Source organism: Pantoea sp. CS_6, from assembly GCF_041954745.1.
Lineage (GTDB): Bacteria > Pseudomonadota > Gammaproteobacteria > Enterobacterales > Enterobacteriaceae > Pantoea > Pantoea stewartii.
This window is the reverse complement of sequence record NZ_JAVAYG010000003.1, coordinates 1-404,795: the sequence shown is the minus strand read 5'-3', so window position 1 is coordinate 404,795 and position 404,795 is coordinate 1. Positions and strand designations below refer to the sequence as shown.

Sequence of the window (404,795 nt, the reverse complement as noted above, 5' to 3'; positions counted from 1 at the left end):
AAACTAATGTGGCTTCTGGAGTGTATCGTTTTCGTATTGATCCGGAATCAGCCGGCGTCGATTACGCAACGGGGCAGGCAGGAAACACACGTTCTAAATCTGCTGCTTTAATGATCTACGATCGCACTACTACTTCTGATAAATCAGCCGCTGTAAGTTTTTATGGCTTGAATGATGATGGGCTTGAGGCTTCATCGCTTATGCATGCTTTTCCACAAGGTGGTGGATTTGATTTGTATCTACAGGACTGGCAACGTGCAGATAATTCTGGCTCTGTAAGCGTAATTATCGAAAAGTGGCAAAATTAACGTTGCTCTGAAGCGTAAATAGCATCAGGCGCTCTGTATCCAGAGCGCTAATTTATTTGTCGTCATTTACATCGGTTTGGTTAAATTATAAATATTTCAGGTGGTTATAAAAGTGAACTATGAAGATAGCGACCAGGTCTACGAAAGATTAGTACTAAGACAGGTCATTAATAACATGATGTTATATTAAAGCGGACCATGCTTATCTTTAAATGGAAATTAATTATTTAACCTAACTCTTGTGCAGTCAATGGATTGATAAATGTATGTGGGTTTTTCCATCTGTTGATGCGCTAAGGATAATCCACTCAGGCTGATGAGCACGGAGAATGCGCCACTATCAAGATTCACCTCACTTTGAATGAATCAGATTTGTGACAGGAGTTAAATAACATTATGGTGCCGTTAGTGCGATTTACCCTGTTAGTGCTGTTATCGCCATCGTATTGTCATATGGCCATGCTCATACTCATCCGTACAGGGAACATCATAATGCTACGGCAGTGCACATAGTTGCATGCTGCTCATGATGAACTGTTCGATGCTGGTCTTAGCAAAAAATGTTGAGAAATGAACAGGCGGACAGGTAATTTTTCTGCTCATAAGTATAAACCCGTTATCAGGTTTTAACGATTGTCACATCGTTATTATCCGTAGTCGATGCGGAAAGTTTTTATCACCTACAATTACTATCGTAGGGTCAGTACTAAGGACCAGTGCTTTTAGCTAATGACTGAAGGTAAGGGTAAAAAAAATATGTACTGTTTCTGGGCGCAGTTCACCTGAAAGATTTCGAAAATGGATGCGTCTTTCTGACCGTTCGGTTATGCGGTTTCTGTGGGGCAGAGATATAGCGACTTTTGGCATCAGGTCTTTCATCGCCGAACGTATTTCAACGGTGCCAGGCCTTAGGTATGGAGAAAAACGTAATGCAGCCATTAAAGAGTGAGAACCGGCCAAAGCTGACCCCCGCAATGCTGTTACTGCCATTCGACATTTTAATGCTGTCTCAGCGTTTCGCTAAAACGGGTCACAATAAGCACGTATCAAAAGACCGTAATTTACTCGCTTCAATCAGAATGTCTCCGCGAGTGATAAACGTGGTGCTTTGTGTCGTTCTGCTACTGCTTACGGGCTGTACCGGCACGCTGAACTGAGATGTATAAGGATTTTGACGGGTCAGGCAGCACTATACCCGGTTTTACTGGAGGGATTTCCAGCGTTATTCAAAAAGCAAGCCGTGAAAAAACACCTACTGACTGTCGTTGCGTGTATAAAAACGCGGTTAGCGTCTCGATCGTTAAGATCGCAGTCAGCAGGCAAAGAACAGAATTACTCTGGGTCGGAGACCGAAGCGGAAGGCTTCAGTTTAACGACAAAGTGTTCTTTTTTTAGAATTTTTGCCCCTTTATCACACCAGTGATCGGTGAATCTGAAAAACTCATCCGTGGTCAATTCAAAACACAACTCAACATTCTTAGCCAGTCCTTTGGACAGTAATTCATTAGCCTGTTCTAAAGAGTGGGCTTTTGTCGTTTTCATGTAACAACTCCAGTGCGTTTAAGAAGAGCGTGTATAACCCCTCAGAGAACCTATCACAGGATGATGACAATTATACGACGATGTAAAACATACGTGGGTCCGGCGGAAGAGAATTCAGTGAAACCAGGAGAAGGGGTGAACTGGCACCAGGTGCTGTACGTGGAAGGGCAGATCGGCTCAGCTTACAGCGCAGCATACTCGGTTAGTATCAATTTTTCTGATGGTTTTATTCTTTCCGGGGGCAGGGAATCAGTCTGAAGGCGTTTGGAAACGACGTGCTTGCAGAGCATAATGCTGCTCAGGTGTTTGTGTGGTTAATTAAAGGTGATGAACAAAAAACTCAAGCGCAATCCGAAGTTAGCTTGAGAGGGTTCTCGCTTATGCATCTGATTACAAAGTGATAAAGCTCACTTTGCTATCCTTTAGTATAGTTTTTTTTGATCTAAAGTCTAGTTGTTATGAAGCGGGTTAAGGTTCAATATAATTTATGATTTAAAAAAGAAACCCCCACACCACCAGTGGCCTCGGAAACCTCAAGGGTTGATGTGAGGGTGGCTAACACAGCCAACACCAGGGAATACTCCGCGCTCATCATACACTTTTTATAAGAAATAGATAAATTTTTTTGAATGGTTATCAGCCCTGCTCGTTACAGGGCTTTTTTCGTTTAAGCGTCTCATAATGCTTCTTAGTCAATGGGCGACTTGCCTCGCTCTGGCTCATATCTGCACCTTTTCAGAAAGGCGTTAGATCCTGTGATCATATTGCGGCACAGGGCACTTAGAGACGTTCGTCTTTAGGTCCGAATAATAGGTGATTTAATGGTGCCTCAGCTGACTTATTGACAGGAAAATTTCTTGCATTTCGTGCTTTCATTTAAACGGGAACACTATGCCAGATGCTTCTGCTTTAGTGACGCGTTTAACACATCTATCATGATCAGATCCCGTAATTGAACCGGACCCATAAGTCATTATTCCGTTCTTTACATTCATCTTTTTAGATTTGGTGGTGGCTCCTCATCAGTTCTTATCCTCAATGTCAGTCTGGGCTAAGCGTTTAAACTCAAAGCGCAGAATGTTTATTTCTCGTTTACTTCCGCTTCTTTATCTTATTAACAGTGAATTTTTTGTAAGCCCGGAGCTCCGGATGTTCAAATCCTCGCACTAATAAGCGCTTATAAACTTCAAAAAGTGCTGAGCGGATAAAGGGATTCAGCATTTTGCTTAAGAAGCACATTTTGCATCTTTATTGGGCCGTTTCTGTAAAGATTTTTGCGAACAGACATAGAGCTTATACACCGTATTTTTACTCTAAAAGTCGGTAAGACAAGCGAGTAACGCGTGAACACAAAACATTTTCAGGTTATTTTTCCTGCAACACGGGCCGCTGCCCCGGATGCATTTATACCTCTGACATCCACAGACAGCAGCGATACTCGCACGCAGCGTATTCCGATCCTCTTTCCTCTTGCGCAGCAAATTCCCTTATTTTTATGCTTTATTATTTTTAGCTGCTGGTTATTACCAGGATTGGTAGGACATGAACCCTGGAAGCCTGACGAAGCTTATACCTTTGGGTTAATTCGCCACATCGCGCAGACCGGTGACTGGGTAGTGCCTACGCTGGCAGGTGAGCCTTTTATGGAAAAGCCGCCGCTCTATTTTGTGGCGGCGTCGTTTTTCCTTCGGCTGTTCAGTCCGTTATTAGGCGAGCCGGATGCAGCGCGTCTGACTACAGGCTTCTTCATCCTGATCGCCTGTTACGCTATTGCACTATCTGCCAGAGAGTTACTGGGTAAGGGCGCCGGACGCTGGGCTGTTCTTATTCTCTTTGCCTGTGTCGGCTTTCCCATTCGGGCGCACCAGATGATTACCGATACGGCTTTGCTGGCGGGCGGCGCCATCGGCATTTATGGTTTCGTGTTGGGGATTCGACGCCATGTTGCTGGCGGCATTGTACTGGGCGTGGGCGCTGCCGTTATGTTTCTCTCAAAGGGGCTACTGGGTCCCGGGATTCTGGGAGTAACGGCGATGGGGTTGCCGTTGCTCAATACTGAATTTCGCAGCAGGCGCTATGTCATCTTTTGTGCCATTGCTTTTTTGGTTTTCTGCCCACTGGTCGCGCCCTGGCTTTACGCGCTCTGGATGCGTTCAGAAAAGCTGTTTTCAACCTGGCTTATGGTAAATAACTTTGGCCGATTTGACGGTACCGCCAGACTGGGTCCGAAAGCGAAGCCGTTCTTTTATCTTAAATTGCTTCCGTGGTATGCATTTCCAGCGCTTCCTATGGCGGTATGGTGGTTATGGCGCTGCGGGGCAAACGGCATTAGCCCGGCAGTCAAAGTCCTGTTGACGTTTTTTGTGGCGGGGTTTGCTACATTGTCTGCCGCCGCAGATGCACGCGAACTCTATGCCATGCCGTTGTTGCTGCCACTGGCAATATTAGCGGCGGGGGCGTGTCAACGAAAAGCGGAGTGGGCTGAAAAATTGCGGCCCTGGTCTCTGGGCCTGTTTTGTCTGCTTCCTGCGGTGATGTGGGGCGCGGGGATTATACTGATAACCGGTTGGCCTGTCCCGTTATGGAATAAGTGGGTGGTGCCAGGCGCACCTGGATTTATGCCTGAGTTCCATCCGCTTATGTTTAGCGTGGCACTGCTGGTTACCCTGATGATGAGTGGCATCGTATTTTTCCATCGGGCAGCGCGACAAAGCCCCTTATATATCTTCACCAGTTGTATAACCCTGTGCTGGGTGTTGGCCATGACGCTTGGCATGCCTTATCTGGATTATACGAAGCGTTATTCAGACGTCTTTATCCCGATGCGAGCCTGGCTGCCTAAAGATGAGTGCGTAGCCAGTCGGCACCTTGGCGAGCCACAGCGCGCGTTACTGGAGTATTACGACGGCTTAGTCACGCTAAGGGAAGGAAAGCACAGAGGTGCCTTTCGCTGTCACTGGCTTCTGGTACAGCACGATAAAAAGCATCCGCAGGAATTTGTGGATGGCACGCTTGTCTGGCAGGGAGAAAGACCAGCAGATAAAGAAGAAAGCTATCAACTTTATCGGCTTGATGGCCAGGACATTTTTTCTTTAGCGCCAACGGTGCCTGGGATAGTCTCACAGGCACAGTGATATCACCTACGGCATCCTGTTACGTTTGTCTCAGGGAAGGGACAGATGTACCTCGTTTTCCTTAGGTGCCCAGTCTCTGTCTGAAAACTCATCAAGGGGATAAGAGACATTTCGCAGTCCCTGCGTGCCCAGAAAGTTTCTGACGCCCTCCTGTAGATTGCCATCGCGAAACAGTTCTGCGATAACAAAAAGTGCATCAGAAAGTGAAAGGGTTCTGATTTGTGCCGGTAACCAGTTCGTGCGCGTAAAGATCAAATGATAAAGCGCTTCTTCGCCGGATAACGGGAAATAACGCGTGCCAAATTGTTTACGATGTTTATCCAAAATGATTTCAAGAATAAATATCTGCGCGGTGCGTTGTTTCACCTGGTTAACCATCAGATTATCGGAATGGCTCATATCCAGCGTTGAGGCATCATTGTTCTGCTTAACGCGCGTTTCGATAGCATTCCAGAGGTTGTCATACTGATTCATAGCTTGCCTTGTCTGAAGTTAACGTTTTCATAACAAAGTTAGCAGAAGTCAGACGCAGGGCAAAGATCGCTGACCTGAACATCGCAGGCCTTCCGTTAAAATTTTCAGGTCGTTGCACGTTCAGATACCGCTTAGCGCTGTGACTCTGCAACGAAGAGATAAGGCAGAGCCGGTAGAGGGCGTTATGATATTGACCAAAATGGCCACGAATGGCCATATCGTGGATTTCCCGCGCAGCTAATGGATGACACCGGATGTCGTCAGGCAAAGGGCACAAAAAGCAACGCTGAATGCAGCAAAACCAACCAGACCTATTACGACGAAACCGAAATTTCTCATATCGACCTCCACCGTGTCCACATGGCACCTTACAATCATAAGTCTGGTGGGAAAATAAGTATATACTGTAAAAAAAGACATAGAAAATGGCATTGAGAGGGAGTTGATTTCATTCTTAACAGCTTAATGATTTATTGTTAATCATCTATTTTACTGATTTCGGCACGTGTTTTTTGTCCCGGGTGTGATATTAACTTTTATTTTGTAATGCGGTTGTTTTATTAGTGAGGGGGTTATTTTAATTAGTGCTGGTTTTATCTTTTTTTAATTGATAACTTTAATTGAAATGGATATTAGTAACGGATGGTATGAGGAAGTAAACGATTACTCTGCAGGCTTCAGCTTACCTGCTAAAAAATTCAGGCATTTTATTTATACTTTTAAAAATAGCAAACCCACCCCGGTGGCTGGCTTTGTTTTTTAATCACACCTTTCATCTGTAGAATATATAATTTCACTTTTCAGGAGGTTTTCTTTGCAATAAAAATCAAGATTATCATGCTTTATTACTCTTCACAGAAATACAGGTGGTTTTTTCTGAGGAGCAAAAAAACAACCCAATTCAGGCTCACCGTGATGTAAGGTGCGTCTGCCCGGGCGATCGTTATGCCGTACATTCTCACGCACTTCCTGACTGTGGCAGATTTCCCGAGGCAGGCGATAACGGGTAAATTCACTGACCAGTTATTGATTAAAGCGAATGGTGTTGACGTGGCGGGAGCTGTGATGCAGCCACGTGAGCTGCTGTTCTCCTGGCAGGGTAAAGTGAATGAGATTGCCGGGCAGATCCCGTCAGAGCAGATTAGCGCGCGTATTAAAATGTCCACGCCGCGTACGGCCAAGGCGATCGGTCAGGATGATCAGTAAGCCCAGCGTGTTATCGGCCGGCGCACCTCGTCTGCCAGCGGATCGTGTCATACGCTGAGTTGTCAATTTAAGTTCCAGTGCAGTATTTCGCAGTTGTCGCGCGCATCTGGCAACACAGGTGTGAATGCCAGAATGATTTTGATTAGGGAAGCAGGACGGCTTCATGACGAGACCGTCCTGGGTTCTTTAGCCGTGCGGCCCACCGCCCGGACCACCACCGGGTCCGCCGCCCGGTCCCATATGCCCTGGGCCGCCACCGCCCGGTCCCCAGAACGGCCAGACACAGCCCGACAGCGCCGAGACGCTGACTAACGCAATCACTAACAGGATGACTTTTTTCATACAGGCTCCAGATTGATATCCCATTACTCTATCAATTTGGCTGTGTCGAGGTGTGAAGCGGGTGAAAAAGGGTTGCTGGCATAGCGTAAAAGTTCTGTTAATCGCAACGGGGCAAACGGCACAGCCCGTTTGTCATTTTGCATCAAAACTGTGCAGTGATAACGCTTTTTACCACCTGACCTTTGGCAGACTGGCGCAGTACAGCGTCTCGCCTCTGGCCCATAAATTGCAGCAGTGCTGGCGCAAAGTCACATAATAATTTATCCAACAGGAGTCAGACGAATGCCAGTAAGCCGTTCATATGCTATCCGTTTATGTGGGCCGGTTATTTTTACAGGGCTGTTATCTTCCTTTCCCGCCATAGGGGCAAACGTGCCAGCCGGGGTAACGCTGGCTCCCTTACAGGAAATCGTGCGCGGTAACGGTGACGAACCTCCCACTCTGGATGTTGAAAAAGCGGAAACGAATGACGCCTTTGCGATCCTTTATGACCTGTTTGAAGGACTGGTGCAGACTATGCCCGACGGTAAGGTGGTGCCCGGGCTGGCAGCCTCGTGGGAAACAGCGGATAACAAAGTCTGGACCTTTCACCTTCGCCCGGATCTGACCTGGTCCGATGGTTCGCCGCTGACCGCACAGGACGTCGTATTTAGCTGGCGTCGTCTCACCGATCCCAAAACGGCTTCGCCTTATGCCTCTTTTGCCAGCTATGCTCACATCCTCAATGCGGATGCGGTGACGAGCGGAAAAAGCCCGACTGACAGTTTGGGGGTTAAGGCACTGGACGACCATACCGTTCAGGTCACGCTTGATCAGCCGGTGTCGTATTTTTTGCAGTTTGTCGCTCATCCTTCCCTGTTTCCGATTAGTGCAAATAATGTCAAAAAGTTTGGAGAGGCCTGGTCACGGCCCGGCAATATGGTCAGCAGCGGAGCGTTTAAGCTGGACCAGTGGGTGGTAAATGAAAAAATTACGCTCGTCCGTAACGATCGCTATTGGGATAACGCACATACGGTAATTAACAAGGTCACTTTTTTACCCATCCACGATCTGTCTGCGGAGCTTAATCGCTATCTTGCGGGCGGCATTACCATCACGGACAACATTCCTGCCGTTGACTTTCCTCGTATGAAAAAAGAGCGGCCAAAAGAGGTGCGCAGTACACCGATATACAGCGTGTTCTATTTTCAAATTAATAACCGCAAGCCGCCCTTTACGGATGTGCGTGTGCGGCAGGCGCTCAACCTGGCGCTGGATAAAACCATTATCGCTGATAAAGTCATCGGTATGGGCCAGCAACCGGCCTGGGCTATGCTGCCCTTATCTATGGGGGAGGTGACGCTCAAGGCACCAGCATGGGCGGGCTGGACGCAGGAACAACGGGTGAAAAAAGCCCAAGCGCTGCTCAGTGAAGCCGGTTATTCCGCCAGCCATCCTTTAACTTTTACTCTGCTCTACAACACCAATCAGGATAATCAACGTATCGCGATCGCTGCCGCGTCGATGTGGGGGAAAGTGCTGGGCGCCCGGGTCACCCTGCAAAACCAGGAGTGGAAAACCATGGTGGATAATATGCATCAGGGGCAGTTTGATCTGGTGCGCTATACCTGGGGTGCCGATTACAGCGAACCGTCCACTTTCCTTAACACCTATCGTACCGGCGACAGTCAAAATACGGCGGGTTATGCCAGCCCGGCGTTTGATGCCGCTGTAAAAGCCGCAGGCATGGATACCAGCCCGGATGCCGTGACCCGGGATTATCAAAAAGCCAGCGATATTATTGCTAATGACACGCCAGTCATTCCGGTCTTTTACGGCGCGCTGAATCAGATGGTCAGTCCAAAAGTGGGCGGCTATGCGCCGTCGCATTTGCGTTTCTACTATACCAAAGACCTGTATCTGGTTAAGTAACGTAGTCTTTGCGTCTGATGTTCTCAGCACGACGAAAATGTCCGGGGTCGCTCATCGACCCCGGCGAATGTAAGCGACATGAAGATAGCGAAGGTGACAGCCCGGTCCCGCACATACTGAAAACCATAACAGCATGTCCGATATTCACTGTTGGTCAGTGCGATGTTTATACAAATGAAAAAAGCCCGGCATCCGGGCTGGGGGTGATACGATAAACAGGGCGGATTGCTGCCCTCAGGCGAATAATCGTCTCGCCGCGTCATGATAATCAGACCCGGAAGGTTTCCACCATGCCCCGAAGCGCATGGGCCTGAACTGACAGTGACTGTGACGCGGAAGAAGACTCTTCTACCAGTGCTGCGTTATTCTGCGTCACGCTGTCCATCTGGCTGACCGCCACGCTGACCTGAGAAATACCCTGCATTTGTTCTGAAGAGGCCAGCGACAGGTTGTCCATTGCGCTGGCAAGCTCTCCGACCATGCCGACAATCTTCATGATGCTTTCGCCCGTGCCTGACGCCACTGCAACACCGCTTTCAACCTGGTTTACGGCCTGTTCAATTAACGTTTTGATATCGCGGGCAGCGGTAGCGCTGCGCTGCGCCAGCGTTCGGACTTCGCCCGCCACCACGGCAAAACCGCGTCCGCCTTCTCCGGCGCGTGCCGCTTCCACTGCCGCGTTGAGCGCCAGAATATTGGTCTGAAAAGCGATGCTTTCGATTACCGCGGTGATGTCCCGCACTTTGGTCGCGCTGATGGCAATCGCGTTCATGGTATCCGACATGCGATTCATATCCGTTTCGCCGGAACGGGCAAGTCGGGCGGTTTCGCGCGCGGATTCAGCCGTCTGCTGCGCACCAGCGCTGTTGCTTTTCACCGTGGCTGTGAGTTGCTCCATGCTAGCGGCAGTTTCCTGCAGCGCGGCGGCCTGCTGCTCGGTGCGTGAGGACAGTTCGGTATTGCCCTGGGAAATTTCATCGGCGGCCTGAGCAACAGTAGTAGAGGCATGTTTAATCTGCGACACCAGGCCGCGCAGATTTGCCTGCATGGTATCCAGAGAAGCGAGCAGACTGCTCCTGTCGTGGCGGCGTAACGTAACGGACGTAGTCAGATCACCCGCCGCAATCGCGGCGGCCAACTGCTGGGCCTGAGCCGGCTCTCCACCCAACTGCGCCATCAGTTTCCTGCTCATTAACACACAGATCACGGCGCCAGAAATCAGGGACGCCAGAACCAGAAAAATAAAGATCTTAATGATGCGGCTGGCAGAGTCATTGCTCTTCTCTGCCGTTTGCTCTGCAAAGGCCCGCTGCATCTCGGTCAGTTCATTAAGGCTGCCAATAAGGATTTGCTGGGGCGGGCGGACAACATTGGTCAGATAGTCCGCCAGTCCGGTCAGTTGCCGCTGTCTGCCCATTGTGGCCGCCGTCGCCAGGGTGGTAAGCGCGGCGTTTTCATTTTCCTGCACTTTTTTAAGCAGGCCGAGTTCTTCGGGGTTTTTGTTGATTTCAATCAGCGAGGCCAGCTCAGCGCGCTTTTGTGTATAAACGGCCTTCTGGCCTTCGAAACGGCCCCATTCATTCTCGATGGCTTTGGGATCAGAAAACAGGGCCATATTCCTGACTTCGACCAGCATATTTCGCAGAGCCGTTCCCGCATCATTCGCCAGGGTGACTTTTTTCAGATTGGTGTTGACGATTTCGTTGATATTTTTTCGGGCTTCAAGCAGATGATTCAGTGCAACCCCAGAGCTAATGACGAAAAACAACATTAAAAAAGCAAATCCAGCAGATAATCGCGTCGATACTTTCATTTTTCACCCCAGTTAAGATTTTATATGGCCCATGATGTTTTCGGCAAAAGCCTTCCGGGCATAAGCAGTAAATGGCGTGAAATTTGTTGCAGAATGAAACTTCATCGCCCGCGCGTGCGACGTGGGTAGCCAGCACAGGAATACAACGTCTGCCCGACGAGTCTGTCAGGCGCAGCAAGGTAAAGAGACATAAAATTTTAACAGTCTTTGCGCACCCCTTTCCGCTGCTGATATGCAGCCGCCTTGCACGACGGCGTTCGTTGGCTGCTTCGGGCAGCGCAATAAAAACGGTCATGTTTCGGCATTATTGTCATAAGCCCGTGAGGCCACGCTATTCAGGCGTGGCCGATCATGTTGTACGGCGCTGTCTTTTGTTGTGCGAAGCACGCGCGTCTCAAACGCAGGCATTTATCCATTGATTAGGGCAGAAGCTATGTCAGAAGTGCTTGAGTACGACGGCTGGAAAGAGAATGCTATCGGTGAAAAATTTGCGGCTGATGGTGCATATTTGCCTTTCAGAGGTAACACGCTCATTTGCCAGTTGGATCAGGGCAGCGAAATCGTTAGCGTGATCTCTGAGATGGTGGAGGCCATGAAGGCGGAAGGACTGGCACGGTGTTATACCTTTCTGCCGTCGGCGAGCTACCACATGACCGTCTTTAATGGTGCGAATGACAGGGCGCGTTATTTGCCGGCCTGGCCCGCAGACCTGAGCCTTGATGCGCCCATGTCGGCGTGCGATCGGTTATTTGCCCAAAAGCTGACCGACTTTAGCGTAACTGAATTTCCCGTAAAAATGCGGATTGGGGCTGTTGTATTAAAGCGCGGCGTCTCGCTCTCGTTGGCGCCAATGAATCAGGCGGAAGAAACAAAAATTCGCGGGCTGAGAGATCGTCTCAGTCATGTCCTGCGCTGCAGACGACATAATCATGATGTTTACGAGTTTCATGTCAGTGTGTCATATCTGATTAACCCGCCGGTCGCCGAGGAGTGCCGCCTCCTTCAGAGGTTAAGAGCGGTTTATCTGGAAAAGCTTATGCGGGTTTCTCCGATCATTGAACTGAATGCACTGGCGTTTTGCGTGTTTGAGGATATGGCGGAATACAGACCGGTTTTCCGGCTGTCGTCGTCCATTCAGTAGGGCAGGAGAGGTTGACGTTAAAGCGGACTGCCATGGGCGTTGTCAGTCCGTTGCGCGTTACTGAAATAACCATGTATTGAGATACCGTGTTCGCGCCAGGTCTTATATTGCCTGAAAATGCTTTCGTTATCGTGTGCCACAGATATGACGGGGATTATATTCCGTATCCGGTGTGACGATACCTTTAAACGCCGTGTGAACCCACATTGTGCAATGGTTACAGCACGCAGCAATATGACCATTGCCGTTAAATACTACGCAGGAGTAATGTCGCGGATGATGGTTACGTGCATAAAGTTCAAGCCACAGGTGGGCTTCTGCGCAGGCATAAAAAAACCGGCACATGGCCGGATTTTTTATGCCTGCGGCTGGCCAACCGGCCCTTTACCCAGTGGACCGCCAGGCACTGACTGACCGCTTGGCGCATGCGGGCGACCATCGTTGCCGACGGCGCTGCTGTCCTGCTGACAACCCGACATCATTAAAAGGCTGGAAACAATTAACAGACCGCTCAAAATGCTTTTCATCTCTTTCCCTCGTGATTAACACACTTAAAAAACAGCTCGCCTGATAAGTCTGGTCGGTATTTTCGCTAAGTCAATGTAGCGAAAAAAAAGTGCGTGATATCAATGCTTTTGTGAAAGCGGATACGTGCAGCGCCATCCCACGAGGGGAAACCGCTGTGCTTACCCGATTTTTGTGAACCAGACTTAGTGTTCGGTTTGCTAACCAGAGAGGCCTGTATGACAGAAAGACCAGTAGAGGGTGACCATCCGGATTATCAACCGGGGAAAAAAAGCCCGTCACAAGGCGACACCAACGGCGCGGAAGATGATGTAACCCACGCGCCTGAATCCGGCGATAAACAGCCAGATTAAGTCTGCCGGCCCACCTGCGTGAAGTGGGCCGGAATATATCCGCTGTAGAAAGTGCTGTATTTCCCCGCTCGTCTGGCTATGCTGTGGACACATCGTTCAGGGACATTCAGGAGAAAAGGTGAAAAAGGCGGCTTATTTTGACGCTCTCTATGCAGACCGAAACAGTGAAACCCTGCGGCTGTGGCAACAGGAAAACAGGCAAGCGCATCACCATGCTGAAAAATTCTTTTACCCTGACGGGCATAAAGCACTGAGCTGTGGCATTTTGCCTGATCTGAATCCCGACATCCTTGCTCTTCTTGATGACCTCCGCCGTTTAACCCGTAATGACCCACTTGCAGATGTTATGCAGGCAAAAAACTTTCATGTCACCTTCCTGCCGCTTACGCCAGCCCGTTATCACGAGCGCCAACAAATCCCGATGATAAGCGAATTGACTGGCACCTTTTGCCAGTGCGTAACGGATTCATCACTCAGGGTGGAGGGATTGCGTTTGGTCGCGCTTCCCGATCAGCTGTTGCTGGCAGGTTTTCCTGACGGCAGCGCAGTCGCGCAAAGAGCTGCGTTCTGGAATGCGTTGATGTCATCAGCGACGTGGCGGGATTTACTGCTTGAAAGGCACAGTGGAAAAACGACCCCGCCTGAATTCTGGCATACAACGTTGCTTCGCTATCGCGCTGCCAGCTTGCCCGACTCGCTTAAATCGTATTTTATTGACAATATGCACCGTAGGTATGGGAGCGTAGCTGGCGATATCCGGCTGGTCTTTGCGGTTTATAACTGGGCTGATCCAGAAACGATAACGGTGTAAACAGGTCGGGTGGTCATGAACGATTATAAGCGTTCAGGTTGAAAGCCATGACAGAAATACGAAGGTTTAATCGTAATCCTCACTTTCATAATGAGGTGAATAACGCTCATCAAGCACTTCCTGAATCAGAAGCAAGATGAGAATGAGCAGTAATAATAAAATGATGCTGGTCATGAATAATTTCCTGTGTTCACTTTTCTCCGCAACTGAAGCATGTATTCACGGCAGCCCGTTCTGGCAACGGTTTAAACGATCATTCAGTAGACCAGGTTATGCTCAGGGCTCAAACAGCACCGTCATTAAAACAGGTTGAACCAAAACGGCGCACACCATTTCCTTCGTCCTGTCATATCCTGATAAACGTTATGCATTTTGCTGAGCAGTATTGTATTTCCGTAGTGCGGCGAATAAACCCTCGACAACGAAATAAGCCTGGAACGAGATTCAAGCGGGCGAGTCGTGGCTGGCTTTCATTATAAAGGGGGATTCTGTTATGAAGGGTGTCTGGGCGATACATCATATCGTCAGACCGGTTGCGGCCAGGGCAGATTTTTAGCGATGTTGACAGCGCTTTAATTCATATACTGCGTCAGTGGTGAAGTATTGCAGAGTGTCCGCCGGACCTGAACAGTCCGCCGCATTAAGCGGCCCATCGATGGGTTGTTTTACACATTATCGCCAGAAAAGACGTGTAGCAATATTACGTCATAAATCGAAAAACAGACGCTCACTCTGTCGATGAGATCTCCATCACACTTAGAGTGAAATCAGTAAAATCGTCCATATCCAGACCTTATTTGCCCTCATCGCCCGCTGTCTCTGCTTTATATGCTGCATGGACACGACATGTTGTGAGAGCGGAGCTTAATGATGTCTCATGTAAATACTTTCAATCTTCAAAGCGAACATAAGCAAAAAGTTCGCCGTATGAACCTGTTTATCTCTGTTTCCGCTGCGTTAGCAGGACTGCTGTTTGGACTGGATATTGGCGTGATTTCAGGGGCACTGCCGTTTCTCACCCATCACTTTAATCTGAGCAGCCATGAGCAGGAATGGGTGGTGAGCATCATGATGCTGGGTGCCGCAATAGGGGCAGTATGTAATGGCTGGGTATCACATCGTCTTGGCCGCAAATACAGTCTGATGGCGGGCGCAGTGCTGTTTGCGATTGGATCGCTGGGTTCAGCCGGTGCAACCAGCGTTGAAATGCTCTTGATCTTTCGCCTCCTGCTGGGCCTGGCTGTGGGCGTAGCCTCCTATACCGCACCGCTTTATCTGTCTGAAATGGCAACCGAAAACGTCCGTGGCAAAATGATCAGTCTGTATCAACTGATGATTACATTGGGCATTGTACTGGCCTTTGTATCGGATACGGCTTTTAGCTATAGCGGTAACTGGCGAGCCATGCTGGGCGTCCTGGCTATCCCCGCCGTCGTACTGTTTGTCATGGTTATTTTCTTGCCGAACAGCCCGCGCTGGCTGGCTGCAAAAGGCATGCATGTTGAAGCAGAAGATGTCTTGCGGATGCTGCGCGATACGTCTGAAAAAGCCCGTCAGGAACTGAACGAGATTCGGGAAAGTCTGCGCATGAAGCAGGGGGGCTTTTCGCTGTTTAAAAGCAACAGGAACGTCAGGCGTGCGGTCTTTCTGGGCATGTTATTACAGGGCATGCAGCAGTTTACCGGGATGAACATCATTATGTATTACGCGCCGCAGATTTTTAAAATGGCGGGCTTTAAAAGCACACAGGAGCAGATGATCGCCACGGTCATTGTTGGCCTGACCTTTATGTTTGCCACTTTTATTGCTGTTTTTACCGTAGATAAAGCGGGCAGAAAACCGATTCTGAAAATTGGTTTCTCAGTCATGGCGTTTGCTACGCTGGTGCTGGGCTATTGCCTGATGAAAGCGGGACAGGGAGAGATCAGCCATGGGTTATCCTGGGTTTCTGTGGGCATGACCATGCTGTGTATCGGTGGATATGCGATGAGCGCAGCGCCTGTCGTCTGGATCCTGTGCTCTGAGATTCAGCCGCTTAAATGCCGCGACTTTGGTATCACCTGTTCGACGACCACTAACTGGGTGGCAAACATGATTATCGGTGCCACTTTCCTGTCCCTGCTGGGCAGCATTGGCGCGGCGGGCACGTTCTGGCTTTATACCGGCTTTAATCTGGTGTTTATCGTAATAACGGTTTATCTGGTGCCGGAAACCAAGAATGTCACGCTGGAGCGGATTGAGAAGAATTTGATGGCGGGTGAGAAGTTGCGGGATTTGGGGCGCTAGCACTTGTGTAATTGACTATTTATCCTCAGCATCAAAAAAGCCAACGTTAGCCTGCAACATTGGCTTTTTTTTCTGTCTTTTACCGTAATTAACAATTCTGTTTTTTATTACTGTTATTAATAACTATTACTTATCTCATCAATGCCATTGATATTACCTCTCGCAATAACATTAAAGTTTTTATAGCGTGCTTAAGTGTTGAGATGCAGTTGCATAAGGCATTATCTTAATAATAAATTAACGGGTGAGTGAAATTACCCTTTGCCGGAGTTTGTGTAAATTTTAAAGAAGAAATGGGTGCCGTCTCTTTTGTGTTTTTTTTTACTAATAATAAATAAGTCGATAGCTATGTCGATATTGTCTTTTAATTGGTTTTTTGAGCTATTTTAAAAGGTATTTAACTAAATAAAAAGCTATTAATTTAACCATTTGCGATATTTTATTTTGCTTATATGGTTTTTTTGGTTTCTTTTCCTTTGTGATTCGTTTGGGCGTGGAGCAAGATGAGTAAATATCTCGTTGTTATAGTTTGCATAATTTTTTCTGGCTGATTAATTCAGGTCGGTATTATTATTTGTTCCGTTCAGAAGCACATAGGTTCTCTTCTGCAACCATGCTTTTCATTAAGCGTATGAGCGATGAATGCGTATTTCGCATTATAAAAAATCTAAGTTTAAGGGATTGTTGTAATGAAATTGAATAAAGCGGTTAAATCAATCGGACTGTGTGCAATGATGGTTGCATTTGGCGCTACTGCAGCTGACCAGGGTCATGGCGAAATCAACTTCAAAGGTTCAATTGTTGATGCACCTTGTTCGATCACTGCAGAGTCTGCAAATCAGACTGTGGATTTAGGTGAAGTGACCAATGCTGCGCTGAAAAATGGCGGAAAATCAGCACCTAAAGCATTCAGCATCAAGCTTGAACAGTGCGATACAGCAACCTCTAACAGCGTAACGGCAACATTTACCGGTGCGGCTTCTGCAGGTAATAAAGATCTGTTAGGTATTACAGGTACGGCAAGTGGTGCATCAATTGCTATCACCAATGGTGCCGGTCAGATCATCAAACTGGGTGAGGCTTCACCTGCACATGATATTCAGGATGGGACTAACACCCTGGCATTTTCTGCATACCTGCAGGGCGACGGTGCTTCCGCAACTATTGTCCCAGGTGATTTCACCTCTGTAGCAAACTTTACTCTGGCTTATAAATAAGACAGAAAGCGAACGTTAATATTATACATTAGCCTTCGATTGCATGAGCAGCGTGATCTGCTCATGCCTTTTCAGGAAAGGCATCTTTTATGGAAATAATATTGAAAAAATTTTTATGGATGCTGCCTTTCATACTGACATTATGCGTGCCTGAATCTGGAATTTGCCACTCGCAGGAACATGGACAGGGTGTTGTCGGTATGCAAGGCAGCATTCTTGATGCTCCCTGTGCCATAGAAGTCAATGACAGAGAGCAGCTTATTGACATACCAGCGTTAACGACAGGTGAACTCACTCATGATGGCGCAGGCTTCACCAGAAATTTTTCTATTCATCTTATTCATTGCTCGCTTTTTGATTCCAATACCACTGGCGGAGATAAAACCCACTTCCAGGTGACTTTTGATGGAATCCCCGATGGAAAATTATTTGGTGTCAGTGGTGCCAGCGGTATAGGCATCGAAATTAAAGACATGGCTGGTAATTATGCTTTTCCAGGTAAACCGATGCCATTTGGTCAGCTCACGCAAGGCAGACAAACACTCGATTATCAAATGAGGATTGTTGGAGATGCGCACCATATGCATTCGGGGAAATTCCGTGCTGTTGTGCGTTTCAAAGTTGATTATTACTAATTTTTTCCCTGACATAAAATATTATGAGAAATCAGAATTATAAAAATCGCAATCTCACGTTATCCATTTGTCCTGTCGCCTTTGCCGTATTCATCGCATGTTTTATGTCTGAAAGTGTTATCGCGGCCAGCGATGAGGTGGAATTTAATATTGACGTGCTCGACGTTAAAGAACGTAATGAAGTCGATATTAATCGATTCTCACGCGCGGGTTATTTGATGCCGGGTGAATATCTATTCAATGTTGTTGTTAATAAATCTGAATTTCCAGAGGAAAAAGTTAGCTACTTATCCCCTCAAGATAAACCTGATGATTCTTTAGCGTGCCTTTCTCCTGATTTAGTCAGCCGCTTTGGTTTTAAAGAAAATGAAATAAGAAAAGCAGGCTGGTGGCAGGATGGCCAGTGTCTGGATGTAGATTCATTGCCGGGCATGACAGTCACGCCTGATTTGGGGTCGGGTATATTAAAAATTAATATACCGCAGTCTTTGCTGGAATATACCTCTGAAAACTGGGAGCCACCTTCTCGCTGGGATGACGGCATACCGGGATTTATTCTGGATTACTACTTGAATGCGAGACACACTCAGTCGAAATCTAGTTCGGATGCACAGTCATTAAGCGGTAATGGGGTGGCAGGATTTAACATAGGCCCCTGGCGCTTACGCGCAAACTGGCAGGGCGATTATGAACGTGAATCTGGTAAAGATGGTACTTTAAGGAAAAATTTCAAATGGGACCGGTTTTATATTTTTCGCGCCATCAAATCGCTCAAGTCTGAACTGACAGTAGGGGAATCTTATTTACCCTCAACGATATTTGACTCATTTCGTTTTACAGGTGCCAGTTTAACGTCGGATGATGCGCAACTTGCTCCAAACTTACGGGGCTATGCGCCAGAAGTTGTGGGCGTGGCCAAAAGCAACGCTAAAGTAACAGTAAGTCAGCAGGGCAGCGTTATTTATGAAACGACAGTAGCATCCGGGCCGTTCCGCATTCAGGATCTCAATAATGCGGTAATGGGCAAACTGGATGTCACTATTCAGGAACAGGATGGCACCAGACGTACATTTCAGGTCGATACTGCGACGATTCCCTACCTGACCAGGCCAGGGAGTGTGCGTTATAAACTGGCAATAGGTAAGCCATCGGATTACGAACACCACACACAAAATATTCATTTTGCTACGGGTGAACTGTCGTGGGGGATCTCAAATGGCTGGTCAGTCTATGGTGGTGGGCTTTTTGCCAATGATTACCTGACCGTTGCGGCAGGTATGGGACGAGACTTATTAGCATTAGGCGCCCTTTCTCTGGATGTCACCTCAGCGCGGGCTAAATTAAATGAGCATGTTACCCGAAAAGGAAACTCTTACCGTTTAAGTTATTCCAAACGGTTTGATGATTATGATAGTCAAATTACCTTTGCAGGCTATCGGTTTTCTGACCGCAACTATATGACGATGTCACAGTTTTTAAGCTCAAGAACGTCGGCTTACAGTAATCCGGGAAAGGGTAAAGAGTTATATACCATTACCATTGCAAAACAACTCAGAAAGCTTAATGCAGGAATATACCTGAGTTATAACCACCAAACTTATTGGGAGCGTGCTGCGAGTGATACATGGAATCTTTCACTTTCCAGCAATTTTGATATGGGTCGCTTTAAAAATGCCAGTCTGAGTCTCACCGGCTATCGAACACAATATGATCACACTAATGACGATGGTGTTTATTTAAGTCTGTCTCTGCCTTTTGGCGAAGGTACCTTGTCCTACAGTGGTCAAACTTCAGGCGGGACGCAAAGCCAAAACGTGGGTTGGCGTGACAACCTTGGCGATAACAGTGATTACAACGTCGATATTGGCACGTCTTCGGATGGTGAACATTCGATTAATGGCTATCTCGACTACACGGGCAGTATAGCTGAAATGACTGCCTCCGCCGGATTTGAAAATAATGGATATCGTACACTGGGTCTGTCTGTAGAAGGGGGAATGACAGCAACAGCACAAGGCGCAGCACTCCACCGCTCATCCGGTGTTGATGGCACCCGACTGATGGTAGATACGGCAGGGATCAGTGATGTTGCTGTCTCCGGGGGCGGAAACGATGTCAAAACCAATTACTTTGGTAAGGCCGTGGTAACAGACATAAATAGTTACTATCGCAGCAACGTTAATATCGATCTGGATGAATTACCAGATGATGTTGAAGCGACGCGTTCTGTTGTTGAAGATACCCTGACTAAGGGCGCTATCGGCTATCGCAAATTTGGTATTTTAGCCGGACAAAAAGGAATGGCTATCGTCAAACTCGAAGATGGTTCTGTTCCGCCTTTTGGTGCGATGGTAAAAAATGAAGATAAAATCCAGACGGGTATCATTGCTGAAAACGGAAGAGTCTGGCTATCTGGTATGAAACCAGGTGGAAAAATGGATGTAAGCTGGAACGGCAAAGAACGATGTATCTTTATTCTTCCTGAAAAACCAGACGAAAAGACTGCTAGCTTATTACTGCCTTGTATTAATGAGTAATGTTTATTATTGGCTTGCGTTAACGCAAAACCACTATTTTTAAACGCCTTTAAACATTACTTCGTGTTAATTGCTAAATTAGAGGTTTATATGCTTACGAACAACAGAAAGTTTCTATTGCGTTTTATAACGTCAATCATGGTGATGACTATTCCTGCAGCAAATGCTGCTGTAGGACTCGATCGCACGCGTCTGATTATTAACGGCGATAAAAAATCTGAGACATTAACGATTACTAATCACAATAAAGAAGCCCCTTATCTGGCACAGTCATGGGTTGAAGATGATTCTGGCAAAAAACTTGAAAACGAGTTTATTGCGCTCCCCCCTTTGCAACGTATTGAACCCAATTCAAAAGGTCAAATCAAAGTACAGACCATGGCGGGAAGTTCACATCCTCAAGACAGAGAGTCACTTTACTATTTTAATGTCCGGGAGATCCCTCCTAAAAGCAAAAAACCGAATACGCTGCAGATTGCATTGCAAACACGTATAAAAATGTTTTACCGACCAGAGGCACTTAAGTTAGCAAGTGGAGATGTACCTCAGACAGCATTAACATTGCGTCGTGAAGGCGACCGTTACCGTATTATCAATCCAACAGGATACTATATTACGATAGTCAACATGAGTGCTAATAACGCTGCCAGTAACAATGATTTTAAATCGGTAATGATTGCACCGAAAAGTAGCGAAATAGTTGAAATGAGTGCGGAAAAATTAGGAGCCCAGCCCGTATTGACTTACATAAACGACTGGGGGGGAAGACCAAAATTAATTTTTAGTTGCTCAGGTAATGCTTGTAAGGTCACCGAGCAGAAAGCAGGTTAAATATTTTGTTCAACGTTCTCCTGAGACATCTAAAAAGTAGACTAGTACCCGGGTGTTATGCTGGTTGTCTTATTCTTTCTTCATTTTTTGTAAGTGCTACATCGAAAGTAGATGATACCTGGCAGGTGGAGGGAGAGCATGGCCAAATTGTTGTGAACGGTTTACTAAGCGAAGGCGCGTGCCGTCTGGATCTTAATTCGGTTTTACAACAAATTGATTTAGGTGTATTAAATGTGGCTGAGCTTGAAGAGCCAGGAAGTGAGACGACACCAGTAAGGTTTAGTATCCGGCTGACTGATTGTTATCGTTCATTTAAAGATCAATCAGAGATGCCTGGGAAAAAAAATCTGTTTTCATATATAGAACCATTAGCCACAATTACATTTTCAGGATTAGCTGATGACGACTTCACTTCGTTGCTGAAAGTACAGGGGGCCAAAGGGATTGCTTTAAAAATAAGCGACAAAGATATGAATATGGTCTCATTAAATCAGCGGGGCGGTAAGTACTTTATCTCTCATAAAACAGAGCGGTTTGTTTTTTTTGTATCGGTCGTTAAAACGAAATCACAAGTTTTATTTGGTGATTTTTGGGCGGTAGCCAATTTCAAGGTCGATTATGAATAACATGTTTATTTATCGTCACTTAAAAATTATTGCAATTATCATTCTTTTTACTGCGGTTTTTTTATTATCTGTAAAGACTTCTGCAAGTGATGAATTTGTTGACATTGATAATATCAATGTTTCAGGAAAACTTGTTATATCGACCTGTGAAGTTATTGATGCTAGTGAAGATCATCTGGTTGATTTTTCAGAGGTGAACGTAAAAGACATTTATTCATACTCGCCTGATTTAGCAAAGGAATTTACTATCACTGCGAAAAATTGCCAGCCGGGGAATGAATTGACCATAGATTTCAGTGGAGTAGAAAGTGAAACACTTCCTGGTTTTCTTCATATATCCGGGCAGGCCGAAGGCATTGCAATAGGTTTAAAGTCCGGAGGTGTTAATGGTTCCCCCGTTTTAATTAACAGTCATTCGCCTGTTCGGGGCTCTGTCAATAATGATGATGTTTTTTTCGTATTGGGTGCTTATATACAAGGTGAACCTCAGGCGGTAAAAAATAAAACTGTAATGCTTGGTGATTTCACAGCAACAGCAAACTTCACTTTGAGGTATGAATGATGTTAAACACCTCTCTAAAGAAAATGAATTCGACTTTGATGATGGCTGCGTTATGTGTTTTTTTTTATGCTTTTGATGCTATTGCTGGTGAAACGTTTAAAACTAATATTTATTTTGATGGCAATATCGTTACCGATCCCGGCATGTGCTATTTTAACGTTGAAGGACTCAATCCCGGACCTGGTGATGCACTAAGCGGTCTTGTCGAAAATGATAACGTCTATAATTATAATTTTGGTGAAGTGGTATTTAGATCATACAATGGCCGCTATATATTAGACAGAAAATATCGTAAAAATTTCAACGTCGAATTTACCTGCACTGGCGAACTGGCACTGGAAAGTTACATGCTGGTTCAGGTGTATCCTGTCTACGGTACCGTCAAGGGACAAAAAAACAGTGTAATGAGTCTACTGTCTCTCCCTCTATTCAAGTATGTAAAATCTTTAGGTTTACAACTTTTGTTTAATGGAAATCCTGTGACCACTCAGCGGCCTCATTGGATGCGTGTAGGAAAAAATACAGGTATGGCGTTTCAGTTAATTCAGTTGGATCCGTATGGTGCTGACTTAGAGGATAATATGTCATTATTTGCCGTCGTCAATGTGATTGTCCAACCTAATTAATGTGTTCAATAATATGAAAAAAAACAGGATATTCTTTTCAATGGCCATACTCATAGTATGCATATCCTCTCATTTTGCGTTAGCCTTTTACGACGGTAGCAATGATGGTTGTCAGAGCGAGGTAGCTGATAATGGTGAAGTAACAGGATCTTGTGGTTTTTCCACATTTGTATTAATGCAGACCAGACTCGATACTTCTCCCTGGTGCATCATTAATAACAACGAATCTATGGATGTTGTATTTGATGCGGTAGATCCCAATAAAATCTCATCCGGGAAATATAAAAAATCTTTGCAGTATGAATTTATTTGCTCGGATGCTACGCCGGGCTATAACGTTTTTTTTAAATTAGAAGGTAATAAAGCTGCCGGATTCGATGATGAAAAAACGATTGAAACCAGCATTAATGGCTTAGGAATGCAAATTCTGATGGACGGTACACCAATGACGATTCATGAGAAAAAAATGGTTAATTTGTCTTCACCGCCTCAACTCGAAGTTATATTAGTTAAACAGTTAACCAAAACACTGGAAGGCGATGACTTTTCCGGTTCTGCCAGCATGACGGTGGTATATGATTAAGCATTACTATTTAAAATACCTTTCAGGAATAATTTTTCTTTTACTCATTGGACTTCCTGTTATTTCACTGGCGAATGTTAAAGGCATTCCTTTACCCAAAAGTTGTCCTAAGGGATCAAAACATATGACGGATGGTTTGCTGGGTTTTGGCGACTGCCATCCAACTCAGGAAGGGCTTGAATCCGGATTTTTGATAGGTGAAGGATGGTCTATGCCCACAGGAACTAACCATGTCACTGAATTAGACGGCTACAAAGTTTATCCACAGTATGGTGGAAACTATAATGCAGTGTTGTTTTTTTGTCAGAGCACAAAGGCAGTAAAATGTACAATTTCAACAGCTAATTTTCAATTGCATACCCGAACAACTAACACACTCAATACAACTAAAACGATATCCAAATCGAAGCCTAACTTTGGTGGGGCTGCCAGTGCTTTACAAAATCAGCCATCAGCATCATTTTGTGTTGCGTTGCAAAATATGGATGGCACGGATAATGCTTATTATGTCGATCCCAATGAATCTTATTCATGCAGTGACGGTGTACCACTACCGGTCGAAGCAGCGACCTGTTACATTAACCGGGGCAGAGATATTCATGTTCATTTCGGGAATGTTACAAGAACAGATCTAACTACCAGCCCAGAAGATCCTGCCGCAATTTATAAAGATGTCAACATTCCTGTTACCTGTACACGTGACGCTGGAATATCTTTAAAAATGCATGTTATGCTTAAAACAACAGTTGGGAAATATCGCACTATTAATACTACGTCTGAAGGGGTTGAAATTGTTCCTTATATTGATGGTCATTTTTCTCAGAGCGATGATGATGGCATAAGTACGGTTTATGAAAATGGTATTCATGAAAAAACCGTGAGGTTTTACCTTTTTCGCAACTCAGACGTCAAAGTAAAAAATATTCCATTAGGTGCTTTTAGCGCCAGCTCTGTCGTCGTTATGTCAGAAGATTGATTTTATGCTTTTTGCAAGTGAATTCACCCTTCAATAAATGCTATGAAAAATTTATCTAATAATGAAACGATGCCTAAAGTACAGGTTTATATTTTTGGTGTTATTATATTTTGGTTGTGTGGTGGATTCCTGTATGCTTTTCCTAATAGCGGTGGCTTGGGCCTTTCACTGCCACAAAATATATTGACATGGCTTGTTATCGCTCTCGTTTTATTACTTTGTACTTTTTCAATAAAGTTAACGGGGGCTAGGTTATCTCCCTTTACAGGCGGAGAGAGAGTAATTTTACTGGGCGTGGTATTGTGGAGTTTTCCCCTTTTTCTAACCCGGGATTTTGATTGGTATCAAAATGCCTTGCCGCGCGTTATCGCTCTGCTTGTATTGATTGTCTTCTATTTCACACTTGGCCACACGTTATCTCGCCGATTGAAATGCCGTTATTTATTTTTGCATGTAATTGTGAATGCTAGTCTACTCCAGGCTGGCTATGCCATCCTCCAGTTTGTGTTGTCACCGGGTGAAAGACCTTACGGAAGTTTTCAGCAAGTTAATGTGCTTTCTACTTTTCTGGCAACTGGCCTGGTATGCTTGTTGTTCATTTTTAACAGGAGTAAAGCAGAACAGAAAACAGTATTACGTTATTATTATGGTTTTAGTATCGTTTTACTGGCTGCCATCATTGTCCTGCTTCAATCCCGAGCCGCATTTATTGGTGCAGTTGGTGGTACAAGTATTGTTCTGTGGAAGGGTTTCACAGAAAAACGCACCAGATCTTATAGTGCTCTTATGTTGCTGTTGGCAGGCACTGGATGTGGGCTTTTCATTTTGTATGTTTTACCCCTGTTTTTACCTGACCCGGTTCTGCCCGTTATACTCAAAACTTCCTCCAACAGTGCCCGCTTTTATATGATGCGATTGACAACAGAACTGATTATGCAGTCCCCCATCACTGGGCAGGGTTATGGCAGTTTTGAGGCGGTTTTTGGTCAATTAGCTTCAACAGTTTGGCCCGGCCTGGAAGCCGCTACGGTAACGCACCCTCACAACGAATTACTTTTTGCCTGGGTAGAAGGTGGCGTGATTGCTCTGTGTGGGTTAGTACTAATCGTTACTGGTATCATCATGCAACTATGGGAACGAGGGGCATTAAAGTGGTATGGCGTGGCACTCTTATTGCCTGTTGCTGTACATATGAACCTTGAATATCCCCTTTATCAGTCGGCAGTATATGCTTTGGTGGTAGTGCTATTACTGCTTGCTGCTGGTGTGATAGCATCGCCCGTTAAAGCAGAAATGACAAAAACAGGCGTGCAGATAAAATCGGGCTTTACGATAGCACGAATTTTATTGGGAGCATTTTCCCTTTTTATGGTTTATTTTTCTTTCACGGGATTAATAACGCAGCAAAAATTGACGCAGATAGAGAAAAATGGCCTGCAGGCATTCCTCCTGGAGCCCGATAAAACATTGTCCATCTTTCCAAATCGCTATAGCCAACAAGCTCGTATTGATTTTGATTATCATGTTTCTCTGCTTTTAAGGTTTAATAAAGAACAGAATCTTACTTTATTGTATGCTTTTCAAAAATGGGCAGACAATTTTTTAAAAACTCATAATGATCCAAATGTTTATGATAGTTTGATTAAAATAGCAATTTTCCAGAAGTCTTCGCGGTACCGTTATCTCTGTGATGAGGCGCATGGACGCTGGCCTAAAGATAAACGATTTATTTGTGATTCTTTTGTCAGGAAGTAAAACGAATTTTTTTCATAATTAATTGATAAGAAACTTTAGGTTTGAAATGCTTAGTGATGTTGAGGGAATTAGATTCCAACCTCTTGTTGCTCTCAAAACCGGAGAGATTATTGGCTGTGAAGTGTTATCGAGCGTCAAAAATAATAACCCTGGAAAATGGTTTTCTGAATTATCTTCTGAAAAGATTTTTTCATTGTTTCTATGGCAGATGGAATATTTAGCAAAATTTTCTGGTGAATACTGGCTTAATTTACCCGTAAAAATATTTTGTAATGCCAGCAAGATTAAGCAACTCTTAAATATAAATCATGATAGTCGTATTATTTTAGAGGTCCAGGATCCCGAAAAATTACCCCATCTTTCCTGGGCTGAGCTTAACGCCTTCGAAAAGGGAATTGCTGCTCTCAGACTGGCGGGCTGGAGTATCTGGCTTGATGATATCACTTCTACGCTTATCCCTTTAATCAGCAAGATGCCTTTGCAAGTAAATGGTATAAAAATTGATCGAAATGAAATCAAAGATCCCGGTAAAATTGTTGCTCTCATTTCAAAAGCTTCTGTAATTTACCCCCATATTTTGGTCGAAGGCATTGAAACGCAAAAAGATAAACAATGTATTCTGCTAACGCACGCGCAGTATGGGCAAGGTTTTTTGTGGCCCGAAAGAAAAGTCCTGCTCACTGTATCCAAAAGTATATATTGATTCAAAATCAGAAAAGTGCTGGCGATTTCAGGCGTTTTTTTCATACAGCTTTGTACGATATTTAGCACATATTGGACAGAGCCAGAACAACTTCGAATAGGCTTAATAATCACAAAGCTTTTACGAATACTGATCGTCGCCAGCAGCTCAACCTTATTTCTCACCTTGATCCCCTTGCGAACCTGAACGTTATTCTCTTTTGCCGGTTACCTGAAGACATTACGTAACAAACGCTTAGCAAGGGATGGATAGTCATCACCCTGCAAGTCTTAATAAAAAAAGCTTTATTAAACTGCTACAAAAACTTACGATTGATAAGAATTTTTTTAGGATAAAACCCATATGAAAAAAGCAATCGCAGTCGTTTTGTTAGCATTCGTCCTCACTGGATGTGGAGAGCCTAAGATCGATGGTTCTTCCGAAGAGGCTTTTCAGACATCGCTTCAAAAAGTTCGGGAGTCACTTGCAGAGGATAAGCGCGCCGCGTTTAACGATGCTATTCAGGTTGTCGCCTTCAGCCAGGTCAGCATGAAAGAGCTGATGCAGGCGGGCAGCGGTGATGAAGGTGGACGCGCGCTGATTGATAAAAAGATCAAAGGCGCACTGGCCGGTAAGACCGGCGAAGAAGTTATTGAGTACGCAGATAAGATTAAAAAAGAGCGCGCAGCCAACTAATCTCAGCATGTTTGTTTCTCAGCCCGGCTTATTTACGGTCTGATTAACCTGTTACTACACTATGAGGCATGCTTTGTATGCCTCTTTTTTTACGCCATCTTTACAGGTATTTTAAGGCCGACGGTCTACAGGCGTTTTGTTGGCATTGAACTGCCAACCGCGTCGGGCAAAAAGCGGTAAGTATTCGGGTAAGGGCAATCCGCACCAATACGATGACGGGCTGCACTAACTGGAAGCCTTGTGGCACACAAGCGTTGCATGATCCCACCACGAATTCTGATTAACTGAAAAATAACGGATGTTAAAACCGGCTGCTGTGATTTCTGCGGTCAGGTCGTCTAGCGGTTTCAGTGTGCGCCAGGGAATGCCGTCTTTCAGTAACAGGTGCTGTCCAGGGTCATAACGCAGAGATTCGCTTATTTGTTTAGGCGAACCACACATGCTGCTGATAATTAACGCGCCGTCACAGGCCAGTACACGGCGCACGGCTTTAAGGCAATGTGTACGTTGTGTTCCCACCAGACAATGAAAGCAGCTGCCGTCAACGATGACATCGAACTGAGCATCGTTATAGAGAGAAAGGTCGCATACGTTGCCTTGGTTAAAATGACCGACCAGACCTGCTTCCCTGAAGCGTTCCCGGGCCCAGCAAATCGCCACGTCTGAGATATCGACCCCGTAAACGACGAATGATTGTCGGGCAAAATAATGTGATGCCATGGCACCATTGCCACATCCGAGCTCAAGAACAGTCCCTTTGTCAGGAAGCCATGCTGCTTCTTCAAGCTCATAAAGCACCTCGCTGAGCCGCTGACGGGCTCGCGTAAAGCCGCTTCCTGTCCAGGCTTCATAGCCCTCATTTTTGAGGCGCCGATAGATATCGTCATAACTTTCCACGACCGCCCATCTCCTCCTGCCGTCACTGAATCCTCTTCTGACGCATTTTCTACAGGCTATGCGTGACCCGTATCTGACTTTTCGGTCGTTGTGTCGTTTCTCACATGATGAAATGCCGCCATGGCCAGGTGCGGATTAAACGGGTTTCATTTCTCAGCAGGAATAATCGAAATCTGCCCGTTACTTTCCAGAATGGCATAGCGAATTTCATCGAGTTCGCACAGCCCATGATTTTGTCGCGCGACCAGCAAAATATCATCCTCGCTGACGTTCACTTTTTTCATCTTATCGGCAAAAGGCTGGCCGTTTTCAACCAGGATGGCCGGGCTGCCATCAATCAGTTGTTCAAACCCTTTGTGTTTCCTCTTGATGTAACCAAACAGCATATCCATCACTATCAGTGTGATAATGGTGATCATTGCGCCGGTGACGGAGAAATCGCTTCCCAGCAACGCCTGTTGGGTTGCCTCACTGATGATGAGGAGCAGGATCAGATCAAAACTGGTCATCTGAAGCAGGGCTCTTCGCCCGGCAATTTTGAACACAAGGAGGAGGATCAGGTATATCGCAGCGGCTCTGAGGACCATTTCCATAAAGGTTACCTACGGATAAATAAACTGGCTGAAATGGATTTCGGGTTCATTGTTGACCTGCAGGGTATTACTAAAAGCGCCAGGCTTCCTTGGGGTAAGGGCCAGCCAGACTGAGAAGGTCGGCTGTTTGTCGGCGTGGTTATAGACCAGGTAGACATAACCCTTTTCGCTGTACATCCGGTCAGGCTGAGGTTTAATGCTGCCAATCTGAAATTCGTCCAGAAACGTTTTTCCAAAGCTGAGAATATAGTCCGGTGCGTTGAGCTCTTTGATGGAGACTTTGATTTCGTTTTCGCTGGTCAGGCGGCCAAACCGATCGTAATCGAGACGTAAGGTGTGCGTTTTATTCTGCAGGTGCTGCTCGCTAAACAGGCCGTTAGAAAATAATCCCAGCACTGCCGCCACAACAACACTTGTCAGTAAAATAAACCCTGCACGACTAAACTGATATTCAAAATTAAGGTTTTTTATATTTTCCTTAATACGGGGTTTTCTGAGCATCATGCATCAATACCTCAGCGTTTAATGGCCGCCCGGCCTCGCGAAGGCTGCCAAAAATCAGTCGGTTATATGACAAGAAGCGTAGCACTGGCCCTGGTGCTGTCAAACCCATCCCTTGGGCGAATAAAGGTCAAAATCCGCTGTATCCAGGCTGTGGACGGCGGCATTTAAAAGGGGATAACGAAGCCATCCCGCTTTTATTTCGCTGACCCCTGCGCATCAATTTAACATTTTGACCACTTCCGGTGACGGGCTCATTTTTCTGCTTTACCTGCCAGGAAGGACTTGCGTATTGTGAAGGCCTGTCTCTCTGTCGCCCCTTTCACTATGACTGACCCGATTGTGACGATGTATCGCTCTCCCTTTGTTCTGTTAGCCATGATTGTTGGCCTGGCGCTCAGTTTTACCGCTCAGGCACAAATGGGCGATCGACGAACGGTAACACAACCGGTTTATCCGCCGGTCTGCCAGCGTATCCCGGCCATGGATCACTACACTGTCAGTCAGACTATTCAACAGGCGCTGGATAGCTGCCCGCCCGGCGAAATGGTGCTGTTAGTACCCTCAACCCGTGCGAAGGTATTTTATAGCGGGCCACTGTCTTTGCCTTCGGGTGTCAGTCTGGGCATTGATAAGGGGGCGGTATTGCGCGCGCTTCCGGATCCACGATTGTATGATAACGGGCGCGGAAGCTGTGGCACGCTGGATTCGCAGGGCAACGGTTGCAGGGCGTTTATTACTCTCAGTCATGTCCGCGGTAGCGGAATATACGGGCAGGGCATGATCGACGGGCAGGGCGGAGCCTCTGTCACCGGTAAGACGCAAACCTGGTGGCAACTGGCGGCCAGCGCCAAGAGTGATGACGCAAAGCAAAATGCGCCGCGGCTGATCCAGGTTGATCACGCCCGGGATATCACGCTGTATCAGATCACCCTGAAGAATGCGCCAAACTTTCACGTGGCTGTCAGTGACAGTGAAGGCATTACGCTATGGGGCATCACCATCGACACGCCCGCGACGGCACGAAACACCGACGGTGTGGATCCCATGGGGTCCAGCGATGTTACGTTAATCAACAGTCGGATCAGTACCGGTGATGACAATGTGGCGATTAAAGCCGGAAACGCACCGGCCTCGCATATTTCCATCGTGAATAACCAGTTTGGCTCTGGTCATGGTATGTCGATTGGCAGTGAAATAAACCGAGGCGTCAGCGATGTGCTGGTGAACGGGCTGACGTTAACCGGCACGACCAATGGCCTGCGCATCAAAAGCGACCGTTCGCGCGGTGGGCAGGTGCGGGCGGTTCGCTACCAAAACATTTGTATGCAGGATGTGGACAATCCCGTGGTCATTGATACGCATTATGATCCGCACGCCAGCGGCACGATGATCCCCGATTACCGGGATATCACCTTCGACAACGTCAGGACAGGCAACGGAAAAATTACGCTGGACGGGTACAGCGAGGCGTTTCCGCTTGAGATGACGATAAAGAATGTCTCTATCGCTGAGCAGGCCACGGTAGTACAACGCTTTGCCATTATTCATGGTCAATTTACGCGGGCGCCTCAGACTGCGGTTAAACAGGTCGAGGGTTGCGCTATTCCCTGAGCGCTTTTTTCTCTGCCGCAGTGCCAGCATCGCTGCTATACGGCTCACCGTACAACTGGTTTGCCGTATCATTCGGCCAGGACTCAATGGCACCGCAGGAATAGGTGTAACTGCCTAACGCCAGTGTATAGCGCAGCACGTTCTTATCGTTTTTTGCTGCGCCCCAGATCACCTCCAGCACAGCGTTATGCGTTTCGATAAAGTGCTTCGACAACTGATCGAACTTCACGGGCACGAAGCGGGAATAGCTATTGTCTGCAGTAAACGGGCTGCTGGACATGAACAGAGCGGTTTGGCCACTTTCCCGGTTTTTCAGGCCCATAAGCATGATGTTATCGGTCGTTTTCAGCAGTTGCAGTGTGATGTCCTGTCCACAGCGCTGGTGCACGCTGGCCTGCAAATTTCCCAGCAGCGGTGCGCGTAACGGCTGAGCGAGCACATTGCCAGCCAGCCATCCTGTCGCTGTTAACATCAGTAATGCTTTAGAAATCGGTTTCATACTCTTAATAAATGAGTCGGTGGACAAAGCGTAAAGCATGAAGCGTTGCGCAGCGTGGTACCTTGATCTGCCACAGAGTAGGGTGCAACTGGGTGAAAAGTGAGGCAATTACTGTTTTAGCGAGGGGTTTTATCGCGGCGTTCGGATCTGACGAGATAAAATATGCTCTCCTGACGATGTGCCCTGATGCTGTTGCTATGAACAGCATGAAGCGGGGCAGCAGAGGCCAACACAACAGACGCGAACACAGCCTGATAAGGTGCGGCATTGTTGTCGAAACAGTCTCTCTATGGCGGTAAGTAGCAGAACAGAGGGAGACAGGCCACGCCAGCCGAAAAGGCCATCCGGCTTCGCGCCGAATGACACAGTAATAGCTTCTACCCTCTCGTGAAACACAGTCAGGCAGACGGAGGTCTACGTCGCTGAATTAGCGCTTGTTTCCTTAACGAACTCAGCGAATGATAGAGCCAATCGCATCGTATCTGAGTGAACATTATGTTGATCAGCACGGAAACCGAACGGACGCATATCGCGGACAGCCGTCTTGCCTGCACGCTTGCCGCTGTCGCCGGCGCGTTAAACACGGCTGCCTTTGAGATAGTCGGTTTCTTCTCGGCCAATATGACAGGCAACGTATCCTCACTGTCGGATTATCTGGCCAAAGCCAATGTGCATCAGGGCATCTTTTTCCTGCTGATTGTCTGCATGTTTATTTTTGGCGCGATGGTATCGACGCTGATTATTAATGCCGGACGCCGACGGCAGATTCGCACAATCTACGCTGTGAATATTCTGCTGGAAGGTGCGGCGCTGGTGGCGCTGGGCATAACCGAAGCCCATTACACGCTGGCGTCGTCCGGCGCGCTGTTGATTCTGAGCCTGAGTTTTTTGATGGGCCTGCAAAATGCGGTGGTGACCCGCATCTCCAATGCGCGCGTCAGAACGACACATGTCTCCGGGACCTCCACCGACATTGGAATTGAGCTGGCGATGCTGTTTGATGTGCTTCGACGTAAGGCGTCGCCAAAAGACGCGCCGCTGTATGTTGAGCGCCTGCGGCTGCATACCTACACGATCCTCTCTTTCCTGGCGGGCGGGATCGCCGGCATCGGGCTCTGGCATTTACTCAATTACTACTTCCTGGTGCTGATTGGGCTGGGGCTGGTCATCCTGGCGCTGAGCGCTATGCGCAAACGCCCCGCACTACCTGTAAGCCCTTAAGGTTTTTCCCTGCCGGAGGGGGCGGGAGCCAGCACCCTCAACGCATCATTAAGCAGGCGGAAATGGGCTGGCGTTTGCCCGATGATCTCACCATCTGCATTAATAAAGTGTGGCCGACGCGTTTGCAGTGTCAGGGCGGTCGTGCTGAACGTGCGGACATTGCGCCAGCGGCCATGAGTGCCGCGTCGCAGCGAAGGAAACAGCAACAGCAGTTGCCAGCTGCGTTTGATTTCGAGGCTGTAGACGTCCAGCAAGCCATCGTCAGGCGCGGCGCTTTGCTGTACGGTCATTCCGCCACCATAAAAGCGCCCATTGCCAACCGACACCTGCACGGTTTTAATGGCGGTTGCCTTGCCGCCATGAATCAGCGTGGCGCGGAAAGGCCGACTTTGCCGCAGAATGCGCAACGCGGCAAAGGCATAACCCAGCACGCCCCAGCGCTTTTTCGCCTGTGCCGTAAGATTACGAGCCAGCTCAGCCGAGAAACCAATACTGGAGACGTTGAGAAACAGGTGACCATTGACCTCACCGAGATCCACAGAGCGCGTATGGCCCTGGCAAATGACACTGACCGCCTGTTCCAGTTGTGTTGGAATCCCCAGTGTTCGCGCAAAATCATTGGCGGTGCCCAGCGGAAGAATCCCCAGCGGCAGCCCGGTGCGCATCAGTCCCGGCGCTGCCGCATTGAGCGTGCCGTCGCCGCCGCCCACAATCACCCAATCGATTTGGCCGGCGTAAGCAGAAATAAGATCGGGGTAATTACGTTGATCGCCCGGGGCGGGCAGGATTAGATCAATGCCCGCCTGCTGCAGCAGTTCTGTGGCGCGGGCGGCATCAATGCGGCCCTTGCGTGAACGTTGATTGATCAATAACAGCGCAGTCTTTACCCTGTGCGGCATGCTTAATCCGTTTAAGAGATGACGTGTTAACGAGACGATTAGCAGAAAGTACACATGCGGGATTCTCTGTTACAACCTTGCTTGCGCTACTTTACGTAACGGCAGAAAAGCACGCGAGTGACTACACTGCCAGTAAACCCAATGACAGACGAGGATGCCGATGACAGAACATCAATTCAGAACGCTGCTGGCTGAGAAAGGCTTTGCAGAACCGGTCATTGTTGAACGTGAAGCCCACAGTGAACTGGACCAGCACGATCATCCTTTTGAGGCGATGGCGCTGATTCTTGAAGGGGATATCACCCTGTTTACCGAAGACGGTGTCCGTACCTACCAGGTAGGAGACATTTTTCATTTGCAGGCCGGGCAACCGCACCGCGAGACGTTTGGCGCGCAGGGCGTACGTTATCTGGCAGGAAGAAAGTTGTCGTGATCGTTAAGACAGAGAAGAACAATGTTTGAGGACCTGTTTGCGCGTCTGTCGCGCTCGCCTTTTCGCCAGCGTTTTCGTCTGGGTCGTAAAGAATACGATTACTGTCTTGCGAAAGGGCAGGCCGGGGTGCAACAGCACGCCGCCGGGTTTATCCACCAGCGTCTGTCCGCCGCCCATCCGGTGAATGACGGCAAGCAAACGCCGATGCGCGGTCATCCGGTCTTTATTGCTCAGCATGCGACGGCGACCTGCTGTCGCGGATGCCTGGCAAAGTGGCACGGTATTGCGCAACATCAGACGCTGACTGATAACCAGCAGGCTTATGTGGTAGCCGTGATCATGGACTGGATTCACCAGGCTATGCAGCAACCCCCTCCTCCACGTCGCGTTCGCAAGCCTGCGGCACCGGACCCGTCGCCTCAGCAACTCGATTTGTTATAGGCAACGATTATACCTCTGGTGTCCTTTTAACCAGTCAGGTTCGCTATATTTCATTTCAGGTCTATTCTTAAATCGTTCTTTGGTCTCCTGTGCCAGGATAATTACGCAAGACGACAAATTTCACACAAGAGGGAATTACGATGAAGAAAGCAATTATTGCACTGTCTGCTGTTTTACTGGCCTCGCCAGTTTTCGCTGCTACCACAACGGATGAAACTGTCGCTGAAGCGCATAAAGGCGCAGATACCGCTAAAGAAAAACTGCATCAGACGCAGCATAAAGGCCAGGAGCTGAAGCTGAAGTCTGAGCATGCAGCGGAAGGTAAGAGCAACGCCACCTCAAGCAAAATCTCTGAAGGTGCGCAGAAAGGCTGGCACAAAACCAAAGAAGGCACCGAGAAAGGCTGGGATAAAACCAAGCAGGGCGCCGAAGACCTGAAAAACAAAGCGACCAATTAAGCCGCTTTTGTGTAGAAAAAACCCACCGCTGGTGGGTTTTTTTATTCCCTATTTCTGTTCGGGGCCGGCCGGAACGGTCTTAGCCTGTAAGGCTTCGGCCTTTGCCGCCTCTGCTTCTGCGGCATCCTGCTGCGCCGTATCAGACTGTTTTTTCCCCTCTTCGATAAACTCTTCATCGATTTCTTCGATGTTTTCGCGGTTATCGCGTCCGGACAGTAAATTCCAGCAGGCAATGAACAGGGCAGCAATCACCGGGCCGATGACGAAACCGTTGATGCCGTAGATTTCCATTCCGCCCAGGGTGGCGATCAGGATCAGGTAATCAGGCATTTTGGTGTCTTTGCCGACCAGCAGTGGGCGCAGGATGTTATCCACCAGCCCGACGATGACCACAAAGAAGCCCACAAGAAACAGCCCCTTCCACAACGCCCCGGTTGCGAAGAAGAAAATCGCAGCGGGCACCCAGATAATAGCGGAGCCGACGGCAGGAATAAGCGACAGGAAACCCATCAAGGCTCCCCAGAGCAGGCTGCCATCAATATCGGTAATCCAGAAGGCGAGCCCACCTAAAATCCCCTGTACCACACCGACCACGACCGTGCCTTTTACCGTCGCGCGCGACACGGCGGCAAACTTCTTAAACAGATGGTGTTTTACATAGGTAGACAGCGGCAGCGCTTCCAGAATCAGATGGACCAGGTACGATCCATCTTTCAACAGGAAGAACAGCAGATAGAGCATGATGCCGAAGCCGACGGTGAAGCTGAATGTCCCCTTACCGATGATAAAGGCGCTACCGGCCAGGTACTGGCCGCCTTTGAGGGCAAAGGCCGACAGCTTTTGCTGAATCTGCGTAGCATTGTCCAGGTTGTTTTCTGCAAGGTAATGTTTGGCCCAGCCTGGCAGATGTTGCAGCAGATCGGCGAAAACGACCGGGAACTGGGCCGAGTTGGTTTGCAGCTTGTGGTAGACCGTATTCACTTCGACCACCAGCGATGACGCAATAATCGCTAAAGGCGTAAAGACGATCAGACAGATGCACAACAGCGTCAGCAGGGCGGCAAGCCCGTTACGATCGCCCAGCTTGCCTCGCAAATACGTTTTCAGCGGATGGAAGATCACGGCCAGCACGGCAGCCCAGAGAATCGGCGAGAAGTAGGGCGCTAATACCTCGAAAAAAGCCACCGTCGCGATGGCCAGTATCAGCAGGAAAAACCCGATAGTAAGTCCTTTAAAGCGCATAGGATAACCTCATGTAAACATCCCTTGATAAGCACGTATGCCGATGCGGGCATTGGCCACCCGAAAGTGTATGAATGTGGCATCGGGAATCAACGATCAATTCTGTTTTTATTTTCTCCTCACGCTGCTTTCGCCAGCGCATTCTTCAGTCGCAGACAACCGACGAGAGACAGGCCATGTCGCGCCCCCGGCCGCGGCCGCGAACGATGCCTACCTTAGCGTAGCGGGTTCGGGCGGTTTTGCTGGCGCAGCGCGACAGATTTCTGAGATAAGCCTGCCACTGACGGCTGACGCGCGGCCCAGGCTTGCGAAATAAAACTGTCATACAGCAATGCTAGCGTGACAACCGGCAAGGTCAGAGAAAAAAGGAATAATAATGAAAATGCACATTACCCTGATTGCGGCGGCGCTGTTCGTGACGCAACAGGCGCAGGCAATCCCGTTGTCTGAAGCCAGTGCGCTGGCGAACAAAACGTCTCAGGGCTCATCCAGTCCGGTATTCAATGCGCTTGAACTGCAGGCGCTGGCGGCAGAGCGCACGGCCATCCAGAACGGTGCACCTACGCTCAGCCGTGACCAGCTAAAACAGGCGAAACAAAGTGACAAACTCGCCGACTATCGCTGGCTGAAAGCCAGTGGCTACAATTTCCAGACCCAACCCCTGCAACAGGCGGGCATTGCGCTGTTATCGGGATTCAGTACGCTGCCGGATAACGTGATGAACGCTAACCGGGCCACAGTGACATCAATTAATCTTAATGCCACGCAGGGCGAACGCCGTCAGGCGCTGGCGGACGCCGAAGGGATTAGCTATCTGTATTTCCTTGCCGATGCCCTGGGACCGCGCTTAGGTAAAGCTTTTCTTGCGGCCTATGAAAAAGGGGAGCTGAGTAAAGCTGCCGCGCTGATAAAAGCCAGTGAAGTCAGCACCAGCGCGGCAAAAAAACACTTCGACTATCCACGTCCTTTCCTGCACAAAGGCAATACGATTCATCTGGTGCCGGATGACACGGTGATCAAAGATAACCAGCCTTATACGGCCGATGGGGGGTCTTTTCCCAGCGGACATACCAATACCGGCTACACCGATGCGTTATTGCTGGCTGAGATGATCCCGGAACGTTTTGATGCGTTGCTGCAACGGGGCGCGCGTTACGGGTATTCGCGTCTGGTTCTGGGCGTACATTATCCGCTGGACGTGATGGGATCGCGCATGGTGGCCCAATATAACGTCGCACATTATCTGAATGATGCTGCTTACCGGACATTATTCGCAGAGGCTCGCCAGCAACTACGCAGTGCGCTGGAAAAAGAGTGTGGTACCACATTAGCGGTGTGCGCAAAACCCGCAGGACAGGATGATCCCTATGGCACTGGCAGCATGAAGCCGTTTTACCGTTTCACCATGAGCTATAACCTGCCGAAGGTGGCAGGCAATAAGGCCAGGTTAACGGTTCCCGACGGCGCAGAGGTGTTGCTGGAAACTGCCTTGCCTCAACTGTCGGCGAAGCAGCGCCGTGCGCTGATGGTGAAAAGCGCGTTACCCGCCGGTTACCCACTGGGTGGGCCGGGCGCGGATCAGGCATTCTGGCAGCGGCTGGATTTAGATGCGGCCTACGCCCAGGCGAAGCACCGTTAACCTGTAACGGGCGGGAAACCCCGCCCGTGTTTGCTACAGCGTCGCCTGGGTTGGCGTCATGCCCGGCACCAGAATTACTTTTCGGCACGCTTCTTCCCGTTTTTCAAAGATGGCATAGCCCCGTGCCGCATCCTCCAGTGGCATATGGTGCGTCACAATCTCTTCCGGGGTTAAATGCCCTTTTTCGATGAGGCTGAGCAGGTCGGGCAGATAAGCATGAACATGCGTCTGGCCCATTTTGAAGGTCAGGCCCTTGTCAAACGCATCGCCGAACAGGAAGCCGTGAATAAAGCCGGCGTACACACCGGGCACGCTGACAATCCCGCCCCGGCGAACGGCCGCAATACACTGACGTAACGCTTTCCCGCTGCTGCCTTCCAGTTTCAGGTTAGTTAATACCGTTTCTGTCAGGCTGCCCTTGGCTTCAAAACCAACGGCGTCAATGACCGCATCCACGCCGCGATGGCCCGCACTGTGCTCAATGATCCAGGCGGCGGGATCGTCAGTTTTATCGAAATTAATCGGGATCACACCATAACGTTCCCGGGCAAAGTCCAGCCGGTAGTCATTATGATCGATCATATAGATCTGTTCTGCGCCCTCCAGGCGGGCGCAGGCGGCGCTGAGTAAGCCGACGGGGCCTGCACCAAAGATCGCGACGCTTGAACCCGGCTTGATTTCAGCGTTTTTGACCGCCTGCCAGGCGGTCGGCAGGATATCAGACAGAAACAGCACTTTCTCGTCCGGGAGCGTTGCAGGCACTTTAAACGGACCGGTATTCGCTTTGGGTACACGGACATATTCCGCCTGACCGCCGGGGATACCGCCGTACAGTTTGCTGTAGCCAAACAGGGCCGCGGGTGGCGTAATTTTTTTGCGGTTTAAGATCGCGCCTCTTCCGCTGTTGGTGTTTTCGCACGCGGCGTACTGATGCAGATGACAAAAAAAGCAGTCGCCGCAGGCAATCACAAACGGAATCACTACCCGATCACCTTTTGCCACGGCGGTCACTGCGCGACCTGCTTCCACCACTTCGCCCATGAACTCGTGGCCAAAAATGTCGCCATGATCCGTACCCGGGATTTTTCCCCGGTACAGGTGCAGATCTGAGCCACAAATAGCCGTGGCGGTAACGCGAAGAATAATATCATCGGCCGCTTCCAGACCGGGATCGGCAACATTATCAACGCTGACTTTATGCGGACCATGCCAGGTTAAGGCTTTCATGTAGTTGACTCCTGTAAACCGGTGAAGGACAGCAACGGCGCGGTCGGCGATACCAGCCCGACAACAGTCGTCGCCAAAATTTGTAAGGGTGCTTGAAGTGTAGTGAGGGAAAAACGGGTAAGCAGAGCGGTGGGGTGAAACCATGAATCAACCACGGCCTGTAAAGCCTTTTCTGTAGGGGATGATGCGCATAACCCGCCCGGAATCTGCACGGTATGACGCATTACTTGAACTCAGGTCGTCAGATAGTGTAAAAAAACGCACGCGCAATCGATTACGCAGCGGCAGCCTGAGGCATTCCTGTCGCCCGCGTTTACCTGTTCCCTCTGAGAACGGCCACACTTTTACCCGCAACTGGCCGCCTTTGCGGCTGATGCATACTCTGGAAAAGCTAATGAAAACCTCGCACACCCGCCCCCTGGAATCTGCCCGCATTACAGAAGAAACGGGCTGGCGTAAAACGGATACCGTCTGGATGCTGGGGCTGTACGGCACCGCAATCGGCGCAGGCGTCCTGTTTCTGCCCATCAATGCGGGGATGGGCGGTCTGTTGCCGCTGATAATTATGGCGCTGCTGGCTTTTCCGCTGACATTTTTTGCCCATCGCGCCTTAACGCGTTTCGTGCTGTCAGGCAGTCATCCGGCGGGCGACATCACGGATGTGGTGGAGGAGCATTTTGGGGCTGGCGCAGGCAGGTTGATCACGCTGCTCTATTTCTTTGCTATCTACCCCATTTTGCTGATGTACAGCGTGGCGATGACGAATACGGTCGAAAGCCTGATGGTCAATCAACTTGGGTTGACTGCGCCCCCGCGTGCCTTGCTGGCGCTGCTGTTAATTGTCGGCATGATGACGGTGGTGCGCTTCGGCCAGACCATGATTGTCAAGGCGATGAGCGTGCTGGTATATCCCTTCGTCGCGGTGCTGATGTTGATGGCCGTCTGCCTGATTCCTCACTGGCACGGCGCCGCACTACAAACGTTGCACAGCGGCGGTGGCAACCTGTGGAGCACGTTGTGGCTGGCCCTGCCGGTGATGGTCTTTTCTTTTAATCACTCGCCGATTATCTCATCATTTGCGGTTGCCAAACGTCAGGAATACGGCGCCCAGGCTGAGCAAAAATGCTCACGGATTCTGGCCTGTGCGCACCTGTTAATGGTGCTGACCGTCATGTTCTTTGTGTTCAGCTGTGTGCTGAGCCTGTCCCCTGATGACCTGCGGTCAGCGAAAGCTCAGAACATTACGATATTGTCCTATCTGGCGAACCATTTTAATGCGCCGCTGATCGCCTGGACGGGGCCGGTAATCGCCATGGTCGCAATCGCTAAATCCTTTCTCGGGCACTACTTAGGGGCACGCGAAGGGTTTAACGGCATCGTTAACAAAGCGCTGCGTAGCCAGGGCAAGACGATTGCGCCTCAGCGGCTGAATCGCCTGACGGCAGGCTTTATGCTGCTGACGACCTGGCTGGTGGCGACGCTCGATCCCAATATTCTGAGCATGATTGAAACCCTGGGCGGCCCGGTGATTGCGGTCATTCTTTTTTTAATGCCGATGTACGCTATTCATCGTGTTCCTGCCATGCGCCAATACAGCGGCAAGCTCAGTAATGTCTTTGTGGTGGCCAGTGGGCTGATTGCCATTTCCGCTATTTTCTATTCGCTTTTGCAGGCGTGACTGACGGGCGGCTGGCAACGCCGCCCTGTGTTTCTGCCGGACAGCGATCCTCCGTTCACGGCTTCAGACGTATTCGTTAAAAAAAGTTTTAAATTTTTTACGAATTTGCATGTTAAAGTTAACGAGAATAATTCTTATTCCTTAACAGGGTTACTAAACATGAAATTCGGTATTTTTGCAGCAACATTGTTGGCCTCAACCGTCTGTTCGGCAACGACGTATCCTGTCACCGTCACCGACATGGATGGCCAGCGTATCACGCTGCAGAAAGAGCCCCGGCACATCATTTTGCAGGACGGGCGCGACATTATGGCGCTGGCGTTGCTGGATCGTGATAATCCGTTCAAACGCGTCGTGGCCTGGAACAATCTGCCCAAAAAGCAGGACACGCAAACGTGGGCGCTGCTGGAGAAAACCTGGCCGCAGGCTGCCAGTATTGTGGATATGGGATTCAACGATCAGGGACAGGTAAACCTTGAAAGCGTGCTGGCGCAGAAGCCGGATCTGATGATTGCGCAACTGCGTGCCAAACCGGCGCTGATGCAATCTGGCGTACTGACCACGCTGAAAAGCCTGAATATCCCGGTCGTGTTTGTCGATGACGAACTGCATCCTAAGCAAAACACGGTGCCAGGGATAACGTTGCTGGGCAGCGTGCTGAACCGTGAAGCGGAGGCGAAAGCCTATACAGATTTTTATCAACAGCGCTGGCATGCGCTGCAAACGAAAATCGATCAGGTCAAAAACAAGCCTACCGTCTTTATTGAACCTATCGCCGGTAACAGCGACAGCTGCTGTTTTACCCACGCTCACAGCGGCTGGGGCGGGCTGGTTGAGGCGGTCGGCGGCAAAAATATTGGCTCGTCACTGCTGCCCGGTAATGCCGGTTTTGTGTCGCTGGAGAAGATCATCGCCATGAAGCCGGACGTTTACATTATGACCGGCTCGAAACGGTCCAACAGCAACGTGTTGCCGCTGGGCTACGGGGCGAATAAACAGGATGTCGCCACCACTTTTACCACATTACTAAAACGCACAGGGCTGGCGCAGATTGAGCCGGTGAAACAGGGAAAGACCTACGGGATTTATCACCACTTTTATAACCATCCCTACAACATTATTGGTATGGAAATTCTGGCAAAAGATCTTTATCCAAAGCAGTTTAGTGACCTGGATCCTACCGCGGATTACCACAACATTATCCGCCAGTTTACTAAATTACCGGATGCGCCCGTCATGCTGAGTTATCCCTGATACCTTTCCCTGAGGCGCGAACCTGTTGACCGCCGCGTGCAGGCTGAATTATGTGTTGAGTCAGCCTGCATAACGCGCTGCGGTTGAGGCTGATCCGCTTATCGGAAAGGATTCCGTTACGTTGCCGATGACCGCGCGCCTCTGGCTGACGCGCTTTCGTGCCGTTTAACATCATGGTCGGGCTGACCCTGCTCGCCTGATTACGCGTGAGTCTCTGCTGTCACCCTGTTGTTCTTCCACCTGCGGCGTCGTTCAGCGCGTCCTGAGACACGGCGCTTTCATCTGCTGACTTTTAAGAGTTTTGGCGATACTTATTGTGACGCCTCATGCCGATAGTAGTCATAACGGCGCGTCGTCGCCGTTACACTGGAGGCAGTACCATGAAAAAAATAAAATCAGTTTTAGTGAGTGTCCTTTTAGCATACAGCACCCTGTACAGCCTGCCGGGACTGGCGGATGGCCCCGGTGGTCCTGGTGGCCCATGGCATCATCCGGGACGCGGTCCTGATGGTTTCGGCCCGCCGGGCCTGCGACGCGAAGGACCGCCGGGACCGGGTGGACCGCCACCGCCTGATGCGCGTCGTGACTACGACCACGATCGGTTTGCGTGGGAAGGGCATGAATTCCGGCGCGGCCGACCCGTTCCACGGGAATATTGCGGCGACAGATACCGGATCGATGACTGGCGTGAGCGCGGGTTGAGAGAGCCACCGGAAGGGCAGCACTGGGCGGATATCGATGGTAACTATGTGCTGATTGCAGCGGCCACCGGCATTATCACCTCACTCATCCTCAACAACGCGTTTCATTGATCACCATACAGGGATGGCAGATGCCATCCCTTTTTTATGCCACATGCGCTGCATTATCAGGCTATTCTGACAGTCAATCCTGAACGTTTCCCTGCTAAGGAGTTCTGATGACCACGGTAAAAATGGTTGCCGTTGATATGGACGGCACCTTTCTGGATGACAAAAAGCAGTACAACCGCGCCCGTTTTCTTGCCTGTTACCACCAGCTCAGCCAGCGAAACATCAGGTTTGTGGTCGCCAGTGGCAATCAATACCACCAACTGCGGTCGTTTTTTCCTGAGATCGCCAGCGAGATCGCGTTCGTCGCTGAAAATGGCGCACTGATTATCGACAGGGATGAAGAGCTGTTCTGTGGCGCGTTCTCACGCAGCGACATTGATGCCGTGCTCGATACGTTGAAAAACGGACACTATCCCGACCTGCGTTATCTGCTTTGTGGACGAAACAGCGCCTATTATTTTAAGGGAATGGATGAAACGTGGCTGGTGAAGATGCGTCACTACTGTCACCGGCTTAAGCCAATACGTACGCTTGATGAGGTGGCTGACGATCGGATACTGAAATTTGCGCTGAATCTGTCAGACGATTACGTTGAGCCTTTAATGGCGGATATTGGTCGCCTGCACGCAGGATCGGCAGCAGCCACATCCAGCGGTCACGGCTCGGTAGATTTAATCGTGTCCGGTCAGCATAAAGCCAATGGCCTGAACCTGCTGGCACAGCGCTGGGACATTTCCCACGATCAGGTGCTGGCCTTTGGTGATGGCGGTAACGATCTGGAAATGCTCCAGCAGTCCGGGTACAGCTTCGCCATGCGCAATGCGCCGCAACGGGTAAAGCAAACGGCGCGTTTTTTGGCTCCCGGAAACAATGAGGAAGGTGTCCTGCAGGTGATTGAACAGATGCTGGCAGGGGAAGCGCCGTTCAATACAGCGGCAGCGCAGCAGAGGTAGTGGCCTGATGCGGGCGGGCAAAACGCCCGCCCGTGGGCTACGCGGTGACGGCCCAGGCACGAACAAGCATGTCGTGCATCTCATCTTTACTGTAGCTGATCAGACTGTTTTTACTGTTCGCGCGGACCAGAATCCAGGCCACGTCCGCTTCGCTCAGCGTCGGGCCATCCAGCCAGAATGCGGTAATCGCGGTACGTTGCAGCCAGGCTTTCAGGTCACGTGCCGGAGAGTCCGTGTGCGTGCCAAACAGCTGCTGATGCATGTCGGCCATCAACTGACGTTGTTCAGGATGCTGGCTCACGGCCAGATGGTCCAGAAACGTGAATAACAGCCTGCCGCAGACTTCGCCATGATGGAAAGGCTTTATCGCCCCCAGCTCGCCCGCAATACCGTGAATCACGCCCAGACCGGCAGTGCTCAGGCTGACACCGCCCAGCCAGGAAGCCATCATCATCGCCTCACGCGCCCGATCGCCTGTTTCATCCAACTGGTTCAAGGCCGGCCAGGCCTGGATAAACTGACGCAGCCCACTCAAGGCCATCTGACGGGTAAAGTGGTTGCCCTTGCCAGACAGGTAGGCTTCAAACAGATGTGTGAAGGCATCGATCCCGCAGGTCGCCAGCACAGTATCGGGGGCGCCTTTGAGTAAGTCGGGATCCAGGATGGCGACCTGCGGCACAAATACCGGATGACGCAGCGACGCTTTGATCTGGATATCCTGCTGGTCGGTCACCACCGCGTTTTGGGTAACTTCGCTGCCGGTGCCCGCCGTGGTCGGAACGGCGATGAGGGGAAGGGTAACCGGGTTGACCGCCGTATCGCCGACTTTTTCCAGATAACGTGCCGTGGAGAGTGGATGCTGAATCATGGCGCTAAAGGCTTTAGCCGCATCCAGTACGCTTCCGCCGCCTATCGCGACGACCCGATCAACATGCCCTCGCCAGCGGGTGACCCAGCCATCAATATCCGCCGGGGAAGCCTCATGGCTGACAATTTCATAACCCACAATATGATCGTTCAGGGTGGTTTTGATACGTGCATAAGCTTCCCCCTGCAAAAATGACCGGCCGCAAAAGAGCAGAGTGGCCTGGGGTTGGGCAGCCAGCAGAGGAATCAGCTTGCTGAGGCTTCCCCGGCCAAAAAGGGTATGTTGATTGCTGTACAGCTCACTCAGATTGTCACTCACCCGCGCATCCTTTTGTCTCTTCGCTAAGCTTTGAGTGTAACGAAAACCCAACGTCAGGCCTCAAGAAACTTTCTAATAGCGGTCGGTTAAAAAGTTGATCACCTTCGCAAAACGTAAATTCATCCCTGGCGGGGTGATGCGCGAGTCGGGATGTTACCCTTAACATGTTATCGGTAACAGGGTGTGTCAAAACATAAATGTCACGACATTTCCCTGATTTTAAGCGTCCTCCGGGACCACGATAACCAAGCGGCACTGACATCATTCAGGGCATCAGGTGGAGAAAAATTATGCCATTACTCTATGTGGCGATTGGCGTGGCATTACTGTTACTGCTGATGATTCGCTTTAAACTTAATGGTTTTATCGCGTTGATTCTGGTTGCGCTGGCGGTGGGCGTGATGCAGGGCATGCCGGTCAACAAAGTGATTATTTCAATTAAAAATGGCGTGGGCGGCACGCTGGGCGGTCTGGCGCTGATTATGGGTTTTGGCGCGATGCTCGGTAAACTGCTGGCCGACTGCGGCGGTGCGCAGCGTATTGCCACCACGTTGATTGCGAAGTTTGGCACGCGGCATATTCAGTGGGCGCTCGTGCTGACCGGCTTCATCGTGGGGTTTGCGTTGTTTTATGAGGTCGGTTTTGTCTTAATGCTGCCGCTGGTGTTTAGCGTCGCCGCATCAGCACGTGTCCCGCTGCTGTTTGTGGGCGTGCCGATGGCCGCGGCACTGTCCGTAACCCACGGTTTTCTGCCTCCCCATCCGGGCCCGACCGCCATTGCGACGCTGTTCAACGCAGATATGGGGAAAACGCTGCTGTTTGGCACCTTACTGGGCATTCCAACGGTGATTCTTGCGGGGCCGGTTTATGCCCGTTTCCTGAAAGGCATTGATAAACCGATTCCGGAAGGCCTGTACAACCCCAAAACTTTCACGGAAGCGGAAATGCCGGGCTTTGGGGTCAGCGTCTGGACATCGCTTGTGCCTGTAATACTGATGGCGCTGCGCGCGGTGGCCGAAATGGTTCTGCCTAAAGGGCATGCCTTGCTCCCTTATGCTGAGTTCTTTGGCGATCCCATCATGGCGACACTGATTGCTGTGCTGATTGCTATCTTCACCTTCGGTCTGAATCGTGGTCGCAGTATGGAACAGGTCATGGATACCCTGAGCGACTCCATCAAGATTATCGCCATGATGCTGCTCATCATTGGCGGCGGCGGTGCCTTTAAACAGGTCCTGGTGGACAGCGGCGTGGATAAATACATCGCCGGTATGATGCATGCAACTAATCTGTCGCCTCTCTTCATGGCATGGTCAATCGCTGCTGTGTTACGTATTGCACTCGGATCCGCTACCGTTGCGGCCATTACGGCAGGCGGCATTGTGGCACCACTGATTGCGACCAGCGGTGCCAGCCCTGAACTGATGGTCATTGCGGTGGGCTCGGGCAGTGTGATTTTTTCACACGTTAACGATCCGGGGTTCTGGTTATTTAAAGAGTATTTTAACCTGACGATAGGCGAGACGCTTCGCTCCTGGTCTGCGCTGGAAACCATTATTTCGGTGTGTGGGCTGGTGGGCTGTTTGTTGCTCTCTTACGTGGTATAGAAATCAGAGTGTAGAAAACAAAAGGGCCGCACAGAACGGGCGGCCCAAAAGGTTAATCTGCATCTTCAAAACCCGCTTTCACCATTTCTTCTCGCAGTGCGCGGGTAATCTCACGGTTACCGCCCGTAACCGGATAAATCACATTGTTGACCACATCATCAAGGTAATGCTCCGCAAACTCTTGTCGGGTCAGTTGCGTGCCGCCTTCATCATTGATGGCGAAAAAACCTTTGATTTTGTCGCCGCTGTACTTTGCCTTAAGGCTGTAGCGGCCCATACTGGTATTAATACTGCTCATAAGGTCTCTCCCTGCTCTGCATTTGGACTGTCAACATTCTCGGGCTTTCCTGTCGGCATAAATTTTAGCCAGGAATAATCTGCAAAACGAAACGGCAGGCCGCACTAAAGCCACGCGATGCGATACTTCTCACAGAAAGAAACCGCTAAAACCGATTATTGCCTTCCGGGATGCGATCACGGCTGGCAAAAAGCAAACGGCAAAATCTCGCCTATACTGTCAGGGGATTGTTTTATTAGGTAAGGGATATGAAATGAAAATAATTTTGTGGATCATCGCCATCATTTTTATCGTCGGACTGCTGACGCTGACAGGCGTGTTTAAGCTCATCTTCTGATCGTGTTTTTACGGGCATCCAGACGGGTGCCCGATGCCTAAAGTTTTCCTGTGTGTTGTTTCTCTCCCCTTCGTATTTCAGCCTGCATCTCTGCGTCATCCCGACCGGCTGTGCCATCCCCAGGTACGTTGTGGCCGCAATCGCTGTTCTTCTCATCAAGGCCCTCGTACGCCCGCACAAGCAGGATCAGCGCCCGGTTTCATAGAGGAGTAGGACAGGGACACACCATATTTTAGCGGGTTTCTCAGTAAGCCCGGTTGCCTGTAAGTTGCTGTTTCGCTAGCTGAAGGGCAGGTAAGCGGCTATTTGCCCTTGCCGTTTGGGATGTGTTCAGATTTTTTACGTTAAAATTTCCCCACTTTTCCGTAACATGAATGATAATTACATGCTGAAAATACCCGGAGAGGGACACGTATCCGGGATTGAGGCGTTTTTCCGTTACTGAGTTTCAGTGTGGAATACTGAATTTAATCGAAACGATACAGGTAGCATTGACGTGAATAAATCTCTTTTTTCAGGCCCTTTTTTGGCCCTGTTTGTCTCTTTTTCCCTCCAGGCCGCCACATTTACCCAGCAAATCAAATCTGGCTGGAACACCTTTAGCGATAATGTTCAGCAAACCTGGGAACAACCGCAGAGCATCGATCTTTATGTGCCTGCCATCACCTGGCACAACCGTTGGACCTATGACAGAGAGCATATTGATCGCTACAACGAACGTCCCTGGGGAGCGGGCGTTGGCGTTTCCCGTTACGACGAAAAAGGGAACTGGCATGGTCTTTATGCGATGGCGTTCAAAGACTCCTTTAATCATTGGGAACCCTTTACAGGCTATGGCTGGGAAGCGACCTGGCGCCCGCTCACTAATCAGGCATTTCATTATGGACTGGGCTATACGGTTGGGGTAACGGCAAGGGATAACTGGGGATATTATCCCATCCCGGCTATATTACCTCTGGCATCAGTAGGTTACGGCCCGGTGAACTTTCAAATGACTTACATTCCAGGGACTTATAACAACGGGAACGTGTATTTTGCCTGGGTGCGCTGGCAGTTTTAACTGTCCGCGCCAGTGAATAAGTCACCGAAGGGTAAATAAAATGGATATTTATCACTTTTTCATCAAATCAGGCTGGACAAAACCTTCAGCAATTGCTGTACTAGATGACGACACAGTTTAGTGTCCATTTTTCATGTAAAGGTAATATAGATGTCTAAGATTAAAGGTAACGTTAAGTGGTTTAATGAATCTAAAGGATTCGGTTTCATTACTCCTGAAGATGGCAGCAAAGATGTATTCGTACACTTCTCTGCGATCCAGAGCAATGGCTTCAAAACTCTGGCTGAAGGTCAGCGTGTAGAGTTTGAAATCACTGACGGCGCAAAAGGCCCATCTGCTGCTAACGTTATCAGTCTGTAAGTTAACAGTCAGAATTCTAAAAACCCGCCTTCTGGCGGGTTTTTTTATGCCTGCGTTAATCTGATTTTAGCTGCGGCGAGAACCCTGCTTGCGGTGTTGCTCACTTTAACCTCACGAACGGCTGCTTTCCTGCTGCCTTTCTTAATCCAGCCAGCCGCTTATCCGCCGTCAGGACGGTATTTCAGCGCATAAATTGCGCTACCAGTCATAGATAGCTCCTGTAACATAATTATAACAACCTCCCGAGGCAGCATTTTCGGGCTGATCGGGTTATAACTACCTTTCTACATCGCAGAGGAAGAGGTGACAGGATGAATATTCGCCCCGCCCAGGCCAGGGACAGTTTCGTGTTGAGCGCGCTGTTAAGTGAATTAGGTTATGGCGGCACAGAGTCGTTTATTGAACAGCGCCTTGCCCAGTTGATAACCGATCCCAGTGAAACGCTGCTGGTGGCCGAACACGGTAATCAGGTGCTGGGTTTTCTCTCTATGCACTTCATCCCACAACTGGCCCTGGCCGGTGATTTTGCCCGTATCAGCTATTTTTGTATTGCCGATGGTGAGCGCAGCAAAGGGGTGGGCCAGACGCTGCTTAAGCAGGCTGAAGCGCTGGCGGCGCAACATGGCTGTGATCGCATGGAAGTACATTGTCATGCGTCACGCCTTAAAGCCAACCAGTTTTATGGCCGCGAAGGGTATGTTGAATCACCACGCTACCATGTGAAAGCCTTACAGCCATTATAAGCGCCACAGCAGGGCTGCTGTCGGCAGGGAGGATGACGAATGAAAGTCGCGCTGGGTCAGTTTGTCGTTAAACGGGAATGGCAGGAGAATGCGCAAGCCTGTATAAACATGATGGCACAAGCCCGGGAAGCCAGCGCCGATCTGCTGGTGCTACCGGAGGCCGTGCTGGCCACAGATATGACCAACCCTGACTGGATACGGGAAGCGGCCCAACCGCTGAACGGCCCGTTTCTGACCCAGTTACTGACCGCCAGCCAGGGGCAAGCGCTGACGACCGTGTTCGGGATGCATGTGCCGGGCGACAGCCATAAAGTCTTTAACGTTCTGGTGGCCATTCGCGACGGTAAGATTCTGGCGGAATACCGCAAGCTGCATCTGTACGACGCCTTTTCAATGCAGGAATCGGCGCGGGTGGAGGCCGGTCAGGACGTGCCGCCGTTGGTGCCCGTGGCGGGCATGAACGTTGGGCTGATGACCTGCTATGACGTGCGGTTTCCGGAAATGGCACGACGTCTGGTGCTGGATGGTGCTGACGTGCTGGTCGTGCCATCAGCGTGGGTCAGAGGACCGCTAAAAGAGATGCACTGGGATTTACTCACCCGAACGCGAGCGCTGGAAAATACCTGTTATGTATTGGCGGTGGGCGAGTGCGGCGCACGTAATATTGGCAACAGTATGGTGATCGATCCGCTGGGCGTACCCATAAGTCGCGCCGCGGAGTCGCCTGCTTTGATCGTTGCCGATCTGGACCCACAGCGCATTGCGGCGGCGCGGGCTCTGCTGCCGGTGCTGGAGAACCGTCGCTTTGCCCGGCCAGAGCTGGATCCGGCGCGTTGATCCCCGAGGCGCAGGGGAACGGGCAAGGCGTAGCGCATAAAATGCGTCGGGCGTTTTCTTACTCTGTTACAGATTCCGCTTGAGGTTGCCCCTAAACTGCGCCTAAATAGTCATTACCGTTATTCGTCAGATTATAAGGTTAAATATGGAAGGTATCAGTATTGCCAAGCTGCTGATTATCGGTGCGCTTATCGTACTGCTTTTTGGCACCAACAAGTTACGTTCTCTGGGTGGCGATCTGGGCTCCGCAATCAAAGGCTTTAAAAAGGCTATGAAAGACGAAGATTCCAGTGCAGCACGTACCTCAGCGGAAGAAACCCCTGCAGAACGCGTTTCTCATAAAGAGTAAGACCGCGTCAGAATGACAGAAGTGTTACTTTTTATTTCTGACTGCAGAAAAAAACCAGATTGCGGACAATCTGGTTTTTGTTTTTTCTGCACCACCTGACACAACGGCAAATGCTTATTTCACTTCCAGCCCTTTTGCCTGCATATCCGCGTGATAAGAAGAACGCACAAAGGGTCCACAGGCCGCGTGGGTAAAGCCCATCGCCAGCGCTTCTTCTTTCATTTCATCGAACTCCGCCGGGCTGACATAACGCTGAACAGGTAAATGGTGACGGCTGGGCTGCAAGTACTGTCCCAGAGTAAGCATTGTCACACCGTGACGACGCAGATCGCGCATGACCTCAATGATTTCAGCATTGGTTTCACCCAGACCAACCATTAAACCGGATTTCGTCGGTACATCAGGATGCGCCTCTTTAAAACGCTCCAGCAGCTTCAGCGACCATTCATAGTTGGCACCCGGACGCACCTGACGGTATACACGCGGCACGTTCTCAAGGTTGTGGTTAAACACATCCGGTGGGGTGGCGGTCAGAATCTCGAGCGCACGATCCATGCGACCACGGAAGTCGGGTACCAGCGTTTCGATCTTGATATTAGGGCTTTTTTCGCGGATGGCGGTAATACAGTCCGCAAAATGCTGAGCACCGCCGTCGCGCAGATCGTCGCGGTCCACGGAGGTGATTACCACATAGCGCAATGCCATGTCGGCAATGGTCTGTGCCAGCTTACCGGGTTCATTCGCGTCGGGCGCGTTGGGGCGACCGTGTGCCACATCGCAGAACGGGCAACGGCGGGTACAAATTGCACCCAGAATCATAAAGGTGGCGGTACCGTGGTTAAAGCATTCGGCAAGGTTAGGGCAGGAGGCTTCTTCACAAACAGAGTGCAGACCGTTTTTACGCATCGCCGCTTTAATACCCTGAATACGACTGGAGTCCGCAGGCAGTTTGATTTTCATCCACTCCGGCTTGCGTAAGATTTCTTGCCGGTCAACGGCCACGGTTTTCACCGGGATCAGCGCCATTTTGTCTGCGTCACGGTATTTGACGCCGCGTTCCATCTGAATTGGTTTACTCATAAATCAGCAGGTTCCGGTCGGATTGCGATTTGAAAGCTGTCTCACTCAACCCGAGAAGGCGGCTTTCAACTTTATTTGAAAAAAGTGCAAAAATTATATCATCTCAGCGGCCAGGAAGCAGCCACAGACGTGCGTGATAAGTTACATATTTGTAAATACGCACGCACCGTCAAGGTAAGGCCGGTTCCGCCTCATGCCATTCCACCTGCTGATAACCTAACTGGCGGGCGAAGGTCTCGGCAAGCCGTGGGCGGACATCCGCCAGCGTGACCTCCGGGCAAAAATGTTTTAACTGCGTCATGTGCATGCCCGCGTAACCGCAGGGGTTGATACGCAAAAACGGGCTGAGATCCATATCGACATTGAGAGCCAGCCCATGAAACGAGCACCCTTTGCGAATGCGCAGGCCCAGCGAGCAGATTTTTTCTTCTCCGACATAAACGCCGGGTGCATCGGCGCGCGCCCGAGCCGCCACACCAAAGCTGTCCAGTACGGCGATCACCGTTTCTTCTAACGCGGTGACAAGCTGACGCACGCCGGTTTTGCGACGTTTAACATCGATCAGCACATACATGATCTGCTGGCCCGGACCGTGATAGGTCACCTGGCCGCCGCGATCGCTCTGTACCACCGGAATCGAGCCGGGCATCAACAGGTGCTCGGCTTTGCCTGCCTGGCCCTGGGTAAAGACCGGCAGGTGTTCAACCAGCCAGACTTCATCACGGCTTTCGGCGTCGCGCTGGTCGGTGTAGCGATGCATCGCGTCTGAGGTTAACTGCCAGTCACATAAACCAGGCTGGCGAATAAGGAGCGTTTCAGCTGACAAAACGAATATCCGTTAAGAGGGCAGAGGCTGAGTATAACGCCGGCCGCGCGGAAGTGAAATGATGAGCGTAAAAGGAAGGGTGAGACGTTTTCCGCCGCACCGGCGCGGTCAGCAAACAAAAACGGGCCAGCCGGTAGCACCGACATGGCCCGTTGGCAGTATGACTGACAGTGTTACAACACCATGCGCACGATTTCAATTTTGCCCAGTTCTTCATACAGGGTTTCAACCTGTTCGATATGTGTCGCATTAATGGTGACGTTGACCGAGTGATAGTTACCCTTGCTGCTCGGTTTCACTTCAGGGCTGTAATCGCCGGGAGCATGGCGCTGCACCACTTCAAGCACCAAATCAACCAGCTCCGGTTGTGCCAGCCCCATCACTTTATAGGTAAACGGGGTCGGGAATTCGAGCAGTTCATTCAGTTTGGTTTTCATAATCACTCCGGTACTTAAAAAACAGGCTCCCGCCGAAGCGGGAGCATCATATTAACCTGTAATGGGGGCGAGGTGGCGGTTTTTCAACCGCCGCCATGCACCTTTAACCAAACCAGTGATGGAACATCAGTTTGATGTAGTCAACGATACGGCTAAAGAAGCCGCCTTCAGAGACTTCGTTCAGCACCACCAGAGGGCGTTGATCGATGGTTTTGCCATCTAACTGGAAGTTGATGCTGCCCACAACCTGATTTTTCTTCAACGGCGCATGCAGTTCAGTATTGCTCAGCACATAGCTGGCTTTCAGGTCTTTCATACGGCCACGAGGAATGGTCAGATACGCATCTTTTTCCACGCCCAGCTGTACGCGATCGCTGTTACCAAACCACACGGGCTCAGAGGCAAACTCTTTGCCGGCTTTCAACGGTGCAACCGTTTCAAAGAAGCGGAAGCCCCAGGTCAGCAGCTTTTTGCTTTCGGTTTCACGGCCCTTAAAGGTATGTCCACCCATTACGGCGGAAATCAGGCGCATCTGACCTTCTGTCGCAGAGGCAACCAGGTTATAGCCCGCCGCTGCGGTGTGGCCGGTTTTGATCCCGTCAACCGACAGACTGGTATCCCACAGCAGACCATTACGGTTCATCTGGCGAATGTTGTTGAAGGTAAACTCTTTTTCTTTGTAAACCGCATACTCTTCCGGCACATCGCGGATAAGCGCCTGACCAATCAACGCCATATCACGGGCGGAGCTGTATTGGCCTTCGGCGTCCAGGCCATGGACGGTCTGGAAGTGCGTGTTCTGCAGACCCAGCGCTTTCACGTAGTTGTTCATCAGCCCTACGAAAGCATCCTGGCTGCCGGCAACATAGTCCGCCATCGCGACGCAGGCATCATTGCCGGACTGCAGGACGATACCGCGCGTTAACTGAGAAACCGGTACGCGATCGCCGGGTTTCAGGAACATCAGTGATGATCCTTTAAAGACCGGATTGCCCGTTGCCCAGGCATCCTGACCAACAGTCACCATGTCGTCCTGATGAATTTTCCCGGCTTTCACTGCCTGACCGATCACGTAGCTGGTCATCATCTTCGTCAGACTGGCGGGATCGCGGCGTGCATCGGCGTTCTTTTCAGCCAGCACTTTGCCTGAGTTGTAGTCGATTAGAACGTAGGCTTCCGCATCAATATCCGGAACGCCCGGAATCATGGTCTTAAGATTGACATCATCAGCAATGGCGGCATGGCTGAGAGAGAAAGCGATCAGTGATCCCACTGTCAGGCGTTTTAACAAACGAGAAGGTTTCAGCGTGTTCATGTGTGGGACGACAACATCCATGGGTTTAGGGTTAAAAAAAGTCATTCATCATAACAAATGCCTGATTAACAGGCATCCGGCTTGATAACTGGGTTGTTAACAGACGTTACCAGTCATGAGTAAAGCTGTTGTTTAACGACCTGCGGTGGTCACAAAAGCCGCGCTCTGGCCCTCACGGCTCAGGCGCTGCTGTAGCGCCACAGCTTCGGCACGGGTTTTGTAACCGCCGAGCTGTACGCGATAGACGTTGTTCCCCGCGTTTTCCACTGCGCCGGGTACGCCGAAGCGCTGGCGCAGACTGCTGAGCAGCTGGCGCGCACGTGCAGCATCATTGATAGCGCTGACCTGGACGACATAGCCGGACAGCGAAGCGCTGCTGCTCTGGCTGGCTGAAGCGGCGTGAGGCGCGGCGGCGCTGGCAACCACCGGTGCGGCAGCGGCGGGGGCCGCCTCTGGCTCACTGCCTTCCAGAACACCGCTCGGTAAGGGCTGAGGGGCCCCCAGGAAACCACTGCTCTGAACGGGCGCGCCCATGGCATTGTCCGTTTTCAGCGTCGCATTACTGATAGGCGACACGTCCTGTGCGGCAGGTGCCGTTTCCATTGCCGGTGCCGTTTGCGTCTGACCGCCGCCGTTCATGACGGAGGGCGAACTCATGACGGGGCCGTTCAGATCGGGACGCGCGGGCAGGGCGTAACTCTGTTTTGCCACAACAGTGCCGATAGTACCCGGACCCGAGAGCGTGCCATCTGGCGCGACGCTGATGTAATCCACGCGGACGCGGGTGTTATTGGAGATGTTCAGACGATCGCCGGCCGCACGCGACAGATCGATAATGCGTCCTGGCGTGTAAGGGCCACGATCGTTAACGCGCACGACAATCTGACGTCCGTTGGCCAGATTCGTGACGCGCACATAACTTGGCAGCGGCAGTGTCGGATGCGCGGCGGTCAGGGCATCCGGATCAAAAGCCTCGCCGATGGCGGTACGGCTGCCCTGGGCTTCGTCGCCATACCAGGCTGCTAATCCGACTTCACTGTAGTTAGCCGGATTTTTGATGATGTGATAAGTCTTGCCATTGACGCTGTAGTCCTGACTGGTCGACGGATTGACCGGCTCATAACGCGGCTCAACGCCAGGAATTTCCACCACCGGGCCATTGTAGGCGGGCTGGGGTGGAGCACTCTGCTGTTGCGGTTCCTGGGTAGAACATGCAGCCAACACCATTGAAGCCAATACAACGCCAAGCCAGTCCTTACGCATCTGCGACCTCTTAAACACTTTTAGATAACATTTTTCGGTGTGTGTGGATCGACATTACGATGCCAAATCCCGCCATAAGCACAATAAGCGCCGAGCCGCCATAGCTGACCAGCGGCAGCGGAACGCCAACCACCGGTAAGATACCACTAACCATGCCAATGTTAACGAAAACATAGACGAATAAAATCAACATTAATCCGCCCGCCATGACGCGCCCAAAGGTGGTCTGTGCCCGGGCGGCGACGATCAGGCCGCGCATGATTAACAGCAGGTAGAGCACCAGCAGTAACAACACGCCGACCAGACCCAGCTCTTCGGCCAGCACGGCAAAAATAAAGTCCGTATGACGTTCCGGCAAGAATTCCAGCTGTGACTGAGTACCGTGCAGCCAGCCTTTACCGCGCAAGCCGCCGGAGCCAATGGCGATTTTTGACTGAATGATGTGATAGCCCGCGCCCAATGGGTCGCTTTCCGGATCAAGCAGCATCATCACGCGGTCTCGCTGATAATCATGCATCAGGAAGAACCACAGGATAGGAATAAAGGCTGCGACCAGCAGGACGGCAATGCCAATCAGTTTCCAGCTCATGCCCGACAGAAACAGCACAAACAGCCCGGACGCGGCGATGAGAATCGAGGTGCCGAGGTCAGGCTGTGCGGCCACCAGCAGTGTGGGAAGAAAAATCAGCACCAGCGCAATTGCGGTATTCTTCAGGGTAGGTGGACAGACATCGCGGTTAATAAAACGCGCCACCATTAACGGCACCGCAATTTTGGCGATCTCGGAAGGCTGAAAGCGGACAAACCCCAAATCCAGCCAGCGCTGTGCGCCTTTACTGATTTGCCCAAAAGCATCCACCGCGATCAGCAGAATGACGCAGATAATATACAGATAAGGTGCCCAGCCTTCATACACTCGCGGCGGGACCTGCGCCAGCACCAGCATCACCACTAATCCCATGGCGATCTGGCCCAGTTTACGTTCCATCATGCCGGGATCCTGGCCGCTGGCACTCCAGATAACAATGGCGCTGTAGGTCAGTAGCGCAAGGATGATCAGCATAAACAGCGGATCAATGTGCATGCGCATCCAGATCGTCCGCTTCTGCGGGCTGTCATTCATCGACATGATTATTCACCTTCATAGCCAGGTGGTGTAGGCGCAGCATCCGGCAGGACAGTATTGTTATCGCCTAACATAATGTGATCCAGAATCTGGCGCATGACCGTGCCCACTGCCGGACCGGCCCCGCCGTTTTCCAGAATCATGGTGACGGCAACGCGTGGTTTATCGTAAGGCGCGAAAGCGGTCATCAGCTTATGGTCACGTAAGCGTTCAGCGATTTTATGCGCATTATACGTTTCGTTCTCTTTCAGACCGAAGACCTGTGCGGTACCGGACTTCGCGGCAATTTTGTAAGGCGCATCGGCAAAGCTTTTGTGGGCCGTGCCGTTTGGCCGGTTGGCGACGCCGTACATGCCGTCTTTGGCAATTTCCCAGTAGCCAGAGTGGATATCGCCAATCGGCTGGGAAGGCGGCTGACGATAAGGCACCAGCGTACGGCCTTCACGGGTCGCGCGCAGCAAATGCGGCACTTTGATGATGCCGTCGTTGATAAGAATCATCATCGCTTTGTTCATCTGCAACGGTGTCGCTGTCCAGTAACCCTGACCGATGCCGACTGGAATGGTATCGCCTTGATACCAGGGCTTTTTAAAGCGACGCATTTTCCAGTCACGCGTCGGCATGTTGCCAGCGCTTTCCTGAGGCAGGTCAACGCCGGTGCGCATGCCATAGCCAAATTTCGTCATCCACTCCGACAGACGATCGATGCCCATGTCATAGGCAACCTGATAAAAGAAGGTATCAGCGGACTCTTCCAGCGATTTGGTGACATTCAGGCGACCATGTCCCCATTTTTTCCAGTCACGGTAGCGTTTCTCGGAGCCGGGGAGTTGCCACCAGCCAGGATCGAACAGGCTGGTATTGCGGTTAATCACCCCCGCACTCAGGGCGGAGACGGCAACATAGGGTTTAACGGTAGAAGCAGGCGGATAAGCGGCCTGAATCGCACGGTTATAGAGTGGGCGATTTTCATCGTTCAGCAAGCCGCGATAGTCTTTGCTGGAAATGCCGTCAACGAACAGGTTGGGATCGTAGCTGGGGGTCGACACCATCGCCAGAATCTCACCGGTGCGCGGATCGCTGACCACGACCGCTGCACGACTACCGGCCAGCAGCGTTTCAATATACTGCTGCAGTTTGAGATCGATAGTCAGATAAATATCACGACCGGCCTGGGGCGACTGCTCGTGCAACTGCCGTATGACCCGGCCACGGTTGTTAACTTCGACCTCTTCATAGCCGGTTTTGCCATGCAGCAGGTCTTCGTAATAGGCTTCGATACCGAGTTTGCCGATATCATGCGTCGCCGCATAGTTGGGCCATTTTCCCTCTTTATCCAGACGGGCTACGTCGCGGTCGTTAATTTTCGACACATAGCCCACAACATGAGTCAGTGTCTGGCCATAGGGATAGTAGCGGCGCTGGTAGCCTTTCACTTCTACGCCAGGAAAGCGATACTGATTTACCGCAAAGCGCGCCACCTGCACCTCATTCAACCCGGTTTTAACCGGAATCGACGTGAAGCGGCGTGAACGTTTACGCTCTTTTTCAAACGCCTCGATATCCTCATCGGTGAGTTCGAGGACCGGACGCAAATTTTGCAGGGTTTGTTTCAGGTCATCGACCTTTTCCGGCACCAGTTCCGCCTGATAAATGGTCCGGTTCAGGGCCAGCGGCGTACCCGTGCGGTCATAGATGATGCCGCGGCTGGGCGCGACCGGCACCAGTTTGATTCGGTTTTCGTTGGAGCGGGTACTGTAATCGTCGAAACGTAAAATCTGCAGGTGATAGAGATTAACCACCAGCACGGAGGAGAGCAGTAAGACGCCGACAAAAGCAATAAAAGCCCTGCGGACAAAGACTTTTTGTTCGGCGCTGTAATCGCGAAAGGCGTTGCTTTGTAATTTCATCCGCTACTTGTAATGTCTGGAGTGAGCTTATCGGTTATTCACGATGATAAGGATGATTTGTCGTAATGCTCCATGCGCGATAGAGACTTTCGGCAACCAGCACGCGCACCAGCGGATGAGGCAACGTTAAGGCCGAAAGCGACCAGCTCTGTTCCGCCGCCGCTTTGCAGGCTGGCGCTAACCCTTCCGGGCCGCCAATCAGCAGGCTGACATCGCGGCCATCCTGTTTCCAGCGTTCCAGCTGTTGGGCCAACTGTGGGGTTTCCCAGGGCTGTCCGGGAATATCCAGCGTGACAATCCGGTTGCCTTTACCTGTGGCGGCCAGCATCGCTTCACCTTCCTTTTCCAGGATGCGTTTGATGTCGGCATTTTTACCCCGTTTGCCCGCCGGAACTTCCGTCAGTTCAAACGGCATGTCTTTGGGAAAACGACGCAGGTATTCCATAAAACCGGTCTGCACCCAGTCAGGCATTTTGGTGCCGACGGCAACAAGCTGCAATTTCACCGCTTAACCCCAGAGCTTTTCCAGTTCATATAACTGACGGCTCTCTTCCTGCATCACATGCACGATGACTTCACCGAGGTCGACCACAACCCAGTCAGCGGCCGTCTTGCCTTCAACGCCCAGCGGCATCAGGCCGGCGGCGCGGGATTCCTGCTCAACGTGTTCAGCGATTGAGGTAACGTGGCGCGTCGAGGTGCCGGTGCAGATGATCATGAAATCAGTAATGCTTGATTTACCCTGAACGTCGAGGGTGACGATGTTCTGACCCTTCAAATCATCAATCTTATCAACAACGAACTCTTGGAGTGCTTTACCTTGCAAAAGGTTCCCCTTTAAAAACTGGTGAGAGCGGGCTGGCTGACGCCCGGGATACAGCCGAAAAATTTAGCGGCGTAGTATATCACGCCCATATCAGTCGCGATATAAGCCGGCGCGGTCGATATAGTCGATTACCGAGGCGGGCAGTAAATCGTCACAGGCGAGATGCTGATGACGACGCTTGCGAATTTCGGTAGCTGAAATGGCATAGCGCGGGGTTTCTGCCAGCCAGATGCCGCCGGCCGGACGCTGCTGCAGTTCCTGAGGATCGTGGATCACGTGTCTGTCCAGCCAGTCCTGCATGTCCGGCGTCGCCATCTCAGTCGGATAGCCTGGTCGCTGGCACACCAGCAGATGACACAGGCTCAGTAAATCCTGCCAGCGATGCCATTTTGCAAGCGTCAGTAATGAGTCCTGACCGATAATAAACCCTAACGGCTGATCGCCACGTTCAGCCCGTATGGCTTCTAACGTATCGACAGTCCATGAGGGCGTGTCCCGTTGCAGTTCGCGCGTATCGATATCAAAAAGCGGCAGATCGCGAATAGCGCACCGCAGCATCGCCAGGCGCTGTTGCGGACTGGCTTCCGGCTGCGGCCGGTGCGGCGGCACATTGTTGGGCAACAGGGTAACCCGGGCCAGGCCAGTTTGCTGCGCCAGCGCTTCTGCCGGGCGTAAATGGCCGAAATGGATCGGGTCGAAGGTGCCGCCAAACAGGGCGTGTAAATCAGACATGGGCAAAACTCGCGGGAAAAGCACGGTTGGCAATCAGCATCGACAGCGTTTGCAACTGTGGCCAGACCGATTGTCCATAATCCTGTTTCAGCGTAATTTCGATTTGCGTCAACAGATGGATTGCCTGTTGTAAGCGCGCTGCATCAAGGCGCTGCAACGCCTCAGTAAAGAGAGGACGGCGATTTTGCCAGATGCGCTGTTGATCCATCAGTGTACGCAGAGGTTGCTGTGTCTGATGACGTTGCAGGTGCAGCAGAGTCATCAGATCGCGCTGCAGCGTCCGCAGCAATATCGTCACTTCGCTGTCTTCACTTTCCAACTGTTGCAGGATATGCAGTGCGCGACGGCTCTTGCCTGCCAGTAGCGCGTCGACCCAGTGATAAGGCGTAAAGTGCGCGGCATCACTGACTGCGGCTTCAACGCGCGGTAGCGTGAGCTTGCCATCGGGCCACTGAAGAGACAGACGTTCAAGTGCCTGCGCCAGCGCCAGCAGGTTACCTTCATAGCAGTAACAGAGTAGCTGGACCGCCGCATCGTCGATCGCGAGCCTCATCGCTTTGGCCCGGCTGGTGACCCAGCGCGGCAGTTGCGCCTGCTCCGGCGTCTGGCAGGGGACCAGCACCGCATGGGCTGACAGCGCTTTAAACCAGGCGCTGTTTTCCTGCGCTTTGCTGAGTTTCGCCATCCGGCAAATCAGCAAAATATCCTCATGAAGCAGCGAGGCGAGCGTGATCAGATGTTCGGCGATGGCGGCATTGGGACCATTTTCAGGAAACTGCAATGTAAGCGTCTGTCGCTGAGTAAACAGGCTCATTGACTGGCAACTGACAAACAGGCTGTCCCAGTCTGTTTGTGCATCCAGGGTAAAACTCACATGTTCTTCAAAGCCCTGCGCCACGGCGCTGGCGCGAATGGCATCCGCACTTTCCTGCAACAACAGAGGTTCATTGCCGGTTAATAAATAACAGGCGCGCAGCCCCTCACGGAGCTGCGCGCTGAGTTGTTCCGGATAAATCCTGATCATTGCGTCAGGGGTGCCGCGGAAGAGGCCGTTCCCGCAGCAGAGTGAACCGGTTTTGCCACCGTTGATGAAGAGGATGTCTGCGGGCTGTCCATCTGGGCCGCATGTACCGCCAACAGCTTACGAACCAGTTGTTCGGCTGCACGTTGACGCATCTCCTGGGTGATCATGTCCTGTTCCGCATCTTTCGCCAGGGCCGCGTTCGGGTTATCAAAGAACGAGCGATAAACGGTCGTGCTGATAGGGTAGATCCCTTTGTTGGGAATCAAGACCTGAGCCGTAACCACCATCGCCATCTGATATTCAGCGGTGGTGCCGCTAATGAAGACGGATGCGGTGCTTCGACCCTGAGATTCCCCGCCCAGACGCAGGGTCGGTACGACCATGCTGTTTTTCTGCGTCGCTTCAACGATGTTAACGTTGTTGATTCGCAACTGCTGACGCACCACGCGCGTCAGCGGCCCGTAAGGATCGCCCGTTTCTAAGACCAGCGTTCGCAGTTCCGTCGGCACCTGAGTGGTGCCGCGCGGGTGAAAACCACAGCCAGCGGTGATCACCGCCGCCAGCATGACAAACAACCTGATAATCGGATGTCGCACAGTTCCTCCTGAACTTAACCCACAACCAGGTTAAGCAGTTTGCCCGGTACATAAATGACTTTACGAATGCTCACACCATCAAGGTATTTCGCCACCAGGGGCTCCTCAGCAGCGCGCGCCTGAACCTGCTCCTGTGTAGCCTCGGCTGCCACAGTAATTTTACCCCGCACTTTACCGTTGACCTGCACCACGACCAGCAGAGAATCTTCGACCATTGCGGCGTCATCCGCCACTGGCCATTCCGCATTGTCGATAGTGCCTTCGCCGCCCAGCGTCTGCCACAGCACGTAGCTGGCATGCGGGGTGAACGGATACAGCAAACGCGTCACGGCCAGTAAGGCCTCCTGCATCAACGCACGATCCTGCTCGCTGTCCTGCGGCGCACGCGCCAGCTTGTTCATCAGCTCCATGACCGCCGCAATCGCGGTGTTAAAGGTCTGGCGACGACCAATATCATCCGACACTTTGGCAATGGTTTTGTGCAGGTCGCGGCGCAACGCTTTCTGATCGTCATTCAGGCTGGCGACGTCCAGGGCAACCGTTGCACCTTTCTGTGAATGATCGTAGACCAGTTTCCAGACACGTTTCAGGAAGCGGTTTGCCCCTTCCACACCGGATTCCTGCCACTCCAGCGTCATATCCGCAGGCGAGGCAAACATCATGAACAGACGGACGGTATCGGCACCATAGCGCTCAACCATCAGCTGGGGATCGATGCCGTTGTTTTTCGACTTGGACATTTTGCTCATGCCCGCGTAAATCACCTCGCGGCCCTGAGTATCTACGGCTTTAACAATGCGGCCTTTCTCATCGCGCTCGACGGTCACGTCAACCGGCGAAACCCAGTTACGTTCGCCGTTAACGCCCAGATAATAGAACGCATCCGCTAACACCATGCCCTGGCACAGCAGACGTTTGGCTGGCTCATTCGAATTCACCAGGCCTGCATCACGCAGCAGTTTATGGAAGAAGCGGAAATACATCAGGTGCATGATGGCGTGTTCGATGCCGCCGACATACTGATCTACCGGCAGCCAGTAGTTTGCTGCTGCCGGGTCCAGCATACCGTCCTTGTAGTCTGCACAGGTATAACGCGCGTAGTACCACGACGATTCCATAAAGGTGTCAAAGGTATCGGTTTCGCGCAGCGCAGGCTGACCGTTCACGGTGGTTTTTGCCCAGTCCGGATCGGCTTTAATCGGACTGGTAATGCCGTCCATGACCACGTCTTCCGGCAGAATCACCGGTAACTGGTCTTCTGGTGTCGGCATGACGGTGCCATCTTCCAGGGTTACCATCGGAATCGGCGCGCCCCAGTAACGCTGACGAGAAACGCCCCAGTCGCGCAGGCGGTAGTTGACTTTAAGCTCGCCAACGCCTTTTGCCGCCAGCGCATCTGCAATGGCGTTAAAACCGGCACTGTGATCCAGGCCGCTGCACTCGGCAGAGTTAAACAGCGTACCTTTGTCGGTCATCGCGGCGGCGCTGACGTCAGGCTCGCTGCCGTCCAGATTGAGGATAACCGGTTTGATCGGCAGATCGTATTTGGTCGCAAATTCCCAGTCGCGCTGGTCATGCGCCGGCACGGCCATGACCGCACCCGTACCGTATTCCATCAGGACGAAGTTCGCGACCCAGACAGGCAGGCGTTCACCCGTTAACGGATGCACGACAGACAGGCCCGTCGCCATGCCTTTCTTTTCCATGGTGGCCATATCGGCTTCGGCTACCTTGGTATTGCGGCATTCTGCGATAAAATCAGCCAGAGCAGGGTTGCTGGCCGCCGCCTGTGCCGCCAGCGGATGACCGGCGGCGACAGCGACATAGGTCGCGCCGTAGAAGGTGTCCGGACGCGTGGTATAAACCGTCACTTTTTCGCTGCTGTCTGCCACCTCAAAGGTGATTTCCACCCCTTCAGAACGGCCGATCCAGTTACGCTGCATGGTTTTGACCTGCTCAGGCCACTCTTCCAGCGTATCCAGATCGTTTAACAGCTCTTCGGCGTAATCAGTGATTTTAATGAACCACTGTGGGATCTCTTTGCGCTCGACTTTGGTGTCACAGCGCCAGCAGCAGCCATCGATAACCTGCTCGTTAGCCAGTACGGTCTGATCGTTCGGGCACCAGTTCACCGCCGAGGTTTTTTTGTACACCAGGCCTTTTTCATACAGTTTGGTGAAGAACCACTGTTCCCAGCGGTAATACTCCGGTTGACAGGTCGCCAGCTCTCGGCTCCAGTCATAGCCAAATCCCAGCAGCTTAAGCTGGTTTTTCATGTACGCGATGTTGTCATAAGTCCAGGGCGCCGGCGCGGTATTGTTTTTGACCGCCGCGCCTTCCGCAGGCAGACCGAAGGCGTCCCAGCCAATTGGCTGCAGCACGTTTTTGCCGAGCATGCGCTGATAACGCGCAATGACGTCGCCGATGGTGTAGTTACGAACGTGGCCCATGTGCAGGCGGCCAGAAGGATAGGGCAGCATAGACAGGCAGTAGTACTTCTCTTTGCCTTCCTGCTCAGTCACTTTAAACGTTTCGTTTTCATCCCACTGCTGCTGAACGCGGGATTCAATCTCTTCCGGGCGGTATTGCTCTTGCATGGCTGCCTGTGGTCCTTAATAGATGACACTTTGCTGACTTTACGATCCGCATAGCATACCCATAAGGCCGCACATCAACAACACTTCCCACTTTTACGGGGGCGATTTATCGTCAACGCATCCCTGCTTTCACTCTTTTACGCTTCCTTACCCAGCGAGCCGGGCAAATGTGACAAAGTAGCTAAACTTAGTACAGGTACTGAGCGCAAAAAGGAGAATAAAATGAATAAAGTGGCCCAGGAATATCACGCCTCACTGGCGGTATTAACCGAACGTCTTCGCCACGGCGATCGCGATCTGGATACATTAGTCGACGATCGGCGCCGTCATTTACAAGCGCACTCCGATCTGACGCCGGACGAAATCGATCGGGCGCTGACGTCGGTGCGTCGCGATCTGGCAGAGTTTGGCCGTAACTATGCAGAGGCGGAAGAGCCGGTCGCCGACTCCGTTTTTATGCGCGTGATTCGGGAAAGCATCTGGAAGGAGCTGGCAGATATTACGGATAAAAGTCAGTTAGAGTGGCGTGAGGTTTTTCAGGATTTGCAACATCACGGTGTGTACCAAAGTGGTGAGGTGGTGGGCCTGGGCAATCTGGTCTGCGAAAAATGCCACTTCACTCGCGCCATTTATACGCCGGAAACGCTGTCACGTTGCCCCGAATGCAATCACGATCAGTTTTATCGTCAGCCTTTTGAGCCGTAGAAGAAGCAGGCGGGCTTTGTGCCCGCCTGACGTTTAGTGCAGAATTTTTGCCAGGAAATCCTTTGCCCGCTCAGACTGTGGATTATTAAAGAAGTCATCTTTATGGGTGTCTTCGATAATTTTTCCTTCGTCCATAAAGATCACCCGATTGGCCACCTTACGGGCGAAGCCCATTTCATGTGTCACGACCATCATGGTCATGCCTTCCTGGGCCAGTTCGACCATAACGTCCAGCACTTCATTGATCATTTCGGGATCGAGTGCGGAGGTCGGCTCATCAAACAGCATGGCAATCGGATCCATACAGAGTGCCCGCGCAATCGCGACACGCTGCTGCTGACCGCCCGAGAGCTGGCCGGGAAATTTATCTGCATGCGCTGACAGGCCCACGCGAGTCAGCAATTTGAGGCCTTTCTCGCGGGCGGCGGTTTTGTCGCGCTTTAAGACTTTGACCTGCGCCAGCACTAGGTTATCAATAATGCTCAGGTGAGGGAACAGTTCGAAGTGCTGAAACACCATGCCGACCTTACTGCGCAGTTTGGCCAGATTGGTTTTTTTATTGTTCACTTCAGTACCGTTTACCGTAATGCTGCCCTGTTGCACAGGTTCCAGGCCATTCACGGTTTTGATCAGGGTCGATTTGCCCGAGCCTGACGGCCCGCATACCACAACCACTTCACCGGTCTTGACTTCGGTAGAGCAGTCGGTCAGCACCTGAAATTGACCATACCACTTAGAAACGTTTTTCAGGCTAATCATTTAAACCGTCCTTTTTCTTTTTAGATAGCTGACCAACAGTGACGCGCTCAGGCTGATCACGAAGTAGACCAGACCGGCAAACAACACCATCTCAACCTGGGTACCGTCACGCTCACCGATGGTGGAGGCGGTGCGGAAGAAGTCCGCCAGGCTCAGCACATACACTAACGAGGTATCCTGGAACAGGACGATGCCCTGGGTCAGTAACAGCGGAACCATGGCACGAAACGCCTGAGGCAGAATCACCAGGCGCATGGACTGCCACTGCGTCATGCCCAGCGCCAGCGCCGCGCTGGATTGCCCACGCGCAATACTGATGATGCCGGCGCGAATGATTTCCGAATAATACGCCGCTTCGAACAGCGAAAAGGCGACCATTGCCGAAATCAAACGAATGTCGGTTTTAGGGGAAATACCCAGCACCTGCTGCAGGAAACTCGGCACCACCAGATAAAACCACAGCAGCACCATAACCAGCGGTACCGAACGGAACAGGTTAACGTACAGTTTGGCAAACCAGCTGATGGGCCTGAAGGTCGACAAACGCATCACCGCCAGCAGCGTGCCCCACAGGATGCCGAAGACCACCGCCGTAAGCGTGATTTTAAAGGTAATGACCAGACCATTAAGCAGGTAAGGCAGGCTGGGAGGAATGGAACTCCAGTCAAACGCGTACATCACTTGCCTCCCATATTGCCGGGCAGACGCACTTTGCGCTCAACCAGGCTCATCAAAAACATAATCACCAGGTTGATGGCAATGTAGGCCAGCGTAATGGCCGTAAACGATTCATAGGCGTGTGCGGAATAGTCCAGCAGCTTGCCCGCCTGCGCAGCCATGTCCACCAGGCCGATCGTCGACGCAATCGCCGAGTTTTTAACCAGGTTAAGCATTTCTGACGTCATTGGCGGCACAATCACGCGGTAAGCATTAGGAAGCAACACATAGCGATAGGTTTGCGGCAGCGTCAGGCCCATTGCCAGCCCGGCATTCTTTTGTCCCCGCGGCAAAGACTGAATCGCCGCGCGCACCTGTTCGCAGACGCGTGCGGCGGTAAACAGGCCCAGACAGATCACCGACGAGATAAAGAACTGCAGGTTGGGATCCAGCTCCGACTTAAACCACATGCCAAGCTTCTGACCAACCAGCTCTGGCGCCACCAGATACCAGAAGAAGAACTGCACGATCAGGGGGATGTTACGAAACAATTCCACATAGCAGGTGCCAATCGTTGCCAGCAGCCGATTAGGCACGGTACGCAGAATGCCAAAGAATGAACCTACGCAGAAAGCGATAATCCAGGCACAGCAGGAGACAGCAATTGTCACCTGAAAACCGGACCACAACCAGCCGAGATAGGTGGTATTTCCGAACGGGGCCTGTTCGAGAAAAATGCCCCAGTTCCAATCGATACCCATAACGAACTCCGGTAAAAAAGGGTAGCAGAGCTACCCTGAAGATTGATGAACGGCTTAATGCGCCTGAGTCAGGGGAACGACCCGATCAGGCGGTCTGTCCACGCCGCGGTTTCAGCAATCGAGAGGGCGACAGCGCCGCCCTTGTTATCGTTGTTAATTCAGCGCTTTATCATTCGGCGTTTTGAACAAGGCTTTCATGTCATCAGACAATTCAAAGTTCATGTTCAGGTTTTTAGGAGGAATAGGCTGTTTAAACCAGGTGTCGAACCATTTTTCTGCCTGGCCGGAGGTCTGGGCTTTTGCAATGGTGTCATCAACCAGCTTTTTGAACTGCGGATCGTCTTTGCGCAGCATACAGCCATAAGCTTCTTTAGACTGTGGCGTACCGATAATGACCCAGTCATCCGGTTTTTTCGCTTTAGCGCGTTCGCCAGCCAGTAGGGCGTCATCCATCATAAAGGCCACGGCACGACCGGTTTCCAGCGTACGGAACGAATCACCATGGTCTTTGGCGCTGATGATGCGCATATCCATCTTTTTCTCGTCGTTCAGTTTATGCAGCAGCACTTCTGACGTCGTACCTGAGGTCACCACGACAGTTTTGCCTTTCAGATCGTCAAAATCCTTAATTGGGCTGCCTTTTTTAACCAGCAAGCGGGTACCGATAACAAAAATGGTGTCGGAAAAGGCCGCCTGTTTCTGGCGCTCAAGGTTGTTGGTCGTTGAGCCACATTCGTAGTCATAGGTGCCGTTTTGCAGCAGCGGAATACGGTTCTGTGAAGTAATCGGGATCATTTTGATCTGCAGATCAGGTTTATTCAGCTTCGCTTTAATGGCATCAGCAATCGCGTTTGAATAAGCCTGTGAATAGCCAACGACTTTCTGTTGGTTGTCGTAATATGAAAAGGGAACTGACGATTCGCGATGCCCGATAACAATGACGCCACTGTCATTAATTTTTTTCAGGGTACCGCTGAGATCTTCCGCCTGGGCCGCTCCCGCTGCTGCGCTCAACAGCAAAAGAGATAATGCCACTTTGCGTAATTGCATGTTCCAACTCCTTCGTGTGGAAATTGCACAGGATCAACCCTGTACTGAGTGTGATGTTGTGTGTATTTTGCACTGCTTTTCTTATTATTCCCTCGCGCGTCTGCGCTTAAGAATATTCACTAACATAGCGGATTGTTAACCTAATGAAACAAAAAAGTTTCTTTTTTGCGATGGCATTCGCACCAAAAAAAGGCAATCGCGCGTCCATGCACGCGGAAGGTGCGCAGATTGAGCGTTAATGGTGCATTACGCCCATGCCATCGTGGGTAACAAGCCCCGCGTTGCAGGAATACAGAAACATTTAGCAATCATCGTGCCAGAATAAAATGACAGTGGGGTGAACGGGCGGTTTGACTGAAGAAGCAGAAGCAGAAGCAGAAGCAGAAGCAGAAGCAGAAGCAGAAGCAGTAAAAGGGGAAAGGGAAACAGCGTGCGGATTAAGACACCGCGAAAGGCTGTGGCGAAGCAGCGCTTCACCACAGCGTGTCAGCGCTGACGTCGGATGAAGGCCAGTAACCCGGCCAGCACTGTCGCTATCCATACCGGCCAGATCCCGGCTTTCGAGTATGGCGTTTCGCCGCGGGTAGGCGTTACCTTATCCACGAGTACGCCGCGCGTGAACTGCGGCAGAACCTTTTCCACATCGCCATTGGCATTCACCACGGCGGTTACGCCATTGTTGGTGCCGCGCAGCAGCGGTCTGCCCAGCTCAAGTGCGCGCATACGCGCCATCTGGAAGTGTTGCCAGGGACCAATCGAGTGACCAAACCAGGCATCATTAGAGACGGTCAGCAGAAAGTCGGTGTCCGGACGGAAGTTCGCCCGCACCTGCTCACCCAACACGATCTCGTAGCAAATCGCCGTCGTAAGGTGATAATTCGCCACATTGAGCTGAGGCTGCAAATAGTCACCGCGGCTGAAGGCAGACATCGGCAAATCGAAGAAGGGGGCAAGCGGGCGCAGCAAATCCGCCATAGGAACAAACTCACCAAACGGCACCAGATGGTTTTTCTGATAGCGGTTAGTGCCGAAGTAGTTGTAGGGCTTCGGCCCGCCCAGCACGATAACCGTGTTGTAATCATGATAACGATTCTGCTCCAGGCGCGAATCCACGATACCGGTCACCAGTGCGCTACCGCGCGCGCGGAGTTCGGCATCCAGCGAACGCAGGAACGGTTGCTGGTTACTTTCCAGATCGGTAATTGCCGACTCCGGCCAGATAATAATGGGGGCTTTTCCCATCAGCGGCTGGCTTAAATCGTTATAAATGCGCAGCGTGTTCAGCAACTGCTGCGGGTCCCACTTCATCGACTGGGGAATATCGCCCTGCACCAGCGCGACATCGACCGCCTGCTGGGGTAAAGGCTGATACCAGTGCAGATAACGCAACGGCCAGCATATTGCCAGTAACGCGAGCGCGCCCACCAGGCTTTTCACCTGACGTCGCTGCTGCGCATAAACCAGCAAACCCGCAATGACCATCAGCAGGAAGGTAATGCTTTCCACGCCAGCCAGCGGCGCAATCCCCTTTAGCGGGCCATCAATCTGACTGTAGCCAAACTGCAACCACGGAAAGCCGGTTAAAATCCAGCCGCGCAAAAACTCCGTCACCTGCCATAACGCGGGAGCGGCCAGCGCCAGTCGCCACAGTGTGGGACGTGGCCAAATCCGGTTCAGGATGCCGGCAAACAGCGCCGGATAAACCGCGAGGTAAGCCGCCAGCAGGACCACCAGAAAAACGTTCACCGGGCCAGGCATGCCGCCAAAAGTGGCAATGCTGACATAAACCCAGTTAATACCGCTGCCAAACAGGCCAAATCCCCAACTGAAACCAATGGCGCTGGCCTGAGGGCTGGTGCGGTTCAGCGTCAGAAGTTGCAGGCCGAACAGCGAAAGCAGGGCGGCAGGCCAGAAATCGTAAGGGGAAAAGGCGAGCGTGCCACAGGCGCCGCTCAGTAAAGCCAGCAGCAGACGGACCCGCTGCTGCTGGTAAAAGGAGGCTAATGCCATAGCGTTATTCGTCATCCAGTTGAGGTAGCGCCGAATTTTCCGGGATTTTTACGTGAACCTGAATGATACGGCGGCTGTCGGCCATGGCAACTTTGAACTGGTAACCATCAATGTCGATGCTTTCACCGCGCGCCGGCAGATGACCAAAGCCCTGCATTACCAGTCCACCAATGGTATCCACTTCGTCATCGCTGAACTGGGTGCCGAACACCTCATTGAAATCCTCAATGGGGGTTAACGCACGCACCGTGTAGGTCTGGCGGTTGAGCTGGCGGATATCCCGATCTTCCTCATCGTCATATTCGTCTTCAATTTCGCCAACAATCAGTTCGAGAATATCTTCAATCGTGACCAGTCCGGACACGCCACCAAACTCATCGATCACAATCGCCATATGATAGCGCTGGGAACGAAACTCTTTCAGCATACGGTCAACGCGCTTGCTCTCAGGCACAACCACCGCAGGACGCAGCACTTTTTCGACGCTGAAGGCTTCTGATTCGCTGCTCATAAACGGCAGCAGATCTTTCGCCATCAGGATGCCTTCAACATGGTCCTTGTCTTCGCTGATCACCGGAAAGCGGGAGTGTGCGGAGTCAATGATCACATCCAGGCACTCTTCGAGGTTCTGGTTGCGTTTCAGGGTGATCATCTGAGAACGCGGAATCATGATGTCGCGTACGCGCTGTTCTGCAATATCCAGCACGCCTTCCAGCATGTCGCGGGTATCCTGATCAATCAGGTCCTTTTGATTGGAATCACGGATAAGGCTCAGGAGCTCGTCACGGTTTTTGGGTTCACCGTGAAACAGTTGGTTGAGCAGTAGGGAAAAAAATCCCTTTTTACTACTGGGTGCATCGCTGTTTTGAGAATGGTCGTCGCTCATGGCGGTTTTTAAAGATCTCTCTGGTCAGTAAGTGATGCTGCCGGTCGGGTTACCGGCAGCAGGATGGCCTGAGTCCACAACTCAGGCGTTTTCTTTCTCCGAAATGTACGGATCAGGATAACCAAGAGCAAGCATTATCTCGGTCTCCAGACCTTCCATCTCTTCGGCTTCGCTGTCTTCAATGTGATCATAACCCAACAGATGCAGCGTACCGTGAACCACCATGTGCGCCCAGTGGGCTTCAACGCTTTTCCCTTGTTCCTGCGCTTCCTGTTCCACGACCTGACGACAGATGATCAAATCGCCCAGCAGGGGCAATTCAATACCGGGTGGCGCTTCAAAAGGAAATGACAACACATTGGTGGGTTTATCTTTACCACGGTAGGTCAGGTTAAGCTCATGGCTTTCCTGTTCATCCACCAGACGAATAGTCACTTCGCTTTCCGGCTGAAACGGCGTCACCGCAGCTTCCAGCCAGCGCTGAAACTGGCTTTCCGTGGGGAGATTTTCTGTTTGTTCACAGGCCAGCTGTAGGTCGAGAATCACGTCGCTCATGGTTTCTCCTGAACGCTATGTTGGGCGGCAAGGGCTTCACGCTTACGCTCTTCAGCCTGCTGATCGCGACGTTTCTGATCGGCTTCTTCCCAGGCTTCATAAGCGGTCACGATGCGTGCCACGACCGGATGACGCACAACGTCTTCACTGTGAAAGAAGTTAAAGCTGATTTCTTCCACCTCAGACAGGACCTCAATCGCGTGACGTAAACCCGATTTTGTGTGGCGGGGCAGGTCGATCTGCGTGACGTCGCCGGTGATGACCGCTTTCGAGTTAAAGCCGATACGGGTCAGAAACATCTTCATCTGCTCGATAGTGGTGTTCTGGCTTTCATCAAGAATGATAAACGCGTCATTCAGCGTACGGCCGCGCATATAGGCCAGCGGCGCGACTTCGATAACGTTGCGTTCCATCAGCTTCTCGACTTTTTCAAAGCCCAGCATCTCAAACAGGGCGTCGTAAAGCGGACGCAGGTAGGGGTCCACTTTCTGGCTCAAATCGCCCGGCAGGAAGCCCAGTTTTTCACCGGCCTCGACGGCGGGGCGCGTGAGCAGGATGCGACGAATCTCCTGGCGTTCGAGCGCATCGACCGCGGCAGCGACGGCCAGGTAGGTTTTACCGGTACCCGCCGGGCCCACGCCAAAGGTGATGTCGTGGTCGAGGATATTGGCAATATACTGTGCCTGATTTGGGGTGCGAGGCTTGATGACGCCACGCTTGGTCTTGATATTGACCGCTTTACCGTAGTCGGGCACGCTTTCTGCCGTTTGTTCCAGCACCCGGCTCTCTTTGATCGCCAGATGAATCTGCTCGGGTTCGATATCCGGAATTTCGCCGCGCACGGGCGCGGTATCGACATAAAGTGTTTTCAGGATCTCGACCGCGGCATTCACGCACAGCACCCGACCAACCAGTTTAAACTGATTGTCCCGGCGGTTTATCTCAATGCCAAGACGACGCTCCAGCTGTTTTACATTGTCATCAAATGGACCGCACAGGCTCATCAGACGGCGGTTATCAGCCGGTTCAAGGGCGATTTCACGGGTTTCAATATTCAAACGAATCCTTTGGGTCACTCAGGGCCAGTTGAAAGGGATTGCGGGTGCATCAGATGTGTTAAGCGGATGCATCATAACGAAATTATTTATGCGGTCACGCCGGGGCGCAAGCTTACGAGGTGATATTTGGGCGGCACCGGCAGAAACCAAGTGCAAAACAGCAGAATGTGCGGCAGCCGACGGTGAGCTGCCGCACATAACGGAAGATCAGGGCTGGAAGACGCCAACGCCGATATCATTTTCTTTGCGGGTACGGGCGATAACGGAGGCCGGGCTCTCAACCACACGTAAGCCCATTTCCTCTTCAGTCCGCACCAGCTTGCCGCGCAAAGAGTTGGTATACACATCGACAATTTCAACGTCGACAAACTTACCGATCATCTCTACCGGACCTTCGAAATTCACCACTCGGTTGTTTTCGGTCCGGCCGGTCAGCTCCATCACGTTTTTACGTGAAATGCCTTCTACCAGAATCCGCTGCACGCTGCCCAGCATACGGCGGCTGATCGCCATGGCCTGCTGGTTGATGCGATCCTGCAGAATATACAGACGCTGTTTTTTCTCTTCGTCGCTGACGTCGTCAGGCAAGTCTGCCGCAGGTGTGCCCGGCCGCGCTGAGTAGATAAAGCTGTAGCTCATATCAAAGTTGATATCACCAATCAGCTTCATCGTTTGCTCAAAGTCCTGCTGTGTTTCACCCGGGAAACCCACGATAAAGTCAGAACTGATCTCAATGTCAGGGCGTGCAGCGCGCAGTTTGCGAATGATAGCCTTGTACTCCAGCGCGGTGTGCGCACGCTTCATCAGCGTCAGAATTCGGTCGGCGCCGCTCTGCACAGGCAGGTGGAGGAAGCTCACCAGCTCTGGCGTATCGCGATAGACATCAATGATGTCATCGGTGAACTCAATCGGATGGCTGGTGGTGAAGCGAATACGGTCAATGCCGTCAATCGCCGCCACCAGACGCAGCAGTTCAGCAAAGGTGCACACGTCGCCGTCAAAGGTTTCGCCGCGATAAGCGTTCACGTTCTGCCCTAACAGGTTCACTTCGCGTACGCCCTGCGCAGCCAACTGCGCGATCTCCAGCAGAATATCGTCTGACGGACGGCTGACTTCTTCACCGCGCGTATAAGGCACCACGCAGAACGTACAATATTTGTTGCAGCCTTCCATGATGGAGACAAACGCGGTGGGGCCTTCGGCCCGCGGTTCAGGCAGGCGGTCGAATTTTTCAATTTCCGGGAAGCTGATGTCCACAACCGGACTTTTGCTGCCGCGCACGGTATTAATCATTTCAGGCAGGCGATGCAGGGTTTGCGGACCAAAGACAATGTCCACGCAAGGCGCACGCTGGCGAATATGATCCCCTTCCTGAGACGCGACGCAGCCGCCAACACCGATGATCAAATCCGGGTTGCGCTCTTTGAGTTTTTTCCAGCGCCCCAACTGGTGGAAAACCTTCTCCTGCGCTTTCTCGCGGATTGAGCAGGTGTTGAGCAGCAGAATATCCGCCTCTTCGGCTTCCTCTGTCAGGGTATAGCCGTGCGTGCTGTTCAGCAGGTCAGACATCTTAGATGAATCGTACTCATTCATCTGACATCCCCAGGTTTTGATATGCAGTTTTTTTGTCATCGAGCTAGCCATTAAATCAGTGCAGTGAAGTGCTGGGCGCGTATTGTAATGCTTTGCTGCGGATGTGACCAGCCTGAGGGCTTTTCTGATCGTGCCTCATTTTTCCGGTACACTTTGCAGGAATACCACCGCGCTGAAAAGTGGCGGCCTAAGAGAGGGATACAAGTGATGCAGGATAACCAGTTTGATGTGGTGATTGTCGGCGGCGGCATGGTCGGAGCGGCGCTGGCCTGTGGTTTAGCGCAGCACCGCTTTCGGGTGGCGGTGATTGAGCGGGCAACCCCGCCACCTTTCGATCCCGACAGCCTGCCGGACGTGCGCATTTCCGCTGTCGGCTCCTCGTCGGTGGCGCTCCTGAAACAACTGAACGTCTGGCAACGCGTGGAGGCGATGCGCTGTGCGCCTTACCGCAAACTGGAAACCTGGGAGTGGCAGACGGCGCAGGTCAGTTTCGATGCGGAGTCGCTGGGTTTGCCTGAACTGGGTTATATGGTGGAGAACTCGGTGCTGCAACGTGCGCTGTGGGAAGAGATGACGCAGCGAGGGATCACCTTGCTGTGTCCGGCGACGATGGAGGATCTTCAGCCCTGTAATGCGGGCTGGACGCTGTCATTAAGCAATGGCACGACCGTAACCGCAAAATTAGTGGTGGGGGCAGACGGCGCAAGCTCACAGGTGCGACAGATGGCGGGTATTGGGATTCATGGCTGGAGTTACGCACAGTCCTGCTTACTGATCAGCGTCACCTGCGAGCATCCGGCTGGCGATGCGACCTGGCAGCACTTTACGCCCGACGGTCCACGTGCTTTCCTGCCGCTGTTCGGTCATCATGCCTCGCTGGTATGGTATGACGCCGCCGCCCGTATCCGACAGTTACAGGCCATGCCTGTCGCGCAGCTGGAGAAAGAGATCGCCCATCACTTTCCGGCCCGACTGGGCCGTTTTCATGTGCATGCAGCCGGTGGCTTTCCCCTGGTGCGTCGTCATGCCGCGCGTTATGTCCTGCCGGGGCTGGCGCTGGTCGGCGATGCGGCGCACACCATTAATCCTCTGGCAGGGCAGGGCGTGAATCTGGGATATCGTGACATTGATGCGTTAATGGATGTATTAATTGCTGCGCGTGACAATGCTGAAACCTGGTCGTCGGAACGGGTGCTGTTACGTTATCAGCGCCAGCGCCGCCACGATAATCTGCTGATGCAGAGCGGGATGGATCTGTTCTATTTTACGTTTAGCAACCGCGTCGGCCCGTTAAAGCTGGTACGCAATCTGGGATTGATCGCCGCTGAGCATTCCGGCGTGCTGAAACGTCAGGTCTTGCGCTATGCGTTAGGCTTGTAAGCCTCAGCCACGCGTCGCATGGATGTGACGCGTGGTCATGAGCCGGAAGCCAGAAACAAAAAAGCCCGCTATTGCGGGCTTTTTTGCTTAATTTGGCTGGGGTGCAGGGATTCGAACCCCGGAATGCTGGTATCAGAAACCAGTGCCTTACCGCTTGGCGACACCCCAATGGTGTCAAATCAAATTGTCTAAAATGGCTGGGGTGCAGGGATTCGAACCCCGGAATGCTGGTATCAGAAACCAGTGCCTTACCGCTTGGCGACACCCCAAGAAAATGGTGGCTACGACGGGAATCGAACCTGTGACCCCAGCATTATGAGTGCTGTGCTCTAACCAGCTGAGCTACGTAGCCAAATTGTATTGCCTTTCGATGATGGCTGGGATACCTGGATTCGAACCAGGGAATGCCGGTATCAAAAACCGGTGCCTTACCGCTTGGCGATATCCCATTCGTCCACTCGCAGCCGCGAGATACATCGAAATTGGCTGGGGTACCTGGATTCGAACCAGGGAATGCCGGTATCAAAAACCGGTGCCTTACCGCTTGGCGATACCCCATCCATGCTGCCGACTCGTGAAATGGTGCGGGAGGCGAGACTTGAACTCGCACACCTTGCGGCGCCAGAACCTAAATCTGGTGCGTCTACCAATTTCGCCACTCCCGCAAAAAAAAGATGGTGGCTACGACGGGAATCGAACCTGTGACCCCAGCATTATGAGTGCTGTGCTCTAACCAGCTGAGCTACGTAGCCATCTTTTTTCGCGCAACCTTCATCGGCGTTGCGGGGCGCATTATGCGGAGTTGACTACACAGCGTCAACAAGTTTTTTGCCGTTTTTTGCCTTCAAACGCCTGTTTGTCTGGCTTATAACCAGGGTGGTGCTTTATTCGGCAATTTTTCAGTGAATACAACGGCAACTCCACAAAAAATGGGCCATTACTGGCCCATCTGTTCACTCAGTATAGCACTTATTTGTAAGCGGACTGGTGCACGCCCACGGCACGTCCTGAAGGATCGTCCATGTTTTTGAAGGCTTCATCCCATTCAATGGCTTTTGCCGACGAACAAGCAACAGACGGCCCGCCCGGCACGCACTCGGCAGCACTTGGCAGCGGGAACAGTTCTTCGAAAATTTCGCGATAGAGATACGCTTCTTTCGAACCCGGCGTGTTATACGGGAAGCGGAAATGCGCCGTCGCCAGTTGCTGATCGCTAATCTGCTTAGCCGCCACTTCTTTCAGCGTGTCAATCCAGCTGTAACCTACGCCGTCAGAGAACTGCTCTTTCTGACGCCAGGCAACGCTTTCAGGCAGATAGGAAGAGAAACATTCGCGCAGAATGTGTTTTTCCATTTTACCGTTGCTGCCGCACATCTTGTCCTGTGGGTTGATACGCATGGCGACATCCAGGAATTTCTTATCCAGGAACGGCACGCGCGCTTCTACGCCCCAGGCGGACATCGCTTTGTTGGCGCGAGCACAGTCAAACATGTGCAGAGCCAGCAGCTTACGCACGTTCTCTTCATGGAATTCTTTGGCATCAGGCGCTTTATGGAAATAGAGGTAGCCACCGAAGACTTCATCTGCGCCTTCGCCTGACAGCACCATTTTAATGCCCATCGCTTTGATTTTACGCGACATCAGGTACATCGGCGTGGAGGCACGAATGGTGGTCACATCGTAGGTCTCAATGTGGTAGATCACGTCACGAATAGCATCCAGACCTTCCTGCACCGTGAAGTGGATTTCATGGTGAACCGTACCCAGGTGCTCGGCAACCAGTTTGGCTGCTTTCAGATCCGGTGAGCCTTCCAGACCGACGGCGAAAGAGTGCAGCTGTGGCCACCAGGCATCGCTTTTGTCCTGATCTTCAACGCGCTTAGCGGCAAAACGCTTGGTCACGGCTGAAATAATAGAAGAATCCAGACCGCCAGACAGCAGCACGCCATAAGGAACGTCTGACATCAGATGACTTTTTACCGACTCTTCCAGCGCATGTTTCAGGCCAGCCGCGTCAGTCACGTTGTTTTCAACGTTTTTGTATTCCATCCAGTCACGCTGCCAGTAACGACGAATTTCACCGTCAGTACTGGAAAGGTAGCTTCCCGGTGGGAATTCTTTAATGGTGCGGCAAACCGGCACCAGCGCCTTCATTTCAGACGCCACAAACAGGTTGCCGTGCTCATCGTTGCCCATATACAGCGGAATGATACCGATATGGTCGCGACCAATCAGATACGTTTGCTTCACGGTGTCGTACAGGATAAAGGCAAACATGCCCTGCAACTCGTCCAGGAAATCGACGCCTTTTTCCTGATACAGCGCCAGAATGACTTCGCAGTCCGAACCGGTCTGGAAACTATAACGATCGCTTAACTCTGCGCGCAGGGCCTGATGGTTGTAGATTTCACCGTTGACGGCCAGAACGTGAGTGTGATCGGCGTTATACAGTGGCTGTGCACCGTTGTTGACGTCGACAATTGAGAGACGTTCGTGAGCAAGGATCGCGTGGTCGTCAGCATACACACCTGACCAGTCCGGCCCACGGTGACGCATTAAGCGTGAGCTTTCCAATGCTTTTTTACGTAACTCAACGGGATCGCTTTTCAGATCCAGCACACCAAAAATAGAACACATATCTGACTCCTGAACTCACCTGCGGCGATGTAATTTTACGTTTGTCCGGCAGCCGTTCGCTGCGTGATGTATAAGAAAATGCGTTATTTCAGGTGCACAATGCAAGAGGAATCGTGTTTCACTGATAAAAAGGTTGTTGAATAACCCTGGATATTGAATTTTATCTAATGAAAGTGTCTTTTTATTGATGAATCGGCAATGAAAAGTGATTTTGGGGTGTTTTTTGAACGATCTCAAGCCAGCAGAGAGGGGCAAGGAAGGGGAATGCACTGCCTGAGGCGGCAGTGCGTCATAAGCTGAACGTTTAGAAGAGATCGATATCGGCCACGGAAGGGAAAATCCAGTCAGGACGGAAAGGCATCGCGTCAATATCGCTCAGGGTTGACACCCCAGACAGGACAAGAATGGTTTCCAGTCCGGCCTGAAAACCGGCCAGAATATCGGTGCGAAGGTTGTCACCCACGATCACCGTGTCCTCTGAGTGCGCCTGCATTTTATTCAGCGCGGCACGCATGATATACGGGCTGGGTTTGCCGACATAAAACGGCCTGCGACCGGAGATCTTTTCAATACCGGCACACAAGGCACCGCAGGCGGGCACGAATCCCCTGGCGTGCGTGTCGGGGTTGGTGGCAATGAAACGCGCCCCGTTTGCCACAAAGAAAGCCGCCTTATGCATCATGTCCCAGTTAAATGACCGGGTTTCGCCCACAATGACAAAGTCCGGGTTAACGTCAGTGATGGTAAAGCCCGCTTTGTAGAGTTCGTGCACCAGCGCACCCTCACCAATGACATAGGCTTTTTTGCCTTCCTGACGACGCAGAAAGTCAGCGGTCGCCATGGCTGAGGTGTAAAACACCGAATCCGGTATATCGATGCCCGCGGAGGAGAAGCGATTGGCTAAGTCCCGCGCCGTCTGGGAAGGGTAGTTGGTCAGCACCACTAATGGCATATCTTTAGCCAGAATGCGCTGCAAAAACTCTTTTGCACCGGGCACCGCGGTATTGTCGTGCATCAGCACGCCATCAATGTCACAAATTACATTTTTAATCGTCATAAATGTGTTCCGATGCGCGCTGTCAGAAAACAGGCTGCGCTTAGTCTTCCAAAAGATGTTGCAGCAGGATGCCGTTTAACATCGCTCGTTTCGCCAGCGCAAAGGCGCCGATCGCCGAGCGATGATCGAGTTGTGAACGCACCACAGGCAGATTTTTACGAAAGGCCGCCAGTGTCTGCGTATTAATGCAACTTTCAATCGCGGGTAGCAAGACACGTTCTGCTTCGGTGATCTCGCCTGCCAGCACGATTTTTTGCGGGTTAAACAGGTTGATCGCAATTGCAATCGCCTTACCCAGATAACGCCCCACATGCTCGACAACTTCGCAGGCTAACGCATCGCCCTGATTGGCGGCCTGGCAGATATGCTGCATCTGGCACGCCGCCTGAGTCAGGATGCTCGGGTAGCCTTTATTCAGTAGCTCGCTTACACGATGTTCAATGGCGCTGTTTGCCGCAATGGTTTCAAGACAGCCAAAGTTGCCACAGTGGCAGCGTTCCCCCAGGGGATCGACCTGAATATGACCGATTTCACCGACATTGCCATTACTGCCCAAAAAAATCTGCCCGTTGGCGATAATGCCTGCGCCGGTTCCCCGATGCAGGCGCACTAATATCGAGTCGGCACAATCGCGCGTTGCGCCAAAATAGTGCTCAGCCAGCGCCAGGCTGCGAATATCATGGCCCACAAAACTGGTGACGTTAAACCGGTGCTTTAGATTAGCAACCAGCGGCCACTGATTCACATGAATATGCGGCATGTAGCGGATTACGCCATTAAGCGGATCAACGAGGCCGGGCAAAATCACGGAAATCGCGATTAGCTCGCGGATTTTCGCTTCACTCTGCTGGATAAAATGCGCAATGGCATCGAACAACGCCTGTTCGAGTGCTTCCTGCGTGCGCTGGGGCAGGGGATAATCCTGCTGAGCCAGGGATTTACCGCTTAAATCGAACAGGGTTAGCGTGGCATCATTGCGGCCAAGGCGCACACCGATGGTGTGAAAGTGGCGGGTTTCCGTCACGATAGAAATGGCGCGGCGACCGCCGGTGGACGCCTGCTGGTCCACTTCTTTAATCAAACCGCGCTCAATAAGCTGACGTGTAATTTTGGTGACACTGGCGGGGGCAAGTTGGCTTAAATCCGCAATCTGAATACGTGAAATCGGCCCTTGCTGGTCGATTAACCGGTAGACGGCCGCACTATTCAGTTGTTTGACAAGATCGACATTTCCAATTTGAGTCTGGCCGCCAGTGGTCATTCAGTGCTTACTCGCTCAGGACGTTATCTCCATTGACTAACGTCTTAATAATTTTAAAGTCGCGTGTAAAAACCGTCAGGTTGGCGAGTTTCCCTGCCTGAATCGTACCTGACTGTTTTTCAACGCCCATTGCCTGTGCGGGATAAAGTGATGCCATGCGCAGGGCTTCATCCAACGCAATGCCCGCATGCTCAACGCAGTTTTGTACGGCTTCAATCATTGTCAGTGCTGAACCGCTTAGCGTGCCCTGCTCATCCACGCACAACCCGTTACGATAATAGATTGTTTTACCAGCAAAAATAAACTTATCGATAGCAGCGCCCGCCGGTGCTGTCGCGTCGGTGACCAACACCAGTTTGTCACCTTTGATGCGTTTAGCATTGCGGACGTTAGCGTAATGGACATGTAAACCATCTGCAATAATGCCGCAGTATACATCAGGCGCATCAAACAGCGCACCGATGAGGCCGGGCTCACGTCCGGCAAAGGCAGGCATCGCATTATAGAGGTGCGTGGCGAACGTAATGCCCGCCGCAAACCCCGCTTTTGCCTCTTCATAAGTGGCACTGGAATGTCCGGCTGAGACCACGATACCCGCTTCGCTCAGTTGGCGAATCACCGCGCTGCCCACCACTTCGGGTGCCAGCGTAACTTTGCTGATCACGTCTGCGTTGTCGCAAAGGAATTGCACCATCTGCGCATCGGGCTCACGGATCAGGGCAGGGTTATGTGTGCCCTTTTTCGCCACACTCAGCCAGGGGCCTTCCAGATGTAAGCCCAGCATAACGTGAGGATACTTCTGCAAAAAGGCGCGCATTGTTTCCACCGCGCGCACCATCAGCGCGTCACTGCTGGTAATCAGCGTAGGCAGAAAGCTGGTGCAGCCCGATTTCACATTGGCGCGATGCATGGTTTCCAGCGTTTCCACGCTGATGGCGTCTATATCGTCATTAAACTGGACGCCGCCACAGCCGTTAAGCTGCAGGTCGATAAAGCCGGGCGCGATAATGGCGCCGCTTACGTCCTGCTGTTCAATGCCTGACGGCAAGGCAGTAACAGGGCAAACCCGTTCAATGCGTCCGTCAGCGATCACCACGGCATGGTGATCCAGAATTTCGTAGCCGCTGTAGATTCGGCCATTGACTAATGCGTACATCTTCTTCTCCCGGCTTACCTGCCGCTCGTGCATCTGACAGCAGGTGACGTAATAACGGTATTAAACGCCCTGCATATTTTCCGCTTCCATTTCACGGAAGTACTTCACCGTTTTAACTTTCAACTCCATGGTCGCGGGCTCGTCGCAGACCACCACGGATTTAGGATGGAGTTGCAGGCAACTGATTGTCCACATGTGGTTCACGTTTCCTTCCACGGCAGCCTGCAACGCCTGTGCTTTAACGTGACCAGTAACCAGAATCATCACTTCTTCAGCGTCCAGCAGCGTGCCCACGCCAACGGTCAGGGCATATTTCGGCACCTGATCAACATCACCGTTAAAAAAGCGTGAATTTGCCACACGTGTGTCGTGAGTCAGCGTTTTGATACGAGTGCGTGAAGATAATGACGACGCGGGTTCGTTAAAGGCGATATGGCCATCATTACCGACGCCGCCCATGAACAGGTGGATTTTGCCCAGAGACCGAATTTTATCTTCATAACGGCGACATTCTGCGTCAATATCGGGCGCATTACCATTCAGCAAATTGATGTTTTCGGGTTGAATATCAACGTGGTCAAAGAAATTACGATGCATAAAGCTGTGGTAGCTTTCCGGATGCTCTTTCGGCAGCCCGACATATTCATCCATGTTGAAGGTAATGACATGTCTGAAGCTAACCTGGCCCGCTTTGTGCATATCGATCAGGTGCTTGTACGCTTCCAGAGGCGTACCGCCCGTAGGCAGTCCCAGAATAAAGGGCTTGTCAGCGCTGGGATTAAACGCATTAATACGGTTCACAATATGGCGCGCTGCCCATTTGCCGACCTGAGTGGGAGTAGATAAAGGAATCAGTCTCATGTTGCACCTCAAATGTGAGTGAAGGATTCGACGCGCAGCAAAGCCATGTTGCCGGTGAGGACAGGCGAATGGGAAGGAAACGCGCGTCTTGATATTTCGCATCATAAAATAAGTGGGCGTTCATAGCCAGTCATGTCGATGTTAAAAATCAATTTTTGGTGATTTTTGTCACAAATGGCTGCTATTAATTTGTAGAGCGAATTAATTTGTTATTACACTCCTCAGCACTGAGTGTAATGCCGTCAGAAGCGGGCTGCTGACATAACAACATTAAGCGGCAGCCATGCAATAAGTCAGTTTCAATGGGGGAAAAGGTCAATGTTAAGTTACTTACAACGTGTGGGGCGGGCCCTGATGGTGCCGGTCGCTACGCTGCCCGCAGCAGCAATTTTAATGGGAATAGGGTACTGGATCGATCCTGACAGCTGGGGTGCAGGCAATGCCTTTGCCGCGTTGTTAATTAAATCCGGTGGCGCGATCATCGAAAATATGTCGGTGCTGTTCGCCATTGGCGTTGCATACGGCATGTCAAAAGATAAAGACGGTGCGGCTGCACTGACCGGCTTTGTGGGTTTCCTGGTCGTCACTACGCTGTGTTCACCGGCTGCTGTAGCCATGATCCAGAAAATCCCGGTGGCGGACGTGCCGGCGGCGTTTGGAAAAATCAGCAACCAGTTTGTCGGTATTCTGGTAGGCGTGCTGTCCGCAGAAGTCTATAACCGTTTTAGCCATGTAGAACTGCCCAAAGCGTTCTCATTCTTTAGCGGGCGTCGGCTGGTGCCTATTCTGGTGTCCTTCCTGATGATTCTGGTGGCATTTATCCTGATGTACATTTGGCCTGTCATCTTTAATGGTCTGGTGAGCTTCGGTGAGCATATACAAAAACTGGGATCGGTTGGTGCGGGTGTTTACGCCTTCTTTAACCGTTTGCTTATTCCGGTTGGCTTACATCATGCGCTGAACTCCGTTTTCTGGTTCGACGTAGCAGGCATTAACGATATCCCTAAATTCCTCGGCGGTGCGCAGTCACTGGCAAATGGCACTGCTATCTCGGGCATCACTGGCCGCTATCAGGCGGGTTTCTTCCCAATTATGATGTTCGGTTTGCCGGGCGCGGCGCTGGCAATTTACCATTGCGCTCGCCCTGAAAACCGGGCAAAAGTGGGCGGTATCATGCTGGCGGCCGCTTTCGCAGCATTCTTTACCGGTATCACCGAACCGCTGGAATTCTCCTTTATGTTCGTGGCACCGGTACTGTATGTCATCCATGCTGTACTGACCGGCATCTCGGTCTTTATCGCTGCCAGCATGCACTGGATTGCCGGCTTTGGCTTCAGTGCGGGATTAGTGGATATGGTGCTCTCTACCCGTAATCCCCTGGCGACGCAATGGTACATGCTGATTCCGCAGGGCCTGGTGTTCTTCGTGATTTATTATCTGGTCTTCCGCTTTACCATCAAAAAATTCAACCTGATGACCCCAGGTCGTGAACTGGCGGTAGCGGGGGATGAAGCGGACGGTTATGACGTGAACGTTGATACCACTGATAATGGTGAAAGCGCCACGGAATCACTGGCACGCCGCTACATCGGCGCGGTGGGCGGTTCAGACAACCTTACCGCCATTGATGCCTGTATTACCCGTTTACGTCTGAACGTGAAAGATGCGGGCCAGGTTAACGAAGGTGTGGCAAAACGGCTGGGTGCGTCGGGTGTGATTCGCCTCAACAAGCAAAGTGTCCAGATTATCGTGGGTACCCAGGCGGAAAGTATCGCCACGGCTATGAAAAAAGTGCTGGTGAAAGGCCCGGTTGCTGGCGCAGCCAGCAGTGGCAGTGCGCCAGCCCCCGCTAAAGAGGCCAAACCCCAGGCCGTCCTGAACAGTGAAAAACGCGTTATCGCAACGCTGGTGGCCCCGGTGAGCGGTGAGGTTATCGCACTGGATGCGGTGCCGGATGAGGCTTTCGCCAGTAAAGCCGTGGGTGATGGCGTGGCGATTAAGCCGAGCGACAAGCGCGTCGTTGCGCCTGTTGCCGGTACGGTGGTGAAAATTTTCAACACGAACCATGCTTTCTGTCTGGAAAGTGAAAACGGGGTAGAGATCGTCGTGCACATGGGGCTGGATACCGTGGCGCTGGACGGTCAGGGCTTTACCCGTTTAGTGGAAGAGGGTGCACAGGTCACAGCAGGCCAGCCGGTACTGGAGATGGATCTGGACTATCTTAACGCCCATGCCCGCTCAATGATCAGTCCGGTGGTGGTGAGCAATATTGAAGACTTCGCCGGTTTAACGCTGCTGACGCAGGGCCAGGTCATCGCCGGTGAAACCCCGCTGTATGAAGTAAAAGGCTAATTCCCTGTATCCTCAACAAAAGGCAGGAAGCGATTCCTGCCTTTTTTATTTTAATCGCCCAACAAACGGTTGTTTCTCTGCAACGCTTTGTGGATCATACCCGGATATTACGTGGTATAAACCACCCATTCTATGCGTTGAGGATTTTGAGATGAGTGAGGCTGAAGCCCGCCCAACGAACTTTATTCGTCAGATTATTGACGAGGATTTGGCGAGCGGTAAGCACAGCAGTGTGCATACCCGTTTTCCGCCAGAGCCAAATGGTTATCTGCATATCGGCCATGCTAAATCAATCTGCCTGAATTTCGGTATTGCACAAGATTATCAGGGCGAGTGCAATCTGCGTTTTGACGATACCAATCCGGTCAAAGAAGATATGGAGTTCGTCGAATCCATTAAGCGTGACGTGCAGTGGCTGGGTTTTACCTGGAGCGGCGAGGTTCGTTATTCATCTGACTATTTCGACCAGCTTTATCACTATGCCGTTGAACTGATCAACAAAGGCCTGGCTTACGTTGATGAACTGACGCCAGACGAAATTCGTGAATACCGCGGTACCTTAACGGCACCGGGTAAAAACAGCCCCTACCGCGACCGCAGTGTGGAAGAGAACCTCGCGCTGTTTGAAAAAATGCGCAATGGCGAGTTCGCAGAGGGCAAAGCCTGTCTGCGCGCGAAAATCGACATGGCTTCCAGCTTTATCGTCATGCGCGATCCGGTGCTGTACCGCATCAAGTTTGCCGAGCATCATCAAACCGGCAATAAGTGGTGCATCTACCCGATGTACGATTTCACCCACTGCATTTCGGATGCGCTGGAAGGCATTACGCACTCCCTTTGCACGCTGGAATTCCAGGACAACCGCCGCCTGTATGACTGGGTGCTGGATAACATTACTATTCCTGTTCATCCGCGTCAGTATGAGTTTTCGCGCCTGAATCTGGAGTATGCGGTGATGTCAAAACGCAAACTGACGCAGTTGGTCAGCGAGAAGCATGTTGAAGGCTGGGACGATCCGCGCATGTTAACCGTGTCGGGTTTGCGTCGTCGTGGTTACACCGCGGCCTCCATTCGTGAGTTCTGCCGCCGCATTGGTATCACGAAGCAGGACAACATCGTTGAAATGGCTTCGCTGGAATCCTGTATCCGCGACGATCTCAACGAAAATGCGCCGCGGGCGATGGCGGTGCTGGATCCGGTGAAAATTGTGCTGGAAAACCTGCCTGCCGGGCACAATGAAGTGCTCAGCATGCCAAATCATCCTAACAAACCGGAAATGGGCACACGCGATGTTCCCTTTAGCCGCGAGATCTGGATCGATCGTGCCGACTTCCGCGAAGAGGCGAATAAGCAATATAAGCGCCTGGTGCTGGGTAAAGAAGTGCGTCTGCGTAATGCCTATGTCATCCGTGCGGAACGGACCGCGAAAGATGAAGAAGGCAATATCACCTGCATCTACTGCACCTGTGACGTCGATACGCTGAGCAAAGATCCTGCTGATGGCCGTAAAGTCAAAGGGGTTATCCACTGGGTCTCAGCTGAACATGCACTACCGGCAGAATTCCGTCTGTATGACCGTCTGTTCAGCGTCCCGAATCCGGGTGCGGCGGATGATTTTCTGACGACAATCAATCCGGATTCGCTGGCGATTAAACACGGCTTCGTTGAACCCGGTCTGCGTGACGCAGAAGCCAGTGCGCCTTATCAGTTCGAACGTGAAGGCTATTTCTGCGCTGACAGTGTGTATTCAACACCGTCGCAGTTAGTGTTTAACCGTACTGTTGGTCTGCGCGATACCTGGGCGAAAAACGGCGAATAATTTACGCCGCGTGGTCATCAGATGATCGGTAAAGGGCGAGCAATCGCCCTTTTTTATTGGGTGGATTTTTTTTAGCGCCGACATTTGTCCTGAACCCGTTTAATTCGATTAATTTTACTTCTGTGGAATCGCTCTCAGTTTAATTTTTTTAATAACTTTCCCGGTGTGAATTATTTTTTTTCAGGTACGCTAACCCTCTGTAGTCTTTGTTTGCGGGTTAAAAAGGAAAAAATGACAGTTTTCGCACAGGAAGCCAAACACAGCGTTGTCGTCTTACATCAACTCATTGAACATATTTTTAACCACAGCCGTGACAGTGGTGACAGCTTTCATCTGCTGCTTTCTCATTTTCATCCTGACTTCCAGATGGTCACGCCACAGGGCAAGATGCTGAACCTCAATGAGGTTGAAGAACTCTTTCGCCGCTTACAGGGCGCACGGGAAGGGATGCGCATCGCGACCAGCGAACATGTGATCCTGTCAGAGCACGCTAACGAGGTTACCATTCAGTATCGGGAAGTGCAGATGATGAATGGGGAAAACAAAAGCCGCATTTCCGTTGCGATTCTGGACTGCTCCACCTCGGTGCCCCGCTGGCGCTACCTGCAGGAAACGCTGGTGGCGTGACTGACAGGCACAAAAAAGCCGATGCAGGCATCGGCTTTTTCTTTACCGTCTGACAAACGTTACTTGTCGTGCAGTGTTTCGTCTTCGCGGCAATCGCCCAGGGCACAGTGACCATACAGGTACAGGCTGTGGTTGGTGAGCTTAATACCGTGACGGGTCGCGATATCACGCTGACGCGTTTCAATAGACTCATCACTAAATTCAATGACTTTACCGCAATCCAGACAGATCAGGTGATCGTGATGGTGCTGCTGCGTCAGCTCAAACACCGATTTACCGCCTTCAAAGTTGTGGCGGGTCACAATGCCGGCATCGTCGAACTGGTTCAGTACACGGTAAACCGTGGCCAGTCCAATCTCTTCGCCCATATCAATCAGGCGTTTATACAGATCTTCCGCGCTGACGTGATGGCATGCAGGTTCCTGAAGCACTTCCAGAATTTTGAGTCTGGGCAGGGTGACTTTCAGGCCAGCCTTCTTTAATGCGGTGTTGTTGTCAGTCATGCGGATATTGTCCTGTTACTTTGGTCACTCTTGTGGCATGTAGCCTGTATGTCGATCGACCGCCATTCTCATTTGCGTCTCATTATAGAACTGATGCGCTGAAATGAAAACCGATGCTGCCTGCGATGAAACCGTGGCGATGTTCGCGGTACAAAGCATGGAGGGCGGGCTGGCTACCATTTCGCGTTGTGTCATCTCAATTCCAGGGAAATAAGCAGATGATCGATGCGGGTATTCTACAGACTAAATGCGGAAAGTTACAAAAATGTAGCTATTATTTTTATAGGAAAAGCCATTGATGCAGTGTGGACCAGCGCCCACACTGCGCTCACGGCTATCAGGCTTCGATAATTTCTTTGAGTTGCAGTTCATCGAAGATCTGCTTAACCCACTTGTCGACGCGTTCGTTCGTCAGTTCTGGCTGGCGATCTTCATCAATCGCCAGGCCCAGGAAGTGGTTATCGTCTGCCAGACCTTTTGAGGCCTCGAAGTGGTAACCCTCGGTTGGCCAGTGGCCCACGATAATGGCACCGTTAGGTTCGATGATGTCACGAATGGTGCCCATCGCGTCACAGAAGTACTCGGCGTAGTCTTCCTGATCGCCACAACCGAACAGCGCCACCAGCTTACCGTTGAAGTCGATCTCTTCCAGCGTCGGGAAAAAGTCATCCCAGTCGCACTGTGCTTCACCATAGTACCAGGTCGGAATACCCAGCAGCAGGATGTCAAAGGCTTCAAGATCTTCTTTAGTGCTTTTCGCGATGTCGTGAACCTCTGCAACGTCTTTGCCCAGTTGTTTCTGGATCATTTTTGCAATGTTTTCGGTGTTACCGGTATCGCTGCCAAAGAAGATGCCTACGATTGCCATGGGTAAAATAACCTCTTAAATCCTGATGATAGAATGAATGCCTGAGCATATTCAGCAAATGATAGCAGACCACGCAAAAGGGCGGAACTTGTAAAGCCGCGACATTTGTTTCTGTGTGCGGTTTGCGTGCGTTAGTCCAGTTTGAGTTGCGCCAGCAGCATTTGTTCAATTAATTCACTGCGGCTGAGATTACGCTGTTCAGCCAGCGTATTAAGCGCTTCTACCGCCTGGCTGTTCATTTTGAGTTCGACACGGCGAAGCCCGCGCCCTTTGTCACGTTTCAGTTGATTGCGTTTATTGATACGCAGTTGTTCATCACGCGTAAGCGGACTGGTTTTAGGGCGACCAGGGCGACGCTCGTTAGCGAACAGATCGAGCGTCGTGCGGTCAGCGTTTTCTTTTGCCATGGCTTAGTACAACTGAATGGGCGCAAACGGATCGTGCCGCTGCGCAGATTAAATTACTGGCTTTTACCGTGGATACGCGCCCACGGCAAAAATTTAGCGCGCCATCATACTCCAGGCTAACCATGGACGCCAATCCTAAACTTTTACAGCCAGTTAAGCGGGTTTATCGTGCAAAAAACCGGCGAATGCTGCGTAAAACAGCATCAGGTTTTTCGGCGTGGACCCAGTGACCTGCACCGCCAATCACGTGCGCCTGCGCGGCGGGAAACTGTTGCAGTATGGCGTCACGGTACTGATTGTCCAGATAAGGGGAGTCACCACCGCGAATGAACAACGCCGGGTGCGGCCACGCGGGCACCGTTTCCCAGCCGGTGATATGCGCATAGTTGTCCCAGAGCGCTGGAACGTTAAAGCGCCATTCACCGCTACTGAACGATTTCAGGATGAACTGAATCACACCTTCTTCATTAAGATGCTGACGCATAATTTCGGCCGCCTCACTGCGCAGCGTCACGCCCGCGTCGGTGACGGCTCGGATCGCTGCAAAAATTTCGTCGTGGCGGCGCGTCTGATAGTCGACGGGCGCAATGTCGATCATCACCATCTGTTCTATCCGCTCAGGGGCCAGGGCGCTCATCGTCATGGCAATTTTACCGCCCATGGAGTGACCAATGACGGAAAGGCGCTCAATGCCCTGCGCATCAAGCGTGTCCAGCATATCCTGGGCCATAACCTGATAGGTCATCTCGTCAGCGCGCGGAGATAAGCCATGATTACGCACATCAACCTGGATAAGCGGATGGTCATCTTTCAGACCGCGCGCCAGAACGCCGAGGTTATCAAGACTGCCAAACAAACCGTGAATGAGCAGAACGGGTTTGGAATCAGCAGAAGATTGTTCAGTTTGCAGACGGGCATTCAAAATCATAGCAAAGTTCTTAAGTGTGAGACCTGCGCTTAGGTTATCATGGTTTCACCTTTTCAGGTGCGCTGCTTCCGGTGGCATTAGGACATATTCTGACTTTTGCCCCTAAACCGTTTGAATGCTATCAGCCTGTCTGAATTTAACTTTATAATCTTCATGTTAGAACCTGCACACGGCCTGAAACTCCGGTGTTTACCTCTGGATTTTCAGAAAATCGCGGGTTCTGTCGTGAGTCAAAACCGTACGGAATAAGATGAAAACGATCGAAGTTGACGAAGAGCTCTACCGTTATATTGCCAGCCACACGCAACATATTGGCGAAAGCGCATCCGATATTCTGCGCCGTATGCTGAAGTTTACTGCGGGTCAGACAGCCACCGCGACCGAAACACAGCCTGTTGCCGCCTCGCAGCCGTCTAAAACGGCACAGTCGGCAGGGAATGAGTCACGCCCTCAGGATCGTGTTCGTGCGGTGCGCGAGTTGCTGCTTTCTGATGAATATGCAGAGCAGAAGCGGGCGGTAAATCGCTTTATGCTAATCTTGTCAACGCTCTATCGTCTGGATACGGCCGCGTTTGCTGAGGCGACCACCTCCATGCAGGGCCGTACGCGCATCTATTTTGCAGGCGATGAGCACACGCTGCTGCAAAGCGGCACCCATACCAAGCCGAAGCATGTGCCCGGCACGCCGTACTGGGTCATTACGAATACCAATACCGGTCGTAAACGCAGCATGATCGAACACATTATGCTGTCGATGCAGTTCCCATCGGAACTGGCTGAGAAAGTTTGCGGCACCATTTAAACTGAAGCGTCAGGGAGAAGCGCCAATGGCCAATCACCCCCGTGCCGGGCAGCCTGCCCAGCAGAGCGATTTGATTAACGTTGCACAATTAACTTCACAATATTATGTCCTGCAGCCCGATGTGGCGAATCCAGAACATGCGGTGAAATTTGGCACATCAGGCCATCGCGGTAGCGCAGGACGTCACAGCTTTAACGAAAAGCACATTCTGGCGATTGCGCAGGCGATTGCGGAAGAGCGTAAAAAGAACGGTATTACCGGCCCGTGCTATGTGGGTAAAGATACGCACGCGCTGTCTGAGCCCGCGCTGCTGTCCGTGCTGTCCGTGCTGACCGCAAACGGGGTTGATGTGATTGTTCAGCAGGATAACGGTTATACGCCAACGCCTGCGATTTCGAACGCTATCCTTGAACACAACAAATCCGGCGGCCCACTGGCGGATGGCATTGTGATTACGCCGTCGCACAATCCCCCGGAAGATGGCGGCATTAAATACAATCCGCCAAACGGTGGGCCGGCAGATACCAACGTCACCAAAGTGGTGGAAGACCGAGCGAATCAGCTGTTGAAAGACGGCCTTAAAGACGTTAAACGTCTGTCACTGGATCAGGCCTGGGCCAGCGGCCACATCCATGAAAAAGATCTGATTCAGCCTTACGTGGAAGGTCTGTCACAGATCATCGACATTCCTGCGATTCAGAAAGCGGGTCTGAAGATTGGTGTCGATCCGCTTGGCGGTTCCGGGATCGCTTACTGGCAGCGTATCGCTGAGCACTACAAGCTGGATCTGACGCTGGTGAATGACGCTGTCGACCAGACTTTCCGCTTTATGCACCTTGATAAAGATGGTGTGGTGCGCATGGACTGTTCGTCCGAATGCGCCATGGCGGGGCTGCTGGCCTACAAAGACAAATTCGATCTGGCCTTCGGAAACGATCCGGATTATGACCGTCACGGCATTGTTACCCCTGCCGGGCTCATGAATCCGAACCATTATCTGGCCGTTGCGATCAACTATTTGTTCCAGCACCGTCCGCAGTGGGGTCAGGATGTTGCCGTGGGTAAAACCCTCGTGTCCAGTGCGATGATTGACCGGGTCGTGGACGATATTGGCCGCAAGCTGGTAGAAGTTCCGGTGGGCTTTAAATGGTTCGTGGATGGCCTGTTTGATGGCAGCTTTGGTTTTGGCGGCGAAGAAAGTGCGGGTGCGTCATTCCTGCGCTTCGACGGCACACCCTGGTCAACCGACAAAGACGGGATCATCCTGTGTCTGCTGGCGGCAGAAATTACGGCCGTAACGGGTAAGAACCCGCAGCAACACTATGATGAACTGGCTGCACGCTTCGGTGCGCCAAGCTACAACCGTCTGCAGGCACCGGCAACATCGGCGCAGAAAGCCGCATTGTCGAAGCTGTCACCTGAAATGGTCAGTGCAGATACGCTGGCGGGCGATCCGATTACCGCGCGCTTAACGGCCGCTCCCGGTAACGGCGCGTCTATCGGTGGACTGAAAGTTATGACGGAAAACGGCTGGTTCGCTGCGCGTCCATCGGGCACCGAAGACGCGTATAAGATCTACTGTGAAAGCTTCCTGGGCGCAGAGCATCGTGCGCAGATCGAGAAAGAAGCCGTCGAGATTGTCAGCGAAGTGCTGAAAAACGCCTGATAAATCTGTTAAATAAAAAAAGCGCCGCTGGCGCTTTTTTTTATGGCATGAACCGGTAGCCGATACCGGTTTCCGTCAGCAGGTGAACGGGTTGGGTCGGATTGGCTTCAAGCTTTTGCCGCAGATGGCCCATATAAATGCGCAGGTAATGGCTGTGTTCGACAGCATTGGGTCCCCAGACCTGATTCAGCAGCTGACGCTGCGTCAGAACTTTCCCCGCGTTATTCAGTAATGTGGTCAGCAAACGAAACTCGATGGGCGTAAGGTGAACCTCTTCGCCCGCGCGCAGCACGCGGCGTGCGGCAATATCGACGACCACGTCGGCGAAGCTGACCTTCGGATCCGGGTGCTTCCCGGCATGACGCCGCAGGGCGACCCGAACACGCGCCAGCAGTTCACCAATCCCAAAAGGTTTAGTCAGGTAATCATCGGCACCAGCATCCAGTGCGTCAATTTTGTCCTGCTCGTCAGTACGGGCAGAGAGAACAATAACCGGCAGCGTGCTCCACTGGCGGAGTTCACCAATAAACGTCTTGCCGTCGCCATCAGGTAAACCCAGATCAAGGATGACTAAATCGGGCTTTCGCGTGGCGGCTTCGATCAGCCCACGTTGCAGCGTCTCAGCATCGAAAACCTTCAGGCCTTCACTTTCCAGCGCGAGGCGCACGAAGCGGCGAATTTCTTTCTCATCTTCAATGATTAAAACCGTGGTCACACCAATCCTGCCATTGCCTGAAAAGGGAAAACACACTGTATCAACTTTTCTGGCATTCGTCCGTGTTGCCATGAAAATCCGTTGAAGGATCACCTCTGTAACTCATAATTAACCTGGGTATAACGGCCAGGTAAACTTACCCGTGCAGAACAAAAAAGACGCAAATTTAGTGGTCAGATGAGTAGTAAAATCATCCAACCCGGCGTAATATTAGACACAGATCACATTTATGACGTTTTTTTACTCAGGAGGCTGCTATGTACCGCACCTATCCACTTCACAAAATTATTTTGCGCCGAACGCTGGTCATCCTGTCAGGTCTGCTCGCTCTGCCGGTTATGCTGTTTCGTCAGGATCGGGCGCGTTTCTACAGCTACCTGCATCGGATGTGGTGCAAAACCAGCGCCAAACCGGTCTGGCTGGCGCAGTCTGAAGCAGCGGCGGGTATTTTCTGGTAAGTCCCTGCTGTGCGGTTGATTTTACGCCGCGCTGGCAGGGGGACACATCCCGACAGAGGGGATTGCCAGCGTTTTCAGACGTGCTTATCTGTTTTTCACCTGAAGTGTGCTGTGGCACGGTGTTAAGGGCGACACAGCGCCTCTTTTTTCCCTGTTCGTTCCGTCACGCAGCTTAGTTGCGCCTTAGCTTTGCGCCAGTGAAGCAGGAAACCTTCTCAATGTCCGGGCAAGCCGCCCCGTTCGCCAGTACCCGTTCACGGGCAACCCTTCCTTATTATCTGACCGGCGGCCCCGACGGGCACCGCACTTTACGCGCTTCAGAACCCGCTGCAATATCGCCCACAGGCAGAAGCACTGACGGCAGACCGCTAGCGTTTAGGCACAGGCGGGGCAAACTGCAGCGCGCCTGCGATACGGTTCCAGGCATTGATCGCGGCAACAGCCGAGGTAAGAAACGCGATTTCCTGTTTATCGAAGACGCGGCTGACCTCAGCATACACCGCATCAGAAACCGGCTGCTGAGCCATTAAGGTCAGGGCCTCTGTCCAGGCCAGCGCCGCACATTCCCGCTCCGAATAGATACCGGTTTCGCGCCATACGGCGACCAGATCCATTTTTACCGGGCTCAAATCGGTCTTACGCGCCTGATTGAGATGGTACTGGAGGCAAAAAGCGCACGCATTCAGCTGTGAAGCGCGCAGTTTGATCAGCTCAGTGAGCGATTTTTCCAGCCCGGAATCGTCAACGGCTTTGCCCAGCATCGCTAAGGCTGCCACCACATCGGGTGCGGTATGTTCGAACGAAGACCAGTCGCTGCGACGGTGATTAAGCGATGTCACGATATACCTCATCTGCTAATATAAGAGTTCGAATAACAATATACGAACTCTTATATTATGCGCAAGTCAGATCTGCAGAGCACCACCATCCCCGAACCCGGTGAAGGAAAACGCGGTGAGTCAGGCCATATTGGTTATCTGCTGCGGCAGGCCCATGCGGCTCATAAAATCAGAATGGAAAATGCGCTGAAGGATAAAGGCGTCACGTTGCCGCAATTTTCGGTGCTGACCATGCTTGCGGCCTATCCCGGCGCATCGGGTGCCGACCTTGCGCGTCTGTCGCTTCTGACGCCACAGACGATGAGCGTCATTGTGGCGAATCTGGAGCGGGCCGGAATGATTCGTCGTCGTCCGCACGCGGTGCACGGCAGAATTCAGGTGATTGAGATTGCTGACGCCGGGCGTGACGTTCTCGCGCAGTGCAAAGTAGCGGTTCAGTCGGTTGAGGCCAGCCTGCTTTCGGGTGTCACGCCTGAGGATGAAAAGGTGATTCGGCGCTGGCTGGTCAGCGTGGCAGTGGGAGAATAAACCGTTAAAAAAGACCACGGGCTGGTCATCTGAAAGGCTTCGCGGCGTTCACTTTTGCTACACAGAATCTGTACCATCCCGGTCGTTTTACGCTACACTTAAACCTCTACAAGTTTTCGGAGGTTGTACAAGTATGAGCGAAAAAATTCCCGTTGGGATCAGCGCTTGCCTGCTTGGTGAGAGCGTCAGATTTGATGGCGGCCACAAGCGGCTCGCGTTCGCCACTGAGCAACTGACGCCTTTTGTTCGTTTCGAACCCGTTTGCCCTGAAATGGCGATTGGGCTGCCCACGCCGCGCCCGGCGCTGCGCTTAGTTAAGCAGAGCGACGACGATGAACTGCACCTTTGCTTCAGCAAAGAGGGCGGCGATGACATCACCGATAAGATGCGCGACTGGTCCGAAAAACGCGTGAAATCGCTGCATCACCTGTGCGGCTACATACTGTGTGCAAAATCACCCAGTTGCGGGATGGAGCGCGTGCGTATCTACGAGCCCGCCACCAATAATAACCGTAAAGCGGGAACCGGTATATTTACCCGTTTTCTGCAACGTGAAATGCCCTGGTTACCGCTCGAAGAAGACGGGCGTCTGAACGATCCGACATTACGTGAAAACTTTATCGGCCGGATTTGCGCGCTGCACGAGTTTCATGAAATGTGGAAAAAGGGGCTGACCCGTCATGGCCTGATTGCCTTCCACAGCCAGTATAAATTGTTACTGCTGGCGCATTCGCAAAAAAAATATCGTGAACTGGGCCCCTTTGTTGCCTCGATGAACCAGTGGGAGTCACTGGAGGCGTTTGCCTTCGAGTACCGCAACCGCCTTATGGATCTGATGTCACAACCGGCCTCGCGCACTAACCACACCAATGTGTTGATGCATGTTCAGGGTTATTTCCGCAGTCAACTGAGTTCGCCGCAACGCAGAGAACTGACGTCACTGATTGATTGTTACCGTCAGGGCACGCAACCGTTACTGGCGCCGATTACGATTCTTAAGCACTACATGGCTGAATATCCTCATCCGTGGCTGACGCAGCAGCGCTACTTCGATCCTTACCCGGAAGCGCTGCGCCTGCGCTACGGACAGTGAGTCGGGAGCATGATGACGACCCATCTTGTCTGGTTCCGTAATGACCTGCGCATCAATGATAACCTTGCGCTGCATGCCGCCTGCAGCAAGTCAGATGCCCGTGTCATAGCACTGTTTATTGCCACGCCGGGACAGTGGCAGCAACACGATATGGCCCCCCGGCAGGCCGCGTTTATTCACCAGAATCTCTGCAGCCTGCAGGCATCACTGGCCGAAAAAGGCATCCCGCTGCATGTTCATCAGTGTGATGATTTCGCTGCCAGCGTGGATTTTCTCGTCACGTTTTGTGAACAGCAAAACGTTGATCAACTGTTTTATAACTACCAGTACGAATTTAACGAACGTCAGCGCGATGCGCAGGCGGAAAAGCGGTTAGATGAAGCGGACGTGATCTGTCAGGGGTTTGATGACAGCGTACTTTTGTCGCCCGGCAGTATCCAGACCGGCGATGGTGAGATGTACAAAGTGTTTACCCCGTTCAGCAAAGCCTTTATTCGTCGCCTGCAGCAGGGGTTGCCTGAGTGTGTCCCGGCGCCTAAAGCCCGGGATGGCGCGCCCCTGAACACACCAAAAGCGATTTCGTCATTTGATTACGACCATGCTGAGGTTGATGATGCGCTGTTTCCGGCCGGTGAACAGGCGGCGATTAAGCAGCTACGTGCGTTTGCGCAGCATGCCGTGCTGGATTATCCAAAGCAGCGTGACCTGCCTGCGCGCGACAGCACCAGCCGGTTATCGGCTTACCTGACCATCGGCGTGCTTTCACCGCGCCAGTGTCTGCATCGGGTGTTGCATGAACATCCCGGGGCGCTGGAAGGCAGCCCGGCGGCTGTATGGATCAATGAACTCATCTGGCGTGAGTTCTATCGCCATCTCATCGTTGCGTTTCCCCGACTGTGTAAGCATCAGCCTTTTGTCCACTGGACGCGTCATGTCGCGTGGCAACGAAACGAGGCGCATTTTGACGCCTGGAAAGCCGGGAAAACCGGTTATCCCATCGTCGATGCCGCCATGCGACAGATGCTGCAGACCGGCTGGATGCATAACCGGCTTCGCATGATCACGGCCAGTTTTCTGGTAAAGGATCTGTTAATCGACTGGCGCCAAGGCGAGCGCTATTTCATGCAGCAGCTTATCGATGGCGACCTGGCCGCCAATAACGGCGGCTGGCAGTGGGCGGCGTCCACGGGGACCGATGCCGCACCGTATTTCCGCATTTTTAACCCTACGACGCAAAGTGAGCGTTTCGATGAACAGGGTGATTTTATTCGTCACTACCTGCCCGAACTGAAAGACGTGCCGGACAGTGCGATTCATCAGCCGCACGAATGGGCGCGGAAAAACAACAAGACACTCGATTATCCAACACCGATCGTGGAACATAAGGACGCACGTAAAAAGACACTCGACGCCTTCGAGCGCGCAAAAAATGCGGCCTGAGGTGGCAAGGAGCAGAAATGAATCACTATGCGTTAGAAAAAATCGTTAACGATCAGCTGGCAACCCATACCTTCAGCGATTATGCGCCAAACGGGCTACAGGTCGAAGGCCGACCTGAAGTGAAAACGATCGTTACCGGCGTGACCGCCTGCCAGGCGCTGCTGGATGAAGCGGTGGCGCGCAAAGCCGATGCGGTGCTGGTACATCACGGTTATTTCTGGAAAAGTGAACCGGCGGTGATTAAAGGCATGAAACGCCAGCGTCTGCGCACGCTACTGGCAAACGATATTAACCTTTACGGCTGGCACCTGCCGCTGGATGCGCACCCTCAGCTGGGCAATAACGCGCAGTTGGCTAAGCTGCTGGGTATTAACGTGATGGGCGAGATTATGCCGCTGGTGCCCTGGGGTGAACTGACTCAACCTGTGAGCGGCCATGCGTTGGCACAGCGTATTACTGAGGTGCTGGGACGGGAGCCGCTTCACTGTGGTGATAATGCGCCAGCAGCGATCCGTCGTGTTGCCTGGTGCAGTGGCGGCGGTCAGGGATTTATTGATAATGCGGCCGCCTTTGGCGTAGATGCCTTTATTACGGGCGAGGTCTCTGAGCAAACCATTCACAGCGCCCGTGAACAAGGCCTGCACTTTTTCGCCGCAGGCCACCATGCCACCGAACGCGCGGGTATTCGGGCGTTGGGTGAATGGCTGGCGGAGCATCATGGCCTGGATGTCACGTTTATTGATATTCCCAATCCCGCCTGATCCCCCTGGGTTCTGCCATCTGCGCAGAACCCAAACCTGTTGACACATTACCGTCACTTTCGCATAACTACCTTCCTGGGTTGTAAAACACATTTGGCTTTTGCGCGCCAGAATCCTGTCTGAGCACCGCAAAGCTGTTTACCAGGAGGTACGTGTTGCAAAAAACACGATGCTATATGCTGGGCGAGCGCGCGGTGGTACTGGAGTTGTCTCCGCCCGTTTCGCTGGCCAGTCAGCAGCGAATCTGGCATCTGTGCCAGCGTTTGCAGTCACACGACGCGACCCGGGAAGTGATTCCCGGCATGAACAACCTGACGCTGCTGTTACGGGAGCCGCCCAGAGATGCCCGACAGGCGACGGCGCAACTTGAACAGTGGTGGCAGGAAAGTGAGGCGCAGGACACAGAGTCGCGCCTTGTGACCATACCGGTCATCTATGGGGGCGAGGCGGGGCCGGATTTGCGTCAGGTGGCCGACCACGCCGGCATGACGGAAAAGCAGGTCGTCGCGTTACACAGCAGCACGGATTACGCGGTTTTCTTTATTGGTTTTCAGCCCGGCTTTCCTTACCTGGCCGGCCTGGATGCGCGCCTGCATATGCCGCGCCGCGCCGAACCGCGCGTTGCGGTTCCGGCTGGATCGGTGGGCATCGGCGGCAGCCAGACCGGTGTTTATCCGCTGGTCTCACCAGGCGGCTGGCAGTTGATTGGCAGGACGCAGGTCGCGCTTTTCACACCCAGCCAGCAGCCGCCAACCTTACTTCGTCCGGGTGACAATGTCCGGTTTGTGCCGCAAAAGGAAGGGATATGTTAAACATTCTTCGCGCGGGTCTGGCAACCAGCATTCAGGATTTCGGACGCTATCACTGGCGACAGTATGGCATCGGCGTCAGTGGTGTCCTGGATCAGCCCGCCATGATCACAGCCAATCTGCTGGCAGGCAATCCGCCGGGCAGCGCCGTGCTGGAAATTGTCCTCGGACAGTTCAAAGCGGAATTCCGTCGGGATGGGTGGTTTGCACTAACGGGGGCAGGTTGTCAGGCCGAACTGGATGGCAAGCCTGTCTGGACAGGCTGGCGTTTACCGGTAAAAAAAGGGCAAGTCCTGGTGTTGAAGAAACCGATTCACGGCATGCGCAGCTACCTGGCTGTGCACGGTGGATTCGCTATTCCGCCAGTGCTGGGCTCATGCAGCACCGACATCAAGGCCGGTTTTGGCGGCTTTGAGGGGCGGACGCTGCAGGACGGCGACGTCATTCCGCTTGGCAAACCGCAACAGCACTTCACGAGCAAAAAAGGCGTGCGCCAGTTGCTCTGGGGTAACCGTATTCGGGCGTTACCCGGACCGGAATACCATGAATTCAGCGAAGCGTCACAACAGGCGTTCTGGCGAGCAGCCTGGAAGCTGAACCCTCAAAGTAATCGCATGGGCTACCGTTTGCAGGGCCCTGCTTTGCAACGCGACGTGCCGCGCGAGTTGTTATCGCATGGTCTGGTGCCCGGCGTCATTCAGGTGCCTGGAAACGGTCAGCCGATCGTCCTGCTGGCGGATGCACAGACCACCGGCGGCTATCCACGTATCGCCTGCGTCATTGAATGCGATCTTTATCATCTGGCGCAGATTCGTCTGGGCGAGCCGATTCATTTTATGCCCTGTACGCCCGAAGAGGCGCTGGCGGCAACGCGACAGCAGCAGCACGTATTGGGGCAAATGGCCTGGGGACTGGCAAATGAAAATTGATTTAAACGCCGATCTGGGCGAGGGGAGCAGCAGTGATCGTGCGCTGTTGCAGCTGGTGAGTTCCGCCAACATCGCCTGCGGCTTTCACGCAGGCGACGCGCAGATGATGTTGCAGGCCATTCGCTGGGCCAGCGAATTTGGCGTGGCGATTGGCGCGCATCCCAGCTTTCCCGATCGTGAAAACTTTGGCCGCAGTGCGATGCAACTGCCGCCGGAAACTGTCTATGCGCAAATCATCTATCAGGTTGGTGCGCTCAAAAGTCTGGCGGAAAGCGAAGGGCAGTCGCTTGTTCACGTTAAGCCTCACGGTATGTTGTATAACCAGGCGGCGGCGGATGCCACGCTGGCCGAGGCGATTGTGCGAGCCGTCAAAGCCGTCGATGCCCGGCTGATCATGGTAGGGCTGGCTAACAGTGAGTTGATTCGCGCGGCGGCCCATCACGGCCTGAAAACCCGGGAGGAGGTGTTTGCCGATCGCGGCTATCTCAGCAGCGGCGCGCTGGTGCCCCGTGGCCAGCCCGGCGCGTTGATTGAAGAGGAAGACCAGGCGATTCAGCAAACCCTGATGATGGTGCGACAGGGGCAGGTCATCAGTGTGACCGGTGAGGCGGTTCAGGTGAACGCAGAAACCGTCTGCCTGCATGGTGACGGGGCGCATGCACTGACGTTTGCGCAACGTCTGCGTGCCAGCTTTGCCAGCCATGCTATCACCGTCACCAGTCAATAAAAAAACGGCATAACCAGCCTGAACGTCTCGGGCTTACTATTTCACGAGGGGAAAAGTATGGACAGCGTAGTAAATCTCTGGCCGCTGCTGGGCATTGCTGCCATCGTCGTTGGCTTCGTTTTGCGTTTTAATCCGGTGCTGGTGGTCATTGTTTCAGGCTTCGTCACCGGGATCGCTGCCCTGATGCCGCTGGGCGATATTTTACAAAAGCTGGGTGAGGGATTTCTGAATACCCGCAACCTGCCGTTGATCCTGCTGCTGCCGCTGGCGGTTATTGGCTTACTGGAACGCCATGGTCTGAAACAGCGCGCGCAGGCGTGGATTGCCCAGATCAAAACGGCGACGGCGGGACGGTTGCTCATTGTCTATCTGTTTGTGCGTGAGGTGACTGCGGCCCTCGGGCTGACCAGTCTCGGCGGTCATCCGCAAATGGTGCGCCCGCTACTTGCGCCGATGGCCGAGGGGGCCAGCGAAAACCGCTACGGGGCCCTACCGCCCGAGGTCCGTCATCGCCTGCGTGCCATGTCCGCTGCCACCGACAACGTCGGGCTGTTCTTTGGCGAGGATATCTTTGTCGCCTTTGGCGCCATTATTTTTATGCATAATTTTATGCAGGAGTCCGCCGGTATCCAGACTGAGCCACTGCATATTGCCCTGTGGGGCATTCCCACGGCGCTCTCAGCCTTTCTGATTCATTCCGCCCGCCTGATCAGGCTGGACCGCCAGCTGGCACGAGAACTGCGCGTCATCAACAGCGAGGCCATGAAAGCCAAAGGAGAGCCGTCATGATTCAGCAACAGTATCTGATGTGGCTGGCTGGCCTGATTCTGCTGGTTGTCGCGGTTTTATCCTGGCGCGACAGCGCAAATCCGCGCCGTTTCACCACTGGCTTATTTTGGGGACTCTATGGCCTGATTTTTCTGGTGGGTGACTGGACAACCGCCCTGATGACCCAACTGATGGGCTCTGCCGAAAGCGGCACACGTACGTTGCAAATTAGCGTGGGCGTAGCGGTGGTTATCATGGGGATCCTTGCCGGTTGTGGTGGGGTAAAAATGGGCCGCTATCACCAGCGCAGTGAGGCGGAAAAACAGGCCAGTGCCCAGCGTCTGGGCAACAAACTTTTCCTGCCAGCCCTGGCGATCCCCGTTGTGACAGTGATCGGTGTGTTAGCGTTTAATAACCTTCCCGGTCTGCAAACGTGGGTGTTCGGCGCGGGCAACCATTCCACCCTGATTACGCTGTTTTCCATGGCCACAGGCTGTCTGCTGGGCTGGCTGATCGCCATGAAAATGACGCGTGAAACCCCAGTGCAGTCGATGCAGGAAACCCGACGTTTGCTGGACTGCATCGGCTGGGCATTTCTCCTGCCGCAAATCCTGGCAACCCTGGGGCTACTGTTTACGGCCGCGGGCGTCGGTGGCGCGATCTCTCATCTCACCGAACATTATCTTGCCGTGGATAACCGCTTCATTGCGGTCACGGTTTACGCGGCAGGGATGGCACTGCTCACCATGGTGATGGGGAATGCGTTCGCGGCGTTCCCGATTATTACCGCGGGCATCGGCATTCCCATTCTGGTGTTACAGCATGGCGGCAACCCGGCGGTCATGGCGGCAATCGGGATGTTTTCCGGCTACTGCGGTACGTTAATGACGCCGATGGCAGCAAACTTCAACATTGTGCCTGCTGCCTTGCTGGAGTTACCGGATCGCAACGCGGTCATCAAAGCTCAGGTGCCAACCGGTGTGCTACTGTTAATTGTTAACATTTTCTTACTCTACTTCCTGATGTTTTTGTGAGGCAGCATGAAAACGGTATTAATGACGGCATTTGAGCCCTTTGGCGGCGAATCCATTAATCCCTCCTGGCAGGCGGTCAGTGCCCTTGAAGGCCAGACTATTGACGGCGCACGCATCGTGACGCGCCAGTTGCCCGTCGTATTCAGCAAGGTGCTGGACGTGCTGTATCAGGCGCTGGAAACGATCAGGCCCGATGCCGTTATCGCTGTCGGGCAGGCAGGCGGTCGCAGCGATATCACGGTAGAGCGAATTGGTATTAATGTGGATGATGCGCGCATCCCGGATAATGCGGGCAGGCAACCCGTGGACGAACCCATCGTTCAGGATGGCCCGGCCGGATATTTTTCACGCCTGCCGATCAAAGCCATTGTGGCCGCGGTCCGGGAAGCGGGCATTCCGGCATCGGTGTCGCAAACCGCAGGAACCTTTACCTGTAACCGGGTGATGTATGGTCTGTTGCACTGGCTTGAAAGCAACGGCAGCCCGGCACGGGGCGGTTTCATTCATATTCCCTACCTGCCTGAACAGGCGGTGCATCACCCGGGTGCACCCAGTATGCCCGCCGCAACCGTTATTGAGGCGCTGAAAATTGCCGTACAAACGACCCTGACCACCGCTCAGGATGTGAAGGAAGTGGGTGGCGCAACGCATTAAGAGGACGAGTGATGCCTGAAGGACCGGAGATTCGCCGCGTGGCGGATCAGCTTGAAGTGGCCATCGTCGGCCAGCCTCTGACCGACGTCTGGTTTGCGTTTCCAGAATTGAAGACCTATGAGCCCGCATTGCTGGGAGAACAGGTGGCGTCGATAGAGACGCGCGGCAAAGCGTTGTTGACCCATTTCAGTAACGGCCTGACGCTGTATTCGCACAATCAGCTGTACGGCGTCTGGCGCATCGTCCCGCCAGACATGCAGCCCGAGACAAAACGGCAGTTACGTGTGCGTCTCGCGACGGCCAATCAGGCGATATTGCTTTACAGCGCGTCGGATATTGAACTCCTGAATGCGGAAACGCTTGCCCGTCATCCGTTTCTCAACCGCATCGGGCCGGATGTACTGAATGCGGAGTTGACCGTAGAGGCGGTCAGGGAACGGCTGTGCTCGCCGCGTTTCTGTCGCCGCCGGTTCAGCGGACTGTTACTGGATCAGGCTTTTCTGGCCGGACTGGGCAACTATTTACGTGCTGAGATCCTCTGGCTGGCCCAGTTGCTTCCCCGGCATAACGCACAGTCGCTGAGTGAGGCGCAACTGACGGCTTTCTGCGAAGCGCTGTTGTCCGTGCCGCGTCATGCCTATCGCATGCGCGGCACCATGAAAAAATACCACAGCGAAGCGGCATTTCGGTTTGAAGTGTTCCACCGCCAGGGCAAGACATGTCGCCGCTGCGGCGAAGTGATCGAAAAGGGCGTCCTGTCCGCCCGACCGTTTTACTGGTGCCCTGGCTGTCAGAGATAAAAACGCTGGCCTGTCCCGCCGTTGCACGCGGGCCATGTCACTCGTCAACGAAGGATATCGTCACCCGGTTTTCTTCACAGCATAAGGAATCATCATGACACCTGAGATTGTGACGGAAAGGTTGCGCTTAAAACCCCTGTCGCTGGAGGATGCCGATGCCATGCAGATCGCGTTTCCGCGCTGGGAAATTGTACGCTACCTGATCGATTCGGTGCCCTGGCCTTATCCCGAGGGCGGGGCACGAGACTATATTGCCAATGTCGCCTTACCGGCGGTCGCGGCCGGGACGGGCTGGTACTGGACATTGCGGCCTAAAGCGGCGGAACAGCAACTGATTGGCGTTATTTGCCTGATGGAGACGCCGGATAATAACCGGGGCTTCTGGTTGGTACCGGAGTGGCAGGGGCAGGGCTATATGACAGAAGCCTGCCTGGCCGTGACGGATTACTGGTTTACCGATCTGAAAAAACCGCTGCTGAGAACGCCAAAAGCGGCACTGAATCAGCGATCTGTGAACATTTCTGTCAACAGTGGTATGCGCTGTATCCGCACAGAGAAAAAACAGTACGTTTCAGGCACACATGACTCGCAATTATGGGAAGTGACGCGAGAAGAATGGCAGGCCTTTCGGGCATCTCAAACGTCCGCCGTTCATCCTCTCACTAAGATTCGCTCACGCTGACCGGCGGCGTCAGTAAAAAAAAGCGGCGGTGCCCGTAAGGACACCACCGCTTTTCGCCTTACCGCCCGTTGCCGGACAGCTTATTTATCCAGCTTCGAGCTGAACTCGCGTTCGGTGTAACCGGTATACAGCTGACGCGGACGGGCAATTTTCATGCCTTCGTCGTGCATTTCTTTCCAGTGCGCGATCCAGCCAACGGTACGCGCCATGGCGAAAATCACGGTAAACATGGACGAAGGGATGCCCATGGCTTTCAGGATGATACCGGAGTAGAAATCCACGTTTGGATAGAGTTTGCGCTCAATGAAGTACGGGTCGTTCAGCGCAATGTGTTCCAGTTCCAGCGCCACTTCCAGCAGATCGTCTTTCATGCCCAGTTCGTTCAGCACTTCATGGCAGGTTTCACGCATAACGGTCGCGCGCGGGTCATAGTTTTTATAAACACGGTGACCAAAGCCCATCAGGCGGAAAGAGTCATTTTTGTCTTTAGCACGGCGCACAAACTCAGGAATGTGCTCGACGGTGCTGATCTCTTCCAGCATACGCAGACAGGCTTCGTTCGCGCCGCCGTGTGCGGGTCCCCACAGGGAGGCAATACCGGCCGCGATACAGGCAAACGGGTTAGCGCCTGACGAGCCAGCGGTACGTACGGTAGAGGTCGAGGCGTTCTGTTCATGATCGGCGTGCAGAATCAGAATGCGATCCATGGCGCGTTCAAGCACAGGGTTAACCTTGTATTCTTCACACGGTGTTGCAAACATCATGTGCAGGAAGTTACCGGCATAGGAGAGGTCGTTACGGGGATAGACGAACGGCTGACCGATTGAATACTTGTAACACATCGCTGCCATGGTAGGCATTTTCGACAGCAGACGGAAAGCGGCGATTTCACGGTGGCGCTCGATGTTTACATCCAGCGAATCGTGATAAAACGCAGCCAGTGCGCCGGTCACGCCGCACATCACCGCCATCGGGTGTGAATCACGACGGAAACCGTGGAACAGACGGGTAATCTGCTCATGAATCATCGTGTGGCGCGTAACCGTTTGTTTAAACTCTTCAAACTGGGCTTTCGTGGGGGCTTCACCATTTAACAGGATGTAGCACACTTCCAGGTAGTTAGAGTGGGTAGCCAGTTGGTCAATAGGGAAGCCGCGGTGAAGCAGAATGCCTTCATCACCATCGATAAAGGTGATTTTTGATTCGCAGGACGCTGTAGACGTGAAACCAGGATCGAAGGTAAACAGGCCGTTGGAACCCAGTTGACGGACATCGACGACATCCTGGCCCAGCGTGCCTTGCAGTACACCCAGTTCAATGGACGTTTCATCTGATAGGGTTAGCGTCACTTTTTTATCTGTCATTTTCGTCTCCATAGCGCCTTAGGCAGGTAAGGATCTTTCGACACCTGAAACGCGTGCATGTTGCAATTTGGCAGTACTTCACGGTGTCACTCTGCATTATAAGCAGTGAAGGGTACAGAGTGAGAGGCGCGTTCCACTGGAAATGTAAAGCCGTGACATGTGCATATCGCGGTTGTTAAAGATCCGGTCAGGACATAACTTCTTTGTAACCAATAACCTGATGGTATTTAAAGCGGTTACCGGCAATGTTACATAACTTCAGCTTAGGAGAAAGTGTATCCCCATAACTTTTGTGCATCATAGGATTTTATCGGACTAGTTTGTAACTGAATTGTTGAACTATTGTCAAATCAGATAATTAAATTTGTATGAATTGTGAAAAACGTGAGTGGGATCACTGTTCCATCGAAAATTCTCCAAAGAGTTTGTAGGGGAATTGTAATCAGAATGTGATCGTCCTATACTTCCGGCCAGGTCTCCGGAACACCCTGACACCAGGAGCCACCCAGCGTTTGTACCACGTCATTTAACACTGGATGTTGCTATTTTGGTGACGGATTAAGACTGAACCTTTTTTTCGGGTTTGGGCCTGTCTTCCGGAGGAAGCAAAATAAAAAAGAGCTGTGTGGGCAAAACCGTGAAAAAACAAAGACCTGTCAACTTGGATCTCTCGACGATCCGGTTTCCCGTTACTGCAATATCGTCCATTCTCCACCGTGTCTCCGGCGTCATCACTCTGGTTGCTCTCGGCATCCTGTTGTGGCTTCTCGGTCTTTCTCTCTCCTCTCCTGAAGGTTTTCAGCACGCGGCATCTATCATGAGCGGCTTCTTTGTGAAGTTTATCATGTGGGGCATTCTGACCGCGTTGGCCTATCATACGGTGGGCGGGATACGTCATATGTTAATGGATTTTGGTTATCTGGCGGAAACGCTCGAAGCAGGTAAGCGTTCTGCGCAGGTGACATTTGGTATTACTGTCGTGCTTTCAATCTTAGCAGGAGTCCTCGTATGGTAAGCAATGCATCCGCGTTGGGTCGCAATGGCATTCAGGACTGGCTGTTGCTGCGCGCGTCGGCAATCCTTATTACGCTTTACATCATCTACATGCTCGGTTTCGTGGTGATGACAGACACGCTGACGTATGACATCTGGCGTGGCTTCTTTGCCTCAGCATTTACAAAAGTGTTCACGCTCCTGACGCTGTTTTCCATCCTGATCCACGGCTGGATTGGTATGTGGCAGGTCTTAACGGACTACGTGAAATCGCTGGCGGCGCGTCTGCTGTTACAGCTGGTTATCGTGGTGGCACTGTTGTCATATGCAATTTATGGGTTTGTTGTGGTGTGGGGTGTATAAATGAAGTTACCAGTCAGAGAATTTGATGCCGTGGTGATCGGCGCAGGTGGCGCGGGTATGCGCGCGGCACTGCAAATCTCCCAGTCGGGCCAGACGTGCGCCCTGCTGTCCAAAGTGTTCCCAACCCGTTCTCATACGGTATCCGCGCAGGGCGGTATTACCGTTGCGCTGGGCAATACCCATGACGATAACTGGGAATGGCATATGTATGACACCGTCAAAGGCTCCGACTATATCGGCGACCAGGACGCGATTGAATACATGTGCCACGTCGGTCCGGAAGCGATTCTGGAACTGGAACACATGGGCTTACCTTTCTCCCGTCTTGATGATGGCCGCGTTTATCAGCGTCCGTTTGGTGGTCAGTCAAAAAACTTCGGTGGTGAGCAGGCGGCGCGTACTGCCGCGGCAGCTGACCGTACTGGCCACGCCCTGCTGCATACGCTGTATCAGCAGAACCTGAAAAACAAAACCACCATCTTCTCCGAATGGTATGCACTGGATCTGGTCAAGAATGACGACGATGCGATTGTGGGTTGTACTGCTATCTGCATGGAAACCGGTGAAACCGTCTACTTCAAAGCCAAGGCGACCATTCTGGCGACCGGTGGTGCAGGACGTATCTATCAGTCGACGACCAATGCCCACATTAACACTGGCGACGGTGTTGGCATGGCGCTGCGCGCAGGTGTACCGGTGCAGGACATGGAAATGTGGCAGTTCCACCCAACCGGTATCGCAGGTGCGGGTGTGCTGGTCACCGAGGGCTGCCGCGGTGAAGGCGGCTATCTGCTGAACAAACACGGTGAGCGCTTCATGGAGCGCTATGCGCCAAACGCCAAAGACCTGGCAGGTCGTGACGTGGTGGCCCGTTCTATGATGGTGGAAATTCGTGAAGGCCGGGGCTGTGATGGTCCATGGGGCCCGCACATCAAGTTGAAACTTGACCATCTGGGTGCCGAAGTGCTGGAGTCACGTCTGCCGGGAATCCTGGAACTGTCCCGTACCTTTGCGCACGTTGACCCGATTAAAGAGCCGATTCCTGTTATCCCAACCTGTCACTACATGATGGGCGGCGTACCGACCAAAGTGACCGGCCAGGCGCTGCGCGTCAATGCGCAGGGCGAAGATGAAGTGATTCCGGGCCTGTTCGCTGTGGGTGAAATCGCCTGCGTATCTGTTCACGGCGCGAACCGTCTGGGCGGAAACTCACTGCTGGACCTGGTGGTCTTTGGTCGCGCGGCGGGTGTTCATCTGCTTGAATGTCTGGAAGAGCAGGGCGAACTGCGCGAAGCCAGTCAGGAAAACATCGATGCTGCCATGGCGCGCTTCAATCGCTGGGAGAACAACACCACGGGTGAAGATCCGGTTGAAATCCGTAAAGCGTTGCAACGCTGCATGCAGAACAACTTCTCGGTTTTCCGCGAAGGTGATGCCATGCGTGAAGGTCTTGAAGAGCTGAAAGTGATTCGTGAGCGCCTGAAGTCTGCGCGTCTGGATGACCGTTCACCCGACTTCAATACACAGCGTATCGAGTGCCTTGAGCTGGATAACCTGATGGAAACCGCCTATGCCACAGCGGTTGCGGCTAACTTCCGTACAGAAAGCCGTGGTGCACACAGCCGCTTCGACTATCCGGAACGTGATGATGCGAACTGGCTGTGCCATAGCCTCTATGTTCCGCAAACGGAAAGCATGACGCGCCGTGAGGTGAACATGCAACCGAAACTGCGTGCGGCCTTCCCGCCAAAAGCGCGTACCTACTAATTGCGGAGATCATCATGAGACTAGAATTTTCGATCTATCGTTATAACCCGGACGTCGATGATAAACCGCGCATGCAGGATTACAGCCTGGAAGCGGAAGATGGCCGTGACATGATGCTGCTGGACGCGTTGATCCGTTTAAAAGAAAAGGATCCTACGCTGGCTTTCCGTCGCTCGTGCCGTGAAGGCGTGTGCGGATCAGATGGCCTGAACATGAACGGTAAAAACGGCCTGGCCTGCATTACGCCGGTTTCCGCCTTAGGCAACGGTAAGCAGAAGATTGTGATTCGTCCTCTGCCTGGCCTGCCTGTGGTGCGCGACCTCGTGGTAGACATGAGCCAGTTTTATACTCAGTATGAGAAAATTAAGCCTTTCTTGTTGAACAACGGTGAAAACCCACCTGCGCGTGAGCATCTGCAGACGCCGGGCGAGCGTGAGCATCTGGACGGCCTGTATGAGTGTATTCTCTGCGCCTGTTGCTCAACCTCATGCCCGTCGTTCTGGTGGAATCCCGATAAGTTCATCGGGCCTGCGGGTCTGCTGGCGGCATACCGCTTCATTATTGACAGTCGCGACACCGAAACCGATGCGCGTCTGGATAATCTGAGCGATGCATTCAGCGTGTTCCGCTGCCACAGCATCATGAACTGTGTCAGCGTGTGTCCTAAAGGTCTTAACCCCACGCGCGCCATCGGCCATATCAAGTCGATGCTGCTGCAACGCGGGGCATAGTGATACAGCCGGGAACCTCAGGTTCCCGGTGTTTTACGGAAGCCTCTTTAAACGCGGTCCCGACCACGTTTACAAAGGTTCCCTTACGGGCCGGGCGCGCGCTGCGCACAGTGCTCGTATCGCTGAACTCACTACGGCAAACCGCGAAAGCGGCAACAAATGAAACCTCAATAAAGCATAACATTGCTTAAGGGATCACAATGCAGAACAGCGCGATGAAGCCCTGGCTGGACTCCTCCTGGCTGGCCGGCGCGAATCAGTCTTACATAGAGCAACTCTATGAGGATTTCCTGACCGATCCTGACTCTGTGGATGCAGTGTGGCGCTCGATGTTCCAACAGTTACCAGGCACGGGAGTGAAACCCGAGCAGTTCCACTCCGCGACCCGCGAATATTTCCGTCGCCTGGCGAAAGACGCATCTCGTTACACCTCCTCAGTCACCGATCCGGCAACCAACTCCAAGCAAGTGAAAGTGCTGCAACTGATCAACGCGTTTCGTTTTCGCGGCCATCAGGAAGCAAACCTGGATCCGCTTGGCCTGTGGAAACAGGACCGTGTTGCCGATCTCGACCCTGCTTTTCACGATCTGACCGACGCCGATTTTCAGGAAAGCTTTAACGTAGGTTCTTTTGCTATTGGCAAAGAAACCATGAAGCTGGCCGATCTGTTCGAGGCGCTGAAGCAGACTTACTGTGGTTCGATTGGTGCAGAGTACATGCACATCAACAACACCGAAGAGAAACGCTGGATTCAGCAGCGTCTCGAATCCGGTGCTGGCCACTGTTCGTTCAGCGGTGAAGAGAAAAAAGGTTTCCTGAAAGAGCTGACTGCGGCAGAAGGCCTTGAAAAATATCTGGGCGCAAAATTCCCGGGTGCCAAACGCTTCTCGCTGGAAGGCGGTGATGCACTGGTGCCTATGCTGCGTGAGATGATTCGTCATGCAGGTAAAAGCGGCACCCGCGAAGTGGTGCTGGGGATGGCGCACCGTGGCCGTCTCAACGTTCTGATTAACGTGCTGGGTAAAAAGCCACAGGATCTGTTCGACGAGTTCTCAGGCAAACATAAAGAACACCTGGGCACCGGTGATGTGAAATATCACATGGGCTTCTCATCGGATATCGAAACCGAAGGCGGTCTGGTACACCTGGCGCTGGCCTTTAACCCGTCTCACCTGGAAATTGTCAGCCCGGTGGTCATGGGGTCGGTGCGTGCCCGTCTGGATCGTCTGGCTGAGCCGGTCAGCAACAAAGTGCTGCCCATCACTATTCACGGTGATGCGGCGGTCATTGGTCAGGGCGTGGTGCAGGAAACCCTGAACATGTCTCAGGCCCGCGGCTATGAAGTCGGTGGCACCGTGCGTATCGTGATCAACAACCAGGTGGGTTTCACCACCTCGAATCCGAAAGACGCGCGTTCTACACCGTACTGTACTGACATTGGTAAAATGGTGCTGGCACCGATTTTCCACGTCAATGCGGACGATCCGGAAGCGGTGGCCTTTGTGACCCGACTGGCGCTGGACTATCGCAATACCTTTAAACGCGATGTGTTTATCGATTTGGTGTGCTATCGCCGCCATGGTCACAACGAAGCGGATGAGCCAAGCGCCACGCAGCCGTTGATGTACCAGAAAATCAAAAAGCATCCCACACCGCGTAAAATCTACGCCGATCGTCTGGAAAGCGAAGGTGTCGCGTCGCAGGAAGATGCCACCGAGATGGTCAATCTGTACCGTGATGCGCTGGATGCCGGCGAATGCGTGGTGCCAGAATGGCGTCCGATGAGCCTGCACTCCTTCACGTGGTCACCGTATCTGAATCACGAGTGGGATGAACCCTATCCGGCTCAGGTGGACATGAAGCGTCTGAAGGAGCTGGCGCTGCGTATCAGCCAGATCCCTGAAGAGATTGAAGTCCAGTCTCGCGTCGCCAAGATCTATAATGATCGTAAGCTGATGGCCGAAGGCGAGAAAGCGTTTGACTGGGGCGGGGCTGAAAATCTGGCGTACGCCACGCTGGTCGATGAAGGCATTCCGGTACGTTTGTCGGGTGAAGACTCCGGCCGTGGCACCTTCTTCCACCGTCATGCCGTAATCCACAATCAGACCAACGGTTCAACCTACACGCCACTACATCATATTCATAACAGTCAGGGTGAATTCAAAGTCTGGGACTCCGTCCTGTCTGAAGAAGCCGTGCTGGCCTTTGAATACGGTTATGCCACCGCAGAGCCGCGCGTGCTGACCATTTGGGAAGCGCAGTTCGGCGATTTTGCTAACGGTGCGCAGGTGGTGATTGACCAGTTCATCAGCTCCGGCGAGCAAAAATGGGGCCGTATGTGTGGCCTGGTGATGCTGCTGCCACACGGCTATGAAGGTCAGGGCCCTGAGCACTCCTCCGCCCGTCTGGAACGTTATCTGCAGCTCTGCGCTGAGCAGAACATGCAGGTCTGCGTACCCTCAACACCGGCTCAGGTTTACCACATGCTGCGTCGTCAGGCGCTGCGCGGTATGCGCCGTCCGCTGGTGGTGATGTCACCGAAGTCGCTGTTGCGTCATCCTCTGGCGATTTCCTCGCTGGATGAACTGGCAAACGGCAGCTTCCAGCCAGCGATTGGCGAAATTGACGATCTGGATCCGCAAGGCATCAAGCGCGTCGTGTTGTGCTCCGGTAAGGTCTACTACGATCTGCTGGAACAGCGCCGTAAAGACGAAAAAACCGATGTCGCTATCGTGCGTATCGAACAACTTTACCCGTTCCCGCATCAGGCGGTACAGGAAGCGTTAAAAGCGTATTCCCACGTACAGGATTTTGTCTGGTGTCAGGAAGAGCCACTGAACCAGGGTGCCTGGTACTGTAGCCAGCACCATTTCCGTGATGTGGTACCGTTTGGTGCAACGCTGCGTTATGCAGGTCGCCCGGCATCGGCTTCACCGGCCGTGGGTTATATGTCCGTACATCAACAACAGCAGCAAGACCTGGTTAATGACGCACTGAACGTCAATTAATTAAAAGGAAAGATAATGAGTAGCGTAGATATTCTCGTTCCCGACCTGCCTGAATCGGTTGCAGATGCCACAGTAGCAACCTGGCACAAGAAACCAGGCGATGCAGTCAGTCGCGATGAAGTCATCGTCGAAATTGAAACCGACAAAGTGGTTCTGGAAGTGCCGGCGTCTGCGGACGGCGTGCTGGAAGCCGTACTGGAAGAGGAAGGGGCAACCGTTACCTCTCGTCAGATTCTCGGCCGCCTGAAAGAAGGCAACAGCGCTGGCAAAGAAAGCAGTGCGAAAGTCGACAGCAACGAATCCACACCAGCCCAGCGTCAGACCGCTTCTCTGGAAGAAGAGAGCAACGATGCGCTGAGCCCGGCGATTCGTCGTCTGATTGCCGAACACAACCTTGATGCCTCACAGATTAAAGGCACCGGCGTGGGTGGACGTTTAACGCGCGAAGATGTTGAAAAACATCTGGCGAACAAACCGCAGGCAGACAAAGCCGCGGCACCGGCATCTGACGCGCAGCCTGCCCAGCAGCCTGTGGCTAACCGCAGCGAAAAACGTGTGCCAATGACGCGCCTGCGTAAGCGCGTCGCGGAACGTCTGCTGGAAGCCAAGAACAGCACCGCCATGTTGACAACCTTCAACGAAATCAACATGAAGCCGATTATGGATCTGCGTAAGCAGTACGGCGAAGCGTTCGAGAAGCGTCACGGTGTGCGTCTGGGCTTTATGTCGTTCTACATTAAAGCCGTGGTGGAAGCGCTGAAGCGTTACCCTGAAGTCAACGCCTCAATTGATGGCGAAGACGTGGTTTACCACAACTACTTTGATGTCAGCATCGCCGTTTCTACCCCACGCGGCCTGGTGACCCCTGTTCTGCGTGATGTGGATGCGCTGAGCATGGCTGACATCGAGAAGAAAATTAAAGAACTGGCAGTAAAAGGCCGTGACGGCAAGCTGACGGTTGACGATCTGACGGGCGGTAACTTCACCATCACCAACGGTGGTGTGTTTGGTTCACTGATGTCAACGCCAATCATCAACCCGCCACAGAGCGCAATCCTGGGCATGCACGCCATTAAAGATCGTCCTATGGCGGTGAATGGTCAGGTTGTGATCCTGCCAATGATGTACCTGGCGCTCTCTTATGATCACCGTTTGATCGATGGTCGTGAATCTGTCGGCTATCTGGTCGCAGTGAAAGAGATGCTGGAAGATCCGGCGCGTCTGCTGCTGGATGTCTGATTCATCACTGGGCACGCGTTGCGTGCCCAACCTCAATACTCTTTTCAGATCTGAATGGATAGAACATCATGAACTTACACGAATACCAGGCTAAACAGCTGTTTGCACGGTATGGCATGCCAGCACCGACCGGCTACGCCTGTACTACACCACGTGAAGCAGAAGAAGCGGCATCGAAAATCGGTGCAGGCCCGTGGGTAGTTAAATGTCAGGTTCATGCCGGTGGCCGCGGTAAAGCGGGCGGTGTGAAGGTAGTTAACAGTAAAGAAGACATCCGTGCTTTCGCTGAAAACTGGCTGGGTAAACGTCTGGTGACCTACCAAACTGACGCCAATGGCCAGCCGGTAAACCAGATTCTGGTTGAAGCGGCGACCGACATCGATCAGGAGCTGTATCTGGGTGCCGTGGTCGACCGTGCAACGCGTCGCGTGATCTTCATGGCGTCAACCGAAGGTGGCGTGGAAATCGAGAAAGTGGCGGAAGAAACCCCGCACCTGATCCACAAAATGGCGCTCGATCCGCTGACCGGTCCTCAGCCTTATCAGGGCCGTGAGCTGGCGTTCAAACTGGGCCTGACCGGCAAGCAAGTCAGCCAGTTCACCAAAATTTTCATGGGTCTGGCGACCATGTTCCTGGAACGTGACCTGGCGATGGTTGAGATCAACCCGCTGGTCATCACCAAACAGGGCGATCTGATCTGTCTGGATGGCAAACTGGGTGCCGATGGCAATGCCCTGTTCCGTCAGCCAGAGCTGCGTGAAATGCGCGATCCAAGCCAGGAAGACCCACGTGAAGCACACGCAACGCAGTGGGAACTGAACTATGTTGCGCTGGAAGGCAACATCGGTTGTATGGTTAACGGCGCAGGCCTGGCGATGGGCACCATGGACATCGTTAAGCACCACGGCGGTCAGCCAGCAAACTTCCTGGATGTCGGCGGTGGCGCGACCAAAGAGCGCGTAACGGAAGCCTTCAAAATCATCCTGTCTGACGATGCCGTGAAAGCGGTTTTCGTTAACATCTTCGGCGGCATCGTGCGTTGCGACCTGATCGCAGACGGCATCATCGGTGCAGTGGCAGAAGTGGGTGTGAACGTACCGGTTGTGGTACGTCTGGAAGGTAACAACGCTGAGCTGGGCGCTAAGAAACTGGCGGACAGTGGTCTGAACATCATTGCAGCAACCAGTCTGACAGACGCGGCACAGCGTGTTGTTGCTGCTGCGGAGGGTAAATAATGTCCATTTTGATCGACAAAAACACCAAAGTCATTTGCCAGGGTTTCACCGGCGGACAAGGGACGTTCCACTCTGAGCAGGCGCTGGCTTACGGCACGCAGCTGGTCGGCGGTGTGACGCCAGGCAAAGGCGGCACCACTCATCTGGGCCTGCCGGTGTTTAACACCGTGCGTGAAGCGGTTGAAGCCACTGGCGCAACGGCAACCGTCATCTACGTTCCGGCTCCGTTCTGTAAAGACGGTATCCTGGAAGCGATCGATGCCGGCATCAAGCTGATCATCACCATCACCGAAGGCATCCCGACGCTGGATATGCTGACCGTGAAAATGAAGCTGGATGAAGCGGGCGTTCGCATGATCGGGCCAAACTGCCCGGGTGTGATCACCCCAGGCGAATGTAAGATCGGTATCATGCCGGGCCACATTCATCAGCCAGGCCGCGTCGGTATCGTATCGCGTTCAGGTACGCTGACGTATGAAGCCGTTAAGCAGACTACCGATATCGGTTACGGCCAGTCTACCTGTGTCGGTATTGGTGGTGACCCGATCCCGGGTTCTAACTTCATCGACATCCTGAAAATGTTCCAGGACGATCCACAGACTGAAGCGATCGTCATGATCGGTGAAATCGGGGGCAGCGCGGAAGAAGAAGCGGCTGCCTTTATCAAAGATCACGTGACCAAGCCGGTTGTGGGCTACATCGCAGGCGTGACCGCGCCGAAAGGTAAACGTATGGGCCATGCAGGCGCCATCATCGCCGGCGGTAAAGGTACGGCAGACGAGAAGTTTGCTGCACTGGAAGCGGCGGGCGTGAAAACCGTACGCAGCCTGGCTGACATCGGTGATGCTGTTAAAGCCGTTCTGCCAGCGAAGTAATCGCATCCACTGAAAAAGCCACCTTCGGGTGGCTTTTTTTATGGCTGGCAAAACATTGCCGCACAGCCACAAGGCCGGTCACGAACGTGGGTAGTGAAAAAAGGGCGCTGGCCGGACGGGCAGGGCGGATTGCAGGCAGGATGATTGCCTGTCACTTACTTAAAAAATACGCTGCCCTCAGGCCCGTTTTTTAGATATTGAATAAGAACGTGAAATAACCATTAAATTAATTTAAGTATTGCCCCGTTTATTTGCTATGATGAATTCAGCCCACCGCATCGTCATCGCGGATCGTTAAGTTATTAAAAAGGGATCAAAGTTAAATTTCTTTATAATTAAAAATTAATAAGAGACAATTTTTTAACAAAGAACGCTTAAGAACATATTTTTAACTTTGCTTCATTATTCCAGATCAACTTCCCCTTATATATAACAAACTTTACCGCTAGCAAAGCCTACCGTTAAGCGCTTAAATTGCGCTGCATCAATCCAGCCTTTTAAAAAAATAAACAAACGTTTGTTCAAATACGGGAAAGCATCAATTTTTATTTATCCCCCGTTAAGCGTTTGAACCACGCCGCTGCGTTGATGTTTAACCAGGTTAGATTAACCGCTACTCCCTCATCTCAGGCCGCACAGCGTTATGACCTGCCGATGATAAAACTGGAATCAATAATCAGTCGTTCCTGACGCTTATTCGGCCCACACGGCTCAGGCGTTCATGCGAGGAGCAAGGAGTTTTTATGCTAGATATCGTCGAACTGTCGCGTTTACAGTTTGCCTTGACGGCGATGTACCATTTTCTGTTTGTGCCATTAACGCTCGGTATGGCGTTTTTACTGGCCATCATGGAAACGGTATACGTCCTGAGTGGTAAACAAATCTATAAAGATATGACCAGGTTCTGGGGCAAGTTGTTTGGTATTAACTTTGCCCTGGGCGTGGCCACCGGACTGACAATGGAATTTCAGTTCGGCACCAACTGGTCTTATTATTCTCATTATGTTGGCGATATTTTTGGTGCGCCGCTCGCGATTGAAGGCTTAATGGCTTTCTTCCTGGAATCCACCTTTGTGGGCCTGTTCTTTTTCGGCTGGGATCGCCTGGGTAAAGTGCAGCATCTGGCGGTGACCTGGCTGGTCGCAATCGGTTCGAATATGTCGGCACTGTGGATTCTGGTAGCGAATGGCTGGATGCAAAACCCCATCGCCTCTGAGTTTAACTTTGAAACCATGCGCATGGAGATGGTGAGCTTCTCTGAGCTGGTATTAAACCCGGTTGCGCAGGTGAAATTCGTGCATACCGTGGCGGCAGGCTATACCACAGGAGCCATGTTTATTTTAGGCATCAGCGCCTGGTATTTACTGAAAGGCCGTGACATGGCGTTTGCAAAACGCTCTTTTGCCATCGCGGCCAGTTTCGGCATGGCGGCGGTGCTGTCGGTGATTGTGCTGGGTGACGAATCCGGTTACGAGATGGGCGACGTACAGAAAACCAAGCTGGCCGCTATTGAAGCGGAATGGGAAACCCAACCGGCACCGGCCGCCTTTACGCTCTTTGGCGTGCCCGATCAGTCAGCACAGCACAACAAGTATGCGATCCAGATCCCTTATCTCCTAGGGCTCATCGCCACGCGGTCGACCGATACGCCGGTGACCGGACTAAAAGAACTGCTGGCGCAACACGAAGTGCGAATTCGTAACGGTATGAAGGCTTACGCGCTGCTGGATGAACTGCGACAGGGCAATACCGATCCGGCCGTCCGCGATGCCTTTAACCACAGCAAAAAAGACCTGGGTTATGGTCTGCTGTTAAAACGCTATACCGCGAACGTGTCGGATGCCAGTGAAGCGCAGATTAAACAGGCCACGCAGGATTCGATTCCTCGCGTCGCACCGCTCTACTTTGCGTTCCGTATCATGGTGCTTTGCGGCGTGCTGCTGCTCGGCGTCATTGCACTGTCATTCTGGAGTGTGATTCGAAATCGCATTGGTCAACAGCGCTGGTTACTCAAAGCCGCACTGTACGGCATTCCGCTGCCGTGGATTGCGGTAGAAGCGGGCTGGTTTGTGGCGGAGTACGGTCGTCAGCCCTGGGCGATTGGGGAAGTCCTGCCCACCGCGATTGCGAACTCCACGCTGACCGTGGGCGATGTCCTGTTCTCAATGATACTGATCTGCGGACTGTATACCCTGTTTCTGGTGGCCGAGATGTACCTGATGTTTAAGTTCGCGCGTCTGGGGCCCAGCAGCCTGAAAACAGGGCGCTATCACCATGAACAGATCGTTAAAAACGCTCAGCCGGTGCGTGGATAAGGAGAAGCCCCATGTTTGATTATGAAGTTCTGCGCTTTGTCTGGTGGCTGCTAATCGGCATTCTGCTGGTGGGCTTTGCCGTCACCGATGGTTTCGATATGGGCGTCGGGATGCTGACGCGCGTATTAGGCCGGACCGATACCGAGCGTCGTGTGATGATCAATTCTATCGCGCCGCACTGGGACGGCAATCAGGTCTGGTTGATCACCGCCGGTGGCGCACTGTTTGCCGCCTGGCCGATGGTGTACGCCGCCGCGTTTTCCGGCTTCTACGTGGCGATGATTCTGGTGCTGGCCTCGTTGTACTTCCGTCCGGTAGGCTTTGACTATCGCTCAAAAATCGAAGATGCACGCTGGCGCGGTGCCTGGGACTGGGGCATTTTTATCGGCAGCTTTGTCCCGCCGCTGGTGATCGGCGTCGCCTTTGGCAATCTGCTGCAGGGCGTGCCTTTTCATGCCGACGAGTACATGCGGCTGTATTACACCGGAAACTTTTTCCAGTTGCTGAACCCCTTTGCGCTGCTGGCCGGTGTGGTGAGCGTTGCCATGATACTGACGCAGGGTGCGACCTATCTGCAAATGCGCACCACGGGCGAACTGCACTTGCGTTCACGCATCACGGCGCAGATTGCCGCGCTGGTGATGATGGCGTGTTTCGCGCTGGCTGGCGTCTGGGTAAGGTACGGTATTGACGGCTATGTGGTGACCAGCACGCTTGATCACTTCGCTGCTTCTAATCCCCTGGGGAAAACCGTGGTGCGCGAAGCGGGGGCCTGGATGGTGAATTTCCAGCAGCATCCTGTGTTGTGGTTATTCCCGCTTCTGGGCGTGGTGTTGCCCTTACTGACCGTAATGTGTTCGCGCGGAGAGAAGGGCGGCTGGGCGTTTCTCTGCTCATCGCTGACGCTGGCCTGCGTCATCATGACCGCCGGCATCGCGATGTTTCCGTTCATTATGCCGTCCAGTACCGTTCCCGGCACCAGCCTGACCATGTGGGACGCCACCTCCAGTTTGCTGACGCTGGAAATAATGACCTTCGCGGCGATAATTTTTGTGCCGGTTATTCTGCTCTATACCAGTTGGTGTTACTGGAAAATGTTTGGTCGTATCACTAAAGAACATGTTGAGCGCAACAGTAACGCACTCTATTAATAAAGGAGACGACATATGTGGTATTTTGCCTGGATTCTCGGCACCCTGCTGGCCTGTGCCTTTGGCATCATCACCGCGCTGGCGATAGAACATATCGAAGACAGCGCCGACGCGGAACGCCAGTCGTAATGCGCACAGGCATTCAGACAGGTTATCGCCTGATGGATAAGGGCCCGCTCCGGGCCCTTTCTCTGATACTCGCCTTATGGCTGGGCGGCTGCCTGTTATGGGACCCCGCGCGCTATGCAACCCGCCCGGAAGGCATCCTGCTATGGCAGGGCATCGTACTGATTTGGGCGGTCTGCACGGGGGTTATTCACGGCAGCGGATTCCGTCCGCGCCGTTTACGCTGGCGTGCGTTCTTTGCGCCATTGCCCGCCTTACTGGTACTCTTCTGGGCGCTGAGTCATTTTTATCGCTGACGACCTGTCACCCTTCACCCCAGGCGCGTGAGTTTACTTCAGCGTCTGGTCAAGAAACCTCCATTAATGACGTCTGGTTGTAACCAACTGATAATTATTTTCTCCTGGCTCTGACAGCCCATTCCCAACCCTAATTGTCTTGCGTATAGTAGCAACGTTTAAAACGAGGCCGGGATGTAGAGTGAGTACAACGCTGTTTCGCTGGCCGGTTCGGGTCTACTATGAAGATACCGATGCCGGTGGTGTGGTTTATCACGCCAGCTATATCGCTTTTTATGAACGAGCACGTACCGAAATGCTGCGTCAGCACCATTTCAATCAGCAGGCGCTGTTAGAACAGCAGGTTGCTTTTGTGGTACGGCGCATGACGGTGGACTATCTTTCGGCGGCACGTCTTGATGACCTTCTGGAGATCCAGAGCGAAGTGACATCAATGACGCGGGCGACGATGACATTCTCCCAGCGTATCGTGAACGCAGAAGGCAAAGTGCTCAATGAGGCAGAGGTCCTGATTGCCTGCATCAACCCACACCTAATGAAGCCGATTGCGCTTCCCAAGTCTATTGTCGCGGAGTTCAAGCAGTGACTGACATGAACGTTCTTGATTTGTTCCTGAAGGCGAGCCTTCTGGTCAAACTTATCATGTTGATTTTGATCGGCTTTTCGATTGCCTCCTGGGCAATCATCATCCAGCGCACGCGAATTCTGAATGCGGCGGGAAGGGAAGCTGAAGCCTTTGAAGACAAATTCTGGTCCGGCGTTGAACTGTCTCGCCTCTATCAGGAAAGTCAGGGACGTCGTGAAGAGCTGGCGGGTGCCGAGCAAATCTTCTACGCCGGCTTCAAAGAGTTTGCCCGTTTACATCGCGCGAATAATCATGCGCCTGAAGCGGCTGTTGAAGGCGCGAGCAGGGCCATGCGCATTTCCATGAATCGCGAACTCGAAGCGCTGGAAACCCACATTCCTTTCCTGGGCACGGTGGGCTCAATCAGTCCTTATATCGGTCTGTTTGGTACGGTCTGGGGGATTATGCATGCGTTTATTGCCCTGGGGGCGGTCAAACAGGCCACCCTGCAGATGGTGGCACCGGGGATTGCAGAAGCATTGATCGCCACCGCGATCGGTCTGTTTGCTGCGATTCCTGCCGTAATGGCGTACAACCGACTGAACCAGCGCGTCAATAAACTGGAGCAGGGCTACGACAACTTTATGGAAGAGTTTACGGCTATCCTGCATCGTCAGGCTTTCTCCAGCGACAGCGCTAAGTAAACAGAGGTAAATGATGGCCCGAGTGCGTGGTCGCGGTCGCCGCGAGCTAAAGTCGGAAATTAACATCGTTCCACTGCTGGACGTTTTGCTGGTGCTGCTGCTGATCTTTATGGCAACGGCCCCCATCATCACGCAAAGCGTGGAAGTGGATTTGCCCGATGCAACAGATTCTAAGACGGTTTCCAGTGATGATAACCCACCCGTGATTGTTGAAGTGTCCGGCGTGGGACAATACAGCATGGTCGTCGATCACGATCGTTTGCCGCAGTTGCCGCCAGAACAGGTGATTAGCGAAGCGCAACGTCGTCTGGAAGCCAATCCGAAAACCGTCTTTTTGATCGGTGGTGCCAAAGAGGTACCTTATGATGAAATCATCAAGGCGCTGAACCTGCTGCATCAGGCAGGGGTTAAATCTGTCGGTTTGATGACGCAGCCGATTTAAAGTCGAACCGTTTTTGGGAACCGAGTGTGTCGAAGGCAACCGAGCAAAACGAAAAGTTAAAGCGCGCGATAATCATTTCGGTGATTCTGCATATCGTGCTGATCGCCCTGCTGATATGGAGCTCGTTTAATGAGCACATTGAAGCCAGCGGCGGCGGTGGCGGTAGCGATATAGAAGCGGTCATGGTCGATCCCGGTGCGGTGGTTGAACAGTATAACCGTCAGCAGAATCAGCAAAGCGACAGTCAGCGTGCGGAGCAGCAGCGCCAGAAACAGGCCCAGCAGCAGGCCGAAGAGCTTCAGCAGAAACAAGCGGCTGAACAGCAGCGGCTGAAAGAGCTGGAAAAAGAGCGACTGCAGGCACAGGAAGACGCGAAACAGCAGGCGAAAGCGCAGGCTGAACAGCAGAAGGCCGCGGAAGCCGCAGCGAAACAGGCCGAGGCGCAACAGAAAGCCGCCGAAGCGGCCGCGGCGAAAGCCAAAGCCGATGCGAAAGCGGAAGCGGATGCACAGGCGAAAGCCGCGGCAGACGCAAAGATGAAGGCGCAGGAAGAGGCGAAGAAGGCCGCAGCAGAGGCGAAGAAGCAGGCTGAGCAAGAGGCGAAAGCCGCAGCCGCAGAAGCGAAGAAGCAGGCCGAGCAGCAGGCGAAAGCTGAGGCTGCCGAAGCCGCAAAACAAGCTAAGGCCGAAGCGGCGAAACAGGCTAAAGCGGAAGCCGCGAAAGAAGCGAAAGCGGCTGAAGCCAAAGCCGCAGCGGAAGCGAAAGCCGCAGCCGCCCAGGAAGCGAAAGAGAAAGCAGCCGCCGCAGCGAAAGAAAAGGCCGCCAAAGAAAAAGCGGACGCCGCCGCCAAAGCGAAAGCGGAGGCTGCTGCCAAAGCAAAAGCGGATGCGAAGGCAAAAGCCGAGGCGAAAGCGAAAGCGGCCGCTGATGCCGCCAATGACAGCGACGTCGATGACCTGCTGGGCGGCTTAGCGTCCGGTAAGAATGCACCGAAAAGCGGCGCGTCGGGTGGAGCAGCAGGGCAGGGTAATCAGAAGAAGGCGGGTGCTTCTGGCGCAGATGTGAATGCGTATCTTGGGCAGATCACCAGCGCAATTCAGAGCCGTTTCTACGATGCGGACCTGTATAGCGGCAAAAGCTGTGACTTACGTATTAAACTTGCTCCTGATGGCATGCTGATTGATGTTAAATCAGAAGGCGGCGATCCGGCGCTGTGCCAGGCCGCCATTGCGGCGGCGAAGCAGGCACATATTCCGAAACCGCCTTCACAAGCGGTGTACGAAGTGTTTAAAAACGCCCCGATGCGTTTCAGACCGCAATAATGCAGTAACCTGCGGCAGGTTGATCTATGGTTAGCTTGCCGTACTCTAGTTGTACTCGTGGTTTTCAGGAACAGTGCCAATTATCGCGGACTCAGGTTCAGATAAGGGAGATAAAATGAAGCAAGCTCTTCGCGTAACGTTAGGCTTTTTTATCCTGCTGTGGGCAGCGGTGCTGCATGCAGAGGTTCGCATTGAAATCACCCAGGGCGTCAACAGCGCGCGCCCTATCGGTGTGGTTCCGTTTAAATGGTCTGGCCCAGGCGCGGCACCGGAAGATATCGGTGGTATCGTCGCAGCTGACCTGCGTAACAGCGGTAAATTTAACCCGCTTGATCGTTCACGTCTGCCGCAGCAGCCGACCAGTGCTCAGGAAGTGCAGCCTGCTGCATGGAGCGCACTGGGTATTGATGCCGTGGTTGTTGGACAGATTCAGCCGAATGCTGATGGCAGCTATCAGGTGTCCTACCAGCTGGTGGATACCGCAGGTGCACCAGGCACCGTGCTGGCGCAAAACTCCTATAAAATTACAAAACAGTGGCTGCGCTATGCGGCGCACACCGTCAGTGATGAGGCGTTCCAGAAACTGACTGGCATTAAAGGGGCGTTCCGTACCCGTATCGCCTATGTGGTACAGACCAACGGCGGTCAGTTCCCGTATGAACTGCGCGTTGCCGATTACGACGGTTACAACCAGTTTGTCGTGCACCGTTCACCGCAACCGCTGATGTCGCCTGCCTGGTCGCCCGATGGCAGCAAACTGGCGTATGTAACCTTTGAAAGCGGCAAGTCAGCGCTGGTGATTCAGACCTTGTCTAACGGCTCTGTCCGTCAGGTCGCTTCATTCCCGCGTCACAATGGTGCGCCAGCCTTCTCACCGGACGGCACCAAGCTGGCCTTCGCCCTGTCTAAAACCGGTAGTCTGAATCTCTATGTTATGGACCTGGCCTCCGGGCAGATTCGTCAGATTACGGATGGTCGCTATAACAGCACTGAACCAACCTGGTTCCCGGACAGCCAGACGCTGGCGTATACCTCTGACCAGGCCGGTGCGCCGCAGATCTACAAAATCAGCATCAATGGTGGTGCATCACAGCGCATTACCTGGGAAGGCGCTCAGAACCAGGATGCGGATGTAGCCAGTGATGGAAAATCAATGGTGATGATTAGCACCAGTGGCGGTGCTCAACACGTCGCCAAACAGGATCTGGTAACGGGAGCCGTTCAAACGTTAACGGACACGTTCCTGGATGAAACGCCGAGCCTGGCTCCAAACGGCACCATGGTAATCTACAGCTCGACTCAGGGCATGGGTTCTGTGTTGCAGTTGGTTTCAACCGACGGTCGTTTCAAAGCGCGTCTTCCGGCAACTGATGGACAGGTCAAATTTCCTGCCTGGTCGCCGTACCTGTAATGTCTGAGCTTTCTGACATTACAAAAAAATAAACAATAATGGGAATTTTCAAATGCAACTGAACAAAGTACTGAAGGGTTTAATGCTGGCTCTGCCAATCATGGCAGTTGCGGCGTGTAGCTCACACAAAAATAACAACAACGACCAGTCTGGCGCAGGTGCTGACGGCGCTTACGGTGCTAACTCTGGTATGAACAACGGCAACATGTCTTCTGATGAGCAGGCGCGTCTGCAGATGCAACAGCTGCAACAGAACAACATCGTTTACTTCGGTCTGGACAAATACGATGTTCAGCCTGACTACGCTCAGATGCTGGATCAGCACGCTAACTTCCTGCGTAGCAACCCGTCTTACAAAGTGACCATTGAAGGTCATGCGGATGAGCGCGGTACGCCAGAGTACAACATCGCCCTGGGCGAGCGTCGTGCTAACGCCGTTAAGATGTACCTGCAAGGTAAAGGCGTGTCTGCGGATCAGATGTCTATCGTATCTTACGGTAAAGAGAAACCAGCTGTTCTGGGCCACGACGAAGCGGCTTACGCTAAAAACCGTCGTGCCGTACTGGTCTACTAAGAGAATCACATGGTTAGTAACTTCAGACATCACCTGTTGAGTCTGTCGTTACTGATTGGCGTAGCGGCCCCCTGGGCCGCTCATGCCCAAGCGTCAATCAGTAGCGTTGGCTCCGGCTCGGTCGAAGACCGTGTCACCAGTCTCGAAAGAATCTCCAATGCCCAGGCACAGCTGATGCAGCAACTGCAGCAGCAGATGAGTGATAACCAGCGGGATATCGACTCATTGCGTGGGGAAATCCAGCAAAATACCTATCAGCTGAATCAGGTTATTGAGCGCCAGAAGCAGATCTATCAACAGCTCGACAGTCTGAGCAGCAATAACAGCAGCAATGCCAGTCAGCCTGCCGCGGGTGCCGGTGACAATGCGGCTGCGGGCGCTGCGACAGCGGGCAACGATGCAGGTGCGGCCGCGGCCGGCAGCAGTGCGCCTGTTCAGAGTGGCGATGCTAACAGCGATTACAATGCTGCTGTTGCGCTCATTCTGGAGAAAAAACAGTACGATCAGGCCATCACTGCGCTGCAGGCGTGGGTGAAGCGTTACCCGGACTCGACGTATCAGCCGAATGCCAATTACTGGCTGGGGCAGCTGTTTTATAACAAAGGTAAAAAAGACGACGCAGCGTATTATTACGCCACGGTGGTGAAGCAGTATCCAAAATCCCCCAAGGCGGCTGAAGCATTGTTTAAGGTTGGCGTGATCATGCAAGAGAAAAACGACACGGCAAAAGCCAAAGCCGTTTATCAGCAGGTGATCAAACTTTACCCGAACACCGAATCTGCTAAGCAGGCACAAAAACGCTTGTCTGGTATGTAATTTGTGCAGGTTTGACCGGATATCGATGGATTTCTGGTCTTGCCGCATGAAAGGTAGGCAATTGAACCCCTTAACAGAAAATAAGGGTTGCGCTACCTCGGTAAATCAGTAATATATGCCGCCGTTGCCGGGACACATTGCAAATGTGTCTGGCAAGCCTGAAGATGGGTCGTTAGCTCAGTTGGTAGAGCAGTTGACTTTTAATCAATTGGTCGCAGGTTCGAATCCTGCACGACCCACCATCTCCCGCAGGACGCTGTTCCCCAAGAGAACCTTCAGTATTGCTTCACAACCATTAAGATGGGTCGTTAGCTCAGTTGGTAGAGCAGTTGACTTTTAATCAATTGGTCGCAGGTTCGAATCCTGCACGACCCACCATCTTATTCTCAGGCAGCATGCAGACATGTGTTTGAGCGGTTGTAAGCCCCGAGCGGGTCGTTAGCTCAGTTGGTAGAGCAGTTGACTTTTAATCAATTGGTCGCAGGTTCGAATCCTGCACGACCCACCAATACAGAAAAGCGCGCCCAACGGGCGCGCTTTTCGTTTATGGAGCAGTACAGTCAAGCGTGCATGATGAGAACCTGCAGCAGGTTCGACTGAATCGCGGTGCGATTCAGGCTGATGCGTCAGCATCACCCGCAGGGCGAGGCCCACGGGGCCGAAGGCCATCCTGCACGACCCACCAATACAGAAAAGCGCGCCCACGGGCGCGCTTTTCGTTTATGGGGCATTACAGTCAAACGTGCATGATGAGAACCTGCAGCAGGTTCGACTGAATCGCGTTGTGATTCAGGCTGATGCGTCAGCATCCACCCGCAGGGCGAGGCCTACGGGCCCGCAAAATCTGTCGTACTCCCGTCAGGGCCCAACACCCTGCGTCCGCACTGTTCCTGTCCGGCAGCGTGCCGTTGAACGGGCGTCACGCAGGCGGATCTTAATCATCTGCCATAAAAAAAGCGCCCGACAGGCGCTTATAGGGCGTAATACGTCAGCCGGATTAGCGTGCGGCTGTCTGACCGGGTTCCAAACTAAACTGTTTGACCAGCGTTTCAAGTCGGCGCGCCTGATCTTCCAGCGCGGTGGCTGAAAGGGCAGAGGCAGAGACCAGCGAGGCGTTTTGCTGGGTGGTGCTGTCCAGTTCTGAGACCGCACGCGCAATCTGCTCAATGCCACGGCTTTGCTCATCCGAGGCGGAAGAGATCTCACCCACGATGTCATTCACACGGGAAATCGCCTGAACTACCTGTCCCATTCTCTCGCCCGCGCGCGCAACGCGGTTATTGCCTTCCGCGATTTGACTGACCGATGCGCTGATCAGCTGATCGATATCCTTCGCTGCCTGCGCACTGCGCTGCGAAAGGTTACGTACTTCGCTGGCGACGACCGCAAACCCCCGGCCATGCTCGCCAGCGCGTGCCGCTTCCACGGCGGCATTCAGAGCCAGGATATTGGTCTGGAAAGCAATACTGTCGATAACGGCCGTGATCTCGGCGATTTTCTTCGAGCTGGCAGAAATATCGCCCATGGTTTGCACGACTTCCGTGACGGCGGCACCGCCTTGCTCCGCCGTTTTAGACGCTTCAGCAGCAATCTGGCTGGCGTGGCGCGCGTTATCTGCGTTGTGCTTCACCGTAACGGTTAACTGTTCCATGCTGGCAGCCGTCTGCACCACGGCGGCGGACTGCTGTTCTGTGCGGGACGAGAGCGTGTGGTTGTCGCTGTTAATACTGCTCGCCGCCTGCGACAGCGTGAGCACGCTGTCGCGGACCTCCAGAATCATTGTCCGCAGACGCTGATTCATCGCGCCCATCGCGCCAGCCAGTTTGCCCAGCTCATCACGGCCCGCCGGTTTTATATCGGCGCTTAAATCGCCCTTAGCAATGCGCTCCGCCAGCCATAAATTCTTTCTGACGGGATGAGTAATCTGTCGGCCAATCAGCCAGGCAATCAACATGCCCAGCAGCACAGCAAGGCCAACCGTCAACAGCGTCAGGTTAACAGAACTCTTGGTCAGGTCGCTGTTTTCTACCTTCATCTGCTGCAGAAGCGTTTTGAGGATAGCACTGCTCTTATCGCCATCGACCTTCACCGCGTTCTCCGCCTGACTGAGGGCCAGAAAGCCTGCTGCGTAACGTTCACTGAGTTGCTTAACCTCAAGGGTTGCATTCCACAGCGCGTTGAGCTGCGCCTGAGCATCGGGAGGTAATTGCGGTAGCAGGGTGGTGAGGGCGGTCTGGATGGCGTTGACCTGCGGTGTGAGCTGCGACTGAATCGCGCTGGCATGAGCGGGATCATAACGGAGTAACTGAAGCTGATCGCGCAACTGGCTGATTGCAAGCAGTTGCTGAAACAGTGCACTGGCATCGGTCATCTGGGTTTTAATCAACGCTTCGTACAGCGTTGACTGGCTCTGCATGTTGCGCTGATCGAGCTGCTTACCCGTTTCTGCCAGAGACTGCATGGCCTGGGTCATTGCGCTGATGCTGGCCTGAAAGTGGCTGAGCTGGCTGGCGATATCCTGGAGCTGTGTTTCCTCCTCGGGCAGCCATCGGTACTGTTGGGCATCATGCGTCAGCTGAGCGGCATGGGCGATATAATCCGCCATCACTTTCCCCGCTTTCTCATCGCCATACAGCAGTTTCAGCCGGTTAACCTTAGCCTGAAACACGTCAATATTAATGTCATAAATCAGGTTGCTCTGTTCATAAACGTCATGGATAGTTTTAAAACGCGCGATGCTTACCGCGCCCGATCCCACCACCAACAGCAAAACGAGTCCAAATCCTAAACTGAGTTTGTGCGAAATTTTTGTATTTTCTAACCGCAACCCCATGACCTCTGCCTCCTGCCCATGTCAACGATGTTAAGCCAAATTGGTTATCGGTTGAGCAGGCCAGGAGTTTAGAGGCGAGGCGTGATATTTCTTTTCAGGACAACGGGCTGCTTACTTCGCACTGGCCGGTGACAGGCTTTTCCAGATATGCATCACGGCGTAGCTGCGCCAGGGACGCCATACCTGTGAGCGCGCGTCTGCCGCTTTGGGTGTTAATCCCCCCAGATTATTGCGCACGGCAATATCCTCTTTCGGGAAGGCGTCCGGCCAGCGCAGCGCCCGCATGGCAATGTAGTGGGCGGTCCAGGGGCCAATGCCCGGTAAGGCCACCAGGCGCGCCATGATGTCGTCAGGCGAAAGCGTCGCATTGAAACGCAGGCTGCCCTCGTTGCAGGCGGCCGCAAAGGCCAGAATCGCTCTGGCGCGCGCACTGACAATGCCCAGGCGGGCAATCTCATCGACTGTGGCCCGAGCAATGCGCTGGGGTTGCGCAGAATAGCGCGACAGATCAGGGAACGGCGTGGTGCAGGGTTCACCAAATGCCTGAGCAAAGCGGCTGCTGAGCGTCGTGGCGGCTTTAACGGTGACCTGCTGGCCCAGGATGGCGCGTACGCCCATTTCGACACTGTCAAATGCTCCGGGGACACGCAGGCCGGGATAATCCTGAATACTTTGCGCCAGCAGGGGATCCTGTTGCAGGTGTTCGGCAATGCGCTGCGGCTGTGCATTCAGGTCAAACAGGTCACGCAGCCGACTCAGCAGGGCAGGCAGCACAGGCGTGAGAGAGCGGGTGAATTCCACCTGGAGCGCCTGCTTTGCCGGAAGATGCGAAATGCTGACCCAACCCCGGTATTCGCCCAGCGCCACCGTCCGGCGGTAGGTTTCACCATCAACGGCTTCAATGTCGTTCATTAACCGCAGGCGTAAAAAGTCCAGCATCGCCTGCCAGTCGTAAGGCGGACGATAGCTGAGGCGTAACCGCATTGTGTCCGTTGCAGGTTGCGGCGACAGGTTGCCGCTTTTGCGCAGTGCGCCCGGCGTCATGCGATAGCGCGCCTGAAACACGTCATTGAAGCGCCGTAAGCTGCCAAATCCACTGGCGTAAGCGATCTCGGTTACCGGCAGCGTGGTTTCGGTCAGAAGCTGCTTAGCCAGCAGCATACGACGTGTCTGTTTAAGCTCCAGTGGCGTGACGCCCAGCTCCTGCTGCACAATGCGCCGCAGCTGACGGGCGCTGATGCCAAACTCTGCAGCAATCGCATCCAGGCCGCTGTGGGCTTCCAGCAAGCCCTCTTCAATGCGCTGCACCAGTCGGTCGGCCACGCGGTGGGCGTTGTCCACGGGGGCGTTGCCGGGTGCCAGCTCCGGACGACAGCGCAGACAAGGGCGAAAATGCGCTTTCTCTGCCGCCTCAGCGCTGTTGAAGAACAGACAGTTTTTCTGCATTGGCGCTTTCACCGGGCAAATCGGGCGACAGTAAATGCCGGTTGAGGTCACGCCGACAAAAAACACGCCATCGAAGCGCGTATCACGCGAGGTCAGTGCCTGGTAAGCGGTATCTGAATCAAACATGGTTTTTCTCCGGCAAAGAGCGACAGCGTAGCGCGGGCATTGGATATTGACTGGCTGTTTTCGGACAGCACAACAGTTTATTGTAATGACCGAAAACAGCCAGTTTCACGTGGCGAAAATGCGATAATGCCAGACAGCAATGTGATGGAGGGAACAGCATGTATTACTGCAAACCTGTGATAACGCCGGTGGGCGAACTAACGCTGATCGCCAGCGATCGCGGTCTGGCGGCCATTTTATGGCAGGACGAAGTGCGCAGACATCCCCGGTTGTCGCCGCGTGAGCGCGACGATAATCATCCTGTTTTACGCGAAACCGAAACGCAGTTACGTGAGTACTTTGCCGGCACTCGGCGCGTTTTTGAATTACCGCTGGATATGGACGGCACAGCATTTCAGAAAAAAGTCTGGCAGGCGCTACTTTCTATTCCGTTTGGCGAAACCCGCAGTTACCGCCAGATCGCCGAGCAGATTGGGCATCCGGCAGCGGTACGTGCCGTCGGTGCTGCTAACGGCAGAAATCCGTTGTCCATTGTGGCACCGTGTCATCGGGTCATTGGGGCCAATGGAAAACTGACGGGATTTGCCGGTGGCCTGACGGTCAAAGCCTTTTTGCTTCAACTGGAAGCCCCTCAGCCCGGCCTGGTGGGGCTTTCTGCATCGTCATGACCAAATAAAACGCGACAGGCTGCTGCTTTTTCGCTATCGTGTTTAGCATATAAAACACGATGGCGGTATTTACGTCCTGTTAAGCCAGAAACGGCTATTTTCGTTAATTTTACAGAACGAGAGCGGTGTCATGAGCGCAATCTTTGATCCTGAACATGCGGTGTATCCTTTTCCTCCTAAACCCGCCCGGCTGAGTGACGAGCAAAAAACGCTTTACCGGGAAAAAATTAAAGCCCTGCTGAAAGCCCGTAACGCCGTGATGGTGGCGCACTATTACACGGATCCTGACATCCAGGCCTTAGCCGAAGAAACCGGCGGTTGCGTCTCTGACTCGCTCGAAATGGCGCGTTTTGGCAGCCAGCATCCCGCCACTACGCTGCTGGTGGCCGGCGTGCGCTTTATGGGCGAAACCGCCAAAATTCTCAGCCCGGAGAAAACCGTGTTGATGCCGACGCTGGAGGCCGAATGCTCGCTGGATCTGGGCTGCCCGATTGAGGCGTTTACGGCCTTCTGTGATGCGCATCCTGACCGGACGGTAGTGGTATACGCCAATACTTCTGCGGCGGTAAAAGCGCGCGCCGACTGGGTTGTCACCTCCAGCATTGCCGTCGAACTGATTGAACATCTGGACAGCCTGGGGGAAAAAATCATCTGGGCACCGGATCGGCATCTCGGGCGCTATGTTACGCAAAAAAGCGGGGCCGACGTGTTATGCTGGCAGGGCGCCTGCATCGTCCACGACGAATTCAAAACTCAGGCGCTGCAGCGGATGAAAGCGCTTTATCCGGATGCGGCAGTGCTGGTTCATCCCGAATCGCCGCAGGCGATTGTGGATCTGGCCGATGCGGTAGGCTCAACCAGCCAGCTTATTCAGGCGGCAAAAACCTTGCCACATCCGCAGATGATCGTCGCCACCGATCGCGGCATCTTTTACAAGATGCAGCAGGCGGTTCCTGACAAAATATTGCTGGAAGCGCCCACCGCCGGTGAGGGCGCAACCTGCCGAAGCTGTGCGCACTGTCCCTGGATGGCGATGAACGGACTGCAGGCCATTGCCGAGGCGCTGACGTCGGGTGGGCGGGCTCATCAGATCCACGTAGACGCGGCGCTGCGCGAGGCCGCGCTGGTGCCGCTAAACCGTATGCTATCCTTTGCAGCAGACCTCAAACATAACGTGAAAGGAAACGCGTAATCCGCGTCGTTGACAGGTGCCTGATATGGATTTTTTTAGCACGCAAAACATTTTAGTTCACATCCCGTTGGGCGCGACCGGGTACGATCTGTCCTGGATTGAAGCCGTCGGCACCCTGGCGGGCCTGTTATGTATCTGGCTGGCCAGCCTGGAGAAAATCGCTAACTACGCGTTCGGCCTGATAAACGTGACGCTGTTTGCGGTGATATTTTTTCAGATTCAGCTCTATGCCAGCCTGCTATTACAGCTGTTCTTTTTTGCGGCCAACGTTTATGGCTGGTACGCCTGGAGCCGACAAACCATTGATAACCAGGCGGCGTTAACGATTCGCTGGCTCCCGCTGCCCAGGGCCATTGGCTGGGCGGCGGTTTGCGTTATAGCGGTGGGGCTGATGACGATCTACATCGATCCGGTGTTTGCCTTTCTCACCCGTACCGCGGTGGCCCTGATGAATGCACTGGGTTTTACGGTGGCGATGCCGGCGTTGCAGCCGGACGCCTTCCCTTTCTGGGATGCCTGCCTGATGGTGCTGTCGATTGTGGCAATGGTGCTGATGACGCGGAAGTATGTTGAAAACTGGCTTTTGTGGGTGGTCATCAATGTGATCAGTGTGATGGTGTTTGCCCGTCAGGGGGTGTATGCGATGTCGCTGGAGTACGCCATTCTGACGTTAATTGCGCTGAACGGCTCACGCATGTGGATCATCAGCGCACGCAAACAGGGTTCGCGTGCGCTCTCGGCTCAGTGATGATGGCTGTGATGATGAACGTGGTCACTGTGGTGAGGTGAATGATCACTGTGCTGATGGGACGTTTCAGCAGCATGATCCGAATGCCCGCCATGATGATGGCCCTCTTCAATGACCTGTCCGTTCAGCTCACAGTCAGGGCCCACGCAGGGCTGAAACTCCATCTGTACCGTAGCATGCTCAATCTGATAATGGTCATGCAGGTACGTGTGGATGCGGCGCAGCAGGCCATCATGATCGCGCGGTGGAATGACCTGGACGTGCAGCGTTAAGATCGGTTGCTCGCCCACCTGCCAGACATGTACATGATGGACATCGCGCACCTCGGGAATATTTCGCTTCAGATCGCGCCGCAGTTTCTTCACATCCAGCGACGCAGGCGCGCCTTCCAGCAACTCATGTAAACTTTCCCGCAGCAGCGACCAGGCGCTACGCAGCACCAGCATCGACACGACGATGGATAAGATGGGGTCAATGGGCGTCCAGTTGGTAAACAGAATAATCACCGCGGCGACAATCGCGCCCACCGAGCCAAGCAAATCCCCCATGACGTGCAACGCAGCCGCCCGCACATTCAGGTTCTTTTCTTCACTGCCGTGATGCAGCAACCAGAAAGACAGAATATTCGCCAGCAAGCCGGCAATCGCAATGCCGAGCATCAGGCCGCCTGTGACGGGTTGCGGATGGGTAAACCGTTCCACCGCTTCCCAGACAATCAAAATGGTGATGCCGATTAAGGCGAGGGCGTTTACAAACGCGGCCAGCGTGGTCAGACGTAGCAGGCCAAAGGTATGACGTTCATTGGGTTTGCGTTTGGCAAACTGAACCGCCAGTAAGGCCATTAACAGGGCGGCGGTATCGGTCAGCATGTGACCGGCATCGGCCAGCAGCGCCAGCGAGCCCGACAGCCAGCCGCCAATCACTTCTGCCACCATAAAGAGTGCCGTCACGGCAAACGCGGCCATCAGCCGCGTACGGTTAGTGTCCTGACCGCTATGAGAGTGGGTGTGTGCCATACGTGTCCAGTTTATGTAGTAATCTTTCGGTCAATGATATCAGCAATTGCCACTCTGCTGAGATGTTGTGATGCTGTCTGGCGCGATCGGTCAACTTCTGACAAAGCGCTACGCCCTCATCAATGCCAATCAGCAGCCAGCTTCCTTTCAGGCGATGCGCGGACTCGGCTAACTGTCTTTCGTCACCGCTGGCAATGGCCGCGCGCAGTTGTGCCATGTCTTTCTCCACGGTATCACGTAAGGTTTTGCCCAGTCGGCTAAGATAGTTCTCGTTTTGCTGCGCCAGTGTCCACAGGTTGTTATCCAGCGCGGCCAGCGGATCGTCATGGAAGGCGGTCAGCAGGTCGCTGATATCCTGTAGCTGTACCGGTTTAATCAGCACCCGTTCATGCGGCTCAGTCTGTACATTCAGTAACTGCGCATCAGCAGAGCACAGCACCCGCAACGGCCTTCCGCCTCGCTGACGCTGGCGACGACGCAACACGCGCAGCAGGAGCATACCGTCCGGGCGCGGCATCATCTGATCGATAAACAGCAGGTCGTAAGGGCGCCGGGCATCGGCCAGCAACAGGTCGCGGCCCTGCTCAAAACAGTCCGCCTGAATCGCAAAGCGCGCCAGCTGCTGCTGCATCACGATCAGGTTTGTCGGATGATCATCCACTACGGCCACGCGCAGTTGCGGAAAACCTGGCAGCGTGGCCGGATCGCCCTCAGGGACGCTATCGCAGGGAATCAGCGGCAGGATAAGTGTGACCTCGGTACCTTTGCCGGGCTGAGAATGCAGGTGAATCTCACCGCCCATGCGCTGCACCATTTCCCGACAAATAAACAGCCCCAGGCCACTGCCCTGAACGGAAAGCGCTTTGCCCGACGGGGCCTGGTACCAGGGATCGAACAGTCTGGGCTGTTCTTCAGGGGGAATCCCGCTGCCGTTGTCGCTGACGGTTAACTGCAATTTGTCTGTAGCCGACAGCGTCAGGCGGATCAGGCCGTGCCGGGTGAATTTAAAGGCATTGGTCACTAAGTTGTTGACGATCTGCTGCAGGCGGTCCGCATCCAGCATCACCGCGTCAGGCAGCGGCGTCAGGGCCTCTACCTGTAAATGCGGGCCATCCGGCCGCATCAGCGGATGATAGAAATGGCGCTGCTGCGCCAGCCAGGGTGCCAGTGCCAGCGGGCGGGGCGACAGGGTAAAACTGTTGTTTTCAATGCGCGCGTGATCCTGCAAATCATTCAGCAACGTCATCAGGGACTGCGCGCTCTGGTACAGAAGCTGCAGGTTTTCACGGCTGCTTTGCTGTTTTTCCAGCTCCAGTAGCCCCAGGATCGCCTGCATCGGCGTTCGCAGCTCATGGCTGACCGTCGCTAAAAACTGGCTCTTCATGGCATTCGCGTGTTCCGCCTGTTCGCGCTGTTGGCGATCCCGCCGTTGCTGCCAGTAACGCCGGGCCAGTAACAGCAGTAACACGACAATGGCAACGCCTGCCGCCGCCAACACCGCGACGGGCAGCACGCGCATCGCGCCCACGCTGCCTGGCTGGGGCGGCATTGACCAGCGATCGCGCATCTGGTTTTGCGTATCGACGGGAATCTGCTGTAACGCGCGATCCAGCAGCCCACGCAGAACAGGCTCATCAGGTGCCACTCCGATGGCCACAGGCCAGGCGATATCGCTGGCCGCGAAAGCCAGATGAATGAGAGGATCGTTACGGCTGGCAATGCGCCAGCGCGCAGACAGGACGTTATCGACCAGCGCGTCAATCTGACCGGTAGCCAGCGCGTCGTACAGGCTGTTGCGATCCGCAAAGCGCTGAACCGGGATGGTGTCAGGGACGAGGCGCTGGGCCAGATCATCCTGCAGGATACCAATACGTTTGCCTGCCAGATCGCTCCAGTGAGAGCCGGCTGCGGGCTGGCGGCTGTAAATACCCCAGAGTGCCCGCCAGACGGGCAGGCTGGTGCTTTGAGTTTCACCGTTGAGCGGTTGCATCAGCTGTAACATCACCTGATGCTGTGCCAGCAGCGTGGCCGCCTGTTGCGGATTACTGACCCAGTGCGGCGTAAAACGTAAACCGGTGCTCTGTGCGACCGCATTGAGCAGATCGATACCGTAACCGCGGGGCGTGCCGTTGCTGTCGCGATAGCTCCAGGGATAGTTATCGGCTTCAGCGGCGTAGGTAACCTGGGGATGGGCTGCTATCCATTGCCGCTCGCTGGCGCTCAGCATCAGCGTTTGTGTGTCCTGATACCGCGGCAGGCTGCTGCTCCAGCGCGCCTGTAATGTGCTCATCAACTCTGCGGGTAACTGGCGCAGGCTCTGATTCAGCCACGCAATCAGCGCGGGATCGCGTGAAACCGCGCGCAGAGTCAGTTGCCCGGCATCAATCCCCGACGCGATTTGGTAAATTTGTCCCTGCTGTAGCTGACTCAGCAAAAATCCCGCGCTGGTTTCATCGGCGACCACATAGTCGTTTTGCTGATTGAGCAGCGTGTAGAGCGCCTGAAGATCGCTGCCGTAGGTGCGCCAGTGATGGCGGGCAGCCAGCGCAGGCGGAAGCTGTGCCAGGGTTTGCTCGCTGATCGCCAGTTGTGCATTATCACTGTTAAACATGACGGCACGCTGGTTCTGCTGATTACGGTAAATACGTAACGGGCTGCTAAACCAGCTGTCGCTGGCAACGGCGCCCGCGGGAAAGGGCGGGGCCAGCATGCCTAACGCAAAATCAATCTGCCCCGCCTGCAGGGCGCTCAGCAGAGCCGGCTGGGTGGCATAGAGGTGAAGGGAGAACTGCGCCCCGGTTAACTGGTGCAGCGCCGCCAGATAATCGGCGTCAATCCCGTACAGATCGTTGCCCACATGCATGGCCCAGGGCGCCGTATTCTCATCCAGCAGGCCCACACGCACCACTTTGCCCTGCATCAGCTCTGCGCCTTTTACCGGCATCATCATAGGCAGATTGATACTGCTGACCGGACGCACGTCGGCCTGGGCCAACGGCGCCAGCAGGAGCAGGAGAAGTAACCAGCGTATCACTGCTGTGCTTTCCACAGATCGGCCAGCTCGACAACAGAACGCGCGCCGGTTTTTTCCAGAATATTCTTTTTATGCGTACTGACGGTTTTATTACTGATATGCAACTGTTCGGCAATTTGCAGGTTGGACAGGCCGCTGGCCAGCAACGCCAGCACCTGGCGCTCTTTACTGGTTAACGGTAATTCGGGTTCGCTGCTGTGGCCTTCAGGAAAGGCTGACTGGCCGCCCAGTACGGCAAGAATGGCACTGAGTAAATGCGCCATCCGCTGGCTTTTCACCACATAACCCGCCGCCCCCAGCGCCTGCGCACGCCGGATGTAGTGGCTGCTTTGCTGGGCAGAATAGATCAGTACAGGACAATCGGGTAAGTGCACTTTCAGGCGGCGCAGAATCTCCAGTCCGTCGCCATCGGGCAGGCCGATATCCAGCACAATGATATCCGGAGGAAGCTGGAGATAAGGGCGAGCGGCGTGCTCGCTGCTGGCCGAAATAAGCTGAATGGGGACAGGCGATTGCGAGAGTGCCGCGTCCAGCGCCACTTCAACCAGTGGATGATCGTCAATCAGAAGCAGTGAGGCCATGAACATTTCCCTGTAAATTTCACAGGCTCAGCATAGCGGAAGTCGCAGCGGGATAAAATAAAGGAGAGCCGCGGCTCTCCTCATAATGCACACAGTATACTTTACTGCGTCGTGCCGTCAGTTTTGGTATTGACGTGGCCGCCACCTTTTTTGGTGTGCACTTTTTTGTTGATATCAGGACATTTGCCATCTTTACACTGGCTGTTCTGATCAATTTCGTTCGCGGTCATATGCTTGCTGCTGGAGGTGCTGTCTCGGGTTGGAGACGACATCTCAGTACCGGTATTGTTAATTTTGCTGTTATCGACTTTATTCGGTGGCAGGTTCTCATTCGCCCCGCCCGCAACGGCACCTGCTGCTGCAGCCTGGTTAGAGTTTCCGTTGGCAGCCATTGCTGCGCCGCTGCCCAGAGTCATCGCTGCCGTCAGAAAAATTAGTGCAAACTTATTCATCATTATGCTCCCGTTAATCAATGATATTTGCTGTCTCTAACCCGCTGTCAGGTTTCAGACAAAAAGCGACCTGAGCGAAATAAAATTTCGCTGGTTAGCTTAAAGACAGGTATTAATAAACGTAAGCCACCGATCCTCAGTAGTTACCCTTAAAAGTCTAGACGCATAACCCATTTATGCAAATTTTACACATGCATTTTACATGGATTCAGAATTTACACCCTGTGCGCTTCCGGCTACATTGGCTAGGTTGAGCCCGGCGCGCGCCGGGCCAGAAATTATATGGAATCAGTATGAATTACCAGAATGATGATTTACGCATTAAAGAGATAAAAGAGCTGTTGCCCCCCGTTGCCCTGCTGGAAAAATTTCCTGCAACCGAACGTGCCGCGCAAACCGTTTCTCAGGCGCGTCAGGCCATTCACCAGATCCTGAACGGGGCCGATGATCGGCTGCTGGTGGTAATTGGACCCTGCTCTATCCACGATACCGAGGCCGCAAAAGAGTATGCCGCACGTCTGTTAAACCTGCGTGAGCAGCTGAAGGGCGAGCTGGAAGTGGTAATGCGCGTTTACTTTGAAAAACCGCGTACCACCGTTGGCTGGAAAGGGCTGATCAACGATCCCTATATGGATGGCACCTTCCAGTTAAATGATGGCCTGCGCCTGGCGCGTAAGCTGCTGCTGGAGATTAACGATTCTGGCCTGCCTGCGGCGGGTGAGTTCCTGGACATGATTACGCCGCAGTATGTCGCTGACCTGATGAGCTGGGGCGCTATTGGTGCCAGGACGACAGAGTCGCAGGTGCACCGTGAACTGGCTTCCGGTCTTTCCTGCCCGGTCGGTTTTAAAAACGGGACCGATGGCACCATTAAAGTGGCGATTGATGCGATCAACGCAGCCGGTTCACCGCACTGTTTCTTGTCCGTGACCAAATATGGTCACTCTGCAATTGTGGAAACGCGCGGCAACAGCGACTGTCATATCATCCTGCGCGGCGGAAAAGAACCTAACTACAGCGCCAGCCACGTCAGTGCCGTGAAGGCCGGACTGGAGAAGGCTGGCTTACCGCAGCAGGTGATGATCGATTTCAGTCACGCAAACAGCAGCAAGCAGTTCCAGAAGCAGATGCAGGTGGCTGATGATGTGACACAGCAGATGATCAATGGCGAGCGCGGCATCATTGGCGTGATGATTGAAAGCCATCTGGTGGAAGGCAATCAGAGCCTGGAAAGCGGTGAACCGCTGGTTTACGGTAAGAGCGTGACCGATGCCTGTATCGGCTGGGAAGATACCGAAAAGGTATTACGTCAGCTGGCCGATGCGGTCAAACAGCGTCGCGGTTAACCGTGAGGCCATAAAAAAGGGCCAGACATCGCAGTCTGGCCCTTTTTACAGGTCAGTACATTACTTCGCTTTACCCTGGTTTGCCACGGCCGCCGCTTTCGCTGCGATCTCATCGGCGTCACCCAGGTAGTAGTGTTTGACGGGCTTGAAGTTCTCGTCGAATTCGTAAACCAGCGGAACGCCGGTAGGGATATTCAGCTCAAGAATCTCGTCTTCGCTCATGTTATCCAGGTATTTCACCAGCGCGCGCAGTGAGTTGCCGTGTGCGGCGATAATCACTTTCTCACCACTTTTAATGCGTGGCAGGATACTTTCGTTCCAGTAAGGAATAACGCGATCAATGGTCAGTGCCAGACTTTCCGTGGTAGGCAGTTGCTCAGGGGACAATGACGCATAACGCGGATCGTGTCCCGGGAAACGCTCATCACTGCGATCCAGCTCCGGCGGAGTCACGGCAAAGCCACGACGCCACTGTTTGACCTGCTCGTCACCATATTTAGCGGCGGTTTCAGCTTTATCCAGCCCCTGTAACGCACCATAGTGACGCTCGTTCAGACGCCAGGATTTTTCAACGGGCAGCCAGGCCTGATCCAGCTCATCCAGAATATTCCACAGGGTATGGATGGCGCGTTTCAGCACGGAGGTGTAGGCGAAATCGAACACGAAACCTTCTTTCTTCAGCAGCTGTCCGGCTGCTTTAGCTTCGGTACGGCCTTTGTCAGAAAGGTCTACATCATACCATCCGGTGAAGCGGTTTTCGTTGTTCCACTGGCTTTCGCCGTGTCGCACCAGAACCAGCTTAGTTACAGCCATAGCTTAACTCCTTAATACTTGATGTTTCTGAGATAATGGAAACCTGTTGTCGCCAGCCCGCTGGCCGACCATTGCGCTCTACCATAGCGGAAAACAGCGCACTGCGTAAGTCTGTCTGTGACGCACTGCGCGTTTTTCACCCGGCGGCTCAGTGTGAGGTAAAACGATAGCGCGTAACGGATTCCCAACGATCCCCCGGCTGCAGCCAGCAATCATCCTGTGGCCACTCGGGATGATTGGGCGAATCCGGTAAAAACTCACTCTCCAGCGCAATCCCCTGGTAAGCAGTATAGCTTTCCTGCTCCCGGGCGCGCGTGCCAGCCAGATAGTTGCCGCTGTACAGCTGCAGGGCAGGGGCCGACGTCGTTACACTTAACTGCAGCTTGCCGTCCTGCGACCATAACGCTGCTGCGGGCTGGCTTGCATCGCCCGCGCTGTTAAGTAGAAAGGCATGATCGTAGCCTTTAACCGCCTGTTGATCGGCATCGGCAAGGAAATCCTGTGCCAGGCTTTTGGCCTGACGGAAGTCAAAGCTGGTGCCGTCCACGGCTTTCAGCGGGCCGTTGGGAATACCCTCGCTATCGACGGGCAGATAACGATCGGCGTGCAGTTGTAAGCGATGCTGGCGCGCATCGCCATGATGCGCATCAAGATTAAAGTAAGCATGGTTAGTGAGATTCACCGGACAGGGTTGATCGCATCGGGCTTCATAGTGGATGGACAGGCAGTTATCGTCATCCAGCACATAGCGCAAATCCGCGATCAGATTTCCTGGATAGCCCTGATCGCCGTCAGGCGAATCCAGACGATAATGCACTTCGTTTTCTGACTGGCTGATAATCTGCCAGCGGCGTTTATCGAACCCGTCCGGACCACCGTGTAACTGATGCTCACCCTGGTTGGCGAGCAGTTGTCGGTTAAGGGTATTGAGTTTTGCCCCGGCGATACGGTTAGCATAACGGCCAACGGTCGCCCCCAGATAGGCGTCCTGATGCAGATAATCGGACGGCGTGGCACAGCCTAAGAGGGCCTCGCGCACGCTGCCGTCCTGAAGTGGCACGCGCGCCGACAGCCAGGTTGCTCCCCAGTCCATAAAGGTGGCCACCATTCCGTGCGCATTACGCAGCACGGTGATGCGCCATGGTTGACCATCCGGCGCATGGGAATTGACATCGCTTAACATTGACCTGCTCCTTCTGAAGCTTTACACACGTAGAAGGTCTCCTTGATGCCCGTTTTAGCTTCGTACTGGCTGGCGACGGCGGCCTGCACCTGATCAACCAGCTCAAGCGGCATCAGCGCAACGATACAGCCCCCGAAGCCGCCACCGGTCATACGGACACCACCACGATTGCCGATCTCGGCTTTAACAATTTCAACCAGCGTGTCGACAGGCGGCACGGTGATTTCAAAGTCATCACGCATTGAGGCATGCGATTCCGCCATCAGTTCCCCCATGCGCGTTAAATCGCCACGCGAAAGCACCTCTGCGGCTTCCAGCGTACGGGCATTTTCGGTAATGACATGGCGCACGCGCTTCGCGACGTCAGGATCTAACTGCGCGACCGCCGCCTCAAATTCCGCCAGGCCGACATCGCGTAGTGCTTTCTTATTAAAGAAGCGCGCACCGGTTTCACACTGCTGGCGGCGGGTATTGTATTCGCTGCCCACCAGGTTTCGGCGGAAATTAGAGTTAATGATCACCACGGCCACGTCTTCCGGCAGGGAAACCGGTTTGGTGCCGAGTGAGCGGCAATCCAGCAGCATGGCATGATCTTTTTGCCCCAGCGCGGAAATCAGCTGATCCATAATGCCGCAGTTACAGCCCACGAACTGGTTCTCCGCCTCCTGACCGTTTACCGCAATGGCGGCGCCATCCAGCGGCAGGTTGAACAACTGCTGAAAAACGGTCCCGACGGCCACTTCCAGCGAGGCAGAGGAGCTGAGGCCCGCGCCCTGAGGCACGTTACCGCTAATCACCATATCCACGCCGTTAAAATCAGGCGCGCGCTTCTGTAAATGCTTCACCACGCCGCGCACATAGTTTGCCCACATCGGCTCGCTCACGCTGGTAATGGGATCGTCCAGTGAGAAGCTGTCCTGAGCCTGATCGTAATCCACGGCCACAACGCGTACCTGACGATCGTCGCGTCTGGCACAGGCGATAACGGTTTGGTAGTCAATGGCACAAGGCAAAACGAAACCATCGTTATAATCCGTATGCTCGCCAATCAGGTTGACGCGGCCGGGTGCCTGAATCGTGTGAGTGGGCGCATAGCCAAAGGTGTCGGTAAAGACCTGCTGCGTGATGGTTTTTAAGCTCATTGTTGTGCCTCACGGAAATGAATGTCACTCACGGCGCGCAGACGTTCTGCTGCCTGCTCCGCGGTTAAATCGCGTTGGGTTTCAGCCAGCATCTCGTAGCCGACCATAAATTTGCGCACCGTGGCTGAACGCAGCAGCGGCGGATAAAAATGGGCATGAAGTTGCCAGTGGGCGTTTTCCTCGCCGTTAAACGGCGCACCGTGCCAGCCCATGGAGTAAGGGAAGGCGCACTGGAACAGGTTGTCATAGCGGCTGGTCAGCAGCTTAAGGGCTTTCGCCAGATCGTTGCGTTGCGCCTCGCTCAAATCGGTCATGCGTTTCACGTGCGCTTTGGGCAGTAGCAGGGTTTCAAAGGGCCAGGCGGCCCACCACGGCACCACGGCGATCCAGTGCTCGGTTTCCACTACGGTGCGGCTGCCGTCTTGCTGTTCACGCGCACAGTAATCCACCAGCAGCGGCGAGCCGGTTTTTGCAAAATACTGACGTTGATGGTCATCTTCGCGCTGGGCCTCGTTAGGCAGGAAGCTGTTGGCCCAGACCTGGCCATGCGGATGCGGATTCGAACAGCCCATGGCGGCGCCTTTGTTCTCAAACACCTGCACCCACGGATAATGCTGGCCCAGCTCTGCGGTCTGTTCCTGCCAGGTGCGCACGACCTCTTCCAGCGCGCTCAGGGACATTTCAGGCAACGTTTTACTGTGATCGGGCGAAAAGCAAATCACGCGGCTGGTGCCGCGCGCGCTTTCGCAACGCATCAGGAGATCATCGCTTTCGGGCGCATCCGGCGTATCCGTCATCAGCGCAGCAAAGTCATTGGTGAAAACGTACGTACCTTTGTAATCCGGGTTCACATCGCCGGTAATGCGCGTATTTCCTGCACACAGAAAACAGTCTGGATCGTGTGACGGCAGGGCATTTACCGCGGGCGTTTCCTGCGCACCCTGCCAGGGACGTTTGGCCCGGTGAGGTGAAACCAGAATCCATTGGTCGGTCAGGGGATTGTAACGGCGATGGGGATGATCGGCCGGGTTGAATTTTTGCATGTCGCATCCTGGTCAGCGTCAAAATAAAAAAATCATCGCTAAAAAATAGCACATCAAACGGCATGAAAGCGTGATCGAGTCTGAATAAATGGTATCGTTTACACAAGGTGACTATTCTTATTTAAAGGCGAAAAGGCACATTATGGTCATGGAATGGGGTTTTAAATGGTAACGTTTACATCGCAGGTAATATCCCCGCCGTTTGCACGGCAGGGTTGTGTCAGATCACATCTTGCTGATAACGGTAGCCGCCTGTGCCATCAGGGAGAAAATGCAGGCGATGCGTAATACAGTGCGGGGCATCTTCGGCATGATGCGAAACAAACAGCAGCTGGGTCCGGCCTTCCCCAATCAGAATATCCACAAAGCGGCGCACCAGTTGCCGGTTAAGCGGATCCAGCCCCTGCAAGGGCTCGTCAAGGATCAATAACGTGGGATGCTTAACCAGCGCGCGGGCGATTAAGACCAGCCGTTGTTGCCCCCAGGACAAACTGTGGAACGGCGCATTCGCCATCGCATTATCCATCCCTGTCAGCGCCAGCCACTGTTGCGCCAGCGCCATCTGGCGGTCAGATACAGCCTGATAGAGACCAATCGAATCGAAAAAGCCCGATAAAATCACGGTGCGCACATTCACGCTGACCCGGTAGTCCAGATGCAGGCTGCTGCTGACATAGCCGATATGCTGCTTGATGTCCCAGATGGTCTCGCCGCTGCCGCGGCGAATGCCGAACAGGGTCAAATCATTGCTGTAACCCTGCGGATGATCGCCCGTCACCAGGCTCAGTAAGGTGGATTTACCCGCGCCATTGGGGCCAATGATGTGCCAGTGCTCACCGGGATTCACCTGCCAGTTCAGGCCGTTGATCACGGGCTGATCGTTATAGGACACCACCGCGTTGCGCAGGATCACGCGCGGCGCATCATCCGCCAACGCGGGCAACTGATCGGGCACATCGGCCTCCGGCAACGCCATGCCGTCCAGCTGTTCACTGCGAGCCAGCTGGGCGACCAGGGTCTGGGCCAGAATGGTCTCGCGTGGCCCGACCTGCGTCAGGCTGCATTCGGCCAGAACGCCCACCTGATCGACATAATCCGGAATATCGTCAAAGCGGTTCAGCACCAGCACCAGCGTGACGTCAGCCTCATGCAGCGTTGCTAAGGTGGCCGTCAGATTCGCGCGGGAATCCACATCCAGGCCGTCAAAAGGTTCATCCAGAATCAGCAGATCAGGCTGTGCCATCAGCGCCTGGCACAGCAGCGTTTTTCGCGTCTCGCCTGTCGACAGGTATTTAAAGCGGCGACTGAGCAGACTACTGATGCCAAACTGCGCCGCCAGACGTTCACAGCGTGCGGCATCTTTCACCCCATCCTGAATAATTTCCGCCGTGGTGCGGCCGCTGTCGTCCTCACCTTCGCTGAGTAAATCGGTATTGTTACGTTGCCATTCCTCGGCGACCAGCTTCTGTAGCTGCTCCAGCGACAGGCGCCACGGGCGCTGAAAATCGTGCGTCACCTTACCCGATAACGGGGGAAGCTCGCCAGAAAGCGCGCGTGCCAGCGAGGACTTGCCGCTGCCGTTTGCGCCAACAAACGCCCAGCGCTCACCCCGGCGAAGATGCACATCGGCCAGGGACAGCACCCGGGTATCATTAAGGTGAAATATGCCTTGCGAAATTTGCAATGAAGCCATGAGTTGTTCCATTTTATGCAGCGTTAACTGACGTTTTAGCGACTGCAAACAGGGATGTCAAACCGACCGGTGAAAATCACCGCAGTGAGGCAACAATCGCATGACTGGCGCTGAAGCTGGCGATAACATTCATGCCGATGTGAAGCTGACGCTGTTCCGTTTCACGGTTATCCAGCGTGGCACACAACGTTTCGCCACTGGGTAAGGTCATCAGCACTTCACTCACCTGCTGGCCTTTTTCGATAGCGGTCAGCGTTGCGGCAAGCTGATTCTCGGCATCAGTGGGCGCGGTATGCACACTGACCCACGGGGCCTTGATTAATACCAGCACCTCTTTTCCGGCGTGCAAATTCAGCCGTTCTGCGCTGCGCTCGGTCAGGGCAATGTTGAGCCGCGTCACGCCATCGGCAAGCAGAATCGTCAGATGCTGTATCACCTGCTGAGCATCATTGTGCACGACGGTACCAAACAGTTGATTACGTGCACTGGTTTGCAGGGAGGAGCGGGCGATAGCCGCGAGTAAGCTGTCGAGCGGCAGGGTATCCTGCTGCAGCGCATCGAAGGCATGTTGCTGAATCTTTTCCATCAGGCCAAACAGCTGTACCAGTCGTTCGCCGTAGCGGGTTAACTGCGCACCGCCACCGCCTTTGCCCCCGGTCGCGCGTGCCACGACTTCCTGCCCGGCCAGGTGGTTCATGTCACTGATGGCGTCCCAGGCGCTTTTGTAACTGATGCCCGCCAGTTTAGCGCCCTGACTGATGGAGCCGGTTTGCTGCACGCGTTGCAGCAAGGCAATGCGGCGGGGATCGGCAAACAGTTTCTGCTGCAGGCGAATATGAAGGGTGAGGTCGGCTTGCATGGTGGCTCCTGCAAAGGGTAAGTCGCGTGATCGGGCTGATGATAACGAGCTTTGCGCCTCAAAGTAAAAGCACGAAAAGGTCTGCGCAAATTTTTACTGAGCCGTTACAATCTCTTTTTTATCCGCAAAGTGGGACTTTCCATGCTGGAACTCATTAAAAGCCTCGCCGTGGCAGTGATTATGGTACCTGTGGTTATGGCGATTATGTTAGGCCTGATTTACGGTCTGGGTGAAGTGTTTAACCTCATCTCTAAAACGGGTCGCCGCGACAACACTAACGCCCGCTCTCAGCATTAATCCTCCTGCAACGTCCGTCTCAGCACGGACGTTGCTGTTTTACGTCCACGCTTTTCTTCCTCTTTTAATCATTTTGTCTGGCTGTCAGGCCGTTCGCTGTATTATTTTATATATAACGATCACTGGAGAAAAATCATGCGTTTAACCTTACTACGTTCCGCAACTGCCGCCGTAATTGCCCTGTCACTGGCCGTTCCGGCGCTGGCAGCCGATAAAATCACCGTCTTTGCGGCGGCCTCACTGACCAATGCGCTTAACGAGATTGCGGCACACTATAAGAAAACACATGGGACAGAGGTGGTGTCGTCATTTGCCTCGTCGTCAGTCCTGGCCCGTCAGATTGAGCAGGGCGCGCCCGCCGATCTGTTTATCTCAGCCGATCAGCAGTGGATGGATGATGCGGTCGCGAAAAAAAGCATGATCGACACAACCCGCTATACCTTGTTGGGCAACGATCTGGTTCTGATAGCGCCACGCAGTGAGAACGCCAGGCCGGTAACGATTAACGATAAAACCGACTGGAAACGTCTGTTGAAAGGCGAACGTCTGGCGGTCGGCGATCCCGATCATGTGCCGGCGGGCATCTATGCCAAAGAGGCACTTGAGAAGCTGGGTGCCTGGTCTTCACTGTCACCTGTGCTGGCGCGCGCCAACAATGTCCGTGCCGCCCTGGCGCTGGTGGAACGTAATGAAACGCCTTACGGCATTGTGTACGGTTCTGATGCGGTCGCCAGCCAAAAAGTCCAGGTGGTCGGCACCTTTCCGGAAGACAGCCATAAACCGGTCGAATATCCTGTCGCGATTGTTAAAGATCACGACAACGCGGCCGTTAAGGCTTTTTATAACTACCTGAAAGGGCCGGAAGCGGCCGCAGTGTTTACCCAATACGGATTCACGCCTAAAAAATGATACTCAGTGATGTTGAATGGCAGGCCGTGATGCTCAGCCTGCAGGTCTCCGGCATTGCCGTCCTGTGCAGTCTGCCCTTCGGCATCCTTATGGCATGGGTTCTGGTCCGCTGCCAGTTTCCGGGTAAAGCGCTTCTGGACGGTGTGATTCACCTGCCGCTGGTGCTGCCGCCGGTGGTGGTCGGTTATCTGTTACTGATTGGCTTGGGCCGACGCGGCTTTATTGGTGAAAAGCTGTATGAATGGTTCGGCTTTAGCTTCGCGTTTAGCTGGCGCGGTGCGGCACTGGCGTCGGCGGTGATTGCCTTTCCGCTCATGGTGCGGGCCATTCGCCTTGCGCTGGACGCCGTGGATATCCGGCTGGAACAGGCGGCCCGGACGCTGGGCGCGGGCCGCTGGCGGGTCTTTTTTACCATTACGCTGCCGTTAACGCTGCCCGGTATTATCGTCGGTACGGTGCTGGCCTTTGCCCGCTCGCTGGGGGAATTCGGTGCCACTATTACATTTGTTTCCAACATTCCCGGTGAAACGCGCACGCTGCCGCTGGCGATGTATACGCTGATTGAAACGCCCGGGGCCGAAGGGGCCGCTGCGCGTCTGTGCGTTATCGCGGTGGTGCTGGCACTGGCCTCCTTGCTGGTGTCTGAATGGCTGGCGCAATGGGGCCGGAAACGGATGGGGGCCGGATGCTGACGCTCGATTTCACACAACGGCTGGGCGAACACGAGCTGGAGATCAACGTGACGGTTCCCGCCAACGGCATCACGGCAATATTTGGCGTGTCGGGTGCGGGTAAAACCTCGTTAATCAACGCGATTGGGGGGCTGACCCGGCCGCAGCGCGGGCGCATTCAGCTGCATGACCGTGTGTTGTTTGACGCCGAACAGCAGATTGCCTTGCCGCCTGAAAAGCGCAACGTGGGTTACGTTTTCCAGGAGGCGCGACTGTTTCCGCACTATCGTGTCCGGGGTAACTTACGCTATGGCCTGGCAGCCAGTATGAAAGGGCAGTTTGACACGCTGGTGGACTTACTGGGACTCGAACCCTTACTGGACCGTTTTCCGCTCTCGCTCTCGGGCGGCGAAAAGCAGCGGGTGGCCATCGGGCGGGCGTTGCTCAGCGCCCCTGATATCCTGTTAATGGATGAACCCCTGGCCTCGCTGGATTTGCCGCGCAAGCGTGAGCTGATGCCATATCTGCAAAAACTGGCAAAGCAGGTGGATATCCCGGTGCTGTACGTTTCTCACAGCCTCGACGAAATTCTGCAACTGGCCGAGATGGTGCTGGTTCTGGATCACGGCAAGGTGAAGGCCTTTGGCCCGCTGGAGCGGGTCTGGAGCAGCAGTGCGATGCGCCCCTGGCTGCCGGTCAGCGACCTGACCAGCGTACTGCGCGTTCAGGTGCTTGAGCATCATCCAGATTACCCGATGACGGCGTTATCGTTGGGCGATCAGCATATCTGGGTCAGTCGGGTAAATCAGCCGGTCAAAACGCCGTTACGGATACGGATTGCGTCGGCCGATGTTTCGCTGACGCTGCAACCGGCAAAACACAGCTCTGTTCGCAATGTGCTGCCGGCACAGGTGGTGGAGTTAATTGAGGTGGGCGATCAGGTGGAGGTTAAGCTGCGCATCGGTATCAGCGAACTCTGGGCGCGCATCTCTCCCTGGGCCCGGGACGAACTTAACATTCGCCCGGAGCAGTGGCTGTACGCGCAGATTAAAAGCGTCTCTTTCACACCGGAATGACCCGCTGAAACCGTGCTCATCGGGTCAGTGAAACTTACAGAACGAGCTGATAAAGCGTCTCGGCAATGCCGGTTTCCAGATTCGTACCGATGACCCTCTTCGCCCGGGCTTTAATGGCGTCATCCGCATTGCCCATGGCCACGCCCAGCCCCACCGTTTCCAGCATGCTCAGATCATTGTAGTTGTCGCCAAAGGCAATGACGTCCTGCATTGTCAGCCCGATGGATTCTACCCACTGCGCCAGGCGCTTGCCTTTACTGTTACCGCCGCGGGCAACGTCGACCTGATCGTGCCAGGACCATTCGCAGGCCAGACCCAGCTCGTCTTGCGCACGCTGCGCAAACTGCTGCAACGCTGCTGTGTTGTCGTGAGACAGGGCAAACTTCCAGATCGACTGCGCCTCTCTGGCGGCCTGCGCCAGGCTGTCCACCTGTCTGAACACCGGACGCTGATGTGGAGGTAATGACTCACTCCATTTCAGCGTACGAATCACATGGCCGGTCGGCGTTTGATAGAGCATCGCATCGTCCACATACAGCAGACCGTGAATATGATGTTCATCCAGCATCTCGATCACACGTACCGCAACGTCGGTATCCAGCGGATCGGCAGCCAGGACTTTTTTCGCCGGATAATCGTACAGGTAGGTCCCGTTACAACAGATGGCGGGCGTATCCAGATTGAGCGTCTGGTAGAAAGGATGAATGGCACAGTGATGGCGTCCGGTCACGATAATCACCTTGATGCCCGCTTTGCGCGCCTGGGTAATCGCTTCTGTGGATTGGGGCAGAATGGTTTTCGTCGGGGTCAACAGCGTGCCGTCAAGGTCGAGGGCGATTACACGATAGCTCATTAATCCTCTCATCTGGATAGGTTAGCGAAACAGCAAGTCTACACCTGACTGTGGCCCGGAAACAAAAATCAGGGCACAAATCATTCCAGCGAGACAGAAAAAAACGCGCTACAGTGACCTGCAGAACAACATGAGTCAGCGAAAAAGGAGAATACATGAAGCAGGTTGTCTACACCGCCAGTCCCGAGAGTCAACAAATTCATGTCTGGCAGTTGAACGATGAGGGCACCTTGACGCTACTGCAGGTAACGGATATCGCCGGTCAGGTTCAGCCTATGGTGGTCAGTCCGAAAAAAGATTTCTTGTATGTGGGCGTGCGTCCGGATTTCCGCGTGCTGGCCTTTCGTATTGCGCAGGATGGCACCTTAACGGAAGCGGGTCAGGCGCCGTTGCCGGGCAGCCCCACCCACATCTCCACCGATCACGCTGGCCGTTTCCTGTTTTGTGGCTCCTACAATGATGCCTGCGTCAGCATCAGCCCCATCGGCGCTGACGGTGTGCCCCAGGCTCCGAGCCAGGTGATCGACGGTCTGGCAGGTTGTCACTCGGCGAACATCGATAATGCCGACAGCACGTTATATGTGCCCGCGCTCAAACAGGATCGCATCTGCCTGTTTAACCTCGGGGCGGACGGTCAGTTAACGCCGCATTCCCAGCAACAGGTCACTACGGCAGAGGGCGCGGGCCCGCGTCATATGGCGTTTCATGCCAACGGCCAGTACGCCTACAGCGTTAATGAACTTAACAGCACGGTCGAAGTCTGGTCACTGAAGAATGCACACGGCAAAATGGAATCGGTGCAAACGCTCGATATGATGCCGCCTGATTTTACCGGCACGCGCTGGGCCGCCGATATTCACCTGACGCCGGACGGACGTTTCCTGTACGCCTGCGATCGCACCAGCAGCACCATTACGGTGTTCAGCGTGAGTGAAGATGGCGCGCTACTGACGGTGGAGGGCTTCCAGCCGACCGAAACGCAGCCGCGGGGCTTCAATATCGACCACACGGGCCAGTATCTGGTGGCGGCAGGACAGAAGTCGCATCACATTGAGGTATACCGCATTACTCAGCCGCAAGGGCAACTTGAACCTGTCGGCTGTTATGCCGTTGGACAGGGCCCAATGTGGGTTGTGGTACATCAGCTGGCTTAACGTTCAGCGTTGCCGCTCCCGGGCGGGAGCGGCAGAAGAGCACGCGCAATCAGACGTAATGAACGGTCAATGACGCGCTGGCTAATACGTGAAAATGCACGTTGAAGCCCACCATCGCGCCGCTGGCACCTGCATCGACCTCAATGCTCTCCACATCCAGCGCATGGACGCTAAAAATGTAGCGGTGCGTTTCACCCGCCGGTGGCGCGGCCCCGCCGTACCCGGCCTGGCCGAAATCTGTGCGGGTTTGCACGGCACCTGCAGGTAAGGCGGCTTTACCGGAACCCGCACCCTGCGGCAGCGATGTGGTATCGGCCGGAAGATTGGCGACCACCCAGTGCCACCAGCCTGAGCCGGTCGGGGCATCAGGATCGAAACAGGTCACGACAAAACTTTTTGTGCCTTCCGGCGCGTCTTCCCAGGCAAGATGCGGTGACACATTTTCGCCCTGATAGCCCATCCCGTTGAAAACATGCTTTTCCGGCATTTTGTCGCCGTCGTGTAAATCCTGACTATAAACTCGCATCACATCTCCTTGGGTTTATGGTGACTGCGTCTTCATCTTAACCAAAACCGCCTGGACGTCCAGCCTTCAGGGCTCAACGCAGAAAATGACCGGGGTGCGCCAGGGCTGCGGCCATGGCCTGGATCAGCGTATCCAGTGCTTCAGGCGCGATGATATAGGGCGGCATCAGGTAGATCAGACGACCAAAGGGCCGAATCCAGACGCCCTGACTGACGAAAAACTGCTGCAGGGCGGCCATATTCACTGGACGGTGAGTTTCTACCACGCCAATCGCGCCCAGCACACGAACATCGGCTACCGCTGGCGACTGGCGCAGTGGCGTCAGTCCCGCCTGAAGCTGACGCTCGATAGCGCTGACCTGCCCGCGCCAGTGGCCTTCCTGTACCATTTTCAGGCTCTCCGCCGCGACGGCGCACGCCAGCGGATTGCCCATAAAGGTTGGGCCATGCATAAAGCAGCCCGCCGGACTGCGGCTGATGGTATCGGCGACATCACGTGTGGTCAGCGTGGCGGCCAGGCTCATCGTGCCGCCGGTCAGGGCTTTTCCGACGCACAGGATGTCCGGTGTGATCGCCGCATGTTCGCAGGCAAACAGCGTGCCGGTGCGGCCAAAGCCCGTGGCGATTTCATCAGCGATCAGCAGGATGCCGTAACGATCACACCACTCGCGCACCTTCTGCAGGTAGCGGGGATGGTAAAAACGCATGCCGCCCGCGCCCTGTACGATGGGCTCCAGAATCACCGCGGCCAACTGATGCTGATGCTGTTCGATCAGCCGGGCGAAATCCTGAAAATCTTCTTCATTCCAGGCCGCGTCAAAACCACATTGCGGCGCCTCGGCAAAATGGTGCTCGGGCAGATAGCCGCGCCACAGGCTGTGCATGGAATTATCCGGATCGCACACCGACATCGCCGCAAATGTATCACCGTGATAGCCACGCTTAAGGGTTAAAAACTGCTGACGCGTTTCTCCCCGACCCAGCCAGTATTGCAACGCCATCTTCATTGCCACTTCGACGGCAACGGAGCCGGAGTCTGCAAGGAATACGCACGCCAGCGCGTCAGGTGTCATCGCCACTAACTGACGACACAGCGCCACCGCGGCGGGATGCGTAATCCCGCCGAACATCACGTGGGACATCTGGGCCATCTGCTGCTGCAGGGCCTGGTTCAGGCGTGGATGGTTGTAACCATGAATCGCCGCCCACCAGGAGGACATCCCGTCTACCAGTGTGCGCCCATCCGCCAGCTGCAGCGTGTAACCCTGTGCCGCCACGACCGGGTAACAGGGCAACGGTTGCTGCATGGAGGTGTAAGGATGCCAGATATGCTGGCGATCGAATTCGGCGTCCTGAAGCGTAAACATCGTAGTTGTAAACCAAAATAAAAAGATTTAGTTTACAAGTATAACCACGTTAACTGTCGGGATGACACCTTTTTTGGAGTACGTAATGTCACAACGTTGGACGCTAGCCCAGGCACAGGCCCTGTTTGAACGCCCGTTTCTTGAACTGATGTTTGAAGCACAGCAGGTACATCGCCAGCACTTCGATCCGCGTCAGGTTCAGGTCAGCACGCTGCTGTCGATTAAAACGGGTGCCTGCCCGGAAGACTGCAAATACTGTCCGCAAAGTGCCCGCTACAAGACCGGGCTGGAATCAGAGCGCCTGATGGAGGTGGATGAGGTCCTGCGTTCGGCGCAAAAAGCGAAAGCGGCCGGATCCAGCCGCTTCTGCATGGGCGCGGCGTGGAAAAACCCCAGCGATCGCGATATGCCTTATCTGGAAAAAATGGTTGAAGGCGTGAAAGCAATGGGCATGGAAACCTGCATGACGCTGGGAACGCTGAGCGACAGCCAGGCCCAGCGTTTAGGTCGCGCCGGGCTGGACTTTTATAACCACAATCTGGATACCTCGCCGGAGTTTTACGGCAACATCATTACCACGCGCAGCTATCAGGAGCGACTGGATACGCTGGGCAAGGTGCGCGAGGCCGGTATCAAGGTCTGCTCGGGCGGGATTGTTGGCCTGGGCGAAACGGTTAATGATCGCGCCGGGTTGCTGGTGCAACTGGCCAACTTACCGACGCCGCCGGAAAGCGTGCCGATCAACATGCTGGTCAAGGTGAAAGGCACCCCGCTGGCAGACAATGACGATGTCGAACCTTTCGATTTTATCCGCACGATAGCCGTCGCCCGCATCATGATGCCTGCCTCGCACGTGCGTCTGTCGGCGGGCCGCGAACAGATGAATGAACAAACCCAGGCGATGTGTTTTATGGCCGGGGCTAACTCGATTTTTTACGGCTGCAAGCTGCTGACCACGCCAAACCCGGAAGAAGACAAAGATATGCTGCTGTTCCGCAAGCTCGGACTGAATCCGGAACATACCCAGACCGCCCATGGCGATAATGCGCAACAGCAGCAGCTCAGTGAGCAACTGCTCAATGCCGACACAGAAAAATTCTATAACGCGGCGCTGTAATGGGCTGGCCGCAACGCATACAGCAGGCGCTCGCGCAGCGCCGTGCTGAAGAGGGCTGGCGCGAACGGCGCGTAGTTGACGCCAGTCAGACGCGCCTGATCCGCTATGCAGGCCGGGATTATCGTCACTTTTCCAGTAATGATTATCTTGGGTTAAGCCAGCATCCGGCGGTGATTGCCGGATGGCAACAGGGCGCGGCACTGGCCGGGGCGGGGGCAGGCGCATCCAGCCATGTCACCGGTTTCCAGGCTCTTCATGCCACCCTGGAAGCGCAACTGGCCGGGTGGCTGGGTTATCCCCGGGCATTACTGTTTATTTCCGGCTTTGCCGCCAACCAGGCGGTCATTCACCTGCTCGCCGGGAAAAACGATCGCATTCTTGCTGACAAGCTGAGCCATGCCTCGTTGCTGGATGCTGCAAGTCACAGCCCTGCGCAACTGCGTCGTTTCGCCCATAACGATCCGGACAGTCTGGCTGTGCGACTGAGTGCGCCCTGTGAAGGGCAAACGCTGGTGGTCACGGAAGGGATCTTCAGCATGGATGGTGACAGCGCGCCGTTACAGACGCTGGCGGCGCAGTCGCGTGAGGCAGGGGCCTGGTTACTGGTTGACGATGCGCACGGCATTGGCGTCACAGGTGAGCAGGGGCGCGGCAGCTGTTGGCAACAGGGCATTAAGCCCGAACTGCTGGTGGTCACCTTCGGTAAAGCCTTTGGCGTCAGCGGCGCGGCATTGCTGTGTGATGACGCGACGGCCGACTATTTTGTGCAGTTTTCGCGCCACCTCATCTACTCAACCGCCATGCCGCCAGCACAGGCCAGCGCGTTACTGGCCGCCCTGAAACAGGTGCAGGCAGGCGATGGACTGCGCCAGCGCCTGAGCCGCAACATTGCCCATTTCCGCCGGGGCGCCTCCTCCTTGCCCTGGTCGCTTATGCCGTCATCCAGCGCCATCCAACCGTTACTTGTTGGCGATAACGCCCAGGCGATGGCCTTGTCGGCCCGTTTAGCCGAAGCCGGTTGCTGGGTCAGCGCGATTCGTCCGCCTACCGTACCGCCGGGCACGGCACGTTTGCGCATCACGCTGACCGCCGCGCATCAGCCAGACGATATTGATGCCCTGCTGGAGGCACTTCATGACGCTGCACATTGATAAACGTGCCGTAGCCAGAGCCTTTGGGCGCGCGGCGTCGTGTTACGACAGGCATGCCGAACTGCAACGGATCAGCGGGGATGCGCTGCTGGCATGGGTGCCTGCTCAAACCGGTCCACAGGTGCTGGATGCGGGCTGTGGCACCGGCTGGTACAGCCGGCTATGGCGCGACCGGGGGAAACAGGTCATGGCGCTGGATCTGTCGCCGCAGATGTTGCATCAGGCCCGGCAAAACGCGGTGGCGCATCATTATCTGGCGGGCGACATCGACGCACTGCCGTTAGCCGATCAGAGCATTGACCTGTTATGGAGCAATCTGGTGGTGCAATGGAGCGACGATTTGCCGGCCGCGCTCAGACAGTTTACGCGGGTACTAAAACCCGGCGGCTGTATGCTGTTTTCAACGCTGAGCGCGGGATCGCTGCATGAGGTTCACGAGGCCTGGTCGCATCTTGACGCGCATGTGCACGCCAACCGCTTTCTGCCGGCGCAGGCGATCGCCGCGGCCTGTGCTACACAACGGCTGCGCTGTCACGCGCAAACCGTCACCCTGCATTTTCCCGATGCGCTCAGCGCCATGCGCTCTCTGAAGGGCATTGGCGCAACGCATCTGCATGTCGGACGGGCCGATTATGTGCTGACGCGTCGCCGTCTGGCACAGCTTGAAGCTCACTGGCCACGGGACGAACAGGGTTTCCGCCTCAGTTATCATTTGATGTATGGAGTAAGTGAATCATGACACGCTGGTTTATCACCGGTACCGATACAGAAGTCGGTAAAACCGTTGCCAGTAGCGCCCTGCTGCAGGCGGCGAGCGCAGCAGGCTACCGCTGTGCGGGCTACAAACCGGTGGCCTCGGGCTGTACGTTAACCGCAGAAGGCATCCGTAACAGCGATGCGCTGGCGCTGCAACGTTACAGCAATGTGCCGCTCTGCTATGAGCAGGTGAATCCGCTGGCCTTTATGGAGCCGACATCGCCGCATATCGTCAGCGCAGAGGAAGGCAGGCCAATTACCTTTTCAACGCTATCGGCAGGGCTTCGCGAGCTGGAGCCGCTGGCTGACTGGATTCTGATTGAAGGCGCGGGCGGCTGGTATACGCCGCTGTCTGAGACGCAAACCTATGCCGACTGGGTTGAGGCTGAACGGCTACCGGTGATTTTGGTGGTGGGTGTAAAACTGGGCTGTATTAATCATGCCATGCTGACCGCCGAGGCGGTAAGGGCGCGTGGACTGCGACTGGCTGGCTGGATTGCCAACACGGTTCAGCCGCCCGGCCAGCGCTATCAGGCATACCTCACGGCCCTGAAGGAGCGCCTGCCCGCGCCTTGTCTGGGTGTCATTCCCTGGTTAGCGGATGACAGCCAGCAGGCGGACTGTGGTCACTATCTGACGCTACCGGATTAATCACGCCATCGTCAGCCATTTATCGAGCGTACCGTCATCCAGCAGGGTGACGTTACCCTGCGCCACATTACGCCCGCGATGCAACAGCAAAAAGCTGTCAGCGACGCGCCGAATCAGGGAAACCCGCTGCTCCAGCAGCAGAATCGTCAGGCCGTAATCCCGGTTAAGACGCCGAATCAGGTTACCCATCTCTTCTTCCAGCCAGGGCGCCATGCCATCGGCGGGCTCATCCAGAATCAGCAGGCGTGGCTGTAATACCAGCGCGCGGGCAAGGGCCAGTTGCTGCTGCTGGTAAACCGGCAAATCCCCGCTGCGCTGTTGACGCAGTGAATAGAGAGCCGGCAGAAGATCAAAAATCATTTCCGGGATAGGCCGGTGATTTTCGCGCGATTCAGCGCCTGCCAGCAGGGCAATCAGTAAGTTATCTTCTACGCTCATCTGCGTGAAAATATGTCGTCCCTGTGGCACGTAGCCAATGCCCTGGCGTGCACGTTGATCGGCAGGCTGCGACAGCAGGTCCTCTGGCGGCGAGCCATCCTGCTGCCAGCTAATCGTGCCGCTGTTGATGGGAAGCTTACCCATGATGCAGTTCACCAGCGTGGTTTTTCCCATGCCGGGACGTCCCAGTATGCCGGTACAGGTGCCGGGGGGCAGGTCAAGGTCCACATTCCAGAGAATATGATTTTTTCCGTAAAACTGATTCACCGACCGTAAACTTAGCATCTGACGCGCTCCTTCCAGATAATTAACCTGAATGTTTTGCTGCTCATAACGGGTAAATCGCACTACCAGAATAGCAGGGCTATGACTGCTGCTGTGGCGCATGACATCCTGATCACAGAGCATGCAATTACCGGGCCAGAGTCGGAGTGAACGAAGTTTGCGCGCTTAACATGCGGAATTTTGACGGTTTAAATATAAGTAAAAGTGAACAATTGACGGGCGGGACGACTGCGCAGCGCGATGAGGGTGCAGGAAAAATGAGCGTCAGGTGCAGTTGCCCATAAATGGCGCAGGCAGTCTGCTGTAAAAAACAGCAACCTGAAAAGCCAGACGATCAACGTTGAATGCGCGCCATGCATCGCGCTAAAACAACGCTATTGGCGTTAAAAATTTCGCTAAAAAAAATTTTTTTTCATCAAAACGCGGCGGCAGAAAAAATTATGCACAGCCGATATTCCAAGGCCTCTCATCAGTTATCCACTATTCCTGTGGATAACCTTGTGCATTAGATAATGAAAACAGGTTAGAAGCGAGGAAATACGCGGCCTGGTCACGTAATGATGACAATCTGGGCTTTTTTTACTTACTATTAAAAATCAGTGTGTTAGTAAAAAACAAGCCTGCCGGATTGGACGCGATTCATCAAACTGCAATTTTATGACACAGGCTTGACAAATGTTAAATCAATACGTCGCTTGGGGATAACCTTGCGCAACAAAAACGGGTGTTTGCCTGGGCAAAAGTGCCAGAGTCAAGTAAAACCTGGCGACAATACTGTGCATCATTACTGGTATTATATCCAGTATTTTTTTCTGGCAAAATTGCCATAGCAGAGTAAAATAATGGGCTGCCCGCCGTCTTTCTTCTGCAGGAACCGCATTCATGAGTAAAGATTTTAAACTGAACTCCGCTTTCAAGCCTTCTGGCGATCAGCCGGAAGCGATCCGCCGTCTGGAAGCCGGACTGGAAGACGGCCTGGCGCACCAGACGCTGTTAGGCGTAACCGGATCGGGTAAAACCTTTACCGTTGCTAACGTTATTGCCGACCTGAATCGTCCTACCATGGTGCTGGCTCCTAATAAGACGCTGGCGGCGCAACTGTATGGCGAGATGAAGGAGTTCTTTCCCGAAAACGCCGTAGAGTTTTTTGTCTCGTACTATGACTACTACCAGCCCGAAGCTTACGTGCCCAGTTCGGATACCTTTATTGAAAAGGATGCGTCGGTTAACGAACATATCGAGCAAATGCGCCTCTCCGCGACGAAAGCGTTGCTGGAACGGCGCGATGTGATTGTCGTGGCCTCTGTGTCTGCCATCTACGGCCTGGGCGATCCCGATCTGTATCTGAAAATGATGCTGCACTTAACGCGCGGCATGATTATCGATCAGCGCAGCATCCTGCGTCGCCTGTCGGAGTTGCAGTACACGCGTAACGATCAGGCGTTTCAGCGCGGGACGTTCCGGGTCCGGGGCGAAGTCATTGATATCTTCCCGGCCGAATCTGACGATATGGCCCTGCGGGTTGAATTATTCGATGAAGAGGTGGAGCGGCTGTCCCTGTTTGACCCGCTTACCGGTCAGGTCGAATCGGTAGTGCCGCGCTTTACCATTTACCCTAAAACGCACTACGTCACGCCGCGTGAGCGTATCCTGCAGGCCATGGAAGACATCAAGGTTGAACTGGCCGAACGGCGCAAGATCCTGCTGGAAAACAACAAACTGCTGGAAGAGCAGCGTATTACCCAACGGACGCAGTTTGACCTCGAAATGATGGGGGAGCTGGGATACTGCTCTGGTATCGAAAACTACTCCCGCTATCTGTCTGGCCGCGGACCGGGGGAAGCACCGCCGACCTTATTTGACTATCTGCCGGCGGATGGCCTGCTGGTCGTCGATGAGTCGCACGTAACCATTCCGCAGATTGGCGGCATGTACCGCGGGGACAGGGCGCGTAAAGAGACGTTAGTCGAATATGGCTTCCGCCTGCCTTCGGCGCTGGACAACCGCCCCATGAAGTTTGAAGAGTTCGAGGCGCTGGCCCCTCAGACCATTTATGTCTCCGCCACGCCAGGCAAATACGAGCTGGAAAAATCGGGCGATGAGGTGATCGATCAGGTGGTGCGTCCGACGGGGCTGCTGGATCCGATCCTTGAGGTGCGGCCCGTGGCGACTCAGGTGGACGATTTGCTGTCAGAGATCCGCCAGCGCGTTAACGTCAATGAACGCGTACTGGTCACGGTGCTCACCAAACGTATGGCCGAAGACCTGACGGAGTACCTGGAAGAACACGGTGAAAAGGTGCGCTATCTGCACTCTGACATCGATACCGTCGAGCGCATGGAAATTATTCGCGACCTGCGCCTGGGCAAATTTGATGTACTGGTGGGCATCAACCTGCTGCGAGAAGGGCTGGATATGCCGGAAGTCTCGCTGGTGGCCATTCTGGATGCCGATAAAGAGGGCTTCCTGCGTTCCGAGCGCTCCCTGATCCAGACCATCGGGCGCGCTGCACGTAACATCAATGGTAAAGCGATCCTCTACGGCGATAAGATCACGCCTTCCATGGCGCGCGCCATTGAAGAAACTGAGCGCCGTCGTGAGAAGCAGCAGCGCTACAACGAAGAGAATGGCATCGTACCGCAGGGCCTGAATAAGAAAATCACCGATATTCTGGAACTGGGCAATAACGTGGTGAAAACGCGGGGTAAAGCCAAACCCGGCAAGCGCAACGCCGCCGAGACAGAGACGGATTACCTGGCGTTGTCACCGCAGGCGTTGCAGAAAAAGATTCACGAACTGGAAGGGCAGATGCAGCAGCATGCGCAAAACCTGGAGTTCGAACAGGCTGCTGGCCTGCGCGATCAGCTCCAGGAACTGCGAACCTTGTTTATCGCGGTGTCCTGAGTCAGTTAAACCGCTGGATGGCGTGCTCCAGCGCGCCGCGCAGCAGCTGGCGGTCGTGACGATATTTAATATCTGCGGCCTCCAGCGGCTCCTGGATGATCAGGCGGTTGTCGATCAGACTGACGTCCGTGGCCGGTCCGACAACCACGGCGTCGATGACCCGTTTACCAATCGCCTCTTCCATTATTCGCAGCTTATCCGCCACGGTCAGCGCCGCCGCCGCCGGACTGAGTTCACGGCCCAGGTTGCCGATAAACACCATGTTCGCGGGCGTGCGGCGCAGCGCCTGCGCCATCTCTTTCATTAACAGAATGGGCATCAGGCTGGTGTAGAAACTGCCTGGCCCAATCAGAATCAAATCGGCTTCTGCAACGGCATCGAGCGCTTCGCGCGTCGGTTGCACCACAGGATGCAGCATTAACGCCTGTGGTGGTGCGCGCATCTCATCAATGGCGGTTTCACCATAAACGGCATTGCCTTCGTCATCCGTTGCCATCAAATCCACCGGATGTTCGGACATCGGGATTAAAAACGCGTCAACTTTTAGCAGATTTCGGATGATATTGACCACTTCCAGCGGACGCACGCTCAGATGATCCAGCGCTTTCAGTATTAAATTGCCCAGATTGTGCCCGGCCAGTTCGCCATTGCCGGTAAAGCGGTATTCGAACATCGCGGACGCGACGCTGGGCTCGGTAATCAACTGGTTAATGCAGTTGCGCAGATCGCCCCAGGCGATACCGCCTTCAGCCCGACGGATGCGGCCGGTGGAGCCACCGTTATCAGTGGTGGTAACGATGCCGGTCAGGCGCGAACCCAGTGGTGACAAGGCCGACATCACGCGACCTAATCCATGTCCGCCGCCCAGTGCCACGACGCGATCCAGGTCCGCCAGTGTTCGATTCATATTTCTCCTTTTTCGCGTCTGCAGAGGCGTGAAACGCGCAGGGTGCAGACGAGGATGATGTGTGTCAGTTTATGACCGGCAGTTTACCGTATCCCGGGCGCGAAATACGGTGAAAGTTAACGTTACTGCGCACACAGAGTAAAAGCCGTGGATGGCGCATTTACCCTAATCGCGCTACCATCTGTATACCGCGTTAATCAGCCGGTTAACGTACACTCAAGCCTGAATGCCTACGTCTGCGGATAGGGGATTCAGGCCGTAGCCTCCGCGCTGCCAGGGTGCAGGAAGAAATGACTGCATCTCCCGAATTGGAAAGGTGTTCTCTGGTGTCACAATTTACTGATGCATTTGCGCGTAAGTTTTATTACTTGCGCCTCTCGGTCACGGATGTCTGTAATTTCCGTTGTACCTATTGCCTGCCGGAGGGTTATCAGCCAAACGGTATCCGCAATAAAAGCTTTCTCTCACTGGATGAAATTCGCCGTGTCACGCGCGCCTTTGCGGCGGCGGGCACTGAAAAAGTGCGTCTGACCGGCGGTGAGCCCTCTTTACGTCGTGATTTCACCGACATTATCGCCGCGGTTAACGAAAATGCTGCGATTCGCCAGATTGCGGTCACCACCAACGGCTACCGACTGGCGCGCGATGTTAAGCAGTGGCGCGACGCGGGACTGACCGCGCTGAACGTCAGCGTGGACAGCCTTGATGCACGTCAGTTTCATGCGATTACCGGTCAGGACAAGTTCCACCAGGTGATGGCCGGGATTGACGCGGCTTTTGAGGCGGGTTTTAGCCAGGTCAAAGTCAACAGCGTGCTGATGCGCGATGTCAACAGCCACCATCTGGCGACCTTTCTTGACTGGATCCGTACGCGTCCCATCCAGCTGCGTTTTATCGAACTGATGGAAACCGGCGAGGGCGGTGCGCTGTTTCGCCAGCAGCATGTCTCGGGCGAGGTTATCCGCGATCAGCTGATTGCTCAGGGCTGGCAGCGTCGTATCAGCGGCCGCAGTGATGGCCCAGCCCAGGTGTTTTATCATCCGGATTACGTCGGTGAAATCGGGCTGATCATGCCGTATTCCAAAGATTTCTGCGCCAGCTGCAACCGTCTGCGGGTTTCCGCACAGGGAAATTTGCATCTCTGCCTGTTTGGCGATGGCGGGATTCCTTTACGCGATCTGCTGGCCTCTGACGACCAGCAAGATGACCTTCAGGCACGCATTGCCAGCAGCCTGGGCCAGAAGAAGCAGACGCATTTCCTGTTACAGGGAAATACCGGTATTACACAAAATCTTTCTTATATTGGCGGTTAACTGCAGGAGCAGACATGGGCAAATCAGCCAGCACGTTTCAACCGTTACAGCTCGCTATGCTGACGGTCTCTGACAGCCGTGATGCCAGCAGCGATACCTCCGGCGATTATCTGCGTGAAGCGGCAGCCGAGGCGGGCCACAGCGTGATCGATCACGCCATTGTTCCCGACAATGTTTACCGTATTCGCGCGATTGTGTCGCGCTGGATCGCCAGTGAAGATGTCCAGGTGGTCATTATTAATGGCGGCACCGGCTTCAATGCGAAAAACAGCACGCCTGAGGCGCTGCTGCCGTTGTTCGATCGGGAGATTGACGGCTTTGGCGAGCTGTTCCGCATGGTGTCTTACGAAGACATTGGCGGCTCGACATTGCAGTCCCGTGCGGTGGCCGGTCTGGCTAACCAGACGTTGATCTTTGCGGTCCCGGGCTCAACGTCAGCCTGTACCACCGCGTGGGAACGCATCATCGCTGACCAACTGGATGCGCGTACGCGTCCCTGCAATTTTGTCACTCATTTAAAGAAGCTTTAAGCATGTCACAACTTACCCACATCAACGCCGCGGGCGAAGCCCATATGGTGGACGTTTCCACCAAAGACGACACGGTACGCGAAGCGCAGGCCGACGTGCTGGTACTGATGAAGCCAGAAACGTTACAGATGATTATGGAAGGCCGTCACCATAAAGGTGATGTGTTCGCCACAGCGCGCATTGCCGGTATTCAGGCGGCAAAACGCACCTGGGAACTGATCCCACTCTGTCATCCGCTTATGCTGAGCAAAGTGGAGATCAACCTGGTCGCGGAACCCGAATTGAACCGGGTTCGCATCACCTCGCTGTGTCGGCTGACGGGGAAAACCGGGGTAGAAATGGAAGCCCTGACGGCGGCTTCCGTGGCGGCGCTGACCATCTATGACATGTGCAAAGCCGTCCAGAAAGATATCGTGATTGATCGGCTGCGCCTGCTGCATAAAAGCGGCGGCAAAAGCGGCGATTTTCAGGCGGCAGCCCATGATTAAGGTGCTGTTTTTTGCGCAGGTGCGGGAGCTGGTGGGCACGGACTCGCTGACGCTGGCCGCCGACTATCCCGACGTCGCGGCGCTGCGGACAGCGTTGTCTCAGCAGGGCGAACGCTGGGCGCTGGCGCTCGACAGCGAACGATTACTGGCGGCGGTTAACCAGACACTACGCCCCATGACGCACCCTTTACGGGACGGCGATGAAGTCGCCTTTTTCCCACCCGTTACCGGAGGATAAATGGACACGCAAATTCGGGTCGGTCCCGCGCCCTTTGCGATGGCGCAGGAATACCAGTGGCTGGCAGGGTGCAACGAAGACGGCGCGGTTGTCACGTTCACGGGCAAAGTGCGCAATCACAACCTGGGCGATGATGTTGCGGCCCTGACGCTGGAACATTATCCCGGTATGACCGAGAAGGCGCTGCAGGAAATTACTGACGAGGCGCGCCAGCGCTGGCCGCTTCAGCGCGTCTCTGTCATCCACCGCATTGGTGAACTGTTTCCCGGCGATGAGATTGTCTTTGTCGGCGTCACCAGTGCGCACCGCAGCAGCGCCTTTGCCGCTGCGGAATTCATCATGGATTACCTGAAAACCCGCGCCCCGTTCTGGAAACGGGAAACCACCGGGCAGGGCGATCGCTGGGTCGATGCACGCAGCAGCGATCACGAGGCTGCGCAGCGCTGGGATTAAGGCGTACCACGCTGTTCGGCGGGAGCAAACTGCGTGTTGCCGTGCGCGTGTTCACCGCCGCCTTGTCCTCGCCGAAGCTGAATAACGTCACCGTCCTGCCAGGCATTGGCGCCGGGCACTACGGGATGTGCGACGATATCCGCCCGTTCAGCACGAATTTTTTGACTGTCGATGTCAAAACGGCGGTCGCGATCGGCCAGCAAGCGCGCATCCATTTGCCCGTCGGCGGTAAAGCCCATCATCAGCGCCGGAATGCCAATGGGCAGTTGCTTGTCGCGGTCGGTGTGCCAGGTATGCCAGGTTTTCCCGTACGTGTTGACGATGCGCGTCATCAGCGCTTTTTCTGCGACGGCCGGCAGGCCGGGCGCGACCAGTGAACCGGATTTCACCTCGTACTGATGACTGTGCCACAGTTTTTTCTCTTCGGCGGGCAGGGTGCGGTACAGGCGCTCACTGATAATATATTCCACGCCCATCAGGCGCGCATCGCGCGTATTACCGTCATAAATCACCGCCTGCATCACATCATCATTCAGGACCGTCACATAGTGATGGGCTTCCATCTGGCCGTTCTTGTCGCCGTTATAGAAATGAAAACCATCCAGATAGGCATTGATCGCATCAATGGGCGGGCGGGACTGCAGCACGGCCGCGCCGCTGTCCAGCGCTTTTAGCGTCGGTGAAGTGGGAGCGCCCGGCGAACTGACCTGAGCCGGTGTGTTATTGCCGCCGCAGCCGGCCAGCAGCAGGCTCAGTGCGATAAGTGTCCAGCGTTTTGACATAAAACATCCCTTTTTCGTGAAAAGAGATAACCTTAGTTCATATAATCGCATCTGCCCTGCGAAGCGGCGCAGTGTTAAGCTACTCTTTTTGCCTCAGAGGACAGGTATGTCATTCATTTCATTCCCCAAACGCCTGACGTTGCTCGCTATCCTGATACTGGCGGGCTGTAGCAGCAAAAAAACACCAGAAGCGCCCGCCAGGCAACCTGAGGATGTCAAAGCGCAGATTCAGCGCCTGCTGCCCGCCGGTGTCAGCGATAAATCAGGCTGGGCTGACGATATCTATACGTCGTTCCGTACCCAGGGTCTGGCCGCCAGCGACAGTAATTTGTGCGCGGTTATTGCGGTGGCGGGTCAGGAGTCAGGATTTGACGCCAACGGCACCGTACCCGGTATGGCAAAAATCGCCTGGGAGGAGATCGACCGCCGGGCGGCGAAGGTGCATGTTCCGGCGTTTTTAGTGCGCACCGCGCTGTTAATCAAGTCCAGTAATGGCGAAAGCTACGCTGCGCGGCTGGATAAGGCGAAAAGTGAAAAAGATCTGAGCGCCATTTTCGACGACTTTATTGAGATGGTGCCCATGGGGCAGAAGCTGTTTGGCAACCTCAACCCTGTTCATACCGGCGGACCGATGCAGGTGAGTATTGCGTTTGCAGAATCCCATGCCAAAGGCTATCCATGGCCGGTTGACGGTTCCATTCGCCGTGAAGTTTTCACGCGTCATGGCGGCGTCTATTTCGGCACAATGCACCTGCTGGGCTATCCGGCTGACTACAGCAAGCCGCTTTACCGGTTCGCGGACTACAATGCGGGCTGGTACGCCAGCCGCAATGCGGCGTTCCAGGCGGCGGTAGCCCGCGCGACAGGGATGAAGCTGGCGCTGGATGGCGATCTGATTCAGTATGGTTCAGACACGCCAGGATCGACGGAGCTGGCGGTGCGGACGCTGGCGAAACGCATTGATATGAGCAACCGCGAAATCCGCCACGATCTGGAGCGGGGCGAAAAGGCGGACTTCAGCGACAGCGATCTGTGGAAGCAGGTTTTTACGCTGGCAGACAAGATGGCCGGAAAGCCTTTGCCACGGGAAATGTTGCCGGGCATCAGACTTGAAAGTCCTAAAATTACCCGCAATTTAACCACGGCATGGTTTGCTCAACGCGTCGACAGTCGTTATCAGCAGTGCCTGTCACGTCGATAAGTACGGCGTTGTGGCACAGTTGAACAGAGCTGTGCCACACTTACTCAGACAGCCCGTTTTGGGGCACAACACATTTGTTTAACAAGAGGTGCATCATGGACCGATATCCACAGAATGATTCAATAGTTCAGCCTGCATCTCGTGGGTTGCAGGCTTATATGGCACAGGTTTATGGCTGGATGACCTGTGGTTTGTTACTCACTGCCTTCGTCTCCTGGTTTGCCGCGCGCACACCGGCGGTGATGGAGCTGGTGTTTGCAAATCGCATCACCTTCTTCGGCCTGATCATTGTGCAACTGGCGCTGGTGTTCTTCCTCTCAGGTATGGTGCATCGCCTGAGCGGGGCCGTGGCGACGGGGTTATTCATGCTCTATTCGGCCCTAACCGGGCTGACCATGGCCAGTATCTTTCTGGTGTACACCTATTCGTCCATTGCCAGCACGTTCTTCGTCACGGCCGGGATGTTTGGTGCCATGACGTTCTACGGCTACACCACAAAACGTGATTTAAGCCGCCTGGGCAGTCTGCTGTTTATGGCGCTGATTGGTATTCTGCTGGCCTCGCTGGTGAACTTCTGGCTGAAAAGCCCGGCATTGATGTGGGCCATTACCTACATCGGTGTGGTGGTGTTTGTCGGTCTGACCGCGTATGACACGCAGAAACTGAAAAATATCGGTGAGCAGATTGATGCGCGTGACACGGAAAACCTGCGCCGCTACTCAATTTTGGGCGCGCTGACGCTCTATCTTGATTTCATCAACCTGTTCCTGATGCTGCTGCGTATTTTTGGCAACCGCCGTTAAAAAACAGGCTGCTCTGGTGAACCAGAGCAGCCGTTTACTACGATTTTTGTAGCTTCTGCTCGTTCTTATGGCGCATATGTTTCGCGCGGCTCTCCAGCCCCAGATACAGCACCAGTGCCAGGAGCAACGGCAAAATGAAGTACAGCACGCGGTAAGCCAGCAGCGCGGCGATGATGGTCCCGTGTGAAAGGTTCTCGCCGCCCAGCAGCGCCACGAATACCGCTTCAAGCACCCCAATCCCCGCCGGAATATGAATAATTACGCCTGCGATACTACTGATTAACAGTACGCCCAGCACCATGGGATAACCGGCATCCCGGCCCAGCAGCAGCCAGATAATCGTGCCCATAACCAGCCAGTTGGCGCAGGAGACGGCAAACTGAAACAGCGCCATGCGCAGGGAAGGCAACTGCAGGGTTTGCCCTTTCACTTTCCAGCGACGACGTTTAGAAAACGCGCAGGCCCAGAGATAAAACACAACGAGCACCAGCAGGGCGGCACCAATAAGCCGTAGTGTGGTTTCGCCGATAAACCAGCCGCCGGGAATCGGAACCAGGCCTGCACTGAAGATCACGCCCGCCAGCAAGATGTAGCCCAGCCAGTTAGTGGCGATGCTGAGGGAGAAAATGCGCGTAATCGTCGCACTGTCCAGGCCGAGCCGCGAATAGAGCCGGTAGCGCATAGCGACACCGCCAACCCAGGTACTCAGCGTCAGATTAAAGGCGTAGCAGATAAATGACACCAGCATCACCTGACGTTTGGCCAGCTTATGACCACAGTAGGCCCGACCAATCAGGTCGTAGCAGCCGTAAACCAGATAACTGACGATAACCAGTGCCGCCGCGGTCAGCACCACAAAGCGGTTGTAGTTAACAATGACCTTATAGACGTCATCCCAGTTCACTTTGCGTGCATAGATCACCAGCAGCACAATGACGGCGACGAAGAAGAGCCCGGTCAGGATTTTTTTTGCCAGTTTCCAGCGTGGGTGCGTGTTTGCCATCAGGAATTGGCTCCTTCATTGTTGGCTTCGACGCGATCTTGCGTCTCCATTTCGGGCTGAACCGGCGGATCCACCTGAGCCAGCTTTGGCGTATGCGCCGGTAACCAGCCGGCGATAGCCGGGAAGTGACGCAGAAAGTGGAACACGACAACGCCTTTCGTCAGCTGCCACCAGGTGCGTGGTGGCAACTTATCCTCTTCGACGCGCTGACAGTCTTCAGCCAGTAAATGCTCAAGATTATCGCGTAATGTCTGGTTAAAGTTGCGATCGTGAATGATCAGGTTGGCTTCAAGATTGAGGGACAAACTCAAGGGATCGAGATTGCTTGAGCCAACGGTAGCCCACTGCTGATCTTTCACCGCCACTTTGCCATGCAGCGGTCGGCGGCAATATTCATAGACTTCCACGCCCGCATCCACCAGATAGTTATAAAGCAGCTCAGCGCCCACTTTCACAATCGGCATATCCGGCTCACCCTGCACAATCAGTCGCACGCGTACGCCGCGCTGTGCCGCATTGCGCATCTCCTTAAGCAAACGGTAGCCAGGGAAAAAGTAGGCGTTGGCGATAATGACGTCCTGTTTGGCGGTGCGCAGCATGTCCAGATAATGCTGCTCAATATCATCCCGGTGCTGATCGTTGTCGCGATAGACAAACAGGACCTGCGCGTCGCCGGGCAGGGTGTTTTTGGCCGGACGATGTGAACGCTGTCCCCACCAGCGGCGAGTGGTGGCCTGACTGCCAATCGCCTCTTGCAGGTAGCGGGTAATGTCGGCGACCACCGGACCTTTGACCTCCACGGTATAATCCTGTTTGGCTTCCGGGCCAAAATCCGTGTAGTGCTCGGCGGAAAAGTTGATGCCGCCGACAAAGGCGATAACGCCGTCCACGACCACAGTTTTACGGTGCAGACGGCGAAAGACGTTAGTTCGCATGCCCATGATCAGCGGACGCGGATCGTAATAGATAAAGCGCACGCCCGCCTGCGTCAGACTGTTGACATAACTCTGGGACAGCTCGGAGGAGCCGTAGCCATCGACCATCATTTCGACCTTGACGCCGCGCTGCGCCGCCGCCAGCAGCACCTTGTGCAGGGCGTTGCCCACATCGTCTTCGAACAGGATAAAGGTTTCCAGCAGTACGCTGTGTTCGGCACGTGCAATCGCGCCAAACACCCGGGGGAAAAATGCGTCCCCGTTTTCCAGCAGGCGCAGTTTGTTGCCGTCTTGCCACTCAAAATTCATAGATGGATCTCCACCGCCAGCGGCGCGTGATCGGAAAGGTGTGACCAGGGTTTACGCGGCAATGCCCAGGGTTGACTGATCGTCGCATTGCGCACGTAAATACGATCCAGTCGCAGAAGGGGAAAGCGTGCCGGAAACGTCCGCGCAGGTCGTCCGCTTTTCAGGCTAAAGACCTCTTTTAGTCCCGCCCCTTTTTGCAGTATGTTGTTGGCTCGCCCCTGCCAGTCGTTAAAGTCACCGGCGACGACGACAGGTGCGTCAGCGGGTAACGCCATCACCATGTCGTTTAACATCGCCAACTGGGCACGACGGTGCGCCTCTTTCAGCCCCAGGTGCACACAGATGACATGCAGCGTGCCCCGGCCATCGGGCAGGGTAAGCTGGCAATGCAACATGCCGCGATTTTCGCTCCCGGCAATTGAAACATCGCGATTGTCGTACTCAGCAATGGGAAAACGCGACAGCACGGCGTTGCCATGATGTCCTTCCGGGTAAACCGCATTGCGCCCATAGGCAAAATCGTTCCACATCGTGTCGGCCAGAAACTCGTAGTGGGAGGTATCAGGCCAGTTTTCATGTTGCAGAGGGTGAATGTCATGGGTTCCCATCACCTCTTGCAAAAAAACGATATCTGCTGACGTTGCGCGCACTGCTTCACGCAATTCGGGCAAGATGAAGCGTCGGTTAAACGGGGAAAAACCTTTATGGGTATTAATCGTCAGGACTTTAAATGAAAATCCTTGCTTGATTTGTGGCATACTCGCGACGCGCTCCTTTTCATCTTCATCAACAACAAAGTGTAGTCTTTGTCACAAATGGAGGGTGAAGAAGAGGAATAATTAGGGCGTTATCTGAAATTTGCTTTACATTGAGAAACCGTCCCTGGCCGGTTACGGTTGCATATGTGCAACGTGCCAGGTCTGCAGGAGAGAGAAATGAAATTGTCGAATCGCTTTCAAATTATTACCGGTCAAACCTGGGCCCACATCGCGATGCACCTGCTGGTGATTGCCGCACTGGTCTGGGGCTGGAAACATAAAGCACTGGTCGAAGTGTGCAGTACCCTGGTGGTGGCTTATGCAGCGGTGTTTATCGCCATGCTGATCACGCAGCGTAGTGCCCGTTTACGTACCCTGGGTGATTACCTGGAAGAAGCGACCACCACGTACTATTTCGGTGCCGCGATGATGACGCTGTTCCTGGTGTCGCGCATTTTCCACAACAACTTACTGTTAGCCAGCCTTGGCGTGGTGATGTTGTTGGGGCCCGCGCTGGTGTCGTTGCTGGCGAAAGAGCCGGCAGGACGCATTGAGAAAAAACGCAGCTGAATCAGGCTGTCGCGCTAAAAAAGCCACCGCAAGGTGGCTTTTGTCGTTGGGAGATATGTAATCAATTGTGAGCTATCTCGCACAGGGGCGGTAAAGCTGTTACACTCCGCCGCTTATGCATCGTAGTTTGCACCCTTTTCACGCGTCAGCCTCAGCTGGCGTCACTATCCCTCTGAAAACTACACCGCCAAACGCGGTCAGAGTGGACCGGAGTAATACTCGTCATGTCTTTTGACTCTCTCGGCCTGAGTGCCGATATTCTGCGTGCGGTAGCTGAGCAGGGCTACAGCGAACCGACGCCTGTTCAGCGCCAGGCGATTCCTGTTGTGCTGTCCGGCCGCGATCTGCTGGCAAGCGCGCAGACCGGCACCGGCAAAACCGCCGGGTTTACCTTACCTTTATTACAGAAACTGTCCGCGAATACCGGAACAGTGCGCGGCCGTCGTCCGGTGCGCGCGCTGATTCTGACACCGACCCGTGAACTGGCCGCTCAGGTCGGTGAAAACGTCAGCGACTACAGCAAATATCTTCCGCTGCGTTCGCTGGTGGTGTTTGGCGGCGTCAGCATCAACCCGCAGATGATGAAGCTGCGCGGCGGCGTCGATATTCTGGTGGCCACGCCGGGCCGTCTACTGGATCTGGCTCATCAAAACGCCGTTGACCTGTCTCAGGTTGAAGTGCTGGTACTGGATGAAGCGGATCGCATGCTCGATATGGGCTTTATCCACGATATCCGCCGCGTACTGGCCAAACTGCCAGCTAAACGTCAGAACCTGCTGTTCTCGGCGACGTTCTCAGATGAGATCAAAACCCTGGCAGAAAAACTGCTGCACAACCCGGAGCAGGTTGAAGTCGCGCGCCGCAATACCGCGTCTGAGCAGGTTTCTCAGCAGGTGCATTTTGTTGACAAAAAGCGCAAGCGGGAACTGCTGTCTCAGCTGATTGGCGAAGGTAACTGGCAGCAGGTGCTGGTCTTTACCCGCACCAAGCACGGTGCCAATCACCTTGCCGAACAACTGGGCAAAGACGGCATTACGGCCGCCGCCATCCACGGTAACAAGAGTCAGGGCGCACGTACCCGTGCACTGGCCGACTTCAAATCCGGCGCGATTCGTGTGCTGGTTGCGACGGATATCGCGGCCCGCGGTCTGGATATTGAAGAACTGCCGCACGTCGTGAACTATGAATTGCCAAACGTGCCTGAAGACTACGTACACCGCATTGGGCGTACCGGTCGTGCCGCCGCAACGGGTGCGGCGCTGTCGCTGGTTTGCGTCGACGAACACAAACTGTTGCGTGATATTGAGCGCTTGCTGAAGCGTGAAATTCCACGACTGGCTGTGCCGGGCTATGAGCCGGATCCCAGCATCAAAGCGGAACCGATTGTGAACGGCCGCCAGTCACCGTCTTCACGCGGCCGCGGTCGGGGGCAGGGCGGACAAGGTGCCGGCGCGGCGCGTCCTCAAGGGGACAAGCGTGCGCAGCCGCGTCGTCAGGGACCCGCAGCGGGCCAGTCTGATAAGCCTGCGTCTCGTCCACGTCGGCCCGCGCCTAAACGCAGCGGAAACGTCTGATCATGCGGGTTTTACTGGCACCCATGGAGGGCGTACTGGATTCTCTGGTGCGCCAGCTGTTGACGGACGTCAACGACTACGATTTGTGCATCACGGAATTTTTGCGCGTCGTCGACCAACTGCTGCCGGTAAAATCCTTTTATCGCCTTTGTCCCGAACTGCATCATGCCAGCCGGACGCCGTCGGGTACGCTGGTTCGTCTGCAACTGCTGGGGCAGCATCCCGAGTGGCTGGCGGAAAACGCGGCCCGCGCGGTTGAGCTGGGCTCGTGGGGCGTGGATCTGAACTGCGGTTGCCCGTCGAAGCTGGTCAACGGCAGCGGCGGTGGGGCGACGCTGTTAAAAGATCCCGACTTAATCTACCGCGCGGCCAAAGCCATGCGGGCAGCCGTACCTGACTCCTTGCCCGTTACGGTTAAGGTGCGCCTGGGCTGGGATTCCAGCGCCCGCAGCATGGAAATTGCGGATGCGGTAGCGCAGGCCGGTGCCAGCGAACTGGTCGTGCACGGCCGTACCAAAGAAGACGGCTACCGTGCTGAGGCTATTAACTGGCAGGCGATTGGCGAGATTCGTCGGCGACTGTCTATTCCGGTTATCGCGAATGGCGAAATCTGGGACTGGCAAAGCGCCCAGGATTGTCTGCGAATCACAGGCTGTGATGCGGTGATGATTGGGCGTGGTGCGCTTAACGTGCCTAACCTGAGCCGGGTCGTCAAATACAATGATGCGCCCATGGCCTGGCCGGAGGTGGTGGTGCTCCTGCAACAATATACCCGGCTTGAAAAACAGGGTGATACGGGCATGTACCATGTTGCACGTATCAAACAGTGGCTGGGCTATTTGCGTAAAGCCTACGTCGAAGCGGGTGAGCTGTTCGCTGAGATTCGCGCCTTAAAAACCTCAGCCGATATTGCTACGGCGATTGACCGCTATGCGGCATTACAGCGGCAGACCTGTCAGTTCTCTTCAGCCTCACCGGAAGTGAGAGCGGGACAGCGCGGCGCTTAGCCGCGCACGCGATCAATACTTTTCTGGCACGATCATATTTTCCGGCACCTCGTTGCGGTGGTAGTCCTGTGAGCGTTCACGCGGCGGCAGAATGATTTCGTCGTGTGGGGCGGCTTCATAAGGCACCTGCTGCAAAAGGTGGCTGATGCAGTTAAGGCGCGCCCGTTTCTTGTCTACGCCCTGAACAACCCACCAGGGGGCTTCCTGAATATGGGTGCGGCTCAGCATCTCTTCTTTTGCTTCCGTGTAATCTTCCCAACGGCGGCGGCTTTCCAGATCCATTGGGCTGAGCTTCCACTGCTTGAGGGGATCGTGGATACGGCTCATGAAGCGCAGCTCCTGCTCCTCGTCCGTGATCGAAAACCAGTACTTAATGATTTGAATCCCGCTGCGGGTCAGCATTTTTTCAAACTCGGGCACGCTGCGATAAAACTCCGCCACGTCGGCATCACTGCAAAATCCCATGACGCGCTCCACGCCTGCCCGGTTGTACCAGCTGCGGTCAAACAGCACCATCTCGCCCGCGGCGGGCAGATGCGCGATATAACGCTGAAAGTACCACTGGGTTTTTTCACGATCGTTGGGCGCGGGCAGCGCAGCCACCCGGCAGGTGCGCGGATTAAGGCGTTGCGTAATGCGCTTAATCACGCCTCCTTTACCGGCCGCATCGCGGCCCTCAAACAGAATGACCAGCCGATGGCCGGTGCGCATTATCCAGTCCTGTAGCTTCACCAGCTCGCCCTGCAACTGCAGCAGCTCGCGAAAATAACGACGGCGCCAGGCTTTTTCATCGCTGCCCGTGGGCGCGGCCTCGCTAAAGCGCAGATCGTCCAGCTCCAGCTCCAGCTCTTCGTCGTAGCTGTCATAGAACTCCTGCATTAAACGCTGATTAAAAGCGTCGCGATTGAAACTGTTGTCGTGTGTTGCCATGACAATTCACCTGGTCAGATATGAATGAACAGCCCGTAGAGCAGGGCAGAAAGTAAAATCGAGACCGGCAGCGTCAATATCCAGGCGACGGCAAGATTGCGCAGGGTGGACATCTGCAGGCCAGAGCGGTTCGCCGCCATGGTGCCCGCCACGCCTGATGAGAGCACATGCGTCGTGGAGACCGGCAGACCAAAGGCATCGGCCGCGCCGATGGTCGCCATCGCCACCAGTTCGGCGCTGGCCCCTTGCGCATAGGTCAGATGGGTTTTGCCGATGCGCTCACCCACGGTGACCACAATACGTCGCCAGCCCACCATGGTGCCCAGCCCCAACGCGATTGCCACCACCACCTTCACCCACATCGGAATAAAGCGTGTGGCGCTGTCCAGCTCTGTTTTCACCGCCTTCAGGTTACGTGCCGTCTCATCGGGGAGCGAGACATGGGCGGTTTGCAGGTGCTTGATCGATTCTGCGGCCAGGTACATTTGATTGCGGGTGTTGGTCACGGACTGGGCCGGAATATTGTCCATCGAGCCGTAGCGGCGAATCTGGTCGCTGATATCCCGTAACGTCATGCCAAGCGCGGGCAAGACGTTCGGATTGACCGTGTCAGTGCTGACAAAGGCCGTCAACACATTGCGTGAATCCGGGGCGGGCGTGGCGGCCGGTTGAATATGCAGTAACTGGCGCGCCGTCACGTCACTCAGTGCGGCAACGCGCGGGATTTGCTCGGGCGGAAGTGAACGGTTCAGTGCATAGGCGATGGGCATGGTGCCGACCAGGATCAGCATGATGAGTCCCATCCCTTTCTGCCCGTCATTCGACCCGTGAGCAAAGGAGACGCCGGTGCAGGTCAGAATCAGCAGGCCACGAATCCAGACCGGCGGCGGCTCGTTGCTGTGCGGGGCTTTGTACAACTGGCGGTTACGAATCAACAGCTTCATGGCCCACAGCAGCAGGGCGGCGCAGACGAAGCCCACGACGGGCGAGAGCAGTAAGGCATAGCCGACCTTCAGCGCCTGATCCCAGTCAACGCCACTCAGGCCACTGCGACCATGCAGCATCGCATTCGCCACACCCACGCCAATAATCGAGCCAATTAAAGTATGTGACGACGACGAGGGCAGGCCAAAGTACCAGGTGCCCAGATTCCAGATAATCGCCGAGAACAGCAGGGCGTAAATCATGGCAAAGCCGTTGCCGCTGCTGGCCTGCAGGATGAGTTCGACGGGCAGAAGCGAAATAATGCCAAACGCGACCACGCCGCTGGAAAGCATCACGCCAAGAAAGTTGCACAGCCCTGACCAGACGACGGCCGCACCGGGCGTCAGCGAATGCGTGTAGATCACCGTAGCGACCGCGTTGGCGGTATCGTGAAACCCGTTAACGAATTCAAAGCCCAGCGCAATCAGCAGCGCCAGGCCGAGCAGAAAGAAAGGCACATAACTGGTGACGGGCGTGTTAGTTTTTTCCACATCGTGAAACAGATTAAATCCGGCAAAGGCCAGACCGGCTATTAACAGGACATAAAAAGCCGTTTTGGTTGCGCGGCTGCCTTTGCCGTTGAAATCGGGACGTCCCTGCGTCGTGCCTGAAGAGGATAAACTGTTTTCGCTCATGCCGTACCTCTTAGCGGATGCAGATGCGGAGTTACATCTGGTTAACGCTGTGTGATACCCGCTTTTTATGACAAAAAAATGATCCAGGCGGCACAGGTCATTTTGCTGTAACAAAACTTCAGCAGGCTGTGGATCTTAATTGATGATGCTGACAGGATTGCCATGGCGACAGACGTTGTTCTCACCCCACAAAAACGTGATTTTGATGATGATGTGGCCGGACTCATCCATGGTTATCGCTTTTCTCCTGATGCCCTCCCTCAACGCCTGAATGCCCGTGAAGCGGTAAAACTCGGTGAACACCCTCCTGAAGAAGGCTTTCTCTGGTTACATATCAATCTGAATCACGCGCGGGCACAGCACTGGGTGCAGGGCCACTTTCAGGTTGATGATGATTTTTTTGACGAGATCCATTCCGCCTCGCCGCGCACCCGGTTAGCGGAACAAAGCAATGCCCTGCTGGCGGTACTGAACGACGTCACGCTGAGCCAGGAAAATCGCAGTACGCAAAATGCGACCCTGTGGATCTGGTGCCGTCATAATCTGGTCGTGAGCGCACGTTATCGCTCGTCAGTGATGATCGAAAAGATGCAGCAGGGGCTGGCGAAGCATAATTTTCCCAGTGCGGAGGCCCTGTTACTTTACCTGCTCGGTGAACAGGAGTTGCAGCTGGAACTGGTGGTGCGTCGCATCAGCCAGGTAGTCGATAACATTGAAGAGCGTTTATTAAGTCCGGCAATCAAGGCCAACCGCAGTGAGCTGGGGCATTACCGGCGCATGCTGCTGCGTATTCAGCGCCTGCTGGCACCCGAACCGGCGGCGCTGTTCCGGTTGCTTAACCGCCCACCCGCCTGGCTCAACCGCGACACGCTCCGCGAGCTGCGGGCGTTCACGGAAGAATTTAGCGTGGTGCTGAACGACCTGGCCAGCCTGATGGAGCGCATCCGTCTGCTGCAGGAGGAAATTGCAGCACGGTTGATGGAGCAGAGCAACCGGACACTTTATCTGCTGACCGTGATTACGGTGCTTGCGCTGCCGATTAACATTGTGGCGGGATTTTTTGGCATGAACGTGGGCGGCATTCCGCTGGCGTCGAACCCGCACGGGTTTTTACTGCTGGTTCTGATCGTCCTGGCCTTCACGCTGCTGGCCGGCTGGCTGAGTTTTCGCCGTCCGTCCAGATAGTGGTGTTGACAGTGGAGCCCGTGACCAATAAAAAAGCCAGCGTGGCTATCGCCAACGCTGGCTTTTCACTGACCTGACGACCGGGCCTGAATGGCTGGCCCGTAACAGGCGAATGTTACTGCGCCGGCTGTGGCTGGGCAGGTTGCGACTGCTGTGGTTGCTCTGGCTGCGGCTGCGAAGGCTGCACAGGTTGAGCCTGTTGCGGCGAGGGCTCTGACTGGACCGCGACCGGGTTAGCAGGCTGCGACATCACTGGCGTCATGGGCTCTTCTTTCGGCTCAGCATCTTCACCTTCGTTGAAGGGAACAGGCGCAGGGGCCACGCTGTTTTCTGGCGCATTAACCTGTACAGGCATACCAGAGCGGTTCTGGATGGCCTTATCAACCTGAGACTGATTCACGCTACCGTCTACCAGTACTTTGCCAACCGCCTGAGTCAGCGTAATCGGCACCAGTTCACGAGAGTTAAACTGCTCTTCCGTGGTTGACAGCGGATTATGCACTTCCATCCAGCGTGAACCGTCTGGCTCAACAGACGCTTTCACCGGCTGGTTGATAAACTGCACGCGCGTGCCAACTGGCACGTGATCGAACAGCCATTTGATATCATCGGCACGCAGGCGGACACAGCCGTGGCTGACGCGCAGGCCGATACCAAAGTTGGCGTTGGTGCCGTGAATGGCGTACAGACGCCCAATGTAGAGCGCATACAGCCCCATTGGGTTATCCGGGCCTGCCGGGAACACAGCCGGCAGATTTTCGCCACGTGATGCATATTCAGCGTGCATCGCTTTGGTGGGCGTCCAGGTCGGGCCATCTTTTTTACGTTGGACGGTTGTGGTCCAGTTCAGCGGCGTATCTTTACCCAGCTCACCAATACCGATAGGCAGAACGACTACGGTTTTCGTGCCTTTCGGGTAGTAATAAAGACGCATTTCAGCACTGTTAATCACGATGCCTTCACGCGGGGCGTCAGGCAGGAGTAACTGCTGAGGGATAATCAGTTTGCTGCCAGGCTTAGGCAGATAAACGTCAACACCCGGATTGGCTTCCAGCATATTGCTGAGGCCCATCTGGAACTGTGCTGCAAAAGCTTCCAGAGGCAGTTTACTGTCCTGAGGAATCGTAATCTCAATGTTTTGCCCGGTCAGACGGCTGTTCGCCGGCGGTAAGGGATAAACAACCGCAAGGGCTGACTGACTGAATGCCGCCAAAGCCAATGCAAGTGAAGCGAACGCGCGAATGCTTTTTTTCATATTTTACAAGTCTTTATCGCCATGTTTCAGGCTTGTCAATGTATCGAACCCATGCTGGTCACTATGACCTGCTGCGCATTATATGTTCATTAAACTGATGTTGTGAATCAGGATTTTTACCGCATCGAAATACTTTACCTGACTTACCTGCGTTATCCGCCTTTGTTCATTAACATTTTGGGCGAAAACCGCCCTCTACGGCTGCCATAACGTGACATCTCCGTTTAGCTTGCGGTTCAGGAAAAAGGCGGCGCTAATCAGGGCGAGATGCGTCAGCGCCTGCGGCATATTGCCTAGTGCCTGGCCGTGGCTGTCGAACTCTTCGGCATATAACCCCAACGGATTAGCGTAGCTCAGTAATTTCTCGAACTCAAAATGGGCTTCGCGTACGCGTCCGGCACGTGCCAGACATTCGACGTACCAGAACGAGCAGGCACCAAATGAACCTTCTCCGCCGGTGAGCCCGTCCGCCGGGGTTTCATGGATGTTATAGCGGCGCACCATCCCATCGCTGACCAGATTCGCCTTGATGGCATCCAGCGTGGCAATCCAGTCAGGATCGGTTGCGCCGACAAAACGCACCAGCGGCATCAGCAGCATGGAGGCATCCAGGTAGTCGCCATGGCGGGTCGAAACAAAATGGCCGCGTTCGCTGTTCCAGAAGTTTTTCCAGATATCATCGCGAATCTTGCGCCGGATACGGTCCCACCGTTCATAAGGCATTGGCAGGGAACGTTTCATGCCAAGACGCAGCCCGCGATCCATGGCCACCCAGCACATCAAACGGGAGTGCAGGAAGTGCTCCGGTTCACCGCGCATTTCCCAGATGCCCGCATCCGGCTGATGCCAGTTATCACAGAGCCAATCCAGCATCTCTGAGACATGGTTCCAGCCCCGTTGAGAGATGGCTTCACCATATTTATTGGCAAGGTAAATGGCGTCCATCAGTTCGCCATAGATATCCAGTTGTTTCTGTTGCCAGGCATCGTTGCCTATCCTGACCGGGCAGGAATCGGCATAGCCGGACAGGTTGAGCAGCGACATTTCCTGCAGTTCCGTGCTGCTGTCCAGGCGATACATCACCTGTAAACGCATCTCGTCATGATGGCTGTTTTCCACACAGCGACCAACCCATTCGGTGAAGTGCTTGGCCTCATCCACGTAGCCCAGGCGCATCAGCGCGTACATGCTGAAGGACGCATCGCGTATCCAGGAGGCACGGTAATCCCAGTTACGTTCGCCCCCCAGCTCCTCCGGCAGGCCAAAGGTTGCGGCGGCGGCAATGGAGCCGTGCTGCCAGGAAGTCAGCAGCTTCAGCACCAACGCTGAGCGCTGGACCATTTCCTGCCAGCGGCCACGATAGGTGCTGTGGCAACTCCACTCACGCCAGTAGCTCAGCGTCTCTTCGAAACAGTTCGCGGTCGCCAGTTTTTCAACGTGTGCGTCATTTACGCTGCCGAATTCAAATTCGGCGTGTTCGCCCGCTTTTAACTCGAAACTGGCGGTGGCGCTATTACCTTCCAGGGTCATCACGACCGTGGCGGCCAGCCGAAGCGAGGGCTGATCCGTCGCATGAAAATCGATACAACCGCGCTGAATCTCGGCGCGGGTTTCCGCGCGGGCGTAATCATGGCGAGGCGAACAGACCATGTTAAACCGGGCCTGACCCCGCACCATTTTCACCCGGCGGATAATGCGTGGCAGTTTGTCCTGACGATCGCAGATGGGCATGTAGTCAGTAATTTCGGCCACGCCTTCTTCAGCCAGCCAGCGCGTTTGCAGAATATTGGTATCCGGCAGGTAAATTTGTTGCCGACGGGCGTTTTGCCACTCGGGTGCGATTGAAAACAGGCCCGCTTCGTCACTGTCCAGTAAGGCCGAAAACACCGACGGGCTGTCCAGCTCCGGCCAGCAGAGATAGTCGATCGTGCCATCGTTTGCGACCAGTGCACAGGTGCGGAGATCACCTATGACACCATGATCGTCAATCTTGCGTTTAACCTTACTCATCGCGTTCTCCCTGTCAGTGTCTGACTTAACTATAGCCAGGTACCTGCATACCGCTTCGTTCGGGCACAGATCGTTAACCTGGCGAGCCCGTTGTCCGCGTCCGGCACAATTTTCAGCCCGGTATATACTTTTCATACACTTCCAGAGGAGACCGTTATGACAGCACCCCAACGAAAAGTGGCCATTGTGACCGCATCGGATTCGGGCATCGGCAGCCGTTGTGCTGAGATGTTAGCCGAACAGGGCTTTGATATTGGCATCACCTGGCGTTCAGACGAGGAAGGCGCACAGCGGACCGCCCGTCGGGTAGAAGAGACCGGACAACGGGCAGAGACGATTCAGCTCGATCTGGCCGATCCGCCAGAAGGCGGCAAGGTGTTGCAGCAGTTGATCGACAAACTGGGCCGTATCGATGTGCTGGTCAACAATGCCGGGGCAAATTTTAAAGCCGACTTTATGGACGTGACCTGGGAAGACTGGCGTAAAACCTTCAGCGTGGATGCCGATGGCGTCTTTATCTGTGGGCAGGTGGCGGCACGTAACATGATCAAACAAGGGCAGGGCGGACGCATCATCAACATCACCTCTGTGCACGAGCATACGCCCCTGCCGGGCTCAGTGGCCTACACCGCGGCAAAACATGCGGCAGGCGGCCTGACCAAATCGATGGCGCTGAGTCTGCTGCCCCACAATATTCTGGTCAATGCGGTCGCCCCGGGGGCGATTGCGACGCCGATGAACAAGATGTCCGACGCGGATGCGCATAACGTAAAAATGCCGGAAATTCCTGCCGGCCGCCCTGGCGATACGCACGAAATTGCCAGTATGGTAGCCTGGCTGAGTTCCGAGTGGGCGACCTATACCACCGGTCAGTCGTTTATTATCGACGGCGGCTTTATGCTGGCCAACCCGCAGTTTAAAGGCTACTGATCGGCCCGGTGATGATTCCAGCGGCGAATCGCCCAGCGCAGCACAAACGCAAAGACCACCGCCGCGCCCAGCCATAGCAGGTGTTTAAAGTGTTGGTCGAGTTTGTGCAGCCAGGGGGCGATAATGCCGCCTGCAAAATAGCCGAGCGTAACAAACAGCAGTGCCCAGACAGCCGCCCCGGTGACGTTGAGGAGAAAAAACTTCAGCGGCTTCAGGCGGCTTGCGCCAATAATGATCGGCCCAATAATACGAAAGCCATACATAAAACGTGCGCCAATCACGAACAGGCTGGGACGACGCTTAATCAGGCGGTTCGCCTTCACCACTTTATCCTGATGTTTTTTAAAGCGTCGCAAAATGCGGGTACCAAAACGCCGGCCAATCCAGTAGAGCATCTGATCGCCCACCACGCCGCCCGCCATCGCCGCCAGTACGACGCCACTGTAGTGCAGTAGCCCTTCGTGAGCGGCAACCCCGCCCAGCAGCAAAAACGTTTCGCCCTCGGCAATACAGCCAATAAACAGCGCAAGATAGCCGTACTGCGTAATTAACCCATTGATATCCAAATGCAAGGCTGAACTCCCTGTGTGAAGATTTTTCTTTCAGTCTATACCCGATTTGCCAGGACAGCGGATTAAGACCCCGTAAGCGATCTTTTTCGCCGTTTTTTTGCGCAGAGGCCCCAGAAATTATCCTGCCGATTATACTCAAATGACTGCTGCCCCCTTGTGGAAATGTTAACAGATCGGGTGGCCCAATCGGTCAGAGGAGTAAGCGTATGAACCATGTCTGGGGTTTGTTAGCGCATCCGAACCAGGAAATGCGCACTATCAAGCAAGAGAACGAAACGGTTTCGCACCATTACACTCACCACGTGCTGCTGATGGCCGCTGTGCCGGTGATCTGCGCCATGATTGGCACCACTCAGTCAGGCTGGAACCTGGGAGAAGGGCAATATGTGCAGCTTAATTTGCTGACGGCGTTGGGCCTGGGGATTCTGTTCTATCTGGTGATCCTGGGCGGCGTCGCCGTTATGGGGCGGGTGATTCACTGGATGGCGCGTGACTATCCCCATCGTCCCAGCATGGGGCGCTGCACCGTATTTGCGGGCTATGTCGCTACGCCCCTGTTTTTGAGCGGCCTTGTCGCGCTTTATCCGCTGGTCTGGCTATGTGTGCTGGCGGCAGCGCTGGCGCTCCTGTATACCGGGTATCTGCTGTATGTCGGCATTCCGCTGTTTCTGAATATCGACCGTGACGAAAGTCTGCGTTTTTCCAGTTCAACACTGGCTATTGGTGTGCTGGTCTTCGAAGTGCTACTGGCTCTGACCGTGGTGTTATGGGGCTATGGCCCGCGTCTGTTTTAACCTGCCGTTGCCGCCTACAGGGCGGCAACCTTTTTTTAACGCTCAGAAACAATCTCACCAGGAAAATTCCCTGACTTCAGCGTATGATGCTGCGGCCAGCCCGCGCTCTGCCTGTTCAGGCGTTGGCGGCCTGTGTTTACACAGCGCACAATCTTAACCGGGTCTTTTTTCCACGATGCCTGCAAAAATTCGCTTTTCACTGTTGTCGCTGGCGCTGCTCGTTTCCGGGCAGGTTGTTACCCTTCCAGCACAGGCGACCACCACGTTGTCGCAGATGGCCCCGATTGCTCAGCCGCAAATCGCCTCAGGGAGCGCCCTGATTGTCGATCTGACCAATGGTAAAGTCCTGTTCTCCAGTCACCCGGATCGGGTGCGCCCCATCGCGTCCATCACGAAGTTAATGACGGCCATGGTGGTACTGGATGCGCACCAGCCGATGAACGAGATGGTGAAGGTCGATATCAGCCAGACCCCCGAGATGCGTGGTGTGTTTTCGCGCGTCAAACTGAACAGCGAAATTAGTCGCCGCAGTATGCTGATGCTGGCGCTGATGTCCTCGGAAAACCGCGCGGCAGCCAGTCTGGCCCACGCTTATCCGGGCGGGTACGATGCTTTTATCCGGGCAATGAATGCCAAGGCGCGCGCGCTCGGCATGATGCACACGCATTACGTTGAACCCACGGGTCTCTCCATCAAAAACGTGTCCAGCGCCCAGGATCTGGTGAAGCTGCTGAAAGCGACGCGTGAATATCCGCTTCTGGGTGAGCTCAGCACGACCAAAGAAGAAACCGCCGTGTTTGCCCATCCGAGTTATGCGCTGCCGTTCCGCAATACCAATCACTTGGTGTATAAAAATGGCTGGCATATCCAGTTAACGAAAACGGGTTACACCGATCAGGCGGGGCACTGTCTGGTCATGCGGACGATGATTAAGAACCGCCCGGTCGCGCTGGTGGTACTCGATGCGTTTGGCAAATATACCCATTTCGCCGATGCGAATCGTCTGCGCGACTGGCTGGAAACCGGCAAGGCTGCGCCGGTTCCGGCGGCTGCACTGGCCTATAAAAAACAAAAAGCGGATGAGGTTGCCAGCAACGCAGCCAGTGGGGCCGCTGTAGAGTAATCCTCTGCCGGGGCGCTACGTTTCCCCGGCTGAGATTGACCTGTATTCCTATAGTTTCATGGCAGACGAAAATCTAAACTACCCGCAAATGGCGAGGGTGATTCGCCTGATTACTGTGCCGGAATCTCATTGATATGCTCAAGTTACGTTCATTTAGTGTTCTGATTTTTTTCGCGTTGATGACGCTCGCACCCGCGCTGAGTTTTGCCGACGATGCGACGCAAGCCACGCAGCAAACCGACGACAAACCCAAGGTGGATGCCTCTGTCGAGCTGCCGAAAATGCAGAAGATCCTCGATAAAATTAAAAGCCAGGTCTCCGTTGAAAGCGACGAAAATAAGCTCAGTCGTCTGAATGAGATGGCGCTGGAGTTATCAGGCAATACGGATACGCTTGCGCAGGCGTTACAGCCCGATCGTCAACAACTGGAAGCGCAGCTGGCCGTGCTCGGTCCGGCACCCAAACCGGAAAGCGGCGTCAAAGAGACACCGGACGTGACGCGCAAACGCAGCGCGCTGGAAAGTCAGAAGAGCAAGCTTGACGATCAAATCAAGCAGGCGGAAGGCATTAAAAACAGTGCACTGATGCTCTCCTCACAAATCGTCAATCTGCGCCGCGACCAGCTAAAAAATAAACTCGCCCTGAATTCAGGCAGTATTCTGGGGCCGCGCTTCTGGGCGCCCGTGTTAAGTAGTCAGGATCTGGACGCGGAAAAAATTGGCGATTTTCTCAATGAGCTGAAAGACACGGCCGCACTCTCCTGGGAGCCGGGCTGGCGCATTGGCACGGTTGGCTGGTTGCTGGCCGCGGTGCTGGTGATGACGCTCGGCCGTCGCTATGGTGAAGAGTTCCTGGCCTGGGTCAGTATCAATAAATTGCCTGAAGGGCGTTTGCGCCGTAGTTTTCTGGCAACTGCCGTGGCGCTGACCAGCCTGGCGGCCGTTGTCCTGACCTTCGTCTTTATTTCGCAGGCCTTTACGCGCCGCGATGAAGTCTCCAGCGATGTGCAGGACTTTATTTACCGTCTGGTCGAACTCAGCGTCTACTGCGGCCTGATTGCCGGGCTGGGCCGTGCCTTTTTATCCACGCGTCGCCCCAGCTGGCGTCTGCCGACGATTTCGAACGAAGTCGCCATCGCGCTTAAACCGTTCCCGCCGATTACGGCCCTGCTGGTGTTTATCTTTCAGATGGTCGAGTCCTTTAACTACACCGTCGGCACCAGCCTGAATACCAGTATTTTTGCCAACGGCCTGACGGCATTACTTATCGGCACTACGGCACTGGCGATCAGCATGCGCACCAAGCGCGTTCGTCGTCGCCTGGCGCAGTCGGGTACGCCGCCGGAAGCGCGTTCTACCCTGGTTGGATTGATTCAGATGGCGCTGACGATCACCGCGCTGACCATCCTGGCCTCGCTGGTGATCGGCTACGTCACGCTGGCGCGTTTTCTCAGCTATGAGCTGGTGTGGTGCGGCATTTTGTTTGGCTCATTTTATATTCTCAGTCATCTGGTCAACGACGGCTGTGAGAGTCTGTTCTCGATCAGTAACACGACAGGTAAACGCATCCAGAGTTCACTGAACATTGATGAACGTCATCTGCAGCAGGTGGCTACCATTCTGGCGGCGATAGGTAAAACGTTCCTGGTGCTGTTTGTGGCGCTGGCGCTGCTCAACGGCACCTTTGCCTCGTCCACGCCGATTGAGTTGTTGCAGAAAGCCATCGAATTCTGGGGCGGTAAAGGCCTGGAGTCGCTGAATATCGTTCCGGCGCACCTGGTTAATGCATTGCTGTGCCTGATTGTCGGGATTTACGTCTTGCGTTCAGTGCGGCGCTGGCTGGACAACGACTTCCTGCCCAAAACCACCATGGACAGCGGGATGCGGGTGTCCCTGGTGACGCTGTTCAGTAACGTGGGCTATGTGCTGATTATCCTGCTGACCCTGTCGATTATGGGGCTGCAATGGAACAAGCTGGCCTGGATCGTCAGTGCATTATCCGTCGGTATCGGTTTCGGCTTACAGGAGATCGTTAAGAACTTTATTTCGGGTCTGATTCTGCTGACTGAGCGCCCGGTGAAAGTGGGCGATCTGGTGACGATCAGCGGCGTGGAAGGGGATATTCGTCGCATCAATGTGCGTGCGACGGAAATTCAGCTGGGCGATAAATCTACGGTGATCGTGCCTAACTCGCAGTTTATTTCTCAGAACGTCCGTAACGCGACCATGGGTAACGCGCAGGGCGTGGTGACGATTACCCTGACGTTCCCGCTCAATATTGACCCCGTGCAGGTACGTGAAATTCTGCTTAAGGTGTATGAAGAGAATGAGCGCATTCTGGAGACGCCGGAACCGTCAGTGTCGTTTAAAGATCTTACCGCGCAGGGCATAGTACTCAGCGTAACCGGTAACGTGGCCAGCCAGCGCCAGATTGCAGGCGCAAAAAGCGATCTGCTGTTTGATATTCTGACGCGATTACGTAAAGAAGGGATCGTCCTGTCGACGCCGCAGACCATGATTATCGAACGTCGCCAGCTGCTGGCCTCGGATGTCAGCGATGACGTAACGGTCACAGAGCAACCGCGTTAATGAAACAGGCAGCCCTATGGCTGCCTGTTTTTTCATGGCCTTTTGAGGCGTCAGGGCTGCCTGACCGCCCAGCCTTTCAGCTTACTGGTTTTGCCAATACCGGGGTTAAAGCTGTTGGTCGGATCGAGCTGACGATAGAACGCGGCCAACTGCGGCTGGGCCTGATAGAGATGGCCGACGTTATGCTCTGCCGGATACTCCGCGCCGCGCGTCTTCAGAATCGCCAGCATTTGCGCTTTCAGGGCATGGACATCCACCCCTTTTTTAACGATGTAGTCCTGATGGAAGACATGGCAGAAAAAATGGCCGTAATACAGCTGATGACTTAGTGACTGCGTTATCCCGGCAGGCAGGGTTTCGAACCAGTCTCTGTCATTGCGGCGCAGCGCAATATCCAGCGCCAGAATATCTTCCACCTCTGTGGCGTGAACGGCGTGATAACGCACTGCCGCACCGGCAGCGGCAAAGCGGTGCAGGAAAGCGTGCGCGCCTTCTTTGCCTTCGCACTCAAAAAACTCTCCGCCACCTTCACGGAAAAACTCCCGCAGGTAGTTGCGCGCCTCTTCGACGCCGTCACCCGACATTTTCAGCATTAAATGATGCTGGTATTTATCGCGATACTGTTTCATGCGTTTCGGCAGATGCGCCGGAAACAGGCGACTCAGCCGTTGCAGCAGCCGGTCAGTCAGATGCGGTTTTATGAAAGACAGTTTATTAAGCCAGCCGTCAACCCGACCTTTAAGCGTAAAAAACAGGGGAATCTTGTCGGTGCCCAGCTTGTCAATCATCAGGAATGTATCTTTGCCGTACACTTCGGCGATATCGTAGATATCCCGGTGCATATATTCCGCGGCAACGGGCAGGTTTTTAAAATGGGCCAGCATATGGCAGCGCAGGTCGCTGAGCACGGCGGCATCGTTAGTGCCAATATAGAACACCTGCTGCTGCGGTTCCTGCTCAAATGTGTCCAGGCGTACCGCGAAAACCGCCAGCTTGCCTGCGCAGCCGGACGCTTCAAACAGACGACGGGCATCCGCGTTAAAACGGGCGGGCGTATCGGCATTCACATCGCGCACGCGGTCAGCATAATCATGATCGGACGCGTGACGGCCATCATGCAGGACATCGTCCGGCTGCCAGCGATCGTCATCCAGACGTCCCAGAATCTCTTCCGGCGAGGTGCCCAGGTCAATGCCCAGATGATTGACCAGCTTCAGTCGCCCCTGGGCATCAATCTGAGCAAACAGCGCCATTTCACTGTAGGCCGGGCCGCGTTTGATCAGCGAGCCGCCAGAGTTATTACAGATGCCACCCAGCACCGACGCACCAATACAGGAAGATCCAATCACCGAGTGCGGCTCACGGCCCAGCGGCTTCAGGATCTTTTCCAGTTGATACAGGGTACTGCCCGGAAAGGCCAGGACCTGTCGGCCCTTATCAATGAGCTGTAGCTTATCCAGCTTCAGTGTGCTGATAATCACCAACGGACGATCGTAGTCGTCGCCCTGCGGCGTCGAGCCTTCGGTCAGGCCGGTATTGGCCGCCTGCATCAAAATGATTGCATCCGCAGCGACCAGCGTTTGTAGTACGCGCCACAGCTCCAGCAGCGTAGCCGGAAACACCACGGCCAGCGCCTCGCCTTCACCAGAACGAAAGCCTTTACGATAGCGAGCCGTGTGCGCGGCCTCAGTCAGAACGTTACTTGTGCCAACCAGACGGCGCAGATCGGCAATCAGGACAGACGATGTCATCATGGGCAATTCCCTTGTCGTATGCATGCGTCCTTACTGTAGCACGTCAGTTGCGTCGGGCGCAGTGTGATAGCCGCAGGCGACATGCTATGCTCTGATGATGCCATCCTGCATTTAGTCGATATTGCGCAGTTACTTAAGAGAACCCAACCCGATGAAATGGATTTGCGCTGTTAGCCTCGCTGTTTCCCTTGCGCTGCAACCTGCACTGGCCGGGGAGCCCACCGTTCAGCATCCGATGACCGAAAAGGCGCGTGATGCCTACGTCAATAATCTGCTTAAAAAGATGACGCTGGATGAGAAAATTGGCCAGTTGCGTTTAATTAGCGTGGGACCGGATACGCCAAAAGAAGCCGTGCGTGAGATGATTCACAAGGGGCAGGTGGGCGCGATTTTTAATACAGTTACGCGCCCGGATATCCGGGCGATGCAGGATCAGGTGATGCAGCTCAGCCGGCTGAAAATTCCGCTGTTTTTCGCCTATGACGTCGTGCACGGTCAGCGGACGATTTTCCCGATTCCGCTGGCGTTAGCCTCCAGCTGGGATCTGGATGCCGTTAAAGAGGTTGGGCGCATTTCAGCTTATGAAGCGGCAGACGATGGGTTAAATATGACCTGGGCGCCGATGGTTGACGTCAGCCGGGAGCCGCGCTGGGGACGCGTGTCCGAAGGCTTCGGCGAGGACACCTATTTAACGTCCGAAATGGGACGCACCATGGTGAAAGCGATGCAGGGCAAAAGCCCGGCAGACCGCTACAACATTATGACCAGCGTTAAGCACTTTGCGCTGTACGGCGCGGTTGAAGGCGGACGGGATTACAACACCGTGGACATGAGTCCGCAACGCATGTTCCAGGACTATCTGCCGCCGTATAAAGCCTCTCTGGATGCCGGCAGCGGCGGCGTCATGGTGGCACTCAACTCCATTAATGGTGTGCCCGCCACGGCCGACAGCTGGCTGCTGAAAGATCTGCTGCGTCGTGACTGGAAATTTAAAGGGATCACCATCAGCGACCACGGTGCGATCAAAGAGTTGATTAAACATGGCGTGGCGAGCGATCCTCAGGATGCGGTGCGTATTGCCCTCAAATCCGGTGTCGATATGAGTATGAGCGATGAATATTACAGCAAATACTTACCGGACCTGGTGAAACGCGGCATCGTCAGTCGGGCGGAAATCGACGATGCGGCGCGCCACGTGCTTAACGTGAAATACGACATGGGGCTGTTTAACGATCCCTATAGTCATCTGGGGCCGAAAGAGAGCGATCCCCAGGACACCAATGCGGAAAGCCGCCTGCATCGTCCCGAAGCCCGGGATGTGGCACGCAAAAGTATGGTGCTGCTGAAAAACCGCCTGAATACGTTACCGCTGAAAAAATCCGGCACCATTGCCTTGATCGGGCCGCTGGCAGACAGCCAGCGCGATATCATGGGCAGCTGGTCAGCGGCAGGTGTCGCGAAACAGTCTGTTTCGCTGTTGCAGGGGATGCAAAATGCGACGCAGGGTAAAGCGACGCTGCTGTATGCCAAAGGATCCAACGTGTCAGACAACAAAGGTATTCAGGACTTCCTGAATATGTATGAACCTGCCATCGTCGTCGATCCGCGCTCCGCACAGGCCATGATCGATGAGGCGGTAGAGAAGGCAAAACAGGCAGATGTCGTCGTGGCCGCCGTGGGGGAAGCGCAGGGCATGGCGCACGAAGCGTCCAGCCGTAGCGATCTGATGATTCCACCTGCGCAGCAAAAATTACTGGCTGCGCTGAAGGCAACAGGCAAGCCGCTGGTCATCGTACTGATGAACGGTCGTCCATTGGCGCTGGTCAACGAAGATCGTATGGCCGATGCCATGCTGGAAACCTGGTTCAGCGGGACAGAAGGGGGCAATGCCATTGCGGATGTGCTGTTTGGCGATTACAACCCGTCCGGCAAGCTGCCGATGTCCTTCCCGCGTTCCGTGGGACAAATTCCCATCTATTACAACCATCTGCCGACCGGCCGGCCTTATAACTTTGCCAAGCCAAACAAGTACACGTCCCATTATTACGATGCGGAAAATGGCCCGCTCTATCCGTTTGGTTACGGCCTGAGCTATACCACGTTTACCGTGTCGCCGGTGACGCTGTCCGCTGAAACCATGCCGCACAACGGCAGTGTTGAAGCCAGCGTGACCGTAACAAACAGCGGTAAAGTTGACGGGGCCACGGTCGTCCAGCTGTACCTGAACGATCCGGTAGCCAGCATGAGCCGGCCGGTAAAAGAGCTGCACGGGTTCAAACGGATCATGCTTAAAGCCGGGGAGTCGCAGAAAGTGACCTTCAGGATTGACGTTGATGCACTGAAATTCTGGAATCAGCAGATGAAACACGTTGCTGAACCGGGCAAATTTAACGTCATGATTGGTCTGGACTCAGTACGCACCCAGAACGCCCAGTTTACCTATCAGTAAGCCCCGGCACGAACCGCGCGTCCGGTTCGTGCTGATTAACGCTTCCCCGTTCCGGGGAAGCGCATCCCGTTTCTGCTTCAGCCATCCTGCCCGGACCTCCCCACTTTGAGAGTTTTACCCTTGTCTGACATGGCGACAGGCATGATCCTGCTCTATCCTCGGGGAAAATGGATTCCTCAAGCACGAATGAGGCGCTATGACGTACCAAACACTGATTGCCGAAGCTCACAATCAGCAGCGCACCCTGACGGCCATTGTCGAACAGGATGCGCGTACTGCTTATTTCTATATCTGGCCCACTGACCTGTTTCGTAGCCAGTTTGCGGTGCGGGGCTGCTGGTTACGTAACCTCCTGCCCGCGCCGGTTGAGGACGATCACCAGGCGATGGCGCAGGGCATTGCCCCCCTGTTAAGTGCCGAATACTGTCGTAACCTGGAAGCGGAGCCGCCGCTGGATCCGGCCGGGCTGCAAATACTCTGGGAACCGGGCGACGCGGGCGCAGCACTCTGGTACTACGGTCAGCTTCTTGCCGTGATCCCGGGCTGGAGTCTTTATCAGGATAAGCAGGTCAGTTTTTCTGCAGGCTGTATTAAAAAGAACCGGCTGACCGCACCCCTGGGTTCGGCGTCCACTAACCATTATTACGCCCTGGCCGAACAGCAACGGCAGTTCTGGCGTGAATGGCATGACGGCAGCGAATGGGACAAGGTACAGCAGGATCTGATGACCTGTTATCAGGCACAGTTTGGCGAGTCGGTAAAATACTACGCGATCGATCAAGGCAACTGGCCGCCAATGGCGCTGTCGCAGCATTATCACAACGGCATCTGGTATTTTCTGACGCTGGGGATGAGTATTCGTCCCATGCCGCAGGTGGATTTTCTGTTTGATGAACTGGCACCGCACTATCGCCGGGCAGAGCTGGGGATGGCTGTTGATGGCGAGGTGATGACGGAGAGCAATGCGGTGCAAATGGCCAGTGCGCTGGCAGAATTTGTGCATTTACCATGGGCGCGCCTCACCTGGCTCGGCGAAGGCCATACGCTGGCTTCGGAAGTGGCTCCTGTGGGATTTGAAAGCTATCTGTTAGCCAACGAGCTGGCACCGGAAAGCGCGCAGTTTGTCCTGCCGAGGCGCGATGGCGACAGGCCAACGTTACTGTGGGCCACGCCGGTAACCGAAGCGGAGCGTCAGTTTGCTCAGGCTGAACCCCAGGGCGGGCAACAACTGCGTGAACGCCTTTCCGCTGGCGGAAATACCCATATTTTCCGGCCACGCGAGCAGGTCGTCGAGGCGGGATAAGCCGCGCAATCGGGTGCCGCCTGCCGCCAGGGGTAAGAAAGTTACGCACCTGGCGCAATTAAATATCTTTATTGTTAAATGACTTGTTAAATTTGTGATCTAGTCTACTCAAGTTCCCCTTTGCTGTGCCGTTAACCCGGATCAGGCAATGGCGCCACAAAAGGTCAGGGGAACAATGATGTTAAAGACCACGCAATCCCGCTTCACCGCAACACTTATCGGCTTCTTTGTTTCGTTAATGTTGGTCACTATCTGGGTAATTAATCAGTTTGTTGCGCCTCAACTGGTGGAAAATGAAAGCCGCCTGATTCGTTATCAGGTGGATTCACTGGCTACCGGCATTGTTGAGCAAATGAACCGTGTGCAGGCGCAGCAACGCGCCATCACCGAGGCTGCGGCCGTCATCGACAGCGCGGCGATCGACACCTTATTACCGGCGCTGGTCAACCAGTATCAGGACAGCAACGTCTTTGGCGGCGGTATCTGGCCCTTACCTAATCGTCGCGAAGCCGGAAAAGAGAGAGACAGCAGCTTTTTCGCGCGTGATGCCAGCAATAAGCTGCAGGTGAATACCTACTGGAACTCTGAGGCGGCTGACAAGTACTGGGAGCAGCCCTGGTACAAAGACGGGATGGCTGCACCAAAAGGGCAGTGCGCCTGGGCTAAGGCTTATCAGGATGCCGCCAGCCCACAGCCGCGTACCAACTGTGCGATGGCCATCTACCGCGACGGTTCCATCTGGGGCGTCTCAACCATCGACGTTACGTTGGGTTTTTTCAACCAACTGGCTAAAAAAATGGGCGAGGCGATTCATGGAGACGTACTGATCGTTGAGTCTGACGGCAAAGTGGTCGGCAACGCAGCGCTGGCGAACGGTACGCCGAAACTTGAGAACCTGAGCGATCTGCAGAATCCAATGGCTGGGCCATTGAAAACCCTGCTGGCTCACGCAGGCACCCAGCCGACAGAAACCACTTACAATAGTCATGACGGTGAACAGACGCTGTTTTTACAGGCTATTCCGGGCAGCCCGTGGTATCTGGCCAGTAGCGTTCCGAGCAGCCTCCTGAAAGCACAGTCCCACAACATGCTGATGCGTCTGGGCCTGGTACAGATCCCGCTGGCAGTTATTCTGTTACTGGTGCTGTTAGGCTTTGTCCGCGCGATGATGAAGCGTCTGAGAATGCTGAATCAAAATATTGAAGCCTTGTCGACAGGCGGTGCGGATTTGACCCAGCGCCTGCCGGCCAGCAACAGCCCGGAATTCAACACGGTGGCACAGAGCTTCAATAATTTTATCAGCTACCTGCAAGGGTTAATGCAGCAGGTTGGCAGCAGCGCACTGGCCATTTCAGCCGCATCACGTGAAATTGCCAGCGGTAATACGAATCTGTCGTCACGGACGGAAGATCAGGCCAGCTCGATTGTTGAGACCGCGGCCTCAATGGAACAGCTGACCGGCACCGTGCGTCAGAACGCCGATAACGCCACACATGCGAACCAGCTGGCCGGTGAGGCGTCACAGGTGGCGGCACGTGGCACAGAGGTGGTTCGGCAGGTCGTCAGCACCATGGGTGAAATCCATCACTCTTCACGTAAAGTCGTGGATATCATTAGCGTGATCGACAGCATTGCCTTCCAGACCAATATCCTGGCGCTGAACGCCGCCGTTGAAGCGGCGCGTGCCGGAGAACAGGGCCGGGGCTTTGCCGTGGTGGCATCAGAAGTCCGTAACCTGGCGCAACGTTCCGCTAACTCCGCCCGTGAGATCAAAAAACTCATCGAAGAGTCCGTAGCCAATATCGATGCGGGTAGCCAGTTGGTCGAGCAGGCCGGGCAGACGATGGACGAACTGGTGCAGGGCGTCAGCAGCGTGACCACGCTGATGAGCGAGATTATGGCGGCCAGCCGTGAGCAGAGCATGGGCATTGAGCAGGTCAACGTGGCCATCAACCAGCTAGACAGCACCACGCAGCAAAACGCCGTGCTGGTTGAAGAAGTCTCCTCAGCCGCCCAGGCGATGGAAGCGCAAAGTCTGCAACTGGAACAGGTTGTGAAAAGCTTTAAACTGTAACGCCCATCGGGCCAGCCTCCGCTGGCCCGACATTTTTGCCGATCGGCTTCACCCTCTGACAGATTTGTGCATAAACAGCACAATTTTATCCCCTCAACCTCGCCGATCTTGTGCCAGAATGATGAGGAACACATTCAAGGAATCCTCATGTCTGCTATTGAAGTCATCCTCGTCGACCATCTTGATCGCCCCACTGGCAAAATGGAAAAGCTGGAAGTACATGAAAAAGGATTACTGCACCGTGCCGTGACGGTGTATGTTTTTAACGCCCGTCAGGAATTGCTGCTTCAGCGTCGCGCCAGCGATAAATACCATTGCGGCGGCCTCTGGAGTAATACCTGCTGCGGCCATCCTTATCCTCATGAGTCGACTAAAGACGCGGCTGAACGTCGGTTACGTGAAGAAATGGGCATGACCTTGTCGCTGACGCCGATCTTCGAACTGAGCTACAACCTGCCCCTGAGTAATGGTCTGACAGAGCATGAATACGGCCATGTGTTTTTTGCGCTCAGCGATGAGCTGCCCCAGCTTAATCCGCAGGAGGCCGACGCTTTCGACTACCGTTCGATGCAGGATATCGCCCGGCAAATGCAGCAGCAGCCGCAGCAGTTTACGCCCTGGTTTCTTCATACGTTCCCGCGTATTCCTGCCTACCTTGAGCATTTCACTTTCCCGGCATAACGATCTCGCCCTGGCTGATGTGGTCAGGGCCGGTTTCGTCACAAAACCCATCGCGCAACGCTGTTGCCAGGCTACGCTTTTATTGCAATGAATAAAAACGGTGGGGTGCCCGTGCGCGTTTCGCAGTGCTGACAACCAACGGCGACTCCAGGTGAATAACGTGATAAGGAAAGCAACATGGCAACTATTCGCGGTTGGGCGGGCATCGGTGCAGTAGTGTTTAGTCTCGGGATGGCGCATGCGGCCGAACCGGTTCGTGTCGGTTCCAAGATTGATACCGAAGGCTCACTGTTGGGAAATGTGATTCTGCTGGTGCTGGAAAAGCATGGTGTCAAAACCGTGAATAAAATCCAGTTGGGCGCCACCCAAGTGGTACGCGGTGCCATTACGGCGGGGGAACTGGATATCTACCCGGAATACACCGGTAATGGCGCGTTCTTTTTTAACGACGAAAAAGACAGTGCCTGGAAGAATGCCCGTCAGGGTTATGAGAAGGTCAAAAAGCTGGATGCAGAGAAAAATCACCTGATCTGGCTGACGCCCGCGCCCGCCAATAACACCTGGACCATTGCGGTGCGCAATGATGTGGCCGAAAAAAATCAGCTTAATTCACTACAGGACCTGAGCGCTTATCTCAAAAAAGGCGGTACGTTTAAGCTGGCTGCCTCGGCGGAATTTATTGAACGCAGCGATGCGTTGCCGGCCTTTGAAAAAGCCTATGACTTTACGCTTAAGCAGGATCAACTGTTATCGCTGGCAGGCGGCGATACGGCGGTGACTATCGGTGCGGCCGCCCAGCAAACCTCCGGGGTAAATGCGGCCATGGCCTACGGCACGGATGGCCCGGTTGCCGCGCTGGGCCTGAAAACCCTGAGCGATCCTAAAGGTGTGCAGCCCATCTATGCGCCCACACCCGTTGTACGTGAAGCAGTGCTCAAAGCCTATCCGCAAATGGATGCCTGGCTAAAACCGGCGTTCAGTGCACTTGACGAAAAGACATTGCAACAGCTCAACGCCAAAATTGCTGTGGAAGGGCAGGATGCCAGCAGTGTGGCAAAAGCGTGGCTGCAACAGCAAAAGCTGCTGTAACGGTGTCGCTTACGCGGTCGGTCATCAACTGGCCCTGGCGACAGCCTGTGGCTCTGGTCCTTGTTTTGCTCCTGAGTCTGGTGCTGGGCGGGCTGCCGTTTGTCATTGTGGCGGCCAACCGGCTGGTCAGCGGCCAGTCCCTGATGCTCTGGCAAACCGCACACGGCAGCCTGGTGCTCCCGCTGTTGCTGATGCTGGTGGCACTGTTATGGATACGATCGTCTTCCCTGCGCAGCGCCCTGCAATTCCTCACCGCCGCCCTGCTATTGGCGGCGCTGACTGGCGTGTGCGGCGATCAGGCAACATGGGTGGCGGAGCAGGGTAGCCGGCTCGCGCGTACCCGGTTTGCCAGCGGCATGTGGTGTGCAAGTGCCATTACGCTACTGCTCATCACGGATACGGTGCGTCAGTTAACCAAACATAAGCGCTGGCAGCTCGTGCTGAATCTGTCGGTCTGGATCATCCCTCTGTTTCTGCTGTTCAGCGGTCAACTTTCACAGCTGTCTCTGCTTAAAGAATATGCCAGTCGTGAGGCGGTGTTCGATGCCGCTTTACTGCGCCATCTGACGTTATTAGTCGGCACCGTTCTGCCTGCCTTACTCATCGCGTTGCCGCTTGGCATAGCGCTCTACCGACGGCCTGGCTGGCAAAGCAGTGTGTTTGGCGTACTGAATGTCGTTCAGACAGTGCCCTCAGTGGCGTTGTTTGGTTTACTGATTGCCCCGCTGGCGGCGCTGGCAAAACGTGTTCCCCTGGCAGGTGAATGGGGCATCAGCGGCATTGGGATGGCGCCCGCGATCATCGCCCTGGTGCTCTATGCGCTGTTGCCGCTTGTGCGCAATGTGGTGACCGGTCTGCAACAGGTGCCTCCGGACGTGCGCGAAACTGCGCGCGGCATGGGACTGAGCCGCCGCCAGCAGTTCCTTGCCGTTGACGTCCCCCTGGCGTTGCCAGTGTGGCTGGCAGGATTACGTGTGGTGGTGGTGCAGACGCTGGGCATGGCGGTGATCGCGGCGCTGATTGGCGCAGGCGGATTCGGCGCCATTATTTTCCAGGGATTGCTGAGCAATGCGCTGGATCTGGTGCTGTTAGGCGTGATCCCGGTCATTGCGCTGGCGGTCGTGCTGGATGCGTTATTTCGGGTAGTGATAGCCCTGCTGGAGCGAAGCGATGATTGAGTTTGAGCGCGTCACAAAATACTTTGCGGGCCAGGCGGCGGTGAAAAATCTTTCTCTGACGCTTGCCGAGGGAAGCTTTAGCGTTCTGTTGGGTACGTCGGGTTCCGGCAAGTCGACCACGCTGAAAATGATTAACCGGCTGGTGGAGTACGATCAGGGCGATATTCGCTTTCGGGGGACGTCGATTCGTCAGCTGGATGCGCAGGCCCTGCGCCGACAAATGGGCTATGCGATTCAGTCGACGGGGTTATTTCCCCACTGGACGATCGAAAAGAATATTGCCACGGTGCCCGCCTTGCTTGGCTGGCCGAATGCACGCCGCCAGGCACGAATTGCGGAACTCATCACGCTACTGAATTTGGATCCGGCCTTATTGCGTCGCTATCCGCATCAGCTTTCCGGCGGGCAGCAGCAGCGCGTCGGGGTTGCCCGGGCGCTGGCAGCCGATCCCCAGGTGTTACTGATGGATGAACCGTTTGGTGCACTGGATCCGGTAACGCGCAGCGCGCTACAACAGGAAATGTTACGTATCCATCAGGTCTCCGGCTGCACGATTGTGTTGGTGACGCATGATATTGATGAAGCCCTGACGCTGGCCGACAACATCGTGCTGCTCCATGACGGTGAGATCGTTCAGCAGGGCAAACCGCTGACGTTGCTGACCCGGCCAGGCAACGATTTTGTCCGGGATTTTTTTGGCCGCAGTGAAAGAGGACTGCGGCTACTGGCGCTCGGACAGGTCGGCAGCGTGGTGCGTCATGGCGAATGGCTGGAAGCAGAACCGCTCAGGGCAGATCTGACGTTACGTGAGGCGCTGTCGCAGTTTATCAGTCGCGGCACCGATAAATTGCCGGTAGTCGATGGCGATCACCGCCCGCTTGGTGTGCTTCACTTCGCTGACCTGCTGCATCATGCGGAGACGGGCCGATGCGACGGTTAGCCGATCCGCTGCTGTGGCTGGTGCTGCTCTATCTGGGACTGCTCTGGGCGATGCCCTACAGTGGCCCGCTGTTTGCCGCCTGGTTTCCTGAACTTGCGCGCCCACTCTACCAGCAGGACAGTTTCTGGCAACTCACCCTGGCGCACCTGTTTTTAGTGGTCGTAGCCAGTCTGCTGGCAACCGTTATCGGCGTCGGCTGTGGCGTGCTGGCGACGCGTCGCAGTGGCCGCGCTTTCCGCCCTCTGCTGGAAACCATTGCGGCAGCCGGTCAGACCATCCCGCCTGTGGCCGTGCTGGCCATTGCGATACCGGTGATGGGATTTGGCGCCTGGCCCGCGATCGTGGCATTGTTGCTCTATGGTTTGCTGCCCATCCTTCAGGGCACCTTAGCAGGGCTGGACAACGTGCCTGCCAGCAGCCGGGAGATTGCCGTAGGGGTGGGAATGAGCCGTTGGCAGCGCTTATGGCAGGTGGAGCTCGCCCTGGCCGCGCCGGTGATTATTGCGGGAATGCGCACGTCGGTGATTATCAATATCGGTACGGCAGCCATCGCCTCTACCGTAGGGGCAAAAAGCCTGGGATCGCCCATCATTATTGGATTAAGTGGCTTTAATACCGCCTATGTGCTGCAGGGCGCTTTACTGGTCGCACTGTTGGCGATTGTCTGCGATCGCCTGTTTGAACGGCTACAGCGCAGATTTAGCGTGAATGGACGATGAGCGAATAGCCAACCAGCATCAGCCCACTGGTTCCGCCAAGCGCCAGAATAGCAAACAGCGTGGCGAAAAAGGTTTTTTTCCAGTTCATAAATAACCTGAAGGTGTTGATGTGAAGGCGGGGATGATAGCGCGCGCAAGGCAGCCGTCATAGTGCCGAGCGTGCGTTTTTGTGTCAGTGAGCCTCATGCAAAAGAACAGAGAATCCCTGCTCCTGCCAGTGCGACAGTTGTTCCTGCTGACGACGCGTCAGTTTTTTCCCCGTAAAAACAAACATATTCAGCCCGGGAAACAGCTCCGGTCGCGGAACATCCAGCGGTTCTGACAGCACATCAATCCGCCAGCCGTGCTGGGATAACCGCCAGCCTTCCAGCCAGATGCGGGTTCGATCCTCAATGCCCCAGCCAATGATCAGCGCTTCCTTGCCTGCCTTTTTGCGATTACTGGCAAGACAGAACGCCACATAGTCGATCAGAATGCCGTCCAGCAGGCTGCACATCGTGCGGGCCGTATTCTGATCAAGGCTGAGTTTTTGCCTTACGGGCATAAAAACATGATCGATCAACGAATCGACTGCATATTCGCGGCCAATTAAGGCGATTTTATTGCGTAGCTTTGCCGGTCTTACATGGCGCAGTATGCTGATAAGCTCGTCCTGCATAGCCGTCCAGCCATCATGCGTATCAACATCGCCGCCTTCCAGTAGGGCTTTTACCTTGCCTACCGGGACTCCACTCTCAATCCAGCGCATAATTTCCTGGATGCGCTGAACATCTTCTTCATCGAACTGTCGATGACCGCCTTCAGTACGTTGTGGTTTCAATAATCCATAACGTCGTTGCCAGGCGCGTAAGGTAACCGGATTTATGCCACAGCGCTCGGCGACGTCGCCGATACTGTATAAGGTCATATTTACCTCTTTCACTGACCTGAATGAAACCACCATAGCGAAGCCTGTTAAGTTGTACAACCAATTTTTAAATGTACAACTTGACGGCTGCGCTTAAATGGTGTCCTATCTCAATTGTGAGAATTAAATTTCATAATAGAGATAAAAATGGCTGCTGATAATACTGAACAACGCCTCGCGGCTCGCCTGGCAGAACTGCGCATAAAACAGGGCTGGTCACTGGATGAGTTATCCACCGCAACAGGCATTAGCCGGGCAACATTATCGCGTATTGAGCGCGCTGAAACCAGTCCAACGGCTGCTCTCCTGAACCGCTTATGCGTCGCTTACAGTTTAACAATGTCACGCCTGTTGAGCGAAGTTGAAGAAGGTAACGATCTGCTGATTCCGCGCGATCGCCAACCGGTCTGGCAGGACGAAGCCAGCGGTTTTATTCGCCGTAACGTATCGCCGCCTGCGGCCACCTTCCGATGTGAGCTTATTGAGGGAACGCTGCGACCGGGTGCCCGTATTGATTATAATGCGCCGCCCGTGCAGGGCATGGAGCAGCATATCTGGCTGCGACAAGGGCAACTGACGGTAACGATGGGCGCGCAGAGCTGGACACTCGGTCCGGGCGACAGCCTGCGTTTCCATCTTACGGGCGCATCCGGCTTTCAGGCGCATCTGACTGAGGGTGCGCGTTACCTGCTGGTGGTATGTAAACCATGACACTCTATGAATCACTCAGCGCCGGTGCGGCGCACCAGGCGTTAAGCGAGCTGGTCGAGGTTTTACAGGCCTGTGTCGCCGACGGGGCCAGCGTCGGGTTTATCGATCCCGATGACCGGGCGGCCATTCATCAGTTCTGGCAACGTCAGCTTGCCGGACTGGAACAGGGCCAAAGTGAGCTGCTGGTCGCCCGTCAGCATGGCACGGTTGTCGCGACGGTTATGCTGAACGCGAGCGCAATGCCGAATGGCCGACACCGGGCCGAGATCAGTAAATTATTAGTGCATCCCCGCGCGCGGCGGCAGGGCATTGCACGCCAGTTAATGCAGCAGGCAGAGCAGCGGGCACGCCAGCAGGGGAAACGCTTACTGGTGCTGGACACGCGGCGTGGCGATGTCGCCAGCGAGCTTTACCTGGCGCTGAACTGGCAGGTGGCCGGATTTATTCCTCTCTATGCGGAATCCATTCACGGTGAGATGGACGCGACCACGGTGATGTTTAAGCTGCTGACGTAGCGGATGTGCTGCGAGAGTGCGCCGGGTCAACGGGATCGGCAATCAAACATGCACTGCGCCGCGTGGTTTGTCCGGTGCTCAGCCCGCTCGCCTCGCCGCCCGTTTCTGAAGCGGGCACGAAAAAACAGACCTGAAAGCTGACGACACCGCAATACTGTGTAAAAATACAGGCCAATGAGTAACACGGTAATCTGAACATGGCCCTGACAGCAGCAATAAAAAGCCAGATAGCACAGTGGTACAAAGCGCTGCAGCAACAGGTGCCCGATTTTATTCCTCGCCCGGCCCAGCGTCAGATGATTGCTGAGGTGGCAAAATGCCTGTCGGGTGATGACGGTCGTCACCTGGCCGTGGAAGCGCCCACGGGCGTGGGCAAAACCCTTTCTTATCTGATCCCCGGTATCGCCGTCAGCCGTGCCGAAGAGAAACGGCTGGTGATCAGCACGGCCAACGTGGCCTTGCAGGATCAAATCTTCAGCAAAGACTTGCCGTTGCTGAAAAAAATCATTCCGGATTTAACCTTTACAGCGGCCTTTGGGCGGGGACGTTACGTCTGCCCGCGTAACCTGGCTGCGCTGGTGGCGGATGATCATCAGCAGGCTGATTTGCTGTTCTACCTGGATGATGACGCGGTCAGCAGCACCAAAGACGAGCAGATCCTGTGCGGACGGCTGCAAAAGTCACTCGATCGCCATCAGTGGGATGGCCTGCGCGATCACAGCGATGAAAACGTCAGCGACAGCCTGTGGCAGCGCCTGTCGACGGATAAAGCCAGTTGTCTGGGCGTGCATTGTCGCTGGTATCGGGAGTGTCCGTTTTTTATCGCGCGACGTGAAATCGAGCAGGTCGATGTGGTGGTCGCCAACCACGCGCTGGTGATGGCGGCAATGGAAAATGAATCGGTATTGCCGCCCGCCAAAAACCTGATGCTGGTGGTGGATGAAGGCCACCATCTGCCCGACGTGGCGCGGGATGCGCTGGAGATGAGCGCGGATATTACGCCGGGCTGGACCAGCCTGCAGCTCGATCTGTTTGTCAAACTGGTCGAGGCGATAATGAGCCAGATGCGGCCCAAATCGCCGCCTCCGCTGGCCAGTTCAGAACGCCTGAAAGCGCACTGTGATGAACTGCGCGAGTTACTGACCGTGATAAGCGATGCATTAAGTCCGCTGTTACCCGCGCATAATCAGCCCGGCGAGTTTCGCTTTGTACTGGGCGCGTTGCCGGAGGATGTGCTGGCGCTGTGCGCGCGTCTGTTTAAGCTGAGCGATGCGCTGCGCGGGCTGGCAGAGGGACTGATCAACGCGCTGAGTGAACAAACCGGTAGCGTTGATCTGGTCCGTCTGCATCGCAATTTATTGCAGCTTAACCGCCACTTTGGCTGGTTTGAATCGGTCAGCAAACTGTGGCGGCTGGCCGCGATGGAGAAAGCCTCTGGCGCACCCGTCTCCAAATGGATTACCCGCGAGCTGCGTGAGGGGCAGGCACATCTCTTGTTTCACTGCGCAGGCATTCGCGTCTGCGATCAACTGGAAAAAATGTTGTGGCGAAAGATCCCGCATGTGGTGGTGACCTCTGCGACGCTGCGCTCATTAAACAGTTTTACCCGCCTCCAGGAGATGTCCGGGCTAAATGAAAAGGCCGGGGACCGCTTCGTGGCGCTGGACTCGCCGTTCAGCCACGTCGACCAGGGTAAGCTCGTCATCCCGCAGATGCGCTACGAGCCGCTGATGGCGAATGAAGCAGCCCATATCGCCGAGATGGCGGCCTTTTTTCGTCAGCAAATGCAGACCGATAAACACAAAGGCATTCTGGTCCTCTTTGCCAGCGGTCGGGCCATGCAGCAATTTGTCGAGGCGTTGCCCGAGTTGCGCCTGATGATGCTGGTGCAGGGCGATCAACCGCGTAGCCGGCTGATCGCCCTGCACCGTAAGCGGATAGAACAGGGCGAAACCAGCATTCTGATTGGTTTGCAGTCCTTTGCCGAGGGGCTGGATTTAAAAGGCGAGCTGCTCAGCCAGGTGCACATTCATAAAATCGCTTTCCCGCCCATAGACAGTCCGGTAATTTTAACCGAGGGAGAGTGGCTAAAAAGTCTCAAACGCTATCCGTTTGAAGTGCAAAGCCTGCCCAGCGCCTCCTTTACGTTAATTCAGCAGGTCGGGCGCTTAATTCGCAGCCACCAGTGCTATGGCGAAATCGTGATTTACGATCGCCGTCTGCTGAGCAAAGCTTACGGTGCCCGGCTGTTAGCCGCGTTGCCCGTGTTCGCCATTGAACAACCGGTGACGCCTGAGCCTGAAGCCCTGAAGGCCCGATCCAAACTTGGCGCGCGCAAACCGCGTGCGACGCGGCGTTAAGTCGGTACCACTGAACGGAAACGAGTGATGGAACTGAATAAAATTATCAAAGAAGTCGGGCGTGGTAAGAATCATGCACGTGATATTGATTTCGACAGTGCTGTTGCACTTTACGGCGCTATGCTGGACGGCAGCGTACCGGATCTTGAAATGGGCAGTATTTTAATTGCCCTGCGTATCAAGGGCGAGGGCGAGGCGGAGATGCGCGGATTTTATCAGGCGATGCAGGCGCGTATGCTGCGCCTGCAGGCACCCGCAGGCCGTCCGATGCCCGTAGTCATTCCCAGCTATAACGGTGCGCGTCGTCAGGGCAATCTGACGCCCCTGCTGGCGCTGGTGCTGAACCGGCTGGGTTTGCCGGTGCTGGTTCACGGCGTCAGCGACGATGCGACGCGCATCACCAGCGAAGCGGTGTTTGCGGCGCTGGGCATCATGCCGGTCACCACTGCAGAGCAGGCGCAGACGTTGCTCGACAAGGGTGAACTGGTGTTTATCACCATCGATCACCTCTGTCCGCCAATCGCAAAACAGCTGTCGCTGCGCTGGCGCATGGGCGTCCGCAACAGCGCCCATACGCTGGCAAAACTGGCCACCCCGTTTGGCGAACGCGAGGCGCTACGCCTGTCGAGCGTCTCGCATCCCGAATACGTGCCGCGGGTGGCAACGTTTTTTAATGATATCGATGCCCCGGCTATTTTGCTGAATGGCACAGAGGGCGAGGTTTACGCCAATCCGCAGCGCTGCCCGTCCATCAGCTACGTGGGCGGTGCTGGACAGCAGGCCGAGGTCTGGGTGGAGAGGCAGCCGGAAATCAGTATAGCGCTTCCCGCGGACAAATCGGCAGAGGAGACCGCGTGCTGGACGCTGGAGGTGCTGAATCAGCAACGTCCACTGCCCGCCTCGCTGCGTCTGCAGATTGCATGCTGCCTGCGTGCCAGCGGTGAGGCGGCGACGCTGCAGGCCGGTCTGGACAGGCTCGCGGCAGCGGGTTTTTAAGCGCGCGTCTGTGGCAGAGCCTGTTCCACCAGGTTCTGCCAGAACTGGATTCCGGACGGAATCAGCGCATCGTTGAAGTCATAATGGGCATTGTGCAGCGGTGCGGAGGGCGTTGCGCCATCGGCACCCAGCCAGAAGTAGGCGCCTGGGCAGGCTTCCAGCATACAGGCAAAGTCTTCCGAGGCCATGGACGGATTCACCTGCCAGCGCACCTTACCTTCGCCGAAGGTACTAACGGCAACGTCATGCACCTGCTGAGCCGGGCCAGCATGATTCGCCGTTACCGGATAGCCGGGCAGCCAGTGAATGGCCCCACACACGCCAAAAGGTTTCGGCAGCGTCGTCACAAAATCATCAACAAGGGCATGAACCCGTTTGCGCACGTCGTCCTGCAGACAGCGCACCGTTCCGCGCAGAACAATCTGCTCCGGAATCACGTTAATCGCCTCACCGCCCTGAATCTGGGTGACGCTGACAACCGCAGATGACAGCGGCGACAGGCGACGTGAGGGAATAGTTTGCAGCGCCAGGATCAGTTCGGCGGCGACCACCATCGGATCGGCACCGCTCTCCGGCATGGCCGCATGGCAACTCTTACCGCTCAGGGTGATTTCAAAGGCGTCCAGCGAGGCCATCATTGCGCCGGGATTGACGGCCAGCGATCCCAGCGGTAAGCCCGGCCAGTTATGCATCGCGTAAACGGCATCCATCGGGAAGCGCGTAAATAAGCCCTCTTCAACCATTTTGCGTGCACCGCCCAGATTCTCTTCCGCCGGCTGAAAAATGAAATGCACAGTGCCGCTGAAGCGACGCGTAGCCGCCAGATGTTTTGCTGCCGCCAGCAAAATTGCCGTGTGACCATCATGGCCGCAGGCATGCATCACGCCGGGCCTGGCAGAGCGCCAGGCCGCATCACCTTTCTCGTTGATCGGCAGCGCATCCATATCCGCGCGCAGGCCGATAACCGGTCCGGCGCCATTTTCCAGCGTGCCCACCACGCCGGTGCCAGCCAGACCGCGAAACACCTGCAGGCCTGCAAGTTCCAGCTCCTGAGCGACCTTATCGCTGGTCTGATGTTCCTGATAACCCAGTTCAGGTTCGCGATGAAACTGATGGCGCCAGCGCAGCGCTTCGTCAAGCAGGGCAGGGGAAAGAGTCATGCAGTATCGCGCTCCATATCATTCAGGAAGCTTCACTTTAGAGATCTGACAGCGGTACGTCTATTACCGAAAAGGCGAAATGGGATGACAGGCTAAATCAAAATGGAATAAGTAATAAGCAAGTGTACAAAAATGCAGTCGTTTATGCCGGTTCTCGTTTCACGCACAGAAAGCCAATACCGATAAGGCTGTCTTAGCAGGACGGATCGGCCAGCAGGGGCACGGCACAGGCTCCCGGTAAGATCCATCGTACTCTGGCATTCGATGACGCCATGGGTTCAACACGGTTTATGGGCGTATCATCCGGATTGTCCTAGGTTCATTACCGTCTGACGTGGCTCGATGTGACAGCAGGCTGGGGCTGTGCGGTTCCGGCATGGTGCTCGCCGGAACCGCGCGTTTTGATACCGTTATTGCATCGGTAAGTTCAGTCCGTGCTTTTGGGCACAGGTCTGCGCCAGTTCATAGCCGGCATCGGCATGGCGCATCACGCCGGTGGCGGGATCGTTCCACAGCACGCGGCCCAGACGCGCATCTGCCGCTTCACTGCCGTCACACACAATCACCACGCCGGCGTGCTGAGAGAAGCCCATGCCCACACCGCCGCCGTGGTGCAGACTGACCCAGGTCGCACCGCCCGCCGTGTTGAGCAGGGCGTTCAGTAATGGCCAGTCAGAGACCGCGTCCGAACCGTCTTTCATCGCTTCGGTTTCACGGTTGGGCGAGGCGACGGAACCGCAGTCGAGATGATCGCGGCCAATGACTATCGGCGCTTTCAGCTCGCCGGTGCGCACCATGTCATTAAAGGCCAGCGCCGCAAGATGGCGTTCGCCCAGCCCCAGCCAGCAGATACGTGCCGGTAACCCCTGGAAAGCGATGCGTTCCTGCGCCATATCCAGCCAGCGATGCAGCGTTTTATGTTCAGGGAAGAGTGCTTTGAGTTTAGCGTCCGTTTTATAGATATCTTCCGGATCGCCAGACAGGGCCACCCAGCGAAACGGCCCTTTGCCCTCGCAAAACAGGGGACGGATATAGGCGGGCACAAAACCGGGGAAATCAAACGCGTTGCTGACGCCTTCATCCAGCGCGACCTGGCGGATATTGTTGCCATAATCCACAGTAGGGATGCCCATGTGACAAAAGTCGAGCATCGCCTGCACATGCACCGCCATGGAGGCGCGGGCGGCTTTTTCTACGGCTTTGGGATTCGCCTTACGTTCCTGCTCCCAGCGCGACACATCCCAGTCAATCGGCAGATAGCCGTTGACGGGATCGTGCGCCGAGGTTTGATCGGTCACGATGTCCGGCTTCGGCCCACCGGCTTTTGCGCGTTTCACCAGCTCCGGCAGGATTTCTGCCGCGTTGCCTAACAGACCCACGGAGATTGCTTTCTTCGCCTGCGTGGCCGCGTGGATTAACGTCAGGGCTTCATCCAGCGAGGTGGCTTTGTGATCGACATAGCGGGTGCGTAAACGGAAATCGATACGCGATTCCTGACATTCAATGGCCAGCACGCAGGCCCCGGCCAGCACGCCGGCCAGCGGTTGGGCACCGCCCATGCCGCCTAATCCGGCCGTCAGGATCCAGCGTCCACTTAAATCATTGTTGTAATGCTGACGTCCGGCCTCGACAAACGTCTCGTAGGTGCCCTGTACAATCCCCTGCGCACCGATGTAAATCCAGGACCCGGCGGTCATCTGGCCGTACATCATCAGCCCGGCCTTATCCAGTTCATGGAAGTGATCCCAGTTGGCCCAGTGCGGCACCAGATTAGAATTAGCCAGCAGTACGCGTGGCGCATCCGCATGGGTGCGAAACACGCCAACCGGCTTGCCCGACTGGATCAGCAGGGTTTCGTCGGGTTGCAGCACCTGTAGCGAACGTAAAATTTGCTCAAAGCATGCCCAGTTACGCGCGGCTTTACCAATCCCGCCATAGACCACCAAATCCTCCGGGCGCTCTGCCACATCGGGATCGAGGTTGTTCTGAATCATGCGGTAGGCCGCTTCAATCAACCAGTTTGCGCAGTGCAGTGTATTTCCACGCGGCGCACGAATCTCGCGTGCTACCACTTTTGACAGGGTTTCGCTCATGACGGATTCCTTATTCAACTGAATGGGTGCCCATGCTGGGTAACAATGCGGTGAGTGCCTGCGGCCAGTCGCAGCGGCTTGCCCACTGGCGCATCGCTTCGATGTCCGGTGCCAGCAGGCGGTCTTCCTCAAGGAAGGCGACGCGTTCGCGGATCGTGCCAATGGCCTGTTCTATCAGTGCAGAACTTTGCAGGGGACGATGAAACTCAATGCCCTGGGCCGCTGCCATGGCTTCAATGCCGACTACCGCCGCGCTGTTAAAGCACATGTCGCCCAGTCGGCGGGCGGCATAGGTGGCCATCGACACGTGATCTTCCTGGTTAGCCGAGGTAGGCAAACTGTCGACGCTGCCGGGATGCGCCAGCGATTTATTTTCGGAGGCGAGCGCCGCCGCGGTGACCTGAGCAATCATAAAACCGGAGTTCACGCCGCCGTCGCGGACCAGGAAAGGGGGCAGACCGGACAGACCGGTATCCAGCAGCAGGGCCAGTCGACGTTCAGAAATGGCACCCACTTCGGCGACGGCCAGGGCAATAATGTCTGCGGCAAAAGCTACGGGTTCAGCATGGAAGTTGCCACCGGAGATCACATCACCGGTTTCGGTGAACACCAGCGGGTTATCGGACGCGGCGTTGGCTTCAATCTGCAGGATGCGGGCGGCATGGCTGAGGTTATCCAGGCACGCTCCCATGACCTGGGGGACGCAGCGGACAGAGTAGGGATCCTGCACGCGCCCACAATGGGTATGAGAACCCAGGATCTCGCTGCCTTCAATCAGGGCGGTGACGGCGGCTGCCACGGCAATCTGGCCATGCTGGCCACGCGCCTGATGAATACGCGCGTCGAACGGTTTTAATGAGCCTTTAATCGCTTCCAGCGACAGCGCGCCCGCCATTAAGCCTGCGGCAAACAGATTTTCCGCTTCGAACAGGCCGCGCAGGGCCAGGGCAGTCGATACCTGGGTACCGTTGAGTAAGGCCAGCCCTTCTTTGGGACCCAGCACAAACGGCGTCAGGCCTACTTTTGCCAGACCTTCCGTTGCCGGAATGTGTTTACCGTTGACCCGTACTTCACCTTCACCCAGCAGCATCAGCGACATGTGCGCCAGTGGGGCCAGATCGCCGGAGGCCCCCACCGATCCTTTGGCGGGAATGCACGGCATCACGCCCGCATTGAAGAGGGCCAGCAACGCCTCCACCAGTTCAATCCGCACGCCAGAATGACCACGGGAAAGGCTGATGATTTTGCTGGCGACCACCAGGCGCGTCACGTTATCGGGCAGAAGTTCCCCCAGGCCGACGCTGTGAGACAGCACCAGGTTTCGCTGCAGATCGGCAAGACGGCTGGCGGGAATTTGAGTCTGCGCCAGTTTACCGAAACCGGTATTGATGCCGTACACCACGCTACCGGAGGCCACAATCGCTTCAACGGTTTGTTGCGCTTCAGTGATGGCGTGGCGAGCGCCGTCATCAAGGCTGAGTGTGACGTTGCCTTGATATATTGCGCGCAATATCGCGAGATCGACCTTGCCTGGCACCAGACGTAATCCCTGAGACGAACCTGACATACTTTGCTCCTGTCTATACAAGGGTTGGCTTATTCGCTGGCCGTTCTGTTGACCCGAATAGCGGAATAACGCGAGTGAAACATAACTGTCTATTCTTGTCTATACAAGTTGCAATCGGCATGCCAGACCGATCACAAAATTGATCAGGCATTAACAGAGGGCTAACGTGAGCAACAGGCGGGTTTCCTGCACCGCTGTAGGGCAACAGGTGCACGGTTTACGTGCCGATCTTGGGCTGGAATGTATATACATCCAGCCCGTCAGGCAGTAAACTTTGGGCATTATCAGCTTAAGGAATACGATATGGCCGAGCACACGGCAATTGCACAACTGGCAGCGGCCATGAGTGACGAACCCGCACCCATCTATCAACGGGTCAAACAGGCGATCATCAGCCAGATTCGTGAAGGCCACTGGAAAGCTAACCAACGGGTGCCTTCAGAAAGCGAGCTGGTGAATGAGCTTGGCGTAAGTCGTATGACGATTAACCGGGCATTGCGGGAATTAACCAGCGAAGGATTTCTGGTACGTATGCAAGGGGTTGGTACGTTTGTCGCGGAGATGAAAGGCTACACAGCCATGCTTGAGGTGCACAACATCGCGGATGAAATTGCGCAGCGGGGTCATCAGCACAGCTGCAAAATTCTCACCATTGGTCAGAACAAAGCGGATCCGGAGCAGGCTTCCGTTCTGGGCCTGACAACCGGACAAACGCTGTTTCATTCTCTGATTGTACATTATGAAAATGACATGCCGGTGCAGCTGGAAGATCGGCTGGTGAATCCACAACTGGCCCCGGATTACCTGGCCCAGGATTACCACACGCTCACGCCTTATACGTACCTGATGCGCGCGGCACCGTTGACGGCGGGTGAACATATCGTTGAGGCGGTGATGCCGGATGCGCGACAGCGTAAACATCTGTCGATTGATGAGCACGAGCCTTGTCTGCTCATCCGTCGCCAGACCTGGAGCGATAACAAGATTGTGACCTATGCGCGTTTACTCTATCCCGGCTCGCGTTACAAGCTGCTGGGGCGCTTTAAAGGGCACGGGTAAGACGAATAAACAGTAACCTCGCATCCTGGCTGTCCGGCTGCAGTCGGGTGAGATGATCGACCCACCAGACGCCGTGCTGCTCCGCTAATGGCGCATCGTTCACGATGCGCCATTCTCCTGCCAGCACCCAGGCCACACCGTGCTCGCTGCTGACAGCGTCGGTGACGACGTCAGCCTGTGCCCGCCATTCACCTCGTCGTGTCATGATGTTAAAATCCTGACTGGGCGCTTTACCCTGCAACCGAGCCTCAAGTGCCTGCTCCCCCGCAAAAGCCCAGGGCTTTTCCGGCAACAGGCGATGCGCGATATTCTCGCCACGCAGCAGAACAGGGCTGCCGTTTAGCAGAGTAATAATGCGATCGACACCGGTAAACGCCGAGAAGGGGCCGTCGCTGGCGATGGTGGCAATACTGGCGCGCCAGGCGAAGTCGCCTGCCCCGGGCGGATAGTCGATAATTTCACGTGTTTCGCCACCGCCGTTGCGCCAGCGACTGACGGGTAAGCTGTCTAAAGAAAAAACGCTTCTCATCACAACGCTGCCATTGCCTGCGCGAAACGGGCTGCACAGGCTTCTTCTTCTGCATGATGGCCGTCGCTGATCACCCGGTTACCCGCCACATACACGTCGCGAATCTGCTCGTGCTGACCAGCAAACAGCCAGCGATTGAGCAGGGCAGGCTCATCCACACTGCCCAGCCAGGCGTCATCGCGTAATACCAGCCAGTCGGCGCGTTGCCCGACGGCCAGCGCCCCACTCTTTATTCCGCAGGCCTGGGCACCGCCCGCCGCGGCCTGTTGCCACAGCAGATTGCCGACTGAGGGCTGGTCGGGCAGCGTGATGCGATTGCGACGACGGTCGCGCAGGCGTTGGGCATATTCAAGCCAGCGCAACTCCTCCTGAACACTGAGCGAAACATGACTGTCGGAGCCAATGCCCCAGCGTCCGCCCTGGGCGATATAGTCCACGGCGGGAAAAATACCGTCACCGAGGTTGGCTTCCGTGGTCGGGCAGAGCCCGGCAACCGCACCGCTGGCGGCAAGGCGCGTCACTTCGCTGTCATCGAGATGCGTTGCATGAATCAGGCACCAGCGTGCATCGACATCGAAACGCGTCATCAGCCAGCTCACCGGACGCTCGCCGCTCCAGGCCAGACTGTCATTGACCTCCTTCTCCTGCTCGGCGATGTGAATATGGATGGGTAACGTGGTCTCGCTGGCGCTGAGCACGGCATGCATTTGCGCTTCACTGACTGCGCGCAGTGAGTGAAAGCAGAGGCCTGCGTTGTGCAGGGGTTTATCTTTTATCCATGTCTGAAGACGTACCTGCTGTTGCAGATAGCTGTCGGTCTGCTGAATAAAGCGCTTTTGTCCCGGCACCGGCGGCTGAGCGCCAAAACCGCTGTAGCTGTAAAGCACCGGTAGCAACGTCTGACCTATGCCTGCCGTCTCTGCCGCCGCAATAAGCTGGCGCAGCATGGCATCGTCCGCATAAGGTTTACCGTCAACATCGTGATGCAGATAATGAAATTCTGCGACCTGGCAATAGCCGCCTTTTAGCATATCGATATACAGCAGGGCGGCGATATCACCTACCTGCCCGGGCGTCAGACGCTGCACCATGCGATACATCCGATCGCGCCAGGTCCAGAAGCTGTCCTGCGGATCGCCCGCCACTTCAGCCAGACCGGCCATGGCACGTTGAAAAGCATGTGAATGCAAATTCGCAATAGCGGGAATCACGTTACCGGCTAAACGTGTCGCTTCCCTGTCATCACCGTCGGGCGTAATCGCATCAATCATGCCCGCCGCGTTGACACTGATACGCACCTGTTTATGCCAGCCTCCGGCCAGCCATGCGCGTGGCGCAAAAAAAGTAGCCATGGTTGATCCTCAAGGGATGTAGTTGTATATACATATACATACTTTAAAGTTTGCTGTAAACGGCAAGCGCATTGTGAGGCGGGAATGGCAGAAAAACTCCAGGTAGACAGCGTGTGGAGCGGGGCAGATGTGGTAACCATGCAAAGCGGCCACTATCATCTTATCGAACAGGGTGCGCTGGCAGTAAAGGCGGGCAGGCTGGTGTGGGTTGGGCCCGCCGCCGCGATGCCGGCTTTTGAAACGCGTGAACATCATCGTCTGCCGGGCGGGATCATCACGCCGGGTTTAGTGGACTGCCACACGCATCTGGTTTTTGGTGGCGATCGCAGTCAGGAGTTTGAGCAGCGCCTCAACGGCGTGAGCTATGCCGATATTGCGGCCCAGGGCGGCGGCATCCTTTCTACCGTTCGGGCCACCCGTGACGCCAGTGAACAAACGTTAGTGGAGACAGCCCGCTGGCGGTTGAATCGCTTGCTGGCCGAGGGCGTGACCACCGTCGAGATTAAATCCGGCTACGGTCTGGATGAAGAAAGTGAATTACGTATGCTGCGTGCCATTCGACAGCTCAGTCAGGAGGTGGCTGCGGATGTGCAGGCCACCTGCCTGGCCGCTCATGCGGTTCCGCCCGAATTTAAACAGGATCCCGATGGCTGGATCACGATCATCTGTGACCGCCTGTTACCTCAGATCAGCGCCGAAGGCCTGGCGGATGCGGTGGATGCATTCTGCGAACATCTGGCGTTTACCCCGCAGCAGGTCGCCCGGGTATTTGACCGGGCAACGGCGCTGGGCATGCCGGTGAAACTGCATGCCGAGCAGCTTTCCTCTTTGGGCGGAGCGGCGCTGGCCGCCCGTTATGGCGCGCTGTCCGCCGATCATCTGGAATATGCAACGGAAACGGATGTTCAGGCAATGGCAGAACAGGGTACGGTAGCCGTGTTATTGCCCGGCGCGTTTTATCTGCTGCGGGAAACGCAGCGCCCGCCGGTAGCGTTGTTCCGACGCTATGGTGTGCCCATGGCACTGGCGAGTGATGCCAACCCCGGCACATCGCCCGCGCTGTCGCTGCGCCTGATGCTGAATATGGGCTGCACCCTGTTCGGCATGACACCGGAAGAAGCGCTGGCAGGCGTGACCCTGTGGGGGGCAAAGGCGCTGGGGCTGGAGGCAAGTCACGGTTCGCTGGAGGCGGGAAAAGTGGCCAGTTTTGTTCACTGGCCGCTGGCCCGCCCGGCGGAACTGGTTTACTGGCTGGGCGGTGAACTGCCCTGTACCGTTATCTACCGCGGAGAAGTACAATGACACCTTTTCATTTTACCCAAGGGACTGTCCCGCTGCTGGTCAGTATTCCCCATGCCGGCACGATGTTAACACCGGAAGTTGAAGCCGGGCTCAGCGATGCCGCCCGTGACTTACCGGATACGGACTGGCACATTCCACAACTATATGATTTTGTGCGTGATATGGGAGCCAGCCTGGTCATTGGCCGCTACTCACGCTTTGTTGTCGATCTCAATCGTCCCTCAGACAATCAACCGCTTTATACGACCGCCACCACCGGCCTGTTTCCGGAAACCCTGTTTGACGGCACGCCGACGTTTGTTGCGGGCAAAGCTCCCACGGATGCACAGCGACAGGGATATATTCAGACAATCTGGCAGCCTTATCACCAGCAGATCCAGCAGACGCTGGCGCATATAAAAGCGGAATTTGGCTATGCGCTGCTGTTTGACGCCCATTCGATTGCCAGTGAAATTCCACGACTGTTTGACGGTCGCCTGCCGGATCTCAATATTGGTACCAATGACGGGGCCAGTTGCAGCAATCGCGTCATCGACGGGCTGACATCGGTATGCAGCGCGCAGGATCGCTACAGCTGGGTTGTCAATGGCCGTTTCAAAGGCGGCTACATTACGCGCGCTTACGGTCAACCCGATCGGCAGATCCAGGCGGTGCAACTGGAGCTGTCGCAAATCAATTATATGGACGAGACACCGCCCTTTACCTGGCATGAAGCCCGCGCGGCAGAACTGAAAAAAGTCCTGAAGCCGCTGTTACACAGCTTTGTGGCGCAGGGCAAGGGCTGACGGCGACGTTCATGATGCGCAGCGCCCGCCTGGGTTAAGGCGGGCTGATGCTTACCGTGCTTCTCTAACTCCTTCTTTCGGCATACCGATACCAGCGTGTACAGCCTGATGTCGCTGACGAAGGCCGCCCAGCGGTGTCCTCGCTCGTGTTCAACACGGCTGACGATCTTTGCGGCCTGACGCGGTTTAACAAACTTCTTTTTTGTCCACCTCGCCATTTGAGGCGCAGCTAAACAGGTTGTCCTTCCAACTGGCTCACGGACAGAGGGGATGAAGCCTAACCACGCTGAATAAGATGCACTGCATTCATGCAATTATGCGCCCTGATAGTGCATCAATCCGCCAGGCTGGACGGTCATCAGTCGGCGCTTCGCCGTTGAGAGCGACAGCGGAGCTGGCACGACCTTTGCTAGCTTGTATGTACAAGTGAAGGTTCAGAGAAACCTCGCAGCTATTTATCGTGTCTGGCTCACAAAAATATCAGGACGTCAATGAACGCTGCGTCGCTTGCTTGTATATACATGATTCATCATCTTGTGAGATTTTTGTTAATAACAACAGCGACACGCTTAAAACGCCTTTTTAATCCAGGAGAAGCCGAATGAAGCACCCCGTAACGTTTCGCCGTTTTTGCCTTTCGACGTTGTTTTCCAGCCTGCTTGTCAGCACCGTTGCAGTACAGGCGAAAGAGTGGAAATCCATCACGATTGCCACAGAGGGCAGTTACGAGCCCTGGAACCTGACCTTGCCAGGCGGCAAATTAGGCGGTTTTGAACCAGAGCTCATGGCGAATTTGTGTAAACGCATGGGGATGGAATGCAAACTGGTGGTTCAGAACTGGGATGGCATGATTGCCGGGCTGAATGCCGGAAAATACGACGTCATTATGGATGCCATCGTCATTACCCCGGAACGTAAAAAAGTCGTGAATTTCACGATTCCTTATGCCTCCACGCCCGCCACTTTCATTGCGGTGAAAGGCACGCTGCTGCCGCCCGGCAAAGGCGTGATTAAGTTGAATGACGACGAAAAAGCGATCGACGCCGCGCTGGCACCGATGAAAGCCGCATTGAAAGGAAAAACTATCGGCATTGCCTCCGGCACGGTCTATACGCCGTTTATCGATAAATATTTCAAAGGCATTGCCGACGTACGTGAGTACACCACCTCCGCCGATGCCATCCTCGATCTGCAGGCCGGACGCATTGATGCGGTATTTGATGATGTGACGTTTGCCAAATCAATGCTGGCACGTAAAGACAACAGCAACCTGACCTTCAGCGGACCGCAACTGGGTGGGCCTGTCTGGGGAGAAGGTGAAGCCCTGGGCGTGCGGATGGCAGATAACGATCTGAAAGCCAAACTCGATGAGGCCATCAAGGCTGCACTCGCTGACGGCACGGTAAAAGAACTCAGTGAAAAATGGTTTAAAACTGACGTTACGCCATAAGTGAGGTGGAGCATGATGAGCCTGCTGGGATTGGGTGCCGATGGTTGGGGGCGGTTGATTTTGTCTGCCACGCTCACCACCTTACTGCTGTCGCTGGTCGCATTACTGGTCGGTGCCGTCGTGGGCTCAGGCATTGCGGCCGCTAAGTTATCCGCTCACCGCCCGCTGCGTTGGCTGGGTGAAGGTTACTCGGTAATTTTTCGTGGCATTCCTGAGTTGCTGGTGATCTACCTGTTCTACTTTGGGAGCGCAGGCCTGATCACCCAGATCGGACAGGTATTTGGTGCAGAGGGATTCATCGAAGCGCCGCCATTTCTGATCGGGGCGCTAGCAATCGGCCTGATTTCAGGATCGTATCAGGCTGAAGTTTACCGTGCCGCCCGGCTGGCGCTTGCCCATGGCGAGGTAGAAGCCGCGCTGGCGATCGGCATGTCACGCTGGCGTATTCGCCAGCGTATTCTGTTGCCTCAGGTGGCGCGGTATGCGCTGCCAGGTCTCTCAAATGTCTGGCAGATGAGCCTGAAGGATTCAGCGCTGGTTTCAGTTACGGGCATTGTAGAATTGATGCGCGCCAGCCAGATTGCCGCAGGTTCAACGCGGGACTATTTCACCTTCTATATGATCGGCGGGGGATGCTATCTGTTGTTAACCGTTCTGTCGAATCGGGCGTTTCTGCGCGCGGAAGCCCGACTGGGCCGGGCCTGGCAGAGCCGGACCGCGGCACAGCATTAAGGAACCGCATCATGATCGATTTTGCTTTTCTTACGGATACGTTCCTGAAACTGAGCGCCGCACTGCCGGTTACGCTCGGCCTGTTTATCTGTTCATTCCTGTGCGGCGGGCTGCTGGCGATAGGGATTCTGGCGCTGCGCCTGAGCCGCTGGCGCCTGGTGAGCGGTTTTGCCCGCGGCTATATTCTGGTATTCCGGGGGTCGCCTCTGATGATCCAGCTGTTCCTGATTTATTACGGTCTGGGACAGTTTGGTGTGATTCGCCACAGTATTTTCTGGCCCTTTTTACGTGAACCGTTCAGCTGCGCCGTGCTGGCGCTGTCGCTGTGTACCGCCGCTTACACCGCAGAGATTCTGCGCGGGGCGCTGCTGGCCGTACCGGTGGGACAGGTGGAAGCCGGTATTGCCTGCGGCATGTCGCGGGGCTTGCTGCTGCGGCGCATTATTGCCCCGGTCATGCTGCGCTATGCTTTGCCAGCCTATTCAACGGAAGCGATTCTGTTGGTGAAATCCACCGCGCTCGCCAGCCTGGTGACCGTCTGGGACGTCACAGGCGTGGCGCAACAGATTATCCAGCGGACCTACCGCACGATGGAAGTGTTTCTCTGTGCGGCAGCCATCTATCTGCTTCTCAACTTCATTATTATCCAGTTGTATGCGCTGCTGGAGCGCCGACTGACACCGGTCCATCAGCCTGAAAAAGCGCCATTAGCGGCCGTTAAACCCATGACGGGAGGAGAGTAAAATGCAGGATTTACCCGCAGTGACGCTGTCCGCCAGCGATATTCGTAAATCATTTGGTGCGATGGAGGTCCTGAAAGGCATTTCACTCCAGGCCCATAAAGGGGATGTGATTTCCATTCTCGGTGCCAGCGGCTCGGGCAAAAGTACGCTGTTACGCTGCATTAATTTACTTGAAACGCCAGATGCCGGCGTGGTCAGCGTCGGCGGTGAAACGATTGAGATGAAGCGTCACGCCCGCGGCCATCAACTGGCAGCCAACCCCAAACAGATTGAGCGGCTACGCTCACGGTTGGGTATGGTGTTTCAGAGCTTTAATCTCTGGTCCCATATGACGGTACTGCAAAACGTAATCGAGGGGCCGCATTACGTCTTAAAACGTGATAAGCAAACCTGTATCGCTCAGGCTGAGCAGTTGCTGGATCGTGTCGGCCTGCTCAATCGTAAAAGTTTTTATCCAGCGCAGTTGTCTGGTGGTCAGCAGCAGCGCGTCGCGATTGCCCGCGCGCTGGCCATGGATCCGGAAGTGATGCTGTTCGACGAGCCTACCTCGGCACTGGATCCTGAACTGGTCGGTGAGGTGTTGAAGGTAATGCGCAGTCTGGCTGAAGAGGGGCGCACCATGCTGGTGGTTACACATGAAATGGGCTTCGCGCGTCATGTCTCGAACCGTGTGGTGTTTATGCATCAGGGCACCATTGACTGTCAGGGAACGCCTGCCGAGATGTTTGGCGAAGGCGGCTCCGCCCGTTTCAGGCAGTTTATTTCCAGCCACCATGCAGCGGAGCCGGTGTAATGCGGCGCGTTGTCTGGGGCGATACGGCCTTAACGTGGCAGGAGGTCGTTGAGGTTGCCCGTCATGATGCGGAACTGGTACTGAGTGATGCGGCCTGGCAGCGCATTGCGCGGGGACGTGAGATAGTGACGCACATCGTGGCGAGTGGTCAGATTGCCTACGGCATTAACACCGGGCTGGGTGCACTCTGCAATATCGTGCTGGCGGAAGAAGAACTCAGCCAGCTGTCGCGCAATACGTTGTTAAGTCATGCCTGCGGCGTCGGGCCATTGCTGACGAAGCAGGAGGTACGCGCCATCCTCTGCGTCGCGATTGCCAACTACAGTCACGGCAAATCCGGCGTTTCGGTCGCGCTGGTTGAACACCTGCTGGCGCTGCTGAATCTGCATATTACGCCGCAGGTGCCTTCGCAGGGATCGGTGGGTTACCTGACTCATATGGCGCATATCAGCCTGACGTTGATTGGCGTAGGAGATGCTGAGTGCGACGGGCAGATCATGCCCGCCTCGCAGGCGCTGGCGCGTCATGGTTTAGTGCCGTTACGGCCAGGTGCAAAAGAGGGGTTGAGTCTGGTTAACGGCACACCGTGCATGACCGGACTGGCCTGCCTGGCACTGGATGATGCGCAGCGGTTACTGGACTGGGCTGATGTAACCGGCGCGATGAGTTTTGAGGCATTACGCGGTCAGGTGGTCGCCTTCGATGAAGACGTGCTGGCGCTGAAAGCCAGTCCGGGTATTCAGCGCAGCGGCCAACGGCTTCGGCGGTTACTCTGTGACAGCCCATTATTAAAGGTGAGTAGTGGCATTCGCACGCAGGATGCACTAAGCCTGCGGTCGATGCCACAGGTGCACGGTGCCTGCCGCGATCAGTTTGATCACGCTGCTCGCCAGATCGCCATCGAACTGAATGCCTGTACCGATAATCCATTAGTGCTGGGTACGCCGCAGGCCTGGCGCGTGGTGTCACAAGCCCATCCTCATGGCGAATCGGTGGCGATGGCCTGTGATCTGCTGGCGATTGCACTGGCGGAACTGGGCAGTATTGCAGAACGGCGTCTGGACAGGCTGGTGAACCCGCTGGTCAGTGGCTTACCGCCTTTTCTGGTCGCGCAGCCTGGCGTGAATTCCGGCATGATGATTGCGCAATATGTGGCGGCCTCATTGTGCGCTGAAAACCGCCAACTGGCCCAGCCCGCGGTACTGGATAATTATATGACTTCCGGACTGCAGGAAGATCACCTCAGTCTGGGTACCGGCGCGGCGCTGAAATTGCTCAGGCTCGTCAATAACGTCTATCAGGTTCTGGCGATTGAATACCTGCTGGCCGCACAGGCGCTGGAGTTCCACGGTGAGGCACAACTGGCCAGCGGCACGCGACGCGCCTGGCGGCAACTGCGCGAAGTCGTTACCCGCTGGCAGGACGATCGCTGGCTGGCACCTGAGATCGCCCGTGCGGTCAATACGTTACGGACGCATTCGGCAGAACTGCTCTGACTTAGCTGCGGCGCGCATCGGGCCGCACCAGGTCAAAGCGCTGTGCTTCACTGATGCCATAATACGCGCTGGGCCCACCGGCGCGTAAAATCGGTTCCGCTTTCGCCGTCTGATAAATACCGTTTTCCAGCAGGCTTTCGTCAATGTGGATGGCAACGGCTTCGCCCAGCACCAGCCAGCTGTCGATGGCGCGCCCGCCGGCATCCTGTAACTGAATCAGTTGTGTCAGCCTGCATTCAAAATTCACCGGACTTTCCTGTACCAGACAGGCCTTGACCTGCGAGGCGGCCAGAGGGGTCAAGCCTGCCAGGGCAAACTCGTCCTGATCGGCTGGGGCAGAAATTGAGCTTTCATTCATGGCCTCCGCCAGCGGTCGGGTCGCCAGATTCCAGACAAATTCTTTTGTTTCAGCGATGTTTTGCACACTGTCTTTCCAGCCGCTGCTGGCGAAGCCAATAATGGGCGGCTGGTAATTGAAACAGTTAAAAAAACTGTAGGGGGCAAGGTTGCGCACGCCTTTGGCGCTGGTGCTGCTGATCCAGCCTATTGGACGTGGGCCAATGATGGCATTCAGTGGATCGTGAGGCAAACCGTGTCCGGCGCGGGGCTGATAGGAATAGCGTTTATGCATCGTCATCTCCTGGATAAAAAAAGAGTCTAGCCTGGCCTGTCCGCCATGCGTTAAACCGTCAGAGCCGCGCCGCTTTTTTGCGCATTGTTAACCAGATTAGTCTGGTTCAGCGACAGGAGGGAATGTTCTGTACTACAGCATTAATAACGATAAATATCAAAAGATTAACTATTTATTTGATGAGCAATCCGCGAAAAGATGTGTTTAAAAAGTAAACGAAAGTTAAACGGAATCATTTTATACATTTTGTGCTAATGAAAGTTTCGTATTTGTTTAACGAAACTGAGGCATTATGCAATCTCATCAATTGTTCTCGTGGTCGAATATGAAAAAAATTCTTGTTACAGGATCTTCTGGATTCGTTGGTGGTGCAGTCGTGGCAGAATTGCTGATGCGCCAGGATGTTGAGTTATTGCTGCTCGTCAGAGCCAGCGATGCTAACCAGGGACTGGAGAGGGTTAAAGATAATTTAACCAAGTTTTCATGTTCGGCGCAGGCGATTGCGCGCCTGACAGCAGATCAGATTCTGGTCGGCGATTTACTGGCCCCGGAGCTTTTCCTGGATGATGCGCGCATCGATCAGATCAGCCACGTTATCAACTGCGCAGCGATTGCGTCATTTGGTGAGAATAACGATATCTGGCGCGTCAACGTGGAAGGGACGTTTAAACTGGCCGCCAGAATGGCAGCCTTGCCTGAATTTGTTAAATTCGTCCACGTCGGCACGGCGATGTCGTCTGCCCCGGATCACGGTGAGATTGTAAAAGAAGATCTGGTGCTGTCTTCACGCGAAGATCACATTGTCGATTACACCTATTCCAAGTCGTATATCGAAAATAAGATCAAACAGGAATTGCCGCATCTGCCACTGGTCATCGCGCGTCCGTCCATTGTGGTGGGCCACTCTCAGGAAGGGTGCACGCCGTCAGGCAGCATCTTCTGGGTGTTTAAAATGGTCATGAAGCTGGAGAAATTCCTCTGCTCACTCGACGACCGTGTTGATGTCATCCCGGTAGACTACTGTGCCAAATCGCTGGTGTTCCTGATGGATCATGGCTGCACCGAGGAGATGGTTTATCACATCTCTGCTGGCGAGCGCAGCAGTAACACCTTCTCTGAAATTGATTCGGCTTTTGCCAGTGCAGAAAAAAGTGCCCCGTTGGCGCCGAATTATCTGCAGGTTGATTTCAGCGAAATCGTTAAAGAGCGTAAGAACTTTAAAAAGATCTACGGACCCTGCAACGAACGTCTGATGCTGCGCGCAATGCGTCTTTACGGCGAGTTCGCCCGTCTGAATGTAGTGTTCTCTAACGACAAATTACTGCGTCTGGGCATGAGCTCACCGCCAGGATTCACCAGCTATATTGATCGCTGTGTTGAAACCACCCGTGGCATGCCGATTCAGGATTTAATGCGCGTCGATTTTAAATAATCCCGCAGACTTAACGCCCGGCCAGCATTGTTGCTGGCGGGGCGCATTTTGCTTTTTTGCTCACCTCGCTTTCCTGCAACGACGCCGTACCCTCGCGATTTCGCACGTCCGCAACGTCGGCCTGCTGGCCGCTCTGACCGAGAATGCGGTTTATTTTCTGCCCGCCACAGCGTATTGTACGCGCGCCTGAAAATATGAGAGAACGTATGAAAAAGTCTGCCAGCCCGTCCCCTTTCCATGCCCGTAACCGCCACCAGGGTGAATATGATTTTGCCGCGCTGACGGCAGCGCACCCGCCGCTGGCAGAAAAAGTCCGGCCCAACGGCTATGGCGTCATGTCGGTGGACTTTGCCGATCCTGAAGCGGTCATGCTGTTGAATCAGGCGCTGCTTAAACTGTTCTACGGCCTTGACTGGCAACTGGCGCCTGGTTCGTTGTGCCCGCCCGTGCCGGGGCGCGCTGACTATCTTCACTACCTGGCCGATTTACTGGCACTGGACAACCAGGGCAGGATCCCGCCGGCGGACATCCTGGATATTGGCTGCGGGGCGAACTGTATTTATCCCCTGATCGGCGCGGCGGAATATGGCTGGCGTTTTACCGGCACGGATATTGATGACGCGGCACTAAAAACGGCGACAAAAATTGTCGCGGCGAACCCGGGCATGCAACGCCTGATCCGCCTGCGTCGGCAAAAAAATCCCGCCGTGGTGCTGAATGGCGTGGTGAATAAGAATGAAAACTTCCATGCGGTCATCTGCAATCCGCCTTTTCACGCTTCTGCGGCAGAGGCGGCGGCCGGTTCACAGCGTAAAACGCGCAACCTGGGACTGGCACCGGCTGCACCGCTGAACTTTGGCGGCCAGCACAATGAATTGTGGTGCGAAGGGGGAGAAAAGGGCTTTGTCGGGAAAATGATCGCTGAAAGCGCCAGTCTGGCTCAGCAGGTCGTCTGGTTTACATCGCTGGTATCGCGCAAAGAGCATTTACCCGCGCTGGAGAAACAGCTGAAGGCGCTGGATACCCAGGTGGTACGTGTGGTCAATATGGCGCAGGGGCAGAAGCAGAGCCGGTTCCTGGCATGGAGCTTTATGTCCGCCGCCCAACGCGCGCAGCGATTGTCCCGCTAACGCAGGCGCTTGCGTCAGTTCGCCGCATCATCGTGTGGCGTCGCCAGAGAAAAACGGGCCGCCTGCCGGCCCGTTCGCACTCAGGAAACGTGCTGTAAAAATTCGCGCAGACGTTCGCTGGGCGGATCACTGATCAGACGGTCCGGATCGCCGTCTTCGGCAATGCGGCCTTTATCAATAAAAATCAGGCGCGACGCCACTTTCCGGGCAAAACCCACTTCGTGTGTGACGATAACCATTGTCATGCCTTCTTCAGCCAGATCCTGCATGACTTTCAGCACTTCGTGACGCAGTTCTGGGTCCAGCGCGGAGGTGGGCTCATCAAACAGCATCATTTTGGGTTTCACCGCCAGTGCCCGGGCAATCGCCACGCGCTGTTGCTGTCCACCCGAAAGCTCAGAAGGGAAATGGTTGGCGCGCTCGGCCAGGCCCACTTTCGCCAGCAGGCTATGGGCCAGTTTTCGTGCGTCTTCTTTGCTGGCACCGCGAACGCGAATCGGGCCAAAAGCCACGTTATCCAGCGCACTCATCTGCGGGAAAAGGTGGAACTGCTGAAACACCATGCCGGCTTCCTGACGAATAAGGCGATCGTCTACTTTGGGATCGTTAACGTTCAGGCCATCGACGATCAGTTCGCCGCTGGTGATCTCTTCCAGCTTGTTGATGCAACGCAGCAGCGTCGATTTACCCGAACCGGAGGGGCCGATAATCACGACGACTTCACCCTGATTAATCTTCAGGTCGATATTGTGCAGCACCTGGGTTTGGCCAAAATGCTTTGAGACGTTTTTAAATTCAATCACAGGATTTTCACCCTTTTCTCAATACGGCGCAGCACAAAGCTCAACACCAACGTAATCACAAGATAAATAACGGCCACTGCGCTCCAGATTTCCAGCGCGCGGAAGTTACCGGCAATAATTTCCTGTCCCTGGCGGGTCAGTTCGGCCACACCGATCACAATAAACAGCGAGGTGTCCTTAATGCTGACAATCCACTGATTGCCCAGCGGGGGCAGCATACGACGCAGCGCCAGCGGCATGATGACGTAGCGCAGGGTTTCGCGGCCTGACAGGCCCAAAGCCAGCCCGGCCTCGCGAAAGCCTTTGTTAATGGACAGGACCGCACCGCGGGTAATTTCCGCAATATAGGCACCCGAGTTAATCATAATGGTTACCACCGCGGCGGTGAACGGATCGATGCGCAAATCCGGGAACGCCATAGGCAGGGCAAAATAGATGAACATAACCTGCACGACGATGGGCGTACCGCGAATGATTTCAATAAAAACCAGGGCGATATTATTGCTCAGCCAGCCACCGTATGCGCGGGCAAAACCCGCGACCAGGCCGATGATCAATCCACCGACCAGGCCAATAATGGAAATAATTAAGGTCAGTTTTGCGCCTTCGAGTAGCGCGGGCATGGCTGGCCAGATGACGCTCCAGTCAAAATCCATGGTGAAACTCCGCTGTTGTTGCGATGGAAAAAAGCAGGGACAGGGTCCCTGCTGAAAAATAAAAAACGGGCTCAGTGATTATTTCGGTTCAGTTCCGAACCACTTTTTATAGAGTTGATTGTAGGTACCGTTCTCTTTAAGCGTTTTCAGCGCGCCGTTCACTTTTTCACGCAGTTCATCACTGCCTTTCGGGAACGCAATGCCGTACTGCTGGGCTTCAATAGAATCACCTACAGCTTTGAAACGGCCTTTACCTGCGGTGTTGATGAAATAGAGAATATTGGGCGTATCGTGCAGCACTGCGTCAGCGCGGTTGGTGCCCAGTTCCATGTAAGCGTTATCGATATTCGGGAACTGACGCAGATCTTTCGTTTTGATGTGCGTCTTCGCATAATCTACGGAACCCGTGCCGCTCTTCACCGCCACCACTTTGCCGTTCAGATCGTCAATGCCTTTGATGTCTTTCTCGTTGTTACGCACCATGACCAGCAGACCGCTTTTGTAGTAGCCATCAGAAAACTCAATAGCTTTCTTGCGCTCGTCAGTAATGGTAATGCCGGCCAGTGCCACATCGACGTTGTGCGTCTGAAGGGCAGGGATGATGCCGCTGAAGTCCATCGGCTTCAGGGTGTAATCCAGTTTCAGTTCCTTCGCAATGGCATCCCATAAATCCACGTCAAAGCCGACATATTTGTCACCTTGTTTGAATTCAAACGGGACAAAAGCCGTATCGGTGGCGACGATCAGTTTCTTTTCTGCTGCGGAAGTGGAGAGAGAGAAGGCCAGCGCCAACGCGGCCACAGAGATGTTAAATAGCGATTTCATCATTTTTCCTTATTGCGACCAGGCGCAGGGCCCGGGTTTGCGAGCTATCATTTGCGGGCTATCATATGAAAAAAGTATGCCAACTTTTCAAAATGTAAAAAATATAATGATCAGGAGATCATCGCTGACACGATTCTGCAACCTGTCGCGCCGATGCACTATTATGGTGATCCATCATGGTGCGAAGCGCTAAAGTGGTGCAGGAGTAGTGTGCATCAGAAGGCGAAAACGGGAAGGGCGCAGCGTCAGAAATGTTAACAAAGTCATAAATTATAGTAATACAGACGTAAAAAAGGCGGGTTTCCCCGCCTGGTAATAGCCTGTAAAACCGTTATTCGATATTAGACTCAATGAACCACAGGAATTTATCCAGGTCACGAGAAGCCGCGGTAAAGATATCGGCGGTATCTTCATCTTTCACTTCAGAAATCGCTTTGCGCGTATCGTTAGCCACCACAGCATAACGGTCGGCCAGCGCTTTCAGATGATCCTGTACGCTGTGGATATTCAGCGGATAGCTTTTCAGTGGCGTTTTATCGTTGACGACCTGGGTGGTACCCAGTGCTACACCACCCAGTTGCACTACGCGTTCCGCGATAGTGTCCTGATGATCGGTGATGGTGGTACGGAAACCGTCCAGCATTTCGTGCACACCGATGAAGTTCGCGCCGCGCATGTTCCAGTGCGCTTGCTTAGTGATCAGGGACAGATCGATGAACTCCACGACCAGGCGATTGAGCACCTCAATGGTGGCGCGCTTTTCGTCATCTGCCACGTCATTACGGGTATAAAGTAGATCAGAAGATTTTGTTTTAACCAGTTTAGCGGTACTCATTGTTTCAGTCCTCTCTTTCAATGGTTGTCCTAATCAAGTACGAAACTAAGTATAGCAGCGATTTGCCGCCTTGCAGGATTGGCTTAATCAATGGATGAAATAGCATTCACCTTAGCGTGCGTGGGTGCGCGGGTGAAATAGTTAATAAATTGTTAAACTTAACATTTCATAAAGCACTTTAAATACATAAGGTTAAATAAAAATTCAATCGAATGATTTTTACCTGTATTAAATATTAACTTTCTATTACACATCAACTGAAATAATTATCAGCATGAGAGTTATTGTTATTTAGCCTGCCTTTCAGCAGGCGGAAACCTGTTATTTCTTTTTATTATCAGATAATTCTATTGCATTTAACTGGCTCTTTCTGGGACGCATGGTCAGGGTAGCGCCGGACGAGGCCAGGATAATCGCCAGCAGCGCCAGACACTGCACACCAGAAAGGCTCTCATTCAGATAAAGCATGCCAGACAGCGCCGCCACCGCAGGCTCAAGGCTCATCAGCGTACCAAAAATGCGCGCAGGTAAACGGGTCAGTGCCATCATTTCCAGTGAATAGGGAAGCGCCGTTGAAAGAAAGGCCACTAAAATGGCAACCGGCACGACGCTCCATTGCCAGATGCCGCTTGCGGCAAACGTCAGCCCTACGGGAACAAAAATCAGCGAAGCGATCAGAGAGCCGATGGCGACCGTTGCCGCGCCGTGCTCTGCGCCCGCGCGCTGCCCTGACAGAATATAGACTGCCCAACAGACACCGGCACCGAGCGCAAATAGTGCACCTATCGGATCGACGGAGGTAATACCGGTACTGAACGGCAGTAAAAACCACAGCCCAATGACCGCCAGTATGACCCAAAGAAAATCGAGTGGCCGACGTGAGCCGAGCAGCGCAAGCGTAAGCGGGCCAACAAACTCCAGCCCGACCGCGATGCCAAGCGGTACCGTCCGAATAGACAGGTAAAATAAAAAGTTCATCGTACCCAATGCTAAGCCATAAATAATCAGCGGCATGCGCTGTTCAGGACGAAAACGCAGTCGCCAGGGCTTGAAGATGAGGCAAAGGATGACGGTGCCAAAGCCCAGGCGCAATGCGGTGATGCCGGTGGCACCCACGGTGGGAAAAAGTGTTTTTGCCAGTGAGGCGCCGCCCTGAAGCGACAACATCGAGATAAGTAACACGACGACAGGGAGTAAAGCTGGCGTGAGCGATTTGAGTGGCGAAACTGACATCCTGTTGATACTTCCCAATCAATGAGCTAACAAGATGACCAGTGTAAAGGAAATGTTGGTCAAAAAGGGGACGTAAACTGATTTTAATTTTGTCTGTTTGCCTGCTTTTTAAGCAGTTTTTCCGGCTGGAAAGTAAATTAATGTCAGGTTTTTTTAGGAATTTACTTAAAGAATGAAAATTTGTTTGGGGTCATTATTGCAAGGATATGACGGTTTTTATAAGAAAAATGAATGACATAGGAAACTCCATTAACTTTCTGTTACACCAAACACTGTGTTAGACAACAAAATGCGGGCAGAGTTTCTCGCTATTTTTTGTTATATTTTTAGCGTTGTCAGGAGAGAAGTACTTTCACATTTGAGGTGGTTATGAAAAAAATTGCATGTCTTTCAGCATTAGCCTGTGTGTTAGCAGTCGCAACAGGTTCCGCCATGGCACAGAGCACCGTAACCGGTGGCTACGCACAGAGCGACTACCAGGGCGTTGCTAACAAAGCAAACGGCTTCAACCTGAAATATCGCTATGAAGACGGTTCTAACCCACTGGGTTGGATCGGCTCATTCACTTACACCGAGAAAGATCGTACCGAAGACGGCATTTACAATAAAGGCCAGTACTACGGTATCACCGGTGGTCCAGCATTCCGTCTGAATGACTGGGCAAGCATCTATGGTGTGGTTGGTGTTGGCTACGGCAAATACCAGGCTAACGACACCACTTCACGCGACAAAGCTGACACCAGCGACTACGGTTTCTCTTACGGCGCAGGTATGCAGTTCAACCCAATGGAAAACGTTGCACTGGACGTTGGCTATGAGCAGAGCCGCATCCGTAGCGTTGACGTTGGCACCTGGATTGCTGGCGTAGGCTACAGCTTCTAAGCGAGCTTAGTCGAGATTAAAAAAACGGCCCTCTTCAGGGCCGTTTTTATTGGTAACATAAACCCGCGCTAATAACCTGCCTTTGTCTTTGTCTTTGCCACCGCGACTGTCCCTGTATCTGTCTTCTCCGCGCCGCATTACGTTCTGACATTAACCCGCGCCCCGGACTTCCCTGGCAGGAAGCCTTTTTTCCAGGCCCGCACAGAACAAAAGAAGGGCGCCTTACACAGCGGCTGTATTTTGACGCTTACCTTTACAGGAACAGCGCTAAGCGCAGGGCACAGGTGACCAGATCAGAAGCGTGGATCAATGCAGGCGCGCGGCGAGGAAAGGAAAACAGGCCGCGCGTGGGTAATGAATCTGAATGTGAAAACGGATTCAGCCGCGCCAGATCAGTTTTTGGCAGTAGCGCGTTTCCGGCTGCTGGCCCAGCAGACGCTCAATAAGCATGAGGCGCAGCGTAAAAGGGGAGCGCGTCAGCAGGCACCACCAGGATTTTCCTGATGTTATTTTTTCGGCCTGGAAGCATTTGCTGCAGTCGATACAGCTTTTCAGAGTGCTCATAGCATCACCTCCCATAAAATTTAACGCAACGGTAAGCAGAGATCGTGCTTTAATGCATCACTCTGTTTACATTATCGACAAATATAGCACTGGCTATACCGTTTAGCCAAGGCTAACGACGAAAAATTTGAGCTTATTTGCGCCTGGTTTACAATGAGCGCAGCTAAATCCACACGGAAGGGCTGGTGTGGAAAAAATAAAGAGGAAGCTGAATGAGTCGTCGTGCCAAAAGCGTGGTTTCTGCCCCGCAAGGACCACTAAAAGATATTGAAGAGCATGTCGAAGGTTTTCGGCAGGTGCGCGAAGCGCATCGTCGTGAACTGATTGATGACTATGTTGAGCTAATCTCTGATTTGATTGGTGAGTTTGGCGAGGCGCGCCAGGTCGACATGGCCGCGCGTTTGGGGGTTTCGCAACCGACCGTCGCCAAAATGTTAAAGCGGTTAGGAACTGCCGGCCTGGTCGAGCAGGTGCCTTATCGCGGCGTCTTTTTGACGCGTGAAGGGGAAAAGCTGGCTGAAGAGAGCCGCGCCCGCCATCACATCGTTGAAACCTTCCTGTTAGCGCTTGGCATTAGTCCGGAAACGGCACGCCGCGATTCTGAAGGCATCGAACATCACGTCAGTGATGAAACCCTGGCCGTATTCCAGAAATTTTACCAAAACAATTAATCCTCAGTTAAGGCGCCGGACATCATGCCCATTGTGCTTCGCTCATTTCTGCATGACCATATATTGCACTTGTTAGTCGTTGTTGGGGTTGTTCTGCTGTTTCTTGCTCATTACCACTGGGCGGATCTGCCTGCCGCAGTGGACTGGCACACCATCATCACCCTGAGTGGACTGCTTATCCTCACCAAGGGGTTAGAAACCAGTGGGTATTTTGATGTTCTGGGCGGTCGGTTAATTGCGGGGTTTAAGCATGAGCGCACGCTGGCCCTGTTTATGGTGCTGGCGGCGGCGGTGCTCTCGACCTTCTTAACCAACGATGTGGCCCTGTTTATTCTGGTGCCGCTGACGCTGACATTGCGCAAGTTTTCCCATTTACCGATTTCCCGCTTAATCATCTTCGAAGCGCTGGCCGTAAATGCCGGTTCGTTGCTGACGCCGGTGGGCAATCCGCAGAATATTTTGCTGTGGAGCCACGGCTCGCTGAGTGTAGTCGGTTTTATCTGGCAAATGACCCCGCTGGCCGTCTGGCTGCTGTTAAGCCTGCTGGTCGTCACCTGGTTTAGTTTTGCCAAACGCGCGATTGAAAAACATGAGAACGCAGAACAGCACAGCTGGCAGAAGCCGCTGTTTGCCGTCAGTCTGGCGCTTTACGTCTTGTTTATCGCCGCGCTGGAGTGGCACCTGACCGGCTGGGCGCTACTGCTGATTCTTGTCTGCTTTTTTATTATGGCGCGCCAGGTATTGCTGAATATCGACTGGAGCCTGCTGGTGGTCTTCATCGTCATGTTCCTGGACGTGTTCTTGCTGACACGCTTGCCTGTTGTGCAGGCCCATTTTGATGCGATTGCCCATCTTGCCAAAGGGGAGCTTTATCTGTTGGCGATTGGCTTGTCACAGGTAATCAGTAATGTGCCTGCCACGATCCTGCTTTTGCAGAAAGTGCCGCCTTCAGACGTCCTTGCCTGGGCGGTCAATATCGGTGGGTTTGGCCTGCTACCGGGTTCGCTTGCCAACCTGATTGCGCTGCGCATGGCGAAAGATCGTGCCATCTGGTGGCGCTTCCATCTGTTCTCCGTTCCCTTACTCGCATGGTCGATGCTGACCGGCTGGCTGTTGCTCAAACTGGTTGCCTGACGCGAACCTGTCCTGCCCTCGTGGCAGGACGTGCGAACTTTCTCAAGTTAAGTAAAGTTGTACTGGATTTTGTCAGTTTTCGATCTAATGTTTAGTTGACTTTCTACGCCCAGGACTGAGGGCCTTAGCCAGTGACGGACACTATGAGCGAGAACAACAACAACCGCGACCCACACCAGAAAGACACAGAAAACGCGCCCGATAAAAACAGCCCAGCACACGATAGCCAAAGCGATAACGACGAGAAACCGCGTAAGCGTCCCGGCAAAAAGCCGTTAATTATTTTGGCGGTCGTCGTCGTGGTGATGTTGATCGTGGCGTTCTTCTTCTGGTTTACCACCCGTAATGAAGAAACGACTGACGATGCGTTTACCGAAGGCAACGCAGTGACTATCGCAGCGAAAGCCTCGGGTTACGTCGTAAAATTGCTGGTGAAAGACAACCAGCGCGTGAAGAAGGGCGATCTGCTGGTGGAAATCGATCCCAGCGATAACGAAGCCCAGCGCGCGCAGGCAAAAGCACAGCTTGGCCTGGCCATGGCACAGTTGCACCAGGCTCAGGCGCAACTGGCACTGTCGCGCGTTCAGTACCCGGCGCAACGCGACCAGGCGCTGGCCGATCAGGCCAAAGCCGAGGCCAACTACCTGAATGCGCAGGCGGATTACCGTCGTCAGCGCGGCGTCGATCCCCGCGCCACCAGTCAACGCAATATTGATTCAGCCTCGGCGCAGTTACGCTCCGCGCAGGCACAACTGCAAAGCGCCAAAGCTCAGGTGGAAGTCGCCTCGCAGGTGGCCCTGCAAATCCGTCAGCAGGAAACCAATGTTGAAGCGCGTCAGGAACAGGTCGAGCAGGCAAAAGCCCAACTGAATGTGGCCGAGCTGAATCTGTCTTACACTCAGGTTCGTGCTCCTTACGACGGGTTTGTGACTAAGCGAAATGTCCAGTTGGGAACGTTGGTTCAGGCGGGCAGCGCCTTGTTCTCACTGGTTTCCCCGGATATCTGGATCACCGCCAACTTTAAAGAGTCACAGCTGGAGCGAATGAATCCCGGCGACAAGGTAACCATCAGCGTGGATGCCTGGCCTGACATGAAACTTGAAGGCCACGTCGACAGCATCCAGATGGGCACCGGTTCGCGCTTTTCGACCTTCCCGGCGGAGAATGCCACGGGCAACTACGTGAAAATCGTTCAGCGCGTGCCGGTCAAAATTGTGATTGATAAAGGACTGGATCCTAACCGTCCACTGCCACTGGGCTTATCGGTTGAACCGAAGGTAACCGTGGAATGAGTGAATCGCAGAGCTGGAAACCCGCCAGTAATCCGTGGCTCGTGGCCATTACGGTAACGCTGGCGGTATTTATGGAAATCCTGGATACCACCATCGTGAACGTGGCCCTGCCACATATCGCCGGTTCGCTCTCATCCAGTTACGATGAATCCACCTGGGTGCTGACCTCGTACCTTGTGGCGAACGGCATTGTGCTGCCCATCTCTGCCTTCTTCAGTCGTTTATTTGGCCGTAAACAGTTTTTCTTAATCTGTATCGTCATGTTCACGATCTGCTCATTCCTGTGTGGTATTGCCACCGAACTCTGGCAGATCATTCTGTTCCGCGTCCTGCAAGGGTTTTTCGGCGGCGGCCTGCAGCCTGTGCAGCAGTCGGTGCTGCTCGACTACTTTAAACCTGAGGATCGGGGCAAAGCGTTTGGCCTTTCCTCGATTGCGATTATCGTGGCGCCTGTTATCGGCCCGACGCTGGGCGGCTGGATTACGGATAACTACAGCTGGCGCTGGGTGTTCTTTATCAATATCCCGGTCGGTATCCTGACGATCATGGCCATTTTGCCGCTGCTGGAAGATCCGCCATGGGAGCGCAAGTGGGCCAAGGGCAAACTGAAAATTGACTACATCGGTATCGGTTTAATTACGCTGGGCCTGGGCTGCCTGCAGGTGATGCTGGATCGGGGTGAAGATGAGGACTGGTTTGCGTCGCACTTTATTGTGTTATTCGCGGTACTGGCGCTGGTCGGCATTGTCGGAGCCGTCTACTGGCTAATGTATGCCCGCAAACCGGTAGTCGACATTCTGGTAATGAAAGACCGTAACTTCTGGGTTGCGGGCCTGCTCATGGCCGGGATGGCAATGATTCTGTATGGTAGTTCCGTCGTGCTGCCTCAACTGGCCCAGCAGGATCTGGGTTATACGGCGACCTGGTCAGGGCTGGTGCTTTCACCCGGAGCCGTGCTGATTGTGCTGACGATTCCGCTGGTGCTTAAGCTGATGCCGGTCGTGCAAACCCGCTATATCATCGCATTTGGTTTTAGCTGCCTGGCCCTGGCGTTTTTCTACTCGTCCACGTTAACGCCCAATGTCGATTTCTCCACGCTGGTCATGATGCGCAGTGCGCAGTCTATTGGCCTGGGCTTCCTGTTTGTGCCGCTGACCACCATTGCCTTCATTACCATCCCACAACGCCTGAACGCGGATGCATCAGCATTATTTACGATGTTCCGTAACGTTGCGGGTTCGATTGGCATCTCGTTATCCACGGCGGCAATTACGGAGCGGGAGCAGGCGCGTTCGGCCCACATGGTGCATAACATGACGCCGTTAAATGAACAATTTAACATTACCGTTCAGCACTGGGCGCAGGCGATTCGCGACTTTACGTCGGCGGTGGGCGATCCCGTGACGCTGGCAACCGGCCAGCTCTATAAAGAGATGATTGTCCAGTCACGCATTCTGGCTTATATCGACGTCTTTTCAGGCTTAAGTATTGTCGCCCTGATTTTGATTCCATTTTGTTGGCTGCTGTCGCCCGTCAAAAGCGAAGGCAGTGCAGGAGCACACTGACATGAAGGTTATGACTACGTATCGCCTGAATCCCTTTACCTTGTTGCTGACGTTATCGCTGGCAGGTTGCAGCGTGGGCCCGGACTACCAGGCGCCAAAACCTCAGTTGCCGGGCAGCTACCACGCGCTGGATTCTCAGGAGCGCTCGAAACCGCAGACGTCGGCAGTGGATACGCGCTGGTGGCGTAACTTCAACGATCCCCAACTGGACAGCCTGATTGCCCGCGCAATCGCGGGTAATCTGTCGTTACAGCAGACCGTCCTGCGCATTGCGGGCGCGCGCGAGCAGTTATCTCAGGCGCAGGGCGGCTTGTTTCCCAGCCTGAACGGTTCGGCAAAAGTCACGCGTCAGCAACTGGGGCTGGAAGGTTTGCTGAAAGCGAATGGGGTCAATGACCAGGTGGACAGCACTGTCGCCAGCCAGTTAAACGGGCTGACGCAGCCCGTCACCTTATATCAGGGCAGCTTCGATGCCAGTTGGGAACTGGATCTGTGGGGCAAGGTACGACGTCAGATCGAATCAGCCAATGCACAGCAACAGGCGGCCATTGAGCAACGTAACGATGCGCTGGTGTCGCTGGAAGCGGAAGTTGTCCGTGCCTGGTTACAACTGCGTGGGGCGCAGGCAACCGTCAACACGCTGCAACAGCAAATCGCGGTGGCGGATCAGACCTGGCAACTGACACAAAGCCAGCAGCGCAATGGCCTGGCGCCGTTAACCGATGTGGAAAATGCCCGGGCGCAGTTGAGCAGTTTACAGGCGCAGCTACCGCAGTATCAGGCGCAAACGCGTCAGGCGATGAACGGTCTGGCTGTGCTTATCGGTAAAACCCCCGGCGCGCTGGATGCAGAACTGCAGACGCCGAAAGCGCTGCCAGCCTTGCCGAATGCGGTCGCGGTCGGCATTCCCTCAACCTTAGCGCGTCGACGCCCGGATATTCGCCAGGCAGAGGCGAAACTCCATGCGCAAACCGCCGGGATCGGCGTTTCTGTCGCACAGCTGTTCCCCAGCCTCTCTCTTACCGGACAGTTGGGCGTGCGCAATACCGATGCCAGTTATCTGGACGACTGGAGCAGCCACTTCTATAGCGTGGGGCCTTCGCTGTCGATTCCCCTTTTTCAGGGGGGCCGGCTGGTTTCCAGCGTGAAGCTTGCACGTGCTCAGCAGGCCAGCGCGGCGCTGGATTATCGCCAGACGGTGCTGACGGCTTTGCAGGATGTCGAAAACGCCCTTGTGAGTTACCGGGCCGATCAGCAGCGCGTCACGGCGCTGGACGAAACGACCGGTGCACTGCAACGGACCTTTGATTTGGCGAGCGACAGCTATCGTCAGGGATTATCGACCTTCCTTGAGGTGCTTGATGCGCAGCGCCAGCTCGCCCAGGCCGAGGAGCAGGCAACACAGGCGCGCATGCAAAGCGGGCTGGATCTGGTGGCGCTCTACAAAGCGCTGGGCGGCGGCTGGGAAACCTATCAAAACGTTCAGCTCCCTCAGTATGACGTGTTTGGACCTGCGACCCAGGTAAATTAATCCTTCAGGCCGTGGCCTTTCGGCAGACCACGGCCTGTTATCAGACAGTGTAATACCTGCGCTTTATTATTTATCTGTTATATCGTTCAGTAAACTCATTTAATCACCCTTAAAGCTGGTGGTTTAAAAGGGTTGCTGGCTATTTAGCCGGCGCACATACTGTGAAGCATAAATTGTCTGTAAATGTATTCAACCTTATAACGGCTGTGAAACGCCGTCGCCTTGCCTGTGCCGATGCAGCATTTTTGTCGGGGAGTGAAGGGGGACAAAGGCAATATCCCCACATTTTATTCGCCATAAAGCCGATATTATTGTGGCGAAGCGCGATAAACCTCGTACCCGACGTCAGCTATTTTGTTCACAGACCGCGTGTTCCGGGCGGAGAACGTCTGACTCAGGACAGGCAAATTAATCCAAATTCTTCACCGGTGTTAAAAAATATTCAGCGTTAAAATTTAAAAGCGCATAGCGAATTCATACAGTAAGTGTAATCAATGAAATCGTTTACATTGTGCAAGGATAGCAGGCATTTAGTGTTAATTTGAGGTTAATTATCTCTCCACATAAGCATTCTGAATACTTCACTGACATTTAAAAAACCTATCGGAATTATCTGTAGTAATAAATTAATTTATTTTTTTATTTGAATTAGGTAATCTTGACGCTACAGTTTAATTAAACCCCTTAATCAAGGATATTGTGATGAGTGACGCATTTAAAGTTCTAAACAACATTCGCACATTACGTGCCCAGGCTCGTGAACTGCCACTGAGCGATCTGGAAGAAATTCTTGAGAAATTGACCGTTGTAGTAACGGAACGTCGTGAAGAAGCGCACGCTGAAGAACAACAGAATCGTGAAAAAGAAGAGAAGTTATCGAAATATCGCGAAATGCTGTTGGCTGATGGCATCGATCCTAATGAATTATTAGGTGCGCTGGAGCAGGGTAAAAAACGCACTAAGCGTGCGCCACGTCCGGCTAAATATTCTTACACCGACGAAAATGGCGAGAAAAAATCATGGACCGGCCAGGGCCGCACGCCAGCAGCAATTAAAAAAGCGCTGGACGAAGGTAAAAGCCTGGACAGCTTCCTGATCGATTAATCGACACAATCCTTGTAAGTGGTAGCCGGCGACATTTATGTCGCCGGCTTTTTTTATTTAAAAAACCCTGCTCTTTGCTTATTACTCTCGCTGTCATGCACCCGGTGTGGCGTGCGCAGGTAGGGCTTCCCCTCTGCGCAGCGTGCCAGCGGCTGGGTTAAGCGGCAAACGTACGGGCAGTGAAAATAAAAAGTCATGCGTTTTCAACAGACACTCATGCAAGGGTAGCCGGAGACTGGCGTGCGCTACGTCACATCTGGCATAATAGCCGCCGTTTTCCATCCACTCTCTTCACTAAGGTCAATGCCGTGTTAGTTAGCAGCAATATCACCATGCAGTTTGGCAGCAAGCCACTGTTCGAAAATATCTCCGTTAAATTTGGCGGCGGTAATCGGTACGGTTTAATCGGTGCGAACGGCAGCGGAAAATCCACCTTCATGAAGATTTTGGGTGGCGATTTGGTGCCGTCGGGCGGCAATGTTTCCTACGATCCCAATGAACGTATTGGTAAATTACGCCAGGACCAGTTCGCCTTTGAACAATATAGTGTGATTGATACGGTAATCATGGGGCACCATGAATTATGGGAAGTGAAACAGGAACGTGACCGTATTTATTCCCTGCCCGAAATGAGCGAAGAGGAAGGCTACAAAGTCGCAGACCTGGAAGTACAGTATGGCGAAATGGATGGTTACAGCGCGGAATCGCGCGCCGGTGAATTATTACTTGGCGTGGGCATCCCGGTTGAACAGCATTACGGGCCGATGAGCGAAATTGCGCCAGGCTTTAAATTACGCGTTCTTTTAGCCCAGGCCTTGTTTTCTAATCCGGATATTTTGCTGCTGGACGAACCGACCAACAACCTGGATATCGATACCATCCGTTGGCTGGAGCAGGTGTTAAACGAACGCGACAGCACCATGATTATCATTTCGCACGACCGTCACTTCCTCAATATGGTCTGCACGCACATGGCCGATCTGGACTATGGCGAGCTGCGCGTTTATTCCGGTAATTATGATGAATATATGACCGCGGCCACCCAGGCGCGTGAACGTCTGTTAGCGGATAACGCCAAGAAAAAAGCGCAAATTGCCGATCTGCAGTCGTTTGTCAGCCGCTTTAGTGCCAACGCTTCTAAATCGCGTCAGGCCACCTCGCGCGCTAAACAAATGGATAAAATAAAGCTGGAAGAAGTGAAAGCCTCCAGCCGTCAGAATCCATATATCCGTTTTGAACAGGATAAGAAACTGTTCCGTAATGCGCTGGAAGTGGAAGGCCTGACGAAAGGCTTTGATAACGGTCCTCTGTTCAAAAATCTTAATCTGCTGCTGGAAGTCGGTGAAAAACTGGCGATATTAGGGGCTAACGGTATCGGTAAATCCACGCTGTTAAAAACCCTGGTCGGCGAACTGACGCCAGAAAGCGGCAGCGTTAAATGGTCCGAGAATGCCAAAATTGGCTATTACGCGCAGGACCACGCAGACGATTTTGCTGACGATCTGACGGTTTTTGACTGGATGAGTCAGTGGAAGCAGCCGGGCGATGATGAGCAGGCCGTACGCGGTATTCTTGGCCGCCTGTTGTTTTCTCAGGACGACATTAAAAAGCCCGCCAAGGTGCTGTCGGGTGGTGAGAAAGGGCGCATGCTGTTCGGCAAGCTGATGATGCAGAAGCCTAACATTCTGATTATGGATGAACCCACCAACCACCTGGATATGGAATCCATCGAGTCATTAAACATGGCGCTGGAAATGTATGAAGGCACGCTGATTTTCGTTTCCCATGACCGTGAATTCGTCAGCTCACTGGCGACGCGTGTTATGGAAATCAAGGCGGATCGCATCGTCGATTTCACCGGGAATTACGAAGACTACCTGCGCAGTCAGGGCATCGTTTAAGGCCTGCGGGGTAGCGCTGACTACCCCGTTTTCTTTCGTGCATTGACCCGCCTTTTGTAATCGCTCACGCTCAGCGTTCAATCAGACCGGCCTTTAGCCTGTGCACTCAGAATGGCCACAGACTTCACAATTCGGATCCTGTGCGACATGCATCGTGCGAAACTCTGCGCGCATGGCATCATACATGAGCAAACGTGAGCGCGCGGGCGTGCCAAACCGGGTCAGCAGCTTTATCGCTTCCATCGCCTGCATGGCACCGACCACACCCACCAGCGGCGCCATTACACCGGCTTCCACGCAGCTGAGCACCTGAGCGCCAAACAAACGGCTGATACAGCGGTAGCAGGGCGCACCAGGCTGCCAGTCAAACACACTCAACTGACCTTCCATGCGAATCGCCGCGCCCGAAACCAGGGGCACCTTCAGTTCATAACAAAGCCGGTTAAGCTGTTCACGCACGCTGACATTATCCGTGCAGTCGACCACGACCTGCTGCCTGGCGATGAGCGCCCGCAGCGCGTCATCGTCCAACTGGCCGTGGACCGGATATAACTGACAGTGGGGATTGATCTCCGCCAGGCGTGCCCGGGCGGATTCGACCTTGGCCCGACCAATATCCGCATCATGATGCAGAATCTGTCGCTGCAGGTTTGAGAGCGAAACCGTATCAAAATCCAGCAGAGACAGGTGACCGACGCCCGCTGCCGCCAGATAAGGTGCGGCTGCACAGCCTAAACCGCCCAGGCCCACGACCAACACATGGCTGGCCTTCAGGGCTTCCTGTCCGTCAAAGTCAAACCCCCGCAGGACAATTTGCCGGTTATAGCGCAGCATTTCCTCGTGGCTGAGTTCGGGCAGCATTTATCCCTCCAGTAGGGCGTTGAAGGGCTCAACATCCACCCATTCTCCCGCCTCGACATAGCCGCGCTCACGCTCCAGTACGATAAAGCAGTTAGCCTGTGAAAACGAGCTGTACACATGCGAACCCTGGGCACCCGTGCTGATGACTTCTGTTTCACCCTCAGCATTTCGCCGCAGCACACCGCGCTGAAAATCCAGACGGCCTGGCGATTTTTTCAGTGCGCTTGCTGTACGCACGCGCTGACGTGGCGGTAAAGCCGAAGCTGACTGTCCGGTCAGACGGGCCAGCAGGGGCTGCACCAGTTGATAAAAGGTCACGACGGCCGAGACCGGATTGCCGGGCAGGCCGCAGAACCAGCTGTTTGCCAGGCGGCCAAAGGCGAAAGGTTTGCCCGGTTTAATGGCCAGCTTCCAGAAGCGAATACTGCCCAGTTCCTCCAGCATCGCCTTAGTAAAGTCGGCTTCACCAACAGAGACACCGCCGGTGCTGATGACCACATCGGCCTGGCGATCGGCGTCCATAAAGGCAGCCCGCAGGGCGACCGGATCGTCGCGAACAATGCCAAGATCGATCACCTCGCAGCCCAGCTTATGCAGCATGAGGGAGATGGCAAACCGGTTGGTGTCATAGATTTGCCCGTCAGACAGCGGCTGGCCCACGGGTTGCAGCTCATCCCCGGTGGAGAAAATTGCCACGCGCAATTTGCGCAGCACCTTCACCGTGGCGATGCCTAATGAGGCCAGCAACGGCAGTTCCGCAGCGCCCAGGCGCACGCCAGGCGCAAGGACCTGATGGCCTGCCCGGATATCATCGCCGATCAGGCGGATGTTTTGTCCGGCTTTTACGGGCGCATCAATAACAATCTGTTCGCCCTGCAGATGGGTTTGCTCCTGCATGACGACGGCATCGCAGCCGTCCGGTACCGGCGCGCCCGTCATGATTCTGATGACACTGCCCGCAGGCCAGTCACCCGAAAACGGCGCACCGGCAAAGGCTTTACCGGCAACCCTTAAGGGCTGACCCTCTTGTACATCAGCAAGCCTGACGGCATAACCGTCCATGGCTGAGTTGTTAAAAGGCGGTACATCAATGGGGGAGGTCACGCTGCAGGCGGTGATGCGCCCGGCCGCGTCGGTCAGGGGCACATCCAGGGATTCGGTGATGGGCGTCAGTTGCGCCAGCATCTTCTGTTGCGCGTCTTCAAGGGAAATCAGTCCGGCAGTAAAGCTTTCCATTATTGTCTCAGTCTGTCTGTTGCAATTGCTGACTATTATGGTGGCTTTTATCCTCAGAGTCACATCGGTATAAGCCACAACGAAAGGTTATTAGCGCGGGACCAGTTTCCGCTTTACAAGCTATGGCGGGCTTTCTATATTCAAAAATACGCTAACAAGACGTAAAACCATTCAAAATCAGTGTTTTTCCTTCTGATGCAACCACAGGGTAACGCAGTATGGCTAAAGCAGTGATCGCCATTCATGGCGGCGCAGGCGCAATTACGCGTGCTGCCATGAGCGCAGAGAAAGAACAGGCTTATCGTCAGGCGCTTCACGACATTGTGACACATGGCCAAACCCTGCTGGCGCAGGGCGCATCCGCGCTGGATGTGGTGACTGAAGCGGTGCGCAGGCTGGAAGAGTGCCCGCTGTTTAATGCGGGTAAAGGGGCTGTGTTTACCCATCAGGGCACACATGAGCTGGATGCCAGCATCATGGATGGCAGAACGCTGCAGGCTGGGGCAGTGGCGGGCGTCTCCCGGCTGCGCAACCCGGTACTGGCAGCGCGTGCGCTGTTAGACCATAGCCCGCATGTCCTGTTGATCGGGGAAGGGGCCGAAGCCTTTGCGTTTGCGCAGGGGCTTGAGCAGGTTGAACCGGATTTCTTTTCCACGCCTGAACGCCTGGAGCAACTGCAACGGGCGCTGCGCAGCGATGCCGCTGTGCTTGACCACGATGGCGCCGCCCAGGGCGGCGATCCTCTTGACCCGGATCGTAAGTTTGGCACGGTCGGTGCCGTGGCGCTGGATTTGGCGGGAAACCTGGCGGCGGCGACGTCGACCGGCGGCATGACCAATAAACAGCAGGGGCGCGTAGGCGACTCACCGTTGCCTGGCGCAGGCTGCTATGCCAGTAACGACAGCGCGGCGGTGTCCTGCACCGGCACTGGCGAAGTGTTTATCCGCACCCTGGCGGCCTACGATGTGGCGGCACAAATGCGTTACGCCGGGCGGACATTACAACAGGCCAGCGTCAATGTGATTCATGACAGCGTGCTGGAGCTGGGCGGCAGCGGTGGGCTGATTGCGGTTGATCGGGAGGGCAATGTGGCACTGCCGTTCAACAGCGAAGGCATGTACCGGGCTGTTGCCCGGGTGGATGACGTCGCAGAGGTCGCAATTTACCGTGAAAGCTAACAGCCAGCCTGACAGGCTCCCTCTGTCTCCCGAACAGGTGTTGGCGGTGCGCGACCTGAACGTACGTTTTCACCATGACGGCCAGGTGACCGAAGCCGTGCGTCATCTTTCACTTGATGTGTTTCGCGGCGAAACGCTGGCTTTAGTGGGCGAGTCCGGCTCGGGTAAATCCGTCACCTCACTGGCGATCATGCGCCTGTTGGCGCAGGACAGCGCAGAGGTCAGTGGCGAGATACGGCTGCGTCGGCGCAGTGGTGAGGCACTGGATCTGATGCGGATGCCGCGCGGTCAGATGCGCAGGGTGCGCGGCGCGGATATGGCCATGATTTTCCAGGAACCGATGACCTCGCTGAATCCGGTGTTTACGGTAGGCGATCAGATCGCAGAATCCATTCGACTGCATCAGGGTAAAAGCCAGTCCGAAGCCCTGACGGAAGCGCGTCGTATGCTGGATCGGGTACGCATTCCTGACGCACAAAGTATGCTGCGCCGTTATCCTCACCAGCTTTCCGGCGGTATGCGGCAGCGCGTGATGATTGCGATGGCCCTGTCGTGTAAGCCTGCGCTGCTGATTGCCGACGAGCCGACCACTGCCCTGGACGTGACGATTCAGGCCCAGATCCTGCAACTGATCCGCGAGCTGCAGAAAGAGATGCAGATGGGCGTGATTTTTATCACTCACGATATGGGCGTGGTGGCGGAAATGGCGGACCGCGTCCAGGTGATGTATCGCGGTGAGGTGCTGGAAAACGCCCCTACCGCCGAGCTGTTCAGCGCACCGCAGCAGCCTTACACCCGGGCGTTGCTGGCCGCTGTCCCGACCCTGGGTGCGATGCAGGACCAGCCGCTGCCCGCGAAATTTCCTCTCCTGCTCAACGATGCGGCACCCGACGTACCGCAAAACACCGTACGTCACGATCGCCCGCCCATCCTGCAGGTGCGCAATCTGGTCACGCGCTTCGATATTCGCTCAGGATTACTGAATCGCGTAACGAGCCGGGTGCACGCGGTCGAGAACATCAGCTTTGATCTGTATGCAGGCGAAACGCTGGCGCTGGTAGGGGAGTCCGGGTGCGGTAAATCGACCACCGGACGTTCACTGCTGAAACTGGTCACCAGTCAGGGAGGCAGCATTACCTTTGACGGGCAGCGTATTAACGATCTTTCGGGAGCGGCGCTGGCGCATCTGCGGCGCGATATGCAGTTTATCTTCCAGGACCCTTATGCATCGCTCGATCCGCGCCTGACGGTGGGATTTTCGATTATGGAGCCGCTGCTGGTTCACAAGGTGATGCCACGACGCGAAGCGGAACAGCGCGTGGCCTGGTTACTGGAAAAGGTTGGCTTACTGCCGGAACACGCAAAGCGTTATCCGCATGAGTTTTCGGGTGGCCAGCGTCAGCGTATCTGCATCGCGCGGGCACTGGCGCTGAACCCCAAAGTGGTGATTGCCGACGAGTCGGTGTCCGCGCTTGATGTCTCCATTCAGGCACAAATCATCAACCTGATGCTCGACCTTCAGCGTGAATTTGGTATCGCCTTTTTGTTTATTTCCCATGATATGGCGGTGGTTGAGCGCATCAGCCACCGCGTAGCGGTGATGTATCTTGGACAGATTGTGGAAATCGGCCCACGTCAGTCGGTATTCGGGCAGCCACATCATCCGTATACCCAAAAATTAATGGCCGCCGTGCCGGTTGCCGACCCGACACGTCGGCAACGCGAGCGCAGTCTGCTGGTCGATGAGATCCCCAGCCCGATTCGTGCACTGGGCGATGAACCCGAACGGGTTTCGCTGATGGAAGTGGCCCCCGGTCATTTTGTGGCTCGCTCTGCCACCAGCGCGATCTGAAATAATACGCTATCGCCACGGCGATAAATCAGACAGGGATTACAGGAGAAAACAATGCAGATAACGATGCGTAGAAGCTTACTGGCAGCAGGGATATTAAGTAGCGTCATGACGCTGCCCGCCTGGGCCGCGGGTGATGCGGTGATCGCCGTCGCCTCTAATTTCACCACGCTTGATCCCTATGACGCTAACGACACCTTGTCCCAGGCGGTCGCGAAATCATTTTATCAGGGGCTGTTTGGCTTTGATAAAGATATGAAACTGACCAATGTGCTGGCGGACAGTTACACGGTGAGCGGCGATGGCCTGACCTATACCATCAAGCTGCACTCAGGCGTGAAGTTTCAGGATGGCACCGACTTTAATGCCGAGGCGGTCAAGGTCAACCTGGATCGGGCCAGTAATCCCGACAACCATCTCAAACGTTATAACCTGTTTAAATACATCGCCAGCACGGAAGCGGTCGATCCCACGACGGTGAAGATTACGCTGAAGCAGCCGTTCTCGGCCTTTATTAATATTCTGGCGCACCCTGCGGCGGTGATGATTTCCCCTGCCGCCCTGAAAAAATACGGTAAGGACATCGGTTTTCATCCGGTGGGCACCGGGCCGTTCGAATTTGTGACCTGGAATCAGACCGATTTTGTGAAGGTGAAGAAATGGGACGGCTACTGGAAAAAAGGCTATCCCAAACTCGACAGCATTACGTGGCGCCCGGTCGTGGATAACAATACGCGTGCGGCCATGCTGCAGACCGGTGAAGCGAACTTTGCCTTCCCGGTGCCTTATGAGCAGGCCAAATTGCTGGAGAAGGACAGCAAGCTGGACGTGGTGGTATCGCCCTCCATCATGCAGCGCTACATCAGCCTGAATGTGACACAAAAACCGTTTGATAATCCGAAAGTGCGTGAGGCGCTGGAGTACGCGATCAACCGCCAGGCACTGGTTAAAGTTGCGTTCGCCGGTTATGCCACACCTGCTACCGGCATAGTGCCTCCCTCTATTGCCTATGCGCAAACGTATCCGCCCATTCCTTACGATCCCGCTAAAGCAAAAGCGTTGCTGAAAGAAGCGGGTTATCCGAACGGTTTCGACACCACGCTCTGGTCGTCGCATAACCACAGCACGGCACAGAAAGTGTTGCAGTTTGTTCAGCAGCAACTGGCACAGGTCGGCGTGAAGGTGAAAGTGACCGCGATGGATGCGGGACAGCGCGCAGCGGAAGTGGAAGGCAAGGGCCAGAAAGAGAGCGGCGTGCGCATGTTCTACACTGGCTGGTCAGCCTCAACGGGTGAAGCCGACTGGGCGCTGACGCCGTTGTTCGCAACCGCAGCCTGGCCACCGGCGATCTTCAACACGGCGTTTTACAGCAATCCGAAGGTGGATAAAGACCTGGCCGACGCGCTGAAAACGACCGATCAGGCGGAAAAAGCCAAACTGTATAAAGATGCGCAGGACACCATCTGGAACGATCATCCGTGGATCCCGCTGGTGGTGGAGCAACTGGTGTCCGCACACAGCAAAAACCTGAGCGGTTTTTACATGATGCCGGACACGTCATTCAGTTTTGATGACGCCGAGATGAAGTAAGTCGCCGGACCTGTTCTGTCCTGAACAGGATGTGTGATGCCCGGTGCCTCGTCAGCAATGAGGCACCGGGCAGGTCAGCTGCGCTGCTGACTGTTGTGTGGGATGTCACATGGTTAACTATTTTCTTAAACGCCTGCTGGGCCTGATTCCCACGCTGTTTATCGTGGCAGTGCTGGTGTTTCTGTTTGTCCATCTGCTGCCGGGCGATCCGGCGCGGCTGATTGCCGGACAGGAAGCCGATGCGTCTGTTGTGGCATTGGTCCGTCAGGAGCTGGGCCTGGATAAACCCCTGCCGGTGCAGTTCGTGCACTTTATCGTCAATGCGCTGCAGGGGGATTTTGGTCAGTCGCTGGTTTCCCGGCGTCCGGTTTCGGCGGAAATCGCTACGCGTTTTATGCCAACCCTGTGGCTGACGCTCACCAGCATGGTGTGGGCGGTGATCCTGGGCATGGCGATCGGCATTGTTTCGGCCGTATGGCGCAATCGCTGGCCGGATCGCCTCGGCATGACGCTCGCGGTTTCGGGTATCTCTTTTCCGGCTTTTGCCCTGGGCATGTTACTGATGGACGTGTTTTCCGTCCAGTTGGGCTGGTTGCCTACGGTGGGCGCAGACAGCTGGCAGCACTATATTTTGCCCTCTCTCACGCTGGGCGCGGCGGTAGCGGCTGTGATGGCCCGTTTCACCCGGGCATCCTTTGTGGAGGTGATGCAGGAAGATTACATGCGCACCGCGCGTGCCAAAGGCGTCAGTGAGTACCGCGTGGTGATTAAGCACGGTCTGCGGAATGCCATGATACCGGTGGTCACCATGATGGGCCTGCAGTTTGGTTTCCTGCTGGGTGGCTCGATTGTGGTTGAGGTCGTGTTCAACTGGCCGGGGCTGGGACGCCTGCTGGTGGATTCGGTACAGATGCGTGACTATCCGGTGATTCAGGCAGAGGTATTGCTGTTTTCGCTGGAGTTTATTTTGATCAATCTGATTGTCGATATGCTGTATGCCGTCATTAACCCGGCGATTCGCTTTAAGGACACCTGATGAAAAACTGGCGACGGGAAGCGGCACTCAAACACATGCCACTGCTGGACAGCAACCGTGTAAGAACGCCCTGGCGGGAATTCTGGCGACGCTTTCGTCGTCAGCCGGTCGCTCTGCTGGCGGGCCTGTTTGTCCTGGTGCTGATCGTACTGGCGTTTACGGCACCGTATGTTGCGCCATTCGATGCAGAAAATTACTTTGATTACGACCGACTCAACGACGGCCCCTCACTGGTGCACTGGTTTGGCGTGGATTCACTGGGACGCGATATCTTTAGCCGCGTGCTGGTGGGAACCCGAATTTCGCTTCTCGCCGGCTTCGTTTCCGTCGCGATAGGGGCGATAGTGGGGACGCTGGCAGGACTGCTGGCGGGCTACTATGAAGGCTGGTGGGACAGGATCACCATGCGCATCTGCGACGTGCTGTTTGCGTTTCCCGGCATTTTGCTGGCCATTGCCGTCGTGGCCATCATGGGCAGTGGCATCAGTAACGTCATTATCGCCGTGGCGATATTCAGTATTCCCGCCTTTGCCCGCCTGGTGCGCGGCAATACGCTGGTACTGAAACGGCAAACCTACATCGAATCAGCCCGCAGTATCGGAGCGTCAGACTGGACGATCATGATACGTCACCTGCTGCCCGGCACGGTATCCTCTATTGTGGTGTACTTCACCATGCGCATCGGGACCTCGATTATCACCGCCGCAAGCCTGTCATTTCTGGGGCTGGGCGCGCAGCCACCGACGCCAGAGTGGGGCGCGATGCTCAACGAAGCGCGCGCGGATATGGTTATCGCGCCGCACGTGGCGATTTTTCCGGCACTGGCTATTTTTTTCACGGTTTTAGCCTTTAATTTGCTTGGCGACGGGCTACGTGACGCACTTGATCCTAAACTGAAGACATGAAACCTTTTGACTATGAACAAGACTTCAGCACTATCGACTTCCGCAAACATCCTGAACGTTATCAGGTCGGGCGCGGTGAGCAGGGCGTGCTGATGGTCCAGCCCTATAAAGGCGAAATCCTGCCGCACTGGCGTTTTCGTACCGTTGAGGTTGCGAAAGCCTCGGCAGAAGAAATCATGCGGCTGTTCGAAGCCTATCGTCAGCAGGATGACTTTGTGGGCATGGACATGGCGCGCAAATTTATTCAAATGGGCTACACCCGTGCGCGCCGCTACAGCAACCATAAGGGCGGACGGAAATACGATGCGGAGGGCAAGGAGTTACCCCGGGGCAGGGACGAAGAAAAGGCCGCTGCGGCGGCCATTTTCAAAGCGTACTGGGATAAGCTACGGGCAGATGACGACTATCTGGCGCGCAAAAAAGCGCACCAGCAGAAGTATGGTTAGACGCGGCTCGCCCACAAATCGTATTCGTCAGCATGTTCCACTTTGACTCGCAGAACATCGCCCGGCTTAACGTTGCTCTCGCCATTCAGGTAGACGGCACCATCGATCTCTGGCGCGTCAGCCATGCTGCGACCAATCGCGCCTTCTTCATCGACTTCATCGATGATGACCATAATTTCACGGCCGATTTTTTCCTGCAGGCGCTCGGCAGAGATCTGCTGCTGCAACTGCATAAAGCGGTCATAACGTTCCTGTTTCACTGCGTCATCGACCGGATCGGGTAACTGGTTTGCCGTTGCGCCTTCAACCGGGCTGTACTGGAAGCAACCCACACGATCCAGACGCGCTTCTTTAATAAAGTCGAGCAGCATCTGGAAGTCTTCTTCGGTTTCGCCGGGGAAGCCTACAATAAATGTTGAGCGCAGCGTCAGCGTCGGGCAGATCTCACGCCAGCGCTTAATGCGCTCCAGCGTGCGTTCCACGGCACCCGGACGCTTCATCAGCTTCAGAATGCGTGGGCTGGCGTGCTGAAGCGGGATATCCAGATACGGCAGAATCTTGCCTTCTGCCATCAGTGGAATCACGTCGTCCACGTGAGGATAAGGATAAACATAATGCAGGCGAACCCACACGCCGAGTTTCGCTAACTGCTCGCACAGGCTCACCATGCTGGTTTTCACCGGCGTGCCGTTCCAGAACCCTGTGCGGTGTTTCACGTCCACGCCGTAAGCCGAGGTATCCTGCGAAATGACCAGCAACTCTTTCACGCCCGCTTCAACCAGCCGTTTTGCTTCGTCCAGCACTTCGCCAATGGCACGACTGTCGAGATCGCCGCGCATAGACGGGATGATACAGAAGGTGCAGCGATGGTTGCAGCCTTCAGAAATTTTCAGGTAAGCGTAATGACGCGGCGTCAGCTTCACGCCCTGTTGCGGCACCAGGCTCAGGAACGGATTATGTTGGGGCTTCGGCACGTAGCGGTGCACGTGCGACAGCACTTGTTCATAGCTGTGCGGACCGGTGATTTCCAGTACCTTCGGGTGCACTTCGCGAATCTGGTCGACTTTCGCTCCCAGGCAGCCGGTCACAATCACCTTGCCGTTTTCGTTCAGGGCTTCACCGATCGCTTCCAGCGATTCCTGGACGGCGCTGTCGATGAATCCGCAGGTGTTGACGATAACGATTTCCGCATCGTCATAGCGTGGGACCACCTCATAGCCCTCGGTGCGCAGTTCCGTCAGAATGCGCTCAGAGTCGACAAGGTTTTTGGGGCAGCCAAGCGAGACAAATCCCACGCGCGGCGGCAGTGTAGTAGTAGTGGACATAAGGTGGTTTCCGGTTCAGCACAGCAATGGCGCGCGATTTTACCTGTGTTGCGATGAAAATTGTAGCGTTATCTGACCTCAGGCATAACAGTGTAAAGTCACGCAAAAAACCGTAAAGGGTTCCCGAGGGTGACAGGCGTTTAAGCCGATGATCGGAAAGGAAGAAAACCGCAGTAACCCGCCGTTTTGCAAAAGGATTTCTAATAAATAGCTAAAAATTAATTCGTTAATTTTCTTATCAACGCAGGTGATAACGCCATTTGACGGTCATATTGTTGGTTGATATTTGCTTGTTTTCATTAATAATGATTCGCTTAACAAGTGCTGAGAGCCTGGCCTTTCAGACAATGACGTGGATAATGTGAGAGCAAAATAATGAAAGAGATCATTAACGGGTTTCTGAGTTTTCAGCAGACTGTCTTTCCTGAAAGAGAGGCGCTGTTTAAAAGTCTGGCCTCAAATCAGAACCCGAAAGCCCTGTTTATCTCTTGCTCAGACAGCCGTCTGGTGCCGGAGCTGGTCACGCAGCAGGAACCCGGGCAGCTATTCGTTATCCGTAATGCGGGCAACATTGTGCCGTCTTTTGGGCCGGAGCCGGGTGGCGTGTCAGCCACCATTGAGTATGCGGTGATGGTGCTGGGCGTTTCTGACATCATCATCTGTGGTCACTCTAACTGCGGTGCGATGAACGCGATTTCGTCCTGTGCCTGCATGGACAGCATGCCAGCCGTCGAGCACTGGCTGCGCTTTGCCGATGCGGCCAAAGCGGTGGTGGAGCAGCGTGACTATGAATCACCCGAGAAAAAGCTCAACGCTATGGTGCAGGAGAACGTGATTGCGCAGCTAAACAACATGAAAACCCATCCTTCGGTGTCGGTAGGGTTACGTCAGGGCAAGCTGCGTCTGCATGGCTGGGTTTACGACATTGAGTCGGGCACCATTCTGGCGCTCACGCCGGGCGGTAAAGAGTTCATCTCACTGGCGGATAATCCCGAGACCTTTTTCGAGTAAGTTCCGTTTGCCCGCGCCGTTCAGGTCGCGGGCCCCTTACCGCCTGTTTTTTCATCCCGTCTTTATCACGCCCACGCTGTTTAATCTTTTGTAAATCCTCAACATCATGCCTGACAGGCTGACTACGCTTAAACACACTGCCTCTGTCTGGAGAATGCTATGACCCGTGTTTCCACCCTACTGTTACTGAATGGCGCGTTACTCGTTTCCAGCCCGTTATGGGCGGATGATCTGACGGTGAAGGTGCTTCAGGATAAGCTGGACCATCCCTGGTCGGTGGCCTTTTTACCGGATAACCAGACGTTACTCATCACTGAACGTGCCGGCCAGTTGCGTAGCTGGCGACCTGATACCGGTTTATCTGAGCCGATTAAGGGCGTGCCCGCGGTGTGGGCGCAGCGACAGAGCGGCCTGCTGGATGTGGTGCTGGCCCCGGATTTTGCCCAGAGCCGTCGGGTGTGGCTCAGCTATACCAAAGCGGACAGCGACGGCAAGGCGGGGGCCGTCGTGGGTTATGGCACACTCAGCGACGATCATCGCCAGCTGACCGATTTTCATGAAGTCATCAGCCAAACGCCCCGGCTCTCAAGCGGCAACAATATTGGAACCCGGCTGGCCTTTGACCGTCAGGGGTTTGTGTGGATTGCCTTCGGGGATAATTTTGTCAGCAGCGCCGCCCAGGATCTCGACAAGCTCCAGGGAAAACTGCTGCGCCTGAACGGCGACGGTAGCGTTCCCAGGGATAATCCTTTCGTGGGCAGGCAGGGTGCCCGGCCTGAAATCTGGGCCTACGGTTTACGTAACCCACAAGGCCTGGCGCTTAATCCCTGGACACAGGTCATGTGGGAAAGCGAGCACGGCCCACGCGGTGGCGATGAGGTCAACGTGATCGAAAAAGGGAAAAATTATGGTTGGCCGCTGGCGACCTACGGCATTGATTACAACGGCAGCAAGGTTCCTGAATCGAAAGGCACGCACGTGGCGGGCACGGAACAGCCGGTATTTTACTGGAAAGTTTCACCAGCGCTAAGCGGCATGGCCTTTTATAACAGTGCCCGTTTCCCCCAATGGAAAAATTCACTCTTTATCGGGGCGCTGAAAGAGAAGCAACTGATTCGACTGCGTGTCAACGGTGAAAAAGTCGTTGAGGCGCAACGCCTGCTGGGTGAGCGAAACGAACGCATTCGCGATGTCCGCCAGGGGCCGGATGGGTATCTGTATGTGTTGACGGATGAAGCTAACGGCAAGCTCCTGAAGGTAGGGCTGGCGCAGGACGCCAGCGCCTCCCGCGGTTAACTTAACGCGCCCAGTGGTAAACCGGCCAGCCGCGTTTTTCGGCTTCCTGGCGTAACGGTTCCGCAGGGTTAATCACGTGAGCATAATCGGCCTGCACCAGCATCGGCAGGTCGTTCAGAGAATCACTGTAAGCCCAGGTATGTGAGTAGTGTTCATCCGGCCGCTGGGCTTTCCATTCTTCCACCCGCGTCACTTTGCCCTGCTGAAAGGTCATCGTTCCGTAGGTGTTGCCGCTGTAGCGCTCATCCACAACTTCCACACCGATGGCGAGGGCACCGCAGGCCCCTAATTGGCGGGCAATCGGCGTCACCAGATGTTCACCGCTGGCGGAGATAACAATGATTCTGTCGCCACGTGACTGATGCCATTTGAGACGTTCCCGGGCTTCAGGATAGACGCGCGGCATAATGTCGCGATGAATAAAGCGGCGGATCCAGCCCTCAACCGTCAGGGTCGCCATGCCGCTTAACGGGGACAGCGTTTTATGCATATAGTCTTCAATGGACAGCGTCCCGGCGTAATACTTACGCATAAGCGCCTGCTCTTCCTCAATCAGCTCACTGGACGCAAAGCCTTGTGAAACCAGCCAGCGCAGCCACAGGCCGGTGCTGTCTTCACTAATCAGCGTTTCATCCAGATCAAACAGTGCCAGGTCCATACGGGTTCTCCTCGAGTGAATAGCGTCAGGTTAACCCAGTTTTGTGACGGCCTTAACTTTCTGATGAAAATTTCGGAATTTAACGCATTTTTATGGACGACACTGTTGCCGGAAAATGGCACGCGCGCGGCGGTCATGCCAGGGTTAATCTACTAAAATCTATAAAACTTTACGATTAAGCGGTTTTTTTCAGTCACGCCAGCGGGTAGCGTTCTGACAGAGGGTTTCACGCCTTTGACTTTCCGTTTTAACAAGGACAATCCGGTCAAGCTCATGACAAAAACTAGCTTCTCATCTCACCTGCGGCGCGTCGCTGCCACCTCTTTGCTACTGATTGCACCGATGACTGTATTGGCAGTACAGGCACCGGATGCTCCTCAAATTGATGCCAAAGCCTGGATCTTAATCGACTATGCCAGCGGCAAGGTCCTGACCGAGTCCAATGCGGACCAGCGGCTTGATCCAGCCAGCCTGACCAAAATGATGACCAGCTATGTGGTTGGGCAGGCAATTAAAGCCGGCAAAATTAAGCCAGATGACATGGTGACCGTAGGACAGGATGCCTGGGCGACCGGCAACCCCAAACTGCGCGGATCGTCGCTGATGTTTCTTAAACCGGGCGATCGTATTCCGGTGCATGAGCTGAATAAAGGCATTGTGATCCAGTCAGGCAATGATGCCTGTATCGCGCTGGCCGACTATGTGGCAGGCAGTCAGGACGCGTTTATCGGGCTGATGAATAACTACGTTAAAGCGCTGGGGCTGACCAATACACATTTCATGACGGTACACGGTCTGGATGCGGAAGGGCAGTACAGTACCGCACGGGATATGGCGCTGCTTGGTCAGGCGTTGATCCGCGACGTGCCGGAAGAGTACGCACTGAATAAAGAGAAAGAGTTCACCTTCAATCATATTCGCCAGATGAACCGCAACCGTCTGCTCTGGAGCACCAACCTTCACGTTGACGGCATCAAGACGGGCCATACGTCAGGCGCAGGTAATAATCTGGTCGCCTCGGCAACCGAGGGCGATATGCGACTGATTTCGGTGGTGCTGGGCACCGCCAGCGATGCCATTCGCTTCCGTGAAAGCGAAAAGCTACTGACCTGGGGTTTCCGCTTCTTTGAAACGGTTACGCCAGTAAAAGCGGATGCCCCGTTCGCCCAGCAGCGCGTCTGGTTTGGTGATCAGAGTCAGGTCAGTCTGGGCGTGGCGAAAGATGCCGCGCTGACCATTCCAAAAGGTCAGATGAAAAACCTGAAAGCCAGCTATACGCTGTCATCGCCCCAGTTAGAAGCGCCGCTGAAAAAGAATCAGGTCGTCGGCACCATTAATTTCCAGCTGGATGGCAAAACCATTGAACAGCGGCCACTGGTCGTGCTGCAGGATGTGCCGGAGGGCGGCTTCTTCAGCCGGATGATCGATTTTGTGATGATGAAGTTCAACGGCTGGTTCGGGAAGTGGTTCAGCTAACAATCAGGGACGCGATGGCGTCCCTTTTTTACGGCAGGCGGCCCGTTCGGCCCTGAAATCCACGTACGTTTGCGCCGACATCAGCAAAAGATTAACTCTGCGTCCAGCCTTTACGAATCGGTAGCGCAAACAGCAGTCGGTAAGCGGGGTTAAGAACATTCAACAGGCGTTCACCATAAAGCTGCCAGGCAAGATGCGACGCCAGACAACCCAGCATACCTACCAGCAAGCCGCCCAGCATATCCATTGGCCAGTGCACGCCCAAATAAATACGTGACCAGGCGATTGCGGTACCTACGACCATCAGGATGACGCCTGACCAGAGGCGGTGCCAGAAGAGAAAGGCCAGCGCAAAAGTAAAAATGGTGGTGCCATGATCGCTCGGATACGAGTCGTCAGGTGCGTGATGAAGAAACTGATAACCGAAACCAATGGCGAAAGGCCGCGGATGCGGTAACAGTTGACCAACGCACCAGGATATCGCCAGTGCGTAAAGCAGCGCGATGCCGGTTTTCAGCACCAGCACACGCTGTGACGCAACCTGATCGCGCGGGCCCCATAACCACAACGCCACAATCAAAAGTGGCACGATGGCAATGACGTCTCTGGCAATAAACGTGGCAAGCTGCAGTAACCAGTGAGGTGAGTCGGGCGTCGCGTTAATCGCCGTGAACAGGGTACGGTTTAATTCTTCCATTACGTGAACGGTTCCTCGTTTTACTGATGTTCAGATTTTCTCGATCCAAAAAAAGCCTGACAAGCAGGTCAAACCGGATGGAGTCTGTCGCATCTGCCAGCACACATTGCTAACAAATTAAGTCAGCTATCCTGAATCCAGATGCCCGGCGAGTCCATCACAAGGTTCTTAATCTGCACAGAGGTTGCAACGCGGTTTAACTTTTATGACTTTTTTGTGTTAAATAGGACGGGAGAAAAGCAGGCATAAAAAAACCCGCCGGGAAAAAGACCAGCGGGCTCCACAATTTGGGGATTTCAAAGAAAAGCAGTGGCACTTATTCAGACTGTGATCAAAATAAAAAGTTCTGGACGTCAGTAAAAAAATTTTATAAGGGCAATAACGGCCAGATAATGACGATTAGCGTGCCGGCCAGCGTCAGCAGGACGTTGGCAATAGCGTAGGTGCCGGCATAGCCTAAAGCCGGAATATTGCTGCGCGCGGTATCACTGATAATTTCCATGGCTGGCGCGCAGGTGCGGGCACCCATAATCGCCCCAAACAGCAGTGCCCGGTTCATGCGCAGTATATAGGCACCAAACAGGTAGCAAATCACCACCGGCAGCAGGCTGACCAGCAGGCCGCACAACAGCATCAGCGCCCCGTTACTGGAAATACCGTGATCGATTCCACTGCCTGCACTCAGGCCAACCCCTGCCATAAACACCATCAGACCAAACTCTTTGACCATCGTCAGCGCACCCTGCGGAATATAGCCAAAGGTAGGATGGTTAGCCCGCAGGAAGCCCAGCATGATACCGGCAAATAACAGCCCGGCCGCGTTACCGATGCCAAAACTGAAGTTGCTGAACTGGAACGTGATCAGTCCTGTCATCAGGCCGATGATAAAGAAGGCGCAGAAAGCCAGTAAGTCGGTCATCTGGCTGTGAATAGCAATAAAGCCGATGCGATCGGCGACGCTTTTCACCCGGCGGGCTTCCCCGCTGACCTGCAACACATCGCCTTTGTTCAGCATAATATTGTCGTCGATAGGCATTTCTATCTGACTGCGAATGACGCGGTTTAAAAAGCAGCCGTGATCGGTCAGGTTGAGTTTGCTCAGCCGCTTATTCACGGCATTGTGATTTTTCACCACAATCTCCTCGGTCACGATTCGCATGTCGAGCAAATCGCGATCAAAGACTTCTTTCCCGTTGCGGAAACTGGGATCCAGGCGCGCGTGCGCATCCGGGTAGCCCACCAGCGAAATGTCATCGCCCAGCTGGAGCACAGCATCGCCATCGGGGCTGGCGAGAATACCGTTGCGTCGGATACGTTCGATATAGCAGCCCGTCTGGCGATAGATGCCCAGCTCGCGCAGATTCTTACCGCCGCTCCATTCCACCAGCTCCGGGCCCACGCGATAGGCGCGGATAACGGGCAGAAAAACCTTACGCTGACTGTCGGCATCAAGACCGCGCTCACGCGCAATCTGTTGAGCACAGGTGGACAGATCCTGATGCTGCAGACGTGGCAGGTAACGTGCACCGAAAATCAGGCTGACCAGCCCCACCAGATAGGTAACCGCATAGCCCAGACTGAGTTGATCCTGCATGATGCCTAACTGCCTGGGGTCGCTAATGCTCTGACGCAGCGTATCGCCCGCGCCCACCAGGACTGGCGTCGAGGTCATCGAACCCGCCAGAACACCGGCGGTGAGGCCGATGTCCCAGCCGAAAAGCTTGCCAAAGCCCAGCGCCAGCAGCAGAGCACTGGCGACCATGACAATGGCCAGCATGAAATAATTTTTCCCGTCCCGAAAGAAAATAGAGAAAAAGTTAGGGCCGGCTTCAATGCCGACACAAAAAATAAACAGCATAAAGCCCAGGCTCAGGGCATCGGTATTCATCGAGAAGTGTTGCTGGCCTAATAATAACGAAACGACTAATACGCCAATGGAATTTCCGAGCTGGACAGAGCCAAAACGTAATTTTCCTAAGCAAAGTCCCAACGCCAGTACGAAAAATAATAACAAAATGTCATTACTTCTTAACAATTCTGCGATGTTAACATTCAACATTTTAACTTCTTGTTTACGTGTAACGTATTGAAGAGTGGTCTGTTTTTCGCTATCTTGTCCAGACCGTAAGCGTGCCGTTACGTCATCCATAATGACTGCGCGGATAACGCGGGTAATATTCTAATCAGAAAATACTTTCTCAGCCATTGGCGACTTTCATTCGTACACAAAACGACTGTTTATTTTTATTTCCACCAGGCTCATCAAGGTCAAAAGCGATGTTTTGGCGTGTTTTAAATGAGTGGGGAGTTATGCCGCAGAGTTATTATTTTTGGGCGACCTGTCTGTCAGGAGGTCTGCTTTATTGTCTGGTGTTTATTTTTGCCCAGGATTTTTGTGCCCTGGATAAACATGCGTTGCACAGTCAGCCTGCATTGTTGCTTTTTTTACTGCCGGGTGGATTGATGGCGTTTATGCAGCACTCGGCACCGCTGAAAAGTACGTTGATCATGGCCTCTGTTGGCACCTTGCTGGCGGCGCTGTTGCTGCACGGTATTTTCGCTGTGCCGGCACGCTGGGACTATATTATGGTCTGGAGCCTGAGCGGGATGTTCTGGGCAGGATGCGGCGCATTAATCGTCAGACTGATGAAGCTGATTGTGGCAATCAGACAGTAAGGCCGGAACGGCCTGCATCAGAGACCCGGCACTCTGCGAACGGCATCTGATGCAGGCAACGGAGAACTCACCCGTGAGGTCAGCGTGCTGACCGGGTGAGCGAAATCAGGCCACGAAGCCCAGATTCTCTTTCGTCCATGCGGCAAACTCGGTATAACCACCAATATGCTGCTCATCCAGGAAAATTTGCGGCACGGTGCTGACCGGTTTCCCCGCACTGGCCTCTAAATCCGCTTTAGTAATGCCTTCCGCCTGAATATCTACGTATTGATAGTTGAAATCATCACGCTCAGCTTGCAGTTTATCAGCCAGTTCTTTTGCGCGAACGCAGTACGGGCAGCCGGGACGACCAAAAATAACAGCAATCATCGAAAACTCCTTGCAAGGGACGTCATGTGAGTGACACGGAATCACGTCAGAAAAGCCGCTTATGATGCCCGCTCGTTGCGCTTAAAGAAAGCAGGAATTACCTGTTAGTCTAATGCCCGTCCCCGATGAATCCGTCGCACGTCGGCAGAGCGGAACAATCCCGACACCTCTGATGTGCAAATTTGCGGATGTTAACCATAATTGGGGGGCGATTGGCCTTGAGGCAGGAGAAACGCATGCAAAACGTCGCTAAATTGCCGAAAGCACTGCTGGTGATGGAAGCGCTGGGTGGGTTACTGATTGCCAGTGCATTGCTGGTTGTGAATCACTGGTTCCCTGGCCTGCCGGGCCGCCTGGCTACACCCGGGCTGGCTACCGCGCTGTTTATCATCGGCATTCTGCTAATGTTGCCTGCCGCCTGGCTCCTGATGTGGCGCAGTGCGAAAGCGCTTGCGCCGCAGTTGTTCAACCTTTCCGACAAAAAAAGATAAATCAGCTGGAGACTTTATGACACCGACAATCGATTTACTGTGCAGCCACCGTTCAATTCGCGCGTTCACTGACCAGCCGGTAAGCGCTGAACAGCGCGAAGCGATTATTGCTGCGGCGCAATCGGCGTCCACGTCCAGCTTTTTGCAGTGCTCATCCATCATCCGTATCACCGATCCGGCCATGCGTGAGCAGCTGGTGACATTAACAGGCGGACAGACATGGGTAGGGGAAGCCGCTGAGTTTTGGGTATTTTGTGCTGACTTTAATCGTCATCTGCAAATTTGCCCCGATGCGCAGCTGGGCCGCGCAGAACAACTGCTGCTGGGCTGTGTCGATACGGCGCTGATGGCGCAAAATGCCATGGTTGCAGCAGAGTCGCTGGGGCTGGGCGGCGTATTTATTGGTGGCATCCGTAACAATATCGCTCAGGTAACAGAACTGCTGGGGCTGCCAAAATTTGTCCTGCCGCTGTTTGGTTTTTGTCTGGGCTATCCCGAATCGGTGCCGGATGTGAAGCCGCGTATTCCCCAGGCCATGTTAGTGCATGAAAATCGCTATCAACCAGTGGATCCGGCCGTGCTGGCTGATTACGATAACCGGACGGCGATCTATTACGAACAACGCGACAGCAACCAGCGCAGCGAAACCTGGAGTCAGTTGATTCAGCGCCTGATTATTAAAGAAACGCGCCCGTTTATGCTGGACTACCTGCATCAGCAGGGCTGGGCAACACGCTAATACAACCCAAGGATTTTAATTGATGAAAATGGCTATTCTGTCGCGCGATGGATCGCTCTATTCCTGCCGCCGTTTACGTGAAGTCGCCGAACAGCGTGGTCATTTTGTACAAATCATTGATCCTCTTTCCTGCTACATGAACATCAATTCTGCCTCGCCCGGTATCCATTACCGTGGCGAGTTGCTGGGTCACTTCGATGCCGTGATTCCCCGTATCGGTACCGGAATCACCTTCTATGGCACGGCGGTGCTGCGCCAGTTTGAGATGTGCGGCAGCTATCCACTCAATGAGTCCGCTGCGGTCACGCGTGCCCGGGACAAACTGCGTTCCCTGCAACTGCTCGCCCGTGATGGCATCGACATGCCGGTGACCGGGTTCGCCTCGTCGCCCGATGATACACAGGACCTGATCGCCATGGTGGGCGGTGCGCCGCTGGTGGTAAAGCTCGTCGAGGGCACGCAGGGCATCGGCGTGGTTCTGGCGGAAACCCGCCAGGCGGCTGAAAGTGTCATCGATGCGTTTCGTGGACTGAATGCGCATATTTTGGTGCAGGAGTTTATTCAGGAAGCGCGCGGATGCGATGTACGCTGTCTGGTGATTGGCGACCGGGTCGTGGCGGCGATTGAGCGTCAGGCAAAAGAGGGCGATTTTCGTTCGAATTTGCACCGGGGCGGCAAAGCCCGCATCGTTGACATCAGTGAGCAGGAACGTCTGATGGCCGTTAAAGCGGCGGCGGTGTTGGGGCTGGATGTCGCGGGTGTAGATATTCTGCGTTCAAATCGCGGTCCACTGGTGATGGAAGTGAATGCCTCGCCCGGTCTGGAAGGTATTGAAACTACAAGTGGTCTTAACATTGCAGGTATGATGATCGATCATATTGAGCGGTACGCTACCCCCGGGCACCGTCCTAAAACCGCAGGTTGACCCGCGCTTTTCAGTGGTTTTCATGGAAACTCACCACATTTTTCCGTAAGCTAAGTCGCTTATTTATCACCCCATGGGATTTTACAATGGATTCTCTTGTCGTTCCGGATATCGACCTGCTGCGTCGTTGGCTGGATCAGCAAAATATCACTTGGTTTGAATGTGATGCTTGTCAGGCGCTGCATTTGCCGCATATGCAAAACTTCGACGGGGTGTTTGACGCTAAAATCGACCTGGTAGACAACGTCATTCTGTTTTCAGCACTGGCGGAAGTGAAGCCGACGGCGTTAATTCCGCTGGTGGGTGACCTGTCGCAAATTAACGCCAGTTCGTTAACGGTGAAAGCGTTTATCGATATTCAGGATGACAATCTGCCGAAGCTGATTGTGTGCCAGTCGATGATGATCACAGCCGGATTAACCTTCGGCCAGTTTTCGCATTTCATGAAGCAGAGCGAAGAAGAAATTTCCATGGTCATCATGGAAGCCTTCGCCAACAACCTGCTGATGATGGGTGAAGATGAAGAGCATGTTGCCACCAGCAGCATGCATTCCGTTCTTCACTGATCCGCACCGCCGTGATTAAGCCGTCTGCCAGGACGGCTTTTTTATGCCTGTCACGCTGCCTGTCCCTGGCACAGGCTTTCCTGCCGCACGCGTCATAAGCGTTTTTCCCTTCAGCGTCAAATATTCTCAATGTTATCAATTGTGAAGGAGGTAGATTATTTTGTAACCGTAATGTTTTATTCTGCATTAAGCCCTTAATTGCCAGATTTATGACGTTCTTTATGCCGTAAAAGCCGAACCTCATAGCTTAAACATGCATAAAATATTACGTTCAGGCGTTTTTTACGCTGAGGTATGGTTAACCCCGAACGGGGCGGCTATGCTTGCGGTGCGGCACTAACCGCAGGAATACCGTGCTGCTATAGGTTTTTACTATTAAACGTCCACTGAATAATGATTCATTGTGTCACTGATTTTTAAATCATAAAAACGCAATGTCGGATCACTGATGTGTAGCGTTGTTATAACCCGCTCAGGAGGATTAAAAACATGTTCAACCAACGTAAAAAATGGTTGTCAGGTGTGGTTGCTGGGGTGCTGATGGCTGCTTCAGCCAGTACCATGGCGGAAGATAAAACGCTGCACGTTTATAACTGGTCGGATTATATTTCGCCCGATACCGTGCCGAACTTTGAAAAGCAGACCGGCATTAAAGTGGTTTATGACGTGTTTGATTCCAACGAAGTGCTGGAAGGCAAACTGATGGCCGGCAGCACCGGCTACGATGTGGTGGTGCCTTCGTCCAGCTTCCTGGCGCGTCAGCTCCAGTCTGGCGTGTTCCAGCCGCTGGATAAAAGCAAACTGCCCAACTATAAAAATCTTGATCCGGCGTTGATGGAGAAGGTTGCCCAGCACGATCCGGGTAATAAATATGCCATTCCGTATTTGTGGGGCACCACCGGCATCGGCTACAACGTTGAAAAAGTCAAAGCCGCACTGGGTGCGGATGCGCCGGTCAACAGCTGGGATCTGGTGCTGAAACCTGAGAACCTGGAAAAACTGAAAAGCTGTGGCGTCTCGTTCCTGGATGCACCTGAAGAAATTTTCGCGACCGTGCTGAACTACCTCGGCAAAGATCCGAACAGCAGCGATCCTAAGGATTATTCCGGTGCCGCGACCGATCTGCTGCTGAAGCTGCGTCCAAATATTCGTTACTTCCACTCGTCGCAATACATTAACGATCTGGCCAACGGCAACATCTGTGTGGCGATCGGCTGGTCCGGCGATATTCTTCAGGCAAAAAATCGCGCGGAAAAAGCGAAGAACGGCGTTAATATCGGCTACAGCGTACCGAAAGAGGGCGCACTGGCGTTCTTTGATATGATGGCGATTCCTAAAGATGCCAAAGATGTGGACGCGGCTTACACCTGGCTGAACTACATCATGGATCCGAAAGTCATCGCTGACGTGTCCAACAAAATGAATTATGCCAACGGCAATAAAGCGTCTCTGCCGCTGATTAATGCCGATATCCGCAACAATCCGGGCATTTACCCTACGCCGGATGCCATGGCCAAATTGTTTGTACTGAAGGTACAGGATCCGAAACTGGATCGTGTGCGCACGCGTGCATGGACTAAGGTTAAAAGCGGTAAGTAACGAAACGGCATGTCCTGCTACAGCAACAGAGGCGCAGTCCCGGCCTCTGTTGTGCCATTTTTAGCGGCACTGTTTGCCGCGTTGTTCCGCCTGGCTCCGGAGAGATATGAGTGAACGATGCCATCCCACGCCCGCAGACTAAAACGGCAAAAGCGTTAACGCCGTTACTGGAAATTCGTAATCTGACAAAATCCTTTGACGGCCAGCATGCCGTGGACGATGTCAGCCTGACTATTTATAAAGGCGAAATTTTTGCCCTGCTCGGCGCATCCGGCTGTGGTAAATCGACCTTACTCCGCATGCTGGCAGGCTTTGAACAGCCCACCAGCGGGCAGATTGTGCTGGATGGACACGATCTGTCGCATGTCGCGCCCTATCAGCGTCCCATTAATATGATGTTTCAGAGTTACGCGCTGTTTCCCCACATGACGGTGGAGCAGAACATTGCGTTCGGGCTGAAACAGGACAAGCTGGCTAAAGGCGAAATTACCAGCCGTGTCGAAGAAATGTTATCGCTGGTACATATGCAGGAGTTTGCTAAGCGCAAACCCCATCAACTTTCGGGCGGTCAGCGTCAGCGCGTGGCGCTGGCGCGCAGCCTGGCAAAACGGCCAAAACTGCTGCTGCTGGATGAGCCAATGGGCGCGCTCGATAAAAAGCTGCGCGATCGGATGCAGCTGGAAGTGGTGGATATCCTGGAACGGGTGGGGGCAACCTGCGTGATGGTGACGCATGATCAGGAAGAAGCCATGACGATGGCGGGGCGCATCGCTATCATGAACCGGGGCAAATTTGTGCAGATCGGCGAGCCGGAGGAGATTTATGAGCATCCGACCAGCCGCTACAGCGCGGAATTTATCGGTTCGGTCAATGTGTTTGAAGGTCTGCTGCGTGAGCGTCAGGCAGATGGCCTGGTGATTGACAGCCCGGGCCTGAAACATCCGCTTAAAGTCGATTCGGACGTGTCGGTGGTCGATAACGTGCCGGTACATGTTGCGCTGCGCCCGGAAAAAGTGATGCTGTGCGAAACGGTGCCGGCGGATGGCTGTAACTTTGCCGTCGGTGAAGTGGTCCATATTGCCTACCTGGGCGATCTGTCCATTTATCACGTGCGCCTGCACAGCGGTCAGATGCTGAGCGCCCAGTTGCAAAATGAACATCGCTACCGCAAAGGGCTACCGACATGGGGCGATGAAGTCCGCCTGTGCTGGGACAGCGACAGCTGCGTGGTGTTGACGGTTTAAGGAGGCGGGATGAGCCAGATTTTTCAACGCACTAAAGCCCCTGCCAAACTGCTGGGCACGCCGCTGCAGCGCTGGGCAACGCGCGTCAAAATGCAGCACGGGCGCAAGCTGGTCATTGCCTTACCTTACATATGGCTGACGCTGTTCTTTCTGCTGCCTTTCCTGATCGTACTTAAGATCAGTTTTGCCGACATTGCGCGCGCCATTCCGCCCTATACCGAACTGGTTAACTGGGCTGACGATCAGCTGAGCCTGGTGCTCAATCTGGGCAACTACGTCACGCTCAGCGACGATCCGCTCTACATTGACGCCTATCTGCAGTCATTAAAAGTGGCCACTATCTCGACGGTGATTTGCCTGCTGATAGGTTATCCGCTGGCGTGGGCGGTCGCGCACAGTAAGCCTTCAATGCGATCCATCCTGCTGCTGCTGGTGATTCTGCCCTCATGGACATCGTTTCTGGTGCGGGTTTATGCGTGGATGGGGCTGCTGAACAATAACGGTATTCTTAATCGTTTCCTGCTGTGGCTGGGGGTGATCGATCATCCGCTGATCATCCTGTATACCAACACGGCGGTGTACATTGGCATCGTCTACTGCTATCTGCCGTTTATGGTGCTGCCGATCTATACCGCGCTGACGCGCATTGATTATTCGCTGGTGGAAGCCTCGCTGGACCTGGGCGCGCGTCCGCTGAAAACCTTCTTTAGCGTGATTGTGCCGCTGACCAAAGGCGGCATCATTGCCGGATCCATGCTGGTGTTTATTCCGGCGGTCGGCGAGTACGTGATCCCTGAGCTGCTGGGCGGCCCGGACAGTATTATGATTGGCCGCATTCTGTGGCAGGAGTTCTTTAACAACCGTGACTGGCCGGTGGCGTCGGCACTGGCGGTGATCATCTTACTGATTTTGATTTTGCCGATTATCTGGTTCCACAAACACCAAAACCGCGAAATGGGAGAGAAGGGATGAACAATCTGCCAACGATCCGCTCTCCCTGGCGCACAGTCATCCTGGCCTGCTGCTTTTTATTTCTCTACGCGCCGATGCTGCTGCTGGTGGTTTACTCCTTCAACAGCTCGCAGCTGGTGACGGTGTGGGAAGGTTTCTCCTTCCACTGGTATAAGGTGTTGTTCCAGGACGATGCCATGATCGATGCGGTGGTGCTGAGCCTGACCATCGCCGCGCTTTCTGCCACCATGGCGGTGGTGCTGGGCACGATGGCGGCGGTAATTATCGTGCGCTTTGGGCGTTTTCGTGGGCATAACGGCTTTGCCTTTATGCTGACCGCACCGCTGGTGATGCCGGATGTGATTACCGGTCTGTCGCTGTTACTGCTCTTTGTGGGGCTCGGTAATGCGCTGGGCTGGCCAACCGAACGCGGCACGCTGACCATCTGGCTGGCGCACGTGACCTTCTGTACAGCCTACGTGGCGGTGGTGATTAACTCGCGCCTGCGTGAGCTGGACCGTTCCATTGAAGAGGCGGCGATGGATCTGGGCGCGACGCCGTTGAAGGTATTTTTCGTGATTACGGTGCCGATGATTGCACCCGCTATCGTCACCGGCTGGCTGCTGGCCTTTACCTTATCGCTGGACGATCTGGTGATTGCCAGCTTTGTCACCGGGCCGGGCGCGACAACGTTGCCGATGGCGATTTTTGCCACGGTGCGTCGTGGGGTCAATCCGGAGATTAACGCCCTGGCGTCACTCATCCTGTTTGTCGTGGGTATTGTCGGTTTTATCGCCTGGCGCGTGATGGCGCATGAAGAAAAACAGCGTTTAAGCGATATTCAGAAAGCTAAACGTGGCTGAAATGCCTGACGTTTGCCAATATAGATAAAGGCTGGTTTATCCAGCCTTTTTATCGCGTGGCGGAGTCGAGGACATGTCGGAAACCCTGAAGCACAGTTCTGTTTTACCGGATGCGCCGGTGCCCGTTACGGTGGCCGGCATCGCCATTATTGCCACGCGCTGCCTCAGCGTGCTGATGCTGGTGAACGCGCTGGGCTATACCGAAATCATCAACTTTCTCCATCGCAGTGCGCAGTCCTGGGATTCCACGTTGATTTTCATCGCCAGTCAGATCATTTTTTTATTTGAGCTGCGCTGTGCCTTTACCCTGATGCGCGGGAGCAATCGCGGGCGCTGGGGATTTGTCGTGGTGCAGATTGTGGTATTGTGCTACATGCTGATGGCCTCCACGGGCGGGATCTATCCGGAAATTTTCAGTATTGACGGCGAAAGTAATCTGCAGATCATTCACCACACCTTGCAGCAAAAACTGCCCGACCTGGCGGTATTCCTGCTATTGTTTCTGCCCGCCAGTAGCCGCGCATTTTTTCGTAAGCGGTGATACAATCGCGCTCCGCTCACCCTCCCGACAGGCAATACAGGCTTTACCATGCAATGCGCGCTCTATGACGCTAACCGCTGCCGCTCATGCCAGTGGCTCGAAAAACCCTATTCACAGCAGCTTGATGAAAAACAGTCTCTGCTGGCCCAACTGCTGGCTGATGTTCCGGTTGCAACCTGGCTGCCGCCGGTCGCCTCGGCCCAGGAAGGGTTTCGTAATAAAGCGAAGATGGTGGTCAGTGGAAGTGTAGAGCGGCCTGTTTTTGGCATCGTGCAGCGCAACGGCGAGGCCGTCGATCTGTCGGACTGTCCGCTTTACCCTGACCGTTTTTCACCAGTGCTGGCAACCTTAAAACCGTTTATCGCGCGCGCGGGGTTAACGCCATACAACATTGAACGCCAGCGCGGTGAGCTGAAGTATCTGCTGCTGACGGAAAGCACGCAGGGCGGCATGATGCTGCGCTTTGTTCTGCGCTCGCACACGAAGCTGGCACAACTGCGAGCTGCGCTGCCCTGGCTTCAGCAACAGCTGCCGCAACTGACAGTGATCTCCGCCAATATCCAGCCGGTTCATATGGCCATTCTGGAAGGGGAGGAGGAGATTCCGTTAACGCCGACCCAGTCGCTGGCAGAAACGTTCAATGGGGTGCCCTTGTGGATCCGCCCTCAGAGTTTTTTCCAGACCAATCCTCAGGTCGCCAGTGCGCTGTATGCCACGGCGCGCGACTGGGTCCGTGCGCTCCCGGTAACCAGCATGTGGGATCTGTTCTGCGGGGTGGGCGGATTTGGCCTGCATTGCGCCTCGCCGGCCCTGCAGCTTACCGGGATTGAAATCAGCGCCGAAGCGATTCGCTGTGCAGAACGCTCTGCCGATATGCTGGGCCTGGATAATGTCAGTTTTGCCGCGCTGGATTCCACCGCGTTTGCATTGGGACGCGAAGCGGTGCCGCAGCTGGTGCTGGTCAATCCACCGCGTCGGGGGATTGGCCGTGAGTTGTGTGAGTATCTCCGTGCGATGGCACCGGATTATGTACTTTATTCAAGTTGTAATGCACAGACCATGGCGCAGGATATCGCCCGGCTCATTGACTACAGGGTAACGCAGGTCCAGCTGTTTGATATGTTCCCGCACACCGCGCATTATGAGGTGCTGACGCTGTTGACGCATCAACGTCAGGGCGGGCCAGCCAGGTAAGCTGCTGAACTGAGGACAGTGCAGAACCGGTCAGCAGAGCACGCGGCTGGCCCATAAACCTTATTCAGGAAACCATTGCTGGTTGATTTTCTGCCAGGTGCCGTTGGCTTTAAGTGCCGCCAGTGCCTGGTTAAGTTTCTCACGCAGGCCGTCGTTACCTTTGCGTACCGCAATGCCTAAGCCTGTCCCAAAATAATCGGCGTCCGTCACATGCTCACCCACACTGGCCAGATCGCTGTTGGTTTTTAACCACTGATTGACCACCGCGCTGTCGCCAAACACGCCGTCAAGACGGCCGCTTTTCATATCCAGAATGGCATTCTGATAGCTGTCATAAGCCACCACCTTGATGTCCGAAAGTTTGTCCTGTAGGTATTTCTGGTGCGTGGTGCCGTTTTCGACGCCTACGCGTTTACCGTTCAGGTCACTTATCGCGCTGAATTTGCCTTTCGGGGCAATCACAATCGCCGAGTTGGCATAATAAGGCTGGGTGAAATCGACCTGTTTGCTGCGCTCGGCCGTGATGTCCATGCCGGCAATGACGGCATCATATCGGCGAAACTTCAGCGAGGGGATCAGGCTGTCAAATGCCGTATTGGTAAACGAGCATTCCGCTTTCATCTGCTGGCAAAGGGCCTTTGCCAGATCAATATCAAAGCCGACAATCTGGTTGTCGCTGTTCAGCGATTCAAAAGGGGGATAGGTAGCAGAGGTGGCGAAACGAATTTTCTCAGCGGCCTGCGCGCTTACCGCCAGGCTTACCAGTACTGCAGCAATCATCCATTTTTTCATTACAGGCTCCCTGGCCATCAGTCACATAACATACAGGGCAGTAAGATGCCAGATAATGAATTTTTATGCAATAAATGTGACTGAAAAATTACTCAGGCAGGTTTCCCTGCCTGAAGATCAGTCGCGACGCTCGAAGGCCAGAGCGCGTTTTTCGATCAGGCGCATCAGAAGGGTAAGCAGGCCGTTAACGCACAGGTAAATCAGTCCCGCAGCCGCATAAACCGTGACATCGTAGGTCCGGCCATACAGTAACTGACCGTGTCCCATGACTTCCATCAGCGTAATCGTAAACGCCAGCGAGGTGCCCTTAAAGACCAACACGACTTCATTGGAGTAAGAGGAGAGTGCACGCTTAAACGCATAAGGCAGCAAAATGCGCAGGCTTTGTCTGGGCGTCATGCCCAGCGCCTCGCAGGACTGCCACTGACCGGCAGGTATCGCCCGCACCGCACCGTAAAACAGCTGCGTGGTATAGGCAGCACTGTTCAGCGACAACGCCAGCATGGCACACAACCAGGGTTGTGACAGCAGATGCCACAGCCACGGCAGTTTTTGCAGGCTGGGAAACTGACCGGGCCCGTAGTAGATCAGGAAAATCTGCACCAGCAGCGGGGTGCCGGTAAACAGCGTGATAAATCCTTTAATCAGGGGCGAAAACAGCGGTGTTTTCAGGGTCAGTGCAATGGTAAACATCAGCGACAGACACAGCGCGACCACCAGCGATGCCGCAGTCAGTGTCAGGCTGGTATGAAGCCCTTTCAACAGTTCGGGTAAATATTGCAGCATCAGCTGTTCCCCCGTTCAAAACGGGTCGTACGGTGTTCAATACGACGCAGCACTGCCTGGCTAAACAGCGTAATCACCAGGTAAATGGCCGCCGCAATCAGGAACCAGGTAAAGGGTTCCTGCGTACGCGTAGCGATGCTTTTGGTTTGCAACATCAGGTCGTTAACGCTGATAAGCGACACCAGCGCAGTGTCCTTCAGCAAGACCAGCCACTGGTTACCCAGACCGGGCAGCGCATGACGCCACATCTGCGGCATGATGAGGCGGAAAAAGATCGCCGACCTCCTCATGCCCAGCGCCTGGCCCGATTCCCATTGACCGACCGGCACGGCTTTTAACGCACCGCGCAGCGTTTGTGACGCATAGGCGGCGTAAAGCATAGCCAGTGCAATCACGCCACACAGGAACGGGCTGACATCAAAATTTTCGATCTGCATCTTAACCGGTACGCTGAACAGACCGAAATGTAGCGTAAAACCGTCAGACAGCGTCAGGAGCAGTTGCGAGGCACCAAAGTAGATAAACAGCACCACCAGAATCTCTGGCAGGCCGCGAATCAGGGTGACCAGTGCGGTGCCTGCCCAGGCGAGCGGACGCAGCCGCATTGACTCCCAGCCAGCAAAAATCATCGCCAGCACAAGGCCAGCGATGAGGGCACAAACAGCAAGGCCGACGGTCATGCCGGCGGCGCTTGCAAGCGGAATTATTTCATTCATCAGAGATTACTGCTGAAACCATTTGTTGTAGATGGTTTTGTAAGTACCATTGGCCTTGATTTTATCAAGCGCGGTGTTGAACTTGCCTTGCAGCTCGGTATTGCCCTGACGAACGGCGATGCCCAGGCCGGTGCCAAAGTAGGCTTTATCCGTGACTTTCTCACCCACCGGGGCCAGATTCGCGTTTTGTTTCAGCCACTCGTTCACCACGGCGCTGTCGCCAAAGACCGCATCAATACGGCCATTTTTCAGGTCAAGCACGGCATTCTGATAGCTGTCATAAGGGACAACGGTGATGTCACTGTGTTTGTCGGCCAGGTATTTCTGATGTGTAGTGCCGTTTTGCACGCCTACACGTTTACCTTTCAGCGCATCAACACTGGCCACTTTGCCTTTCTGCGCCACGAAAATCGCAGAGTTATCGTAGTAAGGCTTGCTGAACAGCACCTGCTTTTCGCGCTCAGGCGTAATGTCCATACCGGCCATAACGGCATCGAAACGGCGGAATTTCAGGCTTGGGATCAGGCTGTCAAAAGACTGGTTGGTAAAGGTACAGGTTGCATCCATCTCTTTACACAGCGCATTCGCCAGATCGACGTCGAAGCCCTGAATTTTGTTGTTGGCATCGACAAATTCAAACGGAGGATAGGAGGCCTCGGTGGCAATACGAATAGTTTCAGCGGCGGAGGCGCTTAAACTCAATCCGGCAAGCAGTGCAGCAAGTACGACTTTTTTCATTTTTAGCATCCTGACTTAGTGCGAAAGATAATGTGCAAACGCCTCGGTTTGCGGCTGTGTAAAGCGGCTGGCATCACCCTGTTCCACGATATGCCCGTTTTCCATATAAACCACACGGCTGGCCGTTTTACGGGCCACGTCCACTTCGTGCGTCACGATAACCTGTGTAATCTGCGTCTGAGCCAGTTCGCGGATAATACTGACGATCTGGGCGGTGATTTCAGGGTCGAGCGCGGCAGTGGGTTCATCAAATAACAGCACCTGCGGCTCCATCATCAGCGCACGGGCAATGGCTACGCGTTGCTGTTGCCCGCCAGAAAGGTGTAGGGGGAAACGGTCGCTATAGCTGGTCAGGCGCAGACGATCGAGGAGCTTGTCGGCTCTGGCGCGTGCGTCGGCCTTGCTCAGGCCCAGTACACGGCAGGGGGCTTCCATCAGGTTTTGCAGCACCGTCAGGTGCGGCCAGAGATTATATTGCTGGAAGACCATCCCGACATTTTGACGAAGCTCGCGTATCGCGGCCTCTGAAGGGGTTTTGCTGAAGTCGAAATCATTACCTGCAATGTGCAACTGGCCTGAGCGTGGGCGCTCAAGCAGATTCAGCACGCGCAACAGCGAACTTTTTCCTGCGCCGCTTGGGCCAAGCAGCACCAGCGTTTCGCCCTGCGGACATTCCAGGTTAATGTCAAACAGCGCCTGGTGAGCACCGTAGAAACAATTAATCGCGTTTAGTTGAATACTCATGCGCCAATTTTGAATAGCTATTAGTTTTGCGGATTTTAACGTCACCAAAATAGTTATGCAATTAAGGTGGCTTAAAATTTACGAATAAGCGGTAAACACACAAAAGATTAGCACAAGATATCGCGAGACAAGGCGGTGAGAAGACGGGGAACCGGAGGTGGCACGGGATAAAAACGCACGGCCTGGCAGCCGGCGTTTTTATCTGCTGATGTCAAAAAGCGTTTATTTCTTTGTTTTTTCAAGCAGCTGGCTAAGCGATCCTCCGCCAGGATGCGGGACATCTGCCACATAGCGGACATCATCGACGACCCAGCAACTGCCCTGATGAATCATCAGCACTTCGTCCTGCCACTGTTTGTCACCGCGGCTCATTTTCACGCGCAGGGGAATGTTACGGGCATCCCGGTTAGGAATCGTGGAAGCATCGGCAACGTCAACCCCGGTTGGCCCCTGAGCCAGGCTGGAGAAGAGATCGCCGTTGCGCCACGTCGCCGCATCCGGACGTTGGCTGGTTTGCAGCAGCGCCTGATAAAGCCCATCGCTCAGGTAAGGGCGATACTGTGCCAGCGTCGCGGTATCAGGCAGGCCGGATGAAGGATGCTCAATACGCATGTCGTAAAAACGCTGGGCGACGGTGTCCGGGCCACCTTCCACGCAGGGGGCCATGCGCGGGCCATTATCCTTGATTACCGGCTCGACCGTCGTACAGGCACTCAGCAGCAGCGCAGCCGGGAGCAAAAGCGCAAAACCTTTGTTTCTCATCTCGATTTCCTTATTGTTCTCTGGCAAGGTGCTTTTTTAACATAGAGTATAGCCCTGCTTTTAGGTGAAAGAGCCTTTGACCCGTTTCGGTAACAGGAGAGTACGATGAAATTGTCAACAACCCCGACGCTGGAAGGACACAGCATCACGGAATACTGCGGCGTAGTCACCGGTGAAGCGATTCTGGGGGCCAATATATTCCGCGATTTTTTCGCCGGGATTCGCGATATTGTGGGCGGCCGCTCGGGCGCTTATGAGAAAGAACTGCGTAAAGCGCGCGAGATCGCGTTTAAAGAGCTGGAAGACCAGGCCAGATCGCTAGGAGCGAACGCGGTGGTGGGCATTGATATTGACTATGAAACCGTAGGGAAAGACAGCAGCATGCTGATGGTTAGCGTCAGCGGCACGGCGGTTGTTATTCGTTGAAACGCCTCCTGTGCTGTCTGATGGCGCTGCTGCTGGCGGGCTGCCACTCAGGCATTGAATCACGATCGGGCTACTGGGTTGATTTGCGCCATCCCGCACAGGGCGCGCGTCCGCGCGTGAAGGTGGTGGTGATTCACTATACCGCCGAGGACTTCTCCTCCTCGCTGGCTACGCTGACTGACCGTGACGTCAGCGTGCATTATCTTATTCCCCGCCAGCCACCGCAGCGCAACGGTAAAGGCATTATCTGGCAACTGGTACCGGAGCAGGATCTGGCCTGGCATGCCGGCGCCAGCTTCTGGCGCGGCGCAACCCGTATTAACGACACCTCGGTGGGCATCGAACTGGTGAACAACGGCTATCGCCGGACGCCGGCCGGAGTGACGTGGCAACCGTTTCCCCCTGCGCAGATTCGCACCCTGGCGGCGCTGGTACGGGATATAACGCAGCGCTATGGCATCGCACCGGAAAATATTGTGGGCCACAGCGATATCGCGCCGCAGCGTAAGCAGGATCCCGGCCCGCTGTTTCCCTGGCAGCAACTGGCCGCTGAGGGCATTGGCGCGTGGCCCGATCCACAACGCGTGGCGTTTTATCTGGCCGGACGCGATCGTTACGCCGCTGTGCCAGCCGTAACCCTGCTGGAGTGCTTGCAGCGTTATGGTTATCAGGTAACGGAAGGAATGAGCGCGGACGAGCAACAGAAACTGATTGCCGCCTTTCAGATGCATTTTCGTTCTGCAAATATTCAGGGCTTCGCGGATGCCGAAACCCTGGCGATAGCGCAGGCCCTGCTGGAGAAATACGGCACAGCGCAATAATCCCTCGATCACGGCGCTGTGGCGAGGTCAGCGGCCTGCGTAAGGCGAAGCGGGCAGGTTCACCGCATCCGTTGCCGCATCAGGACGGTGCTGTGCCAGGAAGGCCCGCCAGTGGCCGAGCACCGTTTCAAGCGCGGGACGCTCAGCATCCAGATGGGTCACAATCCGTGTTACCGGGCCCACACTCATCAGGACGTTGTGCGCATGCATCCACTGGCCCAGCGCCGTAACCTGATCGACCGGGATGCGCACGAACAGCATATTCGTCTGCTGCTCAGCGACGTCAATCCCCATCTTTTGCAGTTCCTGTCCCAGCCAGGCGGCGTTGTCGTGGTCCGTTTGCAAACGCGTAACGTTGTGTTGCAGCGCATAGAGGCCCGCCGCCGCCAGAATACCGGCCTGGCGCATGCCTCCGCCGGCCATTTTGCGCCAGCGGCGTGCACGTTCGATATAGGCTGCCTCGCCGCAAAGTAGCGAGCCTACCGGCGCGCCCAGGCCCTTCGACAGACAAATGGTCAAGGTATCGCAATAGCGGGCAATGTTTTCCAGCGTGGTTTGCTGTGCGACGACCGCATTGAAAATGCGAGCGCCGTCGATATGCAGCGCCAGTTTATGTGCTCGGGTAAAATGCCAGGCCTGCTCCAGGTAGGCAGCGTGTAACACTTTCCCATGATGGGTATTTTCCAGGCTCAGCAGCCGGGTGCGGGCAAAATGGATGTCGTCGGGTTTAATAACGTCTGCCACGACATCCAGCGGCAGACTGCCGTCTGCTGCTGCGAGAATGGGTTGGGGCTGGATACTGCCCATCACCGCCGCGCCGCCGGCTTCATATTTATAATTGTGCGCCTGCTGGCCCACAATATACTCTTCGCCGCGTTCGCAGTGGCTGAGCAGGGCCACCAGGTTCGCCTGCGTGCCGGTAGGGAAAAACAGCGCTGCCGCTTTACCACTCAGACGTGCGGCTTCGGCTTCCAGTGCATTGACGGTGGGATCATCGCGATAGACGTCATCACCGGTTTCAGCGGCCATCATCGCCTGTAACATCGCGCTGCCGGGACGGGTGACGGTATCACTGCGTAAATCGATCATCGGGCGCTCCTGGTCTGCGGAAAACAGGCGGGCAGAGAACCCGCCCGCAAGAGCACTCTGTTTTACCGTAGCCAGTTGGTTTTTACCAGCTCCAGCACTTCGTCACCCCGCCCATTGATGATGGCACGGAGCATATAGAGGCTGAATCCTTTGGCCTGTTCCAGCTTGATCTCCGGCGGCATAGCCAGCTCTTCCTTCGCGGTGATCACATCCACCAGCACCGGGCCGTCATGGGCAAAGGCCTGTTCCAGTGCGCCATTGAGTTCTGACGCTTTTTCAACCCGAATACCTTTCACGCCGCAGGCCTCGGCAATGGCCGCAAAGTCAGGATTATGCAGATCCGTCCCGTCAGTCAGGTAGCCGCCCGCTTTCATTTCCATGGCGACAAACCCCAGCGAACTGTTGTTAAAAATGACCAGTTTGACAGGCAATTTCAGCTGTGCGACGGTCAGAAAATCACCCATCAGCATGCTGAATCCACCATCGCCACAGAGCGCCACGACCTGACGGTCCCGGTTAAGCGACTGTGCACCCATCGCCTGTGGCATGGCGTTCGCCATCGAACCGTGATTAAACGATCCGAGCAGGCGACGTTTGCCGTTCATCTTCAGATAACGCGCCGCCCACACGGTCGGCGTGCCCACATCGCAGGTAAAAATAGCATCTTCGTCAGCCAGTTCACTGATTTGCTGAGCCAGATACTGCGGGTGAATGGGCTGCCTGTCGTTCGCGGTGGCCAGCGCATCCAAATCCTTACGCGCTTCCGCGTAGTGTTTCAGCGCACTGTCGAGATGATGCTGATCGGTTTTCACCTGCAGCTTCGGCAGCAACGCGCGCAACGTCGTTTTGACATCACCGACGTACGCCTGGTCGACATGACAGTGCGATCCCAGACTGCCGGGATTAATATCGATTTGAATGATCTTGGCTTTCTCAGGGTAGAAGGCGCGATAGGGGAACTGAGTACCCAACAGCACCAGCGTATCCGCATTCATCATGGCATGATAACCCGAGGAGAAACCGATTAGCCCGGTCATGCCCACATCGTACGGGTTGTCATATTCGATATGCTCTTTGCCGCGCAACGCATGCACAACAGGGGCTTTCAGCGTTGCCGCCAGTTGCACCACTTCCTCATGCGCACCGGCACAGCCGCTGCCGCACATCAGCGTAATATTGCGGGCGTCATTCAGTGTTTGTGTCAGGGTCGCCAGTTCATCGGCAGACGGCAACACGACGGGTAGCTGCGGTGGATACCATTCTGCACGCGCAGCATCGGGAGCGGGTTGCAGCGCCACATCGCCCGGCAGCACCACCACGGAAACCCCACGGTTCAGAATCGCTTTGCGCATGGCAATGCCCAATACCTGGGGCAACTGCTCGGGATTGGAGACCAGTTCGCAATAGTGACTGCACTCGCGAAACAACTCTTGTGGATGCGTTTCCTGGAAGTAACCGCTGCCGATCTCACTGGAGGGGATGTGGGCGGCAATGGCCAGTACCGGAACGCGATTGCGGTGGCAGTCGAACAGCCCGTTAATCAGATGCAGGTTACCTGGCCCACAGGAACCCGCGCAGACCGCAAGCGTGCCACTGGCATGCGCTTCCGCACCCGCAGCAAAAGCTGCCACTTCTTCATGGCGGGTAGGCATCCACTCAATGGTGCCCATTTTGTTCAGACTGTCAGTGAGTCCGTTTAACGAGTCACCTGTGACGCCCCAAATACGTTTTACACCGGCGTTTTCCAGCGTTTTGGCCACCAGCGCCGCGACGGTTTGTTTCATCTTCATCTCCTTGGTCATTCGTTGCCATCCCGGGGAGGGCAGAATTTAACAGCTACCAAGAAGCGTAGACGAGAGTCATTCAACTCTACCGTAAAAAATTGCATCAAAAGTTGAATTTCGCGCTCAGGCTGAGAACAGCGCAATAAGCACGGGCGCGGCCAGGCTCATAATAAATCCATGCACGATCGCCGCCGGCACAATATCGGTACCGCCTGCACGTTGTAAAACGGGCAGGGTAAAATCCATCGACGTCGCGCCGCACAAACCCAGCGCGCTGCTGCGGTGGCGGGCGATCAGCGCGGGAATCAGCATAATGGCGATAAGCTCTCGCAGCAGGTCATTAAAAAACGCGGCACTGCCGATCACTGGCCCAAAGGCTTCTGTCATCAGAATGCCGGAAAGGGAATACCAGCCAAAGCCACTGGCGAGTGCCAGGCCGGTTTTAAGGGGGAGCCCCAGTATCAGCGCCGCTATAATGCCGCCCAGTAAGCCACTCAGCAGGACGACACAGGCAACCGTCATCCCCCGGCGATTCAGGATAATCTGACGCAGCGTCATGCCGCTGCCGCGCAGTTGAATACCGACCAGCAAGAGCAGGAAGATCAAGGCATATTCACTGGCTGCGGATGCATGGTGCAGCCAGGGCCATTGCGTAAGGCCCAGCGCAAAGCCGAGGACTACGACGCCGCACAACGTCAGCGATTCCAGCGCCATATGTAAACGTGACGGCAGTTTTTGCTGTTTATGATGATGTTGCCAGGGCATCCGCTGTTCCAGCCAGCGCAATGCCAGCAGGTTGCACAGTAAAATACAGCCCGCAGCGACGGATGCCGTATAAAAAACGGTGATCAGATTGCTGCTAAGGTTGTCCAGAAAAGCCAGGCTGATGCCCATAAAAAACAGAATGACGTAGACCATCCAGCCCAGCAGACGATTTACCGCCTTAAGAAACCTGGCCTGCCGGACGGGTAACAGCCAGCCAGCGAAGAGCGGGAGTAGAATCAGTAACAGTCCTGAATACATAATGAAAAGATCGTCCATGTTAAAATTGACGCTACGCTAACGAAAAAGCACAGGGGAGTAAACCCTGACGGTAAAGTCACCTGACCGCCAGAGCAACGCGTTCCCTTCTTCGGTCAGCTCAGAGGATAAAGCGCTATGAATCTGGAACATATCGATATCCGGGGATTTCGCGGCATTAATCAGCTTTCTCTTCCGTTAACGCGCATTAACCTGTTGATCGGCGAAAATGCCTGGGGGAAATCCAGTCTGCTGGATGCACTGAGTCTGCTGCTGTCACCGCACACGCGCGAGTATGTTTTTACGTCTGACGATTTTCATTTTACGCCTGGCGACAGGGACGACCAGGTGCATCGCCTGTCTGTGGTTTTTCATTTTCGTGAGGATGAGGCAGAAACCAGCGGACCACTTGCGCCTTTCTGGCTAGGCGCGATACCCGGACAACGCTATCTGCGTTACAGCATCCAGGCCAGACGACACGCTGGCCAGATTCGATCCTCGCGACGCTTTATCGACAGCGAGGGCCAGGTGTTGCCAGAAGCGGGAACGGCTGAGGCGATCGATTTTCTTCTGCGTATGAATCCGGTATTACGCCTGCGCGATGCGCGTTTTAGCCGCCGCCTGCGTCCCGTTGCCAGCCGGGTGGATGAACGTCTGACGACATTAAATCAGCTGACGCAGGAGCTGGATAACCTGACGCGCGATCTGGGCCGTCATCCCCAACAGTTGAGCGATGCGGTCCTGCGTCAGGGCGTGCAAACGCTACAGCAACTGATGGAGCACTATTTTCTGGTGCAGCATCCGGATCACGGGAGCCAGGCGTTCCGCGTCGATCCACAGTCACGGGATGGCGTTGAGGGCTGGCGTTCGCTGGATCAGCTTAATCATCTGATTGCTGCCACCGATGTGCGCAGCCGTCAGCTGATTTTGCTGCGAATGTTTAGCTTACTGATGCAGGCAAGGGGCAATGAGCCGTTGCTCCCGGGTGCGCGACCGCTGTTGTTAATTGAAGATCCGGAAACACGACTGCATCCCATCATGCTTTCGGTGGCCTGGAACTTGCTTGCGCTGCTGCCGTTGCAGAAGATTGCCACGACCAACTCGGGCGAGTTATTGTCGCAGGTGGCGGTAGAGGATGTGTGTCGACTGGTACGCGAACCCACGCGCGTGGCGGCGTGGCGCATCGGCCCTGAAGGATTGAGTGCAGAAGACAGCCGTCGCATCGGCTTTCATATTCGTGTTAACCGCCCCTCAGCGTTGTTTGCCCGTTGCTGGTTGCTGGTGGAAGGTGAAACCGAAGTCTGGATTATCAATCAGATGGCACGACAATGCGGTTATCACTTCGCGGCAGAAGGGATAAAAGTCATTGAATATGCGCAGTCAGGTCTGAAGCCGTTGCTGAAATTTGCCCGACGCATGGGCATCGCCTGGCATGTCCTGACGGATGGCGACATGGCAGGAAAAAAATATGCCGCCACGGCGCGCAGCCAGCTTCAGCCGCATGATAATGAAAAGCATCATCTGACCCAGCTTCCGGTGGCCGATATAGAACAGTTCCTCTACAACAACGGCTTTAGCGAGGTTTACCATGCGGCAGCGCATCTGCCGTTAAACGTGCCTGTTAATTCCAGGCGTATTATTACCAAAGCGATTCATCGCGCATCAAAACCGGAACTGGCCATCACGGTCGCTATGGCGGCCGCAGAACGCGGAACCGCGTCTGTTCCGACCTGTCTGCAAGAGATGTTTGTTCGCGTCATCCAACTGGCGCAGGGGAAGGCGGGTTAAGGCATAAAGTAAAAATGCCAGCGCATCAGGCTGGCATTTTTGACGGAGCGGTCCAACGTTGGGGATGTCAGGCCACGGCCTGCTGCGCTTCTACGGGTACAATAAGACTGGCATGGTTGCCCTTCGGGCCTTGATGAACGTCAAAATGGACCTGCTGGCCCGCTTTTAACGTCCTGTAACCATCCATCTGTATTGTTGAGTAGTGTGCGAAGATATCTTCGCCGCCCCCGATTGGACAGATAAAGCCGAAACCTTTGGCGTTATTGAACCATTTAACGGTACCTGTCTCCATGCTTTTACTTCCCTCGCAAGACATTTTATAAGTAGGTGAGGTGACGTAAGCTGTGAGTCGGGTTTGATTAAAACTCAATCAGCTTGTGAAGCTAGAATGTAGAAAAATCGCCGCGATCGTCAAGCAAACCACTGGGCCAGGTGGGGAGAAAATCATCAAAATTTGAGGTGGTTAACGCTATTTGAAATTTTGTGATACAGGTCGCGTAACGAATTTTTGGCTGACCGATTCATTAGCGGCAGTGCACTTGACACACGTGTTAAACTCTACAGATGACACCGGGTTTGATGATGACGTACTGACTCACAACGGAACACTATGGCAAACACTAAAGACTGGCTAAATTTCGAACACTTAGCCGAAGGTAAAGTACGCGAAGAGTTAAAGCCACCTTCGATGTATAAAGTCATTCTGAATAATGACGATTATACACCTATGGAATTTGTTATTGACGTTCTGCAAAAGTTCTTTTCTTATGATATTGAACGTGCAACGCAACTGATGCTGAAAGTTCACTACCACGGTAAAGCCATCTGTGGTGTATTTACCGCAGAAGTCGCTGAGACGAAAGCGGCACAGGTGAACAATTACGCGCGGGACAATCATCATCCGTTGCTGTGTACGCTTGAAAAAGCCTGAGCCTCTCTCCATACAGGAAGCAGGTCAGAGCGATTAACTGGAGGAGGTGCCTAATGCTCAATCAAGAACTGGAACTCAGTTTAAACATGGCTTTCGCCAGAGCGCGTGAGCACCGTCATGAGTTTATGACCGTCGAGCATTTGTTACTGGCATTGCTCAGTAACCCGTCGGCAAGAGAGGCACTGGAAGCCTGTACGGTGGACATTGTGGCTCTGCGGCAGGAGCTTGAAGCCTTCATTGAACAAACCACGCCTGTGCTGCCCGCCAGTGAAGAGGAGCGCGATACGCAACCGACGCTCAGCTTCCAGCGCGTGTTGCAACGCGCCGTGTTCCACGTTCAGTCATCCGGACGCAGCGAAGTCAATGGCGCGAATGTTTTGGTCGCCATCTTCAGCGAACAAGAATCCCAGGCAGCGTATCTGCTGCGCAAACACGAAGTCAGCCGCCTCGATGTGGTGAACTTCATCTCTCACGGTACGCGCAAAGACGAACCGGGCCAGGCACCTGGTGCTGAAAATCCGGTTAACGAAGAGCAAGCAGGCGGGGAGGAACGTATGGAAAACTTCACCACCAATCTTAATCAGCTTGCTCGCGTTGGCGGCATTGATCCGCTGATTGGCCGCGACAAAGAGCTGGAACGTACGATTCAGGTTCTGTGTCGTCGCCGTAAAAATAACCCCCTGCTGGTGGGTGAGTCGGGCGTCGGTAAAACCGCGATTGCGGAAGGATTAGCCTGGCGAATCGTTCAGGGCGACGTGCCAGAGGTGATGAAGGACTGCACCATTTACTCGCTGGACATTGGTTCGCTGCTGGCGGGCACCAAGTACCGTGGTGATTTTGAAAAACGTTTTAAAGCGTTGCTGAAACAGCTTGAGCAAGATAACTCCAGCATCCTGTTTATTGATGAAATTCACACCATTATCGGTGCGGGCGCCGCATCGGGTGGACAGGTGGATGCCGCTAACCTGATTAAGCCGTTGCTCTCCAGTGGCAAAATCCGCGTAATGGGATCAACCACGTATCAGGAATTCAGCAATATTTTTGAGAAAGATCGTGCCCTGGCGCGTCGTTTCCAGAAAATTGACATTACCGAGCCCTCTGTTGAAGAGACGGTGCAGATTCTTAATGGTCTGAAAACCAAATACGAAGCGCACCATGATGTACGTTACACCGCGAAAGCCGTGCGCGCGGCGGTGGAGCTGGCGGTGAAATACATCAACGATCGTCATTTGCCGGATAAGGCTATCGACGTCATTGATGAAGCCGGTGCCCGTGCGCGCCTGATGCCTGCCAGCAAACGTAAGAAAACGGTGAATGTGGCGGACATTGAAACGGTGGTGGCGCGTATTGCCCGTATTCCGGAGCAAAGTGTGTCAGCAACCGATCGCGATACGCTGAAAAATCTGGGCGACCGTCTGAAAATGCTGGTATTCGGTCAGGATAATGCCATTGAGGCATTGACTGAAGCCATCAAGATGAGCCGCGCAGGTCTGGGTCAGGATCGCAAGCCGGTAGGGTCGTTCCTGTTTGCCGGTCCTACCGGTGTGGGTAAAACCGAAGTGACCGTCCAGTTAGCTAAAGCGCTGGGCATCGAACTGCTGCGCTTCGACATGTCCGAATATATGGAACGTCACACCGTCAGCCGTCTGATTGGTGCGCCTCCCGGCTATGTCGGTTTCGATCAGGGCGGTTTGCTGACCGATGCGGTGATCAAACATCCTCACGCCGTTGTGCTGCTGGATGAAATTGAGAAAGCGCATCCGGACGTGTTCAACCTGTTGTTGCAGGTCATGGACAACGGCATGCTGACTGATAACAACGGTCGCAAAGCGGACTTCCGTAACGTGGTGCTGGTGATGACCACCAACGCCGGCGTGCGTGAAACTGAGCGTAAATCTATTGGCCTGATTCATCAGGACAACAGTACGGATGCAATGGAAGAGATTAAGAAAATCTTTACGCCTGAATTCCGTAACCGTCTGGACAACATTATCTGGTTCAGCCACCTGTCAACGGACGTCATTCACCAGGTGGTCGACAAGTTTATTGTTGAACTGCAGGCGCAGCTGGATGCGAAAGGCGTTTCGCTGGAAGTCAGTGACGAAGCGCGTGACTGGCTGGCAGAGAAGGGCTATGACAAAGCGATGGGTGCCCGTCCAATGGCACGTACCGTGCAGGAAAGCCTGAAGAAACCGCTGGCGAACGAACTGCTGTTTGGTTCTCTGGTCGACGGGGGATCGGTTTCCGTTGCGCTGGATAAAGAGAAGGGGCAACTGACCTATCACTTCCTCAGCGCGCAAAAACGCAAAACGGAAGGGACGGTGCACTAAGCACCGTTTCACAGAACGAGAAAAGGCCGGATAAAATCCGGCCTTTTTTTTGTCCGCCTGCGCGCACGCAGGCAGCAGCATCAACGCAACTCAGCGACTACGGAAGACAATGCGGCCTTTGCTCAGGTCATACGGGGTCAGCTCGACAGTCACTTTGTCGCCCGTCAGGATGCGGATGTAGTTTTTACGCATTTTACCGGAGATATGAGCGGTAACCACGTGTCCGTTCTCAAGTTCTACGCGGAACATGGTGTTAGGTAACGTATCCAGTACGGTACCTTGCATTTCAATATTGTCTTCTTTGGCCATCGAATCCTCTGGGTGTACTACCTTTCAGTTGAATCGGCAAGATAATGCCCAATTCAACAAGTTATGTAAAGAACCGTCGGCAATAAAGCCAACGCATCGCCGTGCTTCGCGTGTCAACGCGAGCATGTCGGTTAAATTCGGGTGTTTATGTGACGTCTGCGGGGGATTAGCGGGCTAAGAATCTGAATCAACCGGTAACACGCGCACGATTGAAACAGTTCCGAGAGTGCGATGAGATTCCCAGCCTGGCAATTCCGGCTTGAAAACCAAGCGCGGACGACATACCAAACTTGGCTATTATATCACTTAACCGACTTTATGTGTGCAAAACATCTACGCAACTTTTAAAAAAGGGTTTGATTACGCCAGCAGCCGCTGTCAACGGCCAGGGATGCCAGGTTTTTTACCTGCTCAAGATAACGATCGCGTGCAATCTCAACCGCTCCCAGCGAAGCGGTATGGGGGTTAAGTATCTGACAATCCACTAACTGGCCCCCGTGCTTAATAAAATGCTGACAGAATACCAGTAAGGCTGTTTTTGACGCATTGGGTTGCAGGCTGAACATCGATTCGCCGCAAAAGATTTGTCCCAACGCCAGACCGTACATGCCACCTGCAAGGGTTTGATCGCGCCAGACTTCAATCGAGTGCGCATGGCCCAGTTCATAGAGCTTCTGCCAGGCGCGTTTCACTTCAAACGTAATCCATGTACCTTCTTCGCGGCCCAGGGCACAGCCGTCAACGACATCGCCAAAGGCCTCATTCATCGTCACCCGATAAGGTGACTGCTGATGAAACCGCTTCATACTGCGACTGAGATGGAACTGCGTCGGGAATAACACCGCTCGCGGATCGGGTGACCACCACAAAATCGGATCGCCGGGCGAGAACCAGGGAAAAATACCCTGCTGATAGGCACTCAGCAGGCGTGCAGGGGAGAGATCGCCGCCCATCGCCAGCAGGCCGTTCGGCTCGCGCAGCGCGGTTTCCGGTGGCGGAAAGCGCAACGACTCTTGTGACAGTTGAACCAGTCTCATCGCGGTAATGTACCCCTCAGCGTTTGCTCAGCACTATAGCGCAAAGCGCTGCTGGAAACGCCAGTAACGTCCACCTTTTGCGACTAATTCAGAATGATTTCCCTGCTCGACGATCTTACCGCTGTCCATAAGGCAAATTCGGTCCATTTGCGCCAGGCCGCGCAGACGATGCGTTACCATAATGACCGTTTTGCCCGTGGTGATCTGCTGCAGAAGGGCGAGAATCTGCTGCTCGGTGGTGGCATCAAGTCCTTCAGTCGGCTCGTCCAGAAGCCATAAGTCGCCGTTGTGTAACATCGCCCGGGCGATGGCCAGGCGGCGTAGCTCTCCACCCGACAGCGGACGGCCGCCTTCACCCAGCCAGGCATTAAGCCCTTCCTCATTTTCCAGCAGGCCCTGAAGCCCGGTTTGCACCAGTGCATTTTCAAGCATTGCATCACTGGCGGTGGGGCAGGCCAGCAACAAATTGTCCCGTAGCGTCTGACTAAACACATGGACGCGCTGGGTGACTACGCTGATGCGCTGGCGAAGTTGGGCTTCATCCCAGTCCGCAAGCGGTACGCTGTTCAATACGATTTCGCCCTGTTGCGCCTCCCAGGCGCGGGTGAGCAGCCCAAGCAAGGTGGACTTGCCGCAGCCTGTGGGGCCGAGAAGGGCAATACGTTCACCGGCTTTCATCGTCAGTGAAAACTGATCCAACACCTTTTCAGGTCGTCCCGGATAACGGAAATCCAGCGCGTCAATCCTGAGTTGCAGCGCACCGGCGGGAACCGTGCTTGTGGATGGAAAGAGGATGGCAGGCGACTGATCGATAACGTCATTGACGCGTTGTGCTGCCGTGATTACCTGAGACAGGGGCAAAAAGGCGCTCGCGATCGGTGCCAGTGCTTCAAAAGCTGCCAGGGCACAAAACACCACCAGGGCAATGAGCGGTCCGGGCAGTTGCTGCTGCGCAATGCTTGTTGCGCTCAGCCAGAGCAGGGCAGTAACAGTGAGGCCACTGCATAACAGCAGCAGACTTTGCGCCAGCGCCTGTAAACGCTCCTGCTGACGTTGTGCGTCCTGCCACTGCTGCTCATCTTCGTCCAGCCTGGCCCGCCAGCGGGCAGCGTTACCATACAGTGTCAGTTCTGCCTGTCCCGCCAGCCAGTGCATTAACTGCTCTCGCCAGCGCGATCGCTGCCGGGCAATCGCGATGCCGGTGGGCGCGCCCAGACGGTAGAACAGCGGGGGAAAAAGGCAGAGCAGCGTAAGCAGAATGCCGCCCAGCACCAGCGCCAGGTGCAGATCAATCAGGCTGAGGCCGGCTGTTACCACGACGATAACGATAAACGCGCCCAGCAGCGGCGAGAGGACCCGCAAATAGAGATGATCCAGCGTATCCACATCACCAACAAAACGATTAAGCAGATCGGCCTGACGAAAGAGCGCGAGCTGGCCGGGAGAAAGCGCAATCAGGCGGCTAAACGTGAAGACACGCAGATGCTGTAAAACCCGAAACGTTGCGTCGTGACTTACTAACCGCTCAAAATACCGGGCGGCGGTACGGGTAATCGCTGCGCCGCGCACGCCAGCGGCGGGAAGCATATAGTTGAAACTATACAGGCCAGCCACACCGGCTACAGAAGAGGCGGCCAGAAACCAGCCCGACAACGTGAGCAAGCCGATACTGGCTAACAGCGTGACAATCGCCAGCACGATCCCTGACGTCAGGCGGAAGGGATGACGCAGCCATAGCCGCAGAAAGGGACGCAGAGCCGTCATCAGAAAATCTCCTGTTGCCGGTGTTGTAATAAATCACTGAACGGACCGGACGCAGTCAGCGTCTGCCAGTCGCCCTGCTGTACGATCTGACCGGCCTGCATTACCCAGATCGCATCCCATGTCTGAAGCAGATCAATTTGGTGGGTGATCATCAGTGTCGTCTGGCGCGTGGCCGCCTGATTTAATGCCTGCATCACATGATGTTCACTTTGACTGTCCAGGCTGGCAGCGGGCTCATCCAGTAACAATAACTGGGCGGGTTTATACAGCGCGCGGGCTACGGCAATGCGCTGTGCCTGACCGACCGATAAGTGATGACTGGCATCCCCCGGTTCGGTATCCAGTCCGGCAGGCAGTCGGGAAAGAAATTCATCGATCCCACATGATGCGGTTAAGGCACTTAGCCGTGCGGGATCGTGCGGCGCATCCATGATGATATTGTCCCGTAACGTTGCGGCGGGTAGCTGGGGATTCTGGCCGACCCAGGCAAGATGCCGATGCCAGTCATGGCGTGCGATACGGTGAAGTTCAATGCCGTTAACTTTCAGCGATCCCTTATAGGGTAAAAAGCCCAGCAAGGCATTTAACAGTGCGGTTTTGCCTGCACCGCTTTTGCCCACCAGCGCGACGCGCGTGCCTGCGCGCAGGGTGAAGGTGAGCGGGCCGCAGAGCTGATGGCCATTGGGCGCGTGCACCGTCAGATTTTCTGCCACCAGCTCTACTGGCGCCGTTGCGCTAAAGGCGTCGCTGGCGGATGTGTTTTCGGCCTCTGGCGTTTCCTGCATAAAGCGTTCAAGCGCATCGGCACCGCCAATTGCCTGCGCTTTAGCATGGTAGAATGTGCCCAAATCGCGCAGAGGCTGAAAAAATTCCGGGGCCAGAATCAGCACCAGGAAGCCGGCAAACAGCGTCACGCCGCGGCCATAATCACCAAAGTGCAGTTCGCCCAAATAGGAAAAGCCAAAATAAACGGCGACAACGGCGATGGACAGTGACGCAAAAAATTCCAGTACTGACGAAGAAAGAAAGGCCAGGCGCAGAACCTCCATCGTACGTTGACGGAAATCCGTCGTGGCGTCAGCAATCGCCTGTTTTTCGGCGTCTGCCCGATGAAACAGACGCAGGGTTTCCCGGCCACGCAAGCGATCCAGAAAGTTGCCACTCAGGCGTGCGAGCGCCACAAAGTTACGGCGATTAGCCTCGGCCGCGCCCATGCCGACCAGGGCCATAAAAAGCGGGATCAACGGCGCGGTCGCGAACAGGATCAGACCTGCCGCCCAGTTTAACGGAAACAGGGTGAGCAATATGCAACAGGGAATGACCGCCGCCAGCGTCATCTGCGGCAAATAACGCGCGTAATAGGCCTGCATATCCTCGGTTTGCTCAAGCAGTAACGTTGCCCAACTGCCGGCGGGCTTGCCCTGTATCCAGGCCGGACCCAACGCTGCCAGACGATCCAGCACCTGTTTACGCAAAGCCTGACGGATGGCCTGCCCGGCACGAAATCCAGCCTGCTCCCGGGCATAATTCAGCGCGGCGCGCAGAACAAAGCACAGGATCAGAAGTGAAAATGAGGGCAAAAGGGAGGCTGGAGAATGCCTGTCAATAATCAGCGCCTGCAGGAGCGACGCTAAAAGCCATGCCTGCATGATAATCAGAAGCGCGCCAGCGCAGCCCAGCAACGACGTAACGCGCAACCAGGGGCCAGCATGATGACACTGTTGACGAAGCCAACGAGTAAGATGCTGCTGACGCGATTTATTCATGCGAAACCCAATGTGGCAAAGACAAATGAAATGAGGCTGGTCCTCATACCCGGCGCCTGAATTTAGCATGGTGATAATAAAAAAGGCGACTGAAAAACAGTCGCCTCAAACAATTAAGATCAGGTTATTAACAACTTACTTATCGTTCTTAACCAATCCGTCAAGATAACGCTCTGCATCTAACGCAGCCATACAACCGGTACCGGCAGAGGTAATGGCCTGACGGTAGATATGGTCCATGACGTCACCCGCGGCAAACACGCCAGGGATACTGGTTTGCGTGGCATTACCATGCAGGCCGGACTGTACCTTGATGTAGCCGTTTTCCAGCGCCAGCTGACCATCGAAAATCGCCGTATTCGGGCTGTGTCCGATAGCAACAAACAGGCCGGCAACGTCCAGCGTTTCGGTCTCTTCGGTATTCAGCGTTGAACGTAGCGTCAGCCCCGTCACGCCCATCTGATCGCCGACCACTTCTTCCAGCGTTCTGTGTGTATGCAACACGATATTGCCGTTGCTGACTTTTTCCATCAGGCGGTCAATAAGGATTTTCTCTGCGCGGAAGCTGTCGCGGCGGTGAATTAAATGCACTTCAGAGGCAATATTCGCCAGATAAAGTGCTTCTTCAACCGCGGTATTTCCGCCACCGATAACGGCGACTTTTTGGTTGCGGTAGAAGAAACCATCACAGGTCGCACAGGCCGAAACGCCTTTGCCTTTAAAAGCGTCTTCCGACGGTAAGCCCAGATAGCGTGCTGATGCACCCGTGGCAATAATCAGCGCATCGGCAGTATATTCGCCACTGTCACCGGTCAGACGGAAGGGACGGTTCTGCAGATCGACCGTATGAATATGATCGAAAATAATTTCCGTGTTAAATTTCTCGGCATGCTCATGCATACGTTCCATCAGCGAGGGACCTGTCAGATCATGCGGGTCGCCCGGCCAGTTTTCCACTTCCGTCGTGGTGGTCAGCTGACCGCCTTTTTCCAGCCCGGTAATCAGTACTGGATTCAAATTGGCGCGTGCAGCATAGACGGCCGCGGTATAACCTGCCGGACCAGAGCCCAAAATGAGCAACTTACTGTGTTTAGCCGTACTCATGCGTTCCTCAGTTTTATTCACCTGACATAACTTGCGATTGTAGGGAATATGCCGTAGCAATGACAACACTTGCGCACTTTTGTTAGCGATTGCTGCAAACGGCGTAGACGATGAATGGCTTTTTCGCCTGCCTCCTGTGCCAAAAGGGGGCAAAAATTCAGTTTACAGACCACCATCGCACGAAAATACTCATTTAAAAACAGTGACCCAGCGAAGTGTCTGGCATCTTGTCCTGAATTTAGACATTTTACTTTGACAATCGCCTGCGCATTTGCGAAAACAGTGTGAGAAGCGAATAACTTAGTCTGAACAAAACGGGTGTTGCCGCCGGGTTTTGGGCAGAGTACCGAACGAATTTTATCGTCTGATATTGGTCATGACGCATGCGGTGGACAGACAGCATGCGTCATACAAATAGGTACGAATGCGCTCAGACGCCGTTATTTCACTTCAAAAATGCCCCGAACAATGACCGTTTTCAGGGGATGGCAGGTAAAGGGAAGGAATGAAGAGAGACAATAATAATGGTAGATAATAAGAAACGCCCCGGTAAGGATCTCGACAGGATCGACAGAAACATTCTCAATGAATTGCAGAAAGACGGTCGCATCTCAAACGTGGAACTTTCCAAACGTGTAGGATTATCTCCTACACCTTGTCTTGAGCGTGTACGCCGTCTTGAACGCCAGGGATTCATCCTTGGCTATACTGCGCAACTCAACCCTCACTACCTGGATGCTTCATTACTGGTATTTGTTGAGATTACTCTGAATCGTGGCGCACCTGATGTGTTTGAGCAATTTAACGCCGCTGTGCAAAAACTTGAAGAAACTCAAGAGTGTCACCTGGTTTCTGGTGATTTCGACTACCTGCTTAAAACGCGCGTGCCTGATATGTCCGCTTACCGCAAGCTGCTGGGTGAAACCTTGCTGCGCCTGCCAGGCGTAAACGACACGCGTACTTATGTGGTGATGGAAGAGGTCAAACAGAGCAATCGTCTGGTGATCAAAACGCGCTGATGCGTGGCAGGTGCAAAGCCTGAGAAATTTCGGTACACTCCTGTGAATACATACAGGACCAGCGTCGGGTGAGCCCGACGCTGTTGTTTCTTACTTTACAGGCACCTGGAGAGATCTCTTGAGCCAGGAATACACAGAAGATAAAGACGTTTCGTTACAGTCGCTGAGCAGCGGACGCCGTCTGCTGGAAGCGTTACTTATTTTGGTGGCATTGTTCGCCATCTACCTGATGGTTTCCCTGGTCAGCTTTAATCCTTCCGATCCGAGCTGGTCGCAAACGGCCTGGCATGAACCTATCCATAACATGGGTGGCACAGTCGGCGCATGGCTGGCTGATACGTTGCTTTTCATCTTTGGTGTGATGGCCTATGCCATTCCGCCGGTCATACTGGGGCTGTGCTGGATAGCGTTTCGCCAGCGGGATAACCAGGATTATGTGGACTACTTTGCCATTGGTTTACGCTTAATCGGTGTCCTGGCCCTGGTCGTCACCACCTGTGGGATGGCCGCGCTCAACGCGGACGACATCTGGTATTTCGCTTCCGGAGGCGTCATTGGCAGCCTCGTCAGTAATGCCATTTCACCCTGGTTCAGTCCGGCAGGTGGCACACTGACTTTGCTCTGCATCTGGGCCGCAGGGATCACGCTGTATACGGGCTGGTCATGGTTAACCATTGCGGAAAGAATCGGTGGCGTGGTCATGGGCGTGCTGACATTCGCCAGCAACCGCTCACGTCATGATGAACCCTGGCATGAAGAGGACGAAGCAGACGATTATCACGAGAGCGCACCCGTCCTTCATGCTCAGACGGACGACGACGATGACGTATTGCTAACCGCGCCGCGTAAGGCGCAGCCCGATCTGGATGCGCATGATCCACTGTTAGCCAGGGCCGCCACCGCCACCCGCGCCGCTGTTGCGGCCACAGCCGAAGTATCTGCGACCACGACACCGACGGCAAGCGCTCAGGCTACTGCCACAGCACCTGCGCAGCCTGCTGCCGCAACAATGGCGGCAACGCCTGTCAGTGCGCCATCAGCTTCACCTGAGCCTGAACAGGTTGCAGCGACGCCTGAACCTGTTTCGCCTGTTGCGGCATCGCCTCATCCTTCCCCGGTGACGCACACTGCACCGCGCGAGCCGATGTCACAGGAGAAGCCTCTCACTGAACCGCCGCGCTACCGCTTTGAGTTACCGGACGATGCACCGGCGGCTGCCCCGCACTTTACCGCTTATGAGGATGACGAACCCAAAATGGGTAACTGGCGTGAAGCCACGTCGGCAGCCTCGCTGAACAGCGCTGCCGTCGCCGGTGCTGCGGCAACCGCAGCATCATCAGCATCCTCACCGCTGTTTGAACCTGTCCCTGAAACGGTGTCGAATCCACAGGTGAAACAGGGGATTGGTCCGGCGCTGCCGCGGCCTAATCCGGTTAAACTGCCTACCCGACGTGAGCTGGCCTCGTATGGTATTAAACTGCCTTCACAGCGTATGGCGGAAGAAAAAGCCAAACGTGCTGAACTGCCGTCATCACAACCTACGAAAGAAGATACGTCACTCACTGACTGGTCAGCAGAGGAGCAGGATGCGCTGCAACAGGCAGAGTTGCGTCAGGCGTTCCAGTCAGAGCAGCAGCAACGCTATGGCGAAAGCTGGCAGCAGGACGACGCGCACGAGGACGATGAGCTGGCATTGCAGCAGGCCTCGCTGGCGCGTCAGTTCGCACAGCAACAGCAACAGCGCTATGAAACGGTGCCTGAAGACAATGCACCCGTTTTCAATCTGGATACGTCAGCGGCCTTCGATTTCTCCCCAATGAAGGACCTGGTCGACGATGGCCCTGTCGAGCCGCTGTTCACCATTGCAGCATCGCCGGACGTCAGCGAGGTCGCGCCACAACATGAGCCCTGGCAGCACGTTCAGGCTGCACCAGAACAGCCTGCGGCTCAGCGTGTAGAATCGGCCCAGACCTTTGCGGCCGATCATTTTGCCGCGCCTGCGCAGCAGCCGGAGCCGGTCACGGAGGCGAAGCCATCCGTGCATGACAGCCTTATTCACCCCTTCCTGATGCGTCACGAGCAGCCACTGGAAAAACCTTCTACACCCTTACCGTCACTCGATCTCCTGACCGCGCCGCCGGAAGAGGAAGAACCGGTTGATATGTTTGCCCTTGAGCAGACAGCAAGACTGGTTGAAGCGCGTCTGGGTGACTACCGCGTCAAGGCCGAGGTGGTGGGCATTTCGCCAGGACCTGTGATTACCCGTTTTGAACTGGATCTCGCGCCGGGCGTGAAAGCGGCGCGTATCTCTAACCTGTCACGCGATTTGGCCCGCTCCCTGTCGACTACGGCAGTGCGTGTGGTTGAAGTGATCCCTGGCAAACCCTATGTTGGTCTGGAATTACCCAACCGACATCGCCAGACCGTTTACCTGCGTGAAGTGCTGGATTGTCCAAAATTCCGTGACAATCCCTCGCCGCTGTCTGTGGTGCTGGGTAAAGATATTGCCGGCCAGCCGGTCGTCGCCGATCTGGCTAAAATGCCACACTTACTGGTAGCGGGTACAACCGGTTCCGGTAAGTCCGTCGGCGTGAATGCGATGATCCTCAGCATGCTGTATAAAGCCACGCCGGAAGACGTGCGCTTTATTATGATTGACCCCAAGATGCTCGAGCTTTCCGTTTACGAAGGCATTCCGCATCTGCTGACCGAAGTCGTGACCGATATGAAAGATGCGGCGAACGCGCTGCGCTGGAGTGTCGGTGAGATGGAGCGTCGCTATAAGCTGATGTCGGCGCTGGGTGTACGTAATCTGGCTGGCTACAACGAAAAAGTGGCGCAGGCGGATGCAATGGGGCGGCCGATTCCCGATCCGTTCTGGAAGCCAGGCGACAGCATGGATATGACGCCGCCAGTGCTGGAAAAACTGCCTTACATCGTGGTGATGGTGGATGAGTTCGCCGATTTGATGATGGCTGTCGGTAAGAAAGTGGAAGAACTGATTGCACGTCTTGCACAGAAAGCGCGTGCGGCGGGAATCCACCTTGTTCTGGCAACCCAGCGTCCGTCAGTTGACGTCATTACCGGCCTCATCAAAGCCAACATTCCTACCCGTATCGCGTTTACTGTCTCAAGTAAAATTGACTCGCGAACCATCCTTGATCAGGGCGGTGCAGAATCGTTACTGGGGATGGGCGATATGCTTTACATGCCGCCCAACTCATCAATGCCGGTGCGTGTTCACGGTGCCTTTGTGCGCGATCAGGAAGTACATGCTGTCGTGCAGGACTGGAAAGCGCGCGGGCGTCCGCAATATATTGAAAGCATTACGGCGGGCGAAGAAAGTGAAGGCGGGGGCGGCATTGACAGCGATGAAGAACTCGATCCGTTGTTCGATCAGGCTGTTGCCTTTGTGGTGGATAAGCGACGCGCCTCGATTTCGGGCGTACAGCGTCAGTTCCGTATCGGTTATAACCGTGCTGCGCGCATCATTGAACAGATGGAAGCACAGGGCATCGTCTCGTCACCGGGCCACAACGGTAACCGTGAAGTGCTCTCTCCACCACCCCATGATATGTAAAGCCTGAACGATAAGCTTTGAAACACAAAACAATGAGCCAGTTTCCACTGGCTCATTGTTTTTTAGCGGTTAACCCCCATAGTTGATTAGTGTTTCGGTTTTTTCTCCTGTATTAAACGCAGGACAGCGACCAGGCTTAGTCACGTGATCAACGGGAAACGATTTAATAAGGATTTAAGCAGATGAAATTACGCGTAATCGCCTTAGGCCTGCTGGCCGCTTTGGGGTCAGCCAACGTTCTCGCCGATGCGTCGAGCGACCTGCAACAGCGGCTTAATAAAGTTAACAGCTTCCACGCCAGCTTTACTCAAAAGGTGACCGATGGAAGCGGTGCCAACGTGCAGGAGGGTGAAGGCGAGCTCTGGGTTAAGCGCCCCAGTCTGTTCAACTGGCATATGACCGCACCCGACGAGAGCATCATTATTTCTGACGGGAAATCGTTATGGTTCTTTAACCCGTTTGTTGAACAAGCTACGGTCAGCCTGTTGAAGAATGCGACCAGCAATACACCGTTTATGTTGATTGCCCGTAATCAGGCCAGTGACTGGCAGCAATACAACGTAAAACAGCAGGGTGACAAATTTGAACTGACGCCGAAGAAAAGCGATGGCAACCTCAAGCAGTTCACGATTGACGTGACGCCAGATGGCACCATTAATCAGTTTAGCGCCATCGAGAAGGATGGGCAGCGCAGTAACTACCAGCTAAAGAGCCAGAAAAACGGCCCTATTAGCCCGGATAAATTCACATTCACCCCGCCAAAAGGCGTCACGGTGGATGACCAACGTCAGTGAGGTGGTAGTGGGTAACCTGTCCCTGGATTTTTCCAGTGAAGATTTTAAACCGCTGGCCGCGCGTATGCGGCCAGCAACCCTGAAGCAATACATTGGACAGCAGCACCTGCTGGCTGCGGGTAAACCGTTGCCGCGCGCGATCGAAGCGGGGCACCTGCACTCCATGATTCTCTGGGGACCGCCAGGGACAGGAAAAACAACGCTGGCCGAGATTATCGCTCACTATGGCAATGCGGACGTTGAGCGTATTTCTGCGGTCACCTCTGGTGTCAAAGAGATTCGTGAAGCCATTGAACGCGCAAGGCTGAGCAAGCAGGCGGGCCGCCGCACTATCCTGTTTGTAGATGAAGTCCATCGCTTCAACAAAAGTCAGCAGGATGCGTTTCTTCCCCATATTGAAGACGGCACTATCACGTTTATCGGTGCCACGACAGAAAATCCCAGCTTTGAGCTGAACTCCGCACTGCTGTCACGTGCTCGTGTCTATTTACTTAAATCCCTGACCACAGAAGATATTGAGCAGGTGCTTGACCAGGCGATGCAGGATGCCAGTCGGGGTTATGGCAACAGCGATATCCTGTTACCTGACAATACGCGGCGTATGATTGCGGAACTGGTCAACGGCGATGCACGACGTGCTCTGAATACGCTGGAAATGATGGCCGATATGGCCGAAACCAACGGCACAGGCAAACGTGAGCTGACGCCCCAGTTGCTGACCGAAGTGGCGGGGGAACGGTCTGCCCGGTTCGATAATAAAGGCGATCGCTTTTATGACCTGATTTCTGCCTTGCATAAATCCGTCCGGGGATCGGCGCCGGATGCCGCCCTGTACTGGTACGCCCGTATTATTACCGCCGGTGGCGATCCGCTGTATGTCGCGCGTCGGCTACTGGCCATTGCGTCTGAAGACGTCGGCAATGCCGATCCACGAGGCATGCAGGTGGCTATTGCGGCCTGGGACTGTTTCACCCGGGTTGGTCCGGCAGAAGGGGAGCGAGCGATTGCGCAGGCCATTGTCTATCTCGCCTGTGCGCCAAAAAGTAACGCCGTCTATAACGCGTTTAAGGCGGCGATGCGTGATGCACGCGACCATCCAGATTTCGATGTTCCCGATCATTTGCGCAATGCCCCCACGAAGCTAATGAAAGAGATGGGGCTGGGCGAAAGCTATCGCTATGCGCATGACGAAGCCAATGCCTATGCTGCGGGTGAAGTCTATTTCCCACCCGAAATGGCGCAAACGCGTTACTATCATCCCACTCAACGCGGTCTTGAAGGCAAAATTGGCGAAAAGCTGGCCTGGCTGACCGAACTCGATCAAAATAGCCCGACAAAACGCTACCGCTGAAACAGACGTTGCGGTAATGTGGTCAATGTTTTCAACGCATTCCAGCGGGAGTGCGTCCCCTTCTTTTAACTCATAAATACACAGGATAAGCATGCTCGATCCCAATCTGCTGCGTAATGAGCCAGACGCAGTCGCAGAAAAACTGGCACGCCGAGGATTTAAACTGGATGTGGAAATGCTGCGTTCGCTCGAAGAGCGTCGCAAAGTCTTGCAGGTTGAAACGGAAAACCTGCAGGCCGAGCGCAACTCCCGCTCCAAATCCATCGGTCAGGCCAAAGCACGTGGGGAAGACATTGAGCCACTGCGTCAGGAAGTGAACAGCCTGGGCGAACGCCTGGATGCGGCTAAAGCAGAACTGGACGAGCTGCAAAATCAGATCCGCGATTTCAGCCTGGCGCTGCCGAATCTTCCTGCGGATGAAGTGCCGCTGGGGAAAGACGACACGGAAAACCTGGAAATCAGTCGCTGGGGTGAACCCCGCCAGTTTGATTTTGAGGTGAAAGATCACGTTGAGCTGGGCGAAGCGGCTAAAGGGCTGGACTTTGCTGCGGCAGTGAAACTCACCGGCTCACGCTTCGTGGTTATGCAAGGCCAGATTGCTCGCCTGCACCGTGCGCTCAGCCAGTTCATGATTGACCTGCACACGGAACAACATGGTTATCTGGAAACTTACGTCCCTTACCTGGTCAACCATGCGACCTTATACGGTACAGGCCAGTTACCTAAGTTTGGTGAAGATCTGTTCCATACCCGCCCGCTGGAAGAAGAATCCGAAAGCAGCCATTACGCGCTCATTCCGACCGCTGAAGTGCCGCTGACTAACCTTGTGCGGGATGAAATTGTTGAAGAAGAGAGCCTGCCGCTGAAGCTTACGGCACATACACCCTGCTTCCGCTCTGAAGCAGGCTCCTATGGCCGTGATACGCGTGGGCTCATCCGTATGCACCAGTTCGACAAAGTTGAAATGGTACAAATCGTCGCGCCTGAAACCTCTATGGATGCGCTGGAAGAGCTGGTTGGCCATGCTGAAAAAGTGTTGCAACTGCTGAACCTGCCGTATCGCAAGGTCTTGCTGTGCAGCGGTGATATGGGCTTTGGTGCGACAAAAACCTACGATTTAGAAGTATGGTTACCGGCGCAAAATACCTACCGTGAAATCTCTTCTTGCTCAAACATGGGGGATTTCCAGGCTCGCCGTATGCAGGCGCGAACCCGCAATAAGCAGGATAAAAAACCGCGTCTGGTGCATACCCTGAATGGCTCGGGCCTGGCCGTAGGACGTACACTGGTTGCCGTGCTGGAAAATTACCAGCAGCAGGACGGCCGCATCGCCGTGCCAGAGGTATTACGTCCTTATATGAACGGCCTGGAATTTATTGGCTAAGCGTTCACCCTGTCTTAAATAACCCAGCTCAGGCTGGGTTTTTTTATCTTTACCGCAAGGCATCCTTCAACACGTTTAAAATTTATCACAAATAAACATTATCGATGACGACGCGGGCAGAAAGCGTAAAAATTCAGATTATCATAGAGATAGCGCAAAGTTATCTGATGCCTGACAGATGGCTAACTTACTGAAGATAAATAATTTAAATGGTCACGCAGCAAAATGTGCTGCACCCTCATTCCTCCCGTTGACTTTACAACGCGCGATGGCAAACTGCGCGCAATTTCCTTCATTTCTTTTGGTTTTTATCCCCTATGTCGACCTGGTCACGTCCTGTGATATTGCTGCTCTGCGGCCTGTTATTAATGACCGTTTCCATTGCGGTACTGAATACGTTAGTGCCCCTTTGGCTGACGCATGATGCGCTGGCAACATGGCAGGTAGGCGTGGTGAGTTCGTCGTATTACACCGGTAACCTGCTGGGCACTTTAGTGGCTGGCTGGCTGATCAAGCGATACGGTTTTAACCGAAGCTATTATCTGGCGACCGGCCTTTTTGCGCTGTCGACACTGTGCATGCTGGCGCTGGAAGGATTCTGGGCATGGACATTGCTGCGCTTCACGGCCGGTATCGGCTGCGCGTTAGTCTGGGTCGTGGTGGAAAGCGCATTGTTATGCAGTGGAACAGTACGTAACCGTGGGCAGTTGCTCGCTGCCTATATGATCGTCTATTACCTGGGTACGGTTGCCGGACAACTGCTGGTGAGCAAACTGTCTACCGAATTACTGAGTGTGATTCCCTGGGTAACCGCCACGGTCATCAGCGCCATCTTACCGTTAATCTTCACGCAGGTTTCTGCCAACAGCGATACCGTAGAAGCTACGCCAGGCGGACGAATTTTACCTATGCTGCGTCGTCGCAGTTCTCGTCTCGGTATTAACGGCTGTATTATTTCTGGCATTGTTCTGGGATCGCTGTACGGCTTGATGCCGCTCTATCTTTCTCATCAGGGTATGAGTGATGCCAACGTGGGTTACTGGATGGCCTTGCTGGTGAGTGCCGGCATTGTCGGACAGTGGCCGATTGGTCGGCTTGCTGACCGCTTTGGCCGCATGATGGTACTGCGAGTGCAGGTATTTGTGGTGATCCTCGGCGCGATTGCGATGCTGACAAATGCCGCGATGGCCCCAGCCCTGTTTGTGCTGGGGCTGGCAGGTTTTACGCTTTATCCGGTCGCTATGTCATGGGCCTGCGAAACCGTGGCGCACCATGAACTGGTGGCAATGAATCAGGCGCTGTTACTGAGCTACACCGTGGGCAGCCTGGCCGGACCAAGCATGACGGCCATGCTGATGCAAAGTTATTCCGACCGTCTGCTGTTCGTTATGATCGCGGCGGTAGCGCTGGTTTACCTAGTCATGTTACTGCGTAAAGCCGATCACCATGCCACGCCAGTGGCACATGCCTGATCATAACGATAACCAGGCGGTGACACTTAACCTTCGCCGTCTGGCTGCGCTGACTGTCAGACGGTTATCGTTTACTGACTGCGGTGACGTGGCCTGTCAATACATCACTTCATGTCCGTAGCTGGCAAGAATATGCTTGACCCGTTCCATGGTCGCTTTACTGGGCGGTTTTACACCGTCGAGCTTGTACTCTTCACCCATCGCAATCCATTTATGCTTACCCAGCTCGTGATAAGGCAGAAGCTCAATCTTCTCCACATTTGCCATATCCTGCGTAAATGCACCTAAGCGATGGACACTGTCATCATCATCAGAATAGCCGGGCACGACGACGAAACGAATCCACGTCCGTTTTCCTTTCTTCTGAAGATAGCGCGCAAAATCGAGTGTGCGATGATTCGACACACCGACAAGAATCTGGTGGATGTCATCGTTCATCTGCTTGAGGTCAAGCATCACCAAATCTGTTGCATCCAGTAATTCATCAATAACGGGATCGTAGCGGCGGACAAAGCCGTTGGTGTCAAGGCAGGTATGAATGCCCTCAGCTTGACATGCGCGAAACCAGTCGCGCACAAACTCCGCCTGCAAAATGGCCTCACCGCCTGAAGCCGTCACCCCGCCACCGGACGCATTCATGAAATGGCGATAAGACAGAACGTCCGCCATGAGCGCGTCGACGGTAATTTCTTTGCCGCAATGCGTGTCCCATGTATCACGGTTGTGGCAGTACAGGCAGCGCATCAGGCAGCCCTGAAAAAAGGTGATAAAACGGATGCCGGGACCGTCTACGGTTCCGCATGATTCAAATGAGTGGATGCGACCAATGGCAGACATTGCGATGTATTCTCCTGATGAGCCTGCGAAGCAGGTGGCGCACTCTCCGGTGCGCTCTGAACGGGAAATCAATTTTGGTGGTTATCCGTCATACAGACAGCGACCAAACCTGACTCGAAAGAAGAGGCTCCATGAAGGAGCCTCAAGGGTGAACTAGAGTGACTGGGTAAAGGTACGGGTAATCACGTCCTGCTGCTGCTCTTTGGTGAGCGAGTTAAAGCGAACGGCATAGCCCGAAACGCGGATGGTTAACTGAGGATATTTCTCAGGGTTATCCATTGCGTCCATCAACATTTCCCGGTTCATCACGTTAACATTCAGATGCTGGCCGCCTTCAATACTGGCCTCATGATGGAAGTAACCATCCATTAGTCCTGCCAGATTGGTTTTACGTACATTATCATCTTTGCCAAGCGCATTAGGCACGATGGAGAAAGTATAAGAGATACCGTCTTTAGCGTACGCAAAGGGTAATTTCGCTACCGAGGTCAGCGATGCTACCGCTCCTTTCTGGTCGCGACCGTGCATGGGGTTAGCGCCGGGGCCAAAGGGGGCGCCTGCACGGCGGCCGTCTGGCGTATTACCGGTTTTCTTGCCATAAACGACGTTAGAGGTAATGGTCAGAACGGACTGCGTTGGCACCGCGTTGCGATATGTTTCCAGTTTCTGAATTTTCTTCATAAACCGTTCAACCAGGTCGCATGCTAGGTCGTCCACGCGCGGATCGTTGTTACCGAACTGGGGATAGTCGCCTTCGATGTCGAAATCAATTGCCAGGCCATCTTCATCACGTACGGGTTTCACTTTGGCATATTTAATGGCTGAGAGTGAATCCGCAGCTACAGACAGTCCGGCGATACCGCAGGCCATGGTGCGGTAAACATCACGATCGTGCAGCGCCATGAGTGACGCTTCATAGCTGTATTTATCATGCATGAAGTGGATGATGTTCAGTGCGGTGACATACTGTTTTGCCAGCCAGTCCATGAAGTGATCCAGACGGGCCATCACGACGTCGAAATCGAGCACTTCATCCATGATTTTGGCTTCTTTCGGCCCCACCTGCATTTTCAGTTTTTCGTCCATGCCGCCGTTGATCGCGTACAGCAAGGTTTTTGCCAGGTTGGCGCGGGCACCAAAGAACTGCATTTGCTTGCCGACGATCATAGGGCTGACACAGCAGGCAATGGCGTAATCATCGTTGTTAAAGTCAGGACGCATCAGGTCGTCATTTTCATACTGCAGTGACGAGGTGTCGATTGAAACTTTAGCCGCATATTTTTTGAAGTTAACGGGCAGTTTTTCAGACCACAGAATGGTCATGTTTGGTTCAGGGGAGGGGCCCATGGTGTACAGCGTGTTCAGGAAACGGAACGTGGTTTTACTGACCAGCGTGCGACCATCAACGCCCATCCCCGCCAGCGATTCGGTGGCCCAGATAGGGTCGCCAGAAAACAGCTCATCGTATTCCGGTGTACGCAGGAAGCGGACCATGCGCAGTTTCATGACCAGATGGTCAATCAGTTCCTGTGCCTGCTCTTCGTTCAGTTTACCTGCCTGGAGGTCGCGTTCGATGTAGATATCGAGGAAAGTCGACACCCGGCCAAAAGACATGGCCGCGCCGTTCTGTGATTTAACTGCAGCCAGATAGCCATAATAGGTCCACTGAACGGCTTCAGCCGCGTTGGTGGCCGGGCCAGAAATATCATGACCGTATTTGGCTGCCATCGCTTTAATTTGTTCAAGCGCACGGTGCTGATCAGCAATTTCTTCCCGCAGGCGAATCGTGGCTTCCAAGTTTACGCCGTTTTCAAGATCGTTTTGCAGTGAGGTGAACTGAGCAAACTTATCCGTCATCAGATAATCAATGCCGTATAGGGCAACACGACGATAATCACCAATGATGCGTCCACGACCATAAGCATCAGGCAGGCCGGTCAATACGCCAGATTTACGGCAGCGTAAAATGTCAGGTGTATAAACATCAAAAACACCCTGGTTATGCGTTTTGCGGTATTCCGTGAAAATCTTTTTCAGAGACGCGTCGAGTTCACGACCATAGACCTTGCAAGAGCCTTCAACCATTTTGATACCGCCAAAAGGAATAATGGCGCGTTTCAACGGGGCTTCGGTTTGCAGGCCAACAATTTTTTCCAGTGATTTATTGATGTAACCGGCATCGTGGGAAGTGATGGTTGAGGCAAGATCGGTATCAAAATCGACTGGTGCATGGGTGCGGTTTTCAATTTTGATGCCTTCCAGCACGCTCTCCCACAGTGTTGTGGTGGCCTCGGTGGCACCGGCCAGAAAGGACTCGTCGCCTTCATAAGGCGTATAGTTTTTCTGAATAAAGTCGCGTACGTTGACGCTGTTCTGCCATTCGCCTTCAGTAAATCCCTGCCAGGCTGAAGCGAGTTTTGCATTACGTTCGGTCATAATATACCTGCCTTATTTAAGGAGACTTTTGCTCTCGGGCGTACCAGGCTGCGATATGCCGTTGAGACAGGATTAGTGCGTTTCTTTACCACCGCGTAAGTAAATTACCCAGTAGGTCAATCCGACTAGCAGGCCGCCGCCAATGATGTTACCGAGCGTGACCGGAATCAGATTGTCGAAAATAAAGTTTTTAACGGTGAGGGCCGGGAACTGTGCTGCTGTGGCCCCTGCGGCCTGCCAAAACTCAGGCCCGGAAAAGTCGCGTATCACGATCGCGAAAGGAATCAAAAACATATTGGCGATACTGTGTTCAAAACCACAGGCGACAAACATGGCCACCGGCAAAATCATAATCAGGCTTTTATCGGTCAATGTCCGTCCTGAATAGCTCATCCAGACCGCCAGGCAGACCATCAAATTGGCCAATGTGCCGAGGCAAACGGCTTCGATGAAAGTATGATGCATTTTATGGTCGGCTGTTTGCAGGACGTTTAATCCCCACGCGCCGTTTGCCACCATCTGTTCACCGGAGAACCACATGAGCGTGACGAAAAATAACGCGCCAGCCAGGTTACCGATATAAACGGTTATCCAGTTTCGTGCCAGTTGCCCCCAGGTGATGCGTCCACTGGCTTTGGCGACCACAATGAGGACGGTAGATGTGAACAGATCGGCACCGCATACCACGACCAGTATGAGTCCCAGTGAAAAACAGATGCCGCCGATCAGTTTTGCCAGGCCATAAGGCACAGCACCGCTGCCCGTGGTAGCCGTGATGTAAAACACGAAAGCAATCGAGATGAACATGCCCGCAGTAAAGGCCAGAAAGGTCGTGGTGAGGGGATGTTTAGTGGCTTTATAAACGCCAGCATCTTCAGCCACTTTCGCCATCGCGGCGGGTAATAACAGATTAAAAGGATTGTCAGCTTTCACACTAACTCACTCCAAAAGTTGTCTGAAAAAATGATAACAAAGGCAACAGTTACAGAAGTTGATTTGGATCATGATCAGCCATGCAAGGACGGAGCGTGTTTCACTGAAAGACGGGATTTTTGCGGTTAATTTATTGAAATATAATGATTAAAAATATTTTAAATTATGCAGTTTTTGTTTAATGGAGGGCGGAGTGCCGTCAGGACGATCTCTGCGGAGTTAACGAAATGCATCTGTTATGTTGCTTTAAATAATGATGATAAAAACGCTGAACAATACATCCCTTAAATACTTATTCTCAAAAAAAGAAAGGCACCCATTAAATAAGGTGCCTGTGAGATTATTATCGCTTTATCCTGAAACAGAGCCGCGAAAGATTAGGCGTTTTTCCAGTAAAGACGTTTCGCCTTTTGCAGCTTTTCATAGGCAGCAAGCAAAGCCTGATGAGCAGGGAAAGCCTTAAGATCGCTGTCTACCGGCTGGAGGCCATTGAAGGCCGCCTCACCGCTGATTGCGGCCGAGGCGGCGTCGACAGCGTCAGCACCATACATACGCACAAAGGCTGCGTGATACTCAAGCGGATTCCGCTCATCTTCCATCGCCAGCAGCAGCAGAGTTTGCAGACAGCGGTAATAATTTGCACGCTCCGGGCTGAATACGGAGCCATTAAATTCCATTGTCCATTCCGTCCAGATCAGCGCCTGATCGAGATCACCGCCAGCCAGGGCCAGCATGGCTTTGAGTTCGCCAATGCGCAGCGTGTACCAGCCGTTATCTTTGCCTGTCGCCAGTCCCAGCAACTCGCGGACACGCGTGAAGTCATCAAAACCTTCTTCGTCCAGCTGAGAAATTAAATCCAGGTACTCTTCCGGATTCCAGTTGCTGCCGGGCAGGGCCAGAAGCGTTTCACGAATACCTGCACCCATGCTGTTATTCGCCAGCAACAAGTCTTCAGCCGGATAAATATCTGACATACCGGGCACAATAATGCGGCAGGCATACACACCGAGGTGCTCATAATCAGCGATGTAAACGTCCTGACCTTCGGCTTTGAAAATCGCCATGAGCGTACTGAATTCCTGCTCGGTGGTGCCATCAAATTTCCAGTCAACGAAGGGATAATCCGCTGTTTCTTTAAACAGATCCCAGGAGATCAGGCCGCTTGAATCGATAAAGTGGGTTTCCAGGTTGGCGTGCTCTGCCACTTCTTCATCATCAAACGTGGGCGGCGTGAACACATCCAGATCTTTCAGGCTGCGGCCCTGAAGCAGTTCGGTAACGGTACGCTCCAGCGCGACACCAAAATCAGGGTGCGCGCCAAAAGAGGCGAAACAGGTGCCGTTGGCAGGATTAAACAGCACAACGCAGATAACCGGATATTTCCCACCCAGTGATGCGTCATAGGCAAAAATCGGGAACCCTTCGGCTTCCAGACGGGCGATGGCCTCAACCACATCGGGGTAACGCGCCATCACGGATTCAGGAATGGCAGGCAGGCTGATGGACTCGGCGATGATACGATTTTTAATATAGCGCTCGAAAACTTCTGACAGCCCCTGTACCCGTGCCTCGTTGGCCGTGTTGCCGGCGGACATGCCGTTCGACACATACAGGTTACCGATAATATTCATCGGAATATAAACGGTCTGCTGATCGGACTGACGGGTAAAGGGCAGGGCGCAGATGCCGCGTGCGCTGTTACCCGACTGGAGATCGATTAAATCTGAAGCGGAGAGGGCGTTTTCAGGATCGTAAAAGGCGCGCAGGCGCGCATCCAGGATGCCTTCAGGCAGGCTGTCGTCTTCAGGCAGAGCAAACCATTTTTCATTGGGATAGTGAACAAAATCCCCCTGGGCGATACTGTTGCCAAGCCAGAAATCAGCAAAAAAGTAATTCGTGGACAGGCGTTCAAAATATTCCCCCAGCGCCGAGGCCAGAGCGGCTTTTTTGCTGGCGCCCTTACCATTGGTGAAGCAGAGGGGGCAGTCGCGATCACGAATGTGGACAGACCAGACGTGTGGCACAGGATTCAGCCAGGAGGCTTCTTCAATATTAAAACCCAGATCCTGTAATTTGGTCTGGAAGCGTGAAATGGAGTCTTCCAGGGCGGCATCTTTGCCCGGGATAAAAGTTTGCGTCATGGTGCCGCTCTCTCTGTAAATGGGGAGACATAAAGCGCGCAATGATACGTTTTTTGCCGTCTGTTCGCTATCAAGACGCCGCAATTTTACCGTCGTTTTTCTCATGCTTTGTCATCTGAGCCAAAGCCGGGATTGCATGAAAGGAAGCCGCCTCACAATATTTCGTGCCGGATTACATTGGTAATATAACCTTCGGTGCGTCATGCCGAAAAAATGTGACCGCAGTTCGATTTATGATTGCAGCCACCAGAAGGCAGTGATAAAACCGAATCGTTATTCATAACCGTTCGATATGACAGTGGTGAGGGAAATGACGCAAATTTATAATTTTAGCTCTGGGCCAGCGATGCTGCCGAGCGAAGTACTCCGCCGTGCAGAACAAGAACTGACAAACTGGCATGGTCTGGGAACTTCAGTAATGGAGATAAGCCACCGCAGTAAAGAATTTATTCAGGTGGCAGAAGAGGCTGAAGCGGACTTCCGCGATCTGCTGAAAATTCCTTCCAATTACAAAGTATTATTCTGTCATGGCGGCGCACGTGCGCAGTTTGCTGCTGTACCGGGCAATTTACTCGGCAGTGCGACCAGTGCGGACTATGCAGATGGAGGCTACTGGGCTCACAGTGCCATTAAAGAAGCGGAAAAATATTGCTCACCGCGAACGCTGGATGTCAAAACGACCCAAGAGGGTAAGCGCGCCATCCTGCCGATGCGCGAATGGGATGTCAGCGACACGGCCGCCTATTTGCATTTTTGCCCAAATGAAACCATTGACGGTCTGGCTATTGACGAAGAGCCTGACTTTGGTGACAAGGTTGTGGTCGCCGATCTTTCCTCCACGATTCTGTCACGCCCAATTGATATCAAGCGCTATGGTGTGATTTACGCAGGTGCGCAGAAAAATATTGGTCCGGCTGGCCTTACCCTGGTTATCGTACGGGACGATCTTCTCGGCAACGCGCATCAAAGCGTGCCTTCCATCCTTGACTACACCGTTCTGGCTGAAAATGATTCCATGTTTAATACGCCACCTACGTTTGCCTGGTATCTGAGTGGCCTGGTCTTTAAGTGGCTGAAGCAGAAGGGTGGTGTCGCTGAGATGGAAAAAATTAATCAGGCAAAAGCCGGATTACTCTATGGTCTCATCGATAACAGCGATTTTTACCGTAACGATGTGGCACTGCAAAACCGTTCCCGGATGAACATTCCTTTCCAACTGGCTGATGCCTCGCTGGACAGCCTCTTCCTGGAAGAGTCATTTAAGGCAGGTCTGCACGCATTAAAAGGTCACCGTGTTGTGGGCGGCATGCGTGCCTCAATCTACAATGCGATGCCATTAGAAGGCGTTAAAGCGCTGACCGATTTCATGATTGATTTCGAACGCCGCCACGGCTAAGTCTTTCACTGTCAGTGGAATGACTGACACCCGACTCCGCCCTCTGGCGGAGTCATCGTTTTTTAAGGATTACGTTTCACATGCAAGATTCCCTGACCCTTCAGCCCATCGCTCGCGTTAATGGTACGGTTAATTTGCCCGGTTCCAAAAGCGTGTCAAACCGTGCGCTTCTGCTTGCTGCACTGGCGAAAGGTAAAACCCGATTAACTAATCTGCTGGACAGCGACGATGTTAAGCACATGCTTAATGCGCTTGATGCACTGGGTGTTGAGTTCACGCTTTCCAGCGATCGTACGGTGTGCGAGGTGACAGGAAAGGGTGGGCCGCTGCATGCATCACAGCCCACAGAGCTGTTTCTGGGCAACGCCGGCACCGCTATGCGGCCGCTTGCGGCAGCGCTTTGCCTGGGTGTGCAGGATGTCGTCCTGACGGGCGAACCACGCATGAAAGAACGCCCTATCGGGCACCTGGTCGATGCACTACGGCAAGGTGGGGCTACTATAGACTATCTCGAAAATACAGATTATCCCCCAGTCCGCCTGCGGGGTGGGTTTACTGGCGGCGACGTTACAGTAGATGGCAGCGTATCCAGCCAGTTTTTGACCGCGCTTCTGATGATGGCTCCGTTAGCTGAAAATCCTACCCGTATTAGCATTAAAGGTGAGCTGGTTTCCAAACCTTACATCGACATTACTCTGCACCTGATGCGCTGCTTTGGTGTCGAGGTTGAGAATCAGCAGTATCAACACTTCCTGATTAAGGGTAAACAGCACTACCAGTCACCAGGTGAATATCTGGTGGAGGGGGATGCGTCTTCTGCCTCCTATTTTCTTGCCGCAGCCGCAATCAAAGGCGGTACCGTGCGTGTCACCGGCATTGGTCGCAACAGCGTACAAGGCGATATTCGCTTTGCGGATGTACTCGAAAAGATGGGTGCATCAATTGAGTGGGGCGATGACTATATTGCCTGCACGGCCGGGACATTACGCGCTATTGATATGGATATGAACCATATTCCTGATGCTGCCATGACCATTGCCACTGCGGCATTGTTTGCAGAAGGTACGACGCAACTGCGCAATATTTATAACTGGCGAGTTAAAGAAACGGATCGTCTGACGGCTATGGCAACCGAGTTGCGTAAAGTCGGTGCCGAGGTGGAAGAAGGGCACGATTTTATTCGCATCACGCCGCCTGAGACGTTGAAGCATGCCGACATCGGCACGTATAACGATCACCGTATGGCGATGTGTTTCTCGCTGGTTGCGCTGTCCGATACGCCCGTTACCATTCTTGATCCTGGCTGTACGGCAAAAACCTTCCCTGATTATTTTGAACAGCTGCAAAAAATTAGCGAAAACGCCTAATCCCCTCGCCCGATGTCGTGCATCGGGCTCATCATCTTCAGGACGCTTTTCCACGCCGGAGGCCTTTTTCCTGGCTAAATTTCTCATTGCCTCTTCTCAAAAGGTAACTAAGCGTCGCCGGGCAGCGTATAATGCCCGACATTTGTGACGGCCAACCGGCCAAAATGCGCGCAGCAACAGGAGGGAATGATGACAGCAACTGCCCCGGTCATAACAATTGATGGGCCAAGTGGCGCGGGAAAGGGCACCCTGTGCAAGGCGATGGCGGAAGCATTACAGTGGCATTTACTGGATTCCGGCGCAATTTATCGTGTACTGGCCTTAGCCGCATTACATCATCAGGTCGATATTGAGTCTGAAGAGGCGTTAGTCCCTATCGCCGCCCATCTTGATGTGCGTTTCCTTTCTCATCATGGCGAAATGCAGGTCATCCTGGAAGGGGAAGACGTCACCAGCGAAATTCGTACCCAGGAAGTCAGTAATACCGCCTCACGCGTCGCGGCTTTCCCTCGCGTTCGGGAAGCGCTGTTACGTCGTCAACGCGCGTTTCGCGAGGAACCCGGTTTGATTGCAGACGGGCGGGATATGGGCACCGTCGTTTTCCCCGATGCGCCTGTAAAGATTTTCCTTGATGCCAGCCCGGAAGAACGTGCTCAGCGACGTATGCTACAGTTGCAGGAGAATGGCTTTAATGTTAACTTTGATCGCCTTTTAGCCGAGATAAAAGAACGCGACGACCGCGATCGCAACCGTGCTATCGCACCGTTAGTCCCTGCCGCTGATGCTTTGGTGTTGGATTCAACCCAGATGTCCATCGAGCAGGTTATTGATAATGCGTTAAATTATGCCCGCAAAACGCTTGGTGTGTAATCTTCCGGCTTAAACGAATGTATTAACCCTGTGCCACGGATCCGGTGCTGGGCATGTGAAACAACCCCATCCGACATGATGTCAGATGGACGTTAAATTGAAGAATCCTAAGATTATCAATATGACTGAATCTTTTGCTCAACTATTTGAAGAATCCCTGAAAGAAATCGAAACCCGCCCGGGTTCCATCGTTCGTGGCGTTGTTGTCTCTATCGACAAAGACGTTGTTCTGGTTGATGCGGGCCTGAAATCTGAATCTGCAATCCCTGCAGAGCAGTTCAAAAACGCAGCCGGCGAACTGGAAATCCAGGTTGGTGACGAAGTTGACGTTGCTCTGGACGCAGTGGAAGATGGCTTCGGTGAAACTCTGCTGTCACGTGAGAAAGCTAAGCGTCACGAAGCTTGGATCACGCTGGAAAAAGCTTACGAAGAAGCTGAAACTGTTACCGGTATTATCAACGGCAAAGTCAAAGGTGGCTTCACAGTTGAGCTGAACGGTATCCGTGCGTTCCTGCCAGGTTCACTAGTTGATGTGCGTCCAGTACGCGACACACTGCACCTGGAAGGCAAAGAGCTTGAATTCAAAGTGATCAAGCTTGATCAGAAACGCAACAACGTCGTGGTTTCACGTCGTGCGGTTATCGAATCTGAGAACAGCGCAGAGCGCGATCAGCTGCTGGAAAACCTGCAGGAAGGCATGGAAGTTAAAGGTATCGTTAAGAACCTCACTGACTACGGTGCATTCGTTGATCTGGGCGGTGTTGACGGCCTGCTGCACATCACTGACATGGCCTGGAAGCGCGTTAAGCATCCAAGCGAGATCGTGAATGTTGGCGATGAAATCAACGTTAAAGTCCTGAAATTCGACCGCGAGCGTACCCGTGTATCTCTGGGTCTGAAGCAGCTGGGCGAAGATCCATGGGTGGCTATCGCTAAGCGCTATCCAGAAGGCACCAAGCTGACTGGTCGTGTAACCAACCTGACTGACTACGGCTGCTTCGTTGAAATCGAAGAAGGCGTTGAAGGCCTGGTACACGTTTCAGAAATGGACTGGACCAACAAAAACATCCATCCGTCTAAAGTTGTAAACGTAGGCGATGTGGTTGAAGTGATGGTTCTGGACATCGATGAAGAGCGTCGTCGTATCTCCCTGGGTCTGAAGCAGTGCAAATCTAACCCATGGCAGCAGTTCGCTGAGACCCACAACAAAGGCGATCGCGTTGAAGGTAAAATCAAGTCAATCACTGACTTCGGTATCTTCATCGGCCTGGACGGTGGCATCGACGGTCTGGTTCACCTGTCTGACATCTCCTGGAACGCGACTGGCGAAGAAGCCGTTCGTGAGTACAAAAAAGGCGACGAAATCGCTGCCGTTGTACTGCAGGTTGATGCAGAGCGCGAGCGTATCTCTCTGGGCGTGAAACAGCTGGCAGAAGATCCGTTCAACAACTACATCACTTTGAACAAGAAAGGTGCTATCGTCACCGGTAAAGTGACTGCAGTTGATGCGAAAGGTGCTACAGTTGAATTGGCAGACGGCGTTGAGGGTTACCTGCGCGCTTCTGAAGCTTCAATGGACCGTATCGAAGACGCTACACTGGTTCTGAACGTCGGTGACGACGTTGAAGCTAAATTTACTGGCGTTGACCGTAAAAACCGCGTAGTGAGCCTGTCTGTTCGTGCTAAAGACCAGGCTGACGAGAAAGAAGCTATCAACACTGTTAACACCAAACAGGAAGAAGGCAACTTCTCAAGCGCAATGGCTGAAGCGTTCAAAGCGGCTAAAGGCGAGTAATCGACCTTGCACCGGGCGGATTCATCCGCCCGGTTTCGGTAAAGGCTGTCATACATTCCTGTAGGGATTAACCGGAGGTTACATGACCAAGTCAGAATTGATTGAAAGGCTGGCGGGACAGCATACTCATATACCGGCGAAAGTCGTTGAGGATGCAGTCAAAGAGATGCTTGAGCACATGGCCACAACGCTGGCACAGGGCGAACGCATTGAAATCCGGGGATTCGGCAGCTTTTCGTTGCACTATCGCGCACCGCGCACTGGCCGTAACCCGAAAACGGGTGACAAAGTGGATCTGGAAGGTAAATACGTTCCCCACTTCAAGCCGGGCAAAGAACTGCGTGACCGTGCTAACATCTACGGCTAAGCCGATACCGAAACGCCTAAACGACATCTCCGGATGTCGTTTTTTTTTGCCCGCGTGATTATGTTCGCTCTCCCGCAAAAAAATGCGTCTGCGCTGCAACGAATTATCCTCTCTGGAAACCCTTTCTTAATTCACTCTTTACGCGCTTTACCCTGAAAGTCTGAAGGACATACTTACGCCAGTTCATCAGCGGGATACGGTATGTTGACATGGATTGGACTGGCGAGACTGGCCTCGCTGACCGCGTTACCCTTACTGATCGTGCCTCAGCTCCCTTCGCGAACGTTTATTGTCGTGATGCTGCTGTGTGGCACTTGTCTGGTGGGGATGTCCGTACGTTATGTCCGCATCGCAGGCTATACGCTTTTGCTGGCCGCCTGGGGGCTGGTTAATGCGCAATCCCTGGTCAACGACACGGAATGGATGAGTACCCGACCCGCCTGGTTTGTCGTGCAAATTGAAGAGGTAAAACAAGACGCGTCACGTATTCGGGTCAGAATGTTGAAAGCGGGAAACCGGATTTTCTTTCCTCCCCGTTTTGCCTGGCTGTCACTGCAGGATAACGCTACAGCCTATTGTCCGGGGCAGCGCTGGCAAATGCGGCTCAGGTTACGCGCTGTTCATGCCAGACTCAATGAGGGAGAATTCGACGCACAACGCTTTGCCATGGCGAATCATACCCCGGTGCAGGGGCGCATTATCAAGCAACATCCTGTGCAGTCTGAATGCAGCTGGCGTTGGCAGCATATTCGTGACCACAGGCAACATTACGAACATTTACCCGCTTCGGCTACGCTGGAGGCACTGGCTTTTGGCATTCGCGACAATCTGAGTGAGGCAACCCGTCAGCTGTTACGTGATACTGGAACGGCGCATCTTATGGCCATTTCAGGTATGCACATTGGCCTGGCCGCGGGCACCGGATGGCTACTGGCGCGGGGCAGCCAGTTTTTGTTACCGGCACGCTGCATTAGCTATCTGTATCCGCTCATTGTCAGTTGGCTCTGTGCCGCACTCTATACGTGGCTTTCAGGGGCCCAGGCGCCAGCGCAGCGGGCATTACTGGCACTGACGCTATGGGCAATAACACGTATAACAGGTATACAGCTCAGCCCCTGGCAAATCTGGACGCTCTGCGTAGGGTTGTTGCTGGCACTGGATCCGCTTACCGTTCTCTCGGACAGCTTCTGGCTGTCGGTGCTGGCGGTGGGGATGTTGCTGACCTGGTATCGCTGGTTTCCTCTGGCCGAGCGCTTTCGTGACAGGCGGCGCTGGTTTTTACTGCAACTCCTTCATCTGCAACTGGGAATGATGATCCTGATGGTGCCGCTTCAGGCCGCATTATTTAATGGCATCAGCCTGACCGCGCTGTTCGCTAATCTGTTTGCGATTCCTGTCGTGTCGTTTATTACGGTGCCATTGATACTCATCACCCTGTTGCTACCTTTCCCGGCATTATCAGTGTGGGGGTGGCAGGCGGCCGATCTGTCCCTGCGGTTTCTGTTCTCCGGCCTTGTCCTGCTACCGGCAGGCTGGTGGCCGCTGCAAGGCGCACCTTTCCTGATAATAGCCATATGGGGAGGGCTACTCCTGTGGCGTTCCGGCGTACTGTTCTCCATGCCGTTCAGTTGTAGCGCTGTCGCACTGGCAATCCTGTTTTCCCGCCATGCTAAACCGGAAGCACTATGGCGCATTGATATGCTGGACGTGGGGCATGGATTGAGCGTCGTCGTCAGTCAGGGCGGTGAAGCGGTGCTCTACGATACCGGTCCACGCTGGAAATACAGCGATGCAGGGAGCCGCGTTATTCTGCCCTGGCTTGAACGTAAAGGACTCAGACTGCGGGAGGTTATTCTCAGCCACCGGCATCTTGACCATACCGGCGGGCTGTCGGCTATTCTGCAACATGTCCCTACTGTACGGGTGCGCAGCGGACTTACAGAAAGCGGGCATTTACCCTGTGTACGCGGTACCACATGGCGCTGGAAACGGCTACATTTCCGGGTGCTCTGGCCAGCAACGTCTCCCAACCAGGGGGAAAACAACGATTCATGCGTGGTGAGTGTGGATGATGGAAGCGTCCGTTTGTTACTCATGGGCGATCTGGAAACCGAGGCGGAGCGGCAGTTAGTGCGGCTGGAAAAGCAGCAGTTAAAGGCGGATATTCTGCAGGTACCTCATCATGGCAGCCGGACATCCTCATCGCGCATACTGCTGCGCAGCATCGCCGGCCATACCGCAATCGCCTCTGTAGCACGCTATAATGCGTGGCGAATGCCCGCGAAGTCCGTGCTGCGAAATTACCGTGAACACGCTTATGACTGGCGTGATACCGGTCAGTCCGGACAAATAAGTATCAAAATAGAGGCAAACACCGTGCAGGTTTTTTCCTTCAGAGAACAATTAGTGCCCCGTTGGTATCATCAGTGGTTTGGCGTCAAACGCGAATCCAGGTAGAATGACCGGCTATTTCCAACAACGTGAATAAATAATGCATCAAGATAAAGATCTCTCAACGTGGCAGACATTCCGTCGACTCTGGCCGATGATCGCACCCAACAAAGCTGGCTTAATTGTGGCGGCTACTGCCCTGATTATTAATGCCGCAGGCGATACGTTAATGCTCTCCCTGTTGAAGCCTTTGCTGGATGACGGCTTTGGTAAAGCGGACAGATCCGTGATGCTGTGGATGCCGTTGGCAGTCATCGGCTTGATGCTGGTTCGTGGCGTAAGCAGCTATATCTCCAGCTACTGCATCTCATGGGTGTCAGGCAATGTGGTGATGAATATGCGCCGTCGTCTGTTCAGCCATATGATGGGCATGCCGGTCGCGTTCTTCGATCAGCAATCCACGGGTACGTTACTCTCTCGCATCACCTATGATTCGGAACAGGTCGCCTCGTCGTCATCGGGGGCGCTGGTCACCGTGGTGCGTGAGGGCGCTTCGATAATTGGCCTGTTTATCATGATGTTTTATTACAGCTGGCAGCTGTCGTTGATTCTGATTGTTCTGGCTCCAATCGTATCCTTCGCGATTCGTACCGTATCAAAGCGCTTCCGCAACATCAGCAAATCGATGCAAAACACCATGGGACAGGTGACGACCAGTGCCGAGCAGATGCTGAAAGGGCACAAAGAAGTGCTGATTTTTGGTGGCCAGGACATTGAATCCGAGCGTTTTGCCAAGGTCAGTAACCGCATGCGTCAGCAGGGGATGAAGCTCGTTTCAGCCTCTTCAATCTCCGATCCGGTTATTCAGCTCATTGCTTCTCTGGCTCTGGCATTCGTTCTGTACGCCGCCAGTTTCCCCAGCGTGATGGATACGCTGACTGCGGGGACCATTACGGTGGTCTTCTCATCTATGATCGCTCTGATGCGTCCGCTGAAATCGCTGACAAATGTGAATGCGCAGTTTCAGCGTGGTATGGCGGCCTGTCAGACGCTGTTCTCCATTCTCGACAGTGAGCAGGAGAACGACACCGGTACGCGTGAAATCACGCGCGCAAAAGGTGATGTCGAATTCCGAGGTGTGACCTTCACCTATCCCGGCCGTGAAACACCTGCGTTGAAAAACATTAACCTGATGCTGCCTGCCGGAAAAACCGTTGCCTTAGTCGGGCGCTCCGGCTCAGGTAAATCGACTATCGCCAGTTTGCTGACGCGTTTTTATGATATTCAGCAGGGCGAGATTTTACTGGATGGTCATGACCTGCGTGAATACACCTTAGCGTCGTTGCGTAATCAGGTCGCACTTGTGTCGCAAAATGTGCATCTGTTCAACGATACTGTTGCCAATAACATTGCCTATGCGCGCAGTGAACAGTATAGCCGCGAGGAAATCGAAAAGGCGGCGACGATGGCACACGCGATGGACTTTATTAATAAAATGGACAAGGGGCTGGATACCGTCATCGGGGAAAATGGTGTGTTGCTATCAGGCGGTCAACGCCAGCGTATCGCCATCGCCCGCGCTCTGCTGCGTGACTGTCCTATCCTGATTCTTGATGAAGCCACCTCTGCGCTGGACACCGAGTCCGAGCGAGCTATCCAGTCTGCTCTGGATGAGCTGCAGAAAAACCGCACCTCACTGGTGATTGCGCATCGCCTTTCTACTATTGAAAAAGCGGATGAAATTGTGGTGGTGGAAGAGGGCAATATCATCGAACGCGGTACGCACGCCGACCTGCTGGCGGAAAAAGGTGCTTATGCTCAACTCCATAAAATGCAGTTCGGCCAATGATTGAGCGCATCTGGAGTGGCCGATCGCCATTATGGTTAGTCCTGTGGCCACTCAGTGTGCTCTATGGTGCCATCACGGCGCTAATCCGCCTCAGCTTCCGGCGTGGCTGGCGTAAAAGCTGGCGTGCGCCCTTGCCTGTTGTCGTGGTGGGGAATCTGACCGCGGGCGGGAATGGTAAAACACCCGTGGTCATCTGGCTGGTTGACGCCCTGCAGCAGCGAGGATTACGGGTAGGTGTGATTTCCCGCGGCTACGGGGGGAAAGCAGACCGCTATCCGCTGTGTGTCACTGCGGAAACCGCCACCGATCAGGCGGGTGACGAGCCGGTGCTGATTGCGCAGCGCACAGCTGCACCCGTGGCAGTGGCACCGCGACGCCGTGAGGCGATCGAAGCCCTTCTGCAACATCATTCACTGGATCTCATCGTGACTGATGATGGCCTGCAACATTATGCGCTCCAGCGCGATCGGGAAATTGTGGTGGTGGATGGCGTGCGACGTTTTGGCAACGGCTGGTGGTTACCTGCCGGACCCATGCGGGAACGGGCATCCCGCATTAAGACGGTAGACGCGGTGATCGTTAACGGTGGTGAAGCGCAGCAGGGCGAAATTGCCATGCAACTGCAGGCGGGGATGGCAACCCATCTGCTCAGCGGTGAACAACGACCGCTCAACACGTTGCACGATGTCGTCGCCATGGCCGGCATTGGTCATCCGCCGCGCTTTTTTCATACCTTAAAACAGCACGGTCTGACGCCCGTTGCGGAGATCGCCTTTGCCGATCATCATGCTTACAGCGAAGAGGAACTGTCGCGTCTGGTCACGCCCGGCCAAACGCTGTTGATGACGGAGAAAGATGCCGTTAAATGCCGCGCATTCGCGCAATCCTCATGGTGGTATCTTCCCGTCGATGCCCATCTGCAGGCTGAGGCAGCGACGCTACTGTTAGACGATATACAACGCCTGTGTGGCACGTATTCATCACGGGAGCCGCACTAATTCCCACTGAGAAGGAAGAGAATGGGCACGCATTCACTTTCACGACAGCAGGCACGTAATATTCAGCTCGCGGCGCAGGGGTTATTGCGTCCGGTGAAACGTCGGGCACGTTTTCAGGATATTTCAGCCTGCATTAGCCGCATGTCGCTGTTGCAAATCGACACCATCAATGTGGTGGCCCGCAGTCCGTATCTTGTCTTATTCAGTCGCTTAGGCGACTATCCGCCCGTCTGGCTGGACGAGTCGCTGGCGCAGGGGGAGATTTTCGAATACTGGGCGCATGAAGCCTGTTTTATTCCCCGCGCAGATTACCGATTACTGCGGCACCGCATGCTGTCGCCAGAGCGCCTGGGCTGGAAATACAGTGCAGACTGGGCAACGGAACATCAGCAGGAAATCGCTGATCTACTTACCTATATACGCGACAACGGGCCCGTCAGATCGGCTGATTTCGCCAGTGGAAAAAATCATAAGCCAGGATGGTGGGCATGGAAACCCCACAAGCGGCATCTCGAAAACCTGTTCAGTTCAGGGGAGCTAATGGTGTCAGCGCGCCATAATTTTCAGCGCGTCTATGATTTACGCTCACGTGTCATGCCTGACTGGCAGGATGCGCTGCATGCTATCAGTGAGGATGACGCTGTCCGCCTGATGTTAGTGAACAGCGCACGCAGCCTGGGCATTTTTCGCCGTGAGTGGCTGGCAGACTATTACCGGCTAAAGCGCGCGCCCGTTAAAGACTTTGTCTTATGGGCACAGGCGGCCGGCGAAATCATGCCGGTTGAGGTCGACGGCATGGGAGAGATGTGGCTGCATCGGGACGCTCAGGCCGCATTAGCCACGCCGTTGATCGCAACACATACCACGCTGTTATCCCCTTTCGATCCGCTGGTATGGGACAGGAAACGTGCGCTTGCGTTGTTTGACTTTGACTACCGCATTGAATGTTACACGCCTGCGGCCAAACGTAAATATGGCTATTTTGTCTTACCGGTGCTGCATCGGGGCCAACTCAAAGCCCGTCTGGATGCACGGATGGTGCGCTCAACAGCCTTGCTGGAAATTAACAACATCTGGCTGGAACCTGACGTCGCGGTAACCGTTTCCTTTCTCAATGACGTGCAACGTGCTATTGAACGCTTCGCCCGTTGGCAGGGGGCCGAAACGGTTTTGCTAAAGAATGCGCCTTCGGCGTTACTGACACACTGGCCAACGCGCTGGCAGCTTAACAATTCCTGATGCAGCGCGGGTGTGATTTACCCGCTCTCATCAGCGCTGTGATATGCTTTAGTCCTTACGCTCTCGGTCCGAGATGGAGGACATATGGATCACCGTTTACTCGAAATCGTTGCCTGCCCGGTTTGTAATGGCAAATTGTACTTTAACAAAGAACAGCAAGAGCTGATCTGCAAGCCCGACGCGCTGGCTTTCCCTGTGCGTGACGGTATTCCGGTACTGCTGGAAAACGAAGCCCGTACGTTATCGGTTGAAGAGATCCATCCATGAGTTTTATTGCCATCATTCCTGCGCGTTATGCTTCCACCCGTTTATCGGGTAAACCCCTGGTTGATATTCATGGCAAGCCAATGGTGGTGCATGTGATGGAGCGCGCCCGGGAATCGGGTGCCAGCCGTGTGATTGTCGCGACCGATCATCCTGAGGTGGCCTGCGCTGTCGAGGCTGCCGGTGGCGAGGTGTGTATGACACGCGCCGATCATCATTCCGGTACGGAACGCCTTGCAGAAGTGATTGAAAAATATCAGTTCGCGGATGACCAGATCATCGTCAATGTTCAGGGCGACGAACCCATGATCCCCGCTGATATCGTCCATCAGGTGGCGACCAATCTGGCTCAGGCTGACGCCGGCATGGCGACGCTGGCGGTGCCGGTTACGGATGCGGAAGAGGCGTTCAATCCCAACGCCGTCAAGGTGGTCATGGATGCCAGAGGCTACGCGTTGTATTTTTCACGCGCGACGATTCCCTGGGATCGTGAACGTTATGCGCAGTCCCGGGAACAGATCGGTGACACGCTGCTGCGACATATCGGCATTTATGCTTATCGTGCCGGGTTTATTCGTCGCTATATCAGCTGGGAACCCTGTCCGCTTGAGCAGATCGAACTGCTGGAGCAGTTGCGCGTGCTGTGGTACGGCGAAAAGATCCACGTTGCGGTGGCAAAAACGATTCCGGGCGTTGGCGTGGATACGCCAGAGGATCTCACCCGGGTCCGCGCCGCGATGCTTCGCTGACCTGTTCCGCTTCTTGTGCGATGACCGTCTGCGTACGCGGCTGAGGCGCCGGGTTAAGGTCGCACTCAGCCTGCGCCATGACGGATGTGCGCCTTTGCGTCTATCCATCAGAGGGTGAGGCGGATGAGAAGCGTTGCAATGCGCTCCCCAGCGTTTCGTAGATTGCGCGTTCGCTGTGACTCATCCACAGCGGGGAAGGATAAAAACGTTCCCACCAGTTAAGTGGCGAAGTAATCGCCAGCTGATTGGCGGGCGCTGCAATCGGCTTGAGGCCTGCCTGATTGAAAAACCGCATCGCGCGCGGCATATGATTAGCTGAGGTAACCAGCAGGAAAGGGTGGTGCCCGATGAGCGTGCTGACAGCCTGCGCCTCCTGTGCGGTATCTTTTGGCTGATCCAGCAGACGAATGTGCGATGAAGGTACGCCCAGGCTTTCGGCAACCTGTGCGGCGACCCAGGCATTACTTTTGGGATTTTGCCCTGCCGCAGCACCGGTAAAGACCAGGGTAGCATCCGGATGGCGCTGCCACTGACGCACACCTTCTGTCACGCGAGGCAAACTGTTGTTCAGCAGGTTCGAGCTGGGCGCCCAGGCCGGGTTATAGGTATAGCCGCCCCCTAACACCACGATGTAATCGACTTTTTCAGTCCCATTCCACGTCGGGTAATGCGATTCGACGGGCAACAGTAAGCGATCGGCGACCGGCTGTAGGCTTATCAGTAATAACATCAGCCAACTCACTGAGATAAAGATTTTACCGCTTTTCTGCCAGCGGCTGAACCAAAGCAGCAAAATACCGACAGCCATTAAAAGAAGCAGAAAAGGCAGGGGCAGTAACAGGTTGCCAAATGCCTTTTTCAGCATAAAAAACATGTAAATTCCCTCTTGTTGTCCGAAAAAACAGCAGCCAGAGCAGAAGAAGGGCATGAAAGCTTCATTCTTACGGCACCTGTGACAAAATAGCATACGTTTTACCGCAGCATACCGGAGTCCATGCCATGCAGGATCGTAACTTTGACGATCTCGCGGATAAATTTTCGCAAAATATTTACGGCACCACCAAAGGCCGGGTGCGTCAGGCAATCGTCTGGGATGAGCTTGAAGCCTTGCTTCCCAGCCTGACGTCCTTGTCTCCCTCACTGAACGTGCTGGATGCGGGCGGTGGCATTGGGCAAATTTCCAGTGGACTGGCCGCGCGGGGCCATCAGATTCTGCTGTGCGACCTCTCAGGTGAAATGTTGCGCCGTGCCCAGGAAAATGCGGATGCGCTGGGTGTGAGCCATAACATGCAATTCAAACAAATTAGCGCGCAGCAGGTCGGTGAACATTTGGATAAGCCGGTGGATCTGGTATTGTTTCACGCTGTGCTTGAATGGGTCGCTGAACCGGAAACTGTGCTGAAAGCCCTGTTTGATACATTGCGGCCGGGAGGCGTGCTGTCATTGATGTTTTATAACCTGCATGGGTTAACATTACGCACCCTGACGCTGGGCAATTTTGGTTACCTTCGTACCAACTTAACCAAGCGTAAGAAGCGCACGCTGTCACCGGACTATCCGCGCGATCCTGACGATGTGTCACGCTGGTTACAGGCCTGCGGTTTCCAGATTGAACAGCGTGCCGGGATTCGGGTGTTCAGCGACTATATGAAGCCGCCTAAAGGCGAGCCAAAAAGCGACGACGAAATCATTGAGATGGAGCGGCGTTTTTGCCGTCAGGAACCCTTTTTAAGCTTAGGGCGTTACATCCACGTGACCGCGCGCAAACCCGGGCAGAAGGACGAATTATGAGTGAATTTTCCCAGACGGTACCGGAGCTGGTATCCTGGGCGCGCAAGAACGACTTCTCCCTTGCGCTGCCCGTTGAACGTCTGGCTTTTTTGCTGGCCATCGCCACGCTGAATGGCGAGCGCATGGACGGAGAAATGAGTGAAGGTGACCTGGTCGATGCGTTTCGTCATGTCAGCAAAGCGTTTGAACAAACCAGCGAAACCGTACTGGTGCGGGCCAACAACGCCATCAATGATATGGTGCGTCAGCGCCTGTTGAACCGTTTCACCAGTGAATTAACTGAAGGCAATGCAATTTATCGTCTGACGCCGCTGGCCATCGGCATCACGGATTACTATATCCGCCAGCGCGAGTTCTCCACGCTGCGGCTTTCCATGCAGCTTTCCATCGTTGCCGCTGAACTTAAGCGTGCCGCCGACGCGGCGCAGGAGAATGGCGATGAATTTCACTGGCATCGTAACGTATTCGCGCCGCTGAAATACTCCGTAGCCGAAATCTTCGACAGCATTGATATGACGCAACGCCTGATGGATGAGCAGCAGCAGGCGGTGAAAGCGGATATTGCGGAGCTACTGAATAAAGACTGGCGCGCCGCGATTTCAAGCTGTGAAATGTTACTGTCGGAAACTTCCGGTACGCTGCGTGAATTGCAGGATACGCTGGAAGCGGCCGGTGACAAACTCCAGGAAAATCTGCTGCGTATTCAGGACGCGACGCTGGACAGCCCGGATTTGGGCTTCGTCGATAAACTGGTGTTCGATCTGCAAAGTAAACTCGACCGCATCACCAGTTGGGGGCAGCAGGCCATTGACCTGTGGATTGGTTATGACCGCCACGTACATAAATTTATCCGCACCGCTATCGACATGGACAAAAACCGTGTTTTTGCCCAGCGCCTGCGCGTATCCGTACAGAACTATTTTGACTCACCCTGGGCGCTGACTTATGCCAATGCCGAACGTCTTTACGATATGCGTGACGATGAGCTGACGCTGCGTAATGACGAAGTGATGGGCGAATTACCTGCTGAACTGGAGTTCGAAGAATTTAATGAAATTCGCGAGCAGCTGGCGGCCATGATCGAAGAAGCCTTAACGATTTATAAAACGCAGCAAAAACCGCTTAACCTCGCCGCCGTCATGCGCGACTATCTGGCCCAGTACCCGCGCGCGCGTCACTTCGACCTTGCGCGCATTGTCGTGGACCAGGCGGTGCGATTAGGTGTAGCGGAAGCCGATTTAGCCGGTTTGCCTGTGGAATGGCAAGCCATTAATGATTACGGAGCCAAGGTGCAGGCACATGTCATCGACAAATATTGAACAAGTGATGCCGGTTAAGCTGGCACAGGCACTGGCAAATCCGATTTTTCCGGCGCTGGACAGCCAGTTACGTGCCGGTCGCCATATTGGCATTGAAGAGCTGGATAACCACGCTTTTCTGATGGATTACCAGCAGTATCTGGAAGAGTTTTACACGCGCTACAACGTTGAGCTGATCCGTGCTCCAGAGGGCTTTTTCTATCTGCGTCCACGCTCAACCACGCTGATTCCCCGTTCCGTGCTTTCCGAACTGGACATGATGGTCGGGAAAATCCTCTGCTATCTGTATCTCAGCCCGGAACGCCTGGCGAATGAAGGCATTTTCACGCAACAGGAACTCTATGATGAACTGCTGTCCCTGGCGGACGAAAGCAAGCTGCTGAAGCTGGTTAACCAGCGTTCAACCGGGTCGGATCTCGATCGGGCTAAGTTACAGGAAAAAATGCGTGCGTCCTTAAGCCGCCTGCGCCGTCTGGGCATGGTGTGGTTTTTTGGCAACGACAGCAGCAAGTTTCGTATTACCGAGTCTGTCTTCCGCTTTGGTGCCGATGTCCGTAGCGGTGATGATGCGCGTGAAGCGCAACTGCGCCTGATCCGCGATGGCGAAGCGATGTTGCTGGACAACACGACGGCAGCCACAGAGGCTGATGACAGTGAAGAGAATGACAGCGATGCGGGTGATATCGCGGAGGAAGAGCAGGCATGATTGAACGCGGCAAATTTCGTTCGCTAACCCTGATCAACTGGAACGGGTTTTTTGCCCGAACCTTTGATCTGGATGAACTGGTCACCACGCTGTCGGGCGGAAACGGGGCAGGTAAGTCCACCACAATGGCAGCCTTTGTCACGGCGCTGATTCCTGACTTAACCCTGCTGCATTTCCGTAACACCACCGAAGCGGGCGCAACCTCAGGCTCACGCGATAAAGGCCTGCACGGTAAACTGCGGGCAGGCGTCTGCTACGCGATGCTGGACGTAGTGAACTCACGCCATCAACGTGTGGTGGTCGGGGTCCGGTTACAGCAGGTGGCAGGACGTGACAAAAAGGTTGATATCAAGCCCTTTAGTATCCATGGCTTGCCCACGGATACGCTGCCCACGGACATGCTCACGGAAATTCTGAACAGCCGTCAGGCGCGCGTGTTACCGCTTAATGAGGTCAAAGAACGCGTCGAGGCGCTGGAAGGTGTCCAGTATCGGCAGTACAGCTCGGTAACGGACTATCACGCGATGATGTTTGATCTGGGGATTGTGCCGCGTCGTCTGCGTACCGCCAGCGACCGCAGTAAGTTTTATCGCCTGATTGAAGCCTCTCTGTACGGCGGTATCTCCAGCGCCATCACCCGTTCTCTGCGCGATTATCTGTTGCCTGAAAACAGTGGCGTGCGTAAAGCGTTCCAGGACATGGAAGCTGCGCTGCGCGAAAACCGTATGACGCTGGAAGCGATCCGCGTAACCCAGTCTGATCGCGATCTGTTTAAGCACCTGATTTCTGAAGCCACCAGCTATGTATCGGCCGACTATATGCGTCATGCCAACGAACGACGCATCCACCTGGATAGCGCACTACAGCTGCGCAATGAACTGTTCACCAGCCGCAAGCAGCTGGCGTCGGAGCAGTATCGCCACGTGGAAATGGCACGAGAGCTGGCTGAACACAGCGGGGCAGAGAACGATCTTGAAATTGATTATCAGGCGGCCAGCGATCACCTGAATCTGGTGCAGACGGCAATGCGCCAGCAGGAAAAAATTACCCGTTATGACAGTGATATCGAGGATCTGACACTTCGCCTGGAAGAACAGAGTGAAGTCGTGGCCGAAGCGCGTGAAATCCAGGAAGAAAATGAAGCCCGTGCTGAAGCGGCCGAACTGGAAGTGGATGAGCTGAAAAGTCAGCTGGCCGATTTTCAGCAGGCGCTGGACGTGCAGCAAACCCGTGCCATTCAGTATCAGCAGGCGTTACAGGCTCTGGAACGTGCGCGTTCGCTGTGTGAATTGCCTGAGCTGAACATTGACAACGCGGCGGAATGGCAGGCCAGCTTCCAGGCCAAAGAAGAAGAAGCAACCGGGCAGTTGTTGCGCCTGGAGCAGAAACTGAGTGTGGCCGAAGCGGCGCACAGTCAGTTTGAACAGGCCTTATCGCTGGTGACCAGCATTGCCGGTGAGGTCAGCCGTAAAGAGGCCTGGCAAGTCGGGCGCGATCTCCTGCGTGATGCCAGCAATCAGCGTCACCACGCCGATCAGCTTGCTTCACTGCGCCTGCGTCTGAGCGAACTTGAACAGCGCCTGCGCGAGCAGCAGGAGGCAGAACGCCTGCTGGCGGAATTCTGCAAGCGTCAGGGGCAGCAATATGAGCCTGATGCGCTGGAAGGATTGCAGCGTGAACTGGAAGCCCAAATCGAGCAGTTGAACAGCAGCGTTGCCGATGCGGGCGAACAGCGTATGTTGATGCGTCAGGAGCTGGAACAGCTCCGTCAGCGCATCGCGACGTTGACCGCGCGTGCGCCGCACTGGCTGGCTGCGCAAGAAATCCTGACGCAGCTCAGCGAGCAAACCGGTCAGGCGTTGACCAGCAGCCAGGACGTTACGGAATACATGCAGCAGCTGCTGGAGCGGGAACGTGAAACCACCGTTGAACGTGATGAAGTGGCCGCAAGGAAACGTGAAATTGAGCAGCAGATTGAGCGCTTGAGCCAGCCGGGCGGTGCGGAAGATCCGCGACTGAACCAGCTGGCCGAACGCTTTGGCGGTGTGCTGCTGTCTGAGATTTATGACGATGTCACGCTCGACGATGCGCCTTACTTCTCCGCCCTGTACGGCCCGTCACGTCACGCCATTGTGGTGCCCGATCTTTCACTGGTGCGTGAGCAACTGGATGGCCTGGAAGAGTGCCCGGAAGATCTCTATTTGATCGAGGGCGATCCGCAATCCTTTGATGACAGCGTGTTCAGCGTCGACGAGTTACAAAATGCCGTCGTGGTCAAGGTGGCCGAGCGCCAGTGGCGCTATTCCCGCTTCCCTAAAATCCCGCTTTTCGGCCGGGCGGCACGCGAAAACCAGCTGGAGTTGCTCAATAACGAACGCGATCGCCTGGCGGAACGGTATGCCACCCTGTCGTTTGATGTTCAAAAGACGCAGCGGCTTCATCAGTCATTCAGCCGTTTTATCGGTAGCCATCTGGCGGTCGCCTTTGATGACGATCCCGAAGCGCAGATCCGTCAGCTCGGCGCCCGTCGGGGTGAGCTGGAACGTGCGCTCAACCAGCATGAAAGCAACAATCAGCAGCAGCGTCAGCAGTTTGACCTGGCCAAAGAGGGCGTTGCGCAGCTTAACCGCCTGTTGCCGCGCGTGAATCTGTTACTGGACGACACGCTGGCAGACCGTTGTGAAGAGATCCGTGAGCAGGTGGAAGACGCGCAGGAAGCCGCACGCTTCCTCCATCAGCATGGGGCGAAGCTGGCCAAACTTGAACCGATGCTGGCGGTGCTGCAGAGCGATCCGGAACAGCACGACCAGTTGCAGGCAGATTACCAGCATGCACAGCAGCAGCAGCAGCGCGCGCGTCAGCAGGCTTTTGCGCTGACCGAGGTGGTACAGCGTCGCGCTCACTTCAGCTATGACGACTCGGCCAGTATGCTCGGTGGCAACACCGATCTGAGTGATAAGCTGCGCCAGCGTCTGGAGCAGGCGGAAGCGGAGCGCAGCCGCTGCCGTGAGCGCCTGCGCGCACATCAGTCGCAGCTGACCCAGTATTCTCAGGTGCTGGCATCGCTGAAAAGCGCTTATGACGCCAAACGCGACATGCTGAAAGAGTTGCAGCAGGAGATGCAGGATATCGGTGTGCAGGCCGATGCCAGCGCGGAAGAACGCGCCCGTATCCGCCGTGACGAGCTGTATACCGCGCTCAGTCACAATCGTGCCCGCCGTAACCAGCTGGAGAAACAGCTCACCTTCTGCGAAGCCGAAATGGACAATCTGCAGAAGAAACTGCGCCAGCTTGAGCGCAACTATCATCAGATCCGCGAACAGGTGGTCAGTGCCAAAGCAGGCTGGTGCATGGTGCTGCGTCTGGTGAAGGACAATGGCGTGGAGCGGCGTCTGCATCGTCGGGAACTGGCTTACCTGAGCGCGGATGAGCTGCGTTCAATGTCGGATAAGGCACTCGGTGCGCTGCGCCTGGCGGTGGCGGATAACGAACACCTGCGCGATGTGCTGCGCCTGTCGGAAGATCCCAAACGGCCAGAGCGTAAAATTCAGTTCTTTATCGCCGTGTATCAGCATCTGCGCGAACGTATCCGTCAGGACATTATCCGTACCGACGATCCGGTTGAAGCCATCGAACAGATGGAAATCGAGCTGAACCGTCTGACGGAAGAGCTGACTGCCCGCGAGCAAACGCTGGCCATCAGTTCACGCAGCGTGGCGAACATTATTCGCAAAACGATTCAGCGTGAACAGAACCGTATTCGCCAGCTGAACCAGGGGTTACAGACCGTCAGCTTTGGACAGGTACGCAGCGTGCGGCTCAACGTGAACGTGCGGGAAACACACGCGATGCTGCTCGATACCTTGTCCGAAGAGCATGAACAGCATCAGGATCTGTTTAACAGCAACCGACTGACCTTCTCGGAAGCGCTGGCAAAACTGTATCAACGCCTCAATCCACAGATCGATATGGGACAGCGCACGCCGCAGACAATCGGTGAAGAACTGCTGGATTACCGTAACTACCTGGAGATGGAAGTCGAGGTGAATCGTGGCTCCGATGGCTGGCTGCGTGCAGAAAGTGGTGCGCTCTCTACCGGTGAAGCGATTGGTACCGGTATGTCGATCCTGGTCATGGTCGTGCAGAGCTGGGAAGAGGAATCACGCCGTCTGCGTGGGAAAGATATCTCACCCTGCCGCTTGCTGTTCCTGGATGAAGCCGCCCGTCTGGATGCGCGTTCAATCGCCACGCTGTTTGAACTCTGTGAGCGCCTGGAGATGCAACTGGTCATCGCTGCACCTGAGAACATCAGTCCTGAGAAGGGCACGACCTACAAACTGATGCGTAAAGTGTTTAACAACACCGAACACGTTCATGTCGTGGGATTACGGGGTTTCGCCGCCGATCCGCTGCCTGCCAAACGCGGCAGTGAAGCCGATTCGGCCAGTGAAACGACGACATAATATTCGTGCGGCAAGGATAGTCAAAAACAGCGCCATTGGTTAATCTGGTAACGGCATTTGTCGCAGGAGGCAAATGCCGTTTTTGTTTGTATACTCAGTCATATGAGTAACAGCCCGATTGCAGCTTTTTCCTCTCAGGCTGCGCGGTAGATTAATGAAGGGGGCAGGGATGTTACTGAATAAAGGCTTAACAATTCATCAGGTTAGTTCATGGCTGGTTCTGGCACTTGCCCTGAGTCCGTGCGTGCCGTCCCAGGCGGCTATCATCGCGGCCATGCCCGGTGTCCATTCGACCCAGGCCACCACCTCTGTTTCTGCCAGTCAGCAAAAAATTCGCCAGGCGTTTGCCAGTGACAGTCAGCCTTTTTACGGTGCTTCACTGGCCGCCCTGTATGCCGCGCGAAATATGCAACCGATCTGGCAGGATCATGACGCCGTGCAGAAGTTTCAGCAGCAGCTGGCTGAGGTAGCGTTATCCGGCGTCCAGCCACAATTTACCCGGTGGGTGGAGCGTCTGACCGATCCATCCATTACCGGATTCGCCCGCGATGTGACACTGTCCGATGCCATGCTGGGTTATCTGCAGTTTGTCTCGTCGGTTCCTGCACAGGGAGAAACGTGGCTCTACAGTACGGTGCCCTATAAGTTGGCGGTGCCGTCGGTGTCCGTCATTAATGCCTGGCAGAACGCCGTGAATGCGGGACGGGCAGCGGCCTTTGTGAATTCGCTGGAACCGCAACATCCGCAGTATCCCTTAATGCACAAAGCGTTAATAAACCTGCTTAACGATAAACAGCCGTGGCCGCAAATCAAAAATCGCGACACGGTAAGGCCCGGTCAGGTCAGTGATGATGTACCGGCACTGCGGGAAATCCTGCGGCGCAGCGGTATGTTAAGTGCACAGACGACGGCACCTGCACCGAATGACGATGCGGTTCCTACTGCGCCAGTTACGGTCAGCCACAGTGAACCTGTCGCGGTCAGCCCGTCTGCCGTTGCCGTGAACGCTATTCCGCCACCACCGCCAGGCGCGCCGGACAACGTACAAGTGGCACCTACGGCGACAAGTGGCGTCAATGTCTATGACGATAATCTGGTTGCAGCGGTAAAACGCTTTCAACAGTGGCAGGGGCTGGACGCGGATGGAGCCATTGGTCCGCGTACGCGTGAATGGCTGAATGTGTCACCTCAGCAACGTGCTGCCCTGCTGGCGCTGAACATTCAACGCCTGCGTTTGCTGCCGGATGATATGCACAACGGCATTATGGTCAACATTCCCAATTACTCGTTGAATTATTACAACAATGGCACCCGGGTGCTGACATCGCGGGTGATTGTGGGCCGGCCAGACCGTAAAACGCCACTGATGCGCAGCGCGCTCAACAACGTGGTGCTGAATCCGCCCTGGAATGTGCCTACCACGCTGGTGCGCCAGGACATCATTCCAAAAGTGAAACAGGACCCGACGTACCTGTATAAGCATGGATATACCCTGCTGTCGGGCTGGAGTGCGGATGCAGAGGTGATCGATCCCACCATGATCGACTGGAGTATGGTGTCAGCCTCGTCGTTCCCGTACCGAATTCGTCAGGCGCCGGGGCAGACCAATTCACTGGGCCGTTTCAAATTTAATATGCCCAGTTCAGATGCTATCTATTTGCACGACACGCCCAATCATAATCTGTTCCAGCGTGATATTCGCGCACTCAGCTCGGGCTGCGTGCGGGTCAACAAAGCGTCAGAACTGGCGGGCATTCTGCTGCAGGATGTAGGCTGGAATGATGCCCGTATCTCAGGGACGTTAAAACAGGGTGATACGCGCTATGTGCCTATTCGCCATCGAATACCGGTTAACCTGTATTATTTAACCGCCTGGGTCGCGGATGATGGTAAAACGCAGTTTCGTACAGATATTTACAATTATGATAATACTGCCCGTTCCGGGAGTCTGGTGCTGAGTCGCGCGCAGCAGTTGCTCCTCTAACGGTTGATTTTTAACCGTAAGTGCGCATTGCGCGCAGGAAGATGGCCTGAGAAAGCCGGTGCCTCCGATGAGGCGCCGTCTTCCAAACTTGCCAGACATGGGTTGACGTGCTACCGCGAGAAAGTTATGGTTCCGCCAGTGCGTTTTTTGCACGTGTCATTGGCTCTGTTCTCAGGTAAAACGCTTCATGTCTACAATTGATTCTGTCCGTCGCAAACTGTTGTTTTGCGGAAGTGCCGCTGCGGGACTGGCTTTGTTGCCGACGTCAGCGATGGCTTCACTCTCTACGTCACGACCGCGCGTCTTAACGCTGAATAACCTTCACACGGGTGAAACCCTCAAAACAGAATTCTTCAACGGTAAAAGTTACGACAAGAGCGAGTTATCGCGTCTTAACCATTTTTTCCGTGACTACCGCGCCAATAAAATCAAAAGTATCGATCCCCATCTTTTCGATCAGCTCTACCGCCTTCAGGCACTGCTGGAAACGCGTAAGCCCGTTCAACTGATCTCGGGCTACCGCACTCTGGCCACCAATAATATGCTGCGCGAATCAGGTCCTGGTGTCGCAAAACACAGCTACCACACCAAAGGTCAGGCGATGGATTTCCATATTGAGGGGATTAGTCTGGCGAATGTCCGGAAAGCCGCGTTAAAAATGCGGGCGGGTGGTGTAGGATATTACCCCAGCAGCAACTTTGTACATATTGATACCGGTCCGGTCAGGCACTGGTCGTAACGTCGGCAACGCTGCGGGTGCCGACCATGGAGCGTTATGAATTATCACATTATCCCCGTTACCGCCTTCGCGCAGAACTGTTCGGTTATCTGGTGCGACACCACACGTGAATCTGCGATAGTGGATCCGGGTGGTGACGCCGATACAATCAGGCAAACGCTGAAACAGCTTGATTTAACGCCTGGCCAGATCCTGCTGACGCATGGTCATCTTGATCATGTCGGGGCCGCGGCGGAACTGGCGGCCTGCTGGAACATACCACTGGTAGGCCCGCACAAACAGGATGCGTTCTGGCTTGAGGCATTGCCCACGCAGAGCCAGATGTTTGGACTTGAGTACTGCGCGCCGTTTACGCCCGATCGCTGGCTGGAAGAGGGGGACACTGTTCAGGTTGGTCAGGTTAATCTTGAGGTTCTGCACTGTCCCGGTCATACGCCAGGTCATATCGTGTTTTTTGACCGACAGGGGCGTTTACTGGTTTCCGGTGATGTGATCTTTAACGGTGGTGTAGGACGCACCGACTTTCCGCAGGGTAACCATCAGCATCTGATTGATGCCATCAAAAACAAAGTGTTGCCGCTGGGAGATGATGTGACGTTTTTGCCCGGTCACGGTCCGCTATCCACTTTAGATCGTGAACGTCTGACGAATCCTTTTCTGCAATAAAAAATGGGCCAGTCAGGCCCATTTTTTTCATAAGGACAGGATTACAGCACGGCGACAATCGCTTCACACAGGGCAGACATATTATCGGGCGTCATCCCGGCCACGTTCACCCGGCCTGAGTTCACCGCATATACGCCAAACTCTTCACGCAGACGAATGACCTGATCTTTGGTCAGCCCGCTGAACGAGAACATACCGTTCTGCTTAATGATAAAGCTGAAATCCTGCTGCGCCCCTTTTTCCGCCAGCGTATTCACAAACAGCTGACGCATGCGCTGGATACGCTGACGCATATCGGACAACTCCTGCTGCCAGATGGTACGAAGCGCGTCATTTCCCAGGATGGTTGCAACCACTGCCGCACCGTGTGACGGTGGGTTAGAGTAGTTCGCGCGAATCGTGTACTTCACCTGACTGAAGGCGGTATCAGCCGTGGCTGCATCGCTCGCCACCAGCGTAATCGCACCTACGCGTTCATTATACAGACCAAAGTTTTTGGAATAGGAACTGGCCACAATCAGCTCCTGATGGCTGGCCGCAAACAGACGCAGACCTTCTGCATCTTCTTCCAGCCCACGGGCAAAGCCCTGATAGGCGAAGTCAAACAGCGGCAACCAGCCATTGGCTTTGGAAAGCGCAGCCAGCTGTTGCCACTGCTCTGTTGTCGGATCGATACCGGTTGGGTTATGGCAGCAGCCGTGGAACAGCACCACATCACCGGCTTTAACCTCTTTCAGCGAGGCCAGCATGTTGTCAAAGTCCAGCGTATGGTTGACCGCATCATAATACGAGTATTCACACACCTCGAGACCCGCGGCGTTAAACACGTTTTTATGGTTCGGCCAGCTCGGGTTGCTGACCCATACGCGCTTCACCGACGTCTGCGTGGCCAGAAAATCCGCAGCAATACGCAGTGCACCTGTCCCGCCTGGCGTCTGAGCGGAACGTATGCGGCCCGCCGAAATCAGGGCGTTGCCTTTACCAAATAACAATTCCTGAGTGCAGTGTGCGAAATCCGGCAGACCGTCAATGCTCAGGTAATTTTTGCTGGTCTCGTTTTCCAGCAGATATTGCTCTGCTTTTTTAACGCTGGTGAGCACCGGGGTTTTCCCGGTTTCATCTTTATAAACGCCAATACCGAGATTAATTTTATTCGGGCGGTCATCGGCACGAAACAGATCGGCCAGGCCAAGGATAGGATCGGCAGGTGCAGCAGAGATCGATTCAAACATGAGTCGGGTCCAGTAGCGTGAACTTTAGCAAATGAAGCATCAGGTTAACGTCAGCACGGCGAAATGCCAACCGTTTGCGATAAAATTCATTGTCCGGTCGGCAGAATTACCGGTACTTATAGGGAGAAGGGGGCCACGTATCGGCTACGCTGAATAAAGGCAATAAAAAACGGAGCCGAAGCTCCGTTTTTTGTACTGCATCAACAAACTTAGAACTGATAAACCACACCCAGGCCGACTACGTCGTCGTTAGGAATGCCCAGTGGGTTGTTTTTGTCCAGCTGGTTGATTTTATAATCAACGTAGGTGGCCATGTTTTTGTTGAAGTAGTAGGTTGCGCCCACATCGAAGTATTTGTAGATATCCGCATCGCCAATACCTTCGATATCTTTGCCTTTAGACTGAACATAGGCCAGTGAAGGACGCAGACCGAAGTCAAACTGGTACTGTGCAACCAGTTCGATTTCTTGAGTTTTGTTAGCGAATGCATCACCGCTAAATGTCTGGCCGTTTACGTTGAACACACCGCTGATTGGTGTAGAGTTGCGGGTTTCACCGTACATCGCTGCCAGGTATACATTGTTAGCGTCATATTTCAGCGCAGTTGCCCAGTTTTCTGCATGCTTACCAGCACCAACGCCAGCGCCACGAGCGGTTACTGCGTTGTTGTTACTTACGGAACCGTCAGACTGGGTATTGGTACGATCGCTGCTGCTATAGGCACCTACGATACCCACGCCGATCGGAGAGGTGTACGAGGTTGAAATACCGTAGCCGTCGCCATTAGCACGACGAGGATCGGTACGATCGTTTTTGCCTTGATACTGAAGCGCAAAATTCCAGCCATCTACCAGACCAAAGAAATTGGTGTTGCGGTAGGTCAGCAGACCGCCGTTACGACCGTTCATGAAATTATCTGTGTAGCCTGAGTCGCCACCAAATACTGGCAGCATATCGGTCCAGCCGATTGCATCATAAACCACACCGTAGTTACGGCCGTAGTCGATTGAGCCGGCATCGCCGAATTTCAGACCCGCAAAGCCCAGACGGGTTTTGTTACCGCTCTGCGCGTCAGAACCTTCAGAGTTATTACCCTGAATGTTGTATTCCCACTGACCGTAACCGGTCATCTCGTCATTGATCTTGGTTTCGCCTTTGAAGCCGAAGCGAATATAAGTCTGATCGCCGTCATCACCTGAGTTATCAGAGAACTGGTGACGCGCATCCACTTTACCGTACAGGTCCAGCTTATTGCCGTCTTTATTATAAACTTCTGCTGCATTGGCTGCGCCAGCGGCGAGCAGAGCAGGGATAACCACTGCCAGAATGTTGCGCTTCATCATTATTTATTACCCTCATTGGAGTTATTTGGACACCTGCCACTGCCGTCAAGAAATCTTTACATGAACCTTGAAAGAAGTTTGGTGTCTCCTGTGTCTGCACGCATCTTTCCATCCCCCATCGGGTAATTCTACTGCGAAAATGCTACAAAAGTCGTAATCTTGTTTCAAATATAAAAAATGTATTTCTAAATGTAAAAATAACGGAACTTTGTGAGTCATATCAAAATTTACAAAAATAAAAAAAGGCCGGCGAAGCCGACCTCTTTATATATATGAATTTCTTATATTAAATGCTGAAAATCAGAAGCTCGCATTACGTGGCGTACGTGGGAATGGAATAACATCTCTTACATTTTGTACGCCTGTGACATAGGCGATTAAACGTTCGAAACCTAATCCGAATCCGGAATGGGGAACGGTGCCATAGCGACGCAGATCACGATACCACCAGTAATCCTCTTTTTTCAGCCCCATCTCTTCCAGACGCGCATCCAGTACATCCAGACGCTCTTCACGCTGTGAACCGCCGATAATTTCACCAATGCCAGGCGCTAACACATCCATCGCGGCCACGGTTTTACCGTCTTCGTTAAGGCGCATGTAGAACGCTTTGATGTCTTTCGGGTAGTTTTTCACAACGACAGGCGCTTTAAAGTGTTTCTCCGCCAGGTAACGCTCATGCTCAGAAGACAAATCAATGCCCCAGGAGACAGGGTTCTCAAACGTCTGGCCGCAGTTCATCAGAATCTCGACGGCATCGGTATAGTCGACCTGCGCAAAGTCTGTGGTAACAAAGCGCTCCAGACGAGCGATGGCGTCGTTATCAACGCGCTCGGCAAAGAACGCCATGTCGTCTGCACGTTCTTCCAGGACGGCTTTAAATACATACTTCAGCATGGCTTCCGCCAGATCGGCCGCATCATCCAGGGAGGCGAAGGCTATTTCCGGCTCCAGCATCCAGAATTCGGCGAGATGACGGCTGGTGTTGGAGTTTTCGGCCCGGAAGGTGGGGCCAAAGGTATAAATTTTTGACAGCGCACTGGCGTAGGTTTCGCCGTTGAGCTGGCCGGATACCGTCAGGAAAGCTTCCTTACCAAAGAAGTCTTCTGAAAAGTCGACTTTGCCCTGATCGTCACGCGGCAGGTTTTCCAGATCCAGCGTTGATACGCGGAACATTTCACCCGCACCTTCGGTATCGGAAGCGGTAATCAGCGGCGTAGAAACCCAGAAATAGCCGTTCTCATGGAAGAAACGGTGCAGCGCCTGCGCCAGCGTGTGACGAACACGGGCTACGGCACCAATCAGGTTCGTGCGTGGACGCAGGTGGGCCACTTCACGCAAATACTCAATGCTGTGACGTTTGGCCGCCATAGGATAGCTGTCGGGATCTTCCACCCAGCCTACCACCTCCAGGTTTGTCGCCTGGATTTCAAACGCCTGCCCCTGGCCCGGAGATGCCACAACGGTACCGGTGACAATGACGGAGCAGCCGGTAGTCAGGCGCAGCACTTCGTCCTGGTAATTATTCAGAGAATTATTGACGACGGCCTGAACGGGATTAAAGCAGGAGCCGTCATACACGGCGATAAAGGACAGACCGGCTTTTGAATCTCTTCGGGTACGTACCCAACCACGTACGGTGACTTCACTGTCAACCGCGACGCGACCGTGCAGTACATCCGCTACAGGCACTACGCTCATAAATATCTCTCTATATAGAAGAAGTGTGTGAATGAATTCCCCAGACTGGGGTGTTGCTATGTTACTTGCGAGTCAACAGGAAACAAGCAAAATTCAGGGGGAAGGGCAGATTTATTGCCAGGAAAGCGGGGCGCAGCGCGCCCCAGTCACATAGCGCTTAGCTGGCTTTTTTTACCAGTGGCAGGTCAAAGGCTTTTCTCAAGGCTCTGACGAAGGCTTTATCCTGACAAATGGTTTTGCCCGGACTGTCTGACAGCTTGGCAACCGGCTTCCCGTTACACTGCACCAGCTTAATGACAATATTGAGTGGCGTCACGCCGGGAATATCGCAGGTCAGTCGGGTGCCAATGCCAAACACCACGTGAGTACGCTGACCAAAGTGGCGATAGAGCGCCAGCGCTTTATCCAGATTCAGGTTGTCGGAGAACACCAGGGTTTTACTCTGTGGATCTATGCCCAGTTGCTGATAATGCGCCAGGGCTTTTTCACCCCATTCAACCGGGTCGCCCGAATCATGGCGTAAACCCTGGTAACGGCGGGCGAAGACCGGGCCGAAGTCGCGCAGGAAGGCGTCCATAGCGATGCAGTCCGTTAGCGCAATACCCAGTTTGTCATCATATTCATCCAGCCAGGCCTGTAACGCGGCCCGCTGGCTGTTCGCCAGCACCGGACTGATTTGCTGAAAAGCCTGAAACCATTCGTGTGCCTGCGTGCCGACAGGTGTCAGTTCAAGACGGCGGGCCAGATCATAGTTGCTGGTGCCCATCAGCCAGGGAAAGTCCTGCTTCAGCGTACTGACAATGGCTTCCTGCACCGACCGGGAATAGCGGCGACGGGTACCAAAATCCATCAACCGAAAACGTGACATATCGGTATCCGCAATTTGCGTTTTAAACGTTGCCAGTTTCTGGTGCAGAAAGTCCACGGCCTGCTGGCTGCCGGTGTGTGGTGTACGATGGCGATGCACCACTTCGCTGATCAAGGCCAACAGGGGAACTTCCCACATGATGACCTCACGCCAGGGCCCCTGAATTCGGATGGCCAGCTTGCCGTTGTGATTTTGCACGTCGACCTGCTGGGGGTCATAGCGAAAATTTCGCAGCCAGTTAAGGTAGTCGTCAGCAAAGAAGGGGAGGTCAGATAACCAGGCATATTCGGCGTCGGTCAGCGCCAGCGTCTGCATGGCACTGATCGCTGCACGGATTTCGTCAGCATAAAAACCCAGTAACTCATCGCTGCGGCAGCGAAACTCCGCCGCTACCGTAACATCATAGTAGCGGTGGAAGACGGCTTGCTGCATATGAAGCTTATACGCGTCAGTATCCAGCAGCGAAGTCAGTATCGGGGAAGCATGTCCTGTCATGGCGCGTTTCGGCATCCTGTTCGGTGGCGCAGAGCCCGGTGTATTAAACGTCACAAAGACGCAAAAGTATAAATCACTAACAGACGGCGATCACAGCATATTTCAGGATAGCGAGTCGAGGCCGAATTGTGTCATTGTTAAGAAAGTGTAGCCATTTTGCCCACGACATGCATTACGCATGGCAAGCTTAACGCATCAGGCTTAGACTTTGACGGGTAAACTATTCATTGCGAGACGAAATATGACGCAGCAGCCAAAAATAAAATATCGCCACGATTACCGGGCTCCCGATTATACCATCACCGATATTGATTTAACCTTTGAACTGGATGAGTCGACCACGCGCGTCACGGCAATCAGTCAGGTTAAACGCCAGGGTGATAACGGGGCTGAATTGCGTCTGGACGGTGAAGATCTGACCCTGATCTCGCTGGAAGTTAATGGCCAGGCCTGGACGGCTTATAAAGAGGAAGAAGGCGCACTGGTACTCAGCCAGTTGCCAGACAGTTTCACGCTGAAAATCGTGAATGACATCCATCCTGACCGCAACAGCGCGCTTGAAGGATTGTACAAGTCCGGTGAGGCACTTTGTACGCAATGTGAAGCCGAAGGCTTCCGCCATATTACCTGGTATCTGGATCGGCCGGATGTGCTGGCGCGTTTCACGACCACCATCATTGCCGATGGCAACCGCTATCCTTTCCTGTTGTCGAACGGCAACCGTATCGACAGTGGTCATGACGAGCAGGGACGTCACTGGGTTAAATGGCAGGATCCGTTCCCGAAGCCCTGCTATCTGTTTGCGCTGGTGGCAGGTGATTTTGACGTGCTGCGCGACAGCTTTACCACGCGTTCGGGGCGTGATGTCGCACTGGAGATCTTTGTTGACAGAGGCAATCTGGACCGCGCCGACTGGGCAATGGCCTCGCTGAAAAACAGCATGAAGTGGGATGAAGAGCGCTTTGGCCTGGAGTATGACCTCGACATCTTTATGATTGTCGCGGTGGACTTCTTTAATATGGGCGCGATGGAGAATAAAGGGCTTAACATCTTTAACTCCAAATATGTGCTGGCAAAAGCCGAAACCGCAACCGATAAGGATTACCTGGGGATTGAGGCCGTGATAGGCCATGAATATTTCCACAACTGGACCGGCAACCGCGTCACCTGTCGTGACTGGTTCCAGTTGAGCCTCAAAGAGGGCCTGACCGTCTTCCGCGATCAGGAGTTCAGTTCAGACCTGGGATCGCGCGCCGTTAATCGTATCGATAATGTCCGTATCATGCGCGGCGCGCAGTTTGCTGAGGATGCCAGTCCGATGGCGCACCCGATCCGGCCGGATCAGGTGATCGAAATGAATAATTTCTACACCTTAACCGTGTATGAAAAAGGATCGGAAGTGATCCGCATGATGCATACCTTGCTGGGAGAGGAGAACTTTCAGAAAGGGATGCAACTGTACTTCAAACGGCATGACGGCAGCGCCGCCACCTGCGATGATTTTGTTCAGGCGATGGAAGACGCGTCTGGCGTTGATCTGTCTCAGTTCCGCCGCTGGTACAGCCAGTCAGGTACACCAACCGTCACGGTACGCGACGACTACAATCCGGAACTGGAGCAGTACACGTTGCACGTTACGCAACACACGCCGCCGACAGCCGATCAGAAAGAAAAGCTGCCGCTACACATCCCGCTGGATATCGAACTGTATGACGGCCAGGGCAAGGTGATTCCGTTGCAGCGCGATGGCCATCCTGTGCATCACGTCCTGAACGTGACGGAAGAGTTCCAGACGTTTACGTTTGATAACGTCTATTTCCAGCCGGTGCCGTCACTGCTGCGTGAATTCTCCGCACCTGTGAAACTTGATTACAAGTGGAGCGATGCCCAGCTCACCTTCCTGATGCGCCATGCCAGTAACGATTTTTCCCGCTGGGATGCGGCGCAAAGTCTGCTGGCAACCTATTTACGTCTCAATGTTGCGCGTCATCAGCAGGGGCAGCATTTGTCACTGCCGCTGCACGTTGCCGATGCTTTCCGCACCGTGCTGCTTGACGCAGACAGCGACCCGGCATTGACGGCGCTGATTTTGACGTTGCCGGGTGAGAACGAAATTGCCGAGCTGTTTGAGATTATCGATCCGCAGGCCATTGCGCTGGTGCGCGAAGCGTTGGTCCGTACGCTGGCGCGTGAACTGGCGGATGAATTCTTTGCCGTGTATAACGCCAATCAGCAGGCGGACTATCACGTTGATCATGCGGAAACAGGCAAACGGTCACTGAAAAACATCTGCCTGTATTATCTGGCGTTTGGTGACATGGATCTGGCCGATAAACTGGTTCAGGCACAGTATCAGCGCGCGAATAATATGACCGATTCCCTGGCGGCACTCTCGGCCGCCGTGGCGGCGCAGTTGCCGTGCCGTGACGCCTTACTGGCTGACTATGACGATCGCTGGCATCGCGATGGCCTGGTGATGGACAAATGGTTTATGTTGCAGGCCACCAGCCCGGCGCAGAATGCGTTACTTAACGTGCGCCGGTTGCTGTCGCATCGTTCGTTCAGCATGGGGAACCCCAACCGTATTCGTTCATTGATCGGTGCCTTCGCATCGGGGAACCCCTCGGCCTTCCATGCCGAAGATGGCAGCGGCTATCGCTTCCTGGTGGAGATGTTGACGGATTTAAATACCCGAAATCCGCAGGTTGCGTCGCGCATGATTGAGCCATTGATTCGTCTGAAACGTTACGATACTCGCCGTCAGGCGCTGATGCGCCAGGCGCTGGAGCAGCTACAGGGTCTGGAGAAACTGTCGGGCGATCTGTACGAGAAAATTACCAAGGCGCTTAACGCCTGATAAAAAACGGCGGGCCATGGCCCGCCGTTTCATCAGCGCTGTTGCGCATAGCGCGGCGGTTTATCTGCCGCACTGCGACGCATCACCCGATCCAGCACCTCCGCTTCCAGCTCGGCCAGACGGGCGGAACCCCGCCGCCGGGGACGCGGCAAATCAACCTGCAAATCCAGCCCAATCCGACCTTCCTCAATCAGCAGAACCCGATCCGCCATTGCAACCGCTTCACTGACATCATGGGTGACCAACAGCACCGTAAAATTGTGTTGCTGCCACAGTGATTCAATCAGCTCCTGCATCTCAATTCGGGTTAACGCATCGAGCGCGCCGAGTGGCTCATCCAGAAGGAGCAGACCGGGGCGATGAATCAGGGCGCGAGCCAGTGCCACGCGCTGTTTCTGACCGCCAGACAGGGCGGCAGGCCAGTCACTGGCGCGATCGGCCAGCCCAACGGCCGCCAGCGCCTCGTGTGCGGCTTCCCGCCAGGCATTGCCCCGCAGACCTAGTGCCACGTTATCAATCACTTTTTTCCAGGGCAGCAGTCGCGCATCCTGGAACATCAGACGGGTTTCGTCGCGCGCCGTGTGCAATGGCGCAGTGCCGGCCAGTAGCTGACCCTCAGTGCTGTTTTCCAGCCCGGCCAGCAAACGCAGCAGGGTACTTTTGCCGCAGCCGCTGCGGCCCACGATGGCCACAAATTGTCCAGACGGTATGTGCAGGTCAATGTTATTAAGAATCGTACGCTCGCCATATTTTTTGCTGACGCCCTTTACACCAACCGGCGTACCGGCCGTCAGACGCGCCGGGATAGCGGAGTTAATCATGCTGCTTCCTCCTTATATTGATAAGCCGGATGCCAGCGTAACCAGACACGTTCCAGCAGTAGCGCACTGACATCGGCCAGTTTCCCCAGCAGGGCATAAAGAATAATGGCGACCATCACCACATCGGTTTGCAGAAATTCACGGGCATTCATGGCCAGGTAGCCAATCCCGGCGTTAGCGGAAATGGTTTCAGCCACAATCAGCGTGAGCCACATTAATCCCAGACCAAAACGCACGCCGACCATGATGCTCGGTAACGCACCCGGCAATATCACCTGGACAAACAGGCTCCAGCCCGATAAGCCATAGCTGCGTGCCATTTCAACCAGCCCCCGATCCACGTTGCGAATGCCGTGATACGTATTCAGATAAATCGGGAACAGTGTGCCCAGCGCCACCAGAAAAATTTTGGCGGTTTCATCGATACCAAACCACAGGATGACCAGCGGGATAAGCGCCAGATGAGGCACATTACGTAACATTTGTACCGAGGTATCCAGCAGGCGCTCTCCCAGACGTGAAGTGCCGGTAATCAATCCCAGCACTAACCCGATCGAACCGCCAATGCTAAAGCCCAGCAGCGCGCGCCAGCTGCTGATAGCCAGATTCCGCCACAGCTCGCCGCTGGCGGCCAGTTGCCAGAAGGTGGTGACAATCTTCTCCGGTGCCGGCAGGATACGGCTGGAGAGCCAGCCGGTCTGCGACGCAATCTGCCAGACCACGACCAGTAACACCGGTAACAGCCAGGGCACGAGCGCCGCTGAGAAGGATTGACGTAATCGGATCATGGCGATCTCCTCAGGCCCGTGCGGCTGTTTTCTCGGGGGTAAAATCGTTTGCAACTGCTTCACCGTGCGCCTGAACGATCCGAGGTTGAGGCACTTCAGGTATCTTCAGATCCAGATGGGGAAACAGCAGCTCGCCCACGCGATAGGCTTCTTCCAGGTGCGGATAGCCGGAAAGAATAAAGGTTTCAATGCCCAGCGCTTCGTACTCTTTCATTCGCGCCGCTACGGTTGGGGCATCGCCCACCAGCGCGGTACCGGCACCGCTGCGAACCAGCCCAACGCCAGCCCAGAGATTGGGGCTAATCTCCAGTTTGTCACGGCGACCTCCGTGCAGGGCGGCCATGCGTTGCTGCCCAACGGAATCGGTACGCTGGAAGGCGCTTTGCGCTCTGGCAATGGTGGCGTCATCGACGTTAGCAATCAGTTTGTCGGCGGCCTGCCAGGCTTCTTCATTGGTTTCACGGACGATGACATGCAGGCGGATACCAAAACGAACCTGGCGGCCCTGAGCAGCGGCTTTCGCGCGCACCTGCTCAATTTTTTCTTTTACCAGTTCAGGTGGCTCGCCCCAGGTGAGGTACACATCAACCTGTTCAGCGGCCAGATCCTGAGCGGGCTCTGATGACCCGCCAAACCACAGCGGTGGACGAGGCTGCTGCACCGGCTTAAACATCAGGCGCGCCCCGCGCACATGCACATGCTTGCCCTCGTAGTCTACTGTTTCACCTTCCAGCACCCGGCGCCAGACGCGGGTGAACTCGGCCGATTCGGCATAGCGTTCACGATGGTCGAGGAAAACGCCATCACCTGCCAGCTCTTCGGGATCGCCGCCCGTTACCAGATTAAACAGCGCACGTCCGTTAGACAGGCGATCGAGCGTCGCGGCCTGGCGGGCGGCCTGAGTCGGTGAAATCACGCCAGGGCGCAGGGCAACCAGAAAACGCAGGCGCTGAGTGACCGGAATTAATGAGGCGGCCACCAGCCAGGCATCTTCACACGAGCGGCCGGTCGGGATCAGCACGCCACCAAAACCCAGGCGATCGGCTGCCTGCGCGACCTGCTGCAGATACGCATGATCGACCGGGCGCGCACCTTCGGCCGTGCCAAGGTAGTGACCGTCACCATGGGTGGGCAGGAACCAGAATACGGAAACACTCATTTTTCTCTCCTTATTGCGTCACGCTATGGGGATGCCAGATGCGATCGGCAATTGATACTTTCACGGGAATCAGGTGATTGGCATAAAACAGATCGGCGGTTTTCTGTTGTAACGCAACAGTGTGCGCGCTGACCGGACTGACCGGGCTAGGGGGACGATGATCCAGATTACTGGCAATGACCGCCTCAGGCAGGCCAATGGAGGTGGCAAGCAGATGAATACTCTGGTCACGTTCGCTGCGCGTCAGCGCTTCCGCATCGCTAAAGGTTTTGAGCGTTGCTAAGACAAAGTCATTATGGTTCTGGGCGAATGCGCGCGTCGCAAGGTAGAACGGACCGGTCTGATTGAGTGTGGTACCGTCTTTTAAAACGCGAACGTGCCCCTGAAGCAGCACTGCGGAATAATAGGGATCCCATATCGCCCAGGCATCAACGTTACCCTGCTGGAAGGCCGCGCGGGCATCGGCAGGCGTAAGATAAACCGGCTGTATATCTTTGATTGACAGGCCGGCCTCCTCCAGTGCGCGCAGTAACAGGTTGTGCGAGCTGGAGCCTTTCTGAAAGGCCACTTTTTTGCCCTTCAGGTCGGCCACCGATTTCAGCGGGCTGTCCTGGCTGACCAGAATCACCTCGGCTTTGGGCTTGGGCGGCTCCGAGCCGATATAGAGTAAATCTGCCCCCGCCGCCTGGGCAAAAATGGGCGGAATATCGCCAGTACTGGCAATATCAATACTGTTAACGTTCAGGGCTTCCAGCAGTTGCGGCCCGGCTGGAAATTCAATCCACTGTATTTTGGTCTGAGGGAAACGCGTTTCCAGCAACCGGTGAGCTTTTGCCAGCACCATGCTGACCGATCCTTTCTGGTAGCCGATACGCATCTGTTCGGGGGCTGGCTCAGCAGCATAAACCTGAGTTCCCGTTATCAACATCCCTGCCAGTAACCACGCGCTTACTATCCGTTTCATACTTAATCCTTATACTGCTCAGGCAACCGGTTGATGACGGCGTGACAACGCCAGTAAGAAAGAATCCACCGCCTCATCCAGGCGGGTGGTCAGAAGGGGATCCAGTTCTGGCTGACGATCGTAATGCGTGATCTGTTTATCTTCGGCATAAACCCCATGAAGCACTTCTTCCGCTTTCAGCGCGTTTAAAACGGGCTTGAGCGCGTAATCCAGCGCCAGCATGTGGCCTGCGCTGCCACCACTGGCAAGCGGCAGCACGACTGTGTGGGCCAGTGCGCGTTCGGGCAACAGATCCAGCACCGTTTTCAGCGCACCCGAGAAAGACGCCTTGTAAACGGGCGTAGCAATCACCAGACCATCGGCGGCAGACAAATCCTCACTCAGCGCCAGAATCGCCGGGGAATCAAAGCGGGCGTTAATGAGGTCTTCCGGCTGAAAGTTATGAATATTCCACGGAATAACTTCCACACCGCGCGCTTCCAGTTTGTGCTGGCACAGCGCCAGTAACGAGGTGGACCGTGAAGGAAACCGTGGACTGCCTGCCAGGGTAAGCACTCGCATTCACTACTCCTTATAACTGAAAGTTATTGATTATCTGTTGTTGAGAACTCAGGCTTTCATCCTGGCAGAGGCCACGGCAGGGCTTAAATGATTTTTCTGACAATCTAAAGGTGAAAACCGCAAAAGGAAGATAAGGCGTGGCATCTGGAATCCAGGAGAAAACCGCTACGACAAATCTTAAAAACGGCCTGGTACGCAACGGGATACATTAATCCGGATGAATGAATTCTCTGTCGCAGATGGATTTCGTACATTTGGTTACTTGAATATCGCAATATTGAAATAAATCCATGAAAGAAAAGAATGGTCTTCTCTGACTGTGGGTTATCAAAATGGACAAAGCGAAAAAGATTCGATGTTTCAACGGGGTTTTGTGATTCAGTAAGCTTGAGTTTAAGACGGGTTCCACAAAAGCATCAGATAAACAGGACCAGCATTTATAAAAATTTTAATGGAATTTCACAACTGGTTACAGGCGGCAGGGCGAAAGTGAAAAGGGTACTGATGTATTTATTAAATTATTTCTCAACAAAGTGACGAAAGTTAAGTGATTAAACTTTAGTTTTTCTTACGATGGTTTTTGCCTGTGCTGCCTCGGCACGATATTGAGGCAGGCATTTTGCGGCACCAGGCATTAAAATAACGCTGCTCAATGTAAGCGCCTGTTATTTTAAATATAACTATTCGCCCTTAGTCAGTGCCTGTCTCAGGCTGGTGGATTTTATTTTTCATTTTCTAACAGCAGAGAAATCATGTATGTCTGACATCCTGTTATCGGTCATTATTCCAACGTACAACGTTGAGAAATATATTGTTGAATGCGTTGACTCCCTGGTAAGTCAAATTCGCGCGCCGAATGAAATTATCATTGTTAACGACAGTTCGACTGACGGGACAGTGGCGTTAATTGAACAGCATTATGCGCACCTGCCCCAGGTCAAGGTGATCACGATTCCGAATGGAGGAGCAGGCAATGCGCGCGACAAAGGCGTAGAGGCCGCTAAAGGACAGTTTGTTTTTTTCTGCGATCCTGATGATGTGGTGGTGGACGGCCTTGTCAGCGAACTGGCTCAGGTCATTGAGCATTATCCGGATACGGATTTGTTTTGTTTTAATTCCAGTGCTTACCGTGAAGACAAACCGGAAATTACGTGGCCGAAAGTCAGGCACGGCCTGTTTGGCATTCAGCGCCCGCAGGATGTCCTGTTGGGATTGTTACAAAACGGTTCGTATACTTCCGCCGCCTGGAATTATGTCGTGAAAAAAAGCGTCATCCAGCAGCATCAGTTACGTTTTATCGATCGTGTTCATGAAGACCATAATTTTACGTTATCGGTGTTTATGAAATGCAATCAGGTCTGGGTAAGCCGTCAAACCTATTACAAACAGCGCATCCGTGGCGGCTCACTGACCAACAGTAGCAAAAACCCGACCTTTTTTATTCAACGCTACAATGCATTTATTACAACCTTCAACACATTGTGCCGTTCACTGCATAAAAGTGAATTGAAAAAGGATTTAGAAAAAGCCTACCTGTTTCATTCCTTCCGGTTGATGATTTATTTGTCGCTCTACAACCAGACGCCCGTTCCTGACTATGTGCTTAATGCGATTCGTTATTTCGGGCGCAGAGTTAAAGCCAGTAGTCTGAAAGAGTGGCTGCTGTTCAACAGTCCGGAAACCTTCATTTTATTGCAAAGCCATAAAGTGAAAAAAGAACTCAAACGCGTTCCGTAATTCCGAAAAATGGCAAGTGATATTGTTTGCACCTGAGCGAAATGAGAAGGTGAGGCATGCAATGTGTATAAGGTTGTTGCGACATGGCAAAAGTGCTCGATAAAAGTTTAGTAGTCAATATCTTATCTTTGCTGGCGTACCGGGGAGCTTCTTTCCTGTTTCCGCTGGCGACCTTACCCTACCTGGCGCGCGTGCTGGGTGTCGATCATATGGGGATTCTGGCGTTGGCCATCGCCTGCGTACTTTACTGCAGTACGATTTCTGACTGGGGGTTCAATGTTTTTACGACTAAAGACATTGCCCACCACCGTGATGACAAGGCGCGCGTGACGCAACTCTTCTGGTCAACATTCAATGCCAAACTGATGCTGCTGCTGCTGACCAGCGGCACATTGCTCACGGCGACCTGGTTTAATCCGTCCTGGCATGCATTGTTTTTTATTATTCTGGCTAACTGCACCACATTAGTCGGTTCACTGTTTTCCTTTGGCTGGCTGATGCAGGGTTTCGAGAAGCTGGGTAAAACGGCGATGATCGCCACCTTTGGCAACTTTTGTGCCATCCCGCTGACGTTTTTGCTGGTGAAAACACCGGATGATACCTGGCTGGCGGCGCTGATACCGGGCGCGGTATCCATTATTAACGCCATTATTACGCTGAAGTTTGTGCTGGAAATGAAGGTGATTGGCGCGTATCGCTTCGAACCGAAAGAGATCAAACAGCGCATTACCGATAGTGCAGATGTGTTTATCGCCATTGCCGGTGCTAACCTGTTTAACAGCGTAAACGTCGTGATTCTCGCCAGCTTTACCTCCCACTACATGGTGGGGATCTACAACGGTGCGGACAGGCTGCGCAAAGCCGCGAATTCTGTACCGGAACAGATTGGCAGCGCGTTTTTCCCGCGCGTCAGCCATCTGTTTGGTCGCGATAAAGCGGCTGCGGTTGCTGCCACACGTAAAAGCCTGATGCTGTCGTTTGGCCTCAGTCTGTCTATTGTGATCTTTACCTGGCTGTTTGCCGATCAGGTGGTGTCATTGCTGTTAGGCAAAGACTTTCTGCCGTCAGCCGATGTTCTCCGCGTCTTTGTGCTGTGCTTCCTGTTCGGCAATATCGCCTATCCCGCCGGACTGCAGATTCTGATTCCGCACGGGCTGGCGCGTCAGCGCATGATGGTGATGATGGTCGCGGGCGTCGTCAACGTACCTGTTTGCTGTTTGCTGGCGTGGAAATTTGGCGCGATCGGCGCAGCATGGTCAATGGTGCTGGCGGAAGTGCTGGTCTGTATCGGTATTTTTGGCATTATGGTTCGCCACAATATCTGGCGTGACTATGCGTTTCCGGACAGGATGAATTCGCGCACTGCAAACGATTCCGTTGTGTAAGATCAAATCTGCGTCAAACAGTTTCCTCGCTTAACGCCCCACGATTTACTTTTGCGCCAGAGCACCTTACCATTCTGGCGCACAATTTCCTGTGCACTGATTTCCACCGTCGCTTCCGTCTTCCAGGAGAGTGCATGTTTTACTCAATCGTCCGACCGGCGTTATTCAGGCTCGATCCTGAGCGCGCGCACCATCTCACCTTTCAGCAGTTACGCTTTATGAGCGGCACGCCGCTGGAAGCCCTTATCCGCCAGCGTTTACCCTCGCGCCCCGTGAACTGTATGGGGCTGACGTTTGATAATGCGCTGGGCCTTGCGGCCGGGCTGGATAAAAATGCCGAGTGCATCGATGCGTTTGGCGCAATGGGATTTGGTTTTGTTGAAGTGGGAACGGTCACACCACGGGCTCAGCCAGGTAACGATAAGCCGCGCATGTTTCGCTTAGTTGAAGCCGAAGGGATTATTAACCGCATGGGATTCAATAATCTCGGCGTGGATAATCTGGTGGAAAATGTCAAAAAATCCCGATTCAAGGGCGTGCTGGGCATCAATATTGGCAAAAATAAAGATACGCCAGTGGAGCAGGGCAAAGACGATTATCTGCTGTGCATGGAGAAAATTTATGCCCATGCCGGTTATATTGCCATCAATATTTCGTCACCGAATACGCCAGGTTTACGTTCTCTGCAATATGGTGAGGCGCTTGACGATCTGCTCAGTTCCATCAAAGCAAAACAAAAAGAACTGGAAAAGCGGCATCTCAAATATGTGCCTGTCGCTGTAAAGATCGCGCCGGATCTTTCTGAAGACGAGTTGATCCAGGTGGCTGACAGTTTAGTTCGCCACCAAATTGATGGCGTCATTGCTACAAATACCACGCTGGATCGTACCCTGGTGAATGGACTGAAATATAGCGAGGAAGCCGGGGGATTAAGTGGACGTCCGGTTCAGTCGCGCAGCACCGCCGTCATTCAGCGTCTGTCACAAGAGCTGCAGGGGCGTTTGCCCATCATTGGCGTGGGCGGAATTGATTCACTGACCGCGGCACGAGAAAAAATCGCTGCCGGCGCCACGCTCGTTCAAATTTATTCTGGTTTTATTTATAAAGGTCCGGGCTTAATTAAAGATATCGTGACCCACATCTAAGAGAATCGCGCTATTAATGCGCCGGGGGGTTTATTTCTCTCTCCGGCTCGTTTATATTTTGTCCTGTTGCACGATTTTTCAGCATTCATTATTCTTCGACAGATATTTTGCCTTTAGCACAGCGGTAAATACAGGGCACACGATGAAAATTAAACCCGATGACAACTGGCGTTGGTATTATGACGCCGAGCACGACCGGATGATGCTCGATCTGGCTGACGGTATGCTTTTTCGTTCCCGCTATGCACGCAAAATGCTGACACCGGATGCTTTCACGGAATCCGGATTTTGTGTTGATGACGCCGCGCTCTATTTCACCTTTGAAGAGAAGTGCCGCCAGAGCCCGTTAAGCAGTAATCAGCGCGCCGAACTGGTGTTAAATGCGCTGGTGGCCGCCCGCTTTCTAAAACCCCTGATGCCCAAAAGCTGGCATTTCTCCGCACATCGCCAGCCAATGCAACCTGCGGTCGGCGAGATGGTTGAGGTCACGCTGGCCGAGAATGGTGAACAGGCACGTTTGCTGGTGGTTGAAAATGGCGATAACGCCGCGCTCTGCCTGCTGGCGCAGCCCGCGTTAACGCTGGCGGGCAAAGGAATGGTGTTAGGGGATGCGATTAAAGTGATGAACGACCGTCTTCAACCGCATCAGCAGGAAAAAACCACACGTTATGCACGCGCGGTGTAACTTACTTCACATCAATATCGCCGGCAGGAATACAACTGCAACTCAATATTGTGCCATCCTCACGGATGGCACTCTGTTTTAAAGGCTTCACTTTTCCCGCCACCAGGGTGATTTTGCAACTGCCACACAAACCTGCCCGACACGAGTAGGGAATGCGGAACCCCTGGGCTTCGAGCTGCTCAAGCAAAATTTGCTGGTTATCGCCGCTGAATGTCTGGCCCTGATACGAAATCGTCACCGCATTGGTGGATTGCTGCTGCGGCTTGAGGGTTTCCACAACCTCTCCCGCACCATAGGCGCGTGGCGGCTGGCGTTTGACGACCTTGACGTCATCACCGACACGAATAATCCCGCTGTTTAGCGCAATAAGGTTCAGGCCAAAATCAATGTCACCACTGCCGTCCTGTGCGGTGCGAAAGCCCTGAAGTGTGGCGAGAGGTTGTCCGTCAGGATGTTTCTGGCCATTTTCAACGCTAACCGTAGTAAACACGCAACGACTGCAGGGCTTAGGGACGGCAAAATGTACCTGACCTACCGTAATCTCCGCCCAGTTGTCTTCATCCCAGGCAGGCGCACCGCTGACCACCAGGTTAGGACGAAATTGCTCAACGCGCACGCTGGCCGGACAATGCTGCTGCAGATCCCGCAGAGAGGCATTATTCACTAACAGATAAGGATAGCCATCGGCAAACCCCAGCGGCACCTCAGTGAAGCGCTTCACGCGGCGTGACGGCTGTGGTCCAGTCCAGCGCAGTTGGACCGGTCTTGGGAAAAAGGCACTCAGCCACTGGTTGATCGGCTCCGGCGCGATACGGGCGGTAAAGGTGTTTCCCCATACCTCTGTTGGCGCTTCCGTTTGCGTAAAATCGGCGAAGCGAATCAGCGACTGACTGCCGTCGGGCGCCTGTAAAAATAATCCCTCAGGGGTAACGGCGGGCGTAAACTGCACCATTTCCGGGAACTGGCGCGCAGTAATAAATGTGCCATCGGGTTCGGTCACCATAAAAATGCGATCGAAGGTCAACCCGCTGTTGGCAGCCCAGGCATGGGAAACCTGCAACCCCCGCATTGATTTAACAGGATGAATAAACAAGCGGGAAAGCGTAATCATGACAGTCTCCTGAAGCAGGCGCGCAAGACAAAAGAAGCTAACTTTATGACATAGGTCTGCGATTCGCTATAATGCGCAACAATTTTCTCAAGAGTAAAAAGTGACGATATGAATTCTCTGTTTGCCAGCACGGCGCGTGGGCTCGAAGAGCTGTTAAAAAATGAGCTGGACGCGCTGGGCGCGCAGGACCTGCAAGTGGTACAGGGAGGCGTTCACTTCAAAGCTGACGATCGCGTCATGTATCAAAGCCTGATGTGGAGCCGTCTGGCGTCGCGCATTCTGCTTCCGCTGACGGAGGTGGGCGTGTACAGCGATCTCGATCTTTATCTTGGTGTGCAGGGCATTGACTGGCCTGCTACCTTTGGCAGTGATAAAACCTTTGTGGTGCATTTTAACGGGACTAACGAGGCGATCCGTAACAGCCAGTTTGGCGCGTTGCGTGTCAAAGACGCGATTGTTGACAGCTTTACCCGCCGCAATCTGCCACGACCGGATGTGGATCGTGAACAGGCGGATATCCGCATTAACGTCTGGCTCGACGACGATCGCGCCAGCATTGCACTGGACCTCAGCGGCAGCGCATTACATCAGCGTGGTTATCGCCAGCAAACCGGTCAGGCGCCGTTGAAAGAGAACCTGGCCGCAGCCATTGTGATGCGTTCAGGCTGGCAAACGACTACGCCGCTCATCGACCCGATGTGTGGTTCCGGTACGCTGCTAATTGAAGCGGCACTGATGGCCTGCGATCGTGCGCCAGGTTTACTCCGGAGCCAGTGGGGCTTTACGGCCTGGGCCGGCTTTAACGAAAGCCTGTGGCTGGACGTTAAACGCGATGCGCAGGCGCGGGCCCGTGCGGGCACGGCGGCCTGTCAGGCACGTTTTTATGGTTTCGATAATAATGGCCGGGTGCTGGAATGGGCGAAAGCCAACGCCCGCCGCGCAGGCGTTTTCGAGCTGTTCACCTTTGGGCAACAGGACCTGCTGAAGCTGAACAACCCGCTTGAGAACGGCGTAACGGGCACGGTACTGAGTAACCCACCGTACGGTGAGCGTCTGGAAAGCGAGCCTGCGCTTATTGCCCTGCACAGTCAGTTGGGGCGGCTGATGAAGCAGCATTTTGCGGGCTGGAACTTATCGCTGTTCAGCGCCTCACCCGAGCTGCTCAGTTGCCTGCAACTGCGCGCCGATCGACAGTTCAAGGCGAAAAACGGACCACTGGACTGCGTACAGAAGAATTATCAGTTATCTGCCGCCAGTGGTGAGCGCGCCAACCAGATTGCCGAAGATTACGCTAACCGCTTGCGTAAGAACCTGAAGAAGCTCGATAAATGGGCGCGCCAGGAAGGGATTGAGTGCTATCGCATTTATGATGCCGATCTGCCTGACTACAACGTGGCGGTGGATCGCTATGCGGACTGGGTAGTGGTACAGGAATATGCGCCACCGAAAACCATCGACGCGAATAAAGCCCGTCAGCGCCTGTTCGATGTTATCAGCGCGACGCTCAGCGTGCTGGAGCTGCCGTCCAGCCGCCTCATCCTGAAAACCCGCGAACGCCAAAAGGGCAAAGCGCAGTATCAGAAACTGAGCGAGAAGGGCGATTATTTCGAGGTGCAGGAATTCAATGCCCGCTTCCTGGTGAATCTGACCGATTACCTGGACACCGGGTTGTTTCTCGATCACCGTATCGCGCGCAAAATGCTGGGCCAGATGAGCCAGGGCAAAGATTTCCTTAATCTGTTTGCCTACACCGGCACCGCCAGCGTCCATGCGGGGCTGGGCGGCGCGCGTTCTACGACCACAGTGGATATGTCGCGCACCTATCTGGAATGGGCGGAACGGAACCTGCGGCTGAATGGCCTGACAGGCCGTCAGCATCGCTTATTGCATGCGGACTGCCTGAGCTGGCTGAATGAAACTGATGAAAATTTCGATCTGATCTTTATCGATCCGCCTACGTTCTCAAACTCTAAACGTATGGAAGAGAGTTTCGATGTGCAGCGCGACCATATGATGCTGATGCGCAATCTGAAGCGTCTGCTGCGCAAAGGCGGCACCATCATGTTCTCGAATAACAAACGTGGTTTCAAAATGGATCTGGACGGCCTTAAGGCATTAGGCCTTCAGGCGCAGGACATCACACAGAAAACCCTGTCACAGGATTTTGCGCGTAATCGCCAAATTCACAACTGCTGGCTGATTACACATGCCGGTAAGGAATAAGTTACATGTCATTAATTAGTATCCACGGCGCTTATCTCTCCTTCAGCGATGCGCCGCTGTTAGATAATACCGAGCTGCACATCGAAGAGAATGAGCGCGTGTGTCTGGTTGGTCGTAACGGTGCGGGTAAATCCACATTGATGAAAATCATCAACGGCGAGCAACCGCTGGATGATGGTCGCATCATTTATGAGACCGATCTGGTCGTCGCACGTCTGCAACAGGATCCGCCGCGAAATATTACCGGCTCGGTTTACGACTTTGTGGCAGAAGGCGTGCAGGAACAGGCGGAGCATCTGAAAGCCTACCACGCGATTTCCCATCAGGTCATGGAGGATCCGAGCGACAGGAACCTCAATGAGATGGCACGCCTGCAGGGCATTCTGGATCACCACAATCTGTGGCAACTGGAAAGTCGCATCAATGATGTGTTGCAGCAGATTGGCCTGTCGCCGGATACGGAGCTGTCGTCGTTATCGGGCGGCTGGTTACGTAAAGCCGCGCTCGGACGCGCGCTGGTCAGTAATCCACGCGTACTGATGCTGGATGAGCCAACGAACCACCTGGATATTGAAACGATTGACTGGCTGGAAACCTTCCTGAAAAGTTTCAGCGGCAGCATCGTGTTTATCTCTCATGACCGTTCGTTTATTCGCAATATGGCCACCCGTATCGTGGATCTGGATCGTGGCAAACTGGTTTCGTGGCCGGGTAACTACGACGCCTATCTGGAAGGCAAAGAAGAAGCCTTGCGCGTTGAAGAAATGCAAAACGCCGAGTTTGATCGCAAGCTGGCACAGGAAGAAGTGTGGATCCGTCAGGGGATTAAGGCGCGCCGTACCCGTAATGAAGGCCGCGTCCGCGCGTTAAAAGCCCTGCGTCGTGAGCGCTCAGAGCGCCGTGAGGTGATGGGTAAAGCCAATATGCAGGTCGGCGAAGCGTCCCGTTCCGGCAAAATTGTCTTTGAGCTGGAGAATGTCGATTACGCGGTAGACGGCAAGCAACTGGTCAACGATTTCTCGGCGCAGGTTCAGCGCGGCGACAAGATTGCCCTGATTGGCCCAAATGGCTGTGGCAAAACCACCTTACTGCGCCTGATGCTGCAACAGCTTAAGGCCGACCATGGCCGCGTGCATTCAGGCACCAAGCTTGAAGTGGCCTATTTCGATCAGCATCGTGCAGAACTCGATCCCGACAAAACGGTGATGGATAACCTCGCCGAAGGGAAGCAGGAAGTGCTGGTGAACGGTAAGCCCCGCCATGTGCTGGGTTATCTGCAGGACTTCCTGTTCCATCCCAAGCGGGCGATGACACCTGTCAGAGCGCTGTCCGGTGGAGAACGTAACCGCCTGCTGCTGGCGCGTTTGTTTCTGCGCCCAAGTAACCTGATGATTCTCGATGAACCGACAAACGACCTTGATGTGGAAACACTGGAACTGTTGGAAGAGCTTATCGACGGCTATCAGGGCACCGTGCTGCTGGTCAGCCACGATCGTCAGTTTGTGGATAACACCGTGACGGAGTGCTGGATCTTTGAAGGCAATGGTGAGATTGGCACCTTCGTCGGGGGTTATCACGATGCCCAACAGCAGCGTGCGGCCTATAAGCAGCAAAAAACGCAGGTGACCGCGAAAGCGAAAGAGGCAAATCGTGCCGCTCAGTCTGCTGAACCGAAAAATGAATCTGCCAAACGCAGCGCGAACAAACTAAGCTATAACCTGACGCGTGAGCTGGAGCAGTTACCGCAAAAACTGGAACAGTTAGAGGCGCGTATCGGCGAACTGCAGGCAAGCATGAGCCACCCGGATTTCTTCAGCCAGCCGCACGATAAAACGCAGCCGGTGCTGGATGAACTGGCTCAGGTGGAAGCGCAGCTGGAAACCGCGTTTGCGCGTTGGGAAGAACTGGAATCAATGAAAAACGGCGGCTAGCGATAAGGGTCAGGGAATGTGTTCTGCAGACAAAACCAGTGCGTGGATGCTTTGTCCACAATGCGACCTGATGGTCAAACTGCCGGATATCCCTGTTGGCAGCCGCGCGTCATGCCCGCGCTGCCACACGTCCCTGACAGTCAACTGGTCAGAGCCACGCAAACGTCCCACCGGCTATGCGCTGGCGGCACTGTTTATGTTAGTCCTGGCCAATCTGTTCCCGTTTATCACCATGAAAGTGGCTGGGCTCTCCAGCCAGATTAGCCTGATGCAAATTCCTGGTGTCATGGTGGCCGATGACTATGCCAGCATGGCCACCCTGTTTCTGCTGTTTGTTCAGGCGATTCCGGCGTTTTGCATGGTCACGCTGGTCCTGCTGGTCAACCAGGTCAAGATGCCCCTTAGCCTGAAACTGGGGCTGGCGCGTATTCTGTTTCATATGCGGAGCTGGGGCATGGCCGAAATTTTTATGGCCGGTGTGCTGGTAAGTTTTGTGAAGCTCATGGCCTATGGCGAAATCAGCCTTGAAACCAGTTTCTGGCCCTGGTGTCTGTTTTGTCTTTTACAACTGCGGGCGTTTCAGTGCCTGGACCGTCGCTGGCTCTGGCTGCAAATTGAGGCACCGCCGCCTTTGCCGCATGCACCACAGCCCGGCATTAGCGGACTCAGGCAGGGGCTGCGCTCCTGTCCTTGCTGTACGGCGATCTTGCCCGTGGCGCAGCAGGAATGCCCCCGTTGTGGCGTAGTTGCCCATGCCCGACGTAAGCACAGCCTGCAGTGGACCATGGCACTGCTGATCACCTCCGTTATGCTCTACGTGCCGGCCAATCTGCTGCCCATCATGATTACGGAAACCCTGGGCTCCGCGATGCCGTCCAACATCATGGCTGGCGTCATTTTGCTGTGGGGCGATGGCTCTTATCCGGTCGCGCTGGTGATTTTCATCGCCAGTGTTATGGTGCCGTCTCTGAAAATGCTGGCGATTGGCTGGCTGTGCTGGGATGCCAGTGGGCGAGGGCAGCGCGACAGTCACAAAATGCACCGGATTTATGAAGTCGTTGAGTTTGTGGGGCGCTGGTCAATGATTGACGTCTTTGTGATTGCCGTGCTCTCTGCGCTGGTGCGCATGGGGCAATTAATGAAAATTTATCCGGCATGGGGAGCGGTGTTGTTTGCGTTGGTGGTGATTCTGACCATGATTGCGGCAATGACGTTTGACCCGCGCTTAACCTGGGATCGTGCTGGTGAGAAAAACATGAAGGAGCCGCATCTTGACGGAAAATAATCACGGTTATGCCAAAGTGGACCAGATCAAGCGCTGGTCACCGGTATGGATCGTCCCTATTGTCACGTTATTAATAGGCGGCTGGATTCTGTTTTATCACTTCAGCCATCAGGGGCCCGAAGTGACCCTGATCACCGAGAGTGCAGAAGGGATCGAAGCGGGCAAAACCACGATTAAAAGTCGCAGCGTGAACGTTGGCGTGGTGGAAAGTGCGGTGCTGACAGACGATCTTCATCATGTGGAAATTAAAGCCCGACTGAATGCCGGTATGGAAAAACTGTTGCACAGCGACAGCGTCTTCTGGGTAGTTAAACCGCAGGTGGGCCGTGAAGGGATCACCGGTCTGGGCACGTTACTTTCCGGGGCCTATATTGAGCTGCAGCCCGGCACCAAAAAAGCGCCTCTGGAGCAGTACACCCTGATGGATTCACCGCCGCTTGCCCCGCCGGATGCCAAAGGTATCCGGATTACGCTCGACAGTAATAAAGCAGGCCAACTGAATCCGGGCGATCCGGTTCTGTTCCGCGGTTTCCGTGTCGGCACCGTTGAAACCAGCACGTTCGACACGGATAAACGCCTGATGACCTATCAGCTGTTTATCGCCGCGCCTTATGATCGCCTGGTGACGACCAATGTGCGCTTCTGGAAAGACAGCGGCATCGCGGTCGATATGTCGGCCTCAGGGATGCGCGTCGAAATGGGATCCCTGACCACGCTGTTTAGCGGCGGAGTGAGTTTTGACGTCCCGGACGGGTGGGATTTAGGCAAAGCGGCGCAGAATCAGGCTGAATATCATTTGTTCGACGATCAACGTAGTATTCAGGATTCGCTGTACACCAATCATATCGACTATCTGATGTTCTTCTCGGATTCGATTCGGGGCTTGCAGGTGGGTGCGCCGGTTGAATTCCGCGGCATTCGTCTGGGTACCGTTGCGGAAGTGCCGTTCATGAATGCGGGCACCGCTCAGGCGTTAAATAATGATTATCGCGTGCCGGTGTTGATTCGTATTGAACCCGATCGCTTTATTAACCGTTTAGGGCAAAACTTCGATCTTGAGCAGCATTTGCAGGATGGTAAGAAACGTGGCCTGCGCGCAACGTTGAAAACGGGCAATTTGCTGTCCGGTGCGCTGTATGTGGATATCGACTTCTATAATAACGCACCGCCGTATACCGGTCCGGATAAAGTCGCGGGATACGAAGTGATTCCAACAGTAAGCGGCGGCCTCAGTCAGATCCAGCAAAAACTGATGGCGGCGCTGGATAAGATTAACAGTTTACCGCTGAACAACATGGTGACGGAAGCCACGGGCACACTGAAAGAGAGTCAGAAGACGCTCAGGGATCTGCAGCGTACTATTGATAACATCAATGTGGTGACCAGCAGTCCGGCGATGAAGACCTTGCCAGAAGAAACGCAGCAGACGCTTCGTGAGCTGAACCGTAGCATGAAAGGGTTACAGCCAGGCTCCCCGGCTTACAGCAAGCTGGTGGGCGATATGCAACGGCTTGATCAGGTGCTGCGTGAACTTCAGCCCGTGTTAAAAACGTTAAATGCGAAAAGTAATGCGTTAGTGTTTGAGGCCAAACCGGGACAGGATCCCCAGCCAAAGAGGGCGAAACAATGAAAAAAGGATTAATGCTTTTTGCCGCTCTCGCACTGAGTGCCTGTAGCAGTACGGTCAATACCACCTATTATCAGCTGCCCTCGGGGGCAGCCTCAATGCAGGTGATAAGCAGCGAGGCGAATGCGCAGCCGACATTATGGGTGCAGCAAATTACGGTCCCCGACTATCTGGCGGGCAATGGGCTGGTCTATCAGACCAGCGACGTAAAATATGTCATTGCCGCTAATAATCTGTGGGCCAGCCCGCTCGATCAGCAATTGCAACAAACGTTGATCACTAATCTGACGAAAGCGTTACCCGGCCGTCTGGTTACCCAGACGCTTATCGGTCAGGAGCACGATACGCTGAGCGTAACGGTGAATGATTTCCAGGGCCGTTATGATGGCAAGGCGGTAATCAGCGGTCAGTGGACACTGGAACATCAGGGGCGCTTCACAAAGCAGGCTTTTAATCTGGTGCTACCGCAGCGTGAAGATGGCTATGATTCGCTGGTTAAAACGCTGGCACAGGGCTGGCAGCAAATCGCACAGCAGATTGCACGCGGTGCAACCACGGCAGAGTCAACCGCAACAGGGCTTTAGTTAACGTGTTGTTTCAGCACATATAATTTTTCTGACGTTTTCCAGGCTTTCTTTATAAATCATACGGATATCGTCACAGTTTCATAAGGTGAAGCAGAAAATATATGTCTGGAGCAGGTCATATTTGTGACACTGGCGTGAATATTGCGCATTGATCTTTTCATACAGAGCGAGTAAAACAAAAGGGTGGCTGAACATTAATTCACCACCTTTTTCTTTCCACCAGATTCCACAGACCTTACATGAGGGACACGGAGTATGAAGAGACAGAAACGAGACCGCCTTGAGCGCGCCCATTCACGTGGTTATCAAGCTGGCATTACAGGACGCTCTAAAGAGATGTGTCCGTATCAAATGATAGACGCTAAGTCTCACTGGTTGGGAGGTTGGCGACAAGCCATGGAGGACAGGTCGGCTGCGGCTTAGCCGGATGTCACTGAAAAGGGATATAACCTCCGCGCTGTGCGGAGGTTTTTGTTTCTGTGGAATGAAACGTCAGAATGCAGCAGTATTTTTGAACAGGCCAACTTTCAGATCGCTGGCTGTATAGATCAAATTCCCGTCAACAAACACTTCACCATCTGCCACGCCCATAACCAGTTTACGGTTAATCACGCGTTTAAAGTGAATGCGGTAGGTGACTTTTTTCGCGTCTGGCAGAACCTGACCGGTGAATTTAACCTCACCCACGCCCAGCGCGCGGCCTTTTCCTTCGCCACCCAGCCAGCCGAGATAGAAGCCAACCAGCTGCCACATCGCATCCAGGCCCAGACAGCCAGGCATCACCGGATCACCAATGAAATGGCAGCCAAAGAACCACAGATCTGGATTGATATCCAGTTCAGCTTCCACGAAGCCTTTATCATATTTCCCGCCGTCCTCGGTCATTTTGACCACGCGGTCCATCATCAGCATATTGCCGGAAGGGAGTGGCGGACCATTTTCGCCGAACAGTTCACCGCGACCAGACAGGATCAGGTCTTCTTTGGTATAGGATTCGCGTTTATCTACCATGTTCTTATTAAGCCTTCTTTTAGTGAATCACGAATATTAGCGAACAGTTGTACACTGAGCAAATGAGATTAACGGTGGTTGAACCAGTTAAGCCATCTCAACGGCCATGCCCGAGGGGTGGGCTCAGGCTGATTCATCTGACTGATGCGCTCCTGAATCGTACGCAGCAGGCATTCGCCTTCGCCGTCTTCCGTGTTCCAGACTTTTCCGGTCAGTAAGGGCAACGCTTCATCAGCCGTATCGATTGCCCAGATATGGAAACGACCGGCTTCGACCGCACTCACAACCTGCTGATTCAGACTCAGGTGGCGCACATTGCAGGCAGGAATAATCACACCTTGCTGACCCGTGAGCTCACGCTGATGGCAGATGTCGAAGAAGCCTTCAATTTTCTCATTCAGGCCACCGACCGGCTGGACGTTACCAAACTGATCGACCGAGCCCGTGACCGCAATTTGCTGATTTAGCGGCGTATCGGCAAGGGCACTGATCAGAGCACACAGTTCTGCCAGCGACGCGCTGTCGCCGTCAACTTCCGAATAGGATTGTTCAAACACCAGCGAAGCAGAAAAAGGCAGTTGCTGATCTAACTCCAGCTCCGCAATAAGATAGGCCTGCATAATCATCATGCCCTTAGCATGAATATTGCCGCCCAGCTCCGCTTTGCGTTCGACGTCGGTAAATTCACCGTCGCCAGGATGAACCACGCAGGTGATACGGCAGGGATCGCCCCAGGCCCGCGGGTGACCGGGATATTCCACGACGGAAAGACCGTTGATCTGGCCCACCACTTCGCCTTCCGTTTCGACCAAAATCTGGCGCAGCAAAATCTCATCACGCATGCGTTCATTCAGATAATTTTCGCGCCACAGACGTGCTTCCAGCGCGTCACGCAAGGCTTCAGCGTTTAGTGTTTCACCCATCAACGCGGTCTCACGCAGTTGACGCAGCAGCCAACGTGGACAAAGGGGATAGGTTTCCTGATCGCCACTATAGCGAACGCCTTCTTTGATGAGCTCAGGCCAAAAGTCCTCATCTGGCGCAGCGATATCAGCCTGTGCGGCCAAATCTACTGTCCAGCGGCACCATGCCAGCACATCATCTTCATCCACAATTTGAAGGTTTTCTTCAAATTCAGTGTAAATTGCCATCTCATGCGCTTCGGCATCCAGCTCCTGAAAATCAGCGAGCGTATCGCGTTCGCCACAGAGCACCAGATTTAACTTCAGCGGAAGCGGCGGGACAGAGACAGGCAAAGGGCGGCGCTCATCCTGCGACAGCCATTCGAGGTAGCCTTGCTCAATGCTCCTTTTCAGCCGCAGCCAGAGCAGAGGCTGAGCGAGGAGCGCACGGAGTGAAAGCACCAGCGTTCCGCCATTGGCACGATGGATCAGACCGGGTTCCAGCTGAATACGATCTTTATGTACCCGGACACAGCCAAACAGCTGCTCCTGCTCAATCCAGTCGGCAAAATGCACACCACCCTGGCTGGTAAAAGGACGCTGACTGTCAGTGGGCGGCTGCAACGTGACGTTGTCGGCCAGGATATGATAATCCCCGCCCGCCAGGGACGAAGCGGTGCCCATTACGCGCTGTGCCGCACTGGCGATCAGCGAGAGATAATCGCGGTTTTCCTGGCTGCGAACCAGCAGCAAAGGAAAACCCTGACTCTGATGGTGCAAGTGGGCCAGCGCATTCAGCAATCGGGGCTGCACCGTTGCTAAAGCATCGGTTTCTTCATCAGCAATTCGGGAGAAAACGGATTGATATTGCGCGCTATCCGGCTGTAAGGCTTGCCACGTGAGTTGAGTGCTGGTCAAAATAATCGCATTTGTCTGTTTTGAGAAAAGCGAGATTATACAGGATTCACTGTGCTTAAGCACTGCGGAGTTCAATCAGAAGTTGTGACACTGACAGCATGTTTTTCGTTGCTGCATCCAGTAAAAAAGCTGTTATTCTTAGTTCGTTACGTGATCACGATGAGATTCCGATGAAATACCAGCAGCTCGAAAATCTTGAATGTGGATGGAAGTGGAAATACCTGGTGAAAAAACATCGGGAAGGTGAACTGATCACGCGTCACCTTGAACTCAGCGCGGCACAGGCGGCAGTCGATAAGCTGTTAATGATGGAGAATCATCCCGTCGACGTTAACGACTGGATTAGCCAACACATTCATCCCGAACTGGACAACCGGCTTAAACAAACGATCCGTGCGCGGCGAAAACGGCATTTCAATGCCGAGCATCAGCACACACGAAAAAAATCCATCGATCTGGAATATCTGGTCTGGCAGCGGCTGGCCGGCCTGGCGCAACGGCGCAACTGCACCCTGTCTGAAACGATTGTGCAGTTGATTGAAGATGCCGAACGCAAAGAAAAGTACGCCAGCCAGATGTCGACGCTGAAGCAGGATTTGCAGGCTATACTGGGCAAGTCGGATACTGACAACGGGTAGTCTACGGAGCAATATTCAGGCCTGCTCCGGATTAAAGGACAAAAAAAACCCCGCATGCGCGGGGTTTTTTATCACGTATAACTTAAGCCTGAGGCTGAGTTACCACGTCTTTGATACCTTTAACGTCGATTTCTACACGACGATCTGGCGCCAGGCAGTCGATCAGGGCTTTACGGCCTTTCACGCTGTCACAGGTGTTGCCAGTCACTGGGTTAGATTCACCCATGCCGCGAGCAGAGATCTTGTTAGCAGGGATACCTTTAGATACCAGGTAATCTACTACAGACTGAGCACGTTTCTCAGACAGTTTCTGGTTGTACTGCTCTGAACCGATGCGATCGGTGAAGCCCAGAACAACGACTGAACCGTCTTTAGGATCCATAGAGCTCAGCTGGCTGTACAGCTGATCCAGAGCCTGCTGACCTTCTGGCTTCAGCGTTGACTTGTTGAAGGTGAACAGAACGTCTGATTTCAGAGTAAAGCGCTTAGTCTGAACAACTGGCGCTGGTGCTGGTGCTGGAGCCGGAGCTGGTGCAGCAACATCATCCTGACCGAAACGGTAAGAAACACCCAGGCTCAGCATGCCGTTGTCTGGACGAGCACCAACGGTCTGTGCGTCACCGATGTTGTTCACCCACTGGTAATCCAGACGGGTTGCCCAGTTTTTGGTCAGAGCATACTCAACACCAACCGCTGCCAGTGGAGAAACACCGGTGTCGTGGTCGCTGATGCGGTTGCCGCCAACTACTTGCTGGGTAGAATCTGCACGCCATACCATACCACCCAGGCGGGTATAAACGTCGAGATCATCAGCGATTGGGTAGCTCAGTTTAGCAGCCAGTTGGATGCCCTGTGCTTTGAAAGCGCCGTTAACCTGGTTGCCTTTGTTAGGCATACGGCCTAACCAGTCATAACCCAGCTCGAAACCCAGGTATGGGTTAGCCTGGTAACCGGCGAATGCGCCAGCACCCAGTTGGCTTTCGTGAGTTGGGCCGTCGTTATTTTGGTAACCGTGACCGTAGTAGCCAGTGTCGTGATACTGAGACCAGCCCAGTTTAGCACCGGTGTACCAGGTGTTATCTTTAGGGGCGGCCTGCGCTACGGTAGCGAAGCCAGCCAGTGCCACTGCAATTGCGATAGCTGTCTTTTTCATTTTGCGCCTCGTTATCATCCAAATAGGCAATGAGCATAAAGGTTGCTCTTGGTTTAATCCTTCGCCGGGTCAAAACGCTCGCTTATGACTCTACCGCAAAAAACGGAGGTTATTGAGCACCCTGGCGAGATAAAGTCTACAACGAGATTGGAAACTTACAAGTGTGATGTGAGGCACTTATGTAAAAAAACAGTGTTTTATACATAAATTCTAACAATTTAGGGTGAACTTCTGTGATGGGGGTAACCCGCAAAATGAGGGCTAAGCCATTGTCATTACTGGCAGGAGCAGAATCAGTGTCTTAGCCCAACGCGAGAGAAAAAATTTCTTGAGATAAATCTCATTTTTTACTTAATGAAACAAATCAGACTGAATTTTTAGCCGACTTTCTGGTCTGACTGGCGTTTTGGAGGACTCACCCGAGCGCAGGATGAGTCCTAACGCTTCACCTTCAGCCGCAGCGAGCTCCAGTTCCCGACGCTCATCTTCATCCAGATCGTAGGGAATCCAGGCTAAAACGACACTGTAATTTCCCGTACGCAGGGCCTTAATCATGGCCTCGACGGCGTTGTAACGTTCAGCGTCGGCGATATGCATACTTTTCTCCAGGGGCAAGCCTGCTTCCTGCATCCAGACCCGACTCAACTTATGCGCCGGTGTTAACCAAAGCTGCCAGCGGGATTGCTGGCTCAGTTGCTGAAGCAACGGTAACAGCAGCATCTGCATCATTCCCGGTTTTTCGCTATAGCGCAATTCAGTAATCCAGCCGCTCTGAGAAGCGGGGTCAGAAGGCGAAGCGTAACGGTGAGTCGGGCATACATTACGGGGATGTTGGGTGCGCATAAATTAATCACTCAGCAGTTGACTGTATGGATATACAGTAATGACATCCTGGATAAAGATCAACCTGAATTTCTGAAAATGCCTCGCAAAATTCGCATAATGTTGACGCCAAAGTGATTTATTCATTGAACCTGCAACTGAATTTTCTTATCTTCTAACCGACTGAATAGTAACGTTTTTAACAGGTTTTTGTTACAAGGAGGTGATGATATGAAGAAAGAACAGCGGGTCGTTTTGCGATCAAAACAACAACTGGCGCCTTTAGGTAATGTCGAATCCCGTACTCAGTTTGGCGGTTACGCCTTAGCTGTTGAGCGCGTCGTGTTTGCCTTGATAAAAGACGATCAGCTTTATCTGCGCGCCAGCGAAGCCCTGCGGGAATATGTGGCTAAACGCCCCTTGGAGCCGCTTATTTTTCGCAAACGCGGTATGCCGGTCAGCCTGAATTATTTCAGGGTTGATGAAAATTTATGGTGTGACCCGGAGCATCTGGTTGCGCTCTCAGCGGCTTCACTACAGACCGCCCGTCGGGAACAGGATGACCGACAAGGCCGGGTGCGTTTAAAAGATTTGCCTAATGTCAGCTTACGGCTGGAAATGATGTTGCATGAGATAGGCATTTGCAGCGTTAAACACCTGCACGAGGTCGGAGCCAGGGCGTGCTGGTTAAAACTAAAACGTTATAACCAGCACCTCGGTTTCAAAACCTTGCTGGCGCTTCAGGGTGCTATTTCGGGCCATCATGAAGCCGCTCTCCCGCCAACGGTTAAAGCGGAGCTGGGTGAATGGTACCAGGCTGCGCTCAAAACAGTGGAAGAGGCGAAGAAAGGGCCTTAGTGAGAACCTAAAGCACGCCGCAGGCGAGCGATTTCCGGCAGCAAGGCAACCAGTAACCCAAGTTGCTGCAGTACCAGCGGCGTAGGCGAATCAGACCCGGCGGTAAACCGGGTAAGGCGTTGTTCCAGTTCCCGACGCATTTCCTCAGCCCGGCTGTCACTGACGATGTCGGTTTGCAGCACATCTTCGACATAGCACACCGTGTCGTCGAGAAGTGCCAGCAGCGCTGGATCAGTGACTTTATCGCGGTGCGCCCCCAGCGCGGAGATATAGCTGAGCAACGAGTGGTTCAGGCAAAGTAGCTGAAAGGCCGATTCCCGCAGCTTAGGGTTGGTACGGGTTTCACTGCTCATATTCGACACGACGGAGGCCAGTTCCGCGTCAGCATTGTGTGCATCGCGGCGGGCAATACGGTAAGCGAGGCGATTATCTTTACCCTGATGGTATTGTTCCATAACGGCATCCAGATAACGGCAATTGGCATTGAGTGTGCGCGTCGCCACCGCCGGAAGCTGGCGAAAACGCCAGTCTGGCCAGATAAAGGTGACGGCCAGCCAGGCCAGCGCACAACCCAGTAACGTGTCCACTACCCGGGGCAGAGCCACCTCAAAGCCTTCGCCTAACAAATTAAAACAGAACAACACCAGCAGAGTAATGAACAAGGTTGCATGAGCATACTGCACCTGACGAAACGCAAAGAACATGACGCCCGTGACCACAATCAAGACCAGTTGGCCTTCAATGGAGGGGACCAGCCAGAGCAGGGGCAGTCCAAGCGCAATGCCCGCGAGCGTGCCGCCAATGCGTAGCGCCAGTCGGCGTTGGGTTGCGCTATAGTTAGGCTGGCAAACAAACAGACTGGTCAGCAGGATCCAGTAGCCGCGCTCCAGCCCGGTAATCTGAATAAATCCGTATCCCACACACATCACAACCGACATGCGTACGGCGTGGCGAAACAGGGCAGAGGCCGGACTCAGGTGAAGGCTGAGGCGCAGTTTAATATCACTCCAGCCACTCAGTTCTTCGCGTGACAGCAGGTTGTCGCTGTGCTGCGGATCAACTGCCTGCGCCTGCTCGGTTTCGATTGAGGCCAGTTGTGCATCGATGGCCTGCAGGTTGCGAAGCAGCCAAAGCAGTGCACCGGTATGGGCGGCATCTGGCTCGCTCTGCGCCAGCCGGTGAATTGCATTTTCCAGACGTTCAAAAACACGCTCAAAGCGGCCATCATGTTCCCAGCGTTCGCGCAGCAGAATCGCCCGGGCAAGCTGGCGACAGGCCTGTGCCTGCATATTCAGTAAACGCTGAAAGCGAAACAGGATCTCGTTGTAACGCCAGTCGCCACGCAGAAGATGGTACTGCAGATGCGAAGAGCTGGCGCGCTCATGGATGTCCTGAGCCACGAAGTAATAGTGCAGGCTGCGTCGGGTACCGCGTGAGCCTCTGTCACCTCGTAAACGGCTTTGCAAGGTGGTCTTGGTCAGATTGAGCTGTGCAACAAGCTGGCTGTTTACCATCGCGGCTTTAACAAATGCGGCATCATCCTGTTCACCCGCGTCAGGATCAAACAGATTGGCTTTGGCATCCAGATAGTGGGCCAGCTGTGAAAAACTGGCTGCCAGTTGTTCCTGCACCGGACGAACCGGAAACATTAAATGGCCCAGCAGCGTCAGCAGGTTATACCACAGTGCCCCAACCAACAGCAGCATGGGCTGCATATACCATTGTGAGAACAACCCAATGCCCAGCATGGTGTAAACGGCAATCAGTAAGGCGCCAAATGCAATGGTGGCATAGCGCTGTCCCAGCGCGCCTAACAGAATGAATCCCCATGTTGAACCTGCCAGGCCGATAATAAATACCAACGGATGCGGGAACAGCAGCTCTACTGAAACCGAAGCGATGCAAAAACAAAGTAAGGTAATCAGCAGGTTTTTAAGCCGCCCGGCCAGCCTGTCATCCAGATCGGCCAGCGCGGCGGCAACCACGCCGAGGGTTAACGGAATCGTCCACTCAATTTGCTGCAGTATCCAGGGCACAGCCGCACATCCTGATAAGGCAAACAGAATGCGCAGCAGATAACGCCAGGTGCTGTTAAAAAGATACTTTCGCCACCCGGACAGCATACTAATAGCGGCGGCGGGCATTGGCATCACGCGCGGCACGCGCCTCTTCCACAGAGACGACCCGACGTCCTACCGGCCAGAGTGCAATGGCGGCAATCTTGAAATTGGCGAGGCCCACCGGAATACCAATAATGCTGATGCACTGCACGATGCCGACAGAAATGTGCGACAGGCATAACCACCAACCGAAAAAGATAAACCAGAAAATGTTCAGAAAGGTGCCGCCGGTGTTCATGATAGAGCTTTTATTCTCCGGGCGCAGAACGTCAACATGGACCGCTTCATTGCCAAACGGCAGAAATGACAGCTTAGTGATCTCCCAGCAGGAGCGCGTTAAGGGCAGGGTAAAGATCAGGACGATACTGATGAGCGTGGCGAATAACCAACTCAGCGTGGTGAAAAATCCACCCAGGATAAAATTAAGAATATTTAAAACAGTACGCATAACAGGCTTTTCCTTTTGCACTCCGCAATCTGTGCCGCCAAGTTTAGCGTGTTTTAAGGCTGGAGCGTCAAGAGTCTGACAGGTAAACTCCGATTACTCTCTATCTTGGTCGTTGGTGTCGGCGTGGAACTTAAAGCAACATCCATGGGCAAACGGCTTGCCCAGCATCCTTATCATCGTGTTCGCCTGTTATCCGCGGGCGTTGAGGTCAGCGGCGACAAACACGAATATTTGATCCCCTTCAATCAGTTGTCCGACATCACCTGTAAACGGGGAATGGTGTGGGGTGAACTGGAATTCTTACTGGCGGACAACAAGGTTGTGCGTTTGCACGGTACTGAATGGCAGGAGACGCAGCGTTTTTTCCACTACCTCATGCAGTCGTGGCAAAGCTGGAGTCAGGAAATGAGTGAAGTATGCGCGGCGGTTTTACAGGCGCTGCGCGACGACATTCAGGGATTCAGCGAACAGGAGCGTTGGCTGAAGCGCAGCGAACTTCAGGCGATCAAAGATAAGATCCGCAAACAGTTTGACGCGTTACCTTTGCCGCTTTCCCGCATTGAGCAGTTTGATTCCTGCCGTGAAAACTGGGCATTTTGCCAATACTGGCTGCAGCAGGGCGAGACGGCGATGACGCAGCGCAATCGTGACTGGACGGCCGCCATGTTGACCCGCTACCGGGATTTTTTCGCCACGGTGGAATCCACTCCGCTGAACGAGTCACAGGCAGAAGCGGTGGTTAACGGCGAAGACGCTGTGCTGGTGCTGGCGGGCGCTGGCAGCGGCAAAACGTCAGTATTAGTGGCCCGCGCGGGGTGGCTGTTACAGCGCAGACTGGCCGCTGCCGATCAGATTTTGTTGCTGGCATTTGGTCGTCATGCGGCGGAAGAGATGAATGACCGTATTCAAAGCCGCTTAGGGGCCGGGGATATCCAGGCGCGTACGTTTCATGCGCTGGCCCTGCATATCATTCGGGAAGGAAGTCATAAACAGCCGGTCATCAGTAAACTCGAAAGCGATGCCGACGCGCGTCGGACATGGCTGATCGACCACTGGCGCCAGCAGTGTAATGAAAAGAAAGCCCAGGCGAATGGCTGGCGGCAATGGTTGCGTGATGAACTGGAGTGGGAGGTCAGCGAAGGCCCTTTCTGGCAGGATGATCGTTTAGCACAGCGCCTGGCGTCTCGTCTTGAACGCTGGCTTGGCCTGATGCGGATGCATGGCGGCGCACAGGCCGCCATGATTGAGGATGTACCTGACGCGCTGCGCGACGTATTCAGTAAGCGGGTTAAATTGATGGCACCCCTTCTGAAGGCCTGGAAAAGTGCGCTTAAGGACGAGGGCGCAGTCGACTTCTCCGGGCTGATTCATCAGGCCATCGCGATCCTTGAAAAGGGCCGCTTTGTCAGCCCCTGGAAGCATATTCTGGTTGACGAATTTCAGGATATCTCGCCACAACGCGCGGCTTTACTCAGCGCGCTGCGTCAGCAAAACACACGCACGACATTGTTTGCGGTGGGCGATGACTGGCAGGCAATTTACCGGTTCAGCGGCGCAGAGATGAGTCTGACAACGGCATTCCATCACTATTTTGGTGAGGGCGATCGTTGTGTGCTGGATACGACCTATCGTTTCAATGATCGTATTGGTGAAGTGGCGAATCGGTTTATCCAGCAAAATCCGCATCAACTGCGTAAGCCCTTAAACAGTCTGACGAAAGGGAATAAAAAGTCGATTGCTTTGCTCCCGCACGATCAGCTTGAGGCACTTCTTAACAAGCTAAGCGGTTATGTTAAAGCGGATGAGCGCGTACTGCTGTTGGCCCGCTATCACTATTTGCGTCCTGAACTGCTGGATAAGGCAAAAACCCGCTGGCCAAAAATGCGTATCGATTTTATGACCATTCATGCCAGTAAAGGTCAGCAGGCCGATTACGTCATTGTGCTGGGTCTGCAGCAAGGCAAAGAAGGGTTTCCCGCGCCGCAGCGTGAGTCCATTATGGAGCAGGGGCTGCTGCCGCAGCCCGAAGACTTCCCTGATGCAGAAGAGCGCCGGCTGGCGTATGTTGCCCTGACGCGCGCGCGGCAACAGGTCTGGTTGCTGTTCGATAAACAGCAACCCTCAGTCTTTGTCGATGCGTTCCGGGCACTGGATGTACCCGTATTACGTAAAGCCTGAATCAGTTCAGGCGTTCGGCAAGGTAGCGCGCGTAATCCGGGATTCGTACGTCCACTGTCTGCGAAAAAAGCGGTGACTGAATAATAAAATCGGCCGTTGCCCGATTGGTGGCGACCGGAATATTCCACACTGTCGCCAGACGAAGCAGGGCCTTAACGTCAGGATCGTGGGGCACGGCATTAAGCGGATCCCAGAAAAACATCAGCGCATCTATTTTGCCTTCGGCAATGAGCGCACCGACCTGTTGATCGCCGCCCATCGGGCCACTGAGCATCGCGTTCACGTTCAGACCGGTGTGACGGTTGATGAGATTACCGGTCGTCCCGGTTGCGTAAAGAATATGGGGTTCAAGTGCGGATTGGTTTCGTGTAACCCAGTCCAGCAGAGAAGCTTTGCAATGGTCATGGGCGACCAGCGCGATATGTTTTTGTTGACCAAGCGTTCGTACGGTGTAGTCCATAACAGCATCCTGATGCCAGTGAGCCCAACAGCCCGTTGCCGCAGTTTACCTTGTACGCTTTCTGTCTATCAACTTGCCCGCAGCATTTTGACCAGATTGATAAATTGCTGGCGGGTTGCTTCATCAAAACGTTCAAACCAGCGCTGAATTGAAGGCGTTGTGCTCTGAACGGACCAGGCGAGGTCCGCCGTCAGTTGGGCAGAACGAGAGGGCGCGGTAAGATTCGCGAATTGCGGCACAGAGGCCGCCAGGCCCATGCGATTATACTTAACCATGGCTTTTTCGATGTCCACGCCCGGGCTGGTGGGCAGCCGATCGCGCACGCTGAATATTTCTTTGCCCTTCTCGTCCACCAGCCTGAAGGCCAGCGTTCGGTCGAAGTTATGTCGCTCGCGCGCACTGGTCAGCGGTGGCAGGCGAATCGTGATGGTTTTTGCCGCCGCAGTGAATGCCACGATCATGGGCACGGACTGGTAGCCCGGTAGCGCCGTCTTACGCGGATCTGCCGGTTGTTCTACCCGAAATAAAAATTGATGTTGACCCCGTTCAAGCTCCAGGCTGTCGGCCCCTTTCAAGAGAGAGCCTGAAATCTTACGCCCGTCCAGTACCATTAGCGTAATCTGCGGATCAAGTTTTAACGTAATTGCAGAACAGGACGCCGAAACGAGGAGGGCAATAAACCCCGTTACAGCCATTGACAGCTTCATTTCGACTCCGGTCAAAAGTGGGTGGATGTAGCAATTTTTTACATTATGGCATTAAGTTTACAATTATACATATATATTCGAGCGAAGCGGCACAATATGTCTTTACGCCAGGTGCGAACTCTGTAACGCCTCATCTACACTAAAGATTAAAGTGAAAGGAGATGGACATGAATGATCAGACTATTCGTGACGTACTGACCCGGACAAAACGCATCGCGTTGGTGGGGGCGAGTGATCGTCCGGAACGCCCCAGTTATGGCGTAATGAAGTATCTGCTTGATCAAGGCTATGAGGTTATTCCGGTGAGTCCGAAGCTGGCAGGCAAAACCCTGTTAGGGCAGACAGCCTATGGATCGCTGGCAGAGGTGCCGGGAAAAATCGATATGGTGGATGTGTTCCGCAATTCAGAGGCGGCATGGGAAGTGGCTCAGGAAGCCATCGCTGCCGGAGCCGATTCGCTCTGGTTACAAATTGGGGTAATCAATGAGCAGGCCGCCGTGCTGGCCCAGGATGCGGGAATGACGGTGATTATGGATCGTTGCCCCAAAATCGAGATCCCGAGACTGGGGCTGGGACACTAATATCAGGCGCGGCAACACCGTTGCCGCCCGCTGTTAATGGCGCAGATGAGGAGCCTGAAGCTGTTTACGTACCGAGGCGGCCAGTTCATCCATTGAGGGCTGCTCAGGATGTTCCGGGCTGGTTTCACCGGCCAACTGAATTTCAGCCACATAGGTATGAACCTGACTGCCTTGTTCATCTTCCATCACCACATGATACCAGGGCGCACTGCGCATGGTATCGGCGGCACCAATTTCATCCAGGTGCGGCTCATCTAACGCGTATTCAGGATCGACATCGACAATGACACCCAGCACGCCGGAGAGGCGATGACGAACCTGCTGACCAATACCAAATTTACTGGCAATCATGATGACCTCCGAAAAAACTGTCCTGCCTGTTATATGGGGGCAGGGACAGTCATTTCAAGTCACATGACGCGGCAGGCGAAGCCTTTCAGGTAAAGTCCTTCAGGATAGGTTGCAATCACGGGATGATCGGCCGCCTGGCGGAACTGTTCAACAAACTGCACGTCACGGCCGGCATCCAGTGCGGCATCTGCGATGATTTTCTGGAAAAGGTCGGTAGCCATTAAGCCCGAACAGGAGAAGGTCAGCAATATTCCGCCGGGATTCAGTAACTGAATGGCCAGCATGTTAATGTCTTTATAGCCACGGCAGGCTCCCATGAGCTGGCTTTTATTCTCCACGAACTTAGGCGGATCCATAATGATGAGATCAAATTTTTCACCCTCATCACGGTAGCGGCGCAGCAGTTTAAAGACATCATCGCGCTGAAATTTAGCACGCGCGAGATCCAGCTTATTCAGCTCAACGTTTTGTCGTGCAACATCCAGCGCGTCCTGAGACGTATCTACGCTGATAACTTCCTGACAACCGCCGATTAGCGCTGATACGGCAAAGCCACCGGTGTAGGAGAAACAGTTAAGCACGCGAGCATCTTTGGCATAGCGCCGTGTGGCATAACGGCTGTCGCGCTGGTCAAGGTAATAGCCTGTTTTATGCCCACCCTGAATATCCACCAGCAGTTTCATATCGTGTTCGGTGATCGGCAAGAGTGCGGGAGGATACTCACCGGTAACGGTGCCCTGCGCCAGTTCCAGCCCTTCTTTTTTACGGACAGCGACATCAGATCGATCGTAGATAGCACAATCCGGAAAGCACTGCTGCAGCGCTGAAATGATAGCCGGGCGTTGGTATTCTGCGCCGGCGGATAATAACTGCAGCACCAGAAAGCGTCCGAAACGGTCAATAGTCACGCCAGGCAGACCATCCGACTCGCCAGCGATCAGGCGATAGCTGTCCAGCCCATCGCGCTCAGCCAGCCATTCACGCCAGACCAGCGCGTGCTGAAAACGCCGCACGAAAAAGGCGATATCGATGGATTCGTCCTGCTGCCAGCTCCAGACGCGGGCGCGAATCTGTGACTGCGGTGAATAGGCGGCGCGAGCCAGCCATTTGCCATTACTGTCACAGACATCAATGGTTTCACCTTGTTGCGCTTTGCCTTCCAGACGAGCAACGGCCCCAGAGAAAACCCAGGGATGGCGACGGAGCAGGGACTTTTCACGTCCCTTCGCGAGAATCAATCGAACGGTCATATTTGCTATGCTTACCTGAAAAAATGAGGCGCTATTGTCCAGTGGATAACGGCAAATTGCAACGAAAGGCAGGAGAAGGCCATGGCGAAGGTCTGTTACAAAGCCTGGGTACAGGGCACGGTGCAGGGCGTGGGTTTCCGTTACAGCACCCAGGCGAAAGCAATCACACTTAACGTGCAGGGTTACGCTTGGAACCTTGAAGATGGTCGTGTGGAAGTCCTGGCCTGCGGCGATACCGAACAGGTCAATGCATTACTCGACTGGTTAAAAGCGGGCGGGCCGCGCACAGCCCGTGTAGAAAAGGTCCTGGTGGAGCCGCATCATGCCGCTGACATGCCGCACGGCTTCACCACGGGTTGATTACAGGCATTTTGCCGGTTTTGGCAGACCGGCAATTTTGGTTGCCTGCTTAGCAGGGCCCTCGGGGAAAAGGCGAAACAGGTAACGGCTGTTTCCTTTTTCTTCGCCATACTTTTTTGCCATCGCCTTCACCAGCATTCTTACGGCGGGGGAAGTATTAAATTCCAGATAAAAGTCGCGCACGAAGCGCACGACTTCCCAATGGGCATCTGTCATGGTGATGGCTTCTTCTGCCGCAATCTGCAGCGCCAGGCCTTCGCTCCAGTCCTGATGGTTTTTCAGATAACCTTCGGCATCGACAGCAATTTCGTCACCGTTGTAATTCATAGTGCATCCTCAGATTCGTTCGGGCTGCAGTTTACCAAACTGGCCCCACAGAAAAAGCAAAAACCCCGCCTGAGCGGGGTTTTTCAGTTTACCTGCAGTGCGTTAGTTACTGCGTGAGAAACCTAAAATGCTTAACAGGCTCACGAAGATGTTATAGAGGGAAACATACAGGCTGACCGTTGCACGAATATAGTTGGTTTCGCCGCCATGAATGATGTTGCTGGTTTCCCACAAAATAGCCCCCGCCGAGAACAGAATGAACAGGGCGCTAATCGCCAGTTGCAGCGCTGGCAAGTGCAGGAACAGGTTCGCCACAACGGCGACCAGTAACACGACAAAGCCCGCCATCATCATGCCGCCAAGGAAGGACATATCCCGTCCTGTCGTCAGCACATAGGCAGAGCAGCAGAAAAACACCAGTGCCGTTCCGCCGAGCGCCAGGGCGATCACGTCACCCATCCCTGCGGCCAGATAGGTGCTCAGGATAGGACCCAGACAGTAGCCCAGGAAGCCCGTAAATGCGAAAGCAGCTAAAATTCCCGTCGGGCTGTCAGCCAGACGGTAGGTCAGGAACATCAGACCATAGAAGCCCACCAGCATCAGGATCAAACCCGGGGCGGGCAGGGCCAGCAGTGTGCTCGCTGTTGCGGTCAGCGCGGAAAAGGCGAGGGTCAGGCCCAGCAGAAAATAGGTGTTACGCAGGACCTTGTGCGTACTCAGTAATGACTGTCGCGATGATGATGAAACTATTCTGTCCATGTTGCGCTCCTGTAAGGCAGAACACCAAATATGCGTTGAGAATACGCAGCGCGATAAAGCGGGAAAAGAGGTTTTACCCTTCTTTACGCGAAAAAAACGCTAATTCTTTGAGCATACTGGCGATTTTGACAACGAATAACGCTTTTTTGACTGTTTTTCAGGCGAACGGATTATCACAGGCTTTACATCTCCATAGGGGATGTTTATAGTGCGCGTCATTGCGGAGGGGTGGCCGAGCGGCTTAAGGCAGCGGTCTTGAAAACCGCCGATGGGAAACCATCCGAGAGTTCGAATCTCTCCTCCTCCGCCACTTCATCTCTTAAAGAGTGAAGTGGCAAGACAGCGTTATCGCATCTTGCCTTTGCAGTAGTATGACAACCCGGAGGGATGGCCGAGCGGCTTAAGGCAGCGGTCTTGAAAACCGCCGATGGGAAACCATCCGAGAGTTCGAATCTCTCTTCCTCCGCCACATTCACAGGCCAGCACAGCGTGCTGGCCTGTTTCGTTTAACGTGCCTGACACGTTTCTCCATTATTATCCCTGCCTTTTCAGTAAACTGGACTGTTTTTACCCGCGTCCGGTATCTCTGCTATAGTCCAGTAATTGTTTTTACTTTCACCTGGCGCTTTTCAGGGGCAAGCTGAGTTACACTATCCGTCACGTCGCTCTATGGCGAGCTAATCGGTTGATAGCCAGAGTGTTTTTTTACTGAATGAATGGAATAGGCACAATGATCAAGAAACTGAGTCTTTGCGCATTGTCGGTACTCGCTGCATTACCGATCGGGACGCTGGCCCACGCCGCGGATAACGAGATGCAGCTCCAGCAGGTACTGATGTTTAGCCGCCATAATCTGCGTGCGCCGCTTGCGGATAACGGTAGCGTACTGGCACAGTCCACCAAAAAAAGCTGGCCAGAGTGGGAGGTGCCCGGCGGGCAACTGACCACCAAAGGTGGCGTGCTCGAAGTCTATATGGGTAACTACACGCGCCAGTGGCTTGCGCAGCAGGGCCTGGTGAAGAACGGCGCCTGTCCGGACAGCAACAGCGTGTTTGTCTATGCAAACAGCCTGCAACGTACCGTAGCGACGGCCCAGTTTTTTGTGAATGGTGCCTTCCCGGGCTGTGATATTGCGGTGACCCATCAGGATGAAATGGGCAGCATGGATCCGGTATTTAATCCCGTGATCACCGACGGCAATGAAGAATTCATCAAAAAAGCGCTGGCGGACATGACTGCCGCTAATGAGAAGCTGGCCCTGAAGCCAGCGTATCAGCGTCTGGACAAAATTGTCGACTACAAGTCTTCTCCGGCCTGTAATAACAAAAAGCAGTGCGATCTGAGCAGTGGGCAAAATACCTTTATTGTTGAAAACGGCAAAGAGCCTGGCGTGAACGGACCGCTGAAAGTGGGGAATTCCCTCATGGATGCCTTTACGCTGCAATATTACGAAGGCTTTCCGCTGGATCAGGTTGCCTGGGGGCAAATTAAAACCCCTGAGCAGTGGCAGTCACTGTCAGCGATTAAAAACGGTTATCAGGACACGCTGTTTACCACACCAGATGTGGCACGCAACGTCGCGGCTCCGCTGGTGGACTATATCCGCAGCCAGCTCATCGATCAGGATAAAGCTGACTCACCCAAAGTGACCCTGATGGTAGGGCATGACTCCAACATAGCGTCATTGTTGAGCGCCTTACAGGTCAAACCTTATGATCTGCCAGAGACCTATGAGAAAACACCCATTGGTGGACAGGTGGTGTTTGAACGCTGGCATGATGCCAAAAACAACAAAGACCTGCTGAAGATGGAATACGTGTATCAGACCGCCGATCAGTTGCGCGATGCCCAGGTGTTAAGTCTGAAAACGCCACCGAAGCGCGTCACCCTGCAACTGGCGGGTTGTCCGACTGACGCGAACGGTTACTGCAGCTGGGAGCAGTTTACCCAGGTGCTGAACAGCGCGCTGCAGGGGACCGCGTTGCAACCGGCGGCGGCAGAGCAGCCAGCGGCCAGTGCCGACGCGGGCGCGGCGAATCCTGCGGAGTCAAAAGCTGACGATAAAGCCAGCGCCGATAAGGCGACGGCTGATAACGCTGCTGCCCAGAAAGCGGCTGACGATAAGGTAAAGGCGGACAAAGCGGCTGACGAGAAAGCGAAAGCTGATAAAGCCGCCGCAGATAAAGCCGCTGCGCAAAAGGCGGCGGATGAGAAGGCCAGCGTTGATAAGGCTGCTGCCCAGAAAGCGGCGGATGACAAAGCCAAAGCGGAAAACGCCGCCAACGCGCAAAATAAAACAGATAACAGTCCTGCGAAGCAGCCCGCTGCAGCCAACTAATAGCTTTCGGTCACTGAAAACAAAAAACCCCGTTATGACGGGGTTTTTTTACGCTTCAGGCTGCGCTTATCCGGCCACAACCACCAGTTTCTGGTTCGCAAACTCTTTGATACCCAGATCGGAAAGTTCGCGTCCGTAGCCAGAACGCTTCACACCGCCGAAAGGCAGCTCCGCAGAGGTGTCGCTCTGCGAGTTGATGAACACCATGCCCGTTTCAATGGCGGAGGCCAGCTTACGGCCACGCGCAATATCGCGTGTCCACACGGAACCGCCCAGCCCATAGTGTGAATCATTGGCCAGGGCCACCGCCTCGTCATCATTGGCGACCACATAAACCTGCGCCACCGGGCCAAAAAACTCCTGAAAATAGGCAGGGTTATCGCGGGTGATATGGGTAAGCAGCGTGGGCTGGTAATAGCACCCTACGCCCGCCACCGCTTTACCACCTGTGACCAGCTTAGCGCCGTTTGCGACGGCTTCATCAACCTGTTTAACCAGACGATCGCGCGCATCAGCCGACGAAAGCGGTCCCAGAGTGGTTTTCTCATCCAGCGGATCGCCCAACACCGCAGCGTTAAGCGCCGCACTGAATTTATCGATAAAGGTATCTGCAATCTTCTCGTTCAGAATAAAACGTTTGGCTGCTGTACAGACCTGACCGCAGTTGCTCAGTCGCGCCTGCACGCCCTGACGAACGGCTTCATCCAGATCGGCATCCTCCGTGACCACAAAGACGTCATTGCCGCCCAACTCCAGCGTAGATTTTTTCAAATGCTTACCGGCCTGTTCAGCAACGGCGCTTCCCGCCCGTTCGGATCCTGTCAGAGCCACGCCCTGTACCCGGTCATCGGCAATCAGTTCCGCAACCTGATCGGTAGAGATAAACAGGTTGGTCCAGGCACCCTCAGGCGCGCCCGCTTCCTTCACCAGCTTTTCGAAGACATCGGCACAATGCGGTACGATGTTGGCGTGTTTAGCCAGTACCGGATTACCCAGTGCCAGATTCGGTGCCAGCACGCGCATCAGTTGGTAGTAAGGGAAGTTCCACGGTTCGACCGCAACCAGCACACCAATGGGATGATACTCAACCCAGGCGTCGCCCAACTCACTTTCATAAGGTTGTGGCTTCAGGATGCGTTCTGCATGCTCAGCGTAATAGCGGGCGATTTGCGCGCAGATTTTGACTTCGCCACGGCTTTGGCCAATCAGCTTGCCCATCTCTTTACTGGCAATAGTCGCCAGTTCTTCCGCACGATCATCAATCAGATCAGCCAGTTTTTTCAATACCTGAAGTCGTGGCTGAATAGCGCCTTTACTCCAGTCAGAGTGGAACAGCCGATCCGCCGTTTCCAGCGCTTGCGTCACGGCCGCGCTGTCATGGGAAGGCCAGCTTTTCATTAACTGATTGTTTGCCGGGTTGATGCTTTGATAGGAAGACATAGAATTCTCCGTGGTCAACGATAAAAAAAAAGGGCGGGGCCAGGCCCGCCATGCCGTCAGACGTTCTTTCGCTCAACCGTTTTGTCGTCCCACGTGAGGACGTCCTGATCGGTTTTTTCAAATGCGCGGATTAATACGTCATCGCTTCCCTGTTGACGCCAGATCTCTTCCGCCAGGCGCTCGTCATAGTTTGCGACTTCAAAAATGGCCTCGGCAATTTCGGGCGAGGTGTGACGCAAACTGGCCCATTCACCTACGTGATGTGCTTTTGACTGATTCGTCGACATACTGATCTCCTTCTGAAAGGTTAGTCCTTAAGTTTTGCTGCCAGCCCGGCAACGTGTTCGCCCTGGAAACGGGCAATAATCAATTCTTCCTGGGTTGGCTGACGTGAACCGTCACCACCGGCCAGCGTAGTGGCACCATAAGGCGTACCGCCGCGGACCTCAGAAATGTCAAACATCTCTTTGGTACCATAGCCGATAGGCACGATGACCATGCCGTGGTGGGCGAGGGTGGTCCAGACAGACGTAATGGTTTGTTCCTGTCCTCCTCCGGTACCGGTGGAGGTAAAGACGCTGGCAATTTTGCCGTAGAGCGCGCCAGAGGCCCACAGGCCGCCTGTCCGGTCCCAGAATGTTCGCATCTGCCCTGACATGTTGCCGAAACGGGTAGGGGTGCCCACGATGATGGCATCATAGTCAGGCAGTATCTCTGGCGTCGCTTCAGGCGCGGATTGCTGAGTTTTACCGCCAACTTCCGCAAAGCGTTGTGCATCCATGGTTTCGGGGACGCGCATCACATCTACCTGGGCGCCAGGCACCTTGCGTGCGCCTTCCGCGACAGCGTTCGCCATGGTTTCAACGTGTCCATACATTGAATAGTAAAGCACCAGAATCTTAGCCATTGATCTCTCCGGGAGTTAGTCAACACATCGAAAAGTATAGAAGAGCTTTACCTGACTGTGAGAAATCACCGGTCAGACAGTCAGCGTAACGACACTGAAAATGCTGAGAGCGGTTTTTTTTAAGGATTAATCGTCGTCTTTTAAGTCAATTCTTAGCGTAGAGTCTGTTTCTAAATGTAATTTTCAGCAATCCGGAGACTTAAAAGGTGGAATGTCACACCGGCTTTCACGCACATGACCTTCGATGAACATCAAGCCGCCTCACGTGAAGCGATGTGGCACTGAACGTTCATGCATCAGAAGATCGCAAACAGGTGCAGGTATGTTCACCTGTTATCGCTCCAGCCCAGACCGTGTCAGGTGACGGGGTGCAGCCTGATGCGAGGCGACAGTCACGCGGCAGGAAACGGAATTGCATTCGCCCGGATCACTGATCACAATAGCGCCTGAAAACAGATACAGGTGAATTATGTCGGATACGACTCGCAAACTGACCGTCGGTATTACGCGTCAGGAACTGGTCCTTATTTTTATTACGGTAATCTGGGGGGGAACGTTTCTGATCGTGCATCAGGCGATGCATTATTCAGGTCCGTTCTTCTTTGTCGGTTTACGCTTTGCTACCGCTGCGCTGTTACTGGCGTTTTTTTTCCGCCGCTATCTTGCTGCTGTCTGTTGGCGCGAAGTCAAAGCGGGCACGATGATCGGCCTCACGATTGCGGGGGGCTACGGCTTACAAACCTGGGGCATGCAGACGATATCCAGCAGTCAGTCAGCGTTTCTCACCGCGCTTTATGTTCCCGTGGTGCCGCTGTTGCAGTGGCTGTTTCTGCGCCGTCCGCCAAAACTGATGGCGTGGTTGGGTATTTCACTGGCGTTCTGCGGATTGATTCTGGTCGCGGGGCCGCAGGATGGCCGAATTGCGCTGAATCAAGGGGAAGCCGCGACGTTACTCAGCACGCTGGCTATTGCCGGAGAAATCATTCTTATCAGTCGTTTTGCCGGTCAGGTTGATGTGCGTCGGGTGACCTTCATTCAACTGACTGTCGCTTCCCTGTGTGCCTTCTGCTTTATGATCCCGAATGGTGAATCCGTGCCTGCGTTATCGACCCCGCTGTTAGTCAGCGCGGTCGGGCTCGGCGCAGCCAGTGCGCTGATACAGGTAACAATGAACTGGGCTCAACGCAGCGTATCACCGACACGCGCCACGGTCATTTATGCCGGTGAACCGGTCTGGGCGGGTGTGGTGGGGCGTGTAGCAGGCGAGCGTCTGCCGGCCGCTGCCATTCTTGGCGGTATCCTGATTGTCTGCGGAGTCATTGTCAGCGAGTTGCGCTGGAAACGTAGCATGCCATCGGCCTCTTCCGATGAATAGTGGCGCGAGAATAAGTGCTTATGGCCCTGTCAGTGTGGCCCTTTCCCTGCGCCGTATATCACAGCTGTCGGCACGTTACCGCCTGAAAACAGTCTGTTGCCGTGATGCGTAACGGTAACGTGAAGGAGAAACGTATGAAAAAGGCTACGCCCGGGCCAACGCGTCGTGCGGTCGCCGTTGCAGCGAAACGTGCGGCAATTCTGCAGGCTGCCCTGACCTGTTTTTCCCAGTTTGGTATTCACGGGACGCGGCTGGAGAAAGTCGCGGAGCAGGCTGGCGTCTCCAAAACCAATTTGCTGTACTACTATCCCTCTAAAGAAGCGCTTTATATTGCCGTATTAAAAGAGATCCTGGATGTCTGGCTGGCACCGCTACGTGCCCTGACTTACGAGCAGGAGCCGTTGCGCGCCGTGCGTCAGTATATTCGCCTTAAGCTGGAGGTTTCTCGCGATTATCCACAGGCATCAAAGTTGTTTTGCCTGGAAATGCTGCAGGGTGCGCCCTTGCTGAAAGGTGAACTGGCCGGCGATCTGAAGACGTTGATGGACGACAAAACAGCGATAATTGAGCGCTGGATAGCTGAAGGACGGCTGGCGTCAATTGCGCCTCAGCATCTGATCTTTATGCTGTGGGCGACGACACAGCATTATGCTGACTTTGCCAGCCAGGTCGAAGCGATCACGGGGAATCAGCTCAGCAATCCTGTTTTCTTCGAGGAAACGGTGGAGAACGTTCAGCGCATTATTATTGAAGGCATTCGCGTTCGTTAATAAAACGCGATCAAACTCAGCCCTGTAACAGACAAGGGAGTGGCGTGATGGATTCTGTTTCACAATGTGTTCTGGGCGCATCCGTGGCGTTGGCTGTGATGGGGCGGCGCGTACCTGCCTGGCAAGCCGCGGCGGTAGGCGCAATCAGTGGCACATTGCCCGATCTGGATGTGTTTATCGACCACGGTGATGCTATCCGCAACATGACGCTGCACCGGACTGAAAGCCATGCCTTACTCTATCTGACGTTGTGTTCACCGTTGCTCGCCGCGCTGGTCGCGCGGCTGTTCAAATCCGGCGTGACATGGATCGCCTGGTGGCCTGCTATTTGGCTGGCGCTGATCACGCATCCCCTTCTTGATTTGATGACAGTCTATGGCACTCAGCTTGGGCTGCCTCTCACCGATCATCCTTATGCGATTGGCAGCATGTACATCGTCGATCCGCTTTATACGTTGCCGCTTATCATCGGGCTCTGTGTCGCTTTGTGGCGGCGTAACAGACGGGGATTACGCTGGAATCACGCGGGGCTGGCACTCAGTACCGGCTACCTCGCCTGGAGTATGGTCATTCAGCAGGTGGCTGATGAACACATTAAACACTCACTCGAACAGCAGGGGGTGGCGACTGACAAGGTGTTGGTCACCCCAACGGCATTCAATACGCTGGTCTGGCGCAGCGTCATCATCACGCCTGACCGCTATGGCGAGGCTTACTGGTCTTTGCTGTCGCCTGCTCGTCCTGTCACGGTAACGTGGCGGCCGCGTCATCCTGAGCTATTCGTCCCGTTTAAAGGAAACTGGCTGGCAGAACGTGTTGCCTGGTTCAGCCATGGCTTTTATGCCATGGATGAGCGTGACGGGCAGGTCACCATTGCAGATTTGCGTATGGGAGAAGGGAGCCATTACACGTTTACGTTTGGTTTGGGCACGGCGGAAAGCCCTGATTTGCAGCCACAGCGCCTGCCGTCTGGTGAACGGGCCCTGCGCCGCGGCGTCAGTCGTATACTTGAGCGGTTATAAAAAAGCCCGACGTGCGTCGGGCTTTTCTCAGTCTCTATATCAACGACGCGTGCGTCGACGCAGTTGCCAGCCTGCGGCGAGCAGGATAAACCACAACGGCGTGACCATGAGTGCCTGTCGCGTGTCTTCCTGCAGTGTAAGCAGCACCAGTATAAAGACAAAAAACGCCATACATGCCCAGCACATGAATTTGCCTAAAGGCATTTTAAATGTCGAGGCGGCATGACGTTCCGGAAATTTTTTGCGATATGCAAGGTAACTGCACAGGATAATGGTCCACACAAACATAAACAGAATGGCAGACACGGTGGTCACCAGCGTAAAGACCGTCATCACATTTGGGATCAGGTAAATCAGAGCCACACCACACAGCAGGCAAAAGCAGGAAAAGAACAAGCCGGTCGTGGGCACCGCGCGTGACGATAAACGACCAAAAGCACGGCTGGCAACGCCCTGCTGCGACAGACCATACAGCATGCGGCTGGTGGAGAAAATACCGCTGTTGGCTGAGGATGCCGCCGACGTCAGGACCACGAAGTTAACAATGCTGGCCGCAGCTGGCAGGCCAATGAGCACGAACATTTCCACAAACGGACTGCGATCGGCCAGCACTTCGGTCCACGGGGTAACGGACATAATCACCAGCAGCGCCAGAACATAGAACATAATGACGCGCAGCGGAATGGCATTAATGGCCCGCGGTAAAACCCTGTGCGGGTCATGCGTTTCGGCCGCCGCTGTGCCCACCAGCTCGATACCGACAAACGCAAAGACGGCGATCTGGAATCCGGCAAAGAATCCGCTCAGTCCTTTCGGGAAAAGCCCCCCGTGCTCCCAGATATTACTCAGTGCAGCGGTGCCACCACCCGGCGACGGGTAATGAATGGACACCAACACAATCCCGGTAATGATCAGCGCGACAATCGCCACGATCTTGATGATGGCAAACCAGAACTCCATCTCGCCAAATAATTTCACCGTGGCAATGTTTAAGGCCAGGAAAACAAAAACACATAGCAGTGCGCTCATCCAGATCGAAAAGCCGGGAAACCAGAGCTGGAAGTAGGCGCTTATAGCCACCACGTCGGCAATGCCGGTAACAACCCAACAGAACCAGTATGTCCAGCCGGTGAAGTAGCCGGCCCAGGGACCCAGTAAGTCAGCCGCAAAGTCGCTAAAGGATTTATACTCAAGATTCGACAGCAGTAATTCGCCCATTGCCCGCATGACAAAAAACAGCATGAAGCCGATGATCATGTAAACGAAAATGATCGAAGGTCCTGCCAGACTAATTGTTTTACCCGAGCCCATGAACAAACCGGTGCCAATCGCACCGCCAATAGCGATGAGCTGGATGTGTCGGTTATGAAGATTACGTCGCAGCGTGTCATCGCCCTGTGAGCTCGCCTGCGTTTGAGTAGATTGATCAACCATGAAAGTGTCTTTCCTGTCTTGATGTTGTGTCAGCTCTGGTGGCTGTTGAGAATACCGGATTGCCGGGAGCAATTTGGCATAAGATAGTGGAAGTGTTAATGAAAACGGTAATTGTTTTTTAACAATATCGGACAACGCTGGCATTAAAACGGCGCTTTCACTTAACGTTGGCGATTTTTACGTCAGATTAGGTAATATTTCATCACCCTGTGTCATCTTTTAAGCGTATCCTGCCGTGTGCTTCTACACTACCTCCGTACAGCTTCTTTCAGCTACAGAGGTTCTATGCGCACACTTGTTCTGCTTATCATCATGACCGGAGTGGGGTGGATGAGTTTGCCATGGTTAAAACAGCACCTTCCTGCGCAATTTAATCCCTTTACGCCACTCTCTGTAACGGATCCGCCGGGCTGGATGACGCGATTAAAACTCAAAAGACTGCAAACTGATCCCGCCGCCTGTCTTGACGTGATGCAGCGTGCACAGCAGGCCGGCGTTGTACATTTCAGTCAACGGCCGGCGGTGACAGGGGCCTGCCCGTTGTCCAGCCCCCTCAGGCTGCAAAATTTTGGGCCCGTCTCGCTCAGCAGCAGTTTCCTCGCCAGTTGCCCAATGGCCGTTGCGGCTACAATGTACGTGGCTTACAGCCGCGAGCAAATGTTACATCTGTCTGGCAGTGATCTGACCCGAATTGAACATGTCGGAAGTTATGCCTGCCGCAACATCTACCATCAGGCCACCGGACGGCTGAGTGAACATGCCAGCGCGGATGCCTGGGATATTACCGCCTACCAGCTTGCTAACGGCGAGCGGTTGGTGCCAGGAAAAAACTGGCAACAACCTGGCCAGAAATCACTATTACTTCATGCATTATGGCGATCGGGTTGTAACTTTTTTGGTAATGCGCTTGGGCCTGATTATAATCGCGCGCATGCTACACATTTTCATCTGGGCATGCGGGGGGCGGGTTATTGCAGGTGAGATTAACCTTTACTTTCACCGTAAAACTGTGTCGTGGGTTTAATATTATTTTCTTCTGTTCTGCTTTTTTACCGTTTTAAAAAGGGTGTCACATCGGCTTATTTTTTCTCATGGCGTCAGTGTTATTTAAATCATTCACCCGGTGTTATCACCGTTCATTGCCTGCTAAATGACCAAATTGAGAGAGGATACTGCGTTTTTATTACCTGACTGGGTGAATATGCCGTTTTAACAGGGCGATAAATTTGAGTTATCTGTACATAAATAAAGGAGGATGACAGTATCGTTAAATAATTATTTTTCTCTTTTCAGATGCGTTATTTATTAAATACGTTATCTGTACAAGTCCGCACCAGGCCAAAATGACAGCGGCCACAGGTCTGCGCCATCCGCCAGGCGTCTTGCCTGTAAAGACGGGCAGTGCCATTATGCTGGCCAGTCAACAGGCCTTGTACGGCCGTCTGCCCAACGACGCAGAGCCATAAGCCATCTTTTGTAGGACCAAAAGATCCGGGTAAAACGCGTACCAGAAAAGGGGGGCTTTCCCTGCCTGACTGCAGAAAACATGCGGCGATTATTGCCTGAAAAAGACATCGTATTTTACAAGATATGATCTGCGTTTTTTTTCAGCATAATACGTTGCCGGGCGCAACTTATCGAGTGATATTTGTTGATCATGGCTATGTTAAATGATTGAAAAAATATAAGAAAAATCTTATTATTTCCTCTGTTGCACTCGCCTGAGTTATCCCGAAGCGTTTGCTTACCCTGTATTTTTATCCTTTTCTCTGCAAGTCGTTGTCGCCAGAATGAAAATAATGCTTTTTATGAAGTTGCAACAAAGAGTAAGTTAATTACATAACGTGTTAATCAGAAATACCCGGCAAGTTGTTGAATTTGAGGCAATATGATAGGTGAAGATTATTTTTCCTGGCGTGAAAATGTTGAACAGCACTTTCAGGTATTAACGGCAGCTCCGCAATTAAAGGGGCTTTTACAGGATTATATCCAGTCACTGGGCTTCGATTTTTTCGCTTTTTTTATCCAGCATCGCGTTCCTTTTACGCGTCCGCGAGTTTATTTGCATGATACTTACCCCGAAGCGTGGATTAAACGTTATAAGGAACGGAATTATTATGCCATTGACCCCGTGTTGCAGCGCTGCCTGCGTGCTGGAAAGGGGGTCGAATGGACACCTGAACTCTTTTGCTCGGCGAAGGAAATGTGGCAAGACGCGGGTAATTTTGGGCTGCTGAGCGGATTTTCTTGTTCTGCAATGGCGTCAAATCGAGCCGTTGGTATATTATCTATAGGTTCGCATCGTCCCTTTATTACTGACTGTCGGCAAGTGGAGCTGGAGGTAAAGTTGCACTTCCTCGCCGAGCAAAGCTTGTGCTTACTTGAACGCCTCAATGATGAAGCGCTGATGGTTCAGGGAAATGATTTCAGCCAGCGTGAGCTGGAAATTTTGAAATGGACCGCAGAGGGAAAAACCTCTCAGGAAATTTCACTTATTTTGTCGATTTCTGAACACACCGTAAATTTTTACCAAAAAAATATGAAAAAACGTTTTAATGTTTCCAATAAAACGCAGATTGCCTGCTATGCCGCAGCAATTGGTGTGATTTAAAAGAAAAGCAACTGCCAACTTTAGTAGTTCCTTACCTGAAGGGACTTCTCTACCCTGCGCGGGTGCGCTTTTGGCAGGCGCATAGAAATCATTGCAAACATGGGGATGTCAGAGGCGCATGATGAAAATAGTTCAAACGCAGTTAAAGGATATGCCATCCTCTTTGCTTGCCGAACTTGGCAGCTACCGTTACAGCGTGTTTGCGCGGGGTGAAGGCTGGTCGATTCCACCGCGTCTGAGTACACCAGGGCAAGAATATGACCGGTATGACCGCTCTGATGTGACCTGGTTAATCGCCTGGAGCGTGCGAAGCGGCATTAGCGGCTGCGCCCGCCTGATGCCCTGGACGGAACCCGAGCAAACGGAAGGCATTGTTTTGCCGTTCGATCATGAAAAGGTCTGGGAAATGTCCCGCTTCTCTGCACGACTGGAAGTGGATCCTGAGCTACCGCTCAATATTCTGTGGCATGCGGTACAGCTGGCGGAGCTGAACGGCATTGAATGCATTATCAGTTCGGCTACGCCGATGCTGGAAAAAATGTTTGAAGAACATCAGGTCGTCTATGAACCTCTGACGCCGGGTTTAATTCTGTCAGAGGATAATCTCTTTGCCATCCGTATCCCCGTCAGTCAACCTGCGCTGGCAGAGAAATACCGCGGTACGCGGCGTTTCAGCCCGGAAGAGGTGCTGCCTTCACTCGGCGTGTCCGTTAACTGGCATTCGAACGGTTAGCGCGCTGCCCCCGGGCGGGGGCAGCACAAGCCATTACTGGCGATAAGCCGCTTTGATTTGTTTAATGGTGTTACTGAACACGTCTGCCTGCGGCTTTTCGCCCAGTGTTTTCACATAACGTTCCATATTAATGATTACTTTTCCGGCATCAGCCTGGCCCATCCCTTTCAGGATCAAAGTAATCATCATCTTAAGGCAAGCCACTTCATCAGATAATTTTTGCGTTTCCTGCGAGGTAGCGAAATCTTCATCGCTCATGAATTTCTCCTTGGTGATTAACATCGTCTCTACAATCTTTACGCGCAGCAATCGGTGAGTATATCACACGAAAGACCACTTGCTGTTAGCGTGGGCAACGCAGGCTGTTTAACTATGTCAGTTCAGTCATATTAATTAATCACGGATGTGAATAGTAGCTGACGAGAGCGTCGCAGTTTGGTAAAAATCTCATAAATACAATATCGTCTGATTGTTGTAACTGTTTGATAAAACATTTTTTTTACATTATGCAGGCTGTCAGGTCTGTTCCTGCAGGCGTAAACAAGAACAGAGCCAGGTTGCATGAAGATAAAACACTGACGCGATCTGACCTGCCACTTTGTATCTGTGCTTTTAATGCAAAAACAGGTATGATTGCCGCTTGCAATCGTTAAATGCTACCTCTTTATTAGCTGCGGAGTGCTTCGCGTTGATCACTGTCCTTCTTGTCGATGACCATGAACTGGTACGTGCCGGCATCCGCCGTATTCTTGAAGATATCAAAGGTCTGGTGATCGCTGGCGAAGCGTGTTGTGGCGAAGATGCAGTTAAGTGGTGTCGGGCTAATCAGGTTGACGTCATCTTAATGGACATGAATATGCCGGGTATCGGTGGGCTGGAAGCCACGCGCAAAATCGTGCGCTACAACCCGGATATCAAAATTATTATGCTGACGATTCACACTGAAAACCCGCTGCCTGCCAAAGTGATGCAGGCCGGTGCGGCAGGTTATCTGAGTAAAGGTGCCGCGCCGCAGGAAGTGGTGAACGCGATTCGTTCGGTTAAGGCCGGCCAACGCTACATTGCCTCGGACATTGCTCAGCAAATGGCGTTAAGCCAGATTGAGCCGCAAAAAGCCGAATCTCCCTTCAGCTGTTTGTCGGAAAGGGAATTGCAGATTATGCTGATGATCACCAAAGGACAAAAGGTGACGGAAATTTCCGAGCAGCTGAATCTCAGTCCTAAAACCGTTAACAGCTACCGCTACAGAATGTTCAGTAAGCTGAATATCAGTGGCGACGTAGAGTTAACGCATCTGGCCATCAGACATGGCCTGTTCAATGCGGAGCCGTTAATCAGTAGTGAGTGACCTCTTTAATCCCAAAAATTTTCTCAGTACGGTCACCAGCGAGCCAGGTGTTTACCGGATGTACGATCTGTCCGGAACGGTTATCTATGTCGGCAAAGCGAAAGATCTGAAAAAGCGACTGACAAGCTACTTTCGCACCCAGGTGGGTAGCCGAAAAACCGAAGCGCTGGTAAGTAACATCCATCACATTGATGTCACCGTAACCCACACTGAAACCGAAGCGTTGTTGCTTGAGCATAATTACATCAAGCTTTATCAACCGCGCTATAACGTTCTGTTGCGTGACGATAAATCCTACCCCTACATTTTTCTGAGTGGCGACACACATCCGCGTCTGGCAATGCACCGGGGCGCTAAGCACGCCAAAGGGGAGTATTTCGGTCCGTTTCCTAATGGTTATGCGGTAAGAGAAACGCTGGCGTTGCTGCAAAAGGTCTTTCCGATACGGCAATGTGAAAACAGCGTTTACCGCAACCGTACGCGCCCCTGTTTGCAGTACCAGATTGGCCGCTGTCTTGGCCCTTGCGTGGCAGGGTTGGTCAGTGAGGAGGAATACGCCCAGCAGACAGATTACGTCAGACTGTTTTTAGCGGGCAAAGACGATCAGGTGCTGAATCTGCTGGTGACGCGCATGGAAGAGGCCAGTCAGTCGCTGCGCTTCGAAGACGCGGCCCGACTGCGCGATCAGATTCAGGCCGTCAGACGCATTACCGAGAAGCAGTTTGTCTCTAATCAGGGCGACGATCTGGATGTGATTGGCGTTGCCTATGACGCCGGAATGGCGTGTTTGCACGTCCTGTTTATCCGCCAGGGGAAAGTACTGGGAAGCCGAAGCTATTTTCCCAAAGTGCCCGCGGATACGGACCTGGCTGAAGTCGTCCAGACCTTCGTCGGACAGTTCTATTTGCAGGGCAGCGAAATGCGCACCTTGCCGAGCGAGATTTTACTCGATTTCACTTTGCCCGAACGTGAGTTGCTAGCAGACTCATTGACAGAATTAGCCGGTCGACGGGTAAACATTCAAAGTAAACCCCGCGGCGATCGCGCGCGTTACCTCAAGCTGGCTCGGACCAATGCCGGTTCGGCATTAAAAACGCGTCTGTCGCAGCATTCCACGATTCATCAGCGCCTCACCGCGTTGGCCGAATTTCTCAAACTGGAGAAGATTGGCCGCATGGAGTGTTTTGACATCAGTCATACCATGGGTGAACAAACCATCGCTTCCTGCGTCGTGTTTGATCAAAACGGCCCGCTTCGCGCTGACTACCGCCGTTATAACATTACCGGCATCACACCCGGCGATGACTATGCGGCTATGAATCAGGTGCTACGCCGCCGTTATGGCAAAGCGATTGAGGAAGAAAAAATTCCCGATGTGATCCTGATAGATGGGGGCAAAGGTCAGCTGGCACAGGCAAAACAGGTGTTTGCAGAGCTGGACGTGCCCTGGGATAAATCCCGCCCCATTTTGCTGGGCGTTGCAAAGGGCACCGATCGTAAAGCCGGTCTGGAAACCTTATTTTTCGAGCCAGAAGGCGAGGGCGTTTCTCTGTCACCCGATGCGCCAGCGCTTCATGTCATTCAGCATATTCGTGATGACGCTCACAATCATGCAATTTCAGGGCACCGTAAAAAACGGGCCAAAGTCAAAAACACCAGCGCACTGGAAAGTATCGAGGGCGTGGGACCAAAACGGCGACAGCAGTTGCTCAAGTACATGGGCGGCCTGCAACCGTTGATGAATGCGTCGGTCGAGGAGATCGCCAATGTGCCCGGTATATCGCATGCGCTGGCGGAAAAAATCTACTACTCGTTGAAACACTAGCATTGAAACAGGGGGGGCAATGTAGGAACATACGTTAAACACCACCCAATCCAGACAGTTACCAGCATATGCAATTTAACATTCCGACCTGTCTTACCCTGTTTCGCGTCGTTCTTATTCCGTTCTTTGTGCTGGCTTTCTATCTGCCTTTCCACTGGGCGCCTTTTGTTACCGCGTTGATTTTCGTTGTTGCCGCCGTGACCGACTGGTTCGATGGCTTCCTGGCTCGCCGCTGGAAGCAGACAACCCGCTTTGGTGCGTTTCTCGATCCGGTGGCGGATAAGGTGATGGTGGCCATTGCTTTGGTACTGGTTGCGGAATATTTCCATGCCTGGTGGATCACGCTGCCCGCTGCCACGATGATCGCCCGTGAAATTATTATTTCAGCCCTGCGCGAGTGGATGGCAGAGATAGGCAAACGGAGCAGCGTTGCGGTTTCCTGGATCGGTAAAGTAAAAACCACCGCGCAGATGTTTTCGCTTTTTGCTCTGCTGTGGCGTCCGGACAGTATGGTGGTCGGTGTTGGCGTGGTCGCGCTGTACATTGCTGCGGTGCTGACGTTCTGGTCCATGTTCCAGTATTTAAGCGCTGCCAGAGGCGATTTGCTCGAACCGTGATCGATGCGATTCAAAAAGCAGCAAACGGACGCAATGTGGGGATAATTTTATTGACTCACCGCGTCATCTCAGTAGAATGCATCGCATCGAACGGCAGCACAGCTGCAGAAGCTAAGAAAAATCAGTAAGTTCGATAAAGCGTAGTAAAGTCTGACCCTTCAGCAGTGAGTTATCTGAACGGTAGGATGATGCGGGAATAGCTCAGTTGGTAGAGCACGACCTTGCCAAGGTCGGGGTCGCGAGTTCGAGTCTCGTTTCCCGCTCCAAATTCGCAGGCCAGGCAATCCTGGCGGCAAATCGGTTTTAGGCGCGTTGGCAGAGTGGCTATGCAGCGGATTGCAAATCCGTGTACCTCGGTTCGACTCCGGGACGCGCCTCCAGTTATACCTCGCCCGGGTGGTGAAATCGGTAGACACAAGGGATTTAAAATCCCTCGATCGTAAGGTCGTGCGGGTTCAAGTCCCGCCCCGGGCACCATATTGAAACACCAATAAAATCAAGCCGTAGCAATGTCGTTTAAGCCGCCTCTTTGGGCGGTTTTTTGTTATCTTGCATGCTTTCCTAAAATACTTTCCTAATATATCACTTCGTTTTCTGACCTCCGACAACCGGAACTACCATGATCTTCCTGTTGTAGCGCGCTGTTTGCTTCACGTCTTTGTGCCCAGATATTTCCTGTTTGGTGTAAATGTTGCCTTCGAGATCCGATATCCCTTTTGCTTTCAAATCATGAAATGTGAAATCAAAATCCATATCAGGATATGCAGCTTTAGCCTGTTGTTTCGCTTTAAGCCATCGGCTGTTGAAACCGTCCCTTGTATACTTTGCTCCAGACGGCTGGTGAATAACAAAGATACTGCTCATACCCGATTTGAGGGGGAGGTTAGCAGCCTGATCAATAACGCCCTTCAATCTGGGCGACCACCCCTTTATCTGAGTTACCGATGTTTTACTTTGCTTTATAAGAATTCCCTCGTCGATTATCTGGCTCTTTTTGAGTTCAAGTATGTCCGCTTGCCGTGCACAACAGAGATAAGCTAATTCCATTGCAATTTTGACCACATCAGGAGCAACACTGTGGAGCCTGGAATATTCAGAATCGGTGACATAACGGTCACGCGCCTGCTCCTTGAACTGCTTTACGCCTTTAGTCGGATTATGTTTCACCAATCCCCGTTCATACCCCCACCTAAAAACCCTAGACATAAAAGCTTTCTCACGGTTAGCCTGAGTCCGGCTTTTCAAACCGCGCTTGTCCATATACTTCCTTACATGCTCCGGTTTTATTGCATCTGATGGCATATCGCCAAATACGCTTAGAACCTTCACCGAGTACTTTCTGTAGTCCTTCTGCGTTTCAGCAGCCAGCTCAAAGAAATCAGGTGACTTAAAAAATCTTTCAGCTAACGACTTGTAGGTTTTTATGTCAGGAGTTTCATTTATCAATGCCTCATAACTTGCCCAAACTATAGACTGAGGGCTGTCAAGATTGCACAGACGCATAGCGCCACCATTTTTGGGGTGGAACTCGTAAGCAGACTTGCCCCGGTATACACGCGGTGACCTGCCCCCAGTATTAGATACAACCTTCAGTTAGTAATGTCGGTGGGTTTTTCTTCATGTTTCCCGTTTCGCCAGCCTGCTGCAAATTCAGATGGCGTCTGATAATTAAGCGATGAATGAGGTCTGGACTCGTTATAGTCCTGCTGGCTTTCTGGCTCAATACGACTGAGAAGGCTCAACTTTAAGGACCGGATGCATGATCAAATCAACAGTAAAAAAATGTATTAAATCGCGTTAACATTCCCCTATGTCAACGAATGGATTTCGTCTCATGCTCAAGATGCGAATGGTTTACGATGATGAGTCCCGAAAAAGCGGGAAAGGGGTGTTGATTGTTTATGGAATTGGCCAGTTCCCGGTGCTCAGTGGCCGTAAACAGCACATTAACGATCCTAACTGTGAATACCTGGCTGACGAGGGATCAATCCCTTTAGGCCGATACTGGATTGTTGATGCGCCGCAGGGCGGCATTTACACACAAGCCAGACGGGCTTTCCTCGATTTTCTGCATAACACCAATCACTCAGAGTGGTTCGGACTCTATAACACCAAGACTATGAATGACTACACCTACGTGAATGGTGTGAAGCGTACCGGTTTTCGACTGCATCCCTTGCGTCCGGATGGGAGCGGTGAATCATGGGGATGCATTACGCTGTTCAGGGTCAGTGATTTCGAACAGATAAGACAAGCTCTGCTGCGAACAAGTAAAATAAAAGTGCCAGGCTCACGAAGTGGGTTAATGGCTTATGGTTATGTAGACGTGATGGGCAAAGCTGATTATGCAAAATGCGTTAATTAAGAAGATCGGCATTAGTATTTTTTCGCTGGTCGTAGCTGTACTTCTAATCAAGTACATTACGCCATTAAACAACCTTATTTTTTCATTTGGTTCATGGCTTTTCTTTAAACTTGGTCCGGGCGGTCTGGGTTGGGTTGGTAGTGACTACGAGTGGGGAGAAGATCCTGTTACATTCTTCGTAGCTCTGCTATCAGTTCTTATCCTTGGATGGCTGATATCAAGGGTTTTCAGGCGTTTCGTGATCAAAAAATGACGATTTATAGCCGGTGCAATAATGTAAAATACGGTAATTTTAATAAGTTTTTAAATGCTGTAGTCGATAACCTCAATACATTATCGGAGGGAACTATATGCCTTTTAAGCTTAAAGTTGTTGTTTGGATAGTTGGTGGTATTTTAGGGGTATACATCCCGACCTCTATGCTTGGCCTAACCTTGCATAATGGCATGTTTACCAAACAAATAATTAATTGCGATTTGGATGTAGTGAACTCTCTGACCGCGCTATCAAATGACAACGAACATTTGATTCAGGGAAGCGACTTTGAAAGAATTGGGACTAATTTAAAGTCTTGCGTGAAGCATTTAGACTATAACAAAGGCATGGTTAGTTTCTTGCGTGAAGAGCACGCAAGATACCGTAATGATATGGCTTCACTCAGGTAATATATACCTCTTTATCATTAGTGGCGCTAACACTTGCAATTTTAATTCATAACCTGCTAGTGCTGGTTTTGTTCATTTGTTGGGCATCGTAGTTAGTATTGATTTGACTTTAATGAAGAGGGCAACGGCATGAAATTGGTAGTAGGTTTGTTTTTTTTGCTGATGGTTCCTTTTGCAAGTGCTTCTCAAAATAAATATTATTGTGAAATATTTAAAGGATCTGAAGACTCATCTGGCAAGCAGACTCTTGGACCATCATTGGGCCAAGCTGCAATAATTGACGATGGCAACAAATTCTTCATATATGTAAATGAAAAAATTCAACTGCAAAGCCCTAAGCTAAAAAAAGAAAAAGATACGCAAATAGGGGTTAGCAATGATGGCTTCTACTATGTTAAAGGTAAAGGATATTATCTGGTTGCTCACGATAAAGATGGCTTTTTATTCGATAACTGTAAAATTCAGAAATAGCGATGAGATAATTTTATGCTCAAGTTGGTGTTGGCATTATTTATTATAAGTCTGAGCGCTGGCGCTGAGGCAAATGTTGCCTTAAAAAAAGGTCAAAACGTTAACATTACAGATGGTGGTTGGGTGTGCAGGTCTATGGAGAAAGCAATTGCCTCCAGAATAATTGGGCCCTTCGAAAAAGCAAAAGAAAGTGATGCTATCTACCAGCTTAATAATGGTTCATGTATTGACTACTCAATCCGCCCGTTAAAAGTGCTTGGTTATGAGGACTACCTCATACCTGGTTATCCCGAGAAAGGTAAACTCTTTGTTTCTGTACGTGAACCCCGATCAGGTGAAGTTTGGTATGCCTTCATCGGTTACCTGTAACCGACTAAATAAATGAATTCTTAGAAGACCCAGCTGATGCTGGGTTTTTTTATGCCTGTAAAACGAGGTATCTATGGATGTTCAGGCTTACCGCGTAGCCGTGCGTCTTGCTCTTGAAGACCAGCTCACTCGTCAGATGATGCAGGTTGCAAGAGATGCCATTGAGCTGAATAAAAAGTTCGTTGAGATGGCGAAAAACATAAAGGCTGTTACCAGCGCCGCAAAAGAAGCTACCTCTGCCATTCGCTCTATGAACAGAGCATTAAAAAACCAGTTTTCCAGCGCAGCGAAAGGCGCTAACGATTATGCCAGCGCTATGCGAACGGCTGCTGAGCATGCAACGCGCGCAAGCAACGCAACTCAAAACCTGCCAGTTCTGGCCGGTGGCTATGGTGCAGCAATTGCAATCCCCGCCTTAGCTGCAGGTGCAGCAGCGTCAAGAGGTGGCGGCGGTGGCTACAGTAATCCGGGGGGAATGCTGGCACTGCCTTCTCCTTCTGGCCCCGGTGCAAGCGCTGGTTGGAAAGGGTGGAATAACGGTGTTCCTCCTGGTGGGTGGGGAGGCGGATCGGGTGGTGGTAGAAATGGCCGGGATTTTGGTCGTAGCTCGCATTCTGATGGCATGACCAATCTGGCTACAGGCTACCTGGGGTTTAAGGTGCTGGATGGATTCGTTGATGAGGCAGCCAAATATCAGACCATGACCGAGAAGTTTAATCAGTACGGCATGGGTGAGGATGCCCGTAAGGATGCCGAGAACTTTGTACAAACGACTAAAGTTCGCGGCACATCCACTACCGATATGCTCAAATATTTCACTGAGGCGCAGGGTGTATTTCGTGAATCGGGAGCAGCGACGCTCGATGAGCAACTCAAGGCCGCTAAAATGGCCGCACCGGTACTTGCCCGAATCAATTTCGCTTCTCAGGGGTTAGACGAGCACTCAAAGGAGATGACCAACGCTAAGCAGATGGACATGCTGCGATTTGTTGAGACAGCAGGCGGTCTGAAAAGCCCGCAGCGCTTCAATGAATTAATGGACGCGGGTTTTAAAGCGATCCAGTCATCAGGTGGTAACGTTGATTTCACGCAGTACCGCCAGTTTATGGCTAAAGCCGGTACATCTGCCTTCAACCTTAGCAATAAAGCACTGTTTGCCGAGCTTGAGCCCATCATCGGTGAGTTGAAAGGTAGCTCAGCGGGTGATGCCCTTATGACCTCTTACAACCGCCTGAACGGTATCGTTAAGCTGCCTAATCAGGTTACTCATGACCTGATGAAAATGGGCGTGTGGGATGCCAGCAAAATTGAACTGAACAGCATGGGAGGTGTAAAGCGTTTCAAAGGCAACCCACTGATCAATTCGCAGCTTTTCAGTCAGTCGCCGGTTGAGTTTTACGAGAAGATGATCCTGCCCATCTACCGTAAAAATAATTACACGGAAGACCAGATACAGCGTGAGAACGCCCTTATATTTGGCCGCACCGGCGGCAAGATGTTCAACCTCATCGATAAACAGTTAGCCACAATTCATCACTCCATCGAATCCTATGATAAAGCCAGAGGGCTAAATCCTGCCTACGATGCGGTTGGCGGGACCTATAACGGCAAGAAGATCGATTTTCAGAAAAAGTGGGAAAACCTGCAACTGGTCATGGGCAAGGAAGGCGGTCTGCTGGACACTTTTACAAAAGGTCTGGAGGGGCTGACAAACACGATGCAGAGAATGACCGAGATTGCGCAAAGGAATCCTGAGCTGACAAAGTTTGTTGCCCATGCTGCACTCGCTGTGACGGGGCTTGCTGCGCTGAGCGGTGGATTCTGGTTATTTAAACACGCTGCGGGTGCTTTGTTATCTCCTGTCAGGATTTTGTCCGGCCCTGGTGGGTTGCCAAAACTGGGAAGCGCGTTGGGCGCATTCCAGAACACGGTGATGCTGGCGGCGGAGTATGCGATTGCCAGTTCGGGAGTGGAAATTTACCGTCGTATAAAGGCAATGGCTGAAGGAAAGGCATATGACCAGATAGTTTCTCAGTCGGGTGAAATGTCGGAACGCGATCGCCTGATGCGTGAAAATGCTAAGGCGAACGGGGTTAATTATGTTCCATGGACGCCGACCCAGGCGGATTTTGACAACCAGCGCGAAAGGACTGCTTCGTATAGAAAAAACGGGACCTATCCTGCCATCCCGCCCGTTATGGCCAATAAGGCAGATCAGCCGGTTAACCTGCTGATGACGCATGAAGGCCGTCAGGTACTGGTTGCGACAGTAATAAATGGCCTGGGTAAAAATCTGACCAAAGCTCCAGCCGGTCCAAGCGCCTTTGACTCGTCGAATCTCATGGTCCATCCCGGACAGGTGAGCAAGCTCTCAACTCAGTAACGGAGTATTTATGTCGTTTACAAGCGCCCTGAATAACTTCGCGCAGGGGGTAGACCCGACCGTCACACGTCTGGTTCTCGGTGATTTCGAATTTCTTGATTTCGAAGTCCCTGAGCGCCTGGCGCTGCCTGGTCGTCAAAAAACAGTGCTTCACCAGATGGTGGGCGGGAAGCGCGTCATCGATGTGCTGGGTGTGGAATATGACCCGCTTACATGGTCCGGTGTTTTTACAGGCTCTCAGGCCGGGGATCGGGTGAAAGCGCTGGAACGTATGCGCGACGCCGGTAAAGAGCTCACGCTCACGCTTGACGACTACAGCTTTACTGTTGTCATTACCAGTTTTGTGCCGGTCTACGAATTCATCTACCGAAGGTCATACACGATTGAAGTGGCGATCGTTGCCAGTAACGCTTCTCCGCTGAGAGTGGATGCACTGACCGGCGCGCTTCAGGGGCTGCTGGACAGTGATATCGGCCAGGCGCTGGGGCTGTCTGATGTTATTGACGTATCAACGGTTACAACTGCTGTCACAAAGGTGCAGAGTGCTGTGAAGCAGGTTAATGACTTTGCACACGCGACTCTTGAGCAGGTTCAGTCGGTTGTCAGGCCAGTCATTGCAGCGCAGGTGACTGTACAGCAGCAGATTACGCAGCTCGAGTCCGCGGCTAACGACATAACATCGCTAGGTGGCCTTGTTCCGGGGAACCCGATATCAAAGACGGTAAGCAATCTGCTAAGCCAGGCGGACCACAGCACGCGCATCCCGGCACTTTACAGCCTTCAGAACGTACTGGGACGGCTCAATAAAAACGTAAGTTCCGGCCAGACGGCGGACGGTATACGCAGCGTGACGCTGTCGGGTGGAAACCTGTATCAGGTTGCATCAGACCAGTATGGAGATGCATCCCTGTGGAGCAGCATTGCCTCTGCTAACGGCCTGACCGATCCGCAACTCACCGGCATCAACACGCTGACTATTCCCTCTAATCCGACGAGTTAGCTATGGACGTGAACAACCCGATAGTGGAGTCCAGCGCCCGCCTAATCAGCGGGCGTTGTCGTTTAAACGGTACTGAGGTTCCGTTTGTATCGTTCAGCGTGGAGGATAACCGGTTTCGGGGCGCATCCACCTTTGACCTGACGCTGGCTGTATCGGCGCTACCGGACGATATGCAGTTGCTTAACTGGTGGGCTGTCCAGACAATCGTCAGGGTTGAGCTTTACGCTTCAGTCATCACCCGGTCTGGTACCGATGAGAAGCGTCTCATCACCGGCAATATCGATAACTGGCATTACGATCCTGCCCGTTTTGAAATCACGGCAGATGGTCGTGATTTTGTCGGTCTGCTTATTGATGCAAAGTCTGCCGGAGAAAGCTTCAAGAATTATACCAGTTCGCAGATTGCCACCCTGCTGGCACAGCGCCATGGGCTAAACCCGGTGGTTACGCCAACAAAACAGCGGTTTGGTGAATTTTATCAGATTGACTCCGCGCACCTGACCGGTGAGCAGACAGAATGGGATTTGCTTACCACGCTTGCGAGCATTGAAAATTTTCAGGTGTATGTGGACGGTGACAACCTGCATTTTGAACCGATCACGGAGACGGAAAAAGCTGATAACTACGTTATTCGCTGGCAGCGGCCCGGAACATTGACCTATCCGCAGTGTAATACTTCTGATGACCTGTCATTTTCACGCGCGCTCACGATTTCAAAGGGTATTACGGTGGAGGTGCTGAGCTGGAATGCAAAACGGAAAAATAAGCAGTTTGTCGCCTCCTACCCCAAATATGCCAAAGGCACCACGCCGGGAAACGCCACGGCGAAAACACAGGTTTACCGCATTATCCGTAACGGCCTTACTCCTGAAGCGGCGAGCGCCCTGGCGCAGACCATTTACCGTCAGGTGGTTGAGCATGAGATGAAATTTTCCGGATCCACAGCGGGTGACAATCTCCTTACGCCGCAGACCCGTGTACGTATTGAGGGTACCAAAAGCCCTTTTGACCAGCTTTACTGGTGCGACAGCGTGAGGCGAACCCTGAGCTGGGAAAACGGCTACACGATGAGCATTAACGGAAAGAATCACAGCCCGGCGCTGGAGGTCACACAGTGAGAGTATTTCTGAATGCAATGGCCGCCACCGCACAGCAGACAAATGCGGGCGTCAGCGGGACGAGGCAGGGCGTGATTACGGCATATGATCCGGCATCTTATGCCGTGAAGGTCCAGTTGCAGCCAACAGGCGAGGAAACGGGCTGGATCCCACTCAGCACGCCATGGGCCGGAAACGGCTGGGGAATGGCTGCCGGACCGGCAATAGGGGCTGTCGTTGAAGTCGAGTTTGATTCCGGCCTGATGGGGGCGGGGATGGCGGCTGGCCAGTTTTACAATGACATTGACCGCTGTCCGGGGCCTCCGTCAGGTGAATTCTGGCTCGTCCACGTATCAGGCTCGGTTCTGAAGTTTCTTAACAGCGGGGATGTGCTAATCCGTTCAGCCACTAAGCTGATTTACGACGCACCTGCTCACCACTTTACCGGCGGCGACGTTTTCATAGACGGGAATCTGTCGGTAGTCGGTGATATCAGCGACAACAACGGCATTCACGGAACTGTTCAGCAGATCCGAACGACCTATAACGGCCACACCCACCACGAGAACGGCCAGGGCAGTAACACCAGCCTGCCAAATCAGAAACTTACCTAAAGCGGTGAATCATGTACGACATCCATCACTACGTCGGCGGTGACCTCAGCACGTCGCCCGCGGGCGATCTGCGTCCTGTATCCGATTCAGAACGGGGTAAGCAGCGCATTCTACGCCGCCTTATGACCAATCCCGGGGATTATGTGTTTCACCCTGACTACGGGGCCGGACTGGGCCGGAAGATTGGGGAAAACGTTAACCCGGGGGAGTGGAAAGCGCTCATTACTGGACAGATGCTGCTTGAGGATTCCGTCGCGGTGAGTCCTCCGCCATCGGTATCGCTCGGACTTATTGACGGAGGAGTAAGCGTTTCTATTCAGTACACAGACGCCACAACCGGCACTCCGGAAACACTCAGCTTTGACGTAACGAGGTAATAACGTGGCATCACTTAATGTTAAATCGTTTTCTACCCTGGTCAGTGATCAGGTTGCTGCGATGCAGGCGCGGGCAGCAGGCTTGGTTGATTTGGCAATAGGCAGTATCCTGCGCGCTATTGCAGAATCAAACGCTGGCGTGACGATGTGGATTCAGCAGCTTATAGTGAATCTTCTGGTGACCACCCGCGCAGCGACCTGCTCAGGCGCCGATCTGGACAGCTGGATGGCAGACTTCAGCTTTCCGCGACTGTCAGCGGTTCAGGCTGTCGGGATGGTAACGTTCAGCCGGTTCACTGCGGCCAGTCAGGCACTAATCCCGACCGGTTCGCAGGTGACCACAACAGACGGCACGCAGGCATACTCCGTTATTGCCGACACGGTTAACCCAGCATATGATCCTGTTCAGGCGGGGTATGTGATAAAAGCGGGTGTCAGCTCCCTGGTGGTGCCGGTTCAGGCAAACACAGCAGGCCTGGCGGGCAATGCCCAGGCGGGTACGGTCACAGTTATTGCAGGCTCAATCCAGTATTTGGACACGGTTTCAAACAGCACAACATTTGCCAGCGGCAAGGATGCAGAAAGTGACAGTGACTACCGGGCCAGGTTCGTGTTGTGGATAGCATCGCTGTCCAAAGCGACGAAAGCGGCAATTGGCTACGCACTGAGCAGCATGCAAAGTGGTGTCACATATACACTGACCGAAAATTATGCCTATAACGGTACGCCGCAGCCGGGGTATTTTTATGCAGTTGTCGATGACGGAAGCGGCGCGCCTGACAGTACTTTTCTGGGGCAGGCCTATGCTGCCATTGACACCGTTCGTGGATTCACCGTGACGTTTGGCGTTTTCCCGCCGGCAATGCTGACTGCAAACGTCGCACTGACAGTCACCACAGACCCGTCAGCAAATCATTCAACGATTGTTGCAATGGTCCAGTCATCCATACAGAAATATATTGCCAGCCTGTCTCTGGGGCAGTTACTGGCTTATACGCAACTGGTGAAGGTGGCCTATGCTGCAAGCCCGCTTGTAACTAATGTCACATCACTTACGCTGAATTCAGGAACCTCCGACCTTGCGGCCTCTGCCCAGCAGGTTATTCGGGCCGGAACGGTACAGGTGAGCTAAATGGCAACCGGCGATCAAAATGATATTTATACGCGCCTGAGAGGACTGCTGCCACCAACGTGGTTTAGAGACAGCAGTCCCTTTCTTGATGGCGTATTGACGGCGTGCGCGAAAGCACTTTCATGGTGCTATTCGCTTTACATTTATGCCCGGCTGCAGACGCGAATATCCACGGCCACTGGCGGCTGGCTTGATATTGTGGCCTATGACTTTTTTGGCAACAGTCTACAGCGCCCTGCCGGTATGTCAGACGACCTGTTTCGCAATCAAATTAAAATTAACATGCTGCGCTCAAGAGGAACGCGCCAGGCCATAACCGATATTCTGGTGGAGTTAACCGGCAATGTGCCAAAAATATTTGAACCGCTTCGTCCGCTTGACACGGGATCATACGGCGGACCGATGATCGGCTACGGCATAGCAGGGGGATATGGCTCAGTGATGATCCCCTATCAGGCATTTGTCATTGCTTACCGGCCAAAGGGAACGGGCATACCTTACATAGCGGGGTATGAGTCCACACCATCAGGCTACAGCGTTGCTTCCCGTGGGCAATATGTTTCACAGGAAATGGTTACCGGAAAAGTCACGGATGCGCAGGTCTACGAAGCCGTAGCGGCAGTGAAAATGGAAGGGTCAATCGTATGGGTGAAACTCCAGTAACGCTTCAGTTCAGATAATCACCGTCAACCGGGCCACCTAAATGCAGGTGGCTTTTTTTATGGGAACAGAAATGGATCGCCAAATTGTTTATCCGGGTTCTATCCCGCTCGAAACAGACCTGCTCAACACCAACAAATACGCCATGATGGGCATGGCGAAACTGGCCGCTGCTATGATGGGCTCTAACACCTATCTGCATGGTCTGGCTTGTACGCCATCATCACCGGCTTCTATGGTTGTAAACATTGCCAAAGGGCAGATTTACAGCCTTCAAAATGTGGACGGTACCGCTTATTCGTCACTGCCTGCTGATACCACTAATACAATTCTGAAGCAGGGGGCCATACTTACTCCCACAACTTTTACTCTGGCTGCGCCTGTCACTGTCGGACAGAGCATTAACTACCTGATCCAGGTTACATACAGCGACATTGATTCAGGTGCAACGGTTTTGCCTTACTACAATGCAGCGAACCCCTCAGTAGCTTACAGCGGTCCCAATAACTCCGGCACCGCTCAGAATACAGTCCGTTCAGGTATATGTGCTGTTTCTCTGAAATCGGGCGTAGCTGCCACCACAGGCACACAGACTACGCCAGCAGCTGATACTGGCTATACCGCTGCCTGGGTCATAACGGTCCCTCAGGGTGCAACAACGATTACTGCGGCAAACATCGCTGTCGCTGCAAACGCGCCGTTCCTTCCTGCTGCGGGCGTGTTTTCAGCTATCCAGCAGGGGACTATGACCTATGCAATTGATACCGGCGCAGCAAATGCTTATGTAGCATCTTATCTGCCAAATCTTCCGGCGCTCACTGATGGAATGCGGCTGACATTTAAAGCCAGGGCAGCTAATACCGGCAATTCCACGCTGGCTGTTAATGGAAGCGCCGCTTTTCCACTGTATTCTAATGCGCATCAGGCATTACAGGGTGGCGAAATTATTGCCAACGGACTAATTGAAGCTGAATGGAACAGTTCTCTCAGTGCATGGGTAATGTGTGGGAACAGCGGAGGAGCGCTACCGGTCTCAGCAGCCTCGCAATCAAATCATGCAGTAAATCTGGGTGAGCTAAATTCGGCTATTGCAGCGCTCGGTAGCATTTACCAGCCGCTTAATCAGAATCTAATCGCTCTGGCAGGGTTGGCTTCCGCTACTGACACGCTACCTTATTTCTTCGGTCAGAATAAAGCCGCACTTGCGCCATTTACGTCGTTCGGACGCGACGTAGTAGGACAAAACAGCACAGCGGATTTGTTTAAATATCTTGGCATCGGGTCCGCCGCAAACAAGAACGCGGGCAACGGCAGCGGTCAGCTACCGGATATGTCGTTTTTCGACAGCAACTTTGGCTTTAATGGATACCAGAAACTCCCGTCCGGACTGATTATTCAGTGGGGCAGCGCACCGGCCACAATCGGCACGCTGAGTACAAAAGCCTACCCGATACAGTTTCCCAATGCAGCGTTGCATGTGGTGCTGACGCACAACGTTGCCAACGACGCGAACGGCATAGGCATCAGCGGCGCTGACGTGAGTTCGTCAAATACGAGCCAGTTCACGTATAAGCCGCAGGGTATCCAGATCAGCGGTAATTCTGTCAGTGCGGCCTCAGCTGGTTCAGGCGCGATTACTTTTCACTTTCTGGCAATAGGATACTGATATGGGGAATATGTTTTTTAGCGCCAGCCGCATGGCATTCTGCCCGGAAGACATGAAGTCTGACTATGAGAAGGGAGTGGGCTGGCCACAGGATGCGGTAGAGGTGACGGATGATGCGTGGCATGAATTTATATCGGTGCCGCCCGAGGGAAAAATTCTCGGTTCAACGGGTGAGGGAATGCCCTGCTGGGTTGATAAGCCTGCGCCCACGCAGGAAGAAATCCTGGCCCAGGCTGCGAATGACAAGCTGGTAAAAATCTCTCAGGCCAATGACTTCATGAATACACGTCAGTGGCCCGGCAAGGCCGCGTTAGGGCGTCTGAAAGGGGATGACCTGGCGGCCTATAACAAGTGGCTGGATTACCTCGATGCGGTGAACGGAGTAGACGTCTCAAAAGCACCAATTATTACCTGGCCTCAAAAACCAGCATAAAAAAGACTGGTGACCGGGCAATGACTCAACCGTTCCTTTCTGAGCAGGATTACGGGGTGGTTGACTAAGTTATAGTCAGCCACCCTAGCTTTTGTTCTTTTATTTAGCTTAAGTAATTTTCTTACGATGGATATGAGCTTTTTAAAAGCAGCAAAAAATATCAATGTTTAAACGAGGAGCACCAAAAGCAACGCAGTGAAAGTCACGGTATTAGATTCACTTTCATATGTGTCGGTTGTAAGGCCGCGAAAGTGAGAGTACGACCAGTCAACAATCGCCTGAGTTAGCGAGTTCAAGGGCATCTTATATGATGAAAGCCAGAAAGCTAATGCGAAGCACACAATAAATAAGGCGGTATTTTTGGACGGCATGAAATTTTTGAAAGCCATAGTAAACCTGTGATTAATTTCTGACCTTAACTCGCAATTCAAATGGTTTGTGGAAAATTTCATCATTTAATAAATCCAATTTTGCGCTCATTTTTTTATAAAGTCTTTTTTTTCCTGCAGCATGCTTATCTTTCTCTGCTGGTGTGTCTGAATGAACCCAAGCGTTAACTAATGCATCAATAATTCTCGCTTTATGCCATAAATATAAAAAGTGTGGAGCCCTTTTTAATGCGAAGCTATCATCAATCCTTAAAGCCCTTGCTCTAATTAGTTCTTTTCTATATTGGTCATAGAGATCTTGAAATTCGTTCCATTTTTTGAGGAAATTTTCTCTCTTAGCTCGGTAATCTGGATAGTTTTCGAATAACTGAAGAGAATAGTTTGAAAATTGGACGGCCTCATCGTAAAGCTTTAATTCCAGATCTAAAATTTTATCTGCTTGTTTAAATTGAATGTCATTGAGCTTTTCTTTACTCCATTCTCGATATTTTTTGGCGGCTAAATATGCAATGTAAATCTGTGATATGAGAGTGGTAGAGGCTATGGTAGGAATTGCGATTAGCTCAAATTTATCATGAAGAATATTACTCCAAATAATAAAATATAATGTGCTCAATACAAACCCTAATGCTGTAAAGAAAACTTTATATTCAGAGGGTATTTTATTATTCAATTTTTATTTTTTCCTTAAAGTGAAGATTCTAAGCTGAAGAAATTCTAATGATACACATTACTCAAACGTTTCTCTACAGTCTTGCAAGCATCAAAAACCATAAAAAACGCCTGAAATTACTTAGCCTTTACAAATTTCACAATCGCAGCGGCTTGATCAACTATGTAGTTTAGTATTACTGTAATTATATACAGTATTTCTTGGAGGGTAGAATAATGCCCCGTGACTACGAAATCATGATTGCCTTTCGCCAAGCCATTAAGCGCGACAGTGAAGGCCGCTACACACTCAGCACTTTGGACTTTGTACGCGAACTTGATGGCCTCAACTGGCATTACACGCTTCGCGCCGCTAACAAGTGGATAGAGACTCACACAACAACCTTCCGCGATATCTCAACTTCTGAAGGCGAGGAACGTGTGTTTCAGGTTTTCAACCCTAATGGTGGCTTCTGATGTTCGCCCTGGTTGACGTTAATTCGTTCTATGCCAGTTGCGAAACGATATTCAGGCCAGATTTACGAGGGAAGCCGGTTGTCGTTCTGAGTAACAATGACGGCTGCGTAATAGCCCGTTCTGCCGAAGCCAAGAAATTGCAGATACCTATGGGGGCACCTTACTTCAAGCTGAAGGATGAGTTCAGACGTCATGGTGTGCAGGTTTTCAGTTCCAATTATGCGCTCTACGCCGATATGAGTAATCGCGTCATGACGACACTGGAGGACATGTGCCCGGCTGTAGAGATTTATTCAATTGATGAGGCGTTCATGTGCCTGGATGGCATGCAGCGCCTGACATCACTTGAAGATTTAGGGCGAAAGGTGCGCGCCAGAGTTAAACAGGAAACTCACCTGACAGTTGGCGTTGGCATTGCGCAAACCAAAACGCTGGCAAAGCTGGCCAACCATGCGGCCAAAAAATGGACCAAGACAGGCGGTGTCCTCGATCTTTCGAATATCGACCGCCAGAAAAAATTACTCGCTCTGGTGCCGGTGGAGGACGTATGGGGCATTGGCCGGCGCATCAGTAAAAAACTTAATGCTATGGGTATCACTACTGCTAAAGACCTCGCTGAGCAGAGCACATACATCATCCGAAAACACTTCAACGTCGTGCTTGAGCGTACCGTCAGGGAGCTTCGTGGCGAGCCCTGTTTAGAGCTGGAAGAATTTGCACCGACCAAACAGCAGATAGTATGCTCACGTTCATTTGGATCGCGTATCACCGAATACATGGATATGCGTCAGGCCGTCTGCGCTTTTGCAGAACGCGCTGCTGAAAAGCTTAGGAAGGAAAGGCAGTACTGCAAACAGATAGCTGTATTTGTGCGAACCAGCCCGCACGCAGAGGGAGAAGTGTTTTATGGCAATCAGGCCGCTGGAAAGTTAATGACACCTTCTAACGATACCCGCGACATTATCCGGGTGGCTATGGACTCTCTGGATCAGATATGGCTCGACGGTCATCGTTATATGAAAGCAGGTGTCATGCTGGGCGACTTTTTTAGCCAGGGAGTATCTCAGCTCAACCTTTTTGATGAATACCGCCCGCAGCCCAATAGCGAAGCTTTAATGCGTGTTGTTGATGGGCTCAACCAGAGCGGCAAGGCCAATTTATTTTTTGCGGGGCAGGGGATTGAGAAGTCCTGGGCAATGAAGCGTGAGATGCTTTCACCTGCTTACACAACCAGTTTTTCAGATCTGCCCACGGTAAAATGAATGCTGACAAAAATTGAAAAAAAGTACCATAGATTTATTTATGTGAGTTTGCCGTAATGATGCTAATCTATAAGGGTTTATATTAATTATAATGAGAGGGACTTGTGGTAAATCAAATCAAACATTCTCAGTACATTGATCTGATCAATTTGCTTGAAGATTTGGGAGCAAGCCCCGAAAGATGTCAATCTTTCTTCTCTGTAGCGTTGAAGTTACCTGACTTGCAAGACCTAGAACTGGATTACGCTTTTGATATTATTAAATCATATGCTTTAGAAAATGGTATTGATTTGAAAGATTATTTGTTTAGTAATTATATGAGCTACAATGATTTTTATATTAGGTTATACTCAAGAATTGAAAAAGAAATTTTAAAAAATTACATTAGCCATAATTCTTACCTTGAGTCCAAAAAAATTAGATTATGATGCTAAGTGGTTGATATACATACAAAGTTTGTCCGATCGCTTGCAGCTCTTAGTGTTTAACTTTATGATATGCAAGCTTTTTTCGCGAAATTAACAAGCTGCTTTATCGGGCTAATTTTAACCGATTATTTTTCCGGTATCAGAACATTAAAATTTTCGCCCTCTAAAATCCAACGACACAGTACTAATTTTTTTTAGAATTTTCCGTGGCGACTTCACCAATAACTTTATTTTTTCTAAGACGAGGGACTTTTGGGGGGATTTTTTTGTTGATTTCTTCAAGATTTCTCTTGCTTAAAAGATTACGTTTTATAAAGTTTTCTATGCAACTAAATAAAGAAGTAAATTCATCCCTACTGGGAGCCCACCCCCTGTGCGCAGCTGCATTACCTACGCTAGCAACAGTCAAAAGGAGATGAGCTTCTGTATCACCTATAAATCCTTCGTCCTTCAAAGCAGCAACTTTCTCATGAAGTGACAATCCAGGATGGATAGAGAGCACTTCCGCTGTTCTTTCAAATGCAGTTCTTAAACCTATAGAAGCAAGAGTGATTAATTCTTTATTTTCAGCCTCTATAATTTGCTTAACAATTTCAGATAGCTGAAGATCAATTTTTCCTAGCTTCCAAACCCAATCAGGATAGGACACTTCAGCTATAATGGAGGGGAATACTTGAACACGTTGATTAAGGAACATGATATCTTCTCCATCGACACGATCAAAATCCCAGTCTTCTGAATTTTCAGAAGTTATATGAAGAAAAACAGTTTCACATCCTCGACATTCTAATAGCATAAAAAGATTGCTTCCATAAGCCCTCCCATCTTCAAAGTCCCAATTTTTTAAAACCTGCCCATATATTTTGCACTTTCTTATTCCATCGCAATTTGGACATAAAGCATCAATTATTTTTTTTTGACTAAGTTGCATACTTCACGACCTCAAATTGTTCATAATTAGTGCCAAAATGATACCATAAGTAATTGATAATAAGAGGGAGTAATTCTAAGTATTATTATGAAATTCCCATTCAAGTTAATGATTTTATGAGAGATAAATACTGATTTAAAATCCCTCGATCGTAAGGTCGTGCGGGTTCAAGTCCCGCCCCGGGCACCATATTGAAACACCAATAAAATCAAGTTGTAGCAATGTCGTTTAAGCCGCCTCTTTGGGCGGTTTTTTGTTTTTATAAGCCCTTCCTGCTATGTCATTTCTGATTCTCGTCTCCGGCTCCTGTTAAACCCCTTTCTCCCTTTGCCGTTTGTCTCCTCCTGTGCTGACCTGACGCTGTTTTTTATAACATGCCACGTCTGGCAATCCAGCAATCCAGCAAAGGCATCAAGATGACGTCTGCACGATGAGTGGAAACAAGCCCGGTAGACTGAGAAAGAGACACTTTACGGGTACAGGCAGCATGATATCGATTACCGAAAGCGCTCGTCCTGAATGTGGGTGACAGTAGCAAAACCAGTAACAGTTTTGACTATGCTCTCTATCCCCGTTTTGACAGATATGACGGTGACAGACGGCATTATCTGGTATTTTCGCCTTTGGCTACGGGCAGTCCTGTCACGCATCATTGCCGTTTCTCAATCAAAACGGGATTGATTACCTTTGATCAATACATTCATGGCCAAAATAAACGCGAGGAAAAGGGGGCAGATCGAAAAGGCTGCGGATTTTAAGCGGCTCAATCCGTTCATTAAAAAAGCCTGCGTTACACAGGCAGAAATCGTTACAAGGGAAAATCCAGTTGTCAGCATGCGCTGACCCGGCAAGCATACAGTGAATGGGGTTTTTAGATACAAGTGAATAACTTTTGATCAGTAAAAGGCACGATGTGTATGTTGCAGGCATAAAAAAGCCCACTCGGATGTGGGCATAGCAAAATTGGCTATTAATGTAAGGTTCTAACAATTACTTCCTTACTATCGGCAATCCCGCGCCAGGCTTTAGCCGCCGTAAAAAATAAACCTTTTATATTGCCGACAGCCTTCGGTGCGAAAGGCGGGCAACGTGCTCTGTTCTTATCCCGTTGACTGACTTTTACAACATGTCGCTATTCGGTTTTGCAAGATTGATCGTGCTGGCAGAAGCGGCAGAGTCAGATTCAGACCAGGTGTCCCTGAGACTTAATGGTGCCGTTAAGCGCTTATCCGTCGTTTGAGCAATGGCAGTGTGTTCCCTGACAATCAACATAAAAATGGCGTGGAGATGTTTTGGCAGGCGTTAAACGATATGTTCTTACGGTCGGATACGACTTTTTTCCCGCGCGGCGGGGTTACTGTGGCGGACAGGCTGAGGCCAGCAGGTTACCTTTCTTCTCTGTGTACTAATCTTGTCTGCAGTCATTTCATTATTCAGAGAAGGGCAAGCCGTGCCGGGAAACAAAGCAGAAATCACTGTGGGTTCAGATCATATCATCATCGCTCGACGTTACCGCGCTCTTGGCGCGCTCAACGATCTCTTTATCGCAGTATGGTTCCTGACGGGCAGCATCCTGTTTTTCTTCGACTCGCTGATGACAGGTGGAACATGGTTATTTGTCGTGGGGAGCCTTCAGTTATTACTTCGCCCGGCAATCACCCTGGCAGAACTGGTACACGTAAAGCGCATCGATCAACATCCACAAAAACCTCAGTAGTCCTTTACCCCTGTATCACGGACAGCTAAACGCATTCAGCCTGCCTGATATATGAACGACTCAGGCAGGCTAAATGAAAGGTGAGGCGATTTCAGGAGATCACCAGGTGCGGGCGGGCGGTGGTGGCGGTTGCTGCCCGGTT

Annotated in this window: 370 protein-coding genes, 15 tRNA genes, 1 other RNA gene, 2 pseudogenes and 1 riboswitch; of the genes and pseudogenes, 234 read left to right on the top strand and 154 right to left on the bottom strand. The window is 53.7% G+C overall.

The window, feature by feature from the left end; genetic code table 11:
• Positions 1–308, top strand: a 308-nt coding sequence (locus RAC90_RS07170) for a hypothetical protein (RefSeq protein ID WP_375124160.1), incomplete at its 5' end; no start/stop codon positions are given.
• Between the two features lie 1,332 nt (positions 309–1,640).
• Here RAC90_RS07170 and RAC90_RS07165 read toward each other — a convergent pair.
• On the bottom strand, positions 1,641–1,850 hold the full coding sequence (locus RAC90_RS07165) for a hypothetical protein (RefSeq protein WP_033738740.1): 210 nt from the start codon (positions 1,848–1,850) through the stop codon (positions 1,641–1,643).
• Positions 1,851–3,382: 1,532 nt separating this feature from the next.
• Between RAC90_RS07165 and RAC90_RS07160 the strand changes: the two genes are divergently transcribed.
• Positions 3,383–4,984, top strand: coding sequence for an ArnT family glycosyltransferase (locus tag RAC90_RS07160; protein ID WP_375124159.1), 1,602 nt, complete (start codon positions 3,383–3,385; stop codon positions 4,982–4,984).
• 30 nt (positions 4,985–5,014) lie between these two features.
• Here the strand turns inward: RAC90_RS07160 and RAC90_RS07155 are convergent, their stop codons facing one another.
• Positions 5,015–5,458, bottom strand: coding sequence for a hypothetical protein (locus tag RAC90_RS07155; protein WP_039342951.1), 444 nt, complete (start codon positions 5,456–5,458; stop codon positions 5,015–5,017).
• A 945-nt stretch (positions 5,459–6,403) separates the two neighbouring features.
• Here RAC90_RS07155 and RAC90_RS07150 point away from each other — a divergent pair.
• Entirely contained in the window at positions 6,404–6,664 is a 261-nt protein-coding gene (locus tag RAC90_RS07150; protein WP_054634347.1) for a hypothetical protein, read from the top strand.
• 186 nt (positions 6,665–6,850) lie between these two features.
• Here the strand turns inward: RAC90_RS07150 and RAC90_RS07145 are convergent, their stop codons facing one another.
• Complete coding sequence (locus tag RAC90_RS07145) at positions 6,851–7,006, bottom strand: hypothetical protein (RefSeq protein ID WP_172677654.1); 156 nt, start codon at positions 7,004–7,006, stop codon at positions 6,851–6,853.
• A 282-nt stretch (positions 7,007–7,288) separates the two neighbouring features.
• Between RAC90_RS07145 and RAC90_RS07140 the strand changes: the two genes are divergently transcribed.
• The gene (locus RAC90_RS07140) at positions 7,289–8,917 is read left to right on the top strand and encodes an ABC transporter substrate-binding protein (protein ID WP_054634345.1); all 1,629 of its coding nucleotides are present in this window, start codon (positions 7,289–7,291) and stop codon (positions 8,915–8,917) included.
• Between the two features lie 268 nt (positions 8,918–9,185).
• Here RAC90_RS07140 and RAC90_RS07135 read toward each other — a convergent pair whose 3' ends face one another.
• Positions 9,186–10,730, bottom strand: a complete 1,545-nt coding sequence (locus tag RAC90_RS07135) for a methyl-accepting chemotaxis protein (RefSeq protein WP_054634344.1) — start codon at positions 10,728–10,730, stop codon at positions 9,186–9,188.
• On the bottom strand, positions 10,669–11,025 hold the full coding sequence (locus RAC90_RS07130; protein ID WP_172677651.1) for a hypothetical protein: 357 nt from the start codon (positions 11,023–11,025) through the stop codon (positions 10,669–10,671). Before RAC90_RS07130 ends, RAC90_RS07135 begins: the two co-directional genes overlap by 62 nt.
• Before the next feature lie 138 nt (positions 11,026–11,163).
• On the opposite strand from RAC90_RS07130, the gene RAC90_RS07125 reads away from it, so the two are divergent.
• A complete protein-coding gene (locus tag RAC90_RS07125; protein ID WP_054634343.1) occupies positions 11,164–11,871 on the top strand; it encodes a DUF1868 domain-containing protein in 708 nt (235 codons plus the stop codon).
• Positions 11,872–12,227: 356 nt separating this feature from the next.
• Here the strand turns inward: RAC90_RS07125 and RAC90_RS07120 are convergent, their stop codons facing one another.
• On the bottom strand, positions 12,228–12,398 hold the full coding sequence (locus RAC90_RS07120; protein ID WP_033738761.1) for a hypothetical protein: 171 nt from the start codon (positions 12,396–12,398) through the stop codon (positions 12,228–12,230).
• A gap of 216 nt (positions 12,399–12,614) precedes the next feature.
• On the opposite strand from RAC90_RS07120, the gene RAC90_RS07115 reads away from it, so the two are divergent.
• From RAC90_RS07115 to RAC90_RS07045, 15 genes are all read left to right on the top strand, one after another.
• Positions 12,615–12,749: a hypothetical protein gene (locus tag RAC90_RS07115; protein ID WP_283787576.1), complete on the top strand. Its 135-nt coding sequence runs from the start codon at positions 12,615–12,617 to the stop codon at positions 12,747–12,749.
• A 265-nt stretch (positions 12,750–13,014) separates the two neighbouring features.
• Positions 13,015–13,560: a hypothetical protein gene (locus RAC90_RS07110; protein WP_375124158.1), complete on the top strand. Its 546-nt coding sequence runs from the start codon at positions 13,015–13,017 to the stop codon at positions 13,558–13,560.
• Between the two features lie 867 nt (positions 13,561–14,427).
• Positions 14,428–15,846: a sugar porter family MFS transporter gene (locus RAC90_RS07105; protein ID WP_072209526.1), complete on the top strand. Its 1,419-nt coding sequence runs from the start codon at positions 14,428–14,430 to the stop codon at positions 15,844–15,846.
• A 689-nt stretch (positions 15,847–16,535) separates the two neighbouring features.
• On the top strand, positions 16,536–17,063 hold the full coding sequence (locus tag RAC90_RS07100) for a fimbrial protein (protein ID WP_033738765.1): 528 nt from the start codon (positions 16,536–16,538) through the stop codon (positions 17,061–17,063).
• Positions 17,064–17,152: 89 nt separating this feature from the next.
• Positions 17,153–17,698 carry a fimbrial protein gene (locus RAC90_RS07095; RefSeq protein ID WP_375124157.1) on the top strand — a complete coding sequence of 182 codons (546 nt, stop codon included), beginning with the start codon at positions 17,153–17,155 and terminating at the stop codon, positions 17,696–17,698.
• Positions 17,699–17,721: 23 nt separating this feature from the next.
• On the top strand, positions 17,722–20,235 hold the full coding sequence (locus RAC90_RS07090; protein ID WP_375124156.1) for an outer membrane usher protein: 2,514 nt from the start codon (positions 17,722–17,724) through the stop codon (positions 20,233–20,235).
• Positions 20,236–20,325: 90 nt separating this feature from the next.
• Positions 20,326–21,066, top strand: coding sequence for a fimbria/pilus periplasmic chaperone (locus tag RAC90_RS07085; RefSeq protein WP_375124167.1), 741 nt, complete (start codon positions 20,326–20,328; stop codon positions 21,064–21,066).
• Positions 21,067–21,071: 5 nt separating this feature from the next.
• Positions 21,072–21,692 carry a fimbrial protein gene (locus RAC90_RS07080; RefSeq protein WP_226374641.1) on the top strand — a complete coding sequence of 207 codons (621 nt, stop codon included), beginning with the start codon at positions 21,072–21,074 and terminating at the stop codon, positions 21,690–21,692.
• Entirely contained in the window at positions 21,685–22,254 is a 570-nt protein-coding gene (locus tag RAC90_RS07075; protein ID WP_375124155.1) for a fimbrial protein, read from the top strand. The genes RAC90_RS07080 and RAC90_RS07075 overlap by 8 nt, the downstream gene beginning before the upstream one ends.
• The gene (locus RAC90_RS07070) at positions 22,251–22,880 is read left to right on the top strand and encodes a hypothetical protein (protein WP_226376971.1); all 630 of its coding nucleotides are present in this window, start codon (positions 22,251–22,253) and stop codon (positions 22,878–22,880) included. Before RAC90_RS07075 ends, RAC90_RS07070 begins: the two co-directional genes overlap by 4 nt.
• Positions 22,881–22,920: 40 nt before the next feature.
• Entirely contained in the window at positions 22,921–23,463 is a 543-nt protein-coding gene (locus RAC90_RS07065) for a hypothetical protein (protein ID WP_375124154.1), read from the top strand.
• On the top strand, positions 23,456–24,439 hold the full coding sequence (locus RAC90_RS07060) for a hypothetical protein (RefSeq protein ID WP_375124153.1): 984 nt from the start codon (positions 23,456–23,458) through the stop codon (positions 24,437–24,439). The genes RAC90_RS07065 and RAC90_RS07060 overlap by 8 nt, the downstream gene beginning before the upstream one ends.
• Before the next feature lie 42 nt (positions 24,440–24,481).
• Positions 24,482–26,194 (top strand): Wzy polymerase domain-containing protein, encoded by a 1,713-nt coding sequence (locus RAC90_RS07055; RefSeq protein ID WP_375124151.1) that lies wholly within the window; start codon positions 24,482–24,484, stop codon positions 26,192–26,194.
• A 46-nt stretch (positions 26,195–26,240) separates the two neighbouring features.
• Positions 26,241–26,897, top strand: a complete 657-nt coding sequence (locus RAC90_RS07050; protein WP_375124150.1) for an EAL domain-containing protein — start codon at positions 26,241–26,243, stop codon at positions 26,895–26,897.
• Between the two features lie 342 nt (positions 26,898–27,239).
• The gene (locus RAC90_RS07045) at positions 27,240–27,572 is read left to right on the top strand and encodes a DUF6694 family lipoprotein (protein ID WP_033737428.1); all 333 of its coding nucleotides are present in this window, start codon (positions 27,240–27,242) and stop codon (positions 27,570–27,572) included.
• Positions 27,573–27,797: 225 nt separating this feature from the next.
• Here RAC90_RS07045 and RAC90_RS07040 read toward each other — a convergent pair whose 3' ends face one another.
• The 3 genes from RAC90_RS07040 to RAC90_RS07030 all read right to left on the bottom strand — a co-directional run bounded on the left by RAC90_RS07040 (position 27,798) and on the right by RAC90_RS07030 (position 29,566).
• Entirely contained in the window at positions 27,798–28,469 is a 672-nt protein-coding gene (locus RAC90_RS07040; RefSeq protein WP_054634341.1) for a class I SAM-dependent methyltransferase, read from the bottom strand.
• A gap of 146 nt (positions 28,470–28,615) precedes the next feature.
• Positions 28,616–29,062 (bottom strand): DUF421 domain-containing protein, encoded by a 447-nt coding sequence (locus tag RAC90_RS07035; protein WP_375124149.1) that lies wholly within the window; start codon positions 29,060–29,062, stop codon positions 28,616–28,618.
• A gap of 9 nt (positions 29,063–29,071) precedes the next feature.
• Positions 29,072–29,566 carry a hypothetical protein gene (locus RAC90_RS07030; protein WP_052133234.1) on the bottom strand — a complete coding sequence of 165 codons (495 nt, stop codon included), beginning with the start codon at positions 29,564–29,566 and terminating at the stop codon, positions 29,072–29,074.
• A gap of 291 nt (positions 29,567–29,857) precedes the next feature.
• Here RAC90_RS07030 and RAC90_RS07025 point away from each other — a divergent pair, with 291 nt between their 5' ends.
• A complete protein-coding gene (locus RAC90_RS07025; RefSeq protein WP_375124166.1) occupies positions 29,858–31,177 on the top strand; it encodes a glycoside hydrolase family 28 protein in 1,320 nt (439 codons plus the stop codon).
• Here RAC90_RS07025 and RAC90_RS07020 read toward each other — a convergent pair.
• The gene (locus tag RAC90_RS07020) at positions 31,167–31,649 is read right to left on the bottom strand and encodes a hypothetical protein (RefSeq protein WP_375124148.1); all 483 of its coding nucleotides are present in this window, start codon (positions 31,647–31,649) and stop codon (positions 31,167–31,169) included. The two genes, RAC90_RS07025 and RAC90_RS07020, sit on opposite strands and share 11 nt — an antisense overlap.
• A 522-nt stretch (positions 31,650–32,171) precedes the next feature.
• Between RAC90_RS07020 and RAC90_RS07015 the strand changes: the two genes are divergently transcribed.
• The gene (locus RAC90_RS07015) at positions 32,172–32,897 is read left to right on the top strand and encodes a YoaK family protein (RefSeq protein ID WP_054634338.1); all 726 of its coding nucleotides are present in this window, start codon (positions 32,172–32,174) and stop codon (positions 32,895–32,897) included.
• Here RAC90_RS07015 and RAC90_RS07010 read toward each other — a convergent pair.
• Positions 32,894–33,796, bottom strand: a complete 903-nt coding sequence (locus RAC90_RS07010; protein WP_054634337.1) for a lipid kinase — start codon at positions 33,794–33,796, stop codon at positions 32,894–32,896. The two genes, RAC90_RS07015 and RAC90_RS07010, sit on opposite strands and share 4 nt — an antisense overlap.
• Before the next feature lie 160 nt (positions 33,797–33,956).
• On the opposite strand from RAC90_RS07010, the gene RAC90_RS07005 reads away from it, so the two are divergent.
• From RAC90_RS07005 to RAC90_RS06995, 3 genes are all read left to right on the top strand, one after another.
• Positions 33,957–34,229 (top strand): cupin domain-containing protein, encoded by a 273-nt coding sequence (locus tag RAC90_RS07005; RefSeq protein ID WP_033737438.1) that lies wholly within the window; start codon positions 33,957–33,959, stop codon positions 34,227–34,229.
• Positions 34,230–34,250: 21 nt separating this feature from the next.
• A complete protein-coding gene (locus RAC90_RS07000; protein WP_039342914.1) occupies positions 34,251–34,670 on the top strand; it encodes a DUF4186 domain-containing protein in 420 nt (139 codons plus the stop codon).
• Between the two features lie 140 nt (positions 34,671–34,810).
• Positions 34,811–35,128 (top strand): hypothetical protein, encoded by a 318-nt coding sequence (locus tag RAC90_RS06995; protein WP_033737439.1) that lies wholly within the window; start codon positions 34,811–34,813, stop codon positions 35,126–35,128.
• A 48-nt stretch (positions 35,129–35,176) separates the two neighbouring features.
• On the opposite strand, the gene RAC90_RS06990 is transcribed toward RAC90_RS06995, so the two are convergent.
• Complete coding sequence (locus tag RAC90_RS06990; protein ID WP_054634336.1) at positions 35,177–36,370, bottom strand: AI-2E family transporter; 1,194 nt, start codon at positions 36,368–36,370, stop codon at positions 35,177–35,179.
• A gap of 376 nt (positions 36,371–36,746) precedes the next feature.
• Here RAC90_RS06990 and RAC90_RS06985 point away from each other — a divergent pair, with 376 nt between their 5' ends.
• Complete coding sequence (locus tag RAC90_RS06985; RefSeq protein WP_283787554.1) at positions 36,747–38,009, top strand: phosphatase PAP2 family protein; 1,263 nt, start codon at positions 36,747–36,749, stop codon at positions 38,007–38,009.
• A gap of 33 nt (positions 38,010–38,042) precedes the next feature.
• Here the strand turns inward: RAC90_RS06985 and RAC90_RS06980 are convergent, their stop codons facing one another.
• Positions 38,043–39,236: a zinc-dependent alcohol dehydrogenase gene (locus RAC90_RS06980; RefSeq protein WP_054634334.1), complete on the bottom strand. Its 1,194-nt coding sequence runs from the start codon at positions 39,234–39,236 to the stop codon at positions 38,043–38,045.
• A gap of 394 nt (positions 39,237–39,630) precedes the next feature.
• Here RAC90_RS06980 and RAC90_RS06975 point away from each other — a divergent pair, with 394 nt between their 5' ends.
• The 4 genes from RAC90_RS06975 to RAC90_RS06960 all read left to right on the top strand — a co-directional run bounded on the left by RAC90_RS06975 (position 39,631) and on the right by RAC90_RS06960 (position 43,933).
• Positions 39,631–40,914, top strand: coding sequence for an HAAAP family serine/threonine permease (locus tag RAC90_RS06975; protein ID WP_375124147.1), 1,284 nt, complete (start codon positions 39,631–39,633; stop codon positions 40,912–40,914).
• Between the two features lie 159 nt (positions 40,915–41,073).
• A complete protein-coding gene (locus RAC90_RS06970; RefSeq protein ID WP_039342958.1) occupies positions 41,074–42,168 on the top strand; it encodes an ABC transporter substrate-binding protein in 1,095 nt (364 codons plus the stop codon).
• A gap of 380 nt (positions 42,169–42,548) precedes the next feature.
• A complete protein-coding gene (locus tag RAC90_RS06965) occupies positions 42,549–42,980 on the top strand; it encodes an RcnB family protein (RefSeq protein WP_033737446.1) in 432 nt (143 codons plus the stop codon).
• Between the two features lie 107 nt (positions 42,981–43,087).
• Positions 43,088–43,933: a Cof-type HAD-IIB family hydrolase gene (locus RAC90_RS06960; RefSeq protein ID WP_375124146.1), complete on the top strand. Its 846-nt coding sequence runs from the start codon at positions 43,088–43,090 to the stop codon at positions 43,931–43,933.
• Positions 43,934–43,970: 37 nt separating this feature from the next.
• On the opposite strand, the gene RAC90_RS06955 is transcribed toward RAC90_RS06960, so the two are convergent.
• Positions 43,971–45,119, bottom strand: coding sequence for an iron-containing alcohol dehydrogenase (locus tag RAC90_RS06955; RefSeq protein ID WP_375124145.1), 1,149 nt, complete (start codon positions 45,117–45,119; stop codon positions 43,971–43,973).
• 290 nt (positions 45,120–45,409) lie between these two features.
• On the opposite strand from RAC90_RS06955, the gene gntT reads away from it, so the two are divergent.
• Complete coding sequence (gntT, locus tag RAC90_RS06950) at positions 45,410–46,726, top strand: gluconate transporter (protein ID WP_039342906.1); 1,317 nt, start codon at positions 45,410–45,412, stop codon at positions 46,724–46,726.
• 52 nt (positions 46,727–46,778) lie between these two features.
• Here the strand turns inward: gntT and RAC90_RS06945 are convergent, their stop codons facing one another.
• On the bottom strand, positions 46,779–47,024 hold the full coding sequence (locus RAC90_RS06945; RefSeq protein ID WP_375124144.1) for a hypothetical protein: 246 nt from the start codon (positions 47,022–47,024) through the stop codon (positions 46,779–46,781).
• Positions 47,025–47,887: 863 nt separating this feature from the next.
• Here RAC90_RS06945 and pagP point away from each other — a divergent pair.
• From pagP to tatE, 5 genes are all read left to right on the top strand, one after another.
• Positions 47,888–48,421, top strand: a complete 534-nt coding sequence (pagP, locus tag RAC90_RS06940) for a lipid IV(A) palmitoyltransferase PagP (protein WP_152998337.1) — start codon at positions 47,888–47,890, stop codon at positions 48,419–48,421.
• Positions 48,422–48,571: 150 nt separating this feature from the next.
• On the top strand, positions 48,572–48,781 hold the full coding sequence (gene cspE, locus RAC90_RS06935; protein ID WP_006118399.1) for a transcription antiterminator/RNA stability regulator CspE: 210 nt from the start codon (positions 48,572–48,574) through the stop codon (positions 48,779–48,781).
• Between the two features lie 311 nt (positions 48,782–49,092).
• The gene (locus tag RAC90_RS06930) at positions 49,093–49,524 is read left to right on the top strand and encodes a GNAT family N-acetyltransferase (protein ID WP_033737452.1); all 432 of its coding nucleotides are present in this window, start codon (positions 49,093–49,095) and stop codon (positions 49,522–49,524) included.
• Between the two features lie 39 nt (positions 49,525–49,563).
• A complete protein-coding gene (locus tag RAC90_RS06925; protein ID WP_033737454.1) occupies positions 49,564–50,361 on the top strand; it encodes a deaminated glutathione amidase in 798 nt (265 codons plus the stop codon).
• A gap of 145 nt (positions 50,362–50,506) precedes the next feature.
• Positions 50,507–50,710 carry a twin-arginine translocase subunit TatE gene (gene tatE / locus RAC90_RS06920; RefSeq protein WP_006118401.1) on the top strand — a complete coding sequence of 68 codons (204 nt, stop codon included), beginning with the start codon at positions 50,507–50,509 and terminating at the stop codon, positions 50,708–50,710.
• A gap of 114 nt (positions 50,711–50,824) precedes the next feature.
• Here the strand turns inward: tatE and lipA are convergent, their stop codons facing one another.
• The 13 genes from lipA to leuS form a co-directional block, all read right to left on the bottom strand.
• Positions 50,825–51,790: a lipoyl synthase gene (lipA, locus tag RAC90_RS06915; RefSeq protein ID WP_006118402.1), complete on the bottom strand. Its 966-nt coding sequence runs from the start codon at positions 51,788–51,790 to the stop codon at positions 50,825–50,827.
• Between the two features lie 169 nt (positions 51,791–51,959).
• The gene (lipB, locus tag RAC90_RS06910; RefSeq protein WP_375124143.1) at positions 51,960–52,616 is read right to left on the bottom strand and encodes a lipoyl(octanoyl) transferase LipB; all 657 of its coding nucleotides are present in this window, start codon (positions 52,614–52,616) and stop codon (positions 51,960–51,962) included.
• A 173-nt stretch (positions 52,617–52,789) separates the two neighbouring features.
• The gene (gene ybeD / locus RAC90_RS06905) at positions 52,790–53,053 is read right to left on the bottom strand and encodes a DUF493 family protein YbeD (RefSeq protein WP_006118404.1); all 264 of its coding nucleotides are present in this window, start codon (positions 53,051–53,053) and stop codon (positions 52,790–52,792) included.
• A 103-nt stretch (positions 53,054–53,156) separates the two neighbouring features.
• Entirely contained in the window at positions 53,157–54,368 is a 1,212-nt protein-coding gene (gene dacA / locus RAC90_RS06900; protein ID WP_006118405.1) for a D-alanyl-D-alanine carboxypeptidase DacA, read from the bottom strand.
• 132 nt (positions 54,369–54,500) lie between these two features.
• Positions 54,501–55,631: an endolytic peptidoglycan transglycosylase RlpA gene (rlpA, locus tag RAC90_RS06895; protein ID WP_054687999.1), complete on the bottom strand. Its 1,131-nt coding sequence runs from the start codon at positions 55,629–55,631 to the stop codon at positions 54,501–54,503.
• A 10-nt stretch (positions 55,632–55,641) separates the two neighbouring features.
• Positions 55,642–56,754 carry a peptidoglycan glycosyltransferase MrdB gene (gene mrdB / locus RAC90_RS06890; RefSeq protein WP_006118407.1) on the bottom strand — a complete coding sequence of 371 codons (1,113 nt, stop codon included), beginning with the start codon at positions 56,752–56,754 and terminating at the stop codon, positions 55,642–55,644.
• A gap of 8 nt (positions 56,755–56,762) precedes the next feature.
• Entirely contained in the window at positions 56,763–58,667 is a 1,905-nt protein-coding gene (mrdA, locus tag RAC90_RS06885; protein ID WP_033737455.1) for a peptidoglycan DD-transpeptidase MrdA, read from the bottom strand.
• Between the two features lie 34 nt (positions 58,668–58,701).
• Entirely contained in the window at positions 58,702–59,172 is a 471-nt protein-coding gene (rlmH, locus tag RAC90_RS06880) for a 23S rRNA (pseudouridine(1915)-N(3))-methyltransferase RlmH (protein WP_006118409.1), read from the bottom strand.
• A 3-nt stretch (positions 59,173–59,175) separates the two neighbouring features.
• Positions 59,176–59,493: a ribosome silencing factor gene (rsfS, locus tag RAC90_RS06875; protein WP_006118410.1), complete on the bottom strand. Its 318-nt coding sequence runs from the start codon at positions 59,491–59,493 to the stop codon at positions 59,176–59,178.
• A 90-nt stretch (positions 59,494–59,583) separates the two neighbouring features.
• Positions 59,584–60,225, bottom strand: coding sequence for a nicotinate-nucleotide adenylyltransferase (nadD, locus tag RAC90_RS06870; protein ID WP_006118411.1), 642 nt, complete (start codon positions 60,223–60,225; stop codon positions 59,584–59,586).
• Positions 60,218–61,249 carry a DNA polymerase III subunit delta gene (holA, locus tag RAC90_RS06865; RefSeq protein WP_039342893.1) on the bottom strand — a complete coding sequence of 344 codons (1,032 nt, stop codon included), beginning with the start codon at positions 61,247–61,249 and terminating at the stop codon, positions 60,218–60,220. The genes nadD and holA overlap by 8 nt, the downstream gene beginning before the upstream one ends.
• On the bottom strand, positions 61,246–61,845 hold the full coding sequence (lptE, locus tag RAC90_RS06860; RefSeq protein WP_006118413.1) for an LPS assembly lipoprotein LptE: 600 nt from the start codon (positions 61,843–61,845) through the stop codon (positions 61,246–61,248). The genes holA and lptE overlap by 4 nt, the downstream gene beginning before the upstream one ends.
• 14 nt (positions 61,846–61,859) lie before the next feature.
• Complete coding sequence (leuS, locus tag RAC90_RS06855; protein ID WP_375124142.1) at positions 61,860–64,442, bottom strand: leucine--tRNA ligase; 2,583 nt, start codon at positions 64,440–64,442, stop codon at positions 61,860–61,862.
• 222 nt (positions 64,443–64,664) lie between these two features.
• Here leuS and RAC90_RS06850 point away from each other — a divergent pair, with 222 nt between their 5' ends.
• Positions 64,665–65,147: a zinc ribbon-containing protein gene (locus tag RAC90_RS06850; RefSeq protein WP_006118415.1), complete on the top strand. Its 483-nt coding sequence runs from the start codon at positions 64,665–64,667 to the stop codon at positions 65,145–65,147.
• A gap of 33 nt (positions 65,148–65,180) precedes the next feature.
• Here the strand turns inward: RAC90_RS06850 and RAC90_RS06845 are convergent, their stop codons facing one another.
• From RAC90_RS06845 to miaB, 9 genes are all read right to left on the bottom strand, one after another.
• A complete protein-coding gene (locus tag RAC90_RS06845; RefSeq protein ID WP_039342886.1) occupies positions 65,181–65,906 on the bottom strand; it encodes an amino acid ABC transporter ATP-binding protein in 726 nt (241 codons plus the stop codon).
• Positions 65,907–66,584, bottom strand: coding sequence for a glutamate/aspartate ABC transporter permease GltK (gene gltK, locus RAC90_RS06840; RefSeq protein ID WP_006118417.1), 678 nt, complete (start codon positions 66,582–66,584; stop codon positions 65,907–65,909).
• Positions 66,584–67,324, bottom strand: coding sequence for an amino acid ABC transporter permease (locus tag RAC90_RS06835; RefSeq protein WP_006118418.1), 741 nt, complete (start codon positions 67,322–67,324; stop codon positions 66,584–66,586). The genes gltK and RAC90_RS06835 overlap by 1 nt, the downstream gene beginning before the upstream one ends.
• A 153-nt stretch (positions 67,325–67,477) precedes the next feature.
• Entirely contained in the window at positions 67,478–68,374 is an 897-nt protein-coding gene (locus RAC90_RS06830) for an amino acid ABC transporter substrate-binding protein (protein ID WP_033739290.1), read from the bottom strand.
• 486 nt (positions 68,375–68,860) lie between these two features.
• Positions 68,861–70,384: an apolipoprotein N-acyltransferase gene (gene lnt, locus RAC90_RS06825; RefSeq protein ID WP_054688117.1), complete on the bottom strand. Its 1,524-nt coding sequence runs from the start codon at positions 70,382–70,384 to the stop codon at positions 68,861–68,863.
• Positions 70,385–70,388: 4 nt separating this feature from the next.
• Positions 70,389–71,270, bottom strand: coding sequence for a CNNM family magnesium/cobalt transport protein CorC (gene corC / locus RAC90_RS06820; protein WP_033739293.1), 882 nt, complete (start codon positions 71,268–71,270; stop codon positions 70,389–70,391).
• 81 nt (positions 71,271–71,351) lie between these two features.
• On the bottom strand, positions 71,352–71,825 hold the full coding sequence (gene ybeY / locus RAC90_RS06815; protein WP_033739295.1) for an rRNA maturation RNase YbeY: 474 nt from the start codon (positions 71,823–71,825) through the stop codon (positions 71,352–71,354).
• Complete coding sequence (locus tag RAC90_RS06810) at positions 71,822–72,883, bottom strand: PhoH family protein (protein WP_033739297.1); 1,062 nt, start codon at positions 72,881–72,883, stop codon at positions 71,822–71,824. Before RAC90_RS06810 ends, ybeY begins: the two co-directional genes overlap by 4 nt.
• Before the next feature lie 207 nt (positions 72,884–73,090).
• Positions 73,091–74,515 carry a tRNA (N6-isopentenyl adenosine(37)-C2)-methylthiotransferase MiaB gene (gene miaB, locus RAC90_RS06805; RefSeq protein WP_033739300.1) on the bottom strand — a complete coding sequence of 475 codons (1,425 nt, stop codon included), beginning with the start codon at positions 74,513–74,515 and terminating at the stop codon, positions 73,091–73,093.
• Between the two features lie 168 nt (positions 74,516–74,683).
• On the opposite strand from miaB, the gene ubiF reads away from it, so the two are divergent.
• Positions 74,684–75,856 carry a 3-demethoxyubiquinol 3-hydroxylase gene (ubiF, locus tag RAC90_RS06800; protein ID WP_058707669.1) on the top strand — a complete coding sequence of 391 codons (1,173 nt, stop codon included), beginning with the start codon at positions 74,684–74,686 and terminating at the stop codon, positions 75,854–75,856.
• Between the two features lie 93 nt (positions 75,857–75,949).
• Here ubiF and RAC90_RS06795 read toward each other — a convergent pair.
• The 12 genes from RAC90_RS06795 to nagB all read right to left on the bottom strand — a co-directional run bounded on the left by RAC90_RS06795 (position 75,950) and on the right by nagB (position 82,828).
• A tRNA-Gln gene (locus RAC90_RS06795) sits at positions 75,950–76,024 on the bottom strand.
• Between the two features lie 26 nt (positions 76,025–76,050).
• Positions 76,051–76,125 (bottom strand) — tRNA-Gln (locus tag RAC90_RS06790).
• A gap of 6 nt (positions 76,126–76,131) precedes the next feature.
• Positions 76,132–76,208, bottom strand: a tRNA-Met gene (locus RAC90_RS06785).
• A 22-nt stretch (positions 76,209–76,230) separates the two neighbouring features.
• A tRNA-Gln gene (locus RAC90_RS06780) sits at positions 76,231–76,305 on the bottom strand.
• A gap of 34 nt (positions 76,306–76,339) precedes the next feature.
• A tRNA-Gln gene (locus RAC90_RS06775) sits at positions 76,340–76,414 on the bottom strand.
• Between the two features lie 22 nt (positions 76,415–76,436).
• Positions 76,437–76,521 (bottom strand) — tRNA-Leu (locus RAC90_RS06770).
• 10 nt (positions 76,522–76,531) lie between these two features.
• Positions 76,532–76,608: transfer RNA gene (locus RAC90_RS06765), tRNA-Met, on the bottom strand.
• A gap of 217 nt (positions 76,609–76,825) precedes the next feature.
• Entirely contained in the window at positions 76,826–78,493 is a 1,668-nt protein-coding gene (gene asnB / locus RAC90_RS06760) for an asparagine synthase B (protein WP_006118422.1), read from the bottom strand.
• A gap of 304 nt (positions 78,494–78,797) precedes the next feature.
• Positions 78,798–79,550, bottom strand: a complete 753-nt coding sequence (locus RAC90_RS06755) for an HAD-IIA family hydrolase (RefSeq protein WP_033739305.1) — start codon at positions 79,548–79,550, stop codon at positions 78,798–78,800.
• Positions 79,551–79,590: 40 nt separating this feature from the next.
• Positions 79,591–80,811, bottom strand: a complete 1,221-nt coding sequence (locus tag RAC90_RS06750; RefSeq protein ID WP_033739308.1) for an N-acetylglucosamine repressor — start codon at positions 80,809–80,811, stop codon at positions 79,591–79,593.
• A gap of 7 nt (positions 80,812–80,818) precedes the next feature.
• Positions 80,819–81,967, bottom strand: a complete 1,149-nt coding sequence (gene nagA, locus RAC90_RS06745) for an N-acetylglucosamine-6-phosphate deacetylase (RefSeq protein ID WP_033739310.1) — start codon at positions 81,965–81,967, stop codon at positions 80,819–80,821.
• Positions 81,968–82,027: 60 nt separating this feature from the next.
• On the bottom strand, positions 82,028–82,828 hold the full coding sequence (nagB, locus tag RAC90_RS06740) for a glucosamine-6-phosphate deaminase (protein ID WP_006118426.1): 801 nt from the start codon (positions 82,826–82,828) through the stop codon (positions 82,028–82,030).
• A gap of 318 nt (positions 82,829–83,146) precedes the next feature.
• Between nagB and nagE the strand changes: the two genes are divergently transcribed.
• From nagE to RAC90_RS06725, 3 genes are all read left to right on the top strand, one after another.
• A complete protein-coding gene (gene nagE / locus RAC90_RS06735) occupies positions 83,147–85,180 on the top strand; it encodes an N-acetylglucosamine-specific PTS transporter subunit IIBC (RefSeq protein WP_375124141.1) in 2,034 nt (677 codons plus the stop codon).
• 151 nt (positions 85,181–85,331) lie between these two features.
• Positions 85,332–86,999 (top strand): glutamine--tRNA ligase, encoded by a 1,668-nt coding sequence (glnS, locus tag RAC90_RS06730; protein ID WP_006118428.1) that lies wholly within the window; start codon positions 85,332–85,334, stop codon positions 86,997–86,999.
• Between the two features lie 231 nt (positions 87,000–87,230).
• On the top strand, positions 87,231–87,626 hold the full coding sequence (locus RAC90_RS06725) for a hypothetical protein (RefSeq protein ID WP_033739315.1): 396 nt from the start codon (positions 87,231–87,233) through the stop codon (positions 87,624–87,626).
• Between the two features lie 59 nt (positions 87,627–87,685).
• On the opposite strand, the gene fur is transcribed toward RAC90_RS06725, so the two are convergent.
• From fur to ybfF, 4 genes are all read right to left on the bottom strand, one after another.
• Positions 87,686–88,129 carry a ferric iron uptake transcriptional regulator gene (gene fur, locus RAC90_RS06720; protein ID WP_033739317.1) on the bottom strand — a complete coding sequence of 148 codons (444 nt, stop codon included), beginning with the start codon at positions 88,127–88,129 and terminating at the stop codon, positions 87,686–87,688.
• A 337-nt stretch (positions 88,130–88,466) separates the two neighbouring features.
• On the bottom strand, positions 88,467–88,997 hold the full coding sequence (gene fldA / locus RAC90_RS06715; RefSeq protein ID WP_006118431.1) for a flavodoxin FldA: 531 nt from the start codon (positions 88,995–88,997) through the stop codon (positions 88,467–88,469).
• 131 nt (positions 88,998–89,128) lie between these two features.
• Positions 89,129–89,404, bottom strand: a complete 276-nt coding sequence (gene ybfE / locus RAC90_RS06710) for a LexA regulated protein (RefSeq protein ID WP_375124140.1) — start codon at positions 89,402–89,404, stop codon at positions 89,129–89,131.
• A gap of 163 nt (positions 89,405–89,567) precedes the next feature.
• Positions 89,568–90,332, bottom strand: coding sequence for an esterase (gene ybfF / locus RAC90_RS06705; RefSeq protein WP_375124139.1), 765 nt, complete (start codon positions 90,330–90,332; stop codon positions 89,568–89,570).
• A gap of 250 nt (positions 90,333–90,582) precedes the next feature.
• On the opposite strand from ybfF, the gene seqA reads away from it, so the two are divergent.
• Positions 90,583–91,134 carry a replication initiation negative regulator SeqA gene (gene seqA, locus RAC90_RS06700; RefSeq protein WP_006118434.1) on the top strand — a complete coding sequence of 184 codons (552 nt, stop codon included), beginning with the start codon at positions 90,583–90,585 and terminating at the stop codon, positions 91,132–91,134.
• A 25-nt stretch (positions 91,135–91,159) separates the two neighbouring features.
• A complete protein-coding gene (pgm, locus tag RAC90_RS06695; protein ID WP_033739321.1) occupies positions 91,160–92,800 on the top strand; it encodes a phosphoglucomutase (alpha-D-glucose-1,6-bisphosphate-dependent) in 1,641 nt (546 codons plus the stop codon).
• Positions 92,801–92,840: 40 nt separating this feature from the next.
• On the opposite strand, the gene kdpE is transcribed toward pgm, so the two are convergent.
• Positions 92,841–93,515, bottom strand: a complete 675-nt coding sequence (gene kdpE, locus RAC90_RS06690) for a two-component system response regulator KdpE (protein WP_006118436.1) — start codon at positions 93,513–93,515, stop codon at positions 92,841–92,843.
• Positions 93,516–93,772: 257 nt separating this feature from the next.
• On the opposite strand from kdpE, the gene RAC90_RS06685 reads away from it, so the two are divergent.
• Complete coding sequence (locus tag RAC90_RS06685) at positions 93,773–93,973, top strand: YbfA family protein (protein ID WP_054634317.1); 201 nt, start codon at positions 93,773–93,775, stop codon at positions 93,971–93,973.
• A 368-nt stretch (positions 93,974–94,341) separates the two neighbouring features.
• On the opposite strand, the gene RAC90_RS06680 is transcribed toward RAC90_RS06685, so the two are convergent.
• Complete coding sequence (locus RAC90_RS06680; RefSeq protein ID WP_375124138.1) at positions 94,342–94,812, bottom strand: carboxymuconolactone decarboxylase family protein; 471 nt, start codon at positions 94,810–94,812, stop codon at positions 94,342–94,344.
• A gap of 57 nt (positions 94,813–94,869) precedes the next feature.
• Between RAC90_RS06680 and RAC90_RS06675 the strand changes: the two genes are divergently transcribed.
• From RAC90_RS06675 to RAC90_RS06620, 12 genes are all read left to right on the top strand, one after another.
• The gene (locus RAC90_RS06675) at positions 94,870–95,340 is read left to right on the top strand and encodes a MarR family winged helix-turn-helix transcriptional regulator (protein WP_054634316.1); all 471 of its coding nucleotides are present in this window, start codon (positions 94,870–94,872) and stop codon (positions 95,338–95,340) included.
• 133 nt (positions 95,341–95,473) lie between these two features.
• Positions 95,474–96,433, top strand: a complete 960-nt coding sequence (locus RAC90_RS06670) for a 2-thiouracil desulfurase family protein (RefSeq protein WP_006118440.1) — start codon at positions 95,474–95,476, stop codon at positions 96,431–96,433.
• A 12-nt stretch (positions 96,434–96,445) separates the two neighbouring features.
• On the top strand, positions 96,446–97,873 hold the full coding sequence (gene phrB / locus RAC90_RS06665; RefSeq protein WP_375124165.1) for a deoxyribodipyrimidine photo-lyase: 1,428 nt from the start codon (positions 96,446–96,448) through the stop codon (positions 97,871–97,873).
• 17 nt (positions 97,874–97,890) lie between these two features.
• Complete coding sequence (locus RAC90_RS06660; RefSeq protein ID WP_133745081.1) at positions 97,891–98,634, top strand: type 2 GTP cyclohydrolase I; 744 nt, start codon at positions 97,891–97,893, stop codon at positions 98,632–98,634.
• A gap of 155 nt (positions 98,635–98,789) precedes the next feature.
• The gene (gene pxpB / locus RAC90_RS06655; RefSeq protein ID WP_033739332.1) at positions 98,790–99,446 is read left to right on the top strand and encodes a 5-oxoprolinase subunit PxpB; all 657 of its coding nucleotides are present in this window, start codon (positions 98,790–98,792) and stop codon (positions 99,444–99,446) included.
• Positions 99,440–100,372: a 5-oxoprolinase subunit PxpC gene (gene pxpC, locus RAC90_RS06650; RefSeq protein ID WP_039337974.1), complete on the top strand. Its 933-nt coding sequence runs from the start codon at positions 99,440–99,442 to the stop codon at positions 100,370–100,372. The genes pxpB and pxpC overlap by 7 nt, the downstream gene beginning before the upstream one ends.
• Positions 100,362–101,099, top strand: a complete 738-nt coding sequence (gene pxpA, locus RAC90_RS06645; RefSeq protein ID WP_133745082.1) for a 5-oxoprolinase subunit PxpA — start codon at positions 100,362–100,364, stop codon at positions 101,097–101,099. Before pxpC ends, pxpA begins: the two co-directional genes overlap by 11 nt.
• 57 nt (positions 101,100–101,156) lie before the next feature.
• On the top strand, positions 101,157–101,888 hold the full coding sequence (locus tag RAC90_RS06640) for a DUF969 domain-containing protein (protein ID WP_006118446.1): 732 nt from the start codon (positions 101,157–101,159) through the stop codon (positions 101,886–101,888).
• Positions 101,885–102,901: a DUF979 domain-containing protein gene (locus RAC90_RS06635; protein ID WP_205955001.1), complete on the top strand. Its 1,017-nt coding sequence runs from the start codon at positions 101,885–101,887 to the stop codon at positions 102,899–102,901. The genes RAC90_RS06640 and RAC90_RS06635 overlap by 4 nt, the downstream gene beginning before the upstream one ends.
• A 6-nt stretch (positions 102,902–102,907) precedes the next feature.
• Positions 102,908–103,555 carry a pyroglutamyl-peptidase I gene (gene pcp / locus RAC90_RS06630; RefSeq protein WP_375124137.1) on the top strand — a complete coding sequence of 216 codons (648 nt, stop codon included), beginning with the start codon at positions 102,908–102,910 and terminating at the stop codon, positions 103,553–103,555.
• Between the two features lie 11 nt (positions 103,556–103,566).
• Positions 103,567–104,355 carry an endonuclease VIII gene (gene nei, locus RAC90_RS06625; protein WP_039337980.1) on the top strand — a complete coding sequence of 263 codons (789 nt, stop codon included), beginning with the start codon at positions 103,567–103,569 and terminating at the stop codon, positions 104,353–104,355.
• 94 nt (positions 104,356–104,449) lie between these two features.
• Positions 104,450–105,037: a GNAT family N-acetyltransferase gene (locus tag RAC90_RS06620; protein WP_033739342.1), complete on the top strand. Its 588-nt coding sequence runs from the start codon at positions 104,450–104,452 to the stop codon at positions 105,035–105,037.
• An 80-nt stretch (positions 105,038–105,117) separates the two neighbouring features.
• On the opposite strand, the gene RAC90_RS06615 is transcribed toward RAC90_RS06620, so the two are convergent.
• Positions 105,118–106,401, bottom strand: a complete 1,284-nt coding sequence (locus tag RAC90_RS06615) for a citrate synthase (protein WP_006118451.1) — start codon at positions 106,399–106,401, stop codon at positions 105,118–105,120.
• 625 nt (positions 106,402–107,026) lie between these two features.
• Between RAC90_RS06615 and sdhC the strand changes: the two genes are divergently transcribed.
• From sdhC to RAC90_RS06500, 23 genes are all read left to right on the top strand, one after another.
• Positions 107,027–107,416: a succinate dehydrogenase cytochrome b556 subunit gene (gene sdhC, locus RAC90_RS06610; RefSeq protein ID WP_033739345.1), complete on the top strand. Its 390-nt coding sequence runs from the start codon at positions 107,027–107,029 to the stop codon at positions 107,414–107,416.
• Complete coding sequence (gene sdhD / locus RAC90_RS06605; protein WP_006118453.1) at positions 107,410–107,757, top strand: succinate dehydrogenase membrane anchor subunit; 348 nt, start codon at positions 107,410–107,412, stop codon at positions 107,755–107,757. Before sdhC ends, sdhD begins: the two co-directional genes overlap by 7 nt.
• Positions 107,758–109,524 (top strand): succinate dehydrogenase flavoprotein subunit, encoded by a 1,767-nt coding sequence (sdhA, locus tag RAC90_RS06600; protein ID WP_006118454.1) that lies wholly within the window; start codon positions 107,758–107,760, stop codon positions 109,522–109,524. It abuts the gene before it with no gap.
• Between the two features lie 14 nt (positions 109,525–109,538).
• A complete protein-coding gene (locus RAC90_RS06595; RefSeq protein ID WP_006118455.1) occupies positions 109,539–110,255 on the top strand; it encodes a succinate dehydrogenase iron-sulfur subunit in 717 nt (238 codons plus the stop codon).
• Between the two features lie 200 nt (positions 110,256–110,455).
• Complete coding sequence (gene sucA / locus RAC90_RS06590; protein WP_006118456.1) at positions 110,456–113,263, top strand: 2-oxoglutarate dehydrogenase E1 component; 2,808 nt, start codon at positions 110,456–110,458, stop codon at positions 113,261–113,263.
• Positions 113,264–113,278: 15 nt separating this feature from the next.
• A complete protein-coding gene (gene odhB / locus RAC90_RS06585; RefSeq protein ID WP_006118457.1) occupies positions 113,279–114,502 on the top strand; it encodes a 2-oxoglutarate dehydrogenase complex dihydrolipoyllysine-residue succinyltransferase in 1,224 nt (407 codons plus the stop codon).
• Positions 114,503–114,570: 68 nt separating this feature from the next.
• Positions 114,571–115,737 carry an ADP-forming succinate--CoA ligase subunit beta gene (gene sucC, locus RAC90_RS06580; RefSeq protein ID WP_006118458.1) on the top strand — a complete coding sequence of 389 codons (1,167 nt, stop codon included), beginning with the start codon at positions 114,571–114,573 and terminating at the stop codon, positions 115,735–115,737.
• Positions 115,737–116,612 (top strand): succinate--CoA ligase subunit alpha, encoded by an 876-nt coding sequence (gene sucD, locus RAC90_RS06575; protein ID WP_006118459.1) that lies wholly within the window; start codon positions 115,737–115,739, stop codon positions 116,610–116,612. Before sucC ends, sucD begins: the two co-directional genes overlap by 1 nt.
• A 743-nt stretch (positions 116,613–117,355) precedes the next feature.
• Positions 117,356–118,927, top strand: a complete 1,572-nt coding sequence (cydA, locus tag RAC90_RS06570; protein WP_185199710.1) for a cytochrome ubiquinol oxidase subunit I — start codon at positions 117,356–117,358, stop codon at positions 118,925–118,927.
• Positions 118,928–118,938: 11 nt separating this feature from the next.
• Entirely contained in the window at positions 118,939–120,078 is a 1,140-nt protein-coding gene (cydB, locus tag RAC90_RS06565; RefSeq protein ID WP_039337989.1) for a cytochrome d ubiquinol oxidase subunit II, read from the top strand.
• Between the two features lie 15 nt (positions 120,079–120,093).
• A complete protein-coding gene (gene cydX / locus RAC90_RS06560) occupies positions 120,094–120,207 on the top strand; it encodes a cytochrome bd-I oxidase subunit CydX (protein WP_006118462.1) in 114 nt (37 codons plus the stop codon).
• On the top strand, positions 120,207–120,500 hold the full coding sequence (gene ybgE, locus RAC90_RS06555; protein ID WP_375124136.1) for a cyd operon protein YbgE: 294 nt from the start codon (positions 120,207–120,209) through the stop codon (positions 120,498–120,500). The genes cydX and ybgE overlap by 1 nt, the downstream gene beginning before the upstream one ends.
• 181 nt (positions 120,501–120,681) lie before the next feature.
• The gene (ybgC, locus tag RAC90_RS06550; protein WP_006118464.1) at positions 120,682–121,086 is read left to right on the top strand and encodes a tol-pal system-associated acyl-CoA thioesterase; all 405 of its coding nucleotides are present in this window, start codon (positions 120,682–120,684) and stop codon (positions 121,084–121,086) included.
• A complete protein-coding gene (gene tolQ, locus RAC90_RS06545) occupies positions 121,083–121,769 on the top strand; it encodes a Tol-Pal system protein TolQ (protein WP_033739349.1) in 687 nt (228 codons plus the stop codon). Before ybgC ends, tolQ begins: the two co-directional genes overlap by 4 nt.
• Before the next feature lie 13 nt (positions 121,770–121,782).
• Positions 121,783–122,211, top strand: a complete 429-nt coding sequence (gene tolR / locus RAC90_RS06540; RefSeq protein WP_006118466.1) for a colicin uptake protein TolR — start codon at positions 121,783–121,785, stop codon at positions 122,209–122,211.
• 26 nt (positions 122,212–122,237) lie between these two features.
• Positions 122,238–123,533 carry a cell envelope integrity protein TolA gene (gene tolA / locus RAC90_RS06535; protein WP_006118467.1) on the top strand — a complete coding sequence of 432 codons (1,296 nt, stop codon included), beginning with the start codon at positions 122,238–122,240 and terminating at the stop codon, positions 123,531–123,533.
• Between the two features lie 115 nt (positions 123,534–123,648).
• Positions 123,649–124,944 carry a Tol-Pal system beta propeller repeat protein TolB gene (gene tolB / locus RAC90_RS06530; RefSeq protein ID WP_033739351.1) on the top strand — a complete coding sequence of 432 codons (1,296 nt, stop codon included), beginning with the start codon at positions 123,649–123,651 and terminating at the stop codon, positions 124,942–124,944.
• Positions 124,945–124,996: 52 nt separating this feature from the next.
• Entirely contained in the window at positions 124,997–125,518 is a 522-nt protein-coding gene (pal, locus tag RAC90_RS06525; RefSeq protein ID WP_006118469.1) for a peptidoglycan-associated lipoprotein Pal, read from the top strand.
• 9 nt (positions 125,519–125,527) lie between these two features.
• Positions 125,528–126,334, top strand: a complete 807-nt coding sequence (gene cpoB, locus RAC90_RS06520; RefSeq protein WP_375124135.1) for a cell division protein CpoB — start codon at positions 125,528–125,530, stop codon at positions 126,332–126,334.
• Between the two features lie 166 nt (positions 126,335–126,500).
• Positions 126,501–126,576, top strand: a tRNA-Lys gene (locus RAC90_RS06515).
• A 60-nt stretch (positions 126,577–126,636) separates the two neighbouring features.
• Positions 126,637–126,712: transfer RNA gene (locus tag RAC90_RS06510), tRNA-Lys, on the top strand.
• A gap of 54 nt (positions 126,713–126,766) precedes the next feature.
• Positions 126,767–126,842, top strand: a tRNA-Lys gene (locus RAC90_RS06505).
• A gap of 44 nt (positions 126,843–126,886) precedes the next feature.
• Positions 126,887–127,019: non-coding RNA, RtT sRNA (locus tag RAC90_RS06500), on the top strand.
• A gap of 312 nt (positions 127,020–127,331) precedes the next feature.
• Here the strand turns inward: RAC90_RS06500 and RAC90_RS06495 are convergent.
• Positions 127,332–129,167 (bottom strand): methyl-accepting chemotaxis protein, encoded by a 1,836-nt coding sequence (locus RAC90_RS06495; RefSeq protein WP_375124134.1) that lies wholly within the window; start codon positions 129,165–129,167, stop codon positions 127,332–127,334.
• Positions 129,168–129,278: 111 nt separating this feature from the next.
• A complete protein-coding gene (locus RAC90_RS06490; RefSeq protein ID WP_375124133.1) occupies positions 129,279–130,739 on the bottom strand; it encodes an AlkA N-terminal domain-containing protein in 1,461 nt (486 codons plus the stop codon).
• A gap of 158 nt (positions 130,740–130,897) precedes the next feature.
• Here RAC90_RS06490 and RAC90_RS06485 point away from each other — a divergent pair, with 158 nt between their 5' ends.
• From RAC90_RS06485 to pnuC, 3 genes are all read left to right on the top strand, one after another.
• A complete protein-coding gene (locus RAC90_RS06485) occupies positions 130,898–131,407 on the top strand; it encodes a methylated-DNA--[protein]-cysteine S-methyltransferase (protein ID WP_375124132.1) in 510 nt (169 codons plus the stop codon).
• A 130-nt stretch (positions 131,408–131,537) separates the two neighbouring features.
• Positions 131,538–132,599, top strand: a complete 1,062-nt coding sequence (nadA, locus tag RAC90_RS06480) for a quinolinate synthase NadA (protein ID WP_375124131.1) — start codon at positions 131,538–131,540, stop codon at positions 132,597–132,599.
• Positions 132,600–132,624: 25 nt separating this feature from the next.
• Positions 132,625–133,347: a nicotinamide riboside transporter PnuC gene (gene pnuC / locus RAC90_RS06475; RefSeq protein WP_282498603.1), complete on the top strand. Its 723-nt coding sequence runs from the start codon at positions 132,625–132,627 to the stop codon at positions 133,345–133,347.
• Here the strand turns inward: pnuC and zitB are convergent.
• The 4 genes from zitB to RAC90_RS06455 form a co-directional block, all read right to left on the bottom strand.
• Positions 133,341–134,363 (bottom strand): CDF family zinc transporter ZitB, encoded by a 1,023-nt coding sequence (gene zitB / locus RAC90_RS06470; protein ID WP_033737748.1) that lies wholly within the window; start codon positions 134,361–134,363, stop codon positions 133,341–133,343. The genes pnuC and zitB overlap by 7 nt on opposite strands.
• The gene (locus tag RAC90_RS06465; RefSeq protein WP_367143217.1) at positions 134,341–137,412 is read right to left on the bottom strand and encodes an ATP-binding protein; all 3,072 of its coding nucleotides are present in this window, start codon (positions 137,410–137,412) and stop codon (positions 134,341–134,343) included. The genes zitB and RAC90_RS06465 overlap by 23 nt, the downstream gene beginning before the upstream one ends.
• Positions 137,394–137,978: a response regulator transcription factor gene (locus RAC90_RS06460; RefSeq protein ID WP_006118477.1), complete on the bottom strand. Its 585-nt coding sequence runs from the start codon at positions 137,976–137,978 to the stop codon at positions 137,394–137,396. Before RAC90_RS06460 ends, RAC90_RS06465 begins: the two co-directional genes overlap by 19 nt.
• A 101-nt stretch (positions 137,979–138,079) precedes the next feature.
• The gene (locus RAC90_RS06455; RefSeq protein ID WP_006118479.1) at positions 138,080–138,433 is read right to left on the bottom strand and encodes a YbgS-like family protein; all 354 of its coding nucleotides are present in this window, start codon (positions 138,431–138,433) and stop codon (positions 138,080–138,082) included.
• A 290-nt stretch (positions 138,434–138,723) separates the two neighbouring features.
• On the opposite strand from RAC90_RS06455, the gene aroG reads away from it, so the two are divergent.
• On the top strand, positions 138,724–139,776 hold the full coding sequence (aroG, locus tag RAC90_RS06450; RefSeq protein WP_375124130.1) for a 3-deoxy-7-phosphoheptulonate synthase AroG: 1,053 nt from the start codon (positions 138,724–138,726) through the stop codon (positions 139,774–139,776).
• Positions 139,777–139,836: 60 nt separating this feature from the next.
• On the opposite strand, the gene gpmA is transcribed toward aroG, so the two are convergent.
• The 6 genes from gpmA to modE all read right to left on the bottom strand — a co-directional run bounded on the left by gpmA (position 139,837) and on the right by modE (position 146,509).
• Positions 139,837–140,589, bottom strand: coding sequence for a 2,3-diphosphoglycerate-dependent phosphoglycerate mutase (gene gpmA, locus RAC90_RS06445; RefSeq protein WP_006118488.1), 753 nt, complete (start codon positions 140,587–140,589; stop codon positions 139,837–139,839).
• A gap of 148 nt (positions 140,590–140,737) precedes the next feature.
• Positions 140,738–141,772 carry a galactose-1-epimerase gene (gene galM, locus RAC90_RS06440; protein ID WP_006118489.1) on the bottom strand — a complete coding sequence of 345 codons (1,035 nt, stop codon included), beginning with the start codon at positions 141,770–141,772 and terminating at the stop codon, positions 140,738–140,740.
• The gene (gene galK / locus RAC90_RS06435; protein WP_006118490.1) at positions 141,766–142,914 is read right to left on the bottom strand and encodes a galactokinase; all 1,149 of its coding nucleotides are present in this window, start codon (positions 142,912–142,914) and stop codon (positions 141,766–141,768) included. Before galK ends, galM begins: the two co-directional genes overlap by 7 nt.
• The gene (galT, locus tag RAC90_RS06430; protein WP_039341534.1) at positions 142,911–143,957 is read right to left on the bottom strand and encodes a galactose-1-phosphate uridylyltransferase; all 1,047 of its coding nucleotides are present in this window, start codon (positions 143,955–143,957) and stop codon (positions 142,911–142,913) included. The genes galK and galT overlap by 4 nt, the downstream gene beginning before the upstream one ends.
• A 220-nt stretch (positions 143,958–144,177) precedes the next feature.
• Positions 144,178–145,650, bottom strand: coding sequence for a molybdate ABC transporter ATP-binding protein ModF (modF, locus tag RAC90_RS06425; protein WP_375124129.1), 1,473 nt, complete (start codon positions 145,648–145,650; stop codon positions 144,178–144,180).
• Between the two features lie 76 nt (positions 145,651–145,726).
• The gene (gene modE / locus RAC90_RS06420) at positions 145,727–146,509 is read right to left on the bottom strand and encodes a molybdenum-dependent transcriptional regulator (RefSeq protein ID WP_006118493.1); all 783 of its coding nucleotides are present in this window, start codon (positions 146,507–146,509) and stop codon (positions 145,727–145,729) included.
• Positions 146,510–146,650: 141 nt separating this feature from the next.
• Here modE and RAC90_RS06415 point away from each other — a divergent pair, with 141 nt between their 5' ends.
• The 4 genes from RAC90_RS06415 (at position 146,651) to modC (ending at position 149,462) form a co-directional block, all read left to right on the top strand.
• Complete coding sequence (locus RAC90_RS06415) at positions 146,651–146,806, top strand: AcrZ family multidrug efflux pump-associated protein (RefSeq protein WP_006118494.1); 156 nt, start codon at positions 146,651–146,653, stop codon at positions 146,804–146,806.
• 135 nt (positions 146,807–146,941) lie between these two features.
• A complete protein-coding gene (gene modA, locus RAC90_RS06410; RefSeq protein WP_054634293.1) occupies positions 146,942–147,715 on the top strand; it encodes a molybdate ABC transporter substrate-binding protein in 774 nt (257 codons plus the stop codon).
• On the top strand, positions 147,712–148,407 hold the full coding sequence (gene modB / locus RAC90_RS06405) for a molybdate ABC transporter permease subunit (protein ID WP_006118496.1): 696 nt from the start codon (positions 147,712–147,714) through the stop codon (positions 148,405–148,407). Before modA ends, modB begins: the two co-directional genes overlap by 4 nt.
• Positions 148,401–149,462 carry a molybdenum ABC transporter ATP-binding protein ModC gene (gene modC, locus RAC90_RS06400; RefSeq protein ID WP_375124164.1) on the top strand — a complete coding sequence of 354 codons (1,062 nt, stop codon included), beginning with the start codon at positions 148,401–148,403 and terminating at the stop codon, positions 149,460–149,462. The genes modB and modC overlap by 7 nt, the downstream gene beginning before the upstream one ends.
• Before the next feature lie 34 nt (positions 149,463–149,496).
• On the opposite strand, the gene RAC90_RS06395 is transcribed toward modC, so the two are convergent.
• The gene (locus RAC90_RS06395; protein WP_058701081.1) at positions 149,497–150,315 is read right to left on the bottom strand and encodes a pyridoxal phosphatase; all 819 of its coding nucleotides are present in this window, start codon (positions 150,313–150,315) and stop codon (positions 149,497–149,499) included.
• 155 nt (positions 150,316–150,470) lie between these two features.
• Here RAC90_RS06395 and pgl point away from each other — a divergent pair, with 155 nt between their 5' ends.
• Positions 150,471–151,469, top strand: coding sequence for a 6-phosphogluconolactonase (pgl, locus tag RAC90_RS06390; protein WP_375124128.1), 999 nt, complete (start codon positions 150,471–150,473; stop codon positions 151,467–151,469).
• A gap of 49 nt (positions 151,470–151,518) precedes the next feature.
• Here pgl and RAC90_RS06385 read toward each other — a convergent pair whose 3' ends face one another.
• Positions 151,519–151,995 carry a kinase inhibitor gene (locus RAC90_RS06385; RefSeq protein WP_033737738.1) on the bottom strand — a complete coding sequence of 159 codons (477 nt, stop codon included), beginning with the start codon at positions 151,993–151,995 and terminating at the stop codon, positions 151,519–151,521.
• A gap of 73 nt (positions 151,996–152,068) precedes the next feature.
• Positions 152,069–153,361: an adenosylmethionine--8-amino-7-oxononanoate transaminase gene (gene bioA / locus RAC90_RS06380; protein WP_375124127.1), complete on the bottom strand. Its 1,293-nt coding sequence runs from the start codon at positions 153,359–153,361 to the stop codon at positions 152,069–152,071.
• 85 nt (positions 153,362–153,446) lie between these two features.
• Here bioA and bioB point away from each other — a divergent pair, with 85 nt between their 5' ends.
• Genes bioB through bioD form a run of 4 tightly spaced genes read left to right on the top strand, consistent with a single transcriptional unit; the run spans position 153,447 to position 157,036 of the window.
• Complete coding sequence (gene bioB, locus RAC90_RS06375) at positions 153,447–154,478, top strand: biotin synthase BioB (RefSeq protein ID WP_006118502.1); 1,032 nt, start codon at positions 153,447–153,449, stop codon at positions 154,476–154,478.
• The gene (bioF, locus tag RAC90_RS06370; protein WP_375124126.1) at positions 154,478–155,629 is read left to right on the top strand and encodes an 8-amino-7-oxononanoate synthase; all 1,152 of its coding nucleotides are present in this window, start codon (positions 154,478–154,480) and stop codon (positions 155,627–155,629) included. The genes bioB and bioF overlap by 1 nt, the downstream gene beginning before the upstream one ends.
• Positions 155,613–156,368, top strand: a complete 756-nt coding sequence (bioC, locus tag RAC90_RS06365; protein WP_058701078.1) for a malonyl-ACP O-methyltransferase BioC — start codon at positions 155,613–155,615, stop codon at positions 156,366–156,368. The genes bioF and bioC overlap by 17 nt, the downstream gene beginning before the upstream one ends.
• Positions 156,365–157,036, top strand: coding sequence for a dethiobiotin synthase (gene bioD / locus RAC90_RS06360; protein WP_325991269.1), 672 nt, complete (start codon positions 156,365–156,367; stop codon positions 157,034–157,036). The genes bioC and bioD overlap by 4 nt, the downstream gene beginning before the upstream one ends.
• Here the strand turns inward: bioD and RAC90_RS06355 are convergent, their stop codons facing one another.
• Positions 157,037–157,759, bottom strand: a complete 723-nt coding sequence (locus tag RAC90_RS06355) for an ABC transporter ATP-binding protein (RefSeq protein ID WP_033737785.1) — start codon at positions 157,757–157,759, stop codon at positions 157,037–157,039.
• A gap of 882 nt (positions 157,760–158,641) precedes the next feature.
• Here RAC90_RS06355 and uvrB point away from each other — a divergent pair.
• Positions 158,642–160,663 carry an excinuclease ABC subunit UvrB gene (gene uvrB / locus RAC90_RS06350; protein WP_033737734.1) on the top strand — a complete coding sequence of 674 codons (2,022 nt, stop codon included), beginning with the start codon at positions 158,642–158,644 and terminating at the stop codon, positions 160,661–160,663.
• A 1-nt stretch (position 160,664) separates the two neighbouring features.
• On the opposite strand, the gene yvcK is transcribed toward uvrB, so the two are convergent.
• Positions 160,665–161,570, bottom strand: a complete 906-nt coding sequence (yvcK, locus tag RAC90_RS06345; protein WP_006118508.1) for a uridine diphosphate-N-acetylglucosamine-binding protein YvcK — start codon at positions 161,568–161,570, stop codon at positions 160,665–160,667.
• Between the two features lie 201 nt (positions 161,571–161,771).
• Positions 161,772–161,905: riboswitch (molybdenum cofactor riboswitch) on the top strand.
• Between yvcK and moaA the strand changes: the two genes are divergently transcribed.
• The 5 genes from moaA (at position 161,894) to moaE (ending at position 164,592) form a co-directional block, all read left to right on the top strand.
• On the top strand, positions 161,894–162,883 hold the full coding sequence (gene moaA, locus RAC90_RS06340; protein WP_172677660.1) for a GTP 3',8-cyclase MoaA: 990 nt from the start codon (positions 161,894–161,896) through the stop codon (positions 162,881–162,883). Its footprint overlaps the riboswitch before it by 12 nt.
• Before the next feature lie 14 nt (positions 162,884–162,897).
• Positions 162,898–163,413, top strand: coding sequence for a molybdenum cofactor biosynthesis protein B (gene moaB / locus RAC90_RS06335; RefSeq protein WP_006118510.1), 516 nt, complete (start codon positions 162,898–162,900; stop codon positions 163,411–163,413).
• 2 nt (positions 163,414–163,415) lie between these two features.
• Positions 163,416–163,901 (top strand): cyclic pyranopterin monophosphate synthase MoaC, encoded by a 486-nt coding sequence (gene moaC, locus RAC90_RS06330; RefSeq protein WP_033737733.1) that lies wholly within the window; start codon positions 163,416–163,418, stop codon positions 163,899–163,901.
• Complete coding sequence (moaD, locus tag RAC90_RS06325; protein ID WP_205955015.1) at positions 163,894–164,139, top strand: molybdopterin synthase sulfur carrier subunit; 246 nt, start codon at positions 163,894–163,896, stop codon at positions 164,137–164,139. The genes moaC and moaD overlap by 8 nt, the downstream gene beginning before the upstream one ends.
• Positions 164,140–164,592: a molybdopterin synthase catalytic subunit MoaE gene (gene moaE / locus RAC90_RS06320; protein ID WP_205955017.1), complete on the top strand. Its 453-nt coding sequence runs from the start codon at positions 164,140–164,142 to the stop codon at positions 164,590–164,592.
• On the opposite strand, the gene RAC90_RS06315 is transcribed toward moaE, so the two are convergent.
• On the bottom strand, positions 164,589–165,374 hold the full coding sequence (locus RAC90_RS06315) for an OBAP family protein (RefSeq protein ID WP_006118514.1): 786 nt from the start codon (positions 165,372–165,374) through the stop codon (positions 164,589–164,591). The two genes, moaE and RAC90_RS06315, sit on opposite strands and share 4 nt — an antisense overlap.
• Before the next feature lie 106 nt (positions 165,375–165,480).
• Here RAC90_RS06315 and RAC90_RS06310 point away from each other — a divergent pair, with 106 nt between their 5' ends.
• Positions 165,481–166,575 (top strand): DUF1615 domain-containing protein, encoded by a 1,095-nt coding sequence (locus RAC90_RS06310; protein ID WP_375124125.1) that lies wholly within the window; start codon positions 165,481–165,483, stop codon positions 166,573–166,575.
• A gap of 95 nt (positions 166,576–166,670) precedes the next feature.
• Positions 166,671–167,378, top strand: a complete 708-nt coding sequence (locus RAC90_RS06305; protein WP_185199720.1) for a Bax inhibitor-1/YccA family protein — start codon at positions 166,671–166,673, stop codon at positions 167,376–167,378.
• A 37-nt stretch (positions 167,379–167,415) separates the two neighbouring features.
• Here the strand turns inward: RAC90_RS06305 and RAC90_RS06300 are convergent, their stop codons facing one another.
• The 3 genes from RAC90_RS06300 to RAC90_RS06290 are packed head-to-tail and all read right to left on the bottom strand — an operon-like array spanning position 167,416 to position 170,383.
• The gene (locus RAC90_RS06300) at positions 167,416–168,381 is read right to left on the bottom strand and encodes a lysylphosphatidylglycerol synthase domain-containing protein (RefSeq protein WP_054634282.1); all 966 of its coding nucleotides are present in this window, start codon (positions 168,379–168,381) and stop codon (positions 167,416–167,418) included.
• Positions 168,381–169,625: a cardiolipin synthase ClsB gene (gene clsB / locus RAC90_RS06295; RefSeq protein WP_033737726.1), complete on the bottom strand. Its 1,245-nt coding sequence runs from the start codon at positions 169,623–169,625 to the stop codon at positions 168,381–168,383. The genes RAC90_RS06300 and clsB overlap by 1 nt, the downstream gene beginning before the upstream one ends.
• The gene (locus RAC90_RS06290) at positions 169,622–170,383 is read right to left on the bottom strand and encodes an endonuclease/exonuclease/phosphatase family protein (protein WP_375124124.1); all 762 of its coding nucleotides are present in this window, start codon (positions 170,381–170,383) and stop codon (positions 169,622–169,624) included. Before RAC90_RS06290 ends, clsB begins: the two co-directional genes overlap by 4 nt.
• 177 nt (positions 170,384–170,560) lie before the next feature.
• Between RAC90_RS06290 and RAC90_RS06285 the strand changes: the two genes are divergently transcribed.
• The 3 genes from RAC90_RS06285 (at position 170,561) to dusC (ending at position 173,534) form a co-directional block, all read left to right on the top strand.
• On the top strand, positions 170,561–170,953 hold the full coding sequence (locus tag RAC90_RS06285; protein WP_033737724.1) for a YbhQ family protein: 393 nt from the start codon (positions 170,561–170,563) through the stop codon (positions 170,951–170,953).
• 224 nt (positions 170,954–171,177) lie between these two features.
• Entirely contained in the window at positions 171,178–172,527 is a 1,350-nt protein-coding gene (rhlE, locus tag RAC90_RS06280) for an ATP-dependent RNA helicase RhlE (RefSeq protein WP_006118521.1), read from the top strand.
• Positions 172,528–172,529: 2 nt separating this feature from the next.
• Positions 172,530–173,534 (top strand): tRNA dihydrouridine(16) synthase DusC, encoded by a 1,005-nt coding sequence (gene dusC, locus RAC90_RS06275; protein WP_052133227.1) that lies wholly within the window; start codon positions 172,530–172,532, stop codon positions 173,532–173,534.
• Between the two features lie 12 nt (positions 173,535–173,546).
• On the opposite strand, the gene ppk2 is transcribed toward dusC, so the two are convergent.
• Positions 173,547–174,464, bottom strand: a complete 918-nt coding sequence (ppk2, locus tag RAC90_RS06270) for a polyphosphate kinase 2 (protein ID WP_375124123.1) — start codon at positions 174,462–174,464, stop codon at positions 173,547–173,549.
• A 14-nt stretch (positions 174,465–174,478) separates the two neighbouring features.
• Positions 174,479–176,083, bottom strand: coding sequence for an inorganic phosphate transporter (locus RAC90_RS06265; RefSeq protein ID WP_375124122.1), 1,605 nt, complete (start codon positions 176,081–176,083; stop codon positions 174,479–174,481).
• 162 nt (positions 176,084–176,245) lie between these two features.
• Between RAC90_RS06265 and RAC90_RS06260 the strand changes: the two genes are divergently transcribed.
• Entirely contained in the window at positions 176,246–177,268 is a 1,023-nt protein-coding gene (locus RAC90_RS06260) for a transporter (RefSeq protein ID WP_033737718.1), read from the top strand.
• Positions 177,269–177,383: 115 nt separating this feature from the next.
• Here the strand turns inward: RAC90_RS06260 and RAC90_RS06255 are convergent, their stop codons facing one another.
• Both RAC90_RS06255 and RAC90_RS06250 read right to left on the bottom strand, forming a co-directional pair.
• Positions 177,384–178,523, bottom strand: a complete 1,140-nt coding sequence (locus RAC90_RS06255; protein ID WP_375124121.1) for a L,D-transpeptidase family protein — start codon at positions 178,521–178,523, stop codon at positions 177,384–177,386.
• 195 nt (positions 178,524–178,718) lie between these two features.
• Complete coding sequence (locus RAC90_RS06250) at positions 178,719–180,533, bottom strand: glycoside hydrolase family 15 protein (RefSeq protein WP_375124120.1); 1,815 nt, start codon at positions 180,531–180,533, stop codon at positions 178,719–178,721.
• A gap of 156 nt (positions 180,534–180,689) precedes the next feature.
• Here RAC90_RS06250 and RAC90_RS06245 point away from each other — a divergent pair, with 156 nt between their 5' ends.
• The gene (locus tag RAC90_RS06245; RefSeq protein ID WP_324028697.1) at positions 180,690–181,463 is read left to right on the top strand and encodes an SDR family oxidoreductase; all 774 of its coding nucleotides are present in this window, start codon (positions 180,690–180,692) and stop codon (positions 181,461–181,463) included.
• Here RAC90_RS06245 and RAC90_RS06240 read toward each other — a convergent pair.
• Positions 181,457–182,035 (bottom strand): DedA family protein, encoded by a 579-nt coding sequence (locus RAC90_RS06240; RefSeq protein WP_033737714.1) that lies wholly within the window; start codon positions 182,033–182,035, stop codon positions 181,457–181,459. The two genes, RAC90_RS06245 and RAC90_RS06240, sit on opposite strands and share 7 nt — an antisense overlap.
• 206 nt (positions 182,036–182,241) lie before the next feature.
• On the opposite strand from RAC90_RS06240, the gene RAC90_RS06235 reads away from it, so the two are divergent.
• From RAC90_RS06235 to RAC90_RS06225, 3 genes are all read left to right on the top strand, one after another.
• The gene (locus RAC90_RS06235) at positions 182,242–182,829 is read left to right on the top strand and encodes a Yip1 family protein (protein ID WP_033737713.1); all 588 of its coding nucleotides are present in this window, start codon (positions 182,242–182,244) and stop codon (positions 182,827–182,829) included.
• Positions 182,830–183,004: 175 nt separating this feature from the next.
• A complete protein-coding gene (gene pbpG, locus RAC90_RS06230) occupies positions 183,005–183,952 on the top strand; it encodes a D-alanyl-D-alanine endopeptidase (RefSeq protein ID WP_205952822.1) in 948 nt (315 codons plus the stop codon).
• Between the two features lie 134 nt (positions 183,953–184,086).
• Positions 184,087–186,540 carry a DUF3772 domain-containing protein gene (locus RAC90_RS06225; RefSeq protein WP_033737711.1) on the top strand — a complete coding sequence of 818 codons (2,454 nt, stop codon included), beginning with the start codon at positions 184,087–184,089 and terminating at the stop codon, positions 186,538–186,540.
• A gap of 50 nt (positions 186,541–186,590) precedes the next feature.
• On the opposite strand, the gene dld is transcribed toward RAC90_RS06225, so the two are convergent.
• A complete protein-coding gene (dld, locus tag RAC90_RS06220) occupies positions 186,591–188,294 on the bottom strand; it encodes a D-lactate dehydrogenase (protein WP_375124119.1) in 1,704 nt (567 codons plus the stop codon).
• Between the two features lie 151 nt (positions 188,295–188,445).
• Between dld and bglX the strand changes: the two genes are divergently transcribed.
• The 8 genes from bglX to RAC90_RS06180 all read left to right on the top strand — a co-directional run bounded on the left by bglX (position 188,446) and on the right by RAC90_RS06180 (position 198,727).
• Entirely contained in the window at positions 188,446–190,743 is a 2,298-nt protein-coding gene (bglX, locus tag RAC90_RS06215; protein WP_033737709.1) for a beta-glucosidase BglX, read from the top strand.
• 196 nt (positions 190,744–190,939) lie between these two features.
• Entirely contained in the window at positions 190,940–192,046 is a 1,107-nt protein-coding gene (locus RAC90_RS06210; RefSeq protein ID WP_039341470.1) for a suppressor of fused domain protein, read from the top strand.
• A gap of 178 nt (positions 192,047–192,224) precedes the next feature.
• The gene (locus RAC90_RS06205) at positions 192,225–194,120 is read left to right on the top strand and encodes a methyl-accepting chemotaxis protein (protein WP_375124163.1); all 1,896 of its coding nucleotides are present in this window, start codon (positions 192,225–192,227) and stop codon (positions 194,118–194,120) included.
• Positions 194,121–194,267: 147 nt separating this feature from the next.
• Positions 194,268–194,801: an isopentenyl-diphosphate Delta-isomerase gene (idi, locus tag RAC90_RS06200; RefSeq protein WP_033737707.1), complete on the top strand. Its 534-nt coding sequence runs from the start codon at positions 194,268–194,270 to the stop codon at positions 194,799–194,801.
• A 231-nt stretch (positions 194,802–195,032) separates the two neighbouring features.
• The gene (locus tag RAC90_RS06195) at positions 195,033–195,890 is read left to right on the top strand and encodes an ABC transporter substrate-binding protein (protein ID WP_050504735.1); all 858 of its coding nucleotides are present in this window, start codon (positions 195,033–195,035) and stop codon (positions 195,888–195,890) included.
• Between the two features lie 47 nt (positions 195,891–195,937).
• Positions 195,938–197,068: an ABC transporter permease gene (locus tag RAC90_RS06190; RefSeq protein ID WP_375124118.1), complete on the top strand. Its 1,131-nt coding sequence runs from the start codon at positions 195,938–195,940 to the stop codon at positions 197,066–197,068.
• A complete protein-coding gene (locus RAC90_RS06185) occupies positions 197,061–198,008 on the top strand; it encodes an ABC transporter ATP-binding protein (protein ID WP_205952826.1) in 948 nt (315 codons plus the stop codon). The genes RAC90_RS06190 and RAC90_RS06185 overlap by 8 nt, the downstream gene beginning before the upstream one ends.
• Entirely contained in the window at positions 197,996–198,727 is a 732-nt protein-coding gene (locus RAC90_RS06180) for an ABC transporter permease (RefSeq protein ID WP_033737703.1), read from the top strand. Before RAC90_RS06185 ends, RAC90_RS06180 begins: the two co-directional genes overlap by 13 nt.
• 172 nt (positions 198,728–198,899) lie before the next feature.
• Here RAC90_RS06180 and RAC90_RS06175 read toward each other — a convergent pair whose 3' ends face one another.
• Positions 198,900–199,634 carry a MerR family transcriptional regulator gene (locus RAC90_RS06175; RefSeq protein ID WP_006118575.1) on the bottom strand — a complete coding sequence of 245 codons (735 nt, stop codon included), beginning with the start codon at positions 199,632–199,634 and terminating at the stop codon, positions 198,900–198,902.
• 147 nt (positions 199,635–199,781) lie between these two features.
• Between RAC90_RS06175 and RAC90_RS06170 the strand changes: the two genes are divergently transcribed.
• The 4 genes from RAC90_RS06170 (at position 199,782) to ybiB (ending at position 204,216) form a co-directional block, all read left to right on the top strand.
• Positions 199,782–200,345: a helix-turn-helix domain-containing protein gene (locus RAC90_RS06170; RefSeq protein ID WP_006118574.1), complete on the top strand. Its 564-nt coding sequence runs from the start codon at positions 199,782–199,784 to the stop codon at positions 200,343–200,345.
• Positions 200,342–200,860, top strand: coding sequence for a GNAT family N-acetyltransferase (locus RAC90_RS06165; protein WP_039341460.1), 519 nt, complete (start codon positions 200,342–200,344; stop codon positions 200,858–200,860). The genes RAC90_RS06170 and RAC90_RS06165 overlap by 4 nt, the downstream gene beginning before the upstream one ends.
• A 197-nt stretch (positions 200,861–201,057) precedes the next feature.
• On the top strand, positions 201,058–203,220 hold the full coding sequence (gene dinG / locus RAC90_RS06160; protein WP_375124117.1) for an ATP-dependent DNA helicase DinG: 2,163 nt from the start codon (positions 201,058–201,060) through the stop codon (positions 203,218–203,220).
• A gap of 27 nt (positions 203,221–203,247) precedes the next feature.
• Positions 203,248–204,216 carry a DNA-binding protein YbiB gene (gene ybiB, locus RAC90_RS06155; RefSeq protein WP_054634273.1) on the top strand — a complete coding sequence of 323 codons (969 nt, stop codon included), beginning with the start codon at positions 203,248–203,250 and terminating at the stop codon, positions 204,214–204,216.
• On the opposite strand, the gene RAC90_RS06150 is transcribed toward ybiB, so the two are convergent.
• From RAC90_RS06150 to hutH (RAC90_RS06140), 3 genes are all read right to left on the bottom strand, one after another.
• The gene (locus RAC90_RS06150) at positions 204,213–205,376 is read right to left on the bottom strand and encodes a M20 aminoacylase family protein (RefSeq protein ID WP_054634272.1); all 1,164 of its coding nucleotides are present in this window, start codon (positions 205,374–205,376) and stop codon (positions 204,213–204,215) included. The two genes, ybiB and RAC90_RS06150, sit on opposite strands and share 4 nt — an antisense overlap.
• A gap of 410 nt (positions 205,377–205,786) precedes the next feature.
• Complete coding sequence (hutU, locus tag RAC90_RS06145) at positions 205,787–207,469, bottom strand: urocanate hydratase (protein ID WP_058707630.1); 1,683 nt, start codon at positions 207,467–207,469, stop codon at positions 205,787–205,789.
• 10 nt (positions 207,470–207,479) lie between these two features.
• A complete protein-coding gene (gene hutH / locus RAC90_RS06140) occupies positions 207,480–209,036 on the bottom strand; it encodes a histidine ammonia-lyase (RefSeq protein WP_054687964.1) in 1,557 nt (518 codons plus the stop codon).
• Positions 209,037–209,339: 303 nt separating this feature from the next.
• On the opposite strand from hutH (RAC90_RS06140), the gene hutC reads away from it, so the two are divergent.
• Positions 209,340–210,095 (top strand): histidine utilization repressor, encoded by a 756-nt coding sequence (gene hutC, locus RAC90_RS06135; protein WP_054634269.1) that lies wholly within the window; start codon positions 209,340–209,342, stop codon positions 210,093–210,095.
• On the opposite strand, the gene RAC90_RS06130 is transcribed toward hutC, so the two are convergent.
• Together RAC90_RS06130 and RAC90_RS06125 are read right to left on the bottom strand one after the other, a co-directional pair.
• Positions 210,079–210,624, bottom strand: coding sequence for a HutD family protein (locus RAC90_RS06130; protein WP_054687963.1), 546 nt, complete (start codon positions 210,622–210,624; stop codon positions 210,079–210,081). The two genes, hutC and RAC90_RS06130, sit on opposite strands and share 17 nt — an antisense overlap.
• Complete coding sequence (locus RAC90_RS06125; RefSeq protein WP_375124116.1) at positions 210,624–211,976, bottom strand: formimidoylglutamate deiminase; 1,353 nt, start codon at positions 211,974–211,976, stop codon at positions 210,624–210,626. The genes RAC90_RS06130 and RAC90_RS06125 overlap by 1 nt, the downstream gene beginning before the upstream one ends.
• 84 nt (positions 211,977–212,060) lie before the next feature.
• Here RAC90_RS06125 and hutI point away from each other — a divergent pair, with 84 nt between their 5' ends.
• The 7 genes from hutI (at position 212,061) to hutH (RAC90_RS06090) (ending at position 219,277) form a co-directional block, all read left to right on the top strand.
• The gene (gene hutI / locus RAC90_RS06120; RefSeq protein ID WP_054687961.1) at positions 212,061–213,278 is read left to right on the top strand and encodes an imidazolonepropionase; all 1,218 of its coding nucleotides are present in this window, start codon (positions 212,061–212,063) and stop codon (positions 213,276–213,278) included.
• Positions 213,275–214,063 (top strand): N-formylglutamate deformylase, encoded by a 789-nt coding sequence (hutG, locus tag RAC90_RS06115; protein ID WP_054687960.1) that lies wholly within the window; start codon positions 213,275–213,277, stop codon positions 214,061–214,063. The genes hutI and hutG overlap by 4 nt, the downstream gene beginning before the upstream one ends.
• Before the next feature lie 601 nt (positions 214,064–214,664).
• Positions 214,665–215,513 (top strand): transporter substrate-binding domain-containing protein, encoded by an 849-nt coding sequence (locus RAC90_RS06110; protein WP_054687959.1) that lies wholly within the window; start codon positions 214,665–214,667, stop codon positions 215,511–215,513.
• A gap of 12 nt (positions 215,514–215,525) precedes the next feature.
• Entirely contained in the window at positions 215,526–216,245 is a 720-nt protein-coding gene (locus tag RAC90_RS06105) for an ABC transporter permease (protein WP_054687958.1), read from the top strand.
• Between the two features lie 11 nt (positions 216,246–216,256).
• Entirely contained in the window at positions 216,257–216,988 is a 732-nt protein-coding gene (locus tag RAC90_RS06100) for an ABC transporter permease (protein ID WP_054634262.1), read from the top strand.
• A gap of 1 nt (position 216,989) precedes the next feature.
• Positions 216,990–217,781 carry an ABC transporter ATP-binding protein gene (locus tag RAC90_RS06095; protein WP_054634261.1) on the top strand — a complete coding sequence of 264 codons (792 nt, stop codon included), beginning with the start codon at positions 216,990–216,992 and terminating at the stop codon, positions 217,779–217,781.
• The gene (gene hutH / locus RAC90_RS06090) at positions 217,781–219,277 is read left to right on the top strand and encodes a histidine ammonia-lyase (protein WP_054634260.1); all 1,497 of its coding nucleotides are present in this window, start codon (positions 217,781–217,783) and stop codon (positions 219,275–219,277) included. The genes RAC90_RS06095 and hutH (RAC90_RS06090) overlap by 1 nt, the downstream gene beginning before the upstream one ends.
• A 1-nt stretch (position 219,278) precedes the next feature.
• On the opposite strand, the gene RAC90_RS06085 is transcribed toward hutH (RAC90_RS06090), so the two are convergent.
• Positions 219,279–219,908 (bottom strand): flavin reductase family protein, encoded by a 630-nt coding sequence (locus RAC90_RS06085; protein ID WP_375093134.1) that lies wholly within the window; start codon positions 219,906–219,908, stop codon positions 219,279–219,281.
• Between the two features lie 325 nt (positions 219,909–220,233).
• Here RAC90_RS06085 and RAC90_RS06080 point away from each other — a divergent pair, with 325 nt between their 5' ends.
• Both RAC90_RS06080 and rlmF read left to right on the top strand, forming a co-directional pair.
• Complete coding sequence (locus RAC90_RS06080) at positions 220,234–221,340, top strand: SDR family oxidoreductase (protein ID WP_033737689.1); 1,107 nt, start codon at positions 220,234–220,236, stop codon at positions 221,338–221,340.
• Positions 221,341–221,546: 206 nt separating this feature from the next.
• Positions 221,547–222,470: a 23S rRNA (adenine(1618)-N(6))-methyltransferase RlmF gene (gene rlmF, locus RAC90_RS06075; protein ID WP_054634366.1), complete on the top strand. Its 924-nt coding sequence runs from the start codon at positions 221,547–221,549 to the stop codon at positions 222,468–222,470.
• 80 nt (positions 222,471–222,550) lie between these two features.
• Here the strand turns inward: rlmF and glnQ are convergent, their stop codons facing one another.
• From glnQ to rhtA, 5 genes are all read right to left on the bottom strand, one after another.
• Entirely contained in the window at positions 222,551–223,273 is a 723-nt protein-coding gene (glnQ, locus tag RAC90_RS06070; RefSeq protein ID WP_039341430.1) for a glutamine ABC transporter ATP-binding protein GlnQ, read from the bottom strand.
• Positions 223,270–223,929, bottom strand: coding sequence for a glutamine ABC transporter permease GlnP (gene glnP / locus RAC90_RS06065; protein ID WP_033737688.1), 660 nt, complete (start codon positions 223,927–223,929; stop codon positions 223,270–223,272). Before glnP ends, glnQ begins: the two co-directional genes overlap by 4 nt.
• 78 nt (positions 223,930–224,007) lie before the next feature.
• Positions 224,008–224,754 (bottom strand): glutamine ABC transporter substrate-binding protein GlnH, encoded by a 747-nt coding sequence (gene glnH, locus RAC90_RS06060; protein ID WP_375124162.1) that lies wholly within the window; start codon positions 224,752–224,754, stop codon positions 224,008–224,010.
• 331 nt (positions 224,755–225,085) lie between these two features.
• Positions 225,086–225,589, bottom strand: coding sequence for a DNA starvation/stationary phase protection protein Dps (dps, locus tag RAC90_RS06055; RefSeq protein ID WP_033737686.1), 504 nt, complete (start codon positions 225,587–225,589; stop codon positions 225,086–225,088).
• Positions 225,590–225,910: 321 nt separating this feature from the next.
• Entirely contained in the window at positions 225,911–226,822 is a 912-nt protein-coding gene (gene rhtA, locus RAC90_RS06050; protein ID WP_263758818.1) for a threonine/homoserine exporter RhtA, read from the bottom strand.
• A 369-nt stretch (positions 226,823–227,191) separates the two neighbouring features.
• Between rhtA and ompX the strand changes: the two genes are divergently transcribed.
• Positions 227,192–227,704, top strand: a complete 513-nt coding sequence (gene ompX / locus RAC90_RS06045; RefSeq protein WP_033737684.1) for an outer membrane protein OmpX — start codon at positions 227,192–227,194, stop codon at positions 227,702–227,704.
• 378 nt (positions 227,705–228,082) lie between these two features.
• On the opposite strand, the gene RAC90_RS06040 is transcribed toward ompX, so the two are convergent.
• Positions 228,083–228,268: a hypothetical protein gene (locus RAC90_RS06040; protein WP_133745104.1), complete on the bottom strand. Its 186-nt coding sequence runs from the start codon at positions 228,266–228,268 to the stop codon at positions 228,083–228,085.
• A gap of 212 nt (positions 228,269–228,480) precedes the next feature.
• Between RAC90_RS06040 and mntR the strand changes: the two genes are divergently transcribed.
• From mntR to RAC90_RS06005, 7 genes are all read left to right on the top strand, one after another.
• Positions 228,481–228,939 (top strand): manganese-binding transcriptional regulator MntR, encoded by a 459-nt coding sequence (gene mntR, locus RAC90_RS06035; RefSeq protein WP_033737682.1) that lies wholly within the window; start codon positions 228,481–228,483, stop codon positions 228,937–228,939.
• A gap of 24 nt (positions 228,940–228,963) precedes the next feature.
• Positions 228,964–230,073, top strand: coding sequence for an SLC13 family permease (locus tag RAC90_RS06030; protein WP_054634256.1), 1,110 nt, complete (start codon positions 228,964–228,966; stop codon positions 230,071–230,073).
• A 143-nt stretch (positions 230,074–230,216) separates the two neighbouring features.
• The gene (locus tag RAC90_RS06025) at positions 230,217–231,365 is read left to right on the top strand and encodes an HlyD family secretion protein (protein ID WP_172912302.1); all 1,149 of its coding nucleotides are present in this window, start codon (positions 230,217–230,219) and stop codon (positions 231,363–231,365) included.
• Positions 231,362–232,930 (top strand): DHA2 family efflux MFS transporter permease subunit, encoded by a 1,569-nt coding sequence (locus tag RAC90_RS06020; protein ID WP_033737679.1) that lies wholly within the window; start codon positions 231,362–231,364, stop codon positions 232,928–232,930. Before RAC90_RS06025 ends, RAC90_RS06020 begins: the two co-directional genes overlap by 4 nt.
• A 1-nt stretch (position 232,931) precedes the next feature.
• The gene (locus tag RAC90_RS06015; protein WP_058701048.1) at positions 232,932–234,461 is read left to right on the top strand and encodes an efflux transporter outer membrane subunit; all 1,530 of its coding nucleotides are present in this window, start codon (positions 232,932–232,934) and stop codon (positions 234,459–234,461) included.
• Positions 234,462–235,163: 702 nt separating this feature from the next.
• Positions 235,164–235,565, top strand: coding sequence for an H-NS family nucleoid-associated regulatory protein (locus tag RAC90_RS06010; RefSeq protein WP_014606234.1), 402 nt, complete (start codon positions 235,164–235,166; stop codon positions 235,563–235,565).
• Between the two features lie 308 nt (positions 235,566–235,873).
• Positions 235,874–237,466 (top strand): ABC-F family ATPase, encoded by a 1,593-nt coding sequence (locus tag RAC90_RS06005; RefSeq protein WP_039341417.1) that lies wholly within the window; start codon positions 235,874–235,876, stop codon positions 237,464–237,466.
• A gap of 93 nt (positions 237,467–237,559) precedes the next feature.
• Here the strand turns inward: RAC90_RS06005 and moeB are convergent, their stop codons facing one another.
• Together moeB and moeA are read right to left on the bottom strand one after the other, a co-directional pair.
• Positions 237,560–238,327: a molybdopterin-synthase adenylyltransferase MoeB gene (moeB, locus tag RAC90_RS06000; RefSeq protein WP_054634252.1), complete on the bottom strand. Its 768-nt coding sequence runs from the start codon at positions 238,325–238,327 to the stop codon at positions 237,560–237,562.
• The gene (moeA, locus tag RAC90_RS05995) at positions 238,328–239,563 is read right to left on the bottom strand and encodes a molybdopterin molybdotransferase MoeA (protein WP_375124115.1); all 1,236 of its coding nucleotides are present in this window, start codon (positions 239,561–239,563) and stop codon (positions 238,328–238,330) included. It abuts the gene before it with no gap.
• A 218-nt stretch (positions 239,564–239,781) separates the two neighbouring features.
• Between moeA and RAC90_RS05990 the strand changes: the two genes are divergently transcribed.
• The 6 genes from RAC90_RS05990 (at position 239,782) to RAC90_RS05965 (ending at position 246,570) form a co-directional block, all read left to right on the top strand.
• Complete coding sequence (locus RAC90_RS05990; RefSeq protein ID WP_033737675.1) at positions 239,782–240,741, top strand: isoaspartyl peptidase/L-asparaginase family protein; 960 nt, start codon at positions 239,782–239,784, stop codon at positions 240,739–240,741.
• Positions 240,704–242,593: a dipeptide ABC transporter ATP-binding protein gene (locus RAC90_RS05985; protein WP_375124114.1), complete on the top strand. Its 1,890-nt coding sequence runs from the start codon at positions 240,704–240,706 to the stop codon at positions 242,591–242,593. The genes RAC90_RS05990 and RAC90_RS05985 overlap by 38 nt, the downstream gene beginning before the upstream one ends.
• A 54-nt stretch (positions 242,594–242,647) precedes the next feature.
• Positions 242,648–244,183 (top strand): glutathione ABC transporter substrate-binding protein GsiB, encoded by a 1,536-nt coding sequence (gsiB, locus tag RAC90_RS05980; RefSeq protein ID WP_082999195.1) that lies wholly within the window; start codon positions 242,648–242,650, stop codon positions 244,181–244,183.
• 109 nt (positions 244,184–244,292) lie between these two features.
• Entirely contained in the window at positions 244,293–245,219 is a 927-nt protein-coding gene (gene gsiC, locus RAC90_RS05975; protein WP_058701044.1) for a glutathione ABC transporter permease GsiC, read from the top strand.
• Positions 245,219–246,124, top strand: a complete 906-nt coding sequence (gene gsiD / locus RAC90_RS05970; RefSeq protein ID WP_039341402.1) for a glutathione ABC transporter permease GsiD — start codon at positions 245,219–245,221, stop codon at positions 246,122–246,124. The genes gsiC and gsiD overlap by 1 nt, the downstream gene beginning before the upstream one ends.
• The gene (locus RAC90_RS05965) at positions 246,121–246,570 is read left to right on the top strand and encodes a DUF4385 domain-containing protein (protein ID WP_033737673.1); all 450 of its coding nucleotides are present in this window, start codon (positions 246,121–246,123) and stop codon (positions 246,568–246,570) included. The genes gsiD and RAC90_RS05965 overlap by 4 nt, the downstream gene beginning before the upstream one ends.
• Here the strand turns inward: RAC90_RS05965 and rimO are convergent.
• Entirely contained in the window at positions 246,567–247,895 is a 1,329-nt protein-coding gene (gene rimO / locus RAC90_RS05960) for a 30S ribosomal protein S12 methylthiotransferase RimO (protein WP_289366408.1), read from the bottom strand. The genes RAC90_RS05965 and rimO overlap by 4 nt on opposite strands.
• A 375-nt stretch (positions 247,896–248,270) precedes the next feature.
• Between rimO and RAC90_RS05955 the strand changes: the two genes are divergently transcribed.
• A complete protein-coding gene (locus RAC90_RS05955) occupies positions 248,271–248,906 on the top strand; it encodes a carbonic anhydrase (RefSeq protein WP_033737671.1) in 636 nt (211 codons plus the stop codon).
• A gap of 159 nt (positions 248,907–249,065) precedes the next feature.
• Positions 249,066–250,202: a PQQ-dependent sugar dehydrogenase gene (locus tag RAC90_RS05950; protein ID WP_058707616.1), complete on the top strand. Its 1,137-nt coding sequence runs from the start codon at positions 249,066–249,068 to the stop codon at positions 250,200–250,202.
• 1 nt (position 250,203) lies between these two features.
• Here the strand turns inward: RAC90_RS05950 and RAC90_RS05945 are convergent, their stop codons facing one another.
• Positions 250,204–250,860, bottom strand: coding sequence for an HAD family hydrolase (locus RAC90_RS05945; RefSeq protein WP_375124113.1), 657 nt, complete (start codon positions 250,858–250,860; stop codon positions 250,204–250,206).
• Between the two features lie 273 nt (positions 250,861–251,133).
• On the opposite strand from RAC90_RS05945, the gene RAC90_RS05940 reads away from it, so the two are divergent.
• On the top strand, positions 251,134–252,336 hold the full coding sequence (locus RAC90_RS05940; RefSeq protein ID WP_058701041.1) for a serine hydrolase: 1,203 nt from the start codon (positions 251,134–251,136) through the stop codon (positions 252,334–252,336).
• Between the two features lie 91 nt (positions 252,337–252,427).
• Here the strand turns inward: RAC90_RS05940 and ybjG are convergent, their stop codons facing one another.
• Both ybjG and RAC90_RS05930 read right to left on the bottom strand, forming a co-directional pair.
• On the bottom strand, positions 252,428–253,033 hold the full coding sequence (gene ybjG / locus RAC90_RS05935; protein ID WP_033737669.1) for an undecaprenyl-diphosphate phosphatase: 606 nt from the start codon (positions 253,031–253,033) through the stop codon (positions 252,428–252,430).
• A 367-nt stretch (positions 253,034–253,400) separates the two neighbouring features.
• The gene (locus tag RAC90_RS05930) at positions 253,401–255,089 is read right to left on the bottom strand and encodes an aspartate:alanine antiporter (protein WP_033737775.1); all 1,689 of its coding nucleotides are present in this window, start codon (positions 255,087–255,089) and stop codon (positions 253,401–253,403) included.
• A gap of 254 nt (positions 255,090–255,343) precedes the next feature.
• Between RAC90_RS05930 and ybjM the strand changes: the two genes are divergently transcribed.
• Entirely contained in the window at positions 255,344–255,709 is a 366-nt protein-coding gene (gene ybjM, locus RAC90_RS05925; protein ID WP_375124112.1) for an inner membrane protein YbjM, read from the top strand.
• 105 nt (positions 255,710–255,814) lie between these two features.
• Here the strand turns inward: ybjM and RAC90_RS05920 are convergent, their stop codons facing one another.
• Complete coding sequence (locus RAC90_RS05920) at positions 255,815–256,078, bottom strand: GrxA family glutaredoxin (RefSeq protein WP_033737667.1); 264 nt, start codon at positions 256,076–256,078, stop codon at positions 255,815–255,817.
• Positions 256,079–256,314: 236 nt separating this feature from the next.
• Between RAC90_RS05920 and RAC90_RS05915 the strand changes: the two genes are divergently transcribed.
• From RAC90_RS05915 to rlmC, 10 genes are all read left to right on the top strand, one after another.
• Positions 256,315–256,569 (top strand): DUF1418 family protein, encoded by a 255-nt coding sequence (locus tag RAC90_RS05915; protein WP_054687954.1) that lies wholly within the window; start codon positions 256,315–256,317, stop codon positions 256,567–256,569.
• Between the two features lie 16 nt (positions 256,570–256,585).
• Positions 256,586–257,308, top strand: coding sequence for an oxygen-insensitive NADPH nitroreductase (gene nfsA / locus RAC90_RS05910; RefSeq protein ID WP_033737665.1), 723 nt, complete (start codon positions 256,586–256,588; stop codon positions 257,306–257,308).
• Positions 257,309–257,330: 22 nt separating this feature from the next.
• A complete protein-coding gene (gene rimK / locus RAC90_RS05905) occupies positions 257,331–258,233 on the top strand; it encodes a 30S ribosomal protein S6--L-glutamate ligase (protein ID WP_033737664.1) in 903 nt (300 codons plus the stop codon).
• Between the two features lie 86 nt (positions 258,234–258,319).
• Complete coding sequence (locus RAC90_RS05900; protein ID WP_033737663.1) at positions 258,320–258,799, top strand: YbjN domain-containing protein; 480 nt, start codon at positions 258,320–258,322, stop codon at positions 258,797–258,799.
• Positions 258,800–259,288: 489 nt separating this feature from the next.
• On the top strand, positions 259,289–260,398 hold the full coding sequence (gene potF, locus RAC90_RS05895; RefSeq protein WP_033737662.1) for a spermidine/putrescine ABC transporter substrate-binding protein PotF: 1,110 nt from the start codon (positions 259,289–259,291) through the stop codon (positions 260,396–260,398).
• 110 nt (positions 260,399–260,508) lie between these two features.
• On the top strand, positions 260,509–261,642 hold the full coding sequence (gene potG / locus RAC90_RS05890; RefSeq protein ID WP_033737661.1) for a putrescine ABC transporter ATP-binding subunit PotG: 1,134 nt from the start codon (positions 260,509–260,511) through the stop codon (positions 261,640–261,642).
• Positions 261,643–261,651: 9 nt separating this feature from the next.
• Complete coding sequence (gene potH, locus RAC90_RS05885; RefSeq protein ID WP_375124111.1) at positions 261,652–262,614, top strand: putrescine ABC transporter permease PotH; 963 nt, start codon at positions 261,652–261,654, stop codon at positions 262,612–262,614.
• Complete coding sequence (gene potI, locus RAC90_RS05880; RefSeq protein ID WP_033737660.1) at positions 262,611–263,456, top strand: putrescine ABC transporter permease PotI; 846 nt, start codon at positions 262,611–262,613, stop codon at positions 263,454–263,456. The genes potH and potI overlap by 4 nt, the downstream gene beginning before the upstream one ends.
• Before the next feature lie 73 nt (positions 263,457–263,529).
• The gene (locus tag RAC90_RS05875) at positions 263,530–263,997 is read left to right on the top strand and encodes a YbjO family protein (protein WP_033737659.1); all 468 of its coding nucleotides are present in this window, start codon (positions 263,530–263,532) and stop codon (positions 263,995–263,997) included.
• Positions 263,998–264,045: 48 nt separating this feature from the next.
• On the top strand, positions 264,046–265,191 hold the full coding sequence (gene rlmC / locus RAC90_RS05870) for a 23S rRNA (uracil(747)-C(5))-methyltransferase RlmC (RefSeq protein ID WP_375124110.1): 1,146 nt from the start codon (positions 264,046–264,048) through the stop codon (positions 265,189–265,191).
• A gap of 60 nt (positions 265,192–265,251) precedes the next feature.
• Here the strand turns inward: rlmC and RAC90_RS05865 are convergent, their stop codons facing one another.
• The 6 genes from RAC90_RS05865 to RAC90_RS05840 form a co-directional block, all read right to left on the bottom strand.
• Positions 265,252–265,983 (bottom strand): arginine ABC transporter substrate-binding protein, encoded by a 732-nt coding sequence (locus RAC90_RS05865; RefSeq protein WP_375124109.1) that lies wholly within the window; start codon positions 265,981–265,983, stop codon positions 265,252–265,254.
• Between the two features lie 117 nt (positions 265,984–266,100).
• The gene (gene artM / locus RAC90_RS05860) at positions 266,101–266,769 is read right to left on the bottom strand and encodes an arginine ABC transporter permease ArtM (protein ID WP_058707612.1); all 669 of its coding nucleotides are present in this window, start codon (positions 266,767–266,769) and stop codon (positions 266,101–266,103) included.
• Entirely contained in the window at positions 266,769–267,485 is a 717-nt protein-coding gene (gene artQ, locus RAC90_RS05855) for an arginine ABC transporter permease ArtQ (RefSeq protein WP_033737656.1), read from the bottom strand. The genes artM and artQ overlap by 1 nt, the downstream gene beginning before the upstream one ends.
• A gap of 6 nt (positions 267,486–267,491) precedes the next feature.
• Positions 267,492–268,223, bottom strand: a complete 732-nt coding sequence (gene artJ, locus RAC90_RS05850) for an arginine ABC transporter substrate-binding protein (protein ID WP_033737655.1) — start codon at positions 268,221–268,223, stop codon at positions 267,492–267,494.
• Between the two features lie 15 nt (positions 268,224–268,238).
• Entirely contained in the window at positions 268,239–268,967 is a 729-nt protein-coding gene (artP, locus tag RAC90_RS05845; RefSeq protein ID WP_110267732.1) for an arginine ABC transporter ATP-binding protein ArtP, read from the bottom strand.
• Positions 268,968–269,189: 222 nt separating this feature from the next.
• Positions 269,190–269,729, bottom strand: coding sequence for a lipoprotein (locus tag RAC90_RS05840; protein WP_375124108.1), 540 nt, complete (start codon positions 269,727–269,729; stop codon positions 269,190–269,192).
• Between the two features lie 105 nt (positions 269,730–269,834).
• Between RAC90_RS05840 and RAC90_RS05835 the strand changes: the two genes are divergently transcribed.
• Positions 269,835–270,155: a heavy metal-binding domain-containing protein gene (locus tag RAC90_RS05835; protein WP_082999207.1), complete on the top strand. Its 321-nt coding sequence runs from the start codon at positions 269,835–269,837 to the stop codon at positions 270,153–270,155.
• Positions 270,156–270,175: 20 nt separating this feature from the next.
• A complete protein-coding gene (locus RAC90_RS05830) occupies positions 270,176–270,976 on the top strand; it encodes an N-acetylmuramoyl-L-alanine amidase (protein ID WP_172912617.1) in 801 nt (266 codons plus the stop codon).
• Between the two features lie 90 nt (positions 270,977–271,066).
• Here the strand turns inward: RAC90_RS05830 and ltaE are convergent.
• From ltaE to RAC90_RS05815, 3 genes and pseudogenes are all read right to left on the bottom strand, one after another.
• A pseudogene (ltaE, locus tag RAC90_RS05825) lies at positions 271,067–272,065 on the bottom strand (low-specificity L-threonine aldolase); the annotation flags it as partial.
• A gap of 62 nt (positions 272,066–272,127) precedes the next feature.
• Positions 272,128–273,849 carry a ubiquinone-dependent pyruvate dehydrogenase gene (gene poxB / locus RAC90_RS05820; RefSeq protein ID WP_375124107.1) on the bottom strand — a complete coding sequence of 574 codons (1,722 nt, stop codon included), beginning with the start codon at positions 273,847–273,849 and terminating at the stop codon, positions 272,128–272,130.
• A gap of 123 nt (positions 273,850–273,972) precedes the next feature.
• Positions 273,973–274,872 carry a lysine exporter LysO family protein gene (locus RAC90_RS05815; RefSeq protein ID WP_039341349.1) on the bottom strand — a complete coding sequence of 300 codons (900 nt, stop codon included), beginning with the start codon at positions 274,870–274,872 and terminating at the stop codon, positions 273,973–273,975.
• 135 nt (positions 274,873–275,007) lie between these two features.
• Here RAC90_RS05815 and RAC90_RS05810 point away from each other — a divergent pair, with 135 nt between their 5' ends.
• Positions 275,008–276,657 carry a DUF2813 domain-containing protein gene (locus RAC90_RS05810; RefSeq protein WP_375124106.1) on the top strand — a complete coding sequence of 550 codons (1,650 nt, stop codon included), beginning with the start codon at positions 275,008–275,010 and terminating at the stop codon, positions 276,655–276,657.
• A gap of 67 nt (positions 276,658–276,724) precedes the next feature.
• On the opposite strand, the gene cspD is transcribed toward RAC90_RS05810, so the two are convergent.
• Positions 276,725–276,949 carry a cold shock-like protein CspD gene (cspD, locus tag RAC90_RS05805; RefSeq protein ID WP_006118603.1) on the bottom strand — a complete coding sequence of 75 codons (225 nt, stop codon included), beginning with the start codon at positions 276,947–276,949 and terminating at the stop codon, positions 276,725–276,727.
• A gap of 318 nt (positions 276,950–277,267) precedes the next feature.
• Here cspD and clpS point away from each other — a divergent pair, with 318 nt between their 5' ends.
• Positions 277,268–277,588, top strand: a complete 321-nt coding sequence (gene clpS, locus RAC90_RS05800; RefSeq protein ID WP_006118604.1) for an ATP-dependent Clp protease adapter ClpS — start codon at positions 277,268–277,270, stop codon at positions 277,586–277,588.
• A 53-nt stretch (positions 277,589–277,641) separates the two neighbouring features.
• On the top strand, positions 277,642–279,918 hold the full coding sequence (clpA, locus tag RAC90_RS05795) for an ATP-dependent Clp protease ATP-binding subunit ClpA (protein WP_006118605.1): 2,277 nt from the start codon (positions 277,642–277,644) through the stop codon (positions 279,916–279,918).
• A 90-nt stretch (positions 279,919–280,008) separates the two neighbouring features.
• Here clpA and infA read toward each other — a convergent pair whose 3' ends face one another.
• The 5 genes from infA to trxB form a co-directional block, all read right to left on the bottom strand.
• The gene (gene infA / locus RAC90_RS05790) at positions 280,009–280,227 is read right to left on the bottom strand and encodes a translation initiation factor IF-1 (protein WP_002211347.1); all 219 of its coding nucleotides are present in this window, start codon (positions 280,225–280,227) and stop codon (positions 280,009–280,011) included.
• 344 nt (positions 280,228–280,571) lie between these two features.
• Positions 280,572–281,264: a leucyl/phenylalanyl-tRNA--protein transferase gene (gene aat, locus RAC90_RS05785; RefSeq protein ID WP_006118606.1), complete on the bottom strand. Its 693-nt coding sequence runs from the start codon at positions 281,262–281,264 to the stop codon at positions 280,572–280,574.
• A 33-nt stretch (positions 281,265–281,297) separates the two neighbouring features.
• Positions 281,298–283,028 (bottom strand): cysteine/glutathione ABC transporter ATP-binding protein/permease CydC, encoded by a 1,731-nt coding sequence (cydC, locus tag RAC90_RS05780; protein ID WP_277281702.1) that lies wholly within the window; start codon positions 283,026–283,028, stop codon positions 281,298–281,300.
• Positions 283,028–284,794, bottom strand: a complete 1,767-nt coding sequence (gene cydD / locus RAC90_RS05775; RefSeq protein ID WP_375124105.1) for a cysteine/glutathione ABC transporter permease/ATP-binding protein CydD — start codon at positions 284,792–284,794, stop codon at positions 283,028–283,030. Before cydD ends, cydC begins: the two co-directional genes overlap by 1 nt.
• Positions 284,795–284,929: 135 nt before the next feature.
• Complete coding sequence (gene trxB, locus RAC90_RS05770; RefSeq protein ID WP_033737645.1) at positions 284,930–285,898, bottom strand: thioredoxin-disulfide reductase; 969 nt, start codon at positions 285,896–285,898, stop codon at positions 284,930–284,932.
• Between the two features lie 524 nt (positions 285,899–286,422).
• Between trxB and lrp the strand changes: the two genes are divergently transcribed.
• The 6 genes from lrp to RAC90_RS05740 all read left to right on the top strand — a co-directional run bounded on the left by lrp (position 286,423) and on the right by RAC90_RS05740 (position 295,498).
• Positions 286,423–286,917: a leucine-responsive transcriptional regulator Lrp gene (gene lrp / locus RAC90_RS05765; RefSeq protein ID WP_006118610.1), complete on the top strand. Its 495-nt coding sequence runs from the start codon at positions 286,423–286,425 to the stop codon at positions 286,915–286,917.
• A gap of 118 nt (positions 286,918–287,035) precedes the next feature.
• Complete coding sequence (locus RAC90_RS05760) at positions 287,036–290,497, top strand: DNA translocase FtsK 4TM domain-containing protein (RefSeq protein WP_324020116.1); 3,462 nt, start codon at positions 287,036–287,038, stop codon at positions 290,495–290,497.
• Positions 290,498–290,679: 182 nt separating this feature from the next.
• Complete coding sequence (lolA, locus tag RAC90_RS05755; protein WP_375124104.1) at positions 290,680–291,291, top strand: outer membrane lipoprotein chaperone LolA; 612 nt, start codon at positions 290,680–290,682, stop codon at positions 291,289–291,291.
• A gap of 7 nt (positions 291,292–291,298) precedes the next feature.
• Positions 291,299–292,642, top strand: coding sequence for a replication-associated recombination protein A (locus RAC90_RS05750; protein ID WP_133745304.1), 1,344 nt, complete (start codon positions 291,299–291,301; stop codon positions 292,640–292,642).
• Between the two features lie 91 nt (positions 292,643–292,733).
• On the top strand, positions 292,734–294,026 hold the full coding sequence (serS, locus tag RAC90_RS05745) for a serine--tRNA ligase (RefSeq protein WP_039341327.1): 1,293 nt from the start codon (positions 292,734–292,736) through the stop codon (positions 294,024–294,026).
• A gap of 317 nt (positions 294,027–294,343) precedes the next feature.
• Positions 294,344–295,498 (top strand): MFS transporter, encoded by a 1,155-nt coding sequence (locus tag RAC90_RS05740; RefSeq protein ID WP_006118615.1) that lies wholly within the window; start codon positions 294,344–294,346, stop codon positions 295,496–295,498.
• 96 nt (positions 295,499–295,594) lie between these two features.
• On the opposite strand, the gene pflA is transcribed toward RAC90_RS05740, so the two are convergent.
• From pflA to ycaO, 4 genes are all read right to left on the bottom strand, one after another.
• Positions 295,595–296,335 carry a pyruvate formate lyase 1-activating protein gene (gene pflA / locus RAC90_RS05735; protein ID WP_039341323.1) on the bottom strand — a complete coding sequence of 247 codons (741 nt, stop codon included), beginning with the start codon at positions 296,333–296,335 and terminating at the stop codon, positions 295,595–295,597.
• Positions 296,336–296,488: 153 nt separating this feature from the next.
• Positions 296,489–298,771: a formate C-acetyltransferase gene (gene pflB / locus RAC90_RS05730; protein WP_324020110.1), complete on the bottom strand. Its 2,283-nt coding sequence runs from the start codon at positions 298,769–298,771 to the stop codon at positions 296,489–296,491.
• A 72-nt stretch (positions 298,772–298,843) separates the two neighbouring features.
• Positions 298,844–299,704: a formate transporter FocA gene (gene focA, locus RAC90_RS05725; RefSeq protein WP_033737642.1), complete on the bottom strand. Its 861-nt coding sequence runs from the start codon at positions 299,702–299,704 to the stop codon at positions 298,844–298,846.
• Positions 299,705–300,081: 377 nt separating this feature from the next.
• Complete coding sequence (ycaO, locus tag RAC90_RS05720; RefSeq protein ID WP_058707603.1) at positions 300,082–301,845, bottom strand: 30S ribosomal protein S12 methylthiotransferase accessory factor YcaO; 1,764 nt, start codon at positions 301,843–301,845, stop codon at positions 300,082–300,084.
• Positions 301,846–302,155: 310 nt separating this feature from the next.
• Between ycaO and serC the strand changes: the two genes are divergently transcribed.
• The 11 genes from serC (at position 302,156) to kdsB (ending at position 315,130) form a co-directional block, all read left to right on the top strand.
• Positions 302,156–303,241, top strand: coding sequence for a 3-phosphoserine/phosphohydroxythreonine transaminase (gene serC, locus RAC90_RS05715; protein WP_006118621.1), 1,086 nt, complete (start codon positions 302,156–302,158; stop codon positions 303,239–303,241).
• An 80-nt stretch (positions 303,242–303,321) separates the two neighbouring features.
• Positions 303,322–304,608: a 3-phosphoshikimate 1-carboxyvinyltransferase gene (gene aroA, locus RAC90_RS05710; protein ID WP_039341315.1), complete on the top strand. Its 1,287-nt coding sequence runs from the start codon at positions 303,322–303,324 to the stop codon at positions 304,606–304,608.
• A gap of 189 nt (positions 304,609–304,797) precedes the next feature.
• Positions 304,798–305,478, top strand: a complete 681-nt coding sequence (gene cmk, locus RAC90_RS05705) for a (d)CMP kinase (protein ID WP_006118623.1) — start codon at positions 304,798–304,800, stop codon at positions 305,476–305,478.
• 121 nt (positions 305,479–305,599) lie between these two features.
• Complete coding sequence (rpsA, locus tag RAC90_RS05700; RefSeq protein WP_033737767.1) at positions 305,600–307,273, top strand: 30S ribosomal protein S1; 1,674 nt, start codon at positions 305,600–305,602, stop codon at positions 307,271–307,273.
• 82 nt (positions 307,274–307,355) lie between these two features.
• Positions 307,356–307,640, top strand: coding sequence for an integration host factor subunit beta (gene ihfB / locus RAC90_RS05695; RefSeq protein WP_003849360.1), 285 nt, complete (start codon positions 307,356–307,358; stop codon positions 307,638–307,640).
• A gap of 201 nt (positions 307,641–307,841) precedes the next feature.
• The gene (locus RAC90_RS05690; protein ID WP_375124103.1) at positions 307,842–310,097 is read left to right on the top strand and encodes a DNA internalization-related competence protein ComEC/Rec2; all 2,256 of its coding nucleotides are present in this window, start codon (positions 307,842–307,844) and stop codon (positions 310,095–310,097) included.
• A 34-nt stretch (positions 310,098–310,131) separates the two neighbouring features.
• Entirely contained in the window at positions 310,132–311,880 is a 1,749-nt protein-coding gene (msbA, locus tag RAC90_RS05685) for a lipid A ABC transporter ATP-binding protein/permease MsbA (protein ID WP_033737638.1), read from the top strand.
• On the top strand, positions 311,877–312,878 hold the full coding sequence (lpxK, locus tag RAC90_RS05680) for a tetraacyldisaccharide 4'-kinase (RefSeq protein WP_263758736.1): 1,002 nt from the start codon (positions 311,877–311,879) through the stop codon (positions 312,876–312,878). The genes msbA and lpxK overlap by 4 nt, the downstream gene beginning before the upstream one ends.
• Positions 312,879–312,899: 21 nt before the next feature.
• Positions 312,900–314,117, top strand: coding sequence for a winged helix-turn-helix domain-containing protein (locus tag RAC90_RS05675; protein WP_054687941.1), 1,218 nt, complete (start codon positions 312,900–312,902; stop codon positions 314,115–314,117).
• An 84-nt stretch (positions 314,118–314,201) separates the two neighbouring features.
• Complete coding sequence (locus RAC90_RS05670) at positions 314,202–314,384, top strand: Trm112 family protein (protein ID WP_006118631.1); 183 nt, start codon at positions 314,202–314,204, stop codon at positions 314,382–314,384.
• The gene (gene kdsB / locus RAC90_RS05665; RefSeq protein WP_375124102.1) at positions 314,381–315,130 is read left to right on the top strand and encodes a 3-deoxy-manno-octulosonate cytidylyltransferase; all 750 of its coding nucleotides are present in this window, start codon (positions 314,381–314,383) and stop codon (positions 315,128–315,130) included. Before RAC90_RS05670 ends, kdsB begins: the two co-directional genes overlap by 4 nt.
• Positions 315,131–315,230: 100 nt before the next feature.
• On the opposite strand, the gene elyC is transcribed toward kdsB, so the two are convergent.
• Complete coding sequence (gene elyC, locus RAC90_RS05660) at positions 315,231–316,004, bottom strand: envelope biogenesis factor ElyC (RefSeq protein WP_054634226.1); 774 nt, start codon at positions 316,002–316,004, stop codon at positions 315,231–315,233.
• A 125-nt stretch (positions 316,005–316,129) separates the two neighbouring features.
• Between elyC and cmoM the strand changes: the two genes are divergently transcribed.
• The 7 genes from cmoM to RAC90_RS05625 all read left to right on the top strand — a co-directional run bounded on the left by cmoM (position 316,130) and on the right by RAC90_RS05625 (position 326,798).
• Positions 316,130–316,921, top strand: coding sequence for a tRNA uridine 5-oxyacetic acid(34) methyltransferase CmoM (gene cmoM / locus RAC90_RS05655; RefSeq protein ID WP_375124101.1), 792 nt, complete (start codon positions 316,130–316,132; stop codon positions 316,919–316,921).
• Positions 316,918–318,240: a chromosome partition protein MukF gene (gene mukF, locus RAC90_RS05650; protein WP_033737632.1), complete on the top strand. Its 1,323-nt coding sequence runs from the start codon at positions 316,918–316,920 to the stop codon at positions 318,238–318,240. The genes cmoM and mukF overlap by 4 nt, the downstream gene beginning before the upstream one ends.
• Positions 318,221–318,946: a chromosome partition protein MukE gene (gene mukE / locus RAC90_RS05645; protein WP_006118636.1), complete on the top strand. Its 726-nt coding sequence runs from the start codon at positions 318,221–318,223 to the stop codon at positions 318,944–318,946. The genes mukF and mukE overlap by 20 nt, the downstream gene beginning before the upstream one ends.
• The gene (gene mukB / locus RAC90_RS05640) at positions 318,943–323,409 is read left to right on the top strand and encodes a chromosome partition protein MukB (protein ID WP_006118637.1); all 4,467 of its coding nucleotides are present in this window, start codon (positions 318,943–318,945) and stop codon (positions 323,407–323,409) included. Before mukE ends, mukB begins: the two co-directional genes overlap by 4 nt.
• 169 nt (positions 323,410–323,578) lie before the next feature.
• Complete coding sequence (ldtD, locus tag RAC90_RS05635) at positions 323,579–325,393, top strand: L,D-transpeptidase (RefSeq protein ID WP_133745113.1); 1,815 nt, start codon at positions 323,579–323,581, stop codon at positions 325,391–325,393.
• Positions 325,394–325,580: 187 nt separating this feature from the next.
• Positions 325,581–326,132, top strand: a complete 552-nt coding sequence (locus tag RAC90_RS05630) for a YcbK family protein (RefSeq protein ID WP_033737630.1) — start codon at positions 325,581–325,583, stop codon at positions 326,130–326,132.
• Between the two features lie 36 nt (positions 326,133–326,168).
• Positions 326,169–326,798 carry an MBL fold metallo-hydrolase gene (locus RAC90_RS05625; protein ID WP_375124100.1) on the top strand — a complete coding sequence of 210 codons (630 nt, stop codon included), beginning with the start codon at positions 326,169–326,171 and terminating at the stop codon, positions 326,796–326,798.
• A gap of 41 nt (positions 326,799–326,839) precedes the next feature.
• Here the strand turns inward: RAC90_RS05625 and RAC90_RS05620 are convergent, their stop codons facing one another.
• The 4 genes from RAC90_RS05620 to pncB all read right to left on the bottom strand — a co-directional run bounded on the left by RAC90_RS05620 (position 326,840) and on the right by pncB (position 332,437).
• The gene (locus RAC90_RS05620; RefSeq protein ID WP_375124098.1) at positions 326,840–328,030 is read right to left on the bottom strand and encodes an amino acid aminotransferase; all 1,191 of its coding nucleotides are present in this window, start codon (positions 328,028–328,030) and stop codon (positions 326,840–326,842) included.
• A gap of 209 nt (positions 328,031–328,239) precedes the next feature.
• A complete protein-coding gene (ompF, locus tag RAC90_RS05615; RefSeq protein ID WP_269751056.1) occupies positions 328,240–329,373 on the bottom strand; it encodes a porin OmpF in 1,134 nt (377 codons plus the stop codon).
• A 300-nt stretch (positions 329,374–329,673) separates the two neighbouring features.
• Positions 329,674–331,074: an asparagine--tRNA ligase gene (asnS, locus tag RAC90_RS05610; protein WP_375124097.1), complete on the bottom strand. Its 1,401-nt coding sequence runs from the start codon at positions 331,072–331,074 to the stop codon at positions 329,674–329,676.
• Positions 331,075–331,231: 157 nt separating this feature from the next.
• Complete coding sequence (gene pncB, locus RAC90_RS05605; protein ID WP_039341282.1) at positions 331,232–332,437, bottom strand: nicotinate phosphoribosyltransferase; 1,206 nt, start codon at positions 332,435–332,437, stop codon at positions 331,232–331,234.
• Positions 332,438–332,678: 241 nt separating this feature from the next.
• Here pncB and pepN point away from each other — a divergent pair, with 241 nt between their 5' ends.
• Complete coding sequence (gene pepN / locus RAC90_RS05600; protein WP_375124096.1) at positions 332,679–335,294, top strand: aminopeptidase N; 2,616 nt, start codon at positions 332,679–332,681, stop codon at positions 335,292–335,294.
• A gap of 32 nt (positions 335,295–335,326) precedes the next feature.
• On the opposite strand, the gene ssuB is transcribed toward pepN, so the two are convergent.
• From ssuB to ssuE, 5 genes are read right to left on the bottom strand one after another with little or no spacing between them, the layout of a single operon-like run.
• Positions 335,327–336,115: an aliphatic sulfonates ABC transporter ATP-binding protein gene (gene ssuB, locus RAC90_RS05595; RefSeq protein ID WP_375124095.1), complete on the bottom strand. Its 789-nt coding sequence runs from the start codon at positions 336,113–336,115 to the stop codon at positions 335,327–335,329.
• A complete protein-coding gene (gene ssuC, locus RAC90_RS05590) occupies positions 336,112–336,903 on the bottom strand; it encodes an aliphatic sulfonate ABC transporter permease SsuC (protein ID WP_375124094.1) in 792 nt (263 codons plus the stop codon). The genes ssuB and ssuC overlap by 4 nt, the downstream gene beginning before the upstream one ends.
• Positions 336,904–336,913: 10 nt before the next feature.
• Positions 336,914–338,062, bottom strand: a complete 1,149-nt coding sequence (gene ssuD / locus RAC90_RS05585) for an FMNH2-dependent alkanesulfonate monooxygenase (protein ID WP_375124093.1) — start codon at positions 338,060–338,062, stop codon at positions 336,914–336,916.
• 10 nt (positions 338,063–338,072) lie between these two features.
• Positions 338,073–339,026 (bottom strand): sulfonate ABC transporter substrate-binding protein, encoded by a 954-nt coding sequence (locus tag RAC90_RS05580; protein ID WP_375124092.1) that lies wholly within the window; start codon positions 339,024–339,026, stop codon positions 338,073–338,075.
• Between the two features lie 18 nt (positions 339,027–339,044).
• Positions 339,045–339,587, bottom strand: coding sequence for an NADPH-dependent FMN reductase (gene ssuE / locus RAC90_RS05575; protein ID WP_375124091.1), 543 nt, complete (start codon positions 339,585–339,587; stop codon positions 339,045–339,047).
• A 756-nt stretch (positions 339,588–340,343) separates the two neighbouring features.
• Here ssuE and RAC90_RS05570 point away from each other — a divergent pair.
• The 4 genes from RAC90_RS05570 (at position 340,344) to RAC90_RS05555 (ending at position 344,539) form a co-directional block, all read left to right on the top strand.
• A complete protein-coding gene (locus RAC90_RS05570) occupies positions 340,344–341,324 on the top strand; it encodes a glycosyltransferase family 2 protein (protein WP_110267713.1) in 981 nt (326 codons plus the stop codon).
• A gap of 83 nt (positions 341,325–341,407) precedes the next feature.
• Positions 341,408–342,709, top strand: a complete 1,302-nt coding sequence (locus RAC90_RS05565; RefSeq protein ID WP_375124090.1) for a flippase — start codon at positions 341,408–341,410, stop codon at positions 342,707–342,709.
• Between the two features lie 134 nt (positions 342,710–342,843).
• On the top strand, positions 342,844–343,854 hold the full coding sequence (gene pyrD, locus RAC90_RS05560) for a quinone-dependent dihydroorotate dehydrogenase (RefSeq protein WP_375124089.1): 1,011 nt from the start codon (positions 342,844–342,846) through the stop codon (positions 343,852–343,854).
• A 142-nt stretch (positions 343,855–343,996) separates the two neighbouring features.
• Positions 343,997–344,539 (top strand): cell division protein ZapC, encoded by a 543-nt coding sequence (locus RAC90_RS05555; RefSeq protein ID WP_006118654.1) that lies wholly within the window; start codon positions 343,997–343,999, stop codon positions 344,537–344,539.
• 1 nt (position 344,540) lies between these two features.
• On the opposite strand, the gene RAC90_RS05550 is transcribed toward RAC90_RS05555, so the two are convergent.
• Entirely contained in the window at positions 344,541–345,650 is a 1,110-nt protein-coding gene (locus RAC90_RS05550) for a YcbX family protein (RefSeq protein ID WP_375124088.1), read from the bottom strand.
• Between the two features lie 108 nt (positions 345,651–345,758).
• Between RAC90_RS05550 and rlmKL the strand changes: the two genes are divergently transcribed.
• From rlmKL to rmf, 6 genes are all read left to right on the top strand, one after another.
• A complete protein-coding gene (rlmKL, locus tag RAC90_RS05545) occupies positions 345,759–347,873 on the top strand; it encodes a bifunctional 23S rRNA (guanine(2069)-N(7))-methyltransferase RlmK/23S rRNA (guanine(2445)-N(2))-methyltransferase RlmL (RefSeq protein WP_289366488.1) in 2,115 nt (704 codons plus the stop codon).
• Positions 347,874–347,878: 5 nt separating this feature from the next.
• Positions 347,879–349,804 (top strand): ABC transporter ATP-binding protein, encoded by a 1,926-nt coding sequence (locus tag RAC90_RS05540; RefSeq protein ID WP_033737615.1) that lies wholly within the window; start codon positions 347,879–347,881, stop codon positions 349,802–349,804.
• Between the two features lie 16 nt (positions 349,805–349,820).
• Complete coding sequence (gene pqiA / locus RAC90_RS05535) at positions 349,821–351,089, top strand: membrane integrity-associated transporter subunit PqiA (protein ID WP_375124087.1); 1,269 nt, start codon at positions 349,821–349,823, stop codon at positions 351,087–351,089.
• Entirely contained in the window at positions 351,076–352,719 is a 1,644-nt protein-coding gene (gene pqiB / locus RAC90_RS05530) for an intermembrane transport protein PqiB (protein ID WP_033737613.1), read from the top strand. Before pqiA ends, pqiB begins: the two co-directional genes overlap by 14 nt.
• Positions 352,716–353,300: a membrane integrity-associated transporter subunit PqiC gene (gene pqiC, locus RAC90_RS05525; RefSeq protein WP_033737612.1), complete on the top strand. Its 585-nt coding sequence runs from the start codon at positions 352,716–352,718 to the stop codon at positions 353,298–353,300. Before pqiB ends, pqiC begins: the two co-directional genes overlap by 4 nt.
• A gap of 258 nt (positions 353,301–353,558) precedes the next feature.
• Complete coding sequence (rmf, locus tag RAC90_RS05520) at positions 353,559–353,726, top strand: ribosome modulation factor (protein ID WP_006118662.1); 168 nt, start codon at positions 353,559–353,561, stop codon at positions 353,724–353,726.
• A 69-nt stretch (positions 353,727–353,795) separates the two neighbouring features.
• Here rmf and fabA read toward each other — a convergent pair whose 3' ends face one another.
• Both fabA and RAC90_RS05510 read right to left on the bottom strand, forming a co-directional pair.
• The gene (gene fabA / locus RAC90_RS05515; RefSeq protein ID WP_375124086.1) at positions 353,796–354,314 is read right to left on the bottom strand and encodes a bifunctional 3-hydroxydecanoyl-ACP dehydratase/trans-2-decenoyl-ACP isomerase; all 519 of its coding nucleotides are present in this window, start codon (positions 354,312–354,314) and stop codon (positions 353,796–353,798) included.
• Between the two features lie 68 nt (positions 354,315–354,382).
• Positions 354,383–356,209, bottom strand: coding sequence for an AAA family ATPase (locus RAC90_RS05510; RefSeq protein ID WP_375124085.1), 1,827 nt, complete (start codon positions 356,207–356,209; stop codon positions 354,383–354,385).
• Between the two features lie 95 nt (positions 356,210–356,304).
• Here RAC90_RS05510 and matP point away from each other — a divergent pair, with 95 nt between their 5' ends.
• The gene (gene matP, locus RAC90_RS05505; RefSeq protein WP_375124084.1) at positions 356,305–356,772 is read left to right on the top strand and encodes a macrodomain Ter protein MatP; all 468 of its coding nucleotides are present in this window, start codon (positions 356,305–356,307) and stop codon (positions 356,770–356,772) included.
• An 82-nt stretch (positions 356,773–356,854) separates the two neighbouring features.
• Here the strand turns inward: matP and ompA are convergent, their stop codons facing one another.
• Complete coding sequence (gene ompA / locus RAC90_RS05500) at positions 356,855–357,925, bottom strand: porin OmpA (protein WP_033737609.1); 1,071 nt, start codon at positions 357,923–357,925, stop codon at positions 356,855–356,857.
• 351 nt (positions 357,926–358,276) lie between these two features.
• The gene (sulA, locus tag RAC90_RS05495; RefSeq protein ID WP_039341244.1) at positions 358,277–358,768 is read right to left on the bottom strand and encodes an SOS-induced cell division inhibitor SulA; all 492 of its coding nucleotides are present in this window, start codon (positions 358,766–358,768) and stop codon (positions 358,277–358,279) included.
• Positions 358,769–358,978: 210 nt separating this feature from the next.
• Between sulA and RAC90_RS05490 the strand changes: the two genes are divergently transcribed.
• The gene (locus RAC90_RS05490) at positions 358,979–359,605 is read left to right on the top strand and encodes a TfoX/Sxy family DNA transformation protein (RefSeq protein ID WP_033737607.1); all 627 of its coding nucleotides are present in this window, start codon (positions 358,979–358,981) and stop codon (positions 359,603–359,605) included.
• Here the strand turns inward: RAC90_RS05490 and yccS are convergent.
• Positions 359,602–361,749, bottom strand: coding sequence for a YccS family putative transporter (gene yccS, locus RAC90_RS05485; RefSeq protein WP_375124161.1), 2,148 nt, complete (start codon positions 361,747–361,749; stop codon positions 359,602–359,604). The genes RAC90_RS05490 and yccS overlap by 4 nt on opposite strands.
• Complete coding sequence (locus RAC90_RS05480) at positions 361,730–362,173, bottom strand: YccF domain-containing protein (RefSeq protein ID WP_375124083.1); 444 nt, start codon at positions 362,171–362,173, stop codon at positions 361,730–361,732. The genes yccS and RAC90_RS05480 overlap by 20 nt, the downstream gene beginning before the upstream one ends.
• A gap of 123 nt (positions 362,174–362,296) precedes the next feature.
• Between RAC90_RS05480 and helD the strand changes: the two genes are divergently transcribed.
• Entirely contained in the window at positions 362,297–364,351 is a 2,055-nt protein-coding gene (gene helD / locus RAC90_RS05475; protein WP_375124082.1) for a DNA helicase IV, read from the top strand.
• Between the two features lies 1 nt (position 364,352).
• On the opposite strand, the gene mgsA is transcribed toward helD, so the two are convergent.
• Both mgsA and RAC90_RS05465 read right to left on the bottom strand, forming a co-directional pair.
• Positions 364,353–364,811, bottom strand: coding sequence for a methylglyoxal synthase (gene mgsA / locus RAC90_RS05470; protein ID WP_039341234.1), 459 nt, complete (start codon positions 364,809–364,811; stop codon positions 364,353–364,355).
• A gap of 68 nt (positions 364,812–364,879) precedes the next feature.
• Entirely contained in the window at positions 364,880–365,518 is a 639-nt protein-coding gene (locus tag RAC90_RS05465; RefSeq protein ID WP_375124081.1) for a DUF2057 family protein, read from the bottom strand.
• A gap of 167 nt (positions 365,519–365,685) precedes the next feature.
• Between RAC90_RS05465 and RAC90_RS05460 the strand changes: the two genes are divergently transcribed.
• Positions 365,686–366,099, top strand: coding sequence for a CoA-binding protein (locus RAC90_RS05460; protein ID WP_033737602.1), 414 nt, complete (start codon positions 365,686–365,688; stop codon positions 366,097–366,099).
• Positions 366,100–366,132: 33 nt separating this feature from the next.
• Here RAC90_RS05460 and hspQ read toward each other — a convergent pair whose 3' ends face one another.
• Both hspQ and rlmI read right to left on the bottom strand, forming a co-directional pair.
• Positions 366,133–366,450, bottom strand: a complete 318-nt coding sequence (hspQ, locus tag RAC90_RS05455) for a heat shock protein HspQ (RefSeq protein WP_006118675.1) — start codon at positions 366,448–366,450, stop codon at positions 366,133–366,135.
• Positions 366,451–366,509: 59 nt separating this feature from the next.
• Positions 366,510–367,700 (bottom strand): 23S rRNA (cytosine(1962)-C(5))-methyltransferase RlmI, encoded by a 1,191-nt coding sequence (gene rlmI, locus RAC90_RS05450; RefSeq protein ID WP_205954433.1) that lies wholly within the window; start codon positions 367,698–367,700, stop codon positions 366,510–366,512.
• Positions 367,701–367,781: 81 nt separating this feature from the next.
• Between rlmI and yccX the strand changes: the two genes are divergently transcribed.
• Positions 367,782–368,060, top strand: coding sequence for an acylphosphatase (gene yccX, locus RAC90_RS05445; protein WP_375124080.1), 279 nt, complete (start codon positions 367,782–367,784; stop codon positions 368,058–368,060).
• Here the strand turns inward: yccX and tusE are convergent, their stop codons facing one another.
• Positions 368,061–368,387: a sulfurtransferase TusE gene (gene tusE / locus RAC90_RS05440; RefSeq protein WP_006118678.1), complete on the bottom strand. Its 327-nt coding sequence runs from the start codon at positions 368,385–368,387 to the stop codon at positions 368,061–368,063. It lies immediately after the preceding gene.
• A gap of 102 nt (positions 368,388–368,489) precedes the next feature.
• Positions 368,490–369,146 carry an FtsH protease modulator YccA gene (gene yccA, locus RAC90_RS05435; protein WP_006118679.1) on the bottom strand — a complete coding sequence of 219 codons (657 nt, stop codon included), beginning with the start codon at positions 369,144–369,146 and terminating at the stop codon, positions 368,490–368,492.
• Between the two features lie 222 nt (positions 369,147–369,368).
• On the opposite strand from yccA, the gene RAC90_RS05430 reads away from it, so the two are divergent.
• From RAC90_RS05430 to agp, 3 genes are all read left to right on the top strand, one after another.
• Positions 369,369–369,456, top strand: a tRNA-Ser gene (locus RAC90_RS05430).
• A 71-nt stretch (positions 369,457–369,527) separates the two neighbouring features.
• Positions 369,528–369,615: transfer RNA gene (locus RAC90_RS05425), tRNA-Ser, on the top strand.
• A 261-nt stretch (positions 369,616–369,876) separates the two neighbouring features.
• Entirely contained in the window at positions 369,877–371,484 is a 1,608-nt protein-coding gene (gene agp, locus RAC90_RS05420) for a bifunctional glucose-1-phosphatase/inositol phosphatase (RefSeq protein WP_375124079.1), read from the top strand.
• Between the two features lie 66 nt (positions 371,485–371,550).
• Here the strand turns inward: agp and RAC90_RS05415 are convergent, their stop codons facing one another.
• Genes RAC90_RS05415 through wrbA form a run of 3 tightly spaced genes read right to left on the bottom strand, consistent with a single transcriptional unit; the run spans position 371,551 to position 373,831 of the window.
• Positions 371,551–372,924: an NAD-dependent succinate-semialdehyde dehydrogenase gene (locus RAC90_RS05415; RefSeq protein WP_110267822.1), complete on the bottom strand. Its 1,374-nt coding sequence runs from the start codon at positions 372,922–372,924 to the stop codon at positions 371,551–371,553.
• 56 nt (positions 372,925–372,980) lie between these two features.
• A complete protein-coding gene (locus tag RAC90_RS05410) occupies positions 372,981–373,211 on the bottom strand; it encodes a YccJ family protein (RefSeq protein WP_006118682.1) in 231 nt (76 codons plus the stop codon).
• Between the two features lie 20 nt (positions 373,212–373,231).
• Positions 373,232–373,831, bottom strand: a complete 600-nt coding sequence (gene wrbA, locus RAC90_RS05405) for an NAD(P)H:quinone oxidoreductase (RefSeq protein ID WP_006118683.1) — start codon at positions 373,829–373,831, stop codon at positions 373,232–373,234.
• Positions 373,832–374,300: 469 nt separating this feature from the next.
• Here wrbA and RAC90_RS05400 point away from each other — a divergent pair, with 469 nt between their 5' ends.
• The 3 genes from RAC90_RS05400 (at position 374,301) to RAC90_RS05390 (ending at position 376,998) form a co-directional block, all read left to right on the top strand.
• Positions 374,301–375,206: a DMT family transporter gene (locus RAC90_RS05400; protein WP_054634205.1), complete on the top strand. Its 906-nt coding sequence runs from the start codon at positions 374,301–374,303 to the stop codon at positions 375,204–375,206.
• Between the two features lie 134 nt (positions 375,207–375,340).
• A complete protein-coding gene (rutR, locus tag RAC90_RS05395; protein WP_054634204.1) occupies positions 375,341–375,976 on the top strand; it encodes an HTH-type transcriptional regulator RutR in 636 nt (211 codons plus the stop codon).
• A gap of 47 nt (positions 375,977–376,023) precedes the next feature.
• On the top strand, positions 376,024–376,998 hold the full coding sequence (locus tag RAC90_RS05390) for a metal-dependent hydrolase (RefSeq protein WP_054634203.1): 975 nt from the start codon (positions 376,024–376,026) through the stop codon (positions 376,996–376,998).
• 39 nt (positions 376,999–377,037) lie between these two features.
• On the opposite strand, the gene cycA is transcribed toward RAC90_RS05390, so the two are convergent.
• Positions 377,038–378,432, bottom strand: coding sequence for a D-serine/D-alanine/glycine transporter (gene cycA, locus RAC90_RS05385; RefSeq protein WP_054634202.1), 1,395 nt, complete (start codon positions 378,430–378,432; stop codon positions 377,038–377,040).
• Between the two features lie 285 nt (positions 378,433–378,717).
• Here cycA and RAC90_RS05380 point away from each other — a divergent pair, with 285 nt between their 5' ends.
• The 3 genes from RAC90_RS05380 (at position 378,718) to RAC90_RS05370 (ending at position 381,776) form a co-directional block, all read left to right on the top strand.
• Entirely contained in the window at positions 378,718–379,413 is a 696-nt protein-coding gene (locus tag RAC90_RS05380) for an extensin family protein (protein WP_054687934.1), read from the top strand.
• A gap of 907 nt (positions 379,414–380,320) precedes the next feature.
• Entirely contained in the window at positions 380,321–381,043 is a 723-nt protein-coding gene (gene sdiA, locus RAC90_RS05375) for a transcriptional regulator SdiA (RefSeq protein ID WP_054634200.1), read from the top strand.
• Positions 381,044–381,164: 121 nt separating this feature from the next.
• Complete coding sequence (locus RAC90_RS05370; RefSeq protein WP_006118772.1) at positions 381,165–381,776, top strand: acyl-homoserine-lactone synthase; 612 nt, start codon at positions 381,165–381,167, stop codon at positions 381,774–381,776.
• A 33-nt stretch (positions 381,777–381,809) separates the two neighbouring features.
• On the opposite strand, the gene RAC90_RS05365 is transcribed toward RAC90_RS05370, so the two are convergent.
• On the bottom strand, positions 381,810–382,034 hold the full coding sequence (locus tag RAC90_RS05365) for a DUF2594 family protein (protein ID WP_006118773.1): 225 nt from the start codon (positions 382,032–382,034) through the stop codon (positions 381,810–381,812).
• A gap of 430 nt (positions 382,035–382,464) precedes the next feature.
• Here RAC90_RS05365 and uvrY point away from each other — a divergent pair, with 430 nt between their 5' ends.
• The 6 genes from uvrY (at position 382,465) to RAC90_RS05335 (ending at position 386,043) form a co-directional block, all read left to right on the top strand.
• On the top strand, positions 382,465–383,124 hold the full coding sequence (gene uvrY / locus RAC90_RS05360; RefSeq protein ID WP_006118774.1) for a UvrY/SirA/GacA family response regulator transcription factor: 660 nt from the start codon (positions 382,465–382,467) through the stop codon (positions 383,122–383,124).
• Entirely contained in the window at positions 383,117–384,949 is a 1,833-nt protein-coding gene (gene uvrC, locus RAC90_RS05355; RefSeq protein WP_033737591.1) for an excinuclease ABC subunit UvrC, read from the top strand. Before uvrY ends, uvrC begins: the two co-directional genes overlap by 8 nt.
• A gap of 68 nt (positions 384,950–385,017) precedes the next feature.
• Positions 385,018–385,566, top strand: coding sequence for a CDP-diacylglycerol--glycerol-3-phosphate 3-phosphatidyltransferase (gene pgsA / locus RAC90_RS05350; RefSeq protein WP_006118776.1), 549 nt, complete (start codon positions 385,018–385,020; stop codon positions 385,564–385,566).
• A 190-nt stretch (positions 385,567–385,756) separates the two neighbouring features.
• Positions 385,757–385,832 (top strand) — tRNA-Gly (locus tag RAC90_RS05345).
• Between the two features lie 40 nt (positions 385,833–385,872).
• Positions 385,873–385,946, top strand: a tRNA-Cys gene (locus RAC90_RS05340).
• A 10-nt stretch (positions 385,947–385,956) separates the two neighbouring features.
• Positions 385,957–386,043: transfer RNA gene (locus RAC90_RS05335), tRNA-Leu, on the top strand.
• Between the two features lie 105 nt (positions 386,044–386,148).
• Here RAC90_RS05335 and RAC90_RS05330 read toward each other — a convergent pair.
• On the bottom strand, positions 386,149–387,069 hold the full coding sequence (locus tag RAC90_RS05330) for a tyrosine-type recombinase/integrase (protein WP_375124078.1): 921 nt from the start codon (positions 387,067–387,069) through the stop codon (positions 386,149–386,151).
• Positions 387,070–387,155: 86 nt separating this feature from the next.
• Positions 387,156–387,275, bottom strand: a pseudogene (locus RAC90_RS05325) (integrase core domain-containing protein); the annotation flags it as partial.
• A 125-nt stretch (positions 387,276–387,400) separates the two neighbouring features.
• Here RAC90_RS05325 and RAC90_RS05320 point away from each other — a divergent pair.
• The 12 genes from RAC90_RS05320 to RAC90_RS05265 all read left to right on the top strand — a co-directional run bounded on the left by RAC90_RS05320 (position 387,401) and on the right by RAC90_RS05265 (position 398,798).
• On the top strand, positions 387,401–387,931 hold the full coding sequence (locus RAC90_RS05320; RefSeq protein ID WP_375124077.1) for a DUF2778 domain-containing protein: 531 nt from the start codon (positions 387,401–387,403) through the stop codon (positions 387,929–387,931).
• 350 nt (positions 387,932–388,281) lie between these two features.
• Positions 388,282–388,596: a hypothetical protein gene (locus RAC90_RS05315; RefSeq protein WP_375124076.1), complete on the top strand. Its 315-nt coding sequence runs from the start codon at positions 388,282–388,284 to the stop codon at positions 388,594–388,596.
• 129 nt (positions 388,597–388,725) lie between these two features.
• Positions 388,726–389,067, top strand: coding sequence for a hypothetical protein (locus tag RAC90_RS05310; RefSeq protein ID WP_375124075.1), 342 nt, complete (start codon positions 388,726–388,728; stop codon positions 389,065–389,067).
• Between the two features lie 15 nt (positions 389,068–389,082).
• Positions 389,083–389,436, top strand: a complete 354-nt coding sequence (locus RAC90_RS05305) for a hypothetical protein (protein WP_375124074.1) — start codon at positions 389,083–389,085, stop codon at positions 389,434–389,436.
• A 73-nt stretch (positions 389,437–389,509) separates the two neighbouring features.
• Positions 389,510–391,819, top strand: coding sequence for a hypothetical protein (locus RAC90_RS05300; protein ID WP_375124073.1), 2,310 nt, complete (start codon positions 389,510–389,512; stop codon positions 391,817–391,819).
• 10 nt (positions 391,820–391,829) lie between these two features.
• Positions 391,830–392,819, top strand: coding sequence for a hypothetical protein (locus tag RAC90_RS05295; RefSeq protein WP_375124072.1), 990 nt, complete (start codon positions 391,830–391,832; stop codon positions 392,817–392,819).
• A 2-nt stretch (positions 392,820–392,821) separates the two neighbouring features.
• Positions 392,822–393,937, top strand: a complete 1,116-nt coding sequence (locus RAC90_RS05290; RefSeq protein WP_375124071.1) for a phage late control D family protein — start codon at positions 392,822–392,824, stop codon at positions 393,935–393,937.
• Positions 393,934–394,530, top strand: a complete 597-nt coding sequence (locus tag RAC90_RS05285) for a phage baseplate assembly protein V (protein ID WP_375124070.1) — start codon at positions 393,934–393,936, stop codon at positions 394,528–394,530. Before RAC90_RS05290 ends, RAC90_RS05285 begins: the two co-directional genes overlap by 4 nt.
• 381 nt (positions 394,531–394,911) lie before the next feature.
• Positions 394,912–396,039, top strand: coding sequence for a baseplate J/gp47 family protein (locus tag RAC90_RS05280; protein ID WP_375124069.1), 1,128 nt, complete (start codon positions 394,912–394,914; stop codon positions 396,037–396,039).
• Positions 396,040–396,702, top strand: a complete 663-nt coding sequence (locus RAC90_RS05275) for a hypothetical protein (protein ID WP_375124068.1) — start codon at positions 396,040–396,042, stop codon at positions 396,700–396,702.
• 40 nt (positions 396,703–396,742) lie between these two features.
• On the top strand, positions 396,743–398,365 hold the full coding sequence (locus RAC90_RS05270) for a phage tail protein (protein ID WP_375124067.1): 1,623 nt from the start codon (positions 396,743–396,745) through the stop codon (positions 398,363–398,365).
• Position 398,366: 1 nt separating this feature from the next.
• On the top strand, positions 398,367–398,798 hold the full coding sequence (locus RAC90_RS05265; protein WP_375124066.1) for a tail fiber assembly protein: 432 nt from the start codon (positions 398,367–398,369) through the stop codon (positions 398,796–398,798).
• 402 nt (positions 398,799–399,200) lie between these two features.
• On the opposite strand, the gene RAC90_RS05260 is transcribed toward RAC90_RS05265, so the two are convergent.
• Entirely contained in the window at positions 399,201–399,860 is a 660-nt protein-coding gene (locus RAC90_RS05260) for a hypothetical protein (protein WP_375124065.1), read from the bottom strand.
• A gap of 215 nt (positions 399,861–400,075) precedes the next feature.
• Between RAC90_RS05260 and RAC90_RS05255 the strand changes: the two genes are divergently transcribed.
• The 3 genes from RAC90_RS05255 (at position 400,076) to RAC90_RS05245 (ending at position 402,005) form a co-directional block, all read left to right on the top strand.
• Positions 400,076–400,315: a hypothetical protein gene (locus RAC90_RS05255; RefSeq protein WP_042676668.1), complete on the top strand. Its 240-nt coding sequence runs from the start codon at positions 400,076–400,078 to the stop codon at positions 400,313–400,315.
• Positions 400,315–401,577, top strand: a complete 1,263-nt coding sequence (umuC, locus tag RAC90_RS05250; RefSeq protein ID WP_375124064.1) for a translesion error-prone DNA polymerase V subunit UmuC — start codon at positions 400,315–400,317, stop codon at positions 401,575–401,577. Before RAC90_RS05255 ends, umuC begins: the two co-directional genes overlap by 1 nt.
• Before the next feature lie 104 nt (positions 401,578–401,681).
• A complete protein-coding gene (locus RAC90_RS05245; RefSeq protein ID WP_375124063.1) occupies positions 401,682–402,005 on the top strand; it encodes a hypothetical protein in 324 nt (107 codons plus the stop codon).
• Between the two features lie 184 nt (positions 402,006–402,189).
• On the opposite strand, the gene RAC90_RS05240 is transcribed toward RAC90_RS05245, so the two are convergent.
• A complete protein-coding gene (locus RAC90_RS05240; protein WP_375124062.1) occupies positions 402,190–402,936 on the bottom strand; it encodes a DUF4145 domain-containing protein in 747 nt (248 codons plus the stop codon).
• A gap of 1,477 nt (positions 402,937–404,413) precedes the next feature.
• Between RAC90_RS05240 and RAC90_RS05235 the strand changes: the two genes are divergently transcribed.
• A complete protein-coding gene (locus RAC90_RS05235; protein ID WP_237166121.1) occupies positions 404,414–404,653 on the top strand; it encodes a YrhK family protein in 240 nt (79 codons plus the stop codon).
• Positions 404,654–404,795: the final 142 nt, after the last annotated feature.

Bases quoted from the DNA above. Each gene is read 5' to 3' on its own strand.
- moaB (WP_006118510.1), top strand. From the start codon at position 162,898: ATGGGCAAATCAGCCAGCACGTTTCAACCGTTACAGCTCGCTATGCTG.
- nadD (WP_006118411.1), bottom strand. From the start codon at position 60,225: ATGTCTGATTTACACGCCCTGTTTGGCGGCACCTTCGACCCGATCCAT.
- ybeY (WP_033739295.1), bottom strand. From the start codon at position 71,825: ATGAGCGACGTGATTCTCGACCTACAGCTGGCCTGTGAACAAACAGAA.
- RAC90_RS07105 (WP_072209526.1), top strand. From the start codon at position 14,428: ATGATGTCTCATGTAAATACTTTCAATCTTCAAAGCGAACATAAGCAA.
- pgl (WP_375124128.1), top strand. From the start codon at position 150,471: ATGAAGCAGGTTGTCTACACCGCCAGTCCCGAGAGTCAACAAATTCAT.
- mgsA (WP_039341234.1), bottom strand. From the start codon at position 364,811: ATGGACTACACCGTACGAACGCTTGGTCAACAAAAACATATCGCGCTG.
- RAC90_RS07000 (WP_039342914.1), top strand. From the start codon at position 34,251: ATGTTTGAGGACCTGTTTGCGCGTCTGTCGCGCTCGCCTTTTCGCCAG.
- galM (WP_006118489.1), bottom strand. From the start codon at position 141,772: ATGTTAAGCGATGTCAATTCCCATGCGCCGGATGGTCAACCATGGCGC.
- cydB (WP_039337989.1), top strand. From the start codon at position 118,939: ATGTTTGATTATGAAGTTCTGCGCTTTGTCTGGTGGCTGCTAATCGGC.
- RAC90_RS05900 (WP_033737663.1), top strand. From the start codon at position 258,320: ATGGATTCTCTTGTCGTTCCGGATATCGACCTGCTGCGTCGTTGGCTG.
- artM (WP_058707612.1), bottom strand. From the start codon at position 266,769: ATGCTGCAATATTTACCCGAACTGTTGAAAGGGCTTCATACCAGCCTG.
- RAC90_RS06355 (WP_033737785.1), bottom strand. From the start codon at position 157,759: ATGCTAAGTTTACGGTCGGTGAATCAGTTTTACGGAAAAAATCATATT.
- RAC90_RS05290 (WP_375124071.1), top strand. From the start codon at position 392,822: ATGGACGTGAACAACCCGATAGTGGAGTCCAGCGCCCGCCTAATCAGC.
- RAC90_RS07120 (WP_033738761.1), bottom strand. From the start codon at position 12,398: ATGAAAAGCATTTTGAGCGGTCTGTTAATTGTTTCCAGCCTTTTAATG.
- RAC90_RS05365 (WP_006118773.1), bottom strand. From the start codon at position 382,034: ATGAGCGATGAAGATTTCGCTACCTCGCAGGAAACGCAAAAATTATCT.
- moeA (WP_375124115.1), bottom strand. From the start codon at position 239,563: ATGGAAAGCTTTACTGCCGGACTGATTTCCCTTGAAGACGCGCAACAG.
- aroA (WP_039341315.1), top strand. From the start codon at position 303,322: ATGCAAGATTCCCTGACCCTTCAGCCCATCGCTCGCGTTAATGGTACG.
- RAC90_RS06640 (WP_006118446.1), top strand. From the start codon at position 101,157: ATGGACAGCGTAGTAAATCTCTGGCCGCTGCTGGGCATTGCTGCCATC.
- lpxK (WP_263758736.1), top strand. From the start codon at position 311,877: ATGATTGAGCGCATCTGGAGTGGCCGATCGCCATTATGGTTAGTCCTG.
- RAC90_RS05555 (WP_006118654.1), top strand. From the start codon at position 343,997: ATGAAAATTAAACCCGATGACAACTGGCGTTGGTATTATGACGCCGAG.
- modC (WP_375124164.1), top strand. From the start codon at position 148,401: ATGCTGACGCTCGATTTCACACAACGGCTGGGCGAACACGAGCTGGAG.
- RAC90_RS06095 (WP_054634261.1), top strand. From the start codon at position 216,990: ATGCAGGATTTACCCGCAGTGACGCTGTCCGCCAGCGATATTCGTAAA.
- infA (WP_002211347.1), bottom strand. From the start codon at position 280,227: ATGGCCAAAGAAGACAATATTGAAATGCAAGGTACCGTACTGGATACG.
- ldtD (WP_133745113.1), top strand. From the start codon at position 323,579: ATGTTACTGAATAAAGGCTTAACAATTCATCAGGTTAGTTCATGGCTG.
- RAC90_RS06985 (WP_283787554.1), top strand. From the start codon at position 36,747: ATGAAAATGCACATTACCCTGATTGCGGCGGCGCTGTTCGTGACGCAA.
- RAC90_RS05265 (WP_375124066.1), top strand. From the start codon at position 398,367: ATGGGGAATATGTTTTTTAGCGCCAGCCGCATGGCATTCTGCCCGGAA.
- moaE (WP_205955017.1), top strand. From the start codon at position 164,140: ATGGACACGCAAATTCGGGTCGGTCCCGCGCCCTTTGCGATGGCGCAG.
- cycA (WP_054634202.1), bottom strand. From the start codon at position 378,432: ATGGTTGATCAATCTACTCAAACGCAGGCGAGCTCACAGGGCGATGAC.
- modE (WP_006118493.1), bottom strand. From the start codon at position 146,509: ATGCAAGCCGACCTCACCCTTCATATTCGCCTGCAGCAGAAACTGTTT.
- RAC90_RS07045 (WP_033737428.1), top strand. From the start codon at position 27,240: ATGAAAAAAGCAATCGCAGTCGTTTTGTTAGCATTCGTCCTCACTGGA.
- rlmF (WP_054634366.1), top strand. From the start codon at position 221,547: ATGAAAAAGTCTGCCAGCCCGTCCCCTTTCCATGCCCGTAACCGCCAC.
- bioC (WP_058701078.1), top strand. From the start codon at position 155,613: ATGACGCTGCACATTGATAAACGTGCCGTAGCCAGAGCCTTTGGGCGC.
- RAC90_RS06660 (WP_133745081.1), top strand. From the start codon at position 97,891: ATGAATCACTATGCGTTAGAAAAAATCGTTAACGATCAGCTGGCAACC.
- RAC90_RS07030 (WP_052133234.1), bottom strand. From the start codon at position 29,566: ATGATGCTCAGAAAACCCCGTATTAAGGAAAATATAAAAAACCTTAAT.
- miaB (WP_033739300.1), bottom strand. From the start codon at position 74,515: ATGACAAAAAAACTGCATATCAAAACCTGGGGATGTCAGATGAATGAG.
- potF (WP_033737662.1), top strand. From the start codon at position 259,289: ATGTTCAACCAACGTAAAAAATGGTTGTCAGGTGTGGTTGCTGGGGTG.
- RAC90_RS05950 (WP_058707616.1), top strand. From the start codon at position 249,066: ATGACCCGTGTTTCCACCCTACTGTTACTGAATGGCGCGTTACTCGTT.
- RAC90_RS05620 (WP_375124098.1), bottom strand. From the start codon at position 328,030: ATGTTTGAATCGATCTCTGCTGCACCTGCCGATCCTATCCTTGGCCTG.
- RAC90_RS06100 (WP_054634262.1), top strand. From the start codon at position 216,257: ATGATCGATTTTGCTTTTCTTACGGATACGTTCCTGAAACTGAGCGCC.
- RAC90_RS05270 (WP_375124067.1), top strand. From the start codon at position 396,743: ATGCAGGTGGCTTTTTTTATGGGAACAGAAATGGATCGCCAAATTGTT.
- RAC90_RS06125 (WP_375124116.1), bottom strand. From the start codon at position 211,976: ATGGCTACTTTTTTTGCGCCACGCGCATGGCTGGCCGGAGGCTGGCAT.
- RAC90_RS07095 (WP_375124157.1), top strand. From the start codon at position 17,153: ATGGAAATAATATTGAAAAAATTTTTATGGATGCTGCCTTTCATACTG.
- RAC90_RS05810 (WP_375124106.1), top strand. From the start codon at position 275,008: ATGAATCTGGAACATATCGATATCCGGGGATTTCGCGGCATTAATCAG.
- sdhA (WP_006118454.1), top strand. From the start codon at position 107,758: ATGAAGTTACCAGTCAGAGAATTTGATGCCGTGGTGATCGGCGCAGGT.
- fldA (WP_006118431.1), bottom strand. From the start codon at position 88,997: ATGGCAATCGTAGGCATCTTCTTTGGCAGCGATACCGGTAACACCGAA.
- RAC90_RS06175 (WP_006118575.1), bottom strand. From the start codon at position 199,634: ATGACCTTATACAGTATCGGCGACGTCGCCGAGCGCTGTGGCATAAAT.
- RAC90_RS06305 (WP_185199720.1), top strand. From the start codon at position 166,671: ATGGACCGATATCCACAGAATGATTCAATAGTTCAGCCTGCATCTCGT.
- rimK (WP_033737664.1), top strand. From the start codon at position 257,331: ATGAAAATGGCTATTCTGTCGCGCGATGGATCGCTCTATTCCTGCCGC.
- cpoB (WP_375124135.1), top strand. From the start codon at position 125,528: ATGGTTAGTAACTTCAGACATCACCTGTTGAGTCTGTCGTTACTGATT.
- RAC90_RS05240 (WP_375124062.1), bottom strand. From the start codon at position 402,936: ATGCAACTTAGTCAAAAAAAAATAATTGATGCTTTATGTCCAAATTGC.
- RAC90_RS05915 (WP_054687954.1), top strand. From the start codon at position 256,315: ATGCAAAACGTCGCTAAATTGCCGAAAGCACTGCTGGTGATGGAAGCG.
- RAC90_RS06110 (WP_054687959.1), top strand. From the start codon at position 214,665: ATGAAGCACCCCGTAACGTTTCGCCGTTTTTGCCTTTCGACGTTGTTT.
- RAC90_RS06105 (WP_054687958.1), top strand. From the start codon at position 215,526: ATGATGAGCCTGCTGGGATTGGGTGCCGATGGTTGGGGGCGGTTGATT.
- RAC90_RS06755 (WP_033739305.1), bottom strand. From the start codon at position 79,550: ATGACGATTAAAAATGTAATTTGTGACATTGATGGCGTGCTGATGCAC.
- RAC90_RS05920 (WP_033737667.1), bottom strand. From the start codon at position 256,078: ATGATTGCTGTTATTTTTGGTCGTCCCGGCTGCCCGTACTGCGTTCGC.
- ssuC (WP_375124094.1), bottom strand. From the start codon at position 336,903: ATGATCCGATTACGTCAATCCTTCTCAGCGGCGCTCGTGCCCTGGCTG.
- msbA (WP_033737638.1), top strand. From the start codon at position 310,132: ATGCATCAAGATAAAGATCTCTCAACGTGGCAGACATTCCGTCGACTC.
- ybjG (WP_033737669.1), bottom strand. From the start codon at position 253,033: ATGGAAGAATTAAACCGTACCCTGTTCACGGCGATTAACGCGACGCCC.
- pflB (WP_324020110.1), bottom strand. From the start codon at position 298,771: ATGACCGAACGTAATGCAAAACTCGCTTCAGCCTGGCAGGGATTTACT.
- umuC (WP_375124064.1), top strand. From the start codon at position 400,315: ATGTTCGCCCTGGTTGACGTTAATTCGTTCTATGCCAGTTGCGAAACG.
- serS (WP_039341327.1), top strand. From the start codon at position 292,734: ATGCTCGATCCCAATCTGCTGCGTAATGAGCCAGACGCAGTCGCAGAA.
- sucC (WP_006118458.1), top strand. From the start codon at position 114,571: ATGAACTTACACGAATACCAGGCTAAACAGCTGTTTGCACGGTATGGC.
- lolA (WP_375124104.1), top strand. From the start codon at position 290,680: ATGAAATTACGCGTAATCGCCTTAGGCCTGCTGGCCGCTTTGGGGTCA.
- RAC90_RS06635 (WP_205955001.1), top strand. From the start codon at position 101,885: ATGATTCAGCAACAGTATCTGATGTGGCTGGCTGGCCTGATTCTGCTG.
- pgm (WP_033739321.1), top strand. From the start codon at position 91,160: ATGGCCAATCACCCCCGTGCCGGGCAGCCTGCCCAGCAGAGCGATTTG.
- RAC90_RS07010 (WP_054634337.1), bottom strand. From the start codon at position 33,796: ATGCCGCACAGGGTAAAGACTGCGCTGTTATTGATCAATCAACGTTCA.
- nagA (WP_033739310.1), bottom strand. From the start codon at position 81,967: ATGTACGCATTAGTCAATGGCCGAATCTACAGCGGCTACGAAATTCTG.
- potH (WP_375124111.1), top strand. From the start codon at position 261,652: ATGAGCCAGATTTTTCAACGCACTAAAGCCCCTGCCAAACTGCTGGGC.
- RAC90_RS06725 (WP_033739315.1), top strand. From the start codon at position 87,231: ATGACAGTTTTCGCACAGGAAGCCAAACACAGCGTTGTCGTCTTACAT.
- RAC90_RS05580 (WP_375124092.1), bottom strand. From the start codon at position 339,026: ATGAAACGGATAGTAAGCGCGTGGTTACTGGCAGGGATGTTGATAACG.
- moaC (WP_033737733.1), top strand. From the start codon at position 163,416: ATGTCACAACTTACCCACATCAACGCCGCGGGCGAAGCCCATATGGTG.
- nagE (WP_375124141.1), top strand. From the start codon at position 83,147: ATGTTAAGTTACTTACAACGTGTGGGGCGGGCCCTGATGGTGCCGGTC.
- RAC90_RS07085 (WP_375124167.1), top strand. From the start codon at position 20,326: ATGCTTACGAACAACAGAAAGTTTCTATTGCGTTTTATAACGTCAATC.
- nfsA (WP_033737665.1), top strand. From the start codon at position 256,586: ATGACACCGACAATCGATTTACTGTGCAGCCACCGTTCAATTCGCGCG.
- ybiB (WP_054634273.1), top strand. From the start codon at position 203,248: ATGGAACTGAATAAAATTATCAAAGAAGTCGGGCGTGGTAAGAATCAT.
- ybeD (WP_006118404.1), bottom strand. From the start codon at position 53,053: ATGAAAACCAAACTGAATGAACTGCTCGAATTCCCGACCCCGTTTACC.
- odhB (WP_006118457.1), top strand. From the start codon at position 113,279: ATGAGTAGCGTAGATATTCTCGTTCCCGACCTGCCTGAATCGGTTGCA.
- RAC90_RS06495 (WP_375124134.1), bottom strand. From the start codon at position 129,167: ATGGGGTTGCGGTTAGAAAATACAAAAATTTCGCACAAACTCAGTTTA.
- serC (WP_006118621.1), top strand. From the start codon at position 302,156: ATGACGCAAATTTATAATTTTAGCTCTGGGCCAGCGATGCTGCCGAGC.
- RAC90_RS07100 (WP_033738765.1), top strand. From the start codon at position 16,536: ATGAAATTGAATAAAGCGGTTAAATCAATCGGACTGTGTGCAATGATG.
- RAC90_RS07055 (WP_375124151.1), top strand. From the start codon at position 24,482: ATGAAAAATTTATCTAATAATGAAACGATGCCTAAAGTACAGGTTTAT.
- trxB (WP_033737645.1), bottom strand. From the start codon at position 285,898: ATGAGTACGGCTAAACACAGTAAGTTGCTCATTTTGGGCTCTGGTCCG.
- pqiC (WP_033737612.1), top strand. From the start codon at position 352,716: ATGAAAAAAGGATTAATGCTTTTTGCCGCTCTCGCACTGAGTGCCTGT.
- rhlE (WP_006118521.1), top strand. From the start codon at position 171,178: ATGTCTTTTGACTCTCTCGGCCTGAGTGCCGATATTCTGCGTGCGGTA.
- bioD (WP_325991269.1), top strand. From the start codon at position 156,365: ATGACACGCTGGTTTATCACCGGTACCGATACAGAAGTCGGTAAAACC.
- RAC90_RS06235 (WP_033737713.1), top strand. From the start codon at position 182,242: ATGAACCATGTCTGGGGTTTGTTAGCGCATCCGAACCAGGAAATGCGC.
- modF (WP_375124129.1), bottom strand. From the start codon at position 145,650: ATGGCTTCATTGCAAATTTCGCAAGGCATATTTCACCTTAATGATACC.
- sucD (WP_006118459.1), top strand. From the start codon at position 115,737: ATGTCCATTTTGATCGACAAAAACACCAAAGTCATTTGCCAGGGTTTC.
- corC (WP_033739293.1), bottom strand. From the start codon at position 71,270: ATGAGCGACGACCATTCTCAAAACAGCGATGCACCCAGTAGTAAAAAG.
- bioA (WP_375124127.1), bottom strand. From the start codon at position 153,361: ATGTTTACGCTTCAGGACGCCGAATTCGATCGCCAGCATATCTGGCAT.
- sucA (WP_006118456.1), top strand. From the start codon at position 110,456: ATGCAGAACAGCGCGATGAAGCCCTGGCTGGACTCCTCCTGGCTGGCC.
- agp (WP_375124079.1), top strand. From the start codon at position 369,877: ATGATCAAGAAACTGAGTCTTTGCGCATTGTCGGTACTCGCTGCATTA.
- artJ (WP_033737655.1), bottom strand. From the start codon at position 268,223: ATGAAAAAAGTCGTACTTGCTGCACTGCTTGCCGGATTGAGTTTAAGC.
- nadA (WP_375124131.1), top strand. From the start codon at position 131,538: ATGAGCGCAATCTTTGATCCTGAACATGCGGTGTATCCTTTTCCTCCT.
- RAC90_RS07130 (WP_172677651.1), bottom strand. From the start codon at position 11,025: ATGACCGTTTTTATTGCGCTGCCCGAAGCAGCCAACGAACGCCGTCGT.
- pflA (WP_039341323.1), bottom strand. From the start codon at position 296,335: ATGTCTGCCATTGGTCGCATCCACTCATTTGAATCATGCGGAACCGTA.
- gsiD (WP_039341402.1), top strand. From the start codon at position 245,219: ATGAAAAACTGGCGACGGGAAGCGGCACTCAAACACATGCCACTGCTG.
- rlmKL (WP_289366488.1), top strand. From the start codon at position 345,759: ATGAATTCTCTGTTTGCCAGCACGGCGCGTGGGCTCGAAGAGCTGTTA.
- rpsA (WP_033737767.1), top strand. From the start codon at position 305,600: ATGACTGAATCTTTTGCTCAACTATTTGAAGAATCCCTGAAAGAAATC.
- RAC90_RS05965 (WP_033737673.1), top strand. From the start codon at position 246,121: ATGAAACCTTTTGACTATGAACAAGACTTCAGCACTATCGACTTCCGC.
- RAC90_RS05865 (WP_375124109.1), bottom strand. From the start codon at position 265,983: ATGAAAAAATGGATGATTGCTGCAGTACTGGTAAGCCTGGCGGTAAGC.
- RAC90_RS05460 (WP_033737602.1), top strand. From the start codon at position 365,686: ATGAATGATCAGACTATTCGTGACGTACTGACCCGGACAAAACGCATC.
- RAC90_RS07125 (WP_054634343.1), top strand. From the start codon at position 11,164: ATGTCAGAAGTGCTTGAGTACGACGGCTGGAAAGAGAATGCTATCGGT.
- glnS (WP_006118428.1), top strand. From the start codon at position 85,332: ATGAGTGAGGCTGAAGCCCGCCCAACGAACTTTATTCGTCAGATTATT.
- pqiA (WP_375124087.1), top strand. From the start codon at position 349,821: ATGTGTTCTGCAGACAAAACCAGTGCGTGGATGCTTTGTCCACAATGC.
- rhtA (WP_263758818.1), bottom strand. From the start codon at position 226,822: ATGTCAGTTTCGCCACTCAAATCGCTCACGCCAGCTTTACTCCCTGTC.
- leuS (WP_375124142.1), bottom strand. From the start codon at position 64,442: ATGCAAGAGCAATACCGCCCGGAAGAGATTGAATCCCGCGTTCAGCAG.
- gntT (WP_039342906.1), top strand. From the start codon at position 45,410: ATGCCATTACTCTATGTGGCGATTGGCGTGGCATTACTGTTACTGCTG.
- tolB (WP_033739351.1), top strand. From the start codon at position 123,649: ATGAAGCAAGCTCTTCGCGTAACGTTAGGCTTTTTTATCCTGCTGTGG.
- ssuB (WP_375124095.1), bottom strand. From the start codon at position 336,115: ATGATTAACTCCGCTATCCCGGCGCGTCTGACGGCCGGTACGCCGGTT.
- pgsA (WP_006118776.1), top strand. From the start codon at position 385,018: ATGCAATTTAACATTCCGACCTGTCTTACCCTGTTTCGCGTCGTTCTT.
- RAC90_RS07140 (WP_054634345.1), top strand. From the start codon at position 7,289: ATGCCAGTAAGCCGTTCATATGCTATCCGTTTATGTGGGCCGGTTATT.
- RAC90_RS07135 (WP_054634344.1), bottom strand. From the start codon at position 10,730: ATGAAAGTATCGACGCGATTATCTGCTGGATTTGCTTTTTTAATGTTG.
- RAC90_RS07150 (WP_054634347.1), top strand. From the start codon at position 6,404: ATGCCGTACATTCTCACGCACTTCCTGACTGTGGCAGATTTCCCGAGG.
- aroG (WP_375124130.1), top strand. From the start codon at position 138,724: ATGAATTACCAGAATGATGATTTACGCATTAAAGAGATAAAAGAGCTG.
- galK (WP_006118490.1), bottom strand. From the start codon at position 142,914: ATGAGCTTAAAAACCATCACGCAGCAGGTCTTTACCGACACCTTTGGC.
- seqA (WP_006118434.1), top strand. From the start codon at position 90,583: ATGAAAACGATCGAAGTTGACGAAGAGCTCTACCGTTATATTGCCAGC.
- RAC90_RS06945 (WP_375124144.1), bottom strand. From the start codon at position 47,024: ATGAGCAGTATTAATACCAGTATGGGCCGCTACAGCCTTAAGGCAAAG.
- RAC90_RS05955 (WP_033737671.1), top strand. From the start codon at position 248,271: ATGAAAGAGATCATTAACGGGTTTCTGAGTTTTCAGCAGACTGTCTTT.
- RAC90_RS06180 (WP_033737703.1), top strand. From the start codon at position 197,996: ATGCGACGGTTAGCCGATCCGCTGCTGTGGCTGGTGCTGCTCTATCTG.
- RAC90_RS05740 (WP_006118615.1), top strand. From the start codon at position 294,344: ATGTCGACCTGGTCACGTCCTGTGATATTGCTGCTCTGCGGCCTGTTA.
- RAC90_RS05320 (WP_375124077.1), top strand. From the start codon at position 387,401: ATGCTCAAGATGCGAATGGTTTACGATGATGAGTCCCGAAAAAGCGGG.
- RAC90_RS06845 (WP_039342886.1), bottom strand. From the start codon at position 65,906: ATGATTAGCCTGAAAAACGTTTCTAAGTGGTATGGTCAATTTCAGGTG.
- RAC90_RS05570 (WP_110267713.1), top strand. From the start codon at position 340,344: ATGTCTGACATCCTGTTATCGGTCATTATTCCAACGTACAACGTTGAG.
- mrdB (WP_006118407.1), bottom strand. From the start codon at position 56,754: ATGAATGACAGCCCGCAGAAGCGGACGATCTGGATGCGCATGCACATT.
- RAC90_RS06670 (WP_006118440.1), top strand. From the start codon at position 95,474: ATGAGCGAAAAAATTCCCGTTGGGATCAGCGCTTGCCTGCTTGGTGAG.
- RAC90_RS05630 (WP_033737630.1), top strand. From the start codon at position 325,581: ATGTCTACAATTGATTCTGTCCGTCGCAAACTGTTGTTTTGCGGAAGT.
- ppk2 (WP_375124123.1), bottom strand. From the start codon at position 174,464: ATGGCAACACACGACAACAGTTTCAATCGCGACGCTTTTAATCAGCGT.
- RAC90_RS06245 (WP_324028697.1), top strand. From the start codon at position 180,690: ATGACAGCACCCCAACGAAAAGTGGCCATTGTGACCGCATCGGATTCG.
- RAC90_RS05300 (WP_375124073.1), top strand. From the start codon at position 389,510: ATGGATGTTCAGGCTTACCGCGTAGCCGTGCGTCTTGCTCTTGAAGAC.
- RAC90_RS06315 (WP_006118514.1), bottom strand. From the start codon at position 165,374: ATGTCAAAACGCTGGACACTTATCGCACTGAGCCTGCTGCTGGCCGGC.
- tolR (WP_006118466.1), top strand. From the start codon at position 121,783: ATGGCCCGAGTGCGTGGTCGCGGTCGCCGCGAGCTAAAGTCGGAAATT.
- RAC90_RS05540 (WP_033737615.1), top strand. From the start codon at position 347,879: ATGTCATTAATTAGTATCCACGGCGCTTATCTCTCCTTCAGCGATGCG.
- pal (WP_006118469.1), top strand. From the start codon at position 124,997: ATGCAACTGAACAAAGTACTGAAGGGTTTAATGCTGGCTCTGCCAATC.
- yccS (WP_375124161.1), bottom strand. From the start codon at position 361,749: ATGCCCGCCGCCGCTATTAGTATGCTGTCCGGGTGGCGAAAGTATCTT.
- RAC90_RS05985 (WP_375124114.1), top strand. From the start codon at position 240,704: ATGACGTCGCAGAGGTCGCAATTTACCGTGAAAGCTAACAGCCAGCCT.
- ybfF (WP_375124139.1), bottom strand. From the start codon at position 90,332: ATGATTTTGAATGCCCGTCTGCAAACTGAACAATCTTCTGCTGATTCC.
- cspE (WP_006118399.1), top strand. From the start codon at position 48,572: ATGTCTAAGATTAAAGGTAACGTTAAGTGGTTTAATGAATCTAAAGGA.
- elyC (WP_054634226.1), bottom strand. From the start codon at position 316,004: ATGTTTTTTATGCTGAAAAAGGCATTTGGCAACCTGTTACTGCCCCTG.
- poxB (WP_375124107.1), bottom strand. From the start codon at position 273,849: ATGAAACAAACCGTCGCGGCGCTGGTGGCCAAAACGCTGGAAAACGCC.
- RAC90_RS05940 (WP_058701041.1), top strand. From the start codon at position 251,134: ATGACAAAAACTAGCTTCTCATCTCACCTGCGGCGCGTCGCTGCCACC.
- RAC90_RS06830 (WP_033739290.1), bottom strand. From the start codon at position 68,374: ATGCAATTACGCAAAGTGGCATTATCTCTTTTGCTGTTGAGCGCAGCA.
- RAC90_RS06835 (WP_006118418.1), bottom strand. From the start codon at position 67,324: ATGGGTATCGATTGGAACTGGGGCATTTTTCTCGAACAGGCCCCGTTC.
- tusE (WP_006118678.1), bottom strand. From the start codon at position 368,387: ATGAATTACAACGGTGACGAAATTGCTGTCGATGCCGAAGGTTATCTG.
- modB (WP_006118496.1), top strand. From the start codon at position 147,712: ATGATACTCAGTGATGTTGAATGGCAGGCCGTGATGCTCAGCCTGCAG.
- RAC90_RS06980 (WP_054634334.1), bottom strand. From the start codon at position 39,236: ATGAAAGCCTTAACCTGGCATGGTCCGCATAAAGTCAGCGTTGATAAT.
- RAC90_RS06970 (WP_039342958.1), top strand. From the start codon at position 41,074: ATGAAATTCGGTATTTTTGCAGCAACATTGTTGGCCTCAACCGTCTGT.
- ssuE (WP_375124091.1), bottom strand. From the start codon at position 339,587: ATGCGAGTGCTTACCCTGGCAGGCAGTCCACGGTTTCCTTCACGGTCC.
- RAC90_RS06150 (WP_054634272.1), bottom strand. From the start codon at position 205,376: ATGACTCTTTCCCCTGCCCTGCTTGACGAAGCGCTGCGCTGGCGCCAT.
- bioB (WP_006118502.1), top strand. From the start codon at position 153,447: ATGTCACAACGTTGGACGCTAGCCCAGGCACAGGCCCTGTTTGAACGC.
- wrbA (WP_006118683.1), bottom strand. From the start codon at position 373,831: ATGGCTAAGATTCTGGTGCTTTACTATTCAATGTATGGACACGTTGAA.
- RAC90_RS05625 (WP_375124100.1), top strand. From the start codon at position 326,169: ATGAATTATCACATTATCCCCGTTACCGCCTTCGCGCAGAACTGTTCG.
- RAC90_RS05565 (WP_375124090.1), top strand. From the start codon at position 341,408: ATGGCAAAAGTGCTCGATAAAAGTTTAGTAGTCAATATCTTATCTTTG.
- lrp (WP_006118610.1), top strand. From the start codon at position 286,423: ATGGTAGATAATAAGAAACGCCCCGGTAAGGATCTCGACAGGATCGAC.
- RAC90_RS05275 (WP_375124068.1), top strand. From the start codon at position 396,040: ATGGCAACCGGCGATCAAAATGATATTTATACGCGCCTGAGAGGACTG.
- RAC90_RS05410 (WP_006118682.1), bottom strand. From the start codon at position 373,211: ATGTCGACGAATCAGTCAAAAGCACATCACGTAGGTGAATGGGCCAGT.
- RAC90_RS07035 (WP_375124149.1), bottom strand. From the start codon at position 29,062: ATGGAAATGGTCCTCAGAGCCGCTGCGATATACCTGATCCTCCTCCTT.
- RAC90_RS06165 (WP_039341460.1), top strand. From the start codon at position 200,342: ATGACACTCTATGAATCACTCAGCGCCGGTGCGGCGCACCAGGCGTTA.
- ybfE (WP_375124140.1), bottom strand. From the start codon at position 89,404: ATGGCAAAAGAAAACGCTGACCGCACGACGCTCGATCTGTTCGCTAAC.
- RAC90_RS07070 (WP_226376971.1), top strand. From the start codon at position 22,251: ATGATGTTAAACACCTCTCTAAAGAAAATGAATTCGACTTTGATGATG.
- uvrB (WP_033737734.1), top strand. From the start codon at position 158,642: ATGAGTAAAGATTTTAAACTGAACTCCGCTTTCAAGCCTTCTGGCGAT.
- hutI (WP_054687961.1), top strand. From the start codon at position 212,061: ATGGCAGAAAAACTCCAGGTAGACAGCGTGTGGAGCGGGGCAGATGTG.
- pcp (WP_375124137.1), top strand. From the start codon at position 102,908: ATGAAAACGGTATTAATGACGGCATTTGAGCCCTTTGGCGGCGAATCC.
- RAC90_RS06850 (WP_006118415.1), top strand. From the start codon at position 64,665: ATGAATAAAGTGGCCCAGGAATATCACGCCTCACTGGCGGTATTAACC.
- rlmI (WP_205954433.1), bottom strand. From the start codon at position 367,700: ATGACCGTTCGATTGATTCTCGCGAAGGGACGTGAAAAGTCCCTGCTC.
- bioF (WP_375124126.1), top strand. From the start codon at position 154,478: ATGGGCTGGCCGCAACGCATACAGCAGGCGCTCGCGCAGCGCCGTGCT.
- RAC90_RS05315 (WP_375124076.1), top strand. From the start codon at position 388,282: ATGCCTTTTAAGCTTAAAGTTGTTGTTTGGATAGTTGGTGGTATTTTA.
- clsB (WP_033737726.1), bottom strand. From the start codon at position 169,625: ATGAATTTTGAGTGGCAAGACGGCAACAAACTGCGCCTGCTGGAAAAC.
- RAC90_RS05945 (WP_375124113.1), bottom strand. From the start codon at position 250,860: ATGGACCTGGCACTGTTTGATCTGGATGAAACGCTGATTAGTGAAGAC.
- dacA (WP_006118405.1), bottom strand. From the start codon at position 54,368: ATGAACACGCTGAAACCTTCTCGTTTGTTAAAACGCCTGACAGTGGGA.
- cspD (WP_006118603.1), bottom strand. From the start codon at position 276,949: ATGGAGACAGGTACCGTTAAATGGTTCAATAACGCCAAAGGTTTCGGC.
- dld (WP_375124119.1), bottom strand. From the start codon at position 188,294: ATGATGACATCGTCTGTCCTGATTGCCGATCTGCGCCGTCTGGTTGGC.
- mukB (WP_006118637.1), top strand. From the start codon at position 318,943: ATGATTGAACGCGGCAAATTTCGTTCGCTAACCCTGATCAACTGGAAC.
- RAC90_RS05670 (WP_006118631.1), top strand. From the start codon at position 314,202: ATGGATCACCGTTTACTCGAAATCGTTGCCTGCCCGGTTTGTAATGGC.
- ompX (WP_033737684.1), top strand. From the start codon at position 227,192: ATGAAAAAAATTGCATGTCTTTCAGCATTAGCCTGTGTGTTAGCAGTC.
- clpS (WP_006118604.1), top strand. From the start codon at position 277,268: ATGGCAAACACTAAAGACTGGCTAAATTTCGAACACTTAGCCGAAGGT.
- RAC90_RS07015 (WP_054634338.1), top strand. From the start codon at position 32,172: ATGTTGATCAGCACGGAAACCGAACGGACGCATATCGCGGACAGCCGT.
- pyrD (WP_375124089.1), top strand. From the start codon at position 342,844: ATGTTTTACTCAATCGTCCGACCGGCGTTATTCAGGCTCGATCCTGAG.
- RAC90_RS06225 (WP_033737711.1), top strand. From the start codon at position 184,087: ATGCTCAAGTTACGTTCATTTAGTGTTCTGATTTTTTTCGCGTTGATG.
- RAC90_RS06130 (WP_054687963.1), bottom strand. From the start codon at position 210,624: ATGAGAAGCGTTTTTTCTTTAGACAGCTTACCCGTCAGTCGCTGGCGC.
- RAC90_RS07145 (WP_172677654.1), bottom strand. From the start codon at position 7,006: ATGAAAAAAGTCATCCTGTTAGTGATTGCGTTAGTCAGCGTCTCGGCG.
- RAC90_RS06595 (WP_006118455.1), top strand. From the start codon at position 109,539: ATGAGACTAGAATTTTCGATCTATCGTTATAACCCGGACGTCGATGAT.
- glnP (WP_033737688.1), bottom strand. From the start codon at position 223,929: ATGGATTTTGACTGGAGCGTCATCTGGCCAGCCATGCCCGCGCTACTC.
- RAC90_RS06020 (WP_033737679.1), top strand. From the start codon at position 231,362: ATGAGTGAATCGCAGAGCTGGAAACCCGCCAGTAATCCGTGGCTCGTG.
- RAC90_RS05835 (WP_082999207.1), top strand. From the start codon at position 269,835: ATGAAATTGTCAACAACCCCGACGCTGGAAGGACACAGCATCACGGAA.
- RAC90_RS05400 (WP_054634205.1), top strand. From the start codon at position 374,301: ATGTCGGATACGACTCGCAAACTGACCGTCGGTATTACGCGTCAGGAA.
- bglX (WP_033737709.1), top strand. From the start codon at position 188,446: ATGAAATGGATTTGCGCTGTTAGCCTCGCTGTTTCCCTTGCGCTGCAA.
- RAC90_RS06170 (WP_006118574.1), top strand. From the start codon at position 199,782: ATGGCTGCTGATAATACTGAACAACGCCTCGCGGCTCGCCTGGCAGAA.
- RAC90_RS06750 (WP_033739308.1), bottom strand. From the start codon at position 80,811: ATGACCACTGGCGGCCAGACTCAAATTGGAAATGTCGATCTTGTCAAA.
- RAC90_RS06250 (WP_375124120.1), bottom strand. From the start codon at position 180,533: ATGAGTAAGGTTAAACGCAAGATTGACGATCATGGTGTCATAGGTGAT.
- cydC (WP_277281702.1), bottom strand. From the start codon at position 283,028: ATGACGGCTCTGCGTCCCTTTCTGCGGCTATGGCTGCGTCATCCCTTC.
- mukE (WP_006118636.1), top strand. From the start codon at position 318,221: ATGTCATCGACAAATATTGAACAAGTGATGCCGGTTAAGCTGGCACAG.
- zitB (WP_033737748.1), bottom strand. From the start codon at position 134,363: ATGGCACACACCCACTCTCATAGCGGTCAGGACACTAACCGTACGCGG.
- RAC90_RS05875 (WP_033737659.1), top strand. From the start codon at position 263,530: ATGTCGGAAACCCTGAAGCACAGTTCTGTTTTACCGGATGCGCCGGTG.
- pbpG (WP_205952822.1), top strand. From the start codon at position 183,005: ATGCCTGCAAAAATTCGCTTTTCACTGTTGTCGCTGGCGCTGCTCGTT.
- lnt (WP_054688117.1), bottom strand. From the start codon at position 70,384: ATGGCATTAGCCTCCTTTTACCAGCAGCAGCGGGTCCGTCTGCTGCTG.
- pxpC (WP_039337974.1), top strand. From the start codon at position 99,440: ATGTTAAACATTCTTCGCGCGGGTCTGGCAACCAGCATTCAGGATTTC.
- kdsB (WP_375124102.1), top strand. From the start codon at position 314,381: ATGAGTTTTATTGCCATCATTCCTGCGCGTTATGCTTCCACCCGTTTA.
- artQ (WP_033737656.1), bottom strand. From the start codon at position 267,485: ATGAATGAAATAATTCCGCTTGCAAGCGCCGCCGGCATGACCGTCGGC.
- RAC90_RS05490 (WP_033737607.1), top strand. From the start codon at position 358,979: ATGAAGAAAGAACAGCGGGTCGTTTTGCGATCAAAACAACAACTGGCG.
- RAC90_RS07065 (WP_375124154.1), top strand. From the start codon at position 22,921: ATGGCCATACTCATAGTATGCATATCCTCTCATTTTGCGTTAGCCTTT.
- RAC90_RS07165 (WP_033738740.1), bottom strand. From the start codon at position 1,850: ATGAAAACGACAAAAGCCCACTCTTTAGAACAGGCTAATGAATTACTG.
- RAC90_RS06930 (WP_033737452.1), top strand. From the start codon at position 49,093: ATGAATATTCGCCCCGCCCAGGCCAGGGACAGTTTCGTGTTGAGCGCG.
- ubiF (WP_058707669.1), top strand. From the start codon at position 74,684: ATGCAGGATAACCAGTTTGATGTGGTGATTGTCGGCGGCGGCATGGTC.
- ybjM (WP_375124112.1), top strand. From the start codon at position 255,344: ATGCCGCAGAGTTATTATTTTTGGGCGACCTGTCTGTCAGGAGGTCTG.
- RAC90_RS05415 (WP_110267822.1), bottom strand. From the start codon at position 372,924: ATGTCTTCCTATCAAAGCATCAACCCGGCAAACAATCAGTTAATGAAA.
- sdhD (WP_006118453.1), top strand. From the start codon at position 107,410: ATGGTAAGCAATGCATCCGCGTTGGGTCGCAATGGCATTCAGGACTGG.
- RAC90_RS06300 (WP_054634282.1), bottom strand. From the start codon at position 168,381: ATGGCAAACACGCACCCACGCTGGAAACTGGCAAAAAAAATCCTGACC.
- RAC90_RS06210 (WP_039341470.1), top strand. From the start codon at position 190,940: ATGACGTACCAAACACTGATTGCCGAAGCTCACAATCAGCAGCGCACC.
- ssuD (WP_375124093.1), bottom strand. From the start codon at position 338,062: ATGAGTGTTTCCGTATTCTGGTTCCTGCCCACCCATGGTGACGGTCAC.
- RAC90_RS05465 (WP_375124081.1), bottom strand. From the start codon at position 365,518: ATGAAGCTGTCAATGGCTGTAACGGGGTTTATTGCCCTCCTCGTTTCG.
- RAC90_RS06925 (WP_033737454.1), top strand. From the start codon at position 49,564: ATGAAAGTCGCGCTGGGTCAGTTTGTCGTTAAACGGGAATGGCAGGAG.
- matP (WP_375124084.1), top strand. From the start codon at position 356,305: ATGAAATACCAGCAGCTCGAAAATCTTGAATGTGGATGGAAGTGGAAA.
- RAC90_RS06990 (WP_054634336.1), bottom strand. From the start codon at position 36,370: ATGCGCTTTAAAGGACTTACTATCGGGTTTTTCCTGCTGATACTGGCC.
- gltK (WP_006118417.1), bottom strand. From the start codon at position 66,584: ATGTACGCGTTTGACTGGAGTTCCATTCCTCCCAGCCTGCCTTACCTG.
- RAC90_RS06685 (WP_054634317.1), top strand. From the start codon at position 93,773: ATGTACCGCACCTATCCACTTCACAAAATTATTTTGCGCCGAACGCTG.
- ycaO (WP_058707603.1), bottom strand. From the start codon at position 301,845: ATGACGCAAACTTTTATCCCGGGCAAAGATGCCGCCCTGGAAGACTCC.
- artP (WP_110267732.1), bottom strand. From the start codon at position 268,967: ATGAGTATTCAACTAAACGCGATTAATTGTTTCTACGGTGCTCACCAG.
- cydA (WP_185199710.1), top strand. From the start codon at position 117,356: ATGCTAGATATCGTCGAACTGTCGCGTTTACAGTTTGCCTTGACGGCG.
- RAC90_RS06260 (WP_033737718.1), top strand. From the start codon at position 176,246: ATGGCGACAGACGTTGTTCTCACCCCACAAAAACGTGATTTTGATGAT.
- RAC90_RS06455 (WP_006118479.1), bottom strand. From the start codon at position 138,433: ATGATGAATAAGTTTGCACTAATTTTTCTGACGGCAGCGATGACTCTG.
- RAC90_RS06085 (WP_375093134.1), bottom strand. From the start codon at position 219,908: ATGCATAAACGCTATTCCTATCAGCCCCGCGCCGGACACGGTTTGCCT.
- holA (WP_039342893.1), bottom strand. From the start codon at position 61,249: ATGATCAGGATTTATCCGGAACAACTCAGCGCGCAGCTCCGTGAGGGG.
- nei (WP_039337980.1), top strand. From the start codon at position 103,567: ATGCCTGAAGGACCGGAGATTCGCCGCGTGGCGGATCAGCTTGAAGTG.
- RAC90_RS06285 (WP_033737724.1), top strand. From the start codon at position 170,561: ATGAAATTGTCGAATCGCTTTCAAATTATTACCGGTCAAACCTGGGCC.
- RAC90_RS06195 (WP_050504735.1), top strand. From the start codon at position 195,033: ATGGCGCATGCGGCCGAACCGGTTCGTGTCGGTTCCAAGATTGATACC.
- RAC90_RS06030 (WP_054634256.1), top strand. From the start codon at position 228,964: ATGCCCATTGTGCTTCGCTCATTTCTGCATGACCATATATTGCACTTG.
- moeB (WP_054634252.1), bottom strand. From the start codon at position 238,327: ATGCTGCCCGAACTCAGCCACGAGGAAATGCTGCGCTATAACCGGCAA.
- hspQ (WP_006118675.1), bottom strand. From the start codon at position 366,450: ATGATTGCCAGTAAATTTGGTATTGGTCAGCAGGTTCGTCATCGCCTC.
- clpA (WP_006118605.1), top strand. From the start codon at position 277,642: ATGCTCAATCAAGAACTGGAACTCAGTTTAAACATGGCTTTCGCCAGA.
- RAC90_RS05690 (WP_375124103.1), top strand. From the start codon at position 307,842: ATGTTGACATGGATTGGACTGGCGAGACTGGCCTCGCTGACCGCGTTA.
- RAC90_RS05295 (WP_375124072.1), top strand. From the start codon at position 391,830: ATGTCGTTTACAAGCGCCCTGAATAACTTCGCGCAGGGGGTAGACCCG.
- fur (WP_033739317.1), bottom strand. From the start codon at position 88,129: ATGACTGACAACAACACCGCATTAAAGAAGGCTGGCCTGAAAGTCACC.
- RAC90_RS06080 (WP_033737689.1), top strand. From the start codon at position 220,234: ATGAAAAAAATTCTTGTTACAGGATCTTCTGGATTCGTTGGTGGTGCA.
- hutH (WP_054687964.1), bottom strand. From the start codon at position 209,036: ATGTCAGGTTCGTCTCAGGGATTACGTCTGGTGCCAGGCAAGGTCGAT.
- rlmC (WP_375124110.1), top strand. From the start codon at position 264,046: ATGCAATGCGCGCTCTATGACGCTAACCGCTGCCGCTCATGCCAGTGG.
- RAC90_RS05380 (WP_054687934.1), top strand. From the start codon at position 378,718: ATGCGCACACTTGTTCTGCTTATCATCATGACCGGAGTGGGGTGGATG.
- RAC90_RS06415 (WP_006118494.1), top strand. From the start codon at position 146,651: ATGCTGGAACTCATTAAAAGCCTCGCCGTGGCAGTGATTATGGTACCT.
- RAC90_RS05550 (WP_375124088.1), bottom strand. From the start codon at position 345,650: ATGATTACGCTTTCCCGCTTGTTTATTCATCCTGTTAAATCAATGCGG.
- pxpA (WP_133745082.1), top strand. From the start codon at position 100,362: ATGAAAATTGATTTAAACGCCGATCTGGGCGAGGGGAGCAGCAGTGAT.
- RAC90_RS06010 (WP_014606234.1), top strand. From the start codon at position 235,164: ATGAGTGACGCATTTAAAGTTCTAAACAACATTCGCACATTACGTGCC.
- rmf (WP_006118662.1), top strand. From the start codon at position 353,559: ATGAAGAGACAGAAACGAGACCGCCTTGAGCGCGCCCATTCACGTGGT.
- sulA (WP_039341244.1), bottom strand. From the start codon at position 358,768: ATGCGCACCCAACATCCCCGTAATGTATGCCCGACTCACCGTTACGCT.
- RAC90_RS05255 (WP_042676668.1), top strand. From the start codon at position 400,076: ATGCCCCGTGACTACGAAATCATGATTGCCTTTCGCCAAGCCATTAAG.
- glnH (WP_375124162.1), bottom strand. From the start codon at position 224,754: ATGAAATCGCTATTTAACATCTCTGTGGCCGCGTTGGCGCTGGCCTTC.
- cmk (WP_006118623.1), top strand. From the start codon at position 304,798: ATGACAGCAACTGCCCCGGTCATAACAATTGATGGGCCAAGTGGCGCG.
- RAC90_RS05305 (WP_375124074.1), top strand. From the start codon at position 389,083: ATGCTCAAGTTGGTGTTGGCATTATTTATTATAAGTCTGAGCGCTGGC.
- galT (WP_039341534.1), bottom strand. From the start codon at position 143,957: ATGCAAAAATTCAACCCGGCCGATCATCCCCATCGCCGTTACAATCCC.
- RAC90_RS07155 (WP_039342951.1), bottom strand. From the start codon at position 5,458: ATGAATCAGTATGACAACCTCTGGAATGCTATCGAAACGCGCGTTAAG.
- RAC90_RS06255 (WP_375124121.1), bottom strand. From the start codon at position 178,523: ATGAAAAAAAGCATTCGCGCGTTCGCTTCACTTGCATTGGCTTTGGCG.
- pnuC (WP_282498603.1), top strand. From the start codon at position 132,625: ATGGATTTTTTTAGCACGCAAAACATTTTAGTTCACATCCCGTTGGGC.
- yccX (WP_375124080.1), top strand. From the start codon at position 367,782: ATGGCGAAGGTCTGTTACAAAGCCTGGGTACAGGGCACGGTGCAGGGC.
- modA (WP_054634293.1), top strand. From the start codon at position 146,942: ATGCGTTTAACCTTACTACGTTCCGCAACTGCCGCCGTAATTGCCCTG.
- RAC90_RS07060 (WP_375124153.1), top strand. From the start codon at position 23,456: ATGATTAAGCATTACTATTTAAAATACCTTTCAGGAATAATTTTTCTT.
- dinG (WP_375124117.1), top strand. From the start codon at position 201,058: ATGGCCCTGACAGCAGCAATAAAAAGCCAGATAGCACAGTGGTACAAA.
- hutG (WP_054687960.1), top strand. From the start codon at position 213,275: ATGACACCTTTTCATTTTACCCAAGGGACTGTCCCGCTGCTGGTCAGT.
- hutU (WP_058707630.1), bottom strand. From the start codon at position 207,469: ATGAGCGAAACCCTGTCAAAAGTGGTAGCACGCGAGATTCGTGCGCCG.
- dusC (WP_052133227.1), top strand. From the start codon at position 172,530: ATGCGGGTTTTACTGGCACCCATGGAGGGCGTACTGGATTCTCTGGTG.
- ompA (WP_033737609.1), bottom strand. From the start codon at position 357,925: ATGAAAAAGACAGCTATCGCAATTGCAGTGGCACTGGCTGGCTTCGCT.
- RAC90_RS06290 (WP_375124124.1), bottom strand. From the start codon at position 170,383: ATGCCACAAATCAAGCAAGGATTTTCATTTAAAGTCCTGACGATTAAT.
- asnS (WP_375124097.1), bottom strand. From the start codon at position 331,074: ATGAGCGTAGTGCCTGTAGCGGATGTACTGCACGGTCGCGTCGCGGTT.
- RAC90_RS06490 (WP_375124133.1), bottom strand. From the start codon at position 130,739: ATGTTTGATTCAGATACCGCTTACCAGGCACTGACCTCGCGTGATACG.
- RAC90_RS06975 (WP_375124147.1), top strand. From the start codon at position 39,631: ATGAAAACCTCGCACACCCGCCCCCTGGAATCTGCCCGCATTACAGAA.
- hutH (WP_054634260.1), top strand. From the start codon at position 217,781: ATGCGGCGCGTTGTCTGGGGCGATACGGCCTTAACGTGGCAGGAGGTC.
- potI (WP_033737660.1), top strand. From the start codon at position 262,611: ATGAACAATCTGCCAACGATCCGCTCTCCCTGGCGCACAGTCATCCTG.
- cydD (WP_375124105.1), bottom strand. From the start codon at position 284,794: ATGAATAAATCGCGTCAGCAGCATCTTACTCGTTGGCTTCGTCAACAG.
- RAC90_RS06265 (WP_375124122.1), bottom strand. From the start codon at position 176,083: ATGAGCGAAAACAGTTTATCCTCTTCAGGCACGACGCAGGGACGTCCC.
- RAC90_RS05815 (WP_039341349.1), bottom strand. From the start codon at position 274,872: ATGTATTCAGGACTGTTACTGATTCTACTCCCGCTCTTCGCTGGCTGG.
- rlpA (WP_054687999.1), bottom strand. From the start codon at position 55,631: ATGCGTAAGGACTGGCTTGGCGTTGTATTGGCTTCAATGGTGTTGGCT.
- RAC90_RS06015 (WP_058701048.1), top strand. From the start codon at position 232,932: ATGAAGGTTATGACTACGTATCGCCTGAATCCCTTTACCTTGTTGCTG.
- pncB (WP_039341282.1), bottom strand. From the start codon at position 332,437: ATGACAGGACATGCTTCCCCGATACTGACTTCGCTGCTGGATACTGAC.
- yvcK (WP_006118508.1), bottom strand. From the start codon at position 161,570: ATGAATCGAACACTGGCGGACCTGGATCGCGTCGTGGCACTGGGCGGC.
- RAC90_RS05480 (WP_375124083.1), bottom strand. From the start codon at position 362,173: ATGCGTACTGTTTTAAATATTCTTAATTTTATCCTGGGTGGATTTTTC.
- RAC90_RS06025 (WP_172912302.1), top strand. From the start codon at position 230,217: ATGAGCGAGAACAACAACAACCGCGACCCACACCAGAAAGACACAGAA.
- yccA (WP_006118679.1), bottom strand. From the start codon at position 369,146: ATGGACAGAATAGTTTCATCATCATCGCGACAGTCATTACTGAGTACG.
- RAC90_RS06185 (WP_205952826.1), top strand. From the start codon at position 197,061: ATGATTGAGTTTGAGCGCGTCACAAAATACTTTGCGGGCCAGGCGGCG.
- mntR (WP_033737682.1), top strand. From the start codon at position 228,481: ATGAGTCGTCGTGCCAAAAGCGTGGTTTCTGCCCCGCAAGGACCACTA.
- RAC90_RS06965 (WP_033737446.1), top strand. From the start codon at position 42,549: ATGAAAAAAATAAAATCAGTTTTAGTGAGTGTCCTTTTAGCATACAGC.
- RAC90_RS07050 (WP_375124150.1), top strand. From the start codon at position 26,241: ATGCTTAGTGATGTTGAGGGAATTAGATTCCAACCTCTTGTTGCTCTC.
- RAC90_RS06615 (WP_006118451.1), bottom strand. From the start codon at position 106,401: ATGACAGATAAAAAAGTGACGCTAACCCTATCAGATGAAACGTCCATT.
- mrdA (WP_033737455.1), bottom strand. From the start codon at position 58,667: ATGAAATTACAAAGCAACGCCTTTCGCGATTACAGCGCCGAACAAAAA.
- RAC90_RS06040 (WP_133745104.1), bottom strand. From the start codon at position 228,268: ATGAGCACTCTGAAAAGCTGTATCGACTGCAGCAAATGCTTCCAGGCC.
- mukF (WP_033737632.1), top strand. From the start codon at position 316,918: ATGAGTGAATTTTCCCAGACGGTACCGGAGCTGGTATCCTGGGCGCGC.
- RAC90_RS06485 (WP_375124132.1), top strand. From the start codon at position 130,898: ATGTATTACTGCAAACCTGTGATAACGCCGGTGGGCGAACTAACGCTG.
- hutC (WP_054634269.1), top strand. From the start codon at position 209,340: ATGGCCGAGCACACGGCAATTGCACAACTGGCAGCGGCCATGAGTGAC.
- RAC90_RS07115 (WP_283787576.1), top strand. From the start codon at position 12,615: ATGACAGAAAGACCAGTAGAGGGTGACCATCCGGATTATCAACCGGGG.
- ihfB (WP_003849360.1), top strand. From the start codon at position 307,356: ATGACCAAGTCAGAATTGATTGAAAGGCTGGCGGGACAGCATACTCAT.
- tatE (WP_006118401.1), top strand. From the start codon at position 50,507: ATGGAAGGTATCAGTATTGCCAAGCTGCTGATTATCGGTGCGCTTATC.
- ybgE (WP_375124136.1), top strand. From the start codon at position 120,207: ATGCGCACAGGCATTCAGACAGGTTATCGCCTGATGGATAAGGGCCCG.
- moaD (WP_205955015.1), top strand. From the start codon at position 163,894: ATGATTAAGGTGCTGTTTTTTGCGCAGGTGCGGGAGCTGGTGGGCACG.
- asnB (WP_006118422.1), bottom strand. From the start codon at position 78,493: ATGTGTTCTATTTTTGGTGTGCTGGATCTGAAAAGCGATCCCGTTGAG.
- dps (WP_033737686.1), bottom strand. From the start codon at position 225,589: ATGAGTACCGCTAAACTGGTTAAAACAAAATCTTCTGATCTACTTTAT.
- phrB (WP_375124165.1), top strand. From the start codon at position 96,446: ATGACGACCCATCTTGTCTGGTTCCGTAATGACCTGCGCATCAATGAT.
- RAC90_RS05840 (WP_375124108.1), bottom strand. From the start codon at position 269,729: ATGAGAAACAAAGGTTTTGCGCTTTTGCTCCCGGCTGCGCTGCTGCTG.
- RAC90_RS05990 (WP_033737675.1), top strand. From the start codon at position 239,782: ATGGCTAAAGCAGTGATCGCCATTCATGGCGGCGCAGGCGCAATTACG.
- cmoM (WP_375124101.1), top strand. From the start codon at position 316,130: ATGCAGGATCGTAACTTTGACGATCTCGCGGATAAATTTTCGCAAAAT.
- pepN (WP_375124096.1), top strand. From the start codon at position 332,679: ATGACGCAGCAGCCAAAAATAAAATATCGCCACGATTACCGGGCTCCC.
- RAC90_RS06385 (WP_033737738.1), bottom strand. From the start codon at position 151,995: ATGCGAGTTTATAGTCAGGATTTACACGACGGCGACAAAATGCCGGAA.
- rimO (WP_289366408.1), bottom strand. From the start codon at position 247,895: ATGTCCACTACTACTACACTGCCGCCGCGCGTGGGATTTGTCTCGCTT.
- RAC90_RS07075 (WP_375124155.1), top strand. From the start codon at position 21,685: ATGAATAACATGTTTATTTATCGTCACTTAAAAATTATTGCAATTATC.
- RAC90_RS05330 (WP_375124078.1), bottom strand. From the start codon at position 387,069: ATGCGTCTGTGCAATCTTGACAGCCCTCAGTCTATAGTTTGGGCAAGT.
- aat (WP_006118606.1), bottom strand. From the start codon at position 281,264: ATGAGACTGGTTCAACTGTCACAAGAGTCGTTGCGCTTTCCGCCACCG.
- sdiA (WP_054634200.1), top strand. From the start codon at position 380,321: ATGATAGGTGAAGATTATTTTTCCTGGCGTGAAAATGTTGAACAGCAC.
- nagB (WP_006118426.1), bottom strand. From the start codon at position 82,828: ATGAGACTGATTCCTTTATCTACTCCCACTCAGGTCGGCAAATGGGCA.
- RAC90_RS05370 (WP_006118772.1), top strand. From the start codon at position 381,165: ATGAAAATAGTTCAAACGCAGTTAAAGGATATGCCATCCTCTTTGCTT.
- RAC90_RS06960 (WP_375124146.1), top strand. From the start codon at position 43,088: ATGACCACGGTAAAAATGGTTGCCGTTGATATGGACGGCACCTTTCTG.
- rutR (WP_054634204.1), top strand. From the start codon at position 375,341: ATGAAAAAGGCTACGCCCGGGCCAACGCGTCGTGCGGTCGCCGTTGCA.
- gsiC (WP_058701044.1), top strand. From the start codon at position 244,293: ATGGTTAACTATTTTCTTAAACGCCTGCTGGGCCTGATTCCCACGCTG.
- RAC90_RS05830 (WP_172912617.1), top strand. From the start codon at position 270,176: ATGGCGCTGCTGCTGGCGGGCTGCCACTCAGGCATTGAATCACGATCG.
- RAC90_RS06395 (WP_058701081.1), bottom strand. From the start codon at position 150,315: ATGAGCTATCGTGTAATCGCCCTCGACCTTGACGGCACGCTGTTGACC.
- RAC90_RS06995 (WP_033737439.1), top strand. From the start codon at position 34,811: ATGAAGAAAGCAATTATTGCACTGTCTGCTGTTTTACTGGCCTCGCCA.
- fabA (WP_375124086.1), bottom strand. From the start codon at position 354,314: ATGGTAGATAAACGCGAATCCTATACCAAAGAAGACCTGATCCTGTCT.
- RAC90_RS05310 (WP_375124075.1), top strand. From the start codon at position 388,726: ATGAAATTGGTAGTAGGTTTGTTTTTTTTGCTGATGGTTCCTTTTGCA.
- lipA (WP_006118402.1), bottom strand. From the start codon at position 51,790: ATGAGTAAACCAATTCAGATGGAACGCGGCGTCAAATACCGTGACGCA.
- RAC90_RS07020 (WP_375124148.1), bottom strand. From the start codon at position 31,649: ATGTTAACAGCGACAGGATGGCTGGCTGGCAATGTGCTCGCTCAGCCG.
- RAC90_RS06310 (WP_375124125.1), top strand. From the start codon at position 165,481: ATGTCATTCATTTCATTCCCCAAACGCCTGACGTTGCTCGCTATCCTG.
- cydX (WP_006118462.1), top strand. From the start codon at position 120,094: ATGTGGTATTTTGCCTGGATTCTCGGCACCCTGCTGGCCTGTGCCTTT.
- idi (WP_033737707.1), top strand. From the start codon at position 194,268: ATGTCTGCTATTGAAGTCATCCTCGTCGACCATCTTGATCGCCCCACT.
- RAC90_RS06205 (WP_375124163.1), top strand. From the start codon at position 192,225: ATGTTAAAGACCACGCAATCCCGCTTCACCGCAACACTTATCGGCTTC.
- RAC90_RS07090 (WP_375124156.1), top strand. From the start codon at position 17,722: ATGAGAAATCAGAATTATAAAAATCGCAATCTCACGTTATCCATTTGT.
- RAC90_RS06620 (WP_033739342.1), top strand. From the start codon at position 104,450: ATGACACCTGAGATTGTGACGGAAAGGTTGCGCTTAAAACCCCTGTCG.
- gsiB (WP_082999195.1), top strand. From the start codon at position 242,648: ATGCAGATAACGATGCGTAGAAGCTTACTGGCAGCAGGGATATTAAGT.
- gpmA (WP_006118488.1), bottom strand. From the start codon at position 140,589: ATGGCTGTAACTAAGCTGGTTCTGGTGCGACACGGCGAAAGCCAGTGG.
- RAC90_RS06460 (WP_006118477.1), bottom strand. From the start codon at position 137,978: ATGGCCTCACTGCTTCTGATTGACGATCATCCACTGGTTGAAGTGGCG.
- RAC90_RS07005 (WP_033737438.1), top strand. From the start codon at position 33,957: ATGACAGAACATCAATTCAGAACGCTGCTGGCTGAGAAAGGCTTTGCA.
- RAC90_RS05390 (WP_054634203.1), top strand. From the start codon at position 376,024: ATGGATTCTGTTTCACAATGTGTTCTGGGCGCATCCGTGGCGTTGGCT.
- ompF (WP_269751056.1), bottom strand. From the start codon at position 329,373: ATGATGAAGCGCAACATTCTGGCAGTGGTTATCCCTGCTCTGCTCGCC.
- RAC90_RS05675 (WP_054687941.1), top strand. From the start codon at position 312,900: ATGGGCACGCATTCACTTTCACGACAGCAGGCACGTAATATTCAGCTC.
- RAC90_RS06675 (WP_054634316.1), top strand. From the start codon at position 94,870: ATGCGCAAGTCAGATCTGCAGAGCACCACCATCCCCGAACCCGGTGAA.